The organism is Streptomyces sp. NPDC090083 (genome assembly GCF_044747445.1).
In the GTDB taxonomy this organism is placed as follows: Bacteria; Actinomycetota; Actinomycetes; order Streptomycetales; family Streptomycetaceae; genus Streptomyces.
Map to the genome: position 1 here is coordinate 1 of NZ_JBIVED010000009.1, position 412,556 is coordinate 412,556.

Genomic DNA, 412,556 nt, shown 5'->3' on the forward strand with positions numbered 1-412,556 from the left:
ACCCGATACGAAAAGACCGCCACCTCCTACGAAGCGGCGGTCACACTCGCGTCATTCCTGCTCTGGGCAAGCTCCGTTTGAAGACGGGCTCTAGTTGCCGGGCGCCGGCCGACTTCACTGCCATACACGAACGGTACACCGATTCGGCCAGTTATTGAGTGCGCAACTAGTGCGCGTGCAAGTAGCGGCCGGCCCGGCGACGGCCCCGTGCGAGGAGGCGGGATCGCGGCTCAGGCGCCGGGACTCCGGGTCACGCGGCCGGATTCTGGGTGAGGCCGACGAAGTTCCCGTCCGCGTCCTTCACGAAGGCGATCAGCTTGCCGCCGCCGACGTCCTGGACGTCCTGGACCAGCTCGGCGCCCGCCTCCACCATGGCCGCGAGCCGGGTCCTGATGTCGTCCACGGTCCAGTACGGCACCGGTCCCGTCATGCCCCGGGAGTGCCCGTTCGGGTCCAGGCCGACGTCCTGTCCGGCGGCCTTGTAGCCGACGTAGTACGACTCGTCGGCGTACGGCTCGACCCCCAGCAGCGCGCCGAACAGGGCCTTCGCGGCGGCGAGGTCCTTGACGGGGTAGATGATCGTGTTCAGTCCGTCGGTCATGGCGAGCTCCTCCGTGAAGCGTGGTCCGACGGATTTCGCCGGTGAGTTCAGGCTAGGACGGGGAGGGGACGGCGGCTTCTTCGATCCTGATCGAGTGGGCCGTGCGAGGGGTGATCCGGCGATCGGATGCCCGGCGATCCCCTGCCCGGTGCCCGGTGCTCACCAATCGATCCCGGTCGCCAGGAACGGCTCGTCCTCGGGCGCTTCCTTGCGCGCCTTCAGGACCCGCTCGGCCGGTTCGCCGACCGGTACGCGCAACGGGGGCTCGGGGTGTTCGATCACGTCGGCCACCGACGCGGCCACGTCCTCCGGGGTGACGGTCTCGCCGCGGAGCGCGGGCAGCGCCGCGTACAGCGGGCCGTAGGGATCGTCCTCCTTGAGGAAGACCTTGGCACGCTCGCCGCCGCCCGAGGAGACCGCGCCCGGCTGCACGATGCTCACCTTGACGCCGAAGTGGCCCGCCTCGATGGCGAGGGTCTCGGCGAGCGCCTCCAGCGCCCATTTGCTGGCCGCGTAGGGGCCGATCATGGGCAGCACCAGGCGTCCCTGGATGCTGGAGACGAAGAGGAGGCGGCCCGCTCCGCGTTCGCGCATGGCGGGCAGTACGGCCTGTGCCACGCGCAGGGCGCCCAGGGTGTTGAGCCGGAAGAGCCGCTCGACCTCCGCGAGCGGGACGCTTTCCAGGGGTGCGCGCACGGTGTCGCCGGCGTTGCTGACGAGGACGTCGATGTGCCCGGCGTCCTGGACGGCCTGGTCGACGTTCTCCTGGTCGGTGACGTCGAGGCGCAGCCGCTGGTCGACGGGGAGGTCGGCCAGTGTTTCCGGCCGGCGCGCGGTGGCGATCACGCGGTGGCCCCGTTCCGCGAGCGTGACGGCGATGGCTCGGCCGATGCCTTTGGAGGCGCCGGTGATGAGGACGGACGACATGGGTGGACCTCGTCTTTCGTGCGGGTGTGCGGGTGCGCTGGTGTCCGTGGGCGGTCGGGTGCGGGTCAGGCGGCGGCTTTGTCGCCGACGAGGTTGCCCCGCATGAGCCAGGTCGGGCCTTCGGCGTAGGTGCCGGCTTCGGCGAAGAACGCGGCGAAGTGCGGGCCGGCGGCGTGCGCGGTGAACGCGTCGATGTCGGCGTAGACCTCGTTGAGGTAGAAGACGTCCGGGTTCTCCTCGTCGGCGATGACCTCGAACCGCTGCGAGCCGGGCTCGTTCGCGAGGGAGTCGCGGGCGGTGCGGTGAGCCGCCCGGACGAAGTCGTCGCGGTGCTCGGGCTGGACGGTGAAGGACACGAGGAACTGGTACACGGGGGTTCTCCTTCGAGTGGGGAAGCGGTCGGCTCCGCCGAGGGGGAAGCGGCCGGTTCCGCGAGAGGGCGATCGTTTCCGCGAGGCGGACACGAGGCGGTTCAGTGACTGAACTGCCACTCGGGCCACCGTAGCACTAGCCAGTTCAGTGAGTGAACCGCTGCTGGTAGGATCGGGGTTATGACGCTCCCCAATACCTACGCCGACGCGAACTGCCCGCTCGCGCGCGCGCTGGAGGTCGTAGGAGAGCGCTGGACGCTCATGATCATCCGCGACGCGTTCTACGGCGTCCGCAGGTTCGGCGACTTCGCCACCCAGCTCGGTATCCCGCGGGCCGTCCTCACCAGCCGGCTGAAGTCGCTCACCCATGAAGGCGTGCTGACCCGCGAGGACGACGGGGCCGGTGTCGTCGAGTACCGCCTGACGGACAAGGGCCTCGCCCTGTGGCCGGTCGTGCGCGCGCTGATGAACTGGGGGGAGACCTTCTACTCCCCGGCCGGGGTCAAGCGGCTGCTGCGCCATGACCTGGACGGGGGAGTCCTCGACGGGGAGGGCCGGTGCGGGGAATGCGGTGAGGTCGTCCCGGTCCAGGAGGTCCGGAGCGAACCCGGACCCGGCTACCGGTCGGCCGGGCCCGTGAGTGATCCCGTCTCCGGCGCGATCAACACATCGCGACGGCTGCTCGAACCGATCGTGACGGGCCGCGCGGCGGGCTGAGGAGGCGGGGCGGACCGCTCGCCGGGCCCTGCTGGGCCCCTGCCCGGCCGTGTCGGGTCCTCGGCGGAGGCCGTTCTCCCCGCATGCCGGTCCGCATGCCGGTCCGCATGCCGGCCGACTCCGGTTCCGGTCGGGGCGCAATGGGTGATCGGGGCCGCCGCTACCGCCCGGCACGCCCGTCGCGAGACCCCGCGCTCACTGGGACGAACCCGCTCCGGTCCGGGGCGGGGCGCCGGATCTCACCCCTGTGTGGACCGTCGAGGAGGCCGGGCCTCAGGGCGTCCGGTGGCGCCGTAAATCGAACACGTGCTTGAATTTGGCCATGCCATCGTTTCTCGACCGCCTCGCCCAGGCCCATCAGGAGGGGACTGCCCCCTGTCCGCGACTCACCCGACGACCTGATCGCACCGCCCTGTGCCGAGAGAGGGAACGGAGCGCGGTCCGGACGTCAACTCGGCTGGTTTTCCAGGTCCGTTGGCGTCGACGGCCACCCCGTTCCGCCGCGTGGTGCGGGCCGCGTGACCTGGGGCGGTCGCCCGGAGACGCGGTAGAGCGGCTCGGCCGATGACCCACTGGAACGCGGAGCCGCAGCCCCCGGACGACCCCGAAGGCGTACCCGTGCCGATTCGCGTGATCATCCATCCGCCGTTGCCCAAGGGCGGCCGGCGCGTACGGGTGGACGGTGAGATCCTCGGCCTGGCGCACAGCGCCACCGACGTGGCGGAATTCCTCCGCCGGGCCGGACTGGACATCGACCCGGCGGAGCTGGCGGGGCAGCCGTGGATCGACTGGCGCGGTGTGCCGCCCGAGCGGTGGACCCCCGAGCCGGGCGACTGAAACACCGGTGGCGACGGACGCGCCGACCCGCGCAAGAGCCCGTGCCTCGGTGTCCCGGCTTCTCTGTACCCGGGCTTCTCGCTAGCCGGGCTTCTCGGTTTGCCGCACGGGCCAAGCCGTTACCCCGGCTCCCCGCACACACCGAGCCGCCGGCTCAACGCCCTACAGGCAGCGGCCTGTTGCTCCGAGCGCCCTCACGACACCCCACCCCTCAGGTCGACTCCCGCTTCACCAACTCCGTCGGCAGGATCACCGCCGCCGTGTCCTCCCCGCCGATCTGCGCCAGCAGCACCCGCACCATCTCCGCGCTGATGCGGTCGAACGGCTGCCGCATCGTGGTGAGTTCGGGGCTGGACGCCAGCGCGGCGGGGGAGTCGTCGAAGCCGCCGACCGCCACGTCCTCCGGTACCCGGCGCCCGGCCCGTTCCAGGGTGGTGAGGACGCCCCGGGCCATCAGGTCTGAGGCGACGAACACCGCGTCCAGGTCCGGGACTTGGGCGAGCAGTCGCTCGGCGCCCCGCTCGCCGCTGAGGCGGCTGTAGTCGCCTGCGACGACGAGGTCGTCGTCCACGTCGATGCCCGACTCGGCGAGCACCTCCCGGTATCCGGCGAGGCGTTCGACACCGCCCGGCGTGTCCAGCGGACCGGTGACCGTGCCGATGCGGCGGCGGCCGAGGGAGACCAGGTGGCGGGTCATGTCCCGTGCGCCGTCACGGTCGTCGGCGGCGACGTAACTCACCTTGGAGCCGAGCCCGATCGGTTTGCCGCACGCCACCAGCGGTACGCCCGCCTCGCTCAGTTCCTCCGCCACCGGGTTCCCGGAGTGGCTGGAGACCAGCAGGACGCCGTCGACGTGCCCGGAGGTGATGTACCGGGTGATGCGCCGCCGCTCGTCCTCGGTGCCGGCCAGCATCAGCAGCAGCGGGATGTCGTGCGCGGCCAGCGCCTGGGTGCAGCCGCGCAGCAGGACGTTGAAGTTCGGGTCCTCGAAGAACTTCTCCTGCGGTTCCGTCAGCAGGAAGCCGACCGAGTCCGACCGCCCGGTGATCAGTGAACGGGCGTGCCGGTTCACCACGTATCCCGTCTTGCGGATGGCCGCGTTGACGGCGTCCTGCGCGGCCGGGCTCACGTAGTGCCCGCCGTTGAGGACACGCGACACCGTGCCCCGCGATACGCCGGCCTCGCGCGCCACGTCATGGATCGTCGGCGGCCTGCGCCGACCCCCCGTATTGCTCATGGTCAAGACTCTACGGCTCTTGGGCCCGCAGTCAGTAGCACCGGGCTGGGAGCGTTCACAGTTGTGAAACCGCAGGCGCACTTGTCAGCGGTCACGAGCGTGCGGTTATGTTGGGGCAGCGCTCTGGGCCGTGCTGTGTGCACGTTCCCAAATGACCGACTACGGGAGAAAGCCATGCCGGAGACCACCCCCAAGGGCCTCACCGGGCTCGCCTTCGGTGGGGACTACAACCCCGAGCAGTGGCCGGAGGACGTCTGGGAGGAGGACGTCCGGCTGATGCGGGAGGCCGGCGTCACCATGGTGAGCGTCGGGATCTTCTCCTGGGCGCTGCTGGAACCCGAGCAGGGTGTGTATGACTTCGGCTGGCTGGACCGGATCATCGGCCTGCTGCACGAGAACGGCATCCGCGTCGACCTCGGCACGCCCACCGTCTCCCCGCCCGCCTGGTTCTACCGCGCCCACCCCGAGGCGCTGCCCGTCACCGCCGACGGCACCCGCTACGAGTTCGGCTCACGCGGCGCGATCTGCCACAGCAACGCCGACTACCGCGCCGCCGCCGCGAACATCACCACACGGCTCGCCGAACGCTACGGCGACCACCCCGCCCTCGCGCTGTGGCACGTCTTCAACGAGTACGGCGTCCCTGTCTCCGCCTGCTACTGCGACTCCTGCGCCGCCCACTTCCGCCGCTGGCTGACGGCTGCCTACCGGACGGTCGACGGCGTCAACGAGGCCTGGGGCACCGCCTTCTGGGGCCAGCGCTACGGCGATCTCGGCCAGATCAACCCGCCGCGGCTCACCCCGACCGTCGTCAACCCGGCCCAGGCGCTGGACTACACGCGGTTCGCCGACGCCACGATGCGCGAGAACTTCGTAGCGGAACGGGACATCCTGCACCGCCTCTCGCCCGGCGTCCCGGTCACCACCAACTTCATGACCGCGCTCAGCCAGTGCGAGTCCGTGGACTACTGGGCCTGGGGCCGCGAGGTCGACCTCGTCACCAACGACCACTACCTGATCACCGACGGCCGCCGCACCCACGTCAACCTCGCGATGGCCGCCGACCTCACCCGATCCGTCGCGGGCGGCGCCCCCTGGCTGCTGCTGGAACACTCCACCTCCGGCGTCAACTGGCAGCCCCGCAACCCCGCCAAGGCCCCCGGCCAGATGGCCCGCAACGCCCTCTCCCACGTGGCGCGGGGCTCGGACGGCGCGATGTTCTTCCAGTGGCGCCAGTCCCGGCGCGGCGCCGAGAAGTTCCACTCCGCGATGCTCCCGCACGGCGGCACCGCGACCCGTGTCTGGCGTGAGGTCGTCGAACTCGGCTCCTCCGTCGCGGAGTTGAGCGAGATACGCGGCACGCGTACGCAGGCCGACGTGGCCGTCGTATGGGACTGGCATGCGTGGTGGGCGCAGAGACTGGAGTGGCGCCCGAGCCAGGACCACGACGCGCGTGAGCGTGCCGACGCGTTCTACGAGGCTCTGTACGACCGGCACCTGACCGTCGACTTCGCGCACCCGGAAGCCGACTTGTCGGCCTATCCCCTTGTCGTCGTACCGGCGTCGTATCTGATGACGGAGGCGGCCGGGCGCAATCTGAAGCGGTACGTCGAGAACGGCGGCACCCTCGTCGTGTCCTACTTCTCCGGCATCGTCGACGAGCACGACGCCGTCCACGAGGGCGCCTACCCGGGCCCGCTGCGGGACGTGCTCGGGCTGACCGTCGAGGAGTTCTCGCCGCTCCTCGACGGCCGGCGGGTGCGGATCACCGGGCCCGACGGCTCCGAACTCACCGGCGACGTCTGGACCGAGTTCGTCGTCCCGGACGGCGCCGAGACCGTGTGGTCGTACGCCGAGGGCCTCACCGCCGACCACCCGGCCGTCACCCGCAACCGCCTCGGCGACGGCACCGCCTGGTACGTGTCGACCCGCCTCGACGCCCACGGCCTGGACGCCCTCCTCGGCTGGGCGGCCGAGGACGCCCAGATCACCCCGCGCGCCGACCTGCCCTACGACGTGGAGGTGGTCCGGCGGGCCGGGGACACGGGTGACTACCTCTTCGCGATCAACCACAGCGCCTCGGACGTCAAGGTCCAACTCGGCGCCGACGGGCATGAGTTGCTCACCGGCGAGCGGGCCGCGGGCAGTCTCGCGGTGCCCGCCGGGGCCGTTCGGGTGGTGCGGCTCGACGGCTGAGCCGACTCCCCTCCGCCCGCGCGAGCCGTGAGCCGCGGGTGGAGGGGGACGCCCTCAGGGGGGCTCGTGGGCGTGCGGTTCTGTGCGGCTGCGGCGGTGCTGTTCGGCCATGTCCGGGTGTGGCGGCCGGGGCCCGATCGCTCCGGTGCGATCCCGTCCCACCCGTCCCTCCAGGCCCCGGAGCCGGTCCGTCCCCCCGAACAGGACCGGTCGGTCCCGGACAAGGGTCACCGAGTCCGGGACGCGGCGAGCCGTGCTGCGGGAGAGTGGAAGGACGCGGCAAGCGGCGAGCAGGACGGAGGGGCACGAGATGCTGAGGACTCCGGCAGGTCAGCGGCGGTCGGACATCCTGGAGTGGCTGAGGGAACCGGCCGCCCACTTCCCCGCCCACCGGTGCGTCCCCGAGGCCGGTGTGAGCACCGAGGCGGTCGCGGCCAAGCTGGGCGTGTCCCGCCAGGTCGCCGACACCCACCTCGAACTCCTCACCTCCCTCGGCCTGTTGAGGGCGCGGCGGGTCCGGCGGCGCACCTACTACCGGCGCGACGAGGTCCGGATCGCCGAGGTGGCCCGGATGTTCGAGAAGGGCTGGTAGAGCGTCCCGCCGGACGGGCTCGGCCGCACGGGGGTCTCACACCGTGTCCTGCTCGGAGCGCGTCGGCGGTTCCTCCCGCTCGGCGGCGGTCACCGGGTCCCGCGCCGTCTCCGGCACCCCCGGTTCCGTGCGGAACACCGCGTCCAGGTTCCCGAACCGCTCGCACAGCAGCCTGCCCAGCAGCGCGCCGCCGTAGAGGACGAACCCCACGCCGACCAGCCAGGACTCCACCACCAGGACCGTGCCGACCGGGCCGTAGCTGACCGCGTTGGTGACCAGGAGCGGGGTGAACACCAGGAAGGAGAACCAGCGCAGGCCGACCAGGCCCGCCATCGTGGCGAACGCGCCCGGGAGGAGGAAGCGCCAGGGGACCTGGCGGTTGAGCAGGAAGTGCGGGCCCCACCAGAAGAAGAGCAGGCCGGCCGCCATGCTGAGCAGGATGCGGGGCGTGCCCGCGAGGACGTTGCGGGTCTGCACCTGCGCGTACAGATAGCCCATCAGCATGACCAGCCAGACCAGTTGGCGTCGCCAGACGCGGTGCCAGGGGGCGTCGGTCGGGCGCCACACGTGTTCGTAGCCGTTCTGCACGCTCGACGCGAAGGACAGACCGAACAGCGCGAGCAGCGCGACACTCCACGCGCTGGTGGTGCCGATGACCTTGCGGGGCGGGGTGAAGACGTCGGTGAGCGCGCGGGCGGAGCGCCCGGACAGGTCCATGCCGTCCACCAGCCAGAGCGCGAACCCGGCGTGCCCGAGCGGATCGGCCGCGGCCACCACGATGAGCAGCGGCGCGAGCGTGACCAGGGCGAGCGTCGCGAACCCCATGGCCCGGTGCAGCAGCTCCAACTCCCGCCCGCGCCGGTTGAGTTCGGCGAGACCGAGACCCTGCCACAGCGCGCGTACCCGTCTCATCGTGGAGGTCCCGAACACCGGGTGGCCGACCGTGACATGAGGGCCCCCTCTCGCCGACCGGCAGCGGAGATCGGGTCACCGGGAATACGCTCGGCAAACGTGGCCGGGTGCCGCGATGACCGGGAAGAGCAGCAAGCGTACGCGCGCCCGACCGAACCGCGGAGGATTTCATGGACCGACCCGACGACCGCCCCGACGGCCGACGTGACGACCGTCCCGACCACCGGCCCGACGGCCGATTCGCCCGCCGTCCCGCCGCGCTGCGCGCCCGCCGCTACGTCGCCATCGGCGGCCGGGGCCCGGAGGACGTGGTGGCCGACGCGCGCGGCCGAGTGCTGACCGGCGTCGAGGACGGCCGCATCCTCCGCCTCGACGGACTGCTCGACCCCGACGCGGTCCGGGTGGAGACCCTCGCCGACACCGGCGGCAGGCCGCTCGGCCTCGAACTCCTCCCGGACGACGGCCTGTTGGTCTGCGACGCGGAACGCGGACTGCTGCGGGTCGACCTCGGGGACGGCTCCGTGCGCGTGCTCGCCGACTCGGTGGCGGGGGAGCCCCTGCGGTTCTGCAGCAACGTGGTCGCACTGGCCGACGGCAGCGTGTACTTCACCGTGTCCAGCCGCCGCTACCCCCTCGGCCAGTGGCTCGGCGACATCGTCGAACACACCGGCACGGGACGGCTGTTGCGCCTCGCGCCCGGCAGCGACACCCCCGAAGTCCTGCTGGAGGGGCTCCAGTTCGCCAACGGCCTCGCGCCCAGCGCCGATCAGTCCTTCCTGGTGATCGCGGAGACCGGCGCCCGCCGCCTCACCCGCTACTGGCTCACGGGACCGGAGGCGGGCCGTGGCGGACCCTTCGTCGAGGACCTGCCCGGCATGCCCGACAACCTGTGGCGCGCGGGCCCCGACGGGCTGGTCTGGGTCGCCCTCGCCGGACCCCGCGTCCCTCCGCTCGACCTCCTCCACCGCGCACCGGACGGCGTACGGCACACGGCCGCCCGGATCGCCGTCCGCGCGCCCTACCGTCCGACCGGCACGATCGGGGCCCTCGCGGTCGACGACGAGGGCCGGGTCGTGCACCGTCTCGCCGCGCGCGGGTCGTCCTTCCGCATGGTCACCGGGGTCTGCGAAGCGGCCGGTCACCTGGTCCTGGGCAGCCTGCGGGAACGCGGTGTCGCGCTCTGCGAGCCGCCCGCCCCGAAGTGACCCCGGCGCGCCCCCGGCGTTACCCTGTTGCCCGGCCGCGATCAGCTCTCGCGGCGCGGCGGTGGGGCCCGCCGTACCCGAACCGCGGCAGAGGTGCCGCCAACGGTCCCTACTTGTGAAGGCGTGTGCCCACAGGGCCCCCGACGAGTAGGAGACGTACGGCCATGACAGCCCCCGAGACCGAGAGCCTGCGCACCCGGACACCGAGTCCGCGCCCGTCCGTCTGGCAGGGACAGGGACCCGTCGTCGCGGTGGTCGCGCTCGGCGGTGCGATCGGGGCCGTGGCCCGGTACGCGGCCTCGCTCCGATGGCCCGCGCAGGACGGCGGTTTCCCCTGGACCACCTTCGCGATCAACGTCGTCGGATGCGCCGTGATCGGTGTGTTCATGGTGGTCATCACCGATGTGTGGGCCGCCCACCGGCTGGTCAGACCGTTCTTCGGCACCGGGGTGCTCGGCGGCTTCACCACCTTCTCGACGTACGCCGTCGACATCCAGAAACTGGTCGACGCGGGCCATCCCCGCACCGCGCTGGCCTATCTCGCCGCGACCCTGCTCGCGGCCCTCACCGCGGTGTGGCTCGGTGTGACGGCGGCCCGCCGCGTTCTGAAGTGGAGGCAGCGATGACCAGGCTGACCGGCAGCGCCCTGCGGGTGACCGTCTTCATCGGCGAGAACGACACCTGGCACCACAAGCCCGTCTACGCGGAGATCGTCCACCGCGCGCACACGGCGGGGCTGGCCGGCGCCAGCGTCTTCCGGGGCATCGAGGGCTTCGGCGCATCCTCCCGCATCCACACCTCCCGGCTGCTGTCGCTCAGCGAGGACCTGCCGGTGGCGATCGTGATCGTGGACACCGAGGAGCGCGTACGGGCCTTCCTGCCCCAGCTCGACGAACTCGTCACCGAGGGGCTCGTGATCCTCGACGACTGCGAGGTCATCAGGTACGTCGGCCGCACGGACGAGCCCGGCGAATCGGACGCGAAGGGTAAGAGGTCGTTGTGAACTGGGTGTTGGTCGTCGCGGGTGCCGTGGTCGGTGCCCCGCTCCGGTATCTCACCGACCGCGCGGTGCAGACCTGGCACGACACCGTCTTCCCTTGGGGCACGTTCGCGGTGAACGTCACCGGTTGTCTGATCCTGGGCGTGCTGACCGGCGCGGTGTCCGCGGGTGCGGCCGGCTCGCACCTCCAACTCCTCGTCGGGACAGGCCTGTGCGGGGCCCTGACGACGTACTCGACCTTCTCGTACGAGACACTGCGGCTGACCGAGACGGGGGCGGGCCTCTACGCTGCCGCCAACGTCGTCGGCAGCGTGATGGCGGGCCTCGGTGCGGCATTCGTCGGGGTGTCGATCGCGCAGGCCCTGTGGGCGTAAGAGGTCGGGCCGATCCCGGGCCCCGCCTCGCCCGTCCCCGGCGCTATTGTCTACAGCACTGTCGACCAACTCCCAAGAACTGGATCTCATGAGCGTCATCAGCGTCGGTCAGGCCGCCATTCTCGGAGTCGTCGAGGGGGTGACCGAGTTCCTGCCCGTCTCCTCGACCGGCCATCTGAAGATCGTCGAGGGGCTGATGAAGATCCCCGTCGACGACAACTCCGTCGTCGGGTTCTCGGCCGTCATCCAGGTCGGTGCCATCGCCGCCGTGCTCGTGTACTTCTTCAAGGACATCGTGCGGATCGTGACCGCGTGGGGCCGCGGCCTGCGCAACCGCGAGGAGCGCTACCACCACGACTACAAGTTCGCCTGGTGGGTGATCTACGCGACGATCCCGATCGTCCTGGTGGGTCTCGCCGCGAAGCCGCTCATCGACGGGCCGCTCGGCTCGCTGTGGGTGGTCGCCGCCTCTCTGATCGTCGGCAGCGGTGTCATGTGGTGCGCCGACCAGATGGGCCGGCACAAGCGCGGTGAGGACGACACCACCTTCAAGGACGCGATGCTGGTGGGCAGTTCACAGATCCTCGCGCTGCTCTTCCCCGGTTTCTCCCGCTCCGGCGCCACCATGTCGACCGGTCTCATCCTCGACCTGGACCGTGTCGCCGCGACCCGGCTCTCCTTCTTCCTCGGCATCCCCGCGCTGACCGGCGCCGGTATCTACGAGCTGAAGGACGCCCTGGGCGCGGGCGTGGGCGCGGCCCCGCTGGCCGTCGGCACGATCGTGTCGTTCGTGGTGGCGTACGCCTCCATCGCCTGGCTGCTGAAGTTCGTCGCCAAGCACTCCTTCAACGCCTTCGTGATCTACCGGATCGTCATCGGCGTCCTGCTGTTCGGCCTGCTCGGCGCGGGTGTGCTCAACAGCTGACGGCGCGGGGTCGATCGACACAGCGGGCGTGAAGCGGGATTTTCAGGCTTCACGCCCGCTGAATTTTTCTTTTCGGATCGCTTGACAGCACTGTCCCGTCACCCGCAGGATCACGTCCGTGAACCTGTCAGACAGCCAGACAGGTGGAGCCGGGCCGCGGCGCGTGAGCGCCATGGAAGCGGTCCTCGTCCACCTCCGCGGCGCCATCGAACGCGGCGACTACGCCATCGGCGACAAGCTGCCGTCCGAGGCGGAGCTGTGCCGCACCCTGGAGATCAGCCGCCCGGTGCTGCGGGAGGCGCTGCGCGCCCTGCAGACCATGGGCCTGACCGTCTCCAAGACCGGCAAGGGCACCTTCGTGGTCGCCAACGCCGTGGAGGACCCCACCTTCGGCGACTACGCGGCCAGCGACCTGCTGGAAGTGCGCCGCCACGTCGAGATCCCGGTCGCCGGATACGCGGCGCTGCGCCGTATCCCGGAGAACCTCGACCACCTGGCCCATCTGCTGGACCGGATGGAACGGGAGACGGACACCACCGCGTGGGTCGCGATGGACACCCTCTTCCACCTCGCCGTCGCCGAGGCGGCCCAGAATCCGGTGTTCCGCCGGGTCATCGAGGAGATCCGGGACGCGCTGGCCCGCCAGTCCGCGTTCCTCAACGAACTCGGCGGCCGGCGCGAGCAGTCCAACCGCGAGCACCGGGCGATCGTCGAGGCGCTGATCGACGGCAGCGAGTCGGACGCCGTCGAAGCCATGTCCCACCACCTCGACCGGGTCGAGACGACCCTCACCGACATCGTGCGCCCCACGCGCACCGACACCCCCACGGAAGGCGGACCCGAGGCGTGAGCGAGCAGTCCCTGCACGACGACGTGCAGAAACGATCCGGCCATGTCGACGCCGGAGACGCCGGCTACAGCAAGTCCCTGAAGTCCCGGCACGTCAACATGATCGCCATCGGCGGCGCGATCGGCACCGGCCTGTTCCTCGGCGCGGGCGGACGCCTGGCCGACGCGGGCCCCTCCCTCTTCATCGCGTACGCGGTCTGCGGACTCTTCGCCTTCCTCGTCGTCCGCGCGCTGGGCGAACTCGTCCTGTACCGGCCCTCGTCGGGCGCCTTCGTGTCGTACGCCCGCGAGTTCCTCGGCGAGAAGGGCGCCTACGTAGCGGGCTGGATGTACTTCCTGAACTGGGCCACCACCGGCGTCGCCGACATCACCGCCGTCGCCGTCTACACCCACTACTGGGGCATGTTCTCCGACATCCCCCAATGGTTGATCGCATTGATCGCCCTCGCGGTCGTGTTGACCGTCAACCTGATCTCGGTCCGGATGTTCGGTGAGCTGGAGTTCTGGTTCGCGATCATCAAGGTCAGCGCGCTCGTCGTCTTCATGCTGATCGGCATCTTCCTGCTGGCCACCCAGCACCCCGTCGACGGCCACACCCCGGGCCCGTCCCTGATCACCGACAACGGCGGCATCTTCCCCAACGGCATGCTGCCCATGCTCCTGATCATCCAGGGCGTCGTCTTCGCCTACGCCTCCGTCGAACTCGTCGGCGTCGCCGCGGGCGAGACGGAGAACCCCGAGAAGATCATGCCGAAGGCGATCAACTCGATCATGTGGCGCGTCGGCCTCTTCTACGTCGGCTCGGTCGTCCTGCTGTCGATGCTGCTGCCCTGGAGCAAGTACACCGCCGACCAGAGCCCGTTCGTCACCGTGCTCTCGCAGATCGGCATCCCGGCGGCCGGCGGCGTCATGAACCTCGTCGTCCTCACCGCGGCCATGTCCTCGCTCAACTCCGGCCTCTACTCCACCGGCCGCATCCTGCGCTCCATGGCCATGTCGGGCTCGGCCCCCAAGTTCACCTCGGTGATGAGCCGCAGCCAGGTCCCCTACGGCGGCATCCTGCTCACCAGCGGCATCTGCGTCCTCGGCGTCGGCCTCAACTACGTGGTGCCCGCCGACGCGTTCGAGATCGTCCTGAACTTCGCCGCGATCGGCATCCTCGCCACCTGGGGCATGATCATGGTCTGTCACTTCCTCTTCTGGAAGAAGACCGAGAAGGGCGAACTGACCCGGCCGGGCTACCGGTTGCCGGGTTCCCCCTGGACCGAACTCGTCACGCTGGCCTTCCTCGTCTCCGTCCTGGTCCTCATGTACGCCGACGGCGGCGCCGGACGCACCACCGTGCTGTGCCTGCCGCTGATCGCCGCCGCCCTGGTCGCCGGATGGTTCGCCGTCCGCCGCCGCGTGGCCGGCGCCTCCTCCACCGCACCCGACGCGTGAGACCCACGTCGTCCTGACCCTGACAGGCAGTGATGTACAGCAGTTCGCTCGCGGACCCACCCCTCATCCGTGAACCCCTCCACGCACCCGTCGCCCACCTCATCCGCGACGGAGTGATCGAGGGCATCCACTACGGCTCCGTCGTCGTCCTCGGCGCCGACGGGCAGGTGCAGCTCCAGATCGGCGACATCGAGGCCGCGTTCTACCCGCGCTCGGCGATCAAGCCCGTCCAGGCCGTCGCCATGGTGCGGGCGGGACTGCCGCTCGACGGCGAGCTGCTCTCGCTCGCCGCGGCCAGCCACTCCGGCGAGGAACGCCACCTCGCCGGGACCCGGCGCATCCTCGAACTCGCCGGCCTCACCGAGGACTCCCTGCGCAACGTCCCCGACCTCCCCTTCGATCCGGCCGTGCGGGACACCTGGGTGCGGGAGGGCCGGGCACCGTCGAGGCTCGCCCAGAACTGCTCCGGCAAACATGCGGCGATGCTCTACGTGTCCAAGCTCAACGGCTGGTCCCTGGACGACTACCTCGACCCCGCGCATCCCCTGCAGCAGGCCGTCGCGGAGATCGTCGAGGACCTCACAGGGCAGCGGATCGCCCGGGTGTCCGTCGACGGGTGCGGGGCGCCGCTGTTCTCCATCTCGCTGCACGGGCTCGCCCGCGCCGTCGCGCGGATCACCACCGCCGCACCGGATACGCCGGAGGCGCGTGTCGCCGACGCGATGCGTGACCACGCGGAGATGGCGTCCGGAGCCGGGCGGGACGTGGCCGCGCTGATGCGGGCCGTGCCGGGACTGCTGGCCAAGGACGGGTTCGAGGGGGTTCAGGTCGCCGCCCTGCCCGATGGGCGGGCCGTGGCCGTGAAGATCTCGGACGGGGCCAACCGGGCGCGGGTTCCGGTGGCCGCGGCCGCGCTGGTGCGGGCCGGGGTCGAGGAGGGGCTGCTCGGCGAGTTCGCGGGGGAGCCGCTGCTCGGGGGCGGGCATCCGGTCGGCCGTGTCCGGCCGGTGCGGGCGCTGGACCCCGTGCCGCCGTTGTCCGCCTGTGCCTAGACCGGTGGCGGGGATCCGCGGGCCGGTGGGGGCCGGGCGCCCCCACGCGGCGGAGCCGCGTGTCGATACGGCCCCGCACCCCTGAGTGACCTGAACGAGGTTGGAAAGAGGACCCTATGGATGCCATCACCCGTCGCGAACACGATCTGCTCGGGGACCGGGACGTGCCCGCTGACGCCTACTGGGGTGTGCACACCCTGCGGGCCACCGAGAACTTCCCCATCACCGGGACGCCGATCTCCATCTATCCGCACTTGATCAACGCGCTCGCCGCCGTCAAGGAGGCCGCCGCCCTCGCCAACGAGGAGCTGGGGCTGCTCCCGCCGGAGAAGACGGCCGCCATCGTCGGCGCCTGCCGGGAGATCCGGGGCGGGAAGCTGCACGACCAGTTCGTGGTGGACGTGGTGCAGGGCGGGGCCGGTACCTCGACCAACATGAACGCCAACGAGGTGGTGGCGAACCGGGCGCTGGAGCTGCTCGGGCACGCCAAGGGGGAGTACCAGTACCTCCACCCCAACGAGGACGTCAACCTCGGACAGTCCACCAACGACGTGTATCCGACCGCGGTCAAGGTGGCGACCGTCTTCGCGGTGCAGGGACTGCTCACGTCGATGGCAGTCCTCCAGGACTCCTTCGCCCGCAAGGCGGTCGAGTTCCACGACGTGCTCAAGATGGGCCGTACACAGTTGCAGGACGCGGTGCCGATGACGCTCGGCCAGGAGTTCTCGGCGTACGCGGTCATGATGGACGAGGATCGTCAACGTCTTGACGAGGCCGTGCAGTTGATCCATGAGATCAACCTGGGTGCCACGGCCATCGGGACCGGGCTCAACGCGCCCGCCGGATACGCGGAGTCGGCCCGCCGGCATCTGTCGGACATCACCGGGCTGCCGCTGGTGACCGCGGCCAACCTGGTCGAGGCCACGCAGGACTGCGGGGCGTTCGTACAGATGTCGGGGGTGCTCAAGCGGGTCGCGGTCAAGCTCTCCAAGAGCTGCAACGACCTGCGGCTGCTGTCCTCGGGACCGCGCGCGGGGCTCGGGGAGATCAACCTGCCGCCGGTACAGGCCGGTTCGAGCATCATGCCCGGCAAGGTCAACCCGGTGATCCCCGAGGTCGTCAACCAGGTCGCCTTCGAGGTGATCGGCAACGACGTCGCCATCACCATGGCCGCCGAGGCCGGACAGCTCCAGCTCAACGCGTTCGAACCGATCATCCTGCACTCGCTGTCGGAGTCGATCACACATCTGAGCGCCGCGTGCGTCACGCTCGCCGAGCGCTGCGTGGACGGCATCACCGCCAACACGGAGGCGCTGCGGGCGAGCGTGGAGAACTCCATCGGCCTCGTGACCGCGCTGAACCCGCACATCGGGTACACGGCCGCCACCGAGATCGCCAAGGAAGCCCTCGCCACCGGTCGGGGCGTGGCCGAACTCGTCCTGGAGAAGGGCCTGTTGCCCGCCGAGACCCTCGCCGCGCTGCTGCGGCCCGAGGTCCTGGCGGGCAACGGTCCCGTGGCCGTCTGAGCCGCGGACGCGCACCAGGACCGGCCCGGAGGCACAATGGTGATCATGCCCCCATCGATGACCTTCCAGCCGGTCCTGGAACGCATCGCCGGTGAGATCGAGCGGACCCCCGGCCGCGGCCGGCCCGCCGACTACATCCCGGCGCTCGCGGCCTGCGACCCGCGCCGCTTCGGCATGGCCGTCGCGGAACTGGACGGCACGGTGTACGGCGTGGGGGACTGGCGGCAGCCCTTCTCCACGCAGTCCATCACCAAGGTCTTCACCCTCGCCCTCGACCTGGCCCGCGAGGGCGACGAACTCTGGGAGCACGTGGGCCGCGAGCCCTCCGGCAACCCCTTCAACTCCCTGGTCCAGCTGGAGTACGAGAACGGCATCCCGCGCAACCCGTTCATCAACGCGGGTGCGCTCGTCGTCACCGACCGCCTCCAGACCCGTACCGGCGACGCGGCCGGAGAACTGCTGGCCTTCCTGCGTGCCGAGAGCGGCAACCCGTCCCTCGGCTTCGACAAGGACGTCGCCGCCTCCGAGTCCGCGAACGGTGACCGGAACGCGGCCCTCGCCCACTTCATGAAGTCCTACGGCAACATCGACAACGACGTGCCCGTCCTCCTCGACCAGTACTTCCGGCAGTGCTCGATCGAGGCGTCCTGCGCCGACCTGGCCCTGGCGGCCGGTTTCCTGGCCCGGCACGGCAGCCGCGCCGACGGCTCCCGGCTGCTCACCCTCACCCAGGCCAAGCAGGTCAACGCGGTCATGCTGACGTGCGGGACGTACGACGCGGCGGGCGAGTTCGCCTACCGGGTGGGGCTGCCCGGCAAGAGCGGGGTGGGCGGCGGGATCATCGCGATCGTCCCGGGGCGGTGCACCCTCGCCGTGTGGGGCCCCGGGCTGGACGAGCGCGGGAACTCGGTGACCGGGGTCGCCGCCCTGGACCGCTTCACGACCCTGACGGGTGTGTCCGTGTTCTGACCGGCGCCGGCCCGGGAACCCCGGCGAGGGCGCCGGGACACGGCCGGCCCACCGGTGCCGGAGACGGAGCACACGGAGGTCATGCGCAGGTCTCCGCACGGAGAGCGGGGCGTCGCTTTCCCGCCATCAGGCATTGACACGCTGGGCGAGTGTTGGCCATGGGTTTTCCCGTCGATCTCCGCCGCTGCCAGGTACTGGGGCTGGCCGGAACCGCCGTCCTCGCGCTGGGTGGTGAGACGGCCGGGGCGCTTCCCTCAGCGGACCTCTTCTCCCCGGCCTCCGCGCAGGCCGCGCTCGGGCTGGTCGGGGTCTACTTCGGTGTCGTCCTGCTGATAGCGGCCTGGCTGCTGCTGGGCAAGTTGATCCGCAGCGCCGAACCGCCCACCCCGCGCTCCCTGTTCCTCGTCCTCGCCGTATGGGCCTCCCCGCTGCTGCTCGCCCCGCCGCTGTTCAGCCGGGACGTGTACAGCTACCTCGCGCAGGGCGCCATGGTCGACGCCCACATGGACGTCTACGCGCACGGCCCCGCCACGCTCGGCGGGCCCCTCGCCGACGAGGTCGCCCCGCTGTGGCAGCACACCGGCGCCCCGTACGGCCCGGTGTTCCTCGCCCTCGCCTCCGCGCTGTCCGGGCTGACCCGCGGCGAACTCCCCGCCGGGCTCTTCGGGATGCGGCTCGTCGCCCTCCTCGGGGTGGGCCTGATGGCCGCCGCGCTGCCCCGGCTCGCTCGGCACAGCGGCGCCGACCCGGCCGCCGCGCTCTGGCTCGGCGCCCTCAACCCGCTCGTCCTGCTCCACCTCGTCGCCGGCGCCCACAACGACGCGATCATGCTCGGGCTGCTCGGCATCGGCCTGGTCGCCGCGCTCGGCCGCTGGCCGATCCTGGGCGCGGTACTCGTCACGCTCGCCGCCCTGGTCAAGGCGCCGGCCGCGCTCGGGCTCGCCGCGGTCGTGGTCCTGCAGATCCGCGCGGGCCACCGACCGGCCAAGGCCGTCGCGACGACCGTCGTCGCGTCCGCCGCCACCACGGTCGCCGCCACCGCCGTCGCGGGCACGGGCTACGGCTGGATCGGCGCCCTCGACACTCCCGTATCAGCCCACAACTGGGCCCTCACCAGCCTCCTCGGCCGCGCCACCGGCGCCCTGCTGGAACACCTCGGCAGCGATCTCGCCCCCTTCGCCGTCCCGGCCTGGCACGCCCTCGGACTCGCGGTCACCGGCGCGGCCATCCTCGCCATATGGGTGCGCCTGCGGCCCAGCCCGGTCTACGCGCTCGGCCTGAGCCTCGCCGTCGTCGCCGCCTTCGGCCCGGCCATCCGCCCCTGGTACGCCCTCTGGGGCCTCTTCCTCATCGCCGCCGCCGCGCCCAGCACCTCCGTACGCCATCGGGTCGCCGCCGTGACCGGGGTCCTCGCGCTCGCCGTCCTGCCCAGCGGCGGCCCCGCCGACATCGGGCAACTCGTGCTGGCCGTCTCCGGGGGCGTCCTCGCGATCGTCGTGCTGTGGCAGGCCCGCCAGGCAGCCGAGGCCCCGGCCCTGGGACGTACGGCATGAGAACACCCGGCACCGACCGCGGCCGACTCCTTCTGGTGCTGGCCCTCGCCGTGGTCGTCACCGTCTTCACCGCGACCGTCCCGCTGCTGCGCGACTGGTTCGACCTGCGCGTCTACTACGGCACCGTCCACACCTGGCTCCACCACGGCGGCCGGATCTACGACTACCACGTGCCCGGCACGGCCTACGGCTTCACCTATCCGCCGTTCGCCGCCGTCAGCATGGCCCCGATGGGCTACCTCGGTCTCGGCGCCGCGATCGTCGCCGCGCTGCTCCTCAACCTCGTGGGCCTCGTCGTGGTGCTGCGCATCCTGGCCGGCCCCGGGTGGCGGCGGTACGGCTGGTTCGGGTGGGCGCTCGTGGCGTGCGGGCTGGCGCTCTTCGAGCCGTTGCGCGACACCTTCAGCTTCGGGCAGGTCAACCTCCTGCTGCTGGCCCTCGTCCTCGGCGACTGCTGGCTCCTGTCCACCGGCAGGGGCCGCTGGGCGGGCGCCGGCATCGGCCTCGCGGCGGCGATCAAGCTCACCCCGGCGCTCTTCATCGGCCTGTTGCTGCTGGCCAGACGCTGGAAGGCCGCCGCGATGGCGACGGCTGTGGCGCTCGGGGCGACCGGGCTCGCGGCCCTGGTGGTCCCGGAGGCGTCGACGTTCTACTGGACCCGGGCGCTGTGGGACACGACCCGGGTGGGCCGCCTCGACTACGTCTCCAACCAGTCCCTGCAAGGAGTCCTGGCCCGGCTCGGCGACACCGGCCGGCCCGTGTGGGCGACGGCCGTGGTCCTGGTCATGGCCGTGTGGGCGGTACGGGCCCGCCACGCACTGGTCGTGGGCGACTGGACGGCCGCGTTCGCCCTGACCGGACTGACCGCCTGTCTGATCAGCCCGATCACCTGGGTGCACCACCTTGTCTGGCTGCTGCCGTCCTTCGCCGTCCTGGTCCGCGCCGGGCACCCGCGGATCGCGGGTGCCCTGTACGCGGTGATGTGCACGAGCGTCGTCTGGCTGTGGTTCGACGACGCCTCGGGCATCGACGGCTTCCTCGGCAGCAACACGTACACCTGGATCACGCTCGGCCTGCTGCTGTGGCTGCCGACGGGTCAGACCGGCGGGAGCCGTCTGATCCTGAACCGGATCGCGGCCACCACCGCGCCCGCGCCGAGCAGGGCCGCGGCCATGATCGCCGCGGTGTCGGCCCAGCCGGGTCCCTCGTCCGGTGCGACCGCGGCGGCCACCGGCACGGCCGCGGGACCCGACCTCGGCGTGGACCGCAAGGCGTCGAGCGACCCCACCGGATCGACCCGTCCGGCGGCCGCGAAGCCCCAGTCGAGCAGCTGGCGCGCCTCCTCGTAGACGGTGAGGCCGCCGCCCGCCTGAGGGTTCATCAGCGTGACGACGAGCGACCGCCCGTCCCGGCGCGCCGCCGCGACCAGCGTGTTGCCGGCGTGCGTGGTGTAGCCGTTCTTCACCCCGATGATCCCCGGATACCGCTCGACACCGTCGTTGCCGGTCAGCAGCCGGTTGGTGTTCTGGATGCCGTACGACGATCCCTCGCCCGGGAACTGCGCCTCGGCCGTGGAGCAGTACCGCGCGAAGTCCGCGTTGCGCAGTCCGGCGCGGCCGAACACCGCGAGGTCGTAGGCGGAGGACACCTGGCCGTCGGTGTCGTAGCCGTCCGGTGAGACGACGTGCGTGTCGAGGGCGCCCAGGGAGCGGGCCTTGGCCTGCATCCGGGTGGCCGTGGTCCGCCAGCCGCCGTTGAGGGCCGCGAGGACGTGGACGGCGTCGTTGCCGGAGTTGAGGAAGACGCCGCGCCACAGGTCGGCGACGCGGTAGGTGTGGCCTTTCTCGACCCCGACCAGACTGCTGCCCTCGCCGATGCCGGCCAGGTCCCGTTCGCTGACGCGGTGCTGGATTCCTCCGGGGAGGACCGGGAGGACGGTCAGGGCGAACAGGGTCTTCAGGGTGCTGGCGGGCGGGAGTCTGCGGTGTGCGTCGTGGGCGGCGAGGACCTCGCCGGTCCTGGCGTCCGCCACCAGCCAGGAGAGGGCGGAGACGTCGGGGACGCCGGGGGCGCCCGGGTGGGGTCTGACCTGGGTGTCCGGTGAGTTCAGGAGGGCGGGTGGAGGTGTGCCTGTGCCGGGATCCGACCCGGTGTGGGCCGCCGCGGTGGGGGTGAGCGCGAGGACGCCCGTGAGGCAGAGGGCGCAGGCCGACACGGTGATCCGGGATGGGAGTCCGATTGTCATACCGCAAACGTAGGAACGGAGTCGCCGTCGAGGGTGCTGGCGGGGCCGTGCGGGAGTCGTCAGCACTCGGATGCGCTAGCGCTCCTCCTGGTCGGCGGCCGGCATGAGCCCGGGTCAGTCCGCGGGCAGGGTGGGCTGGATCTGGCGCAGGAACGTCGCGTTGTCCGGGGTGTTCCTCAGGCGCTCCAGCAGGGTTTCCGTGCTTCCCTGGCCGTCCCTCGACTGGAGGGCCCGGCGCAGACCCCGTACCGCCGTCAACTCGGCCCGGGTGAGGAGGAGTTCCTCGCGGCGGGTGCCGGACGGGGCGATCTCGACGGCCGGGAACACACGGCGGGTGGCCAGGTCGCGGCTGAGGCGGAGCTCCATGTTGCCGGTGCTCTTGAGCTCCTCGAAGTAGACGTTGTCGGCGAGGGAGCCGGTCTCTACCAGCGCGGTGGCGAGGATGGTGAGCGAGCCGCCCTCCTCGGCCAGGCGGGCGGCGCCGAAGAACTTCTTCGGACCGATCAGGGCGGTAGCGTCGACGCCACCGCTGAGGGTGCGGCCACCGGACGCGGCCGCGTTGTTGTGGGCCCGGCACAGACGGGTCAGCGAGTCGAGGAGGATCACCACGTCCTCGCCGGCCTCGACGAGCCGCTTGGCCCGCTCGATCACCAGCTCGGCCAGCGCGATGTGCTGCTTGGGTGCCTTGTCGAAGGTGGAGGCGTACACCTCGCCGCGCACGGAGCGCCGCATGTCGGTGACCTCCTCGGGGCGTTCGTCGAGCAGGACGACCATGAGGCGGGCCTTGGGGTGGTTGCCGGCGACGGCGGCCGCGATCTGCTGGAGCAGTACGGTCTTGCCGGTCTTGGGCGGGGCCACGATCAGCCCGCGCTGCCCCTTGCCGACGGGGGCGATCAGGTCGGCGACGCGTCCGGTCAGGCCGGCCGCCGGGTGTTCGAGGTGCAGCCGCTCACGCGGGTGCAGCGGGGTCAGGTCACGGAAGTGGCGTCGGCCGCGGAGTTCGCCGGGCGTGTGCCCGTTGACGAACGCGACCTCGGTCAGGGCGCGCTGCCCGCCGTGGACGCCTTCCAGGAGGTCGCCCTTGCGCAGGCCGTGACGGCGGATCAGCGCGGGGGAGACCTGGAGGTCGGTGGGTGCGGGCTGGCAGTTCAGCGCCCGCAGGTGCCCCTTCCCGTTGCCGTCGATGTCGAGGATACCGGTGGCGGTCCGGATGCGGGGCTGTTCCTGTACGGGGGGTTCGAGTGTGGTGGTCATGAGGGTGGTCCTTTCAAGGACGGACGCATGTGTCATGCGGAAGGAAGGGGGAGAAGCCGCGGGTGGAGGGCGGTCGAGCGCTCCTCGGTGCGGCGGGGAACATCACCTCGGACACGGCGGTGAGAACGCCGGTCACGACGTGGTGTGGAGAAGCCGGTGTGCCGGTCGGAATAGACGGGCCGTGCGGCGAAAGGAGAATGAGATCTGCACCGGCGCCCGGAACGGGGCGTACACAAGTGCTGACCGCACCGTAGCACACCCCGCTGCGGTCCGGGTGTGAGGTGCGGCTCAGCGGCTCGCCAGGAGGCCGTAGAGCAGGGGGATCCTCGGCTCCGGCAGGCGCCACCAGCCGGTCTCGGTGCGGGCCATCCGCGGCCAGCGCGGCCAGGGCAGTTCGTCGCTCTCGCGAAGGCGCCGGATGTTCAGTCCCGCAGTCGTCAACGCGTTGACGACCTCGTCTATTCCGTGCATCCACTCGTAGCTGTCGGTCGCCCCGGTCACGGCCGGTCCGTCGGTGTACGTGAACGTCGCGTCCCGGTGGACCGGGCCTCCGCCGCCGAGGTAGTCGTGGCGCAGGAGCAGTTCGGGTCCTTCGTCCGGAGCCGGCTTCGGGCCGAGCGAGTTGAGCAGGGGATGGAACTCGACGAGGTACAGCAGGCCGCCCGGGCGCAGGAGTTGCGCGACGGTGCCCGCCCAGCGCGGGAGGTCGGGCAGGTAGCACAGGGCGCCTTTGCCGGTGTACACGACGTCGAACTGTCGTTGCCCCAGGGCCTCCACGGCGTCGTACACGTTCGCCTGTACGTAGCCGACGTCCAGGCCCGCCTTCGCCGCGATGCCCTTCGCGGCCGTCACGGACGCCTCGGAGAAGTCGAGGCCCGTGGCACGCGCCCCCCGCCGGGCGAACGCGAGGGTCTCGGTGCCGAGATGGCACTGGAGGTGCAGGACGTCCCGGCCGGCGAGGTCGCCGAGGTCGTCCCACTCGAAGGCGGCGAACCAGCGCTCCGGATCCGGGTCGCCGTCGAGGCCGTAGAAGCGGCTGGCGAGGTGGACGGGGGTGCGGGCGTCCCAGTTGGCCTGGTTGGCGCGCATCAGCCGTGCGGGGTCGTCGGTGCTCATGGGGACATCCTTCCGCGAAGCGGTGAGTTGTTCCCGGCTGCGCGCCTCATACCAGCCATACGAACCCCCGATGGCCCTTCGCCGACCCATTTCTTGTTCTCGTCAATGGCCGTACCTACGCTGCCACCACCGCACCACGGCGGCACGGGACAAGGGACTTGGCAATCATGGGTCGACTGGCCGGGAAAATCGCTTTCATCAGTGGAACGGGGGCTGGAATCGGGCGGGCCGCGGCGCTGGTATTCGCGGCGGAGGGCGCCGAAGTCTTCGGCTGCGACATTGACGAGGACAGTGCGGCGGAAACCGTGGAACTCGTCGAAAAGGCCGGCGGAACGATGCGGTCCCTGGCTCCCGTCGACCTGTCGACCCGAGGTGGCGCCGAGGAGTGGATCGCGGCCGGGACCGCGGCCTTCGGCGGGATCGACATCCTCTACAACAACGCCTCGGCGCTGCGGAACGGGCCGTTCGCGACGATGCCCGCCGAGGACTGGTACTTCACCCTCAGGAACGAGCTGGACATCCCCTACTTCTGCACCCAGGCGGCCTGGCCGCACCTGATCGCGCGGGGTGGCGGGGCCGTGCTCAACGTGGCGTCCGTGGCCGCCGTGCGGGGAGCGCCGTTCCTGCCCATGGTGCCCCACGGGGCCGCCAAGGGCGGGGTGTTGGCGATGAGCCTGCACCTGTGCGCGGCCGGCGCACCGCACCGCATCCGGGTCAACACCATCGCGCCCGGCATGACCCGCACCTCCGCCACCGCGCCCTTCCTCGACGATCCCGACGGACCCAGGGCGCGGCTGGAGGCGCGCATCCCGGCCGGGCGGGTGGGGCAGCCCGAGGACATCGCGCGGGCCGCCGCCTTCCTCTGCTCCGACGAGGCGGCCTTCGTCAACGGCGCCACCCTCATGGTCGACGGCGGCGACAGCGCGATGGCCGGCTGAGCCGCCGTGACCGCCCGACTCGACCACGTGGGCCTCAACGTACGCGATCTCGCGACCCAACTCGCCTGGTACCAGAGCGCGTTCGGGCTGCGGACCGTCTTCGAGTTCCATCTCGAAGGGCCCGGTCTGCGCGGTGTCGTCCTGGAGCATCCGCGGGGCTGGCGCATCGAGCTGCTCGCCAGACCCGGTTCCGCGCCCGGCCTGCGCGCGCCGGACCCGCTGACCGCCGCCCTCACCGAGGGATACGGGCACTTCGCGGTCACCACCCCCGAACTCGACCCCCTCCACGGCGCGTTGCTGGCCCAGGGAGCGGGTGAGGTCATGGCACCCGGGCCGTCTCCCGAACCGGGAGTGCGGATGGCCTGGGTCAGTGACCCCGAGGGAAATCTCATCGAACTCATAGAGAAAAACGCAGAGTGAGGGCACGCACGATGACGGATTCGACCTCCTTGAAAAGACTGGACCCCGGAACGCTCATAGCGTGCTGTCTCGCGGTCGCGGCGGCACAGTTGTGCATTACGGTTCCCTCGCCCATCAACGGAGAAATTCAGGCCGCATTCGGCGCATCGGGTTCCCAGGTCGCCTGGGTCACCTCCGCGTTCATTCTCCCCACCGCCATTCTGGAACTGAACTTCGGCGTGGTCGGCGATCTCTTCGGCCGCAAGCGGCTGCTGGTGCTCGGCGGGCTCGTCCTGGCGCTCGGTGAACTCCTCAACTCCACCTCGCAGAACATCACCATGATGTGGACCGGGCAGGCGCTCGCCGGCATCGGCGCCGCCGCGCTCTTCCCCAGCTCCCTCGCGGTCATCGCGGCGGCCACACCGGACGGCAAGGACCGGGCGAAGGCGGTCTCCACCTGGGCGCTGTCGATCTCGCTGGCCTCCGCCCTCGGCCCGCTGTCCTCCGGGATCCTCGCCACGGTCGCCGACTTCCGCTGGGCGTTCGTCCCACCGGTCGTCCTCGGTCTCGCCGTCGCGGGCACCTCCTGGAAGCTCGTCACCGACTCCAAGGCACCCGAGGGCCGCGCGCTCGACTGGCCGGGCCAGATCACCATCGCCGTCGGCCTGACCGCCCTGCTCTGGGGCGTCATCGAGGGCGGCGACCGCGGCTGGGGCAGCGCGGCGATCGTCGGCTCACTGGCCCTGGCGGCCGTCGCGCTCACCGGATTCGTCGTCGCGGAGACCCGCGCGGCCTCCCCGATGTTCAACCTCGACCTGCTGAGGATCCCGTCCTTCGCGGCGGCGGCCGTCGTCGCGCTGGCCGGCATGTTCGGCTTCATCGGCACGGCGTACTGCGTCTCGATCCGGCTCGGCGCGGTCATGCACCTGAGCGCGCTGCGGGCCGGAATGCCCTTCGTGATCCTGCAGCTGATCCCGCTGCTGCTCGCGCCGGTGCTCAGCCGGATGCTGACGCGGGTCGACGCCCGCTGGCTGCTGATGGGCGGCCTGCTGCCCATGGCCGCGGGACAGTTCTGGATCGCCGCACTGCCCATCACCACCACCTCCCCCGCGGCCTTCCTCGGCCCGGTGCTGCTGCTCGGCATCGGCTTCATCTGCGTGGTGTCCTCGCTGACCTCCGCCGCCGTGAACGCGGTACCGATCAACATGACCGGCATGGCCAGCGGCGCGACCAGCCTGGTCCGCGAGTTCGGGCAGGGGCTCGGCCCGGCCGTGATCTCCACGGTCGCGATGAGCCTCGCCTCCTCCGCCCTGGTCGGAAAGCTCAGCGGGGCCGACGCGGGCATGGAGAAGGCGGCCGGTCCGCTGGCCGTCGTCAACGCGGGCAGCGCCCAGGCCAAAGCCGCCGCGCAGACCGCCCTCGGCCACGGCATGGCCGTCGGCGTGGTGATCTGCGGCTGCGCCTCCCTGCTGGGCGCGGTGGTCACGCTGCTGCTGGTGCGCAAGAACACCGAGCGCGCGACGGTGGGGGCGGGCGAGCCGTCGGTGCAGGCCGCCACCGCGTGACGGGCGGGCGGTGAGCGGGGGAGAGGCCGGGGCCGGCGCCCCGGCCTCTCCGTGTTCCCGGGGAGGGGCGCCGATCCGGCCGAATTTTGTTTCCGCCGGCTGTCGATCCGGCTCGGTCGCGTTCGTCGGTGGGGTGTAGGAAGCTCATCGAGGACCGGGAGGACCCATGAAATACATGCTGCTGGTGTGTGGCGACGACACCGCCGACGACTCCGGGATGACACCCGTGGAACCGTGGGTGGAGGACCTGGGCGACCGGAACGTACGGCTGCACGGGCACCGCCTCGCGAGGCCTGCCGATGCCGTGACCGTGCGGGTGCGCGGCGGTGAGGTGCTGCGCACCGACGGGCCGTTCGCGGAGACCAAGGAGTACGTCGCCGGCTACGACATCCTTGAGTGCGACACCCTGGAGGAGGCCGTCGAGGCCGCCGCCCGGCACCCCGTGGCCACCGCCGGCGCCATGGAGGTCCGCCCCTTCTGGCCGATGGACGACGAGGAGGAGGGCGAGCCCGAGATCCGCGCGCTCGACGCCGAGCTGACCGCCGCCGTCCGCGCACGGGACATCGACCGCGTCGTCGCCTGCTACGCGCCCGACGTGGAGGCCTTCCACTTCACCACCGGCCTGGAAGCACACGGCATCGACGCCTTCCGCAAGGCCATGGAGGGCGTTCTCGCGAGCGTCACGGGACCGGTGATCCGCGAGGTGCTGGAGTTCCGCGTCCGCGTCGACGAGTCCATCGCCTTCGGCAACGCCCTCGTCCGGCTGCGCGGCACCCTGGCCGGAGGCGAGCCGCTGGACGACGTCCTGCGCGTGACCACCGGCTACCGCAACGCTGGCCTGCGCTGGCAGATCGTCCACGAGCACGTCTCGGTCGCGGCCGTGCGGGACGAGGAGGGATCATGAAGTACGCGCTGCTCGTCTGCACCCCCGTCGGCGGCGAGGAACTCGCCCCCGAGGAGATCGCCCGCGATCCCCGTTTCACCTCGTACATCGACGAGGTCCGCGACCGCGGCCTGATGCGCGGCGGCGCCCGGCTGCGGCCGTCCACCGACGCCACCACCGTGCGCGTCCAGGGCGACGAAGTCCTGCTCAGCGACGGGCCGTTCGTCGAGTCCAAGGAGTACGTCGCCGGGATCGACATCATCGAGGTCGCCGACCTCGACGAGGCGATCTCACTGGCCGCCCGGCACCCCGCGGCGCTCGGCGGCGGCTCGGTCGAGGTACGGCCGGTCTGGGAGTGAGCGTGCCGGACGTCGAGGGCGCGGTCGCCGCCGCGTTCCGTGCGGAGTGGGGCCAGGTCGTCGCCACCCTGATCAGGGTGACCGGCGACTGGGACCTCGCGGAGGAGTGCGCGCAGGACGCCTTCGCCCAGGCACTCGACCGGTGGCGGCGCGACGGCGTCCCGCGCCGCCCCGGCGCCTGGCTGACGACGACCGCCCGCAACCGCGCCCTCGACGTCCTGCGCCGGGAGGCGGTCGGAGCGGCGAAACTGCGGGAGGTCGCGGTGCTGGGGCGGGACGAGGGACCCTACGACCCGGAGTACGACGGCGACGACAGCGGCGTCGCGGACGACCGGCTGCGGCTGGTCTTCACCTGCTGCCACCCCGCGCTGCCCATCGAGGCCCGGGTCGCCCTGACCCTGCGGACGCTCGCCGGTCTGACCACCGCCGAGATCGCCCGCGCCTTCCTCGTCCCCGAGGCGACCATGGCGCAACGGCTCGTCCGGGCGAAGAAGAAGATCCGCAACGCCGGTATCCCGTACCGGGTGCCGCCCGCGCATCTGCTGCCCGAGCGCACGACGGGCGTCCTGGGCGTGGTCTACCTCCTCTTCAACGAGGGCTACGCGGCCACGTCCGGCGCCGAGTTGGTGCGGACGAACCTGTGCGCGGAGGCGATCCGCCTGGCCCGTGTCCTCGCCCACCTGATGCCTGACGAGGCCGAAGTCCTCGGCCTGCTCGCCCTGTTGCTGCTGCACGACGCCCGGCGGGACACCCGCGTGGACGCGGCGGGGGAGCTGGTGACCCTGGAGGACCAGGACCGTACGGTGTGGGACCGGGCCGAAGTCGACGAGGGCGCCGCGCTGGTGGAGACAGCGCTGCGCCGGGGCCGCCCCGGGCCCTACCAGATCCAGGCGGCCATCGCCGCCTGCCACACCACCGCGCGCACCGCCGAGGAGACCGACTGGGCCGACATCGCCGCCCTGTACGGCGAGTTGGAGCGCTTCGTGCCGTCGGCCGTGGTGCGCCTGAACCGGGCGGTCGCCGTGGGCATGGCCCATCACCCGGACGCGGGGCTGGAGTTGGTGGCCGGGCTGGAGCGCTCGGGCGAACTGGCCGACTACCACCTGCTGCCCGCGACCCGCGCCGATCTGCTGCGCCGCGGCGGCCGTACGGCGGAGGCGGCGCTCGCCTACGAACGCGCCCTGGAACTGGTGGAGAACGCGGCGGAGCGCAGGTTCCTGGAGCGGCGGCTCGCGGAGTGCCGGTCCGGGTAGGCGCGGTTCGCCCGCGGGGTGGACACGGCCCGCCGCACCCGGGGTTCGGAGGACCGCCCGTGTACTTCCGTGAGGTCGTCCTCAGCGGACGTCGAGCAGGTCCGCGAGGAGCCGGAGCCGTTCGGCGTCACGGCCGCCCTCGGCCGCCGTGCAGACCATGAGGACGGGACCGGGGTTGCCCGGTATCGGGTAGGCGTCCCAGTCCAGGGTCAGTTCGCCGACCCGGGGATGATCGAGGCGCAGCGTCCCGCGGGTCGGTTCCACCACGTCGTGCAGGGCCCACAGGGCCGCGAACTCGTCGCTGCCGACGGCGAGTTCACCGACCAGCTCAACGGCGCGCGGGTGCCCCGGATCGGCGGCGACCTGGGTCCGCAGCATGCCGATCAGCTCCGCGACGGTGGCCGCCCGGTTCGGGCACGCGCGGTCGGCCTCGGGGCCCAGGAACAGGGCGAGCAGGTTCCGCTCCCGCTGGGGCTGCCGGGCGAACTCCCCCAGCAGGGCGCCACCGAGCGGGTTCCAGGCCAGCACGTCCAGGAACCGGCCGAGGACCAGTGCGGGCGAGGTCATGTCGCGCAGCAGCCGCAGGGTGGTGTCCGGAACCTCCTCCGGCTCGTAGGTACGCGGCAGGTGGACCGGGTGGCGCGCGGCGGCGGCGAGGCCGTGCAGGTGGCGGGTCTCCTCGGCGGAGAAGCCGAGGGCGCGCGCGAGGGCGTCCAGGACCTGGTCGGACGGGCGTACGTCCCGGCCCTGCTCCATGCGCTGGTAGTAGTCCGTGCTGACACCCGCCAGCAGGGCCAGCTCCTCGCGCCGCAGTCCCGCGACGCGCCGCCTCGGACCGGGCTCCAGGCCGACGTCCTCGGGGCGCAGCCGGGTCCGGCGGGTGCGCAGGAAATCGGCGAGTTCGCGTCGGGGGTCGGCGCTGATGGCGGGGGAGGAGTCGGTCACGGCGTCAGTATGCCGTCGGCGCGGCGCACGAGGGTGGGTCTGCCGGACCCAGGAAGAGGAGAACGACCGTGGGGGCGCGTGCGGGGTCCAGCATCGGACCGACCGCACGACAGGCCACGGAAGGACAGCGACATGAAGGCCGTTCAGCTCACCGGTTACGGCACGGCGGACGTACTGCGGATCAACGACGTGGACCGTCCCGCTCCCGGCGCCGGCGAGGTCCTGGTGTCCGTCGAGGCGACCAGCGTGAACGGGCACGATGTCCGCGTCCGCGCGGGGGAGTTGAAGCTGGTGTCGGGGCGCCGGTTCCCGATCGGCGCGGGGCTGGACTTCGCGGGCGTCGTCGCCGCGACCGGCACCGGTGTCGACGCCTACCGGACCGGCGACCGGGTGTGGGGCATGGTGCACCCCCGGCAGCGGCACTCGGTCGCCGGGGCGGCCGAGTACGTCGTGGTCCCCGCGGAGCGGCTCTCGCACGCCCCGGCGGAGCTCTCGTCGGGCGAGGCGGCCTCGCTGGTGGTCGCGGGTTCCACGGCGCTCATCGCGCTGCGCGACAGCGTGCGCCTGGCGCCCGGCGAGAGGGTCCTGGTCCGGGGCGCGGCGGGCGGAGTCGGCACGGCCGCCGTGCAGTTGGCGCACGCGATGGGCGGCCGGGTGACCGCGCTGGCCCGAGACCGGCACGCGGAGGTCCTGACCGGTCTCGGCGCCGACGAGGTCCTGGACTACGGCTCCACTACGTCGGACCGCATCGGCCCGTTCGACGTCATCGTCGACACCGTGGGCACGCAACTGCCCAGCTACCGTGCCCGGTTGGCGAAGGGCGGCCGGATGGTCACCGTGGGCCTGTCCCCGTCGGCCCTCGCCGTGATCGCCGCGTCGAGCGTGCACGGCTCGCGCCGCGTCCGCACCTTCAGCGCCAACCCCGGGACGCCCGTGCTGCGCGACGTGGCCGACCGTGTCGCCTCGGGCGCGCTGCGTCCGGTGATCGACGGCGTGTACCCGCTCGCGGACATCGCGGCGGCGCACCGGGCGTTCGAGCGCGGTGGTGTGGTGGGCAAGCACGTGGTGACGGTGCCGCGCGGCTCCCTCTGACAGGTGCGGTCAGCGGGGGGTGGTGCGCAGGTCGATGCCGCGCTCCTGGGCGTCGGCGGTCACCAGCCGGGTCGCCAGGCGGGACAGGCGTGTGCGGTCCGCCTCGGCCAGCGGGGCGGCGCAGCTCTCGATGCGCTCGGCGAAGCGTGTGCCGACCTCGGCCACGATCGCGCGTCCGGCGTCGGTGATCGACACCTGGAACGAGCGGCGGTCGACGGTGCTGGGCGTGCGGGTGACCAGGCCCCGGCGCTGGGCGCGGTCGACGAGGCCCGTGACGGAGGACTTGTCGAGACCGAGGTGACGGCCCAGTTCGTTCATCGTCGGCTCCCGGTCCCGCAGGATCCCGAGCAGCCGGGTCTGGGTGAGCGACAGGTCGTGCTCCCCGGCGATGTCGGCCAGCGTGTTCTGCACCAGGAACGACAGCTGCGCGAGGGCGTCGACCAGGCCGAGGTCCTCGATCGGAGGGGCCGGGGTGTCGGGCGATGAGGTCATGCCCCGGATCCTACTTGCAAAGGTACGTGGCACCTACTACTTTGATTGGTGTCACGTACTAAAACGTTCGTGGCACCCACTAAAACTCCCGGGTCAGGAGAGCAGCCATGGACATCCACGCCGCGGTCGTCAGCTCGTACGACGCCCCGCCCCGCTACGAGCCCTTCGACCTGCCCGCGCCCTCCGACGAGGACCAGGCCCTCGTCGACGTCCTCGCCGTCGGCCTGCACCCCCGCGTGCGCTCCGGCGCGGCGGGCAACCACTACACCAGCACCGGCAGGCTGCCCCTGGTCCCCGGAGTGGACGGCGTCGGCCGGCGCGCGGACGGCCGGCTGGTGTACTTCGTCGCCGACGACGACCTCGTCGGCCCGATGGCCACCCGCACCGTCATCGACAGCCGCCGCAGCGTCCCGCTCCCGGACGGCACCGACATCGTGAAGATCGCCGCCGCGATGAACCCCGCCATGTCCTCCTGGGTCGCGCTGCGCCGCCGCGTCCCCCTTGAGGCCGGGCAATCGGTGCTCATCCTCGGCGCCACCGGCAACGCCGGACAGATGGCCGTCCAGGTCGCCAAACGGCTCGGCGCCGGACGGATCGTCGGCGCCGGACGCGACCGGGCCCGGCTGGCGACCCTCGACGGACTCGGCGCGGACGCGACCGTCGCGCTCACCGACGACGCCGAAGCCACCGCGACGGCCCTGGCCAAGGAAGCCGCCGAAGTCGACCTGGTCATCGACTACCTGTGGGGCAAACCCGCGGGCGACGCGATCATGGCCCTGCTCCGCGCCCGCGCCGACCGCAGCCGCGCGCTGAACTGGATCCAGATCGGCGCCATGGCGGGACCCACCATCGAACTCCCGTCGGTGGCACTGCGTTCGGCGAACCTCCGCCTCCAGGGCAACGGCCAGGGCGCCGTGTCCACCAGGACGTATCTGGAGGAACTCCCGTCCCTGATCGACGAGATCGGGAGCGGCGGCCTCGCCGTCACCGCACGGACGGTCCCCCTCGCCGACGTCGAGACCGCGTGGAACGCTCCCGAGACCCCCGGCGTCCGCACCGTCCTCGTACCCTGACGGGACACCCCGTCCAGCAAGGCCCCGCCCCGGCAGTCCGTCCCCGTCGTCACACGGCGTCGAGCGCGTTCGTGATCGCCTTCACCCCGCCGTGCGCCGCGTAACCGCCGTCGACCGTGATCTCCGCGCCGTTGACGTAGGACGCCTCGTCCGACAGCAGATACACGACCAGCGGCGCCACCTCGTCGACCGTGCCCGGCCTGCCCTGCGGGGTCAGCGACAGATGGGCCTGTACGAACACCGGGTTCGCGGACGCCATCAACGGGGTCTCGATGTAGCCGGGATGGATCACGTTCGTCCGGATCCCGCGCGGGGCCAGCTCCAGCGCGGCCACCTTCGACAGGCCGCGCAACGCCCACTTGCTGGCCGTGTACGCGACCGCGTGATGCGCCGTGAGGCCCGCGACCGACCCGACGTTCACGATCGACGAACCGGCCGGCATCAGCGGGCCGAGCGCCTGGATGCCGAGCAGCGCGCCGGTCGTGTTGACCGCGAACGCCCGGTTCCAGTCGGCCAGTTCGACCGCGCCGAGGCGGGCGCGCACGGCGATTCCGGCGTTGTTGACGAGCCCGTGCACCTCGGTCAGCGTCGCCGCGAGAGCCGTCCAGTCGTCCGGCGACGCCACGTCCAGGTGCCGGTAGCGGACGTCGAGGCCGTCGCCGCGCAGGGCCGAGGCGAGCTTCTCGCCCGCCTCGTCCAGGACGTCGGTCGCGACCACCGCCGCCCCCTCCCGGGCGGCGGCCGCGACCTCGGCGGCTCCCTGGCCCTGCGCGGCCCCTGTGACGACGACGGTACGACCGGCAAGACGCGTGCGGCTCACGGCTTCCTCCAGGGACGCGGACGGCGATGTCACGTCCACGCTAGGAAGCCGCGGTCAGCTCCGGAAACGCGCGATCGGCATGGGTGGCATCCGCCCCGGCGATCTCCCGCACCACCGGATCGTCCAGCGCCCCGCTCACCGCGCGGACCGTCTCCCGCAACCAGCGGTGCGCCGGATCGGAGTGCCGGTTGTGGTGCCAGTACATGGCCTCCACCAGCGGTACGTCGGGGAAGGGCGTCGGTACGACGGCGCAGCGCGCGAAACCCTCGTAGCGCCGGGCGAGCCGCTCCGGGACCACGGCGACCAGGTCGGTGCCGCTCACCAGGAACGGCAGCACGTTGAAGCCGGGCGTGCTGACCTGCACCCGGGGGGTGATGCCGAGGGTCTCCAACTGCCGGTCCGCGGGCGTGAGTTTGCCGACCGCGCAGGCCGCGTGGGGCATCTCGGCGAGGTCGCGCAGCGAGAGCCGTCCGTCCACGAGGCGCGGGTTGTCCGGGTCGACGAGGCACACGAACCGGTCGTGCATCACGGCCTCGCTCACCCCCGGCAGCTGATAGCCGAGCGGCACGATCATCAGGTCGTGGCAGCGCAGATGGGTCTCGGTCTCCAACTGCCCGGTGACGATGGGATGGAAGTCGATCCGGATGCCCGGCGCCTCCTGCGCGAGAGCCCGCAGCAGCGGCTCCACGAACACCGTCATCACGTAGTCGGACATCACCACCGAGAACCGCTGGCGACTGCGCGCCGGATCGAAGTGCCGGGTCAGCGACAGCGCCTCCTCCGCCTTGTGCAGGGAGGACTGGACGACCGGCAGCAACCGCTCGGCCAGCGGCGTCAGTTCGTACTCGCGGCCCACCCGCACCAGCAGCTCGTCGTTGAAGTGCCGCCGCAGCCGGGCCAGGGAGCCGCTCATCGCGGACTGGCTGGTGGACAGCCGCACCCCCGCGTGGGTGACGTTCTTCTCCTCCAGGAGGGCTTCCAGCGCCACCAGAAGATTCAGGTCGATCGCTCCCAGACCCATGCGCGTGTTCCTCCGGCCGCGTCGTTGAAGCTCGGTGAAACGCGAGCGTAACGACCGGGTTCCCACCGAGGAAGGGGCCGGGCGGCAACTCACAGGGATCCGATAGCAGCCATCGGATCCCCGGATGTGTGCAGGTCGGAGCGGTCTTGGAGCGGTCTTCGCCGGATCTACGGCCGCGGGGTCCGGCCGCGTTTGCGGGCGCGCGGCAGATACGCGTCCCGGCGGCCGGGCACGATCCGGTTGGAGAGGGTGCCCAGGCGCTCCACCGCGAGCGTCACCTCGTCGCCCGGCCGCAGCGGCGGCGGGGTGCGCTCGCCGACCCGGCCCCAGAACTCGGCCAGCGCACCCCAGCCGCAGGTGCCCGAGCCGAGGATGTCGCCGGGGCGCACCCAGGCGTCCCGGGAGGCGTAGGCGATCATCTCCTCGAAGGTCCAGGAGACGTTGGCGAGGGTGTCGCGGCCGATCAGTTCACCGTTGAGGGTGACCGTCATCTCCAAGTCGAGGAAGCCGTCGGGGTCGCGCCGGTCCTCGACCTCGTCGGTGGTCACCAGACAGGGGCCCAGCGTGTTCGCGAAGTCCTTGCCCTTGGAGAAGCCGAGGCCGAGGTTCTTCTCCGGCTTCTGCAGATCGCGCGCCGACCAGTCGTTGAAGACGAGGTAACCGGCGATGTGTTCGCGCGCCCGCTCGGGCGTGAGGTCCCGTCCGCCGCGGCCGACGACCGCGCCGACCTCCAGCTCGAAGTCCAGCACCGAACAGCCCGCCGGGACCGGCACGTCGTCGTGCGCGCCGTAGCCCGCGTGCGGGTTGGTGAAGTAGAAGTTGGGCGCCCGGTACCACTCCTCGGGCACGTGCTCCAGCCCGTCCAGGGACTTCGACACCCCCTCGATGTGCGCCTCGAACCCGACGAAGTCCCGGACGGACGGCGGCCGGAGCGGAGGCAGCAACCTCACCTGATCCACCGTCAAGTCGCTTGCGGCGCGCAGCGCTTCGGCGCCGGCCGCGTGCAGCACGTCCTGCTCCAGCAGGGTCAGTACGGTGATGCCCTCGGGCAGCGGATGGACCGTCCCGTCGCGGACGACCCCGGCGCGCTCCACGCCCTCGTGCTCGTATGTCGCGAAACGCATCGCTCACTGCTCCCAGGGGTTGGTGTTGGTGACGGTCCCGGCGCTCAGATGGCCGGCGAAGAGGCCCTCGGGGTCGTAGGCGGCCCGGATCTCCCTGAGCCGACGCCACTGTTCGTCGCCCATGAACCTCAACTGCCGCACGGTGAAGTCCGAGTCGCCGAGGTACTGGCCCGCGGTCACCGGCGCCATGTCCGCCATCGCCCCGTCCAGCCAGCCGCGCAGCTCTGCGTCGCGTGCCGGGTCGTCGTGGACGACGTACGTGGCGCAGTAGATCTCCGACTGCAACGAGAAGGCCATGTCCGGGAGCCGGCGCAGCGGGGCCATCGAGAACCAGATGGTGAAGGTCTGCCTGGTGGGCTGCTCGGTGAACGCCCTGCGGATCGCCGGGACGACCGCGTCGGCGGGGCCGGACAGCCACGCGTTGTCGACCAGATAGCGGTGACCCTCGGGGTTGGCGGTGCGCTGACCCGCCAACTGCTCGGCGAATGTGGTCCGTTGGGCCTCCACGCGGAACAGCGCCCGGTCCGCGTACGGGTTGGCGTGCAGCGGAGCCAGCGCCTGGGCGGCCTGCTCGGCGGTGTCGGTCATCGACACGCCCGTGACCAGGAGGACCGGCTCGTCCCGGTCGGGCGGGGTCTGGGTGAGCGCGACGATCTCGACCAGGTCGGAGACGGTGTGGTGCATGCCGTGCAGCCAGGTCATGACCTCGTCGAACAGGTCGAGCGGATAGGCGTGCACGGTGTGGCCCAGGTGCCGCGGCAGCGGGCGTGTGCGGAGGTGGAAGCGGGTGACGATGCCGAAGAAGCCCGGTCCCGCGCCGCGTGCCGCCCAGAACAGGTCGCTGTGCCGGGTCTCGTCGGCGCGCACCGACTCGCCCTCGGCGGTGACGACATCGATGGCCACGATGTTCTCCGCCGCCCAGCCCCAGCCGCGCGCGTTCCATCCCTGCCCGCCCTGCAGCAGAAAGCCGCCGATGCCGACCGAGGGGCAGTGCCCGCCGTTGAAGAAGCGCCCGAACCCGCCGAGATACGGGTTGAGTTCGTCACCTCCTTTCACACTGGGCGTCGCCGTCACGATCCCGGTCGCCGGGTCGTAGGCCATCTCGCGGAAGTTCCCGAGGTCGATCAGCAGCGCGTCCTCGCGCACCGACCAGGCGGCCCAGCTGTGCCCGCCGGAGCGGACGGCGACCTGCCAGCCCCGCTCCAGGGCGAGCCGTACCCCTTCGACGACGTCCCGCTCCGACGCGGCATTCAGCACGGCCGCCGGTGAACGGTCCGTCGGACGGCGAGCGTTGAAGACCCGGCCGAAGCACGCCGTCCCGAAGTCCTCGTCACCGGGCAGGTGGAGGGTGCCGGCGAAGCGGTCGCCCCACGCGGGTCCGGGAGTCGTCCCCCGCTCGGATGCCGTCACGCGCGTCCTCACTTGACCGCGATCGGGTTGACGGGGGCGCCCACCGCGCCGGTCACCGGGATCGGTGCGGCGACCAGCAGGAACTCGAAGACACCGTCGGCCGCGCAGTCCTCGGCCAGCGCCTCCAGGTCCCACATCTCGCCCAGCGGGAGGCCCATGTTGGGGATCGCTATCTGGTGCAGCGGGGACATCGCGGGCTGCGGGAACTCGTACGGCCGTACCTCAAGGCCCCAGGTGTCCGAGGCGATCGCCGCGATCTCCGTGCGGTGCAGCCAGCCGAGGGTGGTGAAGGAGAGACCGGGCGCGTCACCGGCGGCGTAGCCGCCCCAGGCGCCGAGCCGTCGGACGCGGCCCAGTTGGCCGGTGCGGATCAGGACCAGATCTCCGCGCCGGACGGAACTGGTCGCGCCCTGTGCCTCGATCGTGGCGCGGAGATGCTCCTCCAGGACGGGGAAGCCGTCCGGGAGTTCACCGTGCTCGTCGCCGACCGCGCGGCCCACGTCGAGCAGCACCCCGCGGCCGGTGAAGGCCTCCCGCATGTGCTCGATGCCGGTGACCGAGTCGCCGTCGCCGTTGACGATGGTGCACGGGCGGCCGTTCCACGCCTGCTTGTTGTCGTAGATGTGGCCAAGACCGTCCCACTGCGTGGAGGCCTGCAGCGGCATCACGACATGGTCGTCGGCGCCGCCGAAGCCGTGCGGGAAGCCCTGGGTGCCGGCCGCCGCGTCGGAACCGGTGTCCTTCATGTAGTGCACCGGGTTGATGCGCCCGCGGAACCCGCGCTGCGGTCCGGACTCGTTGAACTCCTGGGCGAGCGAGAAGGCCCGGCCACGCCGCACCAGGCCCACCGCGTGGGCGCGGATCGCGTCGTCGATGAAGTTCAGCGTGCCGAGCACGTCGTCCTCACCCCAACGGCCCCAATTGCGGTAGGCGGCACGGGCCTTGGCGAGTTCTTCCTCGATCGGACCGAGGTCGGCGGCGGTCATCGGGTACGTCCTTTCAGGAGCAGGTCGAGGGCGTTGCCCCCGGCGACGGCGGCCCGGTCGGCCGGAGCGAGCCCGGCCGCGTCCAGCCGGGCCACCGGGTCGTCGACACCCATGTCGAAGGGATGGTCGGTGCCGAGGACGACCCGGTCCGCGCCCACCGCCTCCACGAGGTGCCGCAGCGCGCCCGGCGTGTAGACCAGCGCGTCGAACCACAGCCGCCGCAGATACGCGCTCGGTGGCTCGGCGCAGCCGTGCGCGTCCTCCCGCACCCGCCAGGCGTGGTCGGAGCGGCCGATGTACGTCGGCAGATAGCCGCCGCCGTGCGCCGCCACCAGCTTCAGCCGCGGGAAGCGGTCGAGGACGCCGGTGAAGATGACATGCGAGAGCGCGACCGTCGTCTCGACCGGCTGACCGACCGTGTTCCCCAGGTAGTGGGTGGCCAGACGCTCGCCGAGGGAGCAGCCCCAGGGGTGCACGAAGACGACCGCGCCCAGCTCCTCCGCCCGTTGCCACACCGTGTCGTGCGCGGGGTCGGCCAGTTCACGGCCGTCGACCGTCGTGGAGACGCTGATGCCGTACAGGCCGTGGTCGTTGACCGCCTGGTCGAGCAACGCGACCGCCAGGTCAGGGTGTTGGAGCGGAACGGTGCCCAGGCCGTACAGGCGGCCGGGTGCGGTGGCGCAGTGGTCGGCCACGGACGTGTTGACGGTGCGGGCGAGTCGGATCGCGAGGTCGGGGTCCGCCCAGTAGTGGTGCATCGGCATCGGGCCGACCACCTGGATGTCGACGCCCATCGCGTCGAGGTCCGCGAGGCGTGTGGTGACATCCGTCAACCTCTGCGCCAGGCGCTGGAGTTGGGCCCGGTTGGCGGTCAGGGACGCGGGGGAGTGGGCGCGCTGCTCGGCCGCGAGTTCGGCGGCGAGACCCGGGGTGCCCGCGACCAGGGCGTCGGCGGCGGGGACGGCGAGGTGGCCGTGGAAGTCGACCACGGGCGAGCCGCTCACGCCGCCGCCGTCAGGGTGTCCAGGGTCTCCGACATGATCCGGGCCGGGTCGGCGCCGGGGGTGTCCGGGTGGATCTCCCAGTCGGCGAGCCGGAGGGAGTTCTCCAGCACCATCCGGACCCGGGGCAGGCGCCGGTCCATGAAGTGGTCCAGGGCCTTCTCGGTCGGCTCGTCCGTCGTCACCAGCTCCGCGAGCAGCACGGCGTCCTCCATGCACATCGCGGCGCCCTGCGCGATCAGCGGCGGGCAGGCGTGCGCCGCGTCGCCGATGACCATCGCCCGGCCGCGGTGCCAGGGTCCGTCGACGAGGATCGCCTCGATCCAGCGGTAGTCGACGGCCGTGTCGTCGGGGAGCCGGGCGAGAATGCTGCCCCAGGTCCCGCCGTACCCGGCACCGCGTTCGCGCAGCAGACCGAGCGGGGCGCGTGGGCCGATCAGGGAGGCGTCGAGGTTCTCGTCGAGGAGGTAGGCGTAGCACAGTTCGGGGGAGATCGGGCTGTAGCCGGCCTTGAAGCGGGGGCCGCCGTAGTACACCTCGGCGCAGTCCATCTCGGCCGGGCGCTGTGCGACGACCCGGAAGATCGACATGCCGACCGGGCGGGGCTCGGCGTCGATGCCGATCAGCGCGCGCAGCGCCGAGTTGATGCCGTCGGCGCCCACGACGAGGTCGTAGCGGCTGGTCGACCCGTCCGTGAAGACCACGTCCACCTGGTCCGGCGACTGGTCGAGCCGCCCGACGCTCAGCCCGAGGCGGACCCGCACCCCGTGCGCGCGCACCGCCGCGCACAGCGCGTCCTGCAAGTCCGAGCGCAACGCGCCTGCCGTGGCGGGGAGTTCGGGACCGCCGGTGTGCGGGGTGGGCAACTCGGTGAGGAGGCCGCCGTCGGCGCGGCGCAGCCGCATGAGGTCGAACGGCACCGCACGGGCCAGCACCCGGTCCAACACCCCCACGGAACGCAGCGCCTTGAGCGCGTTGCCCTGAAGGGTGATGCCATGGCCCACACCGAACCACTGCGGAGAGATCTCGGCGAGTTCCACCTCGACGCCACGCTGGGCGAGCGCGAGGCACAGCACGCTTCCGGTGATGCCGCCGCCGACGACGAGCACCTTGTGTACGGGCATGGGCGATCCTTGCGAACGTAGAAGAAGGGTTGGGGGGTCACCCCGAGAAGCGCGGCCCGAGGGCGTGGAAGTGCTCGACGACCGGCGGCGCGGCGAAGAACGGCCCGACCAGGGCCCGCCAGCGGCCGAAGGCCTCGGACTCCCGGAAGCCGACCGTGTGCGCCTCGACCGAGTCCCAGCCGACCAGCAGCAGGAAGGCCGACGGCCGCTCCGCACCGCGCAGCAGCTCGGCCCAGCAGAAGCCGTCGGCCTCGGCCAGCACCTCGCGCGCCGTGCCGAACACCGCCGCGAACTCCCGCTCCCGGCCCGCCTCGACGGTCAGCTCGGCATGCTCGACTATCACGTTCTTCTCCTCGGGAAAGTGGGTGCTCCGAGCCTGCGTGGACGCCCGACGCACGGTCAACGGATCGAGGCATCGGCAAGGGGGACGTCATCCATCCCGGACGGCGATGGACCAGCGGTTCAGCGGTGCGGCGGGGCGCGGCAGGGGCAGCGGTGCCGTGCCCGCCGGGCCGGTGATGGCAGGCATCGCGGATCGTCATTTCCGCCGCGGTCCGCGGCTGCCTAGCGTCGACGGCGAGCCCCCAGCCGTACGAGGAGAGCGCCGTGCCCGATCAACTGCCCACCCACGCCGGTCCGTTCGCGCTCGGCACGTTCGCCGCCGGTGAGGCCGTCTTCCCCGGACTGGTCACCGGTGACCGGGTGCGCGACCTCTCCGACCGCGTGCCGTCGGTCCGGGCGCTCGTCGAGGACTGGGACACCTGGCTGCCCCGGCTCGACGGCCTGGCCCGCTCCACCGAGGGGACCTGGCACCGACTGGCCGCGCTGCGCGTCCTGACCCCGGTCGAGCCCGGCCAGATCCTCCAGAGCGGCGCCAACTACCGCAAGCACGTCGTCGATCTCGTCGCCGCCGAGAAGGAGAGCGTGCACGGCGCCACCCCCGAAGAGGCCCGCGCCGACGCCGAGTCGATGATGGACGAACGCGCCCGCAACGGAGTGCCGTACGTCTTCCTCGGCTCCCCGCGCGCCCTCTGCGGCCCCTACGACGACATCGTGCTCCCCGCGCTCGGCGAACAGCACGACTGGGAGCTCGAACTCGCCCTCGTCATAGGGAGACCGGGCAGGAACATCGCGGCCGAGGACGCCATGGAGCACGTCGCCGCGTACACCATCTGCAACGACCTCACCACCCGCGACCGCCTCTACCGGCCCGACCTCAAGGCCATCGGCACCGACTGGTTCACCGCGAAGAACGCCGACACCTTCCTGCCGACCGGGCCCTTCCTGGTACCGGCGGCCTTCGTCGGAGACTTGGGCGACCTGCGGATCACCCTGCGCCACAACGGAGTCGTACGCCAGGACGAGTCCACCAAGGACATGATCTTCGACATCCCCCGGCTCATCGCGTACGTCTCCACGACCACCACCCTGCGCCCAGGCGACCTGCTGCTCACCGGTTCCCCGGCCGGCAACGGCGCGCACTGGGGCGTCTTCCTGCAGCCCGGCGACGTCGTCGACTCCGAGATCACCGGCCTGGGCCACCAGCGCAACACCGTCAGGAGCCACGCATGACCTTCCAGCCCATCACCCATCTGCGCCATGTCGACCTGGCCGTACCGGACTTCGCCCGCCAGCGCGCCTTCTACGGCACCACGTGGGGCCTGACCGAGGTCGCGGGCGACAGCGGTGTCGCCTTCTTCGCCGCCGAGGGCAGCCCCGAGCAGTACGTCGTCCGCATCCGCGAGGACGCCCGGAAGCGGATGGACCTCGTGGCCTTCGGCGCCCCATCACCGGCCGCCGTCGACGAGTTGCACGGGCGGCTCGGCCGAGCCGGAGTCCGGCTCATCGGCGAGCCGGGCGCGCTCGACACCCCGGGCGGAGGCTACGGTTTCCGGTTCTTCGACCCGGACGGGCGGGTCGTCGAGGTCTCGGCGGACGTCGAGACGCGCACCCACCGCAGGATCGAGGAGCGCGAGGCCGTCCCGGTCCGGCTCTCGCACTGCGTGGTCAACTCCCAGGACCCGGAGGGGCTACGGGACTTCTACGTCCGGCACCTCGGCTTCCGGCTCACCGACACCCTGTACTCGACGCACATGGGTGACCTCATGTACTTCCTGCGGTGCAGCCCGCTGCACCACTCCTTCGCCATCGCCCGGGGACCCCATGTGTCCCTGCACCACGCGTCGTTCGAGATGCGCGGCGTCGAAGAATACATGCGCGGCACCGGTCGGGCGCTGCGTGCCGGGACCCGGCTCACCTGGGGGCCCGGACGGCATCTCGCGGGCGACAACACCTTCTCGTACTTCCACGACCCGCACGGCAACACCGTCGAGTACACGACCGAACTCGCCGTCCTGGAGGAGGACGTGTGGCATCCGGGCCGTCATGACGTCGACGACCCGATCACCCAGGACCAGTGGGGCACCGCCGACCCGATGAGCGAGTCGGTCGCCAAGGAGCAGTTCAACGACCCCGACGTGCTCTTCGAAGCGCCCCCTGTCTGACACCCCCGTTCCCCTCCCCGGACACACCGCCCCGCCGTCCGGCACCCCTCTCCCTCGCGAACCACGCGCAGAAAGGCCGCAGTTGTGGCAGCCATCCTCAAGCACGCCGTGCCCACGTCGGAGGTGACCGCCTCCCTCGACCGGGTGCGCGAGACCGTGACCGGCGTCATCGCGGACATCCGCGCCCGGGGCGACGAGGCGGTGCGCGCCTGCTCGGAGAAGTTCGACAGGTGGAGCCCCGACTCCTTCCGGCTGACGGACGAGGAGGTCGAGAAGATCGTCGCCTCGGTGCCGCGGCAGGTCATCGACGACATCCGCTTCGTCCAGGACCAGGTGCGCGCCTTCGCCCGCCACCAGCTCGACTCCCTGCGGGAGTTCGAGGTGGAGACCCTGCCGGGCGTACGGCTCGGGCAGAAGCACATCCCGGTGCGGGCGGCGGGCGCGTACATCCCCGGTGGGCGCTACCCGCTCACCGCCTCCGCCCACATGACCATCGTCACCGCCAAGGTCGCGGGCGTGCCCCGGGTCGTCGCCTGTACGCCGCCCATCCACGGCGAGATCCCGGCCGCCACCGTCGCCGCGATGCATCTCGCCGGCGCCGACGAGATCTGGCTGCTCGGCGGAGTGCAGGCCGTGGCCGCGATGTCCGTCGGCACCGAGACGATGCGGCCCGTCAACCTGATCGCCGGGCCCGGCAACGCCTATGTCGCCGAGGCCAAGCGGCAGTTGTTCGGCGAGATCGGCATCGACCTCTTCGCCGGGCCCACCGAGATCCTCGTCCTCGCCGATGACCGGGCCGACCCGTTCGTGTGCGCCGTGGACCTGCTCTCGCAGGCCGAGCACGGCCCGGACTCCCCGGCTGTCCTGATCACCACCTCCCGCGAGCTGGCCGAGAGGACGATCGCCGAGGTGGAACGCCTCCTGCCCGGCATGCCCACCCGCGACTTCGCCGAGCCCGCCTGGCGCGACCACGGCCAGGTGCACGTCGTCGACACCCTGGACGAGCTGTACGCCCTCGCCGACGAGTTCGCTTTCGAGCACGTCGAGGTGCTGACCGCCGAACCTCGCCTCGCGCTGGAGCGGATGAGCCAGTACGGGGCCCTGTTCCTCGGTGAGGGCACCTGTGTGTCGTTCGGCGACAAGGTCATCGGCACGAACCATGTGCTGCCCACCCGTGGTGCCGCCCGCTACACCGGCGGTCTGTGGGTGGGGAAGTACCTCAAGACGGTCACCTACCAAGAGGTCACCGACATCGACTCCCAGGCGCTGCTCGGCCGGTTGTGCGGACGGGCGGCCCGCGTCGAGCTGTTCGAGGGCCACGCACGCTCCGGCGACGTACGGGCCGCCCGGGCGGCGGGCGACGAACTGCCCTGGAACACCCCATGACCTCGGACCCCGGCACCACCCCGGACCGTGGCAGGCCCCTCGACGGCCGTACGGCACTGATCACCGGCGGGGGCGGACCTCTGGGGCGTGCCTTCGCGCTGGCCCTCGCGGACTCCGGCGCCCGGGTGGTCCTGGTCGGGCGCGACGAGGCGGCGCTCGCGGAGGCGGCGGCACGGGTGGTGAAGGACGGCGGACAGGCCCGTACGGCCTCCTGCGACGTGTCCGACCCCGCGGCCGTGGATGCCCTCGCGGCGCAACTCGTTGACGAGGACGTGTCGTTGCTCGTCAACAACGCCGGAGTCGCCGGTCCCGTACGGCCGTTGGTCGACGTCGAGCCCGACGAGTGGGACGACGTGTTCGCCGCCAACGTCCGGGGCGTCTATCTGATGTGCCGGGCCTTCCTGCCGCCGATGCTGGCGGCCGGACGCGGTGACATCGTCAACGTGGCCTCGGTCAGCGGCAAGCGCCCGCTGCTCAACCGGACGCCGTACACCGCCTCCAAGATGGCGCTGATCGGCCTGACGAGGACACTCGCCGGGGAGGTCGGCCCGCGGGGAGTCACGGTCAACTCCCTCTCTCCGGGGCCGGTTCGGGGGCCGCGCATGGACCGCAACTTCCGGCTCATCGCCCAACTGACCGGCTGCACCGTCGCCGAGGCCGAGAGCGACTTCGCCTCCCGGGCCGCCCTCGGCCGGCTCGTCGAGGAGCACGAGGTCGCCCGGGCGCTCCTGGCGATGCTCGCGATGCCCGGCCTGTGCGGGGCCGACATCGACCTGTCGGCGGGGATGATCGCCCCGGCGTAGCGGCGGGGAGCGGGCGGGAGACGGTGAGGCGGACGACCCGCAAGTCGTCCGCCGCACCGGTGTGTTCAGGTCCGCACACCGGCTATGACGACTCTGTGTGACCGCCATGAAATGGTCCGCGTGATCCGAGGCATCGGACTCCTGTATGGGTGTGCCACCCGCCTGTTCGGCGGTTCTCCTGGCTGCTTCACTCCCTCGTGCGCACCTTCGGTGCCTCCGCCGGGCCGTCCGCTCTCCGCGTTCGACGGCCGGCCGGTCACACTGCGCGACGACGCATCGATCTCTGGGAAGGCAAGCAATGACGCTGATCACCCGACGCTCGGTCCTGATCGCCGGTACCGCCACGGCCGGCGCCGTACTGGTGCCCGCGGTCTCCGCCACCGCCGCCCCGACGGACCTCAAGTCCGCGAAGGCGAAAGGGAGTTCGGGGACGCGGATCTCGGTCGCGGCCGGGCAGACCTACACGCTCTCCGCGACCACCCGCGTGAGCGAACTGTCGATCGCCGACGGCGGCAGGATCGTCGCCCCGGACGGATCCGCCCTCACCCTGACCGTCGACGGCGTCGAGACCGGCCAACTGCTCACCGCCACCGGCGGAACCGACACCCTGATCCAGGCCGGCACCTACCGCGGCGATGTCGTCCTGACCGTCGCCACCGCGAACGAGGTGACGTACGAGACGCTCACCTTCCCCTTCCGGCAGGCGGTCTACGTCGACGCCGACGGCGTGGCCAGGGACAAGTCCGTCCTCGCGGCCGTCCTCGGCGGCAAGCTCACCGACGCCCGCGCCAGGAACGTGTCGATCACCTCGACCGGCGAGTGCTTCGACGGGGTCTACGTCCAGGACGCCACCTACACCCTCGACCGGCCCGTCATCTCCCTGACGGGCAACGGCCGTTGCGACTTCGCGGGCTACGGCGCGGCGGTCGTCGGCGATGGCGCGGCGACCACACTCGTCGTCGACGGCGCCCGGATCGACACCAGGGGAGTCGTCCGCACCGCCGTCATCTCCGACGACGGCGCCAACGTCATCGTCAAGGACTCCGTCGTCCGCACCCGCAACGGCGTACTCCCCGCCGACTACCGAGCCACCGTGGAAACCCCGTACATGGAGTCCGTCCCCTGGATGCTCGGACTCGACGGCAACGTCCGCGCCACCAACCTCATCGGCAAGGACAGCAAGGCGACCTACCTCAACTCGACCGTGTTCTCGGAGACCTGGGGCGCCCTGTCGGTCGAGGGCGGCAGCGGGCTCAAACTGACCGCGATCAACAGCCACTTCGGCAACACGGGGGAGTACGGCTACGGCACCTACGCCATCGGTGACGCCACCGTGCGGGTGCTCGGCTCCCGGCTCGACGTCGGCAGCTACGCGACCATCATCGCCGGTCCGGCGGCGGTCGTGCACTACGGCGACAGCACCAGGGCCGCCGTCTCCGCGCTCAACACGGAGCTGGAACTCGGCCTGTCCAAGGCCGAGTTGGCGGCCGTGCCGGTACGCAACACCGTCGTGGACTCCGGTCACTTCGGCTACATGTTCTTCGGCGCGGGCGACCTCACCCTCGACGGCGGCACGGTGATCAACTCCGAACGGGCCACCTTCCTCAACAAGGGCCAGCAGACCACGATCAGCGTCGACGGCTCGCAGGGCGCCCGGCTCAACCCGCGCGACGGGATCATCCTCCAGCTGATCGAGCTGGACGACCCGGGCCCGGTCGACGTCGACGGCAAGATGATGAACATCGGCGTCTACACCGAGCCCACCGGCGACCCGGTGAAGGACGCCGGCTTCGACCCGACCGCCGTGCACGCCACGGACGGCGCCGCCACCTTCAGCTCCATCGCGCTGAAGGGCGACTTCTACAACGGCATGCGCACGGGCAAGAACATGGTCCTCACCTTCGAGGACGCCAGTGTCGAAGGCGTCATCTCCGCGACCAGGGCCGAGCACCGGGTCTCCAGCATCGACGCGTCGACCTTCTACGAGCTGGGCATCGTCACCAACACCGCGCGGGCCGCCGTCAACAACGGCGCGATCGTCCGGCTGGACAGCGGCTCGACGTGGACGGTCACCGGCACCTCGTACCTGACCCGGCTCGACCTCGCCGCCGACGCGGCCGTCAGGGCGCCCCGGGGCAGGAAGGTCACCCTGACGGTCGACGGCACCGCCACGGCCCTCACCCGGGCCGGACCTACACCGGCGCGCTCACCCTCACCGTCGCGTGAGCCGGGGCGGAGGCGCGGGACTCAGCCGAGGCGCGCCTCCGCCTCCTTCGCGATCCGCTCGAACTGCGCGCCCATGGCCGCCTGAAGGGCCTGCGCCCCGGACAACGGCCGCACCATGACGGTCAGTTCGTCGATCAGGCCCTCCTCGTTGACATGGATGAAGTCGCACCCGGTCAGCTCGCGGTCGCCGACCCGCGCGGCGAACAGCAGCGCGTGGTCGGTGCCGTCCGGGTCGCCGATCTCCCGGACGTAGCGGAAGTCCTCGAAGACCCGGGCCACCCCGTGCAGGATCGCCGCGGTGATCGCCTTGCCGGGGTACGGCTTGAACACGACCGGGCTGGTGAAGACCACGTCCTCGGCCAGCAGCGCCTCGACGGCGTCCATGTCCTGCGCCTCGACGGCCTCACGGAACGCGCGCATCGGTTCACCTCATAGTCAATTAGTTGAGTAGGTGTGGATGAGACTAATCAACGGCTGTTAGCGTGTCCACATGTCCCTTAAGTACGCGGTCCTCGCGGCCCTCCTGGAAGGGGAGGCCTCCGGCTACGAGCTGGCCAAGGTGTTCGACGTGTCGCTCGCGAACTTCTGGCCCGCGACACCGCAGCAGCTCTACCGCGAACTGGAGCGCCTCGCACAGGACGGCCTCATCGAGGCCCGGGTCGTCCAGCAGGAACGCAGGCCCAACAAAAGGATGTTCACGCTCACCGAGGCCGGCCGGCACGACCTCGACGCCTTCGCCGCCGAGCCGCCCCGCCGCCCCACCGCCATCCGTGACGAACTCCTCATCAAGATCCAGGCCATGGACGGCACCGCCCCCGCCGTAACCCGCGCCCTGATCGAGGAACGCGCGTCCTGGTCGCGCGGCAAACTCGACCGCTACGCACGCGTCCGGGACCGGCTCCTCGCCGGCCGGACCGAGGAGGAGTACCTCCGGGACACCGACCGGGTCGGGCCGTACCTCACGCTGATGGCCGGGATCTCCTTCGAGGAGGAGAACCTGCGCTGGTGCGAGCGCGTTCTCCAGGTCCTGAAGCGGCGCGTTGCCCTAGGCTGACCCGGATGTTCAGCCCCGAAGGCCCCAGTCTGCGTGAACTCGCCGTCCAGGCACTGTCGTCCGTCGAGCACGGCTACGACCTCCTCGCGCCCAAGTTCGACCACACCCCCTTCCGCACCCCGGACCCGCTGCTCGACGCGGTGGCCGCGATGCTGCGCCGCGTCGGCACCTTCGACGACGGACTCGACCTGTGCTGCGGCACCGGAGCGGGCGTCGAGGCGCTGACGAAGGTGTGCCGAGCGAGCGTCACCGGCGTCGACTTCAGCACCGGGATGCTGGAGGTGGCGCGGGAGCGCGTACAGAGCGGCGGACCCCGCGTCTCCTGGGTGCGCGGCGACGCCAGGGCACTGCCGTTCGCCCCCGCCTTCGACCTGGTGGTGAGCTTCGGGGCGTTCGGGCACTTCCTGCCCCGCGAACTGCCGGGACTGTTCGGCCAGGTGCAGTCCGTGCTGCGGCCCGGCGGCTGCTTCGCCTTCCCCGTCGTCGCACCGCCGCGCCCGGCCTCGCCCGCGTACTGGATGCTGTCCGGCTTCGACGCGGTGATGAAGGCGCGTAACGCCCTCTGGCGTCCGCCGTTCGTCATGTACTACCGCGATTTCCAACTCGGCCTGGTACTGCCGGAGTTGGAGCGCGCCGGATTCGCCGTCGACCTGTACGCCCTGCCGGAGTTCGGGCCGCGCGACGACGGCAGCCCCCGCGTCCGCATGGTCGCGGCGCGACGGCTGCCGTAGCCGGAGCGGGTCCTAACAGGTCGCTGCCGCCGCCGACTTGACGACCTTCGTGACCAGGTCGGGGTGGGAGACCATCGCGACGTGCGAGGAGTCCACGACGGTGGTGTGCGAACCGGCCCGCTTCGCCTCGAAGCGTTCCAGGTCGGGTGCGATCGCGCGGTCCTGCGCCGCCACGACCGCCCACGAGGGGATGTCGCGCCAGGCCGCCGCGGTGGCGGCATCCGTGAACGCCGCCGCGCTGATGGGGCGTTGGGAGGCGCCCATGAGCGCCGACGTGGCCACCGGGAGGTCGGCGGTGAACACCGCGTGGAACTTCGCCGTCTGGATCGCCAGATCGGTGCCGCCCGCCCCGTCGGGCAGCGGCTGGAGCGCGTCGCCCAGCTGCGAGCCGGGGAACCGCGCGGCCAGTTCGCCGAGTTGCTCGCCCTTGTCGGGCATGAAGGCCGCGACGTACACGAGCGCCTTCACGCTCGCGTCGCCCGCCGTCGCCTGACTGATCACCGCGCCGCCGTAGGAATGTCCCACGACGACCTTCGGGCCCTCGATCGTCGCGAGGAGCGCGGTGAGATAGGCGCCGTCCTTGATCAGCCCGCGCAGCGGATTGGCCGGGGCCACCACCGGGTAGCCCGCCTTCTGCAGCCGCGAGGCCACGGCCGACCAGCTGGACGCGTCGGCGAACGCCCCGTGCACCAGGACCACGGTGGGCTTCGGCCCTGAGCGCGAAGCCCCGGCGGCGGACGCCGCCGAGGCGGGAAGTGCGGTGGCCGCGAGGGTACCGGCCGCGACGGCCGCCCCCAGAAGCAGAGGTCTCCGGGAAATCGTCATCGGTGCGCTCCAGTCGAGGTCGAGGAGATCGGCGTCGTGCGCGTACTGGTCCATGCCCGGCGGTCCTCAGTATGCGTGGGCACGGGCCCGGCAGTCCGGCGTACGGCCCCACTCGGTGCGGGACGGCACCGTTGTCGCGGCCTGGGCGATCTCCTACGCTGAGCGTCGAGTGGCCAAGCGTGGTGTCCGGGAACGGAGTTGTGCATGCTGAGCAAGAGTGAAGCCGGCGAAGCGGTCCGCCGGGCCAAGGTCGAGACCGGTGTCACATGGGCCCAGTTGGCGGAGGCCGTGGGCCGGCCGCTCGCGTGGACCACGGCGGCCCTGCTGGGCCAGCATCCGATGTCCAAGGACGAGGCGGCCACCGCCGCCGCCCTCCTGGAACTCGGTGAGGACGCCGCCTTCGCCTTCCAACTCCAGCCCACCCGCGGCGCGTTGGACGCCGCCGTGCCGGTGGACCCGACGATCTACCGGCTCTACGAGGTGGTCCAGGTCTACGGCCCCACCATCAAGGAACTGATCCACGAACAGTGCGGCGACGGCATCATGAGCGCCATCAACTTCCGCCTCGACGTCAGCCGCGTGCCCGACCCGGCCGGTGACCGGGTCGTCATCACCCTCGACGGCAAGTACCTGCCGTACCAGTGGGAGTGAGCGTGTCCCGGCACACCGGTGACGTCAGCGGCGCCGGGCGGAGTTGAGCCGGGCCGCCTGCCGGGTCAGATGGTCGCGCTCGGCGAGGTTGGGTGCCTTCAGGGCCGCCTCCGCGTACAGCCGGGCCGCCCTCCGCTCGTCCCCGTCGCGTTCGTGCAGGTAGGCCGCCACCGCCGTGTAGCGGGGCAGCGAGTCGTCCAGGAGGGCGAGCGCGGCCAGGCCCGCGCGCGGTCCGTCGGCCTCGCCCACGGCGACCGCGCGGTTGAGGCGGACCACCGGGTTGTCGGTCAGGCGCGCGAGTTCGTCGTACCACTCGACGATCTGCACCCAGTCCGTCTCCCCGGCGACGGGCGCGTCCGCGTGCAGGGCGGCAATCGCGGCCTGCGCCTGGAACTCGCCCAACCGGTCGCGCGCCAGGGCGACTTGGAGGATCGCGACGCCCTCGGCGATCACTGACGTGTCCCACCGCGCGCGGTCCTGCTCGGTGAGCGGGACCAGACTGCCGTCCGGCGCGGTCCGGGCGGCGCGCCGGGCGTGGTGCAGCAGCATCAGCGCGAGCAGGCCCGCGACCTCGGGGTGATCGATCGCGGCGGCGAGCTGCCGGGTCAGCCGGATCGCCTCGGCGGCGAGGTCGACATCGCCGGAGTAGCCCTCGTTGAACACCAGGTACAGCACGCGCAGCACGGTCGCGACATCGCCGGGCCGGTCGAACCGCACCCCGGACACGGTGCGCTTGGCCCGGCTGATCCGCTGTGCCATCGTCGCCTCGGGCACCAGGTAGGCCTGCGCGATCTGCCGCGTGGTGAGACCGCCGACGGCGCGCAACGTGAGCGCGACCGCCGACGACGGTGTCAACGACGGGTGGGCGCACAGGAAGTAGAGCTGGAGGGTGTCGTCCGTCGAGGCCGCGGGACCGGGCGCCGGTTCCTCGTCGACACGGTCCTCACGCCGGCGGCGGGCACCGTCCGCCCGCGTCGCGTCCAGGAACCGCCGCCACGCCACTGTGACCAGCCAGCCCTTCGGGTCGCGCGGCGGATCGTCCGGCCACACCCGGACCGCCTCGACCAGCGCGTCCTGCACGGCGTCCTCGGCCGCCGCGAAATCCGCTCCGCGCCGGACGAGGACGCCGAGGACGCTCGGCGTGAGGCTCCTCAGCAGGACCTCGTTCACTTGAAGGTGCACTCCGTGGTGGACGGGTGCGCGCCCAGGAACGGACGGAGCTCCAGCCACTCGTGGATCGGCCGGCCACCGGCCCCGGGCGCGGCCGACAGCTCACCGGCCAGCTCCAGCGCGCGCTCGTAGGAGTCGACGTCGATCACCATCCAGCCGGCGATGACGTCCTTGGTCTCGGCGAACGGGCCGTCGGTGACCGGCGGGCGGCCCTCACCGTCGTAGCGGACGAAGGTCCCCTCGGGGGAGAGCGCCTGACTGTCGACGAACTCACCGGTCTTCTCCAGCCGGGCCGCGAAGTCGTTCATGTACTGGATGTGGGCGGAGACCTCCTCGGGCGTCCACTGGTCCATCGGGACGTCGTTCGCGGGGGCGGGGGCGCCGCGGTAGTGCTTCAGGAGCAGGTACTTGGCCATCGTCGTTCTCCTCGGTGCCGGTGCGTTCCATTGTGGTCGCTGTCACCTCGGGGACGGAGCCCGGCACGGGATCTCGACATCGGCGGCGGAAAGATGTGCCGCGAAGTTCACGGGAGAACGGGAGAGAGAGGGGGAGGGCGGAAGGGAGGCGGGTGGTCACTCCTCTTCCCTTCTTAACGTATAGCGCACCGGGGGGCTTGCGGCAAGGCCCCCGTCGTGCCGCAGAATGTCCGGCCTGAGCCCACGACCTGCGGAAACGGGAGTCTCGAATGCGTGTGTTGTTGTCGACGTGGGGATCGCGCGGGGATGTCGAACCGCTCGCCGGACTCGCGTCGCGTCTGCTGGAACTCGGCGCGGAGGTACGCGTGTGCGCGCCGCCCGACGAGGAGTTCGCCGAGCTGCTGGCCCGGGCCGGGGTGCCGCTGACGCCGCTCGGCCCCTCCGTGCGGTCCGTGGTGAACGGCGCGAAGCCGCCGTCGGCCGCGCGGGCCTTCGAGCTGGCGCCCGAACTGGTCGCCGCCCGCTACCGGACGCTCACCGAGGCGGCCGAGGGCTGTGACGTGCTGCTGGCCACCGGACTGATGCCGGCCGGCGCCCGCTCCGTCGCCGAGAAACTCGGCATCCGCTATGTGCTCGCCTGCTTCCACACCGCGGGACTGCCCTCCTCGACCTACCCGCCGCTCTCCCGGCCGGGACACGCCTCCTCACCGGAGGAGACCGACATCAAGACCCTGTGGGAGCAGGACGCCCAGCGCGTGAACGCCCTGTACGGCGAGGCGGAGAACCGGCACCGGGCCGAGATCGGCCTGCCGTCGGTCGAGAACGTGCGGGACTACGTCTTCACCGAGCGGCCGTGGCTCGCCGCCGACCCGGCGCTGTTCCCCTGGCAGGACCACACCGACCTCGACGTGGTGGTGACCGGCCCCTGGATCCTGCCCGACGAGCGCCCGCTCCCGGCCGACCTGGAGGCCTTCCTGAACGCCGGTGAGGAGCCGGTGTACGTCGGCTTCGGCAGCATGGCGCTGCGCACCTCGCCCGACCTCGCCCGGGTCGCCATCGAGGCCGTCCGCGCCCGGGGGCGGCGGGTGCTGCTCGCCCGGGGCTGGGCGGACCTGGCCGCGATCGACGACCGGGACGACTGCTTCGTCGTAGGAGAGGTCAACCAGCAGGCGCTCTTCCGGCGGGTCGCCGCCGTCATGCACCACGGCGGGGCGGGCACCACGACGACCGCCGCGCTCGCCGGAGCACCGCAGCTGGTCGTGCCGCAGATCGCCGACCAGCCATACTGGGCGGCGGGAGTGGCCGACCTGGGCATCGGTGCCGCGCACGCCGGGCCGACGCCGACCCACGACTCCCTGTCGGCCGCGCTCACCACCGTCCTGGACCCCGGGACCCGGGCACGGGCGCGCACGCTGGCGGAGGACGGCACCTTCCGCACCGACGGGACGACAGTGGCCGCGAGGATGCTCCTCGACACGGTCGGCGAGGAAGGGCCCTCCCCGCGCGCGTGAACAGGCCGGACACCGAACACGAGAACCCGCACACACCGGTCCGCACGCCCCGCCGTGCGCGACCGCAGAACGGAACTGATGCCGTGAACCCCCTGACCACCAGCGCCTTCGACCTCCCCGACCGCCTCTCCGCCAAGGCCGACCCCGCGCTGATCGCCGGCGACGAGCGGCACTTCGCGGCGATCGCCGCATGCCTGGAGGAGTCGATCGCGGAGCTGACCGGGCTCCTCGACGCCGAGCGCAGGGCGCCCGGCGGCATCGGCCGGGCGGCGATGGACCGGGACACGGAGATCCACCGGCTCACCACCCGGCTGCGCACCCTGCGCCGCTTCGGCCTGGACCTGTGCCTGGGCCACATGGTCGACGAGCACACCGCCGAGCCCGTGTACATCGGGCGGCTCGGCCTGACCGACCGCACCGGCCGACGGCTGCTGCTCGACTGGCGTTCCCCCGCCGCCGAGCCGTTCTTCGGCGCCACCCACGCCCGCCCGATGGGCCTGGCGAGCCGCCGCAGGTACCGCTGGACGCGCGGCCGGATCAGCGACTACTGGGACGAGGTGTTCACCGCCGACGGCTTCGCCGGGCACGCCGCGCTCGACGACCAGTCCGCGTTCATCGCCAGCCTCGGCGGCAACCGCTCCGGCCGGATGCGCGATGTGCTCGGCACCATCCAGGCCGACCAGGACGCCATCATCCGCGCCGGATCGCGCGGCGCGCTCGTCGTCGACGGCGGCCCCGGCACCGGCAAGACCGTCGTCGCGCTGCACCGCTCCGCCTACCTCCTCTACGCCGACCCCCGGCTCGGCCACCGCAGGGGCGGCGTGCTCTTCGTGGGCCCGCACCGGCCCTACCTGGACTACGTCGCCGACGTCCTGCCCAGCCTCGGCGAGGAGGGCGTGCGGACCTGCATCCTGCGGGACCTCGTCGACGAGGGCGCCGCCGCGACCGTCGAGGCCGACCCCGAGGTGGCGCGCCTGAAGGCGTCCGTGCAGCTGGTGCGGGCGATCGAGCCCGCCGTCAGGTTCTACGAGGAGCCGCCCACCAAGGGCATGACGGTCACCACGCACTGGTCCGACATCCGGCTGACCGCCGAGGACTGGGCCGTCGCCTTCGAGGCGGCCGAACCCGGCACCCCGCACAACGAGGCACGCGAGCAGGTCTGGCAGGAACTGCTCACGATCCTCATGGAGAAGCACGACGACAGCGCCGCGCCACCGGACGCACAGGTCTCGCCCGAACTGCTCCGCAGGTCGCTGCGGCAGAACCGGGAACTGCTCACCGCCTTCAACCGCGCCTGGCCGCTGATCGAGGCGGCCGACCTCGTCGGCGACCTGTGGACCGTGCCGGCCTACCTGCGCAAGTGCGCCCCCTCGCTGAGCCGGGACGAGGTCCAGCGGCTCCAGCGCGCGGACGCCCAGGCCTGGACCGTGTCCGACCTGCCGCTGCTCGACGCGGCACGGCAGCGGCTCGGTGACCCCGAGTCCGCGCGCCGCAAGCGCCGGCAGGAAGCCGCCGTCGCCGCCGAGCACTCCCGCAGGACCGACGTCATCGACAGCCTGCTGCAGAACGTCGAGATCGACGAGAGCGAGGGCGCGATGGGCATGCTGTACGGACAGGACCTGCGGGACGCCCTCATCGACGAGGCCGCGCAGCCCGGCATCGAACCCGACCTGCTCGCCGGGCCGTTCGCGCACGTCGTCGTGGACGAGGCGCAGGAACTCACCGACGCGGAATGGCAGATGCTCCTGCTGCGCTGCCCGTCCCGGAGCTTCACCATCGTCGGCGACCGCGCCCAGGCCCGGCACGGCTTCACCGAGTCGTGGCAGGAACGGCTGAAGCGGATCGGCCTGGACCGCGTCGACCTCGCGTCCCTGACCATCAACTACCGCACCCCGGAAGAGATCATGACCGAGGCCGAGCCGGTCATCCGTGCCGTGCTCCCGGACGCCAACGTGCCGACGTCGATCCGCGGCAGCGGCATCCCGGTCGCCCACGGGTCCGTCGCCGACCTGGAGCCGGTCCTCGACAGCTGGCTGGCCGAGCACCCGGACGGGATCGGCTGTGTCATCGCCACGGCCGACCTGGACCAGGACCTCTTCCGGGCGAGGCCGCGCGTCAGGGCGCTGACTCCCGTGCTGTCCAAGGGACTTGAGTTCGACCTGGTCGTGCTCGTCGACCCGGAGGAGTTCGGCGAGGGTGTCGAGGGGGCCGTCGACCACTATGTGGCGATGACCCGGGCGACCCAGCGGCTGGTCGTGCTCACCAGCGCGTGAGCCGGTCCGGCGCGCGGCGGGTCGGGCCCGCCGCGCGCCGGATCCTCGGCCTCAGCCCGCCGCCGGGAGCGTGAACTCGTAGATCAGGGCGTCCTGTTGGGCCTCCACCACCAGGTCGGTGATCTCCAGCGGGCGCGCGTACTGGTCGTGCACGCGCCGGGTCACCCGGACCGAGGAGGCGTGGGCGGTCTGGGTGATGGCGTCGCGGTGGTGCAGGGTCAGGCCCGCGCGGCGCATCCAGTCGTAGGCGCGCCGGAGTTGGGCGGCGGCGGAGCCGTCGGCGCGGTCGCGGTAGCGGGCCAGCTCCTCCACCTCGGACAGGGCCACCGCCGAGAAGGACGTGACGGCGGTCCGCAGTCCGCTGCCGTCGGCCGCCGCCGACGTGTAGCGGTGCACCAGCGTCGGCCGGTGCGGGGCGATGCCCAGGGCCTCGGCGTGGTCGGGCGGGGGCGTCTCCCAGGTGACGGTGGCCCGGTCGAAGCCGGTCGGCTCCGGGCTGCGGGCGCCGACCGGGAAGGTGAGGGAGGACGGGTTCTCGACGGGGCGTCCGCTCAGGGTGGCGTGGCTGCCGCGCCGGTCGGTGGAGACCAGACCGTCCCTGCGCAGCACCTCCAGCGCCTGTCGCACGGTCTCCCGGCTGACCTGGAAGTGTTCGGCCAAGTGCCGTTCGCCGGGCAGGCGTTCACCCGGCGGGATGGTGCCGTCGTGGAGCTCGCCGAGCAGTTGCGCGGCGACCTTCCCGTAGAGGGGCTGGTCGTCGGCGGTCGGGTGGTGGTGGGGGGTGGTGCGGGCCATGCCGCGCCTCCTGTTGGTGACAAGGCTGAGGGCAGAACTGGTGACGATTCGTAGCCGTGCGGGCTCGTTGCGCGACCAGATCTAGCATTGGTCTAAACCACCAGGGAAGGGCGGCAGAGCAGTTAGGCCGAAACCGACCCGCGCCGATCACTCCTCACAGCGCGCCGTACACGGCGTCGACAAGGGCCGTCTTCCGTGGGTCGTCGGCGATATGAGGCCCCATCCGGTTCATCACATAGCCGATCGACACCCCCGCCTCGGGGTCGGCGAGACCGAAGGAGCCGCCGAACCCGTCGTGTCCGAAAGCCCTCGGGTTGGGGCCGTACGATCCGTGCGGGCCGCTGAGCCACAGGCCGAGGCCGATCTCCGTCTCGTGCCCGAGACCGGCGCCGAGCACCAGGTCGTGGCAGCTGCCCTGGCCCTCGCGCACCCGCTCGGCCGCCTCGGGGGACAGGACGCGGTGGCCGTCGTAGGAGCCGCGCCCGGCGAGGACGCCGTACAGCGCGGCGACCGCGCGTGCCGTGCCGTGGCCGTTCGCGGCCGGGATCTCGGCGGCGCGCCACTCCGGGGTGTTGGCCTCGGCCGCGCCCGCGACCGGGTTGGTCAGCGCGGCGATGGCGGCGGGCGCCAACCGGCTGAAGATCGCGGCCTGTTCACTCGCGGAGGCGGCGGGCGGATGCACCAGCTCGGCCGCCCGGCCGGCCTCCTTCTCCGGCAGCCCGATGGTGAAGTCGATGCCGAGCGGACCGGTCACCTCGCGCTCCAGGAAGGCGCTCGGGAGCAGTCCCGAGACGCGGCGCACGACTTCGCCGACGAGGAAGCCGTAGGTCAGCGCGTGGTACCCGGACCGGGTTCCCGGCTCCCACCACGGCTCCGTCGCCGCGAGGCGTTCGGTGGTCACCTCCCAGTCGTAGAGCTGCGCCATGGAGTGCGGCTCGCGCAGGCCGGCCAGTCCGGCGCGGTGCGAGAGCAGATGGCGTACGAGGACGTTCTCCTTGCCCGCGGCGGCGAACCCGGGCCAGTACGCGGCCACCGGGGCGTCCAGGTCGAGCGCGCCCCGGTCGGCGAGGATGTGGGCGCACAGGGCCACCGGGCCCTTCGTCGTCGACCACACGTTGACCAGGGTGTCCCGTTCCCAGGGGCGGGTCCCGGCGGCGTCGGCCCAGCCTCCCCACAGGTCGGCCACGGTCTCGCCGCCGACGGTGACGGTGACCGCGGCGCCCAGTTCGCCCCGGTCCCGGAAGTTCTCCTCCAGTGCGGTGCGCACCGCCGTGAAGCGGGGGTCGCAGTGGCCTTCGACGGCTGGCTGGTGCTCGGACATGGGGCCTCCGTGGTGCGCAGGACGTCCGGGCCGCCACGCTGCGGCCCGGACGTCCTGAACATACCGACTGGTCGGACTGACCGGAAGACGTCGTGGGCTCAGTTCAGGAACAGGGTCCCGGCCGGCTCCCGGTGTCCCGCCTCGGTGTGCCAGTAGTCGCGGGTCTCCACCGCGAGCCCGGCGCCGTCGAAACGCGCGAGGACACACCCGGCGAGCGTCGACGGCTCACCGTCCTCCTCCGCCAGCACCCTGAACTCGGCCACGGCGACACCATGTTGACCGACGACCGGGGCCGAGAACCGCACCTCCCGCACCCGCTCCGCCGCGAACGACCACCGGAGATAGTCGCCCAACTCGCCCCGCCCGCGGTGCGGTTCACGGAACGGCATCGACCGGTGGACACAGTCCTCGGCGTACAGCTCCAGCAGCGCGTCCACGTCGTGCTCCGCCCAGGCCCGCGCCCAGACCCGCACGAACCGCTCGGCGGCCTCGCTCGTGTCCATACGGCACCCCTCACACGTACGAGCGCAGCCAGTCCAGCTTGGCCGCCTCCTGGTAAGGGCCGCCGCCCTCATGGTCGTTGAAGTCGTAGACCTCGATCCGCTTGTCCTCGTGCGCCCACGCGTTGAACGCGGCGAACACCGTCGAGGGCGGGCAGGTCTGGTCCTCCAGGGCCGCCGAGAAGAGGGCGGGGGCGCCGCCCCGGGACGCGAAGTGGACGCCGTCGAAGTACGAGAGCGTGCGCAGCACGTCCTCCGTGCGGCCGCGGTGGGTCTTCAGGTAGTTGCCGATCTCGCGGTACGGATGGCGGTCCGTGAGGCGCGCGGCGCGCGGGTAGTCGCACAGGAACGGCACGTCCGGCGCGATCCCCGCGAGGTCGCCGACCAGTCCGCCGACGGCGATGGTGATGCCGCCGCCCTGGCTGGTGCCGACCGCCACCGTGCGCGCCGGATCCACCAGCGGGTGCGAACGGGCCGCCTCGACGGCCCGCACGCCGTCGGTGAACACGCGGCGGTAGTAGTAGTTCTCGGGGGCGTCGATGCCCCGGGTCATGAAGCCCGGGAACGCGGGCGCGCCGCCCACCGGGTCCGGGGTGCCGCCGCCACCGCCCCACGCGCTGCCCTGACCGCGCGTGTCCATCATGAAGTGAGCGCGGCCCGACGACGCCCACAGCAGGTTCTCGTGCGCGAGGCCCCGGCCGCCGCCGTACCCCACGAACTCCACGATCAGCGGCAGGGGTCCGTCCGCGTCGGCCGGCAGCCGCAGCCAGCCCTTCACCGGATGACCGCCGAACCCGGCGAACGTCACGTCGTACACCGTCACCGTGGACAGTCCTGTGTCGACCGGTTCGAAGCGGGCGGCCAGGTCGTGCTCGCGGGTCTCCCGGAGGGTCTCCGACCAGAAGGCGTCGAAGTCCCCGGGCTCCACGGAATCGCTGCGGTACGCGCGGAGTTCGTCGAGCGGAAGGTCGAACAGAGCCATCGATGACCGCCTTTGGGAAGGACGACTGCGGATGATCACACCGTACGTGTGACATCGGAGGACTCGCCAGGCTCGTGCGACGCCTCAGGCCTGGCGGGTGGCCGGGGCGGTCGGGGTGGAGCCGCTGGTCACGGGCGACGGACGGCCCGTCGGGGACGGTGGAGGGGAGAGGCCGCCGTGACGGGTGCCGTCGCAGGTGGTCGGGTCACCGTCGGGGGGCGTGTCACGCCCTGCGGCGGGTCCACTGCGGTTCGGTCAGCGCCCAGTCCCGTTCCCATTCGGCCAGCCGGTGACGGAGGGAGACGCGGCGGATCACCGTGGAGGTGAGCAGGACCAGGGCGACCGTGCCGCCCGCCGCCCACACGCCGATGGTCACCGTGTGCTGCCAGACGGCGACTTCGTCCGGCGGAGGAGCCACGCTGTGCCCCTTGGCGTCGAGCCACACGTCGACCACGTCACCGTGCGCCGTGCCCGTCGGGACGGCGACCGTCGCGGTGCGGGGCGCCTTTCCCGGTTCCGTCCAGCGCACCTCGACCAGGAAACCCCGGGGGCTGCTGTCCTCCACCGACGGAAGGTCGGTGGGCGGGGAGCCGATGACCGTCGCGTGGACGCGGTGCCGGTCGGCCCGCTCGGTGGTGGCGAGGGTCCGGGCCTGGTCGTGGGCCCACAGACCGGCGGCGGCGCCGACCAGGGGCGCACCGAGGAACAGCAGGACGGTGACGGCCAGCGCCGTCCACGTCTCCACGACATCCGAACGGCGCCGCAACGGATTCTGCCGCCGGCGTCGACTCCGCACCCGGGTCCGCATGTCGACCTCCTCGCCGTCACCGGTGCCGAGGAACCGGACCCGCCCCTGCCGGGGCCGGGCCGCCGCTCCCTCGACGCCGCGCACGCATGCGAGCGTCCACACAGATGTCGTACCCCCTATGAGGCACCTTGCCCCACCGGAGGCGCAAGCGGACCGGGGTCCTCAGCCGAACCGTTCGATGCGGATCCGGTCGACCGGCTGTCCCGCGTTCACCAGCAGCCGTGACGCGTGCTCCGCGAAACCGTTGGAGCCGCACACATAGGCCTCCCACCCACCAGCGGGCTGCTCGGCCAGGAGCGGGGCCACATGTGCGGCGGCCATACGTCCCACCGGCACACCCTCCTGCGCGCTGCGCGTGAACACGGCCGTGGTCTCGGCGCCGTACTCCCGCGCGTAGATCAGTTCCTCGGGGCTGCGCGCCGACACCACCAGCCGCAGCGGCACGGACAGACCGCGCGCCCGGTGCTGGCGGAGCATCGACATCAGCGGTACGACACCGGAACCGGCCCCCAGGAGCAGCGCGGGCCGGTCGCCCGGCCAGGCGAAGAAGCCGCTCAGGGGGCCGCGTACCTCGACCTCGTCACCGGGCCGGGCGACCGTGTGGAACCAGCCGGACACCTCGCCGCCCTCGACGTGGTCCAGGGTCAGCTCCACATGTCCGGCGTCGTCCGGGTGCGAGGCGATCGAGTAGTGGCGCTGCGCCACATAGCCGTCCTCGGCGCGCAGCCGCAGCATGAGGTGCTGGCCGGGCAGATGGCCGCCCCAGCCGGGCACCGCGAAGCGGAACGTCGAGGCGTGCGGGGTCTCGCGCCGGATCTCGGCGAGCGTGGCGGTCTGCCACACGGCGGCGGCGCGGTTGCTCACGGCGATACGGCCCGGCACCGCGAACCGGGTCTCGGGCGCGGCGGTCTCAGTCACCGGAGTACCGCTGTTCCTCCCAGGGGTTGCCCCGGGCGTGATAGCCGTTCTGCTCCCAGAAACCCGGCTCGTCGTGGTCGAGGAGGCGCAGGCCCGCGATCCACTTGGCGCTCTTCCAGAAGTACAGGTGCGGCACCAGCAGCCGGGCGGGGCCGCCGTGCTCGGCGGGCAGCGGCCTGCCGTCGTACTCCCACGCGATCCAGGCGCGTCCGCCGGTCACGTCGGAGAGCGGGAGGTTCGTGGTGTACCCGGTGTGCGAGTACGCGAGCACATGTGTCGCGGACACATGGGGCCGGACCACATTGAAGAACGCGTCCAGCGAGACGCCCCCGAAGCGCACGCCGAACTTCGACCAGCTCGTCACACAGTGGATGTCACCCTCGTAGGCCGACGACGGCAGCTCGTGCGCCTCCGTCCAGTTCCACGTGCGCGGCTCCTCGACCAGGCCGTCCACGCGGAACGTCCAGTCCGCGGGGGCCAGTTCGGGGGTGACCTCGGCGGACAGGACGGGCCAGTCGTCGCCCGCGTCGTACTGGCCGGGCGGCAGGCCGGCGTCGGGGACGCGCGGGCGTCCGGTGAAACCTCGGGTGACGTGCATACGGGTGGAGCCTCCAGGCCGCTGCGGCGCGGGTCCGCCGGGCGAGCGCGATCAGTGGTTTCTCGTTTCAACGGTACGCGTCCACGAGGTATGCCCAGGTCCGGGGGCGGCCGTCGATCATTGCGGGCGTATGAACTCTCCGCGGACGCGGGAATAGCCGCCCGGTGATCGCCCTTGGTCTTCAGTGCGGCCGACCGCGTAAGGAGAGTGAGGGAGCAGATGCCGAAGGCGTACGTTTTCACGCGCTACGGAGGACCCGAGACCGAGGCGCTCGTCGAGGTGGACCGGCCGGCCCCCGGCCCCGGTGAGATCCTCGTCGCGGTGCGCGCGGCCGGGGTGAACCCCGTCGACTGGAAGCAGCGCACCGGATACCGGCGGCCCGGCGAGACCGGCCCGCACGCGTTCCCCGCGGTCTTCGGCAACGAGGTCGCGGGTGTCGTCGAGGAGACCGGCGCCGGAGTGGACGGGTTCGCCGTCGGGGACGAGGTGTTCGGCGGCGCCGTGGCCGGCGGGTACGCCGAGTTCGCGCTGCTGGCCGCGCCGGTCACCGCGCACAAGCCCGCGGAGCTGTCGTTCGCGGACGCGGCCACCCTGCCCGTCGCCGCGGCGACCGCGTACGACGGCCTGCGTCAGCTGGACCTGCCGTCCGGCGCGACCGTGCTGATCACCGGCGCGGGCGGCGGTGTCGGTTCCGCGGCCCTGCAGATCGCCCGGGCGCTGGGCCTGCGCGCCGTGGGCGTGGCGAGCGAGGGCAAGAAGGACTTCGTGGAGTCGCTCGGCGCGGTCCACGTCCCCTCCGGACCCGACCTGGCCGTACGGGTGCGGGCAGCCGTCCCGGACGGCGTCGACGGCGTCTACGACCTCATCGGCGGCGACGTGCTCGCCGGGGCCGCCACCCTCCTCACTGACCGCACCAGGCTGATCACCGCCGGGGCACCGGCCCCCGAGGTCGAGAAGCTCGGCGGCGCCCGGGTCGAGCGGGCCCGCAACGCCGCCGTCCTCGACGCCGTCGCGCGTCTCGTCGTCGACGGCCGGCTGGACCCGCACGTCACGCGGACCTTCCCGCTCGACCAGGCGGGCGAGGCCCTGCGCACCGTCGAGGAAGGCCACGCCCGCGGCAAGACCGTGATCGAGGTCGCCGCATGAGCACCGCCGAACAGCACGTCCTCGACAACCCCGCCCGCGCCGCCCTCACCGGCCCGCACGCCCACTTCGCCGAGCGGCGCGGCCGGATCCTGCGCTACCCGGTCGACGTGACCCCCTGGCTCGCGCTGCCCGACGAGCCCGACGCCGACGACTGGGCGGACGTGGCCGCGCTCTCCGGACCCGGCACCGAGATCCCGCTCCTCGGCTTCCGTGGGCGGGTCCCGGACGGCTGGGAGGTCACCTTCGACATCGACGGCGTCCAGATGGTCGACGACGGGCTGGCCGCCGCACCGGACCCCGAGGCGGTCGTCCTCGGCCCGGCCGACGTCCCCGAGATGCTCGACCTCGTGGAACGGACCAGGCCCGGCCCCTTCCTGCCCCGCACCGTGGAACTCGGCACCTACCTCGGCATCCGCCGCAAAGGCGCCCTCGTCGCGATGGCGGGCGAACGGCTCCACCCGCCCGGCTGGACCGAGATCAGCGCCGTCTGCACCGACCCGGTCGCTCGCGGCGAGGGCCTCGCCAGCCGTCTGATCCTCGCCGTCGCGCACGGCATCCGCGAGCGCGGCGAGACCCCGTTCCTGCACACCGGCGCGGGCAACACCAACGCCATCCGCCTCTACGAGTCCCTGGGATTCCGGCTGCGCAGGACCACGGCGTTCCTCGCCGCGCGGGCGCCGGAACACCTCGCGGAGGCGCGGGCCGTGGGGGTGTCGTAGAACCGGCCGTACGACCGGGGGGCGTCGGACCGCCGTCCGTCGCCGTCAGGCGTCCTCCGCGGGTTCGCCCGGCCAGGAGTTGTAGCGTTCGAGGTAGGCGGCGAACCGGGTCAGGTCCGCCTCCGGCCAGTCCGCCAGGCGTTCGCGGAAGGCGGCCTGGCGGTTCTCGGTGACCTGGGCGAGGATCCGGCGGCCGGCGTCGGTCAGATGCAGGACCTGGACGCGGTGGTCCTCGGTGTCGGGGCGGCGCTCGATGAGGTGGGCGCGTTCCAGCGCGGCGACCTGCCGGCTGACCGTGGACTTGTCGAGGGCGTAGTGCGCGGCGAGGTCGGTGGCCCGGCTGCCGCTCTGCTCCTCCAGATGACTGAGCAGGGTGTACGACACCAGCGACAGCTCCGGGTGGAGACGGCCCGCCGAGGCCCGGGCGCGCCGGGCGAAGGCCGTCATCTCGCGCTGGATGGTCTCCACGGCCTGGTCCGCTCCCACGGGGATCTCCCTCGTCTCTCCCTCGTTCTCCTGGTCGTTGCAGAGTACAACTCGGCGCGGAAGGCGGCCCCTCGTGGAACCCGGGGGTGGGGTAGTGTTGCTCCCCGGTCGCGGACGGTCGCGGCCCTGGACTCCCGGGAGGTGAGACCCATTACCGCTGTGTCAGGCCGGGTGCTCTCACCTCAGGACGGCTCGGATCACCACCAGTAGGTGACCGCGAGAGCGCCCTTCGGCTACCTCCCGAAAGGCCCTCGGCTCTCATGCCCCCTCTTTCCCCCGCCTCCGTCGTCGCCGCGCTCCGTGCCGCGGGCTGCGTCTTCGCCGAGGACGAGGCGCGACTGATCCTCTCCGCCGCCCGCGGCCCCGACGAACTCGCCGCCATGGTCGACCGCCGCGTCACGGGCCTGCCCCTCGAACACGTCGTCGGCTGGGCCGAGTTCGGCGGTCTGCGCATCCATGTGGAACCGGGTGTGTTCGTGCCCCGCCGCCGCACCGAGTTCCTCGTCGAGCAGGCCCTCGCGCAGGCCCCGGACGCGTCCGTCGTCGTGGACCTGTGCTGCGGCTCCGGCGCGGTCGGCGCGGCCCTCGCCGCGGTTCTCGGCCCGGTCGAACTGCACGCCGCCGACGTCGATCCCGCCGCCACGCGCTGCGCCCGCCGCAACATCGCGCCCTACGGCGGCCACGTCCACACCGGCGACCTGTTCACCGCGCTGCCCGCCACGTTGCGCGGCCGGGTCGGCATCCTCGCGGCCAACGTCCCCTACGTCCCCACCGGCGAGGTCGGTCTCCTCCCCGCCGAGGCCCGCGACCACGAACCCCTGGTCGCCCTCGACGGCGGCACGGACGGCCTCGACATACTCCGCGCGGTCGCCACCGGAGCCCCCTCCTGGCTCGCCCCCGGCGGCTGCCTGCTCGTGGAGACGAGCGAACGTCAACTTCCCTCGGCGGTGCGGGTGTTCGAGGGAGCGGGGTTGGAGACGCGGGTCGCGGTGTCGGAGGAGTCGTACGCGCATGTCGTGATCGGGGTGGCGGGGGCGCGGAGGGTGTAGGGGTGCCGGTACCGCAGCGGGACCCGTCAGGTCGACGCGCCGCTGCCGGACGCGCTCGGACTCGGTGCACCGCTCGGACCGGCGCCGTGGCCGCCGCGGCCCCAGGGGCCGGGGGCCCGGTCGTCCGGGCCGGTGCCGCGGCGGTTGCCCGGGCCCCTGTGGTCGAAGGTGCCGGTGAAGGCCCGGTCGGCGGTTCGGGTGCCGGAGTCGGAGCGGGTGCCGGTCAGCGAGGCCGTGGTGCCCTTCTTGAGGGCGTCGGAGCCCTGGGCGGTGACGCCGGAGCCGACGGTCCAGGTCCATGAGGTGCCGTCGTCGCTCTTGACGGTGACCTGGTCGCCGTCGACCTTCGTGACCGTGCCGCGCTGCCAGATGCGGACGACCCACTTGCCGGTGGTCCGGTCCTTGACCGTCGCCTCGCCGTGCACGGCCGCGCCGCCGAGGCCGAAGCCGCCACCGTGCCGGAAGCCGGGACCGCCGTGCGACGGGCTGCCCGAGGGGGAGGCCGCCGCGGCCGGTACGGCGTCGCCGCCCGAGCCTCCCGAGGTCGCCGCGTAGGCGACGGTCCCGCCGAGTGCCAGCACCCCCACCGTGGCCGCGGCGATCACCACGCGGGACCGGCGCGACCGCCGGCGCCACAGCCGGTCGATGCCGACGCGCTCGCGCTCCGCGCCACCGGGGCCCACGAGGACCTCCCACTCGGGCGCGTGGTCCGGCATCGGAGGTACCGCCGCGCTGTCGCCGGCTTCGTGCTCAGGATCGTGCGTCACGGCTCGCTCCCTAGGCCCCGCGCGCGGCATCCCACCCGCACGCCTGCCTGTGATTCTCCGGGGCGGCCGATAAAGAACCGGTAATAGATCCCTGTGAATCCGGGGCGCGGAAGCTCATCGACGTTTATGCAACTAGTTGCACAATGGCCCTCCCGTCCTCTACAACAGAGGCACGACACCGCGCACGGAGGGCCCGATGAGCCGTTACCCGCACCTGCTGAACCCCCTCGACCTGGGCTTCACCACGCTGCCCAACCGCGTCCTCATGGGCTCCATGCACGTCGGCCTGGAAGAGGCCGAGCGCGGATTCGAGCGCATGGCGGAGTTCTACGCGGCACGCGCGCGCGGCGGTGTCGGCCTGATCGTCACCGGCGGCATCGCCCCCAACGAGGCCGGCCGCCCCTACGAGGGCGGCGCCAAGCTGACCACCGACGCCGAGGCCGCGCAGCACGCGGAGATCACCGCCGCCGTGCACCGCGAGGGCGGCCGGATCGTGATGCAGATCCTGCACTTCGGGCGGTACGCCTACCACCAGGACCTCGTCGCGCCGAGCGCCCTCCAGGCCCCGATCAGCCCCTTCCCGCCCCGCGCGCTCACCGACGACGAGGTCGAGCAGACCGTCGAGGACTACGTCCGCGCCGCCCGCCTCGCCCGCCAGGCCGGTTACGACGGCGTCGAGATCATGGGCTCCGAGGGCTACCTCATCAACGAGTTCATCGCCGCGCCGACCAACCACCGCGACGACCGCTGGGGCGGCTCGTACGAGAAGCGGACGCGCTTCCCCGTCGAGATCGTGCGCCGGGTGCGCGAAGCGGTCGGCGAGGACTTCATCATCATCTACCGGCTGTCCATGCTGGACCTCGTGCCGGGCGGCTCCACGCTCGACGAAGTCACCTGGCTGGCCAAGGCGGTCGAGGCCGCCGGGGCGACCCTCATCAACACCGGCATCGGCTGGCACGAGGCCCGCATCCCGACCATCGCGACCTCGGTGCCGCGCGGGGCGTACACCTGGGTGACGAAGAAGCTGATGGGCGCGGTCTCGATCCCGCTCGTCACCACCAACCGCATCAACACCCCCGAACTGGCCGAGCAGTTGCTCGCCGACGGATACGCGGACATGGTGTCGATGGCCCGGCCGATGCTCGCCGACCCCGACTTCGTCGCCAAGGCCGCGGCCGACCGCTCCGACGCGATCAACACCTGCATCGGCTGCAACCAGGCCTGCCTCGATCACACCTTCAGCGGCCGGATCACCTCCTGCCTGGTCAACCCGCGCGCCTGTCACGAGACCGAACTCGTCCTCGCCCCCACGCGGTTGCGCAAACGCGTCGCGGTGGTGGGCGCGGGTCCCGCCGGTCTGGCGTGCGCGGTCTCCGCCGCCGAACGCGGCCACGAGGTCACCCTCTTCGACGCCGCGAGCGAGATCGGCGGACAGCTCAACGTGGCCCGACAGGTCCCGGGCAAGCAGGAGTTCGACGAGACGCTGCGCTACTTCCGCACCCGGCTCGCCGAGCACGAGGTCGACGTACGCCTCAACACGCCTGTCACGGAAGGGGACTTGGGCGGCTACGACGAGATCGTCGTCGCCACCGGCGTCAGCCCCCGCAGGCCCGACATCCCCGGCGTCGACCACCCCAGCGTCGTCGGCTACCTCGACGTGCTGCGCGACCGCGTCCCCGTCGGAGACCGCGTCGCGATCCTCGGCGCGGGCGGCATCGGCTTCGACGTCGCCGAGTTCCTCACGGACGGCGGCGACAAGGCGAGCGAGGACCCGGCGACCTACTTCCGCGCCTGGGGAGTCGACATGGACTACGCGGCCCCCGGCGGCCTCACCGCACCCGAGCGGCCCGCGCCGCCCCGCAGCGTCCACCTCCTCCAGCGCAAGGCGACCAAGGTCGGCGCGGGACTCGGCAAGACCACGGGCTGGATCCACCGCACCGAACTCAAGCACCGGGGCGTCACCATGGTCCCGGGCGTCCGGTACGACCTCATCGACGACGCCGGACTGCACGTCACCGTCGACGGCACGAGCACCGTCCTGGAGGTCGACACGGTCGTCCTGTGCACGGGCCAGGACCCGCGCCGCGAGCTGTACGACGCGTTGACCGCCGCCGGCCGCTCCGTCCATCTCGTCGGCGGCGCCGACGTGGCCGCCGAGCTGGACGCCAAGCGCGCCATCAAGCAGGGCACCGAGGTCGCGGCCGCCCTCTGAGGGCCGTCCCTAGGATGACCCCATGTCACTCCCGCACGCGATCCTCACCGCCCTCCTGGAGAAGCCGTCCTCGGGCCTTGAGCTGACCCGGCGCTTCGACCGGTCGATCGGTTACTTCTGGTCGGCGACGCACCAGCAGATCTATCGCGAGCTGGGAAAACTGGAGGCGGACGGCCAGATCAGGGCGCTCGCGTCCGAGCAGCCGGCCCGCGGCCAGAAGAAGCGCTACGAGGTCCTGCCGGCGGGCCGCGCCGAGCTGGCCCGCTGGACCGCCTCGTCCCAGGACCCCAAGCCGCTACGGGACACGATGCTGCTGCGGCTGCGCGCGGCGGCCGTGGTCGGCACGGACGGCATCGAGGAGGACCTGCGCCGCCATCTCGCCCTGCACCAGCGGCAGTTGACGGAGTACGAGGAGATCGAGAAGCGCGACTTCCCGCCGGGCCGGGACAGCGCCCAGGACCGGCTCCAGCATCTGGTGCTGCGCGCCGGGATCGACCTGGAGACGTTCTGGACCCGGTGGCTCACGCACGCGATCGAGGAGTTCGCGGAGCTGCCGCAGGGGATGTCCGCGGAGTAGGTGAGGGGCGGGTCGCCCCGGGACATGGCGGAAGCGAGGAGGGGCCGTCCGGGTGCGGGCGGCCCCTCGTGGTCGGGCGGCAGGGGTCAGAGGCGGTACGGCTTCGCGCGTCTGCGCAGGAACCACGCCGTCGCGATCACACCGGCGCCCACCAGGCCCCCGCCCACTCCCAGCGTGAGCGGGCCGTAGTCCTTGGTGGAACCGCCGAGACCGCCCATGACACCGCGCGAGGGCGAGGCCGTGGCCGTGGCGGTGGGCCTGGCCGTCGGGGTGGTGGACCTGCTGACGATCACGGTCTGGGTGCCCGCGGGCGTGCTGGCGTTCTGGCACATGACGATGACGGTGTAGGTGCCCGGAGTGACGTTCGTCCAGGCGGTGGACTGGCTGACGGTCGTTCCCGCGAGGGTCGCCTTCCGGCCCTCGGCGAAGCTGCCCTGGCTGCTGGTGAGGAGTGAGCCGGTGCCCCAGACGCCGGTGGTGCGGTTCTGGGAGCAGGCGCTGGTCGTGACCGAGACCGTGGTCCCGGTCGTGCTCACGGAGATGCCCGACGCCGCGCCCGCCGCGGTGGCGGTCAGGGCGAGCGGAAGAACGGCGGCTGTCACGGTCAGGCCGGAGCGGAGGAGTAGCTGAGAAGTGCGCATGAGACTGCCCTCCGGCGGCACGGTTGGCGGAACATCCCTTGCGCCGCCGGGATCGGGGAACGGCCGTGCTGCCTCCAAGGAAGCCAACGCGTCCCCGGGCCGTACCGCGAGCGGACGGCGACCGGGCAGGTGACGGATTCCTTCGTCCGGGTCAGGCGGCCGGCACGCGCACGTGCCCGGTGCGCGGTCCCGGGTGCGCGGTCCCGGGGAACGGCTACGGCCCGGTGCCGCCCGTAGTCACCGTCCGCTCCGCCGAGAAGCCGCCCCACGTGCCGTCCGGCAACCGCGCCCGCAGCCGCACCCGATGACCGACCCCGGCGTCGGCGCCCGCGTAGAAGCTGTAGGTCGCCCGGCCGCGCGGAGCGGTGCCGCCCCAGACCAGCGACGTGGCCGGCTGTCCGTCCAGGCGGATCTGGTACTCCGTGACGACTCCGTCCGTGCGGGGCGGCACCCAGGACAGGTCGATGTAGTACGCCCCGTCGTCGCCCTTGTGCGTCGTCGCGCGGAAGTCGGTGGGCGCGGTGCCGCTCCCGTCGTCGCTGCCGGGCGCGGTGGTCAGCGCGACGACGGCGCTCGCGGCGGAGAGGTTGTCGGCGGCGTCCCGTGCCCGCACGGTGAACGCGTACCGCGTGCTCGGGCGCAGTCCCGTCACCACGGTCGCGGTCTGTGCCCCGCCCACACTGTGGATCTTCGCCCCGCCCTGATAGATGTCGTACGACACCACCCCCTGGTCGTCCGTCGAGGCGTTCCAGGAGAGCTGGGCCGCGCGGCTGCCGATGGCCCGGCCCTGTGCGCCGCCGGGGCGGGTGGGTGCCGAGTGGTCGGCCGCCCCGGCGACCGGGGTCCGCGCCCGGACCTCCCGGCTGCGCGGACCCAGACGGCCGTCGGTGTCCCGGGCCCGCACGGTGAAGGCGTACAGGGTGGACGGCCTGAGCCTGACGACGTCCACCATGTGCTCGGTTCCCGGGACTTCCCTCACCTTGGTGGCGCCCCGGTAGATCTCGTAGGTGCCGACGGCCGGGTCCGCCGTCACGGCGTCCCACATGACGTGCACGCTGGTCGCGCTCCCCGCGGCGGCGGTGACGCCGGCCGGTGCGCCGGGGGCGTGCCCGTCGTCGTCGCCGTCCGGACCGCCCCAGCCGCAGGAGGCGAGCGCGCCGAGCAGCAGGAGTACGGCGCACAGCAGGACGGTGCGGGGGAGGGCCGCGAGGGCGAGGGGGGTGGTACGGACGCGTCGCACGATTCTGCCTCCCCGGCGTTGCGTGGGCACCACCCGACCGTAAAGGTCCGGACCAATATGGCGCGAGGGGTGCGGGCGCATCAAGGGGGCGTCGCCGTCGACCGCTCAGGGGCATTACGTATGCTGAAGTTCGCACGGCTGAACTCGCCCTCGGGGGTGGCCCGTTCATGCCGGTGGCGCGGACCGCTGTCGTCGCTGATCCCGCGCCGGCGCGGGCGGCCGGGCGACCTGAGCCGACACGGACTCAGGTCCCCGGCCCCCGTCGGGGAATGACGCGGACTCAGGACGCTGACCCGCCGTCCGGTGGGGGCGTGCACCGTCCGGCCCCCTACCGGTGGCCGAGTCGCCGGGCCGGTACCAGGGTGGGCTGAGTGTCCGTCAGATCCCCCAGGAGAGGGTCCTCCATCGTGCGTGTCCAGTCGCTGACGCTGGCCGTGGCCGGCGCCGCCCTGCTCGCCCCGACCACGCTGCCCGCCGCACCCGTCGCCTACGTCCGTCCCCAGGCCGGGCCCACGGCGGTCCGCGAGGGCGACGTCCGCGCCGCCGACCTGCTGGCCAAGGTGCGTGACTGCGTCCCCGTCTCGCGCGGCCGGTACCGCAGCGACGACGGGGAACGCGCGACGATCCCGGTCTGCGGCACCAAGGAGGCCGTCTACTGGAAGGCCGACCTGGACATCGACTGCGACGGCCGGGCCGGTGCCCACTGCAACGCGCGCACCGACCCGCTCTACTCCTCCATGACGGCGTTCCAGCAGTCCGACGGCCGCTATCTGAGCGCCGAACAGCTCCCGTACATCGTGGTCCCCGCCGCCAGCGCCCTCTGGAACCACCGCGACCACGGCATCGGCGGCGGCTCGGTCGCCGCGGTCGTCTACCGGGACCGGGTGCAGTACGCCGTCGTGGGCGATGTCGGTCCGCACGACATCATCGGCGAGGCGTCCTACGCCACCGCCAAGGGCCTCGGCATCCCCACCGATCCGCGCGGCGGCGGGGCGGCCGGCGGGGTCACCTACATCGTGTTCAAGGACGCGCGGGTCAAGCCCATCGAGGACCACGCGGCGGCGGTGGAGACGGGGCAGCGGCTGGCACGGCTCTTCGCGGACGCGGACTGAGCCGTCGGTACGAGCGCCCCGGGTGCCGTCAGACCGCCGACCAGCCGTCGTCGACGGGCAGGATCGCGCCGTTGATGTTGCTCGCCGCGTCCGAGGCGAGGAACACGATCGCGGCGGCCTGCTCCTCGGCCCCGGCCAGCCGGCCGACGTTGACGAAGTGCGGGCCCAGCGCCGCCGGACCGTGGGCGGCCCGGTCGGCGTCCACGGAGATGTTCGTCGCCGTGCCGCCCGGGGCGATGGCGTTCGCGCGGATGCCCTGCTTGCGGTACATCACCGCGAGGTTCTTGGTCAGCCCGACGACCCCGTGCTTCGAGGCCGTGTAGGCGGCACCCGCCGCGCTGCCCCGCAGCCCCGCCTCGGAGGCGGTGTTCACGATCGCGCCCCGGCCCGCCGCCAGCATGTGCGGCAGTACGGCCCGGGTGAGCAGGAAGGGCGCGGTCAGGTTGACCCGGATGACCCGCTCCCACTCCGCGTCGTCCACGTCCGCCAGGGCCGACATGCGGTCCATGATCCCGGCGTTGTTCACCAGCACGTCGATCCCGCCGAACCGTTCGACGGCGGTCGCCGCCACCGCGTCCACGACCGTCTGCTCGCTCAGGTCGCCGGTGACCGCCACGGCGTCACCGCCCGCCTGCTCGATCTCCTTGACGACCGCCTCGGCGCCCTCGGCGTTCAGATCGGCCACGAGGACCCTGGCGCCCTCCGCGGCGAAGGCCAGCGCGGCGGCCCGGCCGATGCCCGAGCCCGCTCCGGTGACGATGACGCCGCGTCCGTCGAGTCCACTGGCCATGAGGTGCTCCTGTCCTGAGTGCGAGGGCTCTGCGTCGCCCGGGGTGTGCCCACCCTACGACTTAATGTCTTCGAGTGACATAAAGTCATGGTGGAGAATCCCGGGAGGTCACGACCGCAGCCGGAGGGGAACTGATGACCGCACCCAGCGGACGCACCGGACGACCACCGCTCACCGAGACACGCAAGGCCGAGATCCGCCTGGAGATCGCCCGGGCCGCGGTGGAGCTGTTCGTCGCGCAGGGCGTCGCGGCGACCACGGGCGAGCAGATCGGCCAGGCGGTCGGAGTCTCCGCGCGTACCGTGTGGCGCTACTTCCCGAGCAAGGAGGCGTGCGTACGTCCGCTCTTCTCGGCCGGAATCGACGTGATCGCGGCCCGGCTGCGGGAGTGGCGGCCCGGCCGCCCCCTGGCGGAACTCTTCGACCCGGCCCTCGCGACCGGCCTCCTCGCCGCCACCGGCTCCGACAGCGCCACCGGCACCGCCCTGGTCCGCCTCACCCGCACCGAACCGGGCCTGCGCGCGATCTGGCTCCAGACCTACGACGAGGCGGAACCCGCGTTCGCCCGAGCCCTCGCCGACCGCGCCGGGCTACCGCCGGACGACCTGCGGCCCATGATCCAGGCGGCCATGCTCAACGCGGCCCTGCGGGCGGCGGTGGAGCGGTCCGCGTGGCGCGCGCGGGGGAGCGGGCCGGGCGATGAGCCGGGAGTGGGGGAGGACGAGGTGGTGGAGACGCTGCGGGCGGCGCTGGCCATCGCGGAGGACGGGGTGTCGTAGGCCGTCGTACGGCGGAGCGGCTGCCGTGGGCGGTGCGGGCGCGGGCGTGAACTGGAGTGGTAGGGGATGCGGGCGGGAGTAGACGGTATGAGTGTGCGCGGGTGGCACGTGGCGGAGCGCCCTGTCCGACCACGTGCTCGCGTCACACCCGTCCGAAGGGAACCGTGTGTCCCCCCGCCACCTCATACCTTCCGATAGCTGTACGCCTCCGCTGCCGCCGCCTCGACCGCGTCCAGGTCCGCTCCTGTCGACGCCGTGACGACCGCGGCCACCGCGCCCTCCACGAACGGGGCGTCCACCAGGCGGGTGCCGGCCGGGAGTTCGTCCCCCTCGGCGAGCAGCGCCTTCACGGTGAGGACGGAACTGCCCAGGTCGGTGAGGACGGCGACCCCGGCACCCCGGTCGACGGACGCGACCGCCGCAGCGATGAGTTCGGAACTGGTGCCGAGCCCGCCGCCCTCGGTGCCGCCGGCCGGAGCGACCGGAACCGAGGCGCCCGAACCGGATAGCCCGCGTGCCAACTCGGCCACGGAGGCGGCGACTTCGGCGCTGTGGGAAACGAGCACGATCCCCACGAACTGCTTCTCGCTCACGTCACTCACCGGTCGCCTCCGAGGCCTCCTGGAGCGCGGCGATGAGCAGCGAGGAGGAGGTGGCGCCCGGGTCCTGGTGCCCGATGCTGCGCTCCCCGAGATAGCTCGCCCGCCCCTTGTGGGCCTGCAGGGGAGTGGTGGCGAGGGCACCCGCCTCGGCGGCGGCCCGTGCGGCGGCGAAACCGTCCGGGAGCGCGTCGACCGCCGGGACGAGGGCGTCGATCATGGTCTTGTCGCCGGGTGCGGCACCGCCCAGGGTCATGACCGCCTCGACCCCCGTGCGCAGCGCCTGGGCGAACTCCTCCTCGCTCACCTCGGGAGCGTCCCCGAGCGCCTTGCCGGTACGGCGCAGGAGCGTGCCGTAGAGCGGGCCCGACGCGCCGCCGACCGTGGAGATGAGCTGTCGGCCGGCGAGGGTGAGGACGGCGCCCGGAGTGTCCGGTGCCTCCTTCTCCAGGGTGGCGGTCACGGCGGTGAACCCGCGCTGGAGGTTCGCGCCGTGGTCGGCGTCGCCGATGGGCGAGTCGAGGTCGGTGAGCCGGTCCGCCTCGCGGGCGACGGACGCGGCGGCCGCCGCCATCCAACGGCGGAAGAAGTCGGCGTCGAGCACTGGATCTCCTTGCGTGGTGGGGGAGTTGACCGTATACGCCGTCGGGTCACATGCCCCAGCGCAGCCCCGGCGTCTTCACCGGCGCGTCCCACAGTCGCAGCAGTTCCTCGTCGATCTGGCACAGGGTGACGGAAGCACCCGCCATGTCGAGGGACGTGACGTAGTTGCCGACCAGTGTGCGGGCGACGGCGACGTCGCGCTCGGCGAGGACGCGGTGGACCTCGGCGTTGAAGCCGTAGAGCTCCAGGAGCGGAGTGGCGCCCATGCCGTTGACGAGGACCAGCACCGGGTTGCGCGGTGTCATGTCCTCCAGGATCGCCTGGACGGAGAAGTCGGCGATCTCACCGGAGGTCATCATCGCCCGCCGCTCGCGACCCGGTTCGCCGTGGATGCCGACGCCCAGCTCCAGCTCGCCCGCCGGCAGGTCGAAGGTGGGGCTGCCCTTGGCCGGGGTGGTGCAGGCGCTGAGCGCGACGCCGAAACTCCGCGAGTTCTCGTTGACCTGCCTGGCGATGGCGGCGACCCGCTCCAGCGGCTGGCCCTCGGCCGCGGCGGCCCCGGCGATCTTCTCCACGAACAGCGTCGCGCCGGTACCGCGCCGCCCGGCGGTGTAGAGGCTGTCGGTGACGGCGACGTCGTCATTGATCAGCACTTTCGCGGTCTGGATGCCCTCGTCCTCGGCCAGCTCGGCCGCCATGTCGAAATTGAGGACGTCCCCGGTGTAGTTCTTCACGATGAAGAGAACCCCGGCTCCGCTGTCCACGGCGGCCGCGGCCCGCACCATCTGATCGGGCACCGGCGACGTGAACACCTCACCAGGACAGGCCGCGGCCAGCATCCCCGGTCCGACGAACCCGCCGTGCAGCGGCTCGTGCCCCGACCCCCCACCGGAAATCAGCGCCACCTGCCCGGCCACGGGGGCGTCCCGCCGCACGATCACCCGGTTCTCGACGTCCACGGTCAATTCGGGATGAGCGGCCGCCATACCCCGCAACGCGTCCGTGACCACGGTCTCCGCGACGTTGATCAACATCTTCATCGGTACCTCCTGGCAAGGCTGGCAAATGTTCCTCTGACCTGCACTCTTGTTGGTCAGAGAGGGGGCGGGTCGGTTATCGATCCTAGTGATTCTCGGCGGTTGGAAGCGGGTTCTGGCGGTGGTGATGCTGACCCAATGCTGACTTAGGTGAAGGCTGTCAGGTCTCTGGAGTCGGTCGGGCGGGGATGGCTGGAACATCCCTGTGACCAGTATCGACCTTGCGGCGGTGAAGGTCACGGGCTCGGACGCCCGTGGGAGTCGCGAGGCGACGCGGTGCCATTCGTTGAAGAAGCGCGAAAGTCCGCTGTCGGAAGGAGGCAGTGTGTGTGCCGGCGGATTTTTGGTCAGTGGCCGTTCGGTGAGTGGGGGATGGGCAAGTCCTTCGCGTTCGAGCAGGAACACCGGGACCTTGAGGCTGCGGGCCTTCCCGCACAGCGGTTTGACCTCGGCAAGTGCGGTACGGACGCAGCTGCGGTGTTCTCGTCCCACAATGGGCGCGGCAGTTCATGGCCCATGCCGGAGAAAGTGAGCAGGCTCGGTCCAGCCACAGCGTTGGCCGTGGCTTCGCCTCCGCTGACGGTGATCAGCGGGTCACCTTCCGAACGTGCGGTGGCGCGGGACGGCGGCGGCCCCCGAAATAGGCCCGTCGTGACGACGGCCTCGCGGTCGCGGCCGCCGCACCCACGGAGTGGTGGTCTCACGCCTGTTGGAAGAGCGGGGACAGCAGGCCGTCTCCCGGCCGGAATTCCCGGTCCGCTACGAGCCCGGAGAGGCGCAAGTCGACCTCGGTCAGGACGGCGGCGCGCTCCTGCGGCCCGTAGGCGAGGAACTGGTCGGCCGTGGTGTCGATGACACGCCCGTGACCGAGCCGGACCGACGCGGACAAGGGCGCGCGCGATCTCGGCGAGGCCGAGGCTGAGGGCGTCGCACCTTGCAGTGCGGACGAGTTGCACAAGGTCGGCGGAAGACGCCGGCGGAGATTTCGAGGAGCCAGCGGGTGAGGAACCCGCGTAGTCCGCCGCCGTAGCCGCTGACCGACCCACCCCCGTCGTCACCCACATCGCCTGGCCCGCGCACAGCCGCTTCCTCGCCCTCGCCGGACCAGTCCGCACGGCCACCCGTCTCGGACCCACTGCCTCCGCCGAGGCCGCCCCGGCCCGGCCCCGGCCGGACACAGCCGAACGTCCGGCCGGGGGGGGCGTCGAGGTGGGCGGGGTCAGTCGGCCGCGTCGGCCCCCGGCTTAATGATCATGGCCTCGCGGCGGAGTTCCGGCCAGAGCTTCGACCAGGGCTCCTTCGGGTCGTCGCACACCCAGATCGGCATGCCTTGGTTGATGTTGTCCACCCCGAGGCGGTTGTCCACCCGGCCCTTCCGGCTCACCGAGCCGAAGTACCTGTCGAGGTACGCGGCGTCCCCACCGACGAAGACGACGTGCCGCGTCGTGTCCGCGGGCTGCCCGAAGTACCAGTACGAGCGGTTGCCGCTGTACACGTGCGGCAGCCCCCGGGACGGCCCGTAGCGGTCGAGCGCCGCGGCCTGCTCGTAACGGTCGGTCAGGATCGCCGTGGTGCTCCGGTCCGCGGCCGGCATCGCCTTGTAGACGTCCGAGACGGAATCCGCCATCTCGGGCCAGCCCACGGTCTCCATGGACAGCCGGTCCGACGTGTCCGCGAGCTTGCTCAGCGGATAGACCGGCAGGATGGTGAAGATGCTGGCGACGGAAACCAGCACCAGCGGAGTGGCGATCCACCAGCGCCGCTTCTTGATCGCGGGACGGTCCTGGAGGTCGGCGGCGGCTGCCGCCCAAGGCAGGATGAAGTACGAGCCGGCGTAGTAACCGCGCGCCCCGGTGACCGCGTACACCACGACGATGCCCACGAACGCCCAGCCGAGGAAGCGGTACGGCCGCAGCTTCGGCAGGCCCAACAGCCGGACCAGCCCGTGCACCAGCAGGAGCACCCCGAGGAGACCCGCCGCCCCCAGCAGGGTCAGCGGCATCCGGAACCCGCCGCCGTTGTTCGCGGCGACCTCGTCGGTGATCGCCCGGTTGACGGCAAGCTGCGGCCAGTCGTGCTGGGCCTGCCAGATCAGCGAGGGGAGCGTCACGGCGACCGCGATCAGCGCGCCGATCCAGAACTTGGGCCGGCGCAGCAGCTCGCGCGGTCCGAGGACGAGCACCGCCACGATCACCGCGGCCCAGAACGTGACCGCGAGGTACTTGGTCTGGAGCTCGACGGCGACCACGGCGCCCAGCGCGATCAGCAGCCGGTCGTCACGCAGCCTGACCCAGCGCACCAGCAGCCAGCAGGAGAGCATCGCCAAGAAGATGTCGACGCCGTTGGTGATGAACAGATGCCCGGACTGGAGCGTGATCGGCGCCAGGCCGGAGGCGACCGCGACCAGGAGCTGCGCGTTGCGCCGCCCGCCCATCTCGCGGGTCGTCAGAGCGGTGAGAACCACGCTTCCGCCGGCCAGCAGGGCCGGCAGGGTCCGCAGCGCGACCGGCGACCCGCCGAAGACGACGTCCATCACATGGGCCAGGAGGGGGACGAGCGGGGGCTGATCCGCGTACCCCCAGTCCAGATGGCGTCCCGCGACGAGGAAATACAACTCGTCGCCCGAGTATCCGAAACGATTGCTGACTAACAACAGCAGTAACGTGACGGCCGCGGCGGCGCCCCACACCGGGCCGCGGGCGAGGGGTGGAATGCCCGCAGGGGCATCCGGCTCCCCCGCCGGTGATTTCTGATTGTTTTCCTGTCTGGAGAGAAGCGACATACAGATACCCCGTAATCATCGTGGACCGACAACGCTCGACCGTAGCCGCGGGCCATATAGGGGGATCCCCAGGCTCCCGTGCGTGTGTGATACCGCCGGTATTGCGGGGCGCCTATCCGGCGGCTACCGAACTCGTTCCACGGCCAGCCTCTCCAGCACCGTCATCCATTCCGCGGCGGGTCCTTCGCCCGGTAGCCCTAGCCCTCCAGCTCTGCGACGACCACTCCGAACGGCAGCTCCAGGGAGCGCTGTTCGGCGATCGTGAGCCGACTGACCGCGTCGCCCAGCTCGGCTGTGACGTCCTTGACGGCGGTCGTGAGCAGCAGCCGGTTCAGCACGAGAAGCGCATTGCCGGCCGTGTCCAGTCGGGCTGGTGCCGCAGGACGTTCTGGTCGCGGCGGCGGTGATTGACGACGAGTCAGGTGCTGACGATCAGGGCGGCGGCGAGGCCGATCATTGCCTCCCAAGTCCATGAGGAGGAGAAATCGCCGGCGGCGGAAGAGTGAAGGGGCAGCACGGTGTCGTCCTTCCCGAGGAAGGATGCTCGCCAGTTCCCCTCTTTCACAGGTCTGGTGAGCGTCGGTGTTCTCCACACCAGTGCACGGTGTACTCCCGCCGCCTCGGGCTCTCGCACCGTCCGGGGCCGCGGTGTTCCTAGGGTGTGCGGCGGCCGCGCAGATGCGGCAGGTCCAGCAGATCCGCCGTGCCCCGGCGGAACAGAGCAGGCGGCTTCCCGGGTCCTGACCTGCGTACCTTGTCGGTCTTGACCACGAAACCCGAGGTCTCCTCCACGACCCTGTGGTGGAAGTTCCCCGGATCGAGCTTGTAGCCCCACACGGCCTCGTAGACCTTGCGCAGATCGGTGATCGTGAAGAAGTCGTTGCAGAAGGCAGTCGCGAGGGTCGTGTGTTCCAGCCGGGCCCGGATGTGTTCGAGTCCGTGCCGGATGATCTCGCCGTGGTCGAAGGCAAGGCTGCTGTTGGGGCCCCACAGCCATTCCTCGACCTCGACCCAGTCGGCCGCGCCGGCGTCGCTCGGGCCGGTCACCTCGGGCGGGTCCGGCATGACCGCCACAAAGGCGGTCGAGATGATCCGGCCCCGGGAGTCACGCTCCGGGCGCGAGTACGTGTGCAGTTGCTCCATCCGAATCCCGGATTCCTCCAGCCCGGTCTCCTCCAGGAGTTCCCGCTTCGCCGTGTCCTCCAGGGACTCTCCCGGCCGGACGAACCCGCCTGGCAGGGCGAGCATTCCGAGATGCGGCTCCTTGCCACGCCGCACGAGCAGGACGCACAGATGGTCCGAGCGGATCGTGAAGATCACGATGTCTGCCGTCGGCAACGCCGCGACCCCTGGCCGCCTGAACGGAGCGGGTCCCGGATCGCCCCCGGCGATGACCTCCGCCAAGCGGCGCGCATCGACGACGGTTCCGTCCGGGACGGCGATGGGCAAGTCCTTCGGCGGCTCGGCGTAGTAGACGGCCATGCCGCGCTCGTGGACGCACCCCAGTTCGTACGCGGTGGTGCGGTCTATGTAGCCGCCGGGATTCACGACGTACACCAGGTCCGAGGCGAAGATCTTCTCCAAGGTCGCTGCCTGGAGCTCGTGGTCCGACGACTCCGGAGGGTCGGACTCGAAGCGCACGAACTCCCGCCCGCGGTCGACGATCCGGCAGATCGGCGGGCTCTTCACGGTCAGTCCGGCATTCGCGAAGATCTGGGCAGCCGCCAGGACTTCGGGGTAGCGCTGACGGAAGCTCCCGATGAGAGCGACGGAGCCCTTGGCGGAGATAGGCATAACAGGACTGTGCCAGTCGAACGCCACCGATCCGAACGCCCGATAGCGCCTACCAGATAAGAATTCGGGTGTTGTTCTAAGAAATCCTGACCAAATGATCTTCGAGGTGGTGGTATCGCTCCGGGTGCGTTGATCCTGGGGTGTGAGGTGGTTCGGCCGAAGCCGTGGAATGTCGAGGACGAGAACTGGGCGGTGATCGGACCGCTGCTGCCCAGAGTCGAGCGTCGGACTTACCCTCCGGGCGGAAGCGGCATCTCGTCACCGCCGCGTGGGATCCGCCGCGCAGGGCACGCGCCCAGTCATGGACATCCCGAGCCGTCGGCGTCGGAGCGTGGCCAAGAAGGTTCCGCAGCGCGGCAACTGCCGAGAGGAGCGACGAGCCTCGGCGAGGTAGAGGTCAACGCGCGGTCGGTCTCGGCAGCTGAACCACGTACAAGATCTTTACCGTCCGAACTGGGCATACAATAACTATCCGTTACCGACTTGACATGTCGAGTGCAGGCGCGGAACCCGCCTGCACCCGGCGCGCGTGTGCACAACGGCAACCTGGGAGGCCGCAAATGATCACGACCATCGCCCTTCTCAAGGCCCGGCCCGGGGTTGCTCACGACGAGTTCGTCGACCACTACGAGAACCACCACGTACCCCTCGTCCTCAGCCTCGCGCCCGCCCCCACGGCGTACTCGCGCACCTACCTGCCCGCGCCCGAGGAGCGCGGCGCCGAGGCCGACTTCGATGTGATGACCCGGCTGCAGTTCGAGGACAAGGCCGCCCGTGAGGCCTGGATCGCGCAGGTCTACGCCCCGGGCTCCGGGGTGGCCGAGGACGAGGCGACATTCCTCGACCGGACGCGCACCCGGTCGTGGGTCGTGGACGAACACGTCACGACCGTCGGCTGAGCCTCGTCGGATGGTCACCCGGTCGACGAGCGCGGCGTGGTGCGGACCTTGGCCTTGACCCTCGTCCTCGCCGCTGCCGTGACGGCCTCGCTGGCGACCGTCTGGCCGTGACACCGACGCCGCACGGCCCATATGAGTCGTCCGCGTCAGTTCTCCATCGACGTCCGCAGCCGTGCGCTCGCCATGCGCATGTGTTCCGCCATCGCGCGGTCCGCGGCCTCCGGGTCGCGGGCGCGGATGGCCTGGAGGACGGCGTCGTGCTCGCAGAGGGTGCCGCTGACCGTGTCCGCCAGGTCGCTGACCCGTTCCATCCACACCTGGAGCAGGGACCGGAGGCTGTGGAGGATGTCGCTCAGGACGGAGTTGCGGGCGATGCGGGCGCATTCCAGGTGGAAGGCGATGTCGGCGTCGATGAAGGCCTGGACGTCGTCGCCGGCCTTCCGCATGTGACTCAGGTGCCCCTCCAGCAGGGCGACGTCCGCGTCGGTGGCGCGTTCGGCGGCGAGGCGGGCGGAGACGCCCTCCATGTGGGTGCGCACCTCGACCATGTCCTGGGTGCGGCGCTGGCCGAGCATCAGGCCCCAGTTGATCGCGCGGGGCAGGAACTCCGAGGTGCCCTCACGGACGTAGGAGCCGGAGCCTGGGCGGATCTCGATGATGCCCAGGACGTCCAGCGCCGACAGGGCCCCGCGCACGCTGGAACGGGCGACGCCGAGCGCCTCGGCCAGCTGCCGTTCGGCCGGCAGCCGGGTCCCGGGGCGGATGTCGCCGGCCGAGAGGTGGTCGAGGAGGCGCTTGGCGACCTCGCTCACCGAGGACTCGCGCACGACCGGGCGTAGAAGCTGCGCGAGATCCGGTGCCGGGGACTGCTGGTCAGGCTGACTGGTCACGGTCACCAGTCAACCAGATCCCCTCGCCATGGCGCCGACCAGCTGGTTCATCGATCCGAAGGGTCGGGTTTGTCAAGAGTTCGGACGGCATCGGGTCTATGACGGTCACCACACTGGTAAATTGGTGACCAATTTGAACGGGAGACGTAGCGTGTGGAACGACCCGGTGGGACGCGTCCGTTGCGTGCCGCCGGTGTGACCCACCCCCGGACGTCGTTGTCCGGGCGAGCCGAGGAGTCGCCCATGGGTGCCGTAGTGCCCACCACGGCAGTCGAGAGAACTGCCGTCAAGAAGGTCTCAGTCCGCCTCGTCCCGTTCGTGGCGTTGATGTTCTTCGTCAACTACCTCGACCGGACCGCCGTCTCGTTCGCGGAACCCAACGGCATGGGGAGCGATCTCGCCCTCACCGCGGCCCAGTTCGGCTTCGCCTCCGGGATCTTCTTCCTCGGCTACATCGTGCTGGAAGTCCCCAGCAACATGGCACTGCACCGGTTCGGCGCCCGCCGCTGGCTGGCCCGCATCATGGTGACGTGGGGCATCGTCTCGCTCCTGTTCACCTGGGTCAGCAGCAGCACGGAGCTGTACACCCTGCGGTTCCTGCTCGGCATCGCCGAAGCCGGCTTCTTCCCCGGCGCGATCCTGTTCCTCAGCCAGTGGGTCCCCTCCCGGCACCGCACCAAGATCCTGGGCCTGTTCTACCTGGCCCAGCCGCTGACCACTGTCCTCGGCGCCCCGCTCGCGGGCTGGCTCATCGGCCACCACGGACTGTTCGGTCTCGAGGGCTGGCGGGTGATGTTCCTCTTCGTCTCGCTGCCCGCGATCGTCCTCGGTGTCGTCGCCTGGTTCTACCTGAGTGACAAGCCCGCCGACGCCAAGTGGCTCACCCCCGCCGAACGCGACTGGCTGACCGACGAACTGGCCGCGGAGAACGCCCAGAAGACCGGCCACGAGACCAAGCACGCCAAGGGCGACCTCAAGGCCGCCTTCGCCAGCAGCCGCGTCTGGACGCTGGCCCTCGTCTACTTCGGCTTCGTCTACGGCCTGTACGCCCTGGCCTTCTTCCTGCCGACGATCATCAACGGCTTCCAGGAGCAGTACGACACCACGTTCAGCGTGATGGACAAGGCGTGGATCACGGCGATCCCGTACCTGCCCGCCGCGTTCGTCCTGTTCTTCTGGACCCGGCACGCCACCAAGCACGGCACCCGCACCTGGCACGTGGCCGGACCGGCCGTCGTCGGCGGCCTGTCGATCCCGCTCGCCCTCTATATGGGCTCGCCCGCCGCGACCGTGGCCGTGATCACCGTCACCGCATGCTCGATCTTCGCCGCACTGCCCGTGTTCTGGTCGGTCCCCTCCCGCTTCCTCACCGGCGCCGCGGCGGCGGCCGGTATCGCCCTCATCAACACCGCGGGCAACGTCGCCGGCTTCGCGTCCAGCTACATCACCGGCTGGCTGAAGGACTGGACCGGCGCCTACTACGTACCGCTTTACCTCGTCGGCTTCTTCATGCTGCTGTCCGCGGCGCTGATGGTCTGGCTCTCGTCCCGCACCCGCGCCGAGGAGCCCACCGCCGAAGCCGACGCCCAGATCACGGAGGCCGTTCGATGACTCGCCTGTTCAACGACCCCACGGCCTTCGCCGACGAGGCCCTGGAGGGCTTCGCCGCGGCGCACCGCCGCTGGGTGCGACCGGTCACCGGAGGCGTCGTCCGCGCCGGCGCCACCCCGGCGGGCCAGGTCGCCGTGGTCATCGGCGGCGGCTCGGGCCACTACCCGGCCTTCTCCGGACTGGTCGGCCGCGGTCTCGCCCACGGCGCCGCCGTCGGCAACGTCTTCGCCTCGCCCTCCGCCCAGCAGATCCGCCTCGTGGCCCGCGCCGCGCACGGCGGCGCCGGTGTCCTGCTGATGTACGGCAACTACGCCGGTGACGTCCTGCACTTCGGCCAGGCCGCCGAACGGCTCACCTCCGAGGGCGTGCCCGCGCGCACCTTCGCCGTCACCGACGACATCTCCAGCGCGGGACCCGAGGAAGCCGCCAAGCGGCGCGGGATAGCCGGTGACCTCCCGGTCTTCAAGGCCGCGGCCGCCGCGGCCGAGCGGGGTGCCGACCTGGAGCAGGTGCTCGCCGTCGCCGAGCGCGCCAACGCCCGTACCCGCTCCTTCGGCATCGCGTTCTCCGGCTGCACCCTGCCCGGCGCCGACCACCCCCTGTTCACCGTGCCCGAGGCGCGGATGGCCGTGGGGCTCGGCATCCACGGCGAACCCGGCATCGGCGAGGAGGGCCTGCCCACCGCCGACGAGGCCGCCCGCCTGCTCGTCACCAGGCTGCTCGCCGAACTCCCGGCCGATGTGGCCACGCCCGAGGGCGGCCGTGCGGCGGTCGTCCTCAACGGGCTCGGCTCGGTGAAGTACGAGGAACTGTTCGTCGTCTACCGCACGGTGTCCCAGCTGCTCACCGAGGTGGGCGTGGACATCGTCGACCCGGAGGTCGGCGAACTCGTCACCAGCTTCGACATGGCCGGCATCTCGCTGACCCTGACCTGGCTCGACGAGGAACTCGAAAGCCTGTGGCGCGCGCCGGCGGACACCCCCGCCTACCGCAAAGGCGCCTTCGACACCCCCGAGGAGCCCGCCCCCCTGATCTCCACCGAGGACGCCCACGACGACTTGGCCGTCCCGGCCTCCTCGGCGGAGTCCCGGGAGTCCGCCGCCGTCGCCCTCGCCGCGCTGGAAGCCGTCGCGGCGACCGTCGACACCCATGCCGAGGAACTCGGCCGGATCGACGCCGTCGCCGGTGACGGCGACCACGGCATCGGCATGCAGCGCGGCTCGACCGCCGCCCGCCAGGCCGCCGCCGACGCCCACGCGCTCAGCGCCGGCGCCGGCACCCTGCTGACCCGGGCCGGGGACGCCTGGGCCGACAAGGCCGGCGGCACCTCCGGCGCGCTGTGGGGAACGATCCTGCGCGCCCTCGGCACCGCTCTCGGCGACCAGGTCGGGCCCGACGCGGCCCGTGTCTCCGAAGGGGTGACACGTGCCAAGGAGGCGGTGATGCGACTCGGCGGCGCCGAGGTCGGAGACAAGACCATGGTCGACGTCCTGGTCCCGTTCGCCGACGCCCTCGCCGCCTCCGTCGCCGCCGGCTCCTCCCTCACCGTGGCCTGGGACCGCGCCGCGACCGCGGCCTCCGAGTCGGCCGCCGCCACCGCCGACCTGCTGCCCCGCAAGGGCCGCGCCCGCCCGCACGCCGAGAAGTCCCTCGGCACCCCGGACGCCGGCGCCCACTCGCTCGCACTGATCACCCGCGCCGTCCACGGCGTGCTGACCGACAACCACTGAGGACCCCCCACCATGACCGACAAGCTCCGTATCGTCGTCGGCTCCGACGACGCCGGCTACCAGTACAAGGAAACCCTCAAGCAGGACCTGCTGGGCAACGCGCTCGTGGCCGAGGTCACCGACGTGGGTGTCGACGCCGACGGGCACACCGCCTACCCGAAGGTGGCCATCGCCGCCGCCGAGATGATCGCCCGCGGCGAGGCCGACCGCGCCCTCCTGGTCTGCGGCACCGGCCTCGGCGTAGCCATCGCCGCCAACAAGGTCAAGGGCATCCGCGCCGTCACCGCCCACGACTCCTTCTCCGTGGAGCGCGCGGTCCTCTCCAACAACGCCCAGGTCCTCACCTTCGGCCAGCGCGTCGTCGGCCTGGAGCTGGCCCGACGGCTGGCCGCCGAGTGGCTCACCTACCGCTTCGACGAGACCTCGGCCTCCGCCGCCAAGGTCCAGTTGATGGCGGACTACGAGCGGACCGGCGACGGCGAGGCGGCGGCCTGATGGTCCCTCCCGCCTCGCCACCCGTTCTGCTGGGGGTGAGCCTGAAGATGTACTTCGGCCACCACCAGACCCTCAACTGGGCCCGCAAGGTCGCCGGCCTGGCCCACCGGCACCCGGCCGTCACCTCCGGCGCCGCCCGCCTCTTCGTCCTGCCCGCGTTCCCGTCGATCGTCCCCGCGGCCGGCATCCTCGGCCCGTACGGCATCGCCGTCGGCGGCCAGGACCTCGCCACCGAGGACAGCGGCCCCTACACGGGCGAGGTCGGCGGACCTGTCCTCAAGGAGATCGGCTGCCGTTACGCCGAGGTCGGTCACGCCGAGCGCCGCCGCCTGTACGGCGAGGGCGACACGGTGGTCGCCGCCAAGACGGCCGCCGCCCTGCGCAACGGACTCACCCCCGTGCTCTGCGTCGGCGAACGCGACCACGGCACCGCTCCGGAAGCCGCAGACCGCACGGTCGCCGAGGTCGAACGGCTGCTCGCCGGCCTCGAAGGACCCGTCGTCCTCGCCTACGAGCCGCAGTGGGCCATCGGCGCGCCCGAACCGGCCTCCACCGAGCACATCTCCACGGTCTGCACCGCCCTGCGCGACTGGCTCGACGCCCGGCCCCGGCACACGGGTTCCACCGTCATCTACGGCGGCAGCGCGGGCCCCGGTCTGCTCACCCGCCTCGGTGGCAGCGTGGGCGGCCTCTTCCTCGGCCGTTTCGCACACGACCCGGCCAACGTCGAGGCCATCCTCGACGAACTGCGCACCCCGGTGGCGGTGGCGTGATGGCGTACGGAATCAGCACCTACGCCTACTTCTGGCGGCACTCCGCCCGCGCCTCGCGGCCGATGACCCTCACCGAGATGCTCGCGGACACCGCCGAACTCGGCGGCCAGGTCTTCCAGATCTGCGACTACGCGCCCATCGAGGCCTACGACAGGGCCCAGTTGGCCGACGCCCGCGCCACCGCGCACGATCTCGGTCTCGAACTCGAACTGGGCACGCGCGGCATCCGTACCGAGCACCTCGCCAAGTACCTCGACATGGCGGGCGAGTTGGGCGTCACCCTGGTGCGCTCCATGCTCCACGTCCCCGGCCACAGGCCGGATCCGGCCGAGGCGACCGCTCTGCTCAAGGAGAGCGTGCCCCGGTACGAGGACGCCGGAGTGACCCTCGGTCTGGAGACCTACGAGCAGGTCGCCACCGACGACCTCGTCGCTGTCGTACGCGGGGTCGACAGCGACCGCCTCGGTGTCGTCCTCGATCCCGGCAACAGCGTCGCCCGGCTGGAACGCCCGGTGGACGTCGTCACCGCCACCGCGGCCCACGTGGTCAACATCCACGTCAAGGACTTCGCGTTCAGCCGCCGTGACGGCTGGGTCGGATTCACCTACGCGGGCACCCCGCTCGGCGAGGGCCTCCTGAACTACGACGGCATGATCGCGGCCGTCGCGGCGGCCCGCCCGGGCCGCCGGATCAACCAGATCGTGGAGCACTGGCTCCCGTGGCAGGACGAGGGCTACGACGTCACCGCCCGGCTCGAACACCAGTGGACGCAGCACAGCATCAACACCCTTCTGAGGAGCGAGTAATGGCCACCGAGATCCAGACCCAGGCCGACGCCACGACCGTCGCCGTCATCGGGGCCGCCGGCAAGATGGGCCAGCGCGTCTCCAACAACCTGGTCGAGAGCGACTTCCGGGTGCTCTTCAGCGAGGCCTCCCCCAAGGGCCAGGAGCTGATCCGCGACCTGGGCCGCGAGCTGACCGACTCGACCACCGCCGCGGCCGAGGCCGACGTGGTCATCCTCGCCGTCCCGGACGTCGTCCTCGGCAAGGTCTCCGAGGAACTCGTCCCGCTGATGAAGCCCGGCACGGTCGTCCTCACCCTCGACCCGGCCGCCGCCTACGCCGGTCTGCTCTTCGAGCGCGAGGACATCCACTACGCCTGCGCCCACCCCTGCCACCCGTCGGTGTTCCTGGAGCGCACCACGAAGGAGGAGTGGCAGGACACCTTCGGTGGCATCGCCGCCCCGCAGGAGGTCGTGGCCGCGTACGAGGGCGGCGACGAGATCAAGCAGAAGCTCGCCGATTCCGTCATCCGCGTGATGTACGCGCCGGTCGTCGACGTCCACTGGGTCACCGTCAAGCAGCTCGCCGTCCTGGAGCCGACGCTCGTCGAGACCATCGCCTGCATGGTGGGCGCCCTGCTCACCGAGGCCCTGCACGAGACGGTGCACACCGTCGGCGTCCCGGAGAAGGCCGCCCGCGCCATGCTGCTGGGTCACACCCAAGTCGCCCTCGCGAACACCCTCAAGGGGTCCAACCCGTTCTCCGACGCCTGCCTGATCGCCATGGACTACGGCCGTGAGTCGATCGTCCGCGACGACTGGAAGAAGGTCTTCGAGGACGACGAGCTCGACAAGGTCATCACGCGCATGCTGAAGATCAAGGAGATCAGGCGCTGACCTCGCGGTCCGCCTGACCGCCGACCCGAGCGAGCCCCCGAAGCCGCCCGTGCCGCCTACCCCTATGGGCGGCACGGGCCCCCTTTCTGCCCGCGCACCGCACCCCGCGTCGCATCCCTTGCCCCGCATCTCGATTGAGGACCCTCATGCCTGCCGACCTCCCCGACCTCGACTGGACCGAGCGGGACCAGCGGGCCGTGGACACCGCCCGTATCCTGGCCGCCGATGCCGTACAGAAGGTCGGAAACGGCCATCCCGGTACGGCGATGAGCCTCGCGCCCGCCGCGTACACCCTCTTCCAGAAGGTGATGCGCCACGACCCCGCCGACCCCGAGTGGGTCGGCCGCGACCGGTTCGTGTTGTCCGTGGGCCACTCGTCCCTGACGCTCTACACGCAGCTCTACCTGGCCGGCTTCGGCCTGCAGCTCGACGACCTCAAGGCGTTCCGCACGGCGGGTTCGAAGACGCCGGGTCACCCGGAGTACGGGCACACGGCGGGTGTGGAGACGACCACCGGCCCGCTGGGGCAGGGTGTCGCCAACGCGGTGGGCATGGCGATGGCCGCCCGCTACGAGCGCGGCCTGTTCGACCCGGACGCCCCGCAGGGCGAGTCGCCCTTCGACCACTTCGTGTACGTGATCGCGGGTGACGGCTGTCTCCAGGAGGGCGTCTCGGCGGAGGCGTCCTCGATGGCCGGCCACCAGGAGCTCGGCAACCTCATCCTCCTGTGGGACGACAACCACATCTCGATCGAGGGCGACACGGAGACGGCCGTCTCCGAGGACACCGCCAAGCGGTACGAAGCGTACGGCTGGCACGTCCAGCGCGTGGCGCCCGCCGCGAACGGTGACATCGACGTCCACGCCCTGTACGCGGCGATTCAGTCCGCGAAGCTGGTGACGGACAAGCCGTCCTTCATCGCCCTGCGGACGATCATCGCCTGGCCCGCCCCGAACGCGCAGAACACCGAGGCCGCCCACGGCTCGGCGCTCGGCGAGGAGGAGATCGCGGCCACCAAGCGGGTCCTCGGCTTCGACCCGGAGCAGACGTTCGAGGTGTCCGACGAGGTCATCGACCACACGCGCGGCGCCATCGCGCGCGGGGCCGTGGAGCGCGCCGCGTGGGACAAGCGGGTCGCCGCCTGGCGGACCGAACACCCGGCCCGTGCGGCCGAGTTCGACCGTATCGCCGCGGGTGCGCTGCCCGAGGGCTGGGAGTCGACGGTCCCCGTCTTCGAGCCCGGTTCCTCCATCGCGACGCGTGCCGCGTCCGGCAAGGTACTCCAGGCGCTCGGCGCGGTCGTGCCCGAGCTGTGGGGCGGCTCCGCCGACCTCGCCGGCTCCAACAACACGACGATCGACAGCGGCAGTTCGTTCCTGCCTACCGGCAACCCGCTGCCCGAGGCCGACCCGTACGGCCGGACGATCCACTTCGGCATCCGTGAGTTCGCGATGGCCGCGGAGATGAACGGCATCGCCCTGCACGGCAACACCCGTGTCTACGGCGGCACGTTCCTCGTGTTCTCGGACTACATGCGCAACGCGGTGCGTATGTCGGCGCTGATGCACCTGCCGGTGACGTACGTGTGGACACATGACTCCATCGGCCTCGGCGAGGACGGACCCACGCACCAGCCGGTCGAACACCTGGCGTCGCTGCGTGCCGTCCCGGGCCTGAACGTGGTCCGCCCGGCCGACGCCAACGAGACCGCCATCGCCTGGGCGGAGATCCTCAAGCGCCACACGAAGGCCTACGGCGAGGGCGCCCCGCACGGCCTCGTCCTGAGCCGTCAGGGTCTGCCGACCTACGCGCCCGACCCGGCGGCGGCGCGCGGTGGTTACGTCCGCGTCGAGGCCTCGCGGAGCACCCCTGACGTCGTTCTCCTCGCGACCGGCTCCGAGGTGCGTCTCGCCGTCGCCGCGCGGGAGTTGCTGGAGGCGGAGGGGATCGCGACCCGGGTGGTGTCGATGCCGTCGGTGGAGTGGTTCGAGGAGCAGGACCAGGCGTACCGCGACAGCGTGCTCCCTCCGGCGGTGCGCGCCCGTGTCGCGGTCGAGGCCGGGATCGGTCTGACCTGGCACAGGTACGTCGGGGACGCGGGCCGCGTCGTCTCCCTGGAACACTTCGGCGCCTCCGCGGACGGCGCGGCGCTCTTCGAGGAGTACGGCTTCACCGCCGAGAACGTGGCCGCGAAGGCGCGGGAGTCGCTGGCGGAGATCGGCTAGGCTCCGTCTTCAAACGGATCTTGCCCAGAGTAGGAACGACGCGAGACTGACCGCTGCTTCGTACGAGGCGGCGGTCTTGTCGTGGCCACGGCAGTTTCCGGGGTAGCCGAAGGTGGCCTCGTTGGCCGCACTGTCGGCCACGTCCCAGTAGGTGCCGTCCACCGCGAGCAGCCGTAGCCCCCGCCAGAAACAGCTTCTGACCGCGCAAGCCCTCGACCAGGTGCCGCATCACCTCCAGATACGGCGCCGGCGAGAACAGTGCCAGGGCGAGTATGAAGTACACCACCAGCTGGGCCGACAGCAGGCGTCTGCGCTGCCCCCGGGAGCACTGCACAGAAGCCTACGCCCGCGAGCTATTGCAACGGCCTTGCCTCTAGGTGCCGCTGGGCGCGGGGGCCGTGGAACCTCGTAGGCGCAGTTCGGGCTCGACGAGGATCTCCTCGTTGTCGGCGGTCCGCTTCGAGATCAGCGAGGTGACGATGCGCGCCACGTTCTCCGCGATGCGCTCGATCGGCTGCCGGACGGTGGTGAGGGGCGGTCCGATGAAGTCGAGCACGGGTGAGTCGTCGTATCCGACGACCGAGACGTCCCTGGGAACGCTCAGGCCCAGACGTTCCGCGGCACGGTAGGCACCGAATGCCATCTCGTCGCTGGATGCCACGAGGCCGGTCGCCTCGTGGCCCAGCAGGGTGGCGGCGGCCTGTTGGCCACCCTCGATGTTGAAGTACTGGCGGACGACGAAGTGTTCGGGGCTGTCGACGCCACGGCGGCGCAGCGCTTGGAGGAATCCCTCGACCCGTCGGTCGGCGGGCAGGTTGCCGGTCGGCCCGGCGAGCAGGCCGATCCTGCGGTGCCCAAGGTCCCAGAGATGGCCGACGGCCAGTTCGGCGGCGCGCCAGTCGTCCGTCGAGACGACCGGGGCCTCGTACTCGGGGAAGCCGCCGTTGATGCTGACGTAGGGGATGCCCCGGGATTCGACGAACTGCACGACGCGGTGGTCCTCGTCGCGCAGGGTGTTGCTCGACGACAGGAAGACGATCGCCGCGACACCCGCGTCGACGAGGGACTCGACGTAGTCACGCTCGCGCGGAGTGCCCGGGTAGACGGGGCAGATGATGGTTGTCAGCCCGTAGGGGTTGAGCTCGTTCTCGATGCGTTCGCCCTGAAGGGCGAAGATCGGGTTCTTCAGGTTCGGGGTGAGCATGACGACGAGCCGGTTGTCGAGGGGCCGCTCGTAGTTGATCTGCTTCAGGGCTTCTTCCACCGCCTGCCGGGTGGCCGGCGCGACGCCGTACTTGCGGTTTATGACGCGACTCACAGTGGCTTCGCTGACGTCGGCGAGCTGCGCGACCTGCGCGAGCGTCGTGGAGCCGATGGCCGCGCGGGTGCCCTTCCGTGCCTTGGGCGGTTCGCTGCCGGTTCCTGTCGTCATCTCAAACCTTCCGGGCGGAGCAAGTACGTGATGGTCCGTCATGCCGATTGTCGGCAGGAGTGTTCACTGTTTCACGGAGCCCGCCAGAAGACCTGCGACGAAGTGCCGCTGGAGGAACAGGAACAGCACCAGGACGGGTACGACGGAGATCAGTGTGCCGGTGAGCAACTGCCCGTAGTCCGTGGACTGCACGCCGTGCAGTGTCGCCAGGGAGACCGGGACGGTGTAGGCCTCCGGGGTGCGTTGCACGATGAGCGGGTACACGAAGTCGTTCCACTGTCCCAGGAACAGGAAGATGGCGAGAGCTGCCAGGGCCGGCCGCATTGTGGGGATGACGATCTGGAAGAAAGTGCGCAGTTCGCCCGCGCCGTCGACGCGTGCCGCCTGGATGAGTTCGTCGGGGACGGACTGCATCGCCTGACGCATGAGGAAGATCCCGAACGGAAGCGCGAGGTTCGGCAGGATCAGTCCCTGATAGGAGTTGAGCCAGCCCAGCGCGACCATCATCTTGAACAGCGGTACGAGAGTCACCTGCCCGGGCAGCGCGAGTGACGCGATGATCAGGGTGAACATGGCGTCGCGGCCCCGGAAGCGGAACTTGGCGAAGGCGTACCCCGCGGTGCTGCACACCAGCATGCCGAGCCCTGTGTACACGGCCGACACGATGAAGGAGTTGCGGAGGGCCACTCCGAACTGGAGGTTGGTGAACAGGCCGGACAGGTTCGTCCAGAAGCGGTCGCCGGGCAGAAGTGCCGGCGGCGAGGAGAAGATCTCGCTCGTGGAGTGTGTCGAGGCGACGATCAGCCAGGCGAACGGGACGAGCATCAGTACGGCACCGAGGGCGACGCATGCGGTGAGGACGGCACTGAGCGACCTCGTGGAACTGGACTCGCGTCGTGCGCGCGGCAGATGCGTGGGGGTGACGGTCACTGGGCGCGCCTCCTCAGGACGAGCATCTGGATGACGGAGACCGCGGTGACGATGAGGGCCAGGACGTAGCCGATCGCGGAGGCGTATCCGAAGTCGAAGTTCTTGAACGCGCTGTTGTAGAGGTACATGCCGATGGTGAGGGTGGCGTTGTCCGGGCCGCCGCCGGTGAGGACGTAGGGCTCGTCGAAGAGCTGGAGGGTGCCGATCGTCGACAGTACGACGGTGAGCAGGATCGCGGGCCGTAGGCCCGGGATGGTGACGTGCCAGAACTGCTGGCGCCGGTTCGCACCGTCCATCTGCGCGGCTTCGTACAACTCGTTCGGGATCGACTGGAGTTGGGCAAGGTACATGACGGTGCTCTGGCCGGTGTAGTGCCAGGTCATCGCCATGATGATCGATGCCTTGGCCCAGAAGGGGTCCGTCAGCCACGGGATGCGCGGCAACCCGACCGACGTGAGCAGATAGTTGATGAATCCGTTCTGGTAGTTCAGGAGCGCGGAGAAGAGGATGCCGTAGGCGACCAGGCCCATGACGATCGGGACGAAGTAGGCGACCCGGAAGAACGAACGCCACTTCAGGAGCCTGGAGTTGAGGGCGACGGCGAGCACGATCGCAAGGCCGAGCATCAGGGGTACCTGGATGACCAGGATTTCCAACGTGTTGCGCAGAGCCGTCCAGAACAGCGGATCATCCAGGAGGCGTCCGTAGTTCGCGCCGCCGACGAACCTGGTGACTCCGCCGACGTTCTGCGTGAAGCTGAGAGCCAGGGCGTAGAAGACCGGATAGACCTTGAAGCCCAGGAACAGCACGATCACGGGTGCCAGGAACACGAACGGTGTCGCGCGTTGGCGCAGGACCGCGCGGGAGGAGCGTCGGCGGGTCGGCGGGGTGCCGGGCAGGGCGGGGTGGACGGCTCCCCGAGCCGGTGGCCGGAGACGGGATTTCATGGTGTCGGACATGGTTCCTCGTCGGTCAGTCCTTCACGGTCTTGCGACCGGTCTGGTCGGCGAGCAGCTTCGCCGCGCGGTCGAGGGCCGACCGTGGGTCGGCTCCCTTCACCAAGACCTGGGTCTGCGCGTCGGTGTAGACCTTCAACGCCTTGGGATAGTCCTTGGTGTAGTGGTCTGGGGGCGTGTCCTGGCTGAGCGCCTTGATGACGAGCTGGTTGGTGTTGAAGCCGAAGTAGGGGTTCGACTGTTTGAACTCGGCGGTGTCCCACATCGGTTCGTAGCTCGGGAAGAGTCCGTCGGCCTTGGTGATGACCTTCTGTCCGGCGAGAGTGGCCATGCTGTACTTGACGTACTCGTAGGCGAGCTTCTGCTTCTTGCTCGACTTGGCGACGGTGAGGTAGGTGCCGCCCGCGGAGGACGCGGTGTAGCTGCCCTTCGTCATGGCGGGCGACATGCGCACGCCCCACTTGCCCTTCATCTCGGGGGCGGTGCTGTCGAAGCTGCCGACCATCCACGAGGCCCCGGGCATGATCGCGACCGGGGACTGGCCCTTCATCTGGGACGTGGTGCCCTGGCTCTGCGGGATGTCGGTGACGAGTCCCTTGTCGTTGGCCTGCTTGAGGAAGGTCAGCGCCTTGACGCTTCCCTTGTCGTTCAGTGAGATCTCGCCCTTGCCGTTGAAGAAGAAGGTGCCTTCCAGGCGGGCGAGCATCTGGAAGAGGTTCGCCGAGTCGGCTTGCGAGGCGGCCTTGTCGACGGCGAAGAGGTTGGCGCCGGTGGCCTTCTTGATCTTCACTCCGGCGGCCAGCATCTGGTCCCAGGTACTGATCGAGTCGATGTCGACGTCGGCCCTCTTGAAGAGGTCGGTGCGGTAGTACAGGAGGTTGGTGTTGACCTCGAAGGGCATGCCGTACTGCTCCCCCTTGACGTTCTGCCCGCCCTTCCACAGGCCGCTGGGGAAGTCCTTGGCCAGCGAGCCGGCGCCCATGCCGCCGAGGTCGGCGAAGCCGTCCGGGAACGTCTCGAGGTAGTTGTTCATGTAGTCGCCGCCGATGTCCATGACATCGGGCAGACCCTGGCCGCCGGCTGCCATACCAGCGGTGATCTTGTCCCAGATGGCCGGGTTGCCGACGTCCTGCACTGTGACGGTGACACCCGGGTGGGACTTCTCGAAGGCCGCGGCGGTGGCCTTCAGGCCGGTCGCGGGTGATCCCCACGCCCAGGCGGTGAGTGTGTCCTTGCCTCCGGAAGTGTCCGAGGACGCCATGGAGCAGCCGGACAGAAGACCGGCGGCAAGGGTGGTGACTGCGGTGAATGCGCCGACCTGGGCGCGCCTGTGGGGACGCGGCGAAGTGGTCATGGCGGTCGATCCTCCTCGATCGAGATGCAGCACTCGGCTTGGTGGGCGCCATCATGACCCGACTTACCGACGTCTTGCAAGAAGGTGTTGCAAACTTCCAACTCGGATTTGCATACTTGGTCACGCCAGCGATCTGGCGACTTCAGCAACCGTCACGTCGAGCGGGACGCCACCGCATGAAGGAAGTCACGACACCGATGCCATTCATTGCCCCACAGCGCGCATTGCCCACAGACGGGACATCAACACGGCTCGACGAACGTGGCTGGACGGTGAAGGCCAGGGACAGACATGCCGGCATCAGCTTCGAGGCGTCGGCCGGCCCCACTGTCCTGCTCGCCACCGAGACCGGCGAGCGGCACCTCCTGCCCGACGACGGCTCCACACCCGTCGTCCTCACCGGCAGCGGCGCCTGCTGGCTGCTTCCCCGGAAGTCCGGCACGGATGAGTACGCGTGGCACATCGCCGCCGCCGGCAAGATCGAGCTCCGCTCCGACGGCGGACGCCGCACCGTCACCGTCCACGCCGACTCGGCCGCGCTCGTCGCCCACCGTGCCCGCCCGCACGCCGACGTCGACGGGGCGGAGTTCACCATCGGCCTGCCGGGCGGCGACTCGCTGGCCGACGCCCTCGCCGGCTTCTACTGGGGCACGATCCTGCCCTGTGTCGTCGAACGGACCATCGCCGCCGACTACCCGGACCGCGACGGATACGTGATCAGCACCCTTGCCGACAAGTACGTCGGCACCTACCCGGACGTCGACCACGAGTTCCAGATCAAGGGACGGATGGCCTGGGGCAGCCGCACCGACCAGGACGTGGTACGGCGAATGCTCGACCTCCAACTGCGCCTGATGCGCGAGGATCCCCAGCAGCTGTGGCGCGCACCCTGCGCCGTACAACCGGATGGCGACCGGGAGTACCACGTACGCAGGAACAGCCTCGACAACTCCCAGAACGCCGTCATGTTCCTGGTGACCGGCAACATCGAGATCATCGAGTCCGCCTGGCTCTACTTCGCCCGCACGAAGGACACCGACTGGCTACGGGAGCGCATCGAGGACCTGGAAGGCGCGTCGTCGTGCGTCGCCGACTGCATGGACCGCCGTGGGCGCCTGTGGTCCGACGTGTACTACGAGGACCAGGTCATCAAGGACGGCCGGGAGACCATGGCGGCCTCGCTCGCCGCCAACTCCTTCGAACTCCTGGCCGCGCTCGAGGACGTGCTCGGCCGCAGTGAACAGGCACGCTCCTACCGAGAGACGGCAAGTCTCCTCGCGGCCGCTGTCCGGGAACCCGTCCCCATCGGCTGCTGGGACGACGCCACCCACCGCTTCGTGGACTGGGTCGACCGCTCCGGCAACGTGCACGACCACGTACACCTGCTTGCCAACGTGCTCCCAGCCCTGTTCGGACACACCGACCGCGCGCAGACCGAGCACGTCCTGGCGCTCGTCGACCGCGAGCTGGACGAGTTCCAGCGTTTCCCGACCTTCCTCGCCGCCCGCGTACAGGACTACACCGACGACGAGATCGGCGACGGCGGCCCCTACGACCTGTGCGCAGCGGGCAGATACTGGTGCTGGGACGCCGCGTTCTGGTCCTGGCGCCGCAACGGGGCGATTCTCCGGCAACAACTCGAAACCGTCGCCGCACAAGGCGCCGCCGACGACTACGTCATGGGCGAGCGGTACGACATGAACCACGTGTACTACACGGATGGTTCCAACTGGCATGGCGCCGCCCACTATTACGAGTATCCGTGCGTCTATGCCTGGGTCCTGATCACCGAATACCTGGGGGTCCGTCCGTCCCTCACCGCGGACCTGCTCATCGCACCCCGGGTCGTCGACTCCGGCACCGTACGGCTGGGACAGAGCGCCTACGAAATCACCTACAGCATCACCCAGGATGCCTTCGAACTCGTCAACGACGCCGCGCGCACACGGTCGTTCGAGCTGGACCTCTCCGCTCTCAGCGACACCGATACACGACATGCCGACGCTTCGCGCACCGTCGTACTCGCACCGGGCCGGTCGGTCCGCATCACCCTGCCGGACACGGCAGGCCCAGGAGTGGAGGACCAGGCATGAGCACCGCATCCCTGCTCGGCATCGACCTCAGTACCACCCCGTTCAGCCGCCGGGGCTCCTACTTCGCCCTCTCGCGCGTCACCGACCTGCACGACCACGGCGTCTACCTGCGCACCGTGCGCGGCGACGCCCGACACCGCGAGATCGTCCGGCTCCTCCTGGACGGCGGCACCGAAGCCCAGTCCCGGACCACCGCCGGGATGCTGACCCTCCAGCACGGCACGACCCGCGTCGAAGCGGTCCTCGACGGTCCCGGACGCGCCTACCTGACGGTCTACGGCGGAGCCCTCACCCTCGACTTCCGAGCGACCTCGCAGTACGACGTCGTCCTCCGGGAGAATCAGGACACCTGGCGTTTCATCGACAGCGGCGCCAACCGCAATTACCGCGTCCGCGTCCTCGGCGGCACCACCCGCTTCGACGCCCGCTGGGACGGCGTCCGCAACATCGAAGCACGCCTGCGCATCGCGGCACACGAGGGTATGGCGACGGTTGTCGTCGACGAATACGGCAGCGCCGTACCCACCGACCCCCTGGACAGCCCCGACACCCTCGCAACCCTCGCCCAGGCCGACTTCGACGCGTGGTGCAGCACCCACGGTGGCGACGAACGCAACGATCCCGCGATCGGGGACACCGTCCGTCTGGCCGCCTTCGTCACCTGGGCGGCCATCGTCCCCCCGGGAGGTGCCCTGCGCCGCGAGTCCATGCTCATGTCCAAGAACCGTATGACCAACGTGTGGAGCTGGGACCACTGCTTCAACGCGATGGCACTGTGGCGTGATCCGCAGGCCGCGGCCGACCAGCTCTTCGCCGTCTTCGACCACCAGGACGAACACGGCTGCCTCCCGGACTACGTCAACGACGCCGGCGTCGAGCGCAACTTCGTCAAACCGCCCATCCACGGATGGTCGATCAACCGACTCATCGACCTGGGCGGCCTTACCGACGACACGATCGCCGCACTGTACGTGCCCCTGCGACGTTGGACGGAATGGTGGTTCGCACACCGCGTCTACGGCGACGACGGCATCCCCTCCTACAACCACGGCAACGACTCCGGATGGGACAACGCCACCACGTTCGGTGCAGACGTACCCGTACAGAGTCCCGACCTGCTGGCCTTCCTGGTACTGCAAATGCAGACTCTCGCGCGGATTGCCCGGCGCCTCGGCCGCCACGACGACGCGACCGCGTGGACGACACGGGCCCACAACACGGTCCGTACCCTCTGCGAGGCATTCTGGGCCGGAGACCGGTTCGTCGCCCGGGACACACTGACGGGTGGGACGATCGACTCGCAGAGCCTACTGACCTTCATGCCCCTCGTCCTCGGGGAACTCCTTCCGCGAGACGTGTCCGACACGACCGTGCAGCGCCTCCTCGACGGCGGCTACCTCACCCCCCACGGCCCTGCCACCGAACCACCCACGAGCCCTCACTACGAGTCCGACGGCTACTGGCGCGGTCCCATCTGGGCACCCTCCACCATGCTCCTCGCCGACGGACTGCGCCGCAGCGGGCGTCCCGAAATCGCCGAAGACATCGAGTCCCGGTTCATGGCGACCTGTGGGGGAGCAGGCATGGCCGAGAATTTCGACGCGATGACCGGAGCCGGACTGCGTGACCGCAGCATGACCTGGACCGCCTCGGTCTACCTGTCGATGGTCACCGAGCGCGCCGAGAGGCGATCCGCTTGTGGGGTGATCTGCGGTTCGGGTTCGGTCGGCTTGGTGGTGACGAGTTCGGCCATGGAGGCTTCGGAGAGGTAGCGGCGGCCGAAGACCTGCCACTCGTCGTGGAGTTCGGCCAGGACCGCGGCGGCGAGCCGGTCGGGGGCGGCGGGGTTGGGGAAGACCTGGACGACGTCGGCCCAGTCGATCATCCGGCGATTCAAGCACGCTGCGGAGTGGCCTCCGGGGGGCGGTGAGTCGTGAGCGGGATCGCCTACGCCACCGCCAGTGCCGGGGCCTGCAGCGCCGGGAACACGGTGTGCTCATCGAACAGGCGGCGGTCCTTGAGGCAGTGGTGGAGCTGGCCCAGCATCCGGTTGAAGAGGTTGCGCTGGCCAGCGGCGTGCCGGTCTCCGTGGTTGTCACGTCGCCGCCGGTAGTGGGCTTTGGCACCGGGCGAGGCAGTCATCACTGAGAACGCCCAGAGGTAGCCGGCGTGGTTGAGCCGGTTGTTCTTCACCCATTGTCTGATGATGCTGGACTCCTTGCCGGAGGCGCGGGTGACGGGTGAGGCGCGCGCGTAGGCCTTCAGGCCGCGGGCGTTCGCGAAGCGGGTGCGGTCGTCTCCGATCTCGGCCAGCACTCGGGCGGCGAGCTGGATGTCGAACCCGGGGAAGCCGAGGATGATTTCGGAGTCCGGGTGCTGCGGGAACGCCTCCTCGACAGTCTGGGCGAGGCCGGCGGCGGCGGTGTCGGCGGCCGTGAGCTGTCCGAGAAGGGCGAGCGTCTGCTTGCCGAGCGCGTCCTCGACAAGTCCGGGCCAGCGTTCGAGGCCATCATGCGACCAGCCCGGGCCACTTGGGCGTTCGGCGGACAGCGGACGTGACGTGGTCAACCAGATCGCTGGGCGTTTGGGCCGAGATCGCGTCCGTCCACAACTTCAATGTCGGTGACAGTTGTCCAAGAGGGATCCAAGCTCAGCGAGACGATGTCCATGCCATCGCGTTCGAGTTGGATCATCGAGGAACCCGACGACCGATCTGCTCGTCGAGCAGGCAACGCGGGGTGCCTGGACGGACCCACGATCTGACGGCCGCCCGCATCCACAAGATCCTTCGGATCCGCGCGCGCCAGGACGTCCCGGCCCTCGCCGACATGGCCTGCAGAGGTGGGGGTGACTGCGGATCTGCTGGCCGAGGTCAGGACTGCCGGTTGGCCCGGAGCGTCGGCGAAGCCTGTGGTCAGCACCAGCACCAGCACCCGAGGTCGCCGCGGTGCCACCGTCCGGATCCGTGGGATCATCGAGCGGCTCGTCACTGCCGGCGAGTGGCAGGAGGGGACCCCGAACATCCTCGTCGTACCGGACGCCCGATACCACGGCCCGTGCCTACCCCACTCGCCCGGCGGACCACTCGTCGAGATCTCGGCCACTGCCATAGGGCGTCAGTGCGGGCGGTCCTGTGCCGCGGCGGCTGTGGCGAAAGCCGAGTGGGGCACCTCTCGTGCCGCCCAGTCCGCGAAAGCAGTGGCCGGCCGGCCGAGGACCTCCTCGACCCCCTGCGAGAGATAGGCGTCGGCGCCTGTGCGGATGCCCTCCAGCATCGCCATGCGCCACTCGACGTAGCCCGGCGGGGTCCCCGCCTCCGTCAGCCGGGCCGCGTGCGCGGACGGGTCCTCGCTCCGGAACCGCACCGCGGTCCCGGAAGCCGCTGCGAGCACTCCGGCCGCCTGCCGGAACGTGAGAGCGGCCGGACCGGACAGAGCTATCCGCTCCGAGACGTGCGTGCCGCGGGCCAGGATCCGCGCGGCGACCTCGGCGACGTCCTGGACGTCGACGAACGGTTCGGCCGCGTCACCCACCGGGGCAGTGATCACACCGTCGACGGGAGCGAACATCGCCTCGGTGAAGTTCTGCGCGAAGTGCGAGGGCCGCAGCACCGTCCAGGGCACCGGGCCCGCGGTCAGCGCCCGCTCAGCGAGGTCCACCGCGCCGCCGGGCAGGAACTCCACCCCGCGCGCCGACAGCAGCACCGCGTGCCGCACCCCCGCTTCCGCCGCGCGGTGCAGGAATGCGCTCAGCAGACCGCTCCAGTCGTGCGCGGAGCCGGGCCCGACCACGAACACCCCGTCCGCGGACCCGATCGCGGCTTTCCACGTGGAGGTGTCGCGCCAGTCAAAACGGAGCGCCGAACTGCGGCTCGCCGCCACTCCCTGGTGGCCGTGTTCGCGCAGCGCACCGATCAGGCGACGACCGACTTTGCCGTTCCCACCGAGAACAAGTATCTGTGCCATGCCGTCCACAGTAGGGAACCGTGTCCGGCAGAAGGATGAGTGATCAGCCAGAAAGTATTCGTATACGTCTAGCCTGGCGGAGTGGATGTTCTCAGTGACCAACTGGCTCGCGCCCAGGCGCGAGGCGCGGTGTTCTCCACCCTGCGCCGGACCGCCCCCTGGGGACTGAGGTTCCGTGGGAATCGCCCGCTGACCGCGCACGTCCTCCTGGAGGGAAGCGGATGGCTGGACGCCGAAGGCGAGGAGCCGGTCGCGCTCGCGGCGGGAGACGTGGTTCTCGCCACCGAGGGAGATCCGTACCGGTTGGTCAGCGATCCCGGTGTGGCTGGTGAGCCGATCGCCGATGCGCGCCGCCGCGGAGATGATCCCGGTGGGTCGCCGGGGGCACGGATCCTGTGCGGGGCGCACATGGTCGAGGGAAGCGTGGGCGAGGCGCTGTTGGGCTCGCTGCCCCGGTTCGTCCTGATCGGGGCGGCCTCGCAGAGCGCACGGCACCGCGACGCGATCAGCCTGCTGGCCCGCGAAGCGGCGTCGGACGGCCTGGGGCAGCAGGTGCTGCTCGACCGGTTGCTGGACCTCAACCTGGTGTACGCCCTGCGCGCGTGGTGGCAGCAGGACGAGCGGCGTGCGCCGGGCTGGTACCGGGGGTTGGATCATCCCGGGCTCGCCCGCCTGATCCAGGCCGTCCACGAACGGCCGCAGCACGCCTGGACACTGGAGTCGATGGCGCAGACGGCGGCCATGTCCCGCTCAGGATTCGCCGCCACGTTCAAGGACGTGGTCGGCCAGAGTCCGGCCAGATACCTGACCGAGCTGCGGATGGGACACGCCGAGGACGCGCTGCTGCGTACCGACGCCACCGTGTCGGCGGTAGCGACGAGCGTCGGCTACGGCAACGAGTTCGCGTTCTCCACCGCCTTCCGCCGCAGCCACGGCCTGCCGCCGGGCCGGTGGCGCACCGCACGCCGCGGAACCGTATGAACGGTTCCAGGTATCCGGGCATGGGTGCCTGTCCCGACACCCGGGGGCACACTCCGTGCGCTGCGCGGGCGAGATATTCCGGTTGGCGTCGGGTGGGGGCGCGCCAGCCGTAGTGGGCGTCGTACAGGATCAGGTTGGCGGCGGCCAGGTCGGGCATGGTGACCGGGCGTGCGGTGTGGTCGGGGTCCGGCGGAGACCTGGACGACACCTCGTCCCGCATCAGGGGGCTACGTCGAGGAGTTCGGCGTCGATGATGTCCAACTACCGGCTCAAACGGGCCGAACACGATACCTGGCCCCAGCCCACCCACACCGGCACTCGAGCCATCCGCATCAAACGACCCCAACCCTCAGACCTGTAAGGCAACAGCATTTAAAGGTTGTTGCACAAGGCCGTGTTTGGGCAGGTCAGGGCCCGTGGAGGCAGTCCTCTGGTCATGACGCGAGGGCGAGGTTGTGCATGTGCGCGACGGCCTGGACTGCGTGATGAAGTCCGTCGCCGCGTTGCCGACAGCCGCGGAGGATCTTGTCGTTCTTCATCCGGTCGATCACATGCTCCACCCGCGCGCGGACCTTGCGGTGGGCTGCGTTGTCTTCTTCCTCGCCCGCCAGCAGGCCCCGGTGGGCGCGTTTGCGGTGCTGGGTGACCATCCCACAGTTGAGGTAGGCGCCGTCGCCCAGCACGGTCACGTCCTGGCAGTGCTCGGCCAGGCCGGAGGCACGCCAGGCATGGGCGTCCGCAGTGGTGCCTGCCACCGGCCGGGCCGCGGCGATCACCAGATGTGTGTCAGCATCCACGATGACCTGCACGTTCGCCGAGAACCGGTAGTTGCGGGACGAGGCAGCCATCTGGCGTTCGCGGACCGCGACCAGGGTACCGTCCACGATCCACAACCGGTCGGGCGCCTCAGCCGGACGAAAGGCCGGCTCCAGCGCCAGCAGCGGACCAAGCCGCTGGACGACCCGGCACACGGTCGAGGACGAGACGCCGAGCAGCGGCCCGAGCTGCCGCATGGTCAGGTTCGTGCGGTAGCAGACGGCCGCCACCAGGACCCGCTCGGCCAGCGGAAGACCCCATGCACGACCGCGCAAAGTCCCGTTGCCCCCACGGTCTCGGACTGCCCGCAACAGCCGGCCGAACTAATCCATCCGCAGCCCGGTGAACGTCTCCACTCGCACTTGCTCAGCCCTCAACACCCCAGCCATACAACGGAGATGCCCAGTTCACGGTCTTGTGCAACACCCTTTAGTCATGGCGGTCGTTCGAAACGAACTGCACTCCGCCGCCGGCCTACTTGGGGCGACGGCGGTCGAGAGCGCGCACGAGTTCGCCGACCGGCGCCAGCATGTGTCCGCCATCGCCCGCGCACCACCACACAACCTCGTGATCACGCTCCGAGGCGTGGACACCGAGGTCATGCCCGGGGCACACCGGCCAGACCTGCCAGGTCCGTTCGAGCAGGCTCTCCTGGATCAGGATCGCCAGGCTGGTCAACGCCATGGCTGGGTCGTCGCACATGTTCGGCAGGATGGGGCCGTCCCAGTTGAGCCGTTCGCCGTCGGCAAGACGGACACCGGCTCCCACAGGGAACCCGTCCTCCAGGATCTCGATCTCCGGTTCGCCTTCGATCCCACGCGTGGGCAGGTCGCGGGCTATGACTCGCAGTGCGACGCGCAACGTCTCCAGACGTTCGGGGGCGAGGTCGAAGCCGGGATCGAAGCCCATATCGTCCAGGATGCGCCGGGCCAGGACGGTCATCTCCGCCTGCGGCACCTCGGCCGGGTTCCGCTCGACGACCTCCAGGACGGCGTCGGTGTGATGGAACCAGCCGAGCAGTTCGCAGGCGAGAGCGACGACGTCCTGTGGGTCGAGGCTGTCCTCGCGCACGCCGAGGTAGACCCTTCGCATCAACTGTTCAGTAGCCGCTTCGTACTCAGCCATGGCGTCTCTCACCGGCTCAGTATCCCGACGAAGCACGGTTCCCCGCCCATGGATTTCCAGCATGACGTCTGACCCACTCACCAGCGGAACTACGACCCCACAACATGATCGCGGCCGTCACTTGAAGGAACCGCACCCGGGTTGGCAGAGGTCTGCGGCGAGGGTCGGGCGGGCCGCGCCGACCCTCGCCATGGCAGTCGGTCCAATGAGAAGTGCTCGAGGGTCGGCCTGCCCGGCGGATGATGCCGGAGACGGATCGTTCGGCACGCCCCCGAGCCCATCGAGTAGGGGTGCCCCGCAGTGGCGTTGTCGTCGATCGCCGAGTCCCCCACACCGCATGCACTTGCCTGAAGCCTGTGGAGAGGCCCTGATGCTGAACTTCAGCCCCGCGACCACGAGCAGTTCGGCCGTGGTTTCCATGTTCCGCACATGGCATCGGCCGTAAGGCTGCGACCGCTACGTGCCGGGCTGCACACTGTCGGTCAGGGGCCGTTCTCGGTTCGGCTTCCGCGCGGCGACAGGAGAACCGGTGCTGGTTCACCCACTGCCGATCGGCATGTTCCTCAAGTGCCTGCTCTCGGCGGCCGCAAGTTGCGGATAACTCGGCGCCGTAGTGTTCTTCGCGCGCGACGCCGAGGCACAGCACCGCGAACTCACCGACGAGTGGACGAGCGTGCACGACGTTACTGTTCAGGCGCTGGCAGTCCTATGCCCGGTGCCGCCTCACGCGTGGCCCCGCAGCGTGCGACACCCCATGGACCCCGGGCGGGGTGTGGTGGCCGAGGGTATGGCGCTCGAAGTTCCGTACGCGCAGGAGCGGTTCGAGGGGAATTTCTGGAACGATCTCCCTTTTCGGCCCGGATGGTTCGAAGTCTTCGTGAGGCCGGAGCGGCTGGCCGACAGGCGAGGGAAGGGAGCTTGCGGGCCACGGGCCCATCGAACTGGCCGAGTTCGAGGACGTTCAGGACTTGGGCAAGTGGGTCACGCACCGCGAGGGCGGCACTGGCGAGGCTGCTATTGGCGATCAGCGTGAGCGCGGCGATGGAGGAGGCGTTATTGAGCTTCTTCAGCGTTGCCGCTCCAGCGTGAGGATGGCCTTGGCGATTGACGTCATTCGATTCGGGCTGCACCGGGACCTGCGGAAGATGCGCCAGGACTTCAAGCGGGAGATGGCTCGCTCGACTGGCGCTCGTACAGAGGCCAGTGCCCGGTTGAGGGTCTTCTCGGTGAGGGTGAGTTCCCGCAGGGGCTTGCGTTTGATGCCGGTGGTCAGCCACGGGCCACCGCCCAGGTAGGCAAGATCGGCCAGGATGGGGACGCCCTGGCGCTCGCAGATGCGGATGATCCGGTGGGTGCGGGCGGCGGTCAGGTCGTGAGTGCGGCCCGGCAGGGCGGGCGAAAGCCACAGCAGCCGGCCGCCGGGGTCGGTGACGACCTGCACGTTCACGCCGTGGCGCCGGTGTTTGTGGGAGTAGTCGGCCCGGCCGTCGCCGACCCGGTCGCACTCGGCGAGGGTGCCGTCCAGGAGGACGAAGTCCGCCTCGGTCTCGCGCAGGACCTTCAGCAGACCGGGTGCTCGTTCGGCGAGCAGGTCGACGACCGCGCTGGTGTAGGCGTGCGCGGTGGACTCGCTGATCCCGAACCCGGCGGCGATCTTTGCCAGGGTGGTGTGCTCGCGCAGGTACACCAGTGCCACCATCGCGCGCTGGGACGGACGGAGCTTGCAGCGGCGGTCACCTTCACGGGTGACGATCAGCATGGTGACCCACTCCACGAGTGCATGTGGCAGGTCGAGTGCGGCAGGATGGATGACCAACGAGGCCCCCGAGCAACGTGATTGAGACGTCAGACATCTCGATCAACAGCCCGGGGGCCTCGCTCGTTGCGCTTCGCGGACCATCACCTGTTCGGTGGCCAACTCGAAGAAGCTCATTCATTGCCGCATGGTGGTGCCCCAGCGTTTCCGTGGCCGATCGTGCTCGATCGGGCATTTCCTGGTCCGCGGCGCGTGAGTGCCCAGGTCCTGTTTGATCTGGGCACTCACCGTGCGTGTATAGATTCCCGGTAGAGTTTCTGGTCGCTTCGAGTAGGAAGCCCACGCGCATCGGCGGGATGGAGGGGCCCTTGTCGAGAGGTGCAGGAAATCTACTTTGGGAATTCGTTGCCTACGGAGCGGTAATTATCTGGTCGGCTCCAGTCCGTCCGTCATGATACGTCACCGTCCAGTTGCCGCCCAGCTCCTGAGCGAGCAGAACGGCCAACTCTTCGCCCGCCCGGTAAAAGGCAAACTCGGCTCCATTTGACGAGAATCCAGACGATATAGGGTCGTCCGCGCAGAGAGTCTCGTCGTACTCGTCGGCCCAGTCACTCAAGAGCTTCGCCAATTTCGGCGATAGCCCAAGGCGCGGGTCGTCAGGCGCAATATCACCTGTTTGTGGACCGCTCAGCCAGAGGGGATGGCACTCGTAGTCCGCCATGACTCGTACAGTGCGCAACTCGGGCCAGTCATTCATGAAGCACCTCGCATGTTTGCCCCCACGATATAACCATTGTTACCCGTAGTGACCGCAACTCTGTGCGTCTTGCCCTTGTAGACTAGCTCATAGATCGGCCGTCCCGTGCCCTTACCCTGGTAGCCTACGACCTTCCCTTCAGATGCGGCCTTGATGACGAATGCGGGAATCTCATTCTCTGCTATCCCGGCCTGTACGAATTCATCTCCATGATTCATGACATGGCGAAGGCCGGCTTTAGAATTTCCCACTTCAAGGAATATGATTCGACCATCCGAAGCTCGGGCGGTGGCGATAACGTCTTCACTAGTGAATTTAATTCCCTTCTGAGACATCTCATCCAGCAGCTTAGAGTCGACGACTACACCCGTGTACTTCTTGATACGAGATGCTGCCATTATTCCTTCGACGCCCACCCCGAGCTTCTCAAGGGCGCGAATTTTACCTATAGGCAGGACCATCATGGCTGCTACAGCGCATTTGCCGAGCTTGGGCTCGTTGTAGCAGTCCTTGATGTCGTTGAGGCCGAAGAGCTCCCAGACGGCAGCAGTCATCATCGGGTCGATGGGCGCTGCTTCAACCACTCCCCCTGCCATGACACAGGGAAGTAGTCCGTTGATCTCTTGATTCATACGAGGGACGCAACGCGGCTTCTGCTTTTGCTTCTCTGCCTGCTTTCGCGCATCGGTGGCTGCCTTACGTGCGGCGGCCTCTTCCTTTACACGCAGGTCGTAGGTGGTTTTCCAGGCTGCAGCCGCGTCGGCCTTCGCTTCGGCGGCGTTCTTTCCTGCGGCTAGCGCGGAAGCGTGCGCTTCGACAGCAGACTGGTTGGCATCCGCAGCTGACACGTACGCATAGCGCGCGGAGAACTCTGCCTGCGCTGCTGAGTCGGTAGCGGCTTCCGCATCGCGGTCGGCGGCGGTGGCTGCGTTGCGGGCGGTGGTGGCGGATGCGGCGGCTTGGTTGGCACTGGTCTGTGCCTTGCTGGCGGATGCCTTGGCGTCGTTGGCGTAGCCGGTCGCTTGGTCTGCGGACTTCTTGGCTGCGGTTGCCGCTGTCTGGGCTTCGGCGGAGGCCTGGTTGGCTTCGGCTGCGGCCTTGGCTGCGAGCCAGCGGTTCTGCTGGGCTTTGGCTGCTGTGGCGTCGGTCTGGCTGATCAGCCCCTGGACCTGAGCGATGTGGGTTGCGGCGAGCTGATCCTTGCGGTCGGCCATGTACTTGCCGACCCGGATGAAGTCGCGCAGTTCGTCCGCCGGTCCGGCGAGCGCGATTTTCGCGGCGGACTGCACTTCCGCCCCGCCGGAGTTGACCAGCTTCGAAGCGGCCACCTGGGCATCGGAGTTGAGAGGCCCGTACTGGCCGCTGTTGATGAATGCGGCGAGTGCTCTGCCGCTTCCGTCGGCGAGGGCGGTCTTTGAGGCGTCCTTGACGCCAGGCCCACCGGTGTTGTTGATCTGAGAGACGACGACCGCAAGGTCGTCCTTGGCCACCTCGTACTGACCGGTGGCGTAGAAGTCGCTGATCTGCTGGCCCGTGCCCTCAAGAGCCTGGAGCGCGGCTGCGCGCACGCCCATGTACGGGCTTTGGGTGCTGAGCTGGACGACTGCGTCGCGGACCTCTTCCTGCTGGGCGGTGTTCCATCCGGTGCGCAGGTATTCGAGTACGTCCTGGTCGGTGCCGGACAGAGCCCGGGCGGCGGCCTCCTGTTGCCAGGGGCCGCGTGTCTTCAGCGCGCGCAGGGCGAGGTCTCGGCCCTTGGCTGCCAGGTCCTTTGCATCGGCACCGGGTTTGGCCAGGTCGGCAGCAAGGGTGCGGGCACTGTCGTCCAGTCCCCGGGACTCCATCGCAGCGCTCGCCGTGGCCGAGGTGTACCCGTCGGCTGCGGCCGCGTTGGTCTTGGCCTGCTCGATGGCGGCGTTGGTGCGCGTCTTGAGATCCTCCGCTTCGCTCTCGCGGGCGAGAGCGAAGACCGTGTGCGCGGTCGCGGCGGCAGAGCTGGCCGTGTCGGCCGCGTCTTTGGCCGCGGCGGCGAACTTGGTGGCATTGGCGGCGGCGTTGGCCGCCTCACCCGCATGGAGGGCTGCCTCGTCGGCGGCGTCGGCGGCCTTCACCGCGTGTCCGGCAGCCGAGTTGGCCGCATCGCGTGCCTCGTAGGCGGCAGTGGCAGAGCGGCGGGCCAGGGACTCCGCGGCATCCGCGGCGCGGTTGGCTTCGGCGGCGTGGCGACGGGTTTCGGCGGCGGCGGCCTTGGCCTCGCCCGAGTGGATCCCGGCGGCCTCGGCCGCGCTGTTGGCGTCATCCGCTGCGGCGGCGGCCGCGTTGGCGTTGCTGCCGGCGCTCTTGGATGCCTTGGCGGCGTCGGCCGCGGCGAGGGAGGCCTTGCCCGCTTGCTCGGCCGCATGTCCTGCCTTCTTGGCCAGGTCTGCGGCGGCCCGGGCGTTCTTCGCCTGGTTCTTGGCGTCTTCGGCCTTGGTCTTGTCCTTGCTCGCGGCGATGGCGGAGTTGTACGCCGAGTCGGCGGCATCCGCCGCGCGTGCTGCCGCGCTCGCGGTCTGCGCTGCGGCGAGAGCAGCGATGCGCGCTGAACGGTTGGCAGCGTTGGCCGCGTTGATGGCGGTCTGGGCGGCGGCGGCCGCGGCCCTGGCCGCATCGGCGGCCTGCGTGGCCTTGAGAGCCGCCTTCTTGGAGTCGTTCTTGGCTGCTGTCGCCTCCTTCGCGGCCTTCTGGGCTGCTTTCTTGGCCTGTTCGGATGCTGCGATCGCCTTTGCCGAAGCGTCTTCCGCGGCCTTGGTCGCCTGTTCCGCCTGCAGGCCGGCCTTGGCGGCCTGGTCGGTGAGCTGGGCGATCGTCGCGGATTCCTGGTCTCGGTCACGGGCCGTGAACTGGCCCACTTCGAGGAACTCCACGATGTCGTCGGCAGTGCCCTTGAGCGCGAGCTTTCCGGCCGCCTTCACATTTGTGCCACCGGCGTTGATGAGCTGCGAGACGAGGACCTCGTTGTCCGTCGCCCGTTCCTCGTACTGACCGGTGGTGAGGAATTTCTCGACATCGATGGGAGTACCGGCAAGGGCTGCCTTGCCCGCGTCCTTGACTCCGTTGCCGCCGTAGTTGATGATCCGCGAGACCTCGACCTGCTGGTCTTCCGCCAGCGGGGCTTTCCAGCCTTCCTTCAGGAAGGTGTGCAGATCCTCCGGGGTGCCTTGCAGTGCCTTCTTGGCTGCGTCCCGTACGGCGGGACCGCCAGCGTTGATAACCCGGCTGGTGGTGACGTAATCGTCGTCGTACTGGATGCTGTCCTTGGCGGCGAGAAAGGCCGTGACATCCTGGTCGGTGCCCAGAAGCGCGCTCTCCGCCGCCTCCTTGATACCCGCGCCGCCATAAGTCCACAGGTCCACCGCCTGCTCCCGCTCCGAGAGCACAGGCACGCCGTCCTCGTCGAGGGTCACAGCCGATGCGGGAGTGGCACCCAGCAGACCGGCTATGAGCGCGGCGGGAAGGAATGCGGAGCAGGCTCCGCGTGGCACAGACAGCCGCATGCGAAAGCCTCTGGAGGCGCCGAGGGCATGTGTCACCCTTGGTGGTTTCACGTAAATTAGTCCTTTGTGATTCATTAATGCTGAACGCCCTTTAATTCGCCGATTTCTGACTGCCTTTTGGGCGTGCAGAACCGAGGCGAAGGCATTCACGGAGGACGACGGGGTGGACGGCCGCGTCGGCGGACCGCACTCGCTGGACGGAGTAGCTGCAGCGACAGGTACGCAGCCGCGCTACACAGACCCGCTCTCTGGTGGCGAGCGGGGACGGCAAGTTCCTGCAGGCGAAGGGGCCGCGATGCTTCTCGCAACGCCAGCGTGGGCACGGGGAACGGGTTGATGGCGCCGGGCATGCCGTCCGGCGCCATCAGCCTGACAGCCTTAGCCGGCGCTGCCGGTCAGTGCGATGCTCTCGGGAGTTCCGGGGGAGCCGATGACCTGTTCGGTGGCGTCCCACTTGCCGTTGGCGTGACGCAGGGTGTGCTTGATCCTGCCGTTGGGGGTGACGACGGCGGTCTGGAATTCTCCGGCCACCGCGGCCGCGTCGACGCTGATCATGGTGTCGGTGCCGAGCTTGCTGTTGAGGCTGGCGAAGGCGCTCCAGGTGCCGTCTGCTGCGCGGATGCCGTGTTTGACGCCGCCGGTGCTGTTGGTGAGGACGACTTGGAGGTCGCCGCCGATGCCGGCGAAGGCCATGCCGTTGACCGGGCCGATGTTGGTGGCGGCCTGGTTGATGTGGCCCCACTTGGACCAGGTGCCGTCGGAGTGGCGGATGGCGTGGTAGGCCTTGGTGCCGGAGATGACGCCGATCTGGGTGTCTCCGCCGGTGGTCTGTCCGGTGGTGACCTGGGTGATGTCGTCGAGTGCGCCGAGCAGGTTGGTGACGTCGCCCCACTTGGACCACTTCTCGTCCGCGTCCTGGGTGGCGTGGTAGACCTTGCCGCCGGCGATGCCGATCAGCGCCAGTCCGGGTCCTGTGGAGGTGACGGCGACCTTGGTGAACCCGGCCTTGGCGCCGAGCTCACCGGTCAGGTCGCGGAAAGCTTCCCAGCCGCCGGTGGCGCGCCGGTTGGCCTCGTACACGTGGCCGTCACCGCCGACGGCGAAGATGTAGTTCTTGCCCTTGATCGCCGCGTCGGCCGCGTAGGCGACATCCTTCACCGTCCCGGCGACCTTCTGCACATCGGCGAAGCTCGTCCAGTCGCCGTTGCTGTTCCGCATGCCGTGGTAGAGACCGGTGCTGGTCTTGGCGAGCATCTGGGTGTTCCAGATGCTCAGCGTGGAGGCGGTGTTCTGGGTGATCCAGGACCTGATGTCGTCGACCCGGCTGGCTTGCGCAGCGGTCCTGGTCTCTGCAGGGTCGGTCCCCAGGCAGCCGCCCTGCCAGGAATTGGTGGCGATCGCGGCCAGCTCGGGTCGGCCGTCCTTCTCGCGGAAGACGGGGGCGCCGGTATCGCCCTTGCAGACGGGAGTCCCGTCGATGCCCAGGGCCGTAGCTTCAACAGCCGTGCTGGTGAAGGCGGCCGAATGCAGGGCGTCAGGGACCCAGGTGTCCTTGGTCCGTCCGTACCCGGCGCCCTTGAGTGCTTCGCCCGCGACCGGCGCGCTGGTGGCGGGGTGCAGGAAGGAGAGGCCGTAGACCGGGGCGGAGAGCTTCGCCAGGACCAGGTCGCGGTCGGTCCGCGGTATCAGCTGGGTGATGTCGCGGACCTCACCGGTGGCGGTGGTGAGGTCGGTTCGGCCGATCGTCGCTGTCGACTTCAGTTTTGGTGCGCCTGCCGGAAGAGAGGTGGCCTGCGCCGGGTTGTCGGCGAAGCAGCTTGATGCGGTGAGCATCCACTGGTTGTTGATGAGTGTGCCCGAGCAGGCCCGTACACCATCGCCGACGTCGATCTTCGCGGTGAAGCTCGACGCTCCGGTCGCTGCGGTGTCACCGTCCAGGGCCTGCGCGGTGGTGCCGGTGAAGGTTCCGGCGGCCGAGACCGTCGCGGTGATCAACGCTGCGGCCCACGCGGCGCGTGAACGCTTGCCAGACATTTTGATTCCTTGCACATCATGGATCGCGGCAAGACGGAGCTCGCCGCTGAAGAAGGGGGTCCTGCGCTGCCCGGGGCACCGATCACCGGTGCCGGAGGGGGAAGTGTCAGCTGGTGACGCGCAGTTCGACCAAGACGGACCGCAGGCCGGTGTCGCCGGCTTCGCCGTAGGGCGTGTAGTCGTTCTTCGGTGCGTCGACGACGGTCTCTTTGCCGTCCGCCGTGACCGTGGCCTGCACGGGGTGGTCCTCGGTCCAGATGCCGAAGGAGTCGGGCAACTCAAGTGTGAGGTAGCCCTTGTTGCCGTTGACGTCGAAGCAGTAGTCCTTCTGACCTGCGCGGGACTTGACCTTGATGTCGTACCCGGCGGTGCAATCGGTCAGCAGCGTGATGTGGCCGTCGCCGCGCTTCAGGGCAATCTGCTGATCCTGCAGGATCTTCGCTGCGTTGGGGTAGGCGAAGTCCTCCACCGCTGACGGCATCAGGGTGGCGGCTGCCGTGACCCCGTCGGCCTGCGGGGACGCCTGAGCCACCGCCAGTGTGCCGATACCGACCGATGCTGCGATCGCTCCAACAACGCCAACAAGAAGTGCCTTTCGGGCACGGGGTATCGCCATGTCGTCCTTCGGGGGATGAGGTGAGACCCCGAAACCTACCCACAAGATTCACTTAAGTAAAACATATGCAACGCACAGGCAAAGCCTCCCGCCCGTCAACTCTCATATGCAAGGCGGGGGTTGACCTCGGGTGATGTCGTTGTGTACGCCACGACACGCCTCTGACCCGCCAAGGTCTTTACTTCGGATTTACTTTCATGAATCGGACGTCGCTCACTCCGTGGGTGAGCGCAGCCCTGTTGTGGGCGCCGACGGCCGTTTCAAGAGCGGGAAGCTCCACATCGGCAACCCCAAGCACCGGCCCGCCCCCAGTCTCGCTGGTCATGTTCGTGTCCCAACCGAAGGGAATCTGCCGCAAACGGCAGATGGGTGCGCGCGACGGTGAGGGTGTGGGGCTTCTTCAACGACGCACCGCGTGTCGAGGTGACGGTGTAGGGCGGACATCCCGCAAAACGGGGGGAATATGGGTCATTCGAGGTTCCTCTGGGGGAAGCCGCAGGCGTGCGTACGCGACCGGTCCGAGTCCGGCAGTGGGGTGAGGCCGACGAAGCCGGTGGAGCGCAGCTTGTTCAGAGGGAGACCAAATGGCGGGAGCCGACCAGCCGTAGCACCTGTCGCAACTGACCGGTGGTGGCCATGCAATTCAGGGCGAAGGCGAGCGATGAACCTGGCCTATCACGCCCCGTACACCCAGATCCGTCTTCTGCGCCAGGCCGCCGCCGACTTGCGGCGGCCGTGGGAGAAGCCTGCCGAGCCCGGCCGCCCGTCGTAGTCCATCAGCCCTGGGATTTCTGGGCGTCAGGTCCGGCTCACAGGCTCAGACCATAAAGGGGCAAGCTCAGCCTGACCCGTCAATGCCCAGCTCATAGGGCGTCTCTATGACGTGATCCAATGAGACAGGACAGTCGCATACCCGGCGGCCTCACACCCCGAGAATCCCTGCTCGTTGTGCTTGCAGTTCGGAGCGGACGAGTTTGAGGATGCGTCCGGACCAGTTGCGTCCTTGGCCGGCGTTGTCGCCCCAGAAGGCTGAGTTCATGTCGTCGTGGATGACGGTGGCGTCGTCCGTCGCCAGCAGGGTCTCAGCCAGTTCCGGGTGCTGGTGGTATTTGGCGTTCAGCAGGCGGGGCATGACGGCGGTTCGCGCATGTTCCCAGCCCTCGCGGCGGGGTGCTTCGGTCGTGTGCGTGCAATGCCACCTGTCCGTCCGCGGGGATGCGGGTGGCTCTCTCGGTCGTCCGGCGGGACCGCTCACCTCCACCGGACCGTCTGGCGTCCTTGTCTGTCGGTGCCCCCGGCCGTGTCACCCTCCTCGACCCGACGCGGTCCTGGTGGCAGGGGACGGCGGACACAAAGAAGTTGTTCGAGGGCACCGCGGCCAGCCCGTCCGCCATGCGTCGGCTGCCGGCGCAGATGATCGTCGGTGAACTCGACACCGCAACCGACGGCCTTGCGTCCGCAGGCCAACGCCCTGCCCCGGCCACGGGGACGAACCGGACCGAGTATGTGCGCGCGCTGTACGAGTACCGGCGCGAAGCCGGCGTCGGCGCGCAGCTCGACACGGTTCCGGGCGTCGCCCATGACCAACTGGGTGTCCTGCCCGCGGTCATGTCGTTTTTTCGCGTACCGCATTGCCAAGGGATCTGGCGGTACGAGCGACGCTAGTGGGGTTGACGTCGCGGCAGGCGAGGGCGGCACAGGCTGACCACGGCTCTGCGGATCACGTGCTGGGTTCGGCGCCAGTCATCAGCGCGAGCAAGTTGTCGCGCGCGTGGTTGTCGATCATGATCGCGTGGAAGCCGTCTTCGTCCGCTTCCACAGCGGCGGCGCAGGCGAACATCTCCGAGTTCGACGGTCGCGTTGGATGCCGCGAACACGTGCGGGTTGTCCTGCACGGCCACGTGTGTCTTGAGGAGCCAGCAATGGCGGGGGAGTAGGAGCCGTGCCGCGCGTGGACCGGTGCGACATGGGACGGGAGGGCGGGCGTGGGCATCGAAGTCTCCCGGGGGAAGAGGGAGCGATGGTCAGGGGGTGCTGCGCGGCTGCGGTTGACTCCGGCGGCTCCGGGGGGCCTTGCCGGTGAGGACGAGTTCGAGGAGGCGCCAGTTGTGGGCGTGGCGCTGGGGGGTGAGCGGTTCACGCCACGGTTCGTAGGGCTGCGGCCGCGTGGGGATGAGCTCCAGCTCCAGACGGGCGAGCTTCTGTTCCCGGACCGTGGTCGCGACGGTGCACGTCCGCTGCGGCTGATCGCGTCGGCGGTGGTCCCGGTCGGCGACGACACCGACCCAGCCGTCGCCGAGACGCACGAGCCGGTTTGCGCAGCTCGCCACGCTTGCCGGGAGTGGTCGCCGCCCACACGTCTCGAGGGGTCAGCGACGGGTTGGCCAGCGCCCATTTCAGACAGTCCCAGACGACGGGACAGCCGGAGCAGGCGCGTTTGGCTCTGGTGATGGTCTTGGTCCGCTGAAGCGGGTTGGCGACCTCTTCGAAGGCGAACAGCGCCGGATGGGTCTGGCAGGGCGTGGGGCGGTCCGTGTAGGTGAAGGGGATGCGTTCGTCCGGGGCGGCGGAGGCTGCATCCGGTGTACGGGCGTGACTTCTCATGAGATGTCTTCCAGCAGGGCGGTGAGGGCGGTTGGCGGTGGCGCGGCGGGTCCGGAGACCGACGGAGCGGCGGGGGAACGGTGCATGCGCGTCAGCTCCACCACTCGTCATGGGCCTGGCGGCGTATCAGGTCGGCGTAGGTGTCGCCCTCGTAGCCCAGGGGAGACCTCGCCTGCACCGTTCGCTGTCCTGACGCAGAAGTGGCAGGCCGGTTCTCGGACTGCGTGGTTCCGTCGGCCGGGTTCGGGGTACCAGCCGGTCTCGGGCTCGACTAGGACCGACTTGGACACCCATCGGGGCGCGGAGCCTCCAGGTCGGCCGGTCGGGTCGGGCGGTGCTTTGGAGCCGCCCGGGGCGGGGCGGCGGCCGTGCTGAACGCGCGCGGGCAGCTCTCCGGTGCGGTGCGGTGGAGCGCGGTTGAGGATGTCGACGGATCTGTGCCTTCGGTTATTCTCCAGAGGATTTTCAGGGCTGTGCAGGGCCCTCCGGAGCAGGTTCTGCTCCAGGGCCGGGCGGCAACTCGCCTGGGGGAGGCGCGTGTTGTCCTCTCCGTACCTCGATCGTGCCCGATGGTCTTCCCGGACTCTCGAAGGAGCATGACGTGCGTCTGAATGTGCATATGAATGTGCGTGTGAGACGGTCCCCGCAGCCGAAGCCGAGGAGGGCTCGGGCGGTGGCGGCGGTCGTGGTGTCTGCGGCGCTGATCGTGCCCTTCGCCGCGACTGCGGCGCGTGCCGACACGGTCCGTGGGAGCGGGGCGGTCCACGAGAGCGCGGCCGTGGGCTCTCGTACCGTGTCGGCGGTCCGGCGGGACGGCGATGCGACACGGGCTCATCTGCGGGCGCTGGCGCGGGAGTTGGTGGACGAGGGAGTGCCCGGGGTGATCGTGCGGGTGGACGACGGTCACGGCCGGCCCGTCGAGATCTCCGAGCAGGCCGCCTGGACGAGGAAGGACCATCGGCTCGGGGCGGACGACGAGGTGCGGGAAGCGTCCAACACCAAGACGGTGATGGCCACCCTCGTTCTGCAGCTGGTCGCCGAGCACAGGCTCGCCCTCACCGACCCGGTCGACAAGTGGTTGCCCGGCCAGGTGCGCAACGGCAGGGCGATCACCCTGCGCATGCTGCTCAACCACACCAGCGGGCTCTTCGACTACACCGAAGACCCCGCCCTCGTGCCGGCCCTCACCGGACAGGACCCGCATGTATGGACGTCGAGGGAGATCCTGCACCTGGTGAGCGGACACCCGGCGCTCTTCGAGCCCGGCACCGGGTGGTCGTACAGCAACACCAACTACATCGCGATCGGCGCCGTCCTGGAGAAGGCCACCGGCAGGAGCCTCGCGGCGCTGGTGCGGAACCGGATCGCCGCGCCCCTGGGGCTTCGGCACACCTACTACGCCACCGGCTCCGCCTGGCACGGCCGGCACGCACACGGCTACGAGCCCGACGCCGCCCACATGCCGCCGGACGTGCCCGAGGAGTTCCGGACCTACGCCGGACCGCAGCACGACGACCACGTGGACGTCACCGGCGACTACGTCACGGCCGACGGAGCGGATGCCGCGGTCGTGTCCACCGCCGGTGACTGGTCCCGTTTCTACGGCGCGCTGATGTCGGGCCGCCTGCTGCCCGCCGCCCAACTGGCCGAGATGCGCACCACCGTGCCGGAGGACGGTCCGGGAGACCCGGATGGGCTCCGTTACGGGTTGGGGATCGAGACGGAGAAGACCGACTGCGGCACGGTCTGGGACCACGTCGGCATCGTTCCGGGTTATGCGACCTACAACGTCACCGACTCCACCGGCCGCCGCACGGCCTCCTTCTTCTTCGCCACGTCCACCCTCACCCGGCAGGCGCACCAGACCGGTGCGGCGCTGATGGACGCGGTCAACTGCGCCGTGGCCGACTGAGCAGCCGGTTGCCGTGGGGCAGCCGCAGCTGGATCACGAGGTGGACGGCATGCCCCTGCGGTCGCCCTGCTGATACGGCCGATCACCTTCGGCCATGTGTCCCGCGGGTCGGGCATGTGCCCCGTCGGCCGTGCAAGCGCCCCACGGTGTTGCGGACGCCGTCGAAATGCCGGAGGACTTCGTGCTCTGTTCCTGGTCTCCCCGGGTGCTCCCGGACGAGGGTGGTGGCGCGAGGACCGCTTTCGTCCTCCGCGGCGGGAGCCCGCAGCCCGCTGGGTCCGCGTGGGCGGACGAGCTGCGATCGTACGCAGCTGATGGGGCGAAGGGGGTGCGGCGAGTGTCGGTCAGCCAGGGGCAGAACGGGGTGGAGACGCCGGTGTTGGTGGGGCGGGATGCCGAGAAGCGCGGGCTTGAGCGATGGGTCGGCCGTCTGACGGGCGAGGACCGGGCGGGCACCACAGGCGACTACCGGACCGGTACGACAGACGACAACCGGGCGGGTACGACTGGCGACTACCGGACGGGTGCGACGGGCGATCCCGTCCGGGAGCCGTTCGGCGGTGGCGGTCATCTGCTGGTGGTCGGTGATCCCGGCGCGGGCAAGAGCGCGCTGGTCGCGCACGCTGCCGTCAGGGCGCGTGCGGCAGGGCTGGCGGTGGTGCGGCTGGTGGGGTTGCGGAGCGAGCACGACCTCGCTTTCTCGGTCCTGCACCAGCTGGTGGATCCGTTGGCCGGGTACGTGGAGCGGCTGTCGCCTCACCACGTGGAGGTACTGGAACGGGCGCTCAGCCGCAGGGCCGGTGAGCGGCCGGACAGACTGAGCGTGTCCGACGCGGTCCTCGACCTGGTGCGTCGCGCAGCCCGGGAGCGTCCCTTCGTCGTGCTGGCGGAGGATCTCCACTGGGTCGACGTGTCCAGTGCCGAAGTGCTCACCTTCCTGCTGCGCCGTCTGGGCGCGGGCGGCCCGCGGTTCCTGCTGGCGGCCCGCACCGGGCGTACCGGGCCGGTCGACACGAGGGACGTGGAGCGGATGAACGTCCCGACGCTGGAGCCCGGGGCGGCGCGCGAACTCCTCGACCTCCACCACCCGGGGCTCCACGAGCCGGTGCTGCGGCGGGTGCTGGCGGAGGCACAGGGCAACGCCCTCGCCCTGGTGGAGTTCCCCCGACAACTGACGACGTACCAGCGCGAAGGACTGCGGGAGCTTCCCGTGCGCCTGCCGTTCGGTTCCGGTCTGGACGAGGCATTCGCCGACCCCGTACGGCAGTTGGACACCACCGCCCGTACGGCGTTGCTGACCGCGGCCCTGGCGGGGGAGCAGGCCGGCAACCTTGTCGGCCTGCGCGTGGCGATGGCCGGGACCGGAGAGCCCTGGGAGGAGGAGTACCTGACCCGGGCCGTCGACAGCGGTCTGATCGCCCTCGATCCCACAGCCGAGCTGCTGACGTTCCGTCACCCTCTGTTCCGTGCGGCCGTGTTGTCGACCTCGCCTCCCGGCTGGCATCGCGCCGCCCACGCGAACCTGGGGCGGGCGGGGGTCGGGGGAGCGGACCGACGCGTCTGGCATCTGGCCCATGCGGTCGACCACCCGGACGAGTCGCTCGCGGGCGGCCTCGCCGCCGCCGCGCAACGGATGCTGGCGCGTGGCGAGGCCGCCCAGGCCGCTGCCGCCTTCCGGCGCGCGGCGGAGCTGAGCGGCGAGGAGTCGGCGCGCGGTCGCCGCCTGGAGCACTCCGCTCTGGCCGCCAGCCGTGCGCGGCTGATGGCCACCACGCAGCAGGCCCTGGATCGTGGCGTCCCGAGCACGCCGGAGGGCAGGACGGCCGCCGGCTACGTGATGCTCCACCGTGACGGTGACGCGGACGGGGTCTTCCGCACTCTCGCTCCGCTGCTCAGCGATCGTGTCCGGGGCTCGCGCGAGCCCGAGGCGATGCCGTCCGACCCTGCGCCGCCGGACGCGATCGTGCCGGATCGGACCTCACGGGAGAAGACCTTGCAGGGGCAGGCCCCTCTGGACGAGCCCTTCTATCTGCTCCTCGACGCCGCCGTGTGGACGGACCGCCCCGGACTGTGGGCCCGGCTGAGCGGCTGGCTCGGGCACGTCTCACCGGCCGCGAGCATCTGCTTCGAGGCGATGCACAACCCCGCCACGGCGACTCGGGACATCCGCCTGGCGCTGGAACGGCACAGTGCGGTGTTGCGGCCCGACTCACCCGCGCCGGAGATCGAGGGACTCGTCCGGGCGAGCATCGCCCTGGACTGTTTCGCCGGCCACGACGGTGCGTGGCGGACCCTGTTCGGCGGTGGCTTCGACAACAGCCCCGCCGTCGGTCTCGCCCGCTGCTACGACGCCTACCAGCGCGGTGACTGGCAGGCCGCCTGGACGTCCGCACGAAGTGGACGGCTCCGCGCCGAGGAGCGCCTCGACTTCCACAACGCGGCACTGTTCGACTGCGTGGCGGCGCGGGCGGCAGCCGGACGCGGCGACTTCGAGGAGGCCTATGTGCAGGCCGTCGCCTGCACGGCACCGGGCCGGCTGCCAGTGGCCGCCCCCTACGCCCAGCGTGCCTTCCTCGACCTGGTCGAGGCCGCCGTGCGCACCGGCCGCACGCGGGAGGCGCGCCGGCACCTCGAAGCCGGGCGGGCCGCCGGGATCGACGGCATCTCCGTGCGCCATCGCCTGATCCTCGGCTTCTGCTCGGCCCTGCTCGCCGACGACGCGTCGGCCGACCGCCTCTTCAGGGAGTCGCTGGAGCTGCCAGGGGCCGCCCAGTGGGCCTGGGAGCACGCGCGCGGGCAGCTCTGGTACGGCGAGTGGCTGCGCCGCCGCCGGGCGAACACGGCGGCGCGCCCTCACCTGACCGCGGCTGCTGCTGCCTACGACCGCCTGGGGGCGGTGCAGTGGGCGGGGCGGGCCCGACGGGAGCTGCGCCTGACCGGGGTCGCCGTGTCCGCGTCCGGGCGGGGGAAGACCGGGGCGGTCACCCCGCAGGAGCTGCGGATCGCGGAACTCGCGGCCGGCGGGCTGTCCAACAAGGAGATAGCAAGCCGGCTGAACATCTCGTCGCACACCGCCGCCGCCCACCTGTACCGGGTCTTCCCCAAGCTCGGCGTCACCTCCAGGGCCGCTCTGCGCGACGCTCTGCGCGAGGCTGAGCACGCGGTCTCCCCGGCACCCTGAGCTGCGCGGGTCCGTGCGCCCGTGCCCTGCGGACCTGCGCAGCTCAGGGCGCCTCGGCCGGCGGAGGGATTCGACATGTTCCAGGCATATGATCCTTTCGACGGTGTCGAGTCGCCCCTCGGAGGAAGCGCATGGAGCCGGCGGACTTCGGAGGGCTCCTGCGCGGGGCCCGGCTCCGGGCGATGCTCACCATCGAAGCCCTGGCCGAGGCCTCGGGACTGAGCACACGAGCTGTCAGCAACCTGGAACGCGGGCGGAGTGCGCCCCGTCAGAGCACGCTGGCCGAGCTGATGGACGCGCTCGGTCTGGACGAGGACGAGCGGCGCTCCCTCACACAGGCCGCCCGCGGCCAGACCTCCGCCGCGGCCTCCGTACCGCGCCAACTGCCCCCGGACCTAAGGGTGTTCCGGGGACGCGAGGAGGTGCTCGCGGGGGCGCTGCGGCTGACCGAGGAGGTCGGGAGCCGGCCGGGACACGTACTGATCACCGCGGTGGGCGGCATGGGGGGAGTGGGCAAGACCGCACTCGCCGTCCGCTGGGCACACCAGGTCGCCGACCGCTTCCCCGACGGCCAGCTCTACGTCGACCTGCGCGGCTTCGACCCCGATGCCGCCGCCGCGGAACCGCAGGAGGTGCTGAGCGCGTTCCTGCGCGCGCTGGGTGTGCCGTCCGAGGCGCTGCCCGAGAGCCTGACCGAACGGGCCGCCCTCTTCCGTGAGCGGGCCGCGCAGCGCCGCCTGCTGGTGCTCCTGGACAACGCACGCGACTCCGAGCAGGTGCGGCCCCTGCTCCCGGGGGCCACCGGCTGCCTGACCATCGTCACCTCCCGGAAACGGCTCACGGGGCTCGCCGCCCTCAACGGCGCGCACGCCGTCGACCTCGACGTGTGGACCCACGAGGAGGCGGTGGCCGGCCTGGAGGCACGCATCGGCGCCGACCGTACGGCCGCGGCACGCGCGGACGCCGGCGAACTGGTCGAACTGTGCGGGCGGCTGCCCCTGGCCATCGCCGTCGTCGGCGCCGGTCTCGCCGCCGAGCCCGCCCTCCCGCTGCGCGCGGTGATCACCGAACTGACGCAGGCCGCCTCCCCGCTGGACGCGCTCACCGCCGACGACCCGCGTGCCGACGTCCGGGCGGTCCTGTCCTGGTCCTACCAGGTTCTGCGGCCCGCCGCCGCCCGCCTGTTCCGGCACCTGGCCGCGCTGCCCGGGCCGGTGTTCTCGGCCGAGGCCGCCGCGTCGGCCGCGGGTGAGCCCGTACCCGAGGCCCGTCGGCTGCTGCGCTCGCTCACCACGGCGAACCTGCTCGCCCGGGGCGCCGGAGGCGGCTACGTGATGCACGACCTGGTCCGCGCGCACGCACTGGACCTGTGGCAGCACGCGGACGACGACCGCCTCGCGGCGCAGCAGCGTCTGTTGGAGTACCTGCTCCACACCGCGCGTGCCGCGAACAGTGCCATCGGTAGAACCCACCAGGGAGCCGGGCAGGACGAGTCTCCCGGCCCAGGTGTGGCGACGGTGCTCCTCCAGGGCCGAGAGCAGGGCGCGGCCTGGTTCGAGCAGGAGGAGAGCACCATCCTGGCCGCGCTGCGCGCAGCCGAGGACCCGCGGCTGCTGCGGGTCAGAATGCGGTTGGCACGTGTGTGCACCCACTACTTCCAGGCGCGCGGGCAGTGGGCCGACGAACGGGCCGTCCAGCGCCTCGCCCTGGACACCGCCCTGCTCCTCGACGACCCCGGCAGTGTCTGCGCCTGCGCCGGCGCGCTTGCCTACGCGTTCGCCGCGTCGGGTGACCACGGCCGGGCCGACGCCGTCATCGCCGTGGCCGAGAAGTACCTCGACCGCGCCCCCGCGCTGGAACAGTCGCACGCCCAGCACCTGATCAGCCTGGTGCGCGAACAGCAGGGGCGGTACGCCGAGGCGGTCGAGCACGCCCGCGCCGCCCTCGCGACCGATCGTGAACTGGGCGACCCCCATTTCATCGGCCGGGGACTCAACACACTGGCGTGGTGCCTGACCCTGGCAGGCCGTCACCGCGAAGCCGTGACGGCCTGCCAGGAGGCGCTGCCGCTGCTCCAGTCGGCCGGTTACCGCTCGATGGAGGCGGCCACCTGGGACACCTACGGATACGCACTGCACCGCCTGGGCGAAACGCGCGAGGCCGCCGCCCATTTCGAGACCTCCGCGCAGATGCTCGGCGAGGTGTTCAACCGCTACCAGCAGGCCGCCGTCCTGGCCCATCTGGCCGAGGCACGGGTGGACCTGGGGGAGCATGCGGACGCCCGCACGGCGTGGCTGACGGCGGCCGGGCTGCTGGACCTCCTCGGCAATCCGGAGGCCGATGGGATGCGGGCCCGTGCCGACGCGGTGCGTGTTCCGGTGGAGGACCCCGCGCAGGGCGCGTCCGGCGTGCCGGGCGGGCGGCGGACAGAGGCGTCCTAGTCGATCTGCTGATGGCGTGTCGCGCACTTCCCGGCAGACTCGGTCGTGCGGGGAGACGGGCCGGCCGGCTGTCGCCGCCGTCCCCCGCGAGGAATCGCCCGCACGGATCCGTACCGGAACCGGACGGGCTCGCAGAAGGAGAGCAGGATGCCAAAGGCCGTAGTGATGACCGGGTACGGACCGCCGTCGGTGCTGAGGTGGTCGGAGGTGCCCCTGCCCGAGCCCGGCCGGGGGCAGGTCCGGATTCGGGTGAAGGCCGCGGGCATCAGCCCGACCGACCTCGCGATCCGGTCCGGAGCGCTTCGCTTCCCGCTCGGTGAACCCGCGGTCCTGGGATACGAGGTCGCGGGGACGGTGGACGCCGTGGGTGCCGGTGTGAAGGGCACCGCCGTGGGCGACGAGGTCGGTGCCTTCCTCATGGAGCGTGGCGGCTACGCCGAGTACGCGGTGGCATCCGTCTGGGCGCACAAGCCGGCGTCGGTTTCGTGGACCGATGCCGCCGCGATCCCCGGCTCCGTCGAGGCGGCGGCCCGGGTCCTGCGCCAGCTTCGGGTCGTGCGCGGTGAGCGGGTGCTGGTTCTGGGCGGTGGCGGCTCCGTGGGCCTCATCGCGGTGCAACTGGCCTTGACCATGGGCGCGGAGGTGGTCAGTGCCGTCGGCGCCAAGGACGACGAACTCACCCGGGACGTGGGTGCCGTACCGGTGCGCTACGGTCCCGAACTCGTCCACTCGGTAAGGGCGTTGGGGCCGGTGGACGCCGTCGTCGACGCCGCGGGTACGGGGGTGCTGGCGGACGCGGTCGAACTGGCCGGCGGGCCGGAGCGGGTCGTCACGCTCTCGGACCACGACGCGGCCCGCTTCGGCGTCGCGCTGTCGGGGCCGACCGTCGAGCACGCCGCCGACGCGGTGGCCGAGGGCCTGCGGCTCTTCGCCGACGGACGGCTCCGTATCAAGGAACGGCATCTGATCCGCATGCAGGACGCGGCCGAGGCGCACCGGCTTCTGGAGAGCGGCGAAGCGCGCGACCGGATCATCCTCACCCTCGACTGAGGACCGCGGACCACGAGGCGGCGCGACGGTCGGCCGAAGGCGTGCCCCGGCGGCCTGAGCGCCTCCCGACGCCTGCCCGGCGCGGCTGCCGGGTGCGTTCCTGGCGACCGCTGAGGAGGGCAGGCGCCTCCGAACCTGTTCCGCCACCCTCGAAATATAGTTGACGTATCATCCATATCCGCCTGCGGGAGGGCCTGATCCGGTCCTTCAACCGCCACCCCTCCGGCACGGCCCCGCTGGGCCGGCTCGGAGCGCTGAACAGCCTTGAGGCCGCGTTCGCCCACTGAGCGCGCCCTCCCACAACACCCCACCCTGATCAACGAGGAGAACCCCATGACCGGCAACCCCCGCGGCATCGCTCTCGAACCCGCCGCGCAGGCCTTCGTCGACGCGACCTCCGAGCCGCCGTTCCTCTACCAACTGCCGCCGGAGGAAGGGCGCAAGGCGGTGGACCAGGTCCAGGACACCGAGATCTCCAAGCCGGAGGTCGACGAGGAGTGGCTGGACGTCCAGGGCGGCCCCACCGGCTCCGTCAAGGTGCGCATCGTCCGCCCGAGGGGCACCTCGGCGGAGACCCTGCCCGTCATCCTCTACGTGCACGGTGCGGGCTGGGTCTTCGGCGACGCCCACACCCACGACCGCCTGGTGCGGGACCTGGCCGTCGGTGTCAACGCCGCGGTGGTGTTCCCGGAGTACGACCACGCCCCCGAGGCGGGCTACCCCGTCGCCCTGGAGCAGAGCTACACGGTGGCGCAGTGGGTGACGACGGATGGCGCCGGCCGCAACCTGGACGCGCGGCGGCTCGCGGTGGCGGGCGACTCGGTCGGCGGCAACATGGCGATCGCGCTCACCCTGCTCGCCAAGCAGCGCGGCGACGTGCGCTTCGTCAAGCAGGTCGAGTTCTACCCGGTCACCGACGCCGCCTTCGACACGCCGTCCTACGAGGAGTTCGCCGAGGGCTACTTCCTGGCCCGTGACGGGATGAAGTGGTTCTGGGACCAGTACACGACGAGCGAGGAGGAGCGGAGTCGCATCACCGTCTCTCCGCTGCGCGCGAGTCTGGAGGACCTGGCGGGCCTGCCGCCGGCGCTGATCATCACGGCCGAGGCGGACGTGCTGCGCGACGAGGGCGAGGCCTTCGCCGCCAAGCTCCGCCGGGCCGGAGTGCCGGCGACGAACGCCCGGTTCGGGGGCATCGTGCACGACTTCGTCATGGTCAACTCCCTGCACGACACCGAGGCCGCGAAGCACGCCGTCCTGCTCGCCGTCGCCAGCCTCAAGGACGCCTTCCGGGTGGGCTGACCGTCCGTCGGCCGTTGTCCCGTGGCCGTCCTGCGTTGTCGGGGCGGCCACGGGGTCCCCGACCCGGAGTGGTTGTCGCGCCCACCTCCCCGCCCATGGGGGCCGTCACAGCATTTGGTTGACATGTCATCTATCGGTGGTAGTGTTGTTGAAAGTTGAACGGATGGTGGTCCGGGGCGATCCGGCTCACCACGAGAAAGGAGTACCGCCATGGCTCAGCTCAGCGGAAAGACGGTCGTCGTCACCGGCGGGACCTCAGGAATCGGCCTCGCCACCGCGCAGCGCTTCGCACAGGAGGGGGCCAAGGTCTACGTCACGGGCCGCCGCAAGGAGACCCTCGACGAGGCCGTCGCCGCGATCGGCGGCCAGGTGACCGGCGTGCAGGCCGACAGCGCGGACCTCGACGACCTGGACCGTCTCTACGCCACCGTGGAACAGGCCGGCGACCGGATCGACGTCCTGTTCGCCAACGCGGGCGGCGGCGAGTTCGCCACCCTCGAACAGGTCACCGAGGCCCACTTCGACGCCACCTTCGGCACCAACGTCAAGGGCACCCTGTTCACCGTGCAGAAGGCCCTGCCGCTGCTCAACGACGGAGCCTCCGTCATCCTGACCGGCTCCACCGCCGGCAGCGTCGGCAACGAGGCCTTCGGCGTCTACGGCGCCTCCAAGGCGGCCATCCGCTCCTTCGCCCGCACCTGGGCGAACGAACTGCGCACCCGCGCCATCCGCGTCAACACCATCGCCCCCGGACCCATCACCACCCCCGGACTCAACGGCCTCGCCCCCTCCGAAGAGGCCGCCGCCGAACTCCGGGACAACCTCGCCGGAGGCGTCCCGCTCGGCCGCATGGGCCGGCCCGCGGAGGTCGCCAACCTGGCCCTCTTCCTCGCCAGCGGCGAGTCCAGCTACATCACCGGCACCGAGATCTTCGTCGACGGTGGCGCCAACCAGATCTGACGACCACCGCAACCGCGCATCGGCCGCGCCTCCCCCGACGAGCGAGGCGCGGCGGGCTCGCAGGAACAGGAGCACGACATGGACGTCCGCAAGACCGGCATCTGGAGCCCGGAACTCCGCCTGCACCACGACCCGGTGGAGATCCACGAAGCCGCCGCCGAACTCGACCAGCAGGGATGGGGCACCCTGTGGATCCCCGGCCTCGGCGGAGGGGACATCCTGGGCGACGCGGAGCGGCTGCTGCGCGCCACCGAGAACGCCGTCGTCGCCGCCGGAGTACTCAGCATCTGGCGCCACCCGGCCCCCGAGATGGCCGCCGGACACGCACGGCTGGCCCGGGAGTACGGGCACAGGATGCTGCTGGGACTCGGCGTCAGCGACGCCGCCGCGGCCCGCGGCGCCGGCGGGACTTACCGCCCCCTCGCTGCACTCGGCGGCTACCTCGACGTGCTCGACGCGGCGGAGGAACCCGTCCCCGCCGAGGAGCGCCTGATCGCCGCGATGGGGCCCAAGCTCACCGCGCTCGCCGGCCGCAGGAGCGCGGGTACCCACCCGTTCCTGGTCACCCCCGAATTCACCGCCGGCGCACGTGCCCTCCTGGGGACCGGCCCGCTGCTCGCCCCCTACCAGGCGGTCGTGGTCGACACCGACCCCACGCGCGCCCGCGCCACCGCACGCGGCTTTCTCGCCCCGTTCATCGGCATGGGCCACTACGCGAGCAGCCTGCTGCGCCAGGGATTCACCGAGGAAGACCTCGCCGACGGCGGCAGCGACCACCTGATCGACGCGGTCGTCGCCTGGGGTGACATCGACACCATCGGCAAGCGGGTCAAGGCCCACCACGACGCCGGCGCGACCCACGTGGCACTGCACGCCATCAGCCGCGGAAAGGGTCTGCCGCTCACCGACTGGCGCCACCTCGCACCCCTGGCCGCCTGAACACCGGGCCGCGTACCGGCCCCGCCCAGTCACCGTGGTCCACCGCGAAGGCCTGCCCTCGTCCCCGGCCGGGAGAGAGAGCATGACTGACATGTCGACCTTCTCGTAGGGTGACCCCATGACGGACTCACCCCGCTGGCTGACCCCGGTCGAGGAGCGCGCCTGGCGTGGGCTGCTGCGCATGCACGATCTGCTGGTCAGCGAGGCGGGACGGTCCCTGCAGAACGCGTTCGGGCTCTCCGCCGCGGACTACCAGGTGCTCGCGGAACTCACGCGGTCCGACGACGACCGTCTCCGCATGCTCGAACTCGCCAAGGTGCTGGGCTGGGAGAAGAGCAGGCTCTCGCACCACATCGCGCGGATGACCAAACGCGGCCTCGTCGAACGCGAGGAATGCGCCGACGACGGCCGCGGCGCGTACGTGAAGGCGGCACCGGCCGGACGGACGGCGATCAAGGCTGCGGCACCGCAGCACGTCGACGACGTCCGCCGCCTGTTCCTCGACCACCTCACACCGGGCCAGACGACGCTTCTGGCGGAGATCGCCGACACGATCATCGAGAAGACCGCCTCGCTGCCGTAAGCACCAGGCGCCGCCATTCCCGGACCGACACCTGCGCCGACACCGGCCCCGGTCGGTGCGGCAGCGATGCCGAACAGTCGACCGGCGTCCTCCGGACCGAACAGGTATTCCTACCGGGATCCGGGGCACCCTCCCCAGGCGGACAGTCCGCGTGGGTGCGACCGGGGGCTGAGGAAGCGATGACGGACACCGAACACACCGTGGCGGCGGGTGGGCTGTCTGCCCTGACCAGCGAACGCGACGGCATCCGCGTGATCAGCCTCCAAGGCGAGATCGATCACCACAGCGGCCCCGTCCTTCAGCAGGCCCTCCATGCGAGCAAGGCAAGCGGGCCGCGTGTCGTCCTCGACCTGCGAGGTGTCCTGTTCATGGACTCCACCGGTGTCAACCTCCTGATCTCCGCGCACGGCGACCTCACCAGGACGGGCGGCTGGCTGCGCCTGGCCGCCCCCACCCCCGCCGTGCTGCGCCCCATCCGGCTCGTCGGTCTCGACGCCCTCGTCGAATGCCACCCCACCCTCTCCCAGGCCCTCCACAGCTGACCCGTGCCACCGACGCGAGCGCGGGGACATCTCCCCGGCCCGCGCGGGCATGACCGGCGGGCTATTGGCTACTCGACTCTGACGGGGTTCGGAAGCGCAGCCCCGCGCAGGGGCCACGCGGTCCCGAGGTCACCCTCGGCCGCGCGGCCCTTGTGCTGCGGAGGGCCAGGTCCGAGGGGGCGACCACGGTCCCGAGCGGCTCGTGCGCGCACGCCCAGGACCGGATCCTCCACGGGCGAAGGCGGTCAGCCCGCGCAGAGCCTCACGTTCACCGTGTCGCCCGCGACCACGATCTTCGGGCTGTGGGGAGGGAGAGAAACCGATGCGGGACGAGGGGGGTACCGAGGCGTCCTTGGGACGAGCGCCTGGGTGGCGGTGGCGGGCGGCTGTCAGTGCGGAGAGTCCCCTACCGGACGGACAGGCGGGTGGCTCGCGCCCCGCCGCGGCCTCGGTTCTCGTTCCTTGGCCACGCTGAAACCGAGGGACGCGATGAGCAGGGCCTGCAGCGTGGCGATCAGGGCGGTCACCTTCCAGAGCCAGCGCCGAGGGGCGGGCGGCGGGCCAGCGCTGACGCCGTATCGGCCTCGGGGATCGACGGTGACGGTGAGTTCGCTGCCGACGGCGAGGTGCCCCGCACCGATCGCGCCGAGCGGCCGACGGTGGGCGGCGTCCACCAGGACCGCCTCCGTGCTCGCGTCGTAGACACCGGAGCTGGGCTCCAGAGCCGTCACGACGGCCCGCACCGCCCGACCGCGCTCGTGCAGCACCTCGTACTTCAGCGCGCTCCAGCACCCCAGCATGGTCAACGCGAGGCAGACGGCGACCGCGATCTCCCGTACCGCGTTGCTCTCGTCCCGAAGGTCGTACAGGACGAACGCCAGCCCCGCCAGCGCCCCGAGCGCGACGATCCCGCCGAAGCCCAGGACCATCGTGTTCCGCCAGCCGACGGGCGTCTGCGCCGCGCCGTAGACAAGACCGAAGCCGAGCGCGGTCAGTGCCGCGCTCACCGGTACCGCGAGGGCCGTCCACGACAACCGTGCGGCCCAGCCCCGCCCGTCGGTGCTCACCCCTCCCCTTCCGGGTCCGCTCCGCTGTGCGAGCCGCCGACGGAGGTGTTCGGATCACGCGGCACCGGCACGCCGAGCTTCTCCATCGCGCCGAGGAAGCGGGCGATCCGCTCGGGTCCGTCGTCGGGGATGTCCGGGGTCGGCGGCTTCTCGGCGAGCAGACGGGCCACGCCGTCGCGGAGGATCCGAGGCTGCTGGAACCCTGCCTTCTCCTCGGCGATCTGACGGGCGGGAAGACCGGTGAGACCGCTCAAGTGGCCGTCTGCACCAGGAGGATGAGTGCCCGTCAGCAGCAGTCCGCCGATCGCGGCCTCCCGTGCGGTCTCCTGCGGCGCGTCTCGCAGAAGCCGTGTCACGAGATCCGCGACCGGCCGGTAGGCGGGGGCCACCACGGCGCGCAGCTCGGCCGGTGACAGGGAGACGCTCGACGACTCGTGGACTCCGCCGACCTCGGTGATCGGCGACCCGAGAAGTGACCCGGGGTCGGACACGGTCGGGGACGGCGCGAACGAACCCCCGTGCACCACGCCGGACCACGCCATCTCCAGGTCCAGGTCGAGGCGGTGCGCGGAGCGGACGTGCCCGGTCACCGCCTCGGCCAGGCCCCGTGCGCCACCGGTCACCAGACCACCGGCGACCGCCTCACGCCCGGCGACGACGGCAACGGAGGTGTGGACCGCGTCCTGATGGACCACGACACACGCGGCCGGCTCCGGGGCCAGGCCCGCCCCGGCCAGCGCGGCCACCGTCTCGTCCACCACCCTGACTTCCGCCGCCGGCCATCTCTCCCGGACCGTGTCCACGGCCGGCGCCACCCCCGGGTGCGCACCGGCGCCGGGTGCGACGAGCACCACGGATCCGATCGGCCGCCACAACTCCGCCTGCTTGGCCACACCGACCCTCAGCAACTGCGCCGCGAGCGAGGCATCCGAACCCGGGCCCGGATTCCAGGCAAGCTCCAACACCACTTGCGCGTAGCGGGCGTTGCGCCCCGTCACCTGTATCCGTATCTCGTCCAGAGCCCACCAGAGCACGCCGGTACCCCCGCACAGTCGTCCGTGCGGTGACCTTATATGGATCACCCGCCGGCCGTGGCCCAGTGTGAGGGGGAGCAGGCCTCCGTCGTTTCGACGGTCGGTGATGCAGTCATGGGGCGGTGTGCGGACTGCCGTAGCCGACGATGTGCCGTACGGCCGTGGGGAGTTCGCGGTCAGGACCTGGTGCGGGCCTGGTCGCCGGGCGGACGGCGGAGCAACCGCAAGGCCAGCAGGACGGTGACGGGCCACAGCACGAGGAGGCACCACAGCACGGCCGCGTCGAGGGTGAGGATCCCTATGACGAGGAGGACCAGCGAGGCACAGGTCAGCGTGGCCACGGACAACGGCAGCCACGGTCGGGTGCCCGATCGGCGCATCCGCCGGGCCAGCCGCCGGTCCTGGCGGAGTTCGGCCTCGATCCGCCGTAGGGCGAGGCGCTCTTGCGACGACAGGACGACGCCGTCGGGGTCGTTGCGGTTCTCCATGGTGAGTACCTCGTTAGTCCCGAGCGGCGGCACCGGACCGTTCCGCCCGAGCAGGCACGGAGCGGGATTCATGGGTGCTGATGACCCGACGGGTTCCCCGTAAAAGCCGGTTGACGCCTTCCGGCGCCCCGGTTCGGTTCGTGGAGTTCCCGCCGTTCGTGGAGGGCGTCGACGAGGTCACGCGACTCGACGACCGGCACAGCCACTGGACCACCAGGACCGGCGGGGTGCGGCGCGAGTCCGACAGCGGTCGGAAGGCCGCGGCACGCGATGTGCGGACCACGGAGTCCATCCCGGTGGACTCCGGTTCTCCACCCGTACTTCCACCCACGGGTCCAGGTGTGAAAAGGCCGGTGACGGCAGCCTTGAGGACATGAACACAACGGACTGGATCACCGACATCGCGCTCGTCCTCGTCGTCTTCCGCCAGCTGCGTGAAGGGCGACTCGATCTCAAGTCTTACCTGATCCCTCTCGGCATCGTCGCCTTCGTCGCCTCCCACTACCTGCACTCCGTGCCGACCGCGGGCAACGACCTCGTGCTGATCGGCACCTTGATCGCGGCCGGCGCGGCGCTCGGCATCGCGGGTGGTGTCTACACCCGTATCCGTGAGGTGGGAGAGCACCTCTACATCAAGGCGGGCGCGGTCTCGGCGATCCTGTGGATCGTGGGAATGGGAGCGCGCATGGGGTTCCAGGTGTGGGTCGATCACGGCGGCGCGGACAACGTGGCGCGGTTCAGCGTCGCGCACCAGATCACCACCGGCCAGGCCTGGGTCGCGGCCTTCGTACTGATGGCGCTCACCGAGGTCGTCACCCGCCTGGCCACGATCTTCGTCCGCGGTCGTCTGGCCGTCCGTGCGGCAGCCCCGGGCACGCGCCCGGCAGCGGTCCTCGACCACACCGCCTGACCGAGAACGGTCCTCGCCATGTCGGCACCGGAGAACGCACCCGCCCCCGGACCGGCTCCCGAGAGGGAGTCCGGCCCGCGGGGCGTACTCCGTCAGGATCCCCGGGTGCACGGGATCATCACCCTGGCGGTCGTCGCCATCGCCTTCGTCACCGTCAGGCCCCTGGGGTTCACCGGGCGCGGCCTGGCGGTCGCCGCCCTCCTCGTGATCAGCGTGATCGCGCTGTCCGCCCGCCATCTGCCGGAGTCCTGGCTCCCACCCCGCGTGGCTCCCCTCTGGCTGACCGTCGGCGTCGTGGCCGCCGCCGCCCTGATCGGGGTCAGCAGGAGCGGCTCCGGCTATCTGCTCGCGTACTTCCTCGTCGGCCACATCGGCTACCGCCTGCCCCTGCGGCAGGCGCTCGCGCTCGCCGCGCTGTCCAGCCTGTTGTGCGGTGCCGTCCTGTACTTCCGTCTCGGACCCGGGCACGAACTCGTGCCGTGGACGCTCGGCGCGGCCACCGGTCTGCCGGTGGTGGCCGGGATGCTCAGCCGCAGCAGACAGCGCGCCGTGGAGGCGATGATCGCGTCGGCCGAGTCCGCCGAGCGAGCCGCCCGCGCGGAGGCCTGTACCGCCGTGCTCACCGAGCGCAGCCGTATCGCGCGGGACGTCCACGACGTCCTGACGCACTCCCTCGCCGGGATCAACATGCAGCTGGAGCTGGCGGACGCGCTGATCGACACCGGTGACCTGACGAAGGTCCGCGAGGCCCATGACAGGGCGCACGGCATGGTCAAGGAGAGCCTGAAGCAGGCCCAGTGGACCGTGCACGAACTGCGCGAGGACGCGCTGCCGCTCCTGGAGAGCCTGGAGGCGATGATCGAGTCCTCCGGTCACCGGGACGTCCTCACCGCCAGCGGGACCGTGCGTGAGCTGCCCGCGCGGATCAGCCGGAACCTGCTGCGCATCGCCCAGGAGTCGCTGACCAACGCGGCCAGGCACGCCCCGGGCGGCACCGTGCGGGTGGAGCTGGTCTTCGACGCCGCGTCGACCACGCTGAGCGTCCGCAACGGCCCGGGGACCCGCGAGGCGACCGCCGGTGTCGGCAGCGGAATGGGGCTGCTGGGTATGCGCGAGCGCGTCGCCCTGCTGGGCGGAGCCCTCACCGCGGGCCCGGTCGTCGAGGGAGCGGAGCGGGGCGGCTGGCAGGTGCGGGCGGTGATCCCGGAATGACCTGCGCCGGGCCGCCTGTCGGCATCGTCATACGCGCCGTCCGCGGTTCGCTCCGCCGAGTTCAACCGCCTCAGCTCCCTCTGCGGGCGCGAGCGGGTCGGACGGAGAGGAACGAGCCGCGGGCGGGGGCCGGTCCGCTGGGCGGAACGGAGGGCGACTGTGCGCTGTCGCCGGAACACGCTGTCCACGAACGAGACGGAATCGGGTTTCCGGTCGACAAGTCATAGGAGTTGCGACGATGAAGATCCAGAACAGGATCACCGTCCTGGCGGCGACGCTGCTGAGCTGCGCGGGCATGGTCACGTTGGCGACGGGAGCGAGTGCCGCCGTGCCGACGCCGGACTCGACGGCGGGAGTCTCCGCCCGCGTCACGGCCGCCGCTGCCGCGACCAGCTATCACACGATCAAGAACATGGCCTACGGCCAGTGCGTGGACGCGCCCGGCGGGGTGCTCAACGTCAGACTCCAGCTGGCCAACTGCAACGGTTCCAGCACGCAGAACTGGGCGTTCGTGTCGACCGGTTCGACCGACACCTACTACCTGGTGAATCAGGCGAGCGGGTACTGCGCCGAGGTCAACAACGGCACCAGCGTTCCGGGGGAGACCGTCGACGAGTACCTCTGCGACGGTCTGGCGTCGGAACAGTGGGTCGAGACCGCCGTGATCGTCGACCAGAAGATCGGCGCCAAGTTCAGGCACGCGGGCACCAACCTGTGCCTCGACACGGTCGGCGGCGCCGGCAGCCAGCTCATGCAGTGGAGCTGCGACGACGCGCACCCGGCGGCGGCCCAGGTCTGGATCGTCGGCTAGGCCGCTTCCGAGCAGCCCGCCGTCACCGTTCGGCGGGTCTGCTCGGCCGGACGCCGTTCCTGCCGGGGCGATCCCTCGGCAGGAACGGCGTTCAGCGTTCACCGGTGCGGCGCGCTGGTGCGCGGGGAGTCGGGCAGGGTGGCCGGGCAAGGGCCGAGCAGAGCACCTCGGCCTCCCCGCGCCCCTCGAAGGAGCCTGTGTGCTCCGGGACCAATCCTCGGTGGGGTTCAGGATCGGATTACGTCCGGAGATGTCCCGCTCACGAAGGATCCCCGTGAAAGAAGCCGTCAGTATCGGTCGAAGTCCGTCGATGCAACCAGATCTGCAGGAGCTGGTGGGCCGGGTCGCCCTGGGCGACGAAAAGGCGTTCGCCGCTGTCTACGACGCCGTGGCCGGCCCGGTCCTGGGGGTCGCCCGGGCCGTCCTGCGCGACCACGCGCAGTCGGAGGAGGTCGCCCAGGAAGTACTGGTCGAGGTGTGGCGCACCGCGCCCCGCTACCGCTCCGACCGGGGGACGGCCATCAACTGGATCCTCACCCTGGCCCACCGCCGCGCGATCGACCGGGTGCGCTCCGCGGACGCCGCGGCGGCCCGGGACCACAAGGCCGCGCTGCTCGCCCGTACCCCGGAGTACGACGAGGTCACCGAGCAGGTCGAGGCGCGGCTGGAGCGCGAGCAGGTGCGGCGCTGTCTGCGCACGCTGACCGAGCTCCAGCGGCAGGCCGTCACCCTCGCGTACTACCGGGGACTGACCTACCGGCAGGTGGCCGAGGCGCTCGCGCTGCCGCTCGGCACCGTCAAAACACGGCTGAGGGACGGCCTCATCCGGCTCCGCGACTGCCTGGGAGTGACCGCGTGATCACCGACGACCTGCACCTGCTCACCGGTGCCTACGCCCTGCACGCCCTGTCCGACGAGGAGCGCGAGGTGTTCGAGCGGCACCTCACGGGCTGCGAGGCATGCGCCCAGGAGACCGCCGAACTGTCCGCCACCGCGACCCGGTTGGGCCTCGCCGTGTCCGTGGAACCCGACCGGGAGATGCGCGGGCGCGTGCTGCACCGCATCACCGCCGTCCGCCAGGAGACTCCGGGAGTGGTGCCCGCACCGCGTTCCGGCCGCGCGGTGCTACGGGCGCGCCTGCTGTCCCGGTGGGCGCTCGCCGCCTGCCTGGCCGCGGCCGCCGCGCTCGGTGGAACCGCCGTATGGCAGCACCAGCGGGCCGAGAGCGCGCTGGCCGAGGCGCACCGGGCCGAGCAGACAGGCGCGCAGATCAGCGCCGTGCTGGCCGCGCCCGATGCCCGGACGCGGGCGGTTGCGCTGCCCGGCGGCGCCGCCGGCACCGTGGTCGTCTCGCACGGCCGCGACCAGGCGGTGTTCGTGGTCGCCGGGATGGGTCACGCGCCGGCCGGGAAGGTCTACCAGCTCTGGTTCGACGACGGCGGCACCATGCGGTCGGCCGGTCTGATGAACCCGGACCGCGCCGACCAGACCGTGCTGCTGCGGGGCACCGTGGACGGAGCCTCGGGCATGGGGATCACCGTCGAACCCGCGGGCGGCTCGAAGCAGCCCACGACCGCACCCGTTGCCCTGACCCGATTCCCCGCCTGACCCGGCACGGCCCCACGGACTCGCCGTCCGGCGGGGCCGCCTCCGGAGGCGGTCGCTACCTCACGGCAGGCCGGCTCAGACCGTGTGACCCCGACGGTGGTGCCGGTCGCCCCACGCGCGGGAGAGCGCCTCGACCAGCAGCACACCCCGTCCGCCGCCGCTCAGGGCGGCGGACGGACGCGTCCATCCGGCCCGGACCGCATGCGGGTCGAACCCCGGGCTCGTGTAGCTGACCTGGATCAGCGGCGACCGCTGACCCGCCCGCCCGCCCGCCCGTACGGAGCGAGCGACAGCCGGACCGATGTCCTGCCGTGCCCGAAGGCGTCGCCGAGCAGTTCCCCGCGACGGATTGCTCCTCCGTGCATCGCGCATTGCGTATCCCGTATCCCGTATCGCGCATTGCGCAGGTGATCCGTCTCGGACCGTGCGGAGCACGGGTGCGGAAACAGTAATCACCTCGACCGTCCTCCGATTCACGCCACTCCATGTCTCCGAAGCCGACCCAAGTATCCGTAGCCGGTCGGGCCGCGGATTGGTCCGCAAAAAAGTTTCATCCGATCCGGGAAACGGCCAATCCGCCGGGCGTCCGGAGCCGGATTCCCCATGTGACCGGCAACGAGAAGGAAAACGCGAACCGCCCGGAATTCTCCCGGCGTTCGGCGATGACCTCCGGCCGGTCGGCAGACCCCGAACTCATTTCGCTTCCCCGTCTACAGGCGGCACCCGCCGCACCATCAACAGGAGAATCGCCATGACCACCCGCATCCGTACCCGCCGAACCGCCGCCGTCCTCGCCGTCTCCGCCGTCCTGCCCCTGGCCCTCAGCGCCTGCGGCAGCAGCGGCAGCGACTCCGCGAAGTCCGACTCCTCCGCCAAGGCGAGCACCACTGCCTCCGCCTCGGACGACAGCATGACCGGAGCTGGCGCGACGATGTCCGACCAGCCCTTCGGCACGGCCTGTTCAAGCGTCCCGAAGAGCGGCGCCGGCTCCTTCGACGGCATGGCCAAGGACCCCGTCGCCACCGCCGCGTCCAACAACCCGGCCCTGTCGACCCTGGTCACCGCGGTCAAGAAGGCCGGCCTCGTCGACACCCTCAACAACGCCCAGAACATCACCGTGTTCGCACCGACCAACGACGCCTTCGCGAAGATCCCGAAGGCCACGCTGGACAAGGTCCTCAACGACAAGGCCCAGCTGACGAAGATCCTCACCTACCACGTCGTCGGCCAGCAACTCACCCCCAAGCAGCTGGAGAAGGGCTCCTTCACCACCCTGGAGAAGTCCAAGCTCACCACCTCCGGCTCGGGCGAGAACTACACGGTCAACGACTCCGCGAAGGTGGTCTGCGGCAACGTCAAGACCGCCAACGCCACCGTCTACATCATCGACACCGTCCTGATGCCCACCAGCTGACGGACCACCGGCTCCTGTGACGGGGAGACGGTGAGGGGCGGGGCACACTCCCCGCCCCTCACCGCGTTGCCCAACTCACCTGCCCCTTGCGGGACATGACGAGAGATGACGGAGCTCAGCACATGTCGGCACTCTTCCGCGTCCGAGTCCTCGCCGTCTCGGACACCCGCCTCTGGTGCGCCGCGGCAGGAACCCTGACCCCGGGCACCAGCCGCAGCCTGCGCGCCGAGCTGACCGTCCGATGCCGCGGCACCACGGTCGTCGGGCTCGATCTACGGCAACTGCGCTTGCCCGGAGCCGAGTTCCTGCCGGACCCACCATGGCCGGACGACCCCCACACCGTCCATCTCCTGGCCCCGGATCCGCTCCGCTCCCTGACGGCCGACGACATACGCCTGCACTGGCACACCGACCTCTCCACCGCTTGGCAGGCATGGTCCGCGCTCGCTCTTTGAGGCCCTGCACGGTCCTGATCCCGAGTCGGCTTTTTCGCCGGGACGGCGGAACTCTTCATATCCGTAGCAGGGTCGGGAAATTGCCGGATCGGAAAATGGCCGTATCGGGAAGCAGTCGCGTCGGGAAGCAGCGGGATCGGGCGGCAGCGGGCCGGAAGTGGACCGGCCGGGGAAAAACTTCATCGGATCTTCCGGACGACCAATCCGCCGCTCTTTCGGAGCCGGATTCCCCACGTGACCGACGATGAGAAGCAAACGCGAAATCGCCTCAGCTGGGCCCGCCTAGCCCTTGGCGCGTGCAGTGGTGTGCTGGCCGGTGCCGTCTCGCTCGGCGTCGCCGAGCTGGTGTCGGCTGCGGTGCGGCCGCAGGCCAGTCCGGTCGTGGCGGTCGGCGGTGCGGCGATCGACCGGACGCCGGCCGGCGTGAAGGACTGGGCGATCCGGCACTTCGGAACCAACGACAAGCTGGTTCTCCAGCTCGGAATTCTCGCGATGCTGACGCTTTTCGCGCTGGTGCTGGGAATGGTCGCCGTACGTTTCCGGCGCGGCGGTGCTGCCGGTGTGCTGCTCTTCGGAGTGGTCGGGGCGGTGTCGGCCACCAGCCGGCCGGACTCGACGAGTCTCTCCGACGCGCTGCCCTCCGTGGTGGGCGCGCTCGCGGGAGCCGGAGTGCTCTACCTGCTGGTGGGCCGCCTCACGCGACGGGCCCCGTCCGCCGAACCGGTCGGCGACGAGCCCAAGGACACGTCTTCGGGGGAGGGGTGGGACCGCCGTGGCTTCGTGATCGCGGCGACGGCCGCTGCCGCCGCCTCCGCCGGAGCGGGCGTGCTGGGCCGGGCGCTGAACAGCGCGAGCGGCCAGAACGCGGTCGCCTCACGCGACCGGATCGTCCTGCCCCGCCCCACCTCCGCAGCCGCCCCCGTCCCCAGGGGCGCCCAGCTGCGGATCCCCGGGATCAGCGCCTTCACCACCCCCAACAACAGCTTCTACCGCGTCGACACCGCCCTCGTGGTGCCCAAGGTGAACGCCACGACCTGGCGGCTGCGCATCCACGGCATGGGCGTACGGCGTCCGCTCACCCTCTCTTTCGACGACTTGCTGCGGCGCGAACTGATCGAGCGCGACATCACGCTCACCTGCGTGTCGAACGAGGTCGGCGGCCCCTACGTCGGCAACGCGCGCTGGATCGGCGTACGACTGGCCGATCTGCTGGCCGAATGCGGGGTGAGGCCGCCGTCGAAGGGCGGCAGCGCCGACCAGTTGGTGGCGCGCTCGGTGGACGGCATGACGATCGGCAGCCCGGTCGAGGACGTGATGGACGGCCGGGACGCCCTCCTCGCCCTCGGCATGAACGGCGAACCGCTGCCCTTCGCGCACGGCTTCCCGGTGCGGATGGTGGTGCCCGGCCTCTACGGGTTCGTCTCGGCCTGCAAATGGATCAAGGACATCGAACTCACCACGTTCGACTCCTACGACCCCTACTGGGTCAAGCGCGGCTGGGCCCGCCAGGCGCCCATCAAGACCGAGTCGCGCATCGACACGCCCAAGCCGTTCGCCCGGCCCGGCGCCGGGACGGTGATGGTCGGCGGGGTCGCGTGGGCCCAGCATCGCGGTATCGACAAGGTCGAGGTCCGCGTCGACGACGGTCCCTGGCGGGAGGCACGTCTCGCCGCCGAGGACACTCGTGACACCTGGCGCCAGTGGTCCTTCCCCTGGGAGGCCGTGAAGGGCGGTCACACCCTCACCGTCCGCGCCACCGACGGCACCGGGCGGGTGCAGACCGACAAGCGCACCAAGACCATCCCCGACGGCGCGAGCGGATGGCACTCCGTGGTCGTGACCGTCGACTGACCCCGTGCGAGCTGTCAGGGGCGGTCGCCGGTGCCCCCTCCTGTGGGCGCGGAGCTGCTCTGGCGGTGGCCGCCGGGGCGCGGGGTGCCGGCCGCGTCGCGGATGCTGTCGCGGGCGGCCGCGGCTACGGCCTCGGGGGTGAGGCCGAACTCGGTGTAGAGGCGCTGGTAGTCGGCGGAGGCGCCGTAGTGCTCCAGGCTGACGATCCGTCCGGCGTCCCCGACCACGTCGCGCCAGCCCTGTCCCACCGCGGCCTCGACGCTGACCCGGGCCCGCGCGGAGGGCGGCAGGACCTCGTCCTGGTAGGCCGGGGACTGGGCGGCGAACCACTCCCGGCAGGGCATCGACACGACCCGCACCGCGAGGCCGTCGGCCGCCAGCAGTCCGCTCGCCTCCAGGGCGATGTGCACCTCGGAGCCGGTCGCCACGAGGACGACGTCCGGGCCGGAGCCGTCCTCGCCCGTGTCGGCGAGCACGTATCCGCCGCGGGCGGCATCCCGCACCGGGGCGCACCCACCGCTGCCGCGGTCAAGCACCGGCACGTTCTGCCTGGTCAGGACGAGTGCGGCCGGGCGGTCGTGGTGTTCCAGGATGGTGCGCCAGCAGGCGGTCGTCTCGTTGGCGTCGGCGGGGCGGACCACGTCGAGGCCGGGGACGGCCCGCAGCGCGGCCAGGTGCTCCACCGGCTGATGGGTGGGGCCGTCCTCGCCGAGGCCGATGGAATCGTGGGTCCACACATAGGTGGTGGGCAGCTTCATCAGCGCGGCCAGGCGTACGGCCGGGCGCATGTAGTCCGAGAAGGTCAGGAACGTACCGCCGTAGGGGCGGGTCAGGCTCTGCAGGGCGATGCCGTTGAGGATCGCGCCCATGGCGTGCTCGCGGATGCCGAAGTGCAGGGTGCGGCCGTAGGGGCCGCCCTTCCAGTCCTTGGTCTGACGGTCGGAGGGCACGAAGGACGGTTCGCCGTCCATGGTGGTGTTGTTGCTCCCTGCCAGGTCGGCCGAGCCGCCCCACAGCTCGGGCAGCACCGGTGCGAGCGCGCTGAGCACCGCCCCCGACGCGGCGCGGGTGGCCATCCCCTTCGGGTCGGCCGGGAACTCCGGCAGGGCGTCGGTCCAGCCGTCCGGCAGCCGTTGCGCCCGCAGCCGGTCCAGCAGTTCGGCCCGCTCGGGATGGGCCGTCCGCCAGGCCGCGTACGCCTCGTCCCACTCGGCGTGGGCACGGCGCCCGCGGTCGGCGGCCTGGCGGGTGCGGGCCAGTACCGCGTCCTCCACGACGAAGTCGCGCTCGGGGTCGAAGCCGAGCAGCCGCTTGGTCGCGGCGACCTCGTCGGCGCCGAGTGCGGAGCCGTGGGCCTTGCCGGTGTTCTGCTTGGTGGGCGCGGGCCAGCCGATCAGCGTGCGCAGCATGATCAGCGAGGGCCTGCCGTCCTCGTCGTGGGCGGCGCGCACCGCGGCCAGCAGCGCGTCCACGTCCTCGACGTACCTGCCGGTGCTCGTCCAGTCGACGGTCTGCACGTGCCAGCCGTAGGCGGCGAAACGGTCCGGGACGTCCTCGCTGAAGGCGACGTCGGTGTCGTCCTCGATCGAGATGTGGTTGGAGTCGTAGAAGACGACGAGGTTGCCCAGTTCCTGGTGGCCGGCCAGGGAGGCGGCCTCGCTGGTGACGCCTTCCATCATGTCGCCGTCCGAGGCGATGACGTAGACGTGGTGGTCGAAGGGGCTGCTGCCCGGCTCGGCGTCCGGGTCGAGCAGACCGCGTTCCCTGCGGGCCGCCATCGCCATGCCGACCGCACTGGCCAGCCCCTGGCCCAGCGGGCCGGTGGTGATCTCGACGCCGCGGGTGTGCCGGTGCTCGGGGTGTCCGGGAGTGGCCGAACCCCAGGTGCGGTAGGCCTCCAGGTCGGCCGTCTCCAGGCCGTAGCCGGTCAGGCAGAGCTCGATGTACAGGGTCAGGCTGGAGTGTCCGCAGGAGAGCACGAACCGGTCGCGGCCCAGCCACCGGTCGTCGCCCGGGTCGTGCCGCATGACGTTCTGGAACAGCAGATGCGCCAGTGGGGCGAGGCTCATCGCCGTGCCGGGATGGCCGTTGCCGACCTTCTGCACCGCGTCGGCGGCCAGCACCCGTACGGTGTCCACCGCCCGTACGTCGACCGCGTCCCACCCGGCGTCGTCCGCCACGGGCATCGACACGGACCGGCCCGGTGAGGTCGTGTTGCCGGACTGCTCACTCGTCATGCCGTCACTCCTTCGGGAAGGCCGGTGGTCGGTTCCGCCGACGTGGCTGTCATGGGTGGCCGACATGGCGGCTCCCGCCCTCCGGCTACCCCAGGCAGGGCGTCCGACCCATGTGATGCGCACCTTTTGCCGGGTTCGGCGGGGTGTCGGAGGCTGGGGTGTCGGAGGCTGTCCCGGGGGAACCCGTTGCCCACCGGCTGCTCAGGAGACAGAACATGACCACGATCAACGCGGCGGACATCCGCGAGTGGCGCAACCACGACGTCGTCGACTCCGAGGGGCACAGGATCGGCGTACTCGAATCGGTCTACGTGAACACCGCCACCGATGAGTCGGCCATGGCCACGGTCCGCATCGGACTGCCCACGCGTCAGCGCCTGGCGTTCGTCCCCCTCGACGACGCGGTCCTCGGACCCGGCTACGTCAAGGTCGTCCACCCGAAGGCGCAGGTGAAGAAGGCGCCGTCGATCGGCACGGACGACATCCTGCCGGCCGAGGACGAGGAAGCGATCTTCCAGTACTACGGCATGGACTACCGGCCCGGCGCGGGCGGCGAGAGGCGACTCGCGCGCCGCTGACCCGCTCGTCGACCCGAAGATGGTGTTCCGCGATGGTTCTCTTCCTGCTGCTTCTGCTGATCGCCCTCGTCCTGGGAATCGTCGGGGCGACCGCGCACGGCCTGGGCTATCTGCTGGTGATCGGTGTCGTGGTCCTCGTGGCGGCCTTGGCCCTCGTCGCCGTGCGCTGGTCCCGGCGCGCGGGCGGCCGCCCCGTCCGCTAGACCGTGTCCGGCAGCCGTTCCTGAACGGGCCGGCGGAGCCTCACGCGGCCGTCGCCGTCCGTGCCTTGGCCTCCCGGATCCCGCGCAGGGCACCGGACCAGGCGATCACCTGGTCGAGCATGCCGCCCACGGCGGTCACGAGACCCTCCTGGGCGACGAAGGCGCCGGTGCCGAACGAGGCGTGCGTCGAGATGGTGGGCTGGGTCCGGACCGTGGCCAGCTGGAGTTCGGCGAGGACGAGCCGCAGCGCTTCAGCGGCTCGCGCCCCGGAGACCCAGCCTCCGTAGCTGATGATCCCGGCAGCCTTGTCGTTCCACTCCCGGTAGACGTAGTCCAGGGCGTTCTTGAGGGCTCCGGGGTAGGAGTGGTTGTACTCCGGGACGACGAACACGTAGCCGTCGAAGCTGTCGATGAGTGCGGCCCAGGCGCGGGTGTGGTCGTGGCTGTACTGCTGAAGGTTCGGGTTGCCGGGCTCGTCGAGGTTGCCGAGACCGTGGTCCGCGAGGTCGACGAGTTCGTAGTCGGCCCCGCCGTGGGCGCGGGCGGTCTCCAGCGCCCAGGCGGCGATCTGGTCGCCGCGGCGTCCGGGGCGGGTGCTTCCGAGGATGAGCGCTATGCGGAGTGTCATGGGGATTCCTTCCAGCGGAGTTGTCACGTCAACTCTAGGTCGGAAGGAGTTGATGTGACAACTCCGCTGGTCGCGATATCCTCGGCCCATGACGGAGAGCCGATCGCTGGAACCCGAGGAGTGGGAGTTCTGGGATGTCTGGATGCGCGCGCAGCACCTGCTCACCAGGGAGCTGGAGCGCGGTCTGCAGCGCGACTGCGACATCTCGAAGGCCGAGTTCAGCGTCCTGGTGACCCTGTCGCAGGCCGCCGGCCGCGAGATGCGCGTCGGTGAACTCTCCGCGTCGCTCGACTGGGACAAGAGCCGCGTCTCGCATCAGCTCACGCGCATGGAGAAACGCGGTTTCGTCCAGCGCACCCAGTACGGGGCCGACGGCCGCCGCGCGGGGATCCGACTGACCGCCGAGGGGCGCCGGGCCGCCCAGAGCGCCATCCTCGTGCACGGCGGCAACATCCGCCGCCACGTCCTCGACGCGCTGACCCCGGAGCAGGCGTCAGTCATCCGGGCATGGAGCGAGCAAGCGGTCGACCGACTGGAACCGCGCCGCAGCGAGACCACCGGCGACAGCGAGTCCTAGACCTCGATCGCGCCTCACACCACCTCGCTGTCGGACGCCGTCGACACGGACCCGTGCACCGCCGGACAGGCCCTGGCGGCGGCTGCTCGGTCGGCGTCGCGCCGTGTCAGGCGTCAGCGGAGAGGCCGCCGACGGCGCCGGGACAGCCGTACGCCCGCGATGGCCAGGTCGGCCAGCAGCACCACGACGCCGATGGCCAGCAGATAGCCGAGGCCGTCGGCTGCCGCGCCGATGATTCCCAGGACGACGGCCACGAGGATCAGCAGCAGGAAGAGCACCACGACTCGAACACCTCCCTTGGACCCGACTCGGTCGCTCGGCGGCGGGGGCCCGTTCGGCACCGGCGCCTGGCGCGCGGCCGGCGGGTCAAGCCGTGCCGCCCCGGGGACCACCGGGAGCGTCCCGATCGTGCGCCGCGTCGGATCGGCGGAGTCTGTCCGTTTCGCGCGGCCGGCCCCGGAACGACTGGCTGCGCGAAGAGCCCTCCGACCCGCCGCCAATTTTACCGCCGCCCGCCCGAAGGCGGATGGTCCGCAGATCCCGGCGACCGGTACGGGTGGGACGCGGATGTCCCACCGGTTCGGACCGCGGGCCGGAAGAACCGCCGGACCGGTCAGCCCTTACGACGGTCGCGGTCCTTCCTGCTCCACGCGCGGGTGTCGCGAGGCGGTACGTACGGCTCCTCGTCCTCCGGGAGCCCGCCGACGACGGCACGCTGGCGGGCCAGCTCCGCGTCGAACTCAAGGCCGAGCAGCACCGCGATGTTGCTGAGCCACAGCCACATCAGGAACACGATCACACCGGCGAGCGTGCCGTACGTCTTGTTGTACGACGCGAAGTGCGCCACGTAGAACGCGAAGCCCCCCGAGGCGATCATCCAGACCACCAGGGCCAGCACGCTGCCCGGAGTGACCCAACGGAAGCCGCGGCCCTTCACGTTGGGCGCCGCCCAGTACAGGATCGCGATCATCGCCATGACCAGGACGACCAGCCCCGGCCACTTCGCGATCGACCACACCGTCAGCGCGACGTCCCCGATGCCGAAGGCGGAACCCGCAGCGCGGGCCAGGCCGCCGGTGAACACCACGATGAGCGCGCTGATCACCGTCAGGACGAGCAGGACCACGGTGACGCCGACCCGGATCGGCAGGACCTTCCACACGGGGCGGCCCTCGGGCATGTCGTAGACGACGTTGGCGCTGCGGATGAACGCCGCGATGTAGCCGGAGGCCGACCACACCGCGACCACGATGCCGGCCACGGCGACGATCGAGCCGAGGCCGCCGGGCGCCTGAAGCTGGCGTATCGCGTCGCTGATGATGTCCCGGGTCGAACTCGGCGCCAGCTTCTCGATGTTGTCCAGGACCTGCTGCGTCGTCGACTTCCCGGCGAAGCCGAGCAGCGAGACCAGGACCAGCAGGGCCGGGAACAGCGACAGCACCCCGTAGTACGTCAACGCCGCGGCGCGGTCCACGAGTTCGTCGGCCTGGAACTCCTTGACCGTGCCCTTCAGCACCGCCCACCAGGACCGCTTCGGCAGTCTGGCGGGCCGGTCCGGCGCCCGGCGCTCGATCTGTTCTTCTGGTTCCCGTGTCCGCGGCATACCAGTGGGATTACCCGGCTCGGCCCGACCATGCGCGGAGGGCCCGCGGCAACCGCTCCGCGTCGCGACGCGGTGGTGGGGACGGCTCCCGGGCCCGGCCCAAGTCGGGTGCCGTGGGCGCCGGTTCAGCCCTGGAGGTAGGCGAGCACGGCCAGGATGCGGCGATGGTCGTCCTCGGAGGGTTCGAGGCCGAGTTTCGCGAAGATGTTGCGGCTGTGCTTGCTGACGGTCGCCTCGCTGACGAACATGCGGCCGGCGACGGCGGCGTTGGAACGGCCCTCGGCCATCAGCGAGAGGACCTCGCGCTCGCGCGGGGTCAGGTCCAGGAGGCGGGGGTCCGCCGAGCGGTGGGTGAGGAGGGCGCCCACGACCTCGGGGTCCATGACCGTACTGCCCGCGGCCACCTGCCGGACGTTGGCGACGAACTGCTCCACGGCCATCACCCGGTCCTTCAGCAGATAGCCGACCGCCCCGGCACGGTCGGACATCAACTCCCTTGCGTAGAGCTGCTCGACGTACTGCGAGAGCACCACCACGGGCAGTGCGGGGATCCGTCTGCGTACCTCGATCGCGGCGCGCAGCCCCTCGTCGGTGAAGGTCGGTGGCAGCCGTACGTCGACGATCGCGACGTCGGGCCGGTGAGTGGTCAACGCCCGTATCAGGGAAGGGCCGTTGGCGACGGCGTCGACGACGTCGAAGTAGTTGGCCCGCAGGATCCTGATCAGGCCCTCGCGCAGCAGGGTGAGGTCCTCGGCTATGACGACGCGCACGGCAGCGACATCCTTATCTCGGTGGGTCCGCCGGGCGGACTGTCGGCGGTCAGGGTGCCGTCGAAGGCCGACAGACGGCGCGCGACGCCCCGCAGTCCCGTGCCGGCCCCGGGGTCCGCGCCGCCACCGCCGTCGTCCCGCACCCGCATCGTCAGCAGCCCCGCCGTCGAACCGGGATACGGCGTGAACTCCACGTGAATCTCGATGCGTTGGGCCTGGGCGTGCTTGATGGCGTTCGCCAGTGCCTCGGTCACGGCGAAGTAGGCCGCCGACTCGACCGGCGCGGGCAGCCGTCCGGGCAGGCTCGTGACCACCGTCGTCGGGATCGGGTTGGCCAGCGCCAGGGCGTTCAACGCGCCCTCCAGGCCCCGGTCCGCGAGCACCGGTGGATGGATGCCGCGTACGAGGTCCCGTAGTTCCGTCAGGGCGCCGGCGGTCGACGCGCGGGCCTCGGCCAGCAACTCCGCGACGGCATGCGGATCTTGCGGCAGGAGCTGTTCGGCCAGGCCCAGGCTCATGCCCAGCGACACCAGTCGGGCCTGGGCGCCGTCGTGCAAGTCCCTTTCGATCCGGCGCAGTTCACCTGCCTGGGTGTCCACGGTTTCGGCCCGTGAGACGGCCAACTGCGCTACACGAGCACGTAGTTGTGCCTGCGCGGTGGGCGCGAGGAGAGCGCGGATCAGCACGGCGTTGAGGTTCGCCAGCCGTACGGCGGTGGTGTACCAGAGCAGGAGGAACACCGGGCCCAACGGCACCATGACGAACGACTCCCGGACGCTGTGCAGCCGGAAGCCGTTGCCCAACGGCGTGCGGAACACCTCGGGAGGGGTCAGCGCGAACACCAGTGGATAGCTGAGGTAGAAGACACCGCAGGCGAAGAGCAGGAACGACAGCCCGCTGGTGACCCACCCGGTGACCGAGTGGGTCACCAGCCAGGCCCAGTCCCGCCAAGTCGCCGGATCGCGCAGGACCGCCCGCAGCCGGGCCGGCCAACCGCCGTCCGGGGCAGGGGAGTAGGGCCGTGCCACCGGTTCGCCGAGCCGGTCGGCGGCCCATTGGCGGTGCAGGTCGGCGAACCAGCGCACCAGGACGGTCGAGAGCAGGGTCAGCGGGATGCCGACACCTAGCGCCATGAGCGCCAGCGAGGTCGTCCAGAGCGTGAGCAGGCCGAGACCCAGGACCGAGCCGAGCAACAGGACCCACGACCACCCCAGCAGGCTCACCCGCAAGGCGAGCGCGCCGCGCGGGGCGGCACCGGAGGCGGGACGAGTCCCCGACTTCCCTCCTTCGTAAGGGACTTGGGTCTCGCCGGGGTGGGTCATCGCGCTCCATCGTCAAGTACCGGTGCGGGGCTGAGAGGCCGAGGGGGAGGGGCCGAGCGACCGACACCGCGGCACCGGCGCGGACCGGAAATCGATGATGGCCCGCCGTCCGTCGCGGCGCACTGGGGTTACCTCCACCATCGCCGGGCGCCAGCCCCCGTGTTCTCCGTCCCCGTCGCCGGAAGGCTGGAGCCGTCGGAAGGCGTGGGGCGGTGCGGTGAGGTGCGGCAGGTCGCGCACCGCCGCGCTCCTCGCCAGGTCCCGACGGTCGATGTCCGGGCCGACCCGCCCGTTCCCCCCCTGTCCAGGAGGACACCTCATGCCCAGGAACACCCCCTGCCCGCACCCCGCCCGGCGCGTCTGCCTGTCGCTCGCCCTGGCCGCGGCGGTGACCGGCACGCTCACCGCCTGCACGCCAGCGGACGCGACACAGGCCGGCACCCACTCCCCGACCGGGCGGCCCGGCGTGACGGCGGCCGACGAAGCCCGGCTCGCGACGCTCGCGCAACGGGTCGTGGACGCCGGAGCACCCGGGGCCCTCGTGCGGATCGACGCCGGCCACGGGAAGGCGGCCTCGATCGCCCGGCAGGCGTCCTGGGCCAGGAACGACCACACGCTCACCGTGAACGACGAGTTCCGCGTGGGCTCCAACACCAAGACGATGGTCGCGACCGTGATCCTCCAACTGGTCGCCGAACACCGGCTCCGGCTGACCGACCCGGTCGAGAGGTGGCTGCCCGGTCTCATCCCGAACGGGTCCGCGATCACCGTGCGGATGCTGCTCAACCACACCAGCGGCCTGTACAACATCATCCCGGGCGACGCCGACGTCCTGAGGACGTTCACCGGGCAGGACGACCGGCGGTGGACCCCGCGGGAGCTGATCGCCGCGGGCGTCCGGCACGAGCCGCTGTTCCCGCCCGGCACGAGGTACTCGTACAGCAACACGGGCTACATCGCGCTCGGCCTGGTCGCCGAGAAGGCCACGGGACACAGCCTGAGCGAGCTGATCCAGGAGCGGATCGCAGGGCCCCTGCACCTGAAGAGCACCTATCTGGTCGACGGCTCCGACCGGACCGAGAGCCCTCGTCTCACCCACGGCTACGAACCCGACGCGTCCCATCTGGCCCCGGTGCTCTGGCCCGGCATCCCGGCCGGGACCGCGTTCGCCGGACCCGCCCGGCCCGCCGGCTACATCGACGCCACCCTGATCAACGAGAACACGGAATGGGCCGCCGGAAGCATGGTGTCCTCCGCGCGGGACTGGGCCCGGTTCGACACCGCGCTGATGTCCGGCGAACTCCTGCCGCCCGCCCAGCTCAAGGAGATGAAGACCACCGTCGCGGAGGAGAGCGGCGACCCGAACCGCTACGGCCTCGGCCTGGAGCGGAAGGTCACCCCCTGCGGCACCGTCTGGGGCCACGACGGGCAGGCCCCCGGCTACTCCAGCTGGAACTACACCGACAGCACCGGCCGACGGACCGTCTCCGTCTACGTCCCGACCATCTTCGGCATCGCGGCGGCCAAGCCCGCGGCCGCCACCGAGGCCCTGCTGAACGCCGCGGTCTGCGCCATGCTCGGCAATCCGACCCCGACCCCGACCCCGGCCGCGTCCGTCTCCGCCTCCGCGCCGACCGGTTCATGAGCGCGGAGGCTCCTCTTCCCTTCCCCAGGTGCGGAGTTGACGTCCGGGCGGAGCACGGCTCAGCGGGCGGGACGACCCAGGTGGCGGTCCTGGCCCGCACCGTGCCCGGCGACCGCCGTGGCGATGCCGAGGACGGCCAGGACGGCGAGCGGCACCGTCCAGCTGTGTGTCGCGTCGTGCACGATGCCGAGCAGCAGGGGACCGGCCGCCGCCACGAGGTAGCCGACGGACTGTGCCATGCCCGCCAGCGCCGCCGCCTCGCCGGAGGTCCCGGCGCGCTGACTCTGGAAGGTCAGCGCGAGGACGAGACACGCGCCGCCGCCGAGCCCGAGCAGCGTGCACGCCAGGACCGCCAAGGAGGGGGCGGTGACCAGCACGGTGAAACCCCCGGCCGCGAGGAGCGAGGCCCCGGCCGCGGTCCAGCGCTGGTCGTGCCGGCCCCGGGTGAGCAGGGGCAGAAGGCTGCTCGCGGCCAGCGAGACCACCTGGTAGTAGAACAGCATCCATCCGGCCGCGGTGCTGCTCGTGCCCCGGTCGGCGAGGATGCTGGGCAGCCAGGCGATGGCGGTGTAGAAAGCCAGGGACTGCAGGCCCATGAAGAGGGTGACCTGCCAGGCCAGCCGCGACCGCCAGGGCACCGGCGTGCGGGTCGCTCCGGTGGACGCCTGTGGCCTGTCACCCCGGATGCGCGGCAGCCAGGCGAGAAGCGCCGCGACAGTGAAGGCGACTCCCCAGGCCAGGGCGGTGTGCCAGGAACCCGGCACGGAATGCGCCAGCGGCGCGGAGATTCCGGAGGAGACCGCCGCCATGAGGCCCATGACGGTCACGTAGAGAGCACTGACGCTCTGGATACGGTGTGCCGGCACGCTGCGGCGGATCAGCGCGGGCAGCAGCACGTTGCCGAACGCGATGGCGGCGGAGAGCAGGACCGTCCCGGCGAACAGGCAGATCACCGAGGGAAGCGAACGGACCACCGTTCCCACGGCCAGCGCACCGAGCGCCGTCACCAGCAGGCGGGCGCTGCCCCACTGGTGGGAGGCCCTGGCGACCAGGGGCGAGGTGGCGGCGAACGTGAGCAGCGGGAGCGTGCTGAGCAGTCCGCCCCAGCTCGACGTCAGGCCGCTGCCGTGCTCTATCTCCGGCAGCAAGGCGCCGACACCCGTGAGCGGGGTGCGCAGGTTGGCCGCCACCAGGCAGATGCCGATGAGGAGCCCTACGGACACGGCGGGCCGGGCGCTGTCGGCACGATCGGCGAACGGTGGCTCGGCGCCGGAGTGCTGACGGGAGGTCGAAGCCGGCTGCGTACTCACTGTTCCTCCGCCGTGTGGGGTGTCGTGGTCTCGTGGTCGCGGGTGAGCTGGACGATCGCGGCGGCCGCGTCACGGGCGTCGCCGTCGTCCCGGGTCTCGATCGCGTCGACGAGCCGCCGGTGCAGGCGGGCGTGCTCCTGCGCGTGGTCGGCGTCCCAGGACAGGCCGCCCAGGGACGAGGTGAGCGCCGTTCCGAGGTAGTCGTACACCTCGATCAGCAGGTCGTTGCCGCTCGCCCGGACGACGGCACGGTGGAACAGCGCGTCGACGTTCGTGGCGGCGGACCTGTCCTCGCCCGCGCAGGCCTCGTCGGCATCGGCCAGCAGCTCCCGCAGTTGCCGCAACTGGCCCTCGCTGCGGCGCAGGGCGGCGGCTCCGGAGGCGTACTCCTCCAGTACGGTCCGCAGTTCGAGGACCTTGTCCCGCTCCACGGAACTCGCCCGCCGCACCATGACCGACTGGAGCTCGCTCGACGAGCAGACGTAGGTGCCGTCTCCCGCGCGGGGTTCCAGCAGCCCCAGATGCACCAGCGCGCCGACCGCCTCCCGCAGCGTGCTGCGCCCGACCCCGAGCTCCTCCATGAGGACCTGCTCCGACGGGATCCGCGTCCCCACCGGCCAGCCTCCCGCCTCGATGTGCGAACGAAGACTGTCCACCAGCTGAGCGGAGAGGCTGGCGGTTCGTCGTGGTGCGCTGATGCGTTTCATGGAGGCACGGTACAGCAAACATCAGACGTTTGAACATCGGATGTTACTCGTGCCGCGGGCAGCGCGTCCGGCCTACCGGGGTCAGAGGCGAGAGGGAGGAGGCGAAAGGATCCCGACGAACCAGGAATCCACGGTCCGGCTCTTCCTGTAGAAGGTGCCTCGCCCCTTCTCCGCACCCTGCGCAGAAGGTTTCCGGCCCGCCAGGGCATGCGGCTCGGTTCGTCGAGGATTCTCACCGGCGGGGCTGGTCTGGATCTCCTCATGATCTGCAGGTCCTCGCGCCTTGGGTGATCAGGGCGGTCCAGGCGGCCTGTCGATCACCGCCGGCGGCACCCGCACCGATGTCCGTGAGCTTCCGAGCGTCGACCAAGCTGGGCGGCTCTCCGTCTGGCTCTGTATACCCAGAGCCAGACGTATGCTGAACGCATGGGAGACGCCGCACGCAACGAACCGGACCAGCCTGTCATCACCCTGACCGGGCCCTTCGCCGATCGCGACGCCTGGACGGCGAAGGGCTGGTGCTCGATCGAGCGTGCCCTGGAAGTCGTGGGGACCCGCTCCGCGATGATCCTCCTGCGCGAGATGTACTACGGCGCCACCCGCTTCGAGGAACTGGTGCGGCGCACCGGGCTGAGCGAGGCGGTCACCGCCGGCCGCCTCAAGCAACTGGTCGAGGACGGACTGCTGGCGCGGCGCCCGTACCAGGAACCGGGGGCACGCACGCGTTCCGCGTATGTGCTCACCGAGCGCGGTCGCGCCCTCTTCCCTCTCCTCGTGGCTCTCGCGGACTGGGGCAGGGGTCAGAACTCGCCCGACAAGGGCGTGGAGTTCGTGCACGCCGGATGCGGCGGTCGCCTCGGCGCGGGCGTCAGCTGCGACCACGGCCATGACGTACCGCTGACCGAGGCCGAAGCCCGGATCATCCGCAAAAAGTAGTTCCGGCCCACACGGGAAGCGAGTGATCCCCACCCGCACGGCAAGGCGGGGCCGTGCAGTGGGGCGCGTTCACCGACACACCCGGAACCACTTCCACGTCCGTCGGAAGCGACCGCGGCGAAGATCACCGACTCCGGCGAGACGTGACGTGACGTGATCAGCGGAGTGGCAGGCGCCCCGAAGCCGCGAGGCCGACCGACCCTGGACGCGCCTGCTCACGGAAGCGCCGCCCGCCGGCCACGGGCTCCAGTGGCTCATCGGCCGTGGTCGCCGCCAACACCACGTCGATCACGGAACCGCCCCCGAACGAGAGGCGCGCGCCCAAGCCCTTGAGGATGCGGAGCATCGCGGTGTTCCGGCGGTCGACCGTGCCGGTGACGGCCGTCGCGCCGATCCGATGACCTTGCGTCCGTGCATGGCGTACGAGCGCGGTCCCCAACCGCCTGTTCTGCCAGGCGTCTTCGATCAGCAGACCCAGATCGGCGGAGTCGCCTCCTGCGGAACCGACGAGCTGGAGCACCGCTATCAGGCGTTCGGGGGATTCGGGGGCGTAGGTCACCCACGTGAGGGCGGTGCCCGGCTTGGTCATGCGCTCCCATTCGACCGGCGTGAGCCCGGTCCGGGGGCCCAGGTAGCGCTTGTGGAGGGACTCCTGCGAGCACCGGCTGTGGAGATCGTTCACCGCGGCCAGTTCTTCCGCGCCTGCCGGCCGTGTGAATGTCCCGGTGGGCCCGTGCAGAAATTCCTCTTCCCCTGCGGGCGAGGCGTTCTCGACATGGAGCACTGTCGGTTTCCCCTGCTTCGTGCTGGGCGCCGCTCAGGCCGACGGCCTGACGATCCGCGGACTGGCGGCGCCGTACGGACGCGGTGAGGAAGGGCTGTGCCGCCCGCGGCCGTCTCGCGAGGACCAAGGAGTCGGTCGAACGTCAACGCCGGGACGATGACGGGCGGTTGCGGCGGCTGAACCGATCAGCCGAGCCTCACCGCCGACGTTACCCCCTGGCTCTGGAAAACACTAGCCAGGTGGGCACCTCTCCGAGCCCGCCTCAAGAGCGCGAGGGCCGGTTCCGGGGCAAGGGGCGCCCCGAAGGCTGGCTTTTGACATCCATACCCAGACTGCTACCGTCCTGTCTATGCAAAAACGAAGTCAGCTCTCGGTGGCTCCGGGCTCCGACGCCACCTCACGTCCGTCTGTCGCCCCTGACGGCGCGGACATCCCCTACCGATGGCTCGGCCTGATGGTCGTGTGCCTCGGCGTGATGATGGCGTTCATCAACATCACCGGCACCATCTCGGCACTCGGCCCCATCCAGGACGACCTGCGGATATCTCCCAGCACCCTGGTCTGGCTGACCAGCGCCTACAGCCTCGCCGTGGTCAGCCTGGTCATGTCGGCCGGAACGCTGGGCGACCTGATCGGGCGGCGCCTGGTGTTCGTGTCCGGCGCCGTCGTCTTCACCCTCGGCAGCCTGCTGGCGTTCCTCTCCGACAGCTCGGGCGCCCTCATCGCGGCCCAGGCGGTCATGGGTGTGGGCGGAGCGGCCGTGCTGCCGACCAGTCTGACGATCGTGACCACCACCTTCACCGATCCGCACGAGCGCACCACGGCCATCAGCGCCTGGGCCGCCTGCTCCGGCATCGGCCTGGCCGTGGGTCCGCTCATCGCCGGAGTCCTGCTGGAGCACTTCTCCTGGCACTCCGTCTACCTCACCAACCTGGCGATCGGTGTGGTCGCCGCTCTGCTGGCCCCGGTGTTCGTGCACAGGAGCAAGCACCCCTCCCGGCGCCTGGATCCGGCCGGCGTCCTGCTGGGTACCGTGACGCTGGCCTCCGCCACCTACGCGATCATCCAAGGCGGTGCCACCGGCTACGCCGAGACGCCGATCGTCGTCATGTACGTGGTCTTCGCCGTGTCGGCGGCCCTCTTCGTCCGGGTGGAACTGCGCCACCACGACCCGATGCTCGACCTGCGGCTCTTCCGCAGCTCTTCCTTCAGCGCGGTGATGGCCGTGGCGACCGCCGCCATGTTCGGGTTCGTCGGCGTCGCACTGCTCAGCGTCCTGTACCTCCAGCGTGTCCGACACCTGAGCACGCTCGACGTGGGCGTGGACATGCTCACCCTGTTCGTCACCTTCGTCGCCGTCAGTGCTCTCGCGCCGCGCCTCGTCCGTAGGTTCGGTTTCGCTCCGGTCCTCACCGTCGGCCTCGTCTTCATGGGATCCGGCGCCCTCGCCCTGCTCGCCGTGGGTCCCTTCGACGGCTACGGGGCGATGTGGCCCGGGCTGCTCGCGGCCGGTGTGGGCGGAGGCCTGCTGATCGCCCCTTCCTCAGCCGCCGCCGTCAGCAGTGTTCCTGCGCTCCAGGCGGGCATGGCCGCCTCGGCGATCAACATGGCACGTCAGCTCGGCAACGTCCTCGGCCCCAGCGTGCTCGGCACCATCGTCACCACGCGCTTCCCCTCCAACCTCCACGACAAGCTCGTCGACGGTGGCCTTCCCTCCTCCGGCGCCGACCAGGTCGTCGCGGGTGTCCAGCACGGAGCCGGCGCGAGCGGCGCGCCCGCTTCCGTGACCAGGATCCTCGGCGAGGCGGTGCCCGAGGCCTTCACGGACGCGGTGCACCAAGGCCTGCTCATCGGCGGCATCGCGCTGCTGGTCGTGGCCGTCCCCACCGCGTTCTTCGTCCGGCACAAGCTGCCGGCGGCTTCCGCTCCCAGCAGGGTCCCCGCGGCGAGCGGCACACCGTGAGCGGCCACCCGGTCAACCGCACGGCACCTCACGCGGACCTCTGCCCCACTCCATCCGTCACCGTGTGACGGGTCGCTCGGCGGGCCCTTACATATCCTTTAGGGCTTGCGCAAGCCAGGAACCATTACACTCTCCACCCCTTGGCGCCCACGCGGATGCGGTCGGCTCCAGTCGCCGCAGTTCTCGTTCATCGGGGGAGATGTATGCCGGATTCCGAGCTTTTGGGGGAGGGCGTCGGTGTCGCCTTCGAAGTGATCCTGGACCGTGCTCTCGACTCCGGGCAGGTCCGGGAAGCGCTGGACCGTGCCGGTGAGTCGGTCGACCGGGAGGAACTGCGCGCGCAGGCGCTCCAGGCCTGTGACGAGATCGGTGAGGTCGCCGAGGCCGGGTATCGCGACTACCTGGCCTCCGGCGACGTGCAGGGCGCCCAGAGCTGCCCCGCCTGTCCGGACGCGTCCGCCGCACGTCGTAGCGGATGGCTCATGGCCGTGTTCGTCCTGGTGGCCGTCGTCGCGGCGGGGTTGCTCGCGGCCGGTTTCGCGCTACGGGCTTTCGGCGGGCGGCCCTACGTCGGTGACGGGCTGATCACGGCGGGGGCGATCGCCGGGGCCGCTGCTGCCGGGGCCCTGGTGGGTGACGTCGTCTGGGCGCTCATGGCGGGGGCCCGCGACCGGCGCGGCGCGGACGGCGGGGCGGACGACGGCCGGGAGCCGGAGGTCGCGTGGGCGCGGGAGGAGTGGGAGCTCGCCCTGCTGGAGTGGGGGATGGTGCCGTTCCTGCTGGAGCGCATCGAGGAGTCGAGTGCCAGGGAACAGCCCGCGCCCACTCCTCCTGCCTGTTGACCCGATTAGGCCTGTTTCAGGTCGCTTTTCGACCGGTTCCGGCTCGTGCGGGCAGGGCTCGGAGCCGTCCTGGTATCTTCTACAGCGTTGTAGATACAAGGAATGGGACGGCCGACCGGTACGCCTCGTGCGCGGCTCCGGCGGCCCGGGAGAATCGGAGTTCGCATGGCCCTGTGGGACCGCTTCAAGGAGTCCGCGTCGACGATGCAGACCCAGCTCGTCGCCAAGAAGAACGACCTGAAGAGCGGGGCCTTCCGTGACGCGAGCATGGCGATGTGCGCGCTCGTCGCCGCCGCCGACGGCAAGATCGACCCGTCCGAGCGGCAGCGCGTCGCCCAACTCATCTTCAGCAACGAGGTGTTGCAGAACTTCCCGGCCGACGACCTCCAGCGCCGCTTCGACGACAACCTCGCCAAGCTGACCGCCGACTTCGACTTCGGCAAGGTGGGCGTGCTGCAGGAGATCGCCAAGGCGAAGAAGAAGCCGGCCGAGGCGCGTGCCGTCGTCCAGATCGGCATCGTCATCGGCGGTGCCGACGGGGACTTCGACGCCACGGAGCGTGCCGTCGTCCGCGACGCCTGTTTCGCGCTGGGGCTGCCGCCGCACGAGTTCGACCTCTGATCCGCTCTCGTCGCCGAGGGCGGCGGCACTGTGGCCGACGGGACTCGACTCCCGTCGGCCACAGCGCTGTTGTCCGCGATGCGATGCCCCGGGCCGGGGCGGGTCGGGCCTGGGGCGCGCTGACTACAGCGGTGTCGCCGCGTGCAGGAGGAGCAGCAGCGTCACCGCCGAGTTCGCCGAGAACATCGCGGACAGCGTCGCACCCATGGCCGCGCTCCAGAGCGCCAGTCCCACGGCGGTGAAGAGCGGCGGCCAGGTGCGGGCCGGAGGCGGCGGGGCCAGCAGGGCGGCGACGCGGCGGGGGAGCGGGCCCGGCGCCGCGAGGGCCGCGAGGGTCGGTGCCGGGGTGCCGCGCGAGACGAGGGCCGCCTTGCCGATCGCGCGGGCGACGGCCTTGCGGCTGCCGACGGACTGGGCGGCCTCCTCGTCCGCCCAGCGCTCGGTGACGTAGGAGACGGCCGTGCGCAGAGGCAGCAGGAACGGGTTTGCCTGGGCGGCCAGTTGGGCGATCAGCAGGTGGCGGTGGTGCCGGGCGGTGAGATGGGCCCGCTCGTGCGCGAACAGGGCACGGCGTTCGCGGGTGTTCAGGCAGGCGAGCAGCGCGGTGGTGACCACGATGCGGTCGCGCGGGCCGGCGGGCAGGGCGTAGGCGTACGGCTCGTCGTCGGGGAGCACGGCGACCGGCGTGTCGCGCAGGCCCGCGAGTGCCGCATGGGCCCGGCGCCGAACTCGGCGATGGCGCAGGAGAGTTCGGCCCCAGCCCAGAACGACCGCCAGGAGCACGGGAATCGCGGCCTTCCCCACGATCTCGTCGTGCGGCACGCTCTCCCGCACCTCGGGGTCCGACCAGCCGTCCGGCAGCGGGTTGCCCGGCAGTTGGGCGGTGCCGACCACCATCAGTAGGCCCACGCACAGCGTGCTGCACAGGGCCATGACGGCGGCCATGACGCTCAACAGGCCTGTGGCGGTGCGCGGATGGAGGTGCTGGGTGGCCAGGCGGGCGATCGGCCAGGCCGTCAGCGGCAGGACGAGCGGCAGGAGGACGAAGAGGCCCACGGAACGTCAGCCCGCCGGCTCGTCGGCGGCCTGGTCCAGCAGATCGCGCAGCAGTTGTTCGTCGTCGTCGGGGAGGGCGGTGATGAAGCTGGCCAGCACCGCCCGGCGGTCCTGCTCGCGGTCGAGCACCTTGCGCATCTTCAGCGCGGCGAGTCCGGCCTCGTCCGCGGCGGGGGACCAGACGAACGAGCGGCCCTCCCGTACGCGGGTCACGGCCTGCTTCTCCAGCAGCCGGCTCAGCACGGTCATCACCGTGGTGTAGGCGAGATCCGAGTCCAGCCGCTCCTGCACCCAGGCCGCGGTCACCGGTGCGTCGGCCGTACGCAGCGCCGTGAGCACCTGGATCTCCAGTTCGCCCTGCGCCCGGCGCTGCGGGCGCGGATCAGGCTCCGCCATGTTCCGTCTCCTGCCTGCCGGTGCGCGGTCGTGAGCGTCCCATCGTATCGACGTGATGTCGGTGGACGTGCGGGCGCGGGACCGGGTGATATGCCCACGCATCCGCGCATCCACCTTCCTGCGCGCCCGCACATCCGTGTGTCCGCGCATCCATGCGTCCGCAGGTCCGTGTGTCCACGTGGTGCCGGTCGACCGTGCCGTCGGCCCTCGATTATTTCTACATTGTTGTAGATTCTAGTCCGGGTCCGCGCCGCGGGCCCGGACCAACGGCGTGTGTGGAGGGACGATTCATGGGTGTTTCCCTGTCCAAGGGTGGCAACGTTTCGCTGAGCAAGGAGGCGCCGGGTCTCACGGCGGTGCTGGTCGGGCTCGGCTGGGACGTGCGCACCACGACCGGTACCGATTTCGACCTGGACGCCTCGGCGCTGCTGCTCGACGCCTCGGGCAAGGTCCTCTCGGACCAGCACTTCGTCTTCTACAACAACCTCAAGAGCCCCGACGGCTCGGTGGAGCACACCGGTGACAACACCACCGGTGAGGGCGAGGGCGACGACGAGTCCCTCAAGGTGGACCTCGCCGCCGTGCCCGCCGAGGTCGACAAGATCGTGTTCCCCGTCTCGATCCACGAGGGAGAGTCCCGCGGCCAGAGCTTCGGCCAGGTCCGCAACGCCTTCATCCGTGTGGTCAACCAGGCGGGCGGCACCGAACTCGCCCGCTACGACCTGTCCGAGGACGCCTCGACCGAGACCGCGATGGTCTTCGGCGAGCTGTACCGCAACGGCGCCGAGTGGAAGTTCCGTGCCGTGGGCCAGGGGTATGCGTCCGGGCTGGCGGGGATCGCCGCCGACTTCGGCGTGGGCGTCTGAGAACCGGCAGCAGGAGGAGAGGTCACGTATGTCGGTCAACCTGGGCAAGGGCCAGCAGATCAGCCTGAGCAAGTCGGACGGCAGCGTCCTGCGTTCGGTACGGATGGGACTCGGCTGGCAGGCCGCGCCCCGCAAGGGTTTCCTGGCCAAGCTGGCCGGGTCCCGCGAGATCGACCTGGACGCGTCGGCGGTGCTCTTCGCCGGCCGCGAGCCGGTCGACGTCGTCTTCTTCCAGCATCTGACCAGCGACGACGGATCCGTCCGGCACACCGGGGACAACCTGACCGGTGGCGCGGGCGCCGGCGGTGACGACGAGATGATCCTCGTCGACCTCGCCCGGGTGCCCGACCGTGTCGACCAGATCGTGTTCACGGTCAACTCGTTCACCGGGCAGACCTTCGCCGAAGTGCAGAACGCCTTCTGCCGACTGGTCGACGAGACCACCGGGCAGGAACTGGCCCGCTACACGCTCAGCGGCGGAGGGAACCACACCGCGCAGATCATGGCGAAGCTCCACCGGGACGGCGGGAGCTGGCAGTTGAAGGCGATCGGCGAGCCGGCGGCCGGCCGGACGTTCCAGGACCTGCTGCCCGCCGTCGCCGCCCATCTGTGACGGTGGCCGCCGACTGCCGTGTCAGTCCCGGGAGTTGCCGAACAGGACGCGGTAGGCGATGAGCAGGACGAGGGAGCCGCCGATCGCCGCACCCCAGGTGTAGAGGTCGAAGAACTGCTTCTCCACCGGGCGGTCGAAGAACCGGGCCGAGATCCAGCCGCCCACGAACGCGCCCGCGACACCGATGAGGGTCGTGCCGATGAAACCGCCCGGGTCGCGTCCGGGGAGCAGGATCTTGGCGATGCCTCCGGCGAGCAGACCGAGGATGATCCAGCCGATGATGCCCACGTCGTTGTCCTCCAGAGAGTGTCGGTTGTCTGTCGGTTGCCCGGTTGCGCAACTCTAAGACATTGAGGAGGACGCGATTCCGGGCGGGTTCGGTTGCGGAGCCGGACGGCTGCCCGCCCCTCCACCGGCGCTTGATCATGCGCCAGGGGCGGGTGCCGTCCGACGGGCCCGCGCGACCGGACACCTAGACTGGAGCAGCGCGGGTACGGCGCGTGACGATCAGGGCGGGACGGGAGCGGGCTGTGACAGCGGGCATCGGTGGTTTCGAGGATCCGTCCGCCGAGGTACTGGCGGAGGCGGCGGCCGCGTTCGGCCTGCTGGCGTCCGCGGCCCGGCTGCACCTGATGTGGGCGCTGGCGCAGGGCGAGTGCGATGTCACCCACCTCGCGGACCGGGTCGGCGGTGCCCTGCCCGCCGTCAGCCAGCACCTGGCGAAGCTGAAACTCGCGGGCCTCGTACGCTCCCGCCGGGACGGCCGACGGCAGATCTACTACGTCGACGACCCCGACGTCGTCACCGTCGTCCGGGTCATGGTCGGCCAGCTGGCCGCGCGTGCCGAGGGGGCCTACGAACCCGTCAGCACCCTGCGCGGGACCGGTGGCTGACACCACCGCGGCCTCGGACGCCGGCGTACTCCCTCCCGAGCCCGCACGCGGGGACGACGTCCCCATACCGGGAGTGCCGACCGTGCTCCAGACGCTGCGGCGGCTGGACAGCGGTCCGCGGGGTCTGACGGAGGCGGAGGCCGAGGAGCGGCAGGGCCGCCACGGGGCCAACGTACTGCCGACCCACGGGGAGGCCTCCTGGCCGCGCGTGCTGATACGGAGCCTGCGCGATCCGTTCACCGCCGTACTGCTGGGCCTCGGACTGGTCTCGGCGGCGGTCGCCTCCTGGGGCACCGCCTGTGTGATCCTCCTGCTGGTCGCGGTCAGCTGTGCGCTGCGGACCTCGGGGGAGTACCGCGCCGGCCGGTCCATGGCCGGGCTGCGCGGACTGGTCGCCACCACGGCCACCGTGCTGCGCCGCACCGACGAGGACGCACCGCCGGACGCCCGGGAGATCCCCGTGGACGAGCTGGTGCCCGGCGACGTGATCCGGCTCGGCCCGGGCGACCTGGTCCCGGCCGACGTACGCCTGCTGCGGTCCCAGGGGCTGACCGTGCACCAGGCCGCGCTCACGGGCGAGTCGGCGCCCGTGCCGAAGGCCGCCGCCGACACCGCGGGCGCGGCGACCGGCGGAGTGTTCGACCAGCCTGAACTCTGCTTCCAGGGCAGCGGTGTCGCGTCCGGGAGCGCCACCGCGGTCGTCGTGGAGACCGGTGCGCGGACCCGGTTCGCCGCCGCTCACGGCCGGGGCGGTGTCCGGCGGGAGGCGAGCGCCTTCGACCGGTCGGTGCACGGCATCTCCTGGATCCTCATTCGGTTCATGCTGCTCACCCCGCCGCTGGTGCTCATGGCCAACGCGACCCTGCGCGACCGGGGCCTGGAGACACTGCCCTTCTCCGTCGCGGTGGCCGTCGGGCTCACCCCGGAGATGCTGCCGGTCATCGTCACCATCTGCCTCGCCCGCGGCGCCTCCCTGCTGGCCCGCACCCACGGCGTCATCGTCAAGCGGCTGCCCGCGCTGCACGACCTCGGTGCCGTCGACGTGCTCTGCCTGGACAAGACGGGCACCCTCACCCAGGACCGGCCGGTCCTCGACCGCGCCCTCGGCCCGGACGGGCAGGACGACCCCGAAGTGCTCCGCTGGGCCGCCGTCAACGCCTGGTGGACCCTGCAACTCGCCGACCTGCCCGCACCGGACGCCCTCGACGAAGCGCTCCTCGACGCCGTCCACGAGGACGACCTCACGTCCTGCGACGGGGTCGCGGTCCTCCCCTTCGATCCGGTCCGGCGCCTCGCCACCGCCGTCGTCCGCACGCCCGGCAGACTCGGCACGCACACCCTGGTCGTCAAGGGCGCCGTGGAAGCCGTACTGGAACGCTGTGCCCTCACGGCGGAGGAGCGCGACAAGCTGCTCGCCCTCGCCGCCACGCACGCCGACGACGGACTGCGGGTCCTGGCGGTCGCCCTCGCCGAACGCCCCGCCCGCATCCGCGACCACGTCCCCGCCGACGAACGCGGGCTCACCTTCCGGGGGCTCGTCACCCTGAAGGACGCCCTCGCCCCCACCGCCGCCGAAGCGCTGAAGGCCCTCGCCGACCGGGGCGTCACCGTCAAGATCCTCACCGGTGACCACCCGGGCACCGCCGCCCGCGCCTGCCGCGACCTGGGCATCGCCGTACCGCCGGACGGCGTCCTCACCGCCGACCGCATCGAGCGGCTCGACGACGGCGACCTCGCCGCGACCGCCTCCCGCACCACCGTCTTCGCCCGCTGCACCCCCGAGGACAAGGCCCGCATCGCGACGGCCCTGCGCGCGGGCGGCCACACCGTCGGCTACCTCGGCGACGGCGTCAACGACCTGCCCGCCCTGCGTGCCGCCGACGTCGGCATCGCCCCGCGCGAGGCCGTGGCCGTCGCCAGGGACAGCGCCGACGTGGTCCTCGCCGAGAAGGACCTCACCGCGATCGGCCACAGCATCGCCGCCGGACGCCACGCGGGCGGCAACATCGCCACCTACCTGCGGATCACCCTCTCCTCGAACCTCGGCAACGTCATCGCGATGCTCGCCGCCGGACTCCTCCTGCCCTACCTGCCCATGCTCCCGGCCCAGGTGCTGGCGCAGAACCTGTGCTTCGACGCCGCCCAGCTCGCCTTCGCCCACGACCGCCCGCACCCCGCGGTGCTGCGCCGCCCGACCGTGCTCCGCCCGCGCGACCTGCTGCGCTTCATCATCGGCTTCGGCGCCCTCAACGCCATCGCCGACCTCGCCACCTTCGGCGTCCTCGCCTTCGCCCTCTACGGTCCCGACGGCCTCGACGACGAGGCCGTGTTCCACTCCGGCTGGTTCACCGAGAACCTCATCACCCAGGCCCTGGTGATGCTGCTCCTGCGCGCCGGACGCCACACGGCCGAGGCCCGCGGACCGGGACCGATCGGCTGGGCGGCGGGCGCGCTCACCGCCGTAGGACTGCTGCTGCCGTTCACCCCGCTGGGCTCGCTGCTCGGCCTCACCCCGCTGCCGGCGGTCTACTACCTGCTGCTCGGCGGGGTCCTCGTGCTCTACGCGGCCGGTCTGACAGCGGTCAGGTCGCGGGCGGAACGGCACCTGACCGATCCCGGCTGACCGGCTCGCCGCACTTCACACGGGCCTTAATTCATGTGCTGTACAAGGGTTTACCGGTACCTTCGGGTTCCGGACGCGCAGATGACCCCGAGGGAAGGCGGGAGATGGCCGAATCCCGGACACGGCGGCGCTGGCTCACGCTCGTGATCTTCGCGGTCGTCGTCTACGTGATCGTGCGGGCGGCCGACACCCCGCAGGCCGCCACACCCCCCTCGGCCGGGACGGCCGGACCGGCCTCCTCGGCCACCCCGACCAGCCCCTCCGCCACGGCCACCACCTCGGCCTACGACCCCGCCGCCTACGCCGACCAGGTCCGCACCCGGGCCCAACAGGCCGATGTCAGCGCCCAGTTGGTGATGGCGGTGCTCTACAACGAGGCGTACAAGCCGCACGACCCGGCGCTGGAGCGGGCCTGGCAGAAGTACAAGCCGGACGCCGCCTTCGGCATCGCCAACATGCACCGCGCCACCTTCGACGAGGTCAAGAAGGGCCGGGACTTCGCCGGCCGGAACTGGGACGAACTGCCCGACGACCGCGACCTCGCCATCGAGGCCGAGGCCTGGTACCTGCACGACCTGTCGGCCCAACTGCCCCCGACCTGGCGCTCCTCCCTCAGCCGGGACCAACTCCTCGCGCTCGGCTACAACACCGGCGCCGGGAACATGCTCGCCTTCGCGGCCGGCACGGCACCGGGCACCCAGGCCCAGTCGTACCTCGACCGGCTGCGCACCAACTGGACCAAGGCCGGGAAGGCGGTCGGGGGCTGAACTCCGTTTCCTCCGTGGGGCGTCGACAGCTCAGGCGGGCCGCGTGCCGCCCATCCCGGCGGTGAAGGCGACGGGATCGTCGTCGAATCCCCGGAGCATCTCGCGGAACTCCCAGGTGCCCGAAGCGTCCCTGGTGAACTCCGCGACCGTCATCGCGGTGGAGCCGGCGAGCCGCGTGAAGTCGTCCTCCAGCAGTTCCTGGTACCCGTCGACGACCAGGACCCCCGCGTTCGTGAGATCGCCGAAGGTCTTGGGGCCGTCACCGTTCTGCTGGATCGCCACTCCCACGACGACCCGCGCGAAGGAGGACGCCAGGCGGTCGAGTTCCAGGACCATCACCTCCACGTAGCCGAAGCCCAGTCCGGTCTCGCTGTGCCGGGGCATGTTGATGGTGCCGTCCGGCGAGCGGCTGTCGTGGTGGACGACGTAGACCGGAGGCCCGTGGGGGGCGTCCACGGAGTGGGTCGTGGCGACGAGGTCGAGATGGTGGGGCGGTCTGCCCCAGGGACTCGGGTCCCATTTGAGCCGTACCTCGATCTTCCCGATTCCCTTGTTGACGCTGCTCACCGACTGCTGCCTCTCCCTCTCCTGGGCGGAACTGTTCGTCGTGGCACGGATCGCGGGGACGGCTGAGCCCGTGCCCTGCTCGTGCCGGGGCAATTCAGGGGCTCGCCGCGTCGAAGCCGTAGCGGAGGGGCTCGGTCGTCACCCCGAGGTCGCGCAGGTAGAGGTACAGGGCCGCCACACGGATGCCGTCGGCGCGGTCGTCCACGGGGCACGGGTATGTCACCTGGATCACCCGGGGCCGGTCGCCGACGCGTGTCCGCAGTCCGTCCGCGGGCCCTCCGTCCAGTACCGCGGTCTCCCAGTGCGCTGCGTTGTCGTTGTCCACGCCAACAGTTTAGTGGTTGCGCAACTATCGAATGATCACAGAGCGCGCATCAGGTGGCATCGGGATCGAAGGCGGCCCCCTGGGCGCGCGGGGCGGCCGTCTCAGGTCGCGGGGCGGCCTTCTCCAGCGTCACTTCGCTCGCCGTCGTCGCCTTCGTCGCCGCAGTTCGCGGTGCGGTGCCGTCCGCGGCCTCCCGTACGGCGTCAGCCACCTCCGTCAACTCCCGCCTCGGGTCGAGGGCGTTGCGGATGTCGTCCAGGCCGAGGTCGAGGCCGCTGCCGTCGCCGTCGAGCACGTGCTTGCGCACGAACGTCTTCGGATGCAGATCCTCGAACTCGAAGTCCTTGAACTCCGGCCCCAGTTCGGAGCGGATCCCCTCCTTCGCGTCGTCGGACATCGCCCGCACCTTGCGCAGGAACTCCGAGGCGTTCTGGATGATCTCCGGCAGTTTGTCCGGGCCGAAGAGCAGGACGGCCAGAATCGCCAGTGTGAACAGTTCCGGCAGTCCTACGTCCGGGAACATCCGCCACTCCTCGCTGTCCGTACCGGTCGGCTCACCTGTCGTCATGGTCCCGCCCGGTGCTGATTACTTTAGCTGTTGCGCAAGTGTGGGAACCGTCGGGCCGGGTACCGCGTTGGAACAAAGTGACATACAGCAGTCGATAGTCAGGAGGAAAGAGTCGTGGGAGTTTCCCTGGGCAAGGGTGGCAACGTGTCGCTGAGCAAGGAGGCGCCGGGCCTTACGGCGGTGCTGGTCGGGCTCGGCTGGGACGTGCGCACCACGACCGGTGCGGACTACGACCTGGACGCCTCCGCACTGTTGTTGAACACGTCGGGCAAGGTCGTCTCCGACCAGCACTTCGTCTTCTACAACAACCTTAGGAGCCCGGACGGCTCGGTGGAGCACACCGGCGACAACCTCACCGGTGAGGGCGAGGGCGACGACGAGAGCATCAAGGTGAACCTCGCGGCCGTCCCCGCCGACATCGACAAGATCGTCTTCCCGGTGTCCATCCACGACGCGGAAGCGCGCGGCCAGAGCTTCGGCCAGGTCCGCAACGCGTTCATCCGGGTGGTGAACCAGGCGAACAACGGCGAGATCGCCCGCTACGACCTGTCCGAGGACGCGTCGTCGGAGACCGCGATGGTCTTCGGCGAGCTGTACCGCCACGGCGCGGAGTGGAAGTTCCGGGCGGTCGGCCAGGGCTATGCCTCCGGGCTGGCCGGTATCGCCTCGGACTTCGGGGTCAACGTCTGACACCGCCGTGAGCGCGGGCCCGCTGCCGGGGCGGGCCCGCGCGGCGAGGATTATGGGTTCGGGGGAAAAGAGGGAAGCGGCGAGCGCGGCTCCGGGAGGCTCAGGGCCGCGCGTTTTCCCGTCCGCGTGCCGTCGCCGTCACGGCCGCCGGGTGTCGTCCTCCTTGAGTGCCCTGGCCTCGCTCTTGAAGATCCGGGTCGCCTTGCCCGCCGCGCGTGTCAGTTCGGGCAGCTTCTTGATGCCCAGGACGACCACGACGACGAGGAGGATCACGGCCAGTTCGCTCAAGCCGAACATCAGGTCTGCTTTCTCCCGGGGAGCAGGGCCGCTACGGCGTACCGGCCACACGCGTCAATCTACAGTGCTGTAGAAGTCTCTCCTGAGGTGTGATCTCTCAACAACCCCGCCCGCCAGTCCGGTTGGCCGGGGCGAGAGTCGGCGCGAAGGAGCAGAGGCAGCAGGATGCCGTACCAATACGACCCCGCCATCGAGACGGCACCCCGACCTGCCCGGCAAGAACTGGCACGCCGCTGCCAGGCCATCACCGACGCCCGCTGGTTCGCCCTCACCGTCTTCGGCGTGATCCTCGCCAACGCGGCCCTGCTGGGCATCGAGACCTACCCGGGCCTGGTCGCCGAGTGGCGCCACTGGTTACGGCTCGCCGAGCATGCCTGCCTCGTCGCGTTCACCGTGGAGATCCTGATCCGTCTGGCCGCCCACGCGGACCGCCCCCGCGACTTCGCCAAGGACCCCTGGAACCTCTTCGACCTGGCCGTCGTCCTGTGCGCGTTCCTGCCCGTCGTACGCGAGAACACCACGGTCCTACGACTGCTGCGCCTGGCTCGGGTCCTGCGCACCGCCCGCTTCCTGCCCCAGCTGCGGGTCGTCCTGGTCGCCGTCGCCCGCAGCCTGCCCGGCACGCTGAGTTTCCTGCTCGTCGGCGGCCTCGTGCTGTACGTCTACGCGATGGTCGGCTGGGTCTTCTTCGGCCGCCACGACCCCGAGCACTACGGCTCGATCGGCCGCGCGGTCCTCACCCTGTTCCTGCTGATGACCCTGGACGGCATCGGTGACGCCGTCCACACCGGCCTGGAGATCTCCCGCTGGAGCCTGCTGTACTACGCCTCGTACGTGCTGCTGGCCTCGTTCGTCCTGGTCAACGTCCTGATCGGGGTGGTTCTCACCTCCCTGGACGACGCTCGGGAGACGGAGCGGGACGAGCCGCCGCGGCGGCCCTCGCCCGACTCGGCCGTCTCTCCCGACGAGGACGGCCGCCTGCTGCTGGAACGCGTCGCCGCCGCCCGCCGGGCCCTCGACGACCTCGAACGGGACCTCGCCCGGTCGGCCGGCCCGGCCGTGGACGAGCGGCGACCCGTGGTGTGAGACAGCCCTGCACCGCACATCCGGACGTACGGCACATCGGGCCGCAGGACACCTGGGACTGCCGAAGGCGCGGGGTGTCGGGGCGGGCAGCCGTCACCCGCGCCCGCGCCCCGCGCCGAAGCACCGCCCGTGAAACGGCCGAGCGACCTGCGCCGTTCGGCCCGGACCGCATGGCGGTGCGTCGGCGCGAAACCGGTCGAGGTCGCTCGGCGGCGTGGTGCTCAGTACTGCTCGGTCTCCACGAAACCGGCGTCCACGTCGTCGTCGGCACCATAGGTGTCGGCGGCGGCCGCCAGGTTCAGTCCGGGAGGGCTGTCCTTCAGGGCCAGGCCCATGCCGGCCAGCTTCTCCTTGACCTCGTCGATGGACTTCGCACCGAAGTTGCGGATGTCCATCAGGTCGGCCTCGGAACGGGCGAGAAGCTCGCCCACCGAGTGGACGCCCTCGCGCTTGAGGCAGTTGTACGAGCGGACGGTGAGTTCCAGCTCCTCGATCGGCAGGGCGAGGTCGGCGGCGAGGGCGGTGTCCACAGGGGACGGGCCCATGTCGATGCCCTCGGCGTCGATGTTCAGCTCGCGGGCGAGACCGAACAGCTCCACCAGGGTCTTGCCGGCCGACGCCATGGCGTCACGCGGACGCATGGCCTGCTTCGTCTCGACGTCGACGATCAGCTTGTCGAAGTCGGTGCGCTGCTCGACACGGGTCGCCTCGACCTTGTACGTGACCTTCAGCACGGGCGAGTAGATCGAGTCGACCGGGATGCGCCCGATCTCCTGACCGACCTGCTTGTTCTGGACGGCGGAGACGTAGCCGCGACCGCGCTCGACGGTCAGCTCCATCTCCAGCTTGCCCTTGCTGTTGAGCGTGGCGAGGACGAGGTCGGGGTTGTGCACCTCGACACCGGCCGGGGGCGCGATGTCGGCGGCGGTGACCAGACCCGGGCCCTGCTTGCGCAGGTACATCACGACCGGCTCGTCGTGCTCCGAGGAGACGACCAGCTGCTTGATGTTGAGGATCAGGTCGGTGACGTCCTCCTTGACGCCCGGCACGGTGGTGAACTCGTGCAGGACACCGTCGATCCGGATGCTGGTGACAGCAGCGCCGGGGATCGAGGAGAGGAGCGTGCGACGCAGGGAGTTGCCGAGGGTGTAGCCGAAGCCCGGCTCCAGCGGCTCGATGACGAACCGGGAGCGGAACTCGTCGACGACCTCTTCGGTGAGGGACGGACGCTGAGCGATCAGCACGTGGTGTTGCCTCCAGTAATGTGGCGCCCGCTATGTGACGCCGTGGACACCACGAAGCGTACGGGGCGGCGCGGGGGATACGGTCTTCGCCGTGGCCGAACCGCCTGTTTGCCCGACGCGGCGAAGAGGCTATCGCGCTTTTCCCCCCGCCACTGCCGACCGCGGATCACCGTACCCGTGCACGGCCGACCGCCGGTACGCAATAAGCCTTGCTGGCGATGCGGAACGCCGTCCAGGACCGGCCGGTGCCGGAGCAGCCGCCGAGCGGACCACCCGGCGCGTACCTACCGGCGGGCCGGGTCGGCGCGGGAATCAAAAGGGGACCGCAGACGCTGTGACCTGCGTGAAGAAGATAGGTTTCCTTTCGTTCGGTCACTGGTCGCCGAGTCCGCACTCCAAGACCCGGTCCGCGGCCGACTTCCTGCACCAGTCGATCGATCTCGCCGTCGCCGCCGAGGAGTTGGGCGCGGACGGCGCGTACTTCCGCGTGCACCACTTCGCGCAGCAGGCGGGCAGCCCGTTCCCGCTGCTCTCGGCGATCGGGGCACGGACCTCGAAGATCGAGATCGGCACCGGCGTGATCGACATGCGCTACGAGAACCCGCTGTACATGGCCGAGAACGCGGGCGCCGCCGACCTCATCTCAGGCGGCCGGCTCCAGCTCGGCATCAGCCGCGGGTCACCGGAGCAGGTGATCGACGGCTGGCGCTACTTCGGTTACGCGCCCGCGGAGGGCGAGACCGGCGCGGACATGGCCCGCCAGCACGCCGAGGCGTTCCTCAAGGTGATCGAGGGCGAGGGCTTCGCACGGCCGAACCCGCGGCCGATGTTCCCCAACCCGCCGGGACTGCTGCGCGTCGAGCCGTACTCCGAGGGGCTGCGCGACCGGATCTGGTGGGGCTCCAGCTCGAACGCGACCGCCGTCTGGGCCGCGACGCTGGGGATGAACCTGCAGAGTTCCACCCTCAAGGACGACGAGACGGGCGAACCGCTGCACGTCCAGCAGCGCAAGCAGATCGAGGCGTACCGCGAGGCCTACAAGGAGGCGGGCCACACACGTGAGCCGCGCGTGTCCGTCAGTCGCAGCATCTTCGCCCTGACCAACGACATGGACCGGGCCTACTTCGGCCAGGACCGCGAGTCGCGGGACCAGATCGGCATGATCGACGACACGACCAGGGCGATCTTCGGACGCTCGTACGCCGCCGAACCGGACGTCCTGGTGAAGCAGCTCCGCGAGGACGAGGCCGTCCAGGCCGCGGACACCCTCCTGCTGACCGTCCCGAACCAGCTCGGCGTCGACTACAACGCCCATGTCCTGGAGAGCATCCTGACCCAGGTGGCACCGGAACTCGGCTGGCGCTGAACGCCGGCACGGAAACGCCGGTGGCGCCCCGCGACACAGACGCTGTCGCGGGACGCCACCGGGTGGACGGGGTACGGAAGGTCAGGCGCCGCGCTGGACCGGGCCGATCTGGGTGCCCGCGGCGACCTTGAGCCGGCCCTCGGCGAAGGACTTGCCGGGGATCTGGCCGCCGCCCGGGGTGCGCAGCGTGAACGACGCCTCGTTCGCGGCCTTGCTCCGGGCGTTGTTCGGGACCTGGATGTCGAAGTGGACCGGGTGGCCCGGACCGAAGGTCACGGCGGTCCGCTGGCCTCCGTAGCTGTGCGGGGTGACTCCGGTGCGCGTGCCGTGGTCGGTGAAGCGCACGTCGGTGGGCGAACCGGCGAGCTTGCACGACGCGTAGCCGCGCGGCGCCGTCAGGGTGACGCGGTAGTGGCGGTGTCCCGCGCTGGAGGTGTCCGCGGTGATCTTCGCGGTGTGGTTGGCCGGTCGGCAGGCGGAGGGGGCGGCGCTCCCGTTCGCCGCCGGTGCCGCCTGCGCGATCCCCGCTCCTCCGACGCCCGCCAGGACGGCGGCGGCGACGAGGCTGACGGCGATCTTCCGGTTGGTGCGCATCAAGAACACTCCTTGCGTTGTTCTATGCCCCTGACGGGTGTTCGCCGTCAGAAACATGGTCAACGCCCATCCTGCCCTCACATCGCTATGCAAAATGTCCTGGTTGAGCGACAGTTGCCCCAAAGCTTCCCCAAGCATCGCCACAGTCCTCGAACTACCAGACGGAATCGCCCAGTTGCCCGTTCCCTGGTCGGGCGGCGAATGAAGCGTCTTGGTTCCCGCACCCGAGCGAAACGCGCCCCCGTGCGCCGTCGGACGGAAATACCCGCGCAATTTCCGATGCGCGGGATGCGAAGAGCGTGGACCAATCCAGAAGCGCGGGCAGTTTCGGATCAGAGGTGAGCGGGCCGGGAAAGCCGGCGCTTATCTCGGAGGCTGAATCGCATGATCACCTTGATTCTGATCGGTTTGCTGGGCGGCCTGATCACGGCGGTGTCGCCGTGCATCCTGCCCGTGCTGCCGGTGGTGTTCCTCGCGGGAGGACCCGGAGGACCGGGAGGATCGAGTGGTCCCGGAGCGGCGAGCGGCCCAGACGGTAGGACGGGTCAGGCGGGTCGGGCGGGTCAGGCCGGTGCGGAGCCTCGGCCGGGGCCTTCGCCGGGGGAGTCGCCGGGCGGGGACGTGCTCGTGGCCGAGCCGGTACCGGCCCGGCAGGCGCCCAACCGGCGGCCGTACGCCGTGGTCGCGGGGCTCGTGCTGAGCTTCAGCTTCTTCACCCTGCTCGGGGTGACGATCATCTCCGCGCTCGGTCTGCCCGACGACATCCTGCGGTACGTCGGCCTGGTGATGCTGGTCCTGATCGGCCTGAGCCTGGTCTTCCCGCCGGTCGAGCGACTGCTGGAGCGGCCGTTCGCGCGGATTCCGCAGCGCCAGGTCAACAAGGAGGGCAGCGCGTTCTTCCTGGGCCTCGGGCTCGGGCTGCTCTACGTCCCGTGCGCGGGTCCCGTGCTGGCGGCCATCACGGTGGCCGGCGCGCGCGGTGAACTCAGCCTGGGCATCGTCGCGTTGACGGTCTCGTTCGCCGTCGGTACGGCGCTGCCCCTGCTGGTGTTCGCGCTCGCCGGACGGCGCGTGGCCGAGCGGATCGGCGCTTTCCGCAAGCGTGCCAGGGGGCTGCGGATCGTGGCGGGCTGCCTGATGATGGCCCTCGCGCTCGCCCTCGCCTTCAACGTCACCGACGCGATCCAGCGGTCCCTGCCGGACTACACCTCGGCGGCGCAGAAGAAGATCGAGGACAGTGACGTGGCCCGGCAGAAGCTCTCGGGTCTGTACGACGACTCCAACAAGGAGCTGTCGCGCTGCGAGGACGGCGTCGACGAACTGCGCTCCTGCGGGCAGGCACCACCCATCGCAGGGATCGCGAAGTGGCTCAACACCCCTGGTGGGCAGCCGGTCGACCTGAAGAAGGAGCGCGGCAAGGTCGTACTGATCGACTTCTGGACCTACTCGTGCATCAACTGCCAGCGCAGCCTGCCGCACATCGAGGCATGGAACCGCGCCTACAAGAGCGCCGGTCTTGAGATCATCGGGGTCCATTCGCCGGAGTTCGCCTTCGAGAAGAACGCCTCCAACGTGGCGGACCAGGCACGGAAGCTGGGCGTCACCTATCCGGTGGCCCTCGACAACAAGCTGACCACCTGGGACAACTACCGCAACCGGTTCTGGCCGGCCAAGTACCTGATCGACGCCAAGGGCACGGTGCGCTACTTCAAGTTCGGCGAGGGACAGTACGCGCAGACCGAAGACCTGATCCGCACGCTGCTCAAGCAGGCCAACCCCAGCGTCCAACTCCCCCCGAAGACAGACCAGAAGGACAATCAGCTCACCAAGGGCCGCACCCCGGAGACGTATCTGAGCAACCTGCGCATCAGCGGCTACGTCGGCGACCCGCTCCTGTCCGACAAGGCCAAGGTGTACCGCTTCGCCAGTGACATCCCGGTCAACCGGCTCTCGCTGGACGGTACTTGGACTGCCGGATACCAGTACTTCACGGCGGGCGACCATGCGCGGCTCGCCTTCACCTACCGGGCCAGGAACGCCAACGTCGTTCTCGCGGGCAAGGGTTCGGTCACGGTGCTGGTCGACGGCAAGGCGGTGAAGACGATCCAGGTCGAGGGAACACCCACCCTGCACCGGCTCGTCGACGACGGCACCGCCCGCACGGCACACCTCGAACTCCGGTTCACGCCAGGCATCCAGGCGTACTCCTTCACCTTCGGATGAGCCGTCCAGGCTGAACAGCCGTCCGCCCCAGGCCGCTTCAGGTGCCTGGGGCGGACGGCTGTTTCATGCGGTGACCTGCCTGCTCCTGGGCTCGCTACCGCTCCTGCCGCGGCTGCTGCTCCAGCTCCCGCTTGAGGTTGCGCAGGGTCGTCTCGATGTTGCGGGACTGGTAGTCGGCGAACGTCTTCCCCGAAGTGACGGCCCGGTCAAAGGCGTTGGCCACGAAGGTCGGCCAGCCACGCCGGTCGTCGGTCCAGGTCTCGGTCACCCGGGTTCCGTCGCCGGCCGGTTCGAAGCGGTACTCCCAGGTGGCGATCGGACCGCGCAGACGCGGACGGCGGCGCCCGATCGCGTGGACGCGGAAGGCGAAACGCCTGCCGGGGTCGGCCGCGGTGACCGTGCACCGCGTGACCCAGCGGAACCGGCCCCGCTTGTTGCGCCCGACGAACGTGGTGCCCAGCGTCGCGGCCTCCCCGCCCGCCGGGTCGGCCGTCGTACCCAGGTTCTCGGGACTCCAGCGACCCATGTCGGAGGGGCGGCTCACCGCCTGGTAGACGGCCTCGGGGGAGACGTCGACGACGATGCTGCCGCTCACGGTGAACAGACGGGCCACGGGACTGCCTCTCGCCGGAACCTGAAGCTACTGATGAGTAAGAATCATGGCAGGTCCTCGCGGGGTGGTGAAGCGCGGGGGTGCCACCGGGGTGAGGAGCGGACAGGGGTGAGGGGCGGACAGCGGTAAGAGACGGACAGCGGTGAAAGGCGGACAGCGGTGAAAGGCGGACAGCGGTGAGGGGCGAGGCCATGGGCGCCTCGCCCCTCACCGTCTCCCGTTTCCCCGTCACAGGAGCCGGACGGCCCGGCACCTCGACATCAGGTACCCGGCCCGCTGGTGGTCCCTCGGTCGGTGGTCCGTCAGCTGGTGGGCATCAGGACGGTGTCGACGATGTACACGGTGGCGTTGGAGGTCTTGACGTCGCCGCAGACCACCTTGGACGAGCCGTTGACGGTGTAGGACTCACCGGAACCGGCGGTGGTGAGCTTGGACTTCTCCAGGGTGGTGAAGGAGCCCTTCTCCAGCTGCTTGGGGGTGAGTTGCTGGCCGACGACGTGGTAGGTGAGGATCTTCGTCAGCTGGGCCTTGTCGTTGAGGACCTTGTCGAGGGTGGCCTTCGGGATCTTGGCGAAGGCGTCGTTGGTGGGCGCGAACACCGTGATGTTCTGGGCGTTGTTGAGGGTGTCGACAAGCCCGGCCTTCTTGACCGCGGCGACCAGGGTCGACAGGGCCGGGTTGTTGGACGCGGCGGTGGCGACGGGGTCCTGAGCCATGCCGTCGAAGGAACCGGAACCGCTCTTCGGCACCGCGGAACACCCCGGCCCGAACGGCTGACCGGACATCGTGGCACCGGCACCGGTCATGCCGTTGTCGGTCGCGGACGCGGACGCCTTGGCGGAGGAGTCGGACTTCGCGGAGTCGCTGTCGCTGCTGCCGCAGGCGCTGAGGGCCAGCGGCAGAACCGCGGTCGCGGCGAGGACGACGGCGGTACGGCGGATACGGATGCGGGGGGTCATGGTGTGTCTCCTGTTGCTCGTGCGGCGCATGCCGACGGAGGGGGTGAGGAAAGTCGTTCGTGGTCAGCCGGGCCGACTCGTCGAGTTGCCCGCGCCGAGGTACCGGAACCGCCGTGCGATGACCGCACCGTGCGCATTCCGGACCGGGGGAACTGCTCGTCGTCGGTCACGTGGGGAATCCGATTCCGAAAGCCCGCCGGATTGGCCGTCTGCCCGATCTGATGAATTTTTCTTCCGGACCAATCCGGGGGCGGAGCGGCTACGGATAAGTGGCTTCCGGAATTGCCGTAGCCGAGCAATGGGAAAGGAATTACGGCTTCCGGAGCATCGTTCCCACCGCACTCGGGCACTCAGGCACTCGGCGAGAGCCCGGCGGACAGCGGACCACGACCACCCCCGCCGACCACGGCGACCAGGTCCCGACCGCACCCCGAGCCTCATCGCGGCGCGGGCGACACGCCTGGCACTCGCGGTCGTTACCCGTCCGGAGAGTCGTACTGAGGTGGCGGGAGAGCCGTGATGAGGCAGTTTCCCCTGGAGGCGCTCGACCTGGCGCCCGGGCGGTTGGTGGAGTGGCGGCTTCGCCGGACGGGGGAGCGGGGTGGCGGGGGCGGTGAAGGGCCGCTCAGGCAGGCCTCGTTCAACCAGGACAAGCACTTCACCGTCGCGGAGGAGGGCCGGCGCGAGGACGACGAGTTCTCGTCCTGGCTCGCCGTCACGTTCGAGGTGCCGGGCGCTCTCGACCGGCGGGCACTGGAGTCCGCGCTGCTGCACTTCGCACGGCGGCACGAGGTGCTGCGGTGCGAATTCCGGCGCCTGGCAGGGGAGTTGGCCTGCGAACCGCTGCGGCCCGAGGACATCGGCCTGACGGCGGTCGACGTAGGGGAGTTCGAATCCACCGAAGAACTCCGGACGTTCCTGGGGGACAGTTTCAAGGAGCGCATCGACACGCTCTCGTGGCCGCTGTTCCTGATGGGAGCCGTGGTCCGCGACGACGTCTCGACGGTGTATCTCGCCTTCGACCACATCGTGTGCGACGGAATGTCGATGCCGAACGTCGTCAGCGACGTCCGTACCGCGTACACCTCCTACGCGGCCGGACGTGCTGTCGTGCTCCCGGCCGCCGGAAGCTATCTGGACTTCGCGCAGGAACAGCGCCACCACTACCTGTCCATCAGCGCGTCGGACGGCCGGCTGGACCACTGGAAGTCCTTCATCGCACGGAACGGCGGCTTCTTCCCGCGGTTCCCGCTCGACCTCGGCATCGAGCCCGGCCGCACCTATCCCACGGTCAACGAGGCGGGCCCACTCCTCGACGCCCGGCAGACCGCCGAGTTGGAGAGCCGCTGCCGTGTCGTGGACGGGAAGGCGTTCATGGGGGTGCTGGCCGCCGTGGCGATCGCGCTGCGGCAGGCCGGTGGCCCCGGTGTCTACCGCGGGCTGATGCCGGTCAGCGAACGCGGCCGGGGCGACTGGCTGCACTCGATGGGCTGGTTCGTGAACACCCTGCCCATCGAGTTCTCCGTGGCCGAGGACGAGGACTTCGCCGAGGTGATGGCCAACGTGCGGGCCGGTTTCGCGGAGATGCTGCGCAGCGTTGACGTACCGTTCGTCCGGGTGTGGGAACTGCTCGCGCCGGCCGAGTTCGCCCTGCGCACCTGGCCGTTCCCGGTGAACTTCTTCTCCTATGTCGACATGCGCAAGTGCCCGGGCGCGGAGCACCACGAGGACTGGCGGCCCACGGCGCACGTCTGGGCGTCACGCTCCAACGGGACGTCGTCCTGGTTCCAGCGGGACACCTCCGGCCTGCACATCAACTCGATCTACGCCGACACCCCGCGGTCCCGCCGCACGATGACCGACCTCCGCAGGAGGCTGCGGCGCGTCCTGCTGGAGATCTCACGCGGCGGCACGATCCCGGTCCAGCGGCACGGGGATGAGGAAATTCTGCATACCCGCGCGTATTCAAGGTAGGAGCGAGGGGGAGAGACGGCGGAGGGCCGTGGCCGGGAGTGGCGGCCGGTGGACGCGGAGTGCTCGCGGGCCCGGGGCACCCGGTGTCCACCGAATCTTGAGACACGCTTTACGCGCCGCACGCAACTGCCGCCCCCGCGGTCTCTGTCTGACAGTGAGTCGGGCCCGTCAGGGCCGGGGAACCAAGAGAGAGCGGGGCACGTCGTGGGACGGCGCAAGGGCAGCATAGGGATCGCACTCGTCACGGGTGCGGTGCTGGTGGGCGCGAGCGCCTGCGGCGGGGGCGGGGGTGGCAGCGACAAGGCGAGCGGCGACGACGCGAAGGCGTCGGGCAAGGCGACCGTGAGCGCCTCTCCGTCGCCGACGAAGCCCGCGGGCCCGCCGATGCTGCTGGACACGATCACCCCGCAGGCCGGCACCACGGTCGGCGTGGCCATGCCGATCTCGGTGATCTTCACCAACCCGGTGTCCGCGAAGGCGCGTGCCACCGTCGAGAAGCACATGAAGGTCAGCGCCTCGCAGTCGGTGGTCGGCGCCTGGCACTGGATGGGCGACCGGCGCGCCGACTGGCGCCCGAAGACGTACTGGCCCTCCGGCACGACCGTGAAGATCGACGCCGACATGACCGGCGTCAGCAACGGCAACGGCCGCTACGGCGTGCACGACTACACCCACACCTTCAAGGTCGGCGACGACGTCCGCGCGGACGTCTCGGTCACCGGCCACACCATGAAGGTGACCAAGAACGGCCAGGCCGTGCGCACCCTGTCGATCAACGCGGGCAGCGCCCAGTACCCGACGTGGGACGGCACGATGGCCGTCATCGACAAGCAGGAGAAGGTCCACATGACCTCCTGCAGCGTCGGCATCAGCTGCGACAAGGGCAGCCCCAACTACTACGACCTGACGCTGCCCTGGGACATCCACCTCACCCAGTCCGGCACCTACGTGCACTACTCGACCGGGGACCCGAACCCCGGCACCGGCAGCGCCCGCGGCTCGCACGGCTGCGTCCACCTGTCGCTGTCGGACGCCAAGTGGTTCTACGGCCAGGTCAAGCAGGGCGACCCCATCACCATCACCGGCTCGCCCCGCGGCAAGGCCCCGGCCGACAACGGCTACGCCGACTTCAACCTCGACTGGTCCCAGTGGCTCTCGGGCAGCGGCTCCGGCGAGGGGACGACCGCCGCGCTGTGACGCACCGCGCCGACGACTCGGGGCCGCCCCTCGCTGCATGGGCGGCCCCGAGTGCGCTGGTCACCGTACAAAGAAGACCCGAAGGGATTCCTCGGACAGTCGTTCCGGGACCGCCGTGAGACGGGCCGGGGTGACTGTCCCTACGCCCAGCAGCCGTTGACCGTGGCGGCGAGGCCGTCGAGGGCGTCCTTCGTGGCGTCCGGCGCCGCCGTGGAGTTGTTCTCGATGAACGAGAAGATCTTCCAGCGCCCGTCCGCGGCCTTCGTCAGACCGCTCAGTGCGATCGCGCCGGTGAGCGTGCCGGTCTTGGCACTGACCTTTCCTACGGCGCACTTCGAGTCCGCCGTGTCGAAGCGGCCCCACTCCGGGCCCAGCGTCGAACCCGCCTCGCCCGAGACGGGCAGCCCGTCGACGATGTACTTCAGGGTCGGGGCGTTGGCCGGGTCGTCGGCCAGGTCCAGGATGTCGGCGATCGTCTGTGCCGGGATCCGGTTCGAGCGGGACAGCCCGCTGCCGTCGTGGATCTCGTAGTCGGTCAGCGACACGCCGTACTGCGCGAGGATCTGACGGACGACCGCCGTACCGTCCTCGAAGGTGGCCGGACGGCCGGCGCCGAGCGCGGTCATCCGGAGCAGGGTCTCGGCGATGTCGTTGTCACTCACCTTGAGCATGTGCTCCACGACGGCCGACAGCGCCGCCGAGTCGTGCCGCGCCATGGGGACGGACTCGGTGCCCGCGGTGGCGTGCGCGACAGTCCCGGTGACCGTCATGCCCTGCTTGGCGACGAGCTTCGCGAAGATCTGACCCGCGTCCAGCGACGTGTCCGTGACATGGCGGCCGTCGACCACCAGTGCCCGTACCGGCGCCACGGAGTCCGGGTAGTAGCCGTCGTTCCAGCCGGTGGCGAGCGTGGGCGCGGGGAAGAGGCTGTCGTCGACCGCCACCTTCACCGACGTCAGGCCCGCGTCCTTCAGGCCCGCCACGGCAGTTGCCGCCATCGCGGTGAGGTCGGCGGTCGTCAGCGTGCGGTCCCCGCCACCGACCAGGAGGAGGGTGCCGTCGTCGTAGACGGCCTTCGTGGTGAAGCGGTGATCGGGGCCGAGGATCGTCAACGCGGCCGTGGACGTGCCGAGTTTGGTGTTGGACGCGGGCATCAGTGCCGTGGTTGCGGCATGGCCCCAGATCGGCGTCTTCTCCGTGGAGTCGATGACGACACCGCTGAACGTGCTGCCCAGACGGGTGTCCTGAACTCGGGCGTCTAGTTTGTCGGCGATCGTCTGCTCCGCCGGGTCGAGCGTCGCGGTGCCTGCGGTCTGCCCGGCGGCGAAGGCGGAGCCGCCGAACAGGATCGTGCCGGCGACGGGTGCGGCCACGACGACGACGGCGGCGCGGCGGAGCGCCGGACTGAGGGGTCTCCTCCTGCGGTGGCGTCCGCTGGTGCCGTCTGTGGAAGGGGAGTTGGGCATGGAGGCCTCGCCGCGGGATATGTGGGTGGGGGATGAGAGCCAGTGGATCACGCAAAGGAAACTAACAGTCTCGCGGGTTCCGCCGCCGGGCGATCAGCCATGCCGTGCCCTTGGCGCGCATCGAAGTGCCCGCGGGGGACAGGCGGGAGTTCGGGACGTGCGCCAGCGTCGGCTCTCGGTGCACGGCGCCGTGGATCATGTGAAATGGGCTGAAACCAGGAGGTGTTCGCGTGACGGGGGTGGCTCGCGGGAAGAGTTTCGGGGCCGCTGCGGAATTGTGAGGTGCGAGGCAGACATGCATGGGCCGTACAGGGGCACGCGAGGTTCGTCCTGTTCTCCAGCTAAGGCGGCACCGTGGCTACCTCCGTGAACGCCCTCGCGGCACCTGCTCCTGTCCGCGCGGGAGCCCCGGAGCCCGTCGACGACCTGCCGCGGATCAAGGACGGCGCCAAGGTCGCGCCCAAGGACGCCCGCGCGCTCTCCAAGCTCTTCCTTGAACGGCTCCAGGAACTGGAGGAGGGCACCCGCGAGCACAACTACGCGCGGAACACGCTCATAGAGATGAACCTGTCCCTGGTGGCCTTCGCGGCCCGCCGGTTCCGCAACCGGGGCAGCGGTGACATGGAGGACGTCATCCAGGTCGGCACGATCGGGCTGATCAAGGCCATCGACCGGTTCGACCTGACCCGCGAGGTCGAGTTCACCTCCTTCGCGATCCCCTACATCCTCGGTGAGATCAAACGGTTCTTCCGCGACACCACCTGGGCCGTGCACGTCCCGCGCCGCCTCCAGGAACTCCGGGTCGACCTCGCGAAGAGCAAGGAGATCCTCGCCACCGAGCTGGGCCGCGCCCCCACGGTGAAGGAGCTCGCCGCCCGGCTGGAGCTGTCCGAGGACGAGGTCATCGAGGGCCTGGTCGCCGCGAACGGCTATGTCGCCGGCTCCATCGACACCCCGAGCGGCGACCACGAGGCCGACAGCGCGCCGAAGTACGCCGACACGATGGGCGACGACGACCCGGCGATGGAGCTCTTCGAGGACCTGCACACGCTCGCCCCGCTGCTCCAGCAGCTCGACGAACGGGAGCGCGCCATCCTGGAGATGCGCTTCGGCCGGGAGATGACCCAGGCGGAGATCGGCCGCGAGCTGAACCTCTCGCAGATGCACATCTCGCGCCTCCTCAACCGCACCCTGGCCAAGCTGAAGACCGGCCTGCTCCCCACGTGATCCCCACGCCCGACAGCCTCCACCCCGCGCGGCCCCGAAAGGATCACTCCGCATGAGCACCACGAGCACCGACCACGATCCCCTGCACCAGCCCGCCGCACCGATCGTGACGGAGCCGGTCCCCGACCTCCAACTCCAGCTGCTGGTACGGCTGATCGCCCAGGACGCGCAGGCGGCCCTGCCCGTCACGCTCACCGCCGGAGGACTCGTTCTCCACGGCGACCTGATCTCCCACGAGGCGTGGACCACCGAGTGGGCGCGCAGCCTGCACGGCATGGAGGGCTCCGGCGCGCAGCTGCTGGCGCGGTTCCCGCAGCAGGTCGACGAGGTCGTCGAGGACCGACAGGGCAAGGCCGTCCCACAGCGCCTGCCCCAGTGGATCCATCTGCGGGAGGCCACCGCGGTCACCGGAGGCGGCGGCAGCGTCGTCATGCCGCTGTGGCGCGGACGGCTCACGGACGTCACCGGCTGGTCCCTCGGCAAGCCGCAGCAGGACTGAACGGATGGATCGGCATGGGGGCGCGACGGGTGGCGCGGGCCGGTCGTGATGTCGGCGCCCGGCTGCGGGTACGACCAGCACGGCTACCCGGACGACATCCTTGCCGTCCGCCGTCCGCCGTCCGCCGTCCGCCGTCCGCCGTCCGCCGTCCGCCGTCCGCCGTCCGCCGTCCGTCATCCGTCATCCGTCATGAGCCGGCGCTCGGCCCGGTGACCCGCCAGCAACGTTCCCCGACCCACCACCGAAGAGCAGCCGTGACCCAACTCGCCATCCGTACCCGGACCACACCCGCGGGTCCCGTCCTCGAACTCGCCGGGGAACTCGACTACGACAGCGCCGCCGAGGTGCGCGAACTGCTCCCCGGGCTGGCGCTCCAGGGCGGCCGGCAACTCGTCGTCGATCTGGCCGGTGTCACCTTCTGCGACTCCAGCGGCATCACCGCCCTGCTCGCGGCCCGCAACCACGCCGTCGCCGAGGGGGCCACGATCAGGCTGGCGGCGGTCCCGGCGTACATCAGCCGCATCTTCCGCATGGTCGGCCTCGACCATGTCTTCCCCACCCACCCCACCGCCCAGGAGGCGGAGGCGGCCTGGACACCGCCGGCCGCACACCCCTGATGCGTCAACGGGCCAGGTAGAAGCGGATGGTGGTGCCGTCCGGAGCCGTGTGGACGCGGACGAGATCGGAGACATGGTGCACCAACAGCAGCCCGCGTCCGCCGGGTTGGTCGCGTGACGCCGGTCGCCGGCCGGCCAGCGCGTCGATGAACCGGCCCCGGTCGTGCACCTCGCAGACGATCCGCTCGTCCTCTGCCCAGATCCGCAGGGTCCCGCAACCGCCGCCGTGCAGCACGCTGTTGGTGGTCAGTTCCGCGACGGCCAGCGTCAGATCCTGCAGCCGTACGCCCGCGAGCCCCAGCCGCTCGGCCTCCTGCACCGCGAAATAACGGGACTTGGGGAGTTCGCCCGCGTCGAACGCGATGGAGGCGGCGCCCGGGGGATGGGGGAGCGGCTCGTTGCAGCGGGCGAGCGCACCCTGTGGATCGTAGGCGTCGCTGGGCAGTTGAGCGCCCTCGTCGATGAGTACCGGATGCGTGGCGCGGGCGTCGGCGAGCACCTCGGGCGCCAGCCGGTCGGCGTCGTACGGGCACAGGATCGTCACGTCCCGGTCCGCGAACGCGGAGTTGACGAGCGCCTCGTGCTGTACGCACGCCGGGTACTCGACGGCGCTGCGGCCGGGCCACACCGGTTCCCCGACGATCCGCACCCGGCGGTCGGCATGGGCGTCGGCGAAGGCCCGCAGCACGCCCGGGATGAGCCGGCCGGGGTTGCGCCCGATCTCGGTGATGTCGAGGAACCGCACGGCGTCGGCGCCCGCTCCGAGCCCGGCCCTGATCAGGTCGAGGTGCGGGCCGGGAACGGCGACCGCGACGGCCTCCCCGGTGGCCAGCCCGTCCCGCAGGAACGGGACCGTACCGGCCGTGTACTGCTCCTCGCCCCGGTAGAACAGGGCGGGATGCGCGAACGGTCGCCTCTCGGTGGCCGTACTCATCGCACCGCCACCTCGATCCTTGTCGGGTCGCGGCCGAGCATGTCCACGACGTGCGATGACAAGGCGGACGGCGGTCACCGCACCGGCATTCTACGGGGACGGCGGAAACGGGGTGGGGGTACCGACAGATTGTCGGTACCCCCACCCCGCGATGGTCCGGGTGCCGGTCAGACGCGCGGGTTCCCGTAGTAGCCGCCGACCTCGTTGTGGTACACGGAGTCACCGACGTGCTTGTCCTTGTCGAACTCCGGAGCGTTCTTGATCTCTTCCTTCGTACGGCCGATGTAGATCGTCCGCTCCGCGACGTCGATGGACGCGATCGTCCCGACGGGCAGCAGCACGTGTTTGCCGAAGATCCACACGCCGGTGTCGACCACGATGTACATCGCGCCGACGTCCTCGGAGTGCTTGTCGACCTTGCCGATCGAACCGTCGCTCGCCTCGACCTTGTATCCGGTCAGATCGGTACCGGCCTGGTGACCCGACTCCGCCAGGTAGGCCCACATGTCGTCCGTCATGTCACAACCTCACTTCAGGGTGGGGAAAATATCGAGGAACGTCCAATTCCGTTAATTCCGCCAGCTCGCGAGTTCCACGACTTCCGCGAGTTCCGCGGGTTGCGGGAGTTCCCGCGAATTCGTGGAATTCAGCGCGGAGACGTGTCCGCTACCAGCGGTACCAGCGTCCTCGACGGCCACCGGCGCCCGGCGAACGCGCCACAAAGCCCACCAGCCACAGTACGAGCACGACTATGGCGACCCACCAGAGAATCTTGACGGCGAATCCGACACCGAAAAGAAGCAATGCCAACAGAAGAACCAGGATCAAGGGAACCATGTTTATCGACCTCCAGGCGTCCGAGTGCCCGGCCGGAAATAAATCATGCGCCCGAGTCGGTGACACGACGCGAGAGGGAGGAGAAGGCCTGCTCGCGGTCCTTTTCCGCAGCGCGAATCCGCCTACGGAGCGGGCCTGTCGAGGTCGAGCCGTCCGACGCGGGCCACGTTCTCCCGGTCCTCGGCGTCCGTGCTGGGCTCCGCCGCGAACCAGGCGTCGAGGGTCTCCTTGAGCAGCGGCTCGGACGTCAGCCTCAGGCTGAGCGCCAGCACATTGGCGTCGTTCCAGCGGCGCGCACCGTCCGCCGTACCGGCGTCCGCGCACAGGGCCGCCCGCACCCCCGGCACCTTGTTCGCGGCGATCGACGCGCCCGTCCCGGTCCAGCAGCACACGACCGCCTGGTCCGACGCCCCGTCGGCGACCTCACGCGCCGCCACCTCCGAACACACCGCCCACCGCGCGTCGTCCCCGGGCCGCAACGCCCCGTGCACCACCACCTCGTGACCCCGGCCACGCAACTCCAGGACGAGCGCCCGGGCCACGGGTTCGTCCATGTCCGAGGAAACAGAGATCCGCATGCACCGGAGGCTACTCAGCCGATGAGCGCGACGCCATCCCGCACCCCGCACAGCAAGCGACCCTCGCCGAGCCAAGAACACCCGCACTCCTACGACTTGACGGCGACCGGTGCCGTCACGACCGGCGCGTGCTCAGCGGACGACGTCGAGGACGTTCAGCTGCAACCCGTTGGCATACACCGCGTGCTCGACCAGCTTCAGCTTCCGCGTGTCCTGGTCGGTCGCGGGGAACAGCCGCTTTCCGGCGCCGAGCAGCAGCGGGTAGACGAGCAGGTGGTAGCGGTCGACCAGGCCCGCGTCCGCGAGGCCGTGGTTCAGGGTCGCGCTGCCGTGGACGGTGATCGGGCCGCCCTCGGTCTCCTTGAGGGCGGCGACCTCGTCGAGGGAGCGCAGGATCGTGGTCTCGCCCCAGTCCGCCACGAGGTCGTCGTCGGTGAGGGTGCTGGAGACGACGTACTTCGGCAGACTGTTGTAGTGGGCGAAATCCTCCATTCCCGGCCAGACCGGGCTGAACGCCTCGTAGCTGGTCCGGCCCATCAGGATCGCCGTGGACTCCAGCTGCTCGCGCCCCTTGATCTCGTAGGCCTCCGGCAGGAAGTCGACCTCCTTGAAGGTCCATCCGGCGTTGCGGTAGCCGGGCTCGCCGCCCGGGGCCTCCATGACGCCGTCGAGGGAGAGGAAGGCGGTGCTGATCAGGGTGCGCATCGTGGGTCCTCGGGTGGGTGCTCTGTGTGCGGGCCACTCCAGGATCCAGCCGACAAAAATAATTGTCAAGGAGGAGGAAGTTGTCGGACGGGCATGGTCTCGGTCAGCCGGGTAGGGGCAATGCCGTGACCAGGGGCAGGAAGGGGGTTCCCGCATGGCCGGACTGGCGGTCCCGATGTGGGACGTGAGCAATGGGCAGGGGCTGCGCCAGCTGTCCGAACTGGGGCTGGCGCTGCTGCTGTCGACCCTCATCGGCTGGGAGCGCGCGTCGCAGCAGAAGAGCGCCGGGCTGCGCACGCACACCCTGGTCGGGATCGCCAGCGCGCTGATGATGGAGGTCTCCCAGCACGGCTTCAGCAACGTCCTCGGCCTGGACAACGTCTCCTTCGACCCCTCGCGCGTGGCGGCCCAGATCGTCTCCGGCATCGGCTTCATCGGCGGAGGCCTGATCTTCGTGCGCCGGGACGCGGTCCGCGGACTGACGACCGCCGCCACCATCTGGCTGACCTGCGCGGTCGGCATGGCCTGCGGCGGCGGACTGCCGATCCTGGCGCTGGCCACCACCGCCGTGCACTTCCTCGTCGTACGCGGCTACCCCCTGCTCTTCGCGCACATGATGCCCGGCGTCGACCCGGCGACCTTCGAGGTGCGGCTGACCTACCGCACCGGCATGGCGCTGCTTCCCCAGCTGATGGAGACCTGCACGCGACGGGGCTTCCGCATCCAGGAGGTGAAGGTCGACCGCCTGCCCGAGCGTGCCGATCCGGCCGCGCAGGTCCTGCTGCGGCTCGAAGGGACCGCCGACGCGGGGCAGTTGACGTCCGACCTGTTCCAGAACGAGGGCGTGACCGAGGTCGAGCTGACGGCCGCCACGGACGACGAATAGCGCGTCCGCCGAGCGGAGCGGGCGGTCTCAGCAACAGCTATACATGATGCGTATACGTCGCGTGTATAGTCCGGGGTCATGGCAACAGCGACCGCGTCCTCCCGGGACACTCCCGTCACCGTCCTCGCCGTCCTCACCGCGACCGCGGCCTTCGGGCTGCTCCTCGGCTGGGCGACGTACAGCCTGCACGGCACGACACCGCTGCTGGAGCGGGCGACCAACTCGGTGTCCGCCTGGATCATCTGGACCGCCGCGGCCGGCGCCCTGATCCGGTCCCGGCCGGTCGCCGTCTGGGGCGGGGCGCTGATGATGCTCGCCACCTGCGTCGGCTACTACACCGCGTCGACCCTCGGGGACACCTTCGGCGCCGGCGGGCTCGGCACCGCCGCCGTGTGGTCGGTGGCCGGGCTGGCCGGCGGACCGCTGCTGGCGTGGGCCGGGTGGACCGTGCGGCGCGGCCCTGAGCGCGTGCGGCCGGTGGCCGGGGCGGTCGTGGCGATGGTCGTCCTGGGGGAGGCGCTCTGGCTGGGCCTCACGCTCCACTACTGGGCCGAGGCGGTCGCCTTTCTGGCCATCGGCACCGGGCTCGTCGCGTTCCTGACCGGCTACCTGGCGCGCGCCGGAGTGCGGCGCGCCTGGCTGTGCGCCGTGCTCGCACCCGTGGGCGGTCTCGTCTTCCACGCCGCGGAGAAGGGCATCCTCGACGGCCTCCTCGGGTCGGTGTGAACCGGCGGACTCACGGCACCGGTCCCGTCGTCCCCTGATCGTGCGCGCCGCTCCACTCGCGGTACGCGGCCACGGCCGTCGGCAGGGTCGGGAAGATGCGGTCCGTGCCGACCGAGTCCACCAGGCCGTACGTCCTCAGGTCGGCCAGGAGGTCCTGTTTGACCCGGGCGAGGGCGAACACGACGCCCCGGCGGGCGAGTTCGCGGCGGAGTTCGTCGACCGCGTCCAGGGCGGTGATGTCCACCTCGACATTGGCCTCGGCGTTGAGCACGAACCAGCGCACGGGGACCGCCTGTTGGGCTACGGCGGCCAGGGCGCGGCGGCGGAAGTCCTCCGCGTTGGCGAAGAACAGCGGTGAGTCGTAGCGGTAGACGAGCAGCCCGGGGACCGTGCGGGCCTGCGGATAGTCGTCGACGTCGTGCATGCCCGCCAGGCCCGGGACCAGGCCCTCGACGGCGTCGTGCGGACGGGCCACCCGGGTGAGGAGTTCGGCCACCGACAGGCCCACGGCGACGATCACGCCGTAGAGGATGTCGAGGGCCAGGACTCCGGTCAGGCAGCCCAGGGCGAGCAGGAGTTCGCGGCGGCGGAAGGCGGCCAGGCGGTGGAAGCCGGTGAGGTCGATCATGCGGACGGCCGCGTAGACGACGAGGGCGCCGAGGACCGCCGAGGGCGTGCGGGACAGCAGGGGGCTCAGGAACAGCAGGACCGCCAGGACGACCGCTCCCGCGATCAGTGAGTACGCCTGGCTGCGGGCGCCCGCCGAGGCGGCCAGCGCGGTACGGCTGGCGCTGCTGCTCACCGGGAAGCCGTGGAGCGCCCCGGCGCCGAGGTTGGCCGCGCCCAGGGCCAGGAACTCCTGGTCGGCGTCGAGGCCGGGGGCCTCGTCGTCCTCGTCGCCGCCGGTGAAGGCCCGTGCGGTGAGGATGAAGTCGGTGTAGGCGACGAGCAGGACCCCGAGTGCGGGCAGGACCAGGTGGGGGAGTCGGGTGAGGTCGGGCAGGCCGAACGTGGGAAGTCCCGCCGGGACGTGGCCGATCACCTTGATGCCGTAGCGGTCGTCCAGGTCGAGGACGGCCACGGCAGCTGTGCCGAGCACCAGGGCGAGCAGCGGTCCCGGCACCATCCGGGACAGCCGCGCCACCGTGAACAGGAACGCGAGCGTGACGGCGGCGAACAGCACGGTGGGCACGTGGAGTTGGGGCAAGTGCCGCAGGAAGGACCAGAGTTGGGGGAAGAACTCCGAGCCGGTCGTGGACACCCCGGTGAGCTTGGGGAGTTGGTCCACGATCATGATCAGGGCCACTCCCGCCAGGTAGCCGATCAGGACCGGGCGGGAGAGGAGGTCGGCGACGAAGCCGAGCCGTACCGCCCATGCGGCGAGGCAGAGGAGGCCGACCGTCACCGCGAGGGCGGCGGCCAGCGTGGCGTAGCGGTCCGGGTCACCGGCGGCGAGCGGGCCCACCACCGTCGCCGTCATCAGCGCGGTCGTCGACTCGGGGCCGACCGAGAGGAGCCGGGACGAGCCCAGTACGGCGTACAGGGCGAGCGCGGGCAGGATCCCCCACAGCCCGGCGACCGGCGGAAGGCCCGCCACCCCGGCGTACGCCATGACCTGCGGCACGAGGTACGCGGCGACCGTGACCCCGGCCAGCAGATCGCCGCGCAGCCAGGCGCGCCGGTAGCCGGCCAGGGACGCGATGCCGGGCGTCAGGCGCCGCCACTGCAGGGCGCGCCCGCCGGGGGACACGGTGTTCCTCGGCCCGGCCGCCTCAGAGGCTCGCCGCGTGGTCGGGGACGTAGGTCTGCAGATCGCGCGGCGGTCGTACGTAACCGGTGGACGGCGGGCGGGCCGGGAGTTCGAGGACCGGGGGCGCCACCTCGTGGTAGGGGAGGGAGCCGAGGAGGTGGGCGATCATGTTCAGCCGGGCCCGGCGCTTGTCGTCGCTCTCGACGACGGCCCAGGGGGCCTCGGAGACGTCGGTGTGCACCAGCATCTCGTCCTTCGCCCGCGAGTACGCCTCCCAGTGGGTGATGGACTCCAGGTCCATCGGCGACAGCTTCCAGCGCCGCAGCGGATCCTCCAGCCGCCGCCGGAACCGGTCCTGCTGCACCGAGTCGCTCACCGAGAACCAGTACTTGCGCAGCACGATCCCGTCCTCCACCAGCATCCGCTCGAAGATCGGGCACTGGCGCAGGAACAGCTGGTACTCCTTCTCGGTGCAGAAGCCCATCACGCGCTCGACACCGGCCCGGTTGTACCAGGAGCGGTCGAACAGGACGATCTCGCCCGCGGCCGGCAGATGCTCGACGTAGCGCTGGAAGTACCACTGGGTGCGCTGGCGGTCGGTCGGCTTCGGCAGTGCGGCGATGCGTGCCACCCGGGGGTTGAGATGCTCGGCGACCCGCTTGATGGTGCCGCCCTTGCCCGCCGCGTCCCGGCCCTCGAAGACGATCACCAGCCGGGTGCCCTCGGCCCGCACCCACTCCTGTAGCTTGACCAACTCCGTCTGCAGGCGCAGCAGTTCGGTCTCGTACTTCGCACGCGGCAGCTTTTTCGCCTTCTTGTCGGCCATGCCGCCTCAACCCCTCGATGACGTGCGCTGTTTCCCGTGTCCAAGGTCGAACACCTGGACGCCACCGTACTGACCGGCGGCGGAGCGCGCACGCCGGGTGCCCGCTCCGCCGGGTTTGTGGCGGGCGGCAACGGCAACCCGGACTCTGTGACAGCGATGACCACACAACAGGAACTCGTCCGTTTCCTGGAGGACCGCTTCGCCTGCGCACAGGCCTGCACCGACTGTTCGCGGGCCCTTGTGCTGCGCGTCAGCCGCACGGATCCGGACGCCACCGACCACGAGTCACTCGTACGGCACAAGGCGATGCTGTGCGCCGAGGTGTGCGACGCGACCTGCCGGATGCTCGCCGAGCAGAACCTCCAGGAGGAGCCCGCCCTGCGCCTGCAGACCAAGTGGTGCCTGCTCGTCTGCCTGGAGTGCGCACAGGTCCTCGACGCCCGGCCCGGCGCCGAGGCGGACGCCCAGGCCTGCCGGGACTGCGCACAGGCGTGCACGGAGTTCCTGGCGACACTGAACTGACGGCGCCCCGCGCCCTCTTGAGGGGCATTGCCGCCTCGCCATTCCCTATTTCTGGAACACGTTCTACGGTGTGCGCCGTCAGGACCGGCCTTGGGGAGCCTGGAGGCGCCGTGCATCTCGACTACACGCCCGAGCAGCAGCGGCTGCGCACCGAACTGCGCGCCTACTTCGCCGAGTTGGTGCCCGACCACGCCTACTCGCGCTACGCCGACCCGGCCGCCCAGAAGCGCTTCTACCGCGAGACGATCCGGCGGCTCGGCGCGGACGGCTGGCTCGGGGTCGGCTGGCCCGAGGAGTTCGGCGGGCGCGGGCTGACGCCGATGGAACAGTTCATCTTCTTCGACGAGGCCGCGCAGGCGGGCGTACCGCTGCCGCTGATGGCCCTCAACACCGTCGGCCCGACGATCATGCGGTTCGGCACCGACGAGCAGAAGGCGTACTTCCTCCCGAAGATCCTCTCGGGCGAGATCGACTTCGCGATCGGCTACAGCGAACCCGAGGCCGGGACCGACCTGGCCGCCCTGAAGACACGTGCCGTACGGGACGGCGACGCGTACGTCGTCACCGGCCAGAAGATCTGGACCACCAACGGCGACACCGCCGACTGGGTCTGGCTCGCCGTCCGCACCGACCCCGAGGCCCCGCCGCACAAGGGCATCACCATGCTCCTCGTCCCGACCTCCGACCCCGGCTACACCTGCACGGTGATCAACACCCTCGCCTCGCACGACACCACCGCCAGCTACTACGAGAACATCCGCGTCCCCGTCACCCGCCGCGTCGGCGAGGAGAACCAGGGCTGGCGCCTGATCACCAACCAGCTCAACCACGAGCGCGTCACCCTCGCCGCCCACGGCACCATGGCGATCCGCGCCCTGCACGACGTCCAGCACTGGGCCATGGAGACCAAGCTCGCCGACGGCCGCCGCGTCGTCGACCTCCCCTGGGTCCGCCGCCTCCTGGCCCGCACCCACGCGAGGCTCGACGCGATGAAACTCCTCAACTGGCAGATGGTGAACGCCGTCCAGGAAGGCACCCTCACCCCCCAGGACGCCTCCGCCGTCAAGGTCTACGGCTCCGAGGCCCGCCGCGACGCCTACGCCTGGCTCATGGAGACCGTCGCCGCCGCCGGCGCCCTGAAGGAGGGCTCGGCGGGCGCCGTCCTGCACGGCGAACTGGAACGCGGCTACCGCTCCGCCGTGATCTTCACCTTCGGCGGCGGCAACAACGAGATCCAGCGGGAGATCATCTCCTGGATCGGGCTGGGGATGCCGAGGGTCCGGCGCTAGCGTCCGCCGCCCAGGCCGGGGTCACCCGCCGCACGCTCCGCACCCGCGGACGTCCCCCGTCAACCGCGCGCCACGGGCACCCCGTTGCGCTGTGGTCCCACCCACGCGCCCGAGCGCCTCCCGCCACGGCATATTCTCCGGGCAGTGCGACGGCACGAGCCCGCGGCCGTACAAAGTCGGACGATCGCTCGCCATACTGGACGAGCCAGGGGAGGGCGGGACGAACACCGACGGGGGCGAGCGCGCGAGATGGGGGACAGCAGGCTGATCCAGGGGCGCTACCGGCTGCTCGAACTGATCGGGCGCGGCGGCATGGGCGAGGTGTGGCGCGCCCGGGACGAGTCGCTCGGGCGGCATGTCGCCGTGAAGTGCCTGAAGCCGCTGGGCCCGCACCACGACCAGTCGTTCACCGGCGTGCTGCGCGAGCGGTTCCGGCGCGAGGCCCGGGTGGCGGCGGCCCTGCAGCACCGCGGCGTGACCGTCGTCCACGACTTCGGCGAGTCCGACGGCGTCCTCTACCTGGTGATGGAACTCCTCGACGGCCGCAACCTCGGCCAGCTCATGGAGGACAACGAGCAGCGACCGCTGCCGGTCGGTGACGTCGTCGACATCGCCGAACAGGTCGCCTCCGCCCTCGCCTACACCCACCAACAGGGCATCGTGCACCGGGACCTGAAGCCCGCGAACATCATGCGGCTGACCGACGGCACGGTGAAGATCTGCGACTTCGGCATCGCCCGCCTCGGCGCCGACATCGGCTTCACGTCCCGGCTCACCGGCACCGGCATCGCGATGGGCACCCCGCACTACATGTCGCCGGAACAGATCAGCGGGTCGGAGGTCGACCAGCGCTCCGACCTCTACTCCTTCGGCTGCGTCCTGTACGAACTCGTCACCGGGGCACCGCCGTTCGACCTCGGCGATGCCTGGGCCATCCTCATCGGCCACCGCGACACCGCACCCACCCCGCCCCGTACCCGGCGCTCCGACGTGCCCGAGTACCTGGAGAAGGTCATCCTCGACCTGCTGGCCAAGCTCCCGGAACAGCGTCCCTACGACGCCCGGGAGGTGGGGCGCCGGATCGGCCTGGGCCGTACGACACCCCTGTACGTGCCGACCGTCGTGACCCCGCAGCCCCGACTCCGCCCGGCCGAACCGGAGCCGGCCGAACCAGCGGCGGGCGAACCGGCGGCGGGCGAGGCGCGGCTGCCGTCCTGGACGCGCGGGATGACCACCGGCCACAAGGCGACCGGCGCCGGACTGCGCACCACCCCGCCCGACGCCGGAGCCGGCCTCACCGGTGAGTGGATCGCCCGCCCCACCACCGGCCACGCCGAGGAACCGGTGCCCGGGTCCGCCTCCGCACCGTCCCGGGAGATCCTCGACGGCCTGGCCGGACGCCACAACGCGGGCCTGAGCCTGGGGCGGCTGGGCCGCTGGGCCGAGGCGGGCGAGGTGCACCGCGCGGTCGCCGACGAACGCCGGAACCTGCTGGGCCCGGACCACCCCGACACCCTCGCCAGCCACTACGAACTCGGCTTCACCCTCAGCCGCACCGGCCACCCGGCCGACGCGCTGCGGGAGTACACCCACGTGGCCCGCGTCCGGGAAGGGGCGTTGGGCGCCGAGCACGCCGACACCCTCGCCGCCCGGCAGGAAATCGCCTACGTCCTGGGCCAGTTGGGCCGCCACTTCGACGCACACCAGGTGTACACGTCCGTGCTCGCCGCCAGGGAGCGCACGATGGGCCCCGACCACCCGGACACCCTGCGCTGCCGGCACAACCTCGCCTTCAACCTCAGCAGACTCGGCCGCCTGGAGGACTCGTACCGGATGGCCCGCGAGGTCGCCGAGGCCCGCGCCCGCGTGCTGGGCCCCGACCACCCCGACACCCTCGTCACCCGCTACGAAGTCGCCTACGCACTCGGCCAGTTGGGCCGCTGGCCCGAGGCCCTGCAGACGTACGGCGACGTCGCCGAGGCCCGCGCGCGGGCACTCGGCCCCGACCACGCCGACACCCTCGCCGCCCGCTACGAGATCGGCATCAGCCTCGGCCGGCTCGGCCGCAGCGCCGACGCCCTCAAGCTCTACCGCGACCTGATCGACGACCGCACCCGCGTCCACGGTCCCGCCCACCCCGAGACCCTCCGCGCCCGGCACGGCCTCGGCGTCAACCTCGGACGCCTCGGCCGCTGGGAGGAGGCACTCGCCGAGTCCCGGGACGTGTGCGCCATCCGTGAGCGGGTCCTGGGCGCCGACCACACCGACACCCTGGTCAGCCGCCGCGAGGTCGCCGTGGGCCTCGGCTGGCTCGGCCGCTGGGCCGACGCCCTCACCGAGTACCGCCGGGTGGCCACCGCCCGCGAGCGCGTCCTCGGCGCCGACCACACCGACACCCTCGCCAGCCGCAACGACGAGGCCCACTGCCTGGAACAGCTCGGCCGGGGCAAGGAGGCGGCCGAGCTGTACCGCCGGGTGGCGGCACTGCGACAGGGCGGGGCACCGGGCGGCCACTGAGAGCGGCGCCGCCACGCCCGCCGCGGACCGTCCCGCGTGCCGACACCCCGAAGGGCACAGCCCGCGCACCCCGCACCCCGCCCACCCCTGGCCGACCTAGATCACCTCGTGTTACCAAGAACCATGCCTGCACACGAGGGACCCGGACACCGGACGTACGACGCCGTCATCGTCGGCGGTGGCCACAACGGCCTGGTCGCCGCCGCCTACCTGGCCCGGGCCGGGCGCTCCGTGCTCGTCCTGGAACGGCTCGACGGCACCGGCGGCGCCGCCGTGTCGACGCGTCCCTTCGCCGGGGTCGACGCCCGGCTGTCCCGGTACTCGTACCTGGTCAGCCTGCTGCCCCGGAAGATCGTGCGGGACCTCGGCCTCGACTTCCGCGTCCGCGGGCGCACCATCTCGTCGTACACCCCCGCCGAACGCGACGGACGCCCCACCGGCCTCCTCGTCGGCGGCGGCGAGCGCCGCACCCGTGACGCCTTCGCCCGGCTGACCGGCGGCGACCGCGAGTACGCGGCCTGGCAGCGGCTCTACGGCATGACCGGCCGCCTCGCGCAGCGGGTCTTCCCCACGCTCACCGAACCGCTGCCCACCCGCGACGAACTGCGCCGACGGGTGGACGACGAGGACGCCTGGCGGATGCTCTTCGAGGAGCCGATCGGTGTCGCGATCGAGGAGAACTTCACCGACGACCTGGTCCGGGGCGTCGTCCTCACCGACGCCCTCATCGGCACCTTCGCCGACGCCCACGACCCCGCGCTCGCCCAGAACCGCTGCTTCCTCTACCACGTCATCGGCGGCGGAACCGGCGCCTGGGACGTGCCCGTCGGCGGCATGGGCGCGCTGACCGACGCGCTCGCCACCGCCGCCCGCGCGGCCGGAGCCGTACTCGCCACCGGGCACGAGGCCGTACGCATCGACACGGACGGCCGCGCCGCCGAGGTCACCTACCGCACCGCCGACGGCGAGGGCACCGTGGCCGCCCGGCACGTCCTGGTCGGCGCGTCCCCGCAGCAGCTGGCCGCCCTCACCGGGGACGAGCCGCCCGCGCCCGCAGAGGGCGCCCAGCTCAAGGTCAACATGCTGCTCAAGCGGCTGCCCCGGCTGCGCGACACCTCCGTCGACCCGCGCGAGGCCTTCGCCGGCACCTTCCACATCGCCGAGGGCTACGACCAACTGGCCGCCGCCCACGCCCAGGCCGCGTCCGGCGCGCTGCCCGCCGCACCGCCCTCCGAGATCTACTGCCACTCGCTCACCGACCCGAGCATCCTCGGCCGGGACCTCGCCGAGAACGGCTACCAGACCCTCACGCTCTTCGGCCTGCACACCCCGGCCCGCCTCTTCGAGCGGGACAACGACGGCGTACGGGACGCGCTGCTGACGGCGACGCTGGCCCAGTTGGACCAGCACCTCGCCGAACCCCTCGCCGACTGCCTGGCCACCGACGCGGACGGCCGCCCCTGCATCGAGGCGAAGACCCCGCTCGACCTGGAACGCGATCTCAGGCTCCCCGGCGGCAACATCTTCCACCGCGAACTGAGCTGGCCCCACGCCCAGGACGGCACCGGCCGGTGGGGCGTCGAGACCCGGCATCCGAACGTCCTGCTGTGCGGGGCGGGCGCGGTCCGCGGCGGGGGCGTGAGCGGGGTGCCAGGACACAACGCGGCGATGGCGGTCCTGGAGACGGGCGAGAGCTGAGGAGGCACCGCCCGGTCGCCCCGTCGGCCGAGAAATCTGACGGAGCATCAGAAAAGGCCTTCCGTCGTCCGGAGGACTGCGGCATTCTGCGCCCATGCAGACGGAGTTGAGCAAGAAACTGGGAGTCGAGCACGCCATTTTCGGCTTCACGCCGTTCCCCGCCGTCGCCGCGGCCATCAGCCGGGCCGGCGGTTTCGGAGTGCTCGGCGCGGTCCGCTACACCGCACCCGACGACCTCAAGCGCGACCTCGACTGGCTGGAGGCACACGTCGAGGGGATGCCGTACGGCCTCGACGTCGTCATGCCGGCGAAGAAGGTGGAAGGCGTCAGCGAGGCCGATGTCGAGGCGATGATCCCGGAAGGGCACCGGCGGTTCGTCACCGAGACCCTGGCCAAGTACGGCGTTCCCGAACTCGCCGAGGGCGAGGTCTCCGGCTGGCGCATCACCGGGTGGATGGAACAGGTCGCCCGCAGCCAGCTCGACGTCGCCTTCGACTACCCGATCAAGCTGCTCGCCAACGCCCTCGGCTCCCCGCCCCCCGACGTCGTCGCCCGCGCCCACGACCGCGACATGCTCGTCGCCGCCCTCGCCGGCAGCGCCCGGCACGCCCGCAAGCACGCGGAGGGCGGCATCGACATCGTCGTGGCCCAGGGCTACGAGGCGGGCGGGCACACCGGTGAGATCGCCTCCATGGTGCTCACACCCGAGGTCGTCGAGGCCGTCGACCCCCTGCCCGTCCTGGCCGCGGGCGGCATCGGCAGCGGACAGCAGGTGGCCGCCGCGCTCAGCCTCGGCGCCCAGGGCGTGTGGCTGGGCTCCCTGTGGCTGACCACCACAGAGGCCGACATGCACTCGCCCGCGGTCACCCGCAAACTGCTCGCCGCCGGGTCCGGCGACACCGTCCGCTCCCGCGCCCTGACCGGCAAACCGGCCCGCCAGCTGCGCACCGAGTGGACCGACGCCTGGGACGACCCGGAAGGACCGGGCACCCTCCCGATGCCGCTGCAGGGCCTGCTGGTCGCCGACGCCGTGACCCGCATCCAGAAGTACGAGATCGAACCGCTCCTCGGCACGCCCGTCGGCCAGATCGTCGGCCGCATGAACAGCGAACGCAGCGTCCAGGCTGTCTTCGACGACCTCACCCGCGGCTTCGAGCAAGCCGTCGACCGCGTCAACCGCATCGCCGGAAGGAGCGGACAGTCGTGAGCACACCTCCCACCGGTTTCTGGGCCCAGGCCGCACAGGACCCCCACCGCACGGTCCTTGTCGCGCCCGACGGCGAGGAGTGGACGGCCGGCCGGCTGCTCGCCGCCACCAACCAGCTCGTCCACGGCCTGCGCGCCGCCGGCCTCGAACGCGGCGACGCCTTCGCGGTCGTGCTGCCCAACGGCGTCGAGTTCTTCACGGCCCATCTGGCCGCCAGCCAGGCCGGGTTCTACCTCGTGCCCGTCAACCACCACTTCGTCGCACCCGAGATCGCCTGGATCGTCGCCGACTCCGGCGCCAAGGTGCTCATCGCGCACGAGCGGTTCGCCGAGCCCGTCCGCCAGGCCGCCGACGAGGCAGGCCTGCCCGCCACCCACCGGTACGCGGTCGGCACGGTCGAGGGCTTCCGGCCGTACGCCCAACTCCTCGAAGGACAGCCGGAGTCGGCGCCCGAGGACCGCACCCTCGGCTGGGTCATGAACTACACCTCCGGCACCACGGGACGCCCCCGGGGCATTCGCCGCCCCCTGCCGGGAAAGCCTCCCGAGTCCGCGTACCTCGGCGGATTCCTCGGCATCTTCGGCATCAAGCCGTTCGACGACAACGTGCACCTGGTCTGCTCGCCGCTCTACCACACGGCCGTCCTCCAGTTCGCGGGCGCGAGCCTGCACATCGGGCACCGCCTGGTCCTGATGGACAAGTGGACACCGGAGGAGATGCTCCGCCTCATCGACCGCGAGAAGTGCACCCACACCCACATGGTCCCCACCCAGTTCCACCGCCTCCTCGCCCTCCCCGAGGACACCCGCGCGCGCTACGACGTCTCGTCCATGCGGCACGCCATCCACGGCGCCGCGCCCTGCCCCGACCACGTCAAGCGGGCGATGATCGACTGGTGGGGCCACTGCGTGGAGGAGTACTACGCGGCCAGCGAGGGCGGCGGTGCCTTCGCGACCGCCGAGGACTGGCTGAAGAAGCCGGGCACGGTCGGCAAGGCGTGGCCCATCAGCGAACTCGCGGTCTTCGACGACGACGGCAACCGGCTCCCGCCCGGTGAACTCGGCACGGTCTACATGAAGATGAGCACCGGCGGCTTCGCCTACCACAAGGACGAGGACAAGACGCGGAAGAACCGCATCGGCGACTTCTTCACCGTCGGCGACCTCGGCTACCTCGACGAGGACGGCTACCTCTTCCTCCGCGACCGCAAGATCGACATGATCATCTCGGGTGGCGTCAACATCTACCCGGCCGAGATCGAGTCCGCGCTCCTCGCCCATCCCGCCGTCGCCGACGCCGCCGCCTTCGGTATCCCGCACGACGACTGGGGCGAGGAGGTCAAGGCCGTCGTCGAACCGTCCCCGGGCCACGAGCCCGGCCCCGCCCTCGCCACCGCCCTCCTCGGCCACTGCGCCGAACAACTCGCCGGCTACAAACGCCCCAAGAGCATCGACTTCATCACCGAGATGCCCCGCGACCCCAACGGCAAGCTCTACAAGCGACGGCTGCGCGAGCCGTACTGGGAGGGACGGACGCGGCCCATGTGAGAGAGCCCGGTGGAGGACCATGTGGTCCCGCCCCCCTGCGGCGCGGGACCGCCCCGGCCGGCTCGCTTGACCTGCCCGGGCGGTGCACCGAGGATCATGTCTCATGACGCCCGGACACGGCAGCACGGTTGACGGGGTACTGCGACGCAGTGCCCGGCGCACTCCCGCACGCGTGGCGGTGGACTACGGCGAGCGCTCCTGGACCTACGGGGAACTCGACGACGCCGTCTCCCGCGCGGCGACCGTGCTCCTCGGCCAGGGACTCACGCCGGGCGACCGGGTCGGCTCCTACGGCCACAACTCGGACGCCTACCTCATCGGCTTCCTCGCCTGCGCCCGCGCGGGCCTCGTGCACGTGCCGGTCAACCACCACCTCACCGGCGACGACCTCGCGTACATCGTCGACCAGTCCGGCAGCGCGCTGGTGCTCACCGACCCGGACCTCGCCGGTCAACTCCCGGACGACGTAAGGACGTTGCCGCTGCGGGACGCGGACGGCTCGCTGCTGGACCGGCTGCCGTCCGCCACGCCGTACGACGGGCCCGAGCCGCGCGCCGAGGACCTGGTGCAGCTGCTCTACACCTCGGGCACGACCGCCCTCCCCAAGGGCGCGATGCTGACCCACCGGGCCCTGGTGCACGAGTACCTGAGCGCGATCACCGCCCTGGACCTGAGCGCCGGGGACCGGCCCGTGCACGCGCTGCCGCTGTACCACTCGGCGCAGATGCACGTGTTCCTGCTGCCCTACCTGGCGGTCGGAGCGACCAACATCATCCTCGACGCGCCCGACGGCGACCGGCTCCTCGACCTGATCGAGGCCGGACGCGTGGACAGCCTGTTCGCCCCGCCCACCGTGTGGATCGGCCTCGCCAACCGGCCCGACTTCGCGAGCCGTGACCTCAGCGGGCTCCGCAAGGCGTACTACGGTGCGTCGATCATGCCGGTGCCCGTCCTGGAACGGCTGCGCGAGCGGCTGCCCGAGCTGGCCTTCTACAACTGCTTCGGGCAGAGCGAGATCGGCCCGCTCGCCACGGTCCTCGGACCCGACGAGCACAAGGGCCGGATGGACTCCTGCGGCCGACCCGTCCTGTTCGTGGACGCGCGGGTGGTCGACGAGGAAGGGAAGGACGTGCCCGACGGCACGCCCGGTGAAGTCGTCTACCGCTCACCGCAGTTGTGCGAGGGCTACTGGGACAAGCCCGAGGAGACGGCCGCCGCCTTCCGCGACGGCTGGTTCCACTCCGGCGACCTCGCGGTACGGGATGCGCACGGCTTCTTCACCGTCGTCGACCGGGTCAAGGACGTCATCAACTCCGGTGGCGTACTGGTCGCTTCACGCCAGGTCGAGGACGCGCTCTACACCCACGAGGGCGTCGCCGAGGTCGCCGTGATCGGCCTCCCCGACGACCGCTGGATCGAGGCCGTCACCGCGGTCGTCGTCCCGCGCGGCGAGGTCACCGAGTCCCAACTCATCGACCACGCACGGGAGAAGCTCCCTCACTTCAAGGCACCCAAGCGCGTCCTGTTCGTGGACGGGCTCCCGCGAAACGCCAGCGGAAAGATCCTGAAGCGGGAGCTGCGGGAGCGGCTCGGCGACTGAGGGTTCCTGGAATGCGGGCGTGCGGGCGGCGCCGGGGCGGGCGTGTGCCTCCGCCCCGGCGGTGCGGCCACGTGCTGGGCACCACGAAGGGCGACGCCTACTTCGCGTACGCCGTCATGAAGCGGTCCCGGAACTTGTCCATGCCCAGCACCGGTGCGCTGTCGGCCGGCTTGAGTCCGTCCGTCCAGCCCCAGCTGGAGATCTTGTCCAGCACCTTCGGGTCGTGGGCGACGATGGTGATCGGCACGTCCCGGTCGGCGGTGCCTCCGGTGACCGTGGGCACCGGCTGGTGATCGCCGAGGAAGACGAGGACGGTGTTCTTGTTGCCGTAGCGCTGGACCCACTGGGTCAGGCTGTCCACGGAGTACTGGATGGCCTTGCGGTACTCGGTCCGCACGCGCTTCGCGCTCTTCCAGACCTCCGTCGGGTTCGTGCCCTCCTTCTTGATCTGGTTGAAGATCGTGCCGTCCCCGAGCTGGTTCCACGGGATCGTGTGGGCGATGGGGGACCAGGGGTTGTGGCTGGAGGCCAGGATGATCTCCGCCATGATCGGGTCGCGGTTCTTCTTGCCGTACTCGAGCTTCTCGAAGGACTCCAGGCTGAACTGGTCCGGCACGGGCGTCCAGCTGAAGTACGGGCCCTGGTAGCCGAGATGGGTCGAGTCGTAGATGTTGTCGAGGCCGAAGTACTTGCCCTCGGGCCACGACTTGCGCACTCCGGGGACGATGCCGACCGTGCGCCAGGCGCCGGTCTTCTGGAAGTAGCTGGTCAGGGTGGCGCGGGTGCTGGTGGTGACGGTCCGGTACCGCTGCTGGTTCTTGATCCACAGGCCGGACAGGAACGTCGAGTGGGCGAGCCAGCTGCCCGCGCCCGTCACCGGCGACCTGAGCCAGGCGCTCCGCGACGAGAACCCGGCCGCCTTCAGCCGGGCGTCGCCCGCCGTGAGCGTCTTGTCCATCTCCGGCCCCATCGCCGGGTCGTCGAGCGCGACCCGGCCGTAGCTCTCGATGAACGTGAACAGCACGTCCTTGCCGCGCAGTCCGTTGAGCAGCTGGACGGGCGGGGTCTTCGCGAAGGCGTCCACCGTGAGCTGCTTCTTGAAGACGTCGGCGTCGCCGAGGCCCTCGCGGACGTACTTCACACGGTTGGAGAGGAACTGGCTGTAGCCCTTGGTGGCGAGGGTGACTCCGCCGACCTGCACGCTCAGGGTGAAGCACATGATCCACGCCACCCCGAGGACGAGTGTGGTGCGCACGGCCGTGGGGCGGTGCGTGGCCAGCACGTCCGCCAGCCGCACCATCGCCAGCGCGCTGCCCGCGAGCACGGCGATCAGCAGGACGATCACCCCGATGATCGCGAGCACCTCGCCCGAGTGACCGAACGAGTCCTTCATCCAGTCCGCCGCGTCGCTCAGCAGGACCCAGTCGAAGACCAGGTCGAACGGCCGCGCCAGCGTCTCGTAGAAGCCCATGTCGAGGCACTTCAGGACGGTGGACAGCCCGACGAACGCACCCGTGACCACGGCCGTGATCCGCCGCGCCCGCGCCGGCAGCACGAGCAGCACGACCGCGAGCACGATGAGTTCCACGGGCAGCCGCAGGAAGGACTGGAACGTCATCCGGTCGAGCCGGTCCGGTACGACGAGCGCGACGAGCAGCAGCACACCGGCCAGCACGCTCGTCCCCACGCGCACGACGCGCGCCGCGAGGGGGAAGCGGGTGCGCCAGCCGAACCAGCCGGGGCGGGAAGCGAGTTGGGGGGAGGGTGCGTCGGTCGGATCCGGGGACGCGGTCACCTCGTCGGTGTCGGTGTCGGTGTCGGTGTCGGCGTCGGTCTCGCCGCTCGGCTCGGGTGGTGTGCTCGGTTCAGCCGGTGCGACCGGGTCGGATGGTTCCCGTCGTTCGGGCGAGGTCGCGGCCTCCGGCGCCGCTGTCGGGTCGGTCTCCCCGGTGGCTTCCCGCTGTGCCGATGGGTGAGAGCGAGTGAAGAGCGGCACCCGAACGTCCTTCCGTGCTGAGCCCGGTGATGGCATGACGGACCTGGCCCGGGCCACCAGATCCGTCACCATCAGTACGGCCGCACGCTACCGCCAGTTCAAGCGGCCCCGCTCGTTGACCCACTGTTGACTCACTGAGCTGCGGCGACCGCGACCTCCCGTGCCCACCGGTAGTCCGCCTTGCCGCTGGGCGACCGCTGGATGGAGTCCGCGTACACCAGTTGGCGCGGGATCTTGTACCCGGCGAGATGGGTACGGCAGTGCGTCTGGATGTCGTCCAGGGACGGCCGCTCCGCACCCGGGCGCAGTTGTACGACGGCGGCGACATGGTTGCCCCACTTCGGGTCCGGCACCCCGGCCACGAGCGCGTCGTACACATCCGGATGCGACTTGAGCGCCTGCTCGACCTCCTCCGGATACACCTTCTCCCCGCCGGTGTTGATGCACTGCGAGCCCCGGCCGAGGACCGTGACGACGCCCTCGTCGTCCACGGTCGCCATGTCGCCGAGCAGGACCCACCGCCTGCCGCCCTTCTCGAAGAAGGTCTCGGCGGTTTTCCGCGGGTCGTTGTAGTAGCCGAGCGGCACATGCCCGCACTGGGCGACCCGGCCGATCTCACCGACGGCGACGGGTTCGTACGTGGCCGGATCGACCACCTGTGTACGGGAGTTGACCCGGATGCGGAAGGACTTCCCGGCGCCGGAGTCGGCCGTCGCCGTGCCGTTGAAGCCCGATTCGGACGAGCCGTAGTTGTTCAGCAGCATCGTGTTGGGGAGCAGTTCCTGGAACTGCCGGCGCACCGTCTCCGACATGATCGCGCCGGACGACGAGACGCTGAACATCGCCGAGCAGTCGGTGCCCCTCATGGGCCCGTTGAGGGCGTCGATGAGAGGGCGCAGCATCGCGTCGCCGACCAGGGACATGCTGGTGACCTTCTCCTTCTCGATGGTCCGCAGCACCTCCTCCGGCACGAACTTGCGGTGGATCACGACGCGTTGGCCGAAGTTGAAGCCGATGAACGCGGTCAGCGTGGAGGTGCCGTGCATCAGCGGGGGAGTGGGGAAGAACGTGATCCCCGCCCCGCCGGCCGCGACCCGCTCGGCCAGCTCCTCCGGTTTCCCGACCGGTTCACCGGTCGGCGCACCGCCGCCGAGTCCCGAGAAGAACAGGTCCTCCTGACGCCACATCACACCCTTGGGCATCCCGGTCGTGCCGCCGGTGTAGATGATGAACTGGTCGTCCGCCGACCGTGCCGGGAAGCCGCGCCCGGGCGACCCGGTGGCCTCGGCGTCCGTGAAGGCCACGGCGGGCACTTCGGGACCCGCCGCGGGCGGCGCTCCCACCCGGACCAGGTGCCGCAGTCGCTCCGCGCGCGGCAGCGCGGCGGCCACCCGCTCGGTGAACTCCGCGTCGAAGACCAGTGCCACGAGATCGGCGTCCCGGTAGAGGTACACCAACTCCTCTTCGACGTAGCGGTAGTTGACGTTGACGGGGACGACCCGCGCTTTGAGGCAGCCCAGTACCGTCTGCAGGTACTCGACGCCGTTGTAGAGATGGAGCCCGAGATGCTCACCCGGGCGGATGCCGGTGTCGATCAGATGATGGGCGATGCGGTTGGCCGCCGCGTCCAGCTCCGCGTAGGTCAGGCGGCGTTCCGCGCCCGTACCCGGGTGGTCGATGTACACGAGCGCCTCGCGGTCCGGGACCACGTCGACGACCGACTCGAACAGGTCGGCAATGTTGTACTCCACCACTCCTCCTGACGTCGGTTCGCCGGTCATCAGAGCAAAGGGCGCGGCAACTGTGAAGGGTCCGCGCACAAGAAATCTGACTGAGTGTCAGAAACCTCTTGTACTGCCACGGTGCCTCCTGCAACCTGTTCTCGTTCGGCAGGCGGTACGGCGACGGGAGGACGGCAATGGGCGGTACGGAACACCTGACCGTGCGGCGTGAGGGCGCCACGCTCGTGCTCACGCTCAACAGGCCCGAGGCCAAGAACGCGCTCTCGCTGCCGATGCTGGTCGGGCTGTACGACGGATGGATCGAGGCCGACGCGGACGACACGGTGCGGTCGATCGTGCTGACGGGCGCGGGGGGTTCGTTCTGCGCCGGCATGGACCTCAAGGCCCTCGCCGGCAAGGGGATGGACGGGCAGGAGTACCGCGATCGGCTCACCGCCGACCCGGATCTGCACTGGAAGGCGATGCTGCGCCACCATCGGCCCCGCAAACCGGTGATCGCCGCGGTCGAGGGGTACTGCGTGGCCGGCGGTACGGAGATCCTTCAGGGCACCGACATCCGGGTCGCGGGGGAGTCGGCGACCTTCGGGCTGTTCGAGGTGAAGCGCGGGCTGTTCCCGATCGGGGGGTCGACCGTGCGGCTCCAGCGGCAGATTCCGCGTACGCATGCGCTGGAGATGCTGCTCACCGGGCGGCCGTACAGCGCTCGTGAGGCGGCGGACGTCGGCTTGGTCGGGCATGTCGTGCCGGACGGCGCCGCCCTCGACAAGGCGCTGGAGATCGCCGAACTCGTCAACTCGTGCGGGCCGTTGGCGGTCGAGGCGGTCAAGGCGTCGGTGTACGAGACAGCGGAGCTGACCGAGACGGAGGGGCTTGCGGCCGAGCTCAAACGGGGGTGGCCGGTGTTCGACACCGCCGATGCCAAGGAGGGGGCGCGTGCCTTTGCTGAGAAACGGCCGCCTGTCTATAAGCGGGCGTAGGAATTCCGCTCGTAGGTCCGGTTGTGTCTGCGGGTTCGTTGTGGCTGGTCGCGCAGTTCCTCGCGCCCCCAGGTGGGCGTCCTTGCCGCCATTTTCCCAGTCAGAGGAGATGCCATGCCCGAAATACTCAAAGCGCCCCTCGTCCTTGAGTTTCCCTTCACTCGCTCTCTCGGCCCCGTCCAGAGCGCATTCCTCACCGGGCTGCGCGAGCGGGTCGTCCTCGGGGTGAGGACAGGGGACGGGCGGACCCTCGTGCCTCCCGTGGAGTACGACCCCGTCACCGCCGAGGAGATCCGGGACCTCGTCGAGGTCGGGGACAGCGGGACGGTCACCACCTGGGCCTGGAACCACGAACCCCGGCGCGGACAGCCGCTCGGCACGCCCTTCGCGTGGGTGCTGGTCCGGCTCGACGGCGCCGACACCGCCCTGCTGCACGCCCTGGACGTCCCGGGCCCGGATGCCGTGCGCAGCGGCATGCGCGTGCGCGTCCGGTGGGCCGGGGAACGTAACGGCGCCATCACCGACATCGCCTGCTTCGAGCCGTACGACGGCGACGAGGGGCGTCAACCCGGCTCCCACAACGGTGAGTTCGAGGACATGGTCACCGGCATCGTGGCCGAGGCGCGGCTCGACTACGTCTACTCGCCAGGCCGGGCCCAGACCGACTACATCCGCGCCCTCTCCGAACAGCGCACCGTCGGGGAACGCTGCCCCTCCTGCCGCAAGGTGTACGTCCCGCCCAGGGGTGCGTGCCCCACCTGCGGGGTCGCCACGGCGGAACATGTCGAAGTGGGTCCGCGGGGCACGGTGACGACGTTCTGCATCGTCAACATCAAGGCGAAGAACCTCGACATCGAGGTGCCGTACGTCTACGCGCACATCGCCCTCGACGGCGCCGACCTCGCGCTGCACGGGCGGATCGGCGGGATTCCGTACGACCAGGTGCGCATGGGGCTGCGGGTCGAGGCGGTGTGGAGCGAGGGGGGCCGCTATCCGGACCACTACCGGCCGACCGGTGAACCAGACGCCGACTACGACGCCTACAAGGAGCTGCTGTGATGTCAGGAGACGCCGCACCGCGTGAGATCGCCGTCGTCGCCTTCGCGCAGACCGACCACCGGCGGACCACCGACGAGCTGTCCGAGGTGGAGATGCTGATGCCGGTGCTGCACGGCGTCCTCGAACAGACCGGCCTCAAGACCGCCGACATCGACTTCACCTGCTCCGGCTCCAGCGACTACCTGGCCGGCCGCGCCTTCTCCTTCACCCTCGCCCTCGACGGCGTCGGAGCCTGGCCGCCGATCTCCGAGTCGCACGTCGAGATGGACGGCGCCTGGGCGCTCTACGAGGCCTGGGTCAAACTCGTCACCGGTGACGCGGACACCGCGCTGGTGTACTCGTACGGCAAGTCGTCCCCCGGCTCCGTACGCGACGTCCTGACACGGCAGTTGGACCCGTACTACGTCGCCCCGCTGTGGCCGGACTCCGTCGCCCTGGCCGCCCTCCAGGCCCAGGCACTCATCGACGCCGGCGACACCGACGAACCCGCGCTCGCCGCCGTAGCGGCCCGCAGCCGGACCGACGCCAGCGCCAACTCCCACGCACAGGTGCGGGGTTCGGTGCCGCAGGGCGACTACGTCGTACGCCCGCTGCGCACCGGCGACTGCCCGCCGGTCGGTGACGGCGCCGCCGCCGTGATCCTCGCGGCCGGCGACCGGGCCCGTGAACTGTGCCGACGGCCCGCCTGGATCAGGGGGATCGACCACCGCATCGAGGCACACGGCCTCGGCGTACGGGAGTTGACCGACTCACCGTCCGCACGGCTCGCCGCCGAGAGGGCCGGAGCGTTCGAACGGCCTGTGGACACCGCCGAGTTGCACGCGCCGTTCACCGCGCAGGAGATCGTCCTGCGCAAGGCGCTGCGCCTCGGCGACGACGTACGCGTCAACCCGTCCGGGGGCGCCCTCGCCGCCAACCCCGTCATGGCCGCCGGGCTCATCCGCATCGGCGAGGCCGCCGCCCGCATCCACCGGGGCGAGTCCGACCGGGCCCTCGCCCACGCGACCTCCGGTCCCTGTCTGCAGCAGAACCTGGTCGCCGTACTCGAAGGGGATCCGCGATGAGCAAGGAGCCCGTGGCCGTCGTAGGGATCGGCCAGACCAAGCACGTCGCCGCGCGGCGGGACGTGTCGATCGCGGGGCTGGTCCGGGAGGCGGCCCAACGTGCCCTGGACGACGCCGAGTTGACGTGGGCCGACATCGACGCCGTCGTCATCGGGAAGGCACCCGACTTCTTCGAGGGCGTCATGATGCCCGAGCTGTACCTCGCGGACGCGCTCGGCGCCGTGGGGAAGCCGATGCTGCGGGTGCACACCGCCGGTTCCGTGGGCGGGTCCACGGCGCTCGTCGCCGCGAACCTCGTCGCGGCCCGGGTGCACGGCACCGTGCTCACGCTGGCCTTCGAGAAGCAGTCCGAGTCGAACGCCATGTGGGGCCTGTCCCTGCCCATTCCCTTCCAACAGCCGTTGCTCGCGGGTGCGGGCGGGTTCTTCGCGCCGCATGTGCGGGCCTACATGCGGCGGACGGGGGCGCCCGACACGGTCGGCTCGCTGGTCGCGTACAAGGACCGGCGCAACGCGCTGAAGAACCCGTACGCGCATCTCCACGAGCACGACATCACGCTGGAGAAGGTCCAGGCCTCGCCGATGCTGTGGGACCCGATCCGGTACTCGGAGACCTGCCCGTCCTCGGACGGCGCGTGCGCCATGGTGTTCACCGACCGGGCCGGCGCGGCTCGCGCACCGCGTCCGGCGGCCTGGATGCACGGGGGCGCCATGCGCAGTGAACCCACACTGTTCGCCGGAAAGGATTGTGTGTCGCCACAGGCCGGCAAGGACTGTGCGGCCGACGTGTACCGGCAGGCCGGGATCGCCGATCCGCGCCGGGACATCGACGCCGTCGAGATGTACGTGCCGTTCTCCTGGTACGAGCCCATGTGGCTGGAGAACCTCGGCTTCGCCGACGAGGGAGAGGGCTGGAAACTCACCGAATCGGGGGTGACCGAACTGGACGGCGACCTTCCCGTGAACATGTCAGGGGGCGTGCTGTCGACCAATCCGATCGGCGCCTCGGGCATGATCCGCTTCGCGGAGGCCGCCCTCCAGGTGCGGGGCCAGGCCGGAGAACACCAGGTGGAAGGCGCACGGCGGGTTCTCGGGCACGCCTACGGCGGCGGATCGCAGTTCTTCGCGATGTGGCTCGTGGGCAGCGAACCCCCCACCTCCTGAAAGGTCCCCCTCACGTGGCCTGTTGGCATCAGAAGCCGATCGCTAGGCTGGCCGCGGACGACGAATCGGGAGGAGCACGGACGTGGCCGAGAGCACCATCCAGCAGCACCCGCTTGCGGGCTGGGACAAGCCGGAGCTGGACCTCAGTGACGCCGATTGGCACTCGAGCAGCCGTGGCCTGGGGGATGTCCAGATCGCCTTTGTCGAGGGATTCATCGCGATGCGCAACAGCGGCCGCCCGGAGAGCCCTTCCTTGATCTTCACGCCCGCGGAATGGGGCGCGTTCGTGTCGGGGGCGCGGGAAGGGGAGTTCGACCTCACCTGAAGGTGACGGTTCCCCGGCGGATCACCCGGGGGAAGCGCGCACGCATGGGCAAGGGTGTCCCGCGCGAATTTCCGGACACGCGACCTTGAGAGCCCTTCCGGGGCCGGCGGCTGAGCCAGGCTGGTCCCGGAGGGGGAGGTCCCGTTACTCCGGAGGTGAGGAACCCCATGAGCACCCTGCCGGTCATCGCGGCGGTCGACGGTTCGGACGACAGCCTGCGCGCCCTGGACTGGGCCGCCGACGCGGCCCACGGACGCGGCGCGCCGCTGCGGGTGGTCCATGTCTGGCAGTACGCCGCCGCCTGGACACCGCCCGGCGTCCTGGTCGCCGGACCGCCGGAACCGGACGAGGACGAGGTGCTCGGCCAGGTCCGCAAGCATCTCGCAGCGCGTACCGACGACCGGCCGGTCACGGAGTACGTCCGGACGCAGGGCGCACCCGGCGCCGTCCTGCCCGAACTCGGCTCCTCCGCCCAGCTGTTGGTGCTCGGCTCGCGCGGCCGGGGCGGCTTCGCCAGCCTCCTGCTCGGCTCGAACGGCATGGCCGCCGCCCGTGACGCGGACTGCCCCGTCGTCGTGGTGCCCCGGCCCGGACGCGAGGTGCACGGCGAGGTCCCGGCCGGACCCGGACCCCGCGTGGTCGTCGGCCTCCAGGTGGACAGCCCCGACGAGACCACCCTCTCCTTCGCCTTCGCCGAGGCAGCCCTGCGCGGCGCCCGCCTCCAGGTCGTCGCCGCCTACCCGTGGCCGCCGCAGGCGTGGTCGGCCCCCGGCGAACTCGTCCCGCCGGTCATCGACCAGGACGCCGTGGAGGACGAGACCCGCACCCTCACCGAGGCCCTCCTCGTCCCGCACCGCGAACTCCACCCGGACGTCGACACCGAGTCGTACGTCGCCCCGGGCGACGCGGCCGGCCATCTCGTCGCCGCCTCCGAGAACGCCGACCTCGTCGTGGTCGGCCGCCACCGCCGCCGTCTGCTCTCCCCGGCCCGCCTGCTCGGCTCGGTCACCCAGGCGGTCCTGCTGCACGCGGCGAGCCCGGTCGCCGTGGTACCGCCCACACCGCCGGAGGAGTGACCGACTCCCTTTCCCCTACGACGACTTGCCCGCCGGTGTCACACCGTACGTGCCCCACCGCACGGTCGCACCGGCGGGCGAGCCGCCGGTCACGGCCACAGCAACTGCTTGTGCCAGCCCCCGGCTTCCCGCAGGTACACCAGCCGCGTGTGCCGCCGCTCCTTGTCGCCCTGCCAGAACTCGACCGACTCCGGCCGCACCGTGTGCAGGGTCCAGCCGGGTGCCACGAGGTCCGGTTCGTCCTCCAGCCGCTCCAGCGACTCCTTCACGGCGGCGTCCCGTGCTGCGAGATCCGAGAGCGGCTGCGACTGACGGCCGACCAGCGCCTCCGCGCGGGCGCCGGTGCTCCGGGCGAGGAAGTCCGCCGCGCTGTCCCGCGCGTCCGCCGCCACCACGGGACCGCGCACCCGGACCTGGCGGGCGAGCGGCGACCAGTAGAACGTCAGCGCGGCGAACGGCCGTCGGGCGAGATCGCGGGCCTTGACGCTCCCGCCGTCCGACGCGAACCGCCAGCCCCCGGGCCCAACGCCCTTGAGGATCAACGTCCTTGCCGTCGGGTTGCCGTCCGCACCGGCCGTCGACACCGTCATCGCGTGCGGCTCGCGCACCCCGGCCTCCAGCGCCCCCAGCAGCCACTCCGTGAACAGCTCGGACGGGGTGTCCGGCGAGATCAGCGGGTCGAAGACGGGCAGTTCACCCGCGAAGACCTCAATGTCGCGCAGCAGTTGCCGTAGATCGTCCATCGATACTCCCCCGTGCCTCCGCCGTCCCCCGGGACCCGGGAGAACCGGCCGGTACGCTTTCGGTCACTAGCGGGTCGCGCCACCTTCGGAAAGCGTACGCTGAGGTCCCTGTAGCTCACGGTACGCGTTCGCTCCCCGCGCGGACGCACCGCCGTGGCAGGGGGTATGGCATGGGGCAGCGGAGCGCGCGCAGTCGACGGACACTCTTCGAACGGGAGAGTGAACTCGCCGCCGTGGACGAGGCGTTGGGCGAACTGACGGGTCTGCGCACGGACGGCGGTGAACCGGAGGACCGCCCGCGCGGTGCCCTGCTCGCCTTCGCGGGACGGGCCGGCATCGGCAAGACGACCGTCCTCACCGAAGTGCGCCGCCGTGCCGCGGCCCGGGGCTGCACCGTGCTCTCCGCGCGCGGCGGCGACCAGGAGCAGCGCGTCGCCTTCCACGTCGCCCGCCAGCTGCTGCAGCCGCAGTTCGCCGGCTCGGCCGACGCCGATCTCCGCGCCGCGCTGGGCAGTTGGTACGACATCGTCGGCCCCGCCCTCGGACTGTGCGCGCCCACCCAGGGTTCCCCGCCCGACCAGCAGGGTCTGCGTGACGGCCTCGACTGGGTGCTCACCCACCTCGTGGTGAAGCGCGCCCCGATGGTCCTCGTCCTCGACGACGCGCACTGGGCCGACCCCGAGTCCCTGGGCTGGCTGGCCGCGTTCGCACCCCGCGCCGAGCAGCTCCCGCTGCTGGTCGTCGTCGCCTACCGGCCCGACGAACTCCCCTCCCACGCCGAGTCGTTCAGGGGACTGCCCGGCCGGGCCGGGGTCCGCCCCCTCGACCTGGAGCCGCTCAGCGTCGAGGCCGTCACCGAGCTCGTGCGGGAGACGCTCGGTGAGCACGCCGACGACGCGTTCTGCCACGAGTGCTGGGCCGTCACCTCAGGCAACCCCTTCGAGGCCGTCGAACTCACCGCCAAGGTCCACGACCGCGGCCTGACCCCCACCGAGGCAGGGGCCCACCAACTGCGCGACCTCGCCGCCGCCGTCAAGGGCAGCGGCCTCCTCACGCGCCTCGAACGCCTCGGCACCTCGACCGTCCGCTTCGCCTGGGCCTGCGCCGTCCTCGGCACCGAGACCCATCCGATGCTCGCCGCCGCCGTCGCCGGGCTCGGCCACGAGGAGGCGGCCGACGCCGCCGACGCACTGCGCGGTGCGCGCATCCTCACCGGGACCCCGACCGCCTCGGGCCGGCTGGAGTTCGTGCACCCGCTGATCGCCACCGCCGTCTACCGGGCCATCCCCGCGGGCGTCCGCGTCGCCCTGCACGGCCAGGCCGCCTGGTGCGTCATCAACGAAGGCCAGGGCCCCTCCGCCGCCGCCCGCCACCTCATGGAGACCCACCCCGACGGCGACAACTGGGTGGTCCAGCAACTGCGCGCCGCGGCCGGCGAGACCCTGCGCGCGGGCGCTCCCGACACCGCCCGCACCTACCTCGCCCGCGCCCTGCGCGAGCCCCCGCCCTTCGACGACCGGGCCGCCGTCCTCTACGAACTGGGCAGCGCCTCCCTGCTCACCGAACCGGCGACCACCGTCAACCATCTCCGGGCCGCCCTCGAAGAGCCGATCAGCGACGCCGGTCTGCGGCAGAACATCGTCTACCGCCTCTCCCAGGTCCTCGCCCACAGCGACCGCCTCGCCGAAGCCTCCGAGACCCTCGCCCGCGAGATCCGCGTCACCGACGACGCCCGGGTCAAACTCCGTATGCTCTCCGAGCAGTTCATGTGGGACGCGTTCCGCGCCGACGAACCCGACCACCCCTCGCGCTCCCGCCGCCTCACCAAACTCGCCGACCGGCTCAAGGGCCGCGACCTCACCGAGCGGTACATCATCGGCCTGCGCACCTGGGACGCCGTACTCCGTGGGGAACCCGCACATGTGGCGCTGCACCATGCCGAGCGCGCGCTGCGTGGTGGCCTCGGCTGGGCCGAGGCCGACCGCGGGTTCGAGGTGCCGGTGCTGGTCGCCCTCGCGTTCATGTACTGCGACCGGCCCGGCCGAGCCGAGGAACTCTTCGCCACCGGCATCGCCGACTTCGAACAACAGGGCTGGCGCGGCGCCCACCTGTCCTTCGGCTACACCCTCCTCGGCTACCTCCGCTACCGGCGCGGCCGCCTCGCCGAGGCCGAGGACTTCGCCCGCGCGGGCCTGCGCCTCGCCGAACGCGTCGGACCCGGCACCCCCGTCTACTGGTACGGCACCGGCATCCTCATCGAGGTCCTGCTCGCCCGCGGCCGGGTCGAGGAGGCCACCCGCCTCGCCGCGGACCACGACTTCGCGGAGCCCTTCCCTGCGGCCGTGGTCTTCCCGGACGCCCAGATCGTCCACGGCGAGCTGCTCCTCGCCCGCGGCCTCGCCGAGGAGGCCGCCGCCGAGCTGGCCTCCGCCGGCCGCCGCCTCGACCCGCGCGGCATCCGCAACCCGGCCTGGTGCCCCTGGCAGCTCCACCTCGCCCGCGCCGAACGGCACGACACCCCCGAGCGCGCCGTCGTCACCGCCCAGGAAGCGGTCGCCCGCGCCCGCCAGTTCGGCACCCCGTCCGCCATCGGCCAGGCCCTGCGCATCGCCGCCGAGGTCTCCTCCGGCTCGGCCCGCGTCAAACTCCTCGAAGAGGCCGTCACCCACCTCGAACGCTCCCCGGCCGCCTACGAGTTGGCCTGCGCCCTGGTCGCCCTCGGCACCGAACTCCGCCGCACCGGCAGGTCCGGGGAAGCCGGCGACCACCTCTACCGGGGCCTCGACGCGGCCGTCCAGTGCGGCGCCGACGGCCTGGCCGACACCACCCGCGCCGAACTGGCAGCGGCAGGCCTGCGCCCCCGGCGCCTCCACAGCACGGAGACCGACACCCTCACCACCCAGGAACGCACCGCCGCGACCCTGGCCGCGAAAGGCCGCACGGACCACGAGATCGCCGTGGAACTCCAGACGGACGAACAGACGGCAGTACGTCTCCTGTCAGCGGCCTACCGCAAGCTGGGCACGGAGCACACCGGCCTGGAAACGGCACTGATCGAACCGACGTAGGGCCGACCCCCTCAGGGGTGCGAGGCCGGGTCGGCAGGAGGCGGCAGCCGACCACGCACCTGCGGCGGAACCACGGCCCCACCGCCGGACGGCACCCCGTACCATGGCCCCATGTCGTTCCTCCGCCGCCGCAGCGCCACCCCCGCCGGCCCCGAATTCGATGTGCTGGCCATGGACCCGGGCGACTGGCCCGGCAACCTCGGTGCCGGTCTGCTGCCCGCCCCCGACGGCACGTGCCAGGGTGTGTTCCTGCGGTACGACCTGTTCGGCGGCCGCGGCCCCGCGATGGTCATCGGCAATCTGCCCGAGGGCTCCCCGGCCCGTGACGTCGCCGAGGACGAGATCCCGTTCGAGGTCGCGCAGCTGCTCCTCGCGCTGGAGAACGACGAGGAGGTGACCGTCGTGGGAGCCGAGGACATGCCGGTGATGCAGGGCGACAACCTGCTGATCGTGCGCCGCCTCAAGCTCTCCGAGAGCCGGATCTCCTGCGTCCAGTTCGACCGCAGCGACAACGTCCTGGTCACCATCGCCGCCTGGGACCGCCCCATCACGGACGACCTCTACGCCCTGCTGAAACCGCTCCCGGCGGAACTGTTCCAGCAGGGCTGAGGCACGGCTACCGGCCGGCCCGCTCCAGCCGGACGTCCGCGGCCCGCACGAACTCGACGCGGTGGCCGTACTGGATCTCGTAGTAGAGATCCTTTCCTACGACCACCTTGTGCGAGTCGGTGGTGAAGGTGACCGCGTAGTAGTACTCGCCGGGCACCTTGTCACCGACCACGTACTTCTGGCCCTTGAGCAGGGTGTACGGCAGCGGGGAGACCGCCTGGGCGGGGACTCCCGCCGGATAGGCCGAGGCCTCCGGGTAGGCGCGGCCGTACACCGGGACGCTCTCCGCACCCGCCTTCGGGGTCACCACCAGACCGGTCGCCGCCACCGCGGTGGGCTGCTTCCTCGGGTTCTTGAACCAGGCCTTCTGACCCAGGTACCAGATCGCCGTCCAGTCCCCGGAACGGTCGGCCACCGCGTACTGCTGCCCGGTGGACACCCGTGAGGACAGGTCGTTGACGCCGGTGGTCGGGGTCGTACCGAGGCCGATGTCCTTGATCAGGGGGTAGGTCTCGCCCGGCCCTGAGTACAGCCGGACCTCGCTGGAACCGTGCACCGCGCATGGCTGGCCCGCGGTGACGCAGCCCGTGTAGACCGGCTGGTTGCGGGCGTAGTCGGGGCGGATCGTCACCAGGCCGCCGCCCTTGCGCGCGGTCTGCCCGACGGGGCGGCCCAGCAGGTCGAAGTAGTGCGCCCAGTCCCAGTACGGGCCCGGGTCGGTGTGCATCCCGGGGACCGTGGACGTGGTCGGCCCCGGCACGTTGTCGTGGCCGAGGATGTGCTGCCGGTCCAGCGGGATGCCGTACTTCCTGGTCAGGTACGACACCAGGCGCGCCGACGAGCGGTACATCGCCTCCGTGTACCAGGCGTCCGGCGCGGCGAGGAAGCCCTCGTGCTCGATGCCGATCGACTTGGCGTTGATGTACCAGTTGCCCGCGTGCCAGGCCACGTCCTTGGCCTTCACATGCTGGGCGATCAGACCGTCGGTCGAGCGGATCGTGTAGTTCCACGACACATAGGTGGGGTCCTGGACCAGGTTCAGGACACCGTCCCACTGGCCTTCCGTGTCATGGATGACGATGTACTTGATGCTCTGCGACGCGGGCCGGTCACCGAGGTCGTGGTTGCCGTAGTCGTCGGTCCCGAACTGGGAGTACGGCGCCGGGATCCACTCGCAGGACACCTTCTTCGGGCACTCCGTGTCGCCGGCGGCGACCGTGCGCAGACCGGTCTCCTTCAGCTGGGCGGTGTCCGGCGCGAGCCCCGGCCGCGCGGCCAGGGCGACCTGCTGACCGGCGTCCGTGGTGCGCTGCTCGCCGGTGTGGATCACGTCGTAGACATCGTTGGCATACGCCGCCGCCGTCGCGGAGTCGTCCGCGCCGGAGAAGCGCGCGACGGCGCCGTACCAGTCGGCCGGGTCCGCGCTCAGCGACTCGCCGAGGTCCTTCTGGGCGTCGGCCAGCAGGGCCGCGCCGCCCGCCACGTTCGCGGCCTCGTCGGTGCGCAGGTCGGTCGCCGAGAGCCCGGTCAGCTCGGCGGCCTTCGCCAACGTCCGCAGCCGGGCCGGGAGCCGGGACTCCGCGGGGAGCTGCGCGGTGGGGTGCAGAGCCGGGCGGGAGCTGTCGCCGCGCGCGTCCTCGGTGCCCTCGCTCAGGTGCTCCGTCGCGGCGAGGGCGGCGCGGGCGTCGGTGAGGTGCATCGGACCGTAGCCGCCGGTCACGCTCGGCGCCCCGCCGTGCGTGTCCCAGCGGGACTGGAGGTAGGAGACGGCCAGCAGCACCGTCTGCGGCACGTGGTACTCGGCGGACGCCGAGGCGAACGCCCGCTGGAGGGCGGCGGCGGAGGAGTCGGTGGGGCTCTCGGACGGAGCCGCGCCCAGCAGCGGCAGCAGCAGGGCGGCGGTGGCGAGCGCGCCGGCCGACCGGCGCGCGCGTCTGTGCCCGGGAGAGCGGGTGGGGTCGGTCGAGGATCCTCGCAATGCAGCCTCCTGGGACGGTGGGGTGGGACGAGCCGTTCGGGGCCGGGCGTGCGTCAGTGGTACCGGCTGGCCGACGATCCGTCAATCATGCCCAGAGACAGGTGATTTCCCCTGTCACCAGGGGATACGAGGAGTTTCGTGGCGGCGGCCCACGGGCCTGCGAGGCGTCAGTGGACTACACCAATGAGCGAGCTGTGCGGGATCGCCGCACACGGGACGCGGAACACGAAGGTCCGCGGTGCGCCGCTGCAGGGCGTACCGCGGACCTCGTCCCCGTCAGCGAGTGCCGACCGCCGCACGCACGGCCCGGCGGGCCATCTGGCAGTCGTCGTGCAGCCGCCTCAGCAGCAGCCGTTGTTCCTCGCCGGACGGCGCAGCACCCGGGTGGGCCGTTCCCGGAGCCGCCGGGGTCGTGTCGTGCATCGAACGCTGCACGGCCATCTCGTAGGTACGGATCTCCCGGGTCAGTACCAGCATCAGGTTCACCAGGAACGCGTCCCGCGAGGCCGGTCCCGCCGACTGAGCGATCTGGCTGATCTGCCGACGGGCCACCGGCGCGTCCCCGAGGACCGCCCACAGCGTGGCCAGGTCGTAGCCCGGCAGGTACCAGCCCGCGTGCTCCCAGTCCACCAGCACCGGACCGGCCGGGGAGAGAAGGATGTTGGACAACAGGGCGTCACCGTGGCAGAACTGGCCCATCCCGCCGCGGCCCGCCGAGTGCGCGATGCCGTGCAGCAGCTTCTGCAGGTCTCCCATGTCCCGGTCGGTGAGCAGCCCCAGCTCGTGGTAGCGGGAGATACGGGCCGCGTAGTCCAGCGGGGCGTCGAACGTGCCCGCCGGCGGCCGCCAGGCGTTCAGCCGGCAGATCGCGCCGAGCGCCGCCCGGATGTCCGCCCGCGGCGGGGCCTCCGCCGGGTGCCGGTGCAGCGCCGCCACCCGGCCCGGCATCCGCTCGATGACGAGCGTGCAGTTGTCCGGGTCCGCCGCGATCAGACGCGGCACGCGCACCGGCGGACGGTGCCGGACGAACGAGCGGTACGCGGCTATCTCGTGCCGGATCCGCTCGGCCCACGCGGGGGAGTGGTCCAGTAAACACTTCGCCACGGCCGTGCTGCGTCCGGTCGTTCCGACCAGGAGCACCGAGCGCCCGTTGCGGCGTAGCACCTGCACCGGAGCGAACTCCGGGCAGATCCGGTGCACCGACGCGATCGCCGTACGCAGCTGGGCGCCCTGGGGGCCGGACAAGTCGAGTCTCCCGCTGAGCGGTTGGGTGCCGAGCCCGGGAACGCGCCGCGGCCTGCCCGCACCGAGCACGGGGCCGGCCGCCGGACGCGCCGGGTCGAGATAGGGGCCGCCGACGCCCGGGCGGGGGTGCGGCGACCGGGGCGGGGCGGACACGGAGGACGATGCTGTGTACATGGGAGAAACAGATCCCTTCGTGTGCCTGCAGTGCCTGTCCAAGCAAGCGCGCTCCCGGCCCGGTCCCGCTGGTGCACCCTGGGGAGTGTTCCTCGGGGACCGGGTCGGGGTGGCGCGTTCCTACCTGACACCAGATGCGCAGTGGCACACCATCTGGCGCACCCTGGCGAACCCTGGCGAATAGTCGCCCGGCAAGGCGCACCGGGCTATGTTCAAGTCAGCCGAGAACCTGGGGGCTTGACGTGAACGGACAACCCAACTCCCGTCTCTCGGACCTGTTCGGCCTGGCCGGCTGGTCCAAGGGCGAACTCGCGCGGCGGGTCAACCGGCAGGCGGCGGCCATGGGCCACCCCCAGCTGTCGACCGACACCTCGCGGGTACGGCGTTGGATCGACACGGGAGAGATCCCGCGCGATCCGGTGCCGAGGGTGCTGGCGGCTCTGTTCACCGAGCGTCTCGGCCGTGTCGTGACCATTGAGGACCTCGGTCTGGTCCGGCACGGGCGTACGGGGAAACGGCCCGACGACGGGAGTGTGGAACATCCCGACGGTGTGCCGTGGGCGCCCGAACGGACTGCTGCGGTCCTCACCGAATTCACGGGAATGGACCTCATGCTCAACCGACGCGGCTTGGTGGGCGCGGGCGCCGCGCTCGCCGCAGGCTCCGCACTCAGCACGGCCATGTACGACTGGCTGCACTCCGATCCGACTCTCTCCGCCGATGCTCCCCGGTACGACGATCCCCTGCACGCCGACCCCGCTGGGTTCGACCGCTATGAGGCCGCCCCCATCGGGTCGCAGGAGATCGAGGAACTGGAGGAGTCCGTCGAGGTGTTCCGCGCCTGGGACGCGGCCCGCGGCGGCGGGCTGCAGCGCAAGGCTGTGGTGGGACAGCTCAACGAGGTGGGCGGCATGCTCGCCTACCGTCACCCCGACCATCTGCAACGGCGCCTGTGGGGCGTCGCCGCCAACCTCGCCGTGCTCGCGGGCTGGATGTCGCACGACGTCGGCCTGGAACCCACGGCCCAGAAGTACTTCGTCATCGCCGCCCACGCGGCCCGTGAGGGCGGTGACCGGCCCCGCGCCGGGGAGGCGCTCTCCCGGGCGGCTCGCCAGATGGTGCACCTGGGCCGGCCCGACGACGCGCTCGACCTCATGAAACTCGCCAAGGCCGGCTCCGGGGACGAGGTGCTGCCGCGCACCCGGGCGATGCTCTACACCGTCGAGGCCTGGGCACAGGCGTCGATGGGCAAGGGCCAGGCCATGCGCCGCACCCTCGGCCAGGCGGAGGACCTCTTCGTCTCCGACCGCGGCGACGTACCGGCACCGGGCTGGATGCAGACCTTCAAGGAGGAGGACCTCTACGGCATGCAGGCCCTGGCCTACCGCACGCTGGCCGAGCACGAGCCGGGCGCGGCCGTGCACGCCCAGTACTTCGCGGAGAAGGCCCTGGCGCTGCGGGTCGACGGACGGCAGCGGTCGAAGATCTTCGACTTCCTGTCGATGGCCTCGGCCTGCTTCATCGCCGACGACCCCGAACAGGCGGACCGGTACGCGCGGTTGGCCCTGATGTCGATGGGATCGAACTCCTCCCACCGCACCTGGGACCGGCTGCGCGAGATGTACCGGCTCACCGCCCAGTACTCCGGCTATCCGAAGATCCACGAACTGCGGGAGGAGATCAAACTCGCGCTGCCGAAGACACCCGTGAAGGGCCCGCGGGCCAGGGGCGGCAACAGCGCACAGGCGTAGGGGGTCTGTGTGGCCGTCGGTCCTTCAGGAGTCCGACGGTCCCTCAAGGTCCTTGCGCTGAAAGGGCGTTCGTCAGGACGTCCTGGCGACGAGCACACAGGCGTCGTCCGTGCGCTCGGTGTCGCCGAACTCCTCCACGACCATCCGTACGCAGTCCTGTGCGGTGCGTGCCTCGCCGAACCGCGGGGCCAGGTCGAGGAGTCGGTCCACGGACTCCGGTCCGCTGTGCCCGGGCACCAGTCCGTCCGTGTGCAGCAGGAGGACGTCACCCGCCTCAAGGGTCTCCTCGGCCTGTCCGTAGGCCGCTCCCGAGGTGGCGCCGAGCAGGACGCCGGCCGGTGCGCCCAGCACGCGCCCCGTCCCGCCGCGGAACAGCAGCGGGGCGGGGTGTCCCGCCTGCGCCCAGACCAGGGTGCGGGTCTCGGGCCGGTAGCGGCAGCACACCGCGCTGCCCAGGGCGGGTTGGACGGTGGCGTCCAGTAACTGGTTGAGCCAGGACATCAGTTGACCCGGTTCGGTGCCCGCCATCGCCATCCCGCGCAGGGCGCCGAGCAGCATCGCCATGCCCGAGGTGACCGCGACACCGTGTCCGGTGAGGTCGCCGACGCTCAACAGGGTGGCGCCGTCGGCGAGTTGGAGAGCGTCGTACCAGTCGCCGCCGATCAGCGCGCTCGTCGACGAGGGCAGATAGCGGGCGGCCAGGTCCAGGGTCTCCGGGCCCTGGTGCGGGAGCCGCAGGGAGCCCTGCCACGGTGGCAGTACGGCCTCCTGCAGCTCGACCGCGAGTCGGCGCTCGGTCTGCGCGTGGTGCCGGTGGAGCTGCAGCGAGTCACGGGTCTCGCTCACCGTCCGCTGGCTGCGGCGCAGTTCGCTGACGTCCCGCAGCACGGCCCACATCGAGGCGGTGCCGCCGTCGGCGCCGAGCACGGGCTCGCCCATCATGTGCACGGTCCGTACGTCACCGTCGGGCAGCACGACACGGAACTCGCCGTCGATGGGCTTGGCGTCGATCAGGCAGTCCGTGACCATCGCCGTCAGGCTCGGCCGGTCCTCGTCCAGGACCAGGGACGGCAGTTCGTCGAGGGTGAGCGGGGGAGCGGCCGGGTCGCGGCCGAGGATCCGGTACAGCTCCCCGGACCAACTCGCCTCGTCCGTCAGCAGGTTCCACTCGGCACTGCCGACCCGGGTGAGCAGCGGGTCCTGTCGGGGCGCTGCCGGTACGGCGGTCGGCTCCTCGACGGTGGCCGGCACGGGGGGCGGGCCGTCCCGCAGCTGGGCCAAGTGCTCGTCGAGATCGCTGAGTTGATGCAGCGCCAGGTCGCACAGCGCCCGCTCCCACCGCTCCCGCGGGTCCGATCCGTCGTGCTGCGCGTCCCGTCGTACGGCGTCCACGTCGCCCATGAGCCGCCGTGCCTGCGATATCAGCGCCTCGACCGAGCCACGCGCGGGCGGCTGGGCGGCGGGGCGGTCCGCAGAGAGATGGGACGGCATGACGCACTCCGATGCGGGGGACGGTACGACCAAGGCGGATGGAGGGACCGGTTACGACTGTCGCACAGCCTGCGACGCCCTGTAAGGGATTTGGCAACACACGATCCGGTGGTGCTTCTGGCATATGCCAGGGTCTTCACGGGCGAATTGTGCCGTGTGTGCGGCGTGGTTGTCCTGGTGGGTCAAGTCCGTTGCGCCGTACGCGAGTTGAAGGAGTGGATACCCTTCCTCCTCGACATTCAACCACCTGTTCGACGGCCTCGCGTTCGTGTGCGACGGCGGGGGTGTCGCGCGGCCGAAAAACGTCGCTCAGGCGAGTGATCCGCAGTACGCGGCGATCATTTTGAGTCGTTGCTTTGTTGCGACCATGACAATCCTGTGGGCGTGATGCCACGCTGCTGTGCACCACGCTCACCGAGCGTTCACTTCCTCCTCACCCTTTCTCCTCGCACCCGCGCGCTCCGCCGGACGGCCGTACCCCGGCCCGACCCGCTCTCCAGGACTCCACCGAGTCCGATCACCCCACATAAGGAGAACGCCTTGACCCGGCATGACCGTTTTCCGCACCACCCCAGATACACCGCCGCCCTCGTCCTGACCGCCGTCGGCACCCTGCTGGCGGCCGGCATGCAGACCGGTGCCGCCTCCGCCGCTCCCAGCGGCGACCGCGCCCCCGCGAAGATCCTGGCCACCCCCCGGGCCGGAGCGGCACCGGCCGCCCTGTCACCCGCGAAGCACGCCGCCCTCCTCAAGAGCGCCGGCGCGGCCGTCAAGAACACGGCGCGCACCCTCGGCCTCGGCGCCAAGGAGAAGCTCGTCGTCAAGGACGTCACGCAGGACGCCGACGGCACCACCCACACCCGCTACGAGCGCACCTACTCCGGACTGCCCGTCCTCGGAGGCGACCTCGTCGTCCACGCCAAGAGCGGTCGCCTCACCGTGTCGAAGGCCGCGAAGGCCGACCTGGCCCTGCCCGACATCACCGCGAACGTGTCGTCGGCGACCGTCAAGGCCAAGGCCCTCACCACCGCCGAGAAGGCGGGCGGCGAACAGGCCACGCTCGACGGCGCGCCGCGGCTGGTCGTCTGGGCCGCCGGAGCCAAGCCCGTCCTCGCCTGGGAGGCGGTCGTCGGCGGCTTCCAGGAGGACGGCACGCCCAGCGAGCTCCACGTCATCACCGACGCCGACTCGGGCAAGGCCCTGTTCCACTACCAGGGCATCGAAACGGGCACCGGCACCGGCCAGTTCAACGGAACGGTCCCGCTCGGCACCACGCTCTCCGGCTCGACGTACCAGCTCGTCGACGGCGACCGCGCGGGCCACCGCACCTACGACCTGAACCAGGGCACCTCCGGCACGGGCACCCTCTTCACCGATGACAACGATGTCTGGGGTGACGGGACCCAGAGCAACCGGCAGACCGCGGGCGTGGACGTCGCGTTCGGCGCGGCGGCGACCTGGGACTACTACAAGGACGTCTTCGGCCGCAACGGCATACGCAACGACGGCGTCGCCGCCTACAGCCGGGCCCACTACGGCAACGGCTACGTGAACGCCTTCTGGGACGACAGCTGCTTCTGCATGACCTACGGCGACGGCTCCGGGAACACCCACCCGCTGACCGCGCTGGACGTGGCCGCGCACGAGATGAGCCACGGCGTCACCGCCGCGACCGCGGGACTCACCTACTCGGGAGAGTCGGGCGGCCTGAACGAGGCCACCTCCGACATCTTCGCCGCCGCCGTGGAGTTCCACGCGAACCTGCCCGCCGATCCGCCGGACTACCTCGTCGGCGAGAAGATCGACATCAACGGCAACGGCACACCGCTGCGTTACATGGACAAGCCGTCCAAGGACGGTGCCTCCCGCGACTACTGGAGTTCGACACTCGGCAGCGTCGACGTCCACTACTCCTCGGGCCCGGCGAACCACCTCTTCTACCTGCTCTCCGAGGGCAGCGGGGCGAAGACCGTCAACGGGGTCTCCTACGACAGCCCCACCTACGACGGCCAGCCGGTCACCGGCATCGGCATCGACAACGCCCAGAAGGTCTGGTACCGGGCGCTCACCACGTACATGACCTCCTCCACCAACTACGCCGGCGCCCGCACCGCGACCCTCCAGGCCGCGGCGGACCTCTTCGGCGCCTACAGCCCCAGCTACCTCGCCGTGGCCGACGCCTGGGCGGCGATCAACGTCGGCAGCCGGATCGCCCTGGGCGTCAACGTGGCCCCGATCGCCGGCCAACTCAGCGGCGTAGGACAGGCGGTGTCCCTGCAGACGGACGCCTACACCACTAACTCCGGTGCCGGACTGACCTATTCGGCGACGGGACTGCCCGACGGGCTGACCATCAGCGACACCGGTCTGATCTCCGGCATCCCGACCACCCTCGGGACCAGTGACGTCACGGTGACCGTCACCGACGACACCGGCGCGAGCGCCACCACCGCCTTCTCCTGGCGGGTGGCCAACATCTACGCCAGCAGCACCCGCGTCGACATCCCCGACAACGCGGGCGCCGTGGAGTCCCCGATCACGGTCACCGGCCGCGACGGCAACGCCTCGGCCACCACCCAGGTCTACGTCAAGATCGTCCACACCTACCGGGGCGACCTGACCGTCGACCTCGTCGGCCCGAACGGAACCGTCTACTCACTGCTGAACCGCGCGGGCGGCTCCGCCGACAACGTCGACCAGACCTTCACCGTCGACGCCTCCGCCCAACCGGTCGACGGCACCTGGAAGTTGCGGGTGCAGGACCACGCCTCGATCGACGTCGGCTACATCGAGCAGTGGCAGCTCACCCCGTGAACAGGCCCGCCCGGCCGCGTAGTTAGCGGTTGAGCGGACTCGGACCGGACGGCCGCGTCCGGGTGACGGCACACCAGCCGCCATCCGGACGCGGCCTCATTTGAGGTGCCCGGGAGGCCAGTTGAGCCCCGAACCACCCCCCCGGTCAGGGTGTGATCAGCTGGTCCTGTTCCACCGGCGGGGTGCCGCCGTGCCAGTCCAGCGCTTTGCCGAAGCGGACCAACTCGCCGTAGTGCGTGGGGTCCACGTGCTCGCTGAACACGAGGTCGAGCACGGCGCCCGCGGCCTCGGCCGGGGACCGGGCCTGGCTGAAGTCGCTGAACCACGGGCGCGACGTGGCCGTGTCGACCATGCCCGGGCAGACGGAGGCGACGAGGGTGCCGGTCGCGAGGTCGTGCGCGCGGCGCTCCGCGGCGACCGCGCGGACGGCGGCGACCTGGGCGACCTTCGAGGGCACGTTCAGCCAGAGCGGCCAGCCCGCCTCGGCCGCGGTCCCGTGGTGGACGGCGGTGCGCCAGGACTCGACGGCGTACTCGACCTGGTCCAGGCTCGCGCCGTCGAAGAGGTGGTGCAGGGCCGGGTCCAGGTGGCCGAGGGTGCCGAGGCTGCTGGCCACGACGAGGAACCGGCCACCGGGGCGCAGCACGGGCCCGAAGGAGCGGAGCATCGCGTGGGTGGCGGTGTTGGAGACGTCGATGAACTCGTCGGCGCGCGCGGCCTGCGACTCCCCGGGCAGTATCCGGGTCACGGCGTTCGAGAGGACGATGTCGACCCCGCCGTGGCGCCGCCGCAGGTCGGTGGCGAGGTCCGCGACGGCGTCGGTGTCGGTGACGTCCAGGACCCGGCCCTCGACCCGGCCGCGGGTACCGGGCAGCTCAGCGACCTCCCGGGCCGCTTCGGTGACCCGCCCCTGGTCGCGGCCGGTGAGGAGGACCAGGTCGGCGGGGCCCAGACGGGCGGCCAGACCTTCGACGAGGGCGCGGCCGAGTCCTTGGTTGGCGCCCGTGACGAGGGCGATGCGTGAAGCGTTCATGCCTGCCACGGTAGGAACGCGCCGCGTGTGCGTCCAACGAAAGTAACGCACCACTAGTATGCGTGAACGTCATGGACTTCACGGATGTGTCACTCACCGCCCTGCGCGTCTTCCGCGCGGTCGCGGAACAGGGAACCTTCACCGCGGCGGCCGCCTCGCTGGGCTACACCCAGTCCGCGGTCTCCCGCCAGATCGCCGCGATCGAGCGGGCCGCGGGCGCGGAACTGCTCGAACGGCGCCGCGACGGCGTACGGCTGACTCCGGCCGGCCGGGTCGTCCTGCGGCGGGCGACCGTCGTGGTGGACGAGATCGACGCGACCGCGCGCGAGCTGTCCGGGCTGCCGACGGAGGCGGCGACCGTGCGCCTGGGCTGGTTCCCCAGCGCGGGCGCGGTCCTGCTGCCCCGCGCCCTGGCCGCCCTGCGCCGCACCGACCCGGACCTGCGGGTCGTCAGCCGGGAGGGCGGCACCCCGGCCCTCGTCCGCGCCCTGCGGGCCGGGAGTCTCGACCTGGCGCTGCTGGCGTCGGCTCCGCCGTTCCGTCCGCCGGACACCGAGTCGCCGCCGCTGGTGCTGCGCACGCTGACCGAGCGCCCGCTGTGCCTCGCCGTGCCCGCGACGCATCCGCTGGCGCGCGGCGACTACGTCGACGTGGCCGATCTGCGCGGACAGCGCTGGATCGCGAGCGCCTCCACCGGCGAGGACCGGCTCATGGGGGTGTGGCCGGGCCTGGACGAGCGGCCCGAGATCGCGCACACCGCCCGCGACTGGCTGGCCAAGCTCCAACTGGTGGCCGCGGGCGCCGGGTTGACCACGATCAGCGGCTCCCTGGCCCCCGCCGCGCCGCCCGGCGTACGCGTCCTGCCGGTGCGCGGCGGGCCCCAGGAACAGCGCCGCCTCCTGCTGGCCCACCTGCCCCGACCACCTGCCGAGGCGGTCGCGCGGGTGGCGGCGGCGATCCGGGCCGCGGCGCTCGATGCGTGCGATCCGGACGCGGGAGGCGTGGGGGAGTGAGTCCGGCCGGCCCGATGGCGTCGGCCCCGCCCTCGTGCCCGCCGCCGCGTTCCCGAGGAGCGCGGCGATGCACGTAAACCCAGTGGACGCCCCCGTGCCGGACAGGGTCCCCGCCACCCGTACGGTTCCGTACCTACGGGCGTCCGGACACGTGCCGTAGGCGGACCGCTCCCCGTCCGGGCGGGACGTGGGGAGCGGGGCGGCGAACGTGACCAGGAACCTGAATTCCGGAGCCGCCGCGACGGCGACCGGCACCGGTCGCCGTCGCGGCGGCCGGGCCGGGTGTCGGCGGATGCACCGAGCGCGAGGGTCGGCGAATCGGCGACGGGCGGCGCCCCGACGGCCCGGCCCCGGACCTCCGGCCTGTGCCACCGCGGCCGTCACGCCTGTTCCGCGGCCCCGTCCACGGACTCCACCGCACCGGACCGACCCGTTCCGCCGCGAACGGATTGATCGGCGCAGCCACCCGGCGGCGCATGTGTGATGCAGGTCACATCAATTCGTTCGTGGTTCCGCGTAATGCGAGCGGCACCTGCGAGGTCGTACAGGCACACGGCAATCCCGCCGACCTGACATCCGCAGTGGAGACCGTCCATGGACATCACGCTCGAGCAGCCCACCCGAGCCCGGCTGATCACGGCGGACGACACGGAGATCCCCGTGTCCGCCACGCTCCGCTACCTCGCCTCGGACCCGCTGGCCGTGCACCTCGACTTCCCGCCGGATGTCTCCCTCGACGGCGAGGGCGTCACCTGGACCTTCGCCCGGTCGCTCCTGGAGGAGGGGCTGCGCAGGCCGGCCGGCGGCGGTGACGTGCACCTGTGGCCGTGCGGCCGGAACCGCACGGTGCTGGAGTTCCACTCGCCGTTCGGACTCGCCCTGCTCCACTTCCCCACCCCGGAACTGCGCCACTTCCTGCTGCGGACCTACGACGTGGTCGCCACCGGGCAGGAGGACATGGACGCGGTCGTCGACCGGGGCCTGACCGCCCTGTTCGGGATCGTCTGAGCGCACTCCGGCGCCCCGGAGGCGGTTTTGACTTTTGTTCACCTCCGCCTAACCGTCCAGGTATGGACCTTGGCGATCACCCCGTGCACCCTTGCGCGCGGTGTGCCGCTCGGGCACGCCTGTGACGAGGGCGGGGCGAATGACTCCGATCAGCCGAAGAGGCTTCGTGGGGCTCGGTGCCACCGTGGCGGCGGGCATGGCGACGGGCACCGGCGCACGGCCGGCGGTCGCGGCGCAGCGTGCGACGGCGGCGACCGGCACGATCGCGGACGTGAAACACGTGGTGATCCTCATGCAGGAGAACCGCAGCTTCGACCACTACTTCGGACGCCTCAAGGGCGTCCGCGGCTTCGACGACCGCAGCGGCATCACACTGAACGGCGGCTACCCGGTCTTCGATCAGCCCAACGGCGGCGGCCGGCAGTACCCGTGGAAGCTGAGCGCCACCCCGGCCGCCGGCGGCCACGACGGCGAGACCCTCGCCCAGTGCAACGGCGACCTCCCGCACTCCTGGTCGTCGCAGCACTCGGCATGGAACAAGGGCCGCCTCGACAACTGGGTCTCGGGCGTGGGCAATGTCCGCTCGCTGGGCTATCTGGACCGCTCGGACATCCCGTTCCACTACGCGCTCGCCGACAACTACACCATCTGCGACGCCTACTTCTGCTCCACCCTGAGCGCGACCGGCCCCAACCGCACCTATCTGTGGAGCGGCAAGGTCGACTCCTCCAGCTACGACGGCGGTGACGAGTCCGGCCTGACCTGGCAGACCTACGCCGAGTCCCTGCAGAACGCCGGAGTGACCTGGAAGGTCTACCAGAACGCGGCCGACAACTACGGCGACAACGGCTGCGCCTACTTCAAGAACTTCGCCGACTCCAAGGCCGGCAGCCCTCTTCACGACCGCGGCATGTCCTCCGTCCCGGCCGCCACCGGCTCCACCCCGGACGACATCGCCGCCGCCATCAAGGCCGACGTCCTGGCGGGCACGCTCCCGCAGGTCTCCTGGGTGGTCCCCAACCAGGCCTTCTCCGAGCACCCCTACGCCCCGCCCGGCGACGGCGCGCACTTCGTCAGCCTCGTCTACCAGGCCCTCGCCGCCGACCCGGACGTCTTCGACTCGACCGTCCTGTTCCTCAACTACGACGAGAACGACGGCTACTTCGACCACGTCCCACCGCCCGCCCCGCCCGCCGGCACCGACGGCGAGTTCCTGAACGGCGTGCCCTACGGCTTCGGCTTCCGCGTCCCGATGATCGTCATCTCGCCCTGGACGCGCGGCGGTTGGGTCTCCTCCGAGGTCTTCGAGCACACCTCGGTCCTGCGCTTCCTGGAGACCTGGACCACCGCCCTCGGCAAGCCCGCCGCCTGCCCCAACATCAGCACCTGGCGCCGTAGGGTCAGCGGCGACCTGACCGGCGTCTTCGACTTCGCCCACCCGGTCCACGGCGCGGTGTCCCTGCCCGCGACCGGCGTCATCGGCATCTCCACCTGCGGCCCGCTGCCCAACCCGGTGCCGACGGACAACGCCCTGCCCGTCCAGGAGACCGGCACCCGGCCCGCCCGCGCGCTGCCGTACCAGCCGGGCGGATACCTGGACCACCTGGAGTTCGGGACGGGCGGCAAGATCCTCGCCTGGTTCGCCATGACCAACCAGGGCGGCGCCGCCAAGAGCGCCGCCCACTTCTCCATCCACCCCAACGCCTACCGCGACACCACGCCCTGGCAGTACACGGTCGACCCGGGCGGCACCGCCTCCGACTACTTCAACATCGGGACGGGCTACGGCGGCGGCACGTACGACATCACCATGGTCGGCCCCAACCGCTTCCTGCGCCGCTTCCAGGGCGACGCGACGAAGGCGGGCAAGTCCGCGGAGGTGAGCACCCGTTACGCCGTCGAGCCGGGCACCGGCAAGCTGGCCATCTACTTCAGGATGGCCAACTCCTCTGCTGCCTCGATGAAGTTCACGATCACCTCGAACCACTACCGCGGCGACGGACCGTGGACCTACACCGTCGCCGCGGGCGCGTCCGCGGAGGACTTCTTCAACGCCGTCGCCCACCAGGACGGTTGGTACGACTTCACGGTGACCGTCGACTCCGACGCGACCTGGTCGCGCCGGTTCACCGGACACCTGGAGTCGGGTGCGGCGAGCGTCAGCGGCTGACGTCGGCGTACAGCTCCGGGCGCGGGGCGAGGTCGACGGCCACCCGGCCGCCGCTCTCCAGCGCCCGGATCCCGGCCTCGGCTGTCGCGGAGGACGCGTAGCCGTCCCACACGCTGGGGCCGGTGACCAGGCCGCGCCGGGTGGCGTCGACCCAGGCCTGCACCTCGCGGTCGTAGGCCTCCGCGAACCGGACGAGGTAGTCCAGCGGCACGTCCTCCTGGGCGCTGCCCCGGGTGGTGACGACCATCGAGTGGTCCTCGCCGATCCGGGCGCTGCCCGCCTCGCACACGGCCTCGCAGCGCACCTGGTAGCCGAAGCCGCTGTTGACGAAGATCTCGACGTCGACCAGGGCGCCGCCGTCGGTCTCGAAGAGCACGAGCTGCGGGTCGATCAGGCCCTCGGGGGCGTTCGCCGACGAGCGCGGGCTGAGCACCGTCACAGCGGTGAGTTCCTGGCCCAGCAGCCAGCGGGCGGCGTCGATCTCGTGCGACACCGAGCTGTCGATGAGCATCGCCGAGGTGAAGTACGACGGTGACGACACATTGCGGTGGACGCAGTGCAGCATCAGGGGGCGCCCCAACCGCCCGCTGTCGAGAAGGGACTTGAGGCGCTGGTACTCGGCGTCGTAGCGCCGCATGAACCCGATCTGCGCGAGCCGCCGCCCGAGCCGTGCCTCGGCCTCCACCACGCGGAGCGCGCCGGTGGAGTCGGGCACCATGGGCTTCTCGCACAGCACCGGAAAGCCGCGCGCGAAGGCCGCGAGCAGCGCCTCCTCGTGCGCGGGACCCGGCGAGGCGATGAGCACCGCCTCGACCCCGGGGGCGTCCAGCGCGGCCACGGCGTCCTCGTGCACCGCGACCGCGTTCAGACCGGCCACCGCCTCTTTGGCACGATCCGTGTCCGGGTCGGCCACGGCGGCGACCCTGGCGCCGCTCACCACCTGATCGAGGCGTCGTATGTGGTCGGCTCCCATGTGTCCCGCACCCAGCACGGCCACGCCCAGCAGGTCACCCACGTGCGCACTCCCTCTCCGTCGACGATCACGCCGTAGCGTACGCCGGGCAGGAGGGGCGGCCTCGGGGTGCGGGGGCGGCCTTCGGGGTGCGCCGGGCTCATCGGCGCGCCGGGTTCAGTAGCGCAGGACGCCCGCGATGCCGTCCGCGTCGTTCAGGGTGCCGTCGGGGACGAAGCGGACCTCGGCGCCGGTCTCCAGGCACTGTTCGACGATCTCGTCCACGATGTCCTCGCGGGCGTCCAGATCGGTGCTGTCGGCGGGGACCAGGTGGTCGCCGTGGTCGTCGCGGACCGTGACGCGGTAGTTCTCCTCGACGGCCAGCAGCCGGATCCGGCCCTCCCGGGCGTTCTGCCAGACCTCGTCGACGCCGGCCGCGAACTCCTTGCGCCCGCGCGCCGATTCGAGCTCGCGGGTCACGGCCACGGTGTTCTTGCGCGCCTCGGCGTCGACCAGCGGCCGTACCGCCTGCCACACGGCGTCGGGCGTGCCGTGCGCGAGGCCGCCGTGCGCGATGTGCACCGCGTCCCTGGTCGCGCCGCCGACCTCGTCGAAGGCGGACAGGGCGGCCTGGTCGCCGGTGACGTAGAGCGGGCGCCGGTGCTCGCGCAGGATCCGGCCCATCGCGGTGTCCGCCTCGCGCAGGAAGTGGCGGGTGTCCTCGTCGCGGAAGGTGCTCGGAATGTCGCCGATCCGCTCCTGCCGCTCGGCGTCGAAGTTGTCCCGGTGGTCCCGGGTCAGCGGGAAGCCGCCCACGTGGTCCTCGACGACCCGGTCGACACCGCCGTTCCACAGCGTGACCCGGTCCGCCGCGAGCGACAGCACCCAGAACGGGCGCTCGGAGGCCTGCGCGGAGACGAGATTGCGGGTCAGGAAGGTGTCCGAGAGCACCACACGCTCCGGCACGGACCTGGCGAGGGACCACACCTGGTGCTCGCCCGGCGCGGCGAAGATCACCAGCCCGTCCTCGGCGTGCGCCAGATCGACCTCGGCGAGGGCCTGGTCGAGCTGCCGGGAGACGTCGACGCGCCGCTCCCGGGGGACCGCGGGATCGGCCTCCAGCTGCTTCTTGGCCTCGGCCAGCACATTGCGCAGCCGGACCGGATCCTGGGCGTTGTCGGGCTCGCGGCGATGGGTCGGGGTGAGCACGGAGACCGCGGGGTAGGGGCGCGGGCGCCGCAGTTCGGTGAGGGTGGCGGGACTCAGTGCGTGCTCCATACCAGCACGATAGGGCCGATTCACGGATGGGGCATATGGGAGGAACCCCACCAGGCAATCGCGACATTTGGTTGCTAACGTCCCTCGGGTGACGCAAGCCGCCACCACCGAATCCCGGACCACGGCCGCCAAGCTGACCCTGCCGACGCTGACGACGATGGTCGTCGGCTCCATGGTCGGGGCCGGGGTGTTCTCGCTCCCGCGCAGGTTCGCGCAGGAGACGGGCGTGGCGGGCGCGCTCATCGCCTGGGCCGTCGCCGGCACGGGCATGCTGATGCTGGCCTTCGTGTTCCAGACCCTCGCGGTCCGCAGACCCGACCTCGACGCCGGTGTCTACGCCTATGCCAAGGCCGGGTTCGGCGAGTACCTCGGCTTCTTCTCCGCGTTCGGCTACTGGGCCAGCGCCTGCGTCGGCAACGTGACGTACTGGGTGCTGATCATGTCGACGGTCGGCACCATCGCCCCGTCGCTCGGCGAGGGGGACACCGTCCTCGCGGTGGTCCTCTCCTCGGCCGGTCTGTGGCTCTTCTTCCTGCTGATCAGCCGCGGGGTGAAGGAGGCGGCGGCCATCAACCGCATCGTCACCGTCGCCAAGGTCGTGCCGATCCTCGTCTTCGTCGTCCTGGCGCTCTGCTACCTCAAACCCCATGTCTTCGCCGAGAACTTCGGCGGCGCCGACTACGCGGGCTCCCTGTTCCAGCAGGTCAAGGGCACCATGCTGGCCACCGTCTTCGTGTTCCTCGGCGTCGAGGGCGCAAGCGTCTACTCCCGGCACGCCAAGCGCCGCGAGGACGTCGGACGCGCGACGGTCCTCGGCTTCCTGAGCGTCTTCGCCGTCTTCGCGTCGGTGACGATCGTGTCGTACGGCCTGATGCCGATGGGCGAGATCGCCGAACTGCGGCAGCCGTCGATGGCCGGCGTGCTGGAGCACGCGGTGGGCACCTGGGGGAAGGTCTTCGTCAGCGTCGGGCTGATCGTCTCCGTGCTGGGCGCCTATCTCGCCTGGACGCTGATGGCCGCCGAGGTGCTGTTCGTCGCCGCCAAGGACGACGACATGCCGCGCTTCCTGAAGACGTCCACGGCCGCCGACGTACCCGTCCCCGCACTGGTGATGACCACCCTGCTCAGCCAGGTCGTCCTGATCGTCACCTACTTCTCCGACGACGCCTTCAACTTCGCGCTGGACCTGACCAGTTCACTGACCCTGATCCCGTTCCTGCTCGCCGCCGGCTTCGCCGTACGCATGGCGCTCGCCGAAAACCGGCGCGGACGTGCGGAGTTGACGGTCGCGGTGCTCGCCACGGTCTACACCGCGTTCCTCCTCTACGCGGCGGGGCTGAAGTACCTCCTCGTCTCGTTCATCATCTACGCGCCCGCCACCTTCCTGTTCGTCAAGGCCCGCAGGGAACAGGGGCGTTCGCCCTTCTCGGCCCGTGAACTGGTGATCCTCGCCGTCTCGATCGCCGGCGCCGCCGTCGGGATCGTCGCCCTGACGCTGGGCTGGATCAGCCTCTGACCTCGCCCCCGACCCCCGGAAAGGTGCCCCGTGACCAGTCAGGACAGCGTGAACCGACATGAGTACGGCGTCCACTCCGAGGTCGGCCGCCTCCGCAAGGTCCTGGTGTGCGCGCCGGGCCTCGCCCACCGCAGGCTCACCCCGACCAACTCCGACGACCTCCTCTTCGACGACGTGATGTGGGTCGAGAACGCCCAGCGCGACCACGCCGATTTCGTCAACAAACTCCGTGAACGCGGCGTCGACGTCGTCGAGTTGCACGAACTGCTCGCCCAGACCATGACGATCCCGGCCGCCAGGGACTGGCTCCTGGACCGGAAGATCGTCGCCAACGAGGTCGGCCTCGGCCTCATCGACGCGACCCGCGCCTACCTGGAGAGCCTCGAACCGGCCGCCCTGGCCCGGTACCTGATCGGCGGCCTCGCCACCACCGACCTCCCGGACGAGTACCGCACCGACCACGTCGCCCTCGTCCGCGAGTCGACCGGCGTCCGCGAATACCTGATGCCACCGCTGCCCAACACCCTCTACACCCGCGACACCACCTGCTGGCTCTACGGCGGCCTCACGCTCAACCCGCTCTACTGGCCCGCCCGGCACGACGAGACCCTCCTGATGAAGGCGATCTACACCTTCCACCCGGACTTCGCGGGCTCCGTCGTCTGGTGGGGCGACCCCGAACTCGACTGGGGGCAGGCCACGTTCGAGGGCGGCGACATCATGCCCGTCGGCAACGGCGTCGTCCTGATGGGCATGAGCGAACGCACCTCGCGCCAGGCCATCACCCAAGTCGCCAAAGCACTCTTCGAGTTGGGCGCCGCCGAGCACGTCGTCGTCGCCGGGATGCCCCGGCTGCGCTCCGCCATGCACCTCGATACGGTCTTCACCTTCGCCGACCGCGACCTGGTGACCCTGTACCCGGCCATCATGGACGCCGTCCACACCTTCTCCCTGCGCCCCGGCGACAAGGCCCCCGGCGTCGACATCGTCGACGAGGGCTCGACCCCGTTCACCGACGTCGTCGCCAAGGCACTCGGGCTGCCCGGACTGCGGATCGTCGAGACGGGCGGCGACAGCTACGCCTCCGAGCGCCAGCAGTGGGACAGCGGCAACAACGCGGTCGCGCTGGAACCGGGCGTGGTCTTCACCTACGACCGCAACACCCAGACCAACACCCTGCTGCGCAAGGCCGGTGTCGAGGTCATCACCATCGTCGGCGCCGAACTCGGGCGCGGCCGGGGCGGCGGCCACTGCATGACCTGCCCGATCGTGCGGGATCCGGTGGAGTTCTGAACGCTCTGGCGCACGGGAGATGTTGTCCAACTCTTTGCCCATGGCCGGTTCCTGGCGCGCACCGCCCGGTGGCACGCCGGTCGGCGGATCTCGGGGACGCAAAGCACGGCTGAAAGCGGTGGGGTGGTACGGCCGCTCAGGTTACGGGCATGTTGACCGGCCTCGCCGCCGTGACCCACCCTCGACATGTAGGTGCTAGATACAACTGGTTCGGCGGGGCAACCTTCCTCATCGGGAAAGCGCCAGGTGGGACGGGGTTCCCCGGCCGGCCGAACGCAGGAGGTAACGCATGTGCGGCATCACCGGCTGGGTCTCCTTCGACCGTGAACTGCGCACCGAGGCCGCGACATTGGATGCGATGACGGAGACGATGGCCTGCCGCGGCCCGGACGACCGCGGCACCTGGGTCCAGGGTCACGCGGCCCTCGGCCACCGCCGGCTCGCGATCATCGACCTGCCCGGCGGCCGTCAGCCGATGACCGCCGACACGGCGGACGGCCCGGTCGCGCTCGTCTACTCGGGAGAGGCCTACAACTTCACCGAGCTCCGCCGCGAACTCGCCGACAGGGGACACCGGTTCACCACCGACTCCGACACCGAGGTGGTCCTGCGCGGCTACCTCGAATGGGGCGACGGCGTCGCCGAACGCCTCAACGGCATGTACGCCTTCGCGATCTGGGACAGCCGCCGCGACCGACTCGTCATGATCCGCGACCGCATGGGCATCAAGCCCTTCTACTACCACCCGACCTCGGACGGCGTCCTGTTCGGCTCCGAACCGAAGGCGATCCTCGCCAACCCGCTGGCCCGCCCCAAGGTCACCCTGGACGGCCTGCGCGAACTCTTCACCATGATCAAGACACCCGGACACGCGATCTGGGACGGCATGCACGAGGTCGAGCCCGGCACCGTCGTCACCGTCGACCGCTCGGGCCTGCGGCGGCGCGTCTACTGGCAGTTGGAGACCCGCCCGCACACCGACGACCGCGACGCCACCGTCGCCCATGTCCGCACCCTCCTCGACGACATCGTCCGCCGCCAGCTCGTCGCCGACGTACCGCGCTGCACCCTGCTCTCCGGCGGCCTCGACTCCTCCGCCATGACCGCGATCGCCGCCCGCCAACTCGCCGAGCACGGCGAGAAGGTGCGCAGCTTCGCCGTCGACTTCGTCGGCCAGAACGAGAACTTCGTCGCCGACGAACTGCGCGGCACCCCCGACACCCCCTACGTGCACGACGTGGCCCGCGCCTCCGGCACCGACCACCAGGACATCGTCCTCGACGCACAAGCGCTCGCCGACCTCGACGTCCGCGCGAAGATGCTCCGCGCCCGCGATCTGCCCCTGGGCTTCGGCGACATGGACGCCTCGCTGTACCTGCTCTTCCGCGCCATCCGTGACCAGTCCACGGTCGCCCTGTCCGGCGAGTCCGCCGACGAGGTCTTCGGCGGCTACCTCCAGTTCTTCGACGAGGAGGCCCGGCGCGCCGACACCTTCCCCTGGCTGGTCCGCTTCGGCCAGCACTTCGGGGAGGACTCCGACATCCTGCGCGCCGACCTGACCGAGGCCCTCGACACCCAGGCGTACACGGCGGACGGCTACCGCACGGCCGTCGCCGGCATCCAACGCCTCGACGGGGAGAGCGACTTCGAGTTCCGCATGCGGCGCATCTGCCATCTCCACCTCTCCCGCTTCGTGCGCATCCTCCTCGACCGCAAGGACCGCGCGAGCATGGCCGTCGGCCTGGAGGTCCGCGTCCCGTTCTGCGACCACCGGCTCGTCGAGTACGTCTTCAACACCCCCTGGGCCCTCAAGTCCTACGACGGACGCGAGAAGACCCTGCTCCGGGAGGCCACCGCGGACGTCCTCCCGAGGTCCGTCTACGACCGGGTCAAGAGCCCCTACCCGTCCACCCAGGACCCCAAGTACGCGGTCGCCCTCCAGGACCACGCCAAGGACCTCCTCGCCCGGCCCTCCCACCCGGTCTTCGACCTCGTCGACCGCGAGAGGCTCCGCCGGGCCGCCCACCGCGACACCCCCATCAGCACCCAGGCGGGGCGCCGGGGCCTGGAACGCGCCCTCGACCTGGCCCTCTGGATGGACCTCTACAAGCCCGAGATCTCGCTCACCTGAGTCAGGGCGCGGGCACGGTGTCCGACGGGCACGAACTCCCGCTGGGCGGCAGGGAACCGTAGAGCAGGAAGTCGTCGACCTTGCCGTGCACGCACTTCGAGGACGCGTAACCGGTGTGGCCCTCGCCCTTGTTGTCGAGCACCACGGCCGACGACCCCAGCCGCTGGGCCGTCTCCACGGTCCAGCGGTACGGCGTCGCCGGGTCGCCCCGGGTGCCGACGAGCAGCATCTTCGACGTGTCCACGTCCTTGACGTCGTCGCGGATGTAGTCGGTGCCCTTGGGGCGGCCGTAGCACATCAGCACTTCGGTGAGCCGGTAGCGGCCGAAGACCGGTGAGGCCGCCTCGTACTCGGCGCGCAGCGCGTCCAGGTGCCCGGTGATCTGCTCGGCGGTGGGGCGGTCGGGGTCGTCGGCGCAGTTGACGGCCATCAGGGCGGCCGGGAGGTTGTCGAGCGGGACGTCCTGGGCGTCGACGATCCCGCCGCTGCCGCCGAGCCGGGGGACGCCGGTGCCGCCCGAGGAGAACCCCATGACGGCCCGCGTGTCACCGTCCTCCACCAGGGAGGCGATGGCCCGCTCCAGCGCGGGCCACAACTGCCTGCTGTACAGCGCCTGGCTGATGGAGCCGACCAGGTCCTGGCCGGAGAACGTGTCGCCGAAGTCTGTCTCCACCGGGTCCTTGTCGAGGGAGCGGACGAGCTGCACGGCCCGATCCGGTGCCTCGCGGGCGTCCGTCCCGAAGGGGCACGCGATGTCCTGCACGCACCAGTCGAGGAAGTCCTCCAGCGCCGTCTGCTGCCCCTGGGCGCCCGCGATGCCCTGCTCGGACAGCGGTTCGGTCAGGGTGTCGACGCCGTCGAGCACCAACCGGCCGACCTTCTTGGGGAATTGGGCCGCGTACACCGCGCCGAGCCGCGTCCCGTACGAGAAGCCGAGGTAGTTGAGCTTCTTGTCGCCCAGGGCCTGGCGCATCACGTCCAGGTCCCGGGAGGCGTTGACCGTGCCGATGTGCGGCAGGACGGGGCCGGAGTACTTGGCGCAGGTCGCCGCGGACTTCCGCAACTGCCGCAGGACGACCTCGGGGTCGCTGCTGTCGGACGGGTCCTCCCCGGCCTCGGCCGAGCCCTCGTCGGTGCCCGCGCCGCAGCTCACGGGCGAGGACTGGCCGACACCGCGCGGATCGAAGGTGACGACGTCGTAGCCGTTCGTCAGATCCATGAACTCCTTGCCGTCCGAGGCGAGTTCACTCACCCCGGCGCCACCGGGACCGCCGAAGTTCAGCAGCACGGAACCCCGTGACCTGCCGGTCGCGCGGTACCGGGCGAGCGCGAGATCGAGGGTCCGCGCGCCGGGCTTCGCGTAGTCGAGCGGGACCGTGACCTTCCCGCACTGCAGGTCCTTGGGCGCGTCCATGTCCTTGCACGCGGCCCACTTCACCTTCTGCCGGTAGAACCGGGACAGGTCGGGCTGCGGCCGGTCGTCGGCCGTGGCGAGCGCGGGCACCCCCGCGCCGAGCAGCGCCAGCGTGAGGACCCCGGTGAACGCGCGGCGCCGGAGCGCGGGCCGCGTTGACAGCTTGGCCAGCATCAATGCCTCCAAGAACGCGCCGTGACCAGCGCCTTCGATCACGATAAGGGGGCCTCACCGGCCCCGCCTCCCGGCGAGCGGGACGGCGCCGAGTGCCGTATTCTGCGCCCCTTCCATGGACCCGAAAGGTTTTCCGACTAATGGTTTTCCGACTGATAGGGAAGAGTGACGAATAGTTCGATAACCGCGACCCTCGAAGGGGTGAAAGGCAGATAAGCCATAACTCGCATCGTGCGCCCGCGTTTTATCCGGTGCGGGTGTGTGCCCGCTACATCTCTGGGAAGGCAGGGAACCTATGAAACGGGTTGCCCGAAACGGTGTGATCGCCGTCGCCGCCGCGTCCGGTGCGCTGGCCGCGGCGATGCCGGCGTTCGCGGACTCCGGTGCGGACGGCACCGCGGCCGGTTCGCCCGGGGTGATCTCCGGCAACACCATTCAGCTCCCGGTGCACGTACCGGTGAACGTGTGCGGGGACACCGTGAACGTGGTGGGACTCCTCAATCCCGCCATGGGGAACAGCTGCGCCAATGACAGCGGCGCGAAAGCCCCGGGCGTCCACAGGAGCGGCGGGAAGAACACCGGCCGGGCGCACGGCGGCGCCGTCGCACAGGGCGGCGAAAAGGATTCTCCGGGTCTGCTCTCCGGCAACGGGCTGCAACTCCCGATCCACCTCCCCGTCAATGTCAGCGGCAATTCCGTGAGCGTGGTCGGCGTCGGCAACCCGAGCGTGGGCAACCACTCCGAGAACACCTCGGGCGGCGACCACCCCCACCACCCCGCGCCGCCGGCCCCCGCGCCCACCGTGCCGGTCAAGCCGCACCCCGGCCCGGCACCGATGACGGAGGTGAAGGGGCACCCCGCCCAGCCCGTGGCCGAGGCGTCACTCGCCCACACGGGCGCCGACGGCACCATCCCGGCCGCAGCCCTGAGCGCGGGCCTCCTCCTGGGCGGCGCCGCTCTCTACCGGCGCTACCGCCCCACGGCGGGACGCTGACCCCGGCACCCGCACCAGGACGGAAGGCCCCACCGGGCAGGTGACCGGTGGGGCCTCCGCCGTGCCGGGGCACGTGGGCGCGAGGTCACCGGAGGCGTGAGGGGCACCGCTGGCGCGAGGAGCGGGGTGTCAACTCCTAGGAGCCGTCCGGGAGTTCACCGGAGCCCTCCGACGGAGCCCTGAGCAGTGCGCGGGCGGACTTCCGGAACGCGGTCAACAGGCGGTGGTGCTCGCCCGCGCGGGTCGCCAGGGCGACATGGCTCGGCTCGACGCCGTGGAGCGGGATCGCCGTGATGTCGGGGCGGACCGTCTGGCCGGGCCGCAGACCGGCCGCGATCGCCACGGCCCGTCCGTCGGCGACGAACTCGAACTTGTCCTCCAGGGCCGTGATGACCGGACCGCCGGGTGCCGGGCGGCCGTCCGGCCGGGGATCGATGCGCCAGAAGGCGGTCCATGCCGGGTCCGCGCCGGGCATCCGAGGGAGCGGCTCGTCGGCGATGTCGTCCAAGGTCACGGACTCCTTGCCGGCGAGCCGGTGGTCGAGCGGGACGAGCAGGATGCGCGGCTCGTCGTAGAGGATCGTGACGTCCAACTGGCCGGTGGGGAAAGGCAGTCGGGCCACCACCGCGTCGACCCGCCGGTCGAGCAGGGCCGTCCGCACGTCGTCGTAGGCGAGATGGGCGACGTGCACATCGGCGTCCGGATGCCTGCGCCGTACGTCGCGCACCGCCGGGGTGACGAAGAGGTTCGCCATGTAGCCGACGGTGAGGCGGCCGGGCTGCGCGGCGGCGCGGGTCTCGGCGGCGGCCTGCGCGGTGGCGCGCAGCAGCGCCCTGGCGCGCGGCAGGAAGACCTCCCCGGCCTCGGTGAGCCGGGTGCCCTGCGGGGTACGGTCCAGCAGGCGGGCGCCCAACTGGTCCTCCAGGCGCCGCACTTGACGACTCAGCGACGGCTGGGTGATGTGCAGAGCCTCGGCGGCACGGCCGAAGTGCCGCTGGTCGGCGACGGCGATGAAGTACCGCACGAGACGCAGTTCGAGATCGGGGGCGGGCGGGAGGTCCGTCATGCCTGGAGTGTACTGCGACACTCGGAGGCGGTCTCGCCGAATATGGGCTTTGAGCTGCTGCGATGCCTGAAGCGTATTGCGTCATGCGTAACAGGCTTTGGACCCGGAACCCGCGCGAAGCCACGATGGAAACACATCGCAGCTCCACACCCACCTCTTCGAAGGAACGCACCATGCGTGTTTTCGTCACCGGCGCCAGCGGCTTCATCGGCTCGGCCGTGGTCCGTGAACTGCTCGACGCCGGGCACACGGTCACCGGACTGGCCCGCTCGGACGCGTCCGCCGAGGCGCTGACCGCGGCCGGGGTCGCCGTGCACCGGGGATCGCTCGGCGACCCCGACAGCCTGCGCGCGGGCGCCGAGGCGGCGGACGGGGTCTGCCATCTGGCGTTCATCCACGACTTCTCCGACTTCGCCGCCAACTGCGCCACCGACCTGCGCGCCGTCGAGACCATCGGCGAGGCGCTCGCGGGCACCGACAAGCCCTTCGTCGTCACCTCCGGCACCCCCGGGCTTCCCGGCGGGAAGGTGGCGACCGAGGAGGACCAGGTCGACCCCGGGTCCTTCGCGGCGGTCCGGCAGCCGTCCGAGCTCGCGGCGGTCGCGCTGGCGGAGCGCGGGGTGCGGTCGTCGGTCGTGCGGCTGCCCCGGTCCGTGCACGGTACGGGAGACCAGGGCTTCGTCCCCCAACTCATCGCCACCGCACGGGAGAAGGGCGTGTCGGCGTACGTCGGTGACGGCAGTGCCCGGTGGCCCGCCGTGCACCGGCTCGACGCGGCGCGGTTGTACCGGTGGGCCCTGGAGTCGGCACCGGCGGGTTCCCAGTACCACGCGGTCGGCGACGAGGGGCTGGAGCTGCGGTCGATCGCGGAGGTCATCGGCCGGCGGCTCGGCGTACCGACCGCGAGCGTGCCGGCCGAGCAGGCGGCCGAGCACTTCGGCTTCCTCGGTCTCGTCGCCTCGATGGACTGCCCGGCGTCCAGCGTGCTCACGCGCAAGCAGACGGGCTGGGAGCCGGTGGAGCCGGGACTGCTGGCCGACCTTGAGGCGGGGCACTACTTCGGGGACGTGTAGGGACCCGCGGGGATCAGGGGCGGTCGGGAGCCGTCGTCCGGCCGCGGGCCGGTCGGGGTCGGTCGCGCCCACGCGGCGGAGCCGCACCTGGCCCCGCGTCCCTCGGTGTGTCCGCGCCGGTGCCGGTCGGAAACGCGTGCCGGCGGCCCAGCGCTACGACGGTGAGCGCGCCCGCGACCAACGGCAACGCCGTCCAGGGCAGCGCCCCGGCACCCCACCCCGACAGCGCCAGGCCGCCGGTGAACGAGCCGCCCGCGATACCCGCGTTGTACACCGTGGTCTGCAACGACGTTGCCACGTCGGCCTGTTGGGGGCCGGAGGCGTTGACGAGAGCGGTCTGCACGAGTGTGGGGGCGCCGCCGAAGGCAACTCCCCACGCGGCGACGGACGTCAGCAGGACGGCGGGGGAGCCGGGGTACAGGCCGAGGACGCACATGACCGCCGCGATCAGGGCCAGCGCGCCCAGCAGGGCGGGCCGTGCCCAGCGGTCCACGAGGGCGCCGGTGGCCCAGATCCCGACGACCGTGGCGGCCCCGAACACCAGCAGGACGACGTCCGTACGGCCGTAGCCGGTGTACGCCGTGAACGGGGCGACGTACGTGTACATCACCTGATGTCCCAGCAGCAGGAACAGAGTGACCGAGAGGACGGCCGGGATTCCGGGGAGTACGGCGACGCCCCGCAACGGGACGCGTGCGCCCGGGAGTTCGCCGGGGAAGGCGGGCACCCGGCGCCGTATCCAGACCACGACGAGCAGCGCCAGTGCCGACAGCGTGCCGAACGCCGTGCGCCAGCCGACCGCGTCGGCCAGAGCGGTGCCGGCGGGGATGCCCAGGGAGAGGGCGAGGGTGATCCCGGCCAGGACGACCGCGATGGCCCGGCCACGCCGCTCGGCCGGCACCATCCGGGCCGCGTACCCGGCGAGCATCGCCCACATCGTGCCGCCCATGATCCCGGCCAGCAGCCGGGCGCCGAAGGTGACGGCGTACGACGAGGACAGCGCGACCACCGCGTCGGCGCAGGCGAATCCCAGCAGCGTACCGACGAGGACCGGGCGGCGCGGCAGTCCGCGCAGCGCGGCGGTGACCGGGATCGCGGCCAGGAAGGACGCGACCGCGTAACCGGTGACGAGGAAGCCGACCCGCGCCTCGGAGACGCCGAGCGCGGGCGCCATCCGGGGCAGCAGCCCTGCGGGGAGGAGTTCCGTCAGGACGGCGGTGAAGGCGGCCGTGGACAGGGCGAGGAGCCCGGACCAGGGCAGGGCTGTGCCCCTGGCCTGGGATGCGGTGGTCATGGGACCATGGTCGAACCCTCACATCAGTGTGAAGGCAAGCGCGTCCCGCGAACGGGCCCCGCGCGCGGTCCCCGGAGGCAGGCATGAAGATCGGCGAGCTGTCCCGCCGCACCGGCGTCCCGACCCGCCTCCTGCGCTACTACGAGGAACAGGACCTGCTCCACCCCGACCGCACCGAGAACGGCTACCGCTTCTACGGCGAGCCCGCGGTCCGGGACGTCCAGCAGATCCGCGGACTGCTCGACTCGGGGCTGACCACCGAGATGATCCGCGCGATCCTGCCGTACCTCTCCGGACCCGAGGAGATCCACGTCCCCGCGGAATGCCTGACTCCGGAGACGGCCGCCCTGCTCAGCGGTCATGTCGAGCGGATACAGGCCCGCATCGACTGCCTGGCCCGCAACCGCGACCGGCTCAGCGCCTATCTGGCGGCGGTACGGCCCGACATGCCCGCGCAGGGACCGTAATCCCGTTGCCGGGTCCGCCGGCGGATGGTGGAGTGACCGCATGGATCATGCCTCGGTACTCGCCCTCCACGACCGCGACCTGCGCGAGGGCGCCCGTCCCGACGGCCCCGGCGCCCGGGTCGAGCGGGTCGGGGGAGTGGTGCGCCACGTCGCCGACGGAGACGGCTGGAACGGCGTCCTGTGGTCGGACCTGGACACGGCGGACGCCGACGCGGTGATCGCCGAGCAGATCGCGTACTTCACCGCGCTCGGCCGCGACTTCGAGTGGAAGCTCTACGGCCACGACCTGCCGACGGATCTCGGCCGGCGGCTGGCGGCGGCCGGGTTCACGCCCGAGCCGCAGGAGACGCTGATGGTCGGCGAGATCACCGACCTCGTCCTCGACGCCCGACTCCCGGACGGCATAAGGCTGTTGGCCGCCACCGACCCCGCCGGTATCGACCTCGTGGCGGACGTCCACGCGAAGGCCTTCGGCACGGACGGTTCCCGGCTGCGCGCCCGGCTGCTCGACCAACTGGCCGCCGATCCCGACACGGTCGTGGCCGTCGTCGCCCTCGCCGGTGACGAACCGGTGAGCGCGGCACGCATGGAACTCGTCCCCGGCACCCCCTTCGCCGGGCTGTGGGGCGGCGGCACGGTCGAGGCCTGGCGGGGCCGCGGCATCTACCGCGCCCTCGTCGCCCACCGCGCCCGCATCGCCGCCGACCGCGGCTACCGCTACCTTCAGGTCGACGCCTCCGACCAGAGCCGCCCCATCCTCGAACGCCTCGGCCTCGCCCCGCTGACCACCACCACGCCGTACGTCTACGAGCCGTAGACCGGCGGGTCCGCGCACGGATGTCACAATCGCGGCGGCTCGATCCGTCACGTCTGACATGACGACGAATGAGAGCAGTCCTGGCCGGCAGGAGATCCTCCTCGCCGGTGGGAGCGGCGTCCTCGGCCGCCACATCGCCCAGGCCCTGACCGACGCGGGCCACCAGGTCACCGGCCTCGGCCGCGGGCCGGGCAACGGTATCCGCGCCGACCTCATGGACCGTGACGCACTGCTGCGCGCGGTCGACGGACGCCACTTCGACACGGTGATCCACGCGGCGACCGCCCTGCGCAAGCCACCCGTGCGGCACCGCGACATGCGCGCCACCGACGCCCTGCGCATCGAGGGAACCACCCACCTCATCGAGGCGGCGCGCGCCACCGGCGCCCGCCGTTTCATCGTCGAGTCGATCGTCCTCGGCTACGGCTACGGCGACCTCGGCAGCCGTCCCCTCACCGAGGACGACCCCTTCGCCCCGCGCGGCACCACCCCGCAGTTGGAGGAGCACCTCGCGGGCATGCGCGAGAAGGAGCAACTCGCCCTCGGGGCAAAGGACCTGGAGGGCATCTCCCTCCGCTTCGGCCTCCTCTACGGCCCCGGCGGCACCGACGCCCTCCTCCCCATGCTGCGCGGGCGCCGGCTCCCCACGCCCCACGACGGCGGCCGGGTCCTGCCCTGGACCGAACTCACCGACGCGGGCCGCGCGGTGGCCGCCGCCGTCGCCCACGGGCGGCCGGGCGAGGCCTACAACATCGCCGACCGGACGCCCCTCGGCTTCCGCGCCCATCTCCTGTGCGTGGCCGAGGAGTTCGGCCTTCCGAAGCCGATGGCCCTGCCGCTGTGGGTGGTTCGCCCGATGACGTACGCCCACACGATGATGACCTGCAGTCTGCGGGTGTCCAGCGCGAAGGCGGAACGGGAGCTGGGCTGGACCCCGCGGTACGTGTCGAGCGCCGAGGGCCTGGCGGCACTGCACGCCGCCCGGTGAGCGCGCGTGCGTCCGCCCCCGAGCGGTGCGCAAGGGGGCGGACGCGCGGAAGCCGGCCCGCGGCTCGCGGGCCGGACTTCGCATCGACGAGCGGGATGATGCCTGGTGGCAGGGGGCGCCCGTCAGGAGTGCGGATCGAGGAGGGCCGGGCGCCGTGCCCGCACCGGCGCGCCTCCGGCCGGTCTCACCCGCGGCACGTCCCGACCGCCGCTCAGCGGCGCGCCCTGGACCGATCCAGCGCTGCGATGCCGACCGCTGCCAGGCCGATCTGAATCAGCCACTCGATCCAGTCGATGCCCTTGGTGTCGGCGACCCCGAGGCCCGATGCGATGGCCGCACCGATGAGCGCGGCCACGATGCCGACCACGATCGTCAGGATGACGCCGATGTGCTGGCGGCCCGGAACGACCAGCCGTCCCAGCACGCCAATGATGATGCCGATGATGATGGCACTGACTACGCCCGAGATCTCCATCTCCGCCCCTCTTTGTCGATATCCCCGCTCTCTTCATCTGCCCGCTGTACGTCCAGGCAGTCCGACCGACTTTCGCCGTCCGTTATTGCCGGGACTTTCTGTTCACGACCCCGTCATGCCATGTACCTTTCAAACGTTCAACGCGTGTAGAACTCCCCAACTACCGTTCTACGCGCGCAGATCAGGCGCCCGCATCGCACCTTTCCCCATCCCCTCACGGAGGTTCGCCGGATGCTTGGATCCAGAAGATCCCGCCGCAGACTCACCACCGCCCTCGCCGGCCTGGGACTTGTCGTCACGGGGGCGACGCTTCAGGTCACCACCACGGCCACGCCCGCGCACGCGGCCACCACCCACCGCGTCCTGTTCGACGACGGCCACGCCGAAGAGGCCGGGAACGCGGACTGGATCATCTCCACCAGCAAGCCCGACCCGCTCGCCCAGGACTCCTCCCCGTCCGCCGAGACCGACTGGACCGGCGCGCTCTCCTCGTGGGGCGTCGCCCTGCAGAAGACCGGCAGCTACAGCCTGAAGACCGCCACCAGCGCGCTCACGTACGGCGGTTCGTCGACGACCGACCTGTCGAACTTCGACACGCTGGTCCTGCCGGAGCCGAACACGCTGTTCACGACCGCCGAGAAGACCGCGATCATGACGTTCGTCAAGAACGGCGGCGGTCTGTTCATGATCTCCGACCACACCGGCGCCGACCGCAACAACGACGGCTACGACGCGGTCGAGATCCTCAACGACCTGATGACGAACAACAGCGTCGACTCGACCGACCCGTTCGGCTTCTCCATCGACACACTCGACATCAGCTCCGGCTACCCGGCGGCCATCAGCGACAGCACGGACCCGGTCCTGCACGGCTCCTTCGGCACGGTCACCAAGAGCCTCATCGCCGACGGGACGACGGCCACGCTCAAGCCCGCCGACAACTCGGCGGTCAAGGGCCTCGTGTACCGCAGCGGTTACTCCGGCAACACCGGCGCCTTCTTCGCCACCAGCACCTTCGGCAGCGGTCGCGTCGCGTTCTGGGGCGACAGCTCACCCATCGACGACGGCACCGGCCAGTCCGGCAACACGCTCTACGACGGCTGGAACGACACCGGCGCCACCAACGCGGCCCTCGCCCTCAACGCCACCGCTTGGCTGGCCGGCGAGGGCACCAGCGGCGGAGGCGGGGGCGGCGGCACCACCTGCACCGCCGCGCAGCTCCTCGGCAACAACGGCTTCGAGTCGGGCAACACCACCTGGAGCGCCACCAGCGGCGTCATCACCAACTCCAGCAGCGAGGCCGCGCGTACCGGTTCGTACAAGGCCTGGCTCGACGGCTACGGCACCGCCACCACCGACACCCTGTCCCAGTCGGTGTCCATCCCGTCCGGCTGCACCACCGCCGCGCTGAGTTTCTATCTCCACATCGACACGGCGGAGACGACGACCAGCACGGCGTACGACACGCTCAAGGTCCAGGTCCTCAACAGCTCCGGCACCGTCCTGAGCACCCTGGCGACCTACTCCAACCTGAACGCGGCCAGCGGCTACACCCAGCGCAGCTTCAGTCTCGCGAGCTACGCGGGGCAGACCGTCACCCTCAAGTTCACCGGCGTGGAGGGTTCCACGCTGCAGACGTCCTTCGTCATCGACGACACGGCGCTGAACGTCAGCTGACGGCGACCGGTGGGGCCCGGCGGCGGCCGGGCCCCACCGGTTCACCGCGCCGCGAACGTGCGCTCCGGGGTGTTCCACCCGGAGACCCGCACGCGGGGCACCGACCCGTGCAGATCGGCCGTCCGGTAGGTCGCCGTCAGCGTCGCCGACTCCCCGGGCCACAGGCTCACGTCGTTGTCGGACCACCGCACCGGCAGCACGGGTCTGCCCGCCGAGTCCACGAGATGGACGTCGGTGAGGAGCGAAGGCGCCTTCCCCTTACCGGTGTTGCGCACCGTGACCGTCGTCGTCGACGTGCCGTGCGGACCCGCCGCGGTCGACACCGCCGCCGAGACCGGCGTCCGCGCCATCGAGCCGAGCCCCGTGAGGTCGGCGTAGCTCGTCGTCGGCGTGTGGTACCAGTCGGTGTGCGCCCAGTCGAGCGTGTCGGGCCGGCCGGAGAGCCAGTACACGTTCCGGCTCACCTCCTTGCCGGACGCGTCGGTCAGGGTGAGGCGCACCAGGTACGTCGTGGACAGACCGGGCACCGAGGAGGGCGCGGGCAGGGTGAGCGCCGCGCTGTGCGCGCCGCCGCCGGAGACCTCCACCCCGGGCACCTTCTTGTCGTACCTCCGCGTGCCGTCGGTGTCGAACAGGGTGGCGCGGGCGGTGAGTCGGCGTGCGGGTGCGTTCCGGTTGTTCACCAGGACGACCGAGCGGTCGTCGTAGGAGTACTGGATGTGCAGCGGCTCGTTGGCCTTCTTCGCGCCGAAGTAGGCGCCGCCCTGGTCGAGGTAACGGTCCGTCAACTGCCAGTGCAGGGAGGTCCAGCCGCTGTTGAACATCCAGTAGACGACTCCGGTCGCGGGCTTCGAGGCGTCGGTGGCGTTGCGCTCGTAGGCCTCGAACTGGGCCCGTACGTTCTCGTACTGGGCCAGTTGGGCCTTGCGGACGTAGTCGGTGAGGCTCGTCGGCGGGCCGTAGCGGCCGGCGAGGGCGTTGTCGTAGATCTTCAGGGTGGCGAAGGTGGAGGACGGGGAGCGGTGGTACTGCTTCGCGGCCGGGTCCTTCCAGAGGGTGGCCAGTTCGGCCGGGGTCATCATGCGCCGCAGGGTGTCGAGGGTGGGGATGTCGGGGCCCGCGCTGGTCTCTGAGTTGAAGCCGGTGGCGCCGCCCTCGCGTTTGGCGTACCAGTAGCCGGGCGGCACCCAGTCGTAGGGGCCGGTCATCTTCATGCCCGAACTGCCGCTGACGGGTGCGGAGTTGTCGGAGGCGGCGGCGACCACCGGAGTGTTCCAGTCGGCGGCCCTCAGGGCGTCCAGGTAGGTCTTCTCGATCTTCGCGTCGGGGGCGAAGTCGCTGCCGATGAGGAAGGAGACCACGCTCGGGTGGTCGCGCAGCCGGGCGGCCTCGGCGGCCATCGACGCCTTGGCGACCGGGTAGTCGGCGGCGGTCCACGTGTCGCCGGTCTCGTCGCCGTTGACCTGGCCCTCCCACTTGTCGCAGCACTCCCAGCCCGGGAGGGTCAGGATGCCGTAGCGGTCGGCGAGGTCGAAGAACTCGTCCGGCTCGATGTGGCCTTCGAGGCGGATGGTGTTGAGGCCCAGGTCGAGGGCGTACCTCAGGCGGTCCTCGACATACGTCCGGTCCCAGCGCAGGAACTCGTCCGGTGACCAGCCTCCGCCCTTGATCAGCACGCTGCGGCCGTTGACGAGGTAGTGGCGGTCGCCGGCGGAGTTCAGCGGGGCCCGCACGTCGCGGATGCCGAAGGTCCGGTGCGCGGTGTCGGAGGGGGTGCCCGCGACGGACGCGGTGAGGTCGAGGGCGTAGAGCGGCCGGCCGCCCATGCCCGCGGGCCACCAGACCTTCGGGTGGGTGAGGTGGAGAGCGAAGGTGACCGGCTTCGTCCGGTGGGCGCCGAGGGAGACCGTCTTCTCGAAGGTCGTCCCGGCGACGCTGCCCCTGACCTTCGCGGTCACGGGCGTGCCGGAGTCGTTGCGGGCCCGCGCTTTCACCGTCAGGTCCGCGGAGGCGAGGGACGGCACGGCCAGGCTGGTCACCACATGTGCGTCGCGCAGCGCGACCGGGCCGCCGCGCCGGACGAGGACGTCACGGACGATGCCCATGTTCTGGTCGGGCGGCGGCTGGAGCCAGTCGATCCAGCCCATGGTGAGGTTCTTGTCCGGGTCGTTCGGCCGGATCCGGAAGGCGACCGTGTTCGTGCCCGCGCGGACGAGCGAGGTGACGTCCAACTCGTGCTGTGTGTAAGCCCCGTTGACGTCGGCGGCGGTGGCGATCCGGGTGCCGTTGAGGTAGACGTCGGCGGCCGAGATCACCCCGCTGAAGTCGAGGTGGGTGCGCTTGGCGGTGTCAGCGACCGTGAAGTCGCTGCGGTACCACCACGGCACCTGGAAGTCGGCCTTCGGGATCTTCCGCTGGTCGGTCGAGTGAAAGGGGTCCGGGTGGACGCCGTCGGCGATCAGGGCCGCGAGGACGGTCGAGCGGGCGCCCGCCGGGTACCAGCCGGTCGTCGGGTAGCCGGGGGAGGAGACGGCGGCGGCCGAGTCGGGGACCTTCGCGGACGACTGGATCGCGTAGCCGGACAGCGGGATGGTGGTCCCGGCGGACGAGCCCACGGCGGTCACCGGGACCCGGGCGGGCCGCTGCGGGGAGGGCTGGTGCGGCCCCGCCCACGCGCCGGTCGTGAGGGAAGCGAGGAGGCCGAGGACGACCGCGGCCGTGGCGAGACGGCTGCTGCGGAGTGGGGGGACGGCGGGGCGATGGAACACGGCGGTCACCGGCCTCGTCAAGTTAGGAAACTTTACTAACCGCACCAGAAGGTAGGGCGCCCGACGATGCCTGTCAAACACCTGTGCCCGTCGGTGAGTTGCTCAGGACGCCGAGCGGCGCTCGAACACCAGGTCCCGCGCGGTGCCGAGCGCGGTGGCCACGGCGCCCAGCAGCACCGCGTCCTCGCCCAGCGCGCTGGGCACGATCTTCGGGCGGAGCGGAGTGAGCCCGCGGAGGTTCTCCCGCACCGGACGGAGCAGCAGGTCCACGCTGTGCCCGACCCCGCCGCCCAGCACCACGAGGTCCGGGTCGAGCACGGCCGCCGCTGCCGCCACCGTGTGCGCGATCCGCTCGCCCTCCAGCTCGACCGCCTTGAGCGCGGCGGCGTTCCCCTGCCTCGCCGCGTCGAACACGGCCTTCGCGGTGAGCTGCTGCCCGCTCATGCCGAACCGGCGGGCCGCCTCCACCACGGCCACCCCGGACACCGCGTCCTCCAGCGTCTCCGGCTTCTGCCGCCCCGGCCACGGCAGGAACCCGATCTCCCCGGCGCCGCCGTGCGCCCCCGTGAAGAGCCGGCCCTCGCTGACCACGCCCATGCCCAGACCGGTGCCGATCAGGATGTACGCGAACAGCCGGCTGCCCGCGCCGACGCCGTACGTGTACTCGCCCAGCGCCGCGAGGTTCGCGTCGTTGTGCACCTCCAGCGGGACGCCCAGCTCCTCCCGCATCCGGTCGAACAGCCCGGCCCGGCCCCAGCCCGGCAGATGCATCGCGTACCGCACCCGGCGCCGCTGCTCGTCGTAGACGCCCGGAGTGCCCACCACGGCGTGCACCACCGCCGCCGGTGCCACCCCGGAGCCGGCGACGACCTGGTGGGCGGTGGCGACCACCAGCTCGGCCATCGAACCCGAGGTGCGGGCCCGGTTGCGGACGTCGGCCCGGGACACCACCTCGCCGTCGAGATTGGCCACCGCGACCCGCAGCCAGCTGCGCCCGACGTCGATCCCGAGCGCGTAACCGGCGGACGGGTCCGGGGCGTAGAGCACGGCGGTCCGGCCGCGCTCGGGGGCCTGCGTACCGACCTCGTGGACGAGGCCCGCCTCCTCCAGCGCGGCCAGCGCGCTGGAGACCGTCGGCTTCGACAGCCCGGTCTCGCGGGCGAGTTGGGCCCGGGAGGCGGCACCGGCGGTGCGCAGCCGGTCGAGCAGCAGCCGCGCGTTCGTACTGCGCAGCCGCTGACGGCTCCACGGCTGGTCCGGTCGCTCCACGGCGTCACTGACGGGCATCGCATCATTCTCCGCTATCCGGGACAGCCTCTTGACGAGTCTAGTAAGGCTCCTTAACTTTATCGCCCAGTCAGCCTCCGGATACCGGCCGCACGCCGCACCCCTCTCCCTCCGCCACGCACACCACCCCCAGGAGCCTCCATGTCCGGCACTCCGCCCCCAGACGGCGGTTTCGTCCGCCGCGTCGGCCTCTTCCAGGCCACCGCCATCAACATGAGCCAGATGTGCGGCATCGGGCCGTTCGTGACGATCCCGCTGATGGTCGCCGCGTTCGGCGGCCCGCAGGCGGTGATCGGCTTCGTCGCGGGAGCGGTCCTCGCGCTGGCCGACGGGCTCGTGTGGGCCGAGATGGGCGCCGCGATGCCCGGTTCCGGCGGCAGCTACGTCTACCTCCGGCAGGCCTTCCAGTACCGGACCGGGCGGCTGATGCCGTTCCTGTTCGTGTGGACGGCGATGCTCTTCATCCCGCTGATCATGTCGACCGGCGTGGTCGGCTTCGTGCAGTACCTCGGCTACCTGGCACCGGACCTCGGCAAGACCTCCGGCGACCTCATCGGCCTCGGGGTGATCGCCCTGGTGGTGCTCCTGCTGTGGCGCGGCATCGAGAACATCGCGCGCATCACCGCCGTGATGTGGACGGTGATGATCGCGGCGGTGTTCCTGGTCATCGTGGCCGCGGCGAGCGACTTCAGCGCGCACCTCGCCTTCACCTACCCGGCGCACGCCTTCGACCTGGGCAGCAACCACTTCTGGCTCGGCTTCGCCGGCGGCCTGACCATCGGCATCTACGACTACCTCGGCTACAACACCACCGCCTACATGGGCGCCGAGATCAAGGACCCGGGCCGGACCCTCCCGCGCTCGATCCTCTTCTCCATCGTCGGCATCATGGCCATCTACCTGATGCTCCAGATCGGCACCCTCGGGGTCGTCGACTGGCACCGGATGACACACGCCAACGACATCGCCTCCACCTCGGTGGCCTCGGCGGTCCTGGAGGAGACCTGGGGCAAGGGCGCCGCCGACACGGTCACCGTCCTGATCCTGATCACGGCCTTCGCCTCCGTCTTCACCGGCCTGCTCGGCGGCTCCCGGGTCCCCTACGACGCGGCCCGCGAACGCGTCTTCTTCCGCCCCTACGCCAAGCTCCACCCCAAGCACCGCTTCCCGATGCTGGGTCTCGCCACCATGGGCGTGATCACCGCGATCGGCTTCCTCATCGGCCGCCACACCGACCTGGCGACCCTGATCCAGCTCCTGACCACCGTCATGGTCATCGTCCAGGCGCTGGCCCAGATCATCGCCCTCACGGTCCTGCGCAAACGCCAGCCGACGCTGCGCCGCCCGTACCGCATGTGGCTCTACCCCGTCCCGAGCATCCTCGCCTTCGTCGGCTGGTGCGTGATCTACGGCTACGCCGACAAGAACTCCCCGGGCCGCCACCCCATCGAATGGTCCCTGGCCTGGCTCGCCCTCGGCTGTGTGGCGTTCGTCCTGTGGGCCCGCTTCGAGAAGGTCTGGCCGTTCGGCCCGAAGGAGATCTCGGAGGACTACCTCACGGAGGCGACCCCGGAACCGGCAAGCACCTAGGCCCCGTTGACCCGGTCGGTCGCGGCGGGCACGTCCCCCGCGACGTCGACGACCGAGCGCCCGTCGGTCACCGCTCGGACGGTACCGACGGGCGCACAACGGTCCAACTACCCGTTTGCGGCACGTCGTTGGCCGGCCTCGGCGCCAACTCGCCTCCGATCTGTGCTGTGACCGCGAAAGCTCACCGTGTCTCGACGTCCGACACAGCGGCCTCGAAGCGGTGCCGGACCACCCGGGTATGTCCCCGGCAGGAGCCGTGGTCCTCCGCCGTACGAAGCACTGCACGGGTCGTCGGCCCGGCGGCCGGCCGCCTCACGGTTGGTGACCTTCGCGCCCCAGTCCTGGCTCGCGCTCGCCGCCCCGCCCTCTCGGTCGGGCGTTTAATCGGATGTGCGTCCGGGACGGAGTTGTTAGGTTCGCCGTGTGCCGAAGCTGAATCAGATCATCGCAGTCGAAAAAGGCGTCAAGTCCAAGGCTCTCCAGGAGCTCACCCAGGCTCACCAGGACGTGCAGAAGCCCGCGCTGCTGGCCGGCATCTCCCGGACCTACCAGCCCAAGGACGAAGAGGGCGAGCAACTGCCGCCCGAGTCCACGCGGGTGCAGGTCAAAGCCGAGGATGCTCTGCGGGCGACCGCCGGGACGCTGACGCGCCTCTTCGACGTGACCGCGACGAAGGACTGGGCGAACCGGTCCGCGGCCGCGGACGTGGTGGTCGACGGCACGGTGCTGTTGCCCCAGGTGCCCGTCCCGTACCTGTTGTTCCTGGAGAAGCAACTTACCGACCTGCACACCTTCGTGCGCAAGCTGCCGGTACTCGACGCCTCGGAGTCGTGGAACCTGGACCCCTCGACCGACTCGTGGAAGACGGACCCGGTGCGGACCATCCGCACGAAGAAGGTTCCGCGCAACCACGTGAAGGCCGAGGCCACGGAGAAACATCCGGCGCAGGTCGAGGTGTACTACGAGGACGTCCCGGTCGGTTACTGGACCACGGTGAAGTTCTCCGGCGCGCTGCCCGCCCGGCGGGTCAACGAGCTTCTCGACCGCGTCGAGAAGCTCCAGCAGTCCGTCAAGTTCGCCCGCGAAGAGGCGAACAACACCGAGGTCACCGACCAGCGGGTCGGCGACGCGGTATTCGGCTACCTCTTCCGGTAGCCCTCACATACGCCCTCCGTCGCGAGCGGAGGGTGCGCGAAGAGCGCAAGCTGAAACTGATGTTGAAGCTGATGAAGGGGTGTCAGTTGGGGGTTCGAATCCCTCTCCCCGCACCACGTGCGGGGGTGGCCCAAGCCTGGCAGAGGCGGCCCCATGAAACTCAGATTCTCGCTCCAGTCTCAGTATTCGCCGCCGAACACCGGATCGACCGAGCGTGGGCGAACATCGACGGATGGGGGTTCAAGTCCCCTCGGCGCCTCTCTCGTGGCGCTGTAGTTCAAAGGCAGAACACGTCGATCTCAATATGACCCGCGGTTCTTAAATGCCGTCGGTGTGCGCAAATGGGTGGCAAGCTGGAGCCCGGGAGCTGGACATGCTCCCGGGCTCCGTCACGTTCGGGCTGCGGCTCGGGCCGTGACCAGGAAGGTCACCGGGTTGAAGGGCCGAGCTGCGGTGGGTGGGGGCTGCCGCCCCAGCGGGTGCTTCTTTCGCCGCGGAGGCGCTCCGATCAGCTTCGCCCTCGAGGCTCAGGCCGGTGTGAAGCGAGCTGGTGCTGCCCCGGCGCACGATTCGATGCGGCTTTGACCCCTCCTGATCTTTCGGTCCGCGCACACGGACGGGCTCGGCCATCGCGCCTTCCGGAGGTCGGAACGGACGTCACCGCCCATCACATGACCCATACGGGCAGCGTGCCGAGCGATACTCGTGCGGGCGAACCGAGGGGGAGGCGGGCCACGTGGAGGAATCGGCGCTCGGCGGAGGCGCGATCAACGAGGTCGTCCGGGTCGGGAACACCGTACGGCGCACCCCGGTGTCGCCGGAACGGTCTGGCTACGTGACCGGACTGCTCGCGCACTTCGAGGCGCGGGGTTGGGCAGGCGCGCCCCGGTTCCTCGGCACGGACGGGCGCGGGCGGGAGGTGTTCCGGTACGTCGAGGGCCGGGCGGCCACCGGTTCCGGGGAGCGGGCCGCCGTGCGCACCGACGGCAGCCTCGTGCGCGTCGCACGGCTCGTGCGGGCCTTCCACGATCTGACGCACGGCACACCGCTGGCCGGTGACCGGGACGTCGTCTGTCACAACGACCTGGCTCCCAAGAACACCGTCTACGACGGCGCGTGGCAGCCGCTGGCGTTCGTCGACTGGGACCTCGCCGCCCCTGGTGAGCGCAGGCACGATGTCGCCCACGTCTGCTGGCAGTACCTCGACCTCGGTCCGGGCGTCACCGACATCCCCGCGACCGCCCGCCGGATCGCCCTGATCTGCGAGGCGTACGGCCTCGACGACAGCCACCGCCTCCTCGACACCGTGCTGTGGTGGCAGGACCGGTGCGGGCGGGGCATCGAGGCCGGTGCCGGGCGCGGCGAGCCGGGCATGGCCGGGCTGCGGGCGCGCGGGGTCGTGGACGAGATCCGGGCCGCGCGCGACTGGGTAGCCGCGCACCACCGCGAGCTGGGCTCGTTCCTGGGCTGAGCGGTCGTAGGGCAGGGGCATTCGAAGCCGTGCATGACGGGCAATTTCTCCCGCCTTGACATGCAGGTAATTGCCTGCATAACTTTGAGTGTGCGATCCGAACAGGACTCAGGGATGGACAAGGTCTTCAAGGCGCTGGCCGACGACACCCGCAGGCGACTGCTCGACCGGCTGCACGAGGACAACGGGCAGACGCTCGGGGAGTTGTGCGGGCGGATCGACATGACCCGTCAGTCGGTGACCCAGCACCTCGCCGTCCTGGAGGCCGCCAACCTGGTCACCACGGTGCGACGCGGACGGGAGAAGCTGCACTACCTCAACCCGGTCCCGCTGCACGAGATGCAGGAGCGCTGGATCGACAAGTTCGAGCGCCCGCGCCTGCGCGCGCTCGGCGCCCTCAAACGACGAGCCGAGGAAGCCATGACCGACAAACCGACATTCGTCTACGTCACCTACATCGCGAGCACCCCCGAGAAGGTCTGGGACGCGCTCACCGACGCCGATCTGACCGCCGCCTACTGGGGACACAGCAACGTGTCCGACTGGCGGCGCGGCTCGCGTTGGGAACACCGGCGCACCGACGGCTCGGGCATCGCCGACGTCGTCGGCAGGGTGGTCGAGAGCGAGCGCCCGACCCGGCTGGTGACCACGTGGTCCTCGCCGGAGAAGGAGGATCAGGAGGACACGCACTCCCGGGTCACCTACGACATCCGGCCGCACGAGGACATCGTGCGCCTCACCGTCACCCACGAGGACCTCGCCGACGAGGGTGAACTCTCCGACGTCTCCGGCGGCTGGCCGGCCGTGCTCTCGAACCTGAAGTCGCTGCTCGAAACCGGCAGCCCCCTCCCGCAGTCGCCCTGGCAGGTGCCGGGCGGCCACTGAAGGGGGCGTGGCTTCCTTCCGGAGTTCGGACTTCCGCGGGGTTCCTACGGTGTGGAGGTGCTCCGCGCCGCCGTACCGGCGCACACCAGGCCCATGATCACGGCGAGTCCGCCGATGATGACGTTGTTCAGGATGACGCCCTTGTCGGGGCTGCTGCCGACGATCCACGGCGAGACGATCATCCAGACACCCAGGGCGCTCATGGCCCAGCTGAGGCCGTACATGCGTTCCGGGGCCCGGGTGAAACCGAGCGCCAGCAGGCCGATCGCGATGCCGACGATGAGGTTGTGCGGGACGAGCGCGGGCTGGCTCGTCGTGTAGTGGAGTATCCACGGGGACACGGCGCAGTACAGACCCAGCAGGAACACCGGTCCGTCCACGAGCGCCACATCGCGTCCACCGAGCATGCGGGCGTAGCGTGCCTGCATTTCGGAGACATCAGGGTGGCTCGCCATGTCACCTCTGGTGTGCGAGACGTTGGCCATGACTCGTCTCCTTTGACTTGCTGGCCTGACCGCGTCTGGTGCGGCCCGCGGCAGGAGCCGCTTGGTCCCATTGTGCTCTTATTTCACCTTTATGTGTAGTGTTCAGCCGGTTCGTCGTCCCGGAGGCGGTGGCGCAACTGGTGCAGCCCGCGTCGCGCGTGGCTCTTGACCGTCCCGAGCGGCCAGCCGGTGCGCCGCGCGATCTGCGTCTGGGTCAGGTCCTCGTAGAACGTCAGCCCCAGCACCTGCCGCTGGGGCGCGGGGAGCCGGGCCAGTTCGCGCAGCACGAGGACGCGGTCGAGCACCGCGTCGGGCTTCGGCGCGACCGGCTCGGCGAGGGTCAGGGACGCCCCGGCGGCGGCCAGCAGATGCAGCCGCCGGGTGCGGGCGGACAGGGCGTCGGCGATCGTGCGCCGGGTGATGCCGGTGATCCAGCCGCCGATCGTGCCGCGCTCGGGCCGGAAGCCCCCGCGCCCGCGCCACACCCCGAGGAACACCTGCTGGGTCACGTCCTCGGCCTCCCTCGCGTCCCCCAGTGAACGCCGGGCCAGCGTGTGCACCAGCGCCGACCAGCGGTGATACAGGACGGCCAGGCACTCCTCGTCGCCGGCCGCCAAGCCCCTGGCCAGCTCCTCGTCGGTGAACTCCGCCGCGGGACTCGTCCGGAGGGCGCTGTGCGGCGGGCTCATGGCGACGGCTCCTCACGTCCTGCGGCGACCATCGCGGGCCGGACCGCGGTGCCACGGTGGTCCGCTGTGTCTGCCGGGGTGCGCCCGGTTGCGTCCATCGTGGGAGCGGGGACCAGGACCATCAACTCGCGTCGATTCTGCGTCGTATAGTCGGCGCATGAGCGAGTCGTCCGCCGACCCGGACCCCGGGCATCCGTCCGCGGCCCACATGCCCCTGACGACCGGCGCGTTGGCCCGCCGGCTGGGCGTGGCGCCGACCACCCTGCGGTCCTGGGAGCGGCGCTACGGCATCGGGCCCGCGGTCCGCGCCGAGGGACGGCACCGGCGCTGGGCCCCCGGGGACGTGGCCGTGCTGGAGGAGATGTGCCGGCTGACCTCGTCGGGCGTGCCCCCGGCCGAGGCGGCGCGGGTGGCGAAGGGAGCAGCCGGTTCGGACCCCGGGCCGGCCGCCCGGACGCACGGCTCCTCACGGGCGGCCGGGACCCTGCCCCTCGGTGACGTGCGCCAGGAGTGCCGCGGCCTCGCGCGGGCCGCCGTCCGGCTCGACGCGCCCGCCGTCGAGCGTCAACTGGCCGACGCCGTGGGCCAGTACGGCGTCGTCGTCGCCTGGCAGGAGGTGATGGTGCCGACCCTGCACGCGGTGGGACGCAAGTGGGCCTCGTCCGGGGACCGTTACGTGGAGGTGGAGCACCTGCTGTCCTGGCACGTCTCCACCGCCCTGCGCCGACGCACCCCGCCCTCCGGCCCGCGGTCGGACATCCCGCCCGCCGGGCCCGTCATGCTGGCCTGCGTACCCGGCGAGCAGCACACCCTGCCGATCGAGGCGCTCAACGCCGCACTGGGTGAACTCGGCCTGCCCACACGGATGTTCGGCGCCGCCGTGCCCGCCGAGGCGCTCACCGCCGCGGTACGGCGCCTGGGCCCCGCGGTCGTCGTCCTGTGGGCCCAGGCACGCTCCACCGCGAACCTGCCGCTGGCCCGGCACATCGCCGACACCCGCTGGGGAGTGAAGGGCGCCCGGCGCCAACCCGCGCTGGTGCTCGCCGGACCCGGCTGGTCCGGGCCCCCGGTGCGGGGGGCCGTGCGACCGGTGAGCCTTCAGGACGCGGTGGAGATCGTGGCGGGGACGTACGGGGTGCACCGCGCGGGGCGCTGAGTCGGCGGCCCGCGGCCTCAGCCGATCCCGCGTCCGCGCCGGAACCGGTCGAGTCCGTCGGAGAGTTCGACGATCGGGTCCGGATAGTCACCCAGCGCCGCACGTTCAAATCCCTGGAGTTTCCACGGCTCGTGCACCAACCGCCCTTCCACCTCGACGAGTTCGGGCACCCAGCGGCGGACGTACGCGCCGTCCGGGTCGTAGCGCTTCGCCTGGGTGACGGGGTTCAGCACCCGGTTCGGGCGTGAGTCCGTGCCGGTGCCCGCCATCCACTGCCAGTTGAGCTGGTTGTTGGCCACATCGCCGTCGACCAGCAGGTCGAGGAAGTGCCGGGCGCCGACGCGCCAGTCGACGTAGAGCGTCTTGGTGAGGAAGCTCGCCGTGAGGAGCCGTGCCCGGTTGTGCATCCAGCCCTCGTGCAGCAGCTGGCGCATCCCCGCGTCGATCAGCGGGTAGCCGGTGCGGCCCTCCTTCCAGGCCGCGATGTCCTCGGCGGCCGTGCGCTCGGAGCGCCAACGGTCGTGCTTCGTACGGTAGTCGGCGCCCGCGGCCGAGGGCCTGGCCGCCAGCACCTGGCGGTGGAAGTCCCGCCACGCGAGCTGCCGTACGAACGCCTCGGCGCCCGGTCCGCCCGACTGCCGTGCCCGGTGGACGAGTTCGACGGGGGAGAGGGTGCCGAAATGGAGATGGGGCGAGAGGTGCGAGGTGGAGTCGGCGGCCAGCGCGTCGTGCAGATCCTCGTACGACGCGATGCCGTCACGCAGCCAACGGCTCAGCATCTTGCGGCCGTTGGTCTCCCCGCCGGCCGCGAGACCCGGCGACAGCTCGTCGGCACCGGGGCGCTCGGGCAGCTCCTCCGAGGCGACACCGTCCGGGACCCGCACGGTGCGCGGCGCAGCCAGCGCGGCGCGCAGATGCTGCCCGGACCACTGCCTGAAGTACGGCGTGAACACCGCGAAGTGGTCCGAGGACGCCGGCGTCACCGCGCCCGGCGCGACGGCCGTGGTCACCGTGTCGTGGACGTGCAGCCGCCGCCCCTCCGCCTCCAGCGCCCGCCGCAGCCCCTGCTCGCGCCGCCGCGCGTAAGGGCTGACGTCCGCCGCCATGTGGATCTCGTCGGCGTCGTTCTCGGCGGCCACCTTGCACACCTCGTCGACGACGTCGCCGGACCGGAGCACCAGCCGACCGCCCCGCTCGCGCAGGCCCTCGTCGAGGTCACGCAGACAGTCGGCGAGGAACGCCAGCCGGTTCGGCACGCCGAACCCGGCGTCCAGCACACCCCGGTCGCGCACGAACAGGGGGATCACCTCGCGGGCCTCGGCGGCGGCGCGCAGCGCGGGGTGGTCGTGCAGACGCAGGTCGGAGGTGAACAGGACGACCGAGACGTTCATGGTGCGCACTCCGGGAGACAGGAAAACGAGGTCGTGTGATGCTTCCCGTCCTGTGCGCCCGGCGGATGCGGCGGTCACCCGACGGGAGTACCCGCTCCCGGAGCCCTCCGGCCGCCGGCGAAGGTGGCATGCCGGCGTCAATCGCGGGCATGCGCACTGGTACGGCGGTCCCGGTGGGGAGCCGAGGAACGATGCTGGAGGTGTCGGCGGACATGGGCGCGAAGGTGTTGAAGCGGTTTTCGGCGGGAGCTCCGCGCGGATCATGGCCTGCCGAGGAGTTCGCGGCCCGGCGTCGCGCCGAGGGCGAGCCCGCCAAGGTCGTCATGGACCTGAAGTCCGACGCGTTCCTCGTGGTGATCCCGGTGGGCGACGAGGACTGACGTCCCGTCCGGCGGGCGACGAGCACAGCACATGGGGGCCGAGGGCCGACACCCGGTCTCGCTCTCAGCCCCCCGCCGCGCTCGGACTTCCCCCGCGCCCGTGACTCCGACCCGCTCGGACTTCCTCCGCGCTCGGAACCCGGACACGCTCAGACCTCCACAGCGCCCAGCTCCCGCGCCCGCCGCACGAACGCCTCGTGCAGAGCCCCGGCCGCCTGCGGTACGGACTCGGCGCGGCGACGGCGCAGCATCAGCAGGACGCGGGCCGTGGCGCCGGCGATCGGCCGGAAGGTGAGCGCGCCGAGCCGCTCCAGCGGGTCCCCGACCACGCTGAAGTCCGGCAGGACCGTCACCCCGAGCCCCTCCGCGACCATGAGCTTGCCCATCTCGGCGCCGTCGGTCGAGTACGCGAAGGCGGGACCCCGGCCGTCGAGCAGCCGGTGCACATAGCGGTGCATCACATAGCCGGACCGCATACCGATCAACGGCTCGGTGAGGAGTTCCTCCACACTCACGGCCGGGCGGGACGCGAGCGGGCTGTCGGGGCGTACGCACACCACCGGCAGACCGGACAGCAGCTCCGTCGACTCGAAGTCGGCCGGCATGTCGTCGCCGTCGAGATGATTGACCAGGCCGAGATCGAAACCGCCCTCCGACAGCGCCCGGTGGATGTCCGTCTGCTGCGCGCCGACCACCTCGACCTGGGTCAGCGGATGCGCGGCGCGGAAGTCGCGGACGACGGGCAGCAGCAGCGGCACGGTCGCCGCGTTGACCGTGCCCACCCGCACCATGCGGCTGATCCGGTGCTGCTCGCCGGCCGCCGCCCGCAGCCGGTCCACCGCGTCCAGCACGTCGACGATCTTCGGCAGCAGCTCCCGGCCCTCCGCGCTCATCGTCGCCCCGGACCGTTTGCGCTCCAGGAGATCGACGCCGAGTTCACGTTCGAGGTTGCGCACGGTCTCGCTCAACGCGGGCTGCGACAGGCGCAGTTCCTCGGCGGCCCGGCGCAGCGAGCCGAGCCGGGTCACGGCCGCTATGTATTCCAGCTGTTCGGTCCGCATGCCCGCAGAATGCGACCTGATTCCCGGCCTGTTCAAGGGTTTCCCTGTCACACCTTCGTGAAATTCAATGGTCCGGGATACGAGACCGGTCGGGTTTTCCTTGACGGCTCTCGCCGACGGCTGCCACGATCGACGGCATGATGATGCGACTGGACCTCACGCGGCGACGCCATGTCGACCTCGCACGCGTCTCCAGCGCCTCCTGTCGCACCGCGGCCTGATCCCCGTCACCTCCGTCCTGTGATCCGCCGCCCGCTTTTCCCCCTCGTCTGACATTCGCCCGGCATTCGGCCGGCATTCGCCGGATATCGCCCCGGCCGAATTCGACGTGCCCGAAAACGCATTCCGCAACAGGAGTTCCGCATGCCCGCAGAGCCCGTGAAATTCGCCTACTGGGTCCCCAACGTCAGCGGAGGACTCGTCACCAGCACCATCGAGCAACGCACCGACTGGGGCTACGAGTACAACCGCGAACTCGCCGTCCTCGCCGAGAACAACGGCTTCGAGTACGCGCTCAGCCAGGTCCGCTACATGGCCAGCTACGGCGCCGAGTTCCAGCACGAGTCGACCAGCTTCAGCCTCGCCCTGCTGCTCGCCACCCAGCGTCTGAAGGTCATCGCCGCCGTCCACCCCGGCCTGTGGCACCCGGGCGTCCTCGCCAAACTCGGCGCCACCGCCGACCACCTGTCGAACGGCCGCTTCGCCGTCAACGTCGTCTCCGGCTGGTTCAAGGGCGAGTTCACCGCGCTGGGCGAACCCTGGCTGGAGCACGACGAGCGCTACCGCCGCTCCGAGGAGTTCATCCAGGCCCTGCGCCGGATCTGGACCGAGGACCACACCGAACTCGCCGGTGACTTCTACCGGTTGCGCGACTTCTCCCTCAAGCCCAAGCCCCTCAACACCCCCGAGCGCCCGCACCCGGAGATCTTCCAGGGCGGCAACTCCACCGCCGCCCGCGCGATGGCCGGCCGCGTCTCCGACTGGTACTTCTCCAACGGCAAGGACTTCGACGGCGTCACCGAGCAGCTCGCCGACGTACGCCGGTCCGCCGCCCAAGCCGGCCGCAGGGCACCGAAGTTCGGTCTCAACGGCTTCCTCATCGCCCGGGACACCGAGGCCGAGGCGCGGGACACGCTCCGGGAGATCGTCGCCAAGGCCGACCGGGAGGCCGTCGAGGGCTTCGGGTCCGCGGTGAAGCAGGCCGGGCAGTCCTCGGCCGACGGCAAGGGCATGTGGCAGGACTCCTCGTTCGAGGACCTCGTGCAGTACAACGACGGGTTCCGCACGGGGCTCATCGGCACCCCCGAGCAGATCGCCGAACGGATCGTCGCCTACCGGACGTTGGGCGTCGACCTGCTCCTGCTGGGCTTCCTCCACTACCACGAGGAGGTCGAGTACTTCGGCAAGCGCGTGCTGCCCCTCGTGCGCGAGCTGGAGGCCCAACTCCCCGACCCCGAGGCCGAGTCCGTCTCCGTGCACGCCTGATCGCACCCCACTGCGAAAGGGATCCCAGCATGAGCACCGGCACGCCCGCCGTCTGGCGTACCGGCCCCGCCCCGCGCTCCGCCTCCCCGAAAGAGGACCCATGGCCACCGTCCTGTCCGTCTCCGGCAGCCCCTCCGTCTCCTCCCGCACCAACCGCCTGCTCCGGCACCTGGACCAGCGGCTGACCGCCCAAGGGCACCAGGTGATCCCGCTCGACGTGCGGACCATCCCCGCCGAGGCCCTGCTCGGCGCAGACTTCCGTCACCCGGCCATCGTCGAGGCCACCGACCTCTTCGCCTGCGCCGACGGGATCGTCGTGGGCACCCCCGTCTACAAGGCCTCCTACTCCGGTGTCCTCAAGGCGCTGCTCGACCTGCTCCCGCAGTACGCCCTCACCGGCAAGACCGTGCTGCCGCTCGCCACGGGTGGGTCCACCGCACATGTGCTCGCCATCGACTACGCGCTCCGCCCGGTGCTCAACTCCATGGGCGCCGCCCATATAGTCCAGGGCTGGTTCACCCTCGACAAGGACATCACCGCCCACGAGGACGGCTCGCTCACGGTCGCCCCGGCCGCCACCGAGGCGCTCGCGCAGGTGGTGGACCAGTTCTCGGCGGCCCTCGGCCGCGTCCCGCTGCTGGCCGCGGCGAGCTGACCGCCATGACCGACCGTACGAGCGCCCATGTGATCGCGGACGGCGCCGAAGCCCTCGCCCTCGCCGCCGCGCTCGCCGACGAGTTCCGGGCCGGTGCCTCCGCGCGCGACACCGAACGCAGGCTCCCGCGCGCCGAGTTGGACCGGCTCTCCGGTGCCGGGCTGCTCGCGGTCACCGTGCCCGCCGAGTACGGCGGCGCCGACGTGAACGCGGAGACCCTCGCCGAGATCTTCCGCCTCCTCGGCTCGGCCGACGGGAGCCTCGCCCAGATCCCGCAGAGTCACTTCGCGTACGTCAACGTGATCCGCCGTCAGGGCACCCCGGACCAGCGGAAGTTCTTCTTCGCCGAACTCCTCGCCGGCCGCCGCTTCGGCAACGCCCAGTCCGAGGCCGGCACCAGACACGTCCAGGACATCCGCACCCGGCTGACACCGCAACCCGACTGCTCCTACCGGCTGACCGGCGTCAAGCACTACTCCACCGGCGCCCTCTTCGCCGACTGGATCCCCGTCCTCGCCCGCACCGAGGACGACAACCTCCATGTCGCGTACGTCCCGAGCGACGCCGAGGGCGTCACGGTCGTCGACGACTGGGACGGCATGGGCCAGCGCACGACGGCCAGCGGCACGGTCCGCCTGGAGGCGGTTGCCGTCCCCGCCGACCGGGTCCTGCCGCACCACCTCACCTTCGAGGGTCCCCAACTCCACGGCGCGGTGGCGCAGTTGCTGCACGCGGCCATCGACGCCGGGATCGCCGGGGGAGCGCTGGCGGAGGCCGCCGAGTTCGTGCGGACGAAGAGCCGCCCCTGGTTCGAGAGCGGTTTCGAGACCGCCGCCGAGGACCCGCTGCTGATCCAGCGGTTCGGTGAACTCGCCCTCCAGGTGAAGGCGTCCGAGGCTCTGCTCGTCCAGGCGGCCAAGGCCGTCGACGCGGCCCGCGGCGACCTCGACGACGACTCGGCGGCGGAGGCGTCCATCGCGGTCGCGGCGGCCAAGGTGCACGCCGCGCGGACCGCCGTGGAGGTGGCGGGCGCGCTGTTCGAGGTGTCCGGCACCCGCTCGGCGCTCGACTCGCTGAATCTGCACCGGCATTGGCGGGACGCCCGCACCCACACCCTGCACGACCCGGTCCGCTGGAAGATCCAGCACATCGGCCGCTATGTGCTGAACGGCACCAGGCCGCCCCGCCACGGCCTCCTCTGACCCCCCTCGCAGGACAGTCCGGCACCCCCCTCACGGGACAGTCCAGATCGGAGCCCCACGTGTCCCTCACCTTCCACTGGTTCCTCCCCACCAACGGGGACAGCCGTCATGTCGTGGGCGGTGGTCACGGCACCCCCGCCACCGCGTCCGGCCGGGACCGGCCGCCGACGGTCGCCTATCTGAGCCAGATCGCCCGCGCGGCGGAGGACCTCGGCTTCGTGGGCGCCCTCACGCCCACCGGCGCCTGGTGCGAGGACGCGTGGCTCACCACCGCGATGGTCAGCCAGCACACCGAACGGCTGAAGTTCCTGGTCGCCTTCCGCCCCGGCTTCGTCTCGCCGACCCTCGCCGCGCAGATGGCGTCCACGTTCCAGCGGCAGAGCGGCGGACGGCTGCTCCTCAACGTCGTCACCGGCGGCGAGAGCCACGAACAGCGGGCCTACGGGGACTTCCTCGGCAAGGACGACCGGTACCGTCGTACCGGCGAATTCCTGGAGATCGTACGGCAGTTGTGGGACGGGAAGACCGTCGGTCTGGCCGGTGAGCAGCTGCGCGTCGAGGAGGCGAAACTGGCACGGCTGCCCGACCCGGTGCCCGAGGTGTACTTCGGGGGATCGTCGCCGATCGCCGGCGAGATCGCCGCCAAGTACGTGGACGTGTACCTCACCTGGGGCGAGCCGCCGGCGCAGGTCGCCGAGAAGATCGCGTGGATCAGGGGGCTCGCGGCGCGGCAGGGGCGCACCCTGAGGTTCGGGATCCGGCTGCACGTCATCACGCGTGACACGTCCGCGGAGGCCTGGGCCGAGGCGAACCGGCTGCTGGAGGGGTTCGACTCCGAGACCGTGCGGTCCGTCCAGGCGGGCCTCGCGCGGAGCGAGTCCGAGGGACAGCAGCGGATGCTCGCGCTGCACGGCGGCAGCCGGGACGGGCTGGAGATCCATCCGAACCTGTGGGCCGGCATCGGCCTGGTCCGGGGCGGGGCGGGGACCGCTCTCGTCGGCAGCCACGAGGAGGTCGCCGAGCGGATCAAGGAGTACGCGGCCCTGGGCATCGAGGAGTTCGTGCTGTCCGGGTACCCGCATCTGGAGGAGGCGTACTGGTTCGGGGAGGGCGTGCTGCCGAGGCTGGCGGCGGACGGGGTGTGGCGGCACCCCGTCGGCGCGCGGAAGGACTCCGCCGCACAGGTGCCGTTCGCCGGCTGACAGGTCCCGCCGACCGCCCGGCTCCGCACCCCCCGGGCGCGGTTGCCGGGCGGGCCGTCAGAACCAGTGCAGACAGTGCGGGGAGCGGTCGGTGCGGAAGAGGGCGTCGGCGCGGGCGGCCGCGTCCGGGCGGTGGGCCCGGATGTGTCCGGCCCGGACGAGCGTGCTCGGGGCGGTGCCGCCCAGGTAGAGCGAGCCGAGGTCGTCGACGTCCAGGGACAGGTCGGGCTCCCGGCCCGTCGGCACGCAGTCGGCCTTGCCGTCCCGGACGGTCAGCGCGTACCGGCCGTGTCCGCCCAGGAACGGGTCGTCGACGGCGAGCACCAGCTCGCCGTCCGCGAACCAGCCGCGCGCGGTGAGCGCACGCGGCACGTCCAGCAGCCGCACCCACAGCCAGTCCGTGTCGCCGCTCACCTCGGCGGCGCGGAAGTCCGCGAGCTGCCAGCGCAGCGGGTGGCCGGGCGGGACATGCTTGAACACGACCTTGGACGCCAGGTCGTGACCGAGCGCGAACCGGGCCAGGGCCGTGAAGACGGCGTCGTCGACCGCGATGATCTCGTCGACCGTCAGGGTGGCGGCCTCGCCGAGCGAGTAGCTGGCGTACCCGTCAGGGACGCCGTCCGCGTCCCGGTGCAGCGCGATGTAACGCGGTGCCGGTGAGACCGGGGGCTGCCCCGCGCGCAGCGCCCACCAGCGGTGCGGCCGGGACAGCGCGCCGGGCTGCGCGCGGCGGTAGCGGTCGTAGACCTGCTCCAGGATCTCGCCGCACTCGGCACGGCGCAGCATCTCGACCGAACCGGTCGCCGCCGCGCCGCCGGCCCGGGGCACGGCGAAAGCGGCCCGGTGGCGGGGCACGGTCAGCCGGCCGGTGTAGGTCGCCGGTCCGTAGCCGAACCGGCGGTAGATCAGGGCCTCGGAGGCCAGCAGTACGGAGAGGGCCTCCCCGCGGTCCCGCAGCGCGGTGAGCTGGTGCCGCATCATCGCGCTGAGCACGCCCTGGCGGCGGTGCGAGGGCAGGACGCCGACGGCGGTCACCCCGGGGGCCGGGAGGAGCGTCCCGCCGGGCAGGGTGAGGTCGAAGGGGTAGCTGGCCGCGGTGCCGACGGGCCGTCCGTCATCCGTCAGGGCGAGCAGGCAGTGGTTCATCTCCAGCGCCGACCACCAGAGCCCGCCGCCGTCGGTCGGGGTCTCCGGGAAGCTTCCGAACGCGGCGTGGACGGTGTCGACGAAGACGTCACGGTCCTCGTCGGTCGTGGAACGGATCTCCATCGCTGCCGCTGCCTCCCTTGGACACGTCACCACTCCCGTGGCGCCCCGCCACAGTGGAGCGCCGCCCGATGACCAGGTCAAGCGATTTTAGCCAGGTCACGTCACCGCCCCGGAAGCACCGGCGGCCGACGGTCGTCGGGGCGGGCGACGGAGCCGGCCAGCGCCTTCAGATGGACCCCTCGCGACTCCGCGGTCTGACCCTGCACCAGCAGGAACAGGGCTTCCCGCGCGAGGCGCTGGGCCCGGCTCGTCAGGGACAGCGACCGGCCGCCGCCCGCCACCACCGCGGCCGTCGTCGCCGTCATCAGCACCTCGTACGCCTGCGTCCTGAGCGCCAGCCGTCGCGTCAAGTGCTCGTGCGGGACGGGGTGTTCGGCCAGCGCGTAGGCCTCCGTGCGCACCTCGTCCAGGCGGGCACGGAGCGGGGCGGACGTGTCGGCGTCCAGCAGGGCGAGAGCCGCCTCGGCCACTCCGAAGACCGCCGGTGACGCGTTCGTCGGTTTCGGGCGGTCGGCCGTCGCCCACTCCTCGTACGGCGTCCGTGCGGCCACCGCGTCCTCCGGCAGCCACAGGCCGTCCAGCTCCAGGGAGACCGTGCGGGACGCGGTGAGGGCCGCCAGACGCATCGGCTCGGACGCCCGCAGCCCCTTCTGCTCCCTCGCCTCCGTGAACGCGAACAACGCCTCGTCCGTGTCCGTCACTCCGGCGAGCAGCATGACGTCGTTCAGGCCCCAGCCGGTGTACCAGGGGACGGTGCCGTCGAAGCGCCAGCCGCCCCGGTCGCGGGTGACCCGTACCGGGATCCGGGGGTACGCCCGCAGATGCGCGTACGCCACTCCGGACAGCAGCTCGCCGCGCGCCAGCGGGCCCAGCAACCGCTCCCGTACCGGGAGTTCGCTCTTCGCCAGGGTCAGGACCGGGGTGTGGTGCTGGGTCTGCACGAACCACGTCGAGCAGCAGGCGCCGGCCAGGATCTCCGCGGTCTCCCGGGCCACCGCGCCCGGTGCCGCCGAGCCGCCGCGGGAGACGGGTGCGCTCACGCCCAGCAGGCCGGACCGTTTGATCGCCTCGATGTGGCTCGCCGGGACGCCCTCCTGGTCGACCTGTTCGGCGCGCGGGACGAGGAGGTCGTCCGCGAGGTGTCGGGCGCGGGCGACGAGGGGGTGCGTGGTCATGCGGGAGATTCTCCCGGTCAGCGGGCTGATCTCGTGCGAAGGCGCTCAGAGCTGGGTGACGATGTCGAAGTCGAAGGCGTCCGCCCGCGCCAGGTACAGACGCTGGCGGAGGTGGTTGCCGTGCAGACGCAGTGCCCCGCGCGGGCCCTCGTAGGAGACGGTGCCGCCCGGTGCGCACATGGCGCCGACCTCCAGTGACCGGGCCTGCTCGGCCAGGGCCGCGAGCAGGCGTACACCCTCGAAGCACGACTCGCCGAGGCTGCCCACGACGGGTGCCTCCACGCCGAAGCGCGCCGCGTAACGCCCGCTGAAATCAAGGCTTTCGGCGGTGGCCAGGGTCCCGAAGTAGCCGGCCGCCGCCCACAGTCCCTCGGTGGCGTCCGCGCCGGTGGACAGCAGGATGTTCTCGTCCATGTGCGTGCTCAGCCGCAGACACCGGTGGTGCAGCCCGTACGCGGCGAACGCGCGGTTGAAGCGCGCCGCGTCGTCCCCGACGAGCAGCATCAGCACGGCGTCGGCCTCGCAGCGCTCGATCCGGCGCAGCACCGGCCCGAACTCGTACGTCCCCAGCGGCACGAACACCTCGTCGCGCACCCGGCCGCCGCAGTCCCGGGCATAGCGGCGTGCGGCGCGGGCGGTCACCCGCGGCCACACGTAGTCGTTGCCCACCGAGCACCAGCGGCGCACTCCGGTCGCCTCCGTCAACAGTCGCATGGCGGGCCGCAGTTGGGCCACGTCGGTCTCGCCGGTCAGGAACACCCCGGGCGTCCGCTCGCCGCCCTCGTACTGCGCGGTGTAGACGTACGGCACCCGGCCCGCGACACGCGGCAGCAGCGCCTTGCGGACCGCCGAGGTGTGCCAGCCGACGACCGCGTCGACCGCGTTCATCGACACCAACGCCCCGACCTCGGCGGCCACTTGCTCCGGCAGTGCACCGCCGTCGACCACCGTGAGCCGGACCTCTCGGCCCAACACGCCGCCGACGGCGTTGAGTTCCTCGACGGCGAGTCGCGCGGCCAGTTCGCAGGACGGGCCGAAGACGCCTGCGGGGCCGCGCAGCGGGACGACCAGCGCCACGACCAGGGTCCTGAGCGGACCGTCGGTCCGCGCGGGCGGCAGGGGATGCACCGGACCACCTCCGTGAGGGCGTGCGGGCACGGAAAAACGGCCCAGGCCCCGGCGCCCTCGCAGAGGCTCGTGATGTGCACCGCACAGTAGACCGCCCCGAAGGACAGCGGCAATGCCGTCCGTAGCCGTAGCCGTAGCCGGTGAGGGCGCGGCGAGAATCCCGTCCGTTCTCCGGGGCGCGGTGTCGATACGCGACGATGGCGTTCGTGTAGGAGGTGAGAGATCCCCTTGGGGATCGCAGAATCGCTTACGCCATGGAGGACGTCATGCAGCACTACCTGCTCAGCGTGATCACGCCGGCCGACGGGCAGATGCCCTCGCCGGACGAGATGGCGGAGATCGTCCGCAAGCTGGGGATCTTCCACGACGAACTGCAGGCCGCCGGAGCCTGGGTCTTCGCCGGGGGACTGCACGGGCCGGAGACGGCGACCGTGCTGCGCCCCAAGGACGGCGACGTGCTGATCACCGACGGGCCGTACGCCGAGGGCAAGGAGTATCTGGGCGGGCTCTGCCTGATCAAGGCGGCCGACCTGGACGCGGCCCTGGAGTGGGGGAAGCGCGCGACCTGGGCGACCACACTGCCCATCGAGGTGCGGCCCTTCATGAACACGGCCGAGGACTGATGCCGTTCGACACCGACATCGAGGCCGTCTTCCGTGCCGAGTACGGGCGGGCGGTCTCGGTCCTGGTCCGCTTCCTCGGTGACATCGACCTCGCCGAGGAAGCGGTCCAGGACGCCTTCGCCGCGGCCGTGCGGAAGTGGCCGGAGACCGGTGTGCCGCCGAGCCCGGCCGGGTGGATCATCACCACCGCGCGCAACCGCGCGATCGACCGGCTGCGCCGCGAGTCCTCCCGGGAGGCCCGCCACACCGAGGCCGCGCTGCTGTACGCGGCCGACGCGCCCGCCGAGGAGGGACCCGTGCGCGACGACCGGCTCCGGCTGATCTTCACCTGCTGCCACCCCGCGCTCGCCACCCAGGCACAGGTGGCGCTCACCCTGCGCCTCCTCGGCGGTCTCACCACCGCCCGGATCGCCCGCGCCTTCCTGGTGCCGGAGGCGACGATGGCCCAGCGCCTGGTCCGCGCCAAGGCCAAGATCCGCGACGCGCGGATCCCGTACCGGGTGCCCCGCGACGCCGACCTCCCCGACCGGCTGAAGGGCGTCCTGGCCGTCGTCTACCTGATCTTCAACGAGGGCTGCACGGACTCGCCCGAACTGTGCGCCGAAGCCCTGCGGCTCGGCTGTCTGCTGTCCGAGCTGATGCCGGACGAGCCCGAGGCGACCGGCCTGCTCGCGCTGATGCTGCTGATCGAGTCGCGCCGGACCGCGCGGGAGGGCCCGGACGGTGAGCTGGTGCCGCTGCCCGAACAGGACCGCGACCGCTGGGACGGCGAACTGATCGCCGACGGGCAGTCACTCGTACGGCGGTGCCTGCGGCTGAACAACCCCGGGCCGTACCAGATCCAGGCCGCGATCAACGCGGTGCACAGCGACGCCCCGAGCGCGGACGCGACCGACTGGGGGCAGATCCTCCAGCTCTACGACCAGCTGATGGCCGTGGCCCCGAGTCCGGTGGTCGCCCTCAACCGGGCCGTCGCCGTCGCCGAGGTCGACGGCCCGCGCACGGCCCTCGCCCTCGTGGACGCGCTGGACCTCGACGGCTACCACGTGCTGCACGCCGTCCGCGCCGACCTGCTGCGGCGGCTGGGCCGCCACACCGAGGCCGTCGCGGCGTACGAGGCGGCCATCGCGCGCACCGGGAGCGCGGCCGAGCGCGGCTGGCTGGAACGCCGTCGGCGGGAACTCGTCCGCGGGTGACAGCCGTGCGGCGGAGCGTGACCATGGGCGCACCGGAATTTTTCCCGGCACAGGAATGGTTGCTATATACATCTGACCGTCGAGAACCCCCACGCACCAGCAGCGAGGCACCGTGAACCAGTCCAGCCCCGAGCAGCCCGCCGACATCGTGGCCCGGCTGCGCGCCACCTTCCGCACCGGCCGCACCAAGCCCGTCGAGTGGCGCACCGCCCAGCTGCGCCGCCTGCGCGATCTGCTCACGGAGCACGGCGACGACCTCGCCGCCGCCCTCCGTGCCGACCTCGGCAAGAGCGCCGCCGAGGCCCAGCGCACCGAGATCGGCTTCACGATCCGCGAGATCGACCACACCCTCGACCACCTGGAGGAATGGCTCCGCCCCGAGTCCGCGCCCGTCCCGGCCCACCTCGGCGCGGACGCCACCGCCTGGACGCAGTACGACCCGCTCGGCGTCGTCCTCGTCATCGCGCCCTGGAACTATCCGGTGCAGCTGCTGCTGACCCCGGTCGTCGGCGCGCTCGCCTCCGGTGACGCGGTGGTCCTCAAGCCCAGCGAGATGGCCCCGGCCACCTCCGCCGCCCTCGCCCGGCTGGTACCCGACTACCTCGACACCGACGCGGTCGCCGTCGTCGAGGGCGGCATCCCGGAGACCACGGCCCTGCTCGCCGAGCACTTCGACCACATCTTCTACACCGGCAACGGCGCCGTCGGCCGCATCGTCCTGCGCGCCGCCGCCGAGCACCTGACCCCGGTCGCCCTCGAACTCGGCGGCAAGTCACCGGCGTTCGTCGACCGCGACGCCGATCTCGCCGTCGTCGCCGACCGGTTGGCGCGCGGCAAGTTCCTCAACGCCGGCCAGACCTGCGTCGCCCCCGACTACGTCCTGACCGACCCGGAGACCGCCGCCGCGCTCGAACCCCTCCTCGCGAGCGCGGTCGAGAAGGTCTACGGCGCCGACCCGCAGACCTCCGGCGAGTACGGCCGGATCGTCAACGAACGCCACTTCGACCGGCTCGCCGGACTGCTCGACTCCGGCCGGGTCGTCGTCGGCGGGCGCAGCGACCGGAGCGACAAGTACATCGCGCCGACCGTCCTCGCCGACGTGGACCCGAAGGCGCCGGTCATGGCGGAGGAGATCTTCGGCCCGATCCTGCCGATCGTCACCGTCCCCGACCTCGACGCCGCCATCGCCTTCATCACCGACCGCGACAAGCCCCTCGCCCTCTACGTCTTCACCGGCTCCGAGGACACCCGCGCCCGGATCGCCGCCGAGACCTCCTCGGGCGCCATCGGCTACGGCCTCCCGCTCGCCCACCTCACCGTCTCCGACCTGCCCTTCGGCGGCGTCGGCGAGAGCGGCATGGGCAACTACCACGGCCGCTACTCCATCGACACGTTCAGCCACCGCAAGGCCCTGCTGGAGAAGCCGCTCGTCTGACCCGGCCACTCCTCTATCACCGGTCGCTTATATAAGCGACCGGTGATACTTTTGCCGCATGCACGCCTTCGATGTGCTCGGGGACCCCGTGCGCCGCCGCATCCTGGAACTGCTCGCCGAGGGCGAGCAGCCCGCGGGCACGGTCAGTGACGTGGTCCGGCGCGAGTTCGGCATAACGCAGCCCGCGGTCTCCCGGCATCTCAAGGTGCTGCGGGAGAACGGATTCGCGACGGTACGGCCGGACGGCACCCGACGCCTCTACGCGGTCGACTCCGGGCCGCTGCGGGACATCGACGCCTGGCTCGACCGGTTCCGCCGCTACTGGACCCCCCATCTGGACGCCCTGGCCACCGAGTTGGCCCGCGGCAAGCGCGAGCGCCGGCTCCGCGCGTCCGACGACGACAGCCCCGACCAGTCGAGGAGCACCCCATGATCGACGTGACCCACCAGATCAACTCCGTGAGCCGCACGGTCGGCCGGCGCGACTTCAAGGCGGGCGAGGCCCGCGTGATCACCATCGGCCAGTCCTACGACTCCCCGGTCGAGGACGTCTGGGACGCCTGCACCAACCCCGAGCGCATCCCGCGCTGGTTCCTGCCGGTCACCGGCGACCTGCGGCCGGGCGGCACCTACCAGTTGCAGGGCAACGCGGGCGGCACCGTCGAGCGCTGCGATCCGCCCAACTCCTTCTTCGCCACCTGGGAGTTTGGTGGCGAAGTGAGCTGGATCGAGCTGCGGTTGACACCCGAGGGCGACGGCACGCGCTTCGAGTTGGAGCACATCGCCCATGTCGACGACACGAAGTGGGCCGAGTTCGGGCCCGGCGCGGTGGGCGTCGGCTGGGACTCGATCCTGCTCGGGCTGCACGGCGAGGTGTCGGGCGCCGGGTCCGTGGCGCCCGAGGACGCCATGGCCTGGCTGATGTCCGAGGAGGGCCGCCGCTTCGTCACGGCGAGCAGCGAGGCGTGGTTCGCGGCGAACGTGGCGAGCGGCGAGGAGAAGTCGGTGGCCCGAGAGGCGGCCGACCGGACCACGGCCGCCTATACGGGCGAGGGGAGTTGAGACGCGTGCGGGCCGAAGCGCTGACCCGGGGCCGATCACCGTTGTAGCGTGCGCGCTGGACGCCACGGTGATCGGAGCCAGGGATGAGTGACGGCGGCGGGACGGTGCTGGTGACCGGTGGCAGCGGATTCGTCGGCAGCCACCTGGTCCGGCGACTGCTGGAGCGCGGCTACCGCGTGCACACCACCGTGCGCTCCCTCGGCAACGAGGCGAAGGTCGCGCCCCTGCTCGCCCTGCGGGACCAACTCCCGGGCACGCTGGAGCTGTTCGAGGCCGACCTGCTGACGGACGGCTCCTTCGACGCGGCGATGGAAGGCTGCCGTGTCGTCTTCCACGTCGCCTCGCCGTTCCTGATGCCGGAGAAGATCAAGGACGGGCGGAAGGACGTCGTCGACCCCGCCCTCACCGGCACCCGGAACGTCCTCGCCGGCATCGAACGCACCCCCACCGTCGAGAAGCTGGTGTTCACCTCGACGGTCGGCGCGATCTTCGGCGACTACGCCGACGTACGGCACATGAAGGACGGCATCCTCTCCGAGGACTACGTCAACACCACCAGCACGGTCGAGAACAATCCGTACCACTACGCGAAGACGGTCGCCGAGAGCGCCGCCTGGGACGCCCAGCAGGCGCAGTCCCGCTGGCGCATGGTCTCCGTCAACCCCGGCCTGATCCTGGGGCCTTCCCTCACCCCGGCGTCCGACTCCGGCAGCCTCTTCCTCCTCGACGAACTGTTCAAGGGCTACTTCTTCTACGGGGCACCCGACTTCAGCTTCACCGTCGCCGACGTACGGGAGGTCGCCGACGCGCACATCGCGGCGGCCGAGAACTCCGAGGCGCACGGCCGGTACATCGTCGCGGACGCCCGGATGGCGTCCTTCCTCGACATGTCCCGCGCCCTGCGGAAGCACTTCCCGCGCGAGCACCGGCTGCCCCGGCACGGCCTGCCGCACTGGCCGGTGCGCGTGCTCGGTCCGGCGTTCGGGCTCACCCAGGACTACATCCGCAAGCACCTCGGGATCAGGTTCGCCGTCGACAACCGGCGCGGCATCGAGGAACTGGGCATCACCTACCGGCCGTTGGAGGAGACACTCCTCGACCACTACGTGGCCTGGCGGGAGTCGAGGAAGGCCCGCTGACCGGCGCCGGTCCCCGCCCGTTCACCCCGCGGACCGTTCAAGGCTCTTGACCGGTCCGGACCGCAGACGCTTGGGTGTGGCCCGATCACCCTGTTCGTGTCATGAGCCTGACCACACTCAACCGAAGGGCACCCATGAGAACCCCCCACGCCCTGCTCGCCCTCACCGCCGCGCTGGCCGCCGTCGTCGCCGCTCCACCGGCCGGAGCCGCCGACGCCGTCCCGGCCGCCGGCACCTACTACGTCCACAGCGCCACCACCGGGCTCAACGCGGCCGACAAGGGGGGAGCGGTGGAGCAGCACAATCCCAAGGGCAACGAGGACCACCAGCAGTGGAACCTCCGCACGAGCGGATCCTCGTACGTCCTGGAGAGCACCGACACGGCCGGCAGCTGTCTGGGCCGCTCGGGCGGCCAGGCCAGGACCGTCTCCTGCACCAGCACCGACGCCGCCTGGCAGATCACCCCCGTCGGCGGCGACGCGTACACGCTCAAGGCCCCGGGTGCGGACAGCTACCTGACCGTCGGCGCCAAGCCCTCCGGTGCCAACTACCCGGCTCAGCTGGCCATCGGCTCCTCCGGCGACCTCGCCTCCTGGTACCTCACGCCGATCACCTCACCCACCCGTCCGATGCCGTCCGAGGACCAACGCACCCTGGACCAGGTCACGTTCCTCACCGCCCACAACGCCTACGCCAACGGCGTCGACGGCGGATTCGCCCCGCCCTTCGTGAACTTCTTCCCGAACCAGTCACGCGGCATCAACCAGCAACTCTCCGACGGCGTCAGGGGGTTCATGCTGGACATCCACCAGACCCCCGACGGCGCGATCCTCTGCCACGACAGCTGCACCCTGGTCAGCCGCCCCGTCGCCCTGAACGTCGACCTCCAGCGCATGGTCGACTTCCTCAAGGTGCACCCCGACCAGTTCGTCACCGTATTCCTTGAGGACTACGTCGACCCGGGCGTCCTGCGAAGCGAACTCGCCCGCGTCAACGGCCTGTACGACCTGCTGTACCGCCCCGACCAGACCGGCGTGCGACAGAACGGCTGGCCGAAGATGGCCGACCTGATCGCCGCCAACCGCCGTCTGCTGATCTTCACCGACCACAGCCGCGCCTCCGACGAGTCCGCCGGACTCACCCGGGACAGCTTCGGCGTGATGTACCAGCGGGACTGGACCGTCGAGAACTACTGGTCCATGGGCTCCGGCGCCGGCTCCTCCGACTGGTCCTGCTACAGCCGCTGGTACGGCAGCGACCTCAACGTCCCGCTGACACAGACCTATCCGGGGTTCCGCCCGCTGTTCGTCATGAACCACTTCCGTGACGCGACCATCGGCGGGACCGCCCAGACCGACAACACCAAGGTCCTCGACCGGACCCAGCGGTTCTGCCAGCCGGCCGCGCGCAAGAAGCCCACCTTCCTCGCCGTGGACCGCTACGACCTCGGCAACCCGGCCGCCGCGGTCAACTCCCTGAACACCTACACGTATCCGTAAAGTGCGGGCGGCCGTGCGGCCGGGGTGTGCGAAACTCCGCTGATGACATCGGAGAAGATCACCGCAGCCGCCTCCGGCACCTGGACACTCGGCGACCTGCCCGTCAGCCGCATCGGCTTCGGCGCGATGCGACTGACGGGCAGCGCAGCCTTCAACTTCGGGACACCGAGCGACCGCGACCGGTCGATCGCCGTGCTGCGCAGGGCGATCGAGCTCGGTGTGAACCACATCGACACGGCCGCCTTCTACTTCTCGTCCCTCCGGTCGGCCAACGAACTCATCAACTCCGCGCTCGCCCCCTACGCCGACGACCTCGTGATCGCCACCAAGGTCGGCCCCTTCCGGAACTACTCGGGGGAGTGGAGCACCTCGGCCCGCCCCGACGACCTGCGCGGCCATGTCGAGGAGAACCTGCGGCAGTTGGGCCGCGACCACCTCGACGTGGTCTATCTCCGCCGGATGGGACAGGACTCCATCGCCGAGTACTTCGGGGCCCTCGCCCGACTCCGCGAGGAAGGCCTGATCCGGCACCTCGCGATCTCCGACGTCGAGCCGCGCCACCTGGCCGAGGCGCAGGAGATCGCCCCGGTGGTGAGCGTGCAGAACCGGTTCGGGCTCGACTCGTCCGGCCCCGAGGCGGACGAGATGCTGCGGATCTGCGGCGAACAGGGCATCGCCTTCGTGCCGTTCTTCGCCATCGCGGGCGACGCCGGGCCGCAGGGCGCGACCACCGCCCACGACGACGAGGTCCTCGCCGTCGCGACGGCGCACGACGCCAGCCCCGCACAGATCCGCCTCGCCTGGTCCCTCGCCCAGGGCCCGCACGTCCTCGCCATCCCCGGCACGGGCAACCCCGACCACCTCACGGAGAACGTGGCTACGGGCGCGATCCGCCTGACGGACGAGGAACTGACCAGGCTCAACGAGGTGCACGCAAAGGCAGGTTGAGGTGCGGTGGCGGGGTTCTTGTCCGGGGGCTCAGGCCGGCCAGGTCCCGTCGCTCATGAGGTGACGCCGCGGCAGCTCGCGCTGCTCGTGCCGCGCCTGCACGGCCAGCGGTCGCCGGGTCCGCCGCCCGTCGCCGAGATTGCGGCCGGTGGGATGCGTGGCCCGGGTGGCCAGCCAGACGCATGCCCCGTCCCACAGGAACCACAGCGGCACCAGGCCGGTGGTCCTCATGCCGGGGACGGTACCCGGGGCGCGGGCGCGGCACCTCGGGCCGAAGGCGTAGGACCTTTGGCCCGAGGTGCCGCGCCCGCGTGGTGGGTCAGCCCAGTTGCTCGTGGAGGAACGGCACCGTGCTCGCCCAGGCGCGGGCGGCGGAGTCGGCGTCGTAGACCGGGCGGCCGTCGTTGAAGAAGGCGTGGTTCGCCGGGTAGACGCGCAGGTCCGGGGTGATGCCGGACTGTTCCTGGATGTGCTTGGCGAGGGCGTCGAGGCCGGAGACCGGGATGCTCTCGTCCAACTCGCCGTAGTGGCCCTGGATGCGCGCCTTCAGGTGGGAGAAGTCGGGCAGTTCGCCCTGGATCACGCCGTAGAACGGGACCGCGGCGCTGACGCGCGGGTCGGCCGCGGCGAGGTACAGGACGAAGCCGCCGCCCATGCAGAAGCCGACCGCGCCGACCGTGTCCGAGGTGACCTCGGGGAGGGACAGCAGGTGGTCGACCGCGCCGGAGAGCAGTTCGACACCCCGGGCGACCGGCAGGGCCAGCATCATGCGCAGGGCTTCGTCGCTCTCGTGCGCCACGTTGCCGCCGTAGAGGTCGGGGGCGAACGCGACGAAGCCCTCCTGCGCGAGCCGGTCGGCCACGTCGGCGATGTGGTCGGTCAGACCCCACCACTCCTGGATGACGATCACGCCGGGCCCGCTCCCGGACGGCGGCAGCGCGAGATAGCCGTGGGCGGTGCCCCCGGCGCTGGGGAAGGTGACGTTCTGACGGGCCGGTGCTCCGGTCGACTTCGGCAGCTCGGAGGACATGAGGCTCAACTCCTGTACGGCGATGCGTGGCGCGGGCGTGGTCGGGCCGGGGCCCGACACGATCTCCAGCGTGTCATGGCCGGAGGGACGAGGGGCGGCCCGGGCCCCCTTGGGGGATGGGCGGCGGCTGTCCGGTGCGGGTCCGTCATCCGGTGCCGGTCCGCTGTCCGGAGCGGACCGGTGGCGGGTTCGTCCGCTCGTCCATGCGGACCACCCGTCCCGCGGCCACCTTCTGGAACAGGCCGTACGCCAGGACCGGGAGCAAGATGTGGGGGCGGTCGGGGAGGGTCGTCGTGATCAGTACCGCGCTCGCGCTGCTGTTGTTCATGCCGCAGGCCAGCGTCACCGAGGCGCCGGCGCGCGCGTCGAGGCGGAGGGCCCGCGCGGCTGCCCGGCCCAGCGTGAAGGACAGTCCGCACACCGTCGCGGCGATGCCGAGCGCGGCCAGCAGGAGGACCGGGCGCGGGTGGCGCAGGAAGGGGCCCAGCACCCCGCTGGCGTTGACGTACGTCAGCAGGAGGGACGCGGGGAGCGCTGCCGGGACGGCGATGCCCGCGAGACCGGTCAGCGCGCGCTGGGGAAGCGCGAGCCGGCACAGGATGCCCGCCGCGCAGGGCAGCACGACCGAGGTCAGGGCGAAGGCGTTTCCGGCCGAGTGGGCGGCGACGGCGAGTCTGCCCGCGTAGTCGCCCCGGAGCAGCGGGCAGAGGGCGGCCAGGGTGAGCGGGACGGTCAGCGGGCTGACGAGGGTGGAGGCGAGCACCAGGCCCACCGCCGTGGGCTGGTCGCCGTCGCCCTTCGCCGTCCAGACCGTCGCCCCGGCCGCCACCGGCATCGCGACGACGAGGATCATCGCGGCGACCATGCCGCTGCCGCCGTCGTGGTCCGGTGACAGCCGCAGCGCGAGGGCGACCCCCGGGACGATCAGCAGCGGCACCAGGATGTGCAGGGCGAGGCCCGTGAGCAGGGCGGCCGGGCGCCGCACCAGCAGCCGCAGTTCACGCAGCGGGACCTGGAGGCCGGCGCCGAAGAGGACCAGGGCGAGGAGCAACTGCGGTGTGCGCAGGGACAGTTCGGCGATGCCCGTCGGGTGCGGGTGGCGCAGCCACAGGCCGGGGGCTGGCAGCACGGCCGCGGCGACGTACGTCAGGGCGACGGCTCGGCCCAGGTGGCGGCGGAGCAGGGCGAGCAGGTGGGGTACGGGGGGAATCCTGGCGGGCCTGGGACACATCGGGGCGCTCTTCCGTCGTGGGAACTGGGCGGAGACGGAGCGCCGGTATCGCGTGCGGACTCGTCGACACGCGCGAGGGGAGGAGTGTGCGGAGCCCTGCGGTCATCGTCGACGGTGCCTTCCATAATGGGCGGGTGGGAGTGGACAGGAGTGGGCACACGGGTGCGGTGACGAGACGGCACCCGGGTGACTACAATTCTGTAGACGGTCTACTGAACTGTAGACGAGGAAGGGGTGAGGATCGTTCCCATGGCCGATGCGAAGGATGAACGCCGACCGGCGGGTGAGCTGGAGGCCAGCGTCATGGCCGCCCTCTGGGCCGCCGGTGACCCGCAGACGCCCGGTGAGGTGCAGCTGAGCCTCGACACGGGCCTGGCCCGCACCACGGTGACGACGATCCTGACCCGGCTGCACGACAAGGGCGTGGTGCAGCGGCGGCGGCAGGGGCGGGGATACGCCTACTTTCCGGTGCAGGACGCGCAGGGACTCACCGCCCTCCGTATGCACACCGAACTCGACCGGGACGGAGACCGGGAGACGGTGCTGGCCCGGTTCGTCGCGCAGCTGAGCCCCGACGACGAGCGGGTGCTGCGGGATCTCCTGGAGTCCGGCGAGGAGTGACCGCCCACTGACGCCCCGCCGCCCTCGTTCCGGGAGGCGGGCTTCTTGCGTGTCCACGCTCCACCGGTCGCCGGTCGCCGGTCGCCGGTCGCGTGGGGCGCCCGTCTGCGGTCATCGGGACCGGTCGCCGTGGCCGACGCGAAACCCCGGCCGGCATCCGCCGTGCCCCGCCCTCACCTCTAGCCGGAGCCCCGGGGAATCCGACTGGCGCCCAACGGGTTTTACGTATAACCTCACCCGTCAATCCCCTCGCCCGGAACCCCGCACGGAGACGCCCGATGAGTCGTATCGCCCTGGTCACCCTCGTCGTGGACGACTACGACGAGGCGATCCGCTTCTACGTCGACGCTCTCGGCTTCCGGCTGGACGAGGACGAGGCGCGTCCCGACGGCTCGCGGTGGGTCGTCGTGGTGCCGCCCGGTGCGGACGAGGGCGGCACCGGACTGCTGCTCGCCCGGGCCAAGGGCGAGGCGCAGGGCGCCAGGGTCGGCGACCAGACCGGTGGCCGGGTCGGGTTCTTCCTGCACACCGACGACTTCGGCCGCGACCACGCCCGGATGCTCGCCGCGGGCGTGACCTTCCTGGAGGAGCCGCGGCACGAGCCGTACGGTTCCGTCGCCGTGTTCCAGGACCTGTACGGCAACCGCTGGGATCTGCTCCAGCCCGCCGCCTGAGCCCCGGCTCCCGCCGACCTCCGCTCACCGAACGACGACCGAGGAATCCCCGCACATGTCATCTACGCGCATAGACGCCGACACTCTCCGCCGACTCCCCAAGGCCGTGCTGCACGACCACCTCGACGGCGGCCTGCGGCCCGCCACCGTGGTGGAGCTCGCGGCGGCGGTCGGGCACACGCTGCCCACCACCGACCCGGACGAGCTGGCCGCCTGGTACTTCGACGCGGCCAACTCCGGTGACCTGGTGCGCTACATCGCGACCTTCGAGCACACCCTCGCCGTGATGCAGAACCGCGAGGGCCTGCTGCGCACCGCCGAGGAGTACGTCCTCGACCTGGCCGCCGACGGTGTCGTCTACGGCGAGGTGCGCTACGCCCCCGAGCTGAACACCAACGGCGGCCTCGCGCTCGCCGAGGTCGTCGAGACCGTGCAGGAGGGCCTCGCGGCCGGTATGGCCAAGGCCGCGGCGGCGGGCACGCCGGTGCAGGTGCGGACGCTGCTGTGCGGGATGCGGATGTTCGACCGGGTCGCCGAGGCGGCCGACCTCGCGGTGGCGTTCCGCGACGCCGGTGTCGTCGGCTTCGACATCGCCGGTGCCGAGGACGGGTTCCCGCCCGCCGACCACCTCGCCGCGTTCGAGCACCTGCGCCGCGAGAGCGTCCCGTTCACGATCCACGCCGGTGAGGCGCACGGCCTGCCCAGCATCCACCAGGCCCTCCAGGTGTGCGGAGCCCAGCGCATCGGCCATGGCGTCCGCATCACCGAGGACATCGTCGACGGCAAGCTCGGCCGGCTGGCGGGCTGGGTCCGGGACCGCCGGATCGCCCTGGAGATGTGCCCGACCTCCAACCTCCAGACGGGCGCGGCCACGTCGATCGCCGAACACCCCATCACCGCCCTGAAGGACCTCGGCTTCCGCGTCACCCTCAACACCGACAACCGCCTGGTGTCCGGGACGACGATGACCCGCGAGATGTCCCTGCTGGTCGAGGAGGCCGGCTGGACGGCCGAGGACCTGCGCACCGTCACGGTGAACGCCCTCAAGAGCGCGTTCATCCCGTACGACGAGCGCAAGGCCCTCATCGAGGACGTCGTCCTGCCGGGTTACGCCTCCGCGCTCTGAAGCAGCCCGCGCACATAGGCGGCCTGTCCGGCGTGTTCCAGATCGTCGGACAGGACGCTGACCAGCCGGACGCCCAGGGTGACCGGCGGGTCCCAGCGTTCGTCCACGATCCGGTCGTAGTCCTCCGCCGTCAGCCCGCGCAGGTACGCCAGCGTCTGGTCGTGCACGGCGTCGTAGTACCCGGTGAGCTGCCCGGCCGACTCGACCCGCACCTTGCCGACCTGCGCGGCGGTGTGGCCGTACCCGGTGTCCTCGGCCGGCAGGGCGAGGCCGAAGCGCTTCTCCCAGCCCTGGGCCAGCCAGACCTGGTCGAGTCCCGCGGCCTCGCCGACGTGGTCGTCCTGGACCCGGGTGAGATGCCAGACCAGCCAGGCGACGGAGTTGGCGTCGGCGGCGGGGCGGGCGTGCAGCTGGTCGGGGGTGAGGCCGTCGACCGCCGCGTGGACTTCTTCCCGGATGCGGCCGTACGCGTCGATGAGGATGTCGTTGGCATGCATACGACCACCTTCGCGCATCGCCGTCCGTCATGCGGCCGGAGTGTCGGTTTCCAGGATCGTCATCAGGGCGCGGGCCGCGGGACTGGTCGCCTGCGGGGGCGGCAGCAGCGCCACCGTCTCGTAGACCTCCTCGCCGGTGCCCTTGAGGGGGAGCGCGGTGAGGGGCTCGCGTTTGTGGCGGAAGTGCTGGGGGGCCACCGCGATGCCGAGGTTCTCGTCGATCAGGTCGAGGAGGCTGTGCACGTCGTTGACCTCCAGCGCGACCGTCCGCCGTACGCCCGCCGCGGCGAACACGGCGTCGGTGGTGCGGCGCGAGGCCCAGTCCGGGTGGAAGTCGACGAAGACCTCGCCGCCGAGGTCGTCCGGAGTGACCGCCGCACCGGTCCTCGCGAGCCGGTGGCTGGGATGGCACAGCACGGTCATCGGCTCGCTGGTGAGGGACACCGAGCGCAGCTGGTCGGTGTCCGCCTGGGTGCGGTAGGCGAAGGCCAGGTCGAGGCGTCCGGCCGCGACCTCCTCCGCCAGCGCGCCCGAGCCCGCCTGCCGCAGCCGGATCTCCACATCGGGGTGACGGCGCCGGAACGCGGCCAGCAGCCCCGCCACGTGCACTCCGGCGATGCACTGCTCGGTGCCCAGCGACAGCGTGCCGCGCAGCACGCCCTGCACCGCGGCCACCGCCTCGTGCGCCGAGCGCACCTGGGCCAGGATGCGTTCCGCCTCGCCGAGCAGGGCCCGGCCCGCCTCCGTGAGCGTGACCCGGCGGGTGGTGCGCACGAACAGCGGGGTCTGCAACTCCCGTTCCAGGGCCCGGATCGAGGCCGAGAGCCCGGACTGGGACACCATCAGCCGCTCGGCCGCACGGGTGAAGTGCTGGTCCTCGGCGACGGCGATGAAATGCTGGAGATGACGCAGTTCCATGATTGAGAAGCGTAACCGCTGAATTCCATCGGATTCTTCTGTTGGACCACTGCCCGCAGGTCACGACAGAGTGGGCGGTGGTTCCCTGGAACCGGTATCCCGTGTGCCAACCCCTCTGGAGTCGCGTTGTACACCGCCCACCCCGACCGCTACGCGGACCTGCCCTACCGGCGCACCGGACGCAGCGGTCTGAAGCTGCCCGCGATCTCGCTCGGCCTGTGGCACAACTTCGGGCCCGACCGCCCGGTCGACACCCAGCGCGCCATCCTGCGCCGCGCCTTCGACCTCGGCGTCACCCACTTCGACCTCGCCAACAACTACGGCCCGCCCCCCGGCGCCGCCGAGTCCGCGCTCGGCGAGGCGCTCAAGGCGGACTTCGGGTCGTACCGCGACGAGCTGGTGATCTCCACCAAGGCCGGCTACCTGATGTGGCCCGGCCCGTACGGCGAGTGGGGTTCGCGCAAGTACGTGCTGTCCTCGCTGGACCAGAGCCTCAGCCGCATGGGCCTGGACTACGTCGACATCTTCTACTCGCACCGCCCCGACCCGGAGACTCCCCTGGAGGAGACGATGGGCGCCCTGCACTCTGCGGTCCAGCAGGGCAAGGCGCTCTACGTCGGCATCTCCAACTACTCGGCGGAGCAGACCCGCGAGGCCGCCCGCATCCTCGGCGAGCTGGGCACCCCGCTCCTCATCCACCAGCCCCGCTACTCGATGCTCGACCGGCGCCCCGAGGACGAGGGACTGCTCGACGCCCTGGACGAGCTGCAGGTCGGCTCCATCGTCTTCTCCCCGCTGGAGCAGGGGCTGCTCAGCTCCCGCTACCTCGACGGCATCCCGGAGGACTCCCGGGCGGCGAGCGACAGCCCGTTCCTGAACTCGGACGCCCTCACCGAGGACCTGGTCGGACAGCTGCGCGCCCTGAACGAGATCGCCAAGGGGCGCGGTCAGACCCTCGCCCAGCTCGCGCTGGCCTGGGTGCTGCGCGGCGGCCGGGTGACCTCCGCGCTGGTCGGCGCGAGCAGCGCGCAGCAGATCGAGGACAGCGTCGCGGCCACCCGCAACCTGGACTTCGACGCCGACGAGCTGGCCCGCATCGACGCGATCATCAAGCCGTAGGGCACCGCACGGCCGTCAGGCCGTGAGCCGCTCGCTGACCTCCCAGAGGCGGGCCGCCGCGTCCGGGTCCACGGCGCGGGACAGCACCCCGGGGGTGGTGTCCCCGTCGGCCCAGGCGGCCTCGTCCTCGGGAGCGAGCAGTGGGCTGATGTCGACGTTCTCGCAGTAGACCCCGCCGAGACCGTCGAGCTGCGGGCTGGTCGCGCACCAGACGGTGGTGGCCGCGCCCTGCCGCACGGTCTTCAGCTGGCGCCCGGGGTCGAGGACGGGCCTGCCCTCGGCGTCGAGCGCGCCCGCGGCCCGGAGCGCCGCCGGGTCGAGGTGCCTGGCCAGGCCGGTGTCGATGATCCGGCCCGGGTGCACCGCGAACGCGCGGATGCCCTCGGCCCGGCCGCGCCGGTCCAACTCGACGGCGAACAGCGCGTTGGCCGTCTTGGACTGGCCGTAGGCGAGGAACGGCTCGTACGGCCTGTGCTCGAAGTGCAGGTCGTCGAAGTCGACCCCGGCGAAGCGGATGCCACGCGAGGACAGGACCACGACCCGCGCGCCGTGCGCCGCGACCAGCGCGGGCCACAGCCCGGTGGTCAGTCGGAAGTGCCCGAGGTGGTTGGCGGCGAACTGCGCCTCGTGGCCGCGCGCGTCCCGCGCCAACGGGGTCGCCATGATCCCGGCGTTGTTCACGAGGATGTGCAGCGGGCGCCCGGAGGCCAGGAACTCTCCGACGAAGGTGTCGACGGACGCCGGGTCCAGCAGGTCCATGGACGCGACCTCGGTCCCGGGAAGGTCCGCGACAGCGGCCCGGGCCCGCTCCACGTCCCGCGCCGGTACGACGATCCGCGCCCCGGCCCCGTGCAGGACGCGGGCCGTCTCCAGGCCGATGCCGGAGTAGCCGCCGGTGACGATCGCGACCTTGCCGGTCAGGTCGACGCCCTTGATCACCTCCTCGGCGGTGGTCGAGGCGCCGAAGCCGGAATGCAGGGGCTGCTGTGCGGTGGTCACGTCTGCTCTCTCCCTCGTCTGCTTGAGCTGGTGGGACCACCGTAGGTCGGCCGATCCGTACGACGAATACTTGAGAGTCCGCATTACTTGCGTGATAGTTCGAGCATGACCGCGGATTCCTTCTCCGATCCTCTCGTCGGCCCTCTCGCTGATCCCCTCGCGGACCCACTCTCCGACGCCCTCGCCGTCGCCGACGCCCGCGGTGTGTTCTCCGGCGGGTTCACGGCCGGCGGCGACTGGGCGATCCAGCTGCGCGGTCGGGACCGGCTGAAGGTGAACGCCGTGGTGCGGGGCGGCTGTCTGCTGGTCCGGGACGGCGGTGAGCCGCTGCGGCTCACCGAGGGGGACGTCGTCATCTCCGACGGCGGGCAGCCGTACACCCTGTGCAGCCGGCCCGGCGTCGCGCCGACCGACTCCGCGGACGTCGTCATGGACCCGGACACCCGGATGGGCCGCCTCGGGCAGGGCGACGCGGTGGACGTGGTCTGCGTGTCCGGGCACATCGACCTGAGCCGGGACCGCGGGGACCTGCTGCGGCGGGCGCTGCCGGAGCTGGTGCACGTGCGGGCGGACTCGCCCGAGGCGGGTGTACTGCGCTGGCTCATCGGGCAGTTGACGGCCGAGATGCGCACCCGAGGGCCCGGGGTCGAGTTCGTGTCGGCGCAGCTCGCGCAGCTGATCTTCGTGCAGGTGCTGCGGGTCTGTCTGACCGACGCGGACGGGCTGCCGCCCGGCTGGCTGCGCGCCCTCGCCGACGAGCGCCTCGCCCCCGCGCTGCGCCTGATGCACGGCGACCCGGCCCACCCGTGGCGGCTGGAGGAGCTGGCCCGGGCAGCCGCGATGTCCCGCACCACGTTCGCCGTACGGTTCAGGGAGGCGGCGGGTGTGCCGCCCCTGACGTATCTGCTGAACTGGCGGATGAGCCTCGCCGCCCGGGCGCTCCGCCAGGACACGGCCCCGGTGGGCGCGCTCGCCCGCTCCGTCGGCTACACCTCGGAGAGCGCCTTCAGCAACGCTTTCAAGCGGGCGGTCGGGGTGGCGCCGAGGCGGTATCGCGACGAGGCCCTGGCTAGGAGCTGAGGCGTTCTTCGAGGTGCACGGTGACCTGATCGCCCGCCTCTTTGCCGAGGGCCTTTCGAAGATCGGCTTTCACGGGGAGTTTGTGCGTGCCGTCGCCGAGCGCCATGAACGAACTGCGGAAAGGGTGTCCGTCCATCGTGCCGCGGACCTTGACCAGACCGCGGGTGCCGAAGAACGCGACGGAGTCGGGCCAGACGAGATAGGTCCAGCCGCCGTCGTTCGGGCTTTTGATCAACGCGGCGGTGAATTCCTCGTTCAAAGGGGTGCCGGTGCTCATGGGATCCTCCGCTCGGGGGGTCTGCCGAAAAGGAGACCGCCCCGAGCGCGAGAAGTCATCGCCGGCGCGGGCGCTCGTCCTCAGGCCCCCGCGGGCACCCGGTCGAGGAAACCGAGCACGGAGCGGATACGGCCGTCCTCGTCCAGGGTGATCACGTCGAACCCGGCGACGGGCGCCGAGCCCTCCCCGGAGGCGCTGTCCCCGGCCCCGCTCACCAGCTCCCAGGCGAAGCGCGCGGTGTCGTGGTGCCCGTCGACGGTCCCCAGCGGACGGAAGACGAATCCCGGGAACTGTGCGTGCGCCCCGGCGATCAGCTCCGCGATCTCGCTGTGGCCGGTGACCGCCGCCAGCGGGTCGGTGTAGGTACCCTCGACGGACCAGGCGGCGGCGACCGCCTTCGCCAGCGCCTCCGGGTCGCCCGCGTTCCAGGCCTCGAAGTAGCGGGCGACGGCGTTCTCGTGTCGATCGGTGGTCGCGGACATGGTGAATCAGCCTCCAGCGAGGTCGTCGGTACTGGTCAGGACCCGGATCCGGCTTCCTGCCGGCCCGGTGCCCTTACCTTGCCGGGGACCGTGCGGGACGTCGATTACCCCTCAGGTAATGACGGCGGATGACCACCGCAAAAGGGGTCCCGAAGATTTTCGGCCAAACAAGGCGGTGAATATGCCAAGAGAGTGGCTAAAAAGTCGTGGTGACAGTGTTTCGGGAGTGAACATACTCGACAGCTAGGGCATCACTACACGAGGCAAAGCCGCCATCGTGCGCACCACTTGAGCCACCCGAGCCGCCATCAGAGCCGCATGGAAAGCGAGGCCCGACCGGCAATCGAGACACGCGACGGGGGAGTGATCGTGCACGACGAATTCCTGTGCCATGTCACCGCGTACGGTACCTGCGGCGGACAGCGCGTCGGGGTGCCTCTGGGAACCTACCGCGCCCCGACCCTGGCGCTCGCGCTGTGGTGGTTACGGGACCGCGCGGTGTGGATGGCCGACCGGCTCGACCCCCAACCGGAGAACCCGCGCTTCCCCAGGGGCGCCCTGGTGCCGGTCGCCGACACGGCCCCCGACGTGCCCCGCGCGTTACGCGTCTGGTCCCGCGATGTCGGTCAACAGGAGCAGGTCGCCTACGAGTTGGCGGCCGGACGGCTGGTCCAGATCGCCATCAGCGACGAGACCACCGAGTACGAACTCCTCGCCGAGTCGGTCGACGCCCTCAGGATGCAGCGGACCGTTCCGGCACTCGTCGTCCCTGTCGCCTGACACGTGTCGACCACCGCGCACCCCTGACCGTTGACCGGGCGCACACGTGGTCGAATCGGTAGAATTCGGTGTATGTCAGAGCGGCCGATGGTGCCGACCGCGCCCGAACTCCTCCTGGAGACGGAATCGGGCTCCACGGTCATGACCCCGGGCCGCGACTACCACGTCGGCCGCGATCCGCTCAGCGACATCGTCATCGACGACGCCCGCGTCTCCTGGCACCACGCGGTCCTGCGGCCCGACGCCGACCACTGGACGCTGGAGGACGAGCACAGCACGAACGGCACCTACGCCGACGGCCGCCGCATCCAGGAGTGGGACGTCGGCCCCGGCAGCGTGATCCGCTTCGGCAACCCGGCCGACGGCCCCCGCGTCGTCCTCGCCGACCGCCCCGCCCCGGCACCGGAACGCCCCTCGGCGGTCTCCATGCCGGCCTTCACCGGCACCTACCGGCAGCCGACCACCGTACGACCGCTGCCGAGCCGTACCGTCCGCATCGGCCGGGCCGCCGACAACGACCTCGTCGTGGACGACCTCGTCGTCTCCCGCCGCCACGCCGAACTGCGGGCCGGACCCGACGGGACGTACGAGATCGTCGACCTCGGCAGCCACAACGGCACCTACCTCAACGGCCAGCCCGTCGCCCGCGCCCCGGTCGGGCCCGGTGACATCGTCGGCATCGGACACTCCGCGTTCTGCCTCGTCGGCGACCAGCTCCAGGAGTACGTCGACACCGGAGAGGTCTCCCTCGACGTGCAGGACCTCACCGTCGCCGTCGACCGGGGCCGCAAGGTGCTGATCGACCAGGTGTCGTTCCCGGTCGGCGAGAAGTGCCTGCTCGCCGTGGTCGGACCCAGCGGCGCCGGAAAGTCCACCCTCCTCAACGCGCTCACCGGCCAGCGCCCCGCCGACCGCGGCACCGTCCTCTACGACGGCCGCGACCTCTACCGCGACTACGCCGAACTGCGCCAGCGCATCGGCCTGGTCCCGCAGGACGACATCCTGCACGCCCAGCTCACCGTGCGCAGCGCCCTCTCGTACGCGGCCGAGCTGCGCTTCCCCGAGGACACCGCCAAGGCCGAACGCCGGGCCCGGGTGGACGAGGTCATCCGCGAACTCGGCCTCGAACAGCGCGCCGCGCAGCCCGTGCACAGCCTCTCCGGCGGGCAGCGCAAGCGCGTCAGCGTGGCCCTGGAACTGCTGACCAAGCCGTCGCTGCTGTTCCTCGACGAACCGACCTCCGGGCTCGACCCCGGCATGGACCGCTCGGTGATGCACATGCTGCGCGGCCTCGCCGACGACGGCCGTACCGTCATCGTCGTCACCCACAGCGTCCTGAGCCTCGACGTCTGCGACCGGCTGCTGGTGCTCGCGCCCGGCGGCAAGGTCGCCTACTACGGGCCGCCCGACGACGCCCTCGCCTACTTCGGCTTCGCGCACTGGCCGGAGGCCTTCGAAGCCTTCGAGCGGGACCGGGACCGGGACTGGGCCGGGGAGTTCAGGGAGTCGCCGTTCCGGCGCCAGTACGTCGTCAACTCCACCGCGCAGCCGCACCGGTCGGGCTCGGGCCCGGTCGCCGCGGCCCCGCCGCCGCCCAGACCCCGCAGCCGCCGCGCCCAGCTCGGCACGCTCGTCCGCCGCTACACCGCGGCCCTCGGCGCCGACCGGACCTTCCTCGTCATCATGGTCGCCCTGCCGTTCGTCATGGGCGCGATGGCCCGCGCGCTGGCCGGCAGTCAGCTGACCCGGGACACGGCGATGAACGCCCTGCTCATCCTCTGCGTCGGCGGCGTGCTCACCGGCGCGGCCAACGCCGTCCGCGAACTCGTCAAGGAACGCGCGATCTACCGGCGCGAGAGAGCCGTCGGCCTCTCCAGATCGGCCTACCTGCTCTCCAAGGTCGTCGTCCTGGGCGCGATCACCGTGGCACAGGCCGTGGTGCTCACCCTGGTCGGACTGTTCGGCGTCGACCTCGACGCGCCCGGCGGCAAAGGGGTGTTGATGCCACCCTTGATCGAAATCACCGTCGCCGTCGCCCTGTTGGCGTTCACCGCGATGATGCTCGGCCTGCTCGTCTCCGCGCTGGTGCGCAAGGAGGAGGTGACGATGCCGCTGCTCGTGCTGCTCGCCATCGTCCAAGTGGTCTTCTGCGGCGCCCTGTTGAAGCTGCACGGCGTGCCGGGACTGGAACAGCTGTCCTGGCTGGTCCCCTCGCGCTGGGCGCTCGGCGGGATGGCCGGCACCATCGGGCTGGCCCGGATCGTGCCGGGCGAGCTGACCGCCGACCCGATGTTCCGGCACTCGGCCGGGGTGTGGCTGCTCAACATGGGCATGCTGCTCGTGCTGTCGCTGCTCTTCGGCTTCCTGGTCTCCCGGCTGCTGCGGCGGCACGAACCCGCCGTGATGCGGAAATAGGGGCCGCCGCGATGTCGATCCCGCCTCCCGGCTTCCGGCCCACCCATGTCGTCCCCGAGCACGGGATGCCCGCCTGGGAGGCACCGGACCCCGCCCGCCCCACCGTGCCGCTCGACGCGCTGCTCCCCGTGCAGCTGCTGGAGCGGCGCGGCGACTGGGCCCACGCCCTGTGCTCCAACGGCTGGTCCGCCTGGGTCGACGGCCGCCACCTCATCTCCGTCGCCCACGACCCGCCGGCCGCCCGCGGCCCCCTCACCCGCACCGCCGACCCGCGCCCGCTGCTCGCCCGCGCCGAACAGGCCCTCGCCCGCTACCGCGCCGCCGTCGAGGACCTCGCGGGCGGCGGCCTCGACGGCGCCACGTTCCAGGCCCGCACCAAGGGCCTGCGGATCGGTGTGGTCGTCGACGGCGAGTCCGTCTGGCTCTACGACGCCGACCACGAACGCTGGGTCCACACCGACGGGACCCGCCTCAGCACCTACGCCTCCGACGACGCACCGCGCGCCGAACCGGCCGACCCCGGCCACGCCCCCACCCAGGTCGTGAGCACCGATGGCCCGTGACGCGAGCCTCTTCTCCGGGCGGCCCTCCGAGCTGATCGGGCAGCAGATCGCCGGATACCGCATCGAGGACGAGATCGGGCGCGGCGGCATGGCGGTCGTCTACCGCGCCCACGACCTGCGCCTCGACCGCACCGTCGCGCTCAAGCTGCTCGCCCCCGAACTAGCCCGCAACGACACGTTCCGCAAACGCTTCACCCACGAGTCCCGGGTCGCCGCCGCGATCGACCATCCGCACATCGTCCCGGTCTTCGAGGCGGGCGAGACGGACGGCGTCCTGTACATCGCGATGCGCTATGTCTCCGGCAGCGACCTGCGTCATCTCCTGGACCGGGAAGGGCCGTTGGACCTTCCGACGGTCGCACGCGTCATCGGGCAGGTCGCCTCCGCGCTGGACGCGGCGCACGAACACGGGCTCGTCCACCGGGACGTGAAGCCCGGCAACATCCTCGTGGCGCGCGGCACCGACAGCGACCATCCCGAGCACGTCTACCTCACCGACTTCGGGCTGACGAAGAAGTCGCTGTCACTGACCGGGTTCACGACGGTCGGGCAGTTCGTCGGGACGCTCGACTACGTGGCCCCCGAGCAGATCTCGGGGCGGCCGGTCGACGGGCGGTGCGATGTGTACGGGCTCGCCTGTGTCGCCTACGAGACGCTCGCGGGCCGGCCGCCGTTCCGGCGCGATGACGACATGGCGCTGTTGTGGGCGCACCAGTACGACATGCCTCCGGCGGTGAGCGAGGGGCGGGTGGGGTTGCCGGGGTTTGTCGACGGGGTCTTCGCGAAGGCGTTGGCCAAGAGTCCTGATGATCGGTACGTGTCGTGTCTCGCGTTCGTGGCGGCGTTGCGTGGGGGTGAGGGCGGGGGTGAGGTCGGGCATGCGGCGACCGAGGTGGATCTGCGGGTGGGCGGGGGGTCTTCGGGTGAGGGGCCGCCCGCGTTGCCTCGGTGGGCCGAGCCGGTGTTCAGGGTGCGTGAGTGACGTTCTTCGGGTGCGGGCCGGTGGGGGCTGGTCGCGCAGTTCCCCGCGCCCCTAGGGGGTGTCGGTCGGCGAGTTGGGTGGTGCGCGTTTCTAGGGGGTGTTGACCGGCTCGGTGAGAGGTGTGCCTCTTCTGTGGATCGGCTTGGCCAGTTGGGCGCCCAGGAAGCCCGTCACCAGGCCCCAGAGGGCGGCCAGGCCCACCGCCGACCAGATCTCAGGCTTCAGGAACAGGTCTCCTGACAGGTTGCCGCCGACGTCGCCGATGCCGAGGAGGGAGAGGCCGTAGTGGGCGGAGACGCGGCCGATCAGGCAGATCATGAGGACCGCGAGGGCGAGGGCGATCGCCAGGTGGACCGCGTGCTGCCAGGCGCGGACGTGGGACGGGGAACGCGCGGCCATCAGGAACGCGGTGGCCAGGAGCAGGACCGCGTCCAGGACCAGCAGCCACCACACACGGCCGTCGAGGGCGGCGAGGGTGCGCAGGTTCAGGGTGGAGACGTCGGGGGTGCGCAGGACCTCGTCGAGGAGGTGGGGGACGGGGAGGCCGAAGGGGCCGTCGACGCGGCCGTTCCAGGTGGCGCCCAGGCCGAGGGTGAGGGCCAGCCAGACGAGGTTCGGCATGCCGAGCAGGATCAGGGCGAAGGTCTGGGTGACGTTGCCCCGGGTCGCCGCCGTGACGAGGGCCAGGACGACGCCGAGTGCCACGTAGGCCAGCAGCAGGGCCACCACCGCGTACGCGGCCGGGCGTACCGCCGTGTGGAAGCGGAGCAGGCGCGTGGGGAGCGGCGCGCCGGGTGACACCAGGAGCGCGAGGACCAGGACCCCGGCCAGCCACAGCAGGCCGTAGAGGACGGTCTGCGGTACGTCCGTCTCGAAGCCGACCTCGGGGGAGGCGCCGAGCAGGTCGCCGATGTCGCCGAGGGTGCCGCTGCCGAGGGAGATCGAGAACTTCTGGCGCGCGCCCAGCGCCAGCCCGATCAGGCCGAGCAGCCACAGGACGGCGATGCGGGCGGCCCAGCCGACGAGTTCCGCGGCCGAGGCGACCGCGCGGTGGCGCAGGGGCCGGAGGAAGCCCGCGGCGGTGGTCAGGGCGCCGGCGAGGGTCACCGAGAGGGGGACGGCGGTCAGGCCCGCCGCGGTGTCGGCCAGGGAGCCGGCGTTCCCGGAGAGTCTCAGGGTGCCGCCGACCGCCGCCACCACCGTCGCCGTGACGACCCGGGGGAACGCGCCGTCCGGGAGGTCCGCCGCGCCCGCCGCCCAGAGGCCCAGCGCGGCGACCACGCCCATGGTGAGCAGTCCGGCCAGCACCGTGCCGAGTGCCTGGAGCCAGCCGTGGCGGGCCACTGCCCGGTCGGAGGGGGTTCGGGGGGTCACACGGTCACGCTAAGCAGCGGCCGGGGAGCGCGCCCGCCGGGAGGGCCGTCCGCGTCGGCTTGCGGGCGGGCCGGGACCCGAGCACACAATGGGTTCGTTGTGGACAAAAGGTCGCTTTTCGGTACGAGTGGCCTTGCAGCCCGCGTCGGGAAGAAGAGCTCGTGAGCGTCGAACCTCCGTCTTCAGGCCGCCCCACCGGACCGCCCTCCGGCCCGCTGTCGGGACCCTCCCAGCCGCCTTCGGGCCCGCCCTCGCAGCCCTCGGGCGGCGGCGGTGCCGGGGCGCCGGAGCCGCACCGGCCCTGGTGGAGGTCGGCGCCGCGCGTCGCGATCCTCACCGCCGTCGTGGTGGCCGCCGTGGTGCTCACGGTCGTCCTCACCCGCTCCGACGGTGGTTCGACCGCGACGGCGAGCAAGGGTGAGGTGTTCCTCCAGGCCGCGGCCAAGACCGGCCCGGACCCGTTCACCGAGTCCACCGCGACCGACAGCTCGGCCCCGCCCGTCACCGAGTCCCCCGCCGCCTCCGAACCGGCGAACGCGGTGCGCGGCGTCGACGGCGGCGCCCCCGGCCTCTACGGCGGCACCCAGAACGTCTCCGCCTGCGACGTCGAGCAGCAGATCAAGGCCCTCCAGGCGGCCCCGGCGAAGAACACGGCGTTCGCGTCCGTCGCCGGTGTCCGGCCCGCCGGAGTCCCCGCCTACCTGCGCTCACTGACCCCCGTACAGCTGCGCCTGGACACCCGGGTCACCAACCACGGCTACCGCGACGGCGCCGCCACCAGCTACCAGGCCGTCCTCCAGGCAGGCACCGCCGTCCTCGTCGACAACCACGGCGTGCCCCGCGTCCGGTGCGCCTGCGGCAACCCGCTGTCGCCGCCCGTCGCCCAGCAGACCACCCCGAAGCGCACCGGCGACACCTGGTCCTCGTACCGCCCCCAGGACGTCGTCGTGGTCACCCCCGCGCCGCAGGTCGTCAACATCTTCGTGATCTACGACCCGCACAACGGCCACTGGTTCGGCCGCCACCACGGCGACACGGGCAAGCACGACCACAGGACCCCGCCGCCGGTGAACCCGGCCAGCCCCTCCGCGAGCGTGTCCCCGTCGACGTCACCGTCCTTGCACTCCCCGTCGGCGTGCGCCTCCACGGCACCCGGAACGCCGGGAACACCCGGCACGTCCCCGAGCCCCTGCCCGCCGTCGTCCAGCGCACCGTCCTCGCCGTCGACGCCCTCCTCCTCGTCGCCGGGTTCGGACACCCCGTCCTCCGAGCCGCCGTCGACGGAGTCCTCGGCCTCCTCCGACGCCTCTGCTCCTTCCGGTCCTTCCGGCCCCTCCGATTCGGCCGCGTCGGACGGGACGACGACGTCCGCCTCGACGGTCAGCGCGCCGGTTTCGTCCGAGTCGATTTCACCGTCACTCTGATCGGGGGGACTGCCGGGCGTGGTGCTGGGTACGAGCACTGATACGACAGCGACCGGCAGAGCCGCATTCCGAGAGAGACACGCATGATCGACCACCGGGACGGGGTAGTGATACCGACTCGTTTCGACGTGCCCGTGGAACCGCTGCGGCGGGCGGCGCACTACACCGGCGAACCGGGCTGCATCTCAGCGGCCCGCCACTTCACGCACCAGTTCCTCGAACAGCTCAGAACCGAGTGGTGCGCCACGATCGACGACCGATCCGACGGCGAACTGCTCCTGCTGGTCAGCGAGTTGGTCACCAACGCGGACCGGCACAGCAACGGCCCGTACATCCTGGAGCTGGAGGGCACGGACACCTCGGTGACGGTGTCCGTCTGCGACAGCAGCGTCGCCCTGCCCCGGCTCTTCGCCCGCGACCCCGAGCGCATCGGCCGGCACGGCCTGGAGATCGTCCACGCCCTGGCCACGCAGGTGACCGTCGAGCGGGTACCGGTCGGCAAGCGGGTGCGCGCCGTCGTCCACCTGAGGGGCGAGGAACGCTAGGCGCTCACACCCGGGTGGCCGTGATCAGCTCGTGCAGATAGCGCTTGGTGACCCGGCCGCCGTGCCGCGTCTCCAGCAGCTCCCGCAGACAGGCCAGCAGGCCCCGGCGCGCGGGCTCGGCCAGCGCGAGATGGCCCGAGTAGGTCAGCAGGACGTCGAGATACTCGTCCGTCGTGTACGTGATCTCCCGCGCCCCGCGCCACACCGTGACGTCCCGGAAGTGCGCGGAACGCTCGAACTCCCCGGTGTCCGTCGCCGTCTCGTCCTCGGTGGGCATCCGCAGACCGGGCGGAGTCGCCGGGTCCCAGCGTTCGTAGCAGGCCTGCATCCGGTCGAAGAACTCCCGTGTGCCGCCCGCCACATGGTGTGTCGTGACGACCGCGAGCCGCCCGCCGGGTCGCAGCGCGGACGCCGCCTTCGCGAGGAACAGGCCGGGATCGAACCAGTGGTAGGCCGTCGCGATCACCACCAGGTCGAACGGCTCCCGCGGTAGCTCCCACCGCTCGAAGTCCGCGACCTGCACGTCCACGCGCGGGAACGCGTCCAGATTCCGCCGGGCCACCGCGGCGAGCGAAGGGCCGAGCTCCACGGCGGTCAGCCGGCACCCGAACCCGGCGAGCGGGACGGTGAGCTGGCCGGTGCCGGGAGCGACCTCCAGGACCCGGCTGCCGGGGCCGAGGTCCGCCGCGCGGGCCAGCTCCTCGACCAGCGGGCGCGGATACCGGGGCCTGGCCCGGTCGTAGCGCTCGGCCGCCCCGTCGAACGTGTCGCGCAGCACCGTTCCCGCACCCTTCACCTCGGTGATTCCACCCAGGGCAGAATGCTCACCCCTTCCCCTGACGTCCAGCGCTTCTAGTCTGGGAGGGTGACCGATCAAGCGCCGAACCAAGCCCGCGTGATCCCCCTGCGCCCGCACGAGCCGGCCCCCCGTCCGCCCGAGCGGCAGGTCCCCGCGCCCAAGGAACCCCTGTGGCGCGACCTGGTGGGTGATGTCCTGCGGCGGGAGCGGCTCGCCCAGGAGCGCACCCTGAAGGACGTCGCCGACGCCGCCCGGATCTCCATGCCGTATCTCTCGGAGGTGGAGCGGGGCCGCAAGGAGGCCTCCTCGGAGGTTCTCGCGGCCGCCGCCCACGCCCTCGGCCTCGACCTCGGCGACCTGCTGTCGCTGGCCCGGGACGAACTGGGCCGGCACCGCAACAGGCGTCAGCGCAGGGCCGGTTCGCCCTACAACGCACAGCTCAGTCTGGTCGCCGCCTGACGGATCGCCGGCTGCCGGACCGGATCGCTCAGGCCCGGACGAGGCGTCGGCTGACGACCTCGTCGGCCAGGCCGTACGCCACGGCCTCCGGCGCGGTGAAGACCTTGTCCCGGTCCATGTCGGCGCGCAGCGTGGCGATGTCGTGGTGCGTGTGCCGGGACAGCACCTCCTCCACCTGGGAGCGGATCCGCACCATCTCCTTGGCCTGGAGCGCGAGATCGGAGACCATGCCGCGCTGCCCGCCGCTCGCGGGCTGCCCGAGCAGCACCCGCGCGTGCTCCAGGACGAATCGCCGCCCCGGGTCCCCGCCGGCCAGCAGCACCGCCGCCGTCGACGCCGCCTGACCGACGCAGAACGTCGAGATCGGGGCCTGGACGTAGGTCATCGTGTCGTAGATCGCCATCAGTGAAGTGAACGATCCGCCGGGCGAGTTGATGTAGATCGCGATCTCGCTCTCCGGCGACGACGACTCCAGATGGAGGAGTTGCGCGATGACGACGTTGGCGACGCCGTCGTCGATGTCGGTGCCGAGGAAGATGATCCGCTCGGACAGCAGCCGGCTGAACACGTCGTAGGAACGCTCGCCGTTCGGAGTGCGCTCGACGACGTTCGGAATCGTGTACGTCCCCATGTCAGAGCCCCATCCGTCGCTTCGACGCGGCCGGGCGGACGTCGTCAAGGGAGGCGACGACCCGGTCCACCATGCCGTACTCCTTGGCCTGTTCGGCCGTGAACCAGCGGTCGCGGTCGCCGTCGCGGGAGATCGTCTCCTCGCTCTGGCCCGTGTGCCGGGCGGTCAGCCGCTCGATGGTCCGCTTGGTGAAGTCCAGGTTCTCCGCCTGGATCTCGATGTCGGCGGTGGTGCCGCCGATGCCCGCCGACGGCTGGTGCATCATGACCCGCGCGTGGGGGAGGGCGTAGCGCTTGCCGTGGGTGCCGACGCTGAGCAGGAACTGGCCCATGCTGGCCGCGAAACCCATGGCCAGCGTGGCGACGTCGTTCGGGATCAGCCGCATCGTGTCGTAGATCGCGAGGCCCGCCGTGACCGATCCGCCGGGGCTGTTGATGTACAGGCTGATGTCCGTGCGCGGGTCCTCGGCGGACAGGAGCAGCAGCTGCGCGCAGACCCGGTTCGCGGAGACCTCGTCGACCTGCGTGCCGAGGAACACGATGCGCTGGCCCAGCAGTTGGGCGGCGAGGTGGTCGTCGAAGCGGGACGACGGGGTGTCGCCCTCCTCGGCGCGGGGCATGAGGGCCGGCCAGGGACCGGCCGTGAGGGAAGACATGGGCACTCCTTGTCGAGGACGTCGAAGGTGTGTCGTGACCTGTCTCCACTGTCGGCCGACAACGCGTCCGCCTGCGGTTTTCTAGGCCCTCAGCAGATTCGCCGTGGGCAGATTCCCGGGGACCGATGAGTTTCGCCGCGGGCCGGGGTCGATACAGATGACCGTGTCCGACGCCCCGCAGCCCATGGAGGAACCGATGTCCGACGACCGACTCACCACCTGCCTCTGGTTCGACGGCAAGGCCGAAGAGGCCGCCCACCACTACGTGTCGATCTTCAAGAACTCCAGCATCGGGCGCGTCAGCCGCTACGGCGAGGGCGCCCCGCAGCCGGCGGGCTCCGTGCTCACCGTCGAGTTCACGGCCTTCGGCCAGAACTTCGTGGGGCTCAACGGCGGCCCCGAGTTCACGTTCAGCGAGGCGATCTCCTTCCAGATCCCGTGCGAGAGCCAGGAGGACATCGACTACTACTGGACCAAGCTCCTCGACGGGGGCGGCGAGCCGGGCCCCTGCGGCTGGCTCAAGGACAGGTTCGGCGTGTCCTGGCAGGTCGTCCCCACCCGGCTCATCGAGATGATCACCGACCCGGACCCCGCGAAGGTCGCCCGTGCGACGGAGTCCTTCATGGCGATGGGCAAGTTCGACCTCGCCGCGCTGGAGAAGGCCTTCGCGGGGGAGTGACGGCCGGACCGGCCGGGCTCCGGTCAGTCGGTGGACGCGTGCGCCAGCGTCGCCACCTCGGCGGCGCTCAGCGCCCTGCCGTATACCCGGAAGTCGTCGACCGCGCCCTTCAGGTACGGGTCGGCGTACTGCGACCTGCCGAGGTATCCGGCCCTGATGTGGTTGCCGAAGCGGCGCGGCTCCACGGTGACGGCCGCGTTCCGGCCGGCCTCGGCGCCGTCGACGTACAGGACGGCGGTCCCGGCGCCGTACGTCACCGCCACGTGCACCCAGCGGTCCGTGGGCAGCGGGCCGGCGTCGATGCGCTGCTCGGCGCCCGCCCCACCCGCCGTGATGGCGTACCGCAGGGTGCCGTCGCCGCTGAGCGGGGTCAGGAACATGTTGGCGGTGACGCCGGTGCCGATGTCGAAGATCCGGCTCCAGACGCCCGGCCGGCCGTCCAGCTTGACCCACCCGGCGAGGGAGTAGGCGGAGGCTCCCGCCAACAGGTCGTCGGCGAGGGCGACATGACCGTCGACGCCGTCCAGTGCGACCGCGCCGCCGAGATGACCGTCCGTCAGCCATGAGGCACCGCCCGCCAGTCGGGCGGTCAGACCGTTGCCGGTCGCGTCGGACGCCGAGGTGCCCGACGTCTCGTCGAAGCGGTGCCAGGCCGCGAACTCCGGTGGCGGGGGCGGGGGTTCACCGGTCAGCCAGTACACCGAGTAGTGCTGGTGGTGGACGCGGGCGATCGGCAGCAGGGTCACGTCCTCGTCGTCCGCGCGGGCGGTGAAGCGCAGGGGGTCCGACGACTCCTGCCGTACGGAGTCGACGTCCAGGCGTGACAGCCAGGGATCGGCCCGGTCGCCGAGCGCCCCCGCCAGGACCACCGGACCGTGCACCACGGCCCGCACATCGGGGTCGTCGGGGGTCGGCTCGACGACCGTGCGCATGGGCAGGGTCACGTCGACGCGGTCGCCGGTACGCCAGGCGCGCTCCAGGGTGAGCCAGCTGCCGGGCTGCGGACGGTCGGGCAGCGTACGGCCGTTGAGACTGGCGCGGGCACCGGCGGCCCAGGACGGCACGCGGACGCGCAGCCGGTGCGTGGCCTGTCCCGCGGTGACCGTGAGCGTGGTGGAGGAGCGGTCCGGGAAGCCGGTGGTCTGGCGCCAGGTGATGCCCCGCTCGCGCCAGACGAGCCGCGAGGGGATGAACAGGTTGACCAGCAGGCCGTGTTCGTCGTGCGAGTAGACCGTGTCGGCGAACTTGGCCTGGGTCTCCATGCCCGTGCCGTGGTCGCAGGAGAAGTTGTCGTAGTCCGTGGAGTAGGCGTCCGGATCCGTGCCCATGAAGGACGGCTGGCGCTTGACCGAACCCGGCGCGAGACCGGTGTAGTAGATGTTGAAACCGTGCTCGGAGTCCGGGTCCTGCTCGCCCAACAGCTGGTTGAACAGGGCCCGTTCGTAGAAGTCGAGCAGTTCCACCCGGTCCGGGCCGTGGAAGTGCAGCAGCCGGGTCAGCTTGAGCATGTTGTACGTGTTGCAGTTCTCGCAGGTGCTGTCCGACAACTGCCCCGCCACGACGTCGGGTTCGTGGAACGCCTCGCCGTTGCTGTTGCCGCCGATGACGTACGAGTGGTGGCCGGTGACGATCCGCCAGAAGTTCGCGGCGATCGTGCGGTACCGCTCCGGCAGCCCCTCCTCCCACAGCCGCAGCGCCCCGACCATCTTCGGGATCTGCGTGTTGGCGTGCAGTCCGGCGAGCCGGTCCTCGTTCCGGGCCAGCGGGTCGAAGACCCGGGCGTGGGTGAAGCGCTCGGCGACCGTGAGCCAGGTGCGGTCACCGGTGAGGGCGTGCAGATCGGCGAGGACGTCGTTCATCCCGCCGAACTCCGTCTCCAGCATCCGCTGCACCTGCTCGTACGACAGCCTCGCGGTCCGCGCGTCGACCCAGCGCGCCTGCCGGAGCACCACCTCCAGGGCCTGGTCGTTCCCGGCCAGCCGGTACTGCTCGACCAGTCCGGCCATGATCTTGTGGATCGTGTAGTACGGCGCCCACACCCCGGTCCCGGCCTCCAGCCGGTCGAAGAAGCTCTCCGGGAACGCGGACAGGTACCCCTTGCCGAAGCCGGCGGCGGGCGAGGCCGCCTGGCAGGCGGCGAGCCCGGCGACCAGGGCCCGGCCCTTGTCGCGCAGGCTCGTGTCCCCGGTGCCGGCGTACGCGAGGGCGAGGCCGGAGAGCAGATGGCCGGTGGAGTGGCCGCGCAGTTCCACGTCCGGTCCCTCCCAGCCGCCGCAGGGCTGAGCGGCGCTGGGCAGGCCGACGGTGCGGCGGAAGGTGTGCAGCAGCCGGTCGATGTCGACGAAGCGGAGATAGGCCGAGTTGCGGCGCTGGTTGTCCCGGAAGGGGCTGTCCAGCAGGGTCACGGCGGTGAGCGGGAAGGGGCGGGCCGGTGCGGCTTCCTGTGCGGTTTCCGGCGAGGTTCCCGGGACGGCGTGGGCCGTGCAGGCCGGGCCGCTGAGCGCCAGGGCCGCCGAGCCGGCACCGGCGGCCGCGAGCAGCTGACGTCTGCCGAGGGATGGGGTCATCACCACTGTCCTTCGCATGTCGGGGAGGGAGGGGCCGGGCGGCGGTGTCCCTCCACCACCCGCTTCCTGTTCGAAATATCGAATGTTGTGCGACATGCTGTGCGCTGCCCACGCTAGGCGTGCGCCGCGTGATGTCAACAGGGCCTGTGGGGGCGGCAGTTGACCCCGATGCCCGCATCCCGCGCGGCCTCCCCGCCGTAACCAGTGCGTTTCGGACGTTAATTTCCGCGCCCAAAGGGTTGGCGGGAAACCGTCCCCTCGTTATCGTTCACCAACTTCACTCAATCGTTCGGTTGAACGAATAGCGACAAGGACGGTCGGTACATGTCCGACATCCACCACCCGGGCCGCCGGTCGGTGCTCGCCGCGGGCGTCGCCTCGGCCGCCGCGTTCGGCGGATCCTGGCTGCTGACCGGCTGCAGCGGGGCGGAGGCCGCCCCCGTCCTGCCGGCCGCCGCCAGGAAAGGCGCCCCCGACCGCGGCGGCACCCTGCGCATCGCCCGGCCGCCCGCCTCCGACGCCGAGACCCTCGACCCGGCCAGCTCCCTGTCCGCCTACGAGTACCTCGGCGCCCTCTACAACCGGCTCGTCCGCGTCGCCGCCGACGGCGAACTCGCCCCCGACCTCGCCGAGTCCTGGGAGCCCGACGCCAAGGCCCGCACCTGGACCTTCCGGCTGCGCAAGGACGTCACCTTCCACGACGGCCGCGCCTTCACCTCCGCGGACGCCGCCTACACGCTGCGCCACATCCTCGACAAGGCGACGGCGTCCCCGCAGGCCGCGGTCCTCGCCCCGCTCATCGACCCGGCGAAGCTGGGCACGCCCGACGCGCACACCCTCGTCGTGCCGCTGAAGACGCCCAACGCCGAGTTCCCGAGCCTGCTGACGCACTACAACTGCTACGTCGTACCGGACGGCAGCGCGAAGTCCATCGGCCGCACCGGCATCGGCACCGGCCCCTTCAAGCTGGAGTCGTTCGCCCCGGCGGGCCCCGGCCGCGTCACCGCGAACAAAGACCACTGGGCCGGCCGCCCGGTCCTCGACGCGATCGCCTTCTACTCGGTCGCCGACATGTCGGCCCGCTCGAACGCCCTGCTGGCCGGTCAGGTCGACCTGCTCTCGCAGACCAACCTCGACTTCGCGACCGCCCGCGTGGTCGCCGCCTCGGACCGCGCGACCATCGCCCGCGTCAAGGACGCCCAGTGGTACGTCCTGCCGATGCTCACCACCGAGAAGCCCTTCACCGACGTCCGCGTCCGCCAGGCCATGAAGCTCGCCTACGACCCCGACCACGTCGTGAAGGTCGCCCTCCAGGGCGCGGGCACCGCCGGCTGGGACAACCCCGTACCGCCGAGCGACCCCGCACACATCGCCGCGCATCCCCGGCACGACCCGGAGAAGGCCAGGTACCTGCTCAAGCAGGCGGGTCACGAGGGTCTGGCGATGGACCTCTACACCTCGTCCTACGACCCGCTGTTCACGCCGATGGCGCTCGCCTACCAGGACTCCGCGAAGCGCGCCGGCATCAGGATCAGGGTCAAGACGGCCTCGGCGGACTCCTATTACACGCAGATCTGGATGAAGAAGCCGCTGATGGCCACCTATTGGTTCACCGGGCGGCCCGTCGACCAGCTCTTCACCCAGATCTTCCGCGGCGGCTCCTCCTACAACGAGACCGCCTGGTCCGACAAGGGCTTCGACGCGGTGCTCGACCGCGCCCGCGCCGAGACCGACGACACCAAACGGCGCGAACTCTACGGTGAGGCACAGACGCTGGTGATCGAGAGAGGCGGGGCGATGACCCCGATGTTCGCCGACCGGCTCGTCGGCATCTCCCGCGCCGTGCGCGGATACGCCGAGCACGGCTTCGAGTTCGACTACCTCAACATCGGCCTGAAGGGAGCCTGACCATGCTCACCTTCATCACCCGCCGCGTCGCCGCCGCGGTCGGCACCCTCTTCCTCTCCTCCGTCCTCGTCTTCCTCGCCGTCCAGGCCCTGCCCGGCGACGTCGCCACCCAGATCCTCGGCAAGGACGCGACCCCGGACGCGGTGGCCGCCCTGCGCGCCAAGCTCCACCTCGACCAGCCCGCCTGGGAGCGGTACGGCCACTGGGTCGGGGGCGCGCTGCACGGCGACTTCGGCACCTCCCTCGTCTCCGGCAAGGCCGTCGGCGGCGAAGTGTCCCTGTACCTCGGCAACTCGGCGCTGATCGCCCTCGTCACCGTCCTCTTCGCGGTCACCGGATCGATCGTCCTCGGCATCCTCGCCGGCCTCTACCGAGACCGCTGGCCCGACCACGTCATCTCCACCGTCAGCCTCGTCGGCATGAGCGTCCCCGAGTTCGTCGTCGCCACCGTCCTCGTCCTGTGCTTCTCGGTCGCCCTCCCGTGGTTCCCGGCCGTCGTCCTCTACGGCCCGGACGCGAGCGTCTCCCAACTCCTGCCCGCCGTATGGCTTCCCGCGCTCGCCCTCGCCGTGGTCATGGCCGCGTACATCGTCCGCATGGCCCGCACCTCCGTCATCGACGTGATGGCCACCGAGTACGTCACCACCGCCCGCCTCAAGGGCCTCTCCACCTGGCGGGTCGTCACCCGACACGCCCTGCCCAGCGCCCTGTTGCCCACGTTGCACGTCATCGCGCTCAACGTCGCCTGGCTGGTCGGCGGGGTCGCGGTGGTCGAGAACGTCTTCAACTACCCGGGCATCGGGAAGCTGATGCTCTCCTCCGTGCAGAACCGCGACCTGCCCACCATCCAGGCCATCGCCCTGATCAGCGCGGTCGTCTACGTCGTCTGCAACCTCGCGGCCGACCTCGCCACCATGGCCCTCAACCCCCGGCTCCGCACCCGAGGGAGGACACGATGACCACACTCGACACCGCCGCGCCGACGACCGTGCGCGGCGCCCGCACCGTCCGCGCCTGGCGCACCCTGACCAGCTCCCGCACCGCCCTCGTCGGCCTCGCGATCGTCGCGGTCCACGTCCTGATCGCCCTGCTCGCCCCCCTCCTCACCTCCTACGACCCCATCGCCAACGACGCCGACCACGCGCTGCTCGGGCCGAGCTGGAGCCACTGGGCCGGCACCGACCAGTACGGCCGCGACGTCCTCGCCCGGGTCCTGTACGGCGGCCGGTACGCCCTCGGCGTGTCCGTCGCCGCCACCCTCCTCACCGTCGCCCTCGGCACGGTCATCGGCTGCGCGGCGGCCCTGCGCGGCGGCTGGTTCGACGACGTCCTGGGCCGCGTCCTCGACGCGATCCTCTCCGTCCCGTCCGTCCTGGCCCTCCTCGTCGTGGTGACGGCCCTCGGCACCGGCCCGGCCGTCATCGTCCTGGCCGTCGCGATCGTCTACGTGCCCCAGGTCGTCCGGGTCGTGCGCGGCGCCGCCCTCGCGGTGGTCCCCGCCGACTACGTCACCGCGGCCCGCGCCCGCGGCGAGGGCACCTGGTCGATCCTGCGCCGGGAGATCCTGCCGAACATCACGGACGTGGTCTGTGTGGAGTTCGCCATGCGGGCATCCTGGGTCGTGCTGCTGATCTCCTCGCTGTCCTTCCTCGGCTTCGGCGCCGACCCGCCGACCCCCGACTGGGGACTGATGGTCGCCGAGAACCGCACCGCCATCACCGTCGTCCCGATGGCCAGCCTCGCCCCCATCATCGCCCTGGCCACCCTCGTGGTCGGGCTCAACCTCGCGGCCGACGGCCTGTCCAAGGCGTGGGGCGTCGACCGGATCAGGGAGGGCTCCTGATGACCTCGATCGTGTCCGTCAACTCACTCTCCGTGGCCTACCGTTCGGGCGGCCGGGACATCCCCGTCGTGCACGAGGTGTCCCTGGACGTCGCCGAGGGCCGTACGCACGCCCTCGTCGGCGAGTCCGGCAGCGGCAAGTCGACCGTCGCCGCGACCCTCCTCGGCCACCTGCGGCACGGCTCCCGGATCACCGGAGGCACGGTCCAGGTCGCCAGCGCCGACGTCTTCGCCCTGTCCGCACCGGAGTTGAGGCGGCTGCGCGGCGGAACCGTCGCCATGGTCGGCCAGAACGCCGGCCACGCCCTCACCCCCTCCATGCGCATCGGACGGCAGATCGCCGAGGCGGGCGGCGACGTGCCCGTCGTCGACCTCCTCGAACAGGTCCGGCTGCCCCGCCCCGCGGAGCTGGCCCGCCGCTATCCGCACGAACTCTCCGGCGGCCAGCAGCAGCGCGTCGCCATCGCCATGGCCATCGCGGCCCGCCCCAAAGTCCTGGTCCTCGACGAACCGACGACCGGCCTGGACGTCGTCACCCAGCGCAGCGTCCTCGACCTGATCGCCGCCCTGCGCGACGAACTCGGCCTCGCCGCCGTCCTGGTGAGCCACGACCTCGGCGTCGTCGCTCACATGGCCGACGACGTGACCGTCCTGCGCTCCGGACGCGTGGTCGAGTCGGCGCCCACCGGACAGCTCTTCTCCCGGCCCCAGGACCCGTACACCCGCCGCCTGCTGGCCAGCGTGCCGCGCCTGGACGACGCCGGACTCGCCCTCGTCGGCGAGGCCGGGGAACGGGAGGTCAGGCCCAGGGCAGAGGTCCCCGCCGACGCCCCCGTCGCCGTCTCCGCGCAGGACATCACCATCGACTACGGCAGCACCCGGGCCGTGCACGGTGTCTCCTTCGACGTCCGGCGCGGCGAAATCCTCGCCCTGGTGGGGGAGTCGGGCAGCGGCAAGTCCACCCTCGCGTGGACCCTCGCCGGACTGCGCACCCCGTCCGGCGGCACGATGCGCCACCCGGACGGCGACCTCGCCCGCCCCGCACAGCAACGCCCGCTGTCCCTGCGGCGGCGGGTGCAGCTCGTCTTCCAGAACGCCGACACCTCGCTCAACCCCCGCCGCTCCGTGGGCGACGCGGTCCGCCACCCCCTGCGCCTGTTCGGCACGGTGACCGACCGCACGGAGGCCACCGACCGGGCCCGCCGGCTCATCGCCGACGTACGCCTCGACCCGGCCCTCGCCGACCGCCTGCCCGCACAGCTCTCCGGCGGCCAGCGCCAACGCATCGGCATCGCACGGGCGTTGGCGGGCGAGCCGGACGTACTGATCGCCGACGAGATCACCACCGCCCTCGACGTCTCCGTCCAGGCCGACGTCCTGCGGCTCCTCGACGACCTCCGCCGCGAACGCGACCTGGCATGTCTGTTCATCAGCCACGACCTCGCCGTCGTACGAGGCATCGCGGACCGGGTCGTCGTCCTGCGCCACGGAGTCGTCGTCGAAGAAGGCCCCACGGAAGCCGTGTTCGCCGACCCCCGGCACCCCTACACCCGTCGGCTGATGGCAGCCGCCCTCGAACCCGACCCCGACGCCGAGCCCTACGTCGACGACACCGCCGACTGGACCGACGCGGCGGACGGCGACGACATCTGGACCGGCCACGGCGCCGACGGCCACCGCGTCCGACGCTGGCGCCCCCTCAACGCCCCCGTGGCGGAAGGAGTTTCGTGAAGTACCGCGAGCAGTTCGAACGCCGGGTCGTCCACGAGGACGTCTGGATCCCCACCCGGGACGGAAGGACCCGGCTGCACGCCCGCATCTGGCGGCCCGACGACGCCGTGTCCGACCCGGTGCCCGCGCTGCTCGAATACCTCCCCTACCGCAAGAGCGACTGGACCGCGCCCCGCGACGCCCAGCGCCACCCCTGGTACGCGGGCCACGGCTACGCCTCCGTCCGCGTCGACATCCGCGGCCACGGCGACAGCGAGGGCCTGCCCGGCGACGAGTACGACGCGCAGGAACTCGCCGACGGCGTCGACGTCGTCAACTGGCTTGCCGCACAAGCCTGGTGCACCGGCAAGGTCGGCATGTTCGGCATCTCCTGGGGCGGCTTCAACTCCCTCCAGATCGCCGCCCTCGCCCCCGAGCCCCTCAAGGCGATCGTCACCGTCTGCTCCACGGACGACCGCTACGACAACGACGTCCACTACACGGGCGGCGCCGTCCTCGGCATCGACATGCTCGCCTGGGCCGGCACCATGCTCGCCTTCGCGTCCCGCCCGCCGGACCCCGCGAACGTCGGCGCGGACCGCTGGCTGCCGATGTGGCGCGAACGCCTGAACGCCCTCGAACCCTTCCTCCACACCTGGCTCGACCACCAGCAGCGCGACGACTACTGGAAGCACGGCAGCGTCTGCGAGGACTACGGCGCGATTGACGCGGCCGTCCTCGCCGTCGGCGGCTGGAACGACCCGTACCGGGACGCCGTCCTCCGGCTCGTCGAGCACCTGCCCGGCGACCGCGTCCGGGGCATCATCGGCCCGTGGTCGCACCAGTACCCCGACCGCGGCCTGCCGCCCGGCCCCGCGATCGGCTTCCTCCAGGAGACCCTCCGCTGGTGGGACCAGCACCTCAAGGGCATCGACACGGGAGCGATGGAAGAACCCCTGCTCCGGGCCTGGATCACCGACCCGGTCCCGCCGGCGACGTCGTACGACACACTGCCGGGCCGTTGGGTGGGAGACGCCGACTGGCCGAGCGAGAAGGTCGGTTGGAACACGCGGGCGCTCGGGGCGGGCAGCGAGCCCGTCCTCGTGCGCTCCCCGCAGCACACCGGCCTCGACGCCGGGCGGTTCTTCCCCTTCGGCAACGCCAGCGACCTGCCGCCGGACCAGCGCGAGGAAGACGGCCGATCGGTCTGCTTCGACTCCGAACCGCTCACCGAACGCGTCGAGATCCTCGGCCGCCCCCGCGTCCGGCTCCGCCTCGACAGCGCCACCCCGCGCGCCCACGTCATCGCCCGCCTGTGCGACGTGGCACCGGACGGCTCGTCCACACTCGTCACCCGGGGCGTGCTCAACCTGCTGAGCAGGCACGGCCGCGACCGGGCCGTCGCATGGACACCGGGGACGTTCGAGGACGTCGAGTTCGAGCTGACCGGCATCGGCTACGCGATCCCGCCCGGCCACCGCATCCGCCTCGCCGTCTCCGACACCTACTGGCCGTGGGTCTGGCCGCACGGCGAGCGCGGCGAGCTGCGCGTCGTCCCGGCCGAGAGCGACGTACACCTGCCCCTGCGGGAGAGCGGGGTCGAGCCGCGCATCCGTTTCGAGGAGCCCGAGCAGGCCCTCCCGCTCGACGTGACCTACGACCGGCCCGCCGACGCGGCACCCGAGCGGCTCGTCACGTACGACGTCGCCAAGGGGGAGTGGACGCTGGAGGTCGACCCCAACTACGGGGGGTCACGGACGTATCCGGACGGGCTGCGCTTCGAGGAGAGCGCGCGGGAGACGTACCGCGTCCGCGCCGACGACCCGCTGTCCGCGCACGCCGTGTCCGAGTGGCGGATCCGCCTGCGGCGCGGGGACGAGTGGGACGCTGAGATCATGACGCGGACGGAGCTGCGGGCCACGACCGAGGACTTCGTCATGGACAGTCGTGTCGAAGCACGGGCGAACGGAGAGACAGTGGCCAAGCGCGCATGGCACCGCACCACCCCGAGGACGTCGGGATGACGGCCGCCAGGCAGCCGGCCGCGAAGTCCCCGCGCCGCGCGGTCGCCGCCGCCGACCGGACCCGGCAGCCCACCGAGGTACGCCGCCGGCTCATCGTCGAGGCGGCCGTGCCGTTGATAGCGGAACGCGGCTACGCCTCGGTCGGCGTGCGCGACGTGGCGGCGGCGGCCGGGGTCTCCGTCGGCACCGTGACCTACCACTTCGGCAGCGTGCAGGAGATCCTCTCCGAGGCGATGGTGCTCCACATCGAGCGCTACTACGCGGAGCTGAACGAGGCCGCCGAGCGGGCGACCAGCGGGGCCGAGGCGCTGCGGCTGCTCGTCGACGCGCTGTTCACCGAGGACACCGACCGGCACTGGCGGATGTGGTTCGACTACTGGAACGCGGGTGAACAGGGCACCGACGAGGCCTTCAGCGGCGGACAGGCCCACCGCTACGAGACCTGGCACCAGCAGATCCGGGCCCTGGCCCAACGAGGCGTCACCGAAGGCGAGTTCGCCTCCGACGACCTCGACGGCTTCACCGTCCGGTTCGCCGCCCTCGCCGACGGCCTGGCCCTGCAACGGCTGCGCCAGGCACCGCCGTTGAGCACCCAGGACGCCCGCAGGCACCTCAACCGGCTGATCGAGACGGAGCTGGGGCTGTCCTAGGCTGGGCGCATGGCTGAGTCGTTGTCTCCCCTGGTCACCGGCGTGGACGCGGGCCGGTGGCGGTCGGTCCGCCGGGGCGCGCTGCGCCGGGGGCGCCGCACGCTGACGGACTCCCTGTACCTGCTGACCGCGCCGGTGAGCGCCGCGTCCGGCCTGCTGCTGGTGCTCGCCGCCCTGTGTCTGGGCGCCGTCGGTGCGCTGACGCCGAACGGGTCGCGGGTCAGGACCGGTGCCGCGGAACTGGCGCGGTGGCCGGGCGACGCGGAGCGGTGGAGGATCGCCCGGGTGCTCTCCCGGACCGGTGCGACGCGGCGTCCGCAGCCGGAGCGGACCGCCGCCGCGGCCGATCCCGGGCGGTGGCTGGACATGGGGCACGCGGTGCTGGTGCTGCCCGTCGTCGTGGTCACGTCGGTGGTGACGGCGCTGTGGTGGTTCGTCGCCGTGGCCGCCGTCTCCTGCCCGCTGCGCAGCCCGTACCCGGCGCCCGGATCGCTGCGGCCGATGAACCTGTCCGTGGGCGGTTCCCGCTCCCACATCGCCCTGAGCCTCGGGCTGACGTCCCCGGACTCGCGGATCGCCTTCGCCGTCGTCCTCGGCCTCCTCATGCTGGCCACCCTGCCGCTGGTGACCCGTGCGTGCGTCACCGTCCAGACCGGGCTCGGGAACGCGCTGCTGTCCGACCTGTCGGCACTGCACCGCAGGATCAGCGGACTGGAACAGGAGCGGGACACCGCACGCGCGCAGACCCTGGCCGCCGTGACGGCCGAGGCGGCGGCCCTGCGCCGGCTCGAACGCGACATCCACGACGGCCCCCAGCAGCGGCTGGTCCGGCTGGCGATGGAACTGGGCCGCGCGCAGCACCACCTCGACAGCAGGCCGGACACCGCCCGCGAGGCACTCGCCGACGCGCTCGTCCAGGCGCAGGAAACTCTGGAGGAGCTACGGGCCCTGTCGCGCGGCATCGCCCCGCCGATCCTCGCCGACCGGGGCCTGCGCGCGGCGCTCTCCGCACTGGCCGCCCGCTGTGTCGTACCCGTCGACCTCGACCTCGGCCCCCTGGACCGCCGGCCGGAGCCCGCCGTCGAGACGGCCGCGTACTTCCTGGTCGCCGAAGCCCTCACCAACGTGGCCAAACACAGCCACGCGCGGCAGTGCCTCATCGGCCTGCGTCATGACGAGGGCATCCTGCGGGTCTGGGTGACCGACGACGGTGTGGGCGGCGCTGCCCTCGCCAAGGGACACGGACTGCGGGGCCTGGACGACAGACTGCACGCGGTCGGCGGGCGCCTGCTGACGGTCAGCCCCGACGGCGGCCCGACGACGATCACCGGAGAACTCCCATGCCTCTGACCCCGGCCGAAGCGGCTCGCGACCGCGAACCCCGCGAACCGCTGCGCATCGTCCTGGCCGATGACGCGGTGCTGCTCCGCGAGGGCCTGGTCCGCCTGCTCACCGACGACGGCCACCAGGTGGTCGCCGCCGTCGGTGACGGTCCCGCCCTGGTCGAAGCGGTGTTCACCCACCGCCCGGACGTGGCGGTCGTCGACGTCCGCATGCCGCCGACCCACACGGACGAGGGCCTCCGCGCGGCGATCAGCGTCCGCGCACAGCTGCCCGGCACCCCCGTCCTGGTGCTCAGCCAGTACGTGGAGGAGTCCTACGCCGCCGAGCTGCTCGCGGACGGCGCCGGCGCGGTCGGCTATCTGCTGAAGGACCGGGTCGCGCGCGTCGAGGAGTTCCTGGACGCCCTGGCCCGGGTCGCCCGCGGCGCGACGGTGCTCGACCCCCAGGTCGTCTCCCGGCTGCTGGCCGGACAGCGCCGCAAAGCACCTCTGGACGCGCTGACCCCGCGCGAGCGGGAACTCCTGGCGCTGATGGCCGAGGGGCATTCCAACACCGCCATCGCCCGCCGACTGGCGCTCTCGGGCAGCGCGGTGGAGAAGCACATCGGCAACGTCTTCGCCAAGCTCGGACTGCCGCCCGACGACAGCAGGCACCGCAGGGTCCTCGCCGTCCTCGCCCACCTCGGCTCCTGAGCGGCCCGGCCGACACACGGCCCCTTCACCAGCCGCCCTCGTAGAAGCCCAGGAGAGCAGGCGCCGGGTCCGCCGCCGTGCCCGTGTTGGCCACCGCGACGACGATCAGCGCGAGCCCCAGCAGGGCCGACAGCACGCCGAACCACGCCATGGTGCGCCGCGTCCGCCCGTCGGCCCCGTCCACCTTGGCGAACCCGCGCCACGCCGTCACGCTCAGCCCGGCCAGGACGACGGCCACGACGGAGGCCAGCACGGCGAGCACCGCGTGGTACCGGCCGAAGTCGTCGACCATCACCCGGAGCGCGGCCGTGTTCCGGCCGTTCGTGTCCGGGTAGTGGGCCAGACCCTGCCGGATCTCGCCGACCGCACCGGCGAGTGGGCCGCCGGGCGTGCCGAGCGGCAGCATCGAGGTCACCGAGGAGAAGGGGGCCAGTGCTCCCTGGACGTTCGCCATCACCGCCGCCAGTGCCACCAGCGCCAGCGCACTGGTGAAGGCGGCGGCCGACGCGAGGGCCAGCCTGCCCCGGGGACCGCCGGACCTCAGGAACGCCTTCCAGAGCAGGGTGCCGAGAGCGACGAGGACGATCAGCAGGGCCACGGCCAGGACGCCCTTGACCACGTGGAAGCGGTACCAGTAGTCGACGACCCGCTGCAGGTCCGGGGGGAATCGCCGGTCGCCGGACCTCCAGTACGCGATGAACGCGGGGCGCAGGGCGTCGACGAGCCCGTGCCGTCCGGAGAACGCGCCCTCCGATCCGTTCGCGGCCAGCCGGCCCGGCGCGAGGACGAAGCCGGCGCCGAGCGCCACGGCGAGGGCGACCAGCCAGGCCAACGCCCGGCCGGGTGTCTCGGCCGGGCGTGACAGGGCTGACGTGTGGGTGCGCATGCGGAATCCGTCCTTCGCTTCGATCGGGATCGGGGAGGAAGGGGCGGCGCCTCGGCGGGCCCCCGGTCGTACCGATCACGATGTCGCGCGACGCGTCCCCTGGTCACTGCGGTGGGCCGCACGACCGGGGTGTGGCAGGCCACACCCCGGAGGCCCTCGCGCTCCCTGCGGGCACGCCGGACGTACCGGACCCGTCTCAGACCCGGTCGGCCACGATCAGCAGGTACTGGAAGCTGCCGTTGCGGTAGGCGTCCAGGAAGGTGTCCTCGATGCCCGTCACCAGATGGTCGGCCCGCTTGCGCAGCGCCCAGTAGGGGATCGTGTCCTCGGTGAGGTCCTGGACGTGGACGGGCACCAGGCGGTTGCGGGCCATCGCCCGGAAGTACTCCGACCTCGGGTGGATGTCGCAGATGTAGTGGGCGTTGATGAGGGACACCTCGCGCGAGGCCCGGCCGTAGGTGTCGTTGTAGCAGCCGGTGATCACCACATAGCGTCCGCCGCGGCGCAGCAGCCGTGCGTGCTCGGCGAACAGCAGGTCCAACTCCACGTACATCGTCGACTCGTTGTTCCAGGACGCGGCGAACTCACCGGTCGGGAAACCGGTGTCGAGCATGTTGCGGTGGTGGTAGCGCACCTTGTCGTCGATGCCCCGCTTGCGGGCCTGCGCGTTGGCGAACTCGGCCTGCTTGGCGGAGATCGTCACGCCGTCGGTCCGGCAGCCGTGGCGCAGATGGGCCACGACACTGCCGCCGCCGCGCCCGCAGCCGGCGTCGAAGACCCGGTCGGCGGCGGTGAGGTGCCCGAGGTGGGAGGCGAGGAGTTCGGCCTGCGCGTGTTCCAGGCGGTGGAGTTCGGCGGTGAGCCGCTCGCGGCGCCGGACGGGGTCGGGGTCGTCGAGCACGGACTCGTCGGCCCCGCCGATCCCGTAGTGGTGGTGGTACAGGTCGTCGATCTGTCCGAGGTCGAGGTTGACCGGGTTCTCTTCGGCGTTCCAGTAGTCCGCGACACGGTTCTGGTACGTGGACTGGGTCGGCACCGGGGCTGAAGCGGTGGTGGTTCCGGCGTCGGCAGTGGTCAACGGTGACTCCTAGCGTCGTACGACTGACGGAATGTCAGGGAACGTTCTGTTACCAGTAGTTGGGCAGGTGGTAGCGGTGGCTGTTGGTGGCGTGCCACTCGTGGTTGCCGGCCACCCAGGCGGCCAGGCCCTCGGTGTAGCGCTCGACGAGGGGCGAGAGCGCGGACAGGGTCGCCGACTCCTCCTCGAAGGCGTCCATGATCCGGTTGTGGATCTCGACGGACTTCAGATAGGCGGCCTTCAGCCCGCACCGCTCGTTGGCGGCGACGACCTGAGGGAGGTTGAGGTGGTCGGGTTCGGACAGCTCCTTGGTGAAGGAGTAGAGGTCGTTGACGATCGTGGTGGCGTTGCAGGCCAGCGCCGTGACCCGCTGGATCTCGGGCCGGGCGTAGAGCTGCTCGGGCAGTTCGTAGCCGTCGACGGCGTCCACGATCGACAGACAGGGGCGGAAGTTGTTGAACTGCCGCATCGTCAGGTACTCCCAGACCCGCGGCTTGTACCGGGTCTCCGCCCAGGCGGCCTCGGCGAGATAGCCGAGATGGAGGCGGGCGATGTCGTGGACGAAGCGGTCCGTCTGACTGGGGGTGGCGAGGAGGGCGAAGTCCTTGAGGGCGAAGTGGTAGGAGCGGCGCGGGCCGTCGGCCTGGACGCCGTGCCGCCACTCCTCCTCGTACTCGGGGGTGGAGTGGAAGGGGTCGAGCGCCGACTGCCCGAAGATCAGCCGCCCGCCGAGGCCGCTGTGCGAGCCGCCCTTGCCCTCGTCCTCCTCGCAGTAGCAGCTGTCGACGATGTTCTCGGCGAGCAGCAACTTGCCCGCCGCGGTGAGCCGTTCGAGGTCGAGGGCGCCCGGGTGCTGGAGCACCACGGCCCGGCCGAACTGGAACCCGGCGAAGTCCCCGTCCCACTCGGCCGGGAACAGGTCGAGCTCGCGGGCCCAGGCCTCCAGTCTGCGGTCGATCTCGGCGGCCTTCTCCGGGTCCGCGGGCGCCACCGGCCGGTGGGTGAGCCCGGGGATCGCCCCGGTGCGCCGCCGGGCCCGCACGCTGCGGGCCAGGTTCGGCGGCCCGGGGAGCCGGAGGGAGGTCGTGGTGGGTGTGGTCATGAAGTGCTCCACGCCGTCATTCGGCCGTGCGGCCGATCTGGACGTTCTCGAGGATCCCCGCCGCGTCGGGGACCAGGATGGCCATCGAGTAGTACGCGGTGACGAGGTAACGGATGATCGCGGCCGGGTCGATGCCCATGAACCGCACGTTCAGACCGGGCTGGAACTCCTCGGGGATACCGGTCTGGAACAGCCCGACGACCCCCTGGTCGGCCTCCCCGGTGCGCAGCGCGATGATGCTGCTGGTGTGCTGCGGGGTGACCGGGATCTTGCTGCACGGGAAGAACGGCACACCGCGCCAGGCGGGGATCTCGTGCCCGTCGACGTTCGCCGTGCCGGGCACCAGACCACGCCGGTTGCACTGCCGGAAGAACGCCGAGATCGCCTTCGGATGGGCCAGGAACAGCCGCGTCTTGCGCCGCATGGCGAGCAGTTCGTCGAGGTCGTCCGGGGTCGGCGGACCGGTGAAGGTGCTGATGCGCTGGGTGTAGTCGACACTGTGCAGCAGCCCGAACTCCCGGTTGTTGACCAGCTCCCACTCCTGTCGCTCACGGATCTCCTCGATGGTGAGCCGGAGTTGCTGCTGGGTCTGGTCCATCGGGTCGTTGTAGAGGTCGGCGACCCTGGTGTGCACCCGCAGCACGGTCTGGGTGAGCGACAACTCGTACTCGCGCGGGGCGAGTTCGTAGTCCACGAAGCCGCCCGGCAGCGTCGGCTCGCCCACATGGCCGGCCTGCACCGGGACGTCGGCCTCGCCCTTGCGGTTCATCGGCAGCCGCTGCCGTTCGGCGTACGCCTCCAGATGGGCGGCCAACGACGGTACGCGCTCGGTGAATTCGGCCACCACGTCCCAGGGCAGCACCAGCAGGACGCCCGCGGTCTCGGCGCGCACCGAACTGAGCCACAGCGGATCGGACTGACCGATCGCCTCGTCGCCCATCTGGTCGCCGTCGCTGACGACCCCGAGGACCTCCTCCTCGTCGTACTTGCCCGCGGTGTAGCGGGTGAAGCGGCCGTGCGCGACCAAGTAGGCCTCGGTGACGGGCTGTCCGGCCTCGAACAGGACCTGTCCTGCCCGCACCTCACGGACCCGGAAGCGGCCCGCGAGCTCCTTCAGGACCTCGACGTCGGAGTATCCGCGCAGCACCGGCAGTTCGGTGAGCGTCTGGGGGATGACCCTGATGTCGTCGGCGCCGTTCTGCTCGAACTGCACCCGGCCGCGGCCGACGCTGAGCTGGAGCCGCCGGTTGACCCGGTAGGCACCGCCCCGCACGTCCACCCAGGGCAGCATCTTCAGCAGCCATCGCGAGGTGATGGCCTGCATCTGCGGTTCGGACTTGGTCGTCGTGGCGAGTTGGCGGGCCGCCACGGTGCTGAGGCTGGTGAGCTGCCCGTTGCCGGGGTTCGCGGGGTCGGGTTCGTCGGTGGCGGGACCGGTGGCGCTTTCCGGAGTGGACACTTTCCCTCCCGGGAGGTGAACAGGGGTGAGCGCGTCGTCGGTGTACAAGCGAAACAGTCCTGCCCACGACCGGTAACCGCGCGTGGGGGGCGGTTTCGCGCCCCGGAGGTCGTAAACCCCCGATGGAGGCGGGGAGCGGAACAGATCGTTCCCGTGCCCCGGCGCACGGGGCGCGCGAACACCTCGCCCGAGTGAGGATCCGCGCGCCGTCTACCCGCTGAAGTCGTTCACCAGCACCGCCGCCCCGTCGAAGCGGCCCGCCTTCAGGTCCGTCAGGGCGTCCGCGGCCCGGGAGAGCGGATACACGTGGGTGGTCGCACGCACGCCGTACCGGGCGGCCAGATCGAGGAACTCCCGCGCGTCCTCAAGGGTGTTGGAGGTGACGCTGCGCAACTCCTTCTCGTAGAACAGCTCGTGCTCGTAGTCCAGGGGCGGCGTGTCGCTCAGGTGGATGCCCGCGACCGCGAAAGCCGCCGCGCCGCCTCGCCCCGGGTCAGCACATGCACGGTGGCCCCCTCGGCGAGCGCCACCTGCGCGCACAGATGGGCGCTGCCCCCGAAGCCGTAGAGACCGAGCCGGCCGTCCGGTGGCAGGGAGGAGCGGCGCAGCGCGCGGTAGCCGATGATCCCGGCGCACAGCAGCGGCGCCAGGGCCACGTCGGCCAGGCCCGCCGGGAGCCGGTGGGCGAAGGCGGCCGGTACGGTCGTGTACTCCGCGTAACCGCCGTCCGCGTCCCAGCCGGTGTACTCGGAGCGCGGGCACAGGTTCTCGGCGCCGCGCAGGCAGTACGCGCACGTCCCGTCGGTACGGCGCAGCCACGCGACGCCCACCCGGTCGCCGACCGCGAAACCGCTCACCCCGGCCCCGAACCCGGCCACGCACCGGCTTCTCCACCCGCCTCAGGACGCCCGCCTCGACGGGCCCGGGTCCGGTCACGGCCCACGCGCGCATCGTCCTCGCCTCCGCCACGGGTCCAGTGTGGAACGGAACGCCACGTTCGGCGCGCGTCCCGCGCCCCGGGTGACTAGCGTGAGAATTCGGACAACCCGACCTACCGGAGAGGGCCGCGATCATGGCCGTGCAACCTGAGGGAACCCCCTGTTGGGCCGACGCGATGTTCAGCGACGTGGAGGGAGCCAAGCGCTTCTACGGCGAGGTCCTCGGCTGGACCTTCGGCGACGCGTCGTCGGAGTACGGCAACTACACGCAGGCCTTCGTCGACGACAAGGCGGTGGCGGCCGTCGTACCGCCGATGCCCGGCCAGGACAGCCCGTCGCAGTGGTGCCTGTACCTCGCGTCACCGGACGCGGCGGCCACCGCCACGAAGATCCGCGAGAACGGCGGCCAGGTGCTGATGGAGCCGATGAAGGTCGGCGACTTCGGCACGATGTGCCTGGCCGCCGAGCCCAGCGGCGCCGTCTTCGGCGTCTGGCAGGGCGACATCCACGAGGGCTTCGAGGCCATGGGCGTGCCCGGCGCGTACGCCTGGGCCGAGGTCTTCACCCGCGAGCCCGAGAAGGCGGATCCGTTCTTCGCGGGCGTCTTCCCGTACGCGCAGAAGCAGATGGACGGCGGTGACATGGACTACCGGATGTACGGCCTCGGCGACCAGCCGGTGCTGGGCCGAATGCGGATGGGCGACGAGTTCCCGCCCGAGGTGCCGTCCTACGTCAACGTCTACTTCACCGTCCCCGACTGCGACGAGGCCGTGGCCAAGGCCACCGAACTCGGCGGCATCGTGCGCTTCGGCCCCATGGACAGCCCCTTCGGACGGTTCGCGGCCCTCAGCGATCCGCAGGGCGCCTCGTTCACGGTGATCGACGTGACCACGACCCAGGGCGAGATGCCCACGAGCACGGACGTCTGACCGGCGCGGTCGCTCACGCCCCGCCGTCCGCCCACCGGGCGGGGGCGTGCGGGGCGTGTCGCACGGCCATGGCATGATCGGGCGCATGCGTGAACGTGTGGTGGCCGCGTGCGACGGGGCTTCGAAGGGGAATCCCGGGCCGGCGGCCTGGGCCTGGGTCGTGTCGGACGACGAGGAGAGCCCGGCCCGCTGGGAGGCGGGGCCGCTCGGCAAGGCCACCAACAACGTCGCCGAACTCACCGCGCTGGAGCGCCTGTTGACGGCGACCGCACCGGACGTACCGCTGGAGATCCGCATGGACTCGCAGTACGCCATGAAGGCGGTCACCACCTGGCTGCCCGGCTGGAAGCGCAACGGCTGGAAGACCTCCGGCGGAAAGCCCGTCGCCAACCAGGAACTGGTCGTCCGCATCGACGAACTCCTCGGCGGCCGGTCGGTCGAGTTCCGCTACGTCCCCGCCCACCAGGTCGACGGCGACCCGCTGAACGACTTCGCCGACCGCGCGGCCAGCCATGCGGCCATCGTCCAGGAGCCCGCGGGCAGCGACCTCGGCTCCCCGGAACCGCCCCCCTCGCCCGACACCCCGAAGAAGCCCGCCCGCACGGGCGCCGCCAAGTCGGCCCGGAAGAGCGCCGGTTCGGCCGCCCGCACCATCAAGGCCAAGTTCCCCGGCCGCTGCCTGTGCGGTCGCGCGTACGCGGCGGGCGAGCCCATCAGCAAGAACGGCAAGGGCTGGGGCCACCCGGAGTGCCGCACGGCCGAGGCGTAGCCCTCCGGCCCGGCCCGCGGTGAGACCGGGTCCGCCGCGACGGACCCGCCCGCCCGCTCTCCCGTCACGCTCACCCCCTGAGGGAGCCCGTCAACGACGCGCCTCGTGCACTCGGGCGGTCGTGGCTTTCGCACGCCCCCGGCCTGCTACTCTGCGGTGCTAATTGACCACTTTGAGTAATCTCCAGGGGTGTGCGCGTGAAGGTCGCCTGTGTCGGAGGCGGGCCCGCCGGCCTGTATCTCTCGATCCTGCTGAAGCGTCAGGACCCGTCCCACGACATCACCGTCTACGAACGCAACCCCGAGGGCTCGACCTACGGCTGGGGCGTGACGTACTGGAGCGGACTGCTCGACCAACTCCGGGAGTACGACCCGGAGTCGGCGCAGGCCGTCGACGAGCACTCGGTGCGCTGGAGCGACGGCGTCGCCCGCGTCCGGGATCTGACGACCGTTCAGCCCGGCGACGAGGGCCACGGCATCGGCCGCCACCGCCTCCTCAAGATCCTCGCCGAACGGGCCCGGAACCTGGGCGTACGGCTGGAGTTCGAACGCGACGTCACGGCCGAGGACCTGCCCGACGCCGATCTGGTCGTCGCCGCCGACGGCGTCAACAGCGTGCTGCGAAGCCGCCACGCGGACCACTTCGGCGCGGAGCTCACACCCGGCCGCAACCAGTACATCTGGCTCGGCACCAGCAAGGTCTTCGGCTCCTTCACCTTCGCCTTCGTCGAGACCGACCACGGCTGGATCTGGTGCTACGGCTACGCCTTCGGCCCCGAGGGCAGCACCTGCGTCATCGAGTGCGCCCCCGAGACCTGGACCGGCCTCGGCCTGGACACCGCGCCCGAGGCCGACGGACTCGCCCTGCTGGAGAAGCTCTTCGCCGACCTCCTCGACGGCCACTCCCTGATCGGCCGCGCCTCCGCCGACGGCAGCGCCCAGTGGCTCACCTTCCGCACGCTGACCAACCGCACCTGGCACCGCGGCAACCTCGTCCTGCTCGGCGACGCCGCCCACACCACCCACTACTCCATCGGCGCCGGCACCACCCTCGCCCTGGAGGACGCCATCGCCCTCGCCGACGCCCTGCGCGAGCACAGCGCGCTGCCGCAGGCCCTCGCCGCCTACGAACAGCGCCGCAAGGCCGCCCTGCTGTCCATCCAGAGCGCGGCCCGCTACAGCGCCCAGTGGTACGAGAACCTCCACCGCTACATCGACCTGCCCCCGCACCGCATGTTCGCCCTGCTCGGCCAGCGCCACTCGCCGCTGCTGCCGTACGTGCCGCCGCAGGTGTACTACGGCATCGACAAGGCCGCGGGACGGCTGGAGGCGCTGCGCCGGTTCAAGCGCTGGCTCGGACCCAAGGTCGCCCGGACCGTGCACGCGCGGGCGCTCGCGACCCGCAAGTAGGCGCCCGGCGGGAGCGACCGAGCCTCCACGAGCACTCCAGGCGAGCTTGGGTGAATGGCTATTCACCGGATAAGGTGAATAGCCATTCACCCTCTTTTCCGCCAGCAGTGGAGTGCGCATGGGCCAGCCCGTCCCGATACCCGAGCCGTCCGGCAGCCTCGCCGGGCGGACCCCCTTCCGGGACCGGCTCACCGTTCCGGTGCTGGCGTTCGGCGGCATCCTCATGGCGGTCATGCAGACCGTGGTCGTCCCGCTGCTGCCGTCACTGCCCCGGCTCACCCACTCCTCCGCGGGCGCCGTCTCCTGGATGGTCACCGCGACCCTCCTCTCCGGCGCCGTCCTCACCCCCGTCCTCGGCCGGGCCGGTGACATGTACGGCAAGCGGCGCGTCCTGACCGGCGCGCTCGCGCTGATGACCCTCGGCTCGGTCATGTGCGCCCTGTCCTCCGACATCCGCGTGCTGATCCTCGCCCGCGCCCTCCAGGGCGCCGCCGCGGCCGTCGTCCCCCTCTCGATCAGCATCCTGCGCGACGAGCTTCCCCCCGAACGCCGGGGCAGCGCCGTCGCGTTGATGAGTTCCACCGTCGGCATCGGCGCCGCGCTCGGACTGCCGCTCGCCGCGCTGATCGTGCAGTACGCCGACTGGCACGTCATGTTCTGGGCGACCAGCGCGCTCGGCGCGCTCGGCGTGTGGGCGATCTGGTGGGCGGTGCGCGAGTCGCCCGTCCGTGAACCCGGCCGCTTCGACGTGCTCGGCGCGCTCGGACTCGCCGTAGGACTGGTGTGTCTGCTGCTCGGGGTGTCGCAGGGCGGCCAGTGGGGGTGGGGGAGCGGGCGGATCCTGTCGCTCTTCCTCGCCACCGTCGTCGTGTTCGGACTGTGGTGGTGGCAGCAACTCCGCGTGGAACAGCCCCTGGTGGACCTGCGCCTGGTGTCCAGGCCGCGGGTGGGTCTCTCGCACGTGGCGGCCCTGCTGACCGGCTTCGCGTTCTACGCCAACTCGCTGGTCACCGCGCAGCTGGTGCAGGCGCCCAAGGCCACCGGGTACGGCCTGGGACTGTCCATCGTGCAGACCGGGCTGTGCCTGCTGCCCGGCGGCGTCACCATGCTGCTGCTCTCGCCCGTCTCGGCCCGGATCTCCGCGGCCCGCGGACCGCGCGTCACGCTCGCCCTCGGCGCGGCGATCATCGCGCTCGGCTACGTGGTGCGCATCGCCGACAGCCGGGACCTGTGGACGATCATCCTCGGCGCGACCGTCGTCGCCACCGGCACCACCTTCGCGTACTCGGCACTGCCCACCCTCATCCTGCGCGCCGTCCCGGCCGGCCAGACCGCGTCCGCGAACGGCGTCAACGTCCTGATGCGCACCATCGGCCAGGCCACCTCCAGTGCCGTGGTCGCCGCCGTGCTGGTCCACCACACCAGCCTCGTCGGCGGCCTCCCGCTGCCCACGCTGCACGGCTACCTGATGGCGTTCGGCATGGCCGCGGTCGTCGCCCTGGTGGCCGGCGCGGCGGCCCTGACCATCCCGGGCGACCCCGCCCCCGACGACACGCGGCGCGCCCCGGAGCGCGCCGAGGGCGCGCGGGACGAGGCGCTGGAGGGAGCATGAGTGCCGTGAGCACCACTCCACCCAACCCAGCCACCGCGCCCCCGCCCGCCCGCCGGGACGCCGAGGCGACCAAGGCGGCCATCCTCAGGGCCGCCCGCTACCTCCTCGCGCGCAACGCGCACGCCGACATCACCCTCAAGGCCGTCGCCGAACGCGCCGGTGTCAGCGCGCCGTTGATCCTCAAGTACTTCGGCAACAAGGACGCCCTCTTCGCCCGCGTCATGTCCTTCGAGACCGACGTGGCCGACCTGCTGGACGCCCCGCTCGACGGACTCGGCCGCCACATGGTCCGGCACGTCCTGGTCAGCCAGCGCGAGCGGGGCGCCGACCCGCTGCTGCGGATCGCGTTCGCGCCGATCCAGGGCGACCACGGCGACATCCTGCGCGTCAACTTCCGCGCCCAGGTGATCGACCGCCTCACCGAGCGGCTCCCCGGCCCCGACCCCGCCCTGTGCGCCGAACTCGCCGTCGCGACCATCCTCGGCCTCGGCGTCATGTACGGCATAGCCCGCGGCACCCGGCTGCGCGCGACCGCCATCGACACCATCGCGGAGCGCTACGGACCCACCGTGCAGGCCCACTTGACGCCCCGCTGACCCAGGGCCCGTCCGGCGGATCCGGTCGCCGGACACGCCCTAGCGCACCCGGCGCCGTGCAGCCCGTGCGCGCCGGTACTGCCGGGCCAGGACCCCGAGGCCGGCGAGGACCGCCGGGTCCGCCCCGCGCCCGATGAGCCGTCCGCCCACACGCCGTACCGCGCGCAGCCGCAGTTCCTGGACGGCGATCAGGGCGTCGAGGAACGGGCGGTGCTCGGTGGCGACCAGACCGGGCAGCGTGCGGCCCTCCGGGAGCGTGGCCTCGGCGAGGTCGGCCTGTTCGCGCACCAGCCGCTCCAGCGCGGGCACGGCGGCCTCGGACCGGCTGCGCAGATCCTCGAACTTCAGCCCGTGCCGGACCAGTTCGTCCTCCGGGATGCCGATACGGCCGTCCCCGGCGTCCTCCGCGAGATCGGCCAGGAAGTCGGTGCGCTGGAGTCCCTCGATCAGCGCCCGGCACCCCCGGACGTACGGATCGTCGGGTCCCGCGTCCGGATCGGGCGCGAGCAGCGACGCGGTGAGCATCAGGGCGGGCAGCGCGTAACTGTCCACGTACGCCTGGAAGTCGGCCTCCGTCGCGAAGCCGGTCCACTGCGCCTCGACCGTGGCGCCGTCGAGGAACGCCCGCACCCTGGCGGCCAGGAAGGGGTGCCGGAGCACGGTGTCCCGGAGCGCCAACAGGGTGTCGTCGGAGGGGAGTTCACTCCCGTCGAGGGCCGTCGCGGTCTCGGCGTCCCAGGTGGCGAGCACCGTCGTACGGACGTCCACGGCGCCGGTGTCGATCAGTTCGTCGGTCGCGTGCATGTAGGCCACCGCGGCGACGGCCGGCGGATGCAGTTCCGGCGGCAACAGCAGCCGTACCGCCGCGTATTCGTGCGGCGCGAACCTGCGGACGAGCCGGCGCTGGGCGTCGTAGGCGCGCCGCAGCCGCGGGTCGGTGACACCCGCCGTCCTCAGGGCGGTGGACCAGCGGGTCACGGCTCTCCTCGTCCGTCCGTCCTCGTCCGTCGGACACGGCGAGTGACCTCGGAAGCCTAGTCGGGGCGGGATACGGCGCCGGTGTCCGGCCGGGCGGGGCGTTGACACATGCCTATATGGGCATACGATGGGGACATGGCACGAGCGGCGACGACCTCGGACGCGTTCAACGCGATCGCCGAACCGCAGCGCAGGGAGATCCTGGTGCTGCTGAGGTCCGGCGAGCGACCGGTGACCGACCTGGCGCGCGACCTCGGGATGACCCAGCCGCAGGCGTCCAAACACCTGCGGGTCCTCCGGGAGGTCGGACTCGTCACGGTCCGCGAGGCGGGCAGACAGCGGCTGTACGGCCTGGACGCGAGCGGGCTGCGCCCGGTCCACGCATGGGTCGGCGGCTTCGAGCGGTTCTGGAACGAGAGCTTCGGCCGGCTGGACGACTACGTCCAGGAGCTGAAGCGGGACAGACAGGAAGGACCACACGATGACGACGACAGGTAGCGGCGGCGAGGCCGCGGACGTGACCGCGGACCGCGAGGTCGTGATCTCCCGGGTGATCGACGCCCCGCGGGAGCTGGTGTTCGAGGCGTTCACCCAGGTCGGGCATCTGTCCCGGTGGTGGGGACCGAAGGGCTTCACCACCACGACCAGGTCCTTCGCGTTTCGCGTCGGAGGTGCATGGGACTTCGTGATGCACGGGCCGGACGGCACCGACTACCAGGAGTGGATCACCTGGCGGGAGATCGTCCCGCCGGAGCGGATCGCGCTGCTGCACGGCGAGCACCGCGACGACCCGAACTCCTTCGAGTCGTCCCTGACCTTCGAACCGGCCGGCGAGCGGACCCGGATCGTGATGCGCACGCTGTTCCGCACGAAGGAACTCCGCGACGAGGCCGTGGAGAAGTACCACGCCGTCGAGGGCGGCGAGCAGACGCTGGACAACCTGGCGGGCTACGTCGCCGACCTCGCCCGAAGCGGGTTCACGCCAGGAGGAGTCGAGGACTGATGGCCGGCAAGGTGTTCTTCAGCGTGACGATGTCGCTCGACGGCTTCATGGCACCGGAGGACGTGCCCTTCGAGGACGTCTTCTCGCCCGAGGGCCAGAGCGATCCGAGGGTCCGGCGCTGGCTGGCCAAGTGGTCGGAGCTCCAGGCGTGGGTGTTCCCGCTCCGCTTCTTCCGGGAGAACCTGAGACTCGGCGAGGGCGGCGAGGAGGGCACCGACAACGACATCGCCCGGGCGACCTTCGAGCGCACCGGCGCGAGCGTCATGGGCCGTCGCATGTTCGACGCCGGTGAGCTGTCCTGGCCGGAGGAAGCGCCGTTCCACACCCCGGTGTTCGTCGTCACCCACACCGCGCGCGACCCGTGGGAGCGGCCCGGCGGCACCACCTTCCACTTCGTCGACGACGGCATCGAGAGCGCCCTGGACCGGGCCCGGGAGGCCGCCGGAGACCGGGACGTGCGGATCGCCGGCGGCGCCGAGACCATCCAGCGGTACCTGGACGCGGGCCTGGTCGACGAGTTCTCGCTCACGCTCGCGCCCGTACTGTTCGGCACCGGCATCCGCCTCTTCGACCACGTGGACCCCGACCGGCTCACCCTGACCCAGTCCCGCTCGGAGGCCTCGTCCCGGGTGACCCACCTGACCTGTGCGACCGCGAAGCGCTAGCCGAACAGCCGGTCCAGGAAGGCGTTCCCGAACACCCCGTGCGGGTCGAGCCGGTCGAAGGTGCCCGCGGCCCACCCCCACACCGCCTCCCCGAACGACCCCGGGATCACCGTGCCGAGCACCTCCTCGTCGCTCCACCCGGCCCGCTCCGTGTAGGCCCAGCCCTTCGACCACTCGACCCGGGCCAACGCGTCCGTGCCGTCGTACGAGCGCAGCAGGAACCGCTCCAACTCCCGCAGGAACTCCTCCGCATGGGGCGTCCCGGGCAGTGTCAGGACGTCCAGCCACACCGCCGTGTCCCACTCGGGGTGCTCGCTGCTCGGGCGCAGCGCGGAGAGCAACGGCGGCCGGGCGCCGGGCAGTTCGGTGTCGGCGGGGCGGTCGAGGCCGGTCACCCGGATCTCCACGGTGCCGTTGACGGGGAACCGGCGGAGCGCGGCGTACGCGGCCAGCCGCTTCCTGTAGAAGGCGGTGAACTCATGGACCACGCGCTGCACTTGGGCCCGGCTGGTCAGCACCGCGTACCCGTTCGCGGTCTCCCGCAGGGTCGTCGGCCTGACGTACAGCAGCGTGTTCTTCGACGGCCCCCAGATGTCCGCCGACAACGTCGCCGTCAACCCGGCCGCGGCGGCCGTGAGTTGGGCGTTGCCGAGCACCGGCGCCAGATACCACGCCGCGTCGGACACGATCCGCCCGGCGAGATCCGCGACGACCGTCGGCACGTTGTCGGAGAACGGATAGTTGTACGGCGACGAGACGTGCCGCGAGGCCGGCGGGCGGGTCGGCTCCACGCTCCACACCTTCAGCCAGGGGAACTCGGTGAACGCGAACCAGATCGCCTCCGCCCGCCCCGACGCGTCCAGGAAGCTCGCGAAGGTCCGCCCGCCGGACCCGGGCGCCGCGAACAACTCGCCGGCCGGGATGTCCGTGCGGCTCACACACCGCAGGTTCGTGTCGGCCCCGACCCGCAGCACAACCTCGGTGACCAGCGCCCGCCCCAGATGCGTGAGCAGCGCCGCGCAGTCCGCCTCGTCGCGCGTGTAGGTCCGCAGCACGTACGCGCCCGTGTCCGCGTCCCACACCACCGCCGTCAGCTCCAGCACCAGATTGCTGAGCGAACCGAACGTGTGCCCGGCCGTCCGCTCCTCGCCGTGCGCCGGTACGGCCGTGCCGTGCGCGTCGACGGCCAGGGCGCCGCCGAGCGTCAGATCACCCGGGGCGGGCGAGGCGGTGAGGCCGAGGCCGTGGCCCTCCAGAAAGGTGAGCAGGGCCTCCAGGGTGACGCCGGTGGAGGCGCGGACGGCCGAACGGGAGTCCAGCGCCAGGCCGGTGAGGTGCGGGGCGGTGTCGACCAGCAGCACCGGCGCGTCGGACGCCGTACCGGCCTCGATCGTCAGGGGTGACCAGCCGTGCGAGGAGCCGCGCGGACGGACCCGCCGGCCGTGCCGCCAGGCCCAGTTGACGACGGACAGCACCTGGTCGGCGTCGGCCGGGGCGCAGGCCCACAGCCCGTCGGCGGTGATCTCGCCGACCCAGTTCCGGTACGCCGAGCGGTACAGGCCCACCTCGGCCGGGAAGTCGGGCAGTTCGGCCGCGGCGACGGCCGGGTCGGTCGCCAGGACGACGGGTGCGACGGGTGCGACGGACAGCGCCGCCGCGGAGCGGAGGAAGCCCCGACGGGTCCAGGGAGCGGAACTTCCGTTCCCTGACAGGAGGTTGTTCACCACATGATCGGTCACGCGCACACGCTAGGTCGGCGTTGACACGAGTAGGCAGCCTGTCGAACCGGTTCACCCGTCCGAGTGAAGGATGCGCGGGGCGCGGCCGGGGGAGCCCGATCCGCGCATGTCGGTGATCGATGACAGACTGGCCCCATGGACGAACGTGTAATCGGCAGGTCGAATCAGCAGCTCTCCGTCGTCGGTCTCGGCACCTGGCAGCTGGGCGCCGACTGGGGAGACGTCGACGACAAGGAAGCCCTCGCCGTGCTGGAGGCGGCGGCGGAGTCGGGGGTCACCTTCTTCGACACGGCCGACGTGTACGGCGACGGACGCAGCGAGCAGACCATCGCCACGTTCCTGAGCGGCCGCCCCGACCTGCACGTCCTGGTCGCCACGAAGATGGGCCGCCGCGTCGACCAGATCCCCGAGAACTACGTCCTGGACAACTTCCGCGCGTGGAACGACCGTTCGCGCCGCAACCTGGGCGTCGACCGCATCGACCTCGTGCAGCTGCACTGCCCGCCGACGCCCGTCTACTCCTCGGACGAGGTGTTCGACGCGCTCGACACCCTGGTCGCCGAAGAGCGCATCGCCCGGTACGGCGTCAGCGTCGAGACCTGCGAGGAAGCCCTCACGGCGATCGCCCGGCCGAACGTGACGAGCGTGCAGATCATCCTCAACGCCTTCCGCATGAAGCCCCTGCTCCAGGTGCTCCCGGCCGCCCAGGCTGCGGGCGTCGGCATCATCGCGCGCGTGCCGCTCGCCTCCGGCCTGCTCTCCGGCAAGTACACCAAGGACACGGTGTTCCCGGAGAACGACCACCGCACCTACAACCGGCACGGCGAGGCCTTCGACCAGGGCGAGACCTTCTCCGGCGTCGACTACACGACCGGTGTCGAGGCCGCCGCCGAGTTCTCCGCGCTCGCCCCCGAGGGATACACCCCGGCCCAGCTCGCCCTGCGCTGGATCATCGACCAGCCCGGTGTCACCTCGGTCATCCCCGGCGCCCGCTCACCCGAACAGGCCCGCGCCAACGCGTCCGCCGCGAAGCTGCCCGCGCTGTCCCCGGACACGCTCACCGCGATCCGGGACCTCTACGACCGCCGGATCAAGGAGCAGGTCGAGGGCCGCTGGTAGGCCGCGGCTCCGCCTGAAGGAGCAGCACGGCCGTGTGCCGTGGCCGGTGTCCGGGCGGTCATCCGGTACCCGCTGTGCTGGTTCGTGCCGCCGACACGGGCACGGCAGCGGGATACGACCCGATGACCCCCAGCCGCGCCAGCTGCCGGTCGTGCACCCGGCTCAGCACCAGCACCGAGACCGTGGCCCCGATCAGCGCGCAGAACATGTCCCACTGCGTGTCCCACACATCGCCCTGAGTGGCCAGGAACGCGTCCGCGCCGTGTCCGCCGATCACGGCCGCCGCCCACTCGAACAGCTCGAACAGGGCGCTGAAGGCGAGACACGCGCACACCGTGAGCGGCGCCAGCCAGCGGCTGCCGCGCAGCGGCGAGGTCCGGGAGAGCACCTCCCGTACCAGGACCGCGGGTACGAAGCCCTGCATGAGGTGGCCGAGACGGTCGTAGGGATTGCGGCTGAGACCGAACGTGTCACGGACCCAGTCGCCCGCCGGTACCTCCGCGTACGTGTAGTGGCCGCCCACCGCGAGGACCAGCGCGTGGACCGCGAGCAGGCAGCACAGCAGGCCGGTCAGGGGGAAGCGGCGCCAGGTCAGGACGACCGCCGGGAGACCGACGACGACCCACACCGTCTCCAGGAACCAGGTCGTGCGGTCGTGCGGATGCCAGGCCGAGACGGCCATGCCGGCGACCACCAGCGCGGCCATGACGGCCGGCAGCCGTCGCCGGGAAGCAGGAACGGACACGATGGGGCTCCCTTGTCGTGAGGAGCCCCATCGTGTCCGACGGCCCGACGCGCTGCATGAGTACGGCTACTCAGCCGGGGCGGTGCTCCTGCGCAGCGCGCTGAGGCAGCTGTCGATGGCCTGCTGGAGTTCTTCGAGGCGCTGGACCATGTCGTCCTCGTAGAAGTCCTGGGCGTCGTCGAAGGTCAGCTCCTCGAACGCCTTCGTGGCCTTCTGGAGGCTGCTGTAGAACTTGGTCCGCTTCTCCTGGACCCGCAGTTCGGGGTCGGCCTCGACCGCCTCGACGACCAGGTTCTTCATCGTGTCGTAGGCCTCGGTGGCCCACTCGCCGCTGTCCTCGCCGTCCTCCAGCTCGTCGAGGAGGGACAGGTGCCGCTCGGCCTCCTGGCGCAGGTCGACGGGCGCGTCGACGGTCTGGCCCGCGGGCGTCTTGATCTGGCCCGACTCGGCGATCTGCCGCACGTACCCGATGCGGTCCGCCGAGCGGCTCTCCGTCGCCACGGCCTTCTTCAGGTCGTCCGTGCGGACGACGTCCCGGGCCAGCTCGGACTGCAGCTCGGGGTCCTCGCGGACGCGGTCCAGCAGGGCCTGGCGGGCCGCCCGCGCGGTGGAGGGGTCGGCGAGGATCGCGGCGCGCAGCGCGGTCGGGTTCTCCGCGACCTCCAGCGCCTTGGTGGGACGGATGCCCTCGGCCTCGGCGGCCTCGGTGATGGCGGTGCCGCGCTCGGACGTGGCGCTGGAGCGGGAGACGTAGTAGGTCAACCACACGTCGGCGTCCGGGAGTTCGACCTCCTGGCCGGGGGCCAGCTCCTCGAAGTGCGGGACGAGACCGTCGTCCGCGGCCCGGTCCCAGGCCTTGTAGTAGCGCATCACGCGCTCGGGGGAGCAGTCGGCGAGTTCGGCGAATTCCTTCGCGGACACCTTCGGCGTCTCGTCCGCGCTCTGCCCGCCGGGCCGGACGCTGCGCGCCACCTTGAGGCCGAACGCCCAGCCGCCGGTGCGGGCATAGGCTCCGAACTCGTGCGCGTCCCGGGCGACGAGGCCGGCGTCGTCGAGGGCGGTGAAAGACGTCTCGGCCTGGTCGATCACTACGGTCAAGGCGGACTCTCCTGGGCTTGTGATGAGGCTCGGTGCGAACACGCAGCCTATATCCACCCATTGCCGCTGGTTTGAGCGCCCGGCCCTCGCGTCGTCGCCGGCGCCGTCAGTTCGATTACCGCCGGAACGTCGTGAAGAAGGTCTGCAGGGCCTGGCGGTTGGCGGTGTCGTTCCACGCGTCGGCGGGCGTGGTCCACCGTAGCGAGAAACTGCGCCCGCCGCCGATCAGGAAGCCACGCCCGAGCGTGCGCACCCGGTCGTCGCCCGTCCCGGAGAACCACTCCAGGTCGGCTGCCTTGTCGCCCTGGAACGTCGTCGCCCTGATGTCGCCGATCTGCTGGAAGCCCTCGGTCTCCTTGAGCCCGGGAAGGACGTCGTCCCGCCAGACGGCCACCGGGTCCGGGCCCGCCTGTGTGCTGTACGTCACGGCCAGCGTGCGGGGGTCGCCGGTGGCGCCGAAGGTGACCCGGTAGGCGCCGGACGCCTCCTGGGTCTCCACCACCTTCCAGCCCGTGGGCAGCGCGACGGAGAAGCCCTGCGAGGCCTTGAACACCCGGAAACCGGCGGGCAGCGCGGAGGTCGCGGAAGGGGAGGAAGGCGAGGACGACGCGTCGGCCGAGGGCGAGGCGGACGCGGAGGCGGGAGGCACGGCGGGGGAGGAGGGCGAGGGGGTCGCGGACGGGGAGTCCGCGTGACCGTCGACGCTGTCGCCCGGCGTGCCGACCGCGGCCGAGGCGGACGGCGGCGGCGACGGAGAGGTGGCCGCCGAGGTCTCGGTGCCGGGGAGCTGATGGGTCGCGGCGAGGACGGCGACCGTGACGGTGCCGACGGCGAGGGCGGTCCCGGCGGCCATGCCCCGCCCGCTCCAGGTGGTGCCCGCGCCGAGTACGGCGTAGTAGGCGCGCCGCAGCAGGTGCGGCGGGACCGGCTCGCGGTCGGCGTACGGGTCGTCGGTGAGGATGCGGGTGAGGGACTCGCGGACCACCGGGCGGGTCAGCCGCTCGCGGGAGTTCTTGCGCAGCAGCCCCTGCACGATCTGCGCCAGCGGCCCGGCCCGCGACGGGCCGCGCATCGGGAGCCGGTCCACGCCTTTCAGCGTCGCCTCCGGACGGCCCCGGTCGCGGAACGGCGGGTGCCCCTCGACCAGGGTGTAGAGGATCGCGCCGAGCGCCCACAGGTCGGCGGCGGGGCCGATGCGTTCATCACGTGCCTGTTCCGGCGAGGCGTACGACGGGGCGGTGATGCGCGGGGCGAGGGTGGCGCCCGCGAGTCCGAAGCCGGTGAGGACGACCCCGCCCTGGTCGCGCACGAAGACCTGGCCGGGGCTGAGTTCGCCGTGGGTGATGCCCTCGCTGTGCGCGGCCTCCAGGATGTCGAGCAGTTCGAGTCCGATGCGGGCGGCCCGTACGTAGTGGAACGTGCCCTGCTGGGCGAGGAGTTGGCCGAGCGGGGTGCCGTCGATCCAGTCGGTGACGGTCCACAGGGTGCCGCCGTCCTCGACGGCGTCGACGACCGGGGCGACCCGGGTGGGGGCGAGCAGGACCATGGTCTCGGTGGTGCGCAGGACACCGGCGGCGGTCCGTCCGGTGCCCTCCCCTTCCGGGGCGGAGGGCAGGGTCACCTGCGTGAGGAGGCAGGGGCGTTCGGCGATCGTGTCCTCGCCGTACCAGGAGACCTGGTTGGTCTCGCTGTGCGCGACCTCCATGGGCCGGTATCTGCCGGCCACCAACTCGTCTGCGGAGACGTGCGTCTCGACCATGGCCATCCCTCGCTGAACCCCTGGTTCTCACCTTTCACAGAAGTACGGCGGATGTGGCGGGCTGCGTTCAAAGGAAGCCCCATTCCCCGGTGTTTTCTGCCTTTTATTCAACGGCGGTGAGCGGGTGTGCGAGAAAGGGCGGTCGCGAGGAGCTCCCAGGTCGCCGCTCGTGTCCCGGCCCGGCGGAATTCGCCACGGAGGTGTCCGTGGCGGAATGCCAGCGGTGGACCTGGTGGTAACCAGCGGTAAACGGCGACCCGAAGACGTCCAATGCACCAGTGTTTGTCGACAACTTCGTCGTGATTCTCGTCAACGATTCGATCGCCGAAGTCAATTGACAGGAAGTCAGCGCAGTCCGAACTCGTCCGACCAGCCCGCGATGTCCCCGACGGTCGCGTTGCCCCCGCACACCACGAGGCCGAGCCGGGCGCTGTCGCCGACCCGCTCCAGCACCTGCCGGGCCGCGGGCAGCAGACAGCCCGCCGCGGGTTCGGTCCACACCTTCGCGTGCTCGGCGAGATCGAGACACCCGCGCACGGCCTCCCGGTCGGGGACGGTCAGCACCTCGGTGACGAGGGCCGACACATGGTCGTACGTCAGCTGCGACACGCTCGGTGCGCTGAGCGTGGTCACGATCGACGACGGCGTCACCGGCACGGGTCCGCCCGCCGCGAGCGCCTCGGTCATGGCCACGGCACCCTCGGTCTCCACGCCCCAGACCCGGACGCCGGGGCGCCGGGCGTGCAGGGCGGCGGCGATCCCGGCGATCAGGCCACCGCCGCCGATGCTGACCAGGACGTCGGTGAGGTCACCGGCGTCCTCCGCGAACTCCAGGCCCACCGTGCCCTGCCCGGCGATCACCACCGGGTCGTCGAACGGGTGGACCAGCGTCAGCCCCTCGTCCCGCAACAGCTTCACCAGCGCGAACGCGCTCGGCATGTCCTCGGTCAGCCGCAGCGACGCGCCCGTCGCCTGTACCAGCGCGATGGACCGCGCCGGTGCCGAACGGGGCATGACCACCGTCGCCTTCACGTCGAGCGCCGCCGCCATGACCGCGAGCGCGATCCCGTGGTTGCCGCCGCTGACCGCCACCACTCCGGCGGCCAGCTCGCCCTCGCTCAGCGACAGCAGTTTCGCCGTCGCCCCGCGCGCCTTGAACGAACCCGTGCGCTGCAACAGCTCCAGCTTGGTCGTGACCGGCACCCCGAGCAGCTCCGAGAGACCGAAGCTCCCCACGGTGGGTGTGCGTACGACGTGTCCGGCGATCCGCTCGGCGGCGGCTTCGATGTCCGAGATGCCGATCAAGGCAGTCATCCTCTCGGCACGGGGACTGGTGAGCCGTGCCGCATCGACCCTGACCTGCGAGGGACGCGCAGGTCAACACGTTTCGGACCCGGATCCGGCCCTGGACCCGGACCCGTAGCCGGAAGCGGACGGCGAGGCCGTGCGACCGCCCGCCGGTGCCTCAGTGCTGCTGCGCCTTCTGCGGGGTCTCCTCGCTCGGTCGCACGACGACGAACCCCTCGCCCTGGAGCATGAGTTGGACGGCCTCGCCGGAGCCGCCGCGCAGCATCGAGCCGATGGACTGGGAGCGGTGCAGCGAGGTCTGGAGGTGGGCCGACCAGCCGACCACCGCGTCCGTGTCGACGAACACCGGGTACTGCGGCGAGACGGGTATCACCAGCGGATTGCCCTCACAGACCAGACCCAGCTTGCCCTGCCCGGTGAAGACGCTGTTGAAGAGGCCGCCGCCCGCGATGCCGGAGCCCTTCACCGTCTTGATCGAGTACGACAGCGAGGCGTCGAAGCACAGGACGTTCCGGCCGTTCACGGTGAACTCGTCACCGGGGTCGATCTCGACCACGAAGCAGTTCTGCGCCTCGTGCGCGAACCACGCCTCGCCCTGGCCGCGCACCGCCATCAACGGCAGCCCCTCACCGGTGACCGCGCGCTTGAGCATGCCGCCCACGCCCTGGCCCTTGCGTTCGAACTGGAGGCTGCCGCGGTAGGCGATCATCGCCCCCTGGCGGGCGAGCATCTCGCCGTTGACCGCGTATCTGATGCATTTGGCGTTCTCTACGGTCATGCCCGGCGCGGTGGCCGGCTGCACCATGTGCTCACTGGAAAACAGATCACCCTTCATGCGGGCATCCTGACCCGGAAGATCTCATTCCGCCAAGATCGGGGGCGGGTTGATCGTCCCGCGCGGTCAGGCACCGAAGAGTTGCGTCCAGTACGTGCCCATCTGTCCACCGCCCGCGAAGCCGATGCCTATGTGGGTGAAGTCCGGCTTCAGGATGTTGGCGCGGTGGCCGGGGCTGTTCATCCAGCCCTCCACCACCTCGGCGGGGGAGCGCTGACCGCAGGCGATGTTCTCGCCGATGGTGCGTCGGCGCGCGCCCGCCGCCGCGGCCCGGTCCCAGGGCTGGGAGCCGTCGGGGGAGGTGTGCGAGTAGAAGGCGCGGGCCACCATGTCGCTGCTGTGCCCCTGCGCGGCGGCGCCGAGCAGCGGGTCCGCGGCGAGCGCGCGCAGCCCGGCCCTCGCGCGCTCCGCGTTGGTCAGCCGGGCCACCTCCTCCGCCGTGTTGGCGAGGCCGTCCGCGGTGAGCGGCCGGGCCCACAGCGCCGTCCAGTAGACGTCACCGGAACGGGGATCGGCGGCCTGCGCGAGTCCCGCGTGCGTGAAGCCCCGCTCCAGCAGCGTCTGCCGGGGCTGCTCGGTGCGCAGGCAGTAGTCGACGAACTCGGCGGGGGTGCGCGGACCGGAGACCAGGTGCTCGCCGACGGTGAGGTACGGGTAACCGGCGCGCAGGACCCGCTGGTACACGGACGTGCCGTCGCGGCCCTCGGCGCTGAGCCGTCCGGCGGCGGCCAGGTCGGAGGCGTGCGCCTGCGCGGCGGAGAGGAGCCGGGGGTCGAGGGAGACGGGCGGTGAACCGGCGCCGGCGCGGGCCGAGTTGACCAGGGTGAGGAAGCCGGTGGGGTCGGACGCGGGGGAGGCCGGGGCCGGGCGGGGGAGCGGGCGGGTCGAGGACGCGGACACCGGGGGCGATGGCACGGACATCGGTCGTGAGGGCGCGGGCTCGGCGTCTTCCATGACGTCCACGCCGAAGTCCCGCGCGATGCCCGCGAGCCCGTCGGCGTACCCCTGCCCCAGTGCGCGAAGTTTCCAGCCGGTGCCGCGTCGGTACAGCTCGGCGAGGAGGAGGACGGTCTCCTGCTGGGGGCGTGGTGGGGTGAAGCGGGCGAGGGAGCGCCCCGCGGTGTCGGCCACGTGGAGGGTCGGTGCGGGCAGGCGGCCCAGGGACGTGCCGGGATCGGCGGGGCTGACGACCACCGTGACCCGCGCGGCGCCGGTGCGCAGCCGGGCCGGGTCGACGGTCAGGGTGTCGCCCTGGAGGCGCGCTCCGGGTGCCGTCGGCTGGTTGTAGAACACGAAGTCCGCGTCGCCGCCGACCTTGCCGCTCTCGTCGGCGATGAGCGCCGACAGGTCGAAGGGGCCGGGCACCCGCAGCGTGAGCGCGCGGCCGGGCAGGGGCAGATTCGCGCCCGCCACCAGCTCGTTCATGCCACCGCCCTCGCTGTTCGTGCCCGGTGGAGCCTCGTCGTCGGGTCAACGTCCCGCCGGGGCGCGAGGGTTCCCGCGTGCGGGGGCGGGGCACGGGCCCCCGCCCCCCGTCCGTGCCCGCTCAGTCCCGGGCGATCCCGGGCGCGATGTCCTCGTGGGCGACGTTCCGTTCGGTGACGAGGGAGCCCCGGCCGGTGAGGGAGGAGTCCTTGACCGGGTTGATCGCCTTGGTGCGTGCGCCGCAGAACGCCGACTCCAGCGTGCGCGCCATCGTGTTCAGGACCGTGCCGTTGTTGGAGGTGTTGGCCAGCGCGGTGAGGCTGCGGCGGCCGTCCTTCGAGGTGAAGGAGTACGTGTAGAAACCCTGGACGGCTCCGGTGTGGCCGAACACCGAGACCCCGCAGGACAGATCGCGGCGCCGCAGCCCGAGGCCGTAGCGCGTGGTGCTGTTGACCGGGGTCCAGCGCTCCATCTGCGCAAGCTGGGCGGCGGAGATAAGCCGGCCGCCGAGCAGGGCGGAGAAGAAGGTGTTCAGGTCGCGGGTGGTGGAGATGACCGCGCCCGCGCTCTGCGCCCAGGAGACCGTCTGGTCGGTGGCGTCGACGAGCTGTGCGCCCGCGCGGTCGGGGGTGAGGTAGCCGTGGGCGTGGCGGCCCGGGATCTTCGTGGCGGGGTGGACGTAGAGGGTGTCGCGCAGTCTCAGTGGCGTGATGATGCGGTCGCGGTACTCGGTGCCCACGGAGTGGCCCGTCAGCTTCTCGATGAGCATCCCGGCGACCACGAAGTTGGTGTTCGAGTACGAGTAGGCGGCGCCCGGTGCGTTGGTGCGCGCGTGCCGCAGGGAGAGCTGGACCAGCTGCCGGTAGGTGAAGACCTTGTCGCGGACGGCCTCGAAGCCGGAGACCGAGTCGGCGAACATCGAGTTCGTGTAGTCGTACAGACCGCTGCGGTGGCTCAGGATGTGGCGCACGGTGATCCGCCCGTCGGGCAGCAGTCCGGGGAGGTAGCGGTCGACCGGGGCGTCGAGGTCCAGCCTGTGCGCGTCGGCCAGTTGGAGCAGGACGACCGCCGAGAACGACTTGGTGATGCTGCCGATGCGGAAGCGGTCGGCGTTGCCGATGGCCCGGCCGGTCCTGCGGTCGTCGACGCCCACGGCGGCCGTGTGGACGGTGCCGTGGTCGTCGATACGGGCGATCGCCCCCGGCGCGCCCTGCTCCGTCAGCGTGCGCAGCACGGCACGGAGACCCGCCATGTCGGGTGCCGGACGTCCCGCCGCGGCGGGACGCGGCGGCGCGACCGCACGGCCGGCGACCGCATGGCCCTTCTTCACGGTGTCCGACCCGTTGTCCGCCGCGTGTGCCGGTACCGCCGCGAGCGTCAGCAGCGCCGCCGCCCACGCCGTGGACCTGCGCACCGTTCTTGAGACCATGCGGTCCTCTCCCGTTTCTCTCTGTCTGCGAGATCGGTCACAGTCACGCGAGGCAACCTTCTCGCGTCCCGTCACATCTCCACAGCTGACGCACAGTTGGTCATCCGTTGATCACTGAGCGATCGGATTCGCAAAGTATTGCCATGAAAAGCTCGAAAACCGTTGATTTCGGCTTTACATGCACATGGCGGATTTGGAAGGGTTTCGGCCCGGGGCCCGACCAGCCCCCTGGGACGCGTTCAACCGCGCCCCGGTACAAGGCGATCGGTGATCCCGGCCGCCTTCGAACGGAGGAGCCCTCATCCATGCGTGGACCCCACATACGCAGCCTGGCCGTCGCCGTCGCGGTGACGACGGCCGCCACGGGGCTGGCCGGAACGGCCTTCGCGGGACCGGCCACGGGGACGGACCGTGCGACGACGTCGACCGGCGTCAGTGCCGCGTCCGTCGTGACGGCCGCGCGGGCCGCCGCGTTCGCGCACGCCAAGGCGACCGGCGTCACGCGAGGCGATGAACTCCGGGCCCAGGACGTGCTGATCGACCCCGAGGGCGCACGGCATGTCCGGTTCGTCCGCACCCACCAGGGCATGCCCGTCCTCGGCGGCGACCTCGTCGTCCATCTCTCCCACCGGCTTGCCTACACCGGCGTCACCAGGGCGGCCGACCACAGTGTCAGCCCCGCCACCACGCGGCCCGAACTGACGGCGACGCAGGCCGAGGCGAAGGCCGCCGCCGTCGCCCGGGGCGACGCGGGCACCGCCGAACTCGTCGTGGACGCCCGGGACGGCGGAGCCGCCCTCGCCTACCGAATACCCGTCAGCGACAGCAGCACCGCCGACGGGACCGGCACCCGCACGGTCGTCGTCGACGCCGTCACCGGCACGATCCGCAGCAACACCCCCGACAGCGACGAGTTCCTCTCGCCCAGGCTCCTCGACACCCTGCGCGAGCGCGGCGAGACCATGGACCCGGCCACCGGCACTGGCACCGCCGTACAGCCGAAGTCCCTCACGTCGGCCGCCGCGAGCCGCGCGGTCCACTACCCGGCCACCGCGTCCGGCACCGGCACTTCCCTCTTCGTCGGCAAGGTGCCGCTGACCACCACCCGCACCGCGCGCACCAGTTACCTCCTCAAGGACCCGACCCGCTGGGGCACCGAGACCCGCGACGCGAGCGGCAAGGAGCTGGAGAACTTCGCGCAGGGCAAGAAGTTCACGACCGCGAACGACAAGTGGGGCAACGGCACCCTCTCGCGCCGCGACAGCGCCGCCGTCGATGCCCAGTACGGCATCACCAAGACGCTGGACTTCTACAAGAAGACCTTCGGCCGCAAGGGCATAGCGAACAACGGCAAGGCCGCGCGCGGCATGGTCCACTTCGGCAAGAAGGTCGCCAACGCCTTCTGGGACTCGACCTGTGGCTGCATGCTCTACGGCGACGGCGACGGGGACATGTTCAAGAAGCCGCTCGTCGTCATCGACGTCACCGGCCACGAACTCACCCACGGCGTGGTGGACGCCACCGCGAAGCTGGAGCCGACCCGCGTCGACGAGGACGGCAACCAGTTCGGCGAACCCGGCTCCCTGAACGAGTCACTCGCCGACATCTTCGGCTCCAACGTCGAGTTCAGCGCCAACAACGCCAAGAACCCGCCGAACTACCTGATCGGCGAGAAGCTGGGCCTCGCCCAGAAGTTCCTGCGCCGCCTCGACCACCCCTCCCTCGACAAGCTGGAGGGCACGATCGACTACTGGTCGCCGCAGACCTACGACGCCGAGGTGCACGCCGGTTCCGGGGTCTCCTCGCACGCCTACTACCTCCTCGCGGAGGGCAGCGGCAGAAAGAAGATCGGCGGCTTCACCTACGACTCGCCCACCTACGACGGGTCCACGGTCACCGGCATCGGCCGCACCAAGGCCACGGCGATCTTCTACCGGGCGCTCACCCGCTACATGGTGTCCACCACCGACTTCCACGACGCGCGCATCGCGACCCTGAAGGCGGCGGCGGACCTCTACGGCGCGAACAGCACCGCGTACAAGACCGTCGACCAGGCGTGGGCCGCCGTGAACGTCACGGTCGCCAACACCCCCGCCGCGCGGCACTGACGACCGTCCGGGTGCCCGGCCGCGAACCGCGCGCGGGGCACCCGGACACCGGGGCTCAGACCCACTGGCTCTCTATCTCCTCGGAGACGGTGAACACGGCCTCGCAGGACGGACAACTCGCCTTCCCGAACACGTACGTCAGCGCCCGCGCGACCTCCGGATGCCCGGACTCCACCGCCTCGCCGTGCAGGCGCGCCCCGATGCCGTCGAGCTCTTCCGGCGCCGCCGGGACGAGGTCCGTGCGCGCCGCCGCGTCCTCGCCGTCCGCGCCGGTCACGTAGTCACCGGCCGCGGTGAAGACGCCGTACGAGCCGAACGCGACGAACAGGCCCTCCTCGCACTCGGGGCACTCGACCTCGTACTCCTCGCTGTTGATCCCCTCCAGCGCCTCCGCCCACACCCCGCCGTCCTCGAAGGCGAGCACGGCCATCTGGAGGTAGACGAAGGTGTGCGCGTCCTGTCCCGGATCGGCACGCAAATCCCGTGCCACGGCCAGTAGTTGGCCTATCTCCCGGGTGTACCGCGCCCGGTTCTCCTCGTCCGGGTCCGTGGTGATCAGACCGGCCATGGTGACCGCCTGCACCGCCCCGCCCGGCGCCCGGCCGAGCGCGATGTCGGTGAGCACGGGCAGCGCCGCCCAGCTCGCGTCGTACACCGAACCCTGGTGGCACAGTGAGCCCCACAGCTCCTGCCACACCTCGTCGTCCTCGGCGCCCCCGAGGCGCGCGAACAGCCCCGGGATGTCCTCCGCGCTGCCGTAGGCGTGGCTCAGCCCGGACCAATCGATCGTCGTCATACGGCGATTGTGCCGCCCGGCACTGACAACGCGGTTTCCGCCGCCATCGCCCCGACTCCCGCCGCCGTCACCGCCGTTCGGCCGACCCGTCAGGCTCGGCCGGCTCACCACGTCACCGCGACCAATCCTGCTTCTTTTATTGACGACGGAAAAGAAGGCATCTAGGTTCCCGCCATGCGCTCGATCCCCCGTACCGAGTCGTTCCCGGCGCACACGCCGGCCGTCTCACAGGTCTTCACGGCCGTGCTGTCCCACGGTCCCCTCACCCGTCTCGACGTGGCCCGCCGGACGGGACTGTCGGCGGCAGCCGTGACCAAGGCGGTCCGGCCCCTGATGGAGGCCGGGTACCTGACGGAGGGCGCCGACCAGGAAGCGCCCCCGGCGCTCGGGCGGCCCGCGAACCTCGTCCGGGTCGACGGCGCACGGGCGTTGTTCATCGGGGTCAAGGTCACCGGCGACGAGATCATCGCCGTCCTCGCCGATCTCTGCTGCCGTCTCCGCGTCGCCCGCCACGTGCCGCTGACCGACCACGACCCCAAGGCGGTGCTCGCCTCGATCGCGGACCTGGCCCAGGAACTCCGCGTCGAGGCAGATGACTTGGGCATCCGGGTGCTCGGCCTCGGGCTCGCGGTCTCCGGTGACGTGGACCGCGGCGAAGGGGTCGTCCGCTACTCGCCGTTCCTGGACTGGCGGGACGTACCGCTGGCCGAACTGGCCGCCATGACAACGGGATTGCCCGTCACCGTCGACAACGACGTGCGCGCGCTGACCGTCGCCGAGCAGTGGTTCGGCGCAGGCGCGGGCCTCACGGACTTCGCCGTGGTGACCGTCGGCGCGGGCATCGGCTGCGGACTCGTCGTGCACGGCCAAGTCGTTTCCGGCGCCCACGGAGTGGCCGGCGAGATCGGGCACGTGGTCGTCGACCCCGCCGGGCCGCCTTGCCACTGCGGCAACCGCGGCTGCGTCGAGGCGATCGCCGGGGACGCCGCGATCCTCGCCCGCGTCCGTGAGGTCACCGGCGTCCAAGTCGCCGACACAGCGGAGGCGTTGGCCCTCGCCCACCGGGGCGACGCCGGAGCGCGCGAGGTGTACGCGCGGGCCGGTGAGGCCATCGGCCGGGGCATCGCGACCGTGGTCAACCTGTTCGGCCCCGAACGCGTGATCATCTCCGGCGAGGGCCTGGCCGCCTACGACCTGTTCGCCGAGCAGATCCGCGACTCCTTCACCGCCGCTGCCTTCGGCTCCGCCGCCCGCTGCGACGTGCACACCCGCCCCCTGCCCTTCGACGAATGGGCGCGCGGGGCTGCCGCCACCGCGATCCAGTCCTTCATCCGAGCCACCGACTAGAACGCCCCCGCACCCCCCGACAGCCACCCCCACCCAACCCCACCCACCCCCTCCTACCCGCACGAGGAGCCCGACGATGTACTCCCTCACGCCCGTCCGCGCCCTGAGAGCCATGGTGGTCCTGGCCCTCACCGCAGGCTTCGCCACCCACCTCCCCGCCGCGCACGCGGCGACCCCGGCGGCGGACACCTCGGCGCCCGTCGCCGCCAAACCCTTCATGGGCTGGTCGAGTTGGAGCATGCAGTCGTCCAAGTACCCCGGTCTCAACCCGGACGGCGACTACAGCTACCTGACCGAGGCGAACATCACCAAGCAGACCGACGCGCTGGCCTCGAAGCTGAAGAAGTACGGCTACACCTACGTGAACATCGACGCGGGGTGGTGGCGCGACAACGCCTGGACGCCGGAGTACGACCAGTACGGCCGCCAGAAGGCCGACCCGAAACGTTTCCCCAGCGGCATGAAGGCCGTCGCCGACCGCATCCACTCCAAGGGCCTCAAGGCCGGCATCTACCTGCCGGCCGGCCTGGAGAAGGAGGCGTACGGCGACGGCAGGACGCCCATCTGGAACGCGGCCGGCTGCACCACCGCCGACATCGTCTACAGCGACCTGCGCACCACCAACGGCTGGGACAGCTCGTACAAGCTCGACTTCTCCCGGCCCTGCACCCAGAAGTACATCGACTCGCAGGCCCAGTCGATCGCCGGCTGGGGTTACGACTTCCTGAAGCTCGACGGCGTCGGCCCCGGTTCGGGGAAGAGCGGCGACCAGTACGACAACGTTGCCGACGTGACCGCCTGGAACAAGGCCATCGCCGCCACCGGACGCCCGATCCACCTGGAGCTGTCCTGGTCCCTGGACTACGGACACGCCGCCGACTGGAAGAAGTACTCCAACGGCTGGCGCATCGACACCGACGTCGAGTGCTACTGCAACACCCTGGTCAGCTGGGAGAACTCGGTCGACGACCGCTGGGACGACACCCCCGCGTGGACCGGCCAGGCAGGCCCCGGCGGCTGGAACGACCTCGACTCCCTCGACGTCGGCAACGGCGCGATGGACGGCCTGACCAAGGCCGAGCGGCAGAGCTACGCGACCCTCTGGGCCGTCGCCAAGTCCCCGCTGTTCAGCGGTGACGACCTCACCCGCCTCGACGACTACGGCCTCTCGCTGCTCACCAACCGCGAGGTCATCGGCGTCGACCAGAGCGACGCACCGCCCGCGCGCCCGGTCACCCCGTCCGACCCCCAGCAGGTGTGGGCCGCCAAGAACCCTGACGGCACGTACACGGTCGCCCTGTTCAACCTCGCCGACTCGCCCGCCGCCGTCTCCGCGAACTGGACGACCCTCGGCTTCACCGGCAAGGCAGCCGTCCGCGACCTCTGGAACCACGAGGACCTCGGCACCTACACCGGCAAGGTCACCCAGGCCCTGCCCGCCCACGGCTCCCGCCTCTTCACCGTCACCCCGCGCGGCGGCGCCGTCACCACGACCGGCTACGAGGCCGAGGCCGGCGGCAACACCCTCTCCGGCAACGCCTCCCTCGCCGACTGCTCCGCCTGCTCCGGCGGCAAGAAGGTCGGCAACCTCTACGTCGGCGGCAAGCTCACCGTCAACAAGGTCACAGTCGCCAAGGCCGGCACCTACCAGGTGAGGATCGCCTACGTCAGCGGCGACTCCCGCTCGGCGAGCGTCTCCTCGAACGGCAACGCGGCCACCAGCCACAAGTTCCCGTCCACCGGCGACTGGGGGACCGTCGGGACGGTCAGCGTGCCCGTGTCCCTGAAGGCGGGCGCCAACACCATCACCTTCGACAGCGGTTCGGGCTACGCGCCGGACATCGACCGGATCGACGTGCCCACCTCCTCCTCCTGAGCCGACCTTCGCGGAGACCGTCATGTCCAGTGCACCGTTCGACCTGCCCAGACGCAACGTACTCGCCCTCGCCGCGGCCACCGGCGCCCTCGCCGGCCTGCCCGCCTTCACCGCCTCGGCCGCACCGCAGCGCCCCGCCGGCTCCGCCACCGACAGCGGCACCTCGCACCACACCCTGTGGTGGCAGGCGCCCGCGGGCGACACCTCGATGATCGAACAGGGCCTCCCCGTCGGCAACGGCCGCCTCGGCGCCCTCGCGAGCAACGACCCCGGCCACGAGGTCCTCCTCGTCACCGACGCCACGATGTGGACCGGCGGCCTCAACGACACGCTCGACTCCGACGGCCAATTCCCCTACGGCCGCGCGGACTTCGGGTCCCTCACCCTGCTCGCCAGGCTCACCGTCGACCTCCCCGACCACGACCTCGGCGCCGTCTCCGGCTACCGCCGCACCCTCGACCTGGAGCGGGGCGTGGTGGGAGCCTCGTACGCCCGCTCCGGAGTGACGTACCAGCGGGAGATCTTCGCCAGCCGCCCCGACGACGCGATCGTCCTCCACTTCAGCCAGAACGGCGGCGGACGCTACACCGGCACGATCACCCTGGAGGGGACGCACGGCGAGGCCGCCGCCACCTCCTTCGGCGCTACCTTCGCCAACGGCCTGAAGTACGGAGCCGCCGTCACCGCCCACGGCAGCGGCGGCCGGGTCACGGTCAGCGGCGCGCACATCACCTTCGCCGGCTGCAAGGACCTCACGGTCGTGGTCAGCGGCGGCACCGACTACGCGCCGGACCCCGCCCACGGCTACCGCGCCCCCAAGGCAGACCCGCAGAAGCTCGCCCGCGACAAGGTCCGCGCCGCCGCCCAGCACTCGGCCGACACCCTGCTGCGCACCCATGTCGCCGACCACCGCGCGGTGTTCGGCACGTTCGGCCTCTCGCTCGGCGAATCGACCCCCGAGCAGCGCGCCCTCGACACCTGGGAGCGCATCCGGCTGCGCGCCACGAGCGGCGAGCCCGACCCCGAACTCGAAGCCGCCTACGTCCAGTTCGGCCGCTACCTGATGGTCGGCTCGTCACGCGGCAGCCTACCCATGGGCCTCCAGGGAGTGTGGCTGGACGGCAACGACCCGGACTGGATGGGCGATTACCACACCGACATCAACATCCAGATGAACTACTGGATGGCCGACCGGGTGGGCCTGTCCTCGTGCTTCGACGCCTTCACCGACTACTGCGTCACCCAGGTGAAGGACTGGACCGAGCTGACCGGCAGGCTGTTCCAGGACCCCCGCAACCGCTTCCGCAACACCAGCGGAAAGGTCGCGGGCTGGACCGTCGCGTTCTCCACCAACCCCTATGGCGGACTGGGCTGGTGGTGGCACCCGGCGGGCAACGCCTGGCTGTGCAACAGCCTGTGGGAGCACTACGAGTTCACCCACTCCCGGGCCCACCTGGAGAAGATCTACCCCCTCCTCAAGGGCGCCTGCGAGTTCTGGCAGACGCGGCTGGTCACCACCACCCTGGACAACGGCAAGGAAGTACTGGTCGCGGACCACGACTGGTCTCCCGAGCAGGGTCCGCAGGACGGCAGGGGCAACACCTACGCCCAGGAAGTGGTGTGGACCCTCTTCGGCAACTACGCCGCCGCCTCCGCGGAGTTGAAGCGGGACAGCGGGTTCGCGCACACCGTCTCGGGTCTGCGCAGGCGGCTGTACCTCCCCGAGGTGAGCCCCACGTCCGGCTGGCTGGAGGAGTGGATGTCGCCCGACAACCTCGGCGAGACCACCCACCGCCACCTGTCCCCGCTCATCAACCTCTTCCCCGGCGACCGCATCCGCCCCGACGGCTCCACCCCGAAGGACATCGTCGCCGGCGCCACCGCCCTGCTCACCGCGCGCGGCATGAACAGCTTCGGCTGGGCCAACGCCTGGCGCAGCCTGTGCTGGGCGCGCCTCAAGAACGCCGACAACGCCTACCAGTTGATCGTCAACAACCTCCGCCCGTCCGAGAACGGCACCAACGGCACCGCCTTCAACCTCTTCGACATCTACGAGGTGGAGACGGGCCGCGGCATCTTCCAGATCGAGGCCAACTTCGGCACCCCGGCCGCCGTGACCGAGATGCTCCTGTACTCCCGGCCCGGCCACCTGGAACTCCTGCCCGCCCTCCCGGACGCCTGGGCCGACTCCGGCTCGGTCACCGGCGTCGGCGCCCGCGGCGGGTTCGTCGTCGACCTGCGCTGGAAGAACGGCAGGCCCACCGAGGTGAAGCTCCGCAGCGTCGGCGGTCGCACCACGACCGTCGCCCACGGCGGAAAGACCCGCACGGTGACCGTCACGCCGGGTGCGTCCGTCACGCTGCGGGACTTCGCACGGTGAGCGCCGGACGGGCACGACTGCGCCGGACGGCCGCACTCCTCCTGCTCGCCGCAGCCTTCCAGGCCGGACCCGCGCACGCGCAATCGCAGGCGCCGGCACAGGCGCAGGCCGTGAACGGCCCGAAGGACGTGATCACTTGGGGAGCGAGCGCCGACCACCTCGGTGACGGCGTCGCCGACCGCGGCTACCGGCTGGTGGTGCACACCAGCGTGGCCGGCCGCGATCTGCGGATCCGGCTCTCCAACGCCTTCGGCGACCGGCCGCTGACCTTCGACAGCGCCTACGCGGGTGTGCAGAAGGCGGGCGCCGCACTCGTCCCCGGCTCCAACCGGCGGCTCACCTTCGGCGGCGCCACGACGGTCACGGTCCCGGCGGGCGGGGTCGCCTACAGCGACCCGCTCCCCGGCCGACTGCCCGCCGCGACCGACCTGGTGGTCAGCATCCACACCCCGGACGCGAGCGGCCCGGCGACCGGCCACGGCATGGCCCTGCAGACGTCGTACGTCACCCAGGGCGACCACACCGGCGAGGAGGGCGCCACCGCCTGGACGGACACCACCGGCTCCTGGTACTACCTGGACGCCGTCTCCGTACGGCCGAGCGCGGGCATCGGAGCCGTGGTCACGCTCGGCGACTCCATCACGGACGGCTGGGCGTCCACGTCGGATCTCGACCGGCGCTGGCCCGACTACCTGGCCCGGCGGCTCCAGAACGCCCGCACGACCGTCAAGGGCGTGGCCAACGAAGGGATCTCGGGCAACAAGGTCCTCGCCGACGGCGCCGGGCAGAGCGCGCTGAACCGGTTGCAGCGCGATGTGCTGTCCCAGCCCGGTGTCCGCACCGTGTTCCTCTTCGAGGGCGTCAACGACATCAAGGCGCACTCCGGGGTCACCGCCCAGGACCTCATCGCCGGATACCGCGAGATCATCGAACGGGCGCACGCGGCCGGGAAGTGCGTCGTCGGCGCCACCGTAGGACCCTTCAAGGGCTGGCCCGAATGGGACACCGCCGGTGAGGCGGTACGCCAGGAGGTCAACCAATTCATCAGGAGCAGCGGGGAGTTGGACGCGGTCGCCGACTTCGACCACATCCTCCGCAGCCCCTACGACCAGGAGAGGATGCTCCCCTTCCTCGACGGCGGCGACCACATCCACCCCAACGACAAGGGGATGGCGGCCATGGCCGACGCGGTCGACCTCAGGAGCCTCGGCTGCGGGAAGTGAGGCTCAGCCGGACGCCGTCGCCTCCGGGGTGATCAGACCCCGGCGGTAGGCGATCGCCACCGCCTCCGTACGGCTCGCGGCGCTCAGCTTCGCGAGGATGTTGGAGACGTGGACGCTCGCGGTCTTGCCGGTGATGAACAGCTCCTCGCCGATCTGGCGGTTGCTGCGGCCCAGCGCGAGCAGCCGCAGCACGTCCTGCTCGCGGGCCGTCAGCGGCGAGGAGCGGTCACCGGCGTCCGGCGCCGGGTCGCCCAGGCGGCCACGGCGGATCAGGGTGTCCACCCGCGCGAGCAGGGGCGCGGCGCCCAGCCGGGCGGCCGTCTCCCGTGCCGCACGGGCCGGGGCGGTCGCCTCCTCGCGGCGGTCGGCCGCCACCAGGGCCTCGGCGTGACGGAACTGGCAGCGCGCCCGTTCGTACACATCGCCGTAGTCGAACGTGGCCACCGCCTTCTCCCAGGCCGCCGGGTCCGGTCCCGAGGCCGCGCGGATCCACTCGGCCTCGGCGCGGGCCAGCCACGCTTGCCCCTCCGGCCCCTGCGGACGTGCCTCGCCGCCCGCGTCGGCCACGGACCGGGCCAGCTCGACCAGTTCCGTCGCGGTGTCCGTCCACTGGCGCACCCCCGCCTCGTCGCCCGCCGCCCGCAGCGCGGCGGCGCGGTCGGCGACCGCGGCCAGCGCGAGGGCGGCCAGCCGGACGGTGAGATCGGGACGGCGGCCGGAGTCGTCGGTGAGCGCGGCGACCGCCGTACGCACCTGCTCGACCGCCGCCTCCGGGTCGCCCCGAAAGGCGCCCGCGTCGGTCAGGGCGATGCTCGACACCATCACGGCCATCCAGTCGAACGGCCCGTCCAGCAGGGCCCGCGCCCGCTCCACCGCCGCCAAGTCCCCACGTGCCAGCGCCACGTACAGCGCGGGGCCCATGGTGAAACCGCCCGCGTGCGGCAGCGACGCCGCGTCGCTCGCGGCGGCCTCCAGGCACTCGTCCCAGCGGCCCAGCGTGTACAGCACCAGCAGCCGGAGATAGCGCATCTCCAGCGGATACGGCGACGAGAGCAGCCCGGCGCGGCGGGCCCGGTCCAGGCCCTCGGTCAGCCAGGGCAGCGACTCCTCCAGCTCCCCGGACTCGAAACCGCCGATGGCGAGATGGAACAGGGCGCGCATCTCCACGGGCGCGTGCCCGGACCGCCGGGCCAGCTCGCGTGCCTCCGCGAGCCGCTCGCGGCCCCTGCGGGTGCGCCGGCCGCCCTTCTCCAGAGTGGCCAGCGAGATCATCAGGTCGGCCCGCGCGTCCGTCAGCCGGAGCTCCTCCGCGACGCCGAGGGCCTGGCGGGCGATCCGCAGCGCGATCCCGTCCTCGCCGACCTGCCGCGCCGCCAGCACATGCGTGGCCGCCGCCCACACCCAGGTCCGCGAGGGCGGATCGGCGGGGATCATCGCCAACGCCTCGCTGCTGTACGCGAACGCGGCCGTGAGGCTGTCGACGCCCATGAGGTTCCCGGCCAGCGTGTAGCGGACCCGGGCGGCCAGCTCGGAGTCCGTGTCCTGCCCGATCCCGGCGAGCGCGGACCGGGTGAGGGAGACCGCCCGGTGCGCGTCCCCGGCGTGAGCAGCCGCCGCGGACGCGCGCAGGGTGAGGGCCACGCTGTCGGTGCCCTCGCCCGAGGGACGGGCGGCCGGGTCGACCGACGACCACAGGTCGAGGACGGTCTCCAGATGCCGCAGCTCCTCGGCGGGCGCGCCGACGCGCCGGGCGTGGTCGGCGGCCTCCAGGGAGGCGGCCAGCGCCTCGGCGAGGTCGTGGCTCTCGCGGTAGTGGTGGGCGCGCTCCGCCGCGCTCTCGGCCGGGTGACCGCGTGAGGCGAGGAGGCGGGCGAACGCGCCGTGCTGCCGGGAGCGCTCGCCGGGGAGGAGGTCGGCGTACACCGCCTCGCGGGCGAGGGCGTGCCGGAAGGAGTACGTGTCGCCGTGCCCGGGGACCAGGAGCCGGCGCTCGACGGCCTCGCGCAGCGCCGAATCGAGCTCGTCCTCGGGGAGCCGGACCGCGTCGCGCAGCAGGTCGTACTCGACGCGGCGCCCGGCGACGGCGGCGGTGCGCAGCACCTGCTGGGCGGTGTCGGAGAGCTGCTCGAAACGGATCAGCAGGACGTCGGCCAGACCGCTCGGCACGCCGCCCGCCTCCAGGTCGCTCGCGGCGAGCAGCTCCTCCGCGTAGAAGGCGTTCCCCTCGGCGCGCTCGACGATCCGGCGGACCGTGCCGTCCGGCACCGGGCCGGTGCGCAGCGTGCGCACCAGTCGGGCGACCTCGGCGTCCGCCATGGGCCGCAGCTCCAGCCGCTCCACGGCGGGCAGCCGGACCAGCTCGGCGAGCAGGGGCCGCAGGGGATGGCGGCGGTGGAGGTCGTCCGCGCGGTACGACGCGAGGACCGCGAGACGGTGGGTGGGGGAGCCGCCCGCCGGGCGCTGGAGGATGCCCCGGCTGAGCAGGAAGCGGAGCAGGTCGCGGGAGGACTGGTCGGCCCAGTGCAGGTCCTCCAGGACCAGGAGCAGGGGTGCGACGTCCGAGAGGTCGGCGAGCAGTCCCGCGATGCCCTCGAAGAGCCGCAGCCGGCCGCCCGCGTCCCGGGCCGCGTCCGAACCGGCGCCCAGCAGCCGGTCCACCGCCGGATGCGCGGCCAGGGCGGCGGCGAAGCGTTCGTCGCCGGCGAGGACACCGAGGATCTCGGTGAAGGGGAGGTACGGCAGACCGACGTCACCGAGGTCGACGCAGTGACCGGTGAGCACCGTCATCCCGGAGCCCGCGGCCCGCCCCGCGACCTCGTCCAGGACGCGGGTCTTGCCGACGCCCGCGTCCCCGGCGATCAGCAGCGCCCCGGCCGTCCCCGCGCGGGCACGGTCCAGGACACCGGCGAGGCGGGCGAGTTCCTCGTCCCGGCCGATGAGCGGCGCTGCTGCTACGGATGACGACACGCACCCATCCTGGCACGCGCCACCGACAACGCACCTGGCCACCGGGCGGGAGCCGGCCCCCGCCCGGTGGCCCGGGTCAGCGCAGGGTCTCGGCCCAGTTCGCCGGCACGCGTCCCGCGGGACCCGGCGCCGGCTGGTCCTTCGGATGACTCACCGGGGCGGTCAGTTCGGGACCTGAGTCGTACAGCTCGGAGGTGGTGAAGTTCCAGAACCAGTCCTCGCCCGGCTCGTAGCTCTGGATGAACGGGTGCCCGGTGGACTGGAAGTGGGCCGTGGCGTGCTTGGCGGGGGAGTCGTCGCAGCAGCCGACGTGACCGCACTGCGCGCACCGCCGGAGGTGGAACCACCAGCCGCCAGCCGCGTCGCACTCCACACAACCCGCCCCGCTCGGCGGGACGTTCGGCTCGATTCCTGCGATGTCGCTCATGCGGACTCCTCGGGCGTCTCGTTGTCGGCGGCGGTGAGGGGCAGCAGGACCTGGAAGCGGGTGTCGCCCGGCACCGACTCCACCTGGAGGGTGCCGTGGTGCTTGTTGACGACGATCCGCCAGGAGATGTCCAGACCGAGCCCCGTGCCCTCGCCGACCGGCTTGGTGGTGAAGAACGGATCGAAGATACGGCCGCGGATCTCCTGCGGCACACCGGGACCCGTGTCCCGGAACTCCACCATCAGCTGGTCGTGCTCCAGCGCCGTCCGCACCGTCAGGGTGCCGGCCCCGCCCGAACTCTCCATCGCCGAGACCGCGTTGTCGATCAGGTTCGTCCACACCTGGTTCAACTCGGCCGGGTACGCGGGGATCCTGGGGAGCGTACGGTCGTACTCCTTGACGACCTTGATGCTGTCGCCGAACTTGCCCGCGAGCATCAGCAGGGTGCTGTCGAGGAGTTCGTGGACGTCGACCACCTGATAGGGGGCGCGGTCCAGCTGCGAGTACTGCTTGGCGGCGCCGACCAGGTTCGAGACGCGGGTCGTGGAGTCCTCGATCTCCGTCATCAACAGCTCTGTCTCGACCGTGTAGTTGAGCCAGCCGATCGCGCTCGGCAGGACCTCCGCGTCCACGGCTGCGGCCACCTGGTCGAGCCACTCGATGTCGAGACCGGCCTGCACGAACGTCGGCGCGATCTGCCACGACTCGGTGATGTCGTGGTCCTCCAGCCAGTCGGTGAGCGCGTCCTCGCGGTCCGAGGCCTCCAGGGGGCTCAACGAGGGTGCCTTGGCGACGCGTTCGGCCGTGCGCTCCTGGATGTCGATCAGGTTGGCGAGCGCCTCGCGCGGATACCCGCCGGCCGAGATGACCCGCAGCTTGTGCCGCATCTTCGCCACCCGCTCGCGCAGCGCCGAGGTGGCGCGGACGGCCGCGGCGGCCGGATTGTTCAGCTCATGGGTCAGTCCGGCGGACAACGAGCCCAGCGCCAGCAGCCGTTCACGCTGGCTGATCGCCAGCTGGGTGCTCTTCGAACCGAAGAAGAGGCCCTCCAGCAGGTGCACCGCCATCGGGAACCACTCGCTCATGATGTTCGCGAAGGTCTCGGCCGGCAGCACGAAGAACCGCGTCGGCTCCGTCACCCGCATCGAGTTGAGGTACACCTGCTGCACCCGGTCCCCGATGTAGGCCTGCATCGCGCCCGTGTACACCCCGCGCTGCGAGGTCCTGGTGACCTCCACGTCGTCACCGCCGACCCGGCGCGACAGCACGACGGTGCCCTCCAGCATCACGTAGAAGCAGGTCGCGGGGTCGCCCTCGGTGTAGACGGGTCCGGCCTCGAACAGCTCCACCTGGCCGTCGCAGCACAGCCGGCCGAGCTGTTCCGGCGTGAGCTTCTCGAACAGGAACAGCGTGCCGATCTCCTGCACGCTGCACGGCTGCACCTGCCCGCTCATGACTGCTCCAGGTAGCGGTGGACGAGCATCACGGCCATGGCTCCCTCTCCGACGGCGGACGCGACGCGTTTCGCGGACTCGGCGCGCGCGTCGCCCGCCACGAACACGCCGGGAATGTTGGTCTCCAGGTGGTACGGCGGCCGGTCCAGCTCCCAGCCCGCGGGCGGGGTGCCGTCCGGGGTGAGGTCGGGCCCGGACAGGATGAACCCGCGTGCGTCGCGGTGCACCGAACCGTCCAGCCAGTCGGTCAGCGGGGCCGCGCCGATGAACACGAACATCCACTGCGCGTCGACGAGTTCGGTCTTCCCGCTCTCGGTGTCGCGCAGGGTGAGCTGCTCCAGGTGGTCGGAGCCGTGCGCCGCCTCGACGACGGTGCCGGTGCGCACCGAGATGTTCTCGGCCTCGTTGATCTGCTGGATCAGGTAGTACGACATCGACGCGGCCAGCGAGGCCCCGCGCACCAGCAGCGTCACCGACTTGGCGCCCCGGGACAGGTACATCGCCGCCTGCCCAGCCGAGTTGGCGCCGCCGACGATGTACACGTCGTGGCCCTGGCAGGACGCGGCCTCGGTGAGCGCCGAGCCGTAGTAGACCCCGCAGCCCGTCAGGTCGGGTGTGCCGGGCGCCTCCAACTGCCGGTAGGAGACGCCGGTCGCCAGGATCACGGCGTGCGCGGCGACCGCCGAGCCGTCCGCGAACCGTACGACGCGTGCGGAGCCGTTGACCTCAAGTCCCGTGACCTCGCGGGCGGTCAGCACCTCCGCACCGAACTTCCCGGCCTGCCGCCGTGCCCGGTCGGTGAGTTGAGCCCCGGACACTCCGTCCGGGAAGCCGAGGTAGTTCTCGATGCGTGAACTCTGCCCGGCCTGGCCGCCGGTGGCCGACCGCTCGACGAGCACCGTCCGCAGCCCCTCCGAGGCGCCGTAGACGGCCGCGCCGAGTCCGGCGGGGCCACCGCCGATGACGACGAGGTCGTAGAAGTCGGCCGTCGGTGTGGTCGCGAGGCCGACCTCGGCGGCCAGTTCGGGCGCCTCCGGCTCGACCAGCACGTTGCCCTCGGCGGTGATGACGAGCGGCAGCCGCTGGCCGTCCTGCCCGGCGGCGGACAGCAGGCGCAGTCCCTCCGGGGTGTCGGCGGAGTACCAGCGGTACGGCACCTGGTTGCGGGCCAGGAACTCCCGCACGTCCGAGGAGCGTGCCGACCAGCGGTGACCGACCACCTTCGTCGCGGGCACGGGCCGGTAGTCGCTGTTCCGCCAGGCCTCCAGGAGATCGTCCAGGACCGGGTAGAGCTTCTCCTCCGGCGGGTCCCACGGCTTCAGCAGATAGTGGTCGAGGTCCACGACGTTGATCGCGTCGATCGCCGCGTCCGTGTCCGCGTACGCGGTCAGCAGCACCCGGCGCGCGCCCGGGTAGACGTCGAGCGCCTGCTCCAGGAACTCGATGCCGTTCATCTGCGGCATCCGGTAGTCGGCGAGGATCACGGCCACGAGATCCCCGCGCAGCTTCAGTTCCCGCAGCGCGTCCAGCGCGGACTCGCCGGACTCGGCGCGCACGATGCGGTACGACTCGCCGTAGCGCCGCCGCAGGTCACGGGCGACGGCACGGGAGACTCCCGGATCGTCGTCCACGGTCATGATCACACCTGCGGTGGCTTTGGAAGGTGCCATACGACGACCCTAACGGCGTAAGCAGGGGCAGGCCATGCCGGGAGTGGCCGCGGCACGGCCGGTCTCCTCACGTGTCCGGCGGCCTGACGCGGCGGCCGGAGAGCTCCGCACGGTCAGCACCACAGGCCCGCGCGAAGTCGCCCGGTGCGGAAGTCCGGCCGGGCAGGGGGTTCCCGCCCGGCCGGACCGCCGGTCACAGGGTGCGCAGCACCTCCAGGCGTACGGCCGACGACGCCTTGTCCAGGGCGGAGCGGCACTCCTCGTGGGTCGCGCCGACCGCTGTGACCAGTGCGTGGCGGCTGGAGACGTGGCCGTTCGGCGGCAGGCGCAGTTCCTGGCCGGGCAGGGCGATGGCCAGGGCCGTGTCGACCGCGGCGGGCAGGGCGGCCGTGTCGATGACGACCTCACGCGCGATGCAGTCCGCCCGCGGGTAGTGGAAGCGCACGGCCGCGACGCCGTGCCGGTCCGGCCGTATGTGCGGCCGGACCCCGCAGGCCACCCGTGCCGCGACGAGCGCCGCGTCGACGCCGAGCGCGAGACGCCCGATGTCGGGGATGCGGTCGCCGCCGATCCGCGCGTTGATCTCGACGATCTTCGGACCCTCCGCCGTGAGCCTCAGCTCCGTGTGCGTCCAGCCGGTGGTGAAGCCGACCGCCGCGTGCGCGGCGCTCACCACGTCGAGCACGGCCGGATCGCTCAGCAGCGGGTCTCCCGCGTCGACCAGATGTCCCGTCTCCTCGAAGTACGGCGGGAAGCCGCACTCCTTGCGTGCCACGAAGGCGGGGTGCATCAGCCCCTCGTACCAGGCGGCGTCGACGCTGATCTCGGGGCCGTCCAGGTACTGCTCGACCAGGACGTCCCCCGGTGCCACCTCCACCGCGCCCGGGGCCGTCGCTCCGCGCGCCAGACGGAAACGGGCGGAGAGCAGAGCGGGTTCGTCGACCTTCGCCACGCCCGTGCTCGCGTTCAGCGCACGGGGCTTGAGGACGAGCGGATAGCCGATGCGGGTGGCCGCGGCCCGCGCCCGGGGCAGCGAGGTGACCAGCTCGGAGCGAGCCTGCGGCACCCCCGCCTCGCGCAGTGCCTCGCGGGTGGCCCACTTGTCGCGGCAGCGCAGCATCGCCTCCGGCGGGCTGCCCGGCAGGCCGAGCAGCCGCGCCAGTTCGGCGGTGTGGACGACCCGGGTGTCGTCCCAGGTCAGCACTCCCTCGTACGGGAGAGCACGCACCGCCTCGGCCATGGCCGTGACGTCCGTGGTGTCCACCACCGTGTGCCCGCTCAGGTAGGGCCCCTCCCAGAGCGGGGCGCGCTCCGCGAGGAGATGGACCTCGTACTCCTGCGCGACGGAACGCAGCAGGTACTCGCGGTACGCCTGCGAGCCGGCGCCGACCAGCAGCAGCGTCATGTCCTGGCCCCCGCCTGGTCGAGGTGCGCGGCGAGTGTGCGCACCGTCCGGTGGAGGTACAGCTGCGGCAGCGGGAACGGGGGCAGTCCCGCCGTGCGGAGCGCCGCCAGCAGGCGCACACCCAGGAGGGAGTTGCCGCCGAGCGCGAAGAAGTCGTCGTCCGGGCCGACCCGGAAGCCGAAGACCTTCTCCCACACCGTGCGCAGCCGGGACTCGGTGTCGTCGCCCTCGGGCGGCGGTTCCTCGTCCGGTGTGTGCGTGAGCGGTTCGGGCAGTCGTGCCGTGTCCACCTTGCCGTTGGGTGTCAGGGGGAGCGCGGGCAGCGCGGTGAGCGTGGACGGCACCATGTGCTCGGGCAGGAAGCGCGCCGCGTGCCGGCGCACCTCGCCGGTGTCGCCCTCGGCCCCGTCGCGGAAGACGACGTACCCGTCGAGGCGGGCGCCCGCCGTGTCCGCGGAGTCGGCCGCCTGTCTGAGGACGACCGCGGCGGCCCCCACGTCCGGCGCGTCCAGCAGGCGAGCCCTGATCTCGTCCAGCTCGATGCGGAAACCGCGCAGCTTCACCTGGCTGTCGAGGCGTCCGAGGTGCTCCAGGGATCCGTCGGGCAGCAGCCGCCCGCGGTCGCCGCTGCGGTACATCGGGCCGGACGCGTGCGGGTCGGGCAGGAAGCGCCGGGCGGTCAGCTCCGGACGGTTGAGGTACCGGCCGGCCACCCCCAGGCCGCCCACGTAGATCTCGCCGGCGACTCCCGGGGGCACCTCGCGGCCCTCGGGGTCGAGGACGTACAGGTGCCAGCCGGGCAGGGCGGTGCCGACCGAGCGCGAACCCGCCAGCGCCTCGCGGCGGGTGACCGTCTGCGCGGTGACGTGCACGGTCGTCTCGGTGATCCCGAACATGTTGACCAGGCGGCACTCCTCCTCGGGGTGCCGGTCGAACCAGAAACGCAGCGGTCTCGTGTCGAGCGGTTCTCCGCCGAAGACGACCAGGCGCACCGAGCCGGAGACCCGCTTCTCCCGGTCGACGGTCATGAGCTGCGCGAAGGCGCTCGGCGTCTGGCTGAGCACCGTCACCCGCTCGGCGGCGAGCAGCGCCGCGAACTCGGCCGGGTCGCGCGAGGCCCAGTAGGGCACGACGACCAGGCGCCCGCCCGTCATCAGGCAGCCCCAGATCTCCCACACCGAGAAGTCGAAGGCGCTGGAGTGGAAGAGCGTCCAGGTGTCGTCGCCGCCGAGCCGGAAGTCGTCCCGCGTGGCGTGCATCAGCGCGGCGACGTTGCGGTGCGGGACCACGACGCCCTTGGGACGCCCGGTGGAGCCGGAGGTGTAGATGACGTAGGCGGCGGCGTCGGCCGGAAGGACGGCCGGTTCGAACGGCTCCCTGCCGTCGCCCGCGAGTTCGCCGGGCCGCACGGTCCGTACCCCGTCCCGGCGCGGGAAGGTCTCCGACTCCGTGACGACCAGGGTGAGTTCGGCGTCTTCGCTGGTGTACGCGAGCCGGTCCGCCGGATAGGCCGGGTCCATCGGCACGTACGTGGCGCCGCAGGTGAGCACCGCGAGCAGCACCACCACCAGGTCGAGCGACCGCTCCAGGCAGACCCCGACCCGGTCGCCCGGCCGGACCCCGAGGTCGCGCAGCGCCGCCGCGTACTCGTCGCCCCGGCCCACCAGTTGACGGTACGTCAGGTGGTGTCGTTCGAAGGTCACGGCGGGCGCGTCCGGTGTGCTGCGGGCCCAGGCGCGTACGGCCTGCTCGATCCGTTCGTCCGGCACCTCGGGCGCGCGGCGCAGACCGCCGAGTGCGGCCAGGTCGCGCAGCCGCTCCTCGTCGAAGAGAGGGAGATCGCCGACCGGGGTCTCGGGGGCCGCTCCGGTCAGCGCCCTGTACGCCGTGACCAGCATGCCGGTCAGCCACTCGGCCGAGGCGTCCGCGAACGCCGAGTGGCGGTAGTGGACCGCTCCGTCCAGGACCGTGGAGCCGTCGTCGGCCACGTGCACCGACAGCGCGTGCACCGCGTCCAGGAAGGGCCGGTGGGCCAGCGGCTCCGCCTTGACGCCCTCGCCGGTCAGGGCCTCGGGTGCCTCGGTGACAGTCAGACCGGCCAGGGGCGTCCTGCCGGTCGCGGGCACGGCCCGCTGCACCTGCTCCAGGTACCGTGCCACCGGCGTGGCCGGGGCGACCGTGAAGGACAGGGCCCGCTCGGCGTCCACGCCCAGCGTGACCTCGGCGTCGCCCGTGCAGCGGGCGAGGACCAGGCCCAGGGCGGCCCGGAGCGTGAACGGCGCGGGCGCGCCGCCGTCGGCCGGGACCGAGAAGCGGTGCAGCCCCGTCGTGGTGGCGCCCGGGGTGCCGAGCCCCCACTCCGGTGCCTCGGCGCGGTCGAGCGCGGTGAGCGCGGTGCGCAGCCGCTCACCGTGCTCCCGCGGCACGGCGTCCTGCGGTACCGGCTCCGCCAGCACCGCCTGCGCCAGCTCGTACGGATCGGCGAGCGCGGCCCGGTGCGCCACCACGACCAGGTCCGCCGCCCCGTCCTCGTACCGCAGCAGGACCGTGCGCAGCCCGGGTCCGGTGAGCGGATCGGCCGGCCGTGACAGTTCCCGCTCGCGGTGGAGCGCGGCGGCCCGGGAGTCCGCCGCCCCGGGCACGTCCTCGATCCACAGGCGCGCTCCGTCGGCGGCGAGCGCGAGATTGCGGCGCAGCCGCTCGGGGTCGGCGCCCGTGTGCACCCGCAGCGCGAGCGCCTGGCACAGTCGTCCCGTGTCGTTCATCGTCTTCCCCTCCGGATACTCCTCACGGACGCTCACCGGCTCGTGAACCCGCCGTCGACGGTGACCGTGGAACCGGTCACCTGGCGCGAGTCGTCCGAGCCGAGCCACACCGCGGCACCGGCCACGTCCTCCGGCTCGATCAGCCGGTTCATGGGCTGTGCCGCCACGAAGGTCTCCTCGTGCTCCTGGACCGGCACCTCAAGGGACCGGGCGATCTCCGTGAGCATCCGGCCCTCGGCCGCGTCGTCGTCGCGCACCGAACCGGGGCACAGCGCGTTCACCCGTACCCCGAACGGCGCGAGGTCCAGGGCCGCCGCCTTGGTCAGGCCGACCAGGGCGTGCTTCGCGGTGACGTACCCGGCGAAGTGCCGGTAGCCGACCAGGCCCGCGGTGGACGCCACGTTGATGACGCTGCCGGCCCGCTGGACCGTCATCGCCGTGCCCACGGCCCGGATCATCCGCCAGGCGCCCGAGACGTCGACGTCGAGCATCAGGTCCCACTCGTCCGGTGTGATGTCGTGGACCGTCTTGCCCGAAGGGGCGGCTATCCCGGCGTTGTTGAGCAGGACGTCGACCCGGCCGAAGCGGTCGAGGGCGCCCTCCACCACCGCGCGCACGGCGTCCAGGTCGCGCACGTCCGCCGTGGCGGTCGCCACCGTGCCGCCCTCCTCTCGGCACATCCGGGCGGTGTACGCCAACTGGCTGCGCGTACCGAGCGGGTAGGGGACGCCGTCGAGGTCGTCACCGATGTCGGTCAGCAGCAGGTCCGCCCCGGCACGGGCGTACGCGAGGGCGCACGCCCGGCCGATGCCGCGGGCCGCGCCCGTGACCAGTGCCACCTTTCCGGTGAGCGGGGCGGCCGTCGTGACGGCGGTCACCGGCCCACCCCCTGGGCGGCCAGCTCCTCGTCGAGGAGGCGGACCAGACCGGCGGGCGAGTCGACCAGGTACATGTGGCCGCCCGGGAGTTCGACCTGACGGCAGCCCGCCGTGGTCGCCGCGTCCCACTCGGCGGCCTGGGCGCGGTCCACCAGTTCGTCGCTCTCGCCCCGGACGGAGACGACGGGGATGTCCAGCGGCACCTCGGACGGCGCGCGGTAGTTCTCGTGCATCTCCACGTCGGCGCGCAGCGGAGGCAGCAGCAGCTCCCGCAGGTCGGGGTGTTCCAGCGCCGGGTGCGTGTATCCGGCGAACTCCCTGACCTGCCGCAGGAACGCCTCGTCCGTCAGGCCGGTGGCCCGGCTCTCGCGCTGCGTCCACGGTCCGGGCGAGCCGCTGACGAACAGCTTCACGACCTCGGGGCCGCCGAGCGCGCTGATGCGGTGGGTCATCTCGTAGGCCATGACCGCGCCGAGGCTGTGTCCGAACAGGGCGACGGCCGGGCTGCCCGCCACCTGGTCCAGGACGGTGGGCAGCAGGTCGTCGACCGCGGAGACCACGTCGGTGTACAGCGGCTCACCGAACCGCTCCTCACGGCCCGGGAGCTGGACGGGGGTGATCAGGACGGTGTCGCTGCCGTACTCCTGGCAGCGGCGGAACGCGGAGGCTCCGGCACCCGCGAACGGGAAGCACAGGACGGGGATCTGCATGTCAGCCCTCCAACTCGGCGGCGGACGCCCACGCCCGCGCGATCAGTTCACCGGTGCCGGCGGGGTTGCCGCGCACGAAGTAGTGCCCGCCGCCCGTCAGTTCCGTGAAGCTCACGTCGTTCGCGACGCGCTCCCAGCAGCGGTACTCCCCGGCGGCGTGTGCGAGGCCCTTGTCGTCGTCGGCGACGACGACCGTGAAGGGTGCCTCGATGCGCCAGTCGGGCTCGTCCTCGGTCACGCGGATGAAGTAGCGGTAGCCGCCGCACACGTCGTGCCGGAACAGGTCGCCCATGAAGGACGTGTAGCGCCGGTCGAGGCCGTCCAGTTCGGTGTAGCCGGTCTCCTCGACCATGTACGAGACGATCTCGTCGTCCGTCCAGGTCTCGATCATGTCGATCGACTCCTGCATGTCCTTCGCGGGCGGCAGCAGCTTGGACCCGATGAACACGTGCCGCAGGTCGAAGCCCCGCTCCTCCAGGAGGCGGGCCAGCTCCACCGTGACGGCGGCGCCACCGCAGTGCCCCCACAGGATCAACGGCAGGTCGGCCTTCCGCTCGATCTCCTCCGCCGCCCGCGTCACCGTCTCCAGGACGTCCGTGAACTCGCCCGGCCGGCTCGGGTCGTGACCGGGCGGCTCCAGGCCGTACACCACGAGCGACGGGTCGAGCCGCTCGATCGCCTCGGCGAGCGGCTTGAAGTTCACCGGGTGCCCGCAGGGGTAGGGCACGCACACCACGGCCGCCCTGGCGCCCTCGGCCTTCGAGGTGAGCAGGTGCAGCAGCTCCTCCCCGGCCTCCTCGCGGTCGTGTCCCTCGACGAGCGCGGCGAGTTCGGTGAGTCGGGGGACCCGGGTCAGGTCGGAGAGCGTGACCAGGCCGTCGAGTTCCAGGACGACCCGGAGTGCCGACAGGGAGTTGCCGCCGAGCGCGAAGAAGTCGTCGTCCGCCGCGATCTCCCCCTCGGCGAGCCCGAGGACACTGCCCCACGCCTGGCGGATGCGGGCGACGGTGGCCTCGCCCGCCGTGCCTCCGGGCACCGGCGCGACGACCTCCGCCTCGTCGGCACGGTCACGGCCGAGGAGCGCCAGGTCCGCGTCGGCCAGCAGCGGCCTGGCGGTGTGGGACGCGTCCGGCTCGCTCGCCATCAGTTCGAGGACGCGGACGAAGTAGCCGCCGATGCGGTCGATCTGCTCCTCGTCGTAGAGATGCGTGTGGTAGTGCAGGCAGAGCTGGATCTCGTCGTCGAAGAAGTGCCGCGAGAACTCCGTACGGAAGGGGAACTCCGTCTCCGAGTCGACCCGCATGCCCAGCAGCGAGAACTCCGGCAGCTGCTGGAGGTTCTTCAGCAGGTAGAAGTGCGTGAAGTTGAACGTCGTCTCGAACAGCGTGCGCTGGGTGGAGAGGTCCTGCTTCATCTTGGCCATCGGGTAACGGCGGTGCGGCAGGAGGTCCAGCTCCGCGCGGTAGACCCGGCGGATCAGGTCCGCCCAGCTGCCCCCGCCCAGATCCACCTGGAACGGGACGGTGTTGAGATGCAGGCCCAACGTCGTCTCCGCGCCCGGCAGTTCCGGCCGGCCGCTGTGCTCGTAGCCCGTCATCACCTTGTCCTGGCCCGACACGAGGCCCAGCACCTTCATGTGCGCGGCCAGCAGCACGTCCTTGAACGGCACCGACAGCGCGTCGGCCGTCGCCTCCACCCGCTCGGTGAGCCCCGCGGGCACGGGGACGTCCCGCAGCACGACCGTGAAGTCGTCGGTCGCGACCGCGTCCGGCTTCGGCGGGACGTCGGCGGGCCTCGCGTCCCGCATCACCTCCCTCCAGAAGTCCCGGGACGCGGGCGAGCGCAGCGCCTCCGTCTCCAGGCCGACGAAGTTGCGCAGGTGGTTGTCGACCGCTGGCCGCGCCGTGTCCCGGCCCTCGCGCACCTGGTGGTAGAGCTCGAAGAGCTGCGTGTGCAGCAGCGAGATCGACCAGCCGTCCAGGGCCGAGTTGTGCTGGCTGACGGTGTACCGGTACAGCTCGTCGCCGAGCACCTGGACGTGCAGGGTGACCAGGCCGCCCTCCTCCCACACGAACCGGCGGGCCTTCTCGCGCGCCAGCCAGTCCTCGTGCCAGGCCGCCTGTCCCGCCGCGTCGAGGTGCCGCAGGTCGGCGACGGCCAGCGGTGGCGGGACGTCCCGGTGCACGATCTGCAGGAACTCGCTGAAGCCGGTCAGGTGGTACGTCGTCCGCAGCATCGGGTGGCGCAGGGTCAGCAGCCGCACGGCCTCGGTGAACGCCTCCGGGTCGAAGGCGCCGGTGATCGAGTAGCTCAGCACGTCGTGGTACTGGCCGAGACCGCCCGTGATCTCCGTCTGGAAGATCAGGCCCGCCTGGAGCATCGACAGCGGGTAGGCGTCCTCCGCGTCCGCGGGCAGCAGCGCCCGGTCCGCCTCGGACACCAGCTCGAACGGCCGGAACGCGCCCCGCGCGGCGACGTCCTCCGCGACCGTCGCCGACTCCTCCTCCGCCGCGATCGACTCGGCGAGCAGTGCGATCGTCTGGTGCTTGAACAACTGCTGGAAGGTGAAGTCGAGTCCCGCCGCACGGGACTTGGCGAGCACCGACACGAAGTGGATCGAATTGCCGCCCAGGGCGAAGAAGTTGTCGTGGACGCCGAGCCTGTCCCGGCCCAGCACGTCCTTCCAGATCTCCGCGAGGGTCCGCTCCCGCTCGTCGCGCGGGGCGACGTGCGCCGGGGCCTGTCTGCGCAGCGCCTCGGGACGGCGCAGCGCGGCCCTGTCCAGCTTGCCGTTCGGGGTCAGCGGCAGCTCGGCCACGGACACGATCCGGCCCGGCACCATGTACTCGGGCAGCGCGGCCCGCACATGCTCCTTGAGCTGCGCCTCGGTCGCCTCGCCGTCCAGGACGGCGAATCCGCGCAGCGACGTCTGCCATCCGTCGTCGACGGCCACGACCGCCGCGTCCCGCACCGCGTCGTGGGTGCGCAGCCGCTCCTCGATCTCGCCCGGTTCCACGCGGAACCCGCGCACCTTCACCTGGAGGTCGACCCGGCCCAGGTAGTCGAGGGTGCCGTCGGGCAGCCAGCGCGCCCGGTCGCCGGTGCGGTAGAGCCGCTCCTCGCCGGTCGCCGCGCGCACCTCCTCGCCGCTCACGAACTTCTCCGCGGTCAGCTCGGGGCGGCCCAGGTAGCCGCGCGCCACACCTACGCCCGCGACATGGAGTTCGCCCGGGACGCCGACCGGCGTCTGGCGCCCGGCCGCATCGAGCACGTACAGCCTGATGTTGTCGATCGGGCGGCCGATGGGCAGCCGCGCCCGGTCGCCGAGCCCTTCGACGGGCTGGTGCGTGACGTCGACGGTCGCCTCGGTCGGCCCGTACAGGTTGACCAGCCGTGCGCCGGGCAGGAGTTCGGTGAACCTGAGGGCCTGCTGGGTGCCCAGGGCCTCGCCGCTCGCGAAGACCTGGCGCAGCGCGCCCAGATGTGCGCCGTCACCGAACCGGGCCAGGTGTCCGAGGAACATCGTCAGCATCGACGGGACGAAGTGCGTGGTGGTGACCCGGTGCCGTTCCAGGGCGGCGACGAGCGCGGCCGGGTCCTTCTCCGCACCGGGCGCGGGCAGGGCGAGCGCGGCTCCGGTGAACGACCACCAGAACAGCTCCCACACCGACACGTCGAAGGAGATCGACGTCTTCTGGAGCACCACGTCGTCGGGGCCGATGGGGTAGGCGCGCTGCATCCAGGCGAGCCGGTTGACCGCGCTGCGGTGCTCCACCAGGACGCCCTTGGGGAGCCCGGTCGAGCCCGAGGTGTAGATGAGGTAGGCCCCGTCGCCCGCGCCGGAGACCGCCTCCGGGGCCGAGGCGTCCGCCGCGTACGACGCCTCGTCGTCCAGGTCGAGGCCGGGCGTGTCCCCGAGGAGGGCGGCGAACCGGGCCTGGTGGAGGGCGAGAGCGGCGGCGCTGTCGGAGAGCAGGTGGTCGATACGGGCCTGCGGGTAGGACGGGTCGACGGGCAGGTAGGCGCCGCCGGCCTTGAGCACGGCCAGGACCGCCGTGATCATCTCGGGCGACCGCTCGGCGACCAGCGCGACGATCGAGTCCCGGCCGACCCCTCGTCGGCGCAGGGTGCGGGCCAGCCGGTTGGAGCGCGCGTCCAGTTCGGCGTACGTCAGCGTCCTGTCGTCGCTCAGCAGGGCGGGTGCGTCCGGGGTCCGGGCGGCCTGCGCGGCGAACAGGCCGTGCAGGGTGGCCTCCGTGTCGAAGGGCAGCTCGGTCGCGTTGGCCGCCGCGACGACGGCCTCGTCCTCGGCGGACCACAGGTCGATCCCGCGCATGGCCGTGTCGGGCGAGGCGGCGGCCCGCTCCAGGAGCAGGGCGTAGTGCGCCGCGATGCGTTCGATCGACGCCCCGGCGTAGCGGGCGGTGTCGTAGGAGACGGTCACCACCAGCTCCGCGGCGTCACGGGAGACGGTGAGGCGGATGCCGTCGCCGGAGGTGTCGGGAGCGTCGTGGAACCCGTCGAGCGTCAGCGCGGTGGCGAAGGCGTCGGTGTGGCCCAGTTCGGCGGCCAGGGCGGCCACCGCGAAGTCCTGGTGCTGCTCGGCCTCACGGACCGAGGCGGAGACCCGGCCCAGCAGCTCCCGCAGGGAACCGCCGGTTTCGATACGCAGCGGCAGCGGGCCGCCCGCGAACTCGGCCGCGGCGCCGCGGGTCGGCTGGGCTATCACCGCCTCCTCCTCGCCGGTGTACCGGCCGACCAGGGCCGCCAGGGTGGCGGTGAGGACGAGGGAGAGCTGCTGCGGGCGGTCGCGGCTGATCCGGTCGAGCCGCTCGGTGAGCGTTGTACCGAGACGGACGGCGTGCGTGCCGTGCGGGGGGTGTGGGTGCCCGTCCTCGGCCGGGCGGGGACGGAAGTCGGCCGGGAAGCCGGGCACTTGGGCGAGTTCGGCCAACTGGGATCGCCAGTGGGCGGCCTGCGGGGTCGAGTCGGAGCGGTTGACCTCAGGGTCGAGCAGTGGCATGGGTTTCTCCTGCACTGAGCTGTGAACCGTCGGTGATCGTGTCCGTGAACCGTCAGAAGTCGAAGTCGAGGTCGGATACGGGGTCGGGCGCCGGGGTCGCCGGTGCGCGGACGAGTGCGGGCAAGAGGGTGTGAAGCGTGGCCGTGGGGTCGGCGACGACCGCGTCCAGCAGGCGGACGAAGTCGTCCCGCCAGGCGCTCACGGTGTCCCGGCGCAGCAGCCCGGAGGCGTACCGCCAGGCCACGCGCAGCGCGCCGGCGTCCTCGTGGATCTGCAGGTCGAGGTCGAACACGGCCTGTCCGGTCTGTTCCAGGCGCAGGGGAACCCCGGCGCCCTGGAAGTCGGCCGCGAGATAGCGCCCGCTGTGCAGCGCGACGAGCGCGTCGAAGAGCGGGGTGCGGCTGTAGTCGCGCACCGGCGCCGCTGCGGCGACCAGGTCCTCGAAGGGGAAGTCCTGGTGCGCGAAGGCGTCCTCGGCCACGTCGGCGAGGCGGCGCAGGAAGGTGAGGAAGGGCAGGTCCGGCTCGGCGGCGGTGCGCAGGACCACCGTGTTGGCGAACATGCCCACCGTGCGGTGGAGTCCGGGGGCCGTGCGGCCCGAGACGGGTGTGCCGAGCGTGACGTCCTGGGTGCCCTTGAGCGCGGCCAGCAGCGCGCCGTAGGCGGAGGCGAGGACGGCGAAGAGCGTGACGTCGTGCTCCCGGGCCAGCCGGCGCAGCCCCGCGGTGAGTTCGGTGCCGATCGCGAACTCGACCACGTCCCCGTCGAGTTCGCGCAGGGCGGGCCGTGGCGTGTCCGTCGGCAGGTCCGTCCGGTCCAGGGGCGCCGCGAAGACCTTGCGCCAGTGGGGCTCCTGGGCCGCCCGCAGGGCGGTACCGGCCGGGCCGTTCAGCCACACCGCGTAGTCCCGGTAGCGGGGTGCCGGCGGACGCGCGGGTCGACCCGCGTAGAGCGCGGCCAGGTCCTCCAGGAGCGGTGCGAGCGAGAAACCGTCCACCACGATGTGGTGCAGGTCCATGCGCAGGGTCACCCCGGCCGGGGTGCGGTGCACGTCCGCCCGCCACAGCGGCGTGCGCGCCAGGTCGAAGGGGCGCACGAACTCCTCGACGGGGCCGGGGGGTTCGTCCAGCACCCGTACCTCGACGTCGATGCCCGCCTCCACGCGCTGGCGCACCTCGCGGCCCTCGACGACGAAACGGGTGCGCAGCGACTCGTGGCATTCGGCCAGCCCGGACAGGGCCCGCGCGAGCCGCTCGGGGTCCGTGCCGGCGGGCAGGTCGAGACTGAGCGGCACGTTGTAGTGCACCGCGCGGGGATCCTTCGCCTGCTCGAAGTAGAGCTGGCGCTGCTGCGGGGTCAGCGGATAGGTCTCGGCCTCGGGCGCGGCGGGGACGACGTGGCCGGGGCCGGGCGCGGTCTCGCGCAGCAGGTCCGCGAGCCGGGCGGGCGTTCCGGCCCGCAGGACGGCGCTGACCGGGACGTGCCGGCCGAGGCGTTCCTGCACGCCCACCGCGATCAGGGTCGCCGTGAGCGAGTCCGCGCCGAGGTCCCGCAGGTCCTGGTGGACGCCGATGCCGCTGATCCCCAGGGCCCGTTCGGCGACCTCGACCACCGTCCGCTCGTCCTCGGTCGAGGGAGCGGTGTGGTCCGCCGATGCCGACAGATGCGCGCCGACGGGGTCGGGCAGCCTGGATCTGTCCACCTTTCCGGTGTGGCTGAGCGGCAGCGCGGGCAGCGGCACGAGGTACGACGGGACCATGTGCCCCGGCAGCTCCGCCGCGAGCAGGTCCCGCAGATCACGGGGCCGCGGGGGACGGGGACCGGCGTAGTAGCCGCACAGGTACTTGTCGCCCTTGCCCGGCCGGGACCGTGCCACGACGACGGCCTCGGCCACCTCGGGGTGGGCGAGCATGGCCGCCTCCACCTCGGCGGGTTCGACCCGGAAGCCGCGCACCTTGACCTGGTGGTCGCGCCGGCCCAGGAACTCGATCACGCCGTCGGGCCGCCAGCGCGCCAGGTCGCCGCTGCGGTAGAGCCGGGCACCCTCGGGGCCGAAGGGATCGGTCACGAAGCGTTCGGCCGTCAGCTCCGGGCGCCCCAGGTAGCCCCGGGCGACCCCGGCTCCGCCGAGGCACAGCTCGCCGGGCACCCCGATGGGGCACGGGCGGCCCCGCTCGTCCAGGATGTACGCGGTGGAGTGGGCGATCGGGCGCCCGATCGGGATGCGTCCGAGGTCGGACCGCTCCAGCCGGTGCGTCACGGAGAACGTGGTGTTCTCCGTCGGGCCGTAGCCGTTGATCAGGGTCACCCCGGGGCAGGCGTCCATCACCTTCCCGATGTGCGCGGACGACAGGGCGTCCCCGCCCACCACCAGCTCGCGCAGCGGACGGAACACGCTCGCGTCCTGCTCCACCAGCTGGTTGAACAGGGGCGAGGTGAGCCACATCGTGGTGATGCGGTGCCCGGCGATCTCCCGTCCGAGCAGGGCCGCGTCGAGCACGGTGTCCGCGTCCACCAGGCGCAGGCAGCCGCCGTTGAGCAGGGCGCCCCACATCTCGAAGGTGTTCGCGTCGAAGGCGATCGAACCCGTGGGCAGGATCCTGACGTCCGGTCCGAGGCGGACGTAGTCCTGGCCCTTCACCAGCCGCACCACGTTGCGGTGGACCACCTCGACGCCCTTGGGCTTCCCGGTGGTGCCCGAGGTGTAGCACACGTAGGCGAGGTCGTGAGCGGCGGCAGTGGCGGAGACGGCGCCGGGAGCCGCGCTCTCGGCGGTCGGTTGTGGCCCGGGGGTGAGGACCGTCCCCTCGAAAGCCAGGTCCGCCGGCAGGTCGCCGGTCGCGACCAGGACGCGCACGGAGGAGTCCGCGAGCAGCCACGCGGTGCGCTCGGCCGGATGGTCGGGCTCCAGCGGCAGGTAGGCGCAGCCCGCCTTGAGGACGGCCAGGGCGCCGACCACGAAGTCGGGGGTGCGCCCGGTGCGCAGCGCCACCCGGTCGCCGGGGGCCGCCCCGGCGGCCACGACGCGTCGGCACAAGTCGTCCGACAGCGCGTCCAGTTGACGATACGTCAGCTCCTGGGCACGCCAACTGATGGCTACGGCCCCAGGGGTCAGTCGGACCTGCTCCGCGAACAGGCCGTGGATCGTGGCCGTGTCGGGATAGGGGCGAACGGTGTCGTTGAAGGACCGCACGACCTGGTCGCGTTCGCCCTCGCCGAGCAGTTCGACGTCCCCGGTGCGCGCCGCCGGATGCTCCGTCAGGAACGCCTGCACCGCGCGCAGTTGGCGAGCCAACCGGTCCGCCGTGGCGTCCTCGAAGAGCGAGTCGCGGTACCCGAGGAGCAGGTCCTCGCCGTCGCGCGTCACGACCAGCTCGGGCAGGCCGTCGAACACGGGGCCAGGAGTGTCCGCGTACCGCACGGCCGTTCCCGCGGGCGGTCCCTGCGGACGCGCTCGGTGTGTCCTGGCGAGCAGTGCGGCGACGGGCTCGTCCGGGTGCACGGTCAGGGTCAGCGAACCGGCGCCCTCCCCGGCCGTGCCGACGTCGAGGAGCAGGCGGAGCTGTCCGGTGTGCCGGTGCAGCAGGACGGCGAGGGCCGCGAGCGCCGCCGGACCGCCCGCGCCCGGGACACGCAGGGTGCGAAGGGGCCCGGAGGCGGACTCCCGGGTGCGGGGACGGTCGGTGACCAGGAGGACGGCGTCGGCGTCCCCGTCGGCCGGAGGTTCAGGAAGTGGCGTGGACGGCATCGGAATCGGGGTCCCGCTGGACACGCTGGTCATCGGCTGCTGTCACCCCCAGTCGGAACGGTGTGCGGCGGAAGAGCAGGACGGTGAGCACGCCGGGAGCCGCGGCGAGCGCGGCGACCACCAGGATCAGGCCGCCGTAGTGGCGACCGCTCAGGAGCACGCCGCCGAGCGCGGAACCGGCGGGCAGGGCGCCGGCCATCACCGTGCGCATCAGCGTCATGGCCCGACCGCGCATCGCGCCGGGCACCCGGGTCATACGGACCACGCCGCCGAGCACCGTCATCGGCGCGGAGAGGATGCCGTTCAGGGCGAGACCGAGCAGGATCCATGGCAGCGCCCGCGGCAGGAGCAGGAACAGCACGGCCCCGGAGGCGAGCTGGAGCACGCCGATGCGGAGCATCTGCCGCTCGGAGGTCTTCGCCGCGCCCGAGACGAGGGAGCCGATGAGCTCGCCGGCCGCCATGACGGCCAGCATCAGGCCGAGGATGCCGGGGCCGCTGTCGAACTGGAACTTCGCGAGCCAGGGAAGGGCGACGATCAGCGCGCCGGCCGAGACGTTGAAGGCGCCGAAGGACAGTGTGAGGACGAGGAGGAAGCGGTCGCGCACGATGAGCCGGAAGACCGGGGCCCAGCCGGGCCTCGGATCCCCGCCGTCGGACGTCGCCACCGGTTCGGGCCGGGCCATGGGGGCCTTGATGCGGCTGATCAGGAACGCGAAGACCAGGTAGGTCACGGCGTCCAGGACGAGTACGTAGGGCGCGCCGAAGGCGGCGATCAGGGCCGCGCCGATGGCCGGGCCGACGACGTTGGCGGCGCCCATCGCCGTGGACTCCAGGCCCGAGGCCGCCTGGAGCTTGTCCTCGGGGACCAGCTCGGGCAGCACGGCCGGGGTTCCCGCCAGCGGGATGATCTTGAGAAGGCCGTAGATCAGCGCCACGCCGTACAGGTTCCAGGTGTGCAGCGCGTCCAGCGCCGCGAGCACGGGGATCAGGGCGACGACGAGGCCGCGGAACACCGAGTCGTAGATGAAGAGTTTGCGTCGGGAGAACCGGTCGAGCAGCGGTCCGACGACGGCCCCGCCCAGGATCACCGGGAGGGTGAGACACACGCCGAGGACGCCGAGGCCGGCGGCCCCCGCCTTCTCCAGCGTGATCCACGCGAGGGCGGCATAGGTGGCGCCGTCCCCGAGAAGATTCAGGACGAGGGCCGACCAGAGCAGTCGGTAGTCACCGATGCGCAGGATGGCCAAATATGCTTTCACATTCCACACCGTTCAGTAGGCCGAAAATGGCAGGCGAAGGAAGCGGACTGCGTGCGGAGCACGCCGAGAACCGCTTCGGGTGTGCGAAGGAAAAGCGCCCTCTCTCAGGTTTGTCGCCGGGTTCGACGACCGCACCGAGAAACAATAGAGAAACTGGCGCCAAAAGGATTGAACTGCGGATTCACGCATGATCCGGCAGTGAATGCCGGAAGCCCCCGTACACGTTCCCCCCAGGAAGTGCCCCCCACTTCTCTTCTGCCGCGACCAGAGGCGGCAGATTTTCCGTCGCTTTTTCTAACATTTTCCTTCAGGCGCGTCAAGGCAGTTTACGGAGCCTGCCGACTGGCTGGATCTTTCCTCGGGACTCGCCCGAACGCCCGGTGTGAACTGGCCATTGTTGCCAGAACACGCCCCTGTCGAGGCCTCCGGTGCGGTGTATGTACTGAACTAGGAGGCGAAATCGGGCACTCGGAGGCAGAGTGATTCCAGGCCGCCGACCGTTCGAAAGAGGGAGAGTCGGCCTTTCGCGCGACAACCGCTGCGAGCGGCATGCCGAGTTCCGATTTCAGCTCACCGGTCGAGGCTTGATGCCATCGATTCGCACCGGCTCGCCGGGCGGTGCCCGGGCAGTGCCCACGGGTATGCGCCGCGACCGTCCGGCAGCCGCGGATGCCCGACCGAAAAGCGGTCGCCCGCATGGCCGAAATACATACGAGACGGCTTTTCCGGCCTACACCTCCTGTCCGATTCGATCTTCACGCTGTCGCGTGCGCGAAGGGTGCGGCGGACGTTTTCTCCGGGGAAGGCGCGGTGCTTTTCCGTGACGGTACGGCGCTCCGTCGTCGCGGGTCCGCGGCGCGGCGACGGTCGCGGAGCAGGTGGAGCCGCGGTCGACGGGGAAGGTCGGGGCGGCGCGCCGCGACAGGCGGTCGACACCGGCCATGGCGTCCGCTTATCGGTGCCGGATGTCCGCGCGGAACGCCGGTGCGCGGCGCCCGCTCGCTCCCGGCCGGACGGCCGGCGAATGGGTGCCCTTAACGTCACCCTGCGTAAGGAAGGGGCGTCGGAGCGGCCCGGATCGGCGGCCGAGGCTCGTACACCACGGCGTTTGCTTTTCCCGAAGAGGTAAGTGCTTCTGGTGGTGTTCCGCACGGCCGGCGGGTCGTGTGCGCCGAGGGCGGCAGCGGTCGGCGCCGCCCTCGCGCGAGACCTCCACGGCCGCACCTGCCCCGGCAAGGCCGATCGGGCTTGGCGTCCTCTGTTCCCCAGGCACCGTTCGCCGAGCTCCGAACGCCGTAGCCGCGCGATACGTCCGCTGCGGTCCACCCTGTTGGGGCTGTTGGGGCTGTTGGATCTGATGCGGGGTGCCCTGGGCGATGACGTCACATGCCGCGACTTCTGGTTGCTCGATCCGACCGGCACCGGTCCGGAGGGGGAGTGGGCCGTATACGAGTTCGCGCCGAAGCGCGGCGTTCCGGAGAGGTGTCCCGACTTCTCGGCACTGTTCCTGCACGGGTTCGAGGAAATGACGGAGGGCTCATAGGACTCGGTGGTATTCGATCGCCCGGGTCCGCCCCGCCTCGTTCCTCTCCACCCCGCACGGGGGCCCCAGGGGCGCCGGGAGCGCAACACGCAGAACTCGTTGCCCTCCGGATCCCGCAGCGTCACCCACGGCACCTCGCCCTGCCCGACGTCCGCGGTCCGCGCGCCCAGGGCCAGCAGCCGGATCACCTCGGCCTCCTGGTCGTCGGGCCGGAAGTCGAGGTGCAGCCGGTTCTTCACGGTCTTGCCCTCGGGCACCGGGACGAACAGGAGCCCCGGCAGCCGCTCGGGCTCCGGCCGGATCTCGAACTCGTCGGGGGCCTCGCCCACCACCACCCAGCCGAGCGCCTCGGCCCACCAGCGCCCCAGCGTGACGGGGTCGGCCGAGTCCACCACTACCTGCTCCCATTCCAAGGTCATGGTGAAGACTGTGGCCGACGCACGTGATCGCACCACAGGGAGGCCACCGAATGACACGCCCGATCACCGCAGGGGTCGACGGATCGGCGGAGAGCCTCGCCGCACTCGCCTGGGCGGGCCGGGAGGCCGTGCGGCGGGGGCTGGCGCTGCGGGTGGTGCACGTGTGGCGGTACGAGGAGCACCAGGGCCTCGACGCGGCGGACCGGGAGACCCAGGACGGGTGGGTGCGGGACGCGGCGGACGAGGCCTCCCGGACGCTCGCCGAGCGTCACCCGGGCCTGGACGTGACGACCGACGTGGTGGAGGGAGACCCCGCGGAGGCGCTGACCGCCGCCGCCGCGGACGCCGAAGCGCTGGTGCTCGGTTCACGCGGTCACGGTCCCGTCGTCGGCTTCCTGCTGGGCTCCGTCGGCCAGCAGGTGATCGCGGAGTCCGTACGGCCCGTCGTGCTGGTGCGTGCCGGGGGCGACGCCTCCGGGGAGGCCGTGGGCCGGGAGATCGTCGTGGGGCAGCACGGCGACCCCGAGGACAGCGCCGCCGCGCTGGGCTTCGCCTTCGAGACGGCGGCGGCACGCGGCGCCACCGTCCGGGCCGTCCGGGCGTGGACCCTGCCGCCGGTGTTCGCCTACAGCCCCGGCTCCCTGCGACTCCTCGACGAGGCCGGCGGCCTGGAACCGTACGAGCGGAAGGGTCTCGTCGAGGCGCTGGAGCCGTGGCGGCGGCGCTACCCCGACGTGCCCGTGGTCGAGCACGTGGAGATCGGCAGCGCGGGGCAGGTGCTGCTGTCGGTCGCGGGGCGCGCCCAGCTGCTGGTCGTCGGGCGGCGCGCCCACCGGACGGCGGTGGGCGCGCGGATCGGTTCGGTCGCGCACGGGGTGCTGCACCACGCGGAGTGCCCGGTGGCCGTCGTGCCCGCGCCGCAGGCCCCCTGAGGGTCAGACGGTGAACGCGGTGCGGAAGCGGTCCAGGGCCCGCTCGCTGTCGCCCTCCGAGGCCCAGGCCTCCATCGCGACCGTGCCGTCGTAGCCGATGTCGGCCAGTGCGCGGGCGATGGCCGGGTAGTTGATCTCGCCGGTGCCCGGCTCCTGGCGGCCGGGCACGTCCGCGATCTGTATCTCGCCGATGAGGTCCGACTCGTGGGCGCGGCGGACCAGTTCGATGAGGTTCCCCTCGCCGATCTGCGCGTGGTACAGGTCCAGGTTCATGCGCAGGCCGGGGCGGTTCACCGCCTGGACGAGGGCCAGGGTGTCGGCCGCCGTCGCGAACGGGACGCCCGGGTGGTCGACCGCGGCGTTCAGGTTCTCCAGGGTGAAGGTGACCCCGGCGCTCTCGCCGAGTTCCGCGAGGCGGGTCAGGGTGCGGTGGGCGGCGATCCACATCGCGCCCGTGGGCTCGCCGGTCACCGGGACCACGGGCAGGCCCTCGGAGTCCAGACCGGTGCCGTGCAGGTTCAGCCGGGGACAGCCCAGTTGGTCGGCGGCCTTCACCGACTCCTCGGCTGTGCGCAGGAGTTCGGCGGCGCCCGCCTCGTCGGTGAGACTGCCCCGGATGTAGCCCGTCATCGACGAGAACTCGGCCGGAGTCCGCGCCAGCGCGTCCAGGTCGTGCCGGGTCCAGTCCCAGATCTCGACCTGGAAACCGGCTTCGTGGATGCGCCGGGCCCGCTCGTGGATCGGCAGGTCCCGGAAGACCATCTCGGCACAGACCGCCAACGTGTACATCACCGCTCACCCTCTTCTAGAACGTTCTAGATGGCAGTAGTACGCCATCACGCGATTCCCGTGTCAAGCCTTCGCCGGGCCTGTTCCTAGAACGTTGCAGTACCGTCGGAGCAGGGTCTTCGGAGCGGCTGCCGTCCCGGAGACCGGGCCCCCGGAGCGGCTACCATCCCGGAACGGAACGACACCTCGACCGGAAGGACGCCCGTGCCGACGACCCCCGTGGTCCCCGACGGGAAGCGGCCCACGCTGGCCCATGTCGCGGCCCGGGCGGGCGTCTCCGTCGCACTGGTCTCCATCGTGATGCGCGGGGCGTACGGCGCGAGCGCCACCACCCGCGAGCGGGTCCTCAAGGCCGCCGAGGAGATCGGCTACCGGCCCGACACCCGGGCCCGGGTGCTGCGCAGCAACCGCTCCCGCCTCCTCGGCGTGCAGTTCGGCCTCCGCCACCCCTTCCACACCGACCTGGTGGAGGGCATCTACGCCGCCGCCGAACCCGCCGGCTACCAGGTCGCCCTGAGCGCGGTCGCCCCCACGCGCGGTGAGCGGCAGGCCGTGGAGGCGCTGCTCGCCGACCGGTGCGAGGCCCTCGTCCTGCTCGGCCCCGAGGTCCCGGCCGCCCGCCTCGCCCAGCTCGCGGCCCAGGTCCCGGTGGTCTCGGTGGCCCGGCGGCTGCGGCCCGCCCCGCCGGCCGTGGACGTCGTCCGCACCGCCGACGACGAGGGCGCCCGGCAGGCCGTGGACCATCTCGTCGCGCTCGGCCACCGCACCATCGTCCACATCGACGGCGGGAAGGCACCCGGCGCCGCCGACCGCCGACGTGGCTACCGCACCGCGATGCACCGCCACGGCCTCGCCGACCACGTCCGCGTGCTGCCCGGCGGACCCACCGAGGAGGACGGCGCGCGCGGCGCCCGCACCCTGCTCACGGATCCGCCGGCCGCCCGGCCCGGCGCCGTGCTCGCCTTCAACGACCGCTCCGCCACCGGTGTCCTCGACATCCTCCTGCGCGCCGGTGTGACCGTCCCCGGCGAGATCTCCGTGGTCGGCTTCGACGACACCAGCCTGTCCCGGCTCGCCCACATCGACCTCACCACCGTCGCCCAGGACGTCCCGCGCCTCGCGGAACTCGCCGTCGGCCGCGCCATCGCCCGTCTCGACGGCGAGGCCGTAGCGGACGGCGAGAGCGTGGTGCCGCCGCGGCTCGTGGTCCGCGGCACCACCGCCCCGCCCGCCACGGCCTGACCCGGGTCACTCCGGGGAGGTCGGCTCCAGCGTCTCGCGCGCCTTCGGCAGGATGTTCTTGAGGTAGTCCTCGACGGCCGTGTCCAGACCGATGTCGTGCTGGGCGTGCTCGGAGAGGTACCAGCGGTGTTCCAGCAGTTCGTGGTAGATCTCCGCCGGGTCCATCGCACCGCGCAGCTCCAGCGGCACGGCCCGCACGGTCGGCCGGAACACGTCCCGCACCCACCGGTGCGCCAGCACCTCGGGCCGGGCGGCGAGGGGATCGCCCGGGGCGTAGTCGTCCTGGGTGGCCATCCAGGACTCCAGGTCGTTCAGCAGCCGCCGCGCCTGGTTCTCCTCGGCGTCCAGGCCGGTCAGGCGCAGCAGCTGACGCTGGTGGTGGCCCGCGTCGACGACCTTCGGCACGAAGGTCACCGTGTCGCCGTTCGAGGAGTGCTCGATCTGCATCTCGGCCACGTCGAAGCCGAGTTCGTTCAGCCGCCGGATCCGTCGCTCGATGAAGTGGTACTTGCCCGCCGGGTACACCGAGACCCGGGTCAGCTCCTCCCACAGGCTCTGGTAGCGGGCGCAGATCTCCATGCCGAACTCGATCGGGTCGACGGACGGGTGCAGCGCCCCGGACGCCTCCAGGTCCAGCAGCTCCCCGCTGATGTTCACGCGGGCGAGGTCGAGGTCGTAGTCCCGCTGCCCGTTGCTGAGCTGCGGGTGCAGATCGCCGGTCTCCGCGTCCACGAGATACGCGGCGTACGCGCCCGCGTCCCGCCGGAACAGCGTGTTGGACAGCGAGCAGTCGCCCCACGCGAACCCGGCCAGGTGCAGCCGCACGAGCAGCACCGCGAGGGCGTCCATCAGCCGGTGCATGGTGGCGGGCCGCAGCGTCGTCTCGAACATCGAGCGGTACGGCATCGAGCCGCCCAGGTGTCGGGTGATCAGTACCGGCTCCAGCGGTTCGCCGGCGCCGTCGACGCGGCCGGTGACCACCGCGAGCGGGTCGACGGCGGGGATGCCGAGCCGGTCCAGGTCGCGCAGCAGCTCGTACTCGCGCAGCGCGGGCCGTTCCGCCAGCTCCTTGACGGCTATGACCTCGCTGCCGGCGCGGGCGTAGCGCACCACGTGGCGGGAGATGCCGCGCGGCAGCGGGACCAGGTATTCGTCGGGCCACTCCTCCAGCGGAACGTCCCAGGGCAGTTCCAGCAGGAGGACCGGATGCTCCGGATTCGTCGCGTTGATCTGCAGTGCCATGGGGTGACCTTAGATCGCGTGCTCGCGGGCGCGTCGCGCCGCCTCACGGACCGGACCGGTGTGCACCGGACCGTGGCCCGGCAGCAGGGTGTCCGCGTCGAGCGCCTCGATGACGTCCAGCGAGGCCACGGCACGGTCGCGCTCGTGGTGGAACATGTCGGGCAGCAGCTGCGGGCCCTTGATCCGGGAGGTCGCGTGACCGCTCACCAGAGCGTCCCCGGAGATCACCGCCCCGCGCTCCGGGAGATGGAAGACGCAGTGCCCGCTGGTGTGGCCGGGGGTGTGCACGGGGACGGGCCGGCCGGGCAGGTCGAGCGCGCCGCCCGCGCCGGGGAACGCCTCGGCCGCGGCGACCGGATGCTGTTCGGTGCCGCCGACGCGCAGGGTGTGCACCATCCACGGCAGCACGCCCGGACGCCAGACGTTCCTCAACACCGCGCCCACGGTGACCTGTTGCAGGAACTCCCGCCGGGCGTGCGGTACTTCGTCCTCGTGCAGCAGGACCGGCGTGCCGTACGCGCTGCGCAGGTGTTCCGCCGAACCGAGGTGGTCGTTGTGCGCGTGGGTGATCAGCACCGCCGTGACCGCCTTCGGTGAACTCCCCACCTGCTCAAGGGAGTCGAGCAGCAGCTCACGGTCCCCGGGGTACCCGGTGTCGACCAGGGTCGCCTCGTCGCCGTCCGTGAGGATCACCCAGTTGGTGTTGCTGCCGTGCACCAGGTAGGTGCCGTCGGCGACTTGGCGTACTTCTGCCCGCATGATCGTCCCTCGTGAGGTGGTGCCCGGTACGGGGACAGCCAACCAGATGCCGATGACCTCGGTCCGCGCGGGGGAAGCCGCCTCCGGCGCCGTCCGCCGGAGGCGGCCCCCGCGTGCGTCCGAAGCGGCCGCCTCTCCGCCTCAGCGCACGCCGTGCGGGCGGAACTGCACGCTGATGCGCGGTCCCGCGGCGCGGCTGGTCTTGGGGACGCAGTGCTCCCAGGTCCGCTGACAGGAGCCGCCCATCACGATCAGGTCGCCGTGCCCCAGCGGACGCCGCACCGACGCGCCGCCGCGCACGGGCCGCAGCAGCAGATCGCGGGGCGCGCCGACGGAGAGGATCGCCACCATCGTGTCCTCGCGGGCACCGCGCCCGATCCGGTCGCCGTGCCAGGCCACACTGTCCTGGCCGTCGCGGTAGTAGCAGAGCCCGGAGGTGGCGAACGGTTCGCCCAACTCCCGTGCGTAGTAGGCCGACAGGGCGTCCCGCGCCTCGGTGAGCACCGGGTGCGGCAGCGCGTCGCCTGCACCGTAGAACGCGAGCAGCCGGGGTACGGCGACGACCTGGTCGTACATCTGACGGCGTTCGGCGCGCCACGGGACCTCGGTGGCCAGTTCCCCGAAGAGGGCGTCGGCGCCGGTGAGCCACCCGGGCAGCACGTCGATCCAGGCGCCGAGTCCCAGTGCCGTCCGGTGTGTCCCGTCGAGGGTGCCGAGGCGGAGCTGGTCGGTCTGGTCGAAGAGGGAGCCCTGGAGGTGGTGCGCGGTCATGGAGCCAGCCTACTCCTTATTCGAATAAGTGTTCCCATGTGGACACGGCTCTTTCGATACATCGGTGTATCCGATACATTCGCGTATCGAATGGAGGTCCGGGCATGGAGACTGAGGCGACACTCAAGCGGGTGACTCGGCGACGGGTCCGCACCCGGGCCAATCTGCTGGACGCCGCGTTCGCCGTGTTCGCCGCGAAGGGGTTCGGGCGGGTCTCCATCGAGGAGGTCTGCGAGGCCGCCGGCTACAGCCGCGGCGCGTTCTACTCGAACTTCGGCAGCCTGGACGAGCTGTTCTTCGCCCTCTACCGGGACCGCGCCGAACTGATCGCCGAGCAGGTGGCCGGCGCGCTCGCCCTCGACAAGCCCGGCCTCGACGTCCACGCCGCCGTGGACCGCGTCACCGACGTGCTCCTCCTCGACCGGGACTGGCTGCTGGTCAAGACCGACTTCCTGGTGCACGCGGCCCGGGACCCGGCCGTAGCCCAGACCCTCCTCGACCACCGGGCCCGGCTGCGCGGCGCGATCGCCGACCGGCTCAGCCGGGCCGGCGGACACACCGGACTCCCCGCCGTGCTCGGCGACATCGACGGCGCCGCCCGCGCGGTGATCGCCGCCTACGACGGAGTCACCACCCAACTGCTGCTCGACAAGGACGTGGAACGAGCGCGCTCCTGGCTCAGGCAGCTGCTCACCGCGCTGCTGACCGACAGCGGCAACACCCCTGAATGACAACCCACTCGAGAAGGGCAACGGGCGCCATGGATGCGGACGTCATCGTCGTCGGAGCCGGTCTGGCCGGTCTGGTCGCGGCCCATGAACTGACCAGCAGGGGACGCCGGGTCGCCCTCGTCGACCAGGAGAACGCCAACAACCTGGGCGGGCAGGCGTTCTGGTCCTTCGGCGGACTGTTCCTCGTCGACTCGCCGGAACAGCGCCGCCTCGGCATCAAGGACTCCTTCGACCTCGCCTGGAACGACTGGCAGGGCAGCGCCGGCTTCGACCGGATCGACGACGAGGACTCCTGGGCGGTGCGCTGGGCGCGTGCCTACGTCGAGTTCGCCGCCGGGGAGAAGCGCCCCTGGCTGGAGAGCCACGGCATCAAACTGCTCCCCACCGTCGGCTGGGCCGAACGCGGCGACCTGCGCGCCCACGGCCACGGCAACTCCGTCCCGCGCTTCCACGTCACCTGGGGCACCGGCACCGGAGTCGTCGAACCCTTCGTCGACCACGCCAGGCAGGCCGCCCGCGACGGACTGCTCACCTTCTACCACCGTCACCAGGTCGACGAGCTGGTGGTCGAGGAGGGCGAGGCACGCGGCGTCCGCGGCACCGTCCTCGCCGAGGACGCAGCGGCCCGGGGCGTCACCTCCAGCCGCGAGGCGATCGGCGCCTTCGAACTCACTGCCCAGGCCGTGATCGTCACCACCGGCGGCATCGGCGCCAACCACGACATCGTCCGCGCGTACTGGCCCGAACGCCTCGGCACCCCGCCCGCCGAGATGGTCACCGGCGTCCCCGCCTACGTCGACGGCCGGATGCTCGACATCAGCGCCGAGGCGGGCGTACGGCTCGTCAACCGCGACCGCATGTGGCACTACACGGAGGGCCTGCAGAACTGGGACCCGGTCTGGCCGGGCCACGGCATCCGCATCCTGCCCGGCCCGTCCTCCCTGTGGTTCGACGCCCTCGGCCGCCGCCTGCCCGACCCGTGCCTGCCGGGCTACGACACCCTCAACACCCTCAAGTACCTGCGCACGACACCGGACCTGGCCGACCACGACCACTCCTGGTTCATCCTCACCCAGAAGATCATCGAGAAGGAGTTCGCGCTGTCGGGCTCCGAGCAGAACCCCGACATCACCGCCAAGGACAAGAAGGCGGTGCTGCGCGACCGGCTCCTCGGCAAGGGCGCCCCGGGCCCGGTGGACGCCTTCCTGCGCAAGGGCGCGGACTTCGTGACCGCCGGAAACCTGGAGCAACTGGTCGAGAAGATGAACCAGTTGACCGACAAGCCGCTACTCGACGCGGCCGTCGTCCGACGCCAGATCGAGGCCCGCGACCTCCAACTGGCCAACCCCTACAGCAAGGACGCCCAGATCCAGGGCATCCGCAACGCCCGCCGCTACATCGGCGACCGCCTCGGCCGCGTCGCCACCCCGCACCGCATCCTCGACCGGGCCGCCGGCCCGCTCATCGGCGTCAAGCTGCACGTCCTCACCCGCAAGACCCTCGGCGGCATCCAGACCGACCTCGACTCCCGCGCGCTGGCCGCCGACGGGAAGCCGATCGGCGGACTGTACGCGGCGGGCGAGGTGGCCGGCTTCGGCGGCGGGGGAGTGCACGGCTACAACGCCCTCGAAGGCACCTTCCTCGGCGGCTGCCTCTTCTCCGGGCGCGCGGCCGGACGCGCGGCGGCCAGGCAGACGGCCTGACCGGACGGTCCTTCGCCGGCCGGCGCTACGGCCCGTCTCCTCGCGTCACGACGACAGGAGACGGGCCAGCACCGAGGCGTGGCTCTCCTGCGGCGACCTGACCGCCGTCACCAGGGTCACCGGGCCCGACTGGACCACGTCCCTCAGGTCGTGCAGGAGGTGAGCCGCCTCGGGCCCGGCGAGTTCCGCCTCGTACCGCTCGGCGAACGCGTCGTAGGAGCCCTCGCCCGCGTGGTACCAGCGGCGCAGTTCGGCCGACGGCGTGAGTTCCCTGGGCCACCGGTCGACGCGGGCCGCGTCCTTGGACAGGCCGCGCGGCCACAGCCGGTCGACCAGGACGCGGACGCCGTCCTCCGGCTCGGGCGGATCGTAGACACGGCGCACACGGACGGTCACGGGCGGGGCTCCCTCGGGCGGCGGTGGTGCGGCGAGCCTACGTCCGGGCGCGCGCCGGGGACGGGGGTGACGCGGAGTGGGGTCCGGGCGGGCCGGTGCTTCCGGCCTCCGCTGGTAAAATCGGGGGAACGCTTCGATGTCGCCGGGGCCCGTACCAGGGGGTACGGGCCCCGGCGGCGTTGCGGGCACCAGATCCAGGAAGGCTCCCCATGAACGCCAAGCCGCCGGCCGATTCCTTCGACCGGCTCGGGCTGCCGCCCGCGCTGGTCGAGATGATGACCGGCCTCGGGGTGACCGAGCCGTTCCCGATCCAGGCGGCGACCCTGCCCGGTGCGCTGGCGGGCCGCGACGTGCTCGGCCGGGCCCGCACCGGTTCCGGCAAGACGCTGGCGTTCGGGCTCGCCCTGCTGGTGCGGACCGCGGGGAAGCGCGCCGAGGCGAAGCGGCCGCGCGCGCTGGTCCTGGTGCCGACCCGGGAACTCGCCCAGCAGGTGAGCGACGCGCTGGAGCCGTACGCGCGGACGCTGGGGGTGCGGCTGGCCACGGTGGTCGGCGGGCTGTCGATCAACCGGCAGCAGGCGCTGCTGCGGACCGGCGTCGAGGTGCTCGTCGCGACGCCGGGGCGGCTGACCGACCTCGTCTCACGCCGGGACTGCCACCTCGACCAGGTGCGGATCACCGTGCTGGACGAGGCGGACCAGATGTGCGACCTCGGCTTCCTGCCGCAGGTCTCCGACCTCCTCGCCCGGGTTCCCGCCGACGGGCAGCGGCTGCTGTTCTCCGCCACGCTCGACCGCGATGTCGAGCAGCTGGTCGAGGAGCATCTGCACGACCCCGTGCACGCGTCGGTCGACCAGGTGGCGGGCTCGGTCGCGACGATGGACCACCATGTGCTGAACATCCACGGCGCCGACAAGTACGCGACGGCGACCGAGATCGCCGCCCGGGACGGCCGGGTGCTGATGTTCCTGGACACCAAGGCCGGTGTCGACCAGTTCACCCGCCATCTGCGGGCCAGCGGGGTGCGGGCCGCCGCGCTGCACAGCGGCAAGTCGCAGCCCCAACGCACGCACACGCTCGGCCAGTTCAAGGACGGCGAGATCACCGTGCTGGTCGCCACCAACGTCGCCGCCCGGGGCATCCACATCGACGCCCTCGACCTCGTCGTCAACGTCGACCCGCCCGCCGACGCCAAGGACTACCTGCACCGCAGCGGGCGCACGGCACGCGCCGGGGAGTCCGGGCGCGTGGTCACCCTGGTCACCCCGAACCAGCGACGCGACGTGAACCGGCTGATGTCCGAGGCCGGGATCCGCCCGACCGTCACCCAAGTGCGCTCCGGCGAGCAGCAGTTGACAGCCATCACCGGGGCGAAGCGACCACCGGCCCCGGTGAAGGCCGCTACCGGCAACGCGCCGTTCCGCGGGATGGGATCCCGGCCCGGGCGGCCCGCCAAGGAATCCCGGAAGGCCGCGGAGGCACGCAAGGCCGCGGAGGCCCGGGCGGCGGCGCGGGTACGCAAGGGGCGCTGATGGTATGGGGGTTGGCGTCGGCGGGCTGATGAGGCGCGTGTGCCGTGCGGCTTCCCGGGGCTGTCTGCCGCGTCACCCGACTGCCCGTCACCCGGCGCCCAGTCACCCGGCTCCCCGTGACCACGCGGCCCACAGTCGGGCGTAGACCCCTCCTGCCGCACGGAGTTCGTCGGGGTGTCCCCGTTCGATGACCTTGCCGCCGTCCATCACCACTACGACGTCGGCGGTGGCCGCCTGGGACAGCCGGTGGGCGACCACGACCGCCGTCCGCCCCTCGGCCGCCGCGAGGGCCGCCCGGTCGAGGGCCTGGGCGGTGTCGCTGCCGCCCTCCGCCGTGGCCTCGTCCATGACGACGAGTTCGGGGTCGAGCAACAGGACGCGGGCGAGGGCCAGTTGCTGCACCTGGCGCGGAGTGAGACCGACGCCTCCGGTGCCGACCGGGGTGTCCGCGCCGTGCGGGAGCGCGTCGACCCACCCCGCGGCGCCCACGGCACGGAGCGCGGCGTCGACCTCCGGCGCCGAGGCGTCGCGGCGGGCGAGACGGAGGTTGTCCGCGACGGAACCAGGGAACAGATGGTGCTCCTGCGTGACGAGCATGATCCGGCGCCGCACGTCCGGTGCGGAGACGGCCAGTTCGGCGGTGGGGATGCCGCCGAGGGTGATCCGGCCCGAGGTCGGGACGCGCAGACCGGCGACGAGACTCGCCAGCGTCGACTTGCCCGAACCCGTCGCGCCGACGATCGCCAGCCGCTGCCCGGCGCGTACGTCGAGGCGGACACCGTGCAGGACGTCGGGTCCGGTGCCGTAGCGGTGACGGACGTCGTCCACGACAAGTGCCGTACCCGGGCTGCCGATCGGGCCTCGTGGACGCTCGTCCGGTGCGGGTCCGCCCAGTGTCACGCCGACGATCCTGGCCAGGCCTGCCGCCGCCTGCTGCACACTGTCGAAGCTGCCGAGCATCATGTTGACCGGGTCGAACAGCCCGACGAAGAACAGCGCGGCCGTCGTCGCGGCGCCCACATCCGCGAGACCAGCGTGCACGAGGACGTACGCGGCGACCAACACCCCGCTCAGACCGACGAGTTCGGCGCCGTTGAGGCGGCCGTAGAACCGGGTCGCCGCGTGGGTGGCGCGCAGTTCGTACGTCATCGCCTCCGCCGAGGCCGCTTCCACCCGGTCGTACCGGCCGGGGCCCAGGCGCAGGGCCCGGAGCGTGGGCAGCGCGGCGAACGCGCCGAGCAGTGCCGAGGCGCGGCGTCCGTCGGCGGCGCGGCCCTCGGCGTAGAGCGGTTGCGAGGTGCGCAGGTACCAGCGCAGGGCGTACGCCTGGAGCGGCACCGCGAGCAGTGCCGCGAGGGCGAACCGCCAGTCCAGGGCGGCCAGTCCGAGGAGTGTGGCCGCGATCGTCAGCGCCGCCGCGACGAAGTCGCCCAGCGCGCCGGACGCCACCTGGGACACCCGGTCCACGTCACCGGAGACCCTCGACACCAGGTCGCCGGTGCCGCCCGCCTCCACGACGTCCACGGGCAGGTCGAGCGCCGCCGTGACGGCGTCCTCGCGCAGCCGGGCGGCGACGGGCTGCACGAGCCGCGCCGACAGCACGGCCGCACACCAGCCGGTCATGGCCCCGGCCACGACGGCTCCCGCGAGGAACAGCACCGGGCCGACCAGTGCGCCGGGCGCCCGGCGGTCCGCGATGGCCTGTGTGATGCGGCCGATGGCGGTCGGCCCGGCCAGGGTCAGCGCGCTGTCGATCGCGAGGGCGGCGACGACGGTCCACAGCAGCGGCCGGCTGCCCCGAAGCGCGCTCCGCAGTCGGGCCCGCGTCTGTCTGCCGGTGGCGACGGGGAGCCGGGGTGCCGGGGCGGGTGCGGTGGTCATCGGGTCGTATTCCTCGGGGTGTTGGGGTGCGCGGGCGCCGAACCGGCCTTCACCGCACCGGACATGAGCCCTGCCGGCGTCTCGCCGCTCTCGGCTCCGGACACGCGGACGACCTGGTCGCAACGCCCCAGCCAGGCGGGGCTGTTGGTCACGACCAGCGTCGTACGGCCCGCCCTCGCCTCCCGGACGCGCTCGGCGATGGTGTCCTCGGTGACCGTGTCGACGGCGGTGGTGGGTTCGTGCAGGACCAGTACCGGCGGCCGGGCCGCGAGAGCGCGGCCGAGTGCGACGCGCTGGCGCTGGCCGCCGGAGAGGAGTTCGCCCCGGTCGCCCACGGAGGTGTCGCCGCCGTGCGGTGCCGCGGCGACGACCTGGTCGGCGAAGGACGCCCGTGCCGCCTCCGCCAGGGCGCGGCCGTCCCCGGTGAGCGCGGCCAGGTTCTCCGCGACGGTCCCGGGCAGCAGCGCCGCCTCGTGCGGGGAGACCAGCACGGTGGCGCGCAGGGTGTCCAGGGGAAGTGCGGTGAGGTCGGTTCCGTCGACCATGATCCGGCCGTGTGCCGGGTCGGACTCGCGGGCCAGCAGTCGTACGAGCGCGTCGGCCGCGGCCGGGTCCTCGCACAGCAGGCCGGTCAACTTCCCCGCTGGCGCGTGCCATTGGGAGCGGATGCCGCCCGGCAGTTCGACCTCGCGGAACTCGACGGCCAACGGGCCCTCCATAGGCGGGGGTTGGACCCCGGTCGGCTCGGTCACGGCCGCCGGCCCGGTGAGTACCGTGTGCAGCCGTGCGGCCGATGCCCGTGCTCGCGCGTGCGCCGCCCGTGACGTGGAGACGACGCGCATGGGGCCGATCACGAAGGCCGCGAGACCGAGCGCCGCGATCAACTGGCCCAGACTCAAACGGCCGTCGAGCGCGAGCCGTCCGCCCAGTGCCACCGTCGCGGTCAGATACAGACCGGTCGCCAGCGCGCCCGCCGCCAGCAGCGTGGCCTCGGCCCGCGCGGCCCGGCGGGCGGCCCGTACCGCGTCCTGGCTGACCTGGACGTAGTCCGCCGCCACGGCCCGTTCGGCGCCGATGCCCTTGAGGACCCGCAGGCCCCGGACGAGGTTCTCGGCGAGTTCGGTGGCCCGTGCCTGGTGGGCCTGTTCGGTGCCGCCGGCGCGGCGAAGGGTCCGGGAGAGGCCGTTCTGCGCGGCGAGCAGACAGGCCGTGCCGACGACCACGAGGGCGGCGAGGCCCACGGAGATCCGCAGCAGCAGGAGGACCGAGCCGAGCAGGACCACCGTCGCGGCCACGGTGGAGGCGACGGTGCCGGCGAACGCGCCGACCCGGTTGGTGTCCGCCGAGGCGCGGCTGAGCAGATCACCCGGGGGCAGCGTGACTCCGCCGTCCGGGCGCAGCACGCGCGCCGTGAGCGCCATCCGCAGCCGGTGCTCGGTGTGCTGTCTGGCTCGGGCGGTGGCGCGGGCGCCGAAGCGGTACGACATCGACAGGGCCAGGAAGTCCGCTGCCAGCAGGGCGAGTTGCAGGGCCAGCCGGCCGGGCGTGCCGTGCTGGACGGCGGTACCGACCGTCGTGCCGACGATCACCGGCACCAGCGCCTCGCCCAGCTGATGGGTGGTGAGCAGCGCCGACGCGAGTGTCAGGTCCCGTCGGCGGGCGAGCAGGGAGCGCCACAGCAGGGCGTCCGGGGAGGCGGGTTCGGTCACCCGGCTACGTTAGGGTCGCCTTACTTTTGTCGTAAACGCAGCAGTACGCCAACAGATGTCGCACAACCGCCACCTGAGACAGGACACCGGACATGGCACAGGACACCTCCATCGACCTGGAGCGGTTCGAGATGGAGCGGGGGCAGACCTTCCGCTACCACTGGCACGACGACCACCAGCTCGCCTGGGCCAGGTCCGGTGTCGTCATGGTCGACATCCGGAACCGCTGCTGGGTGCTGCCGCCGCACCTGGCCCTGTGGATACCCTCCGGCCTGCGGCACTCCACCGGCGCCCTGCGCGAGTCGGTGCTCCAGGGCATCTATCTCGACCCCGAGCGCTGTCCGCTCGCCTGGAGCGCGCCGACCGTGCTCGCGGTCTCGCCGCTGGCCCGTCATCTGATCGAGTACCTGGCGGACGAACTCGCCCCCGACGCCCGGATGCACGCCGAGGCCGTCCTGCTGGAGGTGCTGCGTCCGGCGCCCGGTGCCGTCTTCGAACTGCCGCTGCCCGCCGACCCCCGGGCCCGGGAACTGGCCGCGCTGCTGCTGGACGACCCCGCCGATCCGCGCGGGCTGGGTGAGTTCGCGCGTGTGGTGGGGTCCAGTGCGCGCACCCTGCTGCGGCTGTTCCTCGCGGAGACGGGGATGACGTTCAACCAGTGGCGTGTGCACGCCCGGCTGCAGGCCGCCCTGGCGCATCTCGCCGAGGGTGCGCCCGTCGCCCGCGTCGCCGAACGCGTCGGCTACGCCACCCCCAGCGCCTTCGTGGCCGCGTTCCGCCGGCTGACCGGGTACACCCCCGCCGCCTATTTCGCCGACGTCCGCGCCGGGGGCGCAGGCGCCGCGCCCGTGGGCGAGCCGGAGCCTGGCGGATCCGCGACATGACGTGGCGCCTGTGTGGCTTGTCCCGCCGAACCGGGCGGCCATAACGTACTTAGGCAAGGCTAAGCTAATTGCCACCTACTCCGCCGGTCCCTTGCGTCGACCGACAACCTCGCGAGGGAGCACGATGGGCACCACCACCATGAGCGCCACCGGTGCGGTGACCCGACCACCCGACGCCGGCGGCCCACCACGACGCGGTGGATTCGCACTGCGCCTGGCCGGCCTGCTCACCGCCACCGGTGTCCTGCTGCTCGTCGCCGTCCTGAGCATCGCCGTCGGCGCCAAGGCCATCCCGCCGCTCGACGTCCTGCACGCCCTGTGGCACGGCCGGTCCTCGGTCGACGGCTCCGTCGTCCTCGACCTGCGGCTCCCGCGCACCCTGCTCGGCATCGCCGTCGGGGCCTCGCTCGCCACCGCGGGTGTCCTGATGCAGGCCCTGACCCGCAACCCGCTCGCCGACCCCGGCATCCTCGGCGTCAACATGGGCGCCTCCACCGCCGTGGTCGTCGCCATCGCGGTGTGGGGGAGCACGGACCCCGCCTTCTCCGTCTGGTTCGCCTTCGGGGGCGCGGGCATCGCCGCCGCTCTCGTGTACCTGCTGGGCACCCGGGGCCGGACCGGTCCCGCACCCGTCCGGCTGGCCCTCGCCGGCACGGCGGTCAGCGCGGTGCTCAGCGCCGTCGTCTCCGTCGTGACGCTGCTGCGGCCCGACGTCTTCGACCGGTTCAGGTTCTGGGGCGTCGGCTCACTGGCCGGGCTGCCGCTGTCCGTCCTCACCACCGTGCTGCCCTTCCTCGCCGCCGGCGGCCTCCTCGCGCTCGGCCTGTCCGGCTCGCTGAACGCGCTGGCCCTCGGCGACGACACCGCGCGCGCCCTTGGCTCCGGCGTGCTGCGCACCCGGCTGCTCGGCACCCTCGCCGTGACCCTGCTGTGCGGGGCCGCCACCGCCGCCGTAGGCCCGATCGCCTTCATCGGCCTGGTCGTCCCGCACCTGGTCCGGTCGGTGACCGGCCCCGACCACCGCTGGCTCCTGCCGTACTCGATGGTCGTCGGCTCGACCCTGCTCGTCGCCTCCGACGTGCTCGGCCGGGTCGTCGCCCGCCCCGGTGAGATCCAGGCCGGCATCGTCACCGCCTTCGCCGGAGCCCCCTTCTTCATCGCCCTCGTCCGCCGCCGAAGAATCGCCGAACTGTGACCGCTCCGACCGCACCCGTGTCCACCCCGCGCACCGTCCTCAAGGGCCAGGTGCTCCGCCTCTCCGGCGGCCGGGTCTCGCTGCGCTGGCAGCCCCGCACCCTCACCGTCTGTCTGCTGCTCGCCGCCGCGTCGCTCGTCATGGGCGCGCTCAGTCTGACCACCGGCACCTTCCGGGTGCCGCTGTCGGCGGTGGTCGACTGCCTGCTCGGGCACGGCACCGGAGCCGACCGGTTCATCGTGATGACCCTGCGGCTGCCGCGCCTGGTGTGCGCGGTGCTGGCCGGGGCCGCGCTGGGCATGAGCGGCGCGGTCTTCCAGAGCATGTCCCGCAATCCGCTGGGCAGTCCGGACATCGTCGGCTTCACCAGCGGCGCGGCGAGCGGTGCCGTGACGCAGATCGTCCTGTTCCACGGCGGCGCCACGGCCACCGCGCTCGCGTCGATCGCGGGCGGGCTGCTCACCGCGCTGGCCGTCGGGGTGATCTCGGTCCGGCACGGGCGGACGTCCGGGTACCGGATCGTGCTCGTCGGCATCGGCGTCAGCGCGATGCTCACCTCCCTGACCGCCTATCTGCTGACCCGGGCCAGCCTCTATCAGGCCCAGGACGCGCAGATCTGGCTCATCGGCAGCCTGAACGCGGCGAGTTGGTCCGTGGTGACCCCGCTGGCCATCACCCTGGCGGTCGTCATCCCCGTCGTCGTGCCGGCCACCCGCGCCCTGAGCTGGCTCGAACTCGGCGAGGACACCGCGCGCGGACTCGGTGTGTCCCTGGGCCGCACCCGGATCGTCCTCGCGGTGGCCGCCACCGTCCTCGCCGCCGCCACGACCGCGGCGATCGGCCCCGTCACCTTCGTCGCCCTGGCCGCACCGCAGCTGTGCCGCAGGCTCGTCCGCAGTCCCGGACCACCGGTCGTGCCGTCCGCGTTCATGGGCGCGCTGCTGCTCACGGCGAGCGACTTCGCGGCCCAACGCGTCCTGCCCCGCACCGAGTTGCCCGTCGGCGCGATGACCGGCGTACTCGGCGGCCTCTATCTGTGCCATGTGCTCATGGCCCGCCGCCGGACGAGCACCCCGTGAACCAAGGCCCCCTGCCGCACCGCGTGTTACGCCGCCGCGACCCGGCGCCCACTCGACACCTCCCCTAGGAACCACCATGACCGGCACCACCCTCCGGCGCCCTCCGCGCGCCTCCCACGTCCGACTCCACCCCAGCCGCCGCGGCCTGCTCGCCGGCGGCCTCGGGATGGCCGCGCTCGCCGCCTGCGGTCCGGCGGACTCCGCCTCCGACTCTGCGTCCGGCAAGACAAGTTGGTCGTTCACCGACGACCGCGGCAAGACCGTGCGACTGGCCGCGCGGCCGCGGCGGATCGCCTTCCTCACCGACACCGCGGGCGCGGCCCTGTGGGCGGCCGGGCTCCAGCCGGTCGCGGCCACCGACTCCGGTCAGGGCATCGTCCCCGCGGTACGGCCGGACTGGTCGGGGGTCACCAAGATCTACTCGGCCGACAAGGGCGTACGCCTCGAAGCGCTCGCGCAGGCCCGCCCCGACCTGCTGATCGACGCCGTCCAGCCGGACGGCACCCTCCAAGTGGCCTCGCAGCTCCCGGAGATCAGCAGGATCGCACCGGTCGTCGGGCTCAGCATGTACCGCCCGATCGAGACCATCGCCTCCACCGCCGACCGGCTCACCCACTCCCTCGGCGCCGACCTGACGGACACGACCGCCAAGACCGGTTACCTGCGGGCGCACGCCAAGCTGAAGGCCGCGCTCGACGCCAAGCCCGGTCTGCGGGTGGGGTTCGTGTTCGACATCGACAAGAACACCATCGGCGTGATGAACCCCAAGACCTGGGCCGTCCTCAAGACGGTGAGCGCGCTCGGCGCGGACCTCGTCCCGGTGCCCGGCGGCGCGGACAACACCTACAGCCAGGCGGTCAGTTGGGAGAACGTCCCGTCGATCCCGGCGGACCTCCTGGTGTGGGCGGTCGCCGACCCGCTGCCCGACAACCCGCTGTGGAAGCGCACCCCCGCCGTCCGCGCCGGCCAGTTCTGGAAGCCCGACCTGGCCTCCTGGTACGCCTACAGCTGGTCCAACTTCACGGTCCTCCTCGACGGACTCGCCACCCATGTGACCTCCGCGCGAGCGGGCGTGGGCCCGCAGGCCACCTCCTGACCGCCCGACCTCCACAGCCCGGTCCGGACCGCCTCCGACCTCCGCGCGACCTCCAACACCCCTTCTCCCTCACGACCTTGGATCAGCCATGCCCTCCTCACCCCTGCCCGGGGCCTTCCGCCCGCGCCGTCTCCTGACCGCCGTGGCCGCCACCGCGATGGCGCTGGCCCTCGCCGCCTGCGGCTCCTCGTCCGCCTCCTCGACCACCGCCTCCGGCGGCAAGGCTACGACCCGGACCGTCGCCACCGCGCACGGCAAGGTCGCCGTCCCCACCCACCCGCTGCGGATCGTCTCCGTGCACTCCTGGGCCACCGAGTCGCTCTACGACCTCGGCCTCAAGCCGGTCGGCGTGGAGAACGGCGGCGAGACCTATGTGCCGCCCCGCTACCTCACGCGCTGGAAGGCCACTCCCAAGGTGACCACCGGCGCCGACATCGACTACGAGGAGATCGCCAAGCTGCGGCCCGACCTCATCGTCGGCGTCGACGTGCCGTACCTTTCCAAGGCCTACGCGAAGCTGTCCGCCATCGCGCCGACGGCCTTCGCGTCGTTCAAGGACACCGCCACCTGGTCCGTGTACCCGGACGCCACCGCCGAGTTCGTGAACCGCACGACCCAACTGGCCGCGCTGAAGCGGACGTACGAGGACCGGATCGCGGCCGTCCGCACGACCTACGGCACGCGGCTGGCCGACGCCCGCTGGGACGTGATCCAGGGCGGTTTCGACAACGGCAACTACTGGATCTACGGCGCCGATTCACCGGTCGGCGCGATCCTGGAGCAGTTGGGCGTGCGCTTCGGCTCGGCCAGCGCCTCGGTCGCCGCGGGCGACACCAAGTCCGTGTCGTACGAGCGGGCGGACCTGCTCAAGGACGCGGACTACGTCGTCTACTACACGAACAACGACGGTTCCCCCGCCAACAACATCCAGAAGCTGTTCGCCCTCCAGGCGTTCAAGAACCTTCCGGTCGCCAGGTCCCAGCACCTGGTGGGCACGTCGGACTTCCTGCCGGGCTCCTACTCGGACGCCATCGGTGTCGTCGACAGCCTGGCGAAGGCCCTGGAGAAGTAGCCCCGGACGGACCGGCAGGCACCGGCGGCCCCTCGTTCACCGCGAGGGGCCGCCTCCGTGTGCCCGTGCGCGAAGTCGTGTCACGCATCTAGCCATACCGACTAGTCGGTACTAGCGTCCGCCCGTACGGAAGGAACCCCCAGCCTCCCGCCGTCCGCTCCGTCCCCGGCCGTTCCAAAGGGAGCCGTATGCCCTCCGCCTCCGCATCATTCGACACGAGCAGCCCAGGTGCCGACGTGCCCGGCACCGGTGCTCGCGGCTCGCTCGCCCGGCTGTACCGCCGCGACCTCGCGGCCTACCCGGCCACCGGGCGACGCATGTCGTACCTGGCGATCGTCGTGGTCACGACCGTCGTGCTCTACTACATGCTCTACATCCAGTACGCGGTGGCGACGTCGATCATCACGCACTTCGACATGACCTACCGGTACTTCGTGTGGGTCTCGGTCGTCGGCAACGCGATCGGGGCCTTCGCCTCCCTCGTAGCCGGTCTCGCGGACCGCTGGGGACGCGCGAACCTCGTGGTCTACGGCCTGCTGGTGGCCGCCCTCCTGGTCTTCTTCGGACTGCCCAACGCGGGCGACAAGACCACCTACCTGGTGCTGTTCGCCGCCGTGAGCTTCATCGAGGGCATCGTCCTCGTCGCCACCCCGGCCCTCATCAGGGACTTCTCACCCCAGCTCGGCCGCGCCACCGCGATGGGCTACTGGACGATGGGCCCGGTCATCGGCAGCCTCGTCGTCACCTCGGTCACCAGCAGCACGCTCTCCTCCTCCACCTGGGAGGACGAGGTCCGCTACTCGGGCGCGGCCGGACTCGTCGTGTTCGTCGTCGCCCTGTTCGCCCTGCGCGAGCTGGCCCCGGCCCTGCGCGACCAGATCATGGTCAGCCTGCGCGACCGCGCCCTCGTCGAGGCCCGCGCCAAGGGCCTCGACACCGAAGCCGTACGACGCGGTGAATGGCGGCAGATGCTGCGCCCGGACATCCTCGGCTCCGCCTTCGCCATCGCCGTCTTCCTGCTCCTCTACTACTCGGCCGTCGGCAACTTTGTCGTCTACTTCTCGACCACCTTCGGCTACAGCGAGCAGCGCACCAACGCCCTCGCCAACTGGTACTGGGCCGCGAACGCCCTCGCGCTGATCGTGGCCGGCCTGCTCTCCGACCGGCTGCTGGTCCGCAAGCCCTTCATGATCGTCGGCGGGGTCGGCGCCATCGTCGCCACCGGCTTCTTCGCCGCCCTGGCCACCCACGCCACGACCGGCTACTACACCTTCGCCTGGCTGTTCGTCGCGATCGGCGTGTTCAGCGGCGTCGCCTACGCCCCCTGGATGGCGAGCTTCACCGAGACCGTGGAGAAGCGGAACCCGGCCGCGACCGCCGCGGGTCTCGCGGTGTGGGGCTGGACGGTACGGATCGTGGTCGCCGTGTCGGCGGCGTTCATCCCGGTCCTCGTCACCTCCGTCACCCCGCTCGTCGAACACGGCGCCGAGGTGGCGGCCGCGTCGAAACAGGCGGCCCCGGCTCTCGCCATCGTCGACGCCCACCCCCAGCTCTTCGCCGAACTGGGCAAGTACACGCCCACCACCACGCCCCCCGCTCTCGCCGCCCAGGCCGTCAAGGAGGTCGGACCGGCCGACCTGGCCGTCGTACAGAAGGCGCAGCCGCAGCTCAAGGTCCTCAAGGAGTACGGGCCGAAGGTGCAGAAGGCCGCGAAGAACGGGCCGGGGGAGTGGCGCACCTGGTGGTGGATCTGCGTGGGCGGCCAAGTCCTGTTCCTGCCCTTCGTGTTCGTGATGGCCGGCCGCTGGAGCCCGAAGAAGGCCCGCGAGGACGCGGCGGCCCACCAGGAGGCCGTCGACCGCGAACTGGCCGCGCTCACCCCGAACGAGGCCTGACCGAACGGCACTTCGACCGCCGCCGCGGCCCGGGCCCGACAGCCCGGGCCGCGGCGCGCCGGTGCAGGCGCCGGACTTTGCCTCGGCATGAGGGATTCCGGGGGAGCCCGAGGCCTAGTCTCGGAGGCGAATGATCACCCCCCTCACCCATGCGGGAGCGCAAGTGACGCACCTCCGGCAGCAGTCCACAAGACGTACCGCCGTGCTCCGCCGCGGCGCCGTCGTGGCCACCGTCCCCGTCGCCGTCGCGGCCCTGCTCGCGGCCGCCGCGCCCGCGGGCGCCACGACCATCGGCTCGTCCGGCGCGGGAGACCCGTACTTCCCGCTCGCCGGGAACGGCGGCTACCACGTCGCCCACTACGGACTGACACTCCGTTACGACCCGGCGAGCCGCCACCTGGACGGCACCGCCGTCCTCACCGCCCGCGCCACCGAGAAGCTCACCCGCTTCGACCTCGACTTCAAGGGCCTCACGATCACGGGCCTCACCGTCGACCACGTCAAGGCGGACTTCCGCCGCGCAGGCCAGGAACTCGTCGTCACCCCGCGCCACGCCCTGCGCGAGGGCGAGCGCTTCCAGGTGACCGTCACCTACAACGGCGTCCCGAAGGAGGCCACCGACCCGGACGGCTCGGCCGACGGCTGGATCGCCACCGACGACGGCGCCTTCGTGGCCGGCGAACCCCAGGGCGCCATGACCTGGTTCCCGGCGAACAACCACCCCAAGGACAAGTCGGCGTACGACTTCACGATCACCGTCCCGCAGGGCCGCGCCGCGGTCGCCAACGGCGTCCTCCTCGGGCAGCGGACCGCGCACGGGAAGACCACCTTCCGCTGGCACGCGCCGGAACCCATGGCCGCGTACCTCGCCACCGCGACGGTCGGGACGTTCAAGGTCGAGCAGTACACCACCCGCGACGGCGTCAAGGTGTACAACGCCGTCGACCCGCGCGAAGTCGCCGCCGCGGCGCCCGTGTTGAAGAAGCTGCCGGCCGTCCTGGAGTGGGAGTCCAAGCTGTTCGGCCCCTACCCGTTCCGCGCGGCCGGGTCGATCGTCGACCACGCCCCGGACGTCGGCTACGCCCTGGAGACCCAGGGTCGGCCGCTCTACGACTCGGCGCCCGACCTCAGCACCCTCGTGCACGAGAACGCCCACCAGTGGTTCGGGGACTCCGTCTCCCTCACCTCCTGGAAGGACATCTGGCTCAACGAGGGCTTCGCGACCTACGCGGAGTGGCTCTACAGCGAGCAGCACGGCGGCAAGACCGCCCAGCAGACCTTCGACGCGCTCTACGCCCGCAAGGCGACCGACGGCCTGTGGGCGTACCCGCCCGGCGACCCCGGCAGCGGCGCGAACATCTTCGGCACCCCGGTGTACGCCCGCGGCGCCATGGCCCTGCAGGAACTGCGCCTGGCCGTGGGCGACAAGACCTTCCTCACGATCCTGCGTGCCTGGGCCGGCGCCCACCGGTACGGCCACGGCACCACCGCGCAGTTCGTCAGCCTGGCGGAGCGGAAATCGGGCACACGACTGGATGCCCTCTTCCACACCTGGCTCTACACGAAAGGCAAGCCGACCAAGCCGTAGGAACTGACGAGTTCCTCACATGTGTCGGTCATCGTCGACTCATGATCACTCGTATTCCCTCGGTCGCACTGGTCGCCGCATCCGTTCTCCTCACGGGATGCGGCGGCGGTGCGCTGGCGGCGACGGACCACGCGTCCGCCCCCACTCCCGCCTCCTCGGCCCCGGCCTCACCCTCTCCCTCGTCGGAGGTGTCCGCCGAGGCGGCGGCCCGGCAGCTCCCGGGCGTCGGGCCCACGATGCTGGCCCGCATACCCGCCGGCACCGAGCAGGTCGTCCTGGTCACCGGCCGGGACGCGAACTCGCCCCGCTCCACGCTCGCCCTGTACGAGCGCACCGACGACGGCTGGGCGGAGACCGTCAGCTGGGCCGCGCACAACGCGCTCAGGGGCTGGTCCGACCACCACATGGGCGGAGACCTGCGCTCACCGGTCGGTGTCTATTCGCTCACGGACGCGGGCGGCCTCCTCAAGGACCCCGGCACCAAGCTGACGTACGACCAGGGGCGGGGCTTCGTCTCGCCCGGCACCGGCTTCGAGGGCGAGCCCCTCGCCGGGTCCTTCGACTACGTCATCGCCATCAACTACAACCGCAAGCCCGGCACGTCACCTCTCGACTGGACCCGCCCGCTCGGCTCCTCGCGCGGCGGCGGCATCTGGATCCACGTCGACCACGGAGGTCCCACCCACGGCTGCGTCAGCATCGCCGAGGACCACATGAAGGAACTCCTGCGCACCCTGGACCCGGCCCGGCACCCCGTCGTCGTCATGGGCGACGCCGCCGCTCTCAGCCACTGACCGCTTAGGATCCGCCAGGTGTGCGCACATGTGCTGGTCGCCGAGGACGACGAGATGCAGGCCGAGCTGATACGACGCTCCCTGCTGACGGAAGGCCACACCGCGACCGTGGTCCACGACGGGGCCGCCGCCCTCTCGGCGGCCCGGGAGCTCCGGCCCGACCTCGTGGTGCTCGACCTCATGCTGCCCGTGATCGACGGCTTCGGGGTGTGCCGGGTGCTGCGCGGCGAGGACGACATCCCCGTGCTGATGCTCACCGCCCGCTCCACCGAGGACGACGTCCTGCTCGGCCTCGAACTCGGCGCCGACGACTACATGACCAAGCCGTACAGCCCGCGTGAACTGATGGCCCGCATCCGCACGGTCCTGCGGCGCAGCGGCCGGGCCGTCGAGGACCGGCAGGAGGACACCGTCGTCCGGGCGGCAGGCCTCTCGGTCGACGCGGTCCGGCACGAGGTGCGCTGCGACGGGGTGCCGGTCGACTGCACACCGGCCGAGTTCGAGATCCTCCTCGCGATGACCGCCGAGCCCGAACGGGTCTTCTCCCGGCGGCAGTTGCTCCAGTACACCCGGGGTCTCGACCGGGCGTCCACGGAGCGGGCCGTCGACGTCCACATCATGAACCTGCGCCGGAAGATAGAGGCCGACCCGCGCCGCCCGGTCCGGCTGCTCACCGTGTTCGGCGTCGGCTACAAGCTGCGCGGCGGTCGCGCGTGAGGCCCCGGATACCGCTGCGGAAGCGGTTGCTGGTCCGGCTGCTCGTCGCCACCGTGCTGATCGCGCTCTGCTCGGTCGGGGCGACGGCCTGGCTGGCGGTGGAGACCACCACCCGGGCCATCAAGGAGGAACAGGGCCAGGACCTCGCCGACGACATGCGCATCCTCGCGCAGCTCAGCGGCTACGCCGCGACACACCCCGAGTGGACGGGCGTCGCACCCACCGTGCGCGCCCTCTCCGTGAAGATGGGGCGCCGGATCGCGCTGACCACCTCCGACCGCACCCTCATCGCCGACTCCGCCCCGCACGGCACCTCGCTGCCGCCCCGCGCCGCCGCGAACGTCGACCCGCTGCACACCGACACGTACACCGAACCGGGCGCCCAGCTCAGCGGCCTCGACCCCCGGGTCGTGGGACCGTACCGGCTGACCGCGAAGGAGCGGGTCCAGCTGGCGGCACTGGCCGAGGAACGGCACGCCTGCTTCGCCCGGTTCGGGATCGACACGACCATCACGATGACACCGAGCGGCCGGCCCGTCCTCACCGACGCGGACGGCAACGACGCCAACGACAACGTGCCGGCCGAGTGCGCCGACGGGAAGCTCAACACCCCGACCGCGACCGAGGGCAAGGCGCTGAAGAACCTGATCACGAGCTCCCAGCCGTGCCTGTCGCGGGAAGGCGTGAGCTTCAAGATCGCGTACTTCGGGGTCGACGTCTTCGACAAGAGCCTCGGCTCCCGCTACACCACGGGCGGGTACAACAAACTGGGCTCCGCGGCCGACATCCGCAAGGCGGAGGCCTGCACCGACGCCGCCCGCCGCGCCCAGCTCGAACCGTACGTCGCACCGGTGGCCGAACTCTTCCTCGGCGGCGGCGACACCACCGCCCCCCGCTTCGACGTCTCCCCGGCGAACAAGGCCAAGGTCGTCGGCGCGGCGGCGGCCGTCCTCGCGCTCACGGTCCTGGTGACGGCGGTCGTCGCGACCCGGCTCGTACGGCCCCTGCGGGCGCTGACGGAGGCGGCCCAGCAGCCGCCCGAGCTGCACGTACGGGTGCCGGTGCGGACCCGGGACGAGACCGGCATCCTCGCCGAGGCGTTCAACGACCTCACCGAACGCCGCGAACGCATGGAGGCCCAGCGCAAGGCCATGGTCAGCGACATCGCCCATGAACTGCGCAGCCCGCTCACCAACATCCGCGGCTGGCTGGAGGTCACCCGGGACGGCTTCGTCGAACCCGACCCGGCCCTGCTCGGCTCCCTGCACGAGGAGGCGATGGTCCTCCAGCGCGTCATCGACGACCTCCAGGACCTCGCCGCCGCCGACGCAGGCACCCTGCGCCTGCACCGCGAACCGGTGCGCGTCGAGGACCTCGTCGACCAGGTCGTCGCCGCGTACCGCGTCTCCGCCGACACGGCCGGGGTCGCCCTGACCGGCAAGGCCGACACCTTCCTGTGGCTGGACGCCGATCCGGTCCGCATGCGCCAGGTCCTCGGCAACCTCGTGTCCAACGCGCTGCGCCACACACCGGCCGACGGCACCGTCACCCTGACCGCCTGGCGCGAGGCCGACACCGTCGTCCTGACCGTCACCGACACCGGCTCGGGCATCGCCCCCGAGAACCTCGCGCACGTCTTCGAGCGCTTCTGGCGCGCCGACCAGTCCCGCAGCCGCCGCACCGGAGGCAGCGGCCTCGGCCTGTCCATCGTCCGCGACCTGGTCGCCGCCCACCACGGCACGGTGGAGGCGACGAGCGAGCCCGGCGCCGGTTCGGTGTTCACGCTTCGACTGCCCAACGCCACTGCGCCGGAAGGAGGTTGACACCCCCTCACATCGGCGCGGCAGCGCGGGAGCCGAAGCGGGTCACGGTCGGTGGCGGACGCGGGTCACTGCTCCCGCAGTCCCCACGGCGACCCGTACTCCGTCAGCAGGCCGAGGAACGGCCCGGCCGGAAACGCCTCGGGCCCCAGCACACCCGACCCGCTCCACGCCCCCGTGGCCAGCAGCTCCAGGGCGATCACCGGGTTGATGGCGGTCTGCCAGACCACGGCCTGGGAGCCGTACTCGGCCATCGACCACTGGTTGTCGACCACGTGGTACAGATACACCTCGCGCGGCGCCCCGTCCTTCGTGCCGCGCACCCAGGTGCCCGCGCAGGTCTTGCCGTGCATACGGTCGCCCAGCGTCGCGGGATCGGGCAGACAGGCGGCCACGACATCCCGGGGCGACACGGCGGCCGGGCCGGCGGCACTCGGTACGGTGACCGGTTCGGTGCGGTCGAGTCCCAGCAGGTGAAGGGTCTTCAGGGTCTCGATGAACTCGTTGCCGAGCCCGTACTTGAAGGTGACCCGGCGCGCGTCCACCCAGCGCGGCACGAGCAGCACCTCCTCGTGCTCCACGTTCACGCACTCGACCGGCCCGATGCCCTCGGGGAAGTCGAACACCTCGGGCTCGCTGAACGGTTCGGTGGTGAACCAGCCCCGCCCGGCCTCGTAGACCACCGGAGGGTTCAGGCACTCCTCGATCGTCGTCCAGATGGAGAAGGAGGGCGCGAAGTCGTAGCCGTCGACCGTGAGGTTCGCGCCGTCGCGGATGCCGATCTCCTCGATCTCGTCGAAGAGTTCATCGGCCGCGTACCGCGCGAACACGTCCGACAGCCCCGGCTCCACCCCCATCCCGACGAGCGCCAGGGCACCCGCCTTCTCCCAGTCGGCCGCGTCCTCGAACTGCGCGTCGCCGAGCTTGACCCCGCACTCCTCGTACGGCCGCTCCGGGTGCGGCCGCGACAGCGACATGGCCATGTCCAGATAGTTCGCCCCGGCGGCCCGCGCCGCGTGGAACAGCGGGAGGACGAAACGCGGGTCGGTCGCGTTGAGCAGCACGTCGCACGCGTGCTCCCGCAGCGCCGCCGCGACCGCCTCCTCGTCACCGGCGTCCAGCCGCACCGCACTGAACCGGCCGGCCTCGGCGCCGAGCGCCGCGACGGCGGCCTCCGCGCGGGACAGGTCGTAGTCGGCGACCACCATCGCGTCGAAGAACGGACGCCGGGCCGCGATCCGGGTGACCGCGGTCCCCACCCCACCGGCTCCCACGAGCAGTACACGCATGACAAGAACTCCTTCACTGCCGAGCTGCGAACGTCAGCGGGCCCTGCCGGAGATACAACGCCGGTCGCCCGGATAAGGTCAATGGCGTTGGCATAAGGCGACAGGGAGGCCGCGATGCCGAAACCGGTGGTGTCCGAGGAGAAGCGGCGACGGCGCCGTCCGACCAAGAGCGGCACGGTCCTGTCCGAGCGGCTGATCATCGACACGGCCCTGCGCATGCTGCGCGAACACGGCAGCGCGGGCCTCACCGCCCGCCGGCTGGGCCTGGCCCTGGACGCCGACCCCAGCACCCTCTACCGCTACTTCCGCGGCATGGACGAGCTGACCCTGGCCATCGGCGACGCCCTCGTCGGACAGGCGCTGCGGGGCTGGGAGCCGACGGGGGAGTGGCGCCCCGACCTGCGCGCGATCGGCCTGCGCATCCACGCCGCGTACGTCGCCCACCCCCAGGCCGCCCAGCTCACCGCGAGCCGCGTCACCGGCCGGGCCAACGAACTCGCCGCGGACGAGGCCGTGTTGGACATCCTCCGCACGGCCGGCTTCTCCCTGGCGGACACCGTCCGCATCTACCACGCCTTCATCGACCAGACCCTGGCCTTCGCCGCCCTCGACGCCGCGTCCCTGGCCCTGCCGAGCGCGGCCCTCCACGCCGACGAGTCCATGTGGCGCTCGACCTACGCCCGCCTGCCCCGCACCACCCACCCCCGTATCGCCGAGGCGGCCCCCCTCCTGGCCGCCCGCATGCCCGACAGCGCGTACCCGACGGCCCTGGACATGCTCCTGGACAGCGCGGCGGCCCAACTGAAGCCGGCCGGTGCCTGACGGGACAGCCCGCACCGTCCGACCGTGAGGCGAAAGCGCACCCTCAGCCCCGCAACGCCTCCGCCGCCGCCTCCAGGACCGCCCCCGCCACCGCGGCCAACGCGGGCGAGTCCAGCTTCCACTGCTGCCAGTACAGCGGCACCTCGACCGACCGCGACGGCGCGAAGTCCACCAGCCTCCCGGCACGCACCAGCGGAGCGGCCTGCATCTCGGGCACCATCCCCCACCCCAGCCCCGCGGCCACGGCCTCGACGAACCCCTCCGAGGTGGGCACCAGGTGCCGGACGGAGCCCGCCCCGCCCGGCCCGCGCCCCAGCCGCCGTACGAACGTGTCCTGGAAGTCGTCGAGCCGGTCGAAGGTGATCACCGGCGCCCCGGCCAGCGCGTCCCGCAGCGGGCCGTCGAGATACGTGTCCCTGAACTCCGGGCTGGCGACCGGGAGATACCGCATCCGCCCCAGCGTCCGCACCGAACAGCCGGGAACGGCGTCCGGCGACGAGGTCACCGCAGCCATGACCAGCCCCTCGCGCAACAGCGCGGCCGTGTGGTCCTCGTCCTCCCGGCGGAGCTCGAAGCAGACCCGCAGCTCGCGCGGGACCCGGGTGAGCGCGCCCAGGAACCAGGTCGCGAGGGAGTCCGCGTTCACCGCGATCGACACCCGGGTCGCCTCACCCGCCCCGCTCATCCCCAGCTCGGCGCGCGCGTCCCGCTCCAGCCGGGCCAGCTGACGGGCGAACCGCACGACCACCTCGCCGGACTCGGTCGTCCGCACCGGCTTGGTGCGCAGCAGCAGGACCCGGCCCGTCCGTTGCTCCAGCGCCTTCACCCGCTGGCTGACCGCCGACGGCGTCACATGCAGCGTGGCCGCCGCCGCGTCGAACGTGCCCTCGTCCACCACTGCCAGCAGCGTCCGCACCTGGTCCAGGGGCAGCTCGGAAACCATCACGAGCGCTAATGTTACGTAAGAATCTTTAGCTGTACTCCTGACGCGGGCGTCCTTAGCGTCGAGGGCGTGACCAACGCACTCTCCGCCGCCGCCGCGGGCTTCGGCACCGGCCTCTCGCTCATCGTCGCCATCGGCGCCCAGAACGCCTTCGTCCTGCGCCAGGGCATCCGCCGCGACGCGGTCCTCGCCGTGGTCGGCATCTGCGCCCTGTCCGACGCCCTCCTCATTGCCCTCGGGGTCGGCGGTGTCGGCGCGGTCGTGGTCGCCTGGCCGGGCGCGCTGCGGGCGGTCGGCCTGATCGGCGGCGCCTTCCTGCTCGGCTACGGCGTCCTCGCGGCCCGCCGGGTGTTCCGCCCCTCCGCCCTGCACGCCGAGGGCGACACGACCGGCTCGCGCCGCCGGGCCGTCCTCACCTGCCTGGCGATGACCTGGCTCAACCCGCACGTCTACCTGGACACCGTGTTCCTGCTCGGCTCGATCGCGGCGAGCCGCGGCCCGCTGCGCTGGACCTTCGGACTCGGTGCCGTCTGCGCCAGCGTGGTCTGGTTCACCGCCCTCGGCTTCGGCGCCCGCCTGCTGAGCCGCTTCCTCGCCAGGCCCTCGGCCTGGCGGGTCCTGGACGGCCTGGTCGCCGCGACGATGATCGGGCTGGGCGCGGCGCTCGCCGTCGGTGCGTGAGACGGCGGATTCGGCAGCCACGGCCGGTGCTGCGATAGTGAACCCGGCCGAATAGATGTAGCGAGCAACCAGGAAGCCAGTGGACACCAGCGAGAGCACCGACAGCGGCACGGAACCCGAGTCGGAGAAGGACCGGGAACCCGCGACAGGACCCCGGCGCGGCTGGCGCCGCTGGGCGATGGACACCCGCCCCCTGCAGATCCCCGCCTACCGCCGCCTCTGGTCCTCGACCATCGTCACGGCCGTCGGCAGCCAGCTCACCGCCGTCGCCGTACCCAAGCAGATCTACGACATCACCGGCTCCTCCGCCTGGGTCGGCGCCGCCAGCATGGCGGGCCTGCTCCCGCTCATCGTGTTCGCGCTGTGGGGCGGCGCGATCGCCGACACCATGGACCGCCGCAAGCTCCTGCTGATCACCAACAGCGGGATCGCCGTGACCTCGGTGCTGTTCTGGGTACAGGCCGCCGTCGGCCTCGACTCGGTGGCCGCGCTGATGGTGCTGCTCGCGATGCAGCAGGCGTTCTGGGGCCTCAACGCGCCCGCCCGCAACGCCTCCATCGCCCGCCTGGTCCCGGCCGCGCAACTGGCCGCCGCCAACGCGCTGGGCTCCACCGTGATGCAGACGGGGCAGGTCGTCGGACCGCTCCTCGCGGGCGTCCTCATCCCGGTCATCGGGCTGCCCGAGCTGTACCTCATCGACGCGCTGGCCCTGTGCGTCACCCTCTGGGCGGTCGTGAAACTGCCCTCGCTGCCGCCCCTGGAGTCCGCGACCCCGCGCCGCGCGGGCTGGCGCGAGGTCGCCGCCGGCTTCCGCTACATCTCGCTGCACAAGGTGCTGCTGCTGTCCTTCCTCGCCGACATCATCGCGATGGTCTTCGGCATGCCCCGCGCCCTGTTCCCCCAGCTCGCCGCCCAGACCTACGCGCCCTACGGCGAGGGTCTCGCCCTCGGCATGCTGTTCGCGGCGATCCCCATCGGCGCGGTGGTCGGCGGACTCTTCTCCGGCACCTTCTCGCGGGCCCGCCGGCACGGCTGGATGGTGATCGGCGCGGTCGTCGCCTGGGGCGCGGCCATCACCGGCTTCGGGCTGAGCGGCAACCTGTGGATCGGCGTGGTCTTCCTCGCCGCCGCCGGGGTCGCCGACATGGTCTCCATGGTGTTCCGCGGGGCGATCCTGCTGTCCGCCGCCACCGACGAGATGCGCGGCCGGATGCAGGGCGTCTTCACCGTCGTGGTCGCGGGCGGCCCGCGCCTGGCCGACGTGCTGCACGGCACCGCCGGTTCGGCCTTCGGCGCGCGCACGGCGGTCGCGGGGGGCGGCATCCTGGTGATCGTCATCATGCTGACCCTGGCGGCTGCCGTCCCGGCGCTGCGCCGCTACCGCATCTGAGGCAGACCCGGCGGGGCCGTCGTCACTCGCTCAGACGGGCCGGTGGATCGCGTAGTGCTCCATCAGCTTGCTCCGGGTCATCTGGAGCCGGTGCGCGAGGATCTCGGCGACGATCCGCACCAGGGAGAGTCCGAGCAGCGGGTCCTCCACGCACACGGCGAGGACCGCCGATGCGTCGAACTCGTAGGCCCGCACGGCGCTGAACGCCTCCGCGCCGAAGTCCCATGCGTACGGCGGGAACAGCCACGACCAGCCGAGCAGGTCGCCCGCGCCGAGCGTGGCCACGGTGACCCGCTGCTGCGGGGTGACCTGCTGGTCGAGCGAGACGGCACCGGAGCGCACGACCCAGAACCGGTCGGCCGTGCCGCCCGCCTCGAAGATCCTGGAGTCCTCGGCGAACGACACCTCCTGCGCGAGCTCCATCAGCCGCTCGCGCTGGGCCTGGGGCAGGGCGGTCAGCAGTTTTATCGCTTTGGTCATGGCACAGGGCTCCTCGCCGGCAGCGGATCCGGAATTCTCCCTACGCCCATTTCAGCCTCTGCCGACGTCCCGGGCACCTCGGGGGACGGAAACGGGCATGAAAAAGCCCTGGCTGGACGGGGGAGACCAGCCAGGGCCGTAAGCGGTGGCGGCGGAGGACGGTACGGTCGACTCCGTGACCACGTATGAATGAACCGTAAACCATCAACGCGTCATCTGTACCCGGGTCAACCGGTCGCGTGACCGGTTTCACTTCGCGGCGGCCCGGCCGGGGTCCACGATCTCGTCCAGCACCCGCAGGACGGCCTCGTAGGCCACCTCCCGCACGGCATCGCCCTGGTGCGACCACCTTTGCGCCTCCTGGGCGGCGAAGGCCCTGGCCCGCCGGATACGGCGCAGCAGTTCGTCCGAGTCCACGACATCGCTCATGCGCGTCCCCTACCCAGGCGCGCGCGGTTCACTTCGCCGGGGCGGCGACCGGTACGTCGAGCGGGCGGGCCAGGCCGACCACGGCCTCGTCCAGCCGCTGCAGATGCCGCAGCACGCGGTCGGTGACCCGGCCGTAGCGCGGGGTCCCCGGCGTCCCGGGCCGCAGCAGGGACGCGATGCTCGGCCCGGTCTCGATCTCGCCCACGCCGGTGTCGTCCCCGTCGGAGACATGCGCGCCGATCACCCCGATGTTGTGCGCGATCCGCCGGCCCGCCTCCCGCAGCCGCGGATCCGCCGCTATCGACGGATGCGTGGGCAGCAGCTCGGCCGTCGCCGCCAGGTACCGCGCGTGATAGGCGCACGTCTCCAGCAGCGCGACGACGTACCGCGCCGTGTCCCGCCGCGCCCGCAACGGCGTGATCGGATGCGTCAACGGCTGCGTGGACGCGCTCAGATCGGCCAGCGCCTGGTCCAGATCCCGCGCCTTGTCGAGCAGTTCGGCCGCGGCCCCGCCGCTGAGCTGGTCGACGGCGGCCTCGGTGACCTCCGTCAGCCGCTCCAGCACGGTGCCGAGGAGTTCGTTCGTACGGCGGTCCGTGTGCACCGGCAGCACCAGCGCCGCCGCGACCACCCCGCAGGCCGCGCCGAGCGCCGTCTCCTCCACCCGCAGCACCAGCACCGACGCGCTGTAGGTGTGCAGCAGCGTGTAGAGCAGGCCCAGCATCGCGGTCACGAAGAACGACATCAGGGTGTACGACAGCGGTGCCGTGTAGAACATCGCGAAGATGAACAGCAGCACCAGCGCGAACGCCGTCCACGTGTGGTGCCCGACCAGCCCGGCCAGGCCGATCCCGGCGACGACCCCCAGGACCGTGCCCAGCAGCCGCCGGTAGCCCTTGACCAGGATCTCGCCCGTGGACGAGGTGTTGAGGAAGACGATCCAGCAGGTCAGCACCGCCCAGTACCAGCGCTGGCTGGACAGGAACTCGCCGCCGACGATGGCCAGCGACGACCCCACCGCGACCTGCACCGCCGCCCGCGTCGTCGGCCGCCGCAGGCCGGTGCGGTCCGCGTCCTCGGCATCGCTCTCCTCGCTGCCAGCGATGGCGATGTCCTCCGCGTCCAGCTCCTCGCGCGAGCGGGTCGTCGCGGGCGTGTCCTCCGACTCGTCCTGCGGCCCGTCCACCGCGATCCGCAGCCCCAGCACCGCCCGCGCGGCCTCACCGATGCCCCGGTACACGTCCTGCACGGCGTCGGGAGCGGGCGGCAGGTTCTCCTCCTCGCGGTACCCGAGCAGCCGGTTGCGCACATGGGACAGCGCCGTGCCCGAGGCCATGCCCGGGGGACGCAGCACCAGCAGCCGCAGCGCCTCCAGATCGCGGCGCAGCGGGTCCGTCGCCTCGTCCCGCACCGGCAGCCGGTCGGCCAGCGGGACCGGCGCCCCCGGCAGATGCAGGGTCAGGGTGTGCCCCCGCTCGGCGCTGCGTGCGGTCAGCAGGAGCAGGCCGAGACGCTCGGCGGCGACCTCGGCGTCGGCGATGCGCCGCTGCACGAGCCGCGCCACCGTCTCGTCGGAGGTCCCGTCCTCCAGCCGGCCCTGGATCAGCAGCGCCGTCTCGTGCAGCCGCGCGGTGCCCTCGCGCACGTCGGCGAGGGCCTTCTCCATGTCGTCGCGGCCGGCGTCGAGCAACGCGAGCTGCGCGGTGACCAGCTGCGCGAACCGTGCCCGGAACGCCCGCCGCAGCCGGTCCAGCGTCCCCGTCGGCGTCTCCGGCACCAGCGCGAACCGCACCAGCGCGCTGCACACGAAGGCCACGCCGATCACGCCGTACAGCCGTGGCAGCGTGGAGACGGTGGCGCCGACGAACAGGGACAGGAAGTAGATCTGGAAGCCGATCAGACCGAGCGCCGTGCCGCGGTCGCCGAAGCGGCGGCTGTAGACCGCGCCGAAGATCAGCAGGACGAAGAAGACGTCACCGGCGACCACCCGCGAGTTCAGGAGCGCGCTCAGTGACACCGAGGCCAGCGCCACCGGCAGTCCCAGGGCCAGCGTCACCGCCTGCTGCCCGCGCTGCTTCTCGCGGATCGCGAACGTCGACACCATCGCGGACATCGCCCCGGCCACCAGATGCGGCACCGCGGCCCCCGCGAGGGAGAGCACGGCGAGGGTGAGGGCGATCGAGCAGACCGTCCGCAGCCCCGCCGCCAGTCGCAGCAGTCCGGGATCGGACGCCGAGACGCGATCCCACACCCGTGCCCACGCCGCCCGTCCCGCTGCCCTCACGCCGCCGTACTCTCCCCAGGTTCACGCCAAGATCCGTAACGCCGATGCTACGGCTCCTGGGTCCCGGACCCTTCGACGCGGTCCCGTACCTGCTCCGGGGAGAGGTACGAGTCGGTGTACTCGAAGTCCTTCAGCGTGGCCGGTTTGCGCGCCTGGAAGCCGGTGCGCACGAAGTCGTCGCCCGCCAGCGCGTTCAGCGTCCAGTTCGTCGCGACCCGGACCTTGGCGACGTTCGTCCGCAGCGCCGACCAGTGGTAGCCGCGGGCCACGACCTGGGCGGGGAAGCCGCGCAGTTCGATGCCGAGCGGCTTGGACACCGCGTCCTTGCCGCCGAGGTCCACGACCAGTCCGAGGTCCTTGTGGACGTACGGCTTCAGCGGCTGGTTGCGCAGGGTCGCGATCACGTTGTCCGCCACGACCCTGCCCTGCCGCATGGCGTGCTGCGCGGTCGGCGGGCAGATCGCGCCGTCCCCGCCCTTGGCCTCGTCGGGCACCGCGCCGGCGTCGCCGAGCGCGAACACCCCGTCCTGGCCGGGCAGGTTCATGTCGGCGGTGACCGCGAGCCGCCCGCGCACCGTCTCCGCGCCGAGCGTCGCGATCAGCGGGCTGGCGACCACGCCGGCCGTCCAGATCAGCGTGCGGGTCGGCACCACCCGGCCGTCGGTGAAGGTGACCTCCTCCGGGCCCGCCTTCGCGATGGAGACACCCAGGGAGATGTCGATCCCGCGCCGGGTCAGGACCTCCTGCGCACTCCTGCCGAGCTTGTCGCCCAGCTCGGGCATCAGCTTCGGCGCGATGTCGATGAGGTGCCACTTGATCAGGCCCGGGTCCAGCCGCGGATAGCGCTTGACGGCGGCGTGCGTCAGCTTCTGCAGACAAGCCGCCGTCTCTGTACCGGCGTACCCGCCGCCCACCACCACGAACTGCAGCCGCGACGCCTTCTCCGCCGGGTCGTCGCTCGCGTCCGCGAGGTCCAGCTGCGTGATGACGTGGTCGCGGATGTACGCGGCCTCCGCGAGGGTCTTCATCCCGAAGGCGTGGTCCGTCAGCCCGGGGATGTCGAAGGTGCGGGTGATGCTGCCGGGGGACAGCACGATGTAGTCGTAGGGCTCGTTCACGATCTCGTCGTTGATCGTGCGGATCACACAGACCTTGGCCTTGATGTCCACACCGATCGCGCCGCCCGGGATGATCCGCGTGCGGTACCTGCTGCTGCGGCGCAGCGAGACGGCGATCGACTGCGGGGTCAGGACGCCGGAGGCGACCTGGGGCAGCAGGGGCAGATAGAGCTGGTAGGAGAACGGCGTCACCAGCGTGACGTCGGCCTCCTCCGGGGTCAGTTTCCTCTCCAGGCGGCGAACGCACTCCACTCCTGCGAAGCCTGCGCCAACCACCAGGATCCTCGGTCGTGTCACGGTGTTCATCCCTTCTGCGGCTCCAGGCGGTCTGCCTCGACGCCGTACGCCTGCCCCTGGATCGCTGCTTCGCACCACAGTCGATCCCACCGTGCCGGGAGCCGTTCCGCCAGCTGAGCGCGGCAGGCAGACGAACGCGTGGGCACCAGCATGCCCCGCCGGGGCCGTCCGTACGCCGTGCGTGTGTGAACAAATGGCGTACCCGAATGACCTTCGACCCGGCTCTCGGCGATCGTTCCTGACCGTAGAGTGCACGCCATGTCGCACACTCAGCCCGAGCAGGGGTCAGGCTTCCGCACCCAGAACATCGACGCCGGAAACGTGACGCGGCTGGTGGCCGCGCTCGACATCCAGGAAGCCAATCCAGGCGTACGACGACTGCGCGCATGGGCGCACGAGGCACTCGCCGCGGGCGGCGGCGAACACGCCCTCGACGTCGGGGCCGGCACCGGCTCGACCACCCGCGAACTGGCCGCCGCCGTCGGCCCGAACGGGTCGGCGCTCGGCGTCGAACCCAACCCGGGGCTGCGCGCGGTCGCCGAGGAACGCGCCGCGTCGGCCGGGAACCCCGCCCGCTTCACCGACGGCGACGCGCTGTCCCTGCCGGTGCCGGACGCCTCCGTCGACGTCGTCTGGTGCGAACGGGTGCTCCAGCACCTCACGGAACCCGACAAGGCCGTCTCCGAGATCGCCCGCGTACTGCGCCCCGGCGGACGCGTGGCCCTCCTCGACACCGACTGGGCGACGACGATCCTGCACCCGGGCGACCCCGAGATCACGGCCGCGTTCACCTCCGGCGCCCTCACCGGCGCGGTCAACCCCTACTCGGGACGCCGGCTCGTGGGCCAGCTCAGTGCCGCCGGACTCGTCGTCGACGACCGCGGCTCGCAGGCGCTGCTCCAGGACCACCGGTCGGTGGCCTGGCCCCTGATCCGCATGCTCGGCGAGTCCGCGGTGCGCCGCGGCGCGCTCACCGAGGCCCAGCGCGACCGCGCCTACGTCGACCTCACCGAGGCCGCCGAGCACGGCGCGCTGCACATGTCCGTCACGATGTTCGCGGTCGTCGCCCACCGCCCGGAGTGACACCCGGCCGCACGGACCACCGCCCGAAGTGATCCCGGGCCGGCGAGGTCACCGGAACACGTTGTCCGCGTCGTCCCAGCCCGACACCTGCTCGTCGGCCGTCGGCGGCTGCGGGGTACGCGCGCGTGCCTGGTACATCGCGTCGATCTCGAACGCGTAGTGCCGCACGATCGCGTCCCTGCGCAGCTTCATCGACGGCGTCAGCAGCCCGCCCGCGACGTCGAACGGCTGCGGCAGCACCCGGAACACCCGGATCGACTCGGCGCGCCCCACAGGGCTGTTGGCGGCCGCGACGGCCCGGGTGATCTCCTCCCGCAGCGCGTTCTCCTCGCGCGCCTCCCGGCCCCGCGCGTCGCTCTGCAGCGCGAGACCGGCCCGCCAGTGCGCGACGAACTCCGGGTCCAGGGTGAGCAGCGCCCCCACACAGGGGCGGTCGTCGCCGACGACCACCGCCTGATGGATCAGCGGATGCATCCGCAGCCGGTTCTCCAGCGCGGCCGGCGCGACGCTCTTGCCGCTGCTGGTGATGATGATGTCCTTCTTGCGGCCGGTGATCGTCAGATAGCCCTCGGTGTCCAGCCGTCCGATGTCCCCGGTGGCCAGCCAGCCCGCGTGCAGGACGGCCCGCGTCGCCCGCTCGTCGTTGATGTAGCCCTGGAACACCGACGGCCCGTTCACCATGATCTCGCCGTCCTCGGCGACCCGGATCTCCGTGCCCGGCAGCGCCTGCCCGACCGTGCCGATCTTCTCCCGGCCCAGCGGCTGCATCGTGACCCCGCCCGCGGTCTCCGTGAGGCCGTAGCCGTCGTGCACGGGGATGCCGATCCCCGAGTAGAACAGGGACAGTTCCCGGTTCAGCGGGGAGCCGCCCGACGTGGCGCCCACCACCCGGCCGCCCAGTCCCGAGCGCAGTTTGCGGTACACCGTCCGCTCGAACACGGCGTGCTGGAGCCGCAGATCGAAGGCGGGGCCCGAGCCCCGGCCCAGTCTCTGTCTCTCCTCGGCCGCGGCGAACTCCCGCGCGGTCGCCGCCGCCCGGTCGAACAGGGCGCCTCGGCCGCCCTGTTGGGCCGTACGGAGAAAGTTCTTGTAGATCTTCTCGAAGATCGACGGCACCGCGTACAGATAGGTCGGCCGGAACGAGCGCAGGCCCGACACCAGCGCTTCCTCCGTCATCTCCGGCTCATGGGCCATCACCCAGCCGCCGCGCATGCACATGGCCTGGATCATCAGCCCGTACACGTGCGAGAACGGCAGGAAGGCCAGCACGGACGGCTGTTCACCCGGGGCCGCCGCCGTCTGCGACCAGCCCGCGAGCAGGGTGTCGACGGGGCTGGCCAGGCTGCGGTGGCTCAGGGCGCAGCCCATGGGGCGGCCCGAGGTGCCCGAGGTGTAGGCGATGACCGCGGTCGAGTCCGGCATCACGATCCGGCGCAGCGAGTCCACCGTGGTCTGCGGTATGTACGTGCCCCGCTCCGCGATCTGGGCCAGCGCCCCGGAGTCCAGCTGCCAGACGTGCCGCAGCAGCGGCAGCGCGGCGCACACCGTGCCGACCGTCATGATGCCCTGCTCGTCCTCCACCACCACGGCCACGCAGTGGGCGTCCCGCAGGATCCACTCGACCTGCTCCCGCGAGGACGTCGGATGCACCGGCACGACCTCGGCGCCCACCGCCCACAGGGCGTGGCTGAGCACCGTCCACTCGTACCGCGTGCGGGCCATGATCGCGACCCGGCTGCCCGGCGAGATCCCGGACGCGATCAACCCCTTGGCCAGGTCGACGACTTCGTCCCGCAGCTCTACGGCGGTCACCTCCTCCCACACCGTGGAGGAGGAGTCCGCCCGCCGTGCGACCAGCGGACGGGTCGGATCGAGGACGGCGGTCTCGAAGACGCTGTCGGCGAGGCCGCCGGTCAGGGTGGAGGTGGGGGGTGGAGCGACGGCGAAGTCGCGCATGCGCTGCTCCTGGGTTGTACGGGGCGTGACGCGGCCGATCATTACTGTTATCGACGGTGCTCGAATGTAGCCCAGGTGTGAGCGATTGGTGAGGGGAACAGGGAAGTGCTCTCGCGGAGTTTGGCGGTCGGCCGGAAATGACTCGACGGCACGGGGGCGCGAGGGCATGGAGGCGGCGGATCTCGGCGAGGTGCGGGCACCCGGCTTCGGCTGTCAGGACACCGACGAGACCGCCCGCACACCGCCCTCATGGCACAGCAGCACCGTCCTGCCCGCAGGTCACCCCGGTGTCAGCCACACCGTCGCCAACGGCGGCAGCGTCAGCCGGACATGGCCGTCCTCCGGCTTGACCGGATCACGGTTGATCACGTCGCTTCCGCCGTAGAGCGCGGAGTCGGTGTTGAGGATCTCCCGCCAGGCGGGGACGTCGTCCGGGACGCCGAGGCGGTAGTCCTCGCGGACCACGGGGGAGAAGTTGCTGACGGCGAGGAGCGGCGAGCCCTCCGCGTCGAATCTCAGGAACGCGAAGACGTTGTCCTCGGCCGCGTCCCCCGTCACCCAGCGGAAGCCGCCGGGATCGGTGTCGCGCTGCCAGAGTGCGGGGGTCGCGCGATAGGCCGCGTTGAGGTCCCGGACGAGATCCTGGACGCCCCGGTGGTCGGGTGCGGCGTCGTAGCCGGGGTCCAGCAGCCACCAGTCGGGGCCGTGGGGCTCCGACCACTCGGCGCCCTGGGCGAACTCCTGTCCCATGAAGAGGAGTTGCTTGCCGGGGTGGGCCCACATGAACCCCAGGTACGCGCGGTGGTCGGCGCGCTGCTGCCACCAGTCGCCCGGCATCTTCGACACCAGCGCCCGCTTGCCGTGCACCACTTCGTCGTGCGAGATCGGCAGGACGTAGTTCTCGCTGTACGCGTACACCATGGAGAACGTCATCTCGTGGTGGTGGAACTTGCGGTGCACGGGCTCGTGCGCCATGTAGCCGAGCGAGTCGTGCATCCAGCCCATGTTCCACTTGAACCCGAAGCCGAGACCGCCGGTGTCGGTCGGCCGGGTCACCCCGTCCCAAGCGGTCGACTCCTCGGCGATCGTCACCACACCGGGCACCCTGCGGTACACGGTCGCGTTCATCTCCTGGAGGAAGGCCACCGCGTCCAGGTCCTCGCGCCCGCCATGGACGTTGGGGGTCCACTGCCCCGAGTCGCGCGAGTAGTCGAGGTAGAGCATCGAGGCGACCGCGTCCACGCGCAGGCCGTCGATGTGGAACTCCTCGCACCAGTAGACGGCGTTCGCCACGAGGAAGTTGCGCACCTCGGTCCGCCCGAGGTCGAACTCGTACGTCCCCCAGTCCGGATGCTCGGCCCGCCGCGCGTCCCCGGGCTCGTACAGCGGCTCCCCGTCGAACCGGGCCAACGCCCAGTCGTCCTTGGGGAAATGCGCCGGAACCCAGTCCATGATCACGCCGATGCCGGCCTGGTGCAGCGCGTCGACGAGAAACCTGAAGTCGTCGGGGGTGCCGAGGCGGGCGGTCGGGGCGTAGAAACCGGTGACCTGGTAGCCCCAGGAACCGCCGAAGGGGTGCTCGGTGACCGGCATGAACTCGACGTGGGTGAAGCCGAGTTCGTTGACGTAGGCGGGCAGCTCCACGGCGAGCTGACGGTACGTCAAGCCAGGTCGCCAGGAGGCGATATGGACCTCGTAGACCGAGAAGGGCGCCTCGTGGACCGGGATCTGTGCCCGCCGGGCGAGCCAGGCCTGGTCCTGCCACTCGTAGTGCGAGGCCGTCACGATGGACGCGGTGGCGGGCGGTACCTCCGTGCGGCGGGCCATCGGATCGGCCTTCAGGAGGCGCTCGCCGTGCCGGGAGGTGATCTCGAACTTGTACCGCGCGCCCTCGCCGACGCCCGGCAGGAACAGCTCCCACACACCCGACGAGCCGAGCGACCGCATCGGGAACGCCGTACCGTCCCAGGAGCTGAACTCCCCGCAGACGCGCACCCCTTGGGCGTTCGGCGCCCACACCGTGAACCGGGTGCCGGCCACCCCGCCGTGCGTCATCGGCTCCGCGCCGAGCGCCTTCCACAACTCCTCGTGCCGCCCCTCACGGATGAGATGCAGATCGAGGTCGCCGAGGGCGGGCAGGAAACGGTACGGGTCGTGGACCTCCTGCTCGTCCCCCTCCGTGTACGACACCAGCAGCGTGTACTCCGGGAGCGCGGCGAGCGGCAGCACGCCCGAGAAGAGACCGCCCCCGTCGGAGGCGAGCGGAGTGCGCGTCCCCTCGACCACGACGCTCACGGCCCGCGCGTACGGCCGCAGCACGCGGAAGGCGAACCCGCCGGGCACCGCGTGCGCGCCGAGCAGCGCGTGCGGGTCGTGGTGAGCGCCGGAGAGGAGGCGGTCGCGGTCGACGGGGTCCAGGGGAGCGGAGGCACCCGCGGGAGCGGGTGCGGGCGGGCCGCCCGCCTCCTGAGGTGACGTGTCGCGCAGGGCCACGGAGTTCAGCCTCCTCGGACGGCGAGACGCTCGATCGCCGCCATGGGTACGGGAAGCCAGTCCGGACGGTGTCTGGCCTCGTACAGCACTTCATACACGGCGCGGTCCGTCTCGTACGCGCGCAGCAGGGCGTGCTTGGTCCGCGGGTCCCAGCCGGCCCGGGCCGCGTAGCCTGCGCAGAAGGCCTCCCGGCAGCGGAGCGCCCACTGCGGGCGCCAGGGCCGGCGCTGCCGGGCCGCGTAGTCGAAGGACCGCAGCATCCCGGCGATGTCCCGCACCGGGGACTGCGCGCTGCGCCGCTCGGCCAGCGGCTTGGACGGCTCGCCCTCGAAGTCGATGACGAACCAGTCGCGGCCGGCCCGCAGCACCTGGCCGAGATGCAGATCGCCGTGGATGCGCTGGGCGGCCGGCCCGGCATCGCGGCCGACGAGCGCCCCGAACGCGGTCCGCAGCCCCGGCACGAACGGCCGCAACGCGGGCACGGAGTGCGCGGCGGCCTCCAGGCGTTCGGTCATCGCCGCCGCCGTACGGTCGTTCTCGGCGAGGGTCCGGTCGTCGGACGGGAAGGCCGCGGCCAGCGCGAGATGGACATCGGCGGTCGCCTGCCCCAACTCGTAGGCCTCGGTGGTGAATTCGTCCCCGTCGGCGAGGGCGCGCAGCGCGAGCGCCCAGCCGTCGGAGGCGTCCGGGAGGAACGGCTGGAGCACCCCGAGCGTCGCGGCCCGCGGCTCCGCCGTCCGGAACCACGCCACCGGCGCCGGGACCCGCTCGCAGCCCCGCGCCGCCAGCGCGCCCGGCAGTTCCAGGTCCGGGTTGACCCCGGGCTGGATGCGGCGGAACACCTTCAGGATGAACCGGTCGCCGTACACCAGGGAGGAGTTGGACTGCTCCGCGCCCAGCAGCCGGGGCGTGAGCCCGGCGGGCAGGGAGACCGACGGGTCCGCCTCGAAGTGCAGGGGACCCGTCGTACCGGGGTGCCGCAGCCGCTCCAGCAGCAGTTCCGCCGACCGCGGGTCCTGGAGGGCGTCGTAGAGCACGAGACCGGCCAACTGCCCCTCCCGCACCCGGCCGATGAAGGCCCGGGCCAGTCGCGGCGAGACGTGTTCCCTTACGCCGAGCAGGAGTTGGTAGCAGTCGCCGGGCGGGGGAGTGCCGCCCGGCGAGGGAACCGGCGTGTGGGAGGCGTGGACCAGCACATGCAGGCAGCCGGGGAAGAGTTCCGTCGTGCTGAGCACGTCGAGGTCGGCCACCGGCCGGTCTTTGCCGGCGAACCAGCGCTGCCTGGGCAGCCATTCACGCAGCAGCCCGGCGAGCGTGGCCGGAGGCCGGTCGACGCCGGGGCTGCTCAGTCGGAGGGGGGCGGTCTTCGGCATGGTGACGCGTCCTTTCGCGGGCCCATCCTCAAAGTCGTCGGCCGGTGCGGGGAGCGGCTCGCGGGAGCCGGAACCAGTAGAAGCCGTGCCCCGCGAGCGTCAGCAGGTAGGGCAGTTCACCGATCGCCGGGAACCGCACCCCGCCGATCAGCTCCACGGGATGCCGGCCCGCGAACTCCCGCAGATCGAGCATGGTGGGCTGCGCGAACCGGGAGAAGTTGTGCACGCACAGCACGAGGTCGTCCTCGTACTCGCGCAGGAACGCGATCACCGCCGCGTTCGTCGACTGGAGTTCGGTGTACGAGCCGAGTCCGAAGGCCGGGTTCTGCTTGCGGATCTCGATCATGCGGCGGGTCCAGTGCAGCAGCGAGGAGGGCGACGACATGGACGCCTCGACGTTGGTGACCTGGTAGCCGTAGACGGGGTCCATGATGGCCGGCAGGAAGAGCCGTCCCGGGTCGCACGTGGAGAAGCCCGCGTTCCGGTCGGGTGTCCACTGCATGGGGGTGCGGACGGCGTCGCGGTCGCCGAGCCAGATGTTGTCGCCCATGCCGATCTCGTCGCCGTAGTAGAGGATCGGCGAGCCGGGGAGCGAGAGCAGCAGGGCCGTGAACAGCTCGATCTGGTTGCGGTCGTTGTCCAGCAGGGTCGCGAGGCGCCTGCGGATGCCGATGTTGGCGCGCATACGCGGGTCCTTCGCGTACTCGGCCCACATGTAGTCGCGTTCCTCGTCGGTGACCATTTCGAGGGTCAGCTCGTCGTGGTTGCGCAGGAAGATGCCCCACTGGCAGTTCGAGGGAATCGCGGGGGTCTTCGCGAGGATCTCCGACACCGGGTAGCGGGACTCGCGGCGGACGGCCATGAAGATGCGGGGCATGACCGGGAAGTGGAATGCCATGTGGCATTCGTCGCCGCCGCTCTGGAAGTCGCCGAAGTAGTCGACGACGTCCTCGGGCCACTGGTTCGCCTCGGCCAGCAGCACGGTGTCCGGATACATCGCGTCGATCTCGCGGCGGACGCGCTTCAGGAACTCGTGACTCGCGGGCAGGTTCTCGCAGTTGGTGCCCTCGGCCGCGTAGAGATAGGGGACGGCGTCGAGGCGGAAGCCGTCGATGCCCAGGTCCAGCCAGAACTTCAGCGCCGAGATGATCTCCTCCTGGACGGCCGGGTTCTCGTAGTTGAGGTCCGGCTGGTGGGAGAAGAAGCGGTGCCAGAAGTACTGCTTGCGGACGGGGTCGAAGGTCCAGTTGGAGGCTTCGGTGTCGACGAAGATGATGCGGGCGTCGGGGTACTGCTTGTCGTCGTCGGCCCACATGTAGTAGTCGCCGTAGGGGCCGTCGGGGTCGCGGCGGGATTCCTGGAACCACGGGTGCTGGTCGCTGGTGTGGTTCATGACGAAGTCGATGATGACGCGCATGCCGCGTTGGTGGGCGGAGTCGACGAACTCGACGAAGTCGGCGAGGTCGCCGAACTCGGGGAGGACGGCGGTGTAGTCGGAGACGTCGTAGCCGCCGTCGCGGAGGGGGGACTTGAAGAAGGGGGGCAGCCAGAGGCAGTCGACGCCGAGCCACTGGAGGTAGTCGAGTTTGGCGGTGATGCCCTTGAGGTCACCGACGCCGTCGCCGTTGCTGTCCTGGAAGGAGCGGACCAGGACCTCGTAGAAGACGGCGCGTTTGAACCAGTCGGGGTCCCGGTCCTTGGCGGGAGTGTCCTCGAAGGTGTCGTGGACCGGTTCGTTGACAGTCATGAAGCTCTTGACCCTCCGCTCTGTGTGGACCGCCGGACGTGGAGCACGTGCGCGGGTGCCCTGCCGGGTTCCAGACGCACATAGTTGGTCCTGCCCCACTGATAGGACTCGCCCGTCAGTTCGTCGTACACCGACGTGGATTCGTCTGTTTCCAGGCCGAGTTGCGGCATGTCCAACGAGACCGTGGCCTCCTGGGTGTGGTGCGGGTCGAGGTTGACCACGACCAGGACCGTGTCCTCACCCGTGGTCTTGCTGTACGCGATCACCGCGTCGTTGTCCGTCTCGTGAAAGCGGAGATTCCTGAGCCGGTGCAGCGCCGGGTGGCGGCGCCTGATGTCGTTGAGCCTGCCCAGCAGTGGCGCGATGCTCCGTCCTTCCCGCTCCGCGGACTCCCAGTCGCGGGGCCGGAGTTGGTACTTCTCCGAGTCGAGGTACTCCTCGCTGCCCGGCCGGAGAGGAGTGTTCTCGCAGAGTTCGTAGCCGCTGTAGACACCCCAGGTCGGGGAGAGGGTGGCGGCGAGTACCGCCCGTAGTTCGAAGGCGGGCCGGCCGCCGTGCTGGAGGAACTCGTGGAGGATGTCGGGGGTGTTCACGAAGAGGTTGGGCCGCATGTAGGCGGCGGCCTCGCCCGACAGTTCGCT

Annotated in this window: 362 protein-coding genes and 9 pseudogenes; 198 read left to right on the forward strand and 173 right to left on the reverse strand. The window is 71.4% G+C overall.

What is annotated here, in order from left to right; all coding sequences use genetic code 11:
• Positions 1-250: 250 nt before the first annotated feature.
• The 3 genes from ACIPTO_RS28565 to ACIPTO_RS28575 all read right to left on the reverse strand — a co-directional run bounded on the left by ACIPTO_RS28565 (position 251) and on the right by ACIPTO_RS28575 (position 1,899).
• Positions 251-601, reverse strand: a complete 351-nt coding sequence (locus ACIPTO_RS28565) for a VOC family protein (protein WP_401196792.1) — start codon at positions 599-601, stop codon at positions 251-253.
• A 159-nt stretch (positions 602-760) separates the two neighbouring features.
• The gene (locus tag ACIPTO_RS28570; RefSeq protein ID WP_401196794.1) at positions 761-1,528 is read right to left on the reverse strand and encodes an SDR family oxidoreductase; all 768 of its coding nucleotides are present in this window, start codon (positions 1,526-1,528) and stop codon (positions 761-763) included.
• Positions 1,529-1,593: 65 nt separating this feature from the next.
• A complete protein-coding gene (locus tag ACIPTO_RS28575; RefSeq protein ID WP_366320196.1) occupies positions 1,594-1,899 on the reverse strand; it encodes a putative quinol monooxygenase in 306 nt (101 codons plus the stop codon).
• 180 nt (positions 1,900-2,079) lie between these two features.
• Here ACIPTO_RS28575 and ACIPTO_RS28580 point away from each other — a divergent pair, with 180 nt between their 5' ends.
• Together ACIPTO_RS28580 and ACIPTO_RS28585 are read left to right on the forward strand one after the other, a co-directional pair.
• Positions 2,080-2,616 carry a winged helix-turn-helix transcriptional regulator gene (locus tag ACIPTO_RS28580; protein WP_401196797.1) on the forward strand — a complete coding sequence of 179 codons (537 nt, stop codon included), beginning with the start codon at positions 2,080-2,082 and terminating at the stop codon, positions 2,614-2,616.
• A 564-nt stretch (positions 2,617-3,180) separates the two neighbouring features.
• Positions 3,181-3,453: a hypothetical protein gene (locus ACIPTO_RS28585; protein ID WP_366320193.1), complete on the forward strand. Its 273-nt coding sequence runs from the start codon at positions 3,181-3,183 to the stop codon at positions 3,451-3,453.
• Between the two features lie 211 nt (positions 3,454-3,664).
• On the opposite strand, the gene ACIPTO_RS28590 is transcribed toward ACIPTO_RS28585, so the two are convergent.
• Complete coding sequence (locus ACIPTO_RS28590; protein ID WP_366320191.1) at positions 3,665-4,696, reverse strand: LacI family DNA-binding transcriptional regulator; 1,032 nt, start codon at positions 4,694-4,696, stop codon at positions 3,665-3,667.
• Between the two features lie 168 nt (positions 4,697-4,864).
• On the opposite strand from ACIPTO_RS28590, the gene ACIPTO_RS28595 reads away from it, so the two are divergent.
• Positions 4,865-6,886 (forward strand): beta-galactosidase, encoded by a 2,022-nt coding sequence (locus ACIPTO_RS28595; RefSeq protein ID WP_401196800.1) that lies wholly within the window; start codon positions 4,865-4,867, stop codon positions 6,884-6,886.
• Between the two features lie 310 nt (positions 6,887-7,196).
• Positions 7,197-7,478 carry an ArsR family transcriptional regulator gene (locus ACIPTO_RS28600; protein WP_366320187.1) on the forward strand — a complete coding sequence of 94 codons (282 nt, stop codon included), beginning with the start codon at positions 7,197-7,199 and terminating at the stop codon, positions 7,476-7,478.
• Positions 7,479-7,514: 36 nt separating this feature from the next.
• On the opposite strand, the gene ACIPTO_RS28605 is transcribed toward ACIPTO_RS28600, so the two are convergent.
• Positions 7,515-8,390 (reverse strand): ribonuclease BN, encoded by an 876-nt coding sequence (locus tag ACIPTO_RS28605; protein ID WP_401196803.1) that lies wholly within the window; start codon positions 8,388-8,390, stop codon positions 7,515-7,517.
• Between the two features lie 170 nt (positions 8,391-8,560).
• Between ACIPTO_RS28605 and ACIPTO_RS28610 the strand changes: the two genes are divergently transcribed.
• The 12 genes from ACIPTO_RS28610 to ACIPTO_RS28665 all read left to right on the forward strand — a co-directional run bounded on the left by ACIPTO_RS28610 (position 8,561) and on the right by ACIPTO_RS28665 (position 20,632).
• Positions 8,561-9,595: an SMP-30/gluconolactonase/LRE family protein gene (locus tag ACIPTO_RS28610; protein ID WP_401196805.1), complete on the forward strand. Its 1,035-nt coding sequence runs from the start codon at positions 8,561-8,563 to the stop codon at positions 9,593-9,595.
• A 164-nt stretch (positions 9,596-9,759) separates the two neighbouring features.
• Positions 9,760-10,221 (forward strand): fluoride efflux transporter CrcB, encoded by a 462-nt coding sequence (crcB, locus tag ACIPTO_RS28615; protein WP_366320181.1) that lies wholly within the window; start codon positions 9,760-9,762, stop codon positions 10,219-10,221.
• Positions 10,218-10,598, forward strand: coding sequence for a DUF190 domain-containing protein (locus ACIPTO_RS28620; protein ID WP_366320179.1), 381 nt, complete (start codon positions 10,218-10,220; stop codon positions 10,596-10,598). The genes crcB (ACIPTO_RS28615) and ACIPTO_RS28620 overlap by 4 nt, the downstream gene beginning before the upstream one ends.
• Complete coding sequence (crcB, locus tag ACIPTO_RS28625; protein WP_401196808.1) at positions 10,595-10,969, forward strand: fluoride efflux transporter CrcB; 375 nt, start codon at positions 10,595-10,597, stop codon at positions 10,967-10,969. The genes ACIPTO_RS28620 and crcB (ACIPTO_RS28625) overlap by 4 nt, the downstream gene beginning before the upstream one ends.
• A gap of 88 nt (positions 10,970-11,057) precedes the next feature.
• Positions 11,058-11,894: an undecaprenyl-diphosphate phosphatase gene (locus ACIPTO_RS28630; RefSeq protein WP_366320175.1), complete on the forward strand. Its 837-nt coding sequence runs from the start codon at positions 11,058-11,060 to the stop codon at positions 11,892-11,894.
• Positions 11,895-12,066: 172 nt separating this feature from the next.
• Positions 12,067-12,744 (forward strand): FadR/GntR family transcriptional regulator, encoded by a 678-nt coding sequence (locus ACIPTO_RS28635; RefSeq protein ID WP_401197423.1) that lies wholly within the window; start codon positions 12,067-12,069, stop codon positions 12,742-12,744.
• Complete coding sequence (locus ACIPTO_RS28640; RefSeq protein ID WP_366320173.1) at positions 12,741-14,183, forward strand: amino acid permease; 1,443 nt, start codon at positions 12,741-12,743, stop codon at positions 14,181-14,183. The genes ACIPTO_RS28635 and ACIPTO_RS28640 overlap by 4 nt, the downstream gene beginning before the upstream one ends.
• A 32-nt stretch (positions 14,184-14,215) precedes the next feature.
• On the forward strand, positions 14,216-15,235 hold the full coding sequence (locus ACIPTO_RS28645; protein ID WP_366320637.1) for an asparaginase: 1,020 nt from the start codon (positions 14,216-14,218) through the stop codon (positions 15,233-15,235).
• Positions 15,236-15,351: 116 nt separating this feature from the next.
• Positions 15,352-16,761: an aspartate ammonia-lyase gene (aspA, locus tag ACIPTO_RS28650; RefSeq protein WP_401196811.1), complete on the forward strand. Its 1,410-nt coding sequence runs from the start codon at positions 15,352-15,354 to the stop codon at positions 16,759-16,761.
• A gap of 36 nt (positions 16,762-16,797) precedes the next feature.
• The gene (locus tag ACIPTO_RS28655) at positions 16,798-17,730 is read left to right on the forward strand and encodes a glutaminase (RefSeq protein WP_366320169.1); all 933 of its coding nucleotides are present in this window, start codon (positions 16,798-16,800) and stop codon (positions 17,728-17,730) included.
• A gap of 158 nt (positions 17,731-17,888) precedes the next feature.
• Positions 17,889-19,283 carry a polyprenol phosphomannose-dependent alpha 1,6 mannosyltransferase MptB gene (mptB, locus tag ACIPTO_RS28660; RefSeq protein ID WP_401196814.1) on the forward strand — a complete coding sequence of 465 codons (1,395 nt, stop codon included), beginning with the start codon at positions 17,889-17,891 and terminating at the stop codon, positions 19,281-19,283.
• Entirely contained in the window at positions 19,280-20,632 is a 1,353-nt protein-coding gene (locus ACIPTO_RS28665) for a glycosyltransferase 87 family protein (RefSeq protein WP_401196816.1), read from the forward strand. Before mptB ends, ACIPTO_RS28665 begins: the two co-directional genes overlap by 4 nt.
• 86 nt (positions 20,633-20,718) lie before the next feature.
• On the opposite strand, the pseudogene ACIPTO_RS28670 reads toward ACIPTO_RS28665, so the two are convergent.
• The 3 genes and pseudogenes from ACIPTO_RS28670 to ACIPTO_RS28680 all read right to left on the reverse strand — a co-directional run.
• Positions 20,719-21,528 (reverse strand): annotated as a pseudogene (locus ACIPTO_RS28670) (D-alanyl-D-alanine carboxypeptidase family protein); the annotation flags it as partial.
• Between the two features lie 114 nt (positions 21,529-21,642).
• Entirely contained in the window at positions 21,643-22,782 is a 1,140-nt protein-coding gene (gene rho / locus ACIPTO_RS28675) for a transcription termination factor Rho (RefSeq protein WP_401196818.1), read from the reverse strand.
• A gap of 288 nt (positions 22,783-23,070) precedes the next feature.
• Positions 23,071-23,898: a class I SAM-dependent methyltransferase gene (locus ACIPTO_RS28680; RefSeq protein ID WP_401196820.1), complete on the reverse strand. Its 828-nt coding sequence runs from the start codon at positions 23,896-23,898 to the stop codon at positions 23,071-23,073.
• Between the two features lie 167 nt (positions 23,899-24,065).
• On the opposite strand from ACIPTO_RS28680, the gene ACIPTO_RS28685 reads away from it, so the two are divergent.
• From ACIPTO_RS28685 to ACIPTO_RS28710, 6 genes are all read left to right on the forward strand, one after another.
• Positions 24,066-24,836 carry an SDR family NAD(P)-dependent oxidoreductase gene (locus ACIPTO_RS28685; RefSeq protein WP_401196822.1) on the forward strand — a complete coding sequence of 257 codons (771 nt, stop codon included), beginning with the start codon at positions 24,066-24,068 and terminating at the stop codon, positions 24,834-24,836.
• Between the two features lie 6 nt (positions 24,837-24,842).
• Positions 24,843-25,256 (forward strand): VOC family protein, encoded by a 414-nt coding sequence (locus tag ACIPTO_RS28690; protein ID WP_366320157.1) that lies wholly within the window; start codon positions 24,843-24,845, stop codon positions 25,254-25,256.
• Between the two features lie 29 nt (positions 25,257-25,285).
• The gene (locus ACIPTO_RS28695) at positions 25,286-26,800 is read left to right on the forward strand and encodes an MFS transporter (RefSeq protein WP_401196826.1); all 1,515 of its coding nucleotides are present in this window, start codon (positions 25,286-25,288) and stop codon (positions 26,798-26,800) included.
• Between the two features lie 166 nt (positions 26,801-26,966).
• Positions 26,967-27,704 carry a nuclear transport factor 2 family protein gene (locus tag ACIPTO_RS28700; protein WP_401196828.1) on the forward strand — a complete coding sequence of 246 codons (738 nt, stop codon included), beginning with the start codon at positions 26,967-26,969 and terminating at the stop codon, positions 27,702-27,704.
• Positions 27,701-28,042: a YciI family protein gene (locus tag ACIPTO_RS28705; protein ID WP_401196831.1), complete on the forward strand. Its 342-nt coding sequence runs from the start codon at positions 27,701-27,703 to the stop codon at positions 28,040-28,042. Before ACIPTO_RS28700 ends, ACIPTO_RS28705 begins: the two co-directional genes overlap by 4 nt.
• Positions 28,039-29,295, forward strand: coding sequence for an RNA polymerase sigma factor (locus tag ACIPTO_RS28710; protein WP_401196833.1), 1,257 nt, complete (start codon positions 28,039-28,041; stop codon positions 29,293-29,295). The genes ACIPTO_RS28705 and ACIPTO_RS28710 overlap by 4 nt, the downstream gene beginning before the upstream one ends.
• An 81-nt stretch (positions 29,296-29,376) precedes the next feature.
• On the opposite strand, the gene ACIPTO_RS28715 is transcribed toward ACIPTO_RS28710, so the two are convergent.
• Complete coding sequence (locus ACIPTO_RS28715; protein ID WP_401196836.1) at positions 29,377-30,240, reverse strand: helix-turn-helix transcriptional regulator; 864 nt, start codon at positions 30,238-30,240, stop codon at positions 29,377-29,379.
• A gap of 132 nt (positions 30,241-30,372) precedes the next feature.
• Between ACIPTO_RS28715 and ACIPTO_RS28720 the strand changes: the two genes are divergently transcribed.
• Positions 30,373-31,332 carry an NAD(P)-dependent alcohol dehydrogenase gene (locus ACIPTO_RS28720; protein ID WP_401196839.1) on the forward strand — a complete coding sequence of 320 codons (960 nt, stop codon included), beginning with the start codon at positions 30,373-30,375 and terminating at the stop codon, positions 31,330-31,332.
• Positions 31,333-31,341: 9 nt separating this feature from the next.
• On the opposite strand, the gene ACIPTO_RS28725 is transcribed toward ACIPTO_RS28720, so the two are convergent.
• A complete protein-coding gene (locus tag ACIPTO_RS28725; protein WP_401196842.1) occupies positions 31,342-31,824 on the reverse strand; it encodes a MarR family winged helix-turn-helix transcriptional regulator in 483 nt (160 codons plus the stop codon).
• A 107-nt stretch (positions 31,825-31,931) separates the two neighbouring features.
• Here ACIPTO_RS28725 and ACIPTO_RS28730 point away from each other — a divergent pair, with 107 nt between their 5' ends.
• Positions 31,932-32,897 (forward strand): zinc-binding dehydrogenase, encoded by a 966-nt coding sequence (locus tag ACIPTO_RS28730; protein WP_401196844.1) that lies wholly within the window; start codon positions 31,932-31,934, stop codon positions 32,895-32,897.
• A 49-nt stretch (positions 32,898-32,946) separates the two neighbouring features.
• Here ACIPTO_RS28730 and ACIPTO_RS28735 read toward each other — a convergent pair whose 3' ends face one another.
• The 8 genes from ACIPTO_RS28735 to ACIPTO_RS28770 form a co-directional block, all read right to left on the reverse strand.
• Positions 32,947-33,717 (reverse strand): SDR family NAD(P)-dependent oxidoreductase, encoded by a 771-nt coding sequence (locus tag ACIPTO_RS28735; protein ID WP_401196847.1) that lies wholly within the window; start codon positions 33,715-33,717, stop codon positions 32,947-32,949.
• A 40-nt stretch (positions 33,718-33,757) separates the two neighbouring features.
• Complete coding sequence (locus tag ACIPTO_RS28740) at positions 33,758-34,738, reverse strand: LysR family transcriptional regulator (RefSeq protein WP_401196849.1); 981 nt, start codon at positions 34,736-34,738, stop codon at positions 33,758-33,760.
• 167 nt (positions 34,739-34,905) lie between these two features.
• Entirely contained in the window at positions 34,906-35,862 is a 957-nt protein-coding gene (locus ACIPTO_RS28745; RefSeq protein ID WP_401196852.1) for a fumarylacetoacetate hydrolase family protein, read from the reverse strand.
• A 3-nt stretch (positions 35,863-35,865) separates the two neighbouring features.
• Complete coding sequence (locus tag ACIPTO_RS28750; RefSeq protein ID WP_401196854.1) at positions 35,866-37,272, reverse strand: FAD-binding oxidoreductase; 1,407 nt, start codon at positions 37,270-37,272, stop codon at positions 35,866-35,868.
• A gap of 8 nt (positions 37,273-37,280) precedes the next feature.
• Positions 37,281-38,258: a cyclase family protein gene (locus ACIPTO_RS28755; protein ID WP_366320131.1), complete on the reverse strand. Its 978-nt coding sequence runs from the start codon at positions 38,256-38,258 to the stop codon at positions 37,281-37,283.
• Positions 38,255-39,262 carry an amidohydrolase family protein gene (locus ACIPTO_RS28760; RefSeq protein WP_401196856.1) on the reverse strand — a complete coding sequence of 336 codons (1,008 nt, stop codon included), beginning with the start codon at positions 39,260-39,262 and terminating at the stop codon, positions 38,255-38,257. Before ACIPTO_RS28760 ends, ACIPTO_RS28755 begins: the two co-directional genes overlap by 4 nt.
• Entirely contained in the window at positions 39,259-40,383 is a 1,125-nt protein-coding gene (locus tag ACIPTO_RS28765) for an FAD-dependent monooxygenase (RefSeq protein ID WP_401196859.1), read from the reverse strand. The genes ACIPTO_RS28760 and ACIPTO_RS28765 overlap by 4 nt, the downstream gene beginning before the upstream one ends.
• Before the next feature lie 37 nt (positions 40,384-40,420).
• Positions 40,421-40,726 carry an antibiotic biosynthesis monooxygenase gene (locus ACIPTO_RS28770; protein ID WP_366320125.1) on the reverse strand — a complete coding sequence of 102 codons (306 nt, stop codon included), beginning with the start codon at positions 40,724-40,726 and terminating at the stop codon, positions 40,421-40,423.
• A 263-nt stretch (positions 40,727-40,989) separates the two neighbouring features.
• Between ACIPTO_RS28770 and ACIPTO_RS28775 the strand changes: the two genes are divergently transcribed.
• From ACIPTO_RS28775 to ACIPTO_RS28795, 5 genes are all read left to right on the forward strand, one after another.
• Positions 40,990-41,955 carry a fumarylacetoacetate hydrolase family protein gene (locus ACIPTO_RS28775; RefSeq protein WP_401196861.1) on the forward strand — a complete coding sequence of 322 codons (966 nt, stop codon included), beginning with the start codon at positions 40,990-40,992 and terminating at the stop codon, positions 41,953-41,955.
• Complete coding sequence (locus tag ACIPTO_RS28780) at positions 41,952-42,887, forward strand: VOC family protein (RefSeq protein WP_366320121.1); 936 nt, start codon at positions 41,952-41,954, stop codon at positions 42,885-42,887. Before ACIPTO_RS28775 ends, ACIPTO_RS28780 begins: the two co-directional genes overlap by 4 nt.
• 84 nt (positions 42,888-42,971) lie before the next feature.
• Positions 42,972-44,273, forward strand: a complete 1,302-nt coding sequence (gene hisD, locus ACIPTO_RS28785) for a histidinol dehydrogenase (RefSeq protein ID WP_401196864.1) — start codon at positions 42,972-42,974, stop codon at positions 44,271-44,273.
• Complete coding sequence (locus ACIPTO_RS28790; protein ID WP_401196866.1) at positions 44,270-45,076, forward strand: SDR family NAD(P)-dependent oxidoreductase; 807 nt, start codon at positions 44,270-44,272, stop codon at positions 45,074-45,076. The genes hisD and ACIPTO_RS28790 overlap by 4 nt, the downstream gene beginning before the upstream one ends.
• 298 nt (positions 45,077-45,374) lie before the next feature.
• The gene (locus ACIPTO_RS28795; protein ID WP_401196868.1) at positions 45,375-47,387 is read left to right on the forward strand and encodes a hypothetical protein; all 2,013 of its coding nucleotides are present in this window, start codon (positions 45,375-45,377) and stop codon (positions 47,385-47,387) included.
• On the opposite strand, the gene ACIPTO_RS28800 is transcribed toward ACIPTO_RS28795, so the two are convergent.
• A complete protein-coding gene (locus ACIPTO_RS28800) occupies positions 47,324-47,722 on the reverse strand; it encodes a nuclear transport factor 2 family protein (protein WP_366320113.1) in 399 nt (132 codons plus the stop codon). The two genes, ACIPTO_RS28795 and ACIPTO_RS28800, sit on opposite strands and share 64 nt — an antisense overlap.
• Before the next feature lie 70 nt (positions 47,723-47,792).
• Here ACIPTO_RS28800 and ACIPTO_RS28805 point away from each other — a divergent pair, with 70 nt between their 5' ends.
• Entirely contained in the window at positions 47,793-48,356 is a 564-nt protein-coding gene (locus ACIPTO_RS28805) for a PadR family transcriptional regulator (RefSeq protein WP_401196871.1), read from the forward strand.
• Between the two features lie 5 nt (positions 48,357-48,361).
• Positions 48,362-49,087, forward strand: a complete 726-nt coding sequence (locus ACIPTO_RS28810; RefSeq protein ID WP_401196874.1) for a class I SAM-dependent methyltransferase — start codon at positions 48,362-48,364, stop codon at positions 49,085-49,087.
• Positions 49,088-49,099: 12 nt separating this feature from the next.
• On the opposite strand, the gene ACIPTO_RS28815 is transcribed toward ACIPTO_RS28810, so the two are convergent.
• Positions 49,100-49,966, reverse strand: coding sequence for an alpha/beta fold hydrolase (locus tag ACIPTO_RS28815; protein WP_401196877.1), 867 nt, complete (start codon positions 49,964-49,966; stop codon positions 49,100-49,102).
• 150 nt (positions 49,967-50,116) lie between these two features.
• Here ACIPTO_RS28815 and cynS point away from each other — a divergent pair, with 150 nt between their 5' ends.
• Positions 50,117-50,563, forward strand: coding sequence for a cyanase (cynS, locus tag ACIPTO_RS28820; protein ID WP_401196880.1), 447 nt, complete (start codon positions 50,117-50,119; stop codon positions 50,561-50,563).
• 24 nt (positions 50,564-50,587) lie between these two features.
• Here cynS and ACIPTO_RS28825 read toward each other — a convergent pair whose 3' ends face one another.
• Both ACIPTO_RS28825 and ACIPTO_RS28830 read right to left on the reverse strand, forming a co-directional pair.
• Positions 50,588-51,733: an RNA polymerase sigma factor gene (locus ACIPTO_RS28825; protein WP_401196882.1), complete on the reverse strand. Its 1,146-nt coding sequence runs from the start codon at positions 51,731-51,733 to the stop codon at positions 50,588-50,590.
• On the reverse strand, positions 51,730-52,149 hold the full coding sequence (locus tag ACIPTO_RS28830) for a YciI family protein (RefSeq protein WP_366320101.1): 420 nt from the start codon (positions 52,147-52,149) through the stop codon (positions 51,730-51,732). The genes ACIPTO_RS28825 and ACIPTO_RS28830 overlap by 4 nt, the downstream gene beginning before the upstream one ends.
• Before the next feature lie 269 nt (positions 52,150-52,418).
• On the opposite strand from ACIPTO_RS28830, the gene ACIPTO_RS28835 reads away from it, so the two are divergent.
• Both ACIPTO_RS28835 and helR read left to right on the forward strand, forming a co-directional pair.
• Entirely contained in the window at positions 52,419-53,660 is a 1,242-nt protein-coding gene (locus ACIPTO_RS28835; protein WP_401196884.1) for a glycosyltransferase, read from the forward strand.
• An 83-nt stretch (positions 53,661-53,743) separates the two neighbouring features.
• Positions 53,744-55,933: an RNA polymerase recycling motor ATPase HelR gene (gene helR, locus ACIPTO_RS28840; protein ID WP_401196887.1), complete on the forward strand. Its 2,190-nt coding sequence runs from the start codon at positions 53,744-53,746 to the stop codon at positions 55,931-55,933.
• Between the two features lie 51 nt (positions 55,934-55,984).
• Here helR and ACIPTO_RS28845 read toward each other — a convergent pair whose 3' ends face one another.
• The 7 genes from ACIPTO_RS28845 to ACIPTO_RS28875 form a co-directional block, all read right to left on the reverse strand.
• Positions 55,985-56,728: a GntR family transcriptional regulator gene (locus ACIPTO_RS28845; protein ID WP_401196889.1), complete on the reverse strand. Its 744-nt coding sequence runs from the start codon at positions 56,726-56,728 to the stop codon at positions 55,985-55,987.
• Positions 56,729-56,882: 154 nt separating this feature from the next.
• The gene (locus ACIPTO_RS28850; protein ID WP_401196891.1) at positions 56,883-58,049 is read right to left on the reverse strand and encodes a serine hydrolase domain-containing protein; all 1,167 of its coding nucleotides are present in this window, start codon (positions 58,047-58,049) and stop codon (positions 56,883-56,885) included.
• A gap of 98 nt (positions 58,050-58,147) precedes the next feature.
• On the reverse strand, positions 58,148-58,552 hold the full coding sequence (locus ACIPTO_RS28855) for a nuclear transport factor 2 family protein (protein WP_401196893.1): 405 nt from the start codon (positions 58,550-58,552) through the stop codon (positions 58,148-58,150).
• A gap of 10 nt (positions 58,553-58,562) precedes the next feature.
• Positions 58,563-59,531, reverse strand: coding sequence for an acetylxylan esterase (locus tag ACIPTO_RS28860; protein ID WP_401196896.1), 969 nt, complete (start codon positions 59,529-59,531; stop codon positions 58,563-58,565).
• A gap of 223 nt (positions 59,532-59,754) precedes the next feature.
• Positions 59,755-60,423, reverse strand: coding sequence for a hypothetical protein (locus ACIPTO_RS28865; protein WP_366320087.1), 669 nt, complete (start codon positions 60,421-60,423; stop codon positions 59,755-59,757).
• 78 nt (positions 60,424-60,501) lie between these two features.
• Positions 60,502-61,257: a ferredoxin reductase gene (locus ACIPTO_RS28870; protein ID WP_401196899.1), complete on the reverse strand. Its 756-nt coding sequence runs from the start codon at positions 61,255-61,257 to the stop codon at positions 60,502-60,504.
• Complete coding sequence (locus ACIPTO_RS28875) at positions 61,250-61,855, reverse strand: sulfite oxidase-like oxidoreductase (protein ID WP_366320083.1); 606 nt, start codon at positions 61,853-61,855, stop codon at positions 61,250-61,252. Before ACIPTO_RS28875 ends, ACIPTO_RS28870 begins: the two co-directional genes overlap by 8 nt.
• 219 nt (positions 61,856-62,074) lie before the next feature.
• On the opposite strand from ACIPTO_RS28875, the gene ACIPTO_RS28880 reads away from it, so the two are divergent.
• Both ACIPTO_RS28880 and ACIPTO_RS28885 read left to right on the forward strand, forming a co-directional pair.
• Complete coding sequence (locus ACIPTO_RS28880; RefSeq protein WP_401196902.1) at positions 62,075-63,001, forward strand: NADP-dependent oxidoreductase; 927 nt, start codon at positions 62,075-62,077, stop codon at positions 62,999-63,001.
• On the forward strand, positions 62,998-63,720 hold the full coding sequence (locus tag ACIPTO_RS28885; protein WP_401196904.1) for a GNAT family N-acetyltransferase: 723 nt from the start codon (positions 62,998-63,000) through the stop codon (positions 63,718-63,720). Before ACIPTO_RS28880 ends, ACIPTO_RS28885 begins: the two co-directional genes overlap by 4 nt.
• 45 nt (positions 63,721-63,765) lie before the next feature.
• On the opposite strand, the gene ACIPTO_RS28890 is transcribed toward ACIPTO_RS28885, so the two are convergent.
• The gene (locus ACIPTO_RS28890; RefSeq protein ID WP_366320635.1) at positions 63,766-64,167 is read right to left on the reverse strand and encodes a MarR family winged helix-turn-helix transcriptional regulator; all 402 of its coding nucleotides are present in this window, start codon (positions 64,165-64,167) and stop codon (positions 63,766-63,768) included.
• A gap of 299 nt (positions 64,168-64,466) precedes the next feature.
• On the opposite strand from ACIPTO_RS28890, the gene ACIPTO_RS28895 reads away from it, so the two are divergent.
• Positions 64,467-65,255, forward strand: a complete 789-nt coding sequence (locus tag ACIPTO_RS28895; protein WP_401196907.1) for a putative protein N(5)-glutamine methyltransferase — start codon at positions 64,467-64,469, stop codon at positions 65,253-65,255.
• Positions 65,256-65,281: 26 nt separating this feature from the next.
• Here the strand turns inward: ACIPTO_RS28895 and ACIPTO_RS28900 are convergent, their stop codons facing one another.
• A complete protein-coding gene (locus ACIPTO_RS28900; protein WP_401196909.1) occupies positions 65,282-66,022 on the reverse strand; it encodes a hypothetical protein in 741 nt (246 codons plus the stop codon).
• 196 nt (positions 66,023-66,218) lie between these two features.
• On the opposite strand from ACIPTO_RS28900, the gene ACIPTO_RS28905 reads away from it, so the two are divergent.
• Both ACIPTO_RS28905 and ACIPTO_RS28910 read left to right on the forward strand, forming a co-directional pair.
• Positions 66,219-68,234 (forward strand): FAD-dependent oxidoreductase, encoded by a 2,016-nt coding sequence (locus ACIPTO_RS28905; protein WP_401196911.1) that lies wholly within the window; start codon positions 66,219-66,221, stop codon positions 68,232-68,234.
• A 22-nt stretch (positions 68,235-68,256) separates the two neighbouring features.
• A complete protein-coding gene (locus tag ACIPTO_RS28910; RefSeq protein ID WP_401196914.1) occupies positions 68,257-68,811 on the forward strand; it encodes a PadR family transcriptional regulator in 555 nt (184 codons plus the stop codon).
• Positions 68,812-68,897: 86 nt separating this feature from the next.
• Here the strand turns inward: ACIPTO_RS28910 and ACIPTO_RS28915 are convergent, their stop codons facing one another.
• Both ACIPTO_RS28915 and ACIPTO_RS28920 read right to left on the reverse strand, forming a co-directional pair.
• On the reverse strand, positions 68,898-69,452 hold the full coding sequence (locus ACIPTO_RS28915) for a hypothetical protein (protein WP_366320069.1): 555 nt from the start codon (positions 69,450-69,452) through the stop codon (positions 68,898-68,900).
• A gap of 214 nt (positions 69,453-69,666) precedes the next feature.
• Positions 69,667-70,692: a fibronectin type III domain-containing protein gene (locus ACIPTO_RS28920; RefSeq protein WP_401196917.1), complete on the reverse strand. Its 1,026-nt coding sequence runs from the start codon at positions 70,690-70,692 to the stop codon at positions 69,667-69,669.
• 407 nt (positions 70,693-71,099) lie between these two features.
• Here ACIPTO_RS28920 and ACIPTO_RS28925 point away from each other — a divergent pair, with 407 nt between their 5' ends.
• Positions 71,100-71,804: a glycoside hydrolase family 75 protein gene (locus ACIPTO_RS28925; RefSeq protein ID WP_401196919.1), complete on the forward strand. Its 705-nt coding sequence runs from the start codon at positions 71,100-71,102 to the stop codon at positions 71,802-71,804.
• 28 nt (positions 71,805-71,832) lie between these two features.
• On the opposite strand, the gene ACIPTO_RS28930 is transcribed toward ACIPTO_RS28925, so the two are convergent.
• The gene (locus tag ACIPTO_RS28930; RefSeq protein ID WP_366320063.1) at positions 71,833-72,594 is read right to left on the reverse strand and encodes a glucose 1-dehydrogenase; all 762 of its coding nucleotides are present in this window, start codon (positions 72,592-72,594) and stop codon (positions 71,833-71,835) included.
• 134 nt (positions 72,595-72,728) lie between these two features.
• Between ACIPTO_RS28930 and ACIPTO_RS28935 the strand changes: the two genes are divergently transcribed.
• Positions 72,729-73,373: a TetR/AcrR family transcriptional regulator gene (locus tag ACIPTO_RS28935; RefSeq protein WP_401196922.1), complete on the forward strand. Its 645-nt coding sequence runs from the start codon at positions 72,729-72,731 to the stop codon at positions 73,371-73,373.
• Between the two features lie 182 nt (positions 73,374-73,555).
• Here ACIPTO_RS28935 and ACIPTO_RS28940 read toward each other — a convergent pair whose 3' ends face one another.
• The 7 genes from ACIPTO_RS28940 to ACIPTO_RS28970 form a co-directional block, all read right to left on the reverse strand.
• Entirely contained in the window at positions 73,556-73,966 is a 411-nt protein-coding gene (locus tag ACIPTO_RS28940; RefSeq protein ID WP_401197426.1) for a PTS-dependent dihydroxyacetone kinase phosphotransferase subunit DhaM, read from the reverse strand.
• Between the two features lies 1 nt (position 73,967).
• Positions 73,968-74,576 carry a dihydroxyacetone kinase subunit DhaL gene (gene dhaL, locus ACIPTO_RS28945; RefSeq protein ID WP_401196924.1) on the reverse strand — a complete coding sequence of 203 codons (609 nt, stop codon included), beginning with the start codon at positions 74,574-74,576 and terminating at the stop codon, positions 73,968-73,970.
• A gap of 46 nt (positions 74,577-74,622) precedes the next feature.
• Entirely contained in the window at positions 74,623-75,615 is a 993-nt protein-coding gene (gene dhaK / locus ACIPTO_RS28950) for a dihydroxyacetone kinase subunit DhaK (RefSeq protein ID WP_401196926.1), read from the reverse strand.
• 697 nt (positions 75,616-76,312) lie between these two features.
• Positions 76,313-76,501: a hypothetical protein gene (locus ACIPTO_RS28955; protein ID WP_401196928.1), complete on the reverse strand. Its 189-nt coding sequence runs from the start codon at positions 76,499-76,501 to the stop codon at positions 76,313-76,315.
• Between the two features lie 330 nt (positions 76,502-76,831).
• A complete protein-coding gene (locus tag ACIPTO_RS28960; protein WP_401196931.1) occupies positions 76,832-78,265 on the reverse strand; it encodes an ArnT family glycosyltransferase in 1,434 nt (477 codons plus the stop codon).
• Between the two features lie 326 nt (positions 78,266-78,591).
• Entirely contained in the window at positions 78,592-78,732 is a 141-nt protein-coding gene (locus tag ACIPTO_RS28965) for a hypothetical protein (protein ID WP_401196934.1), read from the reverse strand.
• 316 nt (positions 78,733-79,048) lie between these two features.
• Entirely contained in the window at positions 79,049-80,188 is a 1,140-nt protein-coding gene (locus tag ACIPTO_RS28970; RefSeq protein ID WP_401196936.1) for an NUDIX hydrolase, read from the reverse strand.
• Positions 80,189-80,335: 147 nt separating this feature from the next.
• On the opposite strand from ACIPTO_RS28970, the pseudogene ACIPTO_RS28975 reads away from it, so the two are divergent.
• Both ACIPTO_RS28975 and ACIPTO_RS28980 read left to right on the forward strand, forming a co-directional pair.
• Positions 80,336-80,431, forward strand: a pseudogene (locus ACIPTO_RS28975) (IS5/IS1182 family transposase); the annotation flags it as partial.
• Positions 80,432-80,748: 317 nt separating this feature from the next.
• The gene (locus ACIPTO_RS28980; RefSeq protein WP_401196937.1) at positions 80,749-81,087 is read left to right on the forward strand and encodes an EthD domain-containing protein; all 339 of its coding nucleotides are present in this window, start codon (positions 80,749-80,751) and stop codon (positions 81,085-81,087) included.
• A gap of 146 nt (positions 81,088-81,233) precedes the next feature.
• Here ACIPTO_RS28980 and ACIPTO_RS28985 read toward each other — a convergent pair whose 3' ends face one another.
• Complete coding sequence (locus ACIPTO_RS28985) at positions 81,234-81,983, reverse strand: FadR/GntR family transcriptional regulator (protein WP_366320046.1); 750 nt, start codon at positions 81,981-81,983, stop codon at positions 81,234-81,236.
• Positions 81,984-82,220: 237 nt separating this feature from the next.
• Here ACIPTO_RS28985 and ACIPTO_RS28990 point away from each other — a divergent pair, with 237 nt between their 5' ends.
• The 7 genes from ACIPTO_RS28990 to tkt (ACIPTO_RS29020) all read left to right on the forward strand — a co-directional run bounded on the left by ACIPTO_RS28990 (position 82,221) and on the right by tkt (ACIPTO_RS29020) (position 90,492).
• Positions 82,221-83,588, forward strand: coding sequence for an MFS transporter (locus ACIPTO_RS28990; RefSeq protein ID WP_401196939.1), 1,368 nt, complete (start codon positions 82,221-82,223; stop codon positions 83,586-83,588).
• Positions 83,585-85,318 carry a dihydroxyacetone kinase family protein gene (locus ACIPTO_RS28995; protein WP_401196942.1) on the forward strand — a complete coding sequence of 578 codons (1,734 nt, stop codon included), beginning with the start codon at positions 83,585-83,587 and terminating at the stop codon, positions 85,316-85,318. The genes ACIPTO_RS28990 and ACIPTO_RS28995 overlap by 4 nt, the downstream gene beginning before the upstream one ends.
• Positions 85,319-85,330: 12 nt before the next feature.
• A complete protein-coding gene (locus ACIPTO_RS29000) occupies positions 85,331-85,813 on the forward strand; it encodes a ribose-5-phosphate isomerase (protein ID WP_401196945.1) in 483 nt (160 codons plus the stop codon).
• Positions 85,813-86,586 carry a triose-phosphate isomerase family protein gene (locus ACIPTO_RS29005; protein WP_401196948.1) on the forward strand — a complete coding sequence of 258 codons (774 nt, stop codon included), beginning with the start codon at positions 85,813-85,815 and terminating at the stop codon, positions 86,584-86,586. Before ACIPTO_RS29000 ends, ACIPTO_RS29005 begins: the two co-directional genes overlap by 1 nt.
• Positions 86,586-87,392: a sugar phosphate isomerase/epimerase family protein gene (locus ACIPTO_RS29010; protein ID WP_401196951.1), complete on the forward strand. Its 807-nt coding sequence runs from the start codon at positions 86,586-86,588 to the stop codon at positions 87,390-87,392. The genes ACIPTO_RS29005 and ACIPTO_RS29010 overlap by 1 nt, the downstream gene beginning before the upstream one ends.
• Positions 87,392-88,267, forward strand: coding sequence for a phosphogluconate dehydrogenase C-terminal domain-containing protein (locus ACIPTO_RS29015; protein ID WP_366320034.1), 876 nt, complete (start codon positions 87,392-87,394; stop codon positions 88,265-88,267). The genes ACIPTO_RS29010 and ACIPTO_RS29015 overlap by 1 nt, the downstream gene beginning before the upstream one ends.
• 146 nt (positions 88,268-88,413) lie before the next feature.
• Complete coding sequence (gene tkt, locus ACIPTO_RS29020) at positions 88,414-90,492, forward strand: transketolase (RefSeq protein ID WP_401196953.1); 2,079 nt, start codon at positions 88,414-88,416, stop codon at positions 90,490-90,492.
• Here the strand turns inward: tkt (ACIPTO_RS29020) and ACIPTO_RS29025 are convergent.
• The 5 genes from ACIPTO_RS29025 to ACIPTO_RS29045 all read right to left on the reverse strand — a co-directional run bounded on the left by ACIPTO_RS29025 (position 90,437) and on the right by ACIPTO_RS29045 (position 95,164).
• Positions 90,437-90,826, reverse strand: coding sequence for a transposase domain-containing protein (locus ACIPTO_RS29025; RefSeq protein ID WP_401196956.1), 390 nt, complete (start codon positions 90,824-90,826; stop codon positions 90,437-90,439). The genes tkt (ACIPTO_RS29020) and ACIPTO_RS29025 overlap by 56 nt on opposite strands.
• A 39-nt stretch (positions 90,827-90,865) precedes the next feature.
• A complete protein-coding gene (locus tag ACIPTO_RS29030; protein ID WP_401196958.1) occupies positions 90,866-91,924 on the reverse strand; it encodes a LacI family DNA-binding transcriptional regulator in 1,059 nt (352 codons plus the stop codon).
• A gap of 63 nt (positions 91,925-91,987) precedes the next feature.
• Positions 91,988-92,854 carry a carbohydrate ABC transporter permease gene (locus ACIPTO_RS29035; RefSeq protein WP_401196961.1) on the reverse strand — a complete coding sequence of 289 codons (867 nt, stop codon included), beginning with the start codon at positions 92,852-92,854 and terminating at the stop codon, positions 91,988-91,990.
• The gene (locus ACIPTO_RS29040) at positions 92,851-93,813 is read right to left on the reverse strand and encodes a carbohydrate ABC transporter permease (protein WP_401196963.1); all 963 of its coding nucleotides are present in this window, start codon (positions 93,811-93,813) and stop codon (positions 92,851-92,853) included. The genes ACIPTO_RS29035 and ACIPTO_RS29040 overlap by 4 nt, the downstream gene beginning before the upstream one ends.
• Positions 93,814-93,826: 13 nt before the next feature.
• Positions 93,827-95,164: an ABC transporter substrate-binding protein gene (locus ACIPTO_RS29045; protein WP_401196966.1), complete on the reverse strand. Its 1,338-nt coding sequence runs from the start codon at positions 95,162-95,164 to the stop codon at positions 93,827-93,829.
• 272 nt (positions 95,165-95,436) lie between these two features.
• On the opposite strand from ACIPTO_RS29045, the gene ACIPTO_RS29050 reads away from it, so the two are divergent.
• Positions 95,437-97,257 (forward strand): hypothetical protein, encoded by a 1,821-nt coding sequence (locus tag ACIPTO_RS29050; protein WP_401196968.1) that lies wholly within the window; start codon positions 95,437-95,439, stop codon positions 97,255-97,257.
• Between the two features lie 728 nt (positions 97,258-97,985).
• Entirely contained in the window at positions 97,986-99,029 is a 1,044-nt protein-coding gene (locus ACIPTO_RS29055; protein ID WP_401197429.1) for an amylo-alpha-1,6-glucosidase, read from the forward strand.
• On the opposite strand, the pseudogene ACIPTO_RS29060 reads toward ACIPTO_RS29055, so the two are convergent.
• Positions 98,993-99,133, reverse strand: a pseudogene (locus tag ACIPTO_RS29060) (IS256 family transposase); the annotation flags it as partial. The gene ACIPTO_RS29055 and the pseudogene ACIPTO_RS29060 sit on opposite strands and share 37 nt — an antisense overlap.
• A 71-nt stretch (positions 99,134-99,204) precedes the next feature.
• Positions 99,205-99,741, reverse strand: a pseudogene (locus ACIPTO_RS29065) (transposase); the annotation flags it as partial.
• 254 nt (positions 99,742-99,995) lie between these two features.
• Here ACIPTO_RS29065 and ACIPTO_RS29070 point away from each other — a divergent pair.
• A pseudogene (locus tag ACIPTO_RS29070) lies at positions 99,996-100,106 on the forward strand (IS5/IS1182 family transposase); the annotation flags it as partial.
• Positions 100,107-100,373: 267 nt separating this feature from the next.
• On the opposite strand, the gene ACIPTO_RS29075 reads toward ACIPTO_RS29070, so the two are convergent.
• On the reverse strand, positions 100,374-101,222 hold the full coding sequence (locus ACIPTO_RS29075) for an NAD(P)H-binding protein (RefSeq protein ID WP_366320016.1): 849 nt from the start codon (positions 101,220-101,222) through the stop codon (positions 100,374-100,376).
• An 81-nt stretch (positions 101,223-101,303) separates the two neighbouring features.
• On the opposite strand from ACIPTO_RS29075, the gene ACIPTO_RS29080 reads away from it, so the two are divergent.
• Positions 101,304-102,203, forward strand: a complete 900-nt coding sequence (locus ACIPTO_RS29080) for a cupin domain-containing protein (protein WP_401196971.1) — start codon at positions 101,304-101,306, stop codon at positions 102,201-102,203.
• A gap of 434 nt (positions 102,204-102,637) precedes the next feature.
• On the opposite strand, the pseudogene ACIPTO_RS29085 reads toward ACIPTO_RS29080, so the two are convergent.
• From ACIPTO_RS29085 to ACIPTO_RS29120, 8 genes and pseudogenes are all read right to left on the reverse strand, one after another.
• A pseudogene (locus ACIPTO_RS29085) lies at positions 102,638-103,408 on the reverse strand (transposase family protein).
• A gap of 85 nt (positions 103,409-103,493) precedes the next feature.
• Positions 103,494-104,156, reverse strand: coding sequence for a hypothetical protein (locus tag ACIPTO_RS29090; RefSeq protein ID WP_401196974.1), 663 nt, complete (start codon positions 104,154-104,156; stop codon positions 103,494-103,496).
• 1,054 nt (positions 104,157-105,210) lie between these two features.
• Entirely contained in the window at positions 105,211-105,960 is a 750-nt protein-coding gene (locus ACIPTO_RS29095) for a transposase family protein (protein ID WP_401196976.1), read from the reverse strand.
• Positions 105,961-106,309: 349 nt separating this feature from the next.
• A complete protein-coding gene (locus tag ACIPTO_RS29100) occupies positions 106,310-106,621 on the reverse strand; it encodes a hypothetical protein (RefSeq protein ID WP_401196979.1) in 312 nt (103 codons plus the stop codon).
• Between the two features lie 32 nt (positions 106,622-106,653).
• The gene (locus tag ACIPTO_RS29105) at positions 106,654-110,103 is read right to left on the reverse strand and encodes an ALF repeat-containing protein (protein ID WP_401196981.1); all 3,450 of its coding nucleotides are present in this window, start codon (positions 110,101-110,103) and stop codon (positions 106,654-106,656) included.
• Between the two features lie 468 nt (positions 110,104-110,571).
• Positions 110,572-112,227: a S1 family peptidase gene (locus tag ACIPTO_RS29110; RefSeq protein WP_401196982.1), complete on the reverse strand. Its 1,656-nt coding sequence runs from the start codon at positions 112,225-112,227 to the stop codon at positions 110,572-110,574.
• Positions 112,228-112,333: 106 nt separating this feature from the next.
• Positions 112,334-112,843, reverse strand: coding sequence for a hypothetical protein (locus ACIPTO_RS29115; RefSeq protein ID WP_401196984.1), 510 nt, complete (start codon positions 112,841-112,843; stop codon positions 112,334-112,336).
• Positions 112,844-113,765: 922 nt separating this feature from the next.
• Entirely contained in the window at positions 113,766-114,104 is a 339-nt protein-coding gene (locus ACIPTO_RS29120) for an NADAR domain-containing protein (RefSeq protein WP_401196986.1), read from the reverse strand.
• Between the two features lie 98 nt (positions 114,105-114,202).
• Here ACIPTO_RS29120 and ACIPTO_RS29125 point away from each other — a divergent pair, with 98 nt between their 5' ends.
• Positions 114,203-114,508 (forward strand): hypothetical protein, encoded by a 306-nt coding sequence (locus ACIPTO_RS29125; RefSeq protein WP_401196989.1) that lies wholly within the window; start codon positions 114,203-114,205, stop codon positions 114,506-114,508.
• A gap of 359 nt (positions 114,509-114,867) precedes the next feature.
• Here ACIPTO_RS29125 and ACIPTO_RS29130 read toward each other — a convergent pair whose 3' ends face one another.
• Together ACIPTO_RS29130 and ACIPTO_RS29135 are read right to left on the reverse strand one after the other, a co-directional pair.
• A complete protein-coding gene (locus tag ACIPTO_RS29130; RefSeq protein ID WP_401197448.1) occupies positions 114,868-115,173 on the reverse strand; it encodes a hypothetical protein in 306 nt (101 codons plus the stop codon).
• A gap of 49 nt (positions 115,174-115,222) precedes the next feature.
• A pseudogene (locus ACIPTO_RS29135) lies at positions 115,223-115,558 on the reverse strand (WhiB family transcriptional regulator); the annotation flags it as partial.
• A gap of 562 nt (positions 115,559-116,120) precedes the next feature.
• Here ACIPTO_RS29135 and ACIPTO_RS29140 point away from each other — a divergent pair.
• The 9 genes from ACIPTO_RS29140 (at position 116,121) to ACIPTO_RS29180 (ending at position 128,357) form a co-directional block, all read left to right on the forward strand.
• Positions 116,121-117,359 carry a serine hydrolase domain-containing protein gene (locus ACIPTO_RS29140; protein WP_401196991.1) on the forward strand — a complete coding sequence of 413 codons (1,239 nt, stop codon included), beginning with the start codon at positions 116,121-116,123 and terminating at the stop codon, positions 117,357-117,359.
• A 337-nt stretch (positions 117,360-117,696) separates the two neighbouring features.
• Positions 117,697-120,540, forward strand: a complete 2,844-nt coding sequence (locus ACIPTO_RS29145; protein ID WP_401196993.1) for an AAA family ATPase — start codon at positions 117,697-117,699, stop codon at positions 120,538-120,540.
• A gap of 131 nt (positions 120,541-120,671) precedes the next feature.
• Positions 120,672-122,981 carry an ATP-binding protein gene (locus ACIPTO_RS29150; RefSeq protein WP_401196995.1) on the forward strand — a complete coding sequence of 770 codons (2,310 nt, stop codon included), beginning with the start codon at positions 120,672-120,674 and terminating at the stop codon, positions 122,979-122,981.
• A 147-nt stretch (positions 122,982-123,128) separates the two neighbouring features.
• Positions 123,129-124,031 carry an NADP-dependent oxidoreductase gene (locus ACIPTO_RS29155; protein WP_401196997.1) on the forward strand — a complete coding sequence of 301 codons (903 nt, stop codon included), beginning with the start codon at positions 123,129-123,131 and terminating at the stop codon, positions 124,029-124,031.
• Between the two features lie 333 nt (positions 124,032-124,364).
• Positions 124,365-125,333, forward strand: a complete 969-nt coding sequence (locus ACIPTO_RS29160) for an alpha/beta hydrolase (protein WP_401197000.1) — start codon at positions 124,365-124,367, stop codon at positions 125,331-125,333.
• Between the two features lie 210 nt (positions 125,334-125,543).
• On the forward strand, positions 125,544-126,293 hold the full coding sequence (locus ACIPTO_RS29165; RefSeq protein WP_366325645.1) for an SDR family oxidoreductase: 750 nt from the start codon (positions 125,544-125,546) through the stop codon (positions 126,291-126,293).
• Positions 126,294-126,371: 78 nt separating this feature from the next.
• Positions 126,372-127,232 (forward strand): TIGR03620 family F420-dependent LLM class oxidoreductase, encoded by an 861-nt coding sequence (locus tag ACIPTO_RS29170; RefSeq protein ID WP_401197002.1) that lies wholly within the window; start codon positions 126,372-126,374, stop codon positions 127,230-127,232.
• 181 nt (positions 127,233-127,413) lie between these two features.
• Positions 127,414-127,815 (forward strand): MarR family winged helix-turn-helix transcriptional regulator, encoded by a 402-nt coding sequence (locus ACIPTO_RS29175; protein WP_401197431.1) that lies wholly within the window; start codon positions 127,414-127,416, stop codon positions 127,813-127,815.
• Between the two features lie 179 nt (positions 127,816-127,994).
• Positions 127,995-128,357 carry an STAS domain-containing protein gene (locus ACIPTO_RS29180; RefSeq protein WP_366325639.1) on the forward strand — a complete coding sequence of 121 codons (363 nt, stop codon included), beginning with the start codon at positions 127,995-127,997 and terminating at the stop codon, positions 128,355-128,357.
• A 389-nt stretch (positions 128,358-128,746) separates the two neighbouring features.
• Here the strand turns inward: ACIPTO_RS29180 and ACIPTO_RS29185 are convergent, their stop codons facing one another.
• The 3 genes from ACIPTO_RS29185 to ACIPTO_RS29195 all read right to left on the reverse strand — a co-directional run bounded on the left by ACIPTO_RS29185 (position 128,747) and on the right by ACIPTO_RS29195 (position 130,946).
• A complete protein-coding gene (locus tag ACIPTO_RS29185; protein ID WP_401197005.1) occupies positions 128,747-129,424 on the reverse strand; it encodes a hypothetical protein in 678 nt (225 codons plus the stop codon).
• Complete coding sequence (locus ACIPTO_RS29190; protein ID WP_401197007.1) at positions 129,421-130,458, reverse strand: rod shape-determining protein; 1,038 nt, start codon at positions 130,456-130,458, stop codon at positions 129,421-129,423. Before ACIPTO_RS29190 ends, ACIPTO_RS29185 begins: the two co-directional genes overlap by 4 nt.
• 176 nt (positions 130,459-130,634) lie before the next feature.
• Positions 130,635-130,946, reverse strand: a complete 312-nt coding sequence (locus ACIPTO_RS29195; RefSeq protein ID WP_401197009.1) for a DUF3040 domain-containing protein — start codon at positions 130,944-130,946, stop codon at positions 130,635-130,637.
• Between the two features lie 373 nt (positions 130,947-131,319).
• On the opposite strand from ACIPTO_RS29195, the gene ACIPTO_RS29200 reads away from it, so the two are divergent.
• The 5 genes from ACIPTO_RS29200 (at position 131,320) to ACIPTO_RS29220 (ending at position 135,487) form a co-directional block, all read left to right on the forward strand.
• Entirely contained in the window at positions 131,320-131,856 is a 537-nt protein-coding gene (locus ACIPTO_RS29200; RefSeq protein WP_366325627.1) for a hypothetical protein, read from the forward strand.
• Positions 131,857-131,961: 105 nt separating this feature from the next.
• Entirely contained in the window at positions 131,962-133,068 is a 1,107-nt protein-coding gene (locus ACIPTO_RS29205; protein WP_401197011.1) for a sensor histidine kinase, read from the forward strand.
• Between the two features lie 238 nt (positions 133,069-133,306).
• Positions 133,307-133,879, forward strand: coding sequence for an RICIN domain-containing protein (locus ACIPTO_RS29210; RefSeq protein ID WP_366325624.1), 573 nt, complete (start codon positions 133,307-133,309; stop codon positions 133,877-133,879).
• A gap of 274 nt (positions 133,880-134,153) precedes the next feature.
• Complete coding sequence (locus ACIPTO_RS29215) at positions 134,154-134,738, forward strand: sigma-70 family RNA polymerase sigma factor (RefSeq protein WP_366325622.1); 585 nt, start codon at positions 134,154-134,156, stop codon at positions 134,736-134,738.
• Positions 134,735-135,487, forward strand: coding sequence for an anti-sigma factor domain-containing protein (locus ACIPTO_RS29220; RefSeq protein ID WP_401197014.1), 753 nt, complete (start codon positions 134,735-134,737; stop codon positions 135,485-135,487). The genes ACIPTO_RS29215 and ACIPTO_RS29220 overlap by 4 nt, the downstream gene beginning before the upstream one ends.
• A 239-nt stretch (positions 135,488-135,726) precedes the next feature.
• Here ACIPTO_RS29220 and ACIPTO_RS29225 read toward each other — a convergent pair whose 3' ends face one another.
• Entirely contained in the window at positions 135,727-135,852 is a 126-nt protein-coding gene (locus tag ACIPTO_RS29225) for a hypothetical protein (RefSeq protein ID WP_401197017.1), read from the reverse strand.
• Positions 135,853-136,238: 386 nt separating this feature from the next.
• On the opposite strand from ACIPTO_RS29225, the gene ACIPTO_RS29230 reads away from it, so the two are divergent.
• The 3 genes from ACIPTO_RS29230 (at position 136,239) to ACIPTO_RS29240 (ending at position 139,207) form a co-directional block, all read left to right on the forward strand.
• Positions 136,239-136,901 carry a fasciclin domain-containing protein gene (locus ACIPTO_RS29230; protein WP_366325618.1) on the forward strand — a complete coding sequence of 221 codons (663 nt, stop codon included), beginning with the start codon at positions 136,239-136,241 and terminating at the stop codon, positions 136,899-136,901.
• A 122-nt stretch (positions 136,902-137,023) separates the two neighbouring features.
• Positions 137,024-137,356: a hypothetical protein gene (locus tag ACIPTO_RS29235; RefSeq protein ID WP_366325616.1), complete on the forward strand. Its 333-nt coding sequence runs from the start codon at positions 137,024-137,026 to the stop codon at positions 137,354-137,356.
• A 234-nt stretch (positions 137,357-137,590) separates the two neighbouring features.
• Positions 137,591-139,207 carry a sulfite oxidase gene (locus ACIPTO_RS29240; protein ID WP_401197020.1) on the forward strand — a complete coding sequence of 539 codons (1,617 nt, stop codon included), beginning with the start codon at positions 137,591-137,593 and terminating at the stop codon, positions 139,205-139,207.
• Between the two features lie 14 nt (positions 139,208-139,221).
• On the opposite strand, the gene tkt (ACIPTO_RS29245) is transcribed toward ACIPTO_RS29240, so the two are convergent.
• Positions 139,222-141,444, reverse strand: a complete 2,223-nt coding sequence (tkt, locus tag ACIPTO_RS29245) for a transketolase (protein ID WP_401197023.1) — start codon at positions 141,442-141,444, stop codon at positions 139,222-139,224.
• A gap of 215 nt (positions 141,445-141,659) precedes the next feature.
• Here tkt (ACIPTO_RS29245) and ACIPTO_RS29250 point away from each other — a divergent pair, with 215 nt between their 5' ends.
• Both ACIPTO_RS29250 and ACIPTO_RS29255 read left to right on the forward strand, forming a co-directional pair.
• Positions 141,660-142,022 (forward strand): PRC-barrel domain-containing protein, encoded by a 363-nt coding sequence (locus tag ACIPTO_RS29250; protein ID WP_366325610.1) that lies wholly within the window; start codon positions 141,660-141,662, stop codon positions 142,020-142,022.
• A gap of 32 nt (positions 142,023-142,054) precedes the next feature.
• Positions 142,055-142,225 (forward strand): hypothetical protein, encoded by a 171-nt coding sequence (locus ACIPTO_RS29255; protein ID WP_366325608.1) that lies wholly within the window; start codon positions 142,055-142,057, stop codon positions 142,223-142,225.
• 40 nt (positions 142,226-142,265) lie between these two features.
• Here the strand turns inward: ACIPTO_RS29255 and ACIPTO_RS29260 are convergent, their stop codons facing one another.
• Positions 142,266-142,853, reverse strand: coding sequence for an NADPH-dependent FMN reductase (locus tag ACIPTO_RS29260; RefSeq protein WP_401197026.1), 588 nt, complete (start codon positions 142,851-142,853; stop codon positions 142,266-142,268).
• Positions 142,854-142,941: 88 nt separating this feature from the next.
• Here ACIPTO_RS29260 and ACIPTO_RS29265 point away from each other — a divergent pair, with 88 nt between their 5' ends.
• Positions 142,942-143,430, forward strand: a complete 489-nt coding sequence (locus tag ACIPTO_RS29265) for a MarR family winged helix-turn-helix transcriptional regulator (protein ID WP_401197028.1) — start codon at positions 142,942-142,944, stop codon at positions 143,428-143,430.
• Positions 143,431-143,543: 113 nt separating this feature from the next.
• On the opposite strand, the gene ACIPTO_RS29270 is transcribed toward ACIPTO_RS29265, so the two are convergent.
• From ACIPTO_RS29270 to ACIPTO_RS29285, 4 genes are all read right to left on the reverse strand, one after another.
• The gene (locus ACIPTO_RS29270) at positions 143,544-143,711 is read right to left on the reverse strand and encodes a hypothetical protein (RefSeq protein WP_366325602.1); all 168 of its coding nucleotides are present in this window, start codon (positions 143,709-143,711) and stop codon (positions 143,544-143,546) included.
• A 332-nt stretch (positions 143,712-144,043) separates the two neighbouring features.
• Positions 144,044-145,033 (reverse strand): YihY/virulence factor BrkB family protein, encoded by a 990-nt coding sequence (locus ACIPTO_RS29275; protein ID WP_366325600.1) that lies wholly within the window; start codon positions 145,031-145,033, stop codon positions 144,044-144,046.
• Between the two features lie 125 nt (positions 145,034-145,158).
• The gene (locus ACIPTO_RS29280; protein WP_401197032.1) at positions 145,159-145,803 is read right to left on the reverse strand and encodes a response regulator; all 645 of its coding nucleotides are present in this window, start codon (positions 145,801-145,803) and stop codon (positions 145,159-145,161) included.
• The gene (locus ACIPTO_RS29285) at positions 145,788-147,125 is read right to left on the reverse strand and encodes a sensor histidine kinase (protein WP_401197034.1); all 1,338 of its coding nucleotides are present in this window, start codon (positions 147,123-147,125) and stop codon (positions 145,788-145,790) included. Before ACIPTO_RS29285 ends, ACIPTO_RS29280 begins: the two co-directional genes overlap by 16 nt.
• A gap of 319 nt (positions 147,126-147,444) precedes the next feature.
• Here ACIPTO_RS29285 and ACIPTO_RS29290 point away from each other — a divergent pair, with 319 nt between their 5' ends.
• Positions 147,445-148,770 (forward strand): serine hydrolase domain-containing protein, encoded by a 1,326-nt coding sequence (locus ACIPTO_RS29290; RefSeq protein WP_401197036.1) that lies wholly within the window; start codon positions 147,445-147,447, stop codon positions 148,768-148,770.
• 59 nt (positions 148,771-148,829) lie between these two features.
• Here ACIPTO_RS29290 and ACIPTO_RS29295 read toward each other — a convergent pair whose 3' ends face one another.
• Positions 148,830-150,080: a CynX/NimT family MFS transporter gene (locus ACIPTO_RS29295; protein WP_401197038.1), complete on the reverse strand. Its 1,251-nt coding sequence runs from the start codon at positions 150,078-150,080 to the stop codon at positions 148,830-148,832.
• Positions 150,077-150,787, reverse strand: coding sequence for a FadR/GntR family transcriptional regulator (locus ACIPTO_RS29300; RefSeq protein WP_401197040.1), 711 nt, complete (start codon positions 150,785-150,787; stop codon positions 150,077-150,079). The genes ACIPTO_RS29295 and ACIPTO_RS29300 overlap by 4 nt, the downstream gene beginning before the upstream one ends.
• Positions 150,788-151,213: 426 nt before the next feature.
• Between ACIPTO_RS29300 and ACIPTO_RS29305 the strand changes: the two genes are divergently transcribed.
• Positions 151,214-151,723 (forward strand): helix-turn-helix domain-containing protein, encoded by a 510-nt coding sequence (locus ACIPTO_RS29305; protein WP_366325588.1) that lies wholly within the window; start codon positions 151,214-151,216, stop codon positions 151,721-151,723.
• 157 nt (positions 151,724-151,880) lie between these two features.
• Here ACIPTO_RS29305 and ACIPTO_RS29310 read toward each other — a convergent pair whose 3' ends face one another.
• The gene (locus tag ACIPTO_RS29310; RefSeq protein ID WP_401197043.1) at positions 151,881-152,405 is read right to left on the reverse strand and encodes a GNAT family N-acetyltransferase; all 525 of its coding nucleotides are present in this window, start codon (positions 152,403-152,405) and stop codon (positions 151,881-151,883) included.
• A gap of 451 nt (positions 152,406-152,856) precedes the next feature.
• Between ACIPTO_RS29310 and ACIPTO_RS29315 the strand changes: the two genes are divergently transcribed.
• The 3 genes from ACIPTO_RS29315 to ACIPTO_RS29325 all read left to right on the forward strand — a co-directional run bounded on the left by ACIPTO_RS29315 (position 152,857) and on the right by ACIPTO_RS29325 (position 155,933).
• Positions 152,857-154,470 carry an MFS transporter gene (locus ACIPTO_RS29315; protein WP_401197045.1) on the forward strand — a complete coding sequence of 538 codons (1,614 nt, stop codon included), beginning with the start codon at positions 152,857-152,859 and terminating at the stop codon, positions 154,468-154,470.
• 203 nt (positions 154,471-154,673) lie between these two features.
• Positions 154,674-155,312 (forward strand): hypothetical protein, encoded by a 639-nt coding sequence (locus tag ACIPTO_RS29320; RefSeq protein ID WP_401197047.1) that lies wholly within the window; start codon positions 154,674-154,676, stop codon positions 155,310-155,312.
• Positions 155,313-155,477: 165 nt separating this feature from the next.
• On the forward strand, positions 155,478-155,933 hold the full coding sequence (locus ACIPTO_RS29325) for a tellurite resistance TerB family protein (protein ID WP_366325580.1): 456 nt from the start codon (positions 155,478-155,480) through the stop codon (positions 155,931-155,933).
• 123 nt (positions 155,934-156,056) lie between these two features.
• Here ACIPTO_RS29325 and ACIPTO_RS29330 read toward each other — a convergent pair whose 3' ends face one another.
• Positions 156,057-156,989 (reverse strand): M56 family metallopeptidase, encoded by a 933-nt coding sequence (locus ACIPTO_RS29330; RefSeq protein ID WP_401197050.1) that lies wholly within the window; start codon positions 156,987-156,989, stop codon positions 156,057-156,059.
• A 6-nt stretch (positions 156,990-156,995) separates the two neighbouring features.
• Entirely contained in the window at positions 156,996-157,385 is a 390-nt protein-coding gene (locus ACIPTO_RS29335; RefSeq protein ID WP_401197052.1) for a BlaI/MecI/CopY family transcriptional regulator, read from the reverse strand.
• Between the two features lie 290 nt (positions 157,386-157,675).
• Between ACIPTO_RS29335 and ACIPTO_RS29340 the strand changes: the two genes are divergently transcribed.
• Entirely contained in the window at positions 157,676-158,251 is a 576-nt protein-coding gene (locus tag ACIPTO_RS29340) for a TerD family protein (protein WP_366325574.1), read from the forward strand.
• A 28-nt stretch (positions 158,252-158,279) separates the two neighbouring features.
• Positions 158,280-158,864 carry a TerD family protein gene (locus ACIPTO_RS29345; protein ID WP_366325572.1) on the forward strand — a complete coding sequence of 195 codons (585 nt, stop codon included), beginning with the start codon at positions 158,280-158,282 and terminating at the stop codon, positions 158,862-158,864.
• A 21-nt stretch (positions 158,865-158,885) separates the two neighbouring features.
• On the opposite strand, the gene ACIPTO_RS29350 is transcribed toward ACIPTO_RS29345, so the two are convergent.
• Positions 158,886-159,152 (reverse strand): GlsB/YeaQ/YmgE family stress response membrane protein, encoded by a 267-nt coding sequence (locus ACIPTO_RS29350; RefSeq protein ID WP_266774786.1) that lies wholly within the window; start codon positions 159,150-159,152, stop codon positions 158,886-158,888.
• 242 nt (positions 159,153-159,394) lie between these two features.
• On the opposite strand from ACIPTO_RS29350, the gene ACIPTO_RS29355 reads away from it, so the two are divergent.
• From ACIPTO_RS29355 to ACIPTO_RS29365, 3 genes are all read left to right on the forward strand, one after another.
• Positions 159,395-159,757, forward strand: coding sequence for a metalloregulator ArsR/SmtB family transcription factor (locus tag ACIPTO_RS29355; protein ID WP_366325570.1), 363 nt, complete (start codon positions 159,395-159,397; stop codon positions 159,755-159,757).
• A complete protein-coding gene (gene mgtA, locus ACIPTO_RS29360; protein ID WP_401197056.1) occupies positions 159,750-162,380 on the forward strand; it encodes a magnesium-translocating P-type ATPase in 2,631 nt (876 codons plus the stop codon). The genes ACIPTO_RS29355 and mgtA overlap by 8 nt, the downstream gene beginning before the upstream one ends.
• 104 nt (positions 162,381-162,484) lie before the next feature.
• Positions 162,485-163,147 carry a lytic transglycosylase domain-containing protein gene (locus ACIPTO_RS29365; protein WP_401197059.1) on the forward strand — a complete coding sequence of 221 codons (663 nt, stop codon included), beginning with the start codon at positions 162,485-162,487 and terminating at the stop codon, positions 163,145-163,147.
• Positions 163,148-163,177: 30 nt separating this feature from the next.
• Here ACIPTO_RS29365 and ACIPTO_RS29370 read toward each other — a convergent pair whose 3' ends face one another.
• From ACIPTO_RS29370 to ACIPTO_RS29380, 3 genes are all read right to left on the reverse strand, one after another.
• On the reverse strand, positions 163,178-163,714 hold the full coding sequence (locus tag ACIPTO_RS29370; protein ID WP_401197062.1) for a TerD family protein: 537 nt from the start codon (positions 163,712-163,714) through the stop codon (positions 163,178-163,180).
• 94 nt (positions 163,715-163,808) lie between these two features.
• A complete protein-coding gene (locus ACIPTO_RS29375) occupies positions 163,809-164,039 on the reverse strand; it encodes a hypothetical protein (protein WP_366325564.1) in 231 nt (76 codons plus the stop codon).
• Between the two features lie 49 nt (positions 164,040-164,088).
• A complete protein-coding gene (locus tag ACIPTO_RS29380) occupies positions 164,089-164,562 on the reverse strand; it encodes a sec-independent translocase (RefSeq protein ID WP_401197433.1) in 474 nt (157 codons plus the stop codon).
• A gap of 159 nt (positions 164,563-164,721) precedes the next feature.
• Here ACIPTO_RS29380 and ACIPTO_RS29385 point away from each other — a divergent pair, with 159 nt between their 5' ends.
• Complete coding sequence (locus tag ACIPTO_RS29385; protein WP_366325562.1) at positions 164,722-165,297, forward strand: TerD family protein; 576 nt, start codon at positions 164,722-164,724, stop codon at positions 165,295-165,297.
• 138 nt (positions 165,298-165,435) lie between these two features.
• Here the strand turns inward: ACIPTO_RS29385 and ACIPTO_RS29390 are convergent, their stop codons facing one another.
• Positions 165,436-165,594 (reverse strand): twin-arginine translocase TatA/TatE family subunit, encoded by a 159-nt coding sequence (locus ACIPTO_RS29390; protein ID WP_366325560.1) that lies wholly within the window; start codon positions 165,592-165,594, stop codon positions 165,436-165,438.
• A 165-nt stretch (positions 165,595-165,759) separates the two neighbouring features.
• On the opposite strand from ACIPTO_RS29390, the gene ACIPTO_RS29395 reads away from it, so the two are divergent.
• The gene (locus tag ACIPTO_RS29395) at positions 165,760-166,680 is read left to right on the forward strand and encodes an ion transporter (RefSeq protein WP_401197065.1); all 921 of its coding nucleotides are present in this window, start codon (positions 165,760-165,762) and stop codon (positions 166,678-166,680) included.
• A 221-nt stretch (positions 166,681-166,901) separates the two neighbouring features.
• Here the strand turns inward: ACIPTO_RS29395 and ACIPTO_RS29400 are convergent, their stop codons facing one another.
• Positions 166,902-167,924, reverse strand: a complete 1,023-nt coding sequence (locus ACIPTO_RS29400) for a DNA-directed RNA polymerase subunit alpha (RefSeq protein WP_266774792.1) — start codon at positions 167,922-167,924, stop codon at positions 166,902-166,904.
• Between the two features lie 343 nt (positions 167,925-168,267).
• Between ACIPTO_RS29400 and ACIPTO_RS29405 the strand changes: the two genes are divergently transcribed.
• Complete coding sequence (locus tag ACIPTO_RS29405) at positions 168,268-169,290, forward strand: LLM class flavin-dependent oxidoreductase (protein WP_366325556.1); 1,023 nt, start codon at positions 168,268-168,270, stop codon at positions 169,288-169,290.
• Positions 169,291-169,371: 81 nt separating this feature from the next.
• On the opposite strand, the gene ACIPTO_RS29410 is transcribed toward ACIPTO_RS29405, so the two are convergent.
• Positions 169,372-169,884, reverse strand: a complete 513-nt coding sequence (locus tag ACIPTO_RS29410) for a DUF4232 domain-containing protein (protein ID WP_366325554.1) — start codon at positions 169,882-169,884, stop codon at positions 169,372-169,374.
• 627 nt (positions 169,885-170,511) lie between these two features.
• Here ACIPTO_RS29410 and ACIPTO_RS29415 point away from each other — a divergent pair.
• Complete coding sequence (locus ACIPTO_RS29415) at positions 170,512-172,107, forward strand: cytochrome c biogenesis protein CcdA (protein WP_401197068.1); 1,596 nt, start codon at positions 170,512-170,514, stop codon at positions 172,105-172,107.
• Between the two features lie 94 nt (positions 172,108-172,201).
• Here ACIPTO_RS29415 and ACIPTO_RS29420 read toward each other — a convergent pair whose 3' ends face one another.
• Together ACIPTO_RS29420 and ACIPTO_RS29425 are read right to left on the reverse strand one after the other, a co-directional pair.
• Entirely contained in the window at positions 172,202-172,720 is a 519-nt protein-coding gene (locus ACIPTO_RS29420; RefSeq protein WP_401197071.1) for an SRPBCC family protein, read from the reverse strand.
• Between the two features lie 302 nt (positions 172,721-173,022).
• On the reverse strand, positions 173,023-173,679 hold the full coding sequence (locus tag ACIPTO_RS29425; protein WP_401197073.1) for a fasciclin domain-containing protein: 657 nt from the start codon (positions 173,677-173,679) through the stop codon (positions 173,023-173,025).
• 519 nt (positions 173,680-174,198) lie between these two features.
• Here ACIPTO_RS29425 and ACIPTO_RS29430 point away from each other — a divergent pair.
• On the forward strand, positions 174,199-175,653 hold the full coding sequence (locus tag ACIPTO_RS29430) for a condensation domain-containing protein (protein WP_401197075.1): 1,455 nt from the start codon (positions 174,199-174,201) through the stop codon (positions 175,651-175,653).
• A gap of 204 nt (positions 175,654-175,857) precedes the next feature.
• Positions 175,858-176,850, forward strand: coding sequence for a L,D-transpeptidase (locus ACIPTO_RS29435; RefSeq protein ID WP_366325544.1), 993 nt, complete (start codon positions 175,858-175,860; stop codon positions 176,848-176,850).
• Positions 176,851-176,990: 140 nt separating this feature from the next.
• On the opposite strand, the gene dacB is transcribed toward ACIPTO_RS29435, so the two are convergent.
• Entirely contained in the window at positions 176,991-178,316 is a 1,326-nt protein-coding gene (gene dacB / locus ACIPTO_RS29440) for a D-alanyl-D-alanine carboxypeptidase/D-alanyl-D-alanine-endopeptidase (protein ID WP_401197078.1), read from the reverse strand.
• A 366-nt stretch (positions 178,317-178,682) separates the two neighbouring features.
• On the opposite strand from dacB, the gene ACIPTO_RS29445 reads away from it, so the two are divergent.
• The 3 genes from ACIPTO_RS29445 (at position 178,683) to ACIPTO_RS29455 (ending at position 180,659) form a co-directional block, all read left to right on the forward strand.
• Positions 178,683-179,543, forward strand: a complete 861-nt coding sequence (locus ACIPTO_RS29445; RefSeq protein ID WP_366325675.1) for a SigB/SigF/SigG family RNA polymerase sigma factor — start codon at positions 178,683-178,685, stop codon at positions 179,541-179,543.
• Positions 179,544-179,595: 52 nt separating this feature from the next.
• Positions 179,596-180,042 (forward strand): hypothetical protein, encoded by a 447-nt coding sequence (locus tag ACIPTO_RS29450; protein WP_366325540.1) that lies wholly within the window; start codon positions 179,596-179,598, stop codon positions 180,040-180,042.
• A 254-nt stretch (positions 180,043-180,296) separates the two neighbouring features.
• Positions 180,297-180,659, forward strand: a complete 363-nt coding sequence (locus ACIPTO_RS29455; protein WP_401197081.1) for an STAS domain-containing protein — start codon at positions 180,297-180,299, stop codon at positions 180,657-180,659.
• A gap of 4 nt (positions 180,660-180,663) precedes the next feature.
• Here the strand turns inward: ACIPTO_RS29455 and ACIPTO_RS29460 are convergent, their stop codons facing one another.
• The 5 genes from ACIPTO_RS29460 to ACIPTO_RS29480 all read right to left on the reverse strand — a co-directional run bounded on the left by ACIPTO_RS29460 (position 180,664) and on the right by ACIPTO_RS29480 (position 183,713).
• The gene (locus ACIPTO_RS29460; protein ID WP_401197084.1) at positions 180,664-181,593 is read right to left on the reverse strand and encodes an anti-sigma factor RsbA family regulatory protein; all 930 of its coding nucleotides are present in this window, start codon (positions 181,591-181,593) and stop codon (positions 180,664-180,666) included.
• A gap of 167 nt (positions 181,594-181,760) precedes the next feature.
• A complete protein-coding gene (locus ACIPTO_RS29465; protein WP_366325534.1) occupies positions 181,761-182,111 on the reverse strand; it encodes a PRC-barrel domain containing protein in 351 nt (116 codons plus the stop codon).
• A 148-nt stretch (positions 182,112-182,259) separates the two neighbouring features.
• Positions 182,260-182,430 (reverse strand): hydrophobic protein, encoded by a 171-nt coding sequence (locus ACIPTO_RS29470; protein WP_366325532.1) that lies wholly within the window; start codon positions 182,428-182,430, stop codon positions 182,260-182,262.
• Between the two features lie 122 nt (positions 182,431-182,552).
• Entirely contained in the window at positions 182,553-183,008 is a 456-nt protein-coding gene (locus ACIPTO_RS29475) for an RpiB/LacA/LacB family sugar-phosphate isomerase (protein WP_401197087.1), read from the reverse strand.
• A 132-nt stretch (positions 183,009-183,140) separates the two neighbouring features.
• Positions 183,141-183,713 carry a dihydrofolate reductase family protein gene (locus ACIPTO_RS29480; RefSeq protein ID WP_366325528.1) on the reverse strand — a complete coding sequence of 191 codons (573 nt, stop codon included), beginning with the start codon at positions 183,711-183,713 and terminating at the stop codon, positions 183,141-183,143.
• Positions 183,714-183,867: 154 nt separating this feature from the next.
• On the opposite strand from ACIPTO_RS29480, the gene ACIPTO_RS29485 reads away from it, so the two are divergent.
• Together ACIPTO_RS29485 and ACIPTO_RS29490 are read left to right on the forward strand one after the other, a co-directional pair.
• On the forward strand, positions 183,868-184,599 hold the full coding sequence (locus ACIPTO_RS29485) for an MgtC/SapB family protein (RefSeq protein ID WP_401197089.1): 732 nt from the start codon (positions 183,868-183,870) through the stop codon (positions 184,597-184,599).
• Between the two features lie 78 nt (positions 184,600-184,677).
• Positions 184,678-185,325, forward strand: coding sequence for a DUF6518 family protein (locus ACIPTO_RS29490; RefSeq protein WP_401197091.1), 648 nt, complete (start codon positions 184,678-184,680; stop codon positions 185,323-185,325).
• A gap of 10 nt (positions 185,326-185,335) precedes the next feature.
• Here ACIPTO_RS29490 and ACIPTO_RS29495 read toward each other — a convergent pair whose 3' ends face one another.
• Both ACIPTO_RS29495 and ppk2 read right to left on the reverse strand, forming a co-directional pair.
• A complete protein-coding gene (locus ACIPTO_RS29495) occupies positions 185,336-187,075 on the reverse strand; it encodes a SulP family inorganic anion transporter (RefSeq protein WP_401197094.1) in 1,740 nt (579 codons plus the stop codon).
• A 22-nt stretch (positions 187,076-187,097) separates the two neighbouring features.
• Positions 187,098-187,901 carry a polyphosphate kinase 2 gene (gene ppk2 / locus ACIPTO_RS29500; protein ID WP_366325522.1) on the reverse strand — a complete coding sequence of 268 codons (804 nt, stop codon included), beginning with the start codon at positions 187,899-187,901 and terminating at the stop codon, positions 187,098-187,100.
• 156 nt (positions 187,902-188,057) lie between these two features.
• On the opposite strand from ppk2, the gene ACIPTO_RS29505 reads away from it, so the two are divergent.
• The 7 genes from ACIPTO_RS29505 to ACIPTO_RS29535 all read left to right on the forward strand — a co-directional run bounded on the left by ACIPTO_RS29505 (position 188,058) and on the right by ACIPTO_RS29535 (position 198,281).
• Entirely contained in the window at positions 188,058-188,423 is a 366-nt protein-coding gene (locus ACIPTO_RS29505) for a ferredoxin (protein WP_366325671.1), read from the forward strand.
• A 110-nt stretch (positions 188,424-188,533) separates the two neighbouring features.
• Positions 188,534-189,712 (forward strand): acyl-CoA dehydrogenase family protein, encoded by a 1,179-nt coding sequence (locus tag ACIPTO_RS29510; RefSeq protein WP_401197097.1) that lies wholly within the window; start codon positions 188,534-188,536, stop codon positions 189,710-189,712.
• A gap of 249 nt (positions 189,713-189,961) precedes the next feature.
• Complete coding sequence (locus ACIPTO_RS29515) at positions 189,962-192,229, forward strand: tetratricopeptide repeat protein (protein WP_401197100.1); 2,268 nt, start codon at positions 189,962-189,964, stop codon at positions 192,227-192,229.
• Between the two features lie 123 nt (positions 192,230-192,352).
• A complete protein-coding gene (locus tag ACIPTO_RS29520) occupies positions 192,353-193,927 on the forward strand; it encodes a phytoene desaturase family protein (protein ID WP_401197103.1) in 1,575 nt (524 codons plus the stop codon).
• 94 nt (positions 193,928-194,021) lie between these two features.
• Entirely contained in the window at positions 194,022-195,134 is a 1,113-nt protein-coding gene (locus ACIPTO_RS29525) for an NAD(P)H-dependent flavin oxidoreductase (protein WP_401197106.1), read from the forward strand.
• Positions 195,131-196,681 (forward strand): acyl-CoA synthetase, encoded by a 1,551-nt coding sequence (locus ACIPTO_RS29530; protein ID WP_401197109.1) that lies wholly within the window; start codon positions 195,131-195,133, stop codon positions 196,679-196,681. Before ACIPTO_RS29525 ends, ACIPTO_RS29530 begins: the two co-directional genes overlap by 4 nt.
• 103 nt (positions 196,682-196,784) lie before the next feature.
• Positions 196,785-198,281 carry an acyl-CoA synthetase gene (locus ACIPTO_RS29535; protein WP_401197111.1) on the forward strand — a complete coding sequence of 499 codons (1,497 nt, stop codon included), beginning with the start codon at positions 196,785-196,787 and terminating at the stop codon, positions 198,279-198,281.
• 97 nt (positions 198,282-198,378) lie between these two features.
• Here the strand turns inward: ACIPTO_RS29535 and ACIPTO_RS29540 are convergent, their stop codons facing one another.
• Positions 198,379-200,277 (reverse strand): sulfatase, encoded by a 1,899-nt coding sequence (locus tag ACIPTO_RS29540; RefSeq protein WP_401197113.1) that lies wholly within the window; start codon positions 200,275-200,277, stop codon positions 198,379-198,381.
• 131 nt (positions 200,278-200,408) lie between these two features.
• On the reverse strand, positions 200,409-202,028 hold the full coding sequence (locus tag ACIPTO_RS29545) for an acyl-CoA synthetase (protein ID WP_401197116.1): 1,620 nt from the start codon (positions 202,026-202,028) through the stop codon (positions 200,409-200,411).
• Between the two features lie 167 nt (positions 202,029-202,195).
• Between ACIPTO_RS29545 and ACIPTO_RS29550 the strand changes: the two genes are divergently transcribed.
• From ACIPTO_RS29550 to ACIPTO_RS29575, 6 genes are all read left to right on the forward strand, one after another.
• Positions 202,196-202,996, forward strand: a complete 801-nt coding sequence (locus ACIPTO_RS29550) for a crotonase/enoyl-CoA hydratase family protein (protein ID WP_401197118.1) — start codon at positions 202,196-202,198, stop codon at positions 202,994-202,996.
• A gap of 114 nt (positions 202,997-203,110) precedes the next feature.
• Positions 203,111-204,055, forward strand: coding sequence for a Zn-ribbon domain-containing OB-fold protein (locus tag ACIPTO_RS29555; protein ID WP_401197121.1), 945 nt, complete (start codon positions 203,111-203,113; stop codon positions 204,053-204,055).
• Complete coding sequence (locus tag ACIPTO_RS29560; protein WP_401197123.1) at positions 204,055-205,119, forward strand: thiolase domain-containing protein; 1,065 nt, start codon at positions 204,055-204,057, stop codon at positions 205,117-205,119. Before ACIPTO_RS29555 ends, ACIPTO_RS29560 begins: the two co-directional genes overlap by 1 nt.
• Positions 205,116-206,282, forward strand: a complete 1,167-nt coding sequence (locus tag ACIPTO_RS29565) for a thiolase domain-containing protein (RefSeq protein ID WP_401197126.1) — start codon at positions 205,116-205,118, stop codon at positions 206,280-206,282. The genes ACIPTO_RS29560 and ACIPTO_RS29565 overlap by 4 nt, the downstream gene beginning before the upstream one ends.
• 82 nt (positions 206,283-206,364) lie before the next feature.
• Entirely contained in the window at positions 206,365-206,607 is a 243-nt protein-coding gene (locus ACIPTO_RS29570) for a DUF397 domain-containing protein (protein ID WP_037740657.1), read from the forward strand.
• Between the two features lie 167 nt (positions 206,608-206,774).
• Positions 206,775-207,683 (forward strand): universal stress protein, encoded by a 909-nt coding sequence (locus ACIPTO_RS29575; protein WP_401197128.1) that lies wholly within the window; start codon positions 206,775-206,777, stop codon positions 207,681-207,683.
• An 89-nt stretch (positions 207,684-207,772) separates the two neighbouring features.
• Here ACIPTO_RS29575 and ACIPTO_RS29580 read toward each other — a convergent pair whose 3' ends face one another.
• Positions 207,773-208,426, reverse strand: a complete 654-nt coding sequence (locus ACIPTO_RS29580; protein WP_401197130.1) for a pyridoxal 5'-phosphate synthase — start codon at positions 208,424-208,426, stop codon at positions 207,773-207,775.
• 170 nt (positions 208,427-208,596) lie between these two features.
• Between ACIPTO_RS29580 and ACIPTO_RS29585 the strand changes: the two genes are divergently transcribed.
• Positions 208,597-211,494 (forward strand): ATP-binding protein, encoded by a 2,898-nt coding sequence (locus tag ACIPTO_RS29585; protein WP_401197133.1) that lies wholly within the window; start codon positions 208,597-208,599, stop codon positions 211,492-211,494.
• Between the two features lie 111 nt (positions 211,495-211,605).
• Entirely contained in the window at positions 211,606-212,103 is a 498-nt protein-coding gene (locus tag ACIPTO_RS29590; protein ID WP_266774848.1) for a hypothetical protein, read from the forward strand.
• 7 nt (positions 212,104-212,110) lie between these two features.
• Here the strand turns inward: ACIPTO_RS29590 and ACIPTO_RS29595 are convergent, their stop codons facing one another.
• Positions 212,111-214,081, reverse strand: coding sequence for an N-acetylmuramoyl-L-alanine amidase (locus ACIPTO_RS29595; RefSeq protein ID WP_401197137.1), 1,971 nt, complete (start codon positions 214,079-214,081; stop codon positions 212,111-212,113).
• Positions 214,082-214,357: 276 nt separating this feature from the next.
• Positions 214,358-215,500, reverse strand: coding sequence for an aminoglycoside phosphotransferase family protein (locus ACIPTO_RS29600; RefSeq protein WP_366325489.1), 1,143 nt, complete (start codon positions 215,498-215,500; stop codon positions 214,358-214,360).
• A gap of 242 nt (positions 215,501-215,742) precedes the next feature.
• Here ACIPTO_RS29600 and ACIPTO_RS29605 point away from each other — a divergent pair, with 242 nt between their 5' ends.
• Positions 215,743-217,251: a hypothetical protein gene (locus ACIPTO_RS29605; protein WP_366325488.1), complete on the forward strand. Its 1,509-nt coding sequence runs from the start codon at positions 215,743-215,745 to the stop codon at positions 217,249-217,251.
• 72 nt (positions 217,252-217,323) lie between these two features.
• On the opposite strand, the gene ACIPTO_RS29610 is transcribed toward ACIPTO_RS29605, so the two are convergent.
• Positions 217,324-218,742 carry a PP2C family protein-serine/threonine phosphatase gene (locus tag ACIPTO_RS29610; protein WP_401197140.1) on the reverse strand — a complete coding sequence of 473 codons (1,419 nt, stop codon included), beginning with the start codon at positions 218,740-218,742 and terminating at the stop codon, positions 217,324-217,326.
• Positions 218,743-219,282: 540 nt separating this feature from the next.
• Here ACIPTO_RS29610 and ACIPTO_RS29615 point away from each other — a divergent pair.
• Positions 219,283-221,556, forward strand: coding sequence for a M4 family metallopeptidase (locus ACIPTO_RS29615; protein ID WP_401197142.1), 2,274 nt, complete (start codon positions 219,283-219,285; stop codon positions 221,554-221,556).
• Positions 221,557-221,701: 145 nt separating this feature from the next.
• Here the strand turns inward: ACIPTO_RS29615 and ACIPTO_RS29620 are convergent, their stop codons facing one another.
• Positions 221,702-222,589 (reverse strand): SDR family NAD(P)-dependent oxidoreductase, encoded by an 888-nt coding sequence (locus ACIPTO_RS29620; RefSeq protein ID WP_401197145.1) that lies wholly within the window; start codon positions 222,587-222,589, stop codon positions 221,702-221,704.
• Between the two features lie 71 nt (positions 222,590-222,660).
• Here ACIPTO_RS29620 and ACIPTO_RS29625 point away from each other — a divergent pair, with 71 nt between their 5' ends.
• The 3 genes from ACIPTO_RS29625 to ACIPTO_RS29635 all read left to right on the forward strand — a co-directional run bounded on the left by ACIPTO_RS29625 (position 222,661) and on the right by ACIPTO_RS29635 (position 226,780).
• Positions 222,661-223,602, forward strand: coding sequence for a LysR family transcriptional regulator (locus tag ACIPTO_RS29625; protein ID WP_401197148.1), 942 nt, complete (start codon positions 222,661-222,663; stop codon positions 223,600-223,602).
• A 594-nt stretch (positions 223,603-224,196) separates the two neighbouring features.
• On the forward strand, positions 224,197-224,610 hold the full coding sequence (locus ACIPTO_RS29630; protein WP_366325478.1) for an SsgA family sporulation/cell division regulator: 414 nt from the start codon (positions 224,197-224,199) through the stop codon (positions 224,608-224,610).
• Positions 224,611-224,749: 139 nt separating this feature from the next.
• Positions 224,750-226,780, forward strand: coding sequence for a phosphocholine-specific phospholipase C (locus tag ACIPTO_RS29635; RefSeq protein WP_401197151.1), 2,031 nt, complete (start codon positions 224,750-224,752; stop codon positions 226,778-226,780).
• Here the strand turns inward: ACIPTO_RS29635 and ACIPTO_RS29640 are convergent.
• Both ACIPTO_RS29640 and ACIPTO_RS29645 read right to left on the reverse strand, forming a co-directional pair.
• Positions 226,770-227,795 carry a Gfo/Idh/MocA family protein gene (locus tag ACIPTO_RS29640; protein WP_401197153.1) on the reverse strand — a complete coding sequence of 342 codons (1,026 nt, stop codon included), beginning with the start codon at positions 227,793-227,795 and terminating at the stop codon, positions 226,770-226,772. The two genes, ACIPTO_RS29635 and ACIPTO_RS29640, sit on opposite strands and share 11 nt — an antisense overlap.
• Before the next feature lie 114 nt (positions 227,796-227,909).
• Positions 227,910-229,010, reverse strand: coding sequence for a chemotaxis protein (locus ACIPTO_RS29645; RefSeq protein WP_401197155.1), 1,101 nt, complete (start codon positions 229,008-229,010; stop codon positions 227,910-227,912).
• An 88-nt stretch (positions 229,011-229,098) separates the two neighbouring features.
• Between ACIPTO_RS29645 and ACIPTO_RS29650 the strand changes: the two genes are divergently transcribed.
• From ACIPTO_RS29650 to asnB, 3 genes are all read left to right on the forward strand, one after another.
• A complete protein-coding gene (locus tag ACIPTO_RS29650) occupies positions 229,099-230,526 on the forward strand; it encodes a basic amino acid/polyamine antiporter (protein WP_401197158.1) in 1,428 nt (475 codons plus the stop codon).
• Between the two features lie 30 nt (positions 230,527-230,556).
• The gene (locus ACIPTO_RS29655) at positions 230,557-231,819 is read left to right on the forward strand and encodes an arginine deiminase (RefSeq protein WP_366325468.1); all 1,263 of its coding nucleotides are present in this window, start codon (positions 230,557-230,559) and stop codon (positions 231,817-231,819) included.
• Positions 231,820-232,108: 289 nt separating this feature from the next.
• On the forward strand, positions 232,109-233,950 hold the full coding sequence (gene asnB, locus ACIPTO_RS29660; RefSeq protein ID WP_366325466.1) for an asparagine synthase (glutamine-hydrolyzing): 1,842 nt from the start codon (positions 232,109-232,111) through the stop codon (positions 233,948-233,950).
• A gap of 1 nt (position 233,951) precedes the next feature.
• Here asnB and ACIPTO_RS29665 read toward each other — a convergent pair whose 3' ends face one another.
• Positions 233,952-235,538: an alpha/beta hydrolase gene (locus ACIPTO_RS29665; RefSeq protein ID WP_401197161.1), complete on the reverse strand. Its 1,587-nt coding sequence runs from the start codon at positions 235,536-235,538 to the stop codon at positions 233,952-233,954.
• Between the two features lie 295 nt (positions 235,539-235,833).
• Here ACIPTO_RS29665 and ACIPTO_RS29670 point away from each other — a divergent pair, with 295 nt between their 5' ends.
• Complete coding sequence (locus ACIPTO_RS29670) at positions 235,834-236,532, forward strand: chaplin (RefSeq protein WP_401197163.1); 699 nt, start codon at positions 235,834-235,836, stop codon at positions 236,530-236,532.
• 136 nt (positions 236,533-236,668) lie between these two features.
• On the opposite strand, the gene ACIPTO_RS29675 is transcribed toward ACIPTO_RS29670, so the two are convergent.
• On the reverse strand, positions 236,669-237,598 hold the full coding sequence (locus ACIPTO_RS29675) for a LysR family transcriptional regulator (protein ID WP_401197166.1): 930 nt from the start codon (positions 237,596-237,598) through the stop codon (positions 236,669-236,671).
• Between the two features lie 173 nt (positions 237,599-237,771).
• Between ACIPTO_RS29675 and ACIPTO_RS29680 the strand changes: the two genes are divergently transcribed.
• On the forward strand, positions 237,772-238,671 hold the full coding sequence (locus ACIPTO_RS29680) for an SDR family oxidoreductase (protein WP_401197168.1): 900 nt from the start codon (positions 237,772-237,774) through the stop codon (positions 238,669-238,671).
• Between the two features lie 13 nt (positions 238,672-238,684).
• Here the strand turns inward: ACIPTO_RS29680 and ACIPTO_RS29685 are convergent, their stop codons facing one another.
• The gene (locus tag ACIPTO_RS29685) at positions 238,685-239,965 is read right to left on the reverse strand and encodes an MFS transporter (RefSeq protein WP_401197170.1); all 1,281 of its coding nucleotides are present in this window, start codon (positions 239,963-239,965) and stop codon (positions 238,685-238,687) included.
• A gap of 83 nt (positions 239,966-240,048) precedes the next feature.
• Here ACIPTO_RS29685 and ACIPTO_RS29690 point away from each other — a divergent pair, with 83 nt between their 5' ends.
• From ACIPTO_RS29690 to ACIPTO_RS29700, 3 genes are read left to right on the forward strand one after another with little or no spacing between them, the layout of a single operon-like run.
• Entirely contained in the window at positions 240,049-240,432 is a 384-nt protein-coding gene (locus ACIPTO_RS29690) for a MerR family transcriptional regulator (RefSeq protein ID WP_401197173.1), read from the forward strand.
• Positions 240,433-240,472: 40 nt separating this feature from the next.
• Positions 240,473-241,249 (forward strand): GNAT family N-acetyltransferase, encoded by a 777-nt coding sequence (locus ACIPTO_RS29695; protein WP_366325452.1) that lies wholly within the window; start codon positions 240,473-240,475, stop codon positions 241,247-241,249.
• 58 nt (positions 241,250-241,307) lie between these two features.
• A complete protein-coding gene (locus tag ACIPTO_RS29700) occupies positions 241,308-242,237 on the forward strand; it encodes an NAD-dependent epimerase/dehydratase family protein (protein WP_401197177.1) in 930 nt (309 codons plus the stop codon).
• Positions 242,238-242,448: 211 nt separating this feature from the next.
• Here ACIPTO_RS29700 and ACIPTO_RS29705 read toward each other — a convergent pair whose 3' ends face one another.
• A complete protein-coding gene (locus ACIPTO_RS29705) occupies positions 242,449-242,712 on the reverse strand; it encodes a GlsB/YeaQ/YmgE family stress response membrane protein (protein ID WP_366325448.1) in 264 nt (87 codons plus the stop codon).
• A gap of 231 nt (positions 242,713-242,943) precedes the next feature.
• Between ACIPTO_RS29705 and ACIPTO_RS29710 the strand changes: the two genes are divergently transcribed.
• Positions 242,944-244,389, forward strand: coding sequence for a hydrolase (locus ACIPTO_RS29710; RefSeq protein WP_401197179.1), 1,446 nt, complete (start codon positions 242,944-242,946; stop codon positions 244,387-244,389).
• A gap of 41 nt (positions 244,390-244,430) precedes the next feature.
• Here ACIPTO_RS29710 and ACIPTO_RS29715 read toward each other — a convergent pair whose 3' ends face one another.
• Positions 244,431-247,157, reverse strand: a complete 2,727-nt coding sequence (locus ACIPTO_RS29715; protein ID WP_401197436.1) for a glycosyl hydrolase 2 galactose-binding domain-containing protein — start codon at positions 247,155-247,157, stop codon at positions 244,431-244,433.
• A 102-nt stretch (positions 247,158-247,259) separates the two neighbouring features.
• Positions 247,260-248,444, reverse strand: a complete 1,185-nt coding sequence (locus ACIPTO_RS29720) for an ROK family transcriptional regulator (RefSeq protein WP_366325444.1) — start codon at positions 248,442-248,444, stop codon at positions 247,260-247,262.
• 141 nt (positions 248,445-248,585) lie between these two features.
• Between ACIPTO_RS29720 and ACIPTO_RS29725 the strand changes: the two genes are divergently transcribed.
• The 4 genes from ACIPTO_RS29725 to ACIPTO_RS29740 all read left to right on the forward strand — a co-directional run bounded on the left by ACIPTO_RS29725 (position 248,586) and on the right by ACIPTO_RS29740 (position 253,545).
• The gene (locus tag ACIPTO_RS29725) at positions 248,586-250,034 is read left to right on the forward strand and encodes an APC family permease (RefSeq protein WP_401197182.1); all 1,449 of its coding nucleotides are present in this window, start codon (positions 248,586-248,588) and stop codon (positions 250,032-250,034) included.
• Between the two features lie 423 nt (positions 250,035-250,457).
• On the forward strand, positions 250,458-251,189 hold the full coding sequence (locus ACIPTO_RS29730; protein WP_366324948.1) for a hypothetical protein: 732 nt from the start codon (positions 250,458-250,460) through the stop codon (positions 251,187-251,189).
• 736 nt (positions 251,190-251,925) lie between these two features.
• Positions 251,926-252,660 (forward strand): phosphotransferase, encoded by a 735-nt coding sequence (locus ACIPTO_RS29735; protein ID WP_401197185.1) that lies wholly within the window; start codon positions 251,926-251,928, stop codon positions 252,658-252,660.
• Positions 252,661-252,774: 114 nt separating this feature from the next.
• Positions 252,775-253,545: an ArsR/SmtB family transcription factor gene (locus tag ACIPTO_RS29740; RefSeq protein ID WP_401197187.1), complete on the forward strand. Its 771-nt coding sequence runs from the start codon at positions 252,775-252,777 to the stop codon at positions 253,543-253,545.
• 44 nt (positions 253,546-253,589) lie between these two features.
• Here the strand turns inward: ACIPTO_RS29740 and ACIPTO_RS29745 are convergent, their stop codons facing one another.
• Both ACIPTO_RS29745 and ACIPTO_RS29750 read right to left on the reverse strand, forming a co-directional pair.
• Positions 253,590-254,030 (reverse strand): SPW repeat protein, encoded by a 441-nt coding sequence (locus ACIPTO_RS29745; RefSeq protein WP_366324954.1) that lies wholly within the window; start codon positions 254,028-254,030, stop codon positions 253,590-253,592.
• A gap of 89 nt (positions 254,031-254,119) precedes the next feature.
• Complete coding sequence (locus tag ACIPTO_RS29750; RefSeq protein ID WP_401197190.1) at positions 254,120-254,719, reverse strand: sigma-70 family RNA polymerase sigma factor; 600 nt, start codon at positions 254,717-254,719, stop codon at positions 254,120-254,122.
• A 157-nt stretch (positions 254,720-254,876) separates the two neighbouring features.
• Here ACIPTO_RS29750 and ACIPTO_RS29755 point away from each other — a divergent pair, with 157 nt between their 5' ends.
• Positions 254,877-255,875 (forward strand): MerR family transcriptional regulator, encoded by a 999-nt coding sequence (locus ACIPTO_RS29755; RefSeq protein WP_401197193.1) that lies wholly within the window; start codon positions 254,877-254,879, stop codon positions 255,873-255,875.
• Between the two features lie 17 nt (positions 255,876-255,892).
• Here ACIPTO_RS29755 and ACIPTO_RS29760 read toward each other — a convergent pair whose 3' ends face one another.
• The gene (locus ACIPTO_RS29760; RefSeq protein ID WP_401197195.1) at positions 255,893-257,266 is read right to left on the reverse strand and encodes a cryptochrome/photolyase family protein; all 1,374 of its coding nucleotides are present in this window, start codon (positions 257,264-257,266) and stop codon (positions 255,893-255,895) included.
• 191 nt (positions 257,267-257,457) lie between these two features.
• Between ACIPTO_RS29760 and ACIPTO_RS29765 the strand changes: the two genes are divergently transcribed.
• Positions 257,458-257,646 (forward strand): hypothetical protein, encoded by a 189-nt coding sequence (locus ACIPTO_RS29765; RefSeq protein ID WP_352185682.1) that lies wholly within the window; start codon positions 257,458-257,460, stop codon positions 257,644-257,646.
• A 149-nt stretch (positions 257,647-257,795) separates the two neighbouring features.
• On the opposite strand, the gene ACIPTO_RS29770 is transcribed toward ACIPTO_RS29765, so the two are convergent.
• The gene (locus ACIPTO_RS29770) at positions 257,796-258,707 is read right to left on the reverse strand and encodes a LysR family transcriptional regulator (RefSeq protein ID WP_401197198.1); all 912 of its coding nucleotides are present in this window, start codon (positions 258,705-258,707) and stop codon (positions 257,796-257,798) included.
• Positions 258,708-258,850: 143 nt separating this feature from the next.
• Here ACIPTO_RS29770 and ACIPTO_RS29775 point away from each other — a divergent pair, with 143 nt between their 5' ends.
• The 5 genes from ACIPTO_RS29775 (at position 258,851) to ACIPTO_RS29795 (ending at position 263,251) form a co-directional block, all read left to right on the forward strand.
• The gene (locus ACIPTO_RS29775) at positions 258,851-258,928 is read left to right on the forward strand and encodes a putative leader peptide (RefSeq protein WP_355726404.1); all 78 of its coding nucleotides are present in this window, start codon (positions 258,851-258,853) and stop codon (positions 258,926-258,928) included.
• A gap of 142 nt (positions 258,929-259,070) precedes the next feature.
• On the forward strand, positions 259,071-260,192 hold the full coding sequence (gene sfnG, locus ACIPTO_RS29780) for a dimethylsulfone monooxygenase SfnG (RefSeq protein ID WP_401197201.1): 1,122 nt from the start codon (positions 259,071-259,073) through the stop codon (positions 260,190-260,192).
• A 100-nt stretch (positions 260,193-260,292) separates the two neighbouring features.
• The gene (gene ssuE, locus ACIPTO_RS29785) at positions 260,293-260,847 is read left to right on the forward strand and encodes an NADPH-dependent FMN reductase (RefSeq protein ID WP_401197204.1); all 555 of its coding nucleotides are present in this window, start codon (positions 260,293-260,295) and stop codon (positions 260,845-260,847) included.
• Between the two features lie 5 nt (positions 260,848-260,852).
• Positions 260,853-262,049, forward strand: coding sequence for an SfnB family sulfur acquisition oxidoreductase (locus tag ACIPTO_RS29790; protein WP_401197207.1), 1,197 nt, complete (start codon positions 260,853-260,855; stop codon positions 262,047-262,049).
• Positions 262,050-262,108: 59 nt separating this feature from the next.
• Positions 262,109-263,251 (forward strand): LLM class flavin-dependent oxidoreductase, encoded by a 1,143-nt coding sequence (locus tag ACIPTO_RS29795; RefSeq protein WP_366324971.1) that lies wholly within the window; start codon positions 262,109-262,111, stop codon positions 263,249-263,251.
• A 57-nt stretch (positions 263,252-263,308) separates the two neighbouring features.
• On the opposite strand, the gene ACIPTO_RS29800 is transcribed toward ACIPTO_RS29795, so the two are convergent.
• The 3 genes from ACIPTO_RS29800 to ACIPTO_RS29810 all read right to left on the reverse strand — a co-directional run bounded on the left by ACIPTO_RS29800 (position 263,309) and on the right by ACIPTO_RS29810 (position 266,823).
• Positions 263,309-264,520, reverse strand: a complete 1,212-nt coding sequence (locus tag ACIPTO_RS29800) for a GNAT family N-acetyltransferase (protein ID WP_401197210.1) — start codon at positions 264,518-264,520, stop codon at positions 263,309-263,311.
• 101 nt (positions 264,521-264,621) lie between these two features.
• Positions 264,622-265,695 (reverse strand): acyl-CoA dehydrogenase family protein, encoded by a 1,074-nt coding sequence (locus tag ACIPTO_RS29805; RefSeq protein ID WP_401197212.1) that lies wholly within the window; start codon positions 265,693-265,695, stop codon positions 264,622-264,624.
• Positions 265,696-265,740: 45 nt separating this feature from the next.
• On the reverse strand, positions 265,741-266,823 hold the full coding sequence (locus ACIPTO_RS29810; protein ID WP_401197215.1) for a substrate-binding domain-containing protein: 1,083 nt from the start codon (positions 266,821-266,823) through the stop codon (positions 265,741-265,743).
• Between the two features lie 254 nt (positions 266,824-267,077).
• Between ACIPTO_RS29810 and ACIPTO_RS29815 the strand changes: the two genes are divergently transcribed.
• The 8 genes and pseudogenes from ACIPTO_RS29815 (at position 267,078) to ACIPTO_RS29850 (ending at position 274,725) form a co-directional block, all read left to right on the forward strand.
• Positions 267,078-267,446: a YciI family protein gene (locus ACIPTO_RS29815; protein ID WP_401197217.1), complete on the forward strand. Its 369-nt coding sequence runs from the start codon at positions 267,078-267,080 to the stop codon at positions 267,444-267,446.
• Positions 267,446-268,642, forward strand: coding sequence for an RNA polymerase sigma factor (locus ACIPTO_RS29820; RefSeq protein ID WP_401197219.1), 1,197 nt, complete (start codon positions 267,446-267,448; stop codon positions 268,640-268,642). Before ACIPTO_RS29815 ends, ACIPTO_RS29820 begins: the two co-directional genes overlap by 1 nt.
• 103 nt (positions 268,643-268,745) lie before the next feature.
• Positions 268,746-270,077 (forward strand): annotated as a pseudogene (locus ACIPTO_RS29825) (aldehyde dehydrogenase family protein); the annotation flags it as partial.
• Between the two features lie 58 nt (positions 270,078-270,135).
• Positions 270,136-270,510 (forward strand): metalloregulator ArsR/SmtB family transcription factor, encoded by a 375-nt coding sequence (locus ACIPTO_RS29830; RefSeq protein ID WP_366324983.1) that lies wholly within the window; start codon positions 270,136-270,138, stop codon positions 270,508-270,510.
• Positions 270,507-271,139, forward strand: coding sequence for an SRPBCC family protein (locus tag ACIPTO_RS29835; protein ID WP_366324985.1), 633 nt, complete (start codon positions 270,507-270,509; stop codon positions 271,137-271,139). The genes ACIPTO_RS29830 and ACIPTO_RS29835 overlap by 4 nt, the downstream gene beginning before the upstream one ends.
• Before the next feature lie 83 nt (positions 271,140-271,222).
• The gene (locus ACIPTO_RS29840; protein ID WP_366324987.1) at positions 271,223-272,278 is read left to right on the forward strand and encodes an NAD-dependent epimerase/dehydratase family protein; all 1,056 of its coding nucleotides are present in this window, start codon (positions 271,223-271,225) and stop codon (positions 272,276-272,278) included.
• 134 nt (positions 272,279-272,412) lie between these two features.
• On the forward strand, positions 272,413-273,777 hold the full coding sequence (locus tag ACIPTO_RS29845; RefSeq protein ID WP_401197222.1) for an RICIN domain-containing protein: 1,365 nt from the start codon (positions 272,413-272,415) through the stop codon (positions 273,775-273,777).
• Between the two features lie 42 nt (positions 273,778-273,819).
• Positions 273,820-274,725, forward strand: a complete 906-nt coding sequence (locus tag ACIPTO_RS29850; RefSeq protein ID WP_401197224.1) for an aldo/keto reductase — start codon at positions 273,820-273,822, stop codon at positions 274,723-274,725.
• Positions 274,726-274,755: 30 nt separating this feature from the next.
• Here ACIPTO_RS29850 and ACIPTO_RS29855 read toward each other — a convergent pair whose 3' ends face one another.
• The 3 genes from ACIPTO_RS29855 to ACIPTO_RS29865 all read right to left on the reverse strand — a co-directional run bounded on the left by ACIPTO_RS29855 (position 274,756) and on the right by ACIPTO_RS29865 (position 276,986).
• Positions 274,756-274,956 carry a hypothetical protein gene (locus ACIPTO_RS29855; RefSeq protein WP_401197226.1) on the reverse strand — a complete coding sequence of 67 codons (201 nt, stop codon included), beginning with the start codon at positions 274,954-274,956 and terminating at the stop codon, positions 274,756-274,758.
• Between the two features lie 88 nt (positions 274,957-275,044).
• Positions 275,045-275,755 (reverse strand): dienelactone hydrolase family protein, encoded by a 711-nt coding sequence (locus ACIPTO_RS29860; RefSeq protein WP_366325197.1) that lies wholly within the window; start codon positions 275,753-275,755, stop codon positions 275,045-275,047.
• A gap of 145 nt (positions 275,756-275,900) precedes the next feature.
• Positions 275,901-276,986 carry a sodium-dependent transporter gene (locus ACIPTO_RS29865; RefSeq protein ID WP_401197228.1) on the reverse strand — a complete coding sequence of 362 codons (1,086 nt, stop codon included), beginning with the start codon at positions 276,984-276,986 and terminating at the stop codon, positions 275,901-275,903.
• Between the two features lie 249 nt (positions 276,987-277,235).
• Between ACIPTO_RS29865 and ACIPTO_RS29870 the strand changes: the two genes are divergently transcribed.
• From ACIPTO_RS29870 to ACIPTO_RS29880, 3 genes are all read left to right on the forward strand, one after another.
• Positions 277,236-277,607 (forward strand): BlaI/MecI/CopY family transcriptional regulator, encoded by a 372-nt coding sequence (locus ACIPTO_RS29870; RefSeq protein ID WP_366324995.1) that lies wholly within the window; start codon positions 277,236-277,238, stop codon positions 277,605-277,607.
• A gap of 278 nt (positions 277,608-277,885) precedes the next feature.
• Complete coding sequence (locus ACIPTO_RS29875) at positions 277,886-278,281, forward strand: VOC family protein (protein ID WP_366324997.1); 396 nt, start codon at positions 277,886-277,888, stop codon at positions 278,279-278,281.
• Positions 278,282-278,336: 55 nt separating this feature from the next.
• On the forward strand, positions 278,337-279,407 hold the full coding sequence (locus ACIPTO_RS29880; RefSeq protein ID WP_366324999.1) for an adenosine deaminase: 1,071 nt from the start codon (positions 278,337-278,339) through the stop codon (positions 279,405-279,407).
• Here ACIPTO_RS29880 and ACIPTO_RS29885 read toward each other — a convergent pair.
• Complete coding sequence (locus tag ACIPTO_RS29885; RefSeq protein WP_401197231.1) at positions 279,389-279,904, reverse strand: DinB family protein; 516 nt, start codon at positions 279,902-279,904, stop codon at positions 279,389-279,391. The two genes, ACIPTO_RS29880 and ACIPTO_RS29885, sit on opposite strands and share 19 nt — an antisense overlap.
• 27 nt (positions 279,905-279,931) lie before the next feature.
• Positions 279,932-280,822, reverse strand: a complete 891-nt coding sequence (locus ACIPTO_RS29890) for a LysR substrate-binding domain-containing protein (protein WP_401197233.1) — start codon at positions 280,820-280,822, stop codon at positions 279,932-279,934.
• A gap of 126 nt (positions 280,823-280,948) precedes the next feature.
• Between ACIPTO_RS29890 and mgrA the strand changes: the two genes are divergently transcribed.
• Complete coding sequence (gene mgrA / locus ACIPTO_RS29895; protein ID WP_401197235.1) at positions 280,949-281,941, forward strand: L-glyceraldehyde 3-phosphate reductase; 993 nt, start codon at positions 280,949-280,951, stop codon at positions 281,939-281,941.
• 15 nt (positions 281,942-281,956) lie between these two features.
• On the opposite strand, the gene ACIPTO_RS29900 is transcribed toward mgrA, so the two are convergent.
• Positions 281,957-282,940 carry an oxidoreductase gene (locus ACIPTO_RS29900; protein WP_401197238.1) on the reverse strand — a complete coding sequence of 328 codons (984 nt, stop codon included), beginning with the start codon at positions 282,938-282,940 and terminating at the stop codon, positions 281,957-281,959.
• A gap of 105 nt (positions 282,941-283,045) precedes the next feature.
• Here ACIPTO_RS29900 and ACIPTO_RS29905 point away from each other — a divergent pair, with 105 nt between their 5' ends.
• The gene (locus ACIPTO_RS29905; RefSeq protein WP_401197240.1) at positions 283,046-284,020 is read left to right on the forward strand and encodes an AraC family transcriptional regulator; all 975 of its coding nucleotides are present in this window, start codon (positions 283,046-283,048) and stop codon (positions 284,018-284,020) included.
• Here ACIPTO_RS29905 and ACIPTO_RS29910 read toward each other — a convergent pair.
• On the reverse strand, positions 284,010-284,297 hold the full coding sequence (locus tag ACIPTO_RS29910; RefSeq protein ID WP_366325010.1) for a DUF1905 domain-containing protein: 288 nt from the start codon (positions 284,295-284,297) through the stop codon (positions 284,010-284,012). The genes ACIPTO_RS29905 and ACIPTO_RS29910 overlap by 11 nt on opposite strands.
• An 80-nt stretch (positions 284,298-284,377) precedes the next feature.
• Entirely contained in the window at positions 284,378-284,779 is a 402-nt protein-coding gene (locus tag ACIPTO_RS29915; RefSeq protein WP_366325012.1) for a nuclear transport factor 2 family protein, read from the reverse strand.
• A gap of 369 nt (positions 284,780-285,148) precedes the next feature.
• Between ACIPTO_RS29915 and ACIPTO_RS29920 the strand changes: the two genes are divergently transcribed.
• The 4 genes from ACIPTO_RS29920 (at position 285,149) to ACIPTO_RS29935 (ending at position 289,519) form a co-directional block, all read left to right on the forward strand.
• The gene (locus tag ACIPTO_RS29920; protein WP_366325014.1) at positions 285,149-285,559 is read left to right on the forward strand and encodes a hypothetical protein; all 411 of its coding nucleotides are present in this window, start codon (positions 285,149-285,151) and stop codon (positions 285,557-285,559) included.
• Positions 285,560-285,631: 72 nt separating this feature from the next.
• Positions 285,632-287,974 (forward strand): FHA domain-containing protein, encoded by a 2,343-nt coding sequence (locus tag ACIPTO_RS29925; protein WP_401197243.1) that lies wholly within the window; start codon positions 285,632-285,634, stop codon positions 287,972-287,974.
• Between the two features lie 17 nt (positions 287,975-287,991).
• Positions 287,992-288,537 carry a hypothetical protein gene (locus ACIPTO_RS29930; RefSeq protein WP_401197439.1) on the forward strand — a complete coding sequence of 182 codons (546 nt, stop codon included), beginning with the start codon at positions 287,992-287,994 and terminating at the stop codon, positions 288,535-288,537.
• Positions 288,527-289,519 carry a serine/threonine-protein kinase gene (locus ACIPTO_RS29935; protein WP_401197245.1) on the forward strand — a complete coding sequence of 331 codons (993 nt, stop codon included), beginning with the start codon at positions 288,527-288,529 and terminating at the stop codon, positions 289,517-289,519. The genes ACIPTO_RS29930 and ACIPTO_RS29935 overlap by 11 nt, the downstream gene beginning before the upstream one ends.
• A 90-nt stretch (positions 289,520-289,609) precedes the next feature.
• Here ACIPTO_RS29935 and ACIPTO_RS29940 read toward each other — a convergent pair whose 3' ends face one another.
• Positions 289,610-290,893: a streptophobe family protein gene (locus ACIPTO_RS29940; protein WP_401197247.1), complete on the reverse strand. Its 1,284-nt coding sequence runs from the start codon at positions 290,891-290,893 to the stop codon at positions 289,610-289,612.
• 161 nt (positions 290,894-291,054) lie between these two features.
• Between ACIPTO_RS29940 and ACIPTO_RS29945 the strand changes: the two genes are divergently transcribed.
• The gene (locus tag ACIPTO_RS29945; RefSeq protein ID WP_401197250.1) at positions 291,055-292,317 is read left to right on the forward strand and encodes a DUF6777 domain-containing protein; all 1,263 of its coding nucleotides are present in this window, start codon (positions 291,055-291,057) and stop codon (positions 292,315-292,317) included.
• Between the two features lie 83 nt (positions 292,318-292,400).
• Positions 292,401-292,862, forward strand: coding sequence for an ATP-binding protein (locus ACIPTO_RS29950; protein WP_366325023.1), 462 nt, complete (start codon positions 292,401-292,403; stop codon positions 292,860-292,862).
• 4 nt (positions 292,863-292,866) lie between these two features.
• Here ACIPTO_RS29950 and ACIPTO_RS29955 read toward each other — a convergent pair whose 3' ends face one another.
• Positions 292,867-293,640, reverse strand: coding sequence for a class I SAM-dependent methyltransferase (locus ACIPTO_RS29955; RefSeq protein ID WP_401197252.1), 774 nt, complete (start codon positions 293,638-293,640; stop codon positions 292,867-292,869).
• An 87-nt stretch (positions 293,641-293,727) separates the two neighbouring features.
• Here ACIPTO_RS29955 and ACIPTO_RS29960 point away from each other — a divergent pair, with 87 nt between their 5' ends.
• Positions 293,728-294,120, forward strand: coding sequence for a helix-turn-helix transcriptional regulator (locus ACIPTO_RS29960; protein ID WP_366325027.1), 393 nt, complete (start codon positions 293,728-293,730; stop codon positions 294,118-294,120).
• A gap of 28 nt (positions 294,121-294,148) precedes the next feature.
• Here the strand turns inward: ACIPTO_RS29960 and ACIPTO_RS29965 are convergent, their stop codons facing one another.
• Complete coding sequence (locus ACIPTO_RS29965) at positions 294,149-294,751, reverse strand: ATP-dependent Clp protease proteolytic subunit (RefSeq protein WP_366325029.1); 603 nt, start codon at positions 294,749-294,751, stop codon at positions 294,149-294,151.
• A gap of 1 nt (position 294,752) precedes the next feature.
• The gene (locus tag ACIPTO_RS29970; RefSeq protein WP_366325031.1) at positions 294,753-295,406 is read right to left on the reverse strand and encodes an ATP-dependent Clp protease proteolytic subunit; all 654 of its coding nucleotides are present in this window, start codon (positions 295,404-295,406) and stop codon (positions 294,753-294,755) included.
• A 196-nt stretch (positions 295,407-295,602) separates the two neighbouring features.
• Here ACIPTO_RS29970 and ACIPTO_RS29975 point away from each other — a divergent pair, with 196 nt between their 5' ends.
• Entirely contained in the window at positions 295,603-296,085 is a 483-nt protein-coding gene (locus ACIPTO_RS29975; RefSeq protein WP_366325033.1) for a VOC family protein, read from the forward strand.
• Positions 296,086-296,108: 23 nt separating this feature from the next.
• On the opposite strand, the gene ACIPTO_RS29980 is transcribed toward ACIPTO_RS29975, so the two are convergent.
• Positions 296,109-298,652 (reverse strand): beta-L-arabinofuranosidase domain-containing protein, encoded by a 2,544-nt coding sequence (locus ACIPTO_RS29980; RefSeq protein ID WP_401197255.1) that lies wholly within the window; start codon positions 298,650-298,652, stop codon positions 296,109-296,111.
• A gap of 324 nt (positions 298,653-298,976) precedes the next feature.
• On the opposite strand from ACIPTO_RS29980, the gene ACIPTO_RS29985 reads away from it, so the two are divergent.
• From ACIPTO_RS29985 to ACIPTO_RS30020, 8 genes are read left to right on the forward strand one after another with little or no spacing between them, the layout of a single operon-like run.
• Positions 298,977-300,560 carry an ABC transporter substrate-binding protein gene (locus tag ACIPTO_RS29985; RefSeq protein WP_401197257.1) on the forward strand — a complete coding sequence of 528 codons (1,584 nt, stop codon included), beginning with the start codon at positions 298,977-298,979 and terminating at the stop codon, positions 300,558-300,560.
• 2 nt (positions 300,561-300,562) lie between these two features.
• Complete coding sequence (locus ACIPTO_RS29990; protein ID WP_366325039.1) at positions 300,563-301,519, forward strand: ABC transporter permease; 957 nt, start codon at positions 300,563-300,565, stop codon at positions 301,517-301,519.
• Entirely contained in the window at positions 301,516-302,403 is an 888-nt protein-coding gene (locus tag ACIPTO_RS29995) for an ABC transporter permease (protein ID WP_366325040.1), read from the forward strand. Before ACIPTO_RS29990 ends, ACIPTO_RS29995 begins: the two co-directional genes overlap by 4 nt.
• The gene (locus ACIPTO_RS30000) at positions 302,403-304,133 is read left to right on the forward strand and encodes a dipeptide ABC transporter ATP-binding protein (protein ID WP_401197260.1); all 1,731 of its coding nucleotides are present in this window, start codon (positions 302,403-302,405) and stop codon (positions 304,131-304,133) included. Before ACIPTO_RS29995 ends, ACIPTO_RS30000 begins: the two co-directional genes overlap by 1 nt.
• On the forward strand, positions 304,130-306,136 hold the full coding sequence (locus tag ACIPTO_RS30005; protein ID WP_401197262.1) for a CocE/NonD family hydrolase: 2,007 nt from the start codon (positions 304,130-304,132) through the stop codon (positions 306,134-306,136). Before ACIPTO_RS30000 ends, ACIPTO_RS30005 begins: the two co-directional genes overlap by 4 nt.
• A complete protein-coding gene (locus ACIPTO_RS30010) occupies positions 306,133-306,786 on the forward strand; it encodes a TetR family transcriptional regulator C-terminal domain-containing protein (RefSeq protein WP_366325046.1) in 654 nt (217 codons plus the stop codon). The genes ACIPTO_RS30005 and ACIPTO_RS30010 overlap by 4 nt, the downstream gene beginning before the upstream one ends.
• A 9-nt stretch (positions 306,787-306,795) precedes the next feature.
• The gene (locus ACIPTO_RS30015) at positions 306,796-308,136 is read left to right on the forward strand and encodes a sensor domain-containing protein (RefSeq protein WP_401197265.1); all 1,341 of its coding nucleotides are present in this window, start codon (positions 306,796-306,798) and stop codon (positions 308,134-308,136) included.
• A complete protein-coding gene (locus ACIPTO_RS30020) occupies positions 308,127-308,822 on the forward strand; it encodes a response regulator (protein ID WP_401197268.1) in 696 nt (231 codons plus the stop codon). Before ACIPTO_RS30015 ends, ACIPTO_RS30020 begins: the two co-directional genes overlap by 10 nt.
• A gap of 25 nt (positions 308,823-308,847) precedes the next feature.
• Here the strand turns inward: ACIPTO_RS30020 and ACIPTO_RS30025 are convergent, their stop codons facing one another.
• From ACIPTO_RS30025 to ACIPTO_RS30050, 6 genes are all read right to left on the reverse strand, one after another.
• Positions 308,848-309,708: a hypothetical protein gene (locus ACIPTO_RS30025; RefSeq protein WP_401197270.1), complete on the reverse strand. Its 861-nt coding sequence runs from the start codon at positions 309,706-309,708 to the stop codon at positions 308,848-308,850.
• A 196-nt stretch (positions 309,709-309,904) separates the two neighbouring features.
• Positions 309,905-310,786: a geranyl diphosphate 2-C-methyltransferase gene (locus tag ACIPTO_RS30030; protein WP_401197273.1), complete on the reverse strand. Its 882-nt coding sequence runs from the start codon at positions 310,784-310,786 to the stop codon at positions 309,905-309,907.
• Between the two features lie 49 nt (positions 310,787-310,835).
• A complete protein-coding gene (locus ACIPTO_RS30035; protein ID WP_401197275.1) occupies positions 310,836-311,888 on the reverse strand; it encodes a family 2 encapsulin nanocompartment cargo protein terpene cyclase in 1,053 nt (350 codons plus the stop codon).
• A gap of 16 nt (positions 311,889-311,904) precedes the next feature.
• Positions 311,905-313,347 (reverse strand): family 2B encapsulin nanocompartment shell protein, encoded by a 1,443-nt coding sequence (locus ACIPTO_RS30040; RefSeq protein ID WP_401197278.1) that lies wholly within the window; start codon positions 313,345-313,347, stop codon positions 311,905-311,907.
• A 210-nt stretch (positions 313,348-313,557) separates the two neighbouring features.
• Complete coding sequence (locus ACIPTO_RS30045; protein WP_401197280.1) at positions 313,558-313,740, reverse strand: hypothetical protein; 183 nt, start codon at positions 313,738-313,740, stop codon at positions 313,558-313,560.
• 50 nt (positions 313,741-313,790) lie between these two features.
• Positions 313,791-314,225, reverse strand: a complete 435-nt coding sequence (locus ACIPTO_RS30050; protein ID WP_401197281.1) for an alcohol dehydrogenase catalytic domain-containing protein — start codon at positions 314,223-314,225, stop codon at positions 313,791-313,793.
• A gap of 194 nt (positions 314,226-314,419) precedes the next feature.
• On the opposite strand from ACIPTO_RS30050, the gene ACIPTO_RS30055 reads away from it, so the two are divergent.
• The 5 genes from ACIPTO_RS30055 to ACIPTO_RS30075 all read left to right on the forward strand — a co-directional run bounded on the left by ACIPTO_RS30055 (position 314,420) and on the right by ACIPTO_RS30075 (position 319,600).
• The gene (locus tag ACIPTO_RS30055) at positions 314,420-315,214 is read left to right on the forward strand and encodes a VOC family protein (protein WP_401197284.1); all 795 of its coding nucleotides are present in this window, start codon (positions 314,420-314,422) and stop codon (positions 315,212-315,214) included.
• A gap of 73 nt (positions 315,215-315,287) precedes the next feature.
• Entirely contained in the window at positions 315,288-315,983 is a 696-nt protein-coding gene (locus tag ACIPTO_RS30060; protein ID WP_401197286.1) for a ribonuclease H, read from the forward strand.
• Between the two features lie 191 nt (positions 315,984-316,174).
• The gene (locus ACIPTO_RS30065; protein ID WP_401197289.1) at positions 316,175-317,392 is read left to right on the forward strand and encodes an FAD-dependent monooxygenase; all 1,218 of its coding nucleotides are present in this window, start codon (positions 316,175-316,177) and stop codon (positions 317,390-317,392) included.
• 118 nt (positions 317,393-317,510) lie between these two features.
• A complete protein-coding gene (locus ACIPTO_RS30070) occupies positions 317,511-319,004 on the forward strand; it encodes an MFS transporter (RefSeq protein WP_366325068.1) in 1,494 nt (497 codons plus the stop codon).
• Positions 319,001-319,600 carry a TetR family transcriptional regulator gene (locus tag ACIPTO_RS30075; RefSeq protein WP_366325070.1) on the forward strand — a complete coding sequence of 200 codons (600 nt, stop codon included), beginning with the start codon at positions 319,001-319,003 and terminating at the stop codon, positions 319,598-319,600. Before ACIPTO_RS30070 ends, ACIPTO_RS30075 begins: the two co-directional genes overlap by 4 nt.
• Positions 319,601-319,639: 39 nt before the next feature.
• Here ACIPTO_RS30075 and ACIPTO_RS30080 read toward each other — a convergent pair whose 3' ends face one another.
• Positions 319,640-320,578: a squalene/phytoene synthase family protein gene (locus tag ACIPTO_RS30080; RefSeq protein ID WP_401197291.1), complete on the reverse strand. Its 939-nt coding sequence runs from the start codon at positions 320,576-320,578 to the stop codon at positions 319,640-319,642.
• 135 nt (positions 320,579-320,713) lie between these two features.
• Between ACIPTO_RS30080 and ACIPTO_RS30085 the strand changes: the two genes are divergently transcribed.
• From ACIPTO_RS30085 to ACIPTO_RS30095, 3 genes are read left to right on the forward strand one after another with little or no spacing between them, the layout of a single operon-like run.
• Positions 320,714-321,076, forward strand: a complete 363-nt coding sequence (locus ACIPTO_RS30085; RefSeq protein ID WP_401197294.1) for an ArsR/SmtB family transcription factor — start codon at positions 320,714-320,716, stop codon at positions 321,074-321,076.
• The gene (locus tag ACIPTO_RS30090; RefSeq protein WP_401197297.1) at positions 321,060-321,581 is read left to right on the forward strand and encodes an SRPBCC family protein; all 522 of its coding nucleotides are present in this window, start codon (positions 321,060-321,062) and stop codon (positions 321,579-321,581) included. The genes ACIPTO_RS30085 and ACIPTO_RS30090 overlap by 17 nt, the downstream gene beginning before the upstream one ends.
• A complete protein-coding gene (locus ACIPTO_RS30095) occupies positions 321,581-322,246 on the forward strand; it encodes a dihydrofolate reductase family protein (RefSeq protein WP_401197299.1) in 666 nt (221 codons plus the stop codon). Before ACIPTO_RS30090 ends, ACIPTO_RS30095 begins: the two co-directional genes overlap by 1 nt.
• Here ACIPTO_RS30095 and ACIPTO_RS30100 read toward each other — a convergent pair.
• Positions 322,243-323,985, reverse strand: coding sequence for a cholesterol oxidase substrate-binding domain-containing protein (locus ACIPTO_RS30100; protein ID WP_401197302.1), 1,743 nt, complete (start codon positions 323,983-323,985; stop codon positions 322,243-322,245). The two genes, ACIPTO_RS30095 and ACIPTO_RS30100, sit on opposite strands and share 4 nt — an antisense overlap.
• A gap of 135 nt (positions 323,986-324,120) precedes the next feature.
• Between ACIPTO_RS30100 and ACIPTO_RS30105 the strand changes: the two genes are divergently transcribed.
• Positions 324,121-325,104, forward strand: a complete 984-nt coding sequence (locus ACIPTO_RS30105) for an aldo/keto reductase (protein WP_401197305.1) — start codon at positions 324,121-324,123, stop codon at positions 325,102-325,104.
• Between the two features lie 58 nt (positions 325,105-325,162).
• Here ACIPTO_RS30105 and ACIPTO_RS30110 read toward each other — a convergent pair whose 3' ends face one another.
• The 7 genes from ACIPTO_RS30110 to ACIPTO_RS30140 all read right to left on the reverse strand — a co-directional run bounded on the left by ACIPTO_RS30110 (position 325,163) and on the right by ACIPTO_RS30140 (position 333,703).
• Positions 325,163-325,810 (reverse strand): DUF2238 domain-containing protein, encoded by a 648-nt coding sequence (locus ACIPTO_RS30110; RefSeq protein WP_401197441.1) that lies wholly within the window; start codon positions 325,808-325,810, stop codon positions 325,163-325,165.
• 105 nt (positions 325,811-325,915) lie between these two features.
• Complete coding sequence (locus ACIPTO_RS30115; RefSeq protein WP_401197443.1) at positions 325,916-326,938, reverse strand: hypothetical protein; 1,023 nt, start codon at positions 326,936-326,938, stop codon at positions 325,916-325,918.
• A 124-nt stretch (positions 326,939-327,062) separates the two neighbouring features.
• Positions 327,063-328,712: a protein kinase gene (locus ACIPTO_RS30120; protein ID WP_401197308.1), complete on the reverse strand. Its 1,650-nt coding sequence runs from the start codon at positions 328,710-328,712 to the stop codon at positions 327,063-327,065.
• A 339-nt stretch (positions 328,713-329,051) separates the two neighbouring features.
• Complete coding sequence (locus ACIPTO_RS30125; protein ID WP_401197311.1) at positions 329,052-330,011, reverse strand: threonine/serine dehydratase; 960 nt, start codon at positions 330,009-330,011, stop codon at positions 329,052-329,054.
• 160 nt (positions 330,012-330,171) lie between these two features.
• Positions 330,172-330,849 carry an AIM24 family protein gene (locus ACIPTO_RS30130; protein WP_366325088.1) on the reverse strand — a complete coding sequence of 226 codons (678 nt, stop codon included), beginning with the start codon at positions 330,847-330,849 and terminating at the stop codon, positions 330,172-330,174.
• 66 nt (positions 330,850-330,915) lie between these two features.
• Positions 330,916-332,274, reverse strand: a complete 1,359-nt coding sequence (locus ACIPTO_RS30135; protein WP_401197314.1) for a CAP domain-containing protein — start codon at positions 332,272-332,274, stop codon at positions 330,916-330,918.
• Positions 332,275-332,395: 121 nt separating this feature from the next.
• The gene (locus ACIPTO_RS30140; protein WP_401197317.1) at positions 332,396-333,703 is read right to left on the reverse strand and encodes a serine hydrolase domain-containing protein; all 1,308 of its coding nucleotides are present in this window, start codon (positions 333,701-333,703) and stop codon (positions 332,396-332,398) included.
• Between the two features lie 305 nt (positions 333,704-334,008).
• On the opposite strand from ACIPTO_RS30140, the gene ACIPTO_RS30145 reads away from it, so the two are divergent.
• Positions 334,009-335,811, forward strand: coding sequence for a M4 family metallopeptidase (locus tag ACIPTO_RS30145; protein ID WP_401197320.1), 1,803 nt, complete (start codon positions 334,009-334,011; stop codon positions 335,809-335,811).
• Between the two features lie 55 nt (positions 335,812-335,866).
• On the opposite strand, the gene ACIPTO_RS30150 is transcribed toward ACIPTO_RS30145, so the two are convergent.
• Positions 335,867-336,607 carry a hypothetical protein gene (locus ACIPTO_RS30150; protein ID WP_401197322.1) on the reverse strand — a complete coding sequence of 247 codons (741 nt, stop codon included), beginning with the start codon at positions 336,605-336,607 and terminating at the stop codon, positions 335,867-335,869.
• 174 nt (positions 336,608-336,781) lie between these two features.
• On the opposite strand from ACIPTO_RS30150, the gene ACIPTO_RS30155 reads away from it, so the two are divergent.
• The 4 genes from ACIPTO_RS30155 to ACIPTO_RS30170 all read left to right on the forward strand — a co-directional run bounded on the left by ACIPTO_RS30155 (position 336,782) and on the right by ACIPTO_RS30170 (position 343,433).
• Positions 336,782-337,954: an ROK family protein gene (locus tag ACIPTO_RS30155; RefSeq protein ID WP_401197324.1), complete on the forward strand. Its 1,173-nt coding sequence runs from the start codon at positions 336,782-336,784 to the stop codon at positions 337,952-337,954.
• A 76-nt stretch (positions 337,955-338,030) separates the two neighbouring features.
• Positions 338,031-339,830: an alpha-galactosidase D gene (locus tag ACIPTO_RS30160; protein ID WP_401197327.1), complete on the forward strand. Its 1,800-nt coding sequence runs from the start codon at positions 338,031-338,033 to the stop codon at positions 339,828-339,830.
• Positions 339,831-339,852: 22 nt separating this feature from the next.
• Positions 339,853-342,210, forward strand: a complete 2,358-nt coding sequence (locus tag ACIPTO_RS30165; RefSeq protein WP_401197329.1) for a glycosyl hydrolase family 95 catalytic domain-containing protein — start codon at positions 339,853-339,855, stop codon at positions 342,208-342,210.
• Positions 342,207-343,433, forward strand: coding sequence for an SGNH/GDSL hydrolase family protein (locus tag ACIPTO_RS30170; protein ID WP_401197332.1), 1,227 nt, complete (start codon positions 342,207-342,209; stop codon positions 343,431-343,433). The genes ACIPTO_RS30165 and ACIPTO_RS30170 overlap by 4 nt, the downstream gene beginning before the upstream one ends.
• Positions 343,434-343,436: 3 nt before the next feature.
• Here the strand turns inward: ACIPTO_RS30170 and ACIPTO_RS30175 are convergent, their stop codons facing one another.
• From ACIPTO_RS30175 to ACIPTO_RS30230, 12 genes and pseudogenes are all read right to left on the reverse strand, one after another.
• Positions 343,437-346,400, reverse strand: coding sequence for an AAA family ATPase (locus ACIPTO_RS30175; RefSeq protein WP_401197335.1), 2,964 nt, complete (start codon positions 346,398-346,400; stop codon positions 343,437-343,439).
• A 76-nt stretch (positions 346,401-346,476) separates the two neighbouring features.
• The gene (locus tag ACIPTO_RS30180; RefSeq protein ID WP_366325107.1) at positions 346,477-346,827 is read right to left on the reverse strand and encodes a UBP-type zinc finger domain-containing protein; all 351 of its coding nucleotides are present in this window, start codon (positions 346,825-346,827) and stop codon (positions 346,477-346,479) included.
• Complete coding sequence (locus ACIPTO_RS30185; RefSeq protein WP_366325109.1) at positions 346,824-348,281, reverse strand: ATP-binding protein; 1,458 nt, start codon at positions 348,279-348,281, stop codon at positions 346,824-346,826. Before ACIPTO_RS30185 ends, ACIPTO_RS30180 begins: the two co-directional genes overlap by 4 nt.
• Entirely contained in the window at positions 348,278-349,951 is a 1,674-nt protein-coding gene (locus tag ACIPTO_RS30190) for an FAD-dependent oxidoreductase (protein ID WP_401197338.1), read from the reverse strand. Before ACIPTO_RS30190 ends, ACIPTO_RS30185 begins: the two co-directional genes overlap by 4 nt.
• Before the next feature lie 193 nt (positions 349,952-350,144).
• Positions 350,145-351,356, reverse strand: a complete 1,212-nt coding sequence (locus tag ACIPTO_RS30195; protein WP_401197341.1) for an ATP-grasp domain-containing protein — start codon at positions 351,354-351,356, stop codon at positions 350,145-350,147.
• Positions 351,353-354,121 (reverse strand): amino acid adenylation domain-containing protein, encoded by a 2,769-nt coding sequence (locus ACIPTO_RS30200; protein ID WP_401197343.1) that lies wholly within the window; start codon positions 354,119-354,121, stop codon positions 351,353-351,355. Before ACIPTO_RS30200 ends, ACIPTO_RS30195 begins: the two co-directional genes overlap by 4 nt.
• Before the next feature lie 32 nt (positions 354,122-354,153).
• Positions 354,154-354,999 carry an SDR family oxidoreductase gene (locus tag ACIPTO_RS30205; protein ID WP_401197346.1) on the reverse strand — a complete coding sequence of 282 codons (846 nt, stop codon included), beginning with the start codon at positions 354,997-354,999 and terminating at the stop codon, positions 354,154-354,156.
• On the reverse strand, positions 354,996-355,709 hold the full coding sequence (locus ACIPTO_RS30210) for an alpha/beta fold hydrolase (RefSeq protein ID WP_366325119.1): 714 nt from the start codon (positions 355,707-355,709) through the stop codon (positions 354,996-354,998). Before ACIPTO_RS30210 ends, ACIPTO_RS30205 begins: the two co-directional genes overlap by 4 nt.
• 1 nt (position 355,710) lies before the next feature.
• On the reverse strand, positions 355,711-360,732 hold the full coding sequence (locus ACIPTO_RS30215; protein WP_401197348.1) for an amino acid adenylation domain-containing protein: 5,022 nt from the start codon (positions 360,730-360,732) through the stop codon (positions 355,711-355,713).
• 52 nt (positions 360,733-360,784) lie between these two features.
• The gene (locus ACIPTO_RS30220; protein WP_401197351.1) at positions 360,785-364,480 is read right to left on the reverse strand and encodes an amino acid adenylation domain-containing protein; all 3,696 of its coding nucleotides are present in this window, start codon (positions 364,478-364,480) and stop codon (positions 360,785-360,787) included.
• The gene (locus ACIPTO_RS30225) at positions 364,458-365,741 is read right to left on the reverse strand and encodes an MFS transporter (protein WP_401197354.1); all 1,284 of its coding nucleotides are present in this window, start codon (positions 365,739-365,741) and stop codon (positions 364,458-364,460) included. The genes ACIPTO_RS30220 and ACIPTO_RS30225 overlap by 23 nt, the downstream gene beginning before the upstream one ends.
• 1,614 nt (positions 365,742-367,355) lie before the next feature.
• Positions 367,356-367,703, reverse strand: a pseudogene (locus tag ACIPTO_RS30230) (VOC family protein); the annotation flags it as partial.
• A gap of 50 nt (positions 367,704-367,753) precedes the next feature.
• On the opposite strand from ACIPTO_RS30230, the gene ACIPTO_RS30235 reads away from it, so the two are divergent.
• Positions 367,754-368,635 carry a universal stress protein gene (locus ACIPTO_RS30235; RefSeq protein ID WP_366325129.1) on the forward strand — a complete coding sequence of 294 codons (882 nt, stop codon included), beginning with the start codon at positions 367,754-367,756 and terminating at the stop codon, positions 368,633-368,635.
• 3 nt (positions 368,636-368,638) lie between these two features.
• Here the strand turns inward: ACIPTO_RS30235 and ACIPTO_RS30240 are convergent, their stop codons facing one another.
• Positions 368,639-369,424, reverse strand: coding sequence for a TIM barrel protein (locus tag ACIPTO_RS30240; protein ID WP_366325131.1), 786 nt, complete (start codon positions 369,422-369,424; stop codon positions 368,639-368,641).
• Between the two features lie 204 nt (positions 369,425-369,628).
• On the opposite strand from ACIPTO_RS30240, the gene ACIPTO_RS30245 reads away from it, so the two are divergent.
• On the forward strand, positions 369,629-370,666 hold the full coding sequence (locus tag ACIPTO_RS30245; RefSeq protein WP_401197356.1) for a LacI family DNA-binding transcriptional regulator: 1,038 nt from the start codon (positions 369,629-369,631) through the stop codon (positions 370,664-370,666).
• Positions 370,667-370,672: 6 nt separating this feature from the next.
• Here the strand turns inward: ACIPTO_RS30245 and ACIPTO_RS30250 are convergent, their stop codons facing one another.
• The 3 genes from ACIPTO_RS30250 to ACIPTO_RS30260 form a co-directional block, all read right to left on the reverse strand.
• Positions 370,673-371,908 (reverse strand): DUF4032 domain-containing protein, encoded by a 1,236-nt coding sequence (locus ACIPTO_RS30250; protein WP_401197358.1) that lies wholly within the window; start codon positions 371,906-371,908, stop codon positions 370,673-370,675.
• Positions 371,909-371,917: 9 nt separating this feature from the next.
• On the reverse strand, positions 371,918-372,667 hold the full coding sequence (locus ACIPTO_RS30255) for an MBL fold metallo-hydrolase (RefSeq protein ID WP_401197360.1): 750 nt from the start codon (positions 372,665-372,667) through the stop codon (positions 371,918-371,920).
• 141 nt (positions 372,668-372,808) lie between these two features.
• Positions 372,809-373,438: an alpha-ketoglutarate-dependent dioxygenase AlkB gene (locus ACIPTO_RS30260; protein WP_401197362.1), complete on the reverse strand. Its 630-nt coding sequence runs from the start codon at positions 373,436-373,438 to the stop codon at positions 372,809-372,811.
• A 104-nt stretch (positions 373,439-373,542) separates the two neighbouring features.
• On the opposite strand from ACIPTO_RS30260, the gene ACIPTO_RS30265 reads away from it, so the two are divergent.
• Both ACIPTO_RS30265 and ACIPTO_RS30270 read left to right on the forward strand, forming a co-directional pair.
• Positions 373,543-374,169 (forward strand): TetR/AcrR family transcriptional regulator, encoded by a 627-nt coding sequence (locus tag ACIPTO_RS30265; protein ID WP_401197365.1) that lies wholly within the window; start codon positions 373,543-373,545, stop codon positions 374,167-374,169.
• Positions 374,170-374,198: 29 nt separating this feature from the next.
• Positions 374,199-375,872: an FAD-binding dehydrogenase gene (locus ACIPTO_RS30270; RefSeq protein ID WP_401197367.1), complete on the forward strand. Its 1,674-nt coding sequence runs from the start codon at positions 374,199-374,201 to the stop codon at positions 375,870-375,872.
• A 45-nt stretch (positions 375,873-375,917) separates the two neighbouring features.
• On the opposite strand, the gene ACIPTO_RS30275 is transcribed toward ACIPTO_RS30270, so the two are convergent.
• On the reverse strand, positions 375,918-376,268 hold the full coding sequence (locus ACIPTO_RS30275; RefSeq protein ID WP_401197370.1) for a DUF488 domain-containing protein: 351 nt from the start codon (positions 376,266-376,268) through the stop codon (positions 375,918-375,920).
• A 209-nt stretch (positions 376,269-376,477) separates the two neighbouring features.
• Between ACIPTO_RS30275 and ACIPTO_RS30280 the strand changes: the two genes are divergently transcribed.
• Entirely contained in the window at positions 376,478-377,800 is a 1,323-nt protein-coding gene (locus tag ACIPTO_RS30280; protein WP_401197372.1) for a DEAD/DEAH box helicase, read from the forward strand.
• A 102-nt stretch (positions 377,801-377,902) separates the two neighbouring features.
• On the opposite strand, the gene ACIPTO_RS30285 is transcribed toward ACIPTO_RS30280, so the two are convergent.
• Entirely contained in the window at positions 377,903-379,681 is a 1,779-nt protein-coding gene (locus ACIPTO_RS30285; RefSeq protein ID WP_401197375.1) for an ABC transporter ATP-binding protein, read from the reverse strand.
• Positions 379,678-381,390, reverse strand: coding sequence for an ABC transporter transmembrane domain-containing protein (locus ACIPTO_RS30290; protein ID WP_401197378.1), 1,713 nt, complete (start codon positions 381,388-381,390; stop codon positions 379,678-379,680). Before ACIPTO_RS30290 ends, ACIPTO_RS30285 begins: the two co-directional genes overlap by 4 nt.
• A gap of 92 nt (positions 381,391-381,482) precedes the next feature.
• On the opposite strand from ACIPTO_RS30290, the gene ACIPTO_RS30295 reads away from it, so the two are divergent.
• From ACIPTO_RS30295 to ACIPTO_RS30340, 10 genes are all read left to right on the forward strand, one after another.
• Positions 381,483-382,274, forward strand: coding sequence for an AraC family transcriptional regulator (locus tag ACIPTO_RS30295; protein ID WP_401197381.1), 792 nt, complete (start codon positions 381,483-381,485; stop codon positions 382,272-382,274).
• A 124-nt stretch (positions 382,275-382,398) separates the two neighbouring features.
• Complete coding sequence (locus tag ACIPTO_RS30300) at positions 382,399-383,469, forward strand: FecCD family ABC transporter permease (protein ID WP_401197383.1); 1,071 nt, start codon at positions 382,399-382,401, stop codon at positions 383,467-383,469.
• Positions 383,466-384,548 (forward strand): FecCD family ABC transporter permease, encoded by a 1,083-nt coding sequence (locus ACIPTO_RS30305; RefSeq protein WP_401197385.1) that lies wholly within the window; start codon positions 383,466-383,468, stop codon positions 384,546-384,548. Before ACIPTO_RS30300 ends, ACIPTO_RS30305 begins: the two co-directional genes overlap by 4 nt.
• A gap of 76 nt (positions 384,549-384,624) precedes the next feature.
• Positions 384,625-385,644: an ABC transporter substrate-binding protein gene (locus ACIPTO_RS30310; RefSeq protein WP_401197387.1), complete on the forward strand. Its 1,020-nt coding sequence runs from the start codon at positions 384,625-384,627 to the stop codon at positions 385,642-385,644.
• An 88-nt stretch (positions 385,645-385,732) separates the two neighbouring features.
• Entirely contained in the window at positions 385,733-386,716 is a 984-nt protein-coding gene (locus ACIPTO_RS30315; protein WP_366325160.1) for an ABC transporter substrate-binding protein, read from the forward strand.
• 236 nt (positions 386,717-386,952) lie between these two features.
• A complete protein-coding gene (locus tag ACIPTO_RS30320) occupies positions 386,953-388,611 on the forward strand; it encodes an MFS transporter (protein ID WP_401197390.1) in 1,659 nt (552 codons plus the stop codon).
• 163 nt (positions 388,612-388,774) lie between these two features.
• Complete coding sequence (locus ACIPTO_RS30325) at positions 388,775-390,199, forward strand: M1 family metallopeptidase (protein ID WP_401197392.1); 1,425 nt, start codon at positions 388,775-388,777, stop codon at positions 390,197-390,199.
• Positions 390,200-390,240: 41 nt separating this feature from the next.
• Positions 390,241-390,993 (forward strand): L,D-transpeptidase family protein, encoded by a 753-nt coding sequence (locus ACIPTO_RS30330; protein WP_366325165.1) that lies wholly within the window; start codon positions 390,241-390,243, stop codon positions 390,991-390,993.
• Between the two features lie 18 nt (positions 390,994-391,011).
• Positions 391,012-391,710 (forward strand): response regulator transcription factor, encoded by a 699-nt coding sequence (locus ACIPTO_RS30335; protein WP_366325167.1) that lies wholly within the window; start codon positions 391,012-391,014, stop codon positions 391,708-391,710.
• The gene (locus ACIPTO_RS30340) at positions 391,707-393,533 is read left to right on the forward strand and encodes a sensor histidine kinase (RefSeq protein ID WP_401197396.1); all 1,827 of its coding nucleotides are present in this window, start codon (positions 391,707-391,709) and stop codon (positions 393,531-393,533) included. Before ACIPTO_RS30335 ends, ACIPTO_RS30340 begins: the two co-directional genes overlap by 4 nt.
• 65 nt (positions 393,534-393,598) lie before the next feature.
• Here the strand turns inward: ACIPTO_RS30340 and ACIPTO_RS30345 are convergent, their stop codons facing one another.
• Entirely contained in the window at positions 393,599-394,819 is a 1,221-nt protein-coding gene (locus tag ACIPTO_RS30345; protein ID WP_401197399.1) for a saccharopine dehydrogenase family protein, read from the reverse strand.
• 114 nt (positions 394,820-394,933) lie between these two features.
• Here ACIPTO_RS30345 and ACIPTO_RS30350 point away from each other — a divergent pair, with 114 nt between their 5' ends.
• Positions 394,934-395,641 carry a TetR/AcrR family transcriptional regulator gene (locus ACIPTO_RS30350; protein ID WP_366325173.1) on the forward strand — a complete coding sequence of 236 codons (708 nt, stop codon included), beginning with the start codon at positions 394,934-394,936 and terminating at the stop codon, positions 395,639-395,641.
• 43 nt (positions 395,642-395,684) lie between these two features.
• On the opposite strand, the gene ACIPTO_RS30355 is transcribed toward ACIPTO_RS30350, so the two are convergent.
• Positions 395,685-396,584, reverse strand: a complete 900-nt coding sequence (locus tag ACIPTO_RS30355) for a LysR family transcriptional regulator ArgP (RefSeq protein WP_401197445.1) — start codon at positions 396,582-396,584, stop codon at positions 395,685-395,687.
• Positions 396,585-396,653: 69 nt separating this feature from the next.
• Here ACIPTO_RS30355 and ACIPTO_RS30360 point away from each other — a divergent pair, with 69 nt between their 5' ends.
• Positions 396,654-397,265, forward strand: a complete 612-nt coding sequence (locus ACIPTO_RS30360) for a LysE/ArgO family amino acid transporter (protein ID WP_401197402.1) — start codon at positions 396,654-396,656, stop codon at positions 397,263-397,265.
• 79 nt (positions 397,266-397,344) lie between these two features.
• A complete protein-coding gene (locus tag ACIPTO_RS30365) occupies positions 397,345-398,655 on the forward strand; it encodes an MFS transporter (RefSeq protein ID WP_401197405.1) in 1,311 nt (436 codons plus the stop codon).
• A 30-nt stretch (positions 398,656-398,685) separates the two neighbouring features.
• Here the strand turns inward: ACIPTO_RS30365 and ACIPTO_RS30370 are convergent, their stop codons facing one another.
• From ACIPTO_RS30370 to ACIPTO_RS30385, 4 genes are all read right to left on the reverse strand, one after another.
• Positions 398,686-399,135: a cyclic nucleotide-binding domain-containing protein gene (locus ACIPTO_RS30370; protein ID WP_366325179.1), complete on the reverse strand. Its 450-nt coding sequence runs from the start codon at positions 399,133-399,135 to the stop codon at positions 398,686-398,688.
• Between the two features lie 249 nt (positions 399,136-399,384).
• Complete coding sequence (locus tag ACIPTO_RS30375) at positions 399,385-399,564, reverse strand: hypothetical protein (RefSeq protein ID WP_366325181.1); 180 nt, start codon at positions 399,562-399,564, stop codon at positions 399,385-399,387.
• 28 nt (positions 399,565-399,592) lie between these two features.
• The gene (locus ACIPTO_RS30380) at positions 399,593-401,848 is read right to left on the reverse strand and encodes an FUSC family protein (protein ID WP_366325183.1); all 2,256 of its coding nucleotides are present in this window, start codon (positions 401,846-401,848) and stop codon (positions 399,593-399,595) included.
• Between the two features lie 47 nt (positions 401,849-401,895).
• A complete protein-coding gene (locus ACIPTO_RS30385) occupies positions 401,896-403,272 on the reverse strand; it encodes an NAD(P)/FAD-dependent oxidoreductase (RefSeq protein WP_366325185.1) in 1,377 nt (458 codons plus the stop codon).
• A 249-nt stretch (positions 403,273-403,521) separates the two neighbouring features.
• On the opposite strand from ACIPTO_RS30385, the gene ACIPTO_RS30390 reads away from it, so the two are divergent.
• Positions 403,522-404,346: a methyltransferase domain-containing protein gene (locus tag ACIPTO_RS30390; RefSeq protein ID WP_366325187.1), complete on the forward strand. Its 825-nt coding sequence runs from the start codon at positions 403,522-403,524 to the stop codon at positions 404,344-404,346.
• 48 nt (positions 404,347-404,394) lie between these two features.
• Here ACIPTO_RS30390 and ACIPTO_RS30395 read toward each other — a convergent pair whose 3' ends face one another.
• The 5 genes from ACIPTO_RS30395 to ACIPTO_RS30415 form a co-directional block, all read right to left on the reverse strand.
• Positions 404,395-406,302: an AMP-dependent synthetase/ligase gene (locus ACIPTO_RS30395; RefSeq protein WP_401197410.1), complete on the reverse strand. Its 1,908-nt coding sequence runs from the start codon at positions 406,300-406,302 to the stop codon at positions 404,395-404,397.
• A 279-nt stretch (positions 406,303-406,581) separates the two neighbouring features.
• Entirely contained in the window at positions 406,582-408,795 is a 2,214-nt protein-coding gene (gene glgB, locus ACIPTO_RS30400) for a 1,4-alpha-glucan branching enzyme (protein WP_401197412.1), read from the reverse strand.
• 5 nt (positions 408,796-408,800) lie between these two features.
• A complete protein-coding gene (locus ACIPTO_RS30405) occupies positions 408,801-410,168 on the reverse strand; it encodes a maltokinase (protein ID WP_401197415.1) in 1,368 nt (455 codons plus the stop codon).
• A 28-nt stretch (positions 410,169-410,196) separates the two neighbouring features.
• Entirely contained in the window at positions 410,197-411,915 is a 1,719-nt protein-coding gene (treS, locus tag ACIPTO_RS30410; protein WP_401197417.1) for a maltose alpha-D-glucosyltransferase, read from the reverse strand.
• The coding region (locus ACIPTO_RS30415; RefSeq protein ID WP_401197420.1) for an alpha-glucosidase C-terminal domain-containing protein at positions 411,912-412,556 on the reverse strand (645 nt) is incomplete at its 5' end. The genes ACIPTO_RS30415 and treS, both read right to left, overlap by 4 nt.

Excerpts from the sequence above, each read along its gene's own strand:
- ACIPTO_RS29235 (WP_366325616.1), top strand. The coding sequence starts at position 137,024 with ATGTCGGCACTCTTCCGCGTCCGAGTCCTCGCCGTCTCGGACACCCGC.
- ACIPTO_RS28570 (WP_401196794.1), bottom strand. The coding sequence starts at position 1,528 with ATGTCGTCCGTCCTCATCACCGGCGCCTCCAAAGGCATCGGCCGAGCC.
- ppk2 (WP_366325522.1), bottom strand. The coding sequence starts at position 187,901 with ATGGCCGACAAGAAGGCGAAAAAGCTGCCGCGTGCGAAGTACGAGACC.
- ACIPTO_RS29225 (WP_401197017.1), bottom strand. The coding sequence starts at position 135,852 with ATGCACGGAGGAGCAATCCGTCGCGGGGAACTGCTCGGCGACGCCTTC.
- ACIPTO_RS29950 (WP_366325023.1), top strand. The coding sequence starts at position 292,401 with ATGATCGACCACCGGGACGGGGTAGTGATACCGACTCGTTTCGACGTG.
- ACIPTO_RS29335 (WP_401197052.1), bottom strand. The coding sequence starts at position 157,385 with ATGGCGGAGCCTGATCCGCGCCCGCAGCGCCGGGCGCAGGGCGAACTG.
- ACIPTO_RS30195 (WP_401197341.1), bottom strand. The coding sequence starts at position 351,356 with ATGACGCTGCTGCTGGTCGGCGCCGGCTCGCAGGCGTACCGCGAGTAC.
- ACIPTO_RS28895 (WP_401196907.1), top strand. The coding sequence starts at position 64,467 with ATGCCCCCTCTTTCCCCCGCCTCCGTCGTCGCCGCGCTCCGTGCCGCG.
- dacB (WP_401197078.1), bottom strand. The coding sequence starts at position 178,316 with ATGCCCAACTCCCCTTCCACAGACGGCACCAGCGGACGCCACCGCAGG.
- ACIPTO_RS29470 (WP_366325532.1), bottom strand. The coding sequence starts at position 182,430 with ATGGTTCCCTTGATCCTGGTTCTTCTGTTGGCATTGCTTCTTTTCGGT.
- crcB (WP_366320181.1), top strand. The coding sequence starts at position 9,760 with ATGACAGCCCCCGAGACCGAGAGCCTGCGCACCCGGACACCGAGTCCG.
- ACIPTO_RS28815 (WP_401196877.1), bottom strand. The coding sequence starts at position 49,966 with ATGGACCAGTACGCGCACGACGCCGATCTCCTCGACCTCGACTGGAGC.
- ACIPTO_RS29675 (WP_401197166.1), bottom strand. The coding sequence starts at position 237,598 with ATGACGGACCTCCCGCCCGCCCCCGATCTCGAACTGCGTCTCGTGCGG.
- ACIPTO_RS29555 (WP_401197121.1), top strand. The coding sequence starts at position 203,111 with ATGCCCGAAATACTCAAAGCGCCCCTCGTCCTTGAGTTTCCCTTCACT.
- ACIPTO_RS28585 (WP_366320193.1), top strand. The coding sequence starts at position 3,181 with ATGACCCACTGGAACGCGGAGCCGCAGCCCCCGGACGACCCCGAAGGC.
- ACIPTO_RS30300 (WP_401197383.1), top strand. The coding sequence starts at position 382,399 with ATGGGCACCACCACCATGAGCGCCACCGGTGCGGTGACCCGACCACCC.
- ACIPTO_RS30240 (WP_366325131.1), bottom strand. The coding sequence starts at position 369,424 with ATGTACACGTTGGCGGTCTGTGCCGAGATGGTCTTCCGGGACCTGCCG.
- ACIPTO_RS29980 (WP_401197255.1), bottom strand. The coding sequence starts at position 298,652 with ATGACCCCATCCCTCGGCAGACGTCAGCTGCTCGCGGCCGCCGGTGCC.
- ACIPTO_RS28595 (WP_401196800.1), top strand. The coding sequence starts at position 4,865 with ATGCCGGAGACCACCCCCAAGGGCCTCACCGGGCTCGCCTTCGGTGGG.
- ACIPTO_RS29565 (WP_401197126.1), top strand. The coding sequence starts at position 205,116 with ATGAGCAAGGAGCCCGTGGCCGTCGTAGGGATCGGCCAGACCAAGCAC.
- ACIPTO_RS29610 (WP_401197140.1), bottom strand. The coding sequence starts at position 218,742 with ATGCCGTCCCATCTCTCTGCGGACCGCCCCGCCGCCCAGCCGCCCGCG.
- ACIPTO_RS29170 (WP_401197002.1), top strand. The coding sequence starts at position 126,372 with ATGGACGTCCGCAAGACCGGCATCTGGAGCCCGGAACTCCGCCTGCAC.
- ACIPTO_RS29985 (WP_401197257.1), top strand. The coding sequence starts at position 298,977 with ATGTCCGACATCCACCACCCGGGCCGCCGGTCGGTGCTCGCCGCGGGC.
- ACIPTO_RS28680 (WP_401196820.1), bottom strand. The coding sequence starts at position 23,898 with ATGAGCACCGACGACCCCGCACGGCTGATGCGCGCCAACCAGGCCAAC.
- ACIPTO_RS30375 (WP_366325181.1), bottom strand. The coding sequence starts at position 399,564 with ATGAGCGATGTCGTGGACTCGGACGAACTGCTGCGCCGTATCCGGCGG.
- ACIPTO_RS29870 (WP_366324995.1), top strand. The coding sequence starts at position 277,236 with ATGGCCGATGCGAAGGATGAACGCCGACCGGCGGGTGAGCTGGAGGCC.
- ACIPTO_RS28730 (WP_401196844.1), top strand. The coding sequence starts at position 31,932 with ATGGACATCCACGCCGCGGTCGTCAGCTCGTACGACGCCCCGCCCCGC.
- treS (WP_401197417.1), bottom strand. The coding sequence starts at position 411,915 with ATGACTGTCAACGAACCGGTCCACGACACCTTCGAGGACACTCCCGCC.
- ACIPTO_RS29110 (WP_401196982.1), bottom strand. The coding sequence starts at position 112,227 with ATGTCTGGCAAGCGTTCACGCGCCGCGTGGGCCGCAGCGTTGATCACC.
- ACIPTO_RS30270 (WP_401197367.1), top strand. The coding sequence starts at position 374,199 with ATGGATGCGGACGTCATCGTCGTCGGAGCCGGTCTGGCCGGTCTGGTC.
- ACIPTO_RS30150 (WP_401197322.1), bottom strand. The coding sequence starts at position 336,607 with ATGACGACGATCGATTGGTCCGGGCTGAGCCACGCCTACGGCAGCGCG.
- ACIPTO_RS30015 (WP_401197265.1), top strand. The coding sequence starts at position 306,796 with ATGGCTGAGTCGTTGTCTCCCCTGGTCACCGGCGTGGACGCGGGCCGG.
- ACIPTO_RS28700 (WP_401196828.1), top strand. The coding sequence starts at position 26,967 with ATGAAATACATGCTGCTGGTGTGTGGCGACGACACCGCCGACGACTCC.
- tkt (WP_401196953.1), top strand. The coding sequence starts at position 88,414 with ATGCCTGCCGACCTCCCCGACCTCGACTGGACCGAGCGGGACCAGCGG.
- ACIPTO_RS28805 (WP_401196871.1), top strand. The coding sequence starts at position 47,793 with ATGTCCCTTAAGTACGCGGTCCTCGCGGCCCTCCTGGAAGGGGAGGCC.
- ACIPTO_RS30180 (WP_366325107.1), bottom strand. The coding sequence starts at position 346,827 with ATGAGCGACATCGCAGGAATCGAGCCGAACGTCCCGCCGAGCGGGGCG.
- ACIPTO_RS29180 (WP_366325639.1), top strand. The coding sequence starts at position 127,995 with ATGACGGACACCGAACACACCGTGGCGGCGGGTGGGCTGTCTGCCCTG.
- ACIPTO_RS29750 (WP_401197190.1), bottom strand. The coding sequence starts at position 254,719 with ATGAGCCCGCCGCACAGCGCCCTCCGGACGAGTCCCGCGGCGGAGTTC.
- ACIPTO_RS30075 (WP_366325070.1), top strand. The coding sequence starts at position 319,001 with ATGAGTGCCGTGAGCACCACTCCACCCAACCCAGCCACCGCGCCCCCG.
- ACIPTO_RS30355 (WP_401197445.1), bottom strand. The coding sequence starts at position 396,584 with ATGGTTTCCGAGCTGCCCCTGGACCAGGTGCGGACGCTGCTGGCAGTG.
- ACIPTO_RS30000 (WP_401197260.1), top strand. The coding sequence starts at position 302,403 with ATGACCTCGATCGTGTCCGTCAACTCACTCTCCGTGGCCTACCGTTCG.
- ACIPTO_RS29600 (WP_366325489.1), bottom strand. The coding sequence starts at position 215,500 with ATGTACACAGCATCGTCCTCCGTGTCCGCCCCGCCCCGGTCGCCGCAC.
- ACIPTO_RS29320 (WP_401197047.1), top strand. The coding sequence starts at position 154,674 with ATGCCGGATTCCGAGCTTTTGGGGGAGGGCGTCGGTGTCGCCTTCGAA.
- ACIPTO_RS28910 (WP_401196914.1), top strand. The coding sequence starts at position 68,257 with ATGTCACTCCCGCACGCGATCCTCACCGCCCTCCTGGAGAAGCCGTCC.
- ACIPTO_RS29255 (WP_366325608.1), top strand. The coding sequence starts at position 142,055 with ATGGTTCTCTTCCTGCTGCTTCTGCTGATCGCCCTCGTCCTGGGAATC.
- ACIPTO_RS30200 (WP_401197343.1), bottom strand. The coding sequence starts at position 354,121 with ATGAACGACACGGGACGACTGTGCCAGGCGCTCGCGCTGCGGGTGCAC.
- ACIPTO_RS28645 (WP_366320637.1), top strand. The coding sequence starts at position 14,216 with ATGTACAGCAGTTCGCTCGCGGACCCACCCCTCATCCGTGAACCCCTC.
- ACIPTO_RS28745 (WP_401196852.1), bottom strand. The coding sequence starts at position 35,862 with ATGCGTTTCGCGACATACGAGCACGAGGGCGTGGAGCGCGCCGGGGTC.
- ACIPTO_RS29015 (WP_366320034.1), top strand. The coding sequence starts at position 87,392 with ATGGCCACCGAGATCCAGACCCAGGCCGACGCCACGACCGTCGCCGTC.
- ACIPTO_RS28915 (WP_366320069.1), bottom strand. The coding sequence starts at position 69,452 with ATGCGCACTTCTCAGCTACTCCTCCGCTCCGGCCTGACCGTGACAGCC.
- ACIPTO_RS29550 (WP_401197118.1), top strand. The coding sequence starts at position 202,196 with ATGGGCGGTACGGAACACCTGACCGTGCGGCGTGAGGGCGCCACGCTC.
- ACIPTO_RS29830 (WP_366324983.1), top strand. The coding sequence starts at position 270,136 with ATGCACGCCTTCGATGTGCTCGGGGACCCCGTGCGCCGCCGCATCCTG.
- ACIPTO_RS29465 (WP_366325534.1), bottom strand. The coding sequence starts at position 182,111 with ATGACGGACGACATGTGGGCCTACCTGGCGGAGTCGGGTCACCAGGCC.
- ACIPTO_RS29520 (WP_401197103.1), top strand. The coding sequence starts at position 192,353 with ATGCCTGCACACGAGGGACCCGGACACCGGACGTACGACGCCGTCATC.
- ACIPTO_RS28605 (WP_401196803.1), bottom strand. The coding sequence starts at position 8,390 with ATGAGACGGGTACGCGCGCTGTGGCAGGGTCTCGGTCTCGCCGAACTC.
- ACIPTO_RS30345 (WP_401197399.1), bottom strand. The coding sequence starts at position 394,819 with ATGCGTGTACTGCTCGTGGGAGCCGGTGGGGTGGGGACCGCGGTCACC.
- ACIPTO_RS29845 (WP_401197222.1), top strand. The coding sequence starts at position 272,413 with ATGAGAACCCCCCACGCCCTGCTCGCCCTCACCGCCGCGCTGGCCGCC.
- ACIPTO_RS29865 (WP_401197228.1), bottom strand. The coding sequence starts at position 276,986 with ATGTGTCCCAGGCCCGCCAGGATTCCCCCCGTACCCCACCTGCTCGCC.
- ACIPTO_RS29250 (WP_366325610.1), top strand. The coding sequence starts at position 141,660 with ATGACCACGATCAACGCGGCGGACATCCGCGAGTGGCGCAACCACGAC.
- ACIPTO_RS29560 (WP_401197123.1), top strand. The coding sequence starts at position 204,055 with ATGTCAGGAGACGCCGCACCGCGTGAGATCGCCGTCGTCGCCTTCGCG.
- ACIPTO_RS28720 (WP_401196839.1), top strand. The coding sequence starts at position 30,373 with ATGAAGGCCGTTCAGCTCACCGGTTACGGCACGGCGGACGTACTGCGG.
- ACIPTO_RS30095 (WP_401197299.1), top strand. The coding sequence starts at position 321,581 with ATGGCCGGCAAGGTGTTCTTCAGCGTGACGATGTCGCTCGACGGCTTC.
- ACIPTO_RS29890 (WP_401197233.1), bottom strand. The coding sequence starts at position 280,822 with ATGGAACTGCGTCATCTCCAGCATTTCATCGCCGTCGCCGAGGACCAG.
- ACIPTO_RS29620 (WP_401197145.1), bottom strand. The coding sequence starts at position 222,589 with ATGAACGCTTCACGCATCGCCCTCGTCACGGGCGCCAACCAAGGACTC.
- ACIPTO_RS29575 (WP_401197128.1), top strand. The coding sequence starts at position 206,775 with ATGAGCACCCTGCCGGTCATCGCGGCGGTCGACGGTTCGGACGACAGC.
- ACIPTO_RS30090 (WP_401197297.1), top strand. The coding sequence starts at position 321,060 with ATGACGACGACAGGTAGCGGCGGCGAGGCCGCGGACGTGACCGCGGAC.
- ACIPTO_RS30185 (WP_366325109.1), bottom strand. The coding sequence starts at position 348,281 with ATGAGCGGGCAGGTGCAGCCGTGCAGCGTGCAGGAGATCGGCACGCTG.
- ACIPTO_RS30390 (WP_366325187.1), top strand. The coding sequence starts at position 403,522 with ATGTCGCACACTCAGCCCGAGCAGGGGTCAGGCTTCCGCACCCAGAAC.
- ACIPTO_RS29915 (WP_366325012.1), bottom strand. The coding sequence starts at position 284,779 with ATGTCCGCGACCACCGATCGACACGAGAACGCCGTCGCCCGCTACTTC.
- ACIPTO_RS30215 (WP_401197348.1), bottom strand. The coding sequence starts at position 360,732 with ATGCCACTGCTCGACCCTGAGGTCAACCGCTCCGACTCGACCCCGCAG.
- ACIPTO_RS29265 (WP_401197028.1), top strand. The coding sequence starts at position 142,942 with ATGACGGAGAGCCGATCGCTGGAACCCGAGGAGTGGGAGTTCTGGGAT.
- ACIPTO_RS30405 (WP_401197415.1), bottom strand. The coding sequence starts at position 410,168 with ATGCCGAAGACCGCCCCCCTCCGACTGAGCAGCCCCGGCGTCGACCGG.
- ACIPTO_RS29995 (WP_366325040.1), top strand. The coding sequence starts at position 301,516 with ATGACCACACTCGACACCGCCGCGCCGACGACCGTGCGCGGCGCCCGC.
- ACIPTO_RS28845 (WP_401196889.1), bottom strand. The coding sequence starts at position 56,728 with ATGGCCCGCACCACCCCCCACCACCACCCGACCGCCGACGACCAGCCC.
- mptB (WP_401196814.1), top strand. The coding sequence starts at position 17,889 with ATGGGTTTTCCCGTCGATCTCCGCCGCTGCCAGGTACTGGGGCTGGCC.
- ACIPTO_RS29700 (WP_401197177.1), top strand. The coding sequence starts at position 241,308 with ATGACGACGAATGAGAGCAGTCCTGGCCGGCAGGAGATCCTCCTCGCC.
- ACIPTO_RS30235 (WP_366325129.1), top strand. The coding sequence starts at position 367,754 with ATGACACGCCCGATCACCGCAGGGGTCGACGGATCGGCGGAGAGCCTC.
- ACIPTO_RS29745 (WP_366324954.1), bottom strand. The coding sequence starts at position 254,030 with ATGGCCAACGTCTCGCACACCAGAGGTGACATGGCGAGCCACCCTGAT.
- ACIPTO_RS28855 (WP_401196893.1), bottom strand. The coding sequence starts at position 58,552 with ATGGACACGAGCGAGGCCGCCGAGCGGTTCGTGCGGGTCTGGGCGCGG.
- ACIPTO_RS30145 (WP_401197320.1), top strand. The coding sequence starts at position 334,009 with ATGCGTGGACCCCACATACGCAGCCTGGCCGTCGCCGTCGCGGTGACG.
- ACIPTO_RS28600 (WP_366320187.1), top strand. The coding sequence starts at position 7,197 with ATGCTGAGGACTCCGGCAGGTCAGCGGCGGTCGGACATCCTGGAGTGG.
- ACIPTO_RS28930 (WP_366320063.1), bottom strand. The coding sequence starts at position 72,594 with ATGGCCAGTGGACTCGACGGACGCGGCGTCATCGTCACCGGAGCGGGC.
- ACIPTO_RS30140 (WP_401197317.1), bottom strand. The coding sequence starts at position 333,703 with ATGGTCTCAAGAACGGTGCGCAGGTCCACGGCGTGGGCGGCGGCGCTG.
- ACIPTO_RS29725 (WP_401197182.1), top strand. The coding sequence starts at position 248,586 with ATGTCCGGCACTCCGCCCCCAGACGGCGGTTTCGTCCGCCGCGTCGGC.
- ACIPTO_RS29680 (WP_401197168.1), top strand. The coding sequence starts at position 237,772 with ATGCGTGTTTTCGTCACCGGCGCCAGCGGCTTCATCGGCTCGGCCGTG.
- ACIPTO_RS29155 (WP_401196997.1), top strand. The coding sequence starts at position 123,129 with ATGCCAAAGGCCGTAGTGATGACCGGGTACGGACCGCCGTCGGTGCTG.
- ACIPTO_RS29815 (WP_401197217.1), top strand. The coding sequence starts at position 267,078 with ATGGAGGACGTCATGCAGCACTACCTGCTCAGCGTGATCACGCCGGCC.
- ACIPTO_RS29390 (WP_366325560.1), bottom strand. The coding sequence starts at position 165,594 with ATGTTCGGCTTGAGCGAACTGGCCGTGATCCTCCTCGTCGTCGTGGTC.
- ACIPTO_RS28665 (WP_401196816.1), top strand. The coding sequence starts at position 19,280 with ATGAGAACACCCGGCACCGACCGCGGCCGACTCCTTCTGGTGCTGGCC.
- ACIPTO_RS29305 (WP_366325588.1), top strand. The coding sequence starts at position 151,214 with ATGGGAGACGCCGCACGCAACGAACCGGACCAGCCTGTCATCACCCTG.
- ACIPTO_RS29805 (WP_401197212.1), bottom strand. The coding sequence starts at position 265,695 with ATGACCACGCACCCCCTCGTCGCCCGCGCCCGACACCTCGCGGACGAC.
- ACIPTO_RS30190 (WP_401197338.1), bottom strand. The coding sequence starts at position 349,951 with ATGGCACCTTCCAAAGCCACCGCAGGTGTGATCATGACCGTGGACGAC.
- ACIPTO_RS30370 (WP_366325179.1), bottom strand. The coding sequence starts at position 399,135 with ATGACCAAAGCGATAAAACTGCTGACCGCCCTGCCCCAGGCCCAGCGC.
- ACIPTO_RS30020 (WP_401197268.1), top strand. The coding sequence starts at position 308,127 with ATGCCTCTGACCCCGGCCGAAGCGGCTCGCGACCGCGAACCCCGCGAA.
- ACIPTO_RS30160 (WP_401197327.1), top strand. The coding sequence starts at position 338,031 with ATGTACTCCCTCACGCCCGTCCGCGCCCTGAGAGCCATGGTGGTCCTG.
- ACIPTO_RS28725 (WP_401196842.1), bottom strand. The coding sequence starts at position 31,824 with ATGACCTCATCGCCCGACACCCCGGCCCCTCCGATCGAGGACCTCGGC.
- ACIPTO_RS29720 (WP_366325444.1), bottom strand. The coding sequence starts at position 248,444 with ATGCCCGTCAGTGACGCCGTGGAGCGACCGGACCAGCCGTGGAGCCGT.
- ACIPTO_RS29365 (WP_401197059.1), top strand. The coding sequence starts at position 162,485 with ATGGCCGAATCCCGGACACGGCGGCGCTGGCTCACGCTCGTGATCTTC.
- ACIPTO_RS28580 (WP_401196797.1), top strand. The coding sequence starts at position 2,080 with ATGACGCTCCCCAATACCTACGCCGACGCGAACTGCCCGCTCGCGCGC.
- ACIPTO_RS29590 (WP_266774848.1), top strand. The coding sequence starts at position 211,606 with ATGTCGTTCCTCCGCCGCCGCAGCGCCACCCCCGCCGGCCCCGAATTC.
- ACIPTO_RS29275 (WP_366325600.1), bottom strand. The coding sequence starts at position 145,033 with ATGCCGCGGACACGGGAACCAGAAGAACAGATCGAGCGCCGGGCGCCG.
- ACIPTO_RS28990 (WP_401196939.1), top strand. The coding sequence starts at position 82,221 with ATGGGTGCCGTAGTGCCCACCACGGCAGTCGAGAGAACTGCCGTCAAG.
- ACIPTO_RS29010 (WP_401196951.1), top strand. The coding sequence starts at position 86,586 with ATGGCGTACGGAATCAGCACCTACGCCTACTTCTGGCGGCACTCCGCC.
- ACIPTO_RS29630 (WP_366325478.1), top strand. The coding sequence starts at position 224,197 with ATGGACATCACGCTCGAGCAGCCCACCCGAGCCCGGCTGATCACGGCG.
- ACIPTO_RS28880 (WP_401196902.1), top strand. The coding sequence starts at position 62,075 with ATGCCGAAGGCGTACGTTTTCACGCGCTACGGAGGACCCGAGACCGAG.
- ACIPTO_RS28635 (WP_401197423.1), top strand. The coding sequence starts at position 12,067 with ATGGAAGCGGTCCTCGTCCACCTCCGCGGCGCCATCGAACGCGGCGAC.
- ACIPTO_RS29230 (WP_366325618.1), top strand. The coding sequence starts at position 136,239 with ATGACCACCCGCATCCGTACCCGCCGAACCGCCGCCGTCCTCGCCGTC.
- ACIPTO_RS29685 (WP_401197170.1), bottom strand. The coding sequence starts at position 239,965 with ATGACCACCGCATCCCAGGCCAGGGGCACAGCCCTGCCCTGGTCCGGG.
- ACIPTO_RS28830 (WP_366320101.1), bottom strand. The coding sequence starts at position 52,149 with ATGGCCAAGTACCTGCTCCTGAAGCACTACCGCGGCGCCCCCGCCCCC.
- ACIPTO_RS28780 (WP_366320121.1), top strand. The coding sequence starts at position 41,952 with ATGACCTTCCAGCCCATCACCCATCTGCGCCATGTCGACCTGGCCGTA.
- ACIPTO_RS28610 (WP_401196805.1), top strand. The coding sequence starts at position 8,561 with ATGGACCGACCCGACGACCGCCCCGACGGCCGACGTGACGACCGTCCC.
- ACIPTO_RS30035 (WP_401197275.1), bottom strand. The coding sequence starts at position 311,888 with ATGACCACACCCACCACGACCTCCCTCCGGCTCCCCGGGCCGCCGAAC.
- ACIPTO_RS30255 (WP_401197360.1), bottom strand. The coding sequence starts at position 372,667 with ATGCGGGCAGAAGTACGCCAAGTCGCCGACGGCACCTACCTGGTGCAC.
- ACIPTO_RS30265 (WP_401197365.1), top strand. The coding sequence starts at position 373,543 with ATGGAGACTGAGGCGACACTCAAGCGGGTGACTCGGCGACGGGTCCGC.
- aspA (WP_401196811.1), top strand. The coding sequence starts at position 15,352 with ATGGATGCCATCACCCGTCGCGAACACGATCTGCTCGGGGACCGGGAC.
- ACIPTO_RS29670 (WP_401197163.1), top strand. The coding sequence starts at position 235,834 with ATGAAACGGGTTGCCCGAAACGGTGTGATCGCCGTCGCCGCCGCGTCC.
- ACIPTO_RS29045 (WP_401196966.1), bottom strand. The coding sequence starts at position 95,164 with ATGACCACTTCGCCGCGTCCCCACAGGCGCGCCCAGGTCGGCGCATTC.
- ACIPTO_RS29855 (WP_401197226.1), bottom strand. The coding sequence starts at position 274,956 with ATGAGGACCACCGGCCTGGTGCCGCTGTGGTTCCTGTGGGACGGGGCA.
- ACIPTO_RS29705 (WP_366325448.1), bottom strand. The coding sequence starts at position 242,712 with ATGGAGATCTCGGGCGTAGTCAGTGCCATCATCATCGGCATCATCATT.
- ACIPTO_RS29055 (WP_401197429.1), top strand. The coding sequence starts at position 97,986 with ATGACCAACGTGTGGAGCTGGGACCACTGCTTCAACGCGATGGCACTG.
- ACIPTO_RS28995 (WP_401196942.1), top strand. The coding sequence starts at position 83,585 with ATGACTCGCCTGTTCAACGACCCCACGGCCTTCGCCGACGAGGCCCTG.
- ACIPTO_RS30055 (WP_401197284.1), top strand. The coding sequence starts at position 314,420 with ATGGCCGTGCAACCTGAGGGAACCCCCTGTTGGGCCGACGCGATGTTC.
- dhaK (WP_401196926.1), bottom strand. The coding sequence starts at position 75,615 with ATGAAGATGTTGATCAACGTCGCGGAGACCGTGGTCACGGACGCGTTG.
- ACIPTO_RS30395 (WP_401197410.1), bottom strand. The coding sequence starts at position 406,302 with ATGCGCGACTTCGCCGTCGCTCCACCCCCCACCTCCACCCTGACCGGC.
- ACIPTO_RS29165 (WP_366325645.1), top strand. The coding sequence starts at position 125,544 with ATGGCTCAGCTCAGCGGAAAGACGGTCGTCGTCACCGGCGGGACCTCA.
- ACIPTO_RS29315 (WP_401197045.1), top strand. The coding sequence starts at position 152,857 with ATGCAAAAACGAAGTCAGCTCTCGGTGGCTCCGGGCTCCGACGCCACC.
- ACIPTO_RS28935 (WP_401196922.1), top strand. The coding sequence starts at position 72,729 with ATGACCGCACCCAGCGGACGCACCGGACGACCACCGCTCACCGAGACA.
- asnB (WP_366325466.1), top strand. The coding sequence starts at position 232,109 with ATGTGCGGCATCACCGGCTGGGTCTCCTTCGACCGTGAACTGCGCACC.
- ACIPTO_RS28970 (WP_401196936.1), bottom strand. The coding sequence starts at position 80,188 with ATGCCTATCTCCGCCAAGGGCTCCGTCGCTCTCATCGGGAGCTTCCGT.
- ACIPTO_RS29450 (WP_366325540.1), top strand. The coding sequence starts at position 179,596 with ATGAGCACCACGAGCACCGACCACGATCCCCTGCACCAGCCCGCCGCA.
- ACIPTO_RS29005 (WP_401196948.1), top strand. The coding sequence starts at position 85,813 with ATGGTCCCTCCCGCCTCGCCACCCGTTCTGCTGGGGGTGAGCCTGAAG.
- ACIPTO_RS29790 (WP_401197207.1), top strand. The coding sequence starts at position 260,853 with ATGACCGACCGTACGAGCGCCCATGTGATCGCGGACGGCGCCGAAGCC.
- ACIPTO_RS29585 (WP_401197133.1), top strand. The coding sequence starts at position 208,597 with ATGGGGCAGCGGAGCGCGCGCAGTCGACGGACACTCTTCGAACGGGAG.
- cynS (WP_401196880.1), top strand. The coding sequence starts at position 50,117 with ATGCTGAGCAAGAGTGAAGCCGGCGAAGCGGTCCGCCGGGCCAAGGTC.
- ACIPTO_RS30385 (WP_366325185.1), bottom strand. The coding sequence starts at position 403,272 with ATGAACACCGTGACACGACCGAGGATCCTGGTGGTTGGCGCAGGCTTC.
- ACIPTO_RS29290 (WP_401197036.1), top strand. The coding sequence starts at position 147,445 with ATGCCCAGGAACACCCCCTGCCCGCACCCCGCCCGGCGCGTCTGCCTG.
- ACIPTO_RS29200 (WP_366325627.1), top strand. The coding sequence starts at position 131,320 with ATGAACACAACGGACTGGATCACCGACATCGCGCTCGTCCTCGTCGTC.
- ACIPTO_RS30330 (WP_366325165.1), top strand. The coding sequence starts at position 390,241 with ATGATCACTCGTATTCCCTCGGTCGCACTGGTCGCCGCATCCGTTCTC.
- ACIPTO_RS30155 (WP_401197324.1), top strand. The coding sequence starts at position 336,782 with ATGCGCTCGATCCCCCGTACCGAGTCGTTCCCGGCGCACACGCCGGCC.
- ACIPTO_RS29925 (WP_401197243.1), top strand. The coding sequence starts at position 285,632 with ATGTCAGAGCGGCCGATGGTGCCGACCGCGCCCGAACTCCTCCTGGAG.
- ACIPTO_RS29380 (WP_401197433.1), bottom strand. The coding sequence starts at position 164,562 with ATGTTCCCGGACGTAGGACTGCCGGAACTGTTCACACTGGCGATTCTG.
- ACIPTO_RS29850 (WP_401197224.1), top strand. The coding sequence starts at position 273,820 with ATGACATCGGAGAAGATCACCGCAGCCGCCTCCGGCACCTGGACACTC.
- ACIPTO_RS29490 (WP_401197091.1), top strand. The coding sequence starts at position 184,678 with ATGGCAACAGCGACCGCGTCCTCCCGGGACACTCCCGTCACCGTCCTC.
- ACIPTO_RS29485 (WP_401197089.1), top strand. The coding sequence starts at position 183,868 with ATGGCCGGACTGGCGGTCCCGATGTGGGACGTGAGCAATGGGCAGGGG.
- ACIPTO_RS29075 (WP_366320016.1), bottom strand. The coding sequence starts at position 101,222 with ATGGCACAGATACTTGTTCTCGGTGGGAACGGCAAAGTCGGTCGTCGC.
- ACIPTO_RS29480 (WP_366325528.1), bottom strand. The coding sequence starts at position 183,713 with ATGCGCACCCTGATCAGCACCGCCTTCCTCTCCCTCGACGGCGTCATG.
- ACIPTO_RS29740 (WP_401197187.1), top strand. The coding sequence starts at position 252,775 with ATGGACAAGGTCTTCAAGGCGCTGGCCGACGACACCCGCAGGCGACTG.
- ACIPTO_RS28885 (WP_401196904.1), top strand. The coding sequence starts at position 62,998 with ATGAGCACCGCCGAACAGCACGTCCTCGACAACCCCGCCCGCGCCGCC.
- ACIPTO_RS29645 (WP_401197155.1), bottom strand. The coding sequence starts at position 229,010 with ATGGAGCACGCACTGAGTCCCGCCACCCTCACCGAACTGCGGCGCCCG.
- ACIPTO_RS28795 (WP_401196868.1), top strand. The coding sequence starts at position 45,375 with ATGACGCTGATCACCCGACGCTCGGTCCTGATCGCCGGTACCGCCACG.
- ACIPTO_RS30025 (WP_401197270.1), bottom strand. The coding sequence starts at position 309,708 with ATGCGCACCCACACGTCAGCCCTGTCACGCCCGGCCGAGACACCCGGC.
- ACIPTO_RS29475 (WP_401197087.1), bottom strand. The coding sequence starts at position 183,008 with ATGCGGATCTCTGTTTCCTCGGACATGGACGAACCCGTGGCCCGGGCG.
- ACIPTO_RS29695 (WP_366325452.1), top strand. The coding sequence starts at position 240,473 with ATGGATCATGCCTCGGTACTCGCCCTCCACGACCGCGACCTGCGCGAG.
- ACIPTO_RS30310 (WP_401197387.1), top strand. The coding sequence starts at position 384,625 with ATGACCGGCACCACCCTCCGGCGCCCTCCGCGCGCCTCCCACGTCCGA.
- ACIPTO_RS30110 (WP_401197441.1), bottom strand. The coding sequence starts at position 325,810 with ATGGCCGCGCTGGTGGTCGCCGGCATGGCCGTCTCGGCCTGGCATCCG.
- ACIPTO_RS28755 (WP_366320131.1), bottom strand. The coding sequence starts at position 38,258 with ATGACCGCCGCCGACCTCGGTCCGATCGAGGAAGAACTCGCCAAGGCC.
- ACIPTO_RS29965 (WP_366325029.1), bottom strand. The coding sequence starts at position 294,751 with ATGGGGACGTACACGATTCCGAACGTCGTCGAGCGCACTCCGAACGGC.
- ACIPTO_RS29975 (WP_366325033.1), top strand. The coding sequence starts at position 295,603 with ATGTCCGACGACCGACTCACCACCTGCCTCTGGTTCGACGGCAAGGCC.
- ACIPTO_RS29030 (WP_401196958.1), bottom strand. The coding sequence starts at position 91,924 with ATGACGACAGGAACCGGCAGCGAACCGCCCAAGGCACGGAAGGGCACC.
- ACIPTO_RS29775 (WP_355726404.1), top strand. The coding sequence starts at position 258,851 with ATGCGACTGGACCTCACGCGGCGACGCCATGTCGACCTCGCACGCGTC.
- ACIPTO_RS29905 (WP_401197240.1), top strand. The coding sequence starts at position 283,046 with ATGACCGCGGATTCCTTCTCCGATCCTCTCGTCGGCCCTCTCGCTGAT.
- sfnG (WP_401197201.1), top strand. The coding sequence starts at position 259,071 with ATGCCCGCAGAGCCCGTGAAATTCGCCTACTGGGTCCCCAACGTCAGC.
- ACIPTO_RS30295 (WP_401197381.1), top strand. The coding sequence starts at position 381,483 with ATGGCACAGGACACCTCCATCGACCTGGAGCGGTTCGAGATGGAGCGG.
- ACIPTO_RS29835 (WP_366324985.1), top strand. The coding sequence starts at position 270,507 with ATGATCGACGTGACCCACCAGATCAACTCCGTGAGCCGCACGGTCGGC.
- ACIPTO_RS29765 (WP_352185682.1), top strand. The coding sequence starts at position 257,458 with ATGCTGGAGGTGTCGGCGGACATGGGCGCGAAGGTGTTGAAGCGGTTT.
- ACIPTO_RS30130 (WP_366325088.1), bottom strand. The coding sequence starts at position 330,849 with ATGAAGGGTGATCTGTTTTCCAGTGAGCACATGGTGCAGCCGGCCACC.
- ACIPTO_RS29345 (WP_366325572.1), top strand. The coding sequence starts at position 158,280 with ATGTCGGTCAACCTGGGCAAGGGCCAGCAGATCAGCCTGAGCAAGTCG.
- ACIPTO_RS29970 (WP_366325031.1), bottom strand. The coding sequence starts at position 295,406 with ATGTCTTCCCTCACGGCCGGTCCCTGGCCGGCCCTCATGCCCCGCGCC.
- ACIPTO_RS29040 (WP_401196963.1), bottom strand. The coding sequence starts at position 93,813 with ATGTCCGACACCATGAAATCCCGTCTCCGGCCACCGGCTCGGGGAGCC.
- ACIPTO_RS29580 (WP_401197130.1), bottom strand. The coding sequence starts at position 208,426 with ATGGACGATCTACGGCAACTGCTGCGCGACATTGAGGTCTTCGCGGGT.
- ACIPTO_RS29505 (WP_366325671.1), top strand. The coding sequence starts at position 188,058 with ATGACCACACAACAGGAACTCGTCCGTTTCCTGGAGGACCGCTTCGCC.
- ACIPTO_RS28630 (WP_366320175.1), top strand. The coding sequence starts at position 11,058 with ATGAGCGTCATCAGCGTCGGTCAGGCCGCCATTCTCGGAGTCGTCGAG.
- ACIPTO_RS29690 (WP_401197173.1), top strand. The coding sequence starts at position 240,049 with ATGAAGATCGGCGAGCTGTCCCGCCGCACCGGCGTCCCGACCCGCCTC.
- ACIPTO_RS28835 (WP_401196884.1), top strand. The coding sequence starts at position 52,419 with ATGCGTGTGTTGTTGTCGACGTGGGGATCGCGCGGGGATGTCGAACCG.
- ACIPTO_RS29300 (WP_401197040.1), bottom strand. The coding sequence starts at position 150,787 with ATGAAACGCATCAGCGCACCACGACGAACCGCCAGCCTCTCCGCTCAG.
- ACIPTO_RS29860 (WP_366325197.1), bottom strand. The coding sequence starts at position 275,755 with ATGTCCTCCGAGCTGCCGAAGTCGACCGGAGCACCGGCCCGTCAGAAC.
- ACIPTO_RS30260 (WP_401197362.1), bottom strand. The coding sequence starts at position 373,438 with ATGACCGCGCACCACCTCCAGGGCTCCCTCTTCGACCAGACCGACCAG.
- ACIPTO_RS30120 (WP_401197308.1), bottom strand. The coding sequence starts at position 328,712 with ATGGCCATGGTCGAGACGCACGTCTCCGCAGACGAGTTGGTGGCCGGC.
- ACIPTO_RS29910 (WP_366325010.1), bottom strand. The coding sequence starts at position 284,297 with ATGAGCACCGGCACCCCTTTGAACGAGGAATTCACCGCCGCGTTGATC.
- ACIPTO_RS29625 (WP_401197148.1), top strand. The coding sequence starts at position 222,661 with ATGGACTTCACGGATGTGTCACTCACCGCCCTGCGCGTCTTCCGCGCG.
- ACIPTO_RS30060 (WP_401197286.1), top strand. The coding sequence starts at position 315,288 with ATGATCGGGCGCATGCGTGAACGTGTGGTGGCCGCGTGCGACGGGGCT.
- ACIPTO_RS30010 (WP_366325046.1), top strand. The coding sequence starts at position 306,133 with ATGACGGCCGCCAGGCAGCCGGCCGCGAAGTCCCCGCGCCGCGCGGTC.
- ACIPTO_RS28620 (WP_366320179.1), top strand. The coding sequence starts at position 10,218 with ATGACCAGGCTGACCGGCAGCGCCCTGCGGGTGACCGTCTTCATCGGC.
- ACIPTO_RS29535 (WP_401197111.1), top strand. The coding sequence starts at position 196,785 with ATGACGCCCGGACACGGCAGCACGGTTGACGGGGTACTGCGACGCAGT.
- ACIPTO_RS29710 (WP_401197179.1), top strand. The coding sequence starts at position 242,944 with ATGCTTGGATCCAGAAGATCCCGCCGCAGACTCACCACCGCCCTCGCC.
- ACIPTO_RS29425 (WP_401197073.1), bottom strand. The coding sequence starts at position 173,679 with ATGACCCCCCGCATCCGTATCCGCCGTACCGCCGTCGTCCTCGCCGCG.
- ACIPTO_RS29340 (WP_366325574.1), top strand. The coding sequence starts at position 157,676 with ATGGGTGTTTCCCTGTCCAAGGGTGGCAACGTTTCGCTGAGCAAGGAG.
- ACIPTO_RS29285 (WP_401197034.1), bottom strand. The coding sequence starts at position 147,125 with ATGACCCACCCCGGCGAGACCCAAGTCCCTTACGAAGGAGGGAAGTCG.
- ACIPTO_RS29800 (WP_401197210.1), bottom strand. The coding sequence starts at position 264,520 with ATGGAGATCCGTTCCACGACCGACGAGGACCGTGACGTCTTCGTCGAC.
- ACIPTO_RS29760 (WP_401197195.1), bottom strand. The coding sequence starts at position 257,266 with ATGAACGTCTCGGTCGTCCTGTTCACCTCCGACCTGCGTCTGCACGAC.
- ACIPTO_RS29515 (WP_401197100.1), top strand. The coding sequence starts at position 189,962 with ATGGGGGACAGCAGGCTGATCCAGGGGCGCTACCGGCTGCTCGAACTG.
- ACIPTO_RS30250 (WP_401197358.1), bottom strand. The coding sequence starts at position 371,908 with ATGGCACTGCAGATCAACGCGACGAATCCGGAGCATCCGGTCCTCCTG.
- ACIPTO_RS28790 (WP_401196866.1), top strand. The coding sequence starts at position 44,270 with ATGACCTCGGACCCCGGCACCACCCCGGACCGTGGCAGGCCCCTCGAC.
- ACIPTO_RS29150 (WP_401196995.1), top strand. The coding sequence starts at position 120,672 with ATGGAGCCGGCGGACTTCGGAGGGCTCCTGCGCGGGGCCCGGCTCCGG.
- ACIPTO_RS29875 (WP_366324997.1), top strand. The coding sequence starts at position 277,886 with ATGAGTCGTATCGCCCTGGTCACCCTCGTCGTGGACGACTACGACGAG.
- ACIPTO_RS29395 (WP_401197065.1), top strand. The coding sequence starts at position 165,760 with ATGCCGTACCAATACGACCCCGCCATCGAGACGGCACCCCGACCTGCC.
- ACIPTO_RS29160 (WP_401197000.1), top strand. The coding sequence starts at position 124,365 with ATGACCGGCAACCCCCGCGGCATCGCTCTCGAACCCGCCGCGCAGGCC.
- ACIPTO_RS28685 (WP_401196822.1), top strand. The coding sequence starts at position 24,066 with ATGGGTCGACTGGCCGGGAAAATCGCTTTCATCAGTGGAACGGGGGCT.
- ACIPTO_RS29325 (WP_366325580.1), top strand. The coding sequence starts at position 155,478 with ATGGCCCTGTGGGACCGCTTCAAGGAGTCCGCGTCGACGATGCAGACC.
- ACIPTO_RS28860 (WP_401196896.1), bottom strand. The coding sequence starts at position 59,531 with ATGGCTCTGTTCGACCTTCCGCTCGACGAACTCCGCGCGTACCGCAGC.
- ACIPTO_RS30220 (WP_401197351.1), bottom strand. The coding sequence starts at position 364,480 with ATGCCGTCCACGCCACTTCCTGAACCTCCGGCCGACGGGGACGCCGAC.
- ACIPTO_RS30135 (WP_401197314.1), bottom strand. The coding sequence starts at position 332,274 with ATGAACGAGCTGGTGGCGGGCGCGAATCTGCCCCTGCCCGGCCGCGCG.
- ACIPTO_RS30280 (WP_401197372.1), top strand. The coding sequence starts at position 376,478 with ATGAACGCCAAGCCGCCGGCCGATTCCTTCGACCGGCTCGGGCTGCCG.
- ACIPTO_RS29430 (WP_401197075.1), top strand. The coding sequence starts at position 174,199 with ATGAGGCAGTTTCCCCTGGAGGCGCTCGACCTGGCGCCCGGGCGGTTG.
- ACIPTO_RS29525 (WP_401197106.1), top strand. The coding sequence starts at position 194,022 with ATGCAGACGGAGTTGAGCAAGAAACTGGGAGTCGAGCACGCCATTTTC.
- ACIPTO_RS28890 (WP_366320635.1), bottom strand. The coding sequence starts at position 64,167 with ATGACGGCCTTCGCCCGGCGCGCCCGGGCCTCGGCGGGCCGTCTCCAC.
- ACIPTO_RS29410 (WP_366325554.1), bottom strand. The coding sequence starts at position 169,884 with ATGCGCACCAACCGGAAGATCGCCGTCAGCCTCGTCGCCGCCGCCGTC.
- ACIPTO_RS30070 (WP_366325068.1), top strand. The coding sequence starts at position 317,511 with ATGGGCCAGCCCGTCCCGATACCCGAGCCGTCCGGCAGCCTCGCCGGG.
- ACIPTO_RS29820 (WP_401197219.1), top strand. The coding sequence starts at position 267,446 with ATGCCGTTCGACACCGACATCGAGGCCGTCTTCCGTGCCGAGTACGGG.
- ACIPTO_RS28765 (WP_401196859.1), bottom strand. The coding sequence starts at position 40,383 with ATGCCCGTACACAAGGTGCTCGTCGTCGGCGGCGGCATCACCGGAAGC.
- ACIPTO_RS29840 (WP_366324987.1), top strand. The coding sequence starts at position 271,223 with ATGAGTGACGGCGGCGGGACGGTGCTGGTGACCGGTGGCAGCGGATTC.
- ACIPTO_RS30350 (WP_366325173.1), top strand. The coding sequence starts at position 394,934 with ATGCCGAAACCGGTGGTGTCCGAGGAGAAGCGGCGACGGCGCCGTCCG.
- ACIPTO_RS29260 (WP_401197026.1), bottom strand. The coding sequence starts at position 142,853 with ATGACACTCCGCATAGCGCTCATCCTCGGAAGCACCCGCCCCGGACGC.
- ACIPTO_RS29935 (WP_401197245.1), top strand. The coding sequence starts at position 288,527 with ATGGCCCGTGACGCGAGCCTCTTCTCCGGGCGGCCCTCCGAGCTGATC.
- ACIPTO_RS29880 (WP_366324999.1), top strand. The coding sequence starts at position 278,337 with ATGTCATCTACGCGCATAGACGCCGACACTCTCCGCCGACTCCCCAAG.
- ACIPTO_RS28655 (WP_366320169.1), top strand. The coding sequence starts at position 16,798 with ATGGTGATCATGCCCCCATCGATGACCTTCCAGCCGGTCCTGGAACGC.
- ACIPTO_RS29770 (WP_401197198.1), bottom strand. The coding sequence starts at position 258,707 with ATGCGGACCGAACAGCTGGAATACATAGCGGCCGTGACCCGGCTCGGC.
- ACIPTO_RS29210 (WP_366325624.1), top strand. The coding sequence starts at position 133,307 with ATGAAGATCCAGAACAGGATCACCGTCCTGGCGGCGACGCTGCTGAGC.
- ACIPTO_RS29635 (WP_401197151.1), top strand. The coding sequence starts at position 224,750 with ATGACTCCGATCAGCCGAAGAGGCTTCGTGGGGCTCGGTGCCACCGTG.
- ACIPTO_RS29000 (WP_401196945.1), top strand. The coding sequence starts at position 85,331 with ATGACCGACAAGCTCCGTATCGTCGTCGGCTCCGACGACGCCGGCTAC.
- ACIPTO_RS29460 (WP_401197084.1), bottom strand. The coding sequence starts at position 181,593 with ATGAGTACGGCCACCGAGAGGCGACCGTTCGCGCATCCCGCCCTGTTC.
- ACIPTO_RS28980 (WP_401196937.1), top strand. The coding sequence starts at position 80,749 with ATGATCACGACCATCGCCCTTCTCAAGGCCCGGCCCGGGGTTGCTCAC.
- ACIPTO_RS28850 (WP_401196891.1), bottom strand. The coding sequence starts at position 58,049 with ATGTCCGAGCACCAGCCAGCCGTCGAAGGCCACTGCGACCCCCGCTTC.
- ssuE (WP_401197204.1), top strand. The coding sequence starts at position 260,293 with ATGGCCACCGTCCTGTCCGTCTCCGGCAGCCCCTCCGTCTCCTCCCGC.
- ACIPTO_RS30165 (WP_401197329.1), top strand. The coding sequence starts at position 339,853 with ATGTCCAGTGCACCGTTCGACCTGCCCAGACGCAACGTACTCGCCCTC.
- ACIPTO_RS29885 (WP_401197231.1), bottom strand. The coding sequence starts at position 279,904 with ATGCATGCCAACGACATCCTCATCGACGCGTACGGCCGCATCCGGGAA.
- ACIPTO_RS28800 (WP_366320113.1), bottom strand. The coding sequence starts at position 47,722 with ATGCGCGCGTTCCGTGAGGCCGTCGAGGCGCAGGACATGGACGCCGTC.
- ACIPTO_RS28565 (WP_401196792.1), bottom strand. The coding sequence starts at position 601 with ATGACCGACGGACTGAACACGATCATCTACCCCGTCAAGGACCTCGCC.
- rho (WP_401196818.1), bottom strand. The coding sequence starts at position 22,782 with ATGACCACCACACTCGAACCCCCCGTACAGGAACAGCCCCGCATCCGG.
- ACIPTO_RS30085 (WP_401197294.1), top strand. The coding sequence starts at position 320,714 with ATGGCACGAGCGGCGACGACCTCGGACGCGTTCAACGCGATCGCCGAA.
- ACIPTO_RS29115 (WP_401196984.1), bottom strand. The coding sequence starts at position 112,843 with ATGGCGATACCCCGTGCCCGAAAGGCACTTCTTGTTGGCGTTGTTGGA.
- ACIPTO_RS29990 (WP_366325039.1), top strand. The coding sequence starts at position 300,563 with ATGCTCACCTTCATCACCCGCCGCGTCGCCGCCGCGGTCGGCACCCTC.
- ACIPTO_RS29195 (WP_401197009.1), bottom strand. The coding sequence starts at position 130,946 with ATGGAGAACCGCAACGACCCCGACGGCGTCGTCCTGTCGTCGCAAGAG.
- ACIPTO_RS28905 (WP_401196911.1), top strand. The coding sequence starts at position 66,219 with ATGAGCCGTTACCCGCACCTGCTGAACCCCCTCGACCTGGGCTTCACC.
- ACIPTO_RS29175 (WP_401197431.1), top strand. The coding sequence starts at position 127,414 with ATGCACGATCTGCTGGTCAGCGAGGCGGGACGGTCCCTGCAGAACGCG.
- ACIPTO_RS30285 (WP_401197375.1), bottom strand. The coding sequence starts at position 379,681 with ATGACCACCGCACCCGCCCCGGCACCCCGGCTCCCCGTCGCCACCGGC.
- ACIPTO_RS28705 (WP_401196831.1), top strand. The coding sequence starts at position 27,701 with ATGAAGTACGCGCTGCTCGTCTGCACCCCCGTCGGCGGCGAGGAACTC.
- ACIPTO_RS28740 (WP_401196849.1), bottom strand. The coding sequence starts at position 34,738 with ATGGGTCTGGGAGCGATCGACCTGAATCTTCTGGTGGCGCTGGAAGCC.
- ACIPTO_RS29755 (WP_401197193.1), top strand. The coding sequence starts at position 254,877 with ATGAGCGAGTCGTCCGCCGACCCGGACCCCGGGCATCCGTCCGCGGCC.
- ACIPTO_RS28810 (WP_401196874.1), top strand. The coding sequence starts at position 48,362 with ATGTTCAGCCCCGAAGGCCCCAGTCTGCGTGAACTCGCCGTCCAGGCA.
- tkt (WP_401197023.1), bottom strand. The coding sequence starts at position 141,444 with ATGACGAGTGAGCAGTCCGGCAACACGACCTCACCGGGCCGGTCCGTG.
- ACIPTO_RS29665 (WP_401197161.1), bottom strand. The coding sequence starts at position 235,538 with ATGCTGGCCAAGCTGTCAACGCGGCCCGCGCTCCGGCGCCGCGCGTTC.
- ACIPTO_RS28875 (WP_366320083.1), bottom strand. The coding sequence starts at position 61,855 with ATGCACGTCACCCGAGGTTTCACCGGACGCCCGCGCGTCCCCGACGCC.
- ACIPTO_RS29100 (WP_401196979.1), bottom strand. The coding sequence starts at position 106,621 with ATGGCGGACTACGAGTGCCATCCCCTCTGGCTGAGCGGTCCACAAACA.
- ACIPTO_RS30105 (WP_401197305.1), top strand. The coding sequence starts at position 324,121 with ATGGACGAACGTGTAATCGGCAGGTCGAATCAGCAGCTCTCCGTCGTC.
- ACIPTO_RS30315 (WP_366325160.1), top strand. The coding sequence starts at position 385,733 with ATGCCCTCCTCACCCCTGCCCGGGGCCTTCCGCCCGCGCCGTCTCCTG.
- ACIPTO_RS30210 (WP_366325119.1), bottom strand. The coding sequence starts at position 355,709 with ATGCAGATCCCCGTCCTGTGCTTCCCGTTCGCGGGTGCCGGAGCCTCC.